Raw genomic sequence first — 458523 nt, 5'->3', positions numbered from 1 at the left:
TCCTTTGAGCGACTGGACAAGTCGAGAAGACAAGGCCTGGTATCACGGCTGGACGATATTTTACTGGGCCTGGTGGGTCAGCTGGTCGCCATTTGTCGGTATGTTCATTGCCCGGATTTCCAAAGGACGGACCATCCGTGAATTTTTGTCGGTTGTCCTTGTCGTACCCGTGATTGTTGCGATCATATGGTTCACAACATTTGGAGTGACGGCCATTGAACAAGTCAAGAATGGCGTCGGCCAATTGCCCGCCGGCATCACCGAAGCACCCTTGGTGCTGTTCCAGATGTTGGAGAATATGCAGTTCCCTTATATCGCCTCTTCACTGGCCATCATCCTGTTAATCGTATTCTTCGTGACCTCATCTGACTCCGGTTCGCTAGTCATCGATGCGATAACCGCTGGCGGCAGAACAGATGCGCCCGTTGCACAGCGCATTTTTTGGGCGGTATTACAAGGTTCGGTAGCTGCGGCGCTATTGGTCGGCGGCGGAGCCACGGCACTTGGCACCATGCAAGCCGGCACTATAGCGAGCGGCCTGCCTTTCACCCTGGTATTGCTGGTCTGTTGCTACAGCCTGTTCAAAGGTTTGTTGTCAGAATATCGGCTGTTGAAAGCTGAGGTTATCACTGCTTGACGAGCGGCATCAATGAACGGCAACGCTAGTTTTCAACCTCCGCTTTTGCGCCCTTAGCGGACACGGGGGTTACGTCTGCTTTATCCCGAAAGCGGATGTTAACGCGAAGCCATGGATGCTAGAAATTTGCTTCACTAAATTTTCTGACGCGGCCTATTGCCATTGGTGTATTACCAACATATATCACCTAAAGAGATTTTTGGAGGACAGTGATGTTAGATTTGCGTGAAGTTACCCATATTTATCCCAATGGAACCAAGGCGCTTGATAATGTAACCCTGTCGATACCAAAAGGTATGTTTGGTCTGCTGGGGCCAAATGGAGCTGGTAAATCCACACTGATGCGGACCGTAGCGACATTGCAAACACCGACGCACGGTAGCATACAATTTGATGACATAGATATTTTGAAAAACCCCGAAAGCCTTCGTGAGCGACTGGGTTATTTGCCACAGGATTTTGGCGTCTACCCGCGTGTTTCTGCCTATGATATGTTGGAGCACATGACCGTGCTGAAAGGCATTGCATCAAAAGCAGATCGCAAGGCAACGGTCGAAACTTTGCTGAACCAGACCAATTTGTGGGACGTGCGCAAAAAAGCCATTGCCGGTTTCTCCGGTGGCATGCGCCAGCGCTTTGGTATCGCTCAGGCGCTGATCGGGAACCCAGAACTGATCATCGTTGATGAACCCACCGCCGGTCTTGATCCTGAAGAACGCAATAGATTTCTAAACCTGCTCGCCGAAATTGGTGAGAATGTTGTCATCATTCTATCGACCCACATTGTCGAAGATGTTGCCGATCTATGCCCCAAAATGGCTGTTATTGCCAACGGCCGCATTCAGTTGGAAGGCGCGCCGCTCGATCTTATCGGCAAAACCAAGGGAACAATCTGGTCCAAAACGATAAAGCGCGAGGAACTAGACGCCTATCGCGCGAAATATGAGGTCATTTCGACCCGCCTATTCGCAGGCTCCACGATCATCCACATATTGGCGACGAACAATCCGGGAGACGGTTTTGCTGCTGTCGAAGGAGGGTTGGAGGATGTTTATTTCTCGACTCTCGCCGCGACCCGTCGGGATACGGCTGATTCTTCACAAGCAGCTTAAACGGAGAAACGGGTATGTTCGCTAAGATTGCTGCTTTCGAGCTTCGCTATCAATTTAAAAATCCGGTTTTCTGGGTTGTCTCGATATTATTTTTCTTGCTCACTTTCGGCGCCATGACTGTCGATGGCATTTCGATTGGCAGTGGCGGTAATGTGAATGCCAATAGCCCGATTGCCATCGTGCAAATTCACCTCATTCTAACATTATTCTTCATGTTCGTGACGACTGCCTTTGTTGCCAATGTCATTGTCCGAGATGATGAAAGCGGCTTCGGACCGATGGTCCGCTCGACACGCGTAAAGAAATTCGATTATCTATTTGGGCGCTTCACTGGTGCTTTCATGGCGGCCAGCATTGCGTTTCTAACGGTACCATTTGCGATCTGGCTAGGCTCGCTCATGCCTTGGCTCGATCAAGAAACTATTGGACCTAACCGGCTACAATATTATGCTTATGCTTATCTGCTGATGGCGCTGCCAGGTATATTCCTTACCTCCTGCATCTTCTTCGCGGTGGCGACCCTGACGCGATCCATGATGTATAGCTATCTGGGCGTCGTCGTTCTGCTAGTGCTGTACATTATTTTTAACGTTAGCACCGATAATATGCCGGAGCTGCGCGAATTTACTGGCTATGCCGATCCCTTTGGTTTTGCGACGCTCAACAATGTTGTGCGCTACTGGACTGCATCTGAATCCAATAATTTATTGCCCGCCATTGAAGGAGCCGTTGTCTGGAACCGACTGATCTGGATTGCCTTTTCTCTCGGCGCCTTGGCGCTCGCCTATCGCTGGTTCAGTTTTGCAGATCGCGGCGTTTCGGCACGCAAGGCACAACGACAAGCCAGGAAAGCAGCGAAACTGGCATCTGTTTCTCCGCATATAGTCGATAGCTTGCCGGCTACGGGCGAAAGCGGAACGGCCTGGAGCCGCCTGGTGTCGCGAACAAGTTTTGAAATGACCCAAGTTTTCAAAAGCCCGGCCTTCATCGTGCTGGTGCTTATCGGGTTGTTCAATGCCAGTGGCGCTTTGGCTTTTGGCAATGAGATTTATGGCACGCCCGCTCGACCGCTTACATTCACTCTGCTGCTGACTTTGATGGGGTCGTTCGGGATCATCCCGGTCATCATCGCTATTTACTATGCAGGAGAGCTGGTGTGGCGCGACCGTGATCGGAAAATGCACGAGATTATCGATTCCACACCATTGCCCAACTGGGCATATATGGTCCCCAAGACCATTGCGGTTTCTCTCGTATTATTTGCAACGCTTTTCATCTCTGTGGTTGCAGCGGTTCTGATCCAGTTGATTCGGGGATTCACGAATATCGCGCTGGACCAATATTTCCTCTGGTATCTGCTGCCATGGGGTGTGGACATGATCATTCTTGCTGTTCTGGCTGTATTTGTTCAGGCGCTGAGCCCCAATAAATATGTTGGTTGGGGCATCATGGTCATATATCTCGTGGCGACGATAACCTTGGCGAATATTGGCTTCGAACATCCGCTCTATCTCTATGGGGATACGGCTCCAACGCCGTTATTCTCGGACTTGAATGGTAATGAAGTCAATGGCGCTGTGGGTTGGTGGCTGCGCCTCTATTGGGGTGCTTTCGCCGTCATTCTGGTAACTCTCGCCCATCTGCTGTGGCGTCGCGGCACCGAGACCAGCTTGATGCCACGTTTGCGTCAATTGCCACGCCGCATGAAAAGCGTCGCCGGATTGATAATCGCTGGTGCTGCGGTAGCTGCAGCGGCCAGCGGCGCTTATGTCTTTCACAACACGAACGTGATCAACCAATATGTGACGCAGGATGATCAGGAAAAGCAGTTGGCGGAATATGAGAAAAAATATCTCAAATATGAGTCACTGAAACAGCCTTCCTTTACCGATATCACATTGAACATAGATATTTATCCAGAACAACGCATCATGAAAGCAACGGGATCGATTGAAATGATCAACGACACTGGCGCTCCGGTGGAAATGCTGCATGTCCGCTTTCAGGACCCAGATGTGAAGATCGAAGCGGTTGATATTCCCAATGCGACGCTTGAGTCGAATGACGAGGCGTTGAAATATCGGATTTATCGCTTCGATACGCCGATGACGGTTGATGAGCAGCGGACCATCAAATTTAAGTCATCACGGTCGCAACGCGGCTTTAAAGCCAGTGGCAATGATACCCGCCTAGTGGAAAATGGAACCTTTCTGAACAATAGCGAATTCGCACCGCAATTGGGGATGAACCGCAACGGACTATTGACCGACCGACAAACCCGCCGGGAATATGGCCTGCCATCCGAATTGCGCCTGCCAAAGCTGGAAGATGAATCCGCACGCGAACAAAATTATGTTGGTAATGCCGATTGGGTGATGTCGGACATAACGATCAGCACCAGTAAGGATCAGACGCCGGTTGCGCCAGGCAGCAAGATATCGGATGAAGTCAAAGGCGACCGTCGTATTGCGCGGTTCGTTTCCAAGCAACCCATCCTCTCGTTTTTCTCGATCCAGTCCGCCCAATATGCTGTGAAGAAGCGGTCGGCAGATGGCGTCGATATGGCGATCTACTATCATCCTACTCATGATTATAATGTTGATACGATGCTTGACGCGACAGCTACGTCATTAGCTTATTTCAAAGCGAATTTCGGACCGTATCAATTTGATTATGCGCGGATTATCGAATTTCCAGGCTATCAAACCTTTGCACAGGCCTTTGCCGGAACCATTCCGTTTTCTGAGCGTATTGGCTTTATCGCTGACAATAGTGATCCGGATGAAATAGATTATGTTACTTACGTGACCGCGCATGAATTTGGTCATCAATATTGGGCGCATCAACTGATCAGTGCTAACCAGCAGGGCGGTACGATGTTAGTCGAAACCATGGCGCAATATTCCGCGCTGATGGTGATGAAACAGATTTACGGCGAGGATAAAATTCGTCGATTTCTGAAATATGAACTCGATCGTTATCTGAGTGCACGTGGCAGCGAGGCGATTGAAGAATTGCCGCTGAACCGGGTCGAGAACCAGGGCTATATCCACTATCGCAAAGGCGCAGTGGTTATGTATTTGCTGCAGGACCGGCTCGGCGAAGACCGCGTCAATGCGATGCTGGCCAAATTGCTAGATCGCTATCGCTTCAAGAGCCAACCCTATGCCAACTCAAATGATTTGGTTGATGGCTTTAATTCGCTGGCACGCACTGAAGCAGAACGGCAATTGGTCAGTGATTTGCTCGAAAAAATCACGATTTACGATATAAAAGTCGATGAAGCGAATATGCGTAAGCTGGATAACGGCAAATATGAAACAACGCTGACCATCACTGCCGAGAAATTTTATGCCGACGGGCAAGGCAAAGAAAGCAAAGCCAGATTGTCTGATGAAATTGAGATAGGCCTTTTTACCGCACGACCTGGCCTCGGCGCTTTCGGCAAAGAAGACGTGATCTCAATGGAGCGTAAACCGATAAAATCAGGTGAGCAGGTGATCAAAATTCTATCATCCAAAAAGCCCGATTTTGTGGGTATCGATCCTTACAATAAGTATATCGACCGGAATAGTGATGACAATGTGCTGGCGGTTTCCACATCATAACCGTCAACAAATAGGCTGTCGTGATTGAAGCAATGTCCGCTTTTGCGCCCTAAGCGGGCACTATGACTAGCGACGGCTTCATCCCGAAAGCGGACACTAGCTTTCGTCTTGCCGTATGTCTGAAAGTGGGGGTGAAAGCAGACGTTTCCGATCTCGCCGTGCATTGACCGCTTTTTACCGGAAATCTGACCCGAATCATTTATTGAGCTAAGCCAAGCTTCGACCTAACGATCATTCTCGCTTTCCAGTTCGAGATGTGTTTTCAGATGCTCGATCACCCTTTTTGCCGAAGCAATCTCTTTCATTGGCAGGCCGCTGGAAAGCGAGTTCACCCAAGGAGCCTGCAATGCGATGGCCGAATCATACAGATTTTGCCCCTTGCTAGTGAGCACCACTAGCTGTGCCCTCTTATGATGTGGGTTCGGCTTGAACTCGACAATGCCCTCTTTCTTCAACTCATTTGCGATGCGTTGCACACCCTGTCGATGATGACCCATGGTTCTGGCATGCCAGGCAATCGACTCTGGTCGTTCTGCATTGGCCAGCGCACCAAGAACCTGCCATCTGGCGCTGGTCAGTCCAAGATCGGCGACCAGCCGGTCACCGGCTGTTATGAGACGACCATTAAGGCGAAAAACCTCCAGAATTAGCGCCGTCACAGCCTCTCCTTCAGCAGTCCATTTTTCTGTCACCTTTGATACTCCAAACTTTTCTTATTGACAACACGTTGTCAGTTAAATTATCCGCATTGTCGATATGACAACATATCACCAATTTGGGTCAAATATCAAGGAGCAATCAAAATGGTCAACTTCAAACCTCTCGATGAAAACTACCCGATAGAGAAACAATTGGGCGACGATGCCGGGCCGGTCGTTTTGGTCAATCTTTTCACGGTAAACCCCGAGGATCAGGATGCGCTCGTCGATGCCTGGCAAAATGATGCGCTCTTCATGAAAAAGCAGCCGGGATATATCAGCACACAGCTTCACAAGGCTGTCGGCGCCAGCAGCATGTATCTCAACTATGCAATCTGGGAATCTGTATCACATTTTCGTTTGGCATTCTCCAACCCGGAATTCCAAAACGCGCTCAGTCACTACCCTTCGAGCGCTGTTACTGCTCCCCACCTGTTTGAAAAAATGGCCGTTGCGGATTGCTGCACCGCCTGATGGTTCGACCGATGTTCAAGGAACAGACTTATGAAAACAAAAGTTCACGCTGCCGCTGGCATAACCGGCTTTCTTTGCATTTTGTTGTTTTGGACCAGTACCACGGTATCGGAGTTGTTCGGCTCCTATGATGAAATTACCGGGGTAAAAAATATGATCCTGAACGGCATGTTGATCCTGATTCCAGCGATGATGGTTGTTGGCGCTTCGGGCATGTCTCTGGGAGCAAAGCGCAAAGACCCAATGTCCCAAGCCAAGAAGAAGCGGATGCCGATCATTGGTCTGAACGGAATTCTGGTCCTAGTACCTTCCGCATTCTTTCTGGCATCCAAAGCGAACGCTGGAGAATTCGACACCGCCTTCTATTCCGTACAGGCCATTGAACTGATTGCTGGCGCTCTAAACCTGACACTGATGGGATTGAACACGCGGGACGGACTTCGAATGACGGGCCGTATAAAACGCAAGCGATAGGTCATTGCCAAATCGGAGCGTCCGCTTTGCGCCTATTTCTACCATTAAAAACTGAATGATCGTATTTCCAAAATTGGGTCGTTAGCGGACGGACGGCAAAGGTGTCGGCGATGACTGCTATATCTCGAAAGCGGACATTAGGTTGGGTTGTCTGAGTTTCAATCTTTCTTCGAGCGCTCTTCTTCTAGTACTTTCTTGTGACGACGGATGCGCCCAGATAATGAACGAAGTTCGTGAAAAGTGATGTAGAGAGCCCAAAAAGCACCAGGACCACAGAGTATCGCTAAAACTACAAGCCTAAATCGTTCATCCAGTCCTACCGTCAATTCAATGGCTAAGAATATGAATCCGCCAACAAGAAACGGCCAAAGGGCGGTCAGTTTGTCTATGCTCGAGTAAAGGGGTGCGATGTAAATCTTAGCAATTAACTTGTCGTGATAACTCCGTAACCAGTTCATAGATCACCAATCATTTTCGATGTTAGTTAAGACCGAGTATAGTGACAAACTGTGTATGTCTGCTTTATCCCGAAAGCAGACACTCGCATTAACCACAAGAACACTTCGAATTTGTTAGAATGCTGACAATCAATAGCCTATGTTCAAAAACATGAACTGGTTTTCTACACCCAAACCCGACCTTGCCACGATCCTCAAAGATGAACGAAAAGTGCTCGCACACATATTCGGCGGTGAGAGTTATAGTATTGAAGCTGTTGATAATGATGAAGCGAAGTTGAAAACGGAAAGGCTGGAAATCCGCTTTGCTCGTGACGAACGAGATGGAGATGTCGGCTGCAATATTGCGCTTACTCAAGGGATAGAGGAATTTGAGGAGGGAGCCGGTTCCTTCATGTGGGCAAAATTCCTAGGCGACGAAGAGATCGCCAAGCCCAGGGACCGGAACGGTCAAGTGATTTCAAGCGCGGAAGAACAAATAGCGGAAGAATTGACACTATTGGGTCGACTAGTGAAGGAAATCTATTCTGATACCCAAAGAACCCGTGATGCCGTATTTTGGATCATTGGCTATGACACAGCCGGAACTCATCACTCGATGGGTCTATGGGATTGAGAGCATTCGTTCCAATGGTGGTTCCGGTATGTCTGCTATATCCCGAAAGCGGACATTAGCTTTGGCCATCTTGAAGTTAGAACCAGCTTACTGAGAGACCGTTACTTGCTTGTTGATCCTTGAATCAGTCTCACAATCCCACAGGCTTACCGAAACGAGGTATTTGTGCGAAGCAGTGTTTTGGCTGTTAGTATATTCCAATATCCGCTCAAAACTAATGCTAGAGCCCGGGAAGAGCTGCCTGATTTTTGATGAACGTGGAGGGTGCGGCAATCCGCCCTCTTCTATTCTTCGAGATGCCTTACGGCGTATTCCAACGTAAGGAGAAAGCGGATTGATCAACAGATCTTCATGAAAGCAAACTACTCTCGTTGAATTATTTTCAACTCTGAAGACTCCGATTATTTCTTTGCTCTGCTCTTGCACATTGCCAAATCTTGTATTTTCCCAGAACAATCCAACTGCTGAGTTCGATTGAGACACGGTATCTAGTGATTGACACGCAGCCAATGAAACAATCAGGAAAGTGGCTTTAAAAATCAACACACCTATGGATTGATTTTCATTCATCGAAGTTTTTCCTAATCTCAATGACAAGCTATTCCGGTACATATTCATTCAACACCGTTGTCCGCGACATCCCGAAAGCGGACATTAGCCGGTCAAAGGTTCGATAATGATGGGCTGTTTCCTATACACAAATTCACCTTCTCCTGGCCAACTCTTGCCATCAGGGAAACGCATTTCTACGCCGACTAAATCATCTCTATTAAACAGACGCATATTGATGCCCATGCGGTCGGTTATACCTGAGCTTTTTTGATATTCTTCAGTGAAAAGCGAATGCGTTGTCGAAGCACATACCTTACATGCATGAACTTCTACAACAGCGGCAGGTTTGTCCTTTCTGAGGTAGGATCGCGTTTCTCCGGACATCTCAATATCTTTCGTATTGTAATATCCCCATAGAGCACCCGCTTTACTACAAAGGCTACAATTGCAATTATTGATGAATTCTGGTTGGTGGCCAACAGTAATTTGCACAGAGCCGCAATGGCAAGAAGCTTGATAATTGATCATAGCTATGCGTCCTTTGATTGATAGCGAAGTGCAAGGAAAAAGTCATTTACTAACGTCCGCTTTGCACCCAAAGCGGACACTAGCGTAGTGACTGCTATATCCCGAAAGCGGACATTAGCGGATACACGATAATCTTGCTCCAGCAAGAAACTCTAAACGATCGACCTGCCTAAGTCTGTAAGGCCGCGGGGCAATATTGATCGAGGAATTCCTTGTGTGTCGGCATATGCTTGACGAGGAAGGAAATGGATTTTTCGATTTCATCAACTTCGGGTTTTAATGTTGCAAGATCGATTGCGTCTGCCATTGCATTGTGGCCCTGCATTTCCAGGCCTTGTCCCATCATCACTGCCGCCCAGCTGGTTTCTGTGAACAGCTCGTCATCTTCGCGGAAAATCTGGCCGTTGGCGCGGAACAGCTCGATCTTTTCGGTCAGGCTGTCGGGGATGCTCATGGTTCTACAATAGTTCCAGAAATCGCTGTCATCCCGGCTGGTTTGACAATAGTGCAGGATCAGGAAATCGCGTATGCGTTCATATTCCTTGCCGGTCAGCCGATTATAGGCACTTTGCTGAACCTCGGTAATATCGTTGAGCGATAGCAGCGCAATAAGCTTGTTGATACCGGAGTTGATAAGGTGGATCGATGTGGACTCGAGTGGCTCCATAAATCCGGCAGAAAGACCAATCGCGACCACATTCTTGTTCCAGAATTTCTTCCGCCTGCCGGTGACGAAGCGCAAGAAATTGGGATCTGCTGTCGGCTTGCCCGCGAGGTTGTTGACCAGAATATCATGAGCCTCATCATCATCCATATATTCGTTGCAATAGACATGCCCGTTTCCGTTTCGATGCTGCAACGGAACCTGCCATTGCCAGCCTGCAGAATGGGCAGTTGCGCGTGTGTAGGGAAGCGGCGGGCTGCCATCGTCACGATTGCAGGGGAGTGCGACCGCCCGGTTGCAAGGCAACCAATGGGTCCAGTCCTCATAGCCGGTCTCGAGCGCCTGCTCTATCAACAGGCCGCGAAATCCCGAGCAGTCGATGAAAAGATCACCGGATATGATTTCACCATTGTCCATAGTAACGGATTCAACAAACCCGCTATTGCCATTAAGCGCTACATCCGAAACCTTGCCCTCCAGCCGGGTGACCCCGCGCTTTTCGGCATAGCCGCGAAGAAACTGGGCATAGCGGCCCGCATCGATATGGTAGGCGTAGTTGATCGGCGGCAGATCGTCCCGCTGTTTCTCGGGCGTACGGGCAAAGCGTCCGAAATAGGCTGCCATCGTTTCCGGGTTGAAAACCTGTAAGGGTCGTCTGTCACCTGCTTCGCGAATCCGGTGCCAGATATGATGAAAATTCAACCCTTCGATCTGATAGCCGTAATTGCCAAAGGGGTGGATATAGCTGTCGCCGACCTGTCCCCAGTTCACAAACTGAATGCCCAATTTGAAAGTGCCCTGGATTGCGCTCAGCATTTCGCGTTCGTCAATGTCGAGTAGCCGGTTGAATTCGACGATAGGCGGGATCGTTGCCTCGCCGACGCCCACTGTTCCGATTTGCTCTGATTCCACCAGCGTGATGGAAACTTTGCTGGCTTGGTTCAACTTCGACAATGCCGCCGCTGTCATCCAGCCTGCAGTTCCGCCACCGACGATCACGATTTTATTAATCGCCATTCCACCGCTCCCCTAAGATTTTTCTTTTCCCGCTATCGCAACTTGAACGCGAAGGATAGCGATTGCTTCACTAGTACGCGTAGGTCTATCACAATGGATATGAATTGTGAACGTTCATATTTATTATTGTGAACGCTCACAATTTGATATAGGACGTAGAAAATAACGAGCGCGAATCATTGAATTCGAGCCGATTAGTGGAAAAAGGGGAGGGTCGCTTGACCAACGAAAACGATATTTGGGATATATTCCGGACCAACCGCATGAAAATGCTCGGCGCGGCATCGTCGATGGCAATGGGCATGGCCATGAGCAATGTTGTCTATGCACAGGAAAGTGAGCAGCCTGCACCGGTCGAGGGGACTGCCGACGCCGAAGCGATAGACGATGAGAATATCATCATCGTCAGCGGTTTCAGAGCCGCCCTAAATGATGCTCAGGAAATCAAGCGCAAATCTGACACCTTTGTCGATGTAATCTCGGCGGAGGATATTGGTGCCCTTCCGGATCGATCTGTTGCAGAATCTCTGCAACGTGTTCCCGGTGTCAATATCGGCCGTTTCGAAAAGACATCCGATCCCGATCGTTTTTCGGTTGAAGGCACCGGCGTCATTATTCGCGGTCTTCCTTATGTTCGTTCCGAACTAAACGGTCGCGAGATATTCTCCGCGACTGGCGGGCGCGTTTTGAGCTTTAATGATGTCTCTCCTGAACTGCTCGGCCGTGTCGAAGTCTTCAAGAACGTAACATCCGATATGGTCGAGGGCGCAATCGCCGGTACAGTCAATCTGGTCACCCGCAAGCCGCTGGATACCAAAGGGCTCAAAATCGCCGGAACGATCGGCGCCAATTATGGCGATCTTCGCGAGAAATGGTCGCCTGAATTTTCGGGTCTGGTCTCCAACAGCTGGGACACAGACGCGGGTCGCTTTGGTATCCAGCTCGGCTATGCCTATTCGGAGCTTAAGAGCCGCACCGACGCGTCCCAAGTTGCGGATCCATGTTATCGCCTCGACACGTTCGACCAGCCCTGCTTGCGCGCTGTTACTGTAGGTTCCGGCGGTTTCGTTGGTGATCCGAACTTTGATGCGGCAAACTTCCCACCAGCGAATACCCTGGTCGTGCCTAAAGGTGCCGGGGTTCGCACGACGGACCTTGATCGCACCCGCGAAGCATTCTCGGCGGTTGGTCAATATGAAAGCGCCGACGGTCGTTTTGTTGCGACAGTGGAATGGCTGCGCTCTGAAACGAGTTTTGAAACCGAAGAATATGCGCTGATTGCCCGCGTCGATGACGATGGCTTATTCCCAGTGCCAGCCGCTGGCAGCACATGGCAGTTCGATCAAAACGGCGTATTCGAAAGCGGTATCCTGACTCAGCGTCCGGGTGACGCTTATGCGACACCATTTGGCCGCGGCGGTATTCCAGTGGACTCGCTTCGCTTCCTGAGGGGGCTCGATTCGACAACGGAAGACATTTCGCTGGATTTGAAATTTGAAGCCACTGATCGTTTGCGTTTCAACTTTGAAGCGCAGCATATCAGTTCGAATCTCGAGCGGAATTCGGTTTTCGGTGCGCTGAGTACCTTCGCGAATTTGGATCTCGACCTGACCGGCAAAACGCCGCAGGTTGCCTTCCTGGCGCCACCAGGCTCTCCTGCTGACTATTTCTCATCAGGTTTGAATACCTATTATTGGTTTGGTCTGGACAGCCGCGAGAAGAACGAGGGCGAGCTTGATAGCCTGCGTTTCGATGCCGAATATGACATTAGCGACGACGGTTTTTTCAAGAGCGCACGCTTCGGTGCGCGCTGGGCTGACCGCGATCGGACCACGCGCAATACGGATTTCAGCACCTGGGGCAACCTGTCGGCGCCTTGGGCTGGCCGTGCGGGCTGCGCTCCATGGGGAGAGGGTCCCGGATGCGGAGCAAGCGGACCAGGACCGTTCGGCAACGGGTTTATTCCGGGCCGCTTTTATACCGGTCTGCCAGGTCAGGAATTTGCCATTGCTGGTGGTGCATTCACTGATGAGTTCCCGGACTATTCGCAATATCGCAACCCATTTGCCAATGGTTTCCAGCGCGGCAATGCGCCAACGCCAATTGAAAATGGTTCGGCCTGGTTTTTTGGCGGTGATGATTTCCTCGCAGAGTATCTCGACGGGCTCACCGACGAGCAATTTGCAGAGATTCAGGAATTCGGTCAGTCGCCGGAGCGTTTCAACTACGGCGTTAATGGTCGCTCTCGGCCCGATCCGCTCACCGGCGACCTTGTCGCTTGTGACATCGAAGGCGTGTTTTGCCCCGGTGAAGTGTCCACCGTTTCAGAGGTTACCAAGGCCGCCTATGCCCGTGTTGATTTCGGCCATGAATTTGACAGTGGCATAAGTATTGAAGGCAATTTTGGCTTGAGATATGTTGAAACCGAAGTGACCAGTGGTGGCCGGATCGGTTTCCCGGACGCTGCCCGTTTCGATGACCCCGCCAACGGTTTTGGCAATGGCGATGGTGTTGTGCAGGTTGCTGAAATCAATGCCAATTGTGCGGGACCGCCGATACCAGGAATTGATCGGGGTTATTGCGATTTGTCCGACGCACGCAAATCAGAGTTTGCAGCGGTTCATACAGGCGAGATTCTTGTCGACAATCGCAAAATCCGTTTCAATAACTGGCTGCCCAGTTTTAACGCGAAACTAGATGTTGGCGATGGATTGCTGTTCCGTTTTGCGGTTTCAAAAGGACTGTCACGACCGGACTTGCAATTATTCCGAGCCGGAGGCGGTATCGCAGACAATACCAATGCCCTCCTGCAAGCGGGAACTCTTGAATCAGGTCCGCTATTTACGCTTTCCACAGGTAACCGCAATTTACGCCCGGTTACGTCATGGAATTATGATCTATCCGCCGAATGGTATTTTGACGATGTTGGGTCTCTCACATTCTCGGTATTCCTGAAGGACATCAAGGGAATTGTGAATACCGGATTCGAGGCCGTTAATTACACTGGCGACAGCGGCGTTTCGACGGACGTTCAGGTCAAGGGGCCGGTCAACGATCAGGGCGGAACCCTGAAAGGTTTCGAGGTTACCCACCAGCAAACCTATGACTTCCTGCCTGGAGTGTTGAGCGGGCTGGGGACGCAGGTCACATATACCTATGTGGATGGTAATGACTTCTCGAACCCGAACCTGGCTAATCCTGGTGAGGCTTCAGTAACTTCAGGCGGAGATGAGTTGGGCGGCGGTTCATTCGCTTTCCTGCAACCGCTCGCCGGGCTTTCGAAACATACCGTTAACGCTACGGTGTTTTATGAGAAAGGGCCATTGGCGATGCGAGCGGCTTATAACTGGCGCTCTTCGTTTCTTGTCACGCCGCGCGATGACATTTTTCCATTCTCGCCAATTTGGCAGGATTCAACGGGGCAGTTGGACGCGTCAATTTTCTATAGCTTGACTGATCAGATCAAGCTTGGTGTTCAGGCCGTGAACTTACTTGATGAGGTGACCCGGACATCCCAGGTCGTCAATTTTGACGGGCTCAGGGTTCCTCGATCGGCATTCAGAAACGACCGTCGATTTACATTTCTGGCGCGCTTCGACTTCTAGGGGGAAAACGAACGCGCTTAGTGTAAGGCGGGCTCTTGCTTTTTTGGCAGGGGCCCGTTTTCTTGTTACCGATATGCAGAGGTTTAGATGATGCGATTCTGTCTTAAATTTATCCCGCTGGCTCTCCTGCCCGTTGGTTGTGCGGCCGATGATGCCGTTGACGCAACCGCTAGCATGAGCGAGATGGAGGGTTGGAGCCTGATCTGGTCTGACGAATTTGACGGGCAATCCGTTGATCGTTCAAAATGGGGATTCGATATAGATTGCTGGGGCGGCGGTAACGATGAGCGACAATGCTACACAGACAATGTTAAAAACGCATTGCTTGAAGACGGTAAGCTGGTCATTACCGCCCATCAGGAAGAATCGGCAGGCCCAGCCTTACCACCCCATCTTCGAAAAACAGCCGAAGACCAGACGGCAATAAACACGAAACCGTTTACTTCGGCGCGGCTCACGACCAAGGGCAAGGCTTCATGGCGCTATGGCCGGATAGACGTGCGAGCGAAACTGCCGCAAGGGCAAGGAACTTGGCCAGCCATATGGATGCTGCCGGAAGATAATGACTATGGCAGCTGGGCCGCTTCGGGCGAAATCGATATCATGGAAGCAGTCAATATGGGCATTAGCTGTGAAAAATGCCCGGGTGGAATTGAAAACACGATAATGGCAACATTGCATTTCGGTGGGCTGTGGCCCGACAATAAAATGGCGGGTACCGAAGTGCCGCTTGTCGGTTCACTGGAAGAATTTCATACGTATAGCATTATCTGGAGCGAAGGCAGGTTCGACTGGCTGGTCGATGGACGCCATATTGCCACCAAGACAGCAAAGGATTGGTTCACAACCGCGTCTGAAGATCCCGATGCCCCATTTGACAAACCCTTCCACCTGATCCTCAATCTTGCCATCGGTGGCAGACTATCCGAAGGTCGCGGGGCAGGCGGTGTTTCTGAAGGCGGTTTTCCAAAGCGGTTTGAAGTCGATTTTGTCCGGGTCTGGCAATGTGACGATCGACCTGTTAATCCACATAACTGTATCGATTCAGGGGAATAATCAGACATGGCCAGGCGACGTCAGGCGGTTACGATCAAGCATGTCGCGGCTGATGCGGGCGTATCTCTGCAGACCGTTAGTCGGGTCATAAATAATGAACCGAATGTCCGTCCCGCGATGAAGGACAAGGTCCAGGCATCAATAGACAAGCTTGGTTATGTTCCCTCCATTGCAGCCCAAAGAATGAGCGGATCGAGATCTTATCTGATACTGGCCCTGAATGACCGAGAACGGACTATTGCTGATTGGCGAGCCCGGCAGGGAAGCGACTGGGTTGATCAGATGTTACTTGGCGGAATGCTCAAATGCGCTGAACTTGGTTATCGGCTTATTCTGGAATTGGTCGATACCCGCAACGAGCATGTCGAACGCGAACTCAAGGCAGCTATCGCTGCCTTGCAACCAGACGGTGTAATATTGACGCCGCCCCATTCCGATAATTCACTCATTACCGAACTGCTCAGTTTGCATAATATTCCTTTTGCACAAATCGGTTCAACCGAACGTGGCGGCGGTATACCACTCAAAATGGGTGATGAAGAAGCTGCAGAAATGGCCACGCGATTTCTTATCAATCTGGGGCACAAGCAGATTGGATTCATTACCGGCCCGGTCAGCTATAAATTGAGTAGCTGGCGTAAAAAAGGCTGGGAAAATGAAATGGCGAAGGCGGGACTGTCTATTGAAGGCCTTTGTGCCGAAGGCGACTTTAGCTATGCATCCGGCGCAGCTGCAGCTCGTAATTTGTTGTCACAAGAACCTAGGCCGACCGCTATCTTGGCCAGCAATGACCATATGGCCATTGCCGCGATGGAACATGTTCATGAATTTGGCCTTTCGGTACCGAAAGATCTTTCCATAGTGAGTTTCGACAACAGCCCAATGACGCGATTTACGCGCCCGGCACTGACGGCAATCGACCAACCCGTTGCTGAAACCACATCGCGGGCGGTTGAAATGATTGTCGCAGCGAAACGGGGCGAAAAACTGGCTGCTGGCCCGATAATTGTTGAGGCTGGTTTTATTGAACGCGAGTCCACTGCACCGCCGCCAGCTGGTGGCTGAGGTAAGCGCTCCAAAGCTGCAAAGCTATCGCTTCATGTTGCTTTACGCGCTGGCCGCAGCCGGTGGAGCTATTGCTTATGTGCCATTCCTGACGATTGTTTTGCCAGCACGCGTCACGCTATTTGCAGGCCATGATGACGTGGAATGGCTGGCCTATATAAGCTTTGCCGGCGCTATTTCCGCCAGCGTTGGCAATATTGCCTTCGGCTGGCTGAGCGATATTACCAAGAACCGCCGCGGCTGGACGTTCTGCGGTCTGGTCCTTTCCTGTCTTTTGCTCATTTTATTCAATGAGACCGAACGACTGGAAGCGCTGATCGGGCTGATGCTGCTATGGCAACTTGCGCTTAACATGATGCTGGCCCCGCTCGGCGCTTGGGCAGGCGATTATGTGCCCGACCATCAAAAAGGAATGCTTGGAGGACTGCTCGCTTTTTCACCAGCATTGGGCGCCATGTCTGGGGCCATTATAACCATTCCGGGATTGGCGAGTACCGAAGCGCGATTATGGCTTTTGGCTGCATTGGTCTGTGTTTGCGTATTGCCGGTTCTGTTCTTTGCAAAGCCCGTGCATTTTGCTGAACTGCATCGCCAGCCAGAGGTCGAAGACAGCAATATTGCCGTGGATCGAGGAAGGACCCGTGTGCTCATCAGGATGTGGTCGGCGCGATTGCTGCTGCAAATTTCACAGGCTGCGCTGTTTTCCTATCTGCTCTACTGGTTCCGCTCGATTGACTCGGACATGGGTGAGAGCAGTACCGCACAGGTGCTGAGCTTTGTTCTGATTATATCCATCCCGGTGGCGATGGCGATGGGCCGATGGACGGACCTGAATAACCGCCCGCTATTTCCTCTGGTTCTGTGCGCCGGTTTTGCGGCCGCCGGGCTGTTGTGCATGGCAATGTCATCGTCTTTGGCCGCGGCGGTCGGCAGCTATGTTATTTTCGGCCTATCAACAGCGGTATTTCTCTCACTACACACCAGCCAGACTTTGCGCGTGCTTCCAAAACCAGAGCGACGTGGTCGCGATTTGGGGATTTTCAATCTGACCAATACCGCGCCATCGCTGATCATGCCGTGGATCGTATTGGCCATGGTTCCGGTCTTTGGATTTCCAGCGATGTTGGTACTGTTTGCCGGCCTCGCTATTCTCTCTTGCATCCTTTTGGCCACCCTTCCCGACACCAGATAATCCCTTGCATTCGGCCACTTGACCGGATAATAAATGTGAACGTTCACAGATATTCGAGGGGGCTGGAAAGTGCGCAAGCAATTAATCGTAACGGCGGGCATGGTTTTGCTGGCTGCGTGCGTTCAAAATCAATCCGAAGACGCTGTTTTGAACTCGGTCGCGCAAGTGGAAAACTGGCCCGAAGCCAAAAGCCCCGAAGCCCTCAGCGACGCCGCAACGGAAAAACGGATCGATGGCTTGCTCGCCCAAATGACACTTGAGCAAAAAGTCGGTCAACTCATCCAGGCCGACATCGGCTCGATTGAACCGGAAGACTTGCTTATTTATCCGCTGGGATCGTTGTTGGCCGGCGGAAATAGCGGTCCCTATGGAAACGAACGCGGATCAGCTGCCGACTGGGACAGGATGGTGCGTGAGTTTCGGACTGCTTCCTTGCAATATGATAAAGGTGACGTCGCTATACCGATTATATTCGGTGTCGATGCTGTCCATGGACATAACAACATACCGGGTGCGACAATATTTCCCCACAATATTGGACTAGGCGCCGCGCGCGACAGTGATCTTGTACGCCGGATTGGTGTGGCGACCGCCAAAGAAATTTCCGCCAGCGGCATCGAGTGGACGTTCGCTCCAACCTTGGCCGTTCCGCAAGATCAGCGATGGGGTCGCACATATGAAGGCTATTCATCCGACCCGGCTATCGTGGTCGACTATGCCAGTGCCATGGTTTACGGATTGCAAGGCGAGCTGGTGAGTGGTCAGCCTTTGCAAGCGGAAAAAGTTGCAGCAACAGCGAAGCATTTCCTAGCCGATGGTGGCACACTTAATGGCAAGGACCAGGGCGACGCGTTGATTGGCGAAGCCGAACTGGTCAAAACTCATGCTGCAGGATATCCGCCCGCCATTGAGGCGGGAGCATTGACGGCTATGGCGAGTTTTTCAAGTTGGAACGGTGTAAAAAACCATGGCAACAAATCGCTTTTGACCGATGTTTTGAAAGACCGGATGGGGTTTGAAGGATTTGTCGTCGGGGATTGGAACGGCCATGGTCAGGTTAACGGTTGTACAGTGACCAATTGCCCGCAGGCTATCAATGCAGGGCTCGACATGTTCATGGCTCCCGATAGCTGGAAAGAGCTTTACAAAAACACGCTGCAGAGCGCGCAAGACGGGACCATCCCGATGGAACGGATCGATGATGCCGTGCGCCGGATCTTGCGGGTGAAAATAAAGCTGGGCCTGCTCGATGATCCGATGCGCGATCGCAGCAACTATCTCGCCATTGGTGCAGCAGACCATCTGGCTCTGGCCCGCGAAGCCGTAGCGAAATCGCTTGTATTGCTTAAGAATAACGGGTCGATTTTACCGATACAGCCGGGAGCGAACGTGTTGGTGACCGGGCCAGGTGCAAATAGTCTTGCGATGCAGTCCGGTGGCTGGACCATCAGCTGGCAAGGCACAGATGTTACACAATCGGATTTCCCCAACGGACGGACGATTTGGCAAGGGTTGTCTGATGCTATTCGCACAGCTGGCGGCCGTGCGGAACTATCCACCAATGGCGACTATGAAAGCAAACCTGACGTCGTGATCGTCATATTTGGCGAACATCCTTATGCGGAATTCCAGGGCGACGTGACTACCCTTGATTATCAGCCATCGGGAGCAAAGGATTTGGCGCTTTTGAATAAGCTGAAAAGCCAGAATATCCCTGTGGTTTCAGTTTTTCTTTCCGGTCGGGCAATGTTCACCAGTCCCGAGATTAATGCTTCGGACGCTTTCGTTGCGGCGTGGCTTCCCGGGACGCAGGGTGATGGCTTGGCAGATGTTATGGTTGCGCAGAAAAGCGGCAAATCATCGCGCGACTTTACTGGAAAACTGCCATTTCATTGGCCGGCTGATGCCAACTCTCCAATCGAAACACCGCTTTTCAAGCGCGGCTATGGCTTGAGCTATGGAAACCCTGTCGCTCTATCCCCCTTGTCAGAGGATCCAGGCATCGACCTTGCAAAGGCAATGAATGTTGCTAGTTTCTTTTCCAGCGGACGCGTTCAAAAACCCTGGTCGCTTTCAATCTCTGATTTGGGCGGGAAACGGCCCGTAATGAGCGGTTCTGTAGAGAGCCCATCTGGCCTGCTTTCTGTGCGTCCCATCGATGTGACGGCACAGGAAGATGGCAAGGCATTCGTCTGGTCGGGGGCAGGCGTGATCACCATTGATGGTCCATTGGCCAACATGACCGACCAATATCGAAAGGCTTCTGCGCTCACGATAGACATGCGAATTGATGCATTAGGTGCGGGCGACACTGTGCTCGCCTTCCATAACAGACGAATATCCCTGACGCGATGGCTTCAACAAGCCAAAATCGGCAAAGTTCGTAGCCTGCAAATCCCGCTGCAATGCTTTGGAACGGCTGAAAGTGATTTTGAAAGCGTTGGGAATGCCTTTCGATTGGAAGGGGAAGCGGGTCTGGCTCTCACTTTGCTGAGCGTGAAGATAGATGACTCCGGCGAATCCCCGCCATGCCCGGTAATGCTGGATTGAAATAACCCAGCTCGATTTTCTCAGGAGTACAAGAGAATAATATCATGGCAACAGACCACAACACCCACCAGAAACCAATTTGCAGCCTGTCGGAAAAAAGCGAGCGCAAAACAAACGCGCTGCGAACCAGGAATTGACTTCTGTCATAAGCACCGCACGCAAATAGACAGTAACCTCGATTGATGTTGCGAAAAAGGTTGGTTGTTTACCCACTACGGTGTCGCGCGCCTTGCGTGGCAGTTCGCTTGTCAGTGATTTCTTGCGGGAACAAATAATCCGCTTCTCCAAAGAGATGAATTATCACCCCAATACAGCCGCTTCGAGTTTGCGGAAAAGCGCGTTCAAAAACATCGCCATTATGGCTGGCGATAATTTGACGGGGATAAGAAATACATCGGCAAACCGCATATTTCGCGTTTTGGAAGCGCTAAGGGAAAATGCCCAAAAGTATCGATATACCGTATCTTTCCATATGGTTGGCGATGATGATTTCAGAAACGCAAAAAGCCTGCCAGACTATTGTGATGCCGCGCTGCATCTCGACTATGATTTGTGCCTTGATTACGAGCGTCTTTGTGATCACAACAAAGCCCAAAAGGTCGTGTCACTGAGTAGTTTTGCAGAATTGAAAGGCGCGACAATCGCATCCCTGACGGACGATGATATCGGTGAATATGCGAAACAGTCGATCGAAAAAATATGCCGGTTTTTAGGTCAAAATTTAGATCGCAAGGCTGAAGGCAACTAGCGTGGGCCAGCCGTCAAAAATTCAAATTTCCAAAGCCTGTTATCGGCAATAGCTTTCACACCCAACCGCCACCCGGGAACTGCCATCCCCGGCTTCACTAACGCTCAGCCCCACCTTGCCGCTACCTTTTTTACTGGCCGAAAATATCAAATATGATCGTGAAAACAGAACTTTTCTAATGTCTGCTTTTGCGCCCAAAGCTGACGCTAGAGTTCTACACTTTCCGCGAGAGCTAAAGCATCCTCAACTTCAACGCCGAGATATTTGACAGTGCTGTCGATCTTTGAATGGCCAAGAAGTGGTTGGACCGCTCTCAAGTTCCCGGTTTTCCGATATAATAGGGTCGCCTTTGTTCGCCTTAAAGAATGAGTGGCGTAAGCTGATCGTGGAAGATTGATTGACGCAAACCAGTTCGCCGCAATTCTAGAATATTGCCGTGTCGAAAGATGATTTGATCGATCCATACGAGAGGGAAATAGCCAATCATATGGAGACAAATTGGATTGAACACACCAAAGCTTAAGCGCGTTTCGTGTTTGTTTTGTAATTTCAAACTGAACAGCGTTTCCGGTTTTGCGTTGAATGATCTTGGCTCGGCTTTGGAACTCATCGCCAGTGCGAACATCACTAACTTTCAAACCGACAAGATCACATCCTCGTAACTTGCTATCAATCGCTAAATTGAACAGAGCCAGATCGCGCTTTCGATCTGCCAGTTCCAACCGAACCCTAATGGCCCACACCTCTTGTTGTTTCAGCGGCGCCTTTTGTCCGATCAACTTTCCCTTGTTCCATGGATATAGCTTTGGAATGTCATAGGTTTGATTTTGCATTTTTGATCTCCTCATCGAGAAGGTCAAAGACTGCGGAACGCTAACAATTGGTTTTTTGACCGGTTTTCTAGTGTCCGCTTTGGGCGCAAAAGCGGATATTACAAAACCGCGCAACTCAAGTCTGTCAATAACGTTGCAGGTAATTGCAATAATCGCCTATTTGTCGTGCAGGCTAAGGGATATCAAACGGATTTGATTGGGGTGAAGCATGTTAGCATTTCGAACGCTATTGGTTGTAATTTTTGGAGTTTTGACGGTTTACACTCTGATTGTTGGCTCAGCATATGGATGGGATATTCTTCCGATATTTTTTAGAGATATAGCTGCAATGGCTTGGCCGGGACAGTTCAACCTAGACTTTATGGGTTTTTTGATACTGTCCGGACTGTGGGTAGCATGGCGCAACAATTTTAGTGCCATGGGACTTGGCTTGGGCGTCGTTGCATTCTTCGGCGGAATTATGTTTCTCACACCATATCTTTTTTACCTGAGCTTCGAGACGAAAGGCGATATGAAGAAAATCCTTCTCGGTCAGATTAGAGCCAGCAATTAGCTTCACTTTTCGCGGTTATTCGACTGCGACTTAGTATCTATCCTAATGTCCGCTATGGGCGCAAAAGCGGACATTGGAAATGCAGAAGCTGTCGGTCCGCAATGAGCCCCAATGTCGGACGTAGCCATCCGAAATCTTGGCACCCGAAAGCGGACCTTCTTCAAGTAGCATTTAAACCAGAGGTTTGTTTGGTGGCCTAGTGTTGAGAGTGTGGACCGCATTCGCGAGCATAAATCAGGGAAACAGCTCAGTTTCGGATAGCCCCAAACGCTACAGCGATTTAGCTTGCTGAGCTTGCTGAGCTTGCTGAGCTTGCTGAGCTTGCTGAGCTTGCTGCGCTCAGCTGTCCTCTCGGACGAAAACTCCATACCCGATCACATCGCAAATGGCATCGGCTGTCGCCCATGCCTCTTGAGGATCGCGCGGTTTGCGATTTCGCACAAGCCAGAAGAATGGTCCGGCGGCGACTTCGGTTGCAGCTCGCACGTCGATTTGGCGGCAGCTACCATCCGAAATGCCCTCACTGACCAGGCTCTGAACTTTTTCCCAAACCTGGCGCGAGCTGATCGCTAGCTGTGAGCGGACCGGTTCAGATAATGTGTCAAGCCCCCGTTGCAGCGTGAGCGGTGGAATAGAGCTAAACTGCGCCTGGCAATTGAGATGGTTGGTTATCATCGCCTTTTCGACCCCATTGGCTCCGACCGCGCTGGCCGTTTCGGCGAACGATCCGTAAAGGACGAAGGCCCTGCGGTAGCATTCTATAACCAGTTCGTTTTTGTCTTCGAAATAATGATAGAACACGCCTTTGGTCGCACCAATTGCAGCGACGATGTCACTTAGCGATGTGCCCTCGATACCGCGTCGGTTGAATAGCTGGGATGCGACACCAAGGACTTGCTGGCGCTTTTGCTCTTTCATTTCCTCGCGATCGAAGGGGTTGGGATTTCTGACGATCAACTGCTCGAAAGTCGGCCAGCGTTCCGATGATACTTCTGGCCCTTTTGCGAATCCGCGCAAAAGCATGTCAGAAATCGCATTGGCCAGACGCTCGCGAGTGATGTCATGTTCCAGCCATCGTTCGGACAGCCGAACCCAATTGATCATTCCCAACAGGCAATCTGTCACAAGCAAAGGATCGACTATGCGGAATTGCCCGGTCGTTATTCCTTGCGAAACGATAGCCGCAATGCCCGACCGTATTTCGGCTTCCATCTTCAGGATTTGCGCGCGCTGATCTTCGGATAAAACCTCGTAGTCACCAAAAGCAGCCAGGTTGCAGCAATGCGAAGTCAGGTTGATCGAAACTAGGACTTCTAGTTGTGTGGAAGGGTCAGATGATTGCGCGATGGCCACCTCGATATCGGCCATCAGCGCTTCACAGGATCGGGCAAAGCACAGATAGGCAAGCTCACCGCGGTCGCTGACATAATGGTAAAGCGCGTTTCTTGATAAGCCCGCTGCGCTAGCGACTCCATCGAAGCTGACGCCGCCGACACCTTTTGCGTTTATCTCGTTCGCCGCAGCATCCAATATTCGTCGTCGTTTTTCTGACGATTTGTTTGAGATCGCAGGTGTCTCGACGGTCTTGGCGGCAACTGTCATTCGCCTCAGTTAGCGCGCATCGGGTGCCTACACCAGCCCTTACCCTATATTTTTTTATACCAATATGTCGATAATTCCTTGCCGCGTCGGTTACACCGGTATAGAAACATACCAGATTGTCGAAATGACAGCGAATAGGGAGAGACTGACGTGACAAAATATACCAAGATAGTGAGAAGGTCCGCGCTGCTTTGTGGAGCGGCGCTGGTTTTTGCAGGGGTGCATTCTCCGCTGCTGGCACAAGACGCCGCATCTCCTGAAGCCGAAGAAGACGATGGCGTTATTATCGTCACGGCCCAAAAGCGGGCACAAAGTACGCTCGATGTGGGGATCAATATTGCGGTGGCAGATGCCGAGGCTCTCGCAATCAGGCGCATCGACGATCCGACCGATATCGTCGCGATCGCGCCGAACGTCTCGATCAAGGAAAATGTTCCAGGCCTCATTCCCGTGTTGACGATCCGCGGCGTTGGCCTCAACGATTTCAGTGCGACCAACAACCCCAGCGCCGGGATATACGTCGATGAGGTTTCCCTCAGCTCCCTTGCGCTGATGAATTTCGATTTCTTCGACCTTGAGCGAGTGGAACTGCTAAAAGGACCGCAAGGCACCCTTTACGGCCGTACTGCGACGGCTGGTGCTCTCAATGTCATTTCTGCTCGACCAGACTTCGATGGTACCTATGGAACGGTGCTCGGATCGCTGGGCAATTATGAGCTCAAAGAGATCGAAGCGAGCATCAATCTCCCTGTGTCCGACACATTAAGCCTGCGCTTTGCAGGCAAAGGGATTTTCCAGGATGAAGGCTTCTATTTCAATGAAACGCTCAACCGCGACATTGGCCGCCGAGATGTCCTACTTGGCCGCGCGCAGGCCTTATGGGCGCCGTCAGACCGGTTTGAATGGCTGATCAAGGCTGACGTACAACGCGGCCGTTCGGAATTGGGCGGTTTTGAATTTTTCGGAGCGCTCACAACGCCTGACACCCCAGCAGGGGTTCCTTGCCCAGGATCACCTGAATGTTCAGACTTCCTTGGAAACTCCGATCTTGATGGTGACCCGTTCAGAGGCGCATGGTCGGTCGATCCGGCGTACAATGTCGACCAGCTCAACCTCACGAGCAGGATGGAAGTCGATCTGGGTTTTGCAACGCTGGTTTCGATCACCGGCTATATCGACTTCGATCGCCAATATTCAGCCGACACCGATGCGGGCCCATTCGCGCAGCTCGACTTTCGTGCCGATGACGCAGTGGAACAGTTCTCGCAGGAGGTGCGGCTATCGGGCGAAACGGATTTTGCAAACTGGCTCGTCGGGGTATTCTATTCCGAGGACGATATTCAGACATCGTTTGCGGGCAATTTGAGGGACCTCCTCAACACCACCAGCTTTACTTTCTCGGATCAGCAATCTCAATCGGCGGCGTTGTTTGCAAACGCTGAGTGGTCCCTAAGCGATAAGCTCAGCCTTGTGACGGGCATTCGCTACACCGATGAGGAACGTTCTAATGTTGGCGGCACAAGCGACCTCGTTTCACTTGCGCCGGCGAGCTTTCTTACGCTTGCGCCGTTCGGTTCTGATCCGATCCCTCTCGCTGTCAGCGACGCCGAAATCACGGATACGAACTGGTCCTGGAAGGTGGGTCTGAACTGGAACCCTTCGGACGAAACCCTTCTCTATCTCAGCGCAACGCAAGGTTGGAAGAGCGGGGGGTTCTTCTCTGGCGTAGCGACAAGCTCGGCACAGCTTGAACCCTATCTGCCTGAAAAACTCGTTGCCTTTGAGGCAGGCATAAAGGGCAGGGCCTCCGGCGCAGGCCTGTCCTATTCGTTGAGCGCATTCTACTATGACTACAACGACGTTCAGACCTTCATCCGAGAGGATATTGGCGGCATACCGATCCAGCGCCTTGGCAATGTCGACAACGCCGAAATCTATGGCATCGATGCCGATCTGGCCTGGCGGCCCTCTGCGGTTCCCGGTCTAAGTCTCTATGCAGGTATCGGCCTGCTTAATACCGAGCTTGGAGCCTTCGTTGCAGGTGCTGGTCCGGTTCCCAAAGGCAATGAATTGCCCGATTCCCCATCAGTCAGCTTCAATGGCGGCATTTCCTATGAATTCGATCTTAGCGGTGATCTCGCCATGCGCCTGTCGATTGATGGCCGCACCCAATCGAGCACATTCAAAGACGGCTTGAATGATCCATTGGTCGCGGCCGATGGTTTCTCGACGCTCGATGCCCGGCTTTCGGTTTTCGACGATGGCAATTGGGATGTTTCCTTTTGGGGGACCAACATCACCGATGAGCGCTATGTGACGCAAGGCGTGAACCAGCTTCCCTTTGGAATGGGAACCCGAGTGTATGGTCCGCCCCGCACCTATGGCCTTACTGTTACGAAGAATTTTAACTGATGGAACCGAAGATCGAGATTGGAGGGCAATGCTCTGATCGCTTCGTCCGTCTGGCGCAGGAGTTCCGGGCCAACTTTGAAAACGGTTCGGAACTTGGCGCTGCCATGGCGCTCTATGTGGATGGTGAGCTTGTCGTAGATATGTGGGCCGGTTTTCTTGACCCCGACCGCACTCTGCCATGGCAAAAGGATGCTTTAGTAAACGTCTGGTCGACGACCAAGGGGGTTGCTGCGGCATGCTTCGCCCTAATCGTGGATCGCGGCTTTTGCGGATATGACGACCCGGTTGAGACATATTGGCCTGAATTCGCCGCTGGTGAGAAGGCCGACGTGACCATTGCGCAATTGCTTTCCCACCAGGCCGGACTGAGCGCATTTGCCTCACCAACCACGGTTGACGACTTCTTCAAAGATCCTCGAATCCTCGCGAGCAGGCTTGCCCGGCAAACGCCCTTGTGGCCGCCCGGGACGCAGTCCGGCTATCATGGCGTCACAATCGGCTTTCTTGCCGCGGAATTGTTTCGGCGGATCGAGGGACGGCGCATGAAGCTCTTCGTCGACGAAGAGTTTGCCGCGCTGGACATTCACATCGGGATTGAAGACGAGGAATTGAACCGCGTTGCAACGATAATTCCGCCGCCCGAATCCGATGCTGAGGCGCCAGACATGGACGATCTGCAATCAGTTACGCTGGGCAATCCGTTCCTGATGCCCGATGCCGCCAACTTGCCCGAGTGGCGTCAGGCAGAGATTCCATCTGTAAACGGTTTTGCAAGCGCCCGAGGACTGGCCAGCCTCTATTCGAGCCTTTTGACAGGATCGCCCGAACTAAGCTTGAGGCTCTCACCCGAAACGCTGGGGCAGGCCACTATGATCCGTTCGAGCGGGGTCGATGCTATTCTTGCGGTCGAGACAAACTGGGCCGCCGGTTTCCTGAGGAATTCGCTTGGCATTTACGGACCAAACTCTAGGGCATTTGGACACTCGGGCTGGGGCGGATCATTCGCCTTTGCAGACCCAGACAACGAACTCGCCTTTTCCTATGTGATGAATGCTATGGGATCGGAATTGGTCGGTGATCCACGCACACTCGCGCTGCTCAGGGAGGTCTATCAAGCTCTCTAAAACCCTTAACTGACCATGCCCCCACATGATCTTGCTTCCCTTTTTGGCCGCCAAAAATGTCAGCAACGGTTGCTTTTCTCCGATAGCCGACAGTCCGCAATCGGCCCAGTTACTGTCGTTCAAAATGACCTAAGCTAATGTCCGCTTTCGGGATAAAGCGGACACTGACTAATCCTCAAAATACCGCGGGGAGGGAGCTTTCGGTTGTTTTAGCCTTGTTTTTGTAATCTGGGCTGCGGCGGAGGCCGTTATGGTTTGGCCATAATGCTTCTCAAGCATTTCAACCGACGTCCCCATTTGCTTTGCTAGGTGAAACGGGGATACATCCTCATATAGTCTTTGCGTGGCATAGAGATGGCGAAGGGAATATATTGTTCGGGCTATACCATTTTTCATGATCGGAACTTTGGCAAATTTCAGCAAGGAATGAAAAGACCGTTTGAAGGTTTTGATCTCTGTTCCATCGTGGTGACAAAACACCAATTCTGTGCGGCTAGGTTTCCACAAATCGGGATCATCCGGGTTCTGCTTTTTTAATTCCGCGATGCGCAAATCGATAATTTTGTTAAGCAGCTTACCTGTGCCCTTTTGACAGACAACTTCTCGCGTTCCAGTTTTGCCTCGAACTTCTGCTACAACATATTTGTTATTGCCATCTTCAAGTTGTCTTAGATCACCCCATTCGAGCTTTCTAAGCTCTCCAATACGAAAGCCTGTATTCACGAGAACGAGAAAATAGAGTGTTGCCAAAAAACGATCTCTTGATGTTGCCTTTTGTTTCCCTTCCTGCAACCAGCCATCCATTGCTCTGACAACGGCCTTCCATTCTTGCTCCGTGAAAGTTGGTCTTCTTTCACCGTTGTTCTTCGGCGCAGCCGATTCAGGTATCTCTGCAATATGGCCCATTTTAACAGCAAAGTTGAGCATTGATCGTATGGATGTTCGCTCACGGCCTAAGGTAGCATTGGAGGGTTTTTTCTTGGCATAATTCTCTTTTCGCCAAAGCCAGTATTTCTGAAAGTCGCTTGGTCCGATGTTATCAATCTTCATCGAGCCAAAATATGTCAGTGCATAGGACCGAACACGTTCAATGGTGGAAGTCCAAGAACCACCTTTAGTGGTTGGACCTATTAAAGTGATGGACTTTTCCCATTCCTCGAAAACCTGTTTGAAGGTTCTTGATTTGATTGATCCACCCATTTTCACTTGGTGAAAAAGCTCTTCGTAAAGATTCTCGGCAAACCTCTCGGCATCCCGAAGCTTGATAGTTTTGGTTGAAATGAATTTATAGCCAGTGGCGCCAGGAACTCTAATGCGAGCCTGCCATTTAGGATTTTTCAAGCCTTCTCTTTTGTATAGAATAATGCGCCCATCACCGCGAAGATCGATTCTATCTTCGGTATCCCTATTTGAAGATCGGCTATTTCCCACCAAATCTCTATAAACTAAAACGAATTTCCCGGGAACAGTTTTTTGTGTAACTTTTGTACATAGCAAAAATGTACAAAACCAGATGTTCCCAAATTTCTGAGGACTTATAGTATATTGAAATATAAGAGATAAACTGGCGCACCCGACAGGATTCGAACCTGTGACCTCTGCCTTCGGAGGGCAGCGCTCTATCCAGCTGAGCTACGGGTGCGCGGCGCTATATTAGCGGACATGCGCTTAGCAGCGGCCACACCGCTTTGCCAATCACTAATTTCGCAGGAACAGCGCTATTTTAGTTTTCAGTCTTTTCGCGCTTGGTCTTGGTGATTTTCTGAAATTTTCCCAAACCACAAGCGCCGCGCGTATCTATGCGCCCTGCCGTGTTATCCAGAACGCGGATGATATCGACATTGCACAACCGGTTGGTCGAGGTGCGATAGGAAAAAGCTTCTTCAAAGCGCAGGCCGCTGCATTTATTCGGCAGATTATTGCGATAGATATCGCCGTTGCGCATTTTGAAGTCGATCGTCTGATCATCAATGACATCTGTCGAGCGGATTTGCGATCGGTTGATGCAGGTTTTCGGCTCGCCAACTTTTTCGATGATATATTTATCGTCTTTCGACCGTTTCTCGCCAGCATAAGCGGCTCCTGCGACGGTAAGGGCGGCACCGATCAGGGCCGGAACTAATAGTTTCATTAGATTTCTCCTAATATTCAAAATTGACCCATCCCGGAAAAAATACGCCTCGCAGGGTTTCTGAATGCTGAACGGTGATCTGAGCCGTGGGCGGGTCAGGCCGTTTGGATCAGGGAGCGGGTGTTTTCTTTTTGAACCGGCACAGGTCAATAACCGGACAGCGCCAGCATTCCGGCTTGCGGGCCTTGCAGATATAGCGGCCGTGCAGGATCAGCCAGTGATGGGCGTGGACGCGGAACGGACCGGGGGTCTGTTTTTCAAGCTTTTTCTCGACCGCCAGCACGGTTTTGCCCGGCGCCAAACCTGTGCGATTGCCGACCCGGAATATATGGGTATCAACGGCAAAGGTCTCCGCTCCAAAGGCGCAGTTCATCACGACATTGGCGGTCTTGCGGCCTACACCGGGCAGCTTGGTCAGCTGGTCGCGATCTGCCGGCACCTCGCCGCCATAGTCGGCGATCAGCATTTCAGACAGCGCGATGACGTTCTTGGCCTTGGTATTATAAAGCCCGATGGTCTTGATATGCTCTTTCAGACCATCAAGGCCCAGATCGACCATCTGTTGCGGTGTTTTCACCTGTTCGAAAAGCAACCGTGTCGCCTTGTTGACGCCAATATCGGTGGATTGCGCGGACAGCGCCACCGCAACGACAAGCTGATAGACGTTACCGTAGTTCAGCTCTGTCTCCGGCGACGGGTTATCCGCCGCCAGCCGTGAATAAAATTCGAAAATATCGTCTTTCTTCATGGCGTGCTTTGCGTTTCCGCCGGTGGTTCGGTGGCGGCCATATTCGCCGCTTTCCAGTCCATCGCATTGCGCACGCGTTTCTCGACCGATGGATGGGTATAGAAGATCATCTCCTGCACCGGATGCGGGCGCGCATACCGATATTCGGCCGTTTTCACGAGCGCGCTGGCCAGTGCATCGGGAAGCTGCGCCGTTTCGAGCGAATAGGCATCAGCCTCGCGCTCACCGCTGCGGGTGAGCGCATTGGTGATCGGCTGGGTCAGAAGCGAAAAGAGCGATACGATGAAAATGAGCACCGGCAAGCCGCGCGGATCGCCAATTTCCGCGTCGCTGCCGAACAACTTTGCAATGCGCGGATAGAACCGGTCTGCAAGGAAAAAGAGCGCGATGGCAAGCAGCGGAAATATCATCACATAACGCCAGATATGGCCAAGGACATAATGGCCTATTTCATGGCCGGTGACGGCTTTGACCTCATCGAGGGAAGCGGTTGTCAATGCTACATCGGAAATGGCAATGCGCGCCGAGCTGCCGATGCCCGAAACATTGGCCGTGAAGTTTTCCGACTGGCGGGAACCGTCATAGACGAAGATGCGGTCTGCCGGGATACCGGCCTCTTCCGCCATCGCTACCAGTGCAACCTTCACTTCGCCATCAGGTATCGGTTCATAGTCGTTGAACATCGGCTCAATCAGCACCGGACCCAACAGCAGCAAGGCGAGAATGGTCGCCGCCGCCAAGCCGCCGGACCAGATCCACCAGCGCCGCCCGGTTTTGCGGATCAGGGCGTAGATGCCGAGGAAGAACAGCCCGCCGAAAATGGCAGTCATGACAAGCGAAATGCCGCCTTGCATCAGAAAGTCGCCAAGCGGCTGGCTGGAAAGGTCATAGGCGTGCTGCCGGAAATGATCCGTATAGAGCGTCCAGGGCAGTGTCAGGATAGCCGAGACCAGAAAATAGACGGCACAGACCAGCACTGTTCTGATCACAAAACCACGCGCGGATAATTTGGCGGCCAGTCGGTCGAGCAGACCGGATCGGATGATGAGCCAGGTAACCAGCGCAGAAACCAGCAAACCCCACAGCAGCAGCCAGTGATTGCCGATGGTATAGTCGGCGGCCTTGGCCAGCGCGTCTGCACCAAGACCGTCGATATAGGTTCTGGTTGCTGCCTCCGGATTAAATGCTGTCATAATAACTCTCTCCCTGAGTTCTTGTGGCCAAAACTCTCTCAATCAAGCCCGAGCATATCTTTCATATCATAGCGACCGGGCTGTTGCCGGGTCAGCCAAAGCGCCGCCTTGACCGCGCCGCGCGCAAAGATCATCCGGTTTTCAGCCCGATGGCCCAGTTCGATGCGCTCCTCGTCAGTGGCAAATATCACCTGATGATCGCCAGCAACCGATCCCCCGCGCAAGGAAGCAAAGCCGATGGCACCTTTCGCCCGCGCGCCGGTCTGGCCATCGCGTCCGCGTTCGCTGTGATCGGCCAGCTTGATATCACGACCGTCGGCTGCCGCTTCACCCAGCAAGATGGCCGTGCCAGAAGGCGCATCGACTTTATGCCGGTGATGCATTTCAACAATTTCAATATCCCAGTCGTCGCCGAGGCGGGCCGCGGCCTCTTTCACCAAAGCCGCCAGCATGTTGACGCCAAGCGAAGTGTTGCCGGTCTGGAGCACCGGGATCGTCTTCGCAGCGGCATCGATGGACAGGTGATGCGCGGGTTCAAGACCAGTGGTGCCAACCAGAATCGGCTTGCCCGCTTCAGCGCAGAGATCGAGCCGTTGACTCAGCCCATCCGGCACCGAGAAATCGACCAGCACGTCGCTATGTGCGAGCAGTTCGGCAAAATCATCATCCTGATCCACGCCACCGGCATGGCTGAGCTCTTCCTGCTCGCCAATGGCATTCACAAGGGCATGACCCATCCGGCCCTGGCTGCCGATAATCCCGATTGATGTCATAAGTTTCCGTCCATAGGCTTGCATTATTGTGCTTAAAATGCTGGCATAGCGTTATGCGCGAAATAAACAATATTGTCATTCTGACCGGTGCCGGGATTAGTGCGGAAAGCGGCGTGGCAACCTTTCGCGGGCCCGATGGCCTGTGGGAGGGGCACCGGGTTGAGGACGTGGCTACGCCGGAGGCGTTTCAGCGCGACCCTGTGCTGGTCCAGAAATTTTACGATGAGCGGCGCAGCAAATTGCAGACCGTGCAGCCCAATGCCGCACATAAGGCATTGGCCAGGCTGGATGCGGATTGGGGCGGCGACCTGTTGCTGGTCACCCAAAATGTCGATGACCTGCATGATCGCGCCGGATCGCAGCGGCTGGTCCACATGCATGGTGAGCTGTTGAGCGGACTATGCCTCGCCTGTGGCGAGCGTTCTGCGGTGACTGAAAACCTATCGGCTGGGCCTGCCTGCCCCCATTGTGATCAGATCGCGCTCCGGCCCGATATCGTCTGGTTTGGCGAAATGCCCTATCAGATGGAGCGGATTGAGCTGGCCTTGGCACAATGTGATTTGTTCGTTTCCATCGGAACGTCCGGCGCGGTTTATCCGGCGGCGGGCTTTGTGCGATCCGCCGCTCATTACGGTGCGCAGACGCTGGAAATGAATCTGGATCCATCGGATGGCAGTCTGTATTTTGATGAAAGCCGGATGGGCAAGGCCGGGGAGCTGGTGCCCGCGTGGGTTGAGGCTGTGTTGAACGATGGCTGAAATAGGGGCTGAAATAGGGACTGAAATGAAAGGCCAGTGCCATTGCGGCGCGGTGCAGATCACGGTTCCGTCACCGCCGAACGAAACGTTGCAGTGCAATTGTTCCTTGTGCCGGAAAAGTGGCTGGCGGGGCGGCTTCTGGAATCCGGACGTGGTAACCATTGATGCGGAGCCAGAGATTTTAAACAGCTATGTGCAGGGCGACAGAATGATCACGCTGTGGAATTGCAAGCGTTGCGGTACGCACACCCATTGGACGCCGCGAACTGCGCCGCCCGACCGGATGGCAGTGAATATGCGTATATTCGATCCGGCCGACTGGCAGCATTTACCGGTCCGGGAAGTGGATGGGGCGAGCCTTTAGTCCGGAGTTCTAGTTAAACAAATTGACCGTCACAAACAGATAGATCACCCACAGAGCCATCGCGAGAATGGACAATGTCGAACCCATAACGCCGAGCTGCCGCAACCGCAGGGTTTTGTCGGCAAAATGCTGATACATGCCGTAAATGTGGACGACCCTGGCGATTAGAAAAAGCGCCGCCAATCCAGTCAACGTCCAATGATGGGCATCGGCCATTTCCAGCAGAGCGAGCAGCAAAATCGCTATCGGCGCGTTTTCGATCAGATTGGAATGACAGCCGCGCACCAGATCCATTTTGGGATCATTGCCCGCGCCGAAGCTGGTTTCGGTCCGTACCCGTTGGCCGATAACCTTGAACATTAGAAATATCATCAGCAAGGCACAGATGGCAGCGGTCAAGGCGGTTACTGGTAAGGTCATTAGCGTGTCTCCCCTTTTGTCGCCCATAATTGCGCACTATCGGGAGAAAGGCAATCAGCTGCCTGTCAGGGCTCCGCAGCTTTTGCATTCCGGATCCTTGGGCAGGTTTATGCTGCGCATCGCAGGCTTGAGACCATCGAACAGCTGCAACTTGCCAGCAGGGTCATCGCCAAAACCAGTGATGACCCGTATCGCTTCCATGGCGGCAAAGCTGCCCATCAGGCCTACCATCGCCCCCAATACGCCAACTTCCGAACAATTGTCGCAATCATCCGGGTCAAGCGCATCGCCGACGAAACAGCGATAGCAGGGCTTGTCGGACTCCCAGCCGCGGAACAGGCCGAGCTGCCCCTGAAACTGGCCGATCGCGGCTGATACCAGCGGAACATGATGGGCAATCGAAAAGTCCGAAACCAGCAACCGTGTCTGATAATTATCAGAGCCGTCGAGAATGACATCGAACTGCGCAAAAAATGCTGCAGCATCGTCTGAAAAATGCTGCGCGGTAAGTCTTTGATTTATTGTATTTATTGTGACATCAGGATTAATGCGTTCCGCGGCACTTTTGGCAACCTCCACCTTCGCCAAACCCACATCCCCCGTCGAAAACAGAACCTGCCGCTGAAGGTTGGAAAGGGATACATCATCATCATCAATGATGGTCAGCGCGCCAATACCTGCCGCCGTCAGATATTGAATCGCCGGACAACCAATGCCGCCAGCTCCAATGATCAGAACATGGCCACCAAGAATTTTCTTCTGACCAATGCCGCCAATATCTCTCAAAACGATATGGCGCGCATAACGATCAAGCTGTTCGTCGGTTAGATTGCTCATTCAGGCCAGCGGAAATGCATCGCTGTTTTATACCAAGTGTTTTCGCCGCTATTCGATTTCGGACCGGCCTTGCTGCCGTATTTGCTAAGATGATTGACCATATAGACTTCCAGTTCGCGGCAACCGCTCTCCACCGGTACAATCTTGGCTAGTTCGCCATCAGGCGTAACCAATATTGCCGCCTCGATTCTGGCATATACCCATTGCTCAGCCGTGGGGAATTTGCATTTGGCCTTTTTTGCAGCACGCTCAGCGGCCATTTCATGACGCTGCGCATAATAGATCGGCTTGGTGAATTGCGCTGTTTCCAGAACAGAATAATCAGCTGGCATGGCAGAGGCGATGTCGGCACCCTGTGGCGCAGTGCTAGCAAGAGCCGTAGCAAACAGAAGGTCAATCATAGGTCATCCCTTTCCAAAAAACATGCAATTACCAATCTATACACCGGTGGAACCAAAACCACCAGTACCGCGTGCAGTATCATCAAGTATATCCACTTCCACCAGATTGCCACGTTGCACTGGTGCCACGACAATCTGCGCAATCCGGTCGCCGCGTTCGATAATGAAGTCCTCTTCACCCAGATTGGCGAGAATAACTTTGATTTCTCCGCGATAGTCGCTGTCGATCGTTCCCGGCGAGTTGAGCACGGAAATTCCCTTTTTTAAAGCGAGTCCAGAGCGTGGGCGCACCTGCACCTCATAACCCTCGGGAATGGCGAATGCGAAACCGGTGCCGACCAGACCGCGCTTGCCGGGCGATAAGGAAGTCGCTTCGGCGGCACGCACATCCATGCCGGCTGACCCGCTGGTTTCATAGCTGGGCAAAGGCAGGTCGCCCGCACTATCCAGCCGCTTCACGGCTATCTCAATCGGCTCAAACATTATTCCCTCAAATCTCTTCAATCATTTTCGCGACCAGCCGCCGGGCGACTTCTGGCTTGGGAAGGCGTTCCCAGATTTCGGTGCCCTTTTCGGTGACAATATGCACGCTGTTTTCAGCGCCACCCATGACGTCTCCGGATACATCATTGGCGACAATCCAGTCGCAGCCTTTTTTGGCCAGTTTCGCACGAGCATGCTCTTCGATTTTCTCGGTTTCAGCTGCGAAGCCTATCAACAAAGCTGGACGTTTTTGATGCTGTGCAAGGCCCGCCAATATATCCGGATTCTCAACCAGCGCTAGCGGTGCGGGGTTATCGCCTTTTTGCTTCTTGATTTTCTGATCCGCACGCGCATCTGCCCGCCAGTCGGCTACAGCAGCGACCAAGATTGCAACATCGGCAGGCAAGGCGTCGTGCACGGCGGCTTCCATTTCCAATGCGGTTTCCACATCGATCCGCATCACGCCTGCAGGGGTTGGCAGGTGAACCGGTCCAGCTACAAGAGTCACCTGCGCGCCGGCTGACGCCGCGGCTGCAGCAATGGCAAAACCCTGACGACCGGACGATCGGTTAGCAATATAGCGCACCGGATCAATCGGTTCGCGCGTCGGGCCTGCAGTTACAAGCACATGTTTGCCATGGAACGGTCGATGCTCGTCAGGTGCGAAGGCAGGTTGGCCCTCCAGTGGATTGCGACCAAGTTCATTTTCACCAACAAGATTTGATGGCTCAGCATCGCCGACAAGATGGCGCAGAATTTCCGCCATCACCGCTGGAGGTTCGGGCAATCGGCCGGGCCCAAATTCACCGCATGCCATATCACCGTCATCCGGCGGCATCACGATTAGGCCATCGGCGCGCAGTTGCTCAATATTGCGCTGGGTCGCTGGATGATTCCACATACGCACGTTCATGGCTGGAACTGCTAGCACCTGCGTATCCGTTGCGAGGAGCAATGTTGTCGCCAGATCATCAGCAATCCCTCCCGCCATTTTGGCGAGCAGATTGGCCGTCGCTGGACAGACTACCACCAGATCGGCTTCTCGAGACAATTGGATATGCCCCATCTCGGTTTCGTCTTTCAGCGACCAGAGCGTGGTATGCACTTCATTTTCGGAAAGCGCTGCCAAGGTCATTGGCGTAACAAATTGTGCGCCAGACTTGGTGAGGACGCAGCGCACGGTCATACCCGCTTTCCGGATCAGCCGGATCAGCTCGCTGGCCTTATAAGCCGCAATACCGCCGCCGATAATCAGCAGGATATGTTTGGGTTTTGTCATAGCAAGCTTTTTCCCCACATCCACAGCGCCCCTGCGCCAGCCGAAGCTGCTATAACAGCCGTCAGCGCATAACGCCAAAATCCGCCACCATCGCCTGCCTTGCGGCGCTCCCAAAGCAATTCCACTTCGGCAACGGGCGGCGGAGGCGGAGCGCCGCCTTGACGTGGAAGCTGCTGATCAAGCCGCCGGACAATGTCAGGCAGCAGCATCAACGTATCCATATCCGAATTAATCCGGTCGGCAATTGCAGCCTCTGGCCCCAGTTCGCCGCGGATCCAGTTTTTCACATAGGGACCACTTGTGTCCCACATATTAATACCGGGATTCAGGTCGGTCGCAATACCCTCGACCATCACCATGGTTTTTTGCAGCAGCAACAGGTGGGGCTGGGTTTCCATGTCAAAATCGCGGGTTATCGCGAATAGGCCGTCGAGCATATCACCAACGGACAGCTCGCTAACCGGTTTCCCGCGCATCGGTTCGCCGACAGCGCGCAGGGCCGTTGCAAAATCTTCCATGCTATGATGATCGGGCACATATTGTGCTTCGAAATGGATTTCCGCGACGCGTTTGTAATTGCCGGTGGTCAGGCCATACAGAATCTCGGCGAGCCAGAAGCGCGCTTTCTTGTTGATCCGGCCCATGATACCAAAGTCAATTGCAACAATAGTCCCATCGGCTTTCACGAACAAATTGCCCTGATGCATATCGGCGTGAAAATAACCGGCCTCGATGGCCTGTTTCAGGAAGGTATGAACCAGCCTATTAGCAATATCGTTGAGATCATGACCAGCGCTTACCAGATCATCGCGGCGGGATATTTTGATGCCGTCAACCCAATCCAGTGTTAACACGCGGCCCGAAGTCCTGTCCCAGTCTATTGCCGGAATCTCGTACTGCTCGACATTGGTCATGTGCTCGGCAAGCTCGGATGCCGATGCTGCTTCCCTGCGCAGATCCAGTTCGCGCATGGTCCAGCGACGGAAATTGGCAATAACCAGTTGCGGACGCAGTCGTTTCGCTTCGCCGCCAAAGGCTTCAAGATGGGCGGCCGCCCATTCATATGTTTCAATATCGGCAGTGAATTTCTTGATTATGCCAGGGCGCAGCACTTTTACAGCAACGTCCTTACCCTCGATGGTTATTGCGCGGTGAACCTGGGCGATGGATGCTGCCCCAACTGGCTCGGGGTCAATATGACTGTAAAGCGATTCAATAGGCTTTCCGAGGCTACCCTCAATTTCGTCCTTGATTTTGCTGAACGCAACAGGAGGTAAGTTGTCCTGCAATTGCAGCAAGTCGCGGGCCGCTTCTTCTCCAATAATATCCGGCCGCGTCGCCAGTGTCTGCCCGAGCTTGATCGCTGCAGGACCAATGGCTTGAAGCGCGGCAGAATAATTTGGCGTCTTCGGCTGGATCGTACCTAGCCGCGCAATCCGGAACAGGCGGCGCACTTGTGGCGGCGTCGACTTGTTCTTTTCTATATCACGCAGCGCGCCATGTTTGGCCAGCGTGCGGCCCCATTTGAGCAAGCGAAAAATATGGGTTCGGGAAGATGTCATGTCAGTTAGGTGCTCAGACTTTCCAGCCGCTGTGAATGGCGACAAGTCCACCCATCATCGGCTCAACCCTGGTCTGGGCAAAGCCAGCATTCTCAATCAATTCACGAAATTTTTCCATCGGAGGAAACCGGTCGATAGACTCGGCAAGATAACGATAGCTGTCTTCATCATCGGCCACAGCTTTGCCGATTTTTGGCAGAACCCGATGCGAGTAAAAATTATAGACCTTGTCAAAACCGGGCCAAAGATTCTTGGAAAACTCCATGCAGTAAAAACGTCCGCCAAAGCGCAATACTCGATGTGCCTCGGCCAACGCCTTTTCAATATGTGTGACATTGCGGATACCAAAGACAATCGTATAGGCGTCGAAATGGCAGTCAGGGAAGTTCAACTCTTCCGCGTTCTGTTCGCTCCAGACCAATCGACCTTCACCTTTTTTGATCGCGCGATCGAGCCCTTCAGACAGCATATCTGGGTTGATATCGGCTACCGTGATATTCGCGCCGCTATCTACCATGCGAAATGCTATATCGCCGGTGCCGCCAGCCATATCGAGTATTTCTTCGCCTTCACGTGGTTTTACACGGCGAACAAAGCGATCCTTCCACAAGCGGTGCGTGCCCGCGCTCATAGCGTCGTTCATCACATCATATTTGCTCGCGACGCTTGAGAAGACCTGTCCAACGCGGCCGACCTTTTCGTCTTCATCCACTTCTTCATAGCCGAAGGAGACTGTCTTGGTTTCGATCATATATAGGTTGCTCGTATCTTTGGAATCGGCGCCTCAGAATCTATCTAGAAGCCATTTTCAGAAACAAGCATTAGACGACGCTTGGCAGCACTGCAATCACCCTGTAGCTGCTGGACAGGGCGATATTGCGATATTTTGAGGGGCATGATGCCGGAATTACCAGAAGTTGAGACCACCGTCGCCGGTTTGCGGCCGGTATTGGAAGGTAAAAGGCTGACCCTTGTCGAGCCGCGCCGTGCCGATTTGCGTCGCCCTATCCCAACCGACCTGCGTCAGCGAATGACTGGCGCCAGGGTGACGCAACTATCGCGCCGCGCCAAATACGGTTTGATTGAGACAGATCGCGGGGACGTCATGATATTTCATCTTGGTATGTCGGGACGATGGCGGATCGATCCGGCGGAACTGGAAAAACATGATCATCTGTTGCTGGAAACCGAAGAGGACCGTCGACTGGTGTTGAATGATCCGCGCCGTTTTGGTTCGCTGGATCTGATTCGCTTGGAAGATATTGATCAATATGGCCCTTTTGCCGCGATGGGACCGGAGCCTTTGGGAGAGGCTTTTACAGGCGCTTATCTCAAGGCGGTGACAAGGCACCGCAAAGCACCGATCAAGCAGCTGCTGCTTGATCAGCGCAATGTTGCGGGTCTGGGCAACATCTATGTGTGCGAGGCTCTGCACATGGCTGGCATAGCGCCGAGCCGGATGGGTGGCGGTATATCAAAGCCGCGCTATGACAAGTTGGTCGTGGCGATCAAAAAGGTCCTGACTTCTGCAATTGCAGCCGGAGGATCATCCCTGCGCGATTTTGTGCAACCGGATGGCGAATTGGGCTATTTCGCCAAAGAATGGCTCGTATATGGCCGCGAGGGCGAAAAGTGCGCTTGTGGTGCTTCTGTCATGCGCAAGGTCGACAGCGGCCGATCTACCTTTTATTGCCGAAAATGTCAGAGCTGAAGAGCCTTTAAGGCTGTTTGACTAAGCTATTGACGAGAATCGTCTGGGAAGCTAATGACCGCCGACTTGAGCCGGAGTTACATGCGTGATTTGCGGCCGCCCAGCATTTCAGTTTTGAGGAAATTTCATGGCTAATACGCCGCAAGCAAAGAAACGTATCCGTCGCAACGAGCGCCGCACGGTCATCAACAAAAACCGCGTGAGTCAGATTCGCACGAAGATCAAGTCCGTTGAAGCGGCTCTGGAAGCGGGCGACAAAGCCGCTGCAACCACAGCTCTTGCTGCTGTTCAGCCAGAATTGGCACGCGGTGTTGCACGCGGTGTATTCCACAAGAACACCGCATCTCGGAAGTTTAGCCGCCTCACGAAACGGGTTGCTGCGCTGGGATAAGCGGTTCTGGCCAAGGCCGGACATATTCATTGTAGAAAGGCAGCCCGCTTGGTTTCTTGCGGGTTTTCTTTTTGCCCGAATCAGATCATCAACAGTCGTTCACGGCGTACCATAGAGAAAAAACCGGTCATTCCGGCCGCAGCCTCATCACTCAATTCGATAAAAATCCGCCGACCGTCTTTTTCATCGGCCTTGCGCTGGAAGATATTTTCTTCAGTCATTGTTTTAATCCAGCGCAACGCGGTAGTTGGCGGCACAGCAGCGGCAATACACAAGCTGGAAACAGCAACCTTGGTCCCTTCAAGTCTCGCAGCCATCAGGTCGAGCAACATATCCCAAGCAGGATCAGCAAAAAGCTCGGGATCAAAATGCGCATCGCGCAATCGCCTCGCCCGGATAAGACCCCGGACGTCTTCTGCTGTTAAGCCATCAGCGCTGATCGTTGGCATGCTCTCAGCCGGTTGATTCGAGTCCAAGCCTTGCAGATCGGCCGATGAACCGGCTTTGAAACCGATCGGAGTATCAGCCAGTCGCGCCTGTTCATCCGTTTCTTTAAATGGGTTACCAACCAATCGTCTTTCACCGCTCGGTTGCTCTGGACCAGATAGTTTGACAAGTGCGCGTGCAATCCGTTCCACATCCGCGGATATTTTTTTTAGGTCAACCAGATCGACATTATCACGATCTGCAAACAGACTGCTAATCGGCCGCTTGGTGCGATGCTCGAGAGACACGAATAGCTCCGCCACACTATCGCTAAGCAAATGCTCGACATTAGGATATTCTACTGCCGCCAGTACCGTGTCGAGCAAAGCGAGATCGGTTCGGATCAACATGGGTAAATGTGAGCTCTCGCAAAATTTCTCAGCCTGCTCCAAAGCATTTTGTTGGATGTCATCCCATGCCGAAATATGGACAATCACCGCAGCAATATTTACCCATGCAGCAAGATCTTCCGCTTCGAAGTCAAGCGGCGAAGTTGCGCAACGACCGCCTAACAATTCGATAGCATGAATATAAAGTCCCCGCAGGTCAGTATCTTCAGAGATTAAAAGTATCTGGCCGCCCCAGATATCGTCCCCTGTATGATCGTCCATATTTGTCCGTTACTTTTCTGAATTGATATGCTGAGTGCGCCTGACCTTCATTTATTCTAACATTAACGCCCAATCACATCATGTATCAAGGTGTAAATAAACGTATCGCGCATTGTAGGGGTCTATCGGCTCAAACCTGGTACGTCGCATTCTGCTGATATCTTTCCGATAAACCTAAATTTCTGAACAAAACAGTTCATTTATAAAATGATGTAAAATTCGAGTCTTCCTGATTTTCTTCATTGGTGTTTTCATCATACTACAGATGGATTATCATCTTTCATCATAAAAATATCGATGAGTCGTATTATATGGTCGTTCAATGGTGGTTCAGCATCAAAACGATACTATGACAAATTGATGGCAGGCAAGCTGAAGGAATCACGATGACCGTGTGTAAATCAAAGATTACAAAGCGTATGAAATTCACAATATTTGCTCCTGTTGCTTTTTTGGCACTGGCTGCTTGCGCCACACCGTTTCGCGCTGATGTCCAGCGATTTGAAGCCTTACCGCCCGCTCAGGGGCAAAGCTTTGCCGTAGTCGCTTCTGATCCGGAACTTTCAGGGGGGCTCGAATTTGAACAATATGCAACCCTGGTTGAACAACGCATGACAGACCTTGGCTATCAACGCAGCTCAGATCCCGCAGCGGCCCAATTAATTGTGAGTATGGACTATGATGTAGACAATGGTCGCGAAAAGATCGTCGGCGACTATGATCCTTTTTTTGCTCGCGGGTTTCATGGGTTTTATGGCCACCGCGGGCTTTATAGCCGCCACCGTTACCGGCTCGGCTATTATGATCCATTCCTCTTCGGCGGCCCTGGCTTTTCCGGCTTTGGTTCCGTGCGCAGTTTCACGGTTTACACATCAGAGTTGGACCTGAAAATCGACCGCTCTGCAGACGGTGAACGGCTTTTTGAAGGCAAGGCAGAGGCCCTGTCACGATCGAAAAACCTGACCTATCTTGTGCCCAATCTTGTTGAAGCAATGTTCACAGGCTTCCCTGGTAACAGTGGTGAACGAATTCGCATCTCTATTGCGCCAGAAAAAAAGTAACCGGCAGGATTATTAACCAGGTTTCGCTTTCCAGAGGACGCTCGGCACCCCGTCTGCTCGTTCAGCTTTCCAGCTGACGAAGCAGCATACGGACATCATTGTCCATTTCCGTATCTTCCCCGCGCAGTTGCTCGACTAGCTTCACCGCATGGATAACTGTGCTGTGATCCCGACCACCGAATTTGCGGCCAATTTCAGGGTAGCTGCGTGGTGTCATCACTTTGGCAAGATACATCGCAACCTGTCGCGGGCGCGCCACCGCGCGTGCACGGCGTTTGGACGACATTTCATTTCGGTCGAGCCGATAATATTCGCAGACCGTGCGCTGAATCTCGTCAATGGTGATCCGCCGGCGGCAAGCACTCAATATATCCGACAATTGTTCTTCGGCCAGCTCTCGTGTGATAGGCCTTCCTGTAAGCTGGGCATAGGCCAGCAGCTTGTTAAGACCGCCTTCCAGCTCGCGCAGATTGCGGCTGATAGTCCGGGCAAGAAATTCGACGACATCCTCTGGCACGTCCTGATGGGGTATATTGGCTATACGATGTTGCAGGATGTCGCGACGCAACTCGAGACCTGCTGACTGGATATCCGCAACCAGTCCCATCGACAGGCGCGACAACAAACGCTGGTCTACGCCATCGAGTGCCTGCGGTGGTCGGTCGGCAGCAACAACCACACGCTTGCCCCGGCTAATCAAAGAATCGACCGTGTGGAGAAATTCTTCCTGCGTGGAATTTTTACCAACTATGAACTGGATGTCATCAATCATCAAAAGGTCGGCTTCGCGCAATGCAGCCTTAAACTCCATGGCTTCATTTCGCCGCATCGCAGAAACAAATTCGATCATGAATCGTTCGGCCGACATATAGATAATGCGCGCATCCGGAAATTCGGTGCGATAGGTATGACCAATTGCGTGCATTAAATGAGTTTTACCCTGACCGGTTGACGATTGCAGGTAAAGCGGGCTGAACAGCGGCTTCTCGGGAGCAGCCATGCGCTGGGCTGCGTTGAGCGCCAGAACATTGCTATTCCCGGCAATAAACTCGTCAAAAGTCATGCGCGGATCCAGATCGAGCCGAAATTTTCCGGACGGCACATCAGCAATATCCTGGCGGGTACTATTATTGGCATGCTTGACCTGCGCAATTCGCGCGGTGCCCGCCCTGGCGGTAAAAGTGATGTTTTTGACGTCAGCAAAATGAGTTTTCCAAACCAGCGTCAGCCGGTCTGCGTAACGTTCGCGTACCCAGTTCGCAGCAAATTCGGAAGGCAGGACAAGCTGCAGCTCACCATTGGAAGAATCAAATCGCGACAACCTGATCGGCTTAATCCACTGGCCAAAAATCTGGGCACCAAGATCGCGACGCAACCCGGAACAGATTGTCTGCCATGTGTTTTCAAGCTGAGAAACAAGTTCGTCCCGATTTTCTGTACTGTGATTTTCCACGGTAACCGCTGTTGCCTCAATTGCAGATTTTATCCCCGCTTTACCTGATCCTTGTACCACTAACATCCCCCGATTTATCTCCACCCGCTTCATTGCGGAACCGCTCTTCAGCCCTAAATTTCCTGAACTTCTCAATCGGTTCCCAGCCAAAGGAGCCGCAAGGTACAGAAAACCTTATGTTGAAAACCCGTTTTCAACGCGATATTTTCAATGTCATAGAGGCCCGAGATTTCGAATCCGTAGCCACCAGCCGATGTCTCTTAGTAAGCGTGTCGCAGCGAGTCGGACAAGGCCGTCGATGTAAAAAAAATGAAATAATTAGATTGACAGCGGCAACCTGTGGAAAAATCGAATAATCTCACTATCCAACTGATTTAATACATTTAATTTCTGTGGATAGTCAGGCAAAAGCTGCGAATCGCGGAGAGAGCTTAGGTTTTGCAGCATGTTACAATATCGGGTGAGTCGATGACCATAAACCGCTGGTATTTTGTAATTTTGATAAACTCTGCGCAAAGGTGCTTGCCAAAGTCGTTATGATTTGGCAGTGGCCGCGAACACTTCATGGGACAGACCTATGTAAGGGCGATTAGCTCAGTTGGTAGAGCGCTTCGTTTACACCGAAGATGTCGGCGGTTCGAGCCCGTCATCGCCCACCATATTCTCTGCGGTTTACAGAGAAATGGTCAAACCTCTTTTTTGGTTCGATTGAACCCAATATCACTTTAGAGCCTGCCTGAACTTGAATGAAAAAATAAAGCTCGCAGAGATCACCCTTCCTCCAGCGTCTCTTCCATCAGCATCGCTGCTCTCGCGCCATCCCAGTCCATCGCACCAATAACGCGCCAGACTTCCTTGCCACTGGCATCGTAAAGCACGGTGGTCGGCATCAGGCCTGACCCGAATCCGAAGCTCAACCCATTTTCCTGATCTGTATAGGCCTCCAACTCTTCAAAGCCCGCCTTAGCAAAAAAAGGATCAACCTTCTCTGCTCCTTGAATGTCTTGTGAAACCACCAAGACTTGTAACCGGTCTTTTTCCCGCGCCGCCAATTCGTCGAGCATCGGCATTTCGACCACACAAGGCGCGCACCAGGTTGCCCAGATATTGACTAGCACCGGCTTGCCTGTGAAGTCGGATAAACGCACTACATTACCCTTCGGGTCTTTGAATGGCGTATCCACCATCGGGCTGCCGCGTTGCGAGATATCAAGCTTTCCGACGAGACCACTAGTGCTTTCTATAGTCTGTTCCGTGGATCGGGAATCATCATTCCCTTGCTCCACATCTTCAGATTGCTTATCGCAGGCGGTAAGCATCGCCGACAGGCACAGAAACGGGAATATTCGCATCACTAATCGCACATCAGATTCCAACAGCATGTGGGGCGGCAGGTTTGCCGATGGCCCTTCATCAATCATGCGCGAGATAAACGCGTCCATCCCGTTCGACAAGAAATTATGGCGCCAGGATATTCGCGCATCGCTCGCACATGTCGCTATGCTGGCCAAGCAGGATATTGTCGAGGCGGAAGATGCGGCCTTAATCATGGATGGCCTCAATCAAATTGCCGAAGAATATGAAACAAACGGCGTGCCCGAGAATCTGGATCTGGAAGATATCCATATGACGATCGAGGCCCGGCTGACCGAGATTATCGGTCCGGTCGCGGGGCGTTTGCACACCGCACGTTCGCGCAATGATCAGGTGGCGACCTCTTTTCGCCTGTGGGTCCGCGATGCCGAAGAGCAGGTCTCCGCCGGCCTTTGGGATTTGCGGGAGGCACTGATAGCGCGCGCCAAGGAACAAGCCGACACGATCATGCCTGGCTTCACCCATTTGCAAGTCGCGCAACCGATCACCATGGGCCATCATCTGCTCGCCTATTACGAGATGTTTGCCCGTGACAGCAGCCGATTCTGGGCGGCCAAACAAAGGTTGGACGAATGTCCGCTTGGCGCAGCAGCACTTGCCGGAACGGGTTTTTCCAATGACCGGCAGATGACCGCTGAAGCCCTGGACTTCGCTGGAGCGACCCATAATTCTATGGACAGCGTCTCAGACCGCGACTTTGCACTCGATTATCTAATGGCCGCCGCACAGACGGCTTTGCATTTGTCTCGGCTTGCAGAAGAAATTATCATCTGGGCTTCACAGCCGTTCGGCTTTGTTAATCTGTCCGATCAATGGTCCACCGGCAGTTCGATCATGCCGCAAAAACGCAATCCGGATGCGGCCGAACTGGTGCGAGGCCATGCCGGGCGGATTGTCGGCTGCCTGAACGCCCTGATGATGACCATGAAGGGCCTGCCGCTGGCATATTCCAAGGATATGCAGGATGACAAGCCACCGGTGTTCGAGGCGCATGACCTGCTCGCCCTGTCGCTTGCGGCGATGACCGGTATTGTCGAGAGCGTAACCTTTGTCCCTGAAAAAATGCGGGCAGCGGCGGATACCGGCTTTTCAACGGCTACCGACCTTGCTGACTGGCTGGTACGCGCGGTCAACATCCCGTTCCGCGAAGCACATCATATTACCGGTGCGGCGGTTAAGCTGTGTGAAGAGCGGGGATGCAATCTCTCGGATCTGCGCGCACAGGACCTGACCGCGATTGATCCGCGGATTGCCGGTCATGAAGTGCCCGACCTAAGTGTAGAAGGTTCCGTTGCCAGCCGGACCAGCTATGGCGGAACTGCGCCAGAACAGGTAAGACAGCGGATCGCAGAACTGGAACAGACGAATCGTTTATGAACATATCTTGTAAAATTGCGATCATTTCATCGCTTGCCATATTGTCCGCTTGTGGCAATCGCGGGGCGCTGGCACCGCCCAAGGGCGAAACGTTGCCGCAAGCTGTTTATGGCGAAGCCGAGAAGCCAACCGGCGAAGAGCTTATCACGCCGTCGACCCAGGCACAGCCGGAGCGCAGCGATGAGTTGCTCCGCCGGTCCGAAAAACGGCAGGATGACAAATTCGACCTGCCCCCGCCCGGCTAAAACCGCACCCCACTCCATTATCCCATTTCTGAAAGCCTCGCTCAATGGACCATTTTCAACTTAAAGATGGCGTGCTGCATGCCGAAGACGTTGCGCTACCGGACATTGCAGAGCAGGTCGGCACACCGGTCTATGTATATTCCCGCGCCACGCTGGAACGCCACGCCCGCGTGTTTCGTGAAGGATTGAAAGATGCCGGCAAGGTCCATCTTGCCTTTGCTGTCAAATCCAACCCCAATCTCGCGGTGCTGAAAATTCTCGCCAATCAGGGCTATGGCGCCGACGTTGTGTCTGGCGGCGAACTCGAACGCGCTTTGGCCGCCGGGATGAGGGCAGAGGATATCGTCTTTTCCGGCGTTGGAAAAAGCCGGGCAGAACTGACACTTGGCCTCGATAAGGGCATAGGGCAGTTTAATCTCGAGTCCGAAGAAGAAGGACAGATGCTGGCGGAGATCGCAGCCGCACGCGGCGAGAAAGCCTCGGCAACGTTGCGCGTCAATCCCGATGTCGATGCAGGCACCCATGCGAAAATCTCTACCGGCAAAGCGGAGAATAAATTCGGTGTCGCCATTGATGTCGCGCCCGATATTTTCGCGCGTCTGTCCAAACTGGAAGGTTTGAACCTGCGCGGCGTCGCGGTGCATATTGGCAGCCAGCTGCAAAATCTCGACCCGCTTGAAAAATGCTACACACGCATTGGCCAGTTGCTCGACGATTTGCGCAGCGCGGGCCACACCATCACCCATGTCGATCTCGGCGGGGGCCTTGGCGTTCCCTACAAGCCCGAAGACAACCCGCCCAGTCCAGCCGAATATGGCGCCATGGTTGCGCGCGTGACCCAGGGCTGGGACGTCACGTTGATGTTCGAACCCGGCCGCGTGATCGCGGGCAATAGCGGCGTGATGATGACACAGGTCATTCGCATCAAACCGGGCGTAAACAGCGACTTTGTGATTGTCGACGCGGCGATGAACGACTTGATGCGGCCGGCTATTTATGATGCCTGGCATCATTTCGAAGCCGTGCAACCCACCGGCGAAACCATGACCGCGTCTATCGTTGGTCCAATTTGCGAGAGCAGCGATATCTTTGCCAAAGAGCGCGCTGTCGACCGCGTGCAAACCGATGATCTCGGTATATTCCGCACCGCTGGTGCTTATGGCGCGACCATGGCCAATACCTATAATAGCCGTCCGCTGGTGCCGGAAGTGCTGGTCGATGGCGACCAATATGCGGTGGTGGCAGAGCGGATTGAACCTTCGACCATCATGGCCGCCGAACATGTCCCTGACTGGTTGAAATAGACCATGGACCAGCTCCCCATTTTCGTAACATTAAAGGGATGTAAGGTCATATTGCTCGGCAGCGGCGAAATGGCGGATGCCAAGCGGCGGCTTTATGAACGCGTGGGCGCTGTCCTTACCGATGATGAGCAGGCAGATGCGGCTCTGGCAGTCGTTGCGCTCGAAGATGATGACGAAGCGGCGGCGGCGGTCAAGCGGCTGAAAGATCGTGGCTTGCTGGTCAACGCCGTCGACCGGTCCGCGCTTTGCGATTATACCACGCCGGCGATTATTGATCGCGAACCCGTGCTGATCGCCATCGGGACCGGCGGCGCGTCTGCGGGGCTGGCGAAAGCCGTGCGGCAGCGGTTGGAGCAAATATTGCCGGCTAATCTCGGCAAACTGGCGCAGGCATTATTCGCAGCGCGCGAGCGGATTAAGCGGGTCTGGCCCGAGGGCGCAGACCGGCGCAAGGCAATTGATGCTGCACTCGACCCTGGTGGACCGCTCGATGTGCTGACGGACCGCACCGGGGCGGATGTCGAAACATGGCTGGCCATGCCCGATGCAGAAGGGCTATCAGCGGTTGTGGAATTGGAACTGACCAGTACAGACCCCGACGAACTGACGATCCGGCAGGCCCGCCTGCTGGGACAGGCGGATCAGATATTTGCAGCCGACGACGTCCCCGCGGCATTGCTCGACCGCGCACGGGCTGATGCGGAACGATTCTCCCTTTCGCTATGGGATGAACAACCCGTAACCGGCCTGACGCTGCGCATCAGGATGAAGACATGACCCCGGTACTTCCGCAAATCGCCAATGCTGATATTGTTGCCGTACTGCAAACCGCGATGGCACCGGCCTTCCTGCTCGTCGGCCTTGGCGCTATGCTGAATATCTTCACCGGCAGACTGGCCCGGATCATTGATCGTTCACGTGTGATGCAGGATCGTTTCAAGGAAACCACGGGCGAGGAACATGCGCTCTGCGTCAACGAGCTGCGCGATTTACAGTTGCGGATAAAATATGTGAACAGCGCGATCTACCTGAGCGTGGTGAGCGCGATCGTCGTCTGTATCTTGATTGGACTGCTCTTTGCGATGGGGCTGACCGGCAATCCGGTGCTCGCACAAAGCGTAGCGGTTGCTTTCATCATTGCAGTGATCCTGCTGTCGCTTGCCCTTATACAGTTTTTCCGGGAGGTCCGCATCGGTATCCGCGATTTCATGATCCGTGAAGAATATCTGGAAAAGACCGATAATAACGACCGCTAATCTTCAGACATCAAGATTGTTGAAAGCCGTCACCTTTCTCATCCGACGACTCTCAAGCAAAACCCGATAATTGGTCGCCACACCGCAATCCGGTGGCCTGACGCTGCGCATCTTTTAGAATGAAGACCTTCAAAGCAGGTGGGACCGGCTGAAGGAAACTATCATGCAAAAGTTTATGACCCTGACAATTATGGCCCTGCTGACTCTGACAATGGGAGCCTGTGTGGCAGGTAATGACGACATTGAATCATCGTCCGACCAGTATGAGCCGGAAGGGTTTGATCCCGAACGTGGTCTTGAGCCACCCGAAACCGATCCATCAGAACCACAAAAATGAAAAGAGGCTGTCGATCGCGATTGGATCGACAGCCTCTAAGCATGGGTCAGCGGTTGGAAGTGCCGCTGCCGGGTTGCCTGATCGCTAGATCAGAGTCGCTCCCCGAACGGATTTTTCCGACCCCTGTGCTGAACCATGAGACATCGGACCACCTCCTTTCGCTTGTTGATAAGATACGAACTGTTGCATTGAAAATCTCCGCTTGTTCGACGAATCGAATGTGAATCATTCGCTGCACAGGAACAAGACTTGAATTATTTTAATTTGCTGTCAAAATCCCGCGTTCTGCCGCAGATCAGCTTATCGCACCTTCATCACAATCCGGCGTAAGAATGTTCGCCATACGCGTCTAGCTGCGACAATCCTCAACAACACGTATAAACTCTGGCCAGATCGGGATTGCCAACGACGGCAATCCGGTTGTTTCCACAGCAAACCGGCCGCGACTAAACGCAATCCGGTCCATCATATAATCTGTCACCTGCAGGGCGCTTGCGACATAGTTAAGCGGTCCACCACTATTGCGTGCGGGATAGGATTGCAGGCCGGAGCTGGCCCGCAACGTCATCTGTCCACCGGAATCGGGGACAACACCCTCGCGGGAAAGGAACAATTGATTGCGCCCCTGATCACAGCGAATGATGAAAGTTGCTTCCATATCAGGCGGGCCGAAGAGTGCTATAGAACCGCGATCGTCTCTGCGATAGACCCAGTTGCCTTGTGCCAGCGGCCAATCCGTCCAGTCTGCGCTAACCGGTGCCGGCGCAGGCTTGGGTATCGGGGCTGGCGTCGGGGTCGGCGTCGACCTTGGGGCTTGTGTCGGCGCAGGTGCGGGTGATGGCACAACCGCTGAACATCCGGACGCTAACAATATGGCGGAAAAAGCAAAAATGATTCTCATAGATCGAATATGGTCAAATGCATTCGCTTCGGCTAGTCCAAATTTCATATGACATCAGATGAAACACGCCCGGCGAAAACCGCTCCACCTGCTGAAGTAGGCAAATCCAAACCTACAAAATTGCGGATAGATCAGATATTGGTGGAACGCGGACTAGCCGAAAGCCGGGCCAAGGCTCAGGCCTACATCATGGCCGGACTGGTAACCGCCGGTGATCAAAAGGTGGACAAGCCAGGACAAAAATATCTAGATGATATTGCTGTCGATTTGAAAGGCAAAGATCATCCCTGGGTCTCACGCGGCGGAATCAAGCTCGATCACGCGCTGGATCATTTCAACGTCGCTTTGGCAGACATGATCGCCATCGATGTGGGCAGCAGTACTGGTGGCTTTACCGATGTCTTGCTGAACCGGGGTGCGGCAAAGGTTTACGCAATTGACAGCGGGACCAATCAGCTCGCCTGGAAGCTTCGGCAAGACGAGCGGGTGGTCGTCCACGAACAGACCAGCGCAAGAATACTGACGGCGGAACATGTAACCGAGCCGGTTGATCTTATTGTCTGCGATGCCAGTTTCATCTCGCTTACCAAAGTGCTCGAACGTCCGATGACCTTTGCGAAGCCCGGCGCAACGCTGGTGGCGTTGATAAAACCGCAATTTGAAGCGGAACGCGCCGATGTTGGCAAAGGCGGTGTCGTCCGTGATCCGGCCATACATGATCAGGTTTGTACGAAGGTCGGTGACTGGCTGACGGAACAAGGGTGGACCGTCAATGGCATAACCCAAAGTCCGATTACCGGACCCAAAGGCAACGTGGAGTTTCTGATAGCTGCCAAGAAACAGGGCTGATGGAACCGCGGGCAACCAAACGGGTTGTTTTTCCTGTCCATCAACAGTAGCAGAATTTTCATATGACCCAGACAACAGACCCGACCATTGTCGCCGAATTTCCCGATTTAGCAGGTACTGTTGATCGATATGTAAATGCCGTCACAAATTGGGTGACCCAACATTATATTGAACTGATTATCGCCCTGCTGATCGGCGCAGGCATATTTTTCCTTCTCGGCGCAATCAAACGACTCGCCGCAGGCTATGTCCGAAAACAGGAAAGTCTGATTGGATATCGCGCGATCCTGACGAAGGCTATTTCCAAAACTACCAAGATTTTCATGCTGATGGTGTCCGCAGAAATCGTGATCGTTTCTTCCAACGCACCTGCCAAAATTGTGAACTTTGTTGGAGTGCTATTCACCATCGCGGTCGTCATTCAGGTCGCCATCTGGCTGCGAGAGATTATTCTCGGCATTTTTAAACGAAAGCTGTCCACCGATCCGGAAGAAAATGAAACGCTCGCCAATGCGATGACGCTCATCCGTCTGCTGGTGACATTTGTATTATTCGCGATCGCATCGATCATGATCCTCGACAATCTGGGTGTCGACGTGACCGGACTGATTGCCGGTCTCGGTGTCGGCGGTATCGCCATTGGCCTTGCGGCACAGGGCATATTTTCAGATCTGTTCGCGGCATTATCGATCATTTTCGACAAGCCGTTCAAGCGCGGCGAAACCGTCACCTATGACACTACCACCGGCACGATTGAGAAGATCGGTCTCAAAAGCACGCGGCTGCGCGCGATCACTGGCGAAGAAGTCATTATTTCCAATACCAATTTGCTGGACAAGGAAATCGTCAATCTGACCCGACTGGATCGCCGCCGGACACGTTTCGGCATTGGTGTGATATACCAGACAAAACCCGAAGATGCCCGGCGCATTCCCGATTTGCTGAAACAGATTGTCGAAGAAAATGGCGGAGTTTTCGTGCGCTCGGGCTTTGTGGGCTTTGGCGATAGTTCGATCAACTTCGAGCTCGACTTCGACATTATGAGCAGCCAATACGACCCGGTTTATCAAGGCCGCCACACTATTGGTCTGGCGATATTGCAAAAGTTTAACGAGGAGGGTCTGGAGTTTGCCTATCCGACCCAGACAACCTTCACCTCAGCGCCCGATGGTAAAATGATCATGCCTTATCCGGAAGGCGGTTTTCCTCTGAACATGCAAGAGGGCTAGCTTGCCGTAACGTCAGGACCAGTAGCAAAGAAAAACCTTGTTAATTGGTCGATTAAAAGAGAGAATGCGCGCCAAATTCGACTCTAATCCATCATAATAAAGGATCACAAATATGCGTGACGCAGTTATCGTTTCTACCGCCCGGACCCCCATCGGACGCGCCTATAAGGGTGCCTTCAACGCCACTGCCGGTCCCACCCTTGGTTCCTATGCGGCAAAAGCAGCGGTTGAACGGGCCGGCATTGATCCAGCCACCGTCGAAGACGTGGTTTGGGGCAGCGCGCTGCAACAAGGCTCGCAGGGCGGTAATCTGGGACGCAACGTGGCGCTGCGCTCTGGTTTTCCGATTGAAGTTCCCGGTATGACGCTGGATCGTCAATGTTCATCAGGCCTGATGGCTATCGCGACAGCATCCAAGCAGGTAACGATTGACCGGATGGACGTCGTTGTAGGTGGCGGACAGGATTCTATTTCCACGGTGCAAACTCCGGAAATGCGGATGGCACCGGATAAAGCCTTGGTTGCCATGCATGACGATATCTACATGCCGATGTTGCAGACCGCAGAAGTCGTCGGCGAGCGCTATGGCATTTCGCGTGAAGCGTGCGACGAATATGCGCTGAAATCCCAGCAGCGCACCGCTGCGGCACAAGAAGCGGGCAAGTTTGACGATGAAATAGTCGAAGTAACCGCAACCATGGGTGTGCAGGACAAGGAAACCAAAGAGATCTCAATGCACGAAATCACGCTCAGCAAAGATGAAGGCAATCGGCCATCGACAACGCTCGAAGGCCTGCAATCGCTGAAGCCCGTGCTCGGTGAAAACAAGATCATCACTGCCGGGAACGCTTCACAGCTTTCCGACGGCAGCTCCGCCAGTGTTATCATGGAGGCCAGTGCCGCTGAAAAAGCCGGCCTGAACCCCTTGGGCCGCTATGTCGGGATGGCTGTAGCAGGCACCAAGCCGGATGAAATGGGCATTGGTCCGGTTTTCGCCATCCCCAAATTGCTCGAGAAATTCGACCTGAAAATGGACGATATCGGCCTGTGGGAACTGAATGAAGCCTTTGCGGTGCAGGTGCTCTATTGCCAGCAGAAGCTGGGCATTCCTGACGAGTTGTTGAACGTCAATGGCGGCTCGATCTCCATCGGGCACCCCTATGGCATGACCGGCGCGCGCTGCGTTGGTCATACGTTGATCGAAGGCAAGCGCCGCGGTGCCAAATATGGTGTTGTGACTATGTGCGTTGGCGGTGGTCAAGGCGCAGCCGGGCTGTTCGAAATATTCTAGGCATAATCGATCGGAGCTGGCGCTGCGGTGTCGGCTCCAATCTACAATTAATCAGAAGAGGGTGAACCATGGCAGTAGGTGTAGTTGCAACCTTGACAGTTGCAGAAGGCAAAAACGCGGATTTTGAAGCGGCTTTTACGGAATTAATGGCTGCGGTACGGGAAAATGAACCCGGCAATGAATTTTACTCTGTCTTTCAGTGCAAGGATAATCCCCAGCAATATAAAGTGCTCGAACGCTATGTTGATCAGGCGGCACTGGACGCCCATGGCAAATCCGACCATTTCCGCGCCAGCGGCCCCAAGCTCGCCCCTTGCATGGCTGCTGCGCCGGAAATTGAGTATCTCGACGGTATTTAACCGGCCCGGTTAGCGTGCGAATCTTCAGATTATCGGATGTTAAACCCTAGACGGTGGTTTGAGCATGACTACAGGCGTGTTGGAGCGATAGGCGATATAGTCCGGATCGTCTCCCCACTTCTTGTCGGCTTGTGCTTCAAGCTTCGGAACACCGCTAAGTCGAATTATCAGAACAGCCACGAATAACGGTGAGATTATCGTTGCCCATTGCCAACCGGATAGCACTGGCAGCGATACTACCGTGACACCTGCCCACAAAAGGATTTCACCAAAATAATTGGGATGGCGCGACCAAGCCCATAGCCCGGAAGAGATGAAACGACCTTTGTTCGCCGGATCTTTTCGGAAAGTCCGTTTTTGCCGGTCAGCAATAACCTCAATCGCGAAACCTGTAATCCAAAGAGCAAAGCCAACAAAGGCAAACGGGCCAAGCGGTAATTTTGTCTGATTGGTTATAATAACTAACGCGCTAGCTGCAGTCAGCAGAACCCAAAGGCCTTGTAACGTCCAGGTGAAGAAGAATCGGCTCGGTGATTTTTTAATCTCGTCAAACCTCTGATCACCGCCATCATCACGGATGCGCAAAAACAGAAAGGAACCCAATCGTACCGCCCAGATAGATACCATCATAGCGATGATAGCCGACCGGAGATCCAATGGAGCTGACAGGACACAAGCAACCACCATCAAAGTTAGATATGTCAGGGAACCAGTAAGATCATAATATTTTTCGGTTTTGGCGATGTTCGCAGGAATGAATGCCAGCCAATTGATTACAAAGGCCAGTATTCCGCAAATCAGAAATATTGGGATCGCCCCTGCTCCGCTGCCTGCAAGCTCGTGGGTAGTCATGCCACCGTCACTGCCGGCCCATGCAACCAGTCCACCAATTCCTAATGCGATAAGAATGGCGATGAAAAGTTTCACATTCATGATAAATCCCCAAAACTCTATTTCTTCAGTGTGAACTATCTGGATCAGAAGTGCGAGAGGATTATCTCCCGCAATCCAATAAAGTGCGATAGGATAGCGACCGCTACCAGCGCGGAGATGCATTTCAGAATGCGCCAAAATCCCGATATTCGCGGTAATATTAATATGCTATCGTTCACCTTATAATGTCGTGTACTCCCCCCCACCTTCTTATATTCACCGACCTTGATGGTACTTTATTGGACCATTACAGTTATTCGGCGACACCTGCTGATCGGCTAATCCGGATATTACGCGATCAGGCGATGGCCGATATCATCCCGATTACGAGCAAAACACACTCGGAACTGAAAGCCCTTCAGCATATTTTGCCGATCGAGGATACAATAACCGTAACCGAGAATGGATCGGTCATTTTCGCGCCTCTTGGTCGGCCATTTTTGGAAGAAGATCATCCACACAGGATGGTTGCTGGCATCCAATATGACAAAGTCCTGGATCAGATTAGTGAGCTGCCGGAACATTTGCGTCAACTGATAGTCGGTTTTAATGACATGACGGTTGCCGAGGTAGCGAATGCTACAGGGCTTGCCATGGCTGATGCACAGCGGGCCAAAGATCGTGACGCAACTGAACCATTTATTTGGTTAGGATCCGACGAAGCGTTTCATGCATTGCAAGCGATCATGGTTGTGGCTGACATCCAAATCCAGCGGGGTGGACGCTTTTATCATTTCACCGGTCAGGCATCAAAAGAACAGGCCATGAAGACGATTATCAGCGCCTTTACGGCACAGCAACCGGAAGCAAACTTTATCAGCATCGCACTTGGTGATGGCCCCAATGATCTGGGAATGATTGAAGCCGCAGATATTGGGATCATAATGCCAAACACTGACGGTGTTACCATTACGTCTAGTTTACCGCATGTACGGTCAGCTGCTGCTCCTGGTCCGCGGGGCTGGACTTCCGCTATACTAGAAATTTTGCCAGAAGTGGGTTTAACCCTACCGGAAGAGTGACTAGGCTGCCAAATTAAGCAAAAAAGGAAGCGCATGGCCGATTTTCATCAAAATGGTATCATTTCCACACTTCACAATTTAACCAACCGCTCGGTTGAGTCATTGGAAGCCGATTTGATGAGCTTCCGGTCAGCCAACCCCATGGCCTTGGTTCTGCCGAGCCTGTTTTCGGAGCTTGAGGGTCCGGCCCTTGAGCATATTGTCGATCAGTTGAAAGAGGTACCTTATCTTGATGATATTATCATCGGGCTCGATCGGGCCGAAAAAGATCAATTTGAATATGCGAAAAACTATTTTTCCCGCCTACCACAGCGACATCATATCCTTTGGAATAGCGGTCCGCGGCTTACCGCGCTCGACGACGAATTGAAGCAACACGGCCTTTCTCCGGCTCAACCAGGAAAAGGCCGCAACGTATGGTTTTGTTTTGGTTATTTCCTGTCAGCAACAAATGCCCAAGTCGTCGGTCTGCATGATTGTGATATTTTGACCTATGATCGGGCACTCCTCGCGCGGTTGATGTACCCGGTCGCCAACCCGACATTTCCCTATGTTTTTTCGAAAGGCTTTTACGCGCGGACAACCGAAGAAAAATTCAATGGCCGCGTAGTGCGCTTGCTTATCGGACCACTATTGGCCGCGCTGAAGAAAGTGTGTGAGCCCAATGACTATATCACCTATCTCAACAGCTTTCGCTATGCGCTGGCTGGCGAGTTTGCGATGGGACGGCAAGTGGTCAAGAATATCCGGATCCCATCCGACTGGGGACTGGAAGTCGGCGTCCTTTCAGAAGTGTGGCGCAACCATTCGACGCAAGCCATCTGTCAGGTCGAAATTGCTGATAACTATGATCACAAGCATCAAAAAGTCTCGCACGATAACCCCGATACCGGCTTGTCGAAGATGAGCATCGACATCACCAAATCGATTTTCCGAAAGCTAGCCACTGATGGCCAGATTTTCTCACAAGGGACGTTTCGTACCCTGAAAGCGACCTATTTCCGGATCGCGCTTGATCGGATTGAAACCTTTTACAATGATGCTGTCATGAACGGGCTGACGCTGGATCGGCACGAAGAGGAAACTACAGTAGAGCTGTTCGCCCAGAACATAATGACAGCCGGCGATGTTTTCCTAGAATCGCCCAATGAAACACCTTTCATGGCAAATTGGAATCGGATCAACAGTGCGATTCCAGATTTTACAGAACGATTTCAGGAAGCAGTACGTCAGGATAACGAAGATTAGCCGCCTTCCGGGGAGGCGTTGGTGATCCACACAGATTGATAGGGCGCAAGAGCAAAGTCTCCCTCAATATCTGTAATCGACCGGCCCGTAATCAGGTCCCACCATTGATCGCCCGCAATCAGGTTTATCTCCACCAAAGCCAGATTTTTTATGTTTTTCGTCACATTGGTGACCGCGAAGATACTTTGCTTGCGATCCTGGCTTTGGCGCCAGATGCCGAACAGGCCCTCTGGCAAGGCCAGGGTAAATTGCACGGCATTAGGATGAAAGGCGGATTGTTTTTTGCGGATTTCGATTAAGGCGCGGAAACGATTAAACACCTGAGCCTCGACAGTCTGGGGATTATCGATTTTGCTGCTAATATCTTCATAGTCCAGCTGGCGACGATTGATTGACCTATTCTGGCCAGAAAGATTGACCTCCTCATAGCCATTCGGTGTAGCAAGCAAGCTGTGAATATAGATGGCCGGAATACCCTCAAGCGCCAGCATGATCGCCATCGCTGCCATGAAACGATCGATCTGATATTCGTCCGGACCGTCAAGCGTACCTTGCATCGCTTCGAAATAAGAGATGTTCATCTCATAAGGTTTCTCTGTACCGCCCGGACCGCGGCGCATTGAAAGCCGTCCGCCAAAGGCCTGGATCGCGGTCAGCATCTGATCAACCTCGCCCTGCGGCAAAACCCCTTCTGTCGGACGCAGGCCGATACCGTCATGACTGGCCGTGAAATTGAGATAGGTACAGCCCGTCAAAGCCGGGGGATTACTGCGCGTGAGACGCTTCAAGTAGAGCGCGTCACCAGTAAGCAGCGCATGGACCAGTAATGGCGGCAACGAGAAATTATAGATGACATGGGCTTCATTTTGATTGCCGAAATAGGTCAGGTTCTCGTGATTGGGAATGTTGGTTTCAGTTATAATGATAAGCGTTTCAACGTGATGATCCATCAGCGTTCTCAGTAACCTGATCACCTCGTGCGTTTCATCGAGATTGATCGAAGTGGTACCGATTTTCTTCCAAAGGAAGGCGATTGCATCAAGCCGGAATATTCGGACACCGTGCGCTATATAGTCTGCGATGATTTTGATAAACTCGCACAGTAGGTCAGGATTGGTAAAGTCGAAATCGAGCTGGTCTGCGCTAAAAGTACTCCAGACATGGCGATCGCCTGCTGATGTGCGAAAAGGAGTCAGCAAAGGATGGGATCTAGGCCGCACTACCTGTCCGAGATCGGCGGCTGGATCAGCCGTGTAATAATATCTGTTGCCCGGTGCTTCGTCGGACAGAAACTGCTGAAACCATGATGATTTGCTCGAACCATGATTGATCACCAGGTCGGCCATAAGACGATAATCCTGAGCGATTGCCTCAATATCTGACCAATCACCTAGCTCGTCATCAACCTGCAAATAGTCGATTACAGCGAACCCGTCGTCAGAACTATAGGGAAAGAAAGGCAGAATATGAACGGCACCAATGGTCTGCCCAATATGCTGTTTCAAAAAGCGATGGAGCGAGTGGAGCGGTTTTTCACCATCGCATCGGATGGTGCCACCATAAGTGATGAGGGCGATGTCGCTTTCATCCCACAAATGCTTGTCGGCAATTTCCTCGCGTTTGAGCATCTGGCTTGGATCAGGCCAAAACAATGCGATAATCTTGTCCGCCAAAGCGTCACAATCATGATCCGGATAGAGGGTCGTCAACTGTGCCGAAAGGCGGCTGCGCAGATGGTCGAGAGTGGCGCGATCATTCATAGGGGCTCAAACTCCGAAAAGTCGCTTGACCGCGATAGGACAATCGGGCCTTTATTGTGCAGTGCATAAAACAACAAATCCCGATTCAATAAAAGCCTTTTTAGAAGACCTTTATTTGCGTTCCTTGGCACCCGCGCTTCCGGAGCAGGCAATGCGGGATGTGGAGTGGCCAAAGGTCAATGGCCGAACCTATGTCCTTTCAGTTGGAAAAGCCGCTACACAAATGGCAGCGTCGATCCATGACCGATTGCCGGACGATGCCTCGGGATTGATCGTCACACGCCAAGGTTATGCGCAACCCGGCTTTACCCCTGACAACTTTCAGATTGTCGAGGCCTCGCATCCTGTGCCCGATGCGGCGGGTGCCGATGCCGCGCAAACCGCCCTGGCCGCGGCAGATGATCTAAGCGAAAATGACTTGTTACTGGTCTTGATGTCAGGGGGTGCAAGTGCCCTTTTACCAGCACCGGCAGAAGGTCTTTCACTGGCGGAGAAGCAGGCGGTGACCCAATCCCTGCTCCACAGCGGCGCACCGATTGGGGAGATGAATATCATCCGCAAGCACCTCTCTGCAATAAAAGGCGGGCGTCTCGCTGCAAGGGCGTGGCCCGCCGCAACCCATATGGTTGCAATTTCCGATATCCCCGGGGATGATATCGCGATGATCGGGTCTGGCCCGACTGTCGCCGACCCATCCACCTGTGCCGATGCGCTGGCTATTATCGATAAATATGAGATCACCATCCCTCAGGCCGTTCGCCGGCAGCTTGACGAAGGCATGCTGGAAACACCGAAGGCGGACGACCCGCGAATGCAGCAGGCGACCGCAGATATTTGTGCACGTCCGGCCGACATCTGTGCAGCAGCGGTCAAAGCGGTGGAGGCCTTGGGCTATCAAGCGATCATGTTGGGGGAAGCGCTAGAAGGCGACGCGTTACAGCTTGGGGAAGAACATGCACGATTGGCACTGCAGATAAAGGCGGAAGGACGCAAGGCGGCATTAATCTCTGGCGGCGAGGCAACCGTCACTGTTCGCAATCGTGATGGCCGGGGCGGACGCTGTACCGCCTATATGCTGGCCTGTGCCCTGACCTTGAACGATGCGCCAGGCATAATCGGATTGGCAGCCGACAGCGATGGCATTGACGGGTCGGAAGACAATGCCGGTGCTTTTCTGTGGCCTGGGATAATGGCCTCGATAGGCGGTGAAGATGCGGGACGCGCCTTGCTCGAAAGCGACAACAGCTATCTCGCCTTTGCGCAAGCTGATGGTTTGCTAATGACGGGGCCGTCGGGCACCAATGTCAATGACTTGCGGATATTATTGATTCCGTAAAATCACTTTCTGCTTTCATGAGTTCGCGGTTATATTGCAAATCAACCGATAACCTCGCCGCATCGGAACAGCAGTTGGATAGGTTGACACATAAACTGGATTGATCGGCGAACCGATATTTATAATCGCCGCCCCTTCCACACCACGCGGCCAATAATATTGATCTCCTGCAACTCGACGTCATCCCAGTCGGGGTAGCGCTCATTGTCACTACGAATTGATACTTTTCCCGCTGGGCGCAGTGCCAGCCGCTTGACCAACAGAACATCGTCCATCCGCAATACGTAAATTCCGTCACGCAATGGTCGTTCTGAAGCACTATGGTCGACCATGATATCGTCGCCATCGCACAAGGTCGGGTCCATCGAGTCCCCATCGACGGATATCAAAGACAATTTATCCGGGTCCGTTCCGATCCGCTTCAACCATTTGGTACCAAAAGCGAAGCTATCCTGGGACGCTTCGTCATCCGCCAGCGAACCCGGACCCGCAGATGCGCCGAGCTGAAGCTTTTTAATCCGGACCATATCCTTGGCGCCGGAAACCGGCTTTCTTGTAAAACCTGATGGAATGCCGCCCAACAACCGCTCATCCACCGCATAAAATTCGGCCAGTTTCCGGCGATCGTTTTCATCCAGTTTCCGCGGTGTGCCGCGCTTTATAAACTGCTGGATATAGGCCGGGTTTTTGCCAAGCATCCGCGACAGTGATGAATAGTCATCTCCATTTTGCCGGATCAATCGCTCCAGATTGGTGCGCGGATCATCGCCAGATAGTGTTTTTTCTCGAACCATAGAAACAGCCTAACGCCTTTGGCCGAAATTGGCAATAGGATTTTTCCTAGACATGTAGGAAATTGCATTTCAGATAGGAATTTACCTATCACGATCGAGTCGATTGTATCCAGTTCGATGATGGGATGACATGCGAAATATGGAGAACAACCAATGTATTTGTTGAGAGACATAGAGAAGTTCATGCGCGAGACGGGCATGCCGTGGACCAAATTCGGACGGCTATCGGTGCGCGATCCCCGCTTTGTCGAGGATCTACGAAACGGCCGCCAACCGGGTAAAAAAATTTCACAAAGAGCAGAACATTTCATGAACAAATGGAGGGCTGATCATGTCGCTTGAACCGGATCTGCCCGCGCGATGGATGAAAAAACCAAAGGACGTCACGACCCAACTGATTGAACAAATCCAGCCGCTCGTTGGCTTGGACTACCGGGTCTGCCTATCGCGCGAACGCCCTTGGGCCAGCATCACCTTTTCCGGGGTCCGTTGCCGTTTTACCATCGCTCCGCTGTGGAAAGGCGGTCCCGCCGTCTCGCCATCTTGCAGTGCCCGCTTGCTCCGTCACGCCTATGACCTGCATGGCCATTTTGTCGCGGACCTGGTGATTGAGCGCGCCGATGACAAAGCCGATCAGACGGTCGTCATCGAGATATTGGTGATCACCGATCCGGTAGCACTATAAACGTTTTTTGCAGCCAGCGTTCAACGTTGCGCGGTCATTTTCTCCAACGTGCCAAGCGCGGCCTTCAGCGCAACATCCATATCTGCCTGGCGATCGGCAACCATGGTTTCACCTGGCTGCACTACCTCTTTGAGAGGTGGTGGCGTGAAGGTCTCGGCTGCCTGAAAATGCTCCATTGGAGCAGCAACGGGCTCTGCGACCACAGGTTGCTGAACAGCGACTTGCGGCGTTGGCTCTGGAGTTGGCACCGGTTCCGCAGCCATTGTGGTTTGTGACACCATATCAGCAGCAACCGCGCTGGCTGCTTCCAGCTGTCTCAAACGATTCAGACCTGCGGCAAGACGATCAGCAAGCTGCGCAATATTCAGATGAGATAGATCTTCAACCGGCATCGCGATATCCGGTGCAACAGCGACCGCAACTTCCGGTTCGACTGCAGCTGTTGTTGCAGCCTGCACCGGCTCAGCAACCGGCTGCGCTGGCGCCGAAACCATTTCTTCTGCGGGAGCCTCTACAGGCTCCAGTTTTTCAAAAGGCGCAATCGCTTCCGACATGGCATTTGCTGTTTCCTGTTCCGCAAAGATCGAAGGCCGAGCGGCTTCTTCAACAGGCTCATCTTTCAGCTTCCGCAACTGCGGCAAATCGGCAAGGTCCATGACTCTGGCCTTGTCCTTTTTCGGCTTTTTCAGGAATTTGGTCAGCGATTTGGCATCAAATTTCGGCAGGCTGAACCGGCTTTTCTTGGCATTCGCTTCTGCTTCATAATCCAGTTCAACAGGATTGGCAGCATTAATTTGTTCTCGAAGTGCAACGCCCATGTCAGAGCTCCCTTTGCGATTTAGAAATAGATAAATGGCGGATGCGGATACCAGACCCGCCAAACCAGCGATCAGACCGCGTGCAGTGTTACCCAGCGGCGGTGCAGCGGCTGGCAGAACTTCCGACAGTCCGGTCGCACCGATGATGTTCTCCAGATAGACATGTGGCAGAGTGACGACGACCAGCGCAGCACCGGCGCCGGCCGCTAATGCCATCACCGGGTCTTTGAACCGCATCCAGTTTTGATCCGTCTGTTCCAATTCATTCTCCGCCATATCACGCCGCCCGATCATAGGATTTGTGCGCGATCAACCTTTGGTAAACAGGATTGTAACGCAAAATGTTTGACGACCAGTTACGATCCGCCTCAACAAATTTCTTCGCTGTTTCAACAGTTTGCGGCCACTCGGCGCGATTTTTCAGTAAATCAGCCAGTTTTTGCGCGATTTTTTCGGGGAATCCTGCCGGAAATAACGTCCCGGTTACGCCATCTTCGATCAACTCGCGATGCCCGCCAATATCCGATGCCGCGACAATCCGTCCCTGCGCCATCGCTTCCAATGGCTTCAGGGGGGTGACAAGCTCCGTCAGCCGCATCGATTTGCGGGGATAGACCATGACATCCATCAGGCCGTAATAGCGCTCTACCTCTTCATGCGGCACGCGTCCGGTAAAGGTGATCGCCGACGCTGCGGAAGAAGCCGCGACCTGCGCTTTGAGCTGTTTTTCCATCGGACCGCCACCGACCAGCAGCAGATGCGCATCCGGGCACCGCGCTTGCAGCCTGGGCATCGCCGCGATCAGATCATCGAGCCCCTCATAATCGTAGAAGCTGCCAATAAAGCCCAGCACAGACTTGCCTGAAAGGCCCAGTTCGCGCCGCAGTGCTTCATCCGGCGCCGGCGGTTTGCCGAACAGGCTCAGATCGACACCGTTGGGAGAAACAGTGATTTTCTCTTTCGCTACGCCGCGCGTAACAAGATCAGCTTTCAGACCTTCGCAGATGACGGCAACCGCATCGGCCCCGTTTACGACATGATTTTCCAGCTGCCGGGTCAGCCAATAGCGCGGGCTGCCTTCACGGCCTGTGCCATTGCCGACGGCGGCATCTTCCCAGAAAGCGCGAATCTCATAGACCAGCGGCAATCCTGTCTTTTGTGCCACCCTGAGCGCCGCCAAACCATTGAGAGCGGGCGAATGGGCGTGCAGCACATCGGGTCGCCATTCCTGCACCACTTCGGCAATCCGGTCGGCAAAGGCCGATATTTCCCGCCATTCGCGTACCGGCGAAGGACCGCTCACGTCACGCAGGGTCCGGAAAAAACTCAACCCATCGGCCTGTTCCAGCGGTTGTTTTGCCTCAAACCCGTGCTGATCCTGCCGCACACCGGTCACGCCGGCGACGTGCAGACCGCTGGCAATCTGTGCCTTCATTATCGCCCGCGTGCGGAAACAATATCCGCTGTGCAACGGCAGGCTGTGATCCAATATGTGCAATATCCGCGTCATGGCGCAATCCGTTGCCATAAAAGGATTAACGTCCCGTCAACCCAAAGCCTGTATCGCGGGACCATAAACGTGAAATTATGCACATGAATCTGAAGCGTTAGTTGAGGCCGCCAAACTCCATATGATCGATAATTTTTCCATCGCTCTGACACATGGATTGCTGCTGATTGCGGTATGGCGGCTGATTCACCGCCCGGACCTCGACCATGAGGATCCCCCGGAACCAGATGCAGAGCCGGAAGGCTTTCACGTAAGTCGGAACCAGCCTGATGCGTGATCTGGTCTTTGTCGCCTATCTGCTCGCCTTGCTGTTTCTGGCGTTCAAGCGGCCGTTTATCTTCACGCTTATCTACGCCTATATCGATATCGTCGCGCCGCAGCGGCTGAGCTATTTCCTGCTCAATTCGATACCGCTGTCGCTGATCGTATTCGGCATGGCATTTCTCGGCTTCATGATCGCGGATGACAAGAAAGACAGCCGTTTCTCGGTGCGGCAGGGTGCGATGGTCCTGCTGCTGCTCTATTGCGGCTACACCACTTTTACCGGCGCCTTGCCCGAAGATGCGATGGAAAAATGGGACTGGGTCTGGAAGGCGCTGGTCTTTGCGATATTCCTGCCGCTGACGCTGCGGACCAAGCTGCGGATAGAAGCACTCACGCTGTTCATGGTGCTGTGCGCCGGCACGCTGATCATCACTGGCGGGATCAAGACGCTGGGCTCGGGCGGCGGCTATGGCGCGCTGGTGCTGCTGATCGACGACAATGCCGGGCTTTACGAAGGCTCGATCATCTCGATGGTGGCGATTGCGATCATCCCGCTGATGCTCTGGTTGTCGAAACATGGCACGATCTTTCCGCCCGACTGGCGGGTCAAATATTTCACCATGGCGCTGATCTTCGCGGCCTTGCTGATCCCGATCGGGACGCAGGCGCGTACCGGTTTGGTCTGTATTGCCGTGCTCGCGGTGCTCCAACTGCGCTTCGTCAAATATCGCTTCCTCTACGCTGGCATGGCCGTCACGCTGGGCCTGATGGCAATCCCGTTCCTGCCGCAAAGCTTTTCCGAGCGCATGGGCACGATCCAGAATTACCAGGCAGACGAGTCCGCCTCGACCCGCATCGCGGTGTGGGAATGGACCATCGAATATGCCAATGCCAATCCGATGGGTGGCGGGTTCAACGTCTACCGGCTGAACAAGCTGCGCTATGAGCTGGCGCCCGACAAAAGGGATGACCAGCCGGAACAGGACTATGATTACGAGCTGGAGGATGACGGCCCGATCGAAGTGATCGATGAAGCCCGCGCCTTCCACAGCAGCTATTTCGAGATGCTGGGGGAACAGGGCTATCCCGGCCTTGCTCTCTGGCTGTTCATTCACCTCGGCGGTATCTGGCGGATGGAGGTGCTGCGGCGGCGCTATCGCAAGACCACCAAGGAAAGCGAAATGTGGGTCGCCCCGCTCGCCATCGCGCTTGCCAACGCCCATATCATCTACATGGTCGGATCGCTGTTTGTCGGCGTCGCGTTCCAGCCGTTCGTCTATATGCTGGTCGCCCTGCAAATCGGTCTCGACACCTATATGAGCCGCCGCGCTCAGGAAGCGAAATGGAGCCCGATTGCCAAGCAGCTGCCGCCCGGCACATGGTCGCGGGCCGCTTCCTGATTCCCGGCGGATCCGACCCACCACCACAAAGCAGATGACAGACGCGCGCTGTGCGCTACGATCATCTGATGACAACAGCTGCTCCTCCTCTTTCTGTCTCCGCCAGCGCAGAACGCTGGCCGGTCAACGGGTCTTTCGTCATCAGCCGCGGGGCCAAGACCCATGTCGATGTCGTCGTCTGCACGGTCAGCGACGGCTCGCATCAGGGCATGGGTGAGGCCACTCCGGTCTATTATGAAGGAGAGACAGCCGAAGGCTGCGTCGCCGCCATAGAGAGTTTCGCCGCCACCCATCCCCAATTTGACCGGCTGACCCTGCTCGACCAGATGCCCAGAGGCGCAGCCCGCAACGCGCTCGACTGTGCCCTGTGGGATCTCGAATGCCATCAGCATGACCAGCCATTGTGGCGCCACGCCTTTCTCCCCGAGCCCCAGCCGCTGACCTCTGCCTTCACCATTTCACTCGGCGACCCCGCCCGGATGGAGGCCGATGCCCGCGCCGCCGCCGATACCCACAGCCTGCTCAAGCTCAAGCTGTCCGGCGATAATGACCATGAACGCGTCGCCGCTGTCCATCGCGGGGCGCCCGAGGCCCGTCTGATCGTTGATGCCAATGAAAGCTGGAACCATCTCGACATTGCCGCCGAAGCCGCAACCCTGGCCAGGTGGGGCGTCGAGCTGATCGAACAGCCGGTGAGTGCGGGGCAGGATCATCTGCTCGCCGGGGTCCGATCCCCCGTGCCGCTCTGCGCCGATGAAAGCTGCCATACCAGCGCCGACATCCCTGCCCTCGCGACCTATTATCAGGCCGTGAATATCAAGCTCGACAAGGCCGGCGGCCTGACCGAGTCCATACGTATCGCTGATGCGGCCGAGCAAGTCGGTCTGAAGCTGATGGTCGGCTGCATGCTCTCGACCTCGCTCGCCATCCGTCCGGCCTTCGCGCTGGCCCAGCGGGCACAGTGGGTGGACCTAGACGGCCCTCTGTTGCTCGCGCAGGACCGGGCCGACGCCATGCAATTTGCTGGCGGAGAGGTGATGTTGGGGGCCTGAAGCTGGTCTGAGAGCGGACCGGATACTGGCTGATCGAGTGAAGAATGGCCTTTCGGGACCTATCCGGGGCTGTTGGTCATGCTGAGTTTATACAGTTTCGACACAGATTAGCGAAAAACGAAAATTACCGCCCGCCGCCGGAAAAGCCGCAAGAATCAGCGCATTGTACGCGGGATGTCGGGGTTCAGCTCCCACATCCAGCCCGCGGCATATTCGCTGCTTTCCTTGACATAGTCGCGCGCCGCCGCGGTGCTTTCCGGATCGTCTTCCCGCTCGCTGTCATTCCAGTCCAGCGCGCCATGTTCGACGCGGTCGAGAATACTGTCCCATTTGGTCAGCGCAAATTCCCGCGCCACCGGATTGCGACCGATGCGTGAGGGATTGGCCATGATGAACTTGGTGAGATTTTCGTTGAACACGCGCTTCTCGCCAATCTGTTCGCCTTTCCAGAATATCGGCTGCACCACGCCGTTAATCGCACGGTCGATCGCTTCATGGGTGACTTGCCGGATGGCATTTTCCAGCGCCGCCTCCCACGCCAGATCAAATGGCGTCCCTGCGAGCCGCGCGCGCAGCTTATAGGCACTGTCGCGTGACATGAACACGGACTTGGCCGCCGCCGTGACCGAACCGGACGCCGCCAAAGCTTCCAGAAACGCGCGCATCTTGGCCTTGCTCCAGCCATTATGCTGCGGCCGCATTGTTGGTTCCGGCAGGGCATTTTCATCGGGAAGAGAGGAAGGATTGGTCATATCATGCTCCATATATGGTTCGTAGAAAAACTAGTTATAACCTATATGGTGTTTTGTAGGAAAGCAGCTTTTGGCCATGCCCGGACAATGCATTGGCCTAACGCAGATCGGGCCACGCAGCGCCCGTTTGGGTATGCTTCACCGGCTGCTTCGGGGCGGCTATTGTGTTGTTTGCAAAACCAATTATAAAATATTTGAAAATCAATGTTTTCAACGGGCAAATATAAGCCTGAAACAGATGGAGAGGTCCGGTCATGCTCATCAAAGGCGCGCTATCTTTTGCCCTGTCACTGGCAATCTTGTCGGGCACCGCATCCGCTCAGGAAGCGCCCGAAAAACCCCAGATTACAATGGGCAATGGCGCGGCCAACGCGATTCAGGTGGAAGGCCTGACCCGCGAGACCGGAGCAGCGGTCGCCTCCGAAGTCCGCGTCGATGGAGCGAACCTATCGACCTTGCGCGCGAACACGACCGCAATCAGCTTTCCCGCGGTCACGATTGAAAAGGCGGGCTGGATCGTCCTTCACCCGGTTATCGACGGCCGTCCGGACGGCGATATCGTATCGGGTTTCGCTTATTTAAATCCGGGCGAAAGCGAGAATGTGACCGTCCACATCCAACATCCCGCCGGTGCCGGTGACAAGTTTCTCGTGATGCTGCACGGCGATGTCGATCAGGACCGCGTATTCGATTTTGTTTTTGTGGAAGATGGCATCAATGTCGAGGATACCGCCGTTTTTGAAGGTTCCCGCATGATCGCCCATTTGATCGCTCTGCCCGAATAGGCAGGCGATGACGGCCTGCCAATCCGGGTTATCGCGCCCCATCGTTCAGGACATTCTATGTCAGCAGCAAACCAGTTGCGTCAAAATCCCTGTACCGACCCGCCATCCACCTGAATTGCGGTTCCGGTGATATAGCTTGCCGCTGCGGAGCCGAGGAAGACGGCGAGATTGGCGATCTCTTCGGGTTCGCCGATCCGTTGCATCGGGATCTGGGCGGCGATGCCGGCGGCGATTTCGTCGGTGCTTTTGCCGGAGGCTTTCGATTGCTGCTCCAATATCTGCGTCACCCGGTCGGTATTGGTAAAACCCGGGCAGACGGTGTTGACCAGAATATTGTCTCCCGCCACCTGATTGGCCAGCGTCTTGGCCCAGCCCAGCACCGCCATACGGATAGAGTTGGACAGGGTCAGGCCCGGCACCGGCTGTTTCACGCCGGAGGATGAGATGACAATGATCCGTCCCCACTTTTGGCCGCGCATATGCGGCAAAACCAGCCGTGTCGCGCGAATGACCGACTTTAATGTCAAGGCAATCGCCTTGTCCCAATCGTCATCGGCCAGATCTTCGAACAGGCCGGGTGGCGGACCGCCGGCATTGTTGACCAGAATATCGATACCACCGAATTTTGCCGTCACCGCTTCGATCAGCCGGTCGATATCTTCGGCTTTTGAGACATCGGCCACCATCGCCAGACAGCCGGGCATTTGCGCCGCGGCGGCATCGAGGCTGTCTTGCGACCGCCCGCAAATCGCGACCTTGGCGCCGCATTTGTGATAGCCCATTGCCGTCGCCAGCCCGATGCCCTTGCTGCCAGCGGTGACGAGGACGGTTTTGTTTTCAAGATCTAGTTCCATGCGCCAATATGTGCCGCAACATCGCGCCAATGTATAGTCCTGATGAAAAACGACCGCGCCGATTATCCCTCGCCAAACGCGCCGGGTTCGGCAATAGAGGCGGCATGTGTATCGTCGCTTTAGCATGGCAATCCCATCCGCGCTGGAAACTCGTGCTGATCGGCAATCGCGACGAATTGCATGCGAGACCCGCGGAGCCGCTGGACCGCTGGGACGATCCCGATCATCTGATTGCCGGACGCGATAGCCAGGCGGGTGGCACCTGGCTGGGCGTTTCAGAACAGGGGCGCCTTGCGGTCATTACCAATGTCAGCAGCGAAAACGGGCCCGATAGCGACAAATATTCCCGCGGCGACCTGTTGAAGGATTATCTGTCGGGCAAAGGCCGCTATGCGGATTTTGGCGTGGATGATTTTCACGATTTCAATCCGTTCAATCTGGTCACGGTGACCGGCGACAAGGCTCTGATCCACTCCAATCGGCCGGAACCCGGCAGCGATACATTGCAGCCGGGCCTGCATGGCCTGTCCAACGGTATGCTCGACCGGCCGTGGCCGAAATCCGCGCGCCTGACCAAAGCTCTGGATCAATGGCTTGGCGGGGCAGCGGACCGTCCGGCGCTTTTGCTCGACACATTGATGGATCGCACCGCCTGCTTGCCCGATGCCGATGGCAAAGCGGCTACAGATTGGGAACCGTCGATCGAACCGCAATATTCCTCGATCTTCATTCACAATCCGGTCTACGGTACGCGGTGCAGCACCGTGGTGGCGATAGACCACGAGGGCGCAGGTTCGATACTGGAACGGCGCTTTGATGCATCCGGGACAGTGACGGGGGAGACCGCCCTGCCCTTTGACTGGTCCCTCTGAAGACGGGTCCGCTACAGCATGTGTGCGGCGGCTTCGTCGCGATGCTTCTTCAGATATTTCATAAACGGCGTCCCGCCCGTCCCAACATCGGCCGTGTTGCCGGCGCCGCCTTTGGACTGTTTGTTGATATAGCTCGCCGCATATTCCAGATGCCGCGTCCGGAAGCGCGTCAGATTATTGACGCATTCATTATAGAGCGCCGTCAGATACGGTGATCCCGCCGACTGGACATAGGGTCGCAAGATGCTGTTGGCGCGAATATCATCGATAAACTGGCGATGTTCCGGCGGACGATAGATATGCAATTCGTCGAGATAGGTGCGCAGCGGATCGCCCGCATGATCAATTGCCAGAAAGGCATCCATCGACGGCACGATAGAGGATTGCGAACCCGTCTGCCCGCGAAACACCTGCGGCTTTCCACCGGTTTCCTCGACACCTTCATAGATCAGGCCGCCCGACAGCGCCGGATTATCCTTCCATCCGTGGATCCAGGGCCGAACGCGATGAAAATAGATATAGGGATCACAGCGTTCGGGCATGCGATCAAAAATCGCGTTCATATCGTCCCACACCGCCGACATGGCGGCCAGGCCGGATTCCAAAGTGGCGCTATCCTGATCACGGCACGCCTGCAACAAGGCCGGAATCTCCGCCAGCATGGCACCGGCTCGCGCCTCAATCGCGACATGGATCAGCACAAACCAGGCTTCATCCTGCCCGCCCAGAAACGGCTGGAGCATATGGATATTGGACAGATCAATCGGACCATCGGCGTCGATCCGGGCCCAGTTGTCGAGGACATAGCAGGAATAGGTTAAGAGCGGCGGCTGTCCGATGGATTGGCCCAATTGCCAGATCGGCACGGCAAGACATTGCGGCAGATGCTTGGGCGGCTCCGGCTCTCCCCAGATATAGGCTTGCACCAGAAACGAATAATGGACCATGGCCAACCGCCGCTCGGCCAAAGAGGCGGACGCACAGAAATCGCCAAGATCAAGGCACGGCAGGGTCTCGATATGGCGGCGCAAGGCACCGGTCAGGATGGTTTTCGGCAGCGCCATCGCCGCTTCGACGACCGGGGCGAGAAGCGGGTCCAGACTGACTTTGTCGGGATCAAAGGGTGACAGGAAACCGCGTTCCTTTGAGATACCATATTCGGTGGGGTGAAAGGCCGCCATATCCTGTTCCTTGCAAATTTAGCTAGAGACGCAATAATACACCATATCAGACGCAATGTGCTTGCCTATTGACCGATATATCGGCAGAAGATGCAACTTATGATCGAATTGGATACTATCAGTCGCAAAATATTGCAGGTACTCGAACAGGATGGCCGAATCAGCAACACCGATCTTGCCGCCAAGGTCGGGCTGTCGGCCTCGGCCTGTTTGCGGCGGGTGCAGGACATGGAACGCAAGGGCCTGATCAAAGGCTATCGTGCGGTACTGGACCCCGCCGTCCGCGGCGCTGCAATCACGATTTTCGTCATGGTCGGCCTGTCCGAACATCTGAGGAAAGACGCGCTCGCCTTTGAACAGGCGGTTGCCCACGCGCCCGAGGTCCGCGAATGCCACAATATCACCGGATCGGTGGAATATCTGTTACGCGTGGAAGTCGCGGACCTGGCGGCTTATAAGGATTTTCACGCCGATATATTGGGAACATTGCCGCAAGTCAGCAGCATCACGTCCCACATATGCCTTGGTTCGCCAACCGACAAACGGGCCTGATCGGCTTGGGACCGGGCTTCAGGCCCTTTGATAATGTTCGCGATGATCCTGCAAATGGGTCACCCGCAGTCCGGCCATGCCGGCGCGATCAATCGCCTGCTGCCACGAGATAAATTCCTCCAGTGACAGACCATAGCGGTCACAGGCTTCGTCGGTTGTCAGCATCCCGCCATTGACGGCCGCAACAACCTGCGCTTTGCGGCGGACAACCCATCTTGTCGTCGAAGGACAGGGCAGATCATCTTTGGTCATCGCCTCGCCCAAAGGACCGATAACGATAGCTGGTCGTGGTCGTTGATTGTCGATCATAATTACCTCTTGCGTGCCTTTCGGCATTTCTCTGCGTTTGCCCCGCTGGAGAAAAAATAACGCAGGGGAGATAAATCAAGATCGAACGTATAGGGTTAACGGATATTCGCACTTGGGCAAGCATTGCCAGTCATCCGATCGGTCACGGAAAACCGGCGGTTTCGGACGACTCGGGCAACGGAATGGCTTGTTAAGCGCGCAATATTTCGTAAGTCGCATCGACCAGCGACTGGCCGCGATCATTCAGCAATAGGCCCATACCCATCTGGTTCATGGTGTAGCTGAAGGCCAGGCCATATTCGGGATCCGCAAAGCCGATCGAACCGCCGGCACCGACATGGCCAAAGGCCGCATCACCGATGATCGCCGACATCTGGTCACCGCAAGGATAAGCGCGGTTATCCATCGATTTCATAAAGCCCGATGCAAAACGTGTTGGCGCAAGCAATGTCGCATCAACCTGCGTTGCCGTGGAAACCTGTGCCATGCGGGCCAGATGTTCCGGGGATATCAATGTCACACCCTTGTGCGATCCGCCCAGCGCGAGCGGTTCGTACATCGCCACCTGCCCGCGGGCATTGGACAATCCGCCTGCGCCGCCTATTTCCGCCTTGTGCGCCTGCGGATCATTCTGGTTCCAGCCGCCGCTGTTGAGGAAGGAAAGCGCCTGTATCGATTGCGGATCAGTGAGCAGCTTCTTGGTGAAAGGACTGAGTTCCGCAGTAGGATCGGGTGTCGCCAGAATGATCGGCGCGATGGGACGTTTGACATCATCAGGCAATCCGATCCAGAAATCCGCGCCCAACGGTCCGGCAACCTCGTCCTGAAAAAACTGGCCCAGCGATTTGCCCGATACCCGGCGCACGAGCTCGCCCACGGTCCAGCCGAAACTCACCATATGATAGCCATTGCGGGTGCCTGGTTCCCAGAAAGCCTCTTCGTCCGCAAGCCGCTCAACCATATAATCCCAGTCGAGATATCCGCCCGGCTTGACCGGTTCCCGCAGCGCCGGAACTGCGCTTTCATGGTTGAGCATCATTTGCACGGTGGTCGATTCCTTGCCATTTTTGGCAAATTCCGGCCAATATTCCGAAACTGGCGCATGGAGTTTCAACAAACCGCGATCAATCAGGATATGGGCACACAGAGCCGTGGCAGCCTTGGTGCAGGAAAACACGATCGAGATGGTGTCGCGTTCCCACGGGCGGTTCGTTGCCGGATCTGCGATCCCGCCCCAAAGGTCGACAACGGTCTCGCCATTGATGCTGACACAGACAGACGCACCAACCTCGCCGCGCTCAGCGAAATTGCGGGCAAACTCGTCTTTTACCCGTTCAAATTTTGCGGCTGTGGTGCCGTCGATATTTATAGTCATGCCTGTCAAACTCCGGATCGCCCATGGTCCCGGGAGACTTGGCTGATCCGGCCAATTTTGACAACAACTTCATGCAGACAGGCGGTTATTAGGCTCGATCGTTGATCAACGCGTCATGATCCATACTATCAACCTGCAGCAACCCCTCCATCACGGCGCAAGCAACCATATGCGTGCGGTTTTTTGCCCGCAATTTAAGCCGCACATTCTCGACATGGCGATCGACGGTGCGCGGCGCTATGTCAATAAGCTGCGCCACTTCCTTGGTTGACAATCCCTGTGCAATGAATTCCAATATCTCATGCTCTCTCAGCGTGAGTACGGGACCATTGGTCAAACTCTTCTGCTGTAACATCGCGAGGCTTACCCTTAAATGTATCGGACAGACGTTAAACCTGCCGACGAACAAATGCCCCCATTTGATCAGTCGTGTGGGCGCCAGCAACACTAATTCTGCGCGCAGACGCCAGTCGCAACATAGTGCAGCCCGAACAGACTGACTAATTAAATTGTTGGTGGTTCCCTCCCCAACAAATCGTTGCAGTAATTCTCATCGCTGTAACTATGTGGTCCAGCGATGTTTTACTTTTACGCTTATAACACAGAATCAGGATAGGACAAAAACGTCCACGCCAACTGCTTGAATTTACAGTAATTTACATGTTCGCAGGATTCCATAGGTAAAATTACCTAGTAAAAATCAGCAGGCAGATTCGCTTGGCATTCAAAACAGGCGAATCGCTGGATGGACGATCACCGGGTCGCTGCCCTACATAATCCCCACAAAACAACAAAAAGGTCGCATCTGAGGCCGGGTTGATATTCTGGAAATATTGACTCGGATGGAACAAAAAAGGGTCGTGCTGAGGTCTTAGAGGAGACAGCACGGATGCAATCGCTAATCACCGCACCTGCCATGATGCAGGAGCTTCATTCTAATTTGCGCTCGACCACTTTACGGTTTCGCGCAGGGCAACTGATATTTGACGAAGGTCAGAAAGCCACCCGCTGGTACGAAGTGATCCAGGGAACGGTACGCACGTGCCGATTCCATATGGATGGCCACCGGCATCTGACCGGATTCTTCTTCAGCGGCGACGTTTTCGGCGCTGACTATGGCACCTATGGAACGGCAGCTGAGGCGGTCACGGACGTGGTCGTGCGCTGTTACCGGGTCGGCGATATTACCGACGACTCCACGCCAAAGCCGCAACTGGACGAAGCGGTGTCGATATTGTTTCGCGCGATGTCGACGGCTCAACGCTATCTGTTCATCATGGGGCACCGGACCGCGCCTGAAAGACTGGCCGCTTTTCTGCTTTGCCTGAAACAGCAGGCCAATGATGATCCCAATATTTTTGTGCCGATGTCGCGCAGTGACATAGCCGATTTCCTCGGCCTTACCGTGCATACCGTCAGTCGGACCTTTACCGACCTGGCGCGCCGCGGCCTGATCGAGATTAATGGCCGGGACTCCGTCATCATCACCGACAATGCCGGACTGTGCCGCCTCGCGGGCGAGTATCAGGACAGCATGACGGCTGATGTCGACACCGACATCCACCCCGCAACAGATTTATGCCTCGGCGAGCTATCCGCCGCTTGAAATGCACATGCCCAGCATGTCCGGAGAAAACCCATGACCAGCCATCGTTTAATCCCCCTAACCGCCCTGATCGCCCTTCCTGTCGCCACGACTTATGGCGGATCGGCTTCGGCGGCCACCGATGCCGAAACTGCAACGGACCAGGTTAGTCCCGCTCCCGGGTTGACCGCTGCCGAGGCCGAAGCAGAGTCGGCCCGGATTCTCGCGCGATTGAAAGCGGTGCAGTCACCCGTCGTGAAGCGGGCGGCAAAAACAGAAAAGCCGCCAGTCATGTCGACGGCTGTGCCCGTTGAGCAGCCTTCGGCCAAGCCGCTTCTGACGATAGAGCCAGTTGCCCTGATAGAAAAAGCCGAAGAACCACCCGTGCAACAACTCCCTGCAATGCAGGCATCAGCCAAAATACCCGCTGCAAAAGTCACGGATCAGGAAACGACCAATATCACCGCCGCTCTGCAGGCAATTCAATCCGAACTGTCGGAACAGAAAAAGCTGATCGCCAGCCAGAACGCGCTGATCCAGTCACAAAATGACAAGATCAAACAGCTGGAATTGCACAATCAACTGGTGCGGGCCGCTGTACCGGTCGAAACCCCTTTCGCCCTGTCGCAAATGCGCGCAGCCGGCATCCAGCCCAGCCAGGTCGAAACCGCATCGATGCAAATCGGAACGACACCGGATGACGAACTGACCATGCCGGAAGGCCCGGTTGGGGAAGCGCCGCCAGCTGCGAATAATATCGAACAGAAAGTCGAGGCGGTGCCTGAGGGACAAGGCGTGTTGACGCCGCGCGGACAGTTTGTGCTCGATCCGTCGATAGAATATACAAGATCATCCACCAACCGACTGGTCTTTCGCGGGATTGAGCTGATCCCCGGTATTCAAATTGGCGCGATTGAAGCCAGTGACGCGGACCGCGACACCATCATCGGAACATTTGCCATGCGCTATGGCCTGACCAACCGGCTGGAGATCGAAGGCCGGATACCCGCGCTCTATCGCAAGGACCGGATACAGGTTGTCCAGCAGCGCGACGATCAGATTACCCGCGAAATCGGGCTGGAAGAAACCGGCATTGGCGACGCGGAAATCTCGCTGCGCTATCAGTTGAACCGGCCCAAAGCGCAAAACCCGATCTGGGTCGCCGGCCTGCGCGTCAAGACCGATACCGGCACCAGCCCCTATGAAATACCGTTTGATGAATTTGGCGTTGCAACCGGTCTGGCCACCGGCTCCGGCTTTTGGGGCGTGCAGCCCAGCCTCAGCTTCCTGCTCCCTTCCGACCCGGTCGTAATCTATGGCGGCACAGGCTATTTGTGGAATATCGAGCGTAACATCAACAAGGTCGTCGGCGATGTCCTGGTCGGCAAGGTTGATCCCGGTGATGCGATCAACGCCAGCGTCGGCTTTGGCTTTGCGCTCAATCCGCGCTTTTCCTTTTCACTCGGCTATCGCCACAATTATATTTTCTCGACGAAAACCCAGCTCGGGGACACGCTTCAGGAAAGCAATGACATTCAGGTCGGAGCGCTCAATTTCGGCATGTCCTATCGTCTCAGCCAAAAACAATCGCTGAACCTCGGCTTCCAATTTGGTGTGACCGAGGATGCACCGGATGTCAGCATCGTCGCGCGCATTCCGTTCCGCTTCTGACGCGCCGATCTTCCGACATAAGGGGCGGGTTTGCATCGCGAACCCGCCCTTTTAGTTATGCCGGTCCCGCCTCATCTGACAGAAATTGCCGGACATGGGCGACAAACAATTCCGAGCTATGCTCGCGGCCGAGCAAGAGATGGTTGTCGGTTGGCAGCGTCACAAACTCGGCGCCGCTGATCCGGCTGGCTAGCTCTGCACCCTTGGCAACCGGAACCCGCTGATCGCCGCGCGCGTGCATCACCAGCGTCGGACATGTGATCGCGCTCAACCGGTGGCGGACATCAATATCGGCAAAGGTTTCCAGAAAACGGGCCGCATTGGCGGGCGACACTGTTTTCCTCTGAAATTCGTCAAAGGCCGTCCGTTCGGCTTCGGTCGCGCCGGGAATGAGCGCGCGGGAAAACAGGTTGCGGTAGCTTGAGTCATCGCGTCCCCAGCCATTGGCGACCAGCGTGATCAGCGCCTCCCGCTCTGCTCTCGCTTCCACGCTGTCATCATCCACCCGCCAACCGGAGGCATAGCCGCCCCAAAGGATGAGGTGACTGACGCGGTCCGGATTGCGGGCGGCATATTCAATCGCAACGGCCGCGCCTTGCGATATGCCGAGCAGGGGAAATCGCTCAACCCCGCTTTGTTTGACTACGCCTTCCAGATCGGTGACGAATGCATCAAAGCCGAGATTGTCGACTTCCCAGTCGGACATCCCGTTGCCGCGCTCGTCATAGCGAATGAGACAATGGTCGCGCGCCAGTTCCTGAAACAGCGGCGACCACACTTCGCTGTCCCAATCGAGTTCCAGATGATTGAGCCAATTGGCCGCTTTGAGCAAAGGCGGCCCCGTTCCAATCCGGGCCCACGCGATGCGCGTTCCATCTCTCGCGCCCGCAAAACCGATTTTCTGCCGCGCCAGATGCAGCTGTCCCGGCCTGTCGAGCGGCATCCCGGCTCTGGCCCCCAAATCCGGCAACAACCGCGCCCGCAGCGTTTCCGCCTCGTCGCGCATTGCGGCAAGCCACGCCTGATATTCCGGATGATCCGGCAGATCGAGTCCGGCGAGCAGAGGTTGGTCAAGCGCCGCGCGCACGTCGGCAAATTCCTCTCCCGCCAGGGCTTCATCGCGCTGCGCACGTTCGGTCAGACTGGTATAATCGATGTTAACGGCAACCGGCTCAAAGCGCACCCATTCCCGGTCAGCGACAATGCGCTCCGCTTCCGGGTCGTTAAGCAGCCGGCGCAATTTCCAGATCGCCGAGCGTAGCGCCCCGCGCGGGTCATCGGGCCCTTCCCAGAACAGGTCACACAATCTTTCGCGGTGCTGCGGCTTTCCGGTCAGCAACAGGAACACCAGCATCGCGCGCGCTTTGCGCGAAGCCGGCAATTTCACTGGCTTACCAGCGCGGCGCACAGACAGGCCGCCCAGCAAACCAATTTCCAATTCGTTCATAGCACCTTCACTCACTAGCCCCGCGAGTAATCCGGCTTTTTCTGGCAGCCCGTCGTTAGAACCGCTCCCTGCAGCGGCCTTGTAATTTAATCCCGCCAGTCAAAAAAACAACGGAAATGACATGCCGATGAACATGCTGCGTAACACGCACGGGCATCAAAGGGGTGCCGCTACTTGAAGTCAGATTCAACTCCCTAACAAATAGAAGGTATCGATAATGTCACTCCCCCGAAACATGGTCAGACTACGACGAAGGCAAGGATCTCTTGCGCGCTGCCCGGCATCGCCGCCGGCATCCTGAAACGCGGGATCAACGATTATGTTGATGAGAGGTACGCAGAAGCCCTGACAAATCTCGCGCAAAGAATTTCGATCCTGACCGCCGATGCGCGGACAGCAAACTGAGTTTAATTTTATCACACGACCCTTACGACCTCCCTCGAGACGAAATAGCCTCACTATTTCCTCTTGCCTTGGGGCTGCACAATTGTGCGGCCCCCGTTTTGTGACGCCCCCCTTGCCTGCCCGCCCATCCAGCGCGAAGCGGCGCAAGTCTTTCAGAAAGGTTATGCTTAACATGCCAGAATCACTCGCCCTGAATAAGGACTCCTTGCTCACGCGAAGGGAGCTGGAAATACTGGAATATGTCACCCGCGGCCTGTCCGCCAAGGAAGTCGCCCGCCATATCAACATCTCGCCGCGCACAGTGGATCGGCATGTGGAATGTGCCCGGCTGAAACTACGCGCGCGTAACCGGACACATATGGTCGCCTGCGCCGTCCAGGCCGGGTTGTTACGGATGGAACCTGCATGTGATTGAACATCAATTGGGTAGTCAAAAAAAGCGCCGCGAACCCGCGTGATGGTTCACAGCGCTTTCAGTAAAGGACCGGCAGGATTGGCAACCGGTCACTTTCTCCTCAGATCCGAATCAGTTTCCGAGGGCCCCGATCCCTGCTTGACCGGCAATATCCTGTAGCGCGCTGCCAATGCGGTCCATCATCAGATCGTTATTGAAACTTTCATAACCGGAAAGATTGAGCGTCGCGTCCACTTCCTGCACCGCTTCAAAACCGTTGGCCGTGTTGATCAGCATATTCTGGACACCATTGGTGGTCTCGTGAACGATCGCGGTTTGCCCGTTGTTGAGCAGATAGACCGGGGTATCGCCGACTTTCATACGGATATTGCCGTTGGATAATATACCGTTTTGCAGCGAAGAGACATCGACCGGGCTCAGTCCGGCAGCGGCTGTCTGGGTGGTGTGTGCGCCATCGTCGTTCAGGTTCAGCACCGTCTGCAGCAACAGCTCGCCATTAACATAGGTGCGGATATCGGCGCCGAAATTGACCCCCAACCCGTTGACGACAAACCCGCCACGCAACTTGTCCAGATCTTCGTCCGGAACAAGTGCGGGCAGACCGACCGCCGCCGCGGGGTCAGCTTTGGCAGTCTGGGGTACTAGCATCGCGGTGAAGGACGCGATGCAGGCGACCGTGGCGAAATATCTATGTCTGTAGCTCATGACTTATCTCTCATCTGACGGTACCGACCCGCACGTCGAGAAGAAATTCCGGCGAGATCTGGTACAGGGGGGGAAGGTGATTGGTTAGATTGCCGATATCAGCCATGGCCGATACCTGATCGGTCGGCGCAGTGGACCAGGGATTCCAGTCACCTGCAAGATTATAGGCGGGCCGCTTGGTTATCGGGCCATCGACGATGGCCAAGGCAATCCCGTTCCAATATTTGTGAAAATCCTCATAGGAATATTTGTTGATGCCGAGCACGGAATCACCGACCAGCACCTGATCTTTGGTCTGGCCCTTGACCACGACAAAATGTTTGAAGCCATCAATGTCGAGCAGCACAATCACCGGGCGCTTCACCTGGATAAGCTGCCCCGGTTTCAGTTTGAACCCCTCGGCACGATAACCGATGGATTTCAGATAATTGCGCATGTCGAGCATCGAAAAGCCGACCTTCTTGATTTCTTCTTTGTCACCCAAGTCCCACATCGCCTTGAACGGCGTGCGTTCGCTTGTGGGCCGCTCGTAATGATAGGTAAGCAAGGTCGCGATCGCCGCGGAACCGCAGCTGAAATCATAGCGCTGGCGAATGACGGAACGGAACGGGATATCCCACCAGGTCATGACGTTGACATAATAGTCGCCGCCACTTGATTCCCGTGCCAAGCGGACTTCGGCTTGCGCAATAGAGCTGCAAAACAGGCTGGCACCGGTCAGGGCCAGCAGTCCGCCCTTCAAGAAAGATTTCAAGCCGCTCTTGAAGGGCGGAAAGGCTGGGTATTGGCCATTTTTGATGGGGGGAGTGAGGGTCATGGCCGATACCTTACCTAATCGGTAATATTGATCGTCACCGCCAGGCCAGCCTGGAGTGCAGACTGTGCGCCGGTGTTGATCACAATATTACCAAGACCGTTAAAACTGGACAGCGAGTTGTCCGACAGGTTGACATCGCCAGCAGTAAAGTCGCCGTTGATCGTATTGCCGGTATTGTCCGAATTAAAAGTTTGTTCGTTGATCGCTATTTGCGTGCCGCCGCGCAGCTCATTGAGCTCGTCCAGCGACATTAGCGGGGATTCAGATGGCTGCGCGGTAGTCGCGGGTGCCTGGGGCGCAGCGCTCTGATCCGTGACCTGCGCGCTCGCATGGGAGGCGGTCATGGCCAAAGGGGCTATCGTAAGAAGCCAAAAATGCTTTTTCATCGTCTTTACTCCCGGTTGGGGATGCGGATGTTTGGGGGGATGGAGGGGCCGGATCCATCGAACTGAAACCGGCCCGCTCTTCATCAAGTCAACAAGTAGCGATTAATCGCCGCCACCGCCGCCGGCAGCCGCTTCACCAGCACCATCACCGAAGTTGATGGAGCCTTGTGCTGCAATGTTGGTTGCAGCCTGGTTGTTGTTGTTGACGCCGGTATTCCATGATTGGTTCAGGATACCCGCAAAAGCTGCGAAGGCATTGCCGCGAACATAGTTGTCGCCGCTGTTATAACCGACTGGAGCCGGTGTACCATCTTCACCATCCAGATCGATGAGTTCGTCCATCTGAGAGTTGGTGTTATATGCCGTCAGCGTTTGCGTAGCGACAACAAGATCGTTGTTGTTGTTGTTGTTGCTGTTGATGTCATCCAGCGTATTTGTTGTGCTGGCATCTTGTGCAAGATAAATATCAAGCAGATCGTTGATGACGAGCGAGTCAGCGTTGTCATAAACGTCATTGCCTTGATTTTGCTGAGCCATGGCAGGGGCGCCAACGGCCAAAGCAGCTACAGCAGCAGATGCCGCCAATACTTTAGTCATTTTCATCGATATTCTCCTTAGGGTCTAAGGCATCTCATCTTTCCCTGAACAAACAAGGAAGGGGGTAAAGAGGCCCTGTTATATGCCGCTTCATGCGACATCCCTTTGCTATGCCGATTCGCCGGTCCGCTTGTTGCGATTTGGCAATTGCCTGGAGATTTTTGCTATTTTGGCGCAATTCAGGCCGTTTTTGTCAAAAATAGCCTGATAGATTCCGTGCCAGAATTACCCATGAAGAACAAAAAGCCGGCGGCTCGCGATGGATATGGCGAGTCCATCGCGCGCCTCCGGCACAAAGATATTACGATTCCCGTTCGGATATCGCGAATTTCGTCAGGATCAAAAACCGATCCGCAAGGAAAGCCGTACGCCCAGCGAGACGTCATCCTGCAACTGTTCCTCCGCGCTCACTTCACCAGCGAACAAAAGATTGCCCGACCCGCTGACCAGCCGCAGACCGGCTAGCCAACCATCAGTGCGGGTATCCGGGGACAGTGTAAAGGCATCGCCATCTTCGAATCTGGCAATGGTATCGCCAAGCTCGCCACCGATGATCTGCCGATAACCGCCTTCCACCTCGGCACGGAACCAGACACCATCGCGGTCAGTATCGCCAAAGTTCAAGGCAGCTGCCAATGTTGTGTTCAGCGCAAGTTCGTCGCTGTCACGATCTTCAACGATCAGATTAAAAGCATCGCCGCCTTCGGTTTCGGTATAGCCTTCCTCTTTGAGGTTATAATAATCGACCGATACCATCGGGCGCAGGGCAAAGCGACCGATCTCCAGTTCATAGGCGAGCCCGCCGGCGAGGCTGTAAAGATCACCCGACCAGTCCGCGACAGCAAAACGTGGCGCTGGCTGGTCATCACCCTCGGCTTTCGTCTCGAAGCGGCGCTGCGATTCAAATTCGACCTTGGCGTAAGAACCTCTGGCAAAGGCGCGCAGGCCGCCCCACCGTGCCCGCCAGTAAGCGGCAAATTCATATTGGTCGCTATCGACTTCATTCGCCGCATCATCATCACTGTCATTGCTGTTGAGATAGCCCAGCGAAATACCGAAATTCCCGATACGGCCTGCCTCTACCTCAATACCGGCGGTCGTACCGAGGCCGGTAATATCATAGCTGTCGGTCTGGCCGCGATCCTTGGACAGATCCCACACCGTTTGCTGCAACCAGAAACCCCAGCCACCCTGATCGCTATAAGGCGCAACCGGATCGGTCAGGAAACGGGCGGTGGAGCGGGATCCCTGGCTGACCGTGGCAAAAACGCCGCCGGCATGATCGGGCAGCATCTGCTGGATGGTCTCGTCAAATATCTCCGCCGTCGTAGCGCTCAGAAAGCCGGAGGCGACCGCTTCGTCATTGTCGAGCACCTTGAATATCTCGTCATAAGCGCTCGCCTGCGATTGTGTGAGATTCAATTCCGCCGCGGTCTTCCGTTCGATATCAACCCAAACCGCGCCCTCGTCATCATCGCCGGACACGCTGCTTTTAAACATATAGGCTGTAACTATGCCATCAGAGGTGAGATTGGCACTGCCGGTCAAAGTGGCGGCATCGACAATCTGATAACGCCCTTCGGACTCAGAGACACTGACCAGATCAATTTCCAATTGAGTGCCGGCTTCAAAACTGGCGGTATCGGTAACACGGAACTGAGTAAAATTGCCCGACCGCCCATCAATCGTCACGCCCAGCGTGCCTCCATCGGTCACATCAAGCGACCGCATGTCGACACCGGTCGCGTTGGTCGCGACAAATGTGCCGCCGTTGACATTAATCGCAGCGCCCGTTGTACCAGCCAGCGCGCCGCGAAACGCCGCGCCCTCGGACACCGTCAAACGATCAGCACCACCGCCAAAATCCAGCCGGCCGTCGACAGTACCGCCGGCAATATCAAATATGTCATTGCCGGAACCAAAGCGGACTTCACCGACTATGGCTGGCTCTGCCGCTTTGTCCCGTGCAAATTGCCGGACCGTGGCACCGCTGTTATTTTCAGACAGGTCAATCGCAATCGCCTTTCCGACACCATCATCTTCGCTGACCGCTCTGATCGTGCCGCTATTCTGGATCGAGCCCAGCGTGCCGGAGCGATCGATAATTGCACCAGCGGCGCCTTCCTCTGCGGCGGCGGCGCTGATGGTCCGGGTATTGACCAGCGATTCGAGCGATCCATCTTCATCAATCACAATGGCATGCACTGCCGAACTGGCGGCATCGCCACCCTCCGCGGCGATCTCGCCATTATTGGTAAGGGTTGGCACGGTGGTGCGATCGCCGATGCGTATGGCAGTGGCATCGTCGTCAAAGGACGCGGCAGTTACTGATCCATTGATAAGAACGCCACCCGCAATCTCCGTAACACCGCCGAGACCGCCGATACGCAATCCGTTGCCAGCGACACCGTCATAGACACCCCTGCCGCGGATGGTGCCGTTAATCACCACCCCGTTGCCATCAGCGGCATCTCCCGCGACCGCGCCGATGGTCACCGTGTCGCTCGTCGAGCCAATCTGGACCGCGGGTGCTTCACCAAAAGATGTAACCGCAGCATTGCCTTCCTTGTCATCATCAATGCCGTCGCCATCTTCGTCATCTTCGTCGGGATCATTATTGGCTGGCCGGACATCGAACAGAATTCCGCCGGCCACATCATCGGAAATCGCCAGCGCCGGTCCGCCTTGCAACAGATCATCAGCATCAAGATCCGAAACATCGGCGGGACGGGCGGTGCTGCGATAGCCGCTTGCGCTAATCTCGCCCTGAATCAATAGCGCGCCGCCCACCGGGCCGGTTACCGTCACACCCACCGCGCCATCTCCGCGTACAGCCACCGAACCGCGGACGGTGACATCGCCCGACACCGCGCCCATGCGGATTCCAACGCTGTCATCTCCGGTTACCGTGATCCGTCCGCTTTGGTTAAGCGATCCGGTCAGTGGACCTTGCAGGGAAATCCCGGCGCTGTCATTGCCTTCGACCGTGATCGTTCCGCTGTTTACAACAGACCCGGTAAACGCGCCTTCGGTCAGGATAGCAATACGATCCCGCCCCGTCGCGAACTGACCATCCAGGTCGCCGTCTTCATCCGAATCCGTCGGTGTATAATCTTCATCGATGATGATCGAGCCGCTATTCGTTATCGTGCCGGAACGCCCCGCCTCTGCGACAATAGCTCGGGCACCGTTGGCGTCGCTAACCTGGATCGTGCCTTGATTGTTGACATCATGGTCGCTGTCGATCGTCACAGCCGTACCGCTGGACGGCTTTATCGAACCCTGACTGGTGATGCGAATATCATCTCCATCGTCACTTGTCGCAATCGGTGTGGTCCGTGCTGTGCTAATTTCGGTATCGGCAAAAGCAGGGCCGGCAGTCAGCAGCAAAATTGGGGTGAGACTGGTACAGGCGAGAAGTAAACGCATCGGGGGTCCTTGTCTGAAATCTTGCTTTGGATATTCGACAAGACGTCACCAACAGAGGCGAACCGTAAGATGCGCTGACAGATAAAGAGTCGCAGGTTACCAACGCCCTGAAATATTTGGAATTTAATGAAAGGTCGTTCGATCCACCTAGAATTTGGTATCGAAACCAATTCTGATGGTGCGGGGGCGAAGCGGGGTAATCTGCTCACCAAAGGGCAATATGAACGGCGAACCCAGGGCAAAGCGATTGCCCCTGGCGTTGAAAATATTAGACCCCTCCAGCCAGATTGAATGGGCACCGATATCGATGCTCGCCGACAGGCCTGTGTCGATATAATCACCCTGTTTCACGCCGAGGATCGGACCGATACCCAGCCGGGATTCGCCCGTATAGCGGGCCCAGGCGGATAGCGAGAGATCGGCTTCATCGGACAATGCGCTGGTATAACTAACCCCCAATCGTCCTGAGAAATCAGCGACATTGGGCAGATTGTCGCTATCAACGATCACGGTTCCTTCCGGCAGATCCTCGGTAAAATCGGATTGGGAATCGGAATCGCTGACAAAGATTGTCTCGGCTGGTTCGGTCAAAGCACTGTCAGACCAGATAGCGCTAGCCTCAACTGACAAGCCGGGTAGCGGTCGCCAGTTCATCGACGCATCGACGGTCCAGATCCGGCCTTTGCCGATGTTCAGGGTGCCCGGCAAGCCGTCGCTGCCGATGAGATCCGCCTGCATGTCATTCCACATGGTGTGCGCCACCGAGATGCCCGCATCAAATCCGGTCTCACCGCCACTGTTAAAAACCAAACCGGCTTCGATTGCAGCGACATCGTCATTGCGGAATCGCTCTACCTGGCCGTCGCGCACTGCGATACCGGCAGCGCGAAAGCCCTCTTGATAACGGATATGGCCGGTCAGATTGTTAGAGAAACGATATTGCGCCCCGACCGATGGCAAAAATGCGGTCTGGTTGCGCTTCCCGGGATCCTCTGTTTCACTCAACCGGAAAATGTCAGAATCATCCAGCGCCTTGCCCCGCAGCGACACATAGCTGATGCGACTGCCAGCATTGATCATCAGGCGGTTCGTTAACGGCCAGATCACCTCGCCAAAAGCCGTAGCTTCGCTGACTTCGTTTTCGATTCCGGCGATGCTGTTGCTGAAAAATTCACTCTCCACCGCACGGCGTATTCGGTAGCGGTTGTTGATCAGGCTGGTGCCCAAAAACCAGCTTCCGCCATTATCCAGTGATCGCGATAATCGCGTTTCGGAAGTATATAAGCGAATGTCGCCACGCTGGCGAAACAGTCCCGGCGCTTCTTCGAAAAAGGGAAGGAAAGCGGGCAAAGTCAGATCAAATGTCTCGGTCACTCTCTGGTCGACAAGATTGATCGCGGTCATCAATTCCATGTCATCCCACTGCTTGCGGAACACCCATTGTCCCAGTGCAAAGCGGTTGCGATAGGGTTCAGCAAAGGGCGCCGCGCGATCAAGCCGGTCACCGGAACGATCGGTATATTGGCCATCGCGGCCATCAATTTCCTGAAACGCGGCCATCAGATCAATCGACCAGCCAGCGCCGGGATCTGCGCGCAGCATGAACCGGCCGCCGGCCGTATCGATACGATTGACATCGCTGAGCCTGCGCCGGCGGTCGTCGATATAACCGCCTTGACGGCCGCCATAGACCGAGGCCCGGATGCCGATAATACCGTCAACCACCGGCAGATTGAAGGTCGCATTGGCATCCACCGAAGGATCACCATCTTGTGTTGCTGCCAACGCGATCGAGCTTTTTCCACCCAGCTCATCCAGCTGCACCGCATTGGGAACAAGCCGGATGACACCACCTAAAGTGCCCGCCCCGAAACGCGTGCCCTGTGGCCCCTGATAGACGTTGATGGCGCTCAGATCGATGAGCCGCAAATCCGGATCCGGCGCGTTATAGTTCAGCCGCGCTACACCGAGATATTGACCGGAAACGGCCTGATTGGGTCCGTTAAAGCTGGAATCCGCAATACCGCGGATAAACAGGCGATTGCGGCCCGGGCCCAACTGGGTCGAGCTCAGGTTGGGGAGCGTTTCGAGCAATGCATCGGTCCCGCGGATCTGCGCCGATGGGCTGACATCATCCAGTGACAGGCTCACCAAATTGCCGGCCGGATCGGTTTCGATATTGTTGCGTACCAGCTGTGCTGTCACGATGATATCCGGATGGATGACGGGCGAAGGCGGCGGTTTGACCGGAGTAATTTTCCCCGCATTGGTCATCCTCCGGGACCGCTTCGGCATCCGCACGATACGCCAGTGCTGGGCATGCACCCGTTGCGGTATCGCACCGGTACCGGCCAGCAAGAGGGTCAGCGCTTGCTGGGAGGTCATCCGTCCCTTGATCCGCGGCACCTTGTTTGCGCCGATACGCGGATCAGCCAGTCCGATGCTGATCCCGGCCTGTTTTCCAAGCGCAAAAATCGCGGAGTCGAGACGACCCGCGGCTATATCTACCTCCACCTGACTGTCGGCATGCGCGGGCGATGCAATGATGACCCCTAGCACAGCGGCCGCTATGCTATGGTAACGCATCATCCCCGATCAAAATCCAGCCCTTTTCTTGTTTTTGCGCACGTAAGCCTAGTACGGCAGCAATTGGATCAATATTCTGTGGTTCACGGTCATCCAGTTGGATCACCCCGCTAAACCGTTGCTCGGCAATATCGGGAGAGATCGCGATGCCGACTGCAAGATTGCGGTCTAGCGCCTGGGCAACTTCGCCCATGGTTGCGTCTGCAAAGCTCAGCCGGCCGGACCGCCAGGAGCCCACTTGTTCGATCACGATGTCGGAGACGGTGACCCGGTTTTGCGCTGCGGACCGATAGAGCCGTTTGCCCGCAGGCAACTGGACATTTTCCCGGTCCGGATTGTAGATTACCAATCCTTCGGAAACCGCAACATCCAGCGCTTCATCGCTGCGCATCACATTAAATTCTGTGCCAGCATCAACCAACCGGACCCTGCCCGTGTCGACGATGAACGGATTGTCGTCGTCATGGACAACGGTGAATAAGGCTTCCCCACGCTCCAATCGCGCATAGCGCGGTTTTTTATGATCAAGCGCAATTTTGGTGTTGCCATTAACAGTGATCTGGCTGCCATCCGGCAGCGCGACAATCTCTCGCTGCCCGGGACCAGTCATCACATCATAAGGTTGCGGCATCTGCGTCCACACGCCGGCACTGACCGCCACGACCAGCGAGGCCGCTATTGCCCCAACCATCATCCGGCGGCGATTGGGTCTGGCTTGGGCTAATATGAAATCATCATTGGCGGAAATATCGTTGGCAGGAATATCATTAGCTGGCGGCGGCAGGGACATTTCGCCAGCTTTTTCATCGCCGGGATTTCCCGCCAGATCAACAAACGCGTCTTCGGCAGATAAGACATTTTCATAAGCAAGATTATGCTGAGGATCTTCCTCCAGCCATGCGGTAAACGCTTCCCATTCGTCAAAATCGGCCGCGCGGGTGCGAATGGCCCAGGCAATGGCCTGATCTTTAATCATGTCATGTCTTTCAACCATTACATATGTCCTGAGACATAGACGTTGCCAGCACGGCGATCCCGCATATTGTCGCGCTCATCATCACGCCTCTTCCCTCTCTTGCCATTCGGTCACCGCCCGATAGGCTTTTTGCAGATCCTTCTCGACGGCACTCAGGCTGATTTCCATTTCCTCGGCAATCTGGCGCTGACTGATGCCATCAATGCGGAACCGGCGAAAAATCTCGAACACGCGTGGTCCTTCTTTACCGATCCGTTTTTCAATGGCGGCCAGACGCTCGCTAGCGATCAAACCGCGATCAGGAAGCGGCAGGTCAGACGCTTCTCCGGTTCCCCTGTTGATATCGCTCCATTCATGATCCCGCTGTCGCGCACGGTCATCTTTACGATAGCGGTCGTGCATCGCGTTATTCGCAGCGCGGTAAAGATAGGGCAGCGGGCTGGCGATATTGCTATCATCCATATCGGCCAGCTTCAGCCACAGATCCTGCAATATATCTTCAGCATTGTCGCCCGCGCCGCGTGCGATTAAAAACCGCAACAACGCGTCGCGTTGCGCAAGGAAAACAGCCTGAAGTGATTGATGCTCCATAATCTGAAGAATCTCTTCTGTTGGGGGTCGGCGCGGTTTATTGAACGGGTAGATGCCATTCTGCAAGACCCAGCAAATGCGAATATCGATTCTGCCATAGCGTAATTTGCAACTGTGTCATTGTGTAATTTTACACTCCGATACATTAATTTTCGTCACAATCAAAAAAAGTTTGGAAAAAATTTGCGGGTTTCGAGAAGTGACAACGTCTCAATTATCGGACCCATCCCGAACCCTGCGGGTCCTATTTTCCGAATCTTTCCCCGAAGATCGGAATTCCCGGAGGAAGGTTAAGATCGGCCTTCCTCCGGGTCTTTTCGGAATTCCAGGATTCAGGAGCAGGCAAAGTGAAGCATGTCGGATTGTTGTTGCTGTCATTCGCGCTCGCCGGCTGTGTCTCGTCCACCACGGCTGAAAATATCGCCACCCAGAAAGAAATGATCTTTGTTCCGCCCGTCGATATTCTTGAAACGACCAACTGCATTTCCCTGAATCAGGTGCGCTCTACCAGGGTTATTGATCGCATTGGCATTGCTTATGAAATGCCTAACCGAAAAATCTGGATCAATCGGCCAAAATGGGGAGCCTCCATCCTCAATGACAATCTGATCATGGTCACACAAAATGGGAGCAGCAGGCTGTGTTCCGGTGACATTATCCGCTTTCTTGATCGCTCGCCGGCCGGATATCGCGGTTCGATCGCACTGGGGCCGTTTATTAGCTATTCGGACAGCCAATAAACGCTTATCCTATTGGGATAATGATTGTGCTACATAACCAAGACATAGTCCTGCATATAGATCCTGCTCGCGGGGGCGGGATATTGCGATTTGACTGGCGCGGGAACGCAATATTCTATCCTGTAAGAGAGAATGATAACGGACCGCTTGGTCTCGCCAATTTTGTGCTGGTGCCGTTTTCCAACCGCATTGCGCATGGCCGTTTTTCCTTTGGCGATATTGCCGTCACCATGCCGCCAAACTTCCCGCCCGCATCATCGCAGCATGCTATTCATGGCCATGGCTGGATTGCCCACTGGGATGTGATTGCGCGATCAGGAGACAAGCTCCACCTGCGCTATATCCATGATGCCGACAGCTGGCCTTGGGACTATGTCTGTAATCAGGAGATTGAGCTGACCGCTGACGGCTATATTCACGAGCTGTCCGTCACCAACAACAGCGCAACCAATATGCCGGCCGGCCTGGGCTTGCATCCGTATTTCCCCCGCGCCGATGCCAAATTGCACACGATATTCGACGGTTTTTGGGAAGGAACAGCGGACGGGCTCCCGACCCATTGGGTCGACCGCACCGGATATTATGACCTTTCGAAAGATGATCCGGTCGATACGGTTTTTACCGGTCGCAAAACAGCACTGGAGTTTGAATGGCCGACCCACCAGCTAACCATGACGCCGGATACGGATCTGCCGGAAACGCATATTTTTGCGCCCGATGGAGAAGATTATTTCTGTGTCGAGCCGGTGAGCCATATGACCAATGCCGTCAATCGCGAAGGCCTGAAGACATTGGCACCGGGCGAGCGCTGGTCAACGCAAGTCCGTTTTGCGGTAACACCAAATATCAATTGAGCTGAATAGAAGAAGCGGTCCGCGCCAATTGTTTCACTAGATCGAAATCAATTGTTCCCTTGGGAACGACCCAGCTACCGCCGACGCACAGCACTGCATCCAGAGCCAGCCAATCGCCCGCCGTCTTTGGACCAATGCCGCCGGTTGGGCAGAACAGGCAATCCTTAAACGGGGCGGCTATGGCCTTCAGGGCAGCCGTCCCGCCAGAGGCTTCGGCCGGGAAAAATTTGAAATGGCGCAGCCCCATGTCCATACCGCGCATGATATCGCTGGCATTGGATATACCGGGAAGCAATGGCACATCATGTTTCAAAGCCGACTCAACCAATGCTTCCGTCAGGCCCGGTGAGACAATAAATTCCGAACCGGCATCTATCGCGGATGTCAGCTGTGCATCATTCAATACCGTTCCGGCACCGACAATCGCACCATCGACCTTTTTCATTTCGGCAATGGCTTCCAATGCACAATCGGTCCGCAATGTGACTTCCAGAATCGGCAATCCGCCAGCGACCAAAGCCTCTGCAATCGGACGCGCCGTCGCGACATCATCGATGACCAGCACAGGGATAACCGGTGCGGTACGCATGAGTTTCTCAATCGGTTTCAAAGTTCATGCTCCTGCAAAAAGGCTGATGCCGCACCAAAAAGACCCGGCTGTGGATGGTTCAGCAGCTTGACCGGAATATTCTGCATAACCGTTTCAAAGCGGCCCTTGGCGACAAAGCGTTCACAAAACCCCGATTGCGGCAATATATCGGCAATTCTTGCCCCGACGCCGCCGCCAATGACCACGGCTTTCGCCCCTTGCGCCAAAGCCAGATCGCCTGTGACCGATCCCAGGCTGAGACAGAAACGGTCGAGTGCTGCGGCCGCCAGACTGTCTTTGCCCGCCAATGCCAGCTGCCATAACTCGCGGTCGCTCATGGGCGGGGCAGACCGGCCCTCCAGATCAGCCAATACCGCATGGATTGCGACCAGCCCGGGACCGGACACAATCCGCTCAACCGACACCCGCCGATGGCGTTTCCGCAGCGTCTGCAATATCTTGTCTTCAATGCTGTCGAGCGGCGCAAAATCGATATGACCGCCTTCGGCTTCAATGACGTGATAGTCATCTTTGGTCCGCAACAACTGTACCGTTCCCAAGCCGGTGCCGGGACCGAATATCGATATCGGTCCGGTTGCGGGCAATGATATTTCAGGGCCGCAGCAATGCACCAGATGATCGCCATTCAGATGGGCGACGGCATGCGCGACAGCACCAAAGTCATTGATCAGTGAAAAGCGATCAAGCCCCAATTTGGCAGGAATGGCATGGGGCCGGACAATCCACGGATTGTTGGGCAGGCGCAACAGCGACCCGCCGACCGGACCAGCAACCGCAATCGCTCCGTCCTTGGGCAGCGCGCGGCCAATCTGGTCCGCATAGGCTTCCCAGGCGGTTTGCAGGGTGGCATGTTCGGCGCTTTTCATGACCACCTGATCGGTCAGGGCCTCGACATGATGACCATCCACCTGGGCAATCGCGAAACGCGCATGGGTGCCGCCAATATCGGCTGTCACAATTTCCCGGGTCAAATCTACAATCCCGCCTGGTTGAGCATGGCTGACGCCCCTGCTTCTGCATTGTCAGAAAGGTTGCGCATGATGGCGAATAGCTCTCGCCCGGTGCCTGCGCTCTCAACCGGTGTTTCGGCGAGAGGCCGTGCTTGCCATTCTGCTTCGTCGACCATGGCTGTCAACTCGCCCGTCTTGGCGCAGATACGAACGATATCGCCATCCTGCAATTTTGCCAAAGGTCCGCCGTCTTTCGCCTCTGGCCAGCAGTGGATTGCCGCGGGAACCTTGCCGCTGGCCCCCGACATGCGTCCATCGGTCAGCAATGCGACCTTGTGACCGCGGTCCTGCAATACGCCCATGGGCGGGGTCAGCTTGTGCAACTCCGGCATGCCATTGGCGCGCGGTCCCTGAAAGCGGACGACGATGATGACATCGCGGTCCAGTTCGCCAGCATCAAAGGCGGTTTTGATATCATTTTGATCCGCAAAGACCCGGACCGGCGCTTCGACAGTCAATCGGCCGGGATCAACGGCGCTGGTTTTTATCGCGGCGCGGCCCAGATTACCGGTCAACAATCGCATCCCGCCATCGGGCGAAAACGGATCGGACACCGGACGGAGGATTTCGTCATTGCGGCTTTCCGATGGCGCAGCGCTCCAGCCCGCCTTGTCACCTTCCAACACCGCTTCTTTCGCATAAGCATCCATATCATTCCCCGCGACGGTCATGATATCACGATGCAAAAGGCCTGCATCGAGCAGTTCGCGGATCACGAACGCCATGCCGCCCGCCGCATGGAAATGATTCACATCGGCAGAGCCATTGGGATAGATGCGGGTCACCAGCGGCACGACCGCCGACAGCGCATCAAAATCTTCCCAGTCGATGATTATTCCGGCTGCTCTTGCAATGGCTGGCAGATGGATCAGGTGATTGGTCGAACCGCCCGTTGCTAATAGCCCCACCGCCGCATTCACAATCGCCTTTTCATCGACACAACGGCCCAGCGGGCGATAGTCATTTCCGGCTTTGCCGATGGCGGGCAACTGATGCACCGCCGCGCGCGTCAGTTCCTGCCGCAGCTTGGTACCCGGATTGACAAAGGCTGCGCCGGGAATATGCAGGCCCATCATTTCCATCATCATCTGATTGGAATTGGCGGTGCCATAGAAGGTGCAGGTCCCCGCGCCATGATAGCTTGCCGCTTCCGCTTCGAGCAGTTCATCCTTAGTCGCCTTGCCTTCGGCATAAAGCTGACGCACGCGCTGCTTTTCCTTGTTGGCAAGACCTGATGGCATGGGTCCAGCAGGAACCAATATCGTCGGCAAATGGCCAAAGCGCAGGGCGCCGATCAGCAGGCCCGGCACGATCTTGTCGCAAATGCCGAGCAGCAATGTGCCCTCGAACATACCATGGCTGAGGCCGATGGCCGTGCCCATCGCGATATTGTCGCGGCTGAATAGGCTGAGCTCCATGCCCAATTGTCCCTGCGTCACGCCATCGCACATCGCCGGAACGCCGCCCGCAACCTGAGCCGTAGCACCCGCTTCGCGCGCAAAAATCTTGATCTGTTCGGGATAACGACCATAGGGCTGATGCGCCGACAGCATGTCATTATAGGCCGTGACAATACCGATATTCATCGCCGCGCCGGAACGAATGGCTGGCTTGTCATCACCGCTGGCCGCAAAGCCGTGGGCGAGATTGCCGCAGGACAGGTTGGGCCGGTGAACGCCCTTGTCGCCTTCGCGGTCGATCAGGTCGAGATAGGCTGCGCGCGACGCTTTACTGCGCTCGATAATGCGGCTGGTTACCGCGTCCAGAGTGGGGTGCAGGCTTATAACTCGCTCCAAAAAATTGTTATCGGGCAGGAAGCGGACTTGATCAGCTTTGCAATTGGCAAATCATGCTCTTCCTTGATTGCCTGTTCCAATATAGTTTTCTTATCGGCTCCGCGCACGACAATTATCAATTCATCAGTATCAATGAGCGCCGCCATGTTGAGGCTGAGCCTTTCGAAAGGCGCCTCCGGTGGCAGCGGATCAGGCACGGTTCGCAAAACCAAGGGATCGACTTCATCACCCTTTGCCGGGATTTTCATGGTCGGAAACAGCGAAGCAATATGCCCGTCAGCCCCCATGCCGACCCAGACAAGATCGGCGCGCGGCGGAGTCATGCCCTCCGTTAGATCGAGAAGCTTTGCGTCACTGTTCGCAAAGGCTTTGGCAAGCTGGCCAAAATTGCTGGCCTGATGGTCTTTGGCGACGACCCGATCATCCGTGAGCATGATAGAAAGCGCATCCCACGGCAGATCCATGGTCGATAATTTATCGAATATCGCCACTGGCGTACTGCCACCGGGAACAGCCAATAGGCGTGCGCCACGCCGCTCGATCGCCGCAGCAAGATGCGCAGCGACCGCTGCGGCATCGGTATGGTCCGCCCAAGTGACCTTCCCGGATATCGCGGCGTCACTCATGCCAGCTGACTCCATCCCGTTCGGTTAGGGCAATCGCGGCCGATGGCCCCCAGCTGCCGGCACCATAGCTTTTCGGCGCAACCGCATGATCGCTCCAGATCTTCCGAATGGCATCGACCCAGGACCATTGCGCTTCAACCTCGTCGCGGCGGACGAACAGGGTCTGATCACCCTCAATCAGGTCGAGCAGCAATCGTTCATAAGCAATCCGGCGACGGGCGCTGGCAAAAGCCTGAGTCAGAGACAGGTCGAGCGGCACTTCGCGCAAGACAATGCCATCGCGGTCGAGACCCGGCTCTTTCGCCATGACTTGCAGGCGGACATATTCTTCCGGCTGCAACCGGATGACGAGCCGGTTGGCTATTGGCTTGCCCGAGCGTTCTCCAAAAATGCTGTGTGGCACGTCCTTAAACTGGATGACGACTTCGCTCCGCCGTTCGGCCAGACGTTTCCCGGTGCGCAGGTAAAAAGGCACGCCCTGCCAACGCCAATTGTCGACATGGGCTTTCAGCGCAACAAAGGTTTCCGTAGTCGATTGGTTGCCCAAATCGGTCAGATATCCCTCGACGGCCGCGCCATTTACCGCGCCGGCTTCATATTGGCCGGTAACGACTTCCGCAGGGTCGAGCGCACGCAGCGAGCGCAGCACTTTGACTTTTTCGTCGCGAATGGCGGTTGCGTCATAATTGGCTGGCGGCTCCATCGCGGTAATCGCCAAAAGCTGCAACATGTGGTTCTGCACCATGTCGCGCAAAGCGCCGGTATCATCGTAAAAGCCGTGCCGTCCTTCCAGACCGACGACTTCCGACACGGTGATCTGGACATGATCGATCCCGCCCGCATTCCAAAGCGGTTCAAACATCATGTTGGCGAAACGCAGCGCCAAAATGTTCTGCACGGTTTCCTTGCCGAGATAGTGATCAATCCGGAAAATCCGGTCTTCGGGAAATGCAGCGGCCACCGCATCGTTAATCTCGGTCGAGGACGCAAAATCATTGCCCAGCGGTTTTTCCAGCCCGATGCGGACATTGTCGCCGGCCAATCCAGCCGATTGCAGCCCCTTGATCGTCGGCTCGAACAGAAATGGTGCGGTAGACAGAAAGATCGACATGCCAGACGAAATGTCGCCAAGCTTTTCTGCCAGATCCGCAAAACCTTCGGTCTTGGACGCATCAAGTGGCTGATAGAAAAGGCGTTCCAGAAACTGAGCGATATCAGCCGCATTTTTGCGTTCTTCGGGAAGAAACTCGTGCAACGCCTCGCCGATCATCTGACGATATTCGGTGTCATTCAGGCCGCTGCGTGCGGTTCCAAATATCCTTAGATCCTTGGCGATAAGACCGTCGGCATGCAACGCATAGAGCGACGGCAACAGCATACGCCGCGCCAAGTCACCAGTGGCCCCGAACAGAAGCAAGGTGTTAGAAGGATGGGAATTCAACAAATTTCTATTTTCCCTGTTGGCGACGCATTTCTTGCAAAAATGCCGCGCTCATGAAAATGCCCGTGAAACGAGATTGAAGAGCCATTTCTTTTAATCGGCATAAACATCCTGTCAACGTTGTCTCGCTTGCAAAAACTGCAGTTTGATGACTGAATTCGTATACAGGAGCTGCGGCCGGCGCATAGGCCGCAGCTTCCGCAATTTCGAATGGATCAGCCTTCCATCTCTTCCAGTTCCTTGCCGCGGGTCTCCTTGACCATCTTGTAAACAAAGAAGACCGAGATTGCCGCGCAAAGTGCATAGAAGCCGTAAGCACCCGCCAAACCGATGCTGACCAGCATGATGGGAAACGCCATGGTAATGCCAAAGTTGGACATCCATTGCGCCAGGCCGCTGACCGCCAGACCAGATCCGCGGATCTGGTTCGGGAACATCTCACCCAGCATGACCCACATGACCGGGCCCCAGCTGAAGTTGAACAAGGCCGCATAGGCATTGGCGCTGATCAGCGCGATCGTCCCGGCATTGTCAGACAAAACCAACTGGCCATCGACAATAGACCCGCTGGAAAAGGCTACCGCCATGATGCCTAGCGTCACTGCCATCCCGGCAGAACCAATGATCAGCAGGGGCTTGCGACCGATCTTGTCAATCAGGGCAATGGCCGCGAGACAGGCAATGATCGACAAGGATCCGCTCAAGATGTTGATCAACAGCGCATCATTTTCGCTGAAACCAACCGCCTGCCAAAGCACCGCGCCATAATAGAAGACGATATTGATCCCGACCAGTTGCTGGAAAGTCGCAAGGCCGATACCAACCCACACAATCGTCCGAACCTTGCCGGTTGTCTTGTCCATCAGGTCGGAGAATTTCGGCGCATGATCATCGGCCAGAGAGGCTCTGATTTCTTTGACTTTTGAAGCAGCTGCTGCGCCGCCGAACAACCGCGTGAGCACGCCCTCTGCCTGCGCATCACGGCCTTTAACGACCAGAAAGCGAGGGCTTTCGGGAATTACCAACAGCGCCAGCAGGAAAATCGTTGCCGGGATCATTTCAATCCAGAACATCCAGCGCCATGCTTCATAACCAAGCCAGAATATATTTGTCGACGCACCGGCAGCAGCCGCAAGCAAGTAGTTCGAAAGAAAGGCAGCCGTCAGACCGATAATGATCATGATCTGCTGAATACTCGACAAGCGGCCTCGCATTGATGCAGGCGTGACTTCACTGACATAGGCAGGCGCAGTGACACTCGCCGCACCTACGGCCAGACCGCCAAGGATACGGTAGACGACAAATTCAATCGATGATCCAGCAATACCGGACCCGAAGGCACTGATAAGAAAGAATATCGCCGCAACCAGCAAAAGATTTCGCCGCCCGAACATGTCGGACAACTTGCCTGCTGCAAAGGCACCGACCGCACAGCCGAGCAACATGGATGCGACATTGAAACCCGTACCGACACTATCGGAGTTGAACGCCGCCCTCAGGCCATCGACAGTGCCGTTAATTACCCCGCTGTCATAGCCAAACAAAAATCCGCCGATTGTCGCAATCGACACGATCAGCGCGATGAACCCCATATTTGTCTGTTCATTTTCATGCGTCTGCATGGATTAATCCTCCCCTTCCCTAAAAATAGACAACGTTGACTTTTGTAATTGCACGTTGCCGCTTGATGTATTTGCGTTCTAAAATCTATCCTGAAACTTCGGCTTTGGCGGGTCCGGCAGACTCGCGTATAACCAGATTATAGTCGAGAAATATCGGTTTGGACTGTTCGTTCGACTGGAATGTTTGATCGGTCAAAAGGCCTACGGCTTCCGAAACCAACTCGGCAATCGGCTGGTTCACCGTTGTCAGTTGTGGGCTTATCACTGCGGCGACCTGCGTATTGTCAAAACCGACAACCGAAAGGTCGTTGGGCACGTGAATGTTCCGGCGATAGGCGGCCGCAATGACGGCCGCTGCCATATCATCATTGCTCGCAAACACGGCGCTCGGTGGATTAGGCAGATCCAGCAGCTTTTCAGCGCTCACCAGACCCGAGGCCCACGAAAATTCTCCCGGTTCAACCAGCTCGGGGGCGATTTCGAGACCGGCATCCTGCATCGCCTTGGAATAGCCAGCATAGCGCTTGGCCGACACACTATGGTCAGGATGGCCCTTGATAAAGCCGATACGTTTATGTCCCAATGACAATAGGTGCTGGGTCATTTCCTCCGCAGCGCTCTCATCGTCAATATTGATCGAAGCCTGCGTCGCTGGCGGATTGCGCGGCGCGATCAGGACGTAGCGAATCTTTTTTTCCTCCAGCATTTTGATCAGGTCGGGATCGTCGCAAAGCGGCGGCGTTACGACAACACCCACTGGCGACGTATTGTCGATCATCGCCTCGATCTCGGCCAGTCCGTCTTCACATTCCTCCATGATCAGGTGCATGCCGGTTTTGTGGCACCGCTGCAGCGCGCCAAGATGAACGCTTTCAATATAGCTGCGGCTGGGATTTTGGACGAGGAGGGCGATAATCTGGGGGCCGCCGACACGCAAGCTGCGCGCCGCTACGTTGAGTTTATAGTTCAACCGCTCCGCCGCGCTCATCACCAGTTGCCGGGTTTCCTCCCGGACATTGCTTTCGCCGTTGAGCACGCGCGACACGGTTTTGAAGGAAACGCCTGCATCCTTCGCGACATCAATCATGGTTGCGCGCTGATGCGGCCGCTCGGTCGTACTATTCTCCAATCCTCATCCCTTTCGACGCACGCCGTCTATCTTCACGATCTTGCTGAGAAACAGACTGGCACAAGAATCAGGTTTTGACAAGGTTGTCATTGGGTGCATCACAAGAGCCTTAGATAACCGCCATTAAGTAGCTATCGCTAAGGCCGTAAACATAGACTCTAATCGTTTCTCTGCAGGGCAATGGCATATGCTTCACAGGATAAGGACAAGCCAGTTGGAGCTTGGGATGTTTGTGCATTCCCTGGAATGTTCCTGGCTCGACCATCCTTTTTGGCGTTCGCGCTTTCTTTTGACAGATCCAGACCAATTGGAAACCATCTTGTCCAGCGACGTCGATTGGGTGGAAATCGACGATCGCAAAGGTAAAGGCCCGCCTAAACCGGAACCCGCCCGGCCCAGCGCTCAAGTCAAGAACCCCTCCATTGTGTCAGCATCGCCCAATGCCACGGTCATGCAACCTATTCTGCGTCCGGTAGAAAGGCGCGAAATCAAGCGCTTGTCCCCGCGCGAACGGGCCGCCGAAGTTCGCAGGGCATCATCAGCGATTAACCGGTCGCGCACTGAGGTTATGAACCTTTTCGCAGATGCGCGGCTCGGCAACAGCGTGAAGTCGGACAAAATGGCGCCACTGGTTGAACGGATATCCAGTTCGGTGAACATTGATCCATCGATCATTCTCAACATAGCAAGGCTCAAGACCAAGGATGAATATACCTATCTTCACTCGGTTGCGGTTTGTGCCCTGATGATCAACCTGGGGCGCAAGTTGCGTCTGCCAGAAAGCCAGATTCACGATATCGGCATGGCTGGTCTTTTGCATGATGTCGGCAAGACATCGATCCCGGACGAAATCCTGTTGAAACCCGGTAAGCTTGAGGAAGCGGAATGGACCACCGTCCGTAATCATCCTCAGCGTGGCTACGATATGTTGTCCGCTTCCGAAGGTGTCAGCGAAATTGCTCTGGAAGTCTGTCTTCGACATCATGAAAAGATGGACGGCACCGGTTATCCGGGAAAGTTGGCTGCAGAGGATTTGAGTGTTTTTACCCGCATGTCCTCAATCTGCGATGTCTATGATGCGATCACCTCGCAGCGACCTTATAATGTTCCTTTGTCCGCCTCGCGAGCGCTTGCCAAAATGCAGTCCTGGTCGGGACATTTTGATCAACTGATCTTGCGCGACTTTGTCGATAGCCTTGGCATTTTACCGGTTGGCACACTGGTGCGGCTCGACCGAAACGAACTGGCAATTGTTATCGGCGAGTCACCCTCTGATTTTTCTGCGCCAATCGTCCGCAGCTTCCATTCGCTCGACAAGGATGCCGCTATAGAACATCAAGATATCGACACTGGTCGTCCAAAGTCGCGTAATCTGGTGGCGGTTGAGAACCCCGAAGATATGGGCTTTTCAGACTGGTCCACCGCAGCATCCAATCTATTGGCAAAACCCGCCGCTATGTGATTTTAAAACAGCACATTCCCATAACGACCACCGCTTCCCTGTTGCTGAGCGCATGCCATAAAAAGGCGGTCAGGACGGCTTTTGACGCCGTCGGTATCGGCATGTGTGCCTGGGCTTATACCAATACTTTCCCGCTCTATAACAGCAATACAAAGGAATGGTTGCCCGGCATGCTTGACGCCAGGGGTTTGAAAGACAACTAGTTTTTCGGATGAACAAACCGGAATAGCCCCATCGACGGCGGCCCTGTAACCGGTTATGCCTTACCCGCGAATTATGGAAAATTCATTCTGTTCAGGGGTCTAAGGGAAAACCGGCATGGCGAAAAAATTACTGTTACTGGCCGTTATCGTGGCGGCGATTTTTGCTTTTTTTCACTATGATTTGGGTTCGCAGCTCACGCTTGAAAACCTGAAGGCGCAGCAGGATGCGATAGACGCGCAGTATCGGGCCAATCCGCTGCTTATCATTGGCGGATTTTTCCTGATCTATGTCGCGGTCACCGCCCTGTCCATTCCCGGTGCCGCGGTAATGACACTGGCCGCCGGCGCTCTATTTGGCGTTGTAGTCGGCACGATCGTTGTATCCTTTGCCTCCACCATTGGCGCGACAATTGCCTTCCTCACGTCCCGCTATTTGCTGGGTGACTGGGTCGAGAATAAATTTGGCCAGCGGCTTAAAAATATCAACGAAGGTATCAAGCGTGACGGCGTCTTTTATCTGATTTCGATCAGACTGGTTCCGGCCTTTCCGTTTTTTGTCGTCAACCTGCTGATGGGCCTTACCAAAATGCAGGTGTGGAAATATTTCATCGCCAGTCAGATTGGCATGTTTGCCGGCACCATCGTTTATGTGAACGCGGGCACACAGCTGTCGCAAGTCGACTCGGTTGGCGGGGTCTTCTCCCTCTCGGTCATCGGTTCCTTTGTCCTGCTGGCCATATTCCCATGGATCGCCAAAGGGATTATCGGCTTTTTCAAGAACCGCAAAATCTACAAGGGCTGGACCAGACCGAAGAAATTTGACCGGAATTTGATCGTTATCGGTGCGGGTTCCGGCGGGCTGGTATCCTCGCTGATCGCGGCCACGATCAATGCCAAGGTCACACTTATCGAGTCTGGCAAGATGGGCGGCGACTGCCTCAACTATGGCTGTGTCCCATCAAAGGCCCTCATCAAAAGCGCCAAAATTGCCGAGCAAATGCAGCATGCCGATCGCTATGGCCTGACCGCCACCAAGCCGGTCATTAATTTCAAAAATGTGATCGCCCGGGTCGAAGATATTATCAAAACCATCGAGCCGCATGACAGTGTCGAACGGTTTGAAGGCCTCGGCGTGGATGTGGTGCAAGGCTATGCCCGGCTGACCGATCCCTGGACCGTCGAGATTGAACGCAATGACGGTGGCACCCAGACATTGACCGGCAAGGCGATTGTCCTGGCCACTGGTGCGCGCCCATTCGTTCCGCCTCTGCCCGGCTTGGCAGACACGGGCTATCTGACCAGCGACACGCTCTGGGAAGAAATGGCGAAGCGCGAGACTGTTCCTGAAAAAATGGTCGTGCTTGGCGGAGGCCCGATTGGTTGTGAATTGTCGCAGTCCTTTGCGCGTCTCGGCAGCAATGTCACCCTGATCGAAATGGCCGACCGGGTCATGGGGATCGAGGACGAGGATGTGTCAGAGATCGCGTCCAAAGCGCTGACCGATTCCGGCGTTACCTTGTTATGCAACCATAAAGCGCTGCGTACCGAGATGCAGAACGGCACCAAAATGATCATTGTCGAGAATGACGGCGGCGAACAGGCCCTGCCCTTTAATGACTTGCTCATCGCTGTTGGTCGCGCGGCACGGCTCGAGGGCTTTGGCCTTGAAAAACTCGGCGTTGAAACCGACAGGACGCTGGTGACCAATGACCATCTCCAGGCCACTTTCCCGCATATTTATGCCGCAGGCGATGTCGCTGGTCCCTATCAGCTAACCCACAACGCCTCACATCAAGCATGGTTCGCGACAGTCAATGCCCTGTTCGGCCGATTCAAGAAGTTCAAGCCGAGCTATGAATTCCTGCCTTGGACGACTTTTCTCGATCCTGAAATCGCCCATGTCGGCCTCAACGAACAGCAGGCCATCAAGGAAGGCGTGGAATATGAAGTCACCAAATATCATCTCGATGATCTCGACCGCGCCATTGCCGAAAGCGCGACCGAAGGCTTTGTCAAAGTGCTGACCCCGCCGGGCAAGGACCGGATATTGGGCGTCACCATTGTTGGTCAAAATGCCGGGGAATTGCTCACCGAATATGTGCTGGCGATGAAGCACGGCCTGGGCCTCGGCAAAATTCTCGGCACAATCCACACCTATCCGACCATGGCGGAAGCCAATAAATTTGCCGCCGGCGAATGGCGCAAGAAGCACAAGCCGGAATGGGCGCTGAAATGGCTGGAACGCTATTTCAATTGGGCGCGTAGTTAGTTTGGAGCGCCACGAAGTTGACAATCTTGACATAGTCCATTTGGGGTATTCAAAAGGGACCGCAATGGGGCGAAGTTGACAACATGAACACAGTCCTTTTAGGATTTTTAACGGCTCATAATAATTTCAAAGTTCACACAAGTCACAGTGAATCGCGCCCAGAAAACAGCCGATTATGAATATTCAAAAATGAGAAAGAGCCAGTCTCAAATTATCACAACTTGGGCTCTGTAGGAAAGCATATAAGCCTCTGCTGCCGCAGCTAGTTGCGAAAGCTCAGCCACGCCAAAACCGTCCGCTGCAATACGGTCACCACACATAATCCGGCGAAAATATAAGCCAGCGTCGCAAAATGCATCGGCAACAGGCACATGATCAGGAAGAAGGCGATGGTCTCACCGCCTTCCGCAATACCGGTGCTGTAAAAGAAGCTTTTCTCGCCATGAGCAGTGGTTTCGGCGCCTTGCTCCCCAGCGGTGACGGCAAAGGCGAGAAAGCTGATGCCGGTAATTGTGAAGGCTGTGACCAGCATCAAGGCCGGGAGCAAATTGGCGGGGTTCGCGATCCCGAATGCCAGCGGGATAGATACATAGAAGATGAAATCGCAGACGATATCGAGATAGCCGCCAAAGGCGGTTTTTTGTGTCGCCCGCGCAACGGCGCCATCGAGACCGTCCAATATCCGGCCAAGCACAACGAGCGCCAGAGCCCAGCCATAATGTTCCTGAGAAACGGCATAGGCCCCGCCCAAGCCAAAACCGAGACCGAGCAGCGTGATACTATTGGCGGTGAAACCAATGCGCGCCAGCCCGCGGCCAACCGCATTGAGCGGCGGATCGATCAGCGGCCTGATCTTGGCGTCAAACATATCGGCAAGATCCTAAACCCATGTGATAATCCCGATCACCGCGCCCGTCATCGCAGTCGCGCAATTGCCGGCAAACCAGCTTTTCATGCCCAGTCCTGCGACTTCCGCACGGCGCTCTGGACACAGCGTTCCAATGGTGGAAATAATCAAACCAACGCTGGCAAGGTTAGCGACCCCGCATAGCGCATAGGTCACAATCAGCTGCCCCTTGGCACTGAACGTGTCCGCGGGCAGTGCCGCCAGTTCCAGATAAGCGACATATTCATTGAGAATGGCTTTTGTCCCCATCAGCGATCCTGCCGCTGCGGACTCTTCCCACGGCACACCGATCATCCACATCAGCGGCGCGAATATCCAGCCGAATATCCGTTTCAAAGTCAGTGCTTCGCCGGACACGAATGGCAGAACCGAGAGCATCTGGTCTATCAGAGCGACAAAGGCAAAGATCACAATGATCACCGCGATGACCGCCAGGAAGAGCTGCACGCCGTCAATCGTACCCTTGATGATCGCATCAAAGCTATTCTCATATTTGAGACCGGGTTCCTCACGGTTCACCTTGGTATCCGACAATCCCGGCACCATCAGCCGTGCGAGCAGGATGGCTGCGGGCAAGGATATCAAAGAGGCCGAGATCATATGGCCCACCGCATTGGGGACGGTCTTTGCCAGCGTCGTCGCATAAAGCACCAGTATCGCGCCGGATATGGTGGACATGGCCAGCACCATGATCGCGAATAGTTCTGCTCTGCTCATTTTTTCAAAATAGGCGCGGACGACCAACGGGGATTCGACGACACCGAGGAAGATGTTCGCACCGCCGCTCAGTCCCACCACGCCGCTGACGCCCAAGGTTTTTTGTAAGGCCCAGGACAGGCCTTTGACGATGATCTGCAACACGCGCCAATGCCAAAGCAGCGCCGCCAGAGCCGAGAAAACAATGACGAGCGGCAATATCTGGAATGCAATGATCAGCGGCGGGGCAGCACCTTCTTTCAAGACAAAGGGCAATTCCGCACCGCCTGCATAGCCGAACATATAGCTGGAACCGGCAAGTGTCGCCTGCTCGATCGCCTGTACGCCCTGATTGGCGAGGCCGATAATGTCCCAGATAAAGGGAATACGAACAATCGACACCGCGAGGATGAACTGGACCGCAATGGCGCCAGCTATCCAGCGCCAGCTTGGCCGGTCCTTGCGGTTTTCAGACATGGCCCAGGCGATGGTCAGGATGAAGACTATGCCAATCAGGCCCTGAAACTGGCTTAATATTTCAAGCAATGTCGATCTTCCCCGTGCCGATGCATTAATGCACCTTCATGGCGGAAAATTATCATAGCGCCAACCGGCTTTTAGCGAACCCTGTTAGGAAGCGGCGGCGATAGCTCCCATCATCAGTTCCTGATCCTTGCGGGTCGGATTGCCGCGCAGACACAGGCCGCCATTGACCTGCAAATTCTCGCCGGTCATGAAACATTCGTCGCTGGCGAGGAAAACGGCGGCGGCCGCAATATCTTCGCTGGTGCCGATACGGCCGAGCGGGTAGCGCGCTTCGAACGATTCAACCAAGCCGGGCACCTGATCAACGCCAGCCGTCATCGGCGTGCGGGTAAGGCCTGGCGAGATGCTGTTTGCTCTAATACCCCGATCACCAAATTCATGTGCGATGCACCGGATGATATGATCGGTTGCCGCCTTGGTTCCCATATAGGCCGCGTGGTCATTGAGCATGATCGTGGCTGTGGCCGAGCTGATCTGAATGATCGAACCGCCATCTTTCATCGCCTTGATCATTGCCTGATAAAATTGGAACGGGCCAACCAATTGCAAGGCTGACATCATTTCCAGCTCTTCCTTGGTATTGTCCAGAAACGGTTTCAGAAAACCAAGCCCGGTAGCATTGATTGCAATGTCCACACCGCCCATTTTGCTGGTCGCGGATTCAGCCAGAGCGTTGATGTCCTCTTCTTTCGTCAAATCACAGAGCGCATAATGACCGCCCAGTTCTTCAGCGAAGCGTTTTAGCTCGTCTTCCTTGCGCCCGGCGACGAGGACATCCGCGCCTTCATCCCGTAACCGCTTAGCGATGACCTGCCCCATATTGCCCGCGCCAGCCGCGCCCAGCACAACCGCTTTCTTACCTTCAAGACGTCCCATGTTTTGCTCCTCAACCTATATGAATCTATATGGAGTCTTATTAACCGGACACCGACGGCTCGCCACTCTCAATATGGCTATTCCCCTCTGAATCAGCCGCGCAAAGAAAAGGCCGGGAACAGCCCCCACTGTCCCGGCCTCTTGTGATCAACGGGAGGGTTGATCAGAACTTGAAGCTGGCTTCCACAAAGACCTGACGGCCACGGTTTTGCGTGACAACAAGGTCATCACCCACACCGGGCTCCAGGAACGGACGACCGCCGCTGGTATTGATCCAGATTTCATCGGTCAGGTTCACGCCCACCAGAGACAATTTCCATGCGCCATCAGGATCTCTGACCGAAATGGAACCATCAATAGAAACATAGCTGTCCTGTTTGAGATCGGTCAGCGAATCCTCATTGGTGAAATAGGATCCACTATATTGAATGTTACCATTCAGCCCGAATTCGAACGCGTCGCTCATCGGGATAGACCAATCAAATGCGGCGTTGGCAGCAAATTTTGGAGCACGTGCCGCTGTCCGGCCATTAATATCTTCGCCCGAGGTGGTTACAAACGGCGCAGTAAATTCGGCATCCGTATAGGCCAGGGAACCTGAAAGATTCAAGCCGTCGACCGGCGTCCGCCATGCCCATTCCACATCAACGCCTTGGCTGGTCAGCTGACTGGCATTGAAGGTCTGGAACTGAATGGTCGTCGCATCGAAATTCTGGACCTGCAGATCGTCAAACACATAGTAGAATACCGATGTGTTCAACGTGATGCTGCGATCGGCAAATTGCGCCTTAACGCCAACCTCACCGCCAAGACCGGTTTCTGAGTCATAGATCAGAGCACCGAAATCACCGCTGACTGCTGCCGCGCTCAGAGAGCTTGATGGCAAGGCGCTATTGTCGATACCACCCGATTTGAAACCGGTTTTAAAGGCCGCATAGATATTGATATCATCGGTAGCCTGGTATTTCAGCGAAACTTCTGGCGAGAAGTTGCTATCGCTAAACTTGATCGGTCCTGAGAAAAAGCCACTGTCGATAAACGCAGGCCCCGCAGCGAGAAACGCATGCACATAAGGAACAGAAATCGTGTTCACTTTCTGCTCGTCGGTCCAACGCACACCACCGGAGAGCTCAAGCTGATCCGTGAGGTCCAAAGTCACACTACCAAAGAAAGACAAAGCTTCTGTCTTGGTATTATGCTTTTTGAACCAGTCAAATGTGTTGCCGGTCACTGGGTCGGGTGCCACGAAACCGATATTCACACCAAGCTGCGATGTATCAAAATCAATTTCGCGGCTTTCATAAAATGCGCCAACCATGAAATTGAACATCCCGTCAAAATCGCTCGAGACTCGCAATTCCTGCGTAAACTGCTCTGTCCGGTTGCGCGGATCACTACACCCTACGCCAGCCGGGACATTGCCAAATTGGCCAACATAGCCATAGCAATCGGTGTCAACCGCATCGAGGTTCAGATAGCCCGAAACAGATGACAGTGTGAGAGAGTCGTTGAGATCAAGATCCCATTTCAACCGGCCAAAGAAAATGTCGGTCTCACCATAGGGGATACCATTTTCAAACCGGCCATCACCTGCCGATCCGTCAGGAACACCGGAGACCAAAGCCTGTGCACCATCTGTATGGTGATAAAGGCCATCAGTATCATTACAATCTGCATTGGACGGGATCACCACTCCGCCGCCAAGCAGGAAAACGGAATCAGCAACGCCATTGGGGCCGCAGTTAATATCTGAATGAGCGATACCGCCATCATTCTCGTTCTTGATATAGTTCAGCTTCAGGTTCGCTCTGAAGTTATCAAACGGGTCCCACTGAAAAGTCACCCGGCTTACAAAATTTTGAAGACCACGGCTGGTCCGAACGGAACCATTGGGATTGAACGCTGCAGTGCCCGGAGCAAGATCAACATAATCCTCGATATTGTTGAATTGCGCAGCCACACGAATACCCAGCGCATCCGAAATCGGGCCGGAAATATAGCCGCTTATAGTCGTTCCGTTTTCCTCAAATTCCTGGGACGCTTTAACACCTGCTTCCCACTCCGGTGTCGGATTGGCTGACCGGACAGCAAAAACGCCAGCCGAGGCACTTTTACCAAAGAACAATGATTGCGGGCCTTTGAGCACATCGATTTGCTCAACATCAAAAAATCCCGCCTGCACCAATCGCATGGTGCTGATCTGAACACCGTCAAAGTCAAATGCGACGGCTGAGTCAAATGAAGCGGAAATATTGGATGAACCCACACCGCGCAAACTGATCTGGCCACCGGAACCGGAGCCACCGACCTGCACATTCAGCGCAGGAACGCGGCTTACCACGTCAGCAATTTCATTGACCTGAAAATTTTCAAGCGTATCGCCGCCAATGGCCGTCACCGTCACCGGTACTTCCTGCAATGTCTCTGTCTGTTTACGAGCAATAACCGTAATGACGTTGCTGTCGTCTTCCTCAGCAGCATCTTGCGCGTACGCTGGCGCCGCGACGCCAGCCAGGGCCAGACTCGCTGCCGAACCCATCAGCAGTCCCCGCACCGATTTGCTGGCAAAAATAGTTCTATCGCGTTGTGAATGTGTAGTCATTGCTCTCTCCCATAAAGTCCCGGTCTACGACCCGGGCCCCATCCAAAATAACTGGCGGTTTTTCCCGCTTTAATTATGGGTTCATCTTAAGCAGGAGTTTGCAGACGCTCTGCTAGCCAATTTGATAGCAAACATGCAAAACTGTGATATTCCCGCAACATTATGCCCGGTGTGGATCGAGAACACGCAACGGATACTAGCGATAATGGGTATTGCTATGATGGAGGAGATCGCCCCCAATACCGTCTGAAACTGATGTTTTTGGGGAGCTGTTATGGGCCGTTTAGAGGGTAAAATTGCGATTGTCACAGGTGCCGGATCCGGCCTTGGCAAAGCGATCAGCGAGACATTTGCGGCCGAAGGCGCCAAGGTGGTCGTCACCGATGTAAATGCCGAAAGCGTCGACGCCGTGGCCGCTGCCATCGGCTCTGGCGCATTGGCTCTGCATCAGGATGTTGCCGACCAAAAGCGCTGGCAGGAAGTGTTTGACGAAACCGGAAAAACCTTCGGGACGCCGCATATTCTGGTCAATAATGCAGGCTTGGTCATTCCTGCCACGATCGAAGATTGCACGCTGGAGCAATTTCGGCTGACCAATGCGGTCATGCTAGAAGGCGTGTTTCTCGGTTGTCAGACGGCGGTGAAGGCGATGAAGACGCAAGACGAGCCCTGTTCGATCATCAATCTCAGCTCGATGGCAGCGCTACAGGGCTATGCGCCTTTCCTCGCCTATACCGCTGCCAAAGGCGGCGTGCGGTCGATGACCAAATCCGTGGCGCTACATTGCAAGGTCGAAAATTATCCGATCCGCTGCAACAGCCTGCATCCCGCCGGTATCGACACGCCGATGGTCCGGCAGCCGTCAGTCGGTGCCGATGGCGATGCCACACCGGCAACCGGCATGATCCCGCTGGGCGGATTGGGCCATCCCAATGATGTGGCGGAATTATGCGTCTATCTGGCGAGCGACGCCTCGCGCTTTATGACGGCCGGGGAATATCCGGTCGACAACGGCGCGCTCTATCAGCCCCATCAATAAGAGTCAGCGCTTGTAAGTGGCTCCGGCCCGAACCCGTTCTCAATGAGCCGGTCGCAGTGCGCTTATGGTATCGAACTGTCCTTCGACAAGCTCAGGACGAACGGAAATTGGAATGATCGCGCGTCAGGTCGAGCCTATCAAGGCGCCTTGCCTGCCAGAACGGCCGCCACCTGGCCCTGAAATTCGGCAAGATCAAAATAGTCGCGCCATTTGGCAATCTTGCCATTTTCAATTTCAAAGGTTCCCATCACGCGGATGGCAATCCATTGATCTGCCATTTTGAAACGATCCGTTCGCTCGGTGAGCACCACATCACCATTGGTCGCAATGGCGTGCACATCCCATTGCGCCTCGTCAAAGTCGAAAGCGCCACCGCCAAAAAGCGCTTTGACCTCGGCTATGCCATTGCATGGCTCCATCGGGATATTATGATAGAAAATATCGTCGGCCATCGCGGCGTAGATGGAATCATAGTCGAGATTGTTCCAGCTTTCGATAAAGTCGAGAACGATTTTTTCAGCAGCATTGGACATGATTGAAATTCCTATTCTTGTGGTGAGACATCCAGAATCATTTTGCCTTGATTGCCGCCAGAGAACAGCTTCATGAAGGCATCATAGCTGTTCTCGATGCCTTTTTCGATATCCTCATCATGCTTGATTTTGCCCTCGGCCAGCCATTGCCCCATTTGCGCAATGCCTTCGGGAAAGCGCGGCGGATAGTCACGGACCAAGAAGCCTTTGATCGTCGCCTGACGCGAGATGAGATACCACAGGTTTCGCGTGCCCACGGGCTCCGGGCTGTTATATTCGCTGATCAATCCGCACAGCACCATCCGGCCATATTCGTTGATCGATGCGATACCGGCATCCATAATTTCACCACCAACATTTTCCCAGATCAGATCCACGCCGCCGGGCGCGGCGGCGGCGATTTCAGCCTCAAGCTGCGCCTGACTCTTGCCGCGATAATCAATCGCTGCATCAAAGCCATAATCATCGACAAGTTTCGCACATTTGTCTGCGCCGCCAGCAATACCGACCACCCGGCAGCCCTTGATCTTGCCGATCTGTCCGACCAGCGAGCCAACCGCACCCGCCGCGCCGGTGACGAGCAACGTCTCGCCCTCTTTGGGTTTGCCGTCATCGATCATGCCGAAATAGGCGGTCATGCCGACAGCGCCCAATACGGAGAGGAAATTGGTCGGTGATGGGACCAGAGATGCGTCGACAGGGGCGGTAAAGCCGCCAGCCTGACAAACTGAATATTCCTCCATTGCGGCCAAGCCAACAACCCATTGACCTTCGGGAAAATCGGGATTTTTTGAGGCATGGACCCGGCCCACAGCACTGGCCGTCACCGCCGCGCCCAAGGCGATGGGCGGCATATAGCTTTCCGCATCACTCATCCATCCGCGCTGGGCTGGATCGAGAGAAATATAGTGATTGCGGACGAGAAACGAACCATCTTCCAGTTCCGGCAGGTCTTCTTCCACCAGTGCGAAATCGCTCGGCTTGGGTTCGCCATCAGGGCGACTTACGAGCGTGAATTTGCGGTTCTTGGTCATTGGTTTCTATATCCCATTACTGCTTTTATTTTCAAATTGCGCTCACCCTGAGCCTGTCGAAGGGTCCTATCGGCAACATGCTTCGACAAGCTCAGCATGAGCGCATTGGTCTAATGTCCCTGTGCATGGGATTTCTTGATCTTCTTGGCGAGTGACCATTTGTGCACTTCGGTCGGTCCGTCATAAACACGAAAGGCGCGCACTTCACGGAAGACCTGCTCCACCACCGTGTCTCGGCTAAGGCCAGTGCCGCCCATGACTTGCACGCATTTATCGGCAATGCGGAACAAGGCTTCGGACACTGCGACTTTCGCCATCGAGCTTTCGGTCGTGCCAATATCGCCGGTATCCAGAACCTTCGCGCACCAGTCAATCATCAGCTCCGCCTGCTTCAGATCAATCTGGTTTTCCGCCAGCATGAAACCTACGCCTTCATGATCCACCAGCGGCTTGCCAAATGCCATCCGCTTACAGGCATAGTCGGTTGCGATTTCCTGCGCCCGATCGCAACAGCCAAGCCAGCGCATGCAATGGGTCAGCCGCGCTGGTGCCAGGCGGACCTGCGCATATTTGAAGCCTTCACCGCTTTCACCCAGCATCTGGTCAGCGGGCACGCGCAAATTATCGATATTCACCACCGAATGGCTTCCGGGCATGGAGCTGTCGATGGTATCGAGAACCCGTTCGATGGTAATCGCCGGATCGGGCAAATCGACAAGGAACATGCAGGCGCCATCGTCGGATTTTGCCATGACAATCCCGACGGTCGCGCCTTTGGCGCCGGTGATGAAAGTCTTCCGGCCGTTGATAACCCAATGATTGCCATCGGGCTTGGCCGTCGTCTGCATCATCATGGGATCGGAACCCGCGCCATTTTCACTGGCCGGTTCGGTCATGAAAAAAGCAGAGCGCGTGGTGCCTTCGATCAGGGGTTTGAGGAAATGGTCCTTCTGTTCCGGCGATGCGCATTTGCCGAGCAAATACATATTCCCCTCATCCGGTGCGAACGTGTTGACGGCCAGCGGACCGAGTGGCGACAGACCCGATTTGCGCAGCACAAGAGCGGTTTCGAGATGCGTCAAATGACTGCCATCGTCGCGGATATGCGGGGTAAGGACGCCAGCCTCTTTGGCCAATGCCCGCATTTCCTGAACCAGTTCATCAGTGGGGCCGTGGTCTTCGCAACGCGGGTCTTTTTCATAAGCGAAAATTTTATCACGGACGAAGGTTTCGACTTTATCGGCAATCTCACGGGCTTCGGCACTAATTTCGTGGTTCAATGTTTTTCCTTAAATATTTTAGCAACGTGCTCCAGCAAATAGAACAAAAATTCAACGCTGCAATATCGTCACAGCCGAGACACCCGGCGCACCATAGACCTGCGTGTATGCCGTCTTGGGATCGCCCGGTACCTGACGTTCGCCTGCGGTGCCGCGCAGTTGCACGACATTTTCATAGACCTGCCGCAGGCCGGAGGCACCAATCGGTTCTCCGCAAGCCAGACAACCGCCATCGGTATTCACCGGCAATGCGCCGTTTATCTCGGTCCGCCCTTCGATCAGCCATTTTTCCTGATCACCATGAGGACAGAATCCGTTTTCAGCCATGTGCATGATTTCAGCACCTGCCTCGGTATCCTGAAGCTGAGCGACATCAATATCTTCCGGCCCCATCCCCGCCTGTTCAAAGGCAGCCTTGGCCGCGAGTTCGGTCGCTGTGCCGCCCCGCTCATTATCAATGGATGCAGCGAACACCTCAAACGACCCCGGAGGACGGGTACGCATGACCGAAGTTTTCAGGCGGATCATCGGCCCGCCCAATTCCTTGGCCTTTTTCTCGCTCGCGAGGATCAGCGCAACCGCGCCTTCGGCGGGTGAACAGAACATATATTTGTTGAGCGGATCGCTAATCATCGGCGCATTCATGATGGTTTCGAGATCAACCTCGCTGCGTCGCCATGCGTGATCGGTTTTCGCACCATTGCGAAAGGCTTTTTCCGAAACCCGCCCCAGCGTTTCGGTGCTCAGGTTATTCTCGTGCAGATAGCGCATGATCTTTGCGCCGAAAAACTGTGTGGTCAGCATATAGCCGGCTTCGCCATACCAGTTGGGCAAACCGTAGGCCGCCGGATCGGCGTTAAATGCGCCGCGCGGATGCTTGTCGAAACCGACCGCCATGCCCATTTCATATTCGCCCGACTTGATCGCGCTGGCTGCGGCATTGAGTGCCGATCCACCAGTCGCACAGCCATTGGAGACATTGATAAACTGGATGCCGGTCAACCCCAGCTTCGAAACCATGGTGTCAGCGGCGCCAGAGGCAGCCGAGCCGCCAAAGGCAAATTCGATATCTTCCCATTCAATGCCGGTATCCGCCAAAGCCTGTCTTACGGCGTAAACGCCCTGATCCATCCCATCGCGGCCTTCGGTTCGGCCAAAGGGATGGATACCTGCGCCTACAATACATACGTCGCTCATCTCAAAATCTCCTCAAACCGGCTGGAAAGCGTGAATCATAACTTGTTCGTCAGCAGGGGCATCGGGGTCTAGCGGGATTGCCGTCAGCTCGACTTCCATCCCGATTTTCACATCTTCCGGCTCCACACCCGTCAGCCGCGATTCCACCATCGTCTGGCCGGGCAACGACACATAGGCCACCACATAGGGCTTAAAATTCATCGGATCGGCGGGCCCCGCATAAGGCGTCTTGGGCGGAAAGCGTTGTACCGTATAGGTCCACACAGTACCGCGGGTCGCCAAGGCTATCGGCTCAATATCGTCATTCGGTGTCAGCGGCAGCGGGAAAAATATATGCCCCGTCTGCTTGTTCCGTGCACCGACCAACGCGGTCATATTCTCATCTGTGAACAGATTATCTGCGATTGGCTGTGCGCCCATTCGCCCTCTCCTTTTCTATGCCGTAGCATTAGGCCAAAGCCGGTCGGCCAATAACTGCCAAAACGGCTAGTTAGATTTTAACAGCCCGCCAACTCAATAACCCGGATGCACAGCCAGCATCCCCCCGTCGACGAGCAAATCACTGCCGGTCACAAAAGCTGCATCCTCGCTCGCCAGATAAACCGCTGCCCCCGCCATATCCGCGCCCTCACCCATGCGGTTCATGGGCGACATTGCGGCGACCCGATCATAAATGTCCGGCACCACTTGCCTGGCCGCATCGATAATCCCGGTATGGGTCCCGCCCGGCACGATATTGTTGCAGCGGATGTTGAGGCCCTGCTGCGCGCAATGCACGGCCACGGACCGGGTCAACATGCGCACAGCACTTTTGGAGGCGGTATAGGTTACATCTCCGGGAAGTGCCGCAAAGGCCGAGGTGGAAGCGATATTGATGATCGAACCGGATGATCCGCCGGGATTCTGCTTCATCGCCTTAATCGCATTCTGACAACCGAGCATCACACCGGTCAGGTTGATGCCGAGCAAGTGATGCCAGCTGTCCAGATCAATATCTTCTATCGACTTGGCTGCAACGATGCCTGCATTGTTGACGAGAATATCGAGACGGCCAAATTCCGATTGCGCCCTGGCCATCACCGCCTGCCAGCCCGCTTCGCCCGCAACATCCTGCTCGACAAAAAGCGCACCGGCATCATCTGCAACCTGTTGGCCAGGCTCCATTTGAACATCGGTGGACAGCACGTTCGCGCCCTCTTGCGCAAAGCGCTTGACCATCGCTGCGCCAATGCCACTGGCGCCACCGGTGATGATGGCCGTTTTCCCCTGCAACCGCTCCGTCATATCCATTCTCCTCAAGTCCCTATCAAATTAGGGAGACGCCTGTGCCCGCTATGCGCCTCTATCATTCATGCCATAGTTCAGAAAGGAAGCCCGATGCCAACGCCCGAACATATGACCGAGATCGTCAACCGCTATATGGCAGCCATTAATGCCGGCGACATGCACGCGGTCATGGACCTTTATTCCGACAATGCTGCGGTTGAAGATCCTGCTGGTACGCCGCCGAAGACGGGAGCCGATATTCTGGCATTTTACCAGAATGCATTTTCCGGTGGCGCGAAAGTGGAGCTGACCGATAGTATAAGAATAAGCGCGAAAACTGCGGCCTTCCCGTTTAGGGCAGAAATTGGCCAGGCGGACGGCAAGGTCCTGATCGTCGAAGTCATCGACATTTTTGAATTTGATGAGGCGGGTAAAGTTGAAAAAATGACGGCGCATTTCGGCCCGGCAAATATTACGATGCGCGAAGGCTAGGCCGTCTTCCAAGGGGTCAATAGCCGGAGCGCTTCGCCAGCCGATCCGCATGGAAACCGGCATCACCGAACATCTGCTGGGCGACGTGAACCCGCTTGAAATAGAGCCCGACATCATATTCGTCGGTTACGCCAATGCCGCCATGCATCTGGATCGCCTCCTGGGTAGACAGTTGCGCGGTCATGCCAGACTTGGCTTTCGCCATGGAGCAGGTGGCCGATGCGCTTTCAAAATCATCGTCAAGCAATTGTAAGGATTTCAGAACCGCTGATTTGGTCATTTCAATTTCTGTCGCGAGATGCGCAGCGCGGTGCTGCAATCCCTGAAACGAACCGATTTTCTGACCAAATTGCTCCCGCTCTTTCAGATAGTCCGTGGTGATCGCAAAAGCCTGCTGCGAGGAACCGGACATTTCCGCGCCCAATACAGCGCGGCCCGCTGACAAAATGCCCTCCAGCGCTTCATAGCCGCCGTCTACTTCGCCCAATATATCATCGCCTGTCACTTCAAGGCCATCGACCTTGATATTGGCGGCATTGCGGCTGTCGACCATCGGCGTGTGGGTGCGTTCTATCGCCGCTGCGCCGGCATCAACCAGAAACAACGTAATTCCTGACGGATCGTTGGTTTCGCCTGATGTGCGAGCCGCGATGATCAGTTTATCGGCGACATGGCCGTCTGCGACAAATGTCTTGGCACCAGATAATTTATAGCCGTTGCCGTGCGGTGTAGCGGCAAATTCGATATGCTCCGGGCGGTGGCGGGGCCCTTCATCGACAGCCAATGCGAAGAGCGTCGAACCATCGCAGATTGAACCCAGATACCGCTCTTTCTGCGTTGCTGTGCCATAGCGCTGTACAGCGGTTGCACCCAATACCGATGTCGAGAAAAACGGTGACGCTGTCAGGTTACGCCCCATTTGTTCAGCCAATACCCCGGCGCCAACATAACCAAATTCGCTGCCGCCAAATTGCTCATCCACTATTATTCCGGCCCAGCCCATGTCGGCCATTTCTTTCCACAAATTCCGGCAAAAGCCGTCCGGGTTCTTGCTATCCCTAATTTCACGAAATGCCGCAACCGGTGCGTTTTCCGTCAAAAAACCATTAGCCGCATCCTGCAGCATTTCCTGTTCTTCGGTGAGAATTAGGGACATATCTATCTCGCCTTCTTATGCGCTGGGCAGTTCCAAGACGCGCTTGGAAATAATGTTGAGTTGGACTTCTGTGGTCCCGCCGAGGATGGAATAGGCTCTGTTATAAAGCCATGTATTGGCCAGACTGTCATATTCAATACCATCAGGACCAATGGTGGCCGCCTCTGTCCCGCCTATATCCATGCGCAATTCGCTGCCCTTTTTGGTCAATTCAGAGGCAGCATATTTCAGCATCGACGATTTTGCACCAAGCCCATTGCCGGCATTGGCTTCATCATTCATCCGCTCAACGGTCAATGTATAGGCCCAGTCATCTATTTCGGCCTGCGCGATTTTCTGGCGGAGGGCGGGATCATCCAAGCGACCCGCAGCGTCGAGACCGATTTTTTCTGCCGCATGCCCGCCAAGATTTTCCGGACCCTTTGCCCCGCGAAGCGGCGACATTGTACCCAGCATACCACGTTCATGGACAAGCAGGTTTTTGGCAACATCCCAGCCGCGGTTCACCTCTCCTACAACTGACAAATTGCCATCACCATAGGCTTTGGGCACTTTTACATCGTCAAAGAAAGTCTCACAAAACGGGGAATGGCCAGAGATCAGGACGATTGGCTTCACACTGATCCCCTCACTCGCCATATCGATCAGGATGAAGGTGATGCCCTTGTGTTTGGGCGCATCGAAATCGGTCCGCACCAGACAGAATATCCAGTCAGAGATATCGGCATTGGACGTCCAGATTTTTTGACCATTGATCAGCCAGTGATCGCCTTTATCCTCGCATTTGGTCTTCAGCGAAGCCAGATCGGAACCGGCGCCCGGTTCAGAATAGCCCTGACACCAGCGAATTTCTCCGCGCGCGATACCTCTGAGATGCTGCAGCTTCTGTTCATGGCTTCCATAAGCCAGCAAAGCAGGGCCCAACATCGAGATGCCGAAATTGCTCAGCGGCTTGCGGGCATTGATCCGGTCACGCTCTTCGGTGAGGATTTTGGCTTCGTCCGCCGTTAGCCCGGCACCGCCATATTCCTTCGGCCATGTGGGGACCGTATAGCCCTTGGCCAAAGCCGCCTCGAACCAGCTTTTCTGTGCATCGGACTGGAACTCCCATTGACGACCACCCCAGCATTGATTCTCTGCCGTGATGTCTCCATCGCGCATTTCTTCCGGGCAGTTTTCTGCCAACCAAGCCCGTGTTTCCGCGCGAAATTGTTCCAAATCGCTCATAATTTGCCTCTCGTAATCAAACTGTCATATTGCAGACGGTTAAGGGCTGGCACTGCGTAAATAGTTAGCCTGACAGAAGATCCAGCCCAATAGCGCGTCAATCCAGCCGCAGCATCTGCTTGCCGAAATTCTGGCCTGCGAACAGCCGCTTCAGGGTATTCGGGATGTTATCAAACCCTTCCTGAATATCTTCCTTGAAGGTGATTTTGCCTTCCTTGATCCATTGCCGCATGCGTTTCTGCGCTTCGGGATATTCGCTCGTATAATCGAGCACGATAAAGCCGGACATGGTCCCGCGCTTGAAGATCAGATTGAAGTAATTTTCCGGGCCAGCTGGCATATTACCTTTTTCATAGCGGGAAATTCCACCGCAGATGACAACGCGGGCATGCATGGCGATATGCGCCAAAGCGTCGTTCAGGATCTTGCCACCGACATTATCGTAAAAAACATTGATCGACTGGTTGCAAAGCTCTTTCAGCTTTGCGCGGACATCTTCATTTTTATAGTCAATCGCATGGTCATAGCCGACATCACCAGTCAGCCAGTCGCACTTTTCCTTTCCACCCGCGATACCAATGGTGCGGCATCCAGCAATTTTCCCGATCTGGCCAACCATCGAACCGGTTGCACCTGCTGCGCCTGATACCACCAATGTATCACCAGGCTGTGGCCGGCCATGTTTCAACAGGCCGAAATAAGCGGTCATACCGGTGGTGCCCAGCGCGCCGAGATTGGCGGCCAGCAGTTCATCGTCGGGAACCTTGTTCAGTTCACTTCCCGGAACCATGGCATAATCCTGCCAGCGGAGCATGCCCATGACCTTGTCGCCAACAGCAAATTTCGGATCACGCGACTCGACCACGGTTCCAACACCGCTGCCCCGCATCACTTCACCGATCTCAGTTGGTGCGACATAGCCACCAATATTCTCCATCCAGCCCTTTTGCGCAGGATCGAAACCGAGAATCTCGTTCTTGACCAGCACATGGCCTTCGGAAACTTCAGGAACGGGTGTCACAACTTTCTTGAAGTCATCGTCAACCAGCCCGCGTCCCTTTGGGCGTCCGTTAATCAGCCACTGTCTGTTGTCAGTCATTATCTTCTCCCGTTACGCAATATGAGCAGTCTGATAGATCACCGATAGTCCATCACATAACTGGCAGCTTTGATAGCAGTCAAAAGGATAGAGAATTTCCGATTCTATGGCATATCAAGCCAATGAAGAAATTTTTTACCTTCACATTATTGCTAATCCTCCTGCTGATCGGAGGCGGATTTCTGATCCGCGCCTCCCTCGGCTGGAATGATGGAATGCGCGAAGCCCGATCGGAAATTCACGCGACAACGCTCAACGGAAAACTTTACGTCGCGGGCGGGATCGGACTGTTCCGGGTGCTCGACAGCTGCGAAGCGCTGGATCTCAAATCGAACAGCTGGTCAGACTGCGGCAAACTCCCGCGGGCCCTGCATCATGTCGCGATGGCGGCAGATGAGCAGCATGTCTATGCGTCTGGGGGATATGTCGCGCTCCCGTTCAAGGCGGACCAAAAGGCCGGGCTCTTTCGTTATGATCCGGCGACCGGTGCCTGGACCGAGATAAGCAAGCTGCCGCATCCCATCGGCCAACATGCGATGACCCATTTTGGCGGCGCGCTTTATCTGATTGGTGGGCAGGATGAAGGGACCGATCTCAACTCTATATGGCGTTATGATATCGCGGCTGACACATGGTCGGCACTGCAACCGATGCCGACAGCGCGTCACTCCCATGCCATCGCCCGCGCCGGACCCTTGCTATATGTCACCGGCGGACGCAGCGCCGAATTTGGCACCGAGATGAAGCAGGCCGACGTGTATCATTTGACCGAAGACCGTTGGGAGAATCTGCCGGATATGCCGACTGGACGGGGAGGACATGGGGCTTCGGTAAGCGGAAACAGGTTGCATGTATTTGGCGGTGAATCGCTTAGCAGCGGAACAGTGCTTTCTGATCATGACATATTGAATCTTGAGACAATGCAATGGTCTGCCGGTGAGCCACTGGATCAGCCACGTCATGGCTTTGCGGTCAGCGATAGTGAAATAACAGGCGACATTACAATTGTCGGCGGCGGAGCCCGGCCGGGGATAGAAACCATTTATTCCGTAACCGGTACGACTCAAAAACTGGCCATCAAGCCAAAGGTGTCAGTCTCTGATAAAACCGGAAAATGATCCGGATTTCTGGGCCACCGTTCCGCAGGCGCAAGTGCTGGATCTGAGCGGCCCGGGTACAATCTGACGAACGTCCTACTCCCTATAACAATAGTGGCGAGCGCTCCTGCCTGCGCTATGAAGAATTGATAGCAATTTCCCCGACAGAGGGTGACCATTAGAGGAGCGAAGCCTTGAGCGATACACAGATGGCAGACAAAGATGTCCTGATCGACATTTTCACCCGTGCAGACCTGATCATGCAATCGGATATCAAATTCCGCAAAATGATCGGTGCCGGACAGCTACAGATTGTCTATTATCCCGTGCGCGGACAGGAAGTTGTTTCTTCCGCTATGATGGCGGCGGTCAATCAGGAAGATTATCTCGTCACGATCTATCGCGGTCTGCATGACCAGCTTGCCAAAGGCATTCCTTCAAAAGACCTCTGGGCTGAATTTGCCGGCAAAATGGCGGGCACCTGCAAGGGCAAGGGCGGCCCGATGCATATCACGCACCCTGAGACAGGCGTTATGGTCACCACCGGCATTGTCGGTTCGGGCATTCCGATCGCCAATGGCCTGGGTCTGGCCAGCCAGCTGGAAAAAGACGGTAAAGTAACGGTCTGCTGCTTTGGCGATGGTGCCTCCAATATTGGTGCCTTCCACGAAGGCCTGAACATGGCGCAGGTCTGGAAGCTACCGGTGATCTTCCTGTGCCAGAACAACCTCTATTCCGAACATACACCGATGGCCTTTGCCACCAGTTCGGAAACGATCAAGCAACGCGGCGAGGGACTTGGCATGCGCTCGGTACGGGTGAACGGCAATGACGCTAGCGAAATGTACGCAGCCGCCAAAGAAGCGGTGGAATATGCGCGCGCCGGAAACGGACCAACATTGATCGAAGCAATGACCTTCCGCTTTCATGGCCACCTGCTCGGTGATACCGGCCATTATATTCCTGAAGCGGAAATGGAACAGGCGCTGAAAGACGATCCGATGCCGATCCTCCGCCAGCAACTGCTCGACATTCAGGTGAGCGAAGCGGACATCGCAGCGATAGAAGCGAAAAACAAAGAGATTATTGACGAAGCGGCGCAGTTTGCGCTCGATGCGCCTTACCCTCCCGGCGATGAATATCGCATCGATGTACTAGACGTGGAGATTGCAGCATGAGCGACGCACCAAAAGAAATTATGTTTGCACAAGCCTGCAACATGGCGATGGCCAAAGCGATGGCCGACGATCCCAAAGTCATCCTGCTCGGTGAAGATATTGCCGACGAACAGGGCGGCGGTGTTTTCAAAGTAACAGCTGGCCTATCCGCACAATTTGGCACGGACCGGGTTCGCTCGACGCCGATTTCCGAGCAAGCCATTGTCGGCGCCGCGGTCGGTTCCGCATTGGTCGGATATAAGCCCGTCGCGGAAATCATGCTGATGAACTTCATCACCGTGGCGATGGATCAGATTGTCAATCATGCAGCGAAATTGCGGTTCATGTCCGGCGGCCAGACGAGTGTACCACTGACCATTCGCACCACAACCGGTGCTGGCACCGGCCTTGGCGGGCAGCATAGTGATATGCTCGAAGCATGGTTGGCCCACGTTCCCGGGCTGAAAGTCGTCGCCGCCTCCAATCCGGCAGATGCTTATGGGTTGCTTTATTCTTCGATAATGGACCCCAATCCGGTGATCTTTATCGAGAACACGCCGACCTATTTCACCAAAGGTCCGGCGCCAGCGCCAGATCATGTCGTACCACTTGGCCTGGCCTCCGTTCCGCGCGAAGGCAGTGACATCAGCTTGATCACCTACAGCCGCGGCGTCGGGGCATGCCATGCCGTTGCCGAAAAGCTCGCTGGTGAAGGCATTTCCTGTGAGGTGGTTGACCTACGCACGATCGCGCCATTTGACGAGGAAACCGTGCTGAAAAGTGTTGCGAAAACCAAGGCTGCAGTGGTTGTCCACGAAGCGGTGAAGAATTTTGGCACAGGCGCTGAAATTTCATCCCGCATCCACGAAGAATTATTCTCTGAACTCAAAGCGCCTGTTGGCCGGGTCGGGTCGGGCTATGCACCGGTACCGTTCTCGCCCGCCATCGAAAAGGCATGGATGTTCAGTGAAGATGATATCGAACGCGAAATTCGCAAAATATTGGGGTAAAAATGGCTACTGAAATACGCATACCGAAATTGGGCTTCAGCATGGAAGTCGGGACGCTGGCAGAATGGCTTGTGCCCGATGGTGCGGATGTTACCGAAGGGCAGGAAATCTATGCCCTGGAAAATGACAAATCGACTCAGGAAGTCGAATCGCCAGCAACCGGCAAGTTGAAAATCATCGTCAGCACAACCGGCGAGGAATATCCCGTTGGCGAGCTTATCGGAACCATCGAATAACCATCTGCGAATGCGCTAACTGCGCCCCTATCAACATTATTAGTAATGTTTGGTTGACTGCAAAACCAAACAACGCGACAAGTGGCGCAAGTCGAGGGTCCAGATACAAGGACTCCGTGGAGGATAAGCGCTGTTATGGCAGAAAATTTTGTTGCAGAAATACCTGATGTTTCGAAGGCTACATTCCGTCGCAATGTAGATAGTGTCACCATCACCAACGCGGCGGAAATTCGTCCAGCCGCGGAGGCGATTCATAAAATAGCACAGTCTTATGGTTTCCGTATTGCGGTCAGCGCGGACATTTCTTCCAAAGCCCATTTGGTCGATGCTGATGGGGAATTGATAAACAAGGATATTTTCGGCTGGATTGCCGAAGGAGAGCGCTGGTGGGAAGATACCCGGCTGGCGCTTAGTTCTCCGCTGCCGCGCGCCTGCCGTTACGAAAGCGAGCCGATCTGGTGCAATGCCGAGGGCTTCCACGGCCATTGGCAAAATGAATATCTTGATGAGATTGATCTCAAGGAATTTTATGAAAGCGGTGCCACCGCCAAATCTGCCATCCTTATCCCGGTGCATCTGCCATTTGGTCAGATCGCAGCGGTGAGTTTCACACCGATAGATTATAGCGTCACCGATCTGAGTGAACCTTACCGGATTTACTCGGACTTTTTATCGATCGTCACCAGCCGCTTTGTTACGGGCTATGTATTGGCTATGCGAAAAAAACACCGGATGCCGACAAATTGCATATTGTCCAAACGCGAGGCGGAATGTCTCCATTGGGCGGCGATTGGCAAGACCGACAAGGAAATCAGCATGATCTTGTCGCTCAGCCACGCAACTATCCGCTATCACGTCAATCGGGCGGGTCAAAAGCTCAACAGCGTCAATCGCGGTCAGACGATTTTCAAGGCCGGCCAACTGGGCTATCTGGGTGCTACCGACTAGCGACAGCTACTGTCGCAAAAGCGCAAAGACCCCTGTCATTGTCATCAGCAACCGGTCACCGGTGACGATTTCGCCATGGCAATAAGCGGTCCGCTTTCCCTTGCGGTCAATATAGGCGTGCGCCACGACCCAGTCTCCCAGTTTTGCTCCGGTCAGGAAGTTGGTGTTTAGGCTGATCGTTGCAATCGGCAGGCGGGGTTTTTCACTGACAAATAATTGATAGCTGAGCGCGACATCGGCCAGGGTGGTAAGCACGCCGCCATGGGCGACTTCGATACCATTTATGTGCCCCTTGGTGATGCAAATGCCGACCGCTATATGATCGGCCTCCTTGCGGGTAAAATACGGCCCGGCGACATCCAGAAATCCAGTGGAAAATCTCGCCGGTTCAAATCCTTCCGGGACTGACGTCAAAGCTTTACTCTGCCGCTTGCAGCTTGGGGCTTTTCGGCGGTGTTTCGCTGGTCAGCCATTTTTCGAGCGTCTCATGGAAATGGCGGATCTTGCTCTCCTGATACTGGGCAAAAATGGAAACGCCATGCGGCTGGTTTTTAACGCCTTTTTGCATACCCTTGTGATTGAGATAATCCTGATTGAATATCTTGTTGAGATAGCTGCCAAATTCCTTCGCTTCTGTATAATCATCATGCAGATCAAGGAAGGTGCATTTTGCCGGTTCCGGACGCTCGGCTCCTTCGGGCAGTGCCACCATGAACATCACTTCGTGCAGCGACTGTTCCGGGTTATCGCCATCCGGCCGAAAACGGTAGAAGATCGGATTAAAATCAGCCCATGGGCTGATATTGGGAAACACGCTGTAGAAAATAGCGTCGGTCAAATCGGCATCGCTAATATCATCGACCATATCGCCCCAGGTTGGACGCATTTCCTCGCGCCGCGCCTGTGCCGCCTCATCGCGCAACTGGTGGGCCGAGACGTCGGTATAGATCATCGGTGTATCTTCTTCTTCTGGCGCGATCTTGCCACCAATCCAGTTACACATGTGAGGGTCAGCAGATTTCAGGTCGCCCTCGATATAATTGGCCTCCATGTCGAAAATACCGCTCTTGCCATTGGGTAGCGAGACCTTGACCCGGTTTTCCTCTAGCCGCTCGAACTTGTGCTTGCTGATCGGGTGAATGAAACTCTGGAAAGCCTTTTGGTCCGGAAAGGCTGTTGGGTCAGGCTTTTCGAGATCCGTATGCGGGCTTGGCGCACCATGCGCAGACATCGCACGCGATACGTTTTGCCAAACGTCATATTTGCTGTTTGCATCAGCAAAGGCCGGCATCAGTTCGGGATGTGTACCGACCACATGATAGGATTCCATGAAGGCTTCCTGCGCGATCTTCCAGTTGCAGGGCAGACGCTTGATCATATGCGCAGCCTTATAGCGGCGCTCGAACGGAATCTGAAAATGCCGGTCAAGATCACCAAGGAAATCTTCCAGCGGTTCGCAATTGGGGTCTGGATTAATAAACACGAAGCCGCCCCACTCGCCAACACGGACTTCTTTCAGGCTATGCGTCTCTTCACTGACACTCGGGAAATCCCACTGACATGGCACTTCCTTCAACTTGCCATCCAGCTCCCATGACCAGCCATGGAACGGGCAACGCAAGGCTTTCTGGCCCTTTTTATGGTGGTCACAAATCGCACGGCCGCGGTGCATGCAGCTATTGGGATAGGCTTTGATCTCGTCTTCCGACACGCGAACGACCAGGAACGACAATCCGGCTATGTCGTATACAAACGTATCACCGACATCCTTGATATCATCTTTATGGCAAGCCATTTGCCAGACACGCTTCCAAAGCATCTCTACTTCGCGGTCGTGCTCTTCCTTGGTCCAGTAGCGGCTGACTTCCACTTCGGTCAGGCCGGGCTCCATCGGAGACTCTTCAAAATAAACATCCGGCGCACGCACTTTGTCGCCTTCCAGCAACTCGGTGTAGGAAATGCCGTTTGACCGATTGTGACCCGTTAACGTCTCGACCATTATTTTCTCCTGAAAACTACTATTATTGACTACCAGACTACCGCAAGACCCTGCAAACTCCACTAGTGAATCTGGCAGCCTTATGCTTGTTCACTTGAATTTCACGCAGCGCAAAACCGGCGATATAACCTAGTGCTTTTGAGAGGACCGTTCGGTCCGGTTACCTGTGTATCCTGCGATCCAAGAAGCAGGTTTTGAGTCTGCCGAAAAAAGGAGAGCAAACCCGTGAAACTCTATTCTAGCCTTGGCCCCAATCCCCGGCTTGCACGCATGTTCCTGGTGGAAAAAGACATTGAGGTGGAGCGAATCCATCTCGACATCATCACCGGCGAAAACCGCAGCGAGGATTATGCCAAAAAAAATGTCATGCAAACCACGCCAACGCTGGAGCTGGATGACGGAACACTGATCAGCGAATCCACGGTCATTTGCGAATATCTGGAAGAGATCAAACCGGATCCGGTGCTGATCGGATCGACTCCGGAAGAACGTGCAGAGACCCGGCGGTGGGCACGCCGGATCGATCAGGAAATCGCCGTACCCATGACGCTTGGATTTCGCGGTGGCGGTGGCCGACCGATGTTTGAGCCTCGCATGAATGTCGTCAGTACCGAAGCTGCAGCCGAACTGTCGGCGATGTCCGACAAGCATTGGATCTGGCTCGATGGGCAGCTTGGAGACAAGGATCATATCTGCCATGACAAACTGACACTGGCCGATCTCGTCGCCTTCTGTTTCATCAAATTTGGTGGCACTGTGGGATGGACGCTGCCCGAGGGCACGGACAATCTGGCGCGTTTTGCAGCCAAGATGGAAGAACGGCCGTCTGCTGAAATCTGGCGCGGCGCGGAATGACCGTCAGCCCCGCTACTCTCGCCAAGCTCGGCACGATCATGCAGATCAGCTATGTGCCGGAAGATTATGATGCTGCACTGGATTACTGGACCCAGAAAATGGGTGCGGGCCCGTTTTTCCATACCGAGGGTGTGCAGGTCGAAAATGTCAAATATCGCGGCGAGCCTTCGGACATCCAGTTTTCGATGGCCATCGGCTATTGGGGCGATGTGCAGATTGAGTTAATCCGCCCGGATAATGATGCTCCATCGATGTTCAAGGACTGGCGCGCCAAGGGGCTGCAAGGCGTGCAACATCTCTGCATCGTAGTCGATGATCTGGCCGAAGCGCGACAGATTACCGAGAGCAAAGGCGGCGAAGTCATTCAGGAAGTCAGCCTGCCCGGCGGTGTTGGCGGTGCTTTCTATGCCGATTATGGCGGTGGTCCCGGCACAATCATCGAATATCTGCAAATCCCGCAGGCGGGCCTCGACGGCTTTGCGGCCATGCGGCAAGCCCATCTCGATTGGGATGGTGAGACCAATCCGGTAATAGGAAAAGAATAGATATGAGTGAATCTCCACCAGAACGCAGGCCCGACCAGAAACCGATAAAATGCGTATTGGTCGCCGCTGGCAAATATCACGACATTGATTTTGCCCGGCTCGAAATATTGAAACTGCTCGCCGAGGATGACCGCATCCGCGTGCGGGTGTTTGAGGATTATGAAAATCTCGAGGCAATCAAAAATGCCGACATATTGATCAGCTATACCTGTGACCTGCTGCCCAGCGAAGCGGCGCAAAAAAACATCCAGGCTTTCGTCAACAGCGGCGGCCAGTATTTTGCCCTGCATGGCACAAATAGCGTCCTGAAGTTCCTCGAAGATGGCAGGGTCGATGCGCCGGATGATATGCCGACCTTTGTCGATACCTTGGGCAGCCGCTTTCTGTCCCACCCGCCGATTATCCCGTTCACCGTCGACAACGCGCAACCGGATCATCCGCTGGTCAAGGGCATTCCCAGTTTTGAAACAGTCGATGAGCAATATCTCGTCGAAACCCGGGCGGAAATCGATGTGCTGCTCGACACCGAATATAATGGCGAGGATGATATTAGCGGCTTTGTGCACAGCGACATCAAGAAGAGCCGCCACCCGGTCTTCTATATTCGCAAAATGGGCGAAGGTGCGGTGCTCTATTTGACCATGGGCCATTGTCGCGGCCATTATGACATGGACCCAGTGCTCGATTGGTGGCCCGAGGTGGACCGGTCCGGTTGGCAGCAGCCGATTATCTATGATCTGCTGCGCCGCGGCATCAAGTGGTGCTGTCAGCCCGCCATAGCGAAATTCTAAACGAAAAACCCAAACCCCAATATCTTTAAAGGAGAGCAAAAATGGATTTAGGACTTAAGGGCAAGAAGGTCATTCTTACCGGTGGTAGCCGCGGTCTAGGGCGCGCTGCGCTAGAGCATTTCGCCAAGGAAGGCGCGGATGTTGCGTTTTTCTCACGCAATGCGGAACAGGTGGCTGCAGCGAAGAGCGAACTGGAAGCGCATGGCGGCAAGGTCTTTGCCGAAGCGTTCGATATGACCGACGCTGAAGGCTATCCCAAATGGTTGGAAAAGGCCGCTGGCGAACTCGGCGGCTGCGATATTTTCATCCATAATGTCAGCTCTTCCGGTGCCGGCGGAACCGGTGACTGGGAAATGACATTCAACACCGACATTATCGGTGCGGTCAAAGCGATGGAGGTATTGGAGCCCTATCTTGAGAAATCAGACGATGGCTCGGTGATCTTCATGTCATCCACCGCTGCATTCGAAACTTTCGTTGCGCCACAGGCCTTTAACGCATTGAAAGCGGCGCTCATCACCTATGGTAGCCAGCTTAGCCAAGCACTTGGTCCCAAAGGGATTCGCGTCAACATGGTTTCCCCGGGCCCGATCAAATTCCCGGGCGGCAACTGGTCGCAGATTGAAGCGGGCATGCCGGACTTTTACAACATGACGAAAGCGGGCTTCGCGCTGGGTGATTTCGGTGAAGCCGATGATGTGGCGCGCAGCGTTGTGTTTCTCGCGAGCCCTGCGTCGAGCTATACCACGGGTGCACATCTCGTGATCGACGGCGGCTTTACGAAACGCGTTCAGTTTTAAGCTATGTTCCTCTCCCCTTGAGGGAGAGGACAGATTTGCTTGTCAGCTCTGCTGAATAGAAAATCTTGGTGAGGGGTTGAGAGGGCGTAACTAATCTCCACCCCTCTCCAACTCGACTAGGCAGACAAGCTGCCAAGTCTCCGTTTCCTCTCCCTCAAGGGGAGAGGATGGAATTGTCTAATTCACCGCCCGGTCTTTGCCTTCCCAATAAGGCGCACGCAATTCGCGGCGCAGGATTTTTCCTGAAGGGTTGCGTGGCAATTCCGGGATAAAGTCCACAGACTTCGGACATTTGAAACCGGCAATATTCGTCCGGGCATGGGCGATCAGATCAGCTTCCGCAATTTCCGCGCCGTCTTTCAAAACCACACAGGCCTTCACCGCCTCGCCCCATTTTTCATCGGGCACACCGATTACCGCAACATCCGCAATCGCAGGATGGCCGTAAATCGCATTCTCAACCTCGGCCGGATAGATATTCTCCCCGCCGGAAATGATCATGTCCTTCACCCGGTCATGGATGTAGAGATAACCGTCTTCATCAAAATAACCCGCATCGCCAGTGCGCAGCCAGCCATCGGCATCGATGGTCGCTGCCGTGGCTTCATCCATGTTCCAATAGCCTTTCATATTGAACGAAGAGCGCGTGGCAATCTCACCTACTTCGCGGGCAGGCAATGTGTTGCCATCTTCATCGATTATCTTGACCTCAACGCCTTGCAACGGCTTGCCAACTGAGCGCATTTTGTCATTGCCATTGGGATCATGATCCTCCGGCGGCAGGGCGACAATCGTTCCCGATGTCTCGGTCATGCCGTACATCTGGATGAATTCGCAACCGAACATGTCGATGCTCTGCTTCATCATTTCCAGCGGAATCGGAGATGCACCGTAAGAGATATATTTGAGTTTGGAAAAATCGACCTCGCCCACCCGTGGATGGTTGAGCAATATCTGGATCGCGGCCGGCACCATGAAAATCTTGCTGATGCCATATTGTTCAATAAACTCCAGCGCCTGGGACGGATCATATTCGCGCACCACGACCGCATGGCCGCCGCTATACATATTGCCAAGGCCCGACCCTGTCCCGCCGATATGAAAGCAGGGCATGGCGAGCAACATGGTCTCACCAGGTTGCGATCGCTGCCAGTCGGCCAAATCATCGTCGGTCAGCTTGGATCGCGCGCCGAAAATCGAATAGCCGGTCATGATCGCACCCTTGGGGTGGCCGGTCGTTCCGGACGTGTAGAGTTGCAGGGCATCGTCTTCCGGCGCACAGGTCACCATCGGGTCGACATCCGGGAACCCGTCACGCCAGGCCGGATAACCGGGAAATTCTTCGTCCGCCTGTTCCGAACAGAAGATGGTTTCGACATGTTCAAACTGCGGCTTGATCTGCTTCACCAAATCGACAAACTCAGGCCCGATGAAGAGAATCTTCGCCTGGCAATCATTGACAATATACGTGACTTCTGGACCCGCCAGGCGCCAGTTGACCGGCGTCATTACGGCGCCAATCTTGGCCGCGCCCAACAATATTTCGAAATAGAGATGGGAGTTTTTGCCCATATAGGCAATCCGGTCACCCTTCTTTACGCCAAGCGATGCCAGCGCATTGGCCGCCCGGCTGCTGCCCGCATCAAGCTGGGCATAGCTCATCTCGTCGCCTTCAAAGGTGAAGACGAGCGCGTCGCCCTGATCCTTGGCCTGTTGCCGGATGACGTCCGCTATCGTGACAATATCTTCTTTCAGCATGTACCTGTCCTAGTTTTTGGCGACCCTCATTATGGCCGATTCTCACAACTCTATCTAATCGCCGCCGACGCGCAAACAGCCTAGCATATTGACTAGCCGTCTTGGCCGCAGGCTTGGATTAGAATTGTCTGATGCGCGACTTAGCTCTTCACCAGATTACCATGACGCAAGGCGGACCGTCCGGACTTGTGCGTTTCGCGGCCAAGGCTGGCCTCAAGAAAGTCTGCCTGTTCACCGCGACACCAATGACAGCAGATGGTAAGCCCATGTTTGCGATTGTTGAACCATCAGACAAAACAGAGTTTCAAAACCTGCTCGCCGACAACAATGTCTCGATTATCAACGCGGAATATTTCCCGGTCATGCCGGAAACCGATGTCAGCGGATATGCAGCGGCATTGGAACTGGCCGCCGCACTAGGCGCCAAACGCGCTGTCACCCATATTCACGAGGTCGATCCGGCACGTATTGCCGATCAACTCGGTACATTATGTGAAATGGCCAGTGATTTAGGCATGGAAGTTGGCTTGGAATTCACCGGCTTTGCCAAAGGTTGTGACAGCCTCGAAAAAGCAGTGAAGCTGCATCAGGCCATGAACCGACCCAATCTGAAGATTGCAATTGATGCGCTGCATTTGTTCCGGACAGGCGGGACGCTGGATCAGCTTAAGACCGTCGATCCTCAGATTATCGGCTATGCCCAGATATGTGATGGACCGCATTTTCGAAAATCCAATGAATATGTCGAAGAGGCCATGAACCGGATGATTCCCGGCGAGGGCATGTTCCCGCTCCGCGCCCTGATTGATATCTTGGGCGCACATACCGATTTAGACATTGAAGTCCCTCACTATGCTTCTGCCCCGCATTTCGATGCCGAAGATTGGGCACGTCAAGCGATAGCGGGGAGCAAGACATTATTGGAGTAACCGGAGGCTGTAATGACCCATGATGATTTGATCGACCGGGCAAATATCACCGACCATGTGCTGAAATATGCCACCGGCATCGACCGGCATCATTGGGATGTATATCGCGCGATCTTCGCTGATGAAATTACGCTCGATTTCTCCAGCTGGTCCGGCGATCCCGCCAGCACCATGCCAGCCGATGACTGGGTTGCAGGCGTCCGGGCTACGCTGGAACCATTTGACGCGACCCAGCATGTCCTGACCAATTTTTCAATCACCCTCGACGGCAACAGCGCGACCTGCACCTGCTATATGGCCGCCCATCATCATCTCGTCGTCGATGGCGACCGGCAGATGCATAGCATTGGCGGCTTTTATGTGCACGAACTGGAGCGAACGGGCGGTGGCTGGCTGATCCACAAAACCCAGCTCAATGTGACATGGGAAATGGGCGATCGCGGCCTGTTTGAACTGGCCGCCAAGCGCGGTGCGGCATCGATGGCCTGAAGCGGTTGCGTCCTGCACAATTGATGCTAAGTCGTCCGGACAAATTTAACGAAGGATCAGCCTTATGTTTCTCACCAGCCTCTCCGCTTTGGCTCTCGCCGCCGGATCGCCGCAGACCCTTACCCTGGGCGAGCAGTTGCCGGGCGTCTTCACTAATGAGGAACAGGCCTATTTTGAAAAAGATGCGGGCCGGACTCCGCCGCCATGGATCGCACTGAAAATTGAACAGCGAGGTTCCGGGCTCGTCGTCACCCGCACGGATGCCTTCGGCAAAGCGGTTGCGGCACCACTCACGGGGCTTGCTGCCACAGGCGTGCATCGCGACAGCCTGACATTGGGCAATTGTACCCGCAATTTTGATCGCACGGACACGGGCTGGGTCTATAGTAAGCTACAAAATAGAATGGCCTGTCGTCAGGATTATCAAATTACCGGCGTCAATGCCGACGGGCTGACCCTGCGTTTTGCCGATGGCACCGAAACCCAATTGAAGCGCGCCCGTCCGGTCGAATGCTGGGCCGCCGCGAAGAAGACCGAACCCAAGGCAGATGGCAGCCCGGACTGGCTGTTCGCCCAGAAATTAAGCCTGCATGATCAAGGAGGACGGGTCATGGTTGGTGGCGGAGACAGTGGCGCCGAACCGCTGATCCTGCGCATGCGGGCGGTCTATTGGCCCAAGCCCAGCACGAACCGGCCAAGCATGGTGCTCTATGTCCATAAGCCCGATAATCCCGATAGCGCCGTCAGCTACAGCTGGGCCGATATCGGCGCCAGCCGCGTTGGCCTCAACCTGCGCTGGATGCAGGCAAGTTGTACGATCAAAGGCGCAGAACGAGCCTCCACAATCCAAGCGGATAATTTTCGCGGTTGATCAATTTGGCGGCGGCAGGAACAGCGTTTCGTCAATCTCCGCATTCACTTTGGTTTCCGTCCAGAATACCTCATTGGATTTGCGACCATCATAATAGAGCGTGACATGACGCGCCTGAAGCCATCGCGGATCTGTCAGCTTCACGAAATCGTCATAGACCCTCAGATGCCAGCCTCTTGGCGTGCGAAAGCCCATAGTGCGGATTGCATGGCTTTGCCGATCAATGCCGAACAGCGTCTTGCCGCCCGTTGGATCGACCAGTTCGACCATGTAAAGTGCATGGCCGCCCACATTATCATCCGGTAAACGCGTGGCTGTGAAACCGGGCTTATTGGCCTGTCGGATGATCCCGAAACCAAAATTGCTCGCCCAGAATTGCTCGGCCTCCGCCTTCGGTGTGATCCCGCGTTCGGTCCAGGTGGTTTCTCCGTCATAACCCACTTCGAAAATCAGCTTTTCGCCATCTTTCGCGATGATGCGAACCTTGCCATCTGCACCATGAGCAATGGTGCGCTCAGGATCAAACACCCGCCACATCCGGTAATCGCTCGCCGTCGTGCGCGGCTCATGACCTTCAGGTCCGTAGAAGACGGCATGGCCAGATAATGTCAAAGTCTTCGCATTGGCCCAATCATCTCCGCCAGCCGCTTCCCGCGCCATGGCCAATATAGCAGCACCATCTGGTTCCGTTTCCGCAGCAGACGAAGGAAACACTGCCATTGCCAGCATGAGCAGCACCAACAACTGCAGATGTCGTATCATAGGAAACAGCCTCTCAGTTTTTGTCCGGACAAATTTACCTTGCCTTGATGTGCTGGTTTCTGTCAACATGAAGCCATGAGCAGGCGGTTTTCTTCAATCGGCAGGCGCGCCTTTATTGGCGGACTGAGCGCTTCGCTCATTGCCTGTGCTGCACCCCGCAGGTTGTGGAGCAAAACCACAGCTGATGTAATTGTGATTGGCGCCGGTCTTGCCGGATTGCATGCCGCAAGCATCATCGAACAGACAGGCCATAAAGTCATTCTGCTCGAAGGCGCAGTTCATGCCGGAGGACGGCTCCATACTCTCGATGACTTGCCCGGCAATCCGGACGCGGGCGGTATTCAGATTGGTGCGAACTACGAGCGCTTTCACGCCATTGCCGACGCCTTGGGTGTGGAACGATATGTCCCGCCCCCATCCGGACGCGGATCGCTTTATCATGTCGGCGGAGCGTCGCTCACGGCGGAACAATGGGCCAGCGCACCGCAGAACAAGCTCGCTGATCATGAAAAAGCGCTCCCGCCCGATCGGCTGTTCTTTTCCTATCTCGGAACCTTGCCAGAATTTGAGAATATCGCGGACTGGATGAAGCCGGAGGCGCAGAAAATTGATATTCCCCTCGGCCAATATCTGAAAGAGCAAGGGGCGTCCGGTGAAGCGCTGCGACTGATCGACGCCAATCTGAACGGCAACAGTATCGACCAACAGTCAGCCTTGCACATGGCCCGTAGTCTGGCGATATTTCGCTCAGGAGGCGGGCCGACCCGCTATGTTCGCGGCGGTTCGCAGCGGATGACCGATGCAATGGCCGTATCCCTGCGCAGCGAATTGCTGCTCAATAGCCCGGTGGCAGTGATTGAGGACGAGGGCGATGGTATAGAAATCAGTCTTGCCGACGGACGCAAATATGGCGCGCGCCATGTCATTTGCACCGCCCCTTTTGCCGCGCTACGGTCGATGAAAATTGAAGCGAACTTACCGCCCGCAATGCGGAACATGATCGCGCAGCTCCCCTACACAAAGGCAAGCTTTGCCTATCTCTCCGCCAGCGAGGCGTTCTGGAAAAATGATGGCCTGCCGGAAACCATCTGGTCCGATGATCCGATGCTGGGCAGAATGTTTGTCCTCGGTGATGATCCGGCGATGGTGAAGGTCTGGCTCAACGGTCCGAGCGCCGATATGGTGGATGCGATGGACGACCAGGCGGCAGGGGCAGCGATCATCCGCAAGATCGAAACCGCCCGTCCCTCGGCCAAGGGGAAGCTCAAATTTCTGCAAATGTTCAGTTGGCAGAAGAATCCGTTCGCGCGCGGCATATATCATCATATCGGCGCAGGTCAGGGTTTGGCTCTGACATTGGCTACGCAGCATCGCGGCGAACGGTTGCATTTTGCCGGAGAGCATCTTGCACAGCAAAGCTCCGGCATGGAGGGGGCGCTGGAAAGCGGCCAGCGCGCAGCAGAACATGTGCTGCAAAATCTGTAATCGCAATAGACCGGAAAGAGGCACCCGATATGACAGCCAAGAAGCAACAAAGATGGCACCGGCGCCAGTTTATGGCAGGTACGGCAATATTGGGGCTTTTGGCATCGACAAGCGGATGCTCAAGCGTGAGGGCCCGGTCTGCAGTCGCATCGGGGCCTGCCAAAACCTTTCTACTCGTCCACGGCGCCTGGCATGGTGGGTGGTGCTGGCGCGATGTCCGGGCGCAACTGGAAGCGCAGGGGCATCGCGTGTTCACGCCCACTCTCACAGGGCTTGCAGAGCGCGCGCATCTGTTGTCAGCCGATATCGGGCTGGACACACACATTACGGACATCACATCACTGATCGACTATTATGACCTCACCGACATCGTGCTGGTCGGCCACAGCTATGGCGGGATGGTGATTACCGGTGTTGCCGATGCCATGAAGGACCGGATCAGCAATATTGTCTATCTCGATGCCGCGTTACCAAAAAATGGCGAGACAATGATAAGCCAGGGGCCGAAACGTAGCCCTGAAATCTTGGAACAGACCCGCAAAGCTCTGGCGGGACTTGCCCCTGACGGCGTTGGCATGGCAGCCTTCTCGCCCGAAATACTCGGCATCCCGAAGGATCATCCCGGCTATGATTGGGTTGCGCAAAAACTGACGCCTCACCCGCTCAAGACATGGCTGGACCCGATCCAACTGAATAATGGAGGATCACTGGGTTTGAAGCGCAGCTATATCCATTGCACCGCACCTGCTTTGCCCAATAGCAGCTTTCCCTATCACGCTGCACAAGCGCAGGCTGACCCAAGCTGGACCTATCATGCGCTTGCCACCGGCCATGACGCGATGGTGACAGCGCCGGATTCCGTCGTAGAGATTCTGATCGCTCTATAAGAAACGGCGTTCTGGCGCCCAGTTCTCCGCCAAAACGCCGTAACTTTCTCTATCGGAAATCTTAATATTTAAACTTTGCAGTCAATCCAAATTGGCGTTCCCGCGGCAGGAAGCTGGTATAGGCCCGACGGAAAAACCGGAATGAACCGGGATCAACATAGCGGAACACGTTGGCAGATGTTCTGTCGTTAAACAGATTTCGCGCAAATAATGTCAGCTCAAGTTTGTCGTTGCGAACACCCAGCCGCGCATTGGCGCGCCATGTGTCGCCGGTTTCCTGCAAATTGTGGATTTGTGCAAATCGCGAACCGGTGAATATGGCATCGGCACGAACCAGACCGGTCCAGTCGCCAAATAGTTTCGGTTCCCACTGGATAGTGGCAGAACCGCTATTTTCGGCCACGCGCGGAATGTCGGAACCTGCGAAGCTGGGATCGCCAAAGACAGTCTCTTGAAATGCGTCGGTACCTTCTTTCACATTTGTGTCCGCCAGCGCATATGTAAAACGCAGGCTCAGGTTATCGGTCGGGTAAACACCGACATCGACTTCCACACCGTTGACGCGCGATTTACCGACATTCTGCACCACGGTGACTTGTGCCTGTTGCGGTGTGCCTTCATTCAATATGACCACCTGGCTGAGCTGCTGGTCGCTCAGGTCAAGCCGGAACGCGGCGATATCCAGGCTGACGGCACCGTTGCCAAACGTCGTTTTGAAACCCAGCTCATATTGCCAGACATTTTCCTCATCAAAGACGAGAAATGGCGCCTCATCGGGATCATCCGGATTGACGTTGTTAAAACCGCCCGCCTTTGAACCTTTGGAAGCACTCGCATAGATGAGCGAATTGGACGACGGTTTGTAATCCACCGTGAAACGAGGGCTGAAGCCGTTAAAGCTTGCTTTCAGGGGATCACCACCATCTGTATTGATCGCCGTAATATCTTCCCAGGAATAACGGCCTTCGACCCCCAAGGTCAGTTCCGGAGTTACTTCAAATTGCAACGAACCGAAAATCGATGTTTCGACGTCTTCGCGTTGACCATCAAAGGCGAGATCCACTTCCGACAGATCACGATCCACCGTAAGGGCGTCCTCCTCGTAATGGAAAATGCCGACAAGCCAGTTGATCCCGGAAAGAGCATCAATGGAACCCGATAACCGCCCTTCAACAGACCAATAATCGCGGTCTGTTTTATCATCCGTAACCCAAACTGCGGGGAAAGAACCGAACGGATTGGAAATCAATGTCTGTGAATAGGATTGGTTGGTTACGATGCGCAGGTCCTCGGACGTATAGCCACCCAGCAAACTCAGATTGATATTGTCGCTGATATCATAGCTGAGATTGGCGGTAGCACGAATGATCTCGCGGTCGAGCCCGGCGCGGAAATCCCATTGCGCGAGCTGCGGGCCGAAAAAAGCAGGCAGTCCAACGGGGGTTAGATCCGTGCCTTGATCTACACTGGTTGCGATATTGACGGTTGAAGTCTGCTCCGCCTTGCCACAATAGTAAGAGATCAATACTTCCGGACAGGCCGAACCACCGGCTGCAACGCTATTGTTAAAGGTAGAATCAAAAAGACTGCCGACAAACTGGCCGTCTTTATCCTTGCTGTAGTTACCGCTGATATAAATATCGAGTTCGTCGGTCGGATTATACCGAAGGGTTCCAAACAGAGCCAAGGTCTTTTCAGATCCGACATCACGCGCATTGGACGTCAGTGTGCTGAGATTTTCGTAACTGCCGCCAAATTCGGAGTAACGGCCACCAATCTGGCCCGACAGACCGGAATCACCAAATGGCGCCGAGACGACCGCGCTTAATTCATAGCTATCATGTTCAGCAATGGTTGCGCTTCCCTTGATCGACAATTCATCGCCAGGCTTGCGCGTAATGTAATTGATCACGCCGCCATAGGTGGAGCGGCCATAGAGCGCCGCCTGCGGACCTTTCAGGACTTCGACCCGTTCGACATTATCGAGGATGGTGGAAACCACCCCGGTGCGGACAAACACACCATCTACAAAAAGCGAAACAGGTTGCGCTGTTTCCGGACGCAGGTTCGCGATACCGCGGACTACCGGACGCTCTGAGTTCCGGCCAAAGTCACCGTTAAACTGAAGCCCCGGTGTCAGATCGGCGATATCGCGGACATCTTCCAGTCCCGCATCTTCGATGGTTTTTTCGGAAAAAGCTGTCACCGATATCGGCGTGTCACTCAGCCGTTCGCTGGTTTTCCGGGCCGTGACAATTATGACATTGGGGTTATCCGCCGCTTCTTCACCGGATTGGGTCTGTGCAAAAACCGGCGCGCTCGCCAATATTGTAGCGGTGAGAAATGTTATTTTTACAGTCGATTTCATTATTTTACCTCCCTGATGCCCTATTGTCCGGACAAATCTTCCAAGCACTAACTTCCACCGTGCAAATAATTTGTCCAGACAAATTTTCAAAACAACGTTATAATCATATGAAATTGTCACAAAAATACATCAGTGGCAGTCTTTGGACCGCAGCAGTCAGCCAAGTATCAGGCCAACGATACCGCTGATTCCGGTCGCTATTTGCGCGACAAGGCAAAACGACCGAAATAATGTAAAATAGCGGTTGCAATCACCCGCCTCTTGCGTAATTTGTCCGGACAACTTTTGGAGAGGACTAGTCCATGCCCGCCTATATGATCGTTACCGCAAAGATTTCAGACCGTGACAAGTTCATAAGGGGTTATGGTGCTACCGCTGGCGCTCTGGTCGAAAAATTTGGTGGCAGATACGTGCTGCGCGGCCCGGGAGCGGAGCTTCTGGAAGGCGATTTTGGCGATGGTGCTTCCATGGTCATTTCCGAATGGCCAGACAAGGCGGCCGTCCATAAATTCTGGAACAGCCCGGAATATCAGGAAGCCAAGAAGCTGCGGGCCGACATCGCCGATTGTCAGGTCCTCGTCATCGAAAGCCCCAAAATCGCATGACGGACATTATCAAACGCACGACCCTGATGGTTCGCGACGGTGACGCAGCCTCCAACTGGTATGAAACCGTTTTCGGCATGACCAAGTGGATGGACACGCCCTTTACGCTGTCGGGTACGCAGCTAGCCGCTGGCAAGAAAGGTGATCAGACCCGGTTGATCATCCTGAAATGCGAGCATGACATGATTGGCATGATCGGCCTGCTCGAATGGATCGATCCCAAACAGGATGCGCCGGAAGAATTGCCCACCGAAATCAAATTCGGCGCACCGGTATTTGTTGTCGCGTCCGAAGATGCCAGAGGCGCAGTCGAACGCGCCCGCGCGCTCGGCTCTCGCATTCACAGCGAACCACGCGAATGGAGCGTTACCGGCGCAGATGGCAAACAAAAGGATATGATCGGCTGTTCCTTCTGGGATCTGGATGGCTATTTCTTTGAAGTAAACCAGGTCTTGAAGGTTCATGACTGAGTGACCGCCGCTGGTTCATCTCTTGCCGATTTTGATACCCTTTCTGTAGGCAAGCAGATTGACGATGATGCCAATTATCAATGGCGCGTCGCGGCCAAACCAGTTGGCAATGTCGTGCCGTCGGACTTTGAATGGGCGGTGACCGATATACCGGAACCCGGCGAAGGTGAGGTGCTGCTCAAGACCCACTATCTCGGCCTTGCCCCGGTCATGCGCTTTTACATGCAAGGCACAGGAGCGGCGGGCGAACGCGTACTTGAACCCGGCGATGTTATTCACGGCCGCGGCGTTGCCCAAGTCGTCAAGTCACGCCACCCCGAGTGGCGGGAAGGTGAAATGGTACAGGGCCAGATAGGCTGGCAGACGTACAAAGTCTCCGCAATGACGCCGCAGGAGAAATTCTTCCGGATGCCGCCCAATGGCCTGCCAGCCGCGCTGGGTTCAGGAGTGTTAGGAATGACGGGCCTCTCGGCTCATGCCGGGCTGTTTGCCTGCGGCGATCCCAGAAAAGGCGACCGGATGCTGTTGTCCGGTGCGGCTGGCGGGGTCGGGTCGATGGTCAGTCAGATGGCGGCAAATGTTGCCGGCTGCGACGTTGTCGGCATGGCCGGAGGACCGGCAAAATGCGCCTTCATTCTCGATCATGGATGTTGCGATGCAATTGACTATAAATCCGAAAATATCGAAGCGCGGCTGGATGAACTTCTGCCCGACGGGATAGACCTGTATTTTGACAATGTCGGCGGCGAAACACTTGAGGCCTGTCTGGAGCGGCTGCGTCTGCACAGCCGGGTCGTGCTCTGCGGATCGATCAGCGAATATACGCGGGATGAGCCGTTCAAGCTGTCCAACTACACCCGCTTGCGCGCGACGGAAACGCGGATGCAGGGCTTTTTTGTCTATAATCATCTGGATCGCTGGGACGCGGTGATGGATGATCTGGCGGGATGGATTCACGACGGTAGGCTGAAACCCGTACAGGATGTCGAGCAAGGTTTTCAGCACATGCCTCGGGCGCTGGCCAATCTCTATTATGGTCAGAATGTCGGCGTGCAATGCTGTTCGGTTCGCGGCGAGCCAGATATATGGAATTGAGGGAGACGGGTTATGAGTGAGAAACAGCAGACACGGTTTCAGCGCGGCAATTTTGTCGTGGCCGATATCGATCGCGCGCTGACCTTCTATCGCGATGTGCTGGGTTTTGAAGAAACCTTCCGCAAGGGCCATAATCCCGACAGCTATTCTTTCCCGGTCTTTGAGATTCCCAAGGAAGCGGAGATCGGATTTTCCATCCTTTCCCTGCCGGGCCAGCCCCGCGTGATGGCGCTGTCAGAGGTTAAAAATGTTCCGCTGGAACCCGTTCCTCATCCGAGGCGCGGTGCGATTGTGCTGGATGTGGCTGATCCCGATGCGGTGATGGAAGGCGCGCGAAAACTGGGCCTGCAGGTCTATGAAGAAGGCCGGCTTGAAACCCATGACGGGCGGATCGGACGTGAAATCGGCATTGTCGACTTTGACGATAATCTGGTCGTTATCTATCTCATCCCGGATGCTCAATAATGGCAAGCCAGACAGACGCAGCCGCTGTTCCAGCCAAACCCTATCCCAGCGCCGCCGCGGGCTGGTTTCTCGTGGTCATGCTGACCATCGCCTATATTTTTAGCTTTGTGGATCGCTATATTCTTGGTCTCTTGATCGAACCGATCAAGGCGGAATTTGACCTGTCCGACCGTCAGATCGGCTGGCTGCTCAGTGCATTTACATTGGTCTATGGCTTTGTTGGCATATTCATGGGCTGGCTGATTGATCGCGGCAAACGCATCTGGATTGTATCGATCGGCGTTGCTTTATGGTCCGCAGCTACAGTCGCGACCGGCATGGCGAAAAATTTCTTTCAGCTGTTTGCAGCCCGCATGGGCGTCGGCGTCGGTGAGGCAACGCTCAGCCCAGCGACATTTTCAATGATCGGCGACAGTTTCCCGACCGAGAAACGCGGCAAGCCCATCGCCTTTTATTCCTCCGCTCTGCCTATCGGTGCAGGCCTCGCATCCCTTTTAAGCGGTGCGATAATCGCATGGACTGTATCAAGCGGCAACCAGTCCCTGCCCTTCTTTGGCGAATTGTCACCCTGGCGCTTTACCCTGATTCTTGTCGGCCTGCCCGGGATATTTTTTGCGCTGTTTTTCCTGTTCATGAAAGAGCCGGAACGGCGCCCTGTCGCCGCATCTGCCGGTGTCATAAGCGGCAGCGGCTTTTTCGATGCGCTCAAATATATCTGGCAAAACAAGATGCTCTATATCGGCTTTGTGCTGATCATCTGCACGATGACGACCATTGCTTATAGTCAAGGGTTTCTGGCCCCTACTTTTGAACGGACATGGGGCTGGTCGGCGCAGAAATATGCTTTCGTCAACGGGGTTGCGCTGCTGATTATCGGCCCGGCCAACATGATGATCATGGGCACGATTTCAGACTGGTGGACGAAAAAAGGCGTGCAGGATGCGTCCTTGCGTATCCTCTATGTCGGCTTTTTCATCATGGTGCCGACCGCTGCCATTCCGCTGTTCATGCCCAGCGCGGAACTGGCCTTTGCGATATTGTGTATCAACACAGTGGGCATCGGCATTGTCTCCGCCATTGGTGTAACTTCCCTGCTGGTCATCACGCCAGCGCAGATCAGGGGACAGGTGGTCGCGCTATATTATCTCGCCATCAGCTGGTTCGGGTCGCTCGGCCCGATCGTTGTCGGCGAACTGTCGAGCAGTGTTTTTGGCGAAGATAATCTCCGCTATGCGGTCGCAGCGGTCCCGCTGATATTTGGCGTGGTGCCATTTTTGATGATGCCTGTGACACGGCGGCTCTATCGTGAGCAGATGGTCCGCTTGGGCGCTGCCAGCGAATGATCCGCAAGGGCTATAGCGACGGCCCATTCGGTCAGGTGCACTGGCGGATGCTGGCACCGGAAGGCACACCAACACAGCCAGACCTTTACTGCCTGCACCCTGCCCCGTTCAGCGGGCTCGCCTTTACCGCAATCATGCCGCATCTGGCGCAGGGTCGCCGGGTCTTTGCACCAGATTATCCCGGCTATGGCGGCTCGGATCCTTTCAAAGTGGAACCGACGATAGCGGATTATGCCGCCGCCATGATCGCGGTGGTTGATGACCAATCCGGCGGCGGCCCGGTGGACCTGATGGGCTTTCACACCGGCAATCTCGTGGCGGCCGAAATGGCCCTGACCGCGCCCGAAAAAATCCGCCTTCTGGCGATGGTGGACGTACCAGCCTTTGATACCGAAACAAGCGCCAAATATCGCGCCGCCAGTGCCAAGACATTCGAAATCGTACCCGATCTCTCCTGCCTTGAAGGGCCATGGGAACGCGGAATGACCAAGCGTATCGAAAGCCAGGGCCCGGAACGCAGCTTTGAAATGTTCGCCGAGCAATTGCGCCCCGGACGACTGATGAACAAGGCTTTCCATGCGGCATTCAGCTATGATGTCGACGCAAGATTGCCCGCGGTCACCCACAAGACATTGATACTGGCCTCGCAGTCCGGCCTGTTGGGCGCTACCCGTCATGCGGCCGAGATCATGCCGAGCGCTACATTGGTCGAGCGGCTCGATATCAAACGCGCTGTCCTTGACGAAGCGGCAGAAATAACGGCAGCTGAAATTCTGAAATTTCTGGATAGGACATCATTATGAAAGCCTTTGCCATCTATTGCACCGACAAACCGGACACCGAACAGAAACGTCTCGACGCACGCGGCGCGCATTTTGCCCATATCGAGAAGACGATCGACAATCTGTTCGTCGCCGGACCCTTTAAAAATGCGCAAGGCGATACGATTGGATCGCTGTTGATCGTCAAGGCCGAGACGGCCGAAGATGCCCGCGCGCAGCTCGAAGCCGATCCCTATTATCATGCCGATATCTGGGCCGATATTCGCATTCATGAATTTACCGCAGCCGCTGGCGACTGGATTGGCGGCAAGATATGGTAGGTTTCCCCAATCGCTGAGGAGAGCAAAAATGACGCGCATCACGCCGCTGACTATCGACGAACTGCCGGACGAGACACAGGCTGCTCTCAAATTTTCTGAAAGTCTGATGGGCTATGTTCCCAATTCGGTGATGACCATGGCGCACTGGCCGGAATTGCTCGGCGCGTTTCGCGGGTTGGTCAGCGTTATCTATGGGGATAGCGCCATCGACAATGGCCTGAAACGCCTGATCGGAGCGGTCGTCAGCGCCGCAGCCGGATGCCAATATTGCAAGGCGCATACGACATTGGGCGCCCGTGATGTCGGGGTTGCCGAAGAGAAAGTCAAAGCCGTCTGGGACTATCAGTCGAGCGACCTGTTCAACCCTGCCGAGCGGGCGGCGCTCGACCTCGCCTTTGCCGCTGGACAGGTTCCCAACGCGGCGACGGACGCGCATTTCAAGGCGCTCGATGCCTATTATGACGAGCGCCAGAAAACCGAGATTATGGCGGTGATCAGCATGTTCGGTTTTCTCAACCGCTGGAATGACAGCCTCGCAACCGCGCTGGAAGACAAGCCGTTTGAATCAGCCAGCAGCCTGTATCAGCCAGACCAATGGCAGGCCGGGCAGCATCGACGCCAGGAGACATGAACCAATGCCGATAAAAGCAAGTCTGATAGCCGCGGCACTCGCGATCACACTCCCGGCATCTTCGCCAGCCTATGCTCTTGATAGTCACGCTGAAACATCGCCAACAGATGAGCAGATGATCACCGAGTGGGGCACAAAGTGGCAGCAGCTATTCGAGGCTGGTGATATCGAAAAGATGCGCGACATGTATGAACCTGACGCGGTTCTGATGGCCCATGGTTCGTTGCCGCAAATAGGCGTTGATGCGATCCTGTCTTTTCTCGGTCGCAACAAGGCCGTCGGCAATAAAGTCACCATTGATTTTGCCAATGAAGACATCACCATCGACGGCCAGCGCGCCTATCTGACCGCCAAATATTGGATGACAATCACTCTCGCCAACGGCCAGGTTCTCGACTTTAAAGGCCGATCCTTTCTGGTGTACAAGAAAAGCAAAAATGGCCTGTGGCGGCTTTGGCGCGACATGGACAATCAGGCACCAGACGTGATGGCGGAAGACCGCCCTGTCCGCTAACCGATTTCGATCAATTCCAACAATTCACCCGCCGGACCAATAGCTGTTGCCGTTCGGCGATCGCGATAAAGCGCGCCTGCCCGCACCTGTGGCGGCGCGATCCAGTCAATCTTGACCGCATCCAGATCATCGACAGCCAGCGTCACCAGCGCATTACCCGGCGGCAACATGCCCTCATGCTTTGGCCGCGACGTTGCTTCGTCCGGATAATCATCCACTTCGACAATTGGCAATCGATCGATCTGTACCATGGTCAGGTCAGATACCGTTCCTGCAGGCTTTCCGAACGCTTCATTGATCATGGTATATTCCAGCGTATAGGTATCGCCCTCGGTCAAATGCAACCTGTCGCGATACCAGTTCACGGTTTTCACGCGGTCCGGAGTCGCCAAAATGACGATGAATATATGATCAGTCAGCGATCGTGCTTTGGGCAGGTCCGTTGTCGGTGTATTTTCGCGCACTTCATTAAGATAGATCATCTCACGACCGGGGCCGAGCGCCTGCATCGGTACAAAATAAGGCAGGATATCGATCTCCTTGGGCGGCCCGATAATATCGAAGCTACTGCCCTCCAGACGCCCCGGCCAGCCGAAGACATCCTGAACGGTTAGCTCATAGGCCGCCCAACCATAAGTGGTTGTCGGCTTGAAATCCGGATGACCAGGCTGTTCGACCAGACGGATGAAGCAATCGGCCCCGCTGGCTGGCTGCAAAACTGCCATGGGCGCCCCCGCTATTTTTGGGCAGGCCCACGCCTGCGCCAGATCGTCCGACATTGACCCGCTTTCGATAACCTTCATGCCCAGCACATCACGATAATCTTTCAGCGCCGTTTCCAGATCGGGCACCGTTGCCACTCCACCCAGTATCGAGCCATGTTGCAATGTATGTGTCATGTTCGCTCCTGTATTCCTGCGTAGGCAGGAATCCATCTCCTGCCGTTTCGTCTATTCGTCAGCCTCTAAGATGGACCCCCGCCTGCGCGGGGGTTGACGCTTCGGAACGCGGATGCATTCCGTGGCGCGTCAAAACTCCGGCTTTCTCTTTTCCATGAACGCTCTTACGCCCTCTTTGAAATCATCGCTCTCGAAAGCAGAGTCGAACAGCTGCTCTGTCTCCGCATCATCATCGGCCTGCCCGTCCAATATGCGTTTGATGATCGCCTTACTCATCGTCTGGCTGTGCAAGGAAACTGACGCCATCGTGGCCGCCAGCGTCTCCGCCTCGGCATAGGGATCGTCAGCCAACAGAGTGATCAAACCGATATCCATCACGGCCTGCGCCGACAGCAATTGTCCGGTGAACAATATCCGCTTGGCCTGCGAAGGGCCGACCAGATCGACAAGCAATTTGGTGTCATGCAGCGGGTAAACCAGTCCTAGCTTAGACGGTGTAATCCCGAAACGCGCTTTCGGCCCAGCCACCCGCATGTCGCAGGCGAGCGCGATACCACATCCGCCGCCCACACAATCGCCATCAATAATCGCGATTGTCGGCTTGGGCGCCTGCGCGAGTTCGTGCTGGACCCGGCCAATCGCCGCCTGATTGCGGGCGCGCCAATCAGGATCGGTGGAGCCGGTTGCAAATTCGCCGATATCGGCACCCGCACAAAAGGCGCTATCCTTGCGGCTGGCATGCAGCATCAACACGCGGATCGCATCGTCGGCCATGGCATCGGCCAGCAACGCGGGCAGCAGCTCCCACATTGCCTGATTAAACGCATTGCGCTTGTCCGGTCGGTCGATAAGCAGATGCGCAACCTTGCCCTGTTTCTCCAGCCGCAGGGTCATAGCGGATCAACCTTCGCCAGATGCTGGGCAATCTGGTGGCGGGTGGTCACCCAGACGTCCTTTTTGGATCGCACATATTTCAGAAATTCCTCAAAGGCCCAGATGCGCCCCGGACGGCCAATGATCCGCAAATGCAAGCCTAGGGACATCATTTTCGGATTACCTTCCTCGCCTTCGCGGTAAATCTGGTCGAAACTATGCTTGGCATAATCCAGCCATTGCTGCGGCGTCATCGCGGGATCGGTCCACATTTTCATGTCATTGCTATCCAGCTGATAGGGCACAATCGCAATCGGTTTTTCCGGCACCGTTTCCTTGTCCCAGAACGGAATGTCACCGGAATAATCGTCCATATGATAGGCAAAGCCCTCTTCGATCAGCAGACGCCGCGTATTGTCGGTATGAAAATAGCGCGACAGCCAGCCATAGGGCCGCGTGCCTGTCGTTTTCTCAATCGACGTGACAGCCTTGCGAATAAACTCTCGCTCCTTGGCCTCGTCCATCTTGAACTGATGCACCCAGCGATAGCCATGGCTCACTGGCTCATGACCCATATCCGCAATGGCTGCCCCTATTTCCGGATGGTTTTCGAGGCTCATCGCAGCAACTGTCCAGCTTGCCATAATCTCATAATCTTTGAGCAGCTTGACGATGCGGGGCGCGCCCGCCTTGATGCCGTAGAGATAATTGCTCTCGTTGCCGTAATTACGGATCGGGGACTTGATATGAATGCCCAGCTCATCCACCGGCTCCATACCGCGATCACCTCGCGCCACGGTCATCTCGCTGCCTTCCTCGACATTGACGACAATGCTCAGCGCCATTTTCGCGCCGTCCGGCCAGTCCATTCGTTCTTCCTGCATATCAGTTCTTGTCCTTGATCGTGGCCGGTGTCCAGCCCTTCGCTCGGCGGTCGAGACGCGAGTCCAGTATTTCTCCGTCGAGATCCATCGGCGCGGCTTGTTCAAGAAAGACGGCACTTTGTTCAAGGCAATTCACTCGAACGACACCGAGCAATTGTCCCTCAATCTCACTGACCACGGCCGGGACGACACCGCAATTTGAGCAGATCAGAAAATCGGCGGTCTTCGTTCCGAACCGGTATCGGGAAACCGGCCCGGTCAATGTGATGTCAACATTGCCCTGCGGATCGGATGTCCACGACGCACCGTGCTGCTGGCAAAAAGAACATTGGCAGGTCCGCGCCCCGAGTTCGGCCGCCGATTTTTCGCTGCGGAAATCCAGCGTCAATGCGCCGCAATGGCAGGCCCCGGCATAATGTAGCATCAGTGCATTTCCTCTCCGCCGGACACATTGATGGCCTCTCCCGTCACATAAAAGGCATCATCGCTGGCCAGCCAGGCACAGGCAGCGGCTGTGTCAGAAGGCAGGCCGGGCCGGCCCATCGGGTTTTTGGTGCTCATATTGGCAAGATAGGCCTCAACGCTGTCAAAGCCGAGCAGCTTTGAAAAATATTCATTCTGCTGGGCACCCAGACCGGTCGTTACGTGATTAGGACAGACAGCGTTGACGGTAATGCCGTGCCCGCCCAATTCAACGGCGCTCGCCCGAGTCAGGCCAACCATGCCATGTTTGGAGCTGACATAGGCCGCCAAGTGCGGAAAGCCCGTTTTCGCAGCTTGCGATGCGATATTGATGATGCGCCCACCATTACCAGCTGCAACCATCGCTTTGGCAGCGGCCTGGGTACAGTAAAAGGCGCCGGACAGGTTCACGCCGATGACCTGGTCCCATTCCTTGGCCGTATCCACTTCCAGCAACGGCTTCATCATGAAACCGATACCGGCATTATTGACGAAAATATCCACCGCGCCAAAAGCGTCCACGCTCTGATCGACCAGCGCCTGGCATTGTGCAGAGTCGCTGACATCACAGGAAATGGTCGCGACTTTCGCACCGCGCCCGCGCAACTCTTCGGCCACGCCTTCTTCCTGATCACCGATGGAAAGGTCGGAAACCACACAATTGGCTCCTTCGTCGGCAAAGCGCTGCAATATGCCTTGTCCCAGTCCCTTTTCCTTGCCCGAACCAGTGACAACGATCGTTTTTCCTGTAAAGCGGCCTGACATCAGAGGTCTTCTGTCAGAATGAATTGGGGGTTATCGGCATAATCCTGAAACGGTGCTGCCATGGCCTGAAATTCAGGGTCCGACACATCGGCAACAAATGCATCCAGGCCGGTAATGTCGATAATCTCGAAATATTCATAAGGGGATGGATCATCGGAACCGAACAGGCCGGTCGCTTTGTGGACGGTGAACGATGTGACCGAACCCAGCGCATTAACCGCCGGCACATCTCGCGTCTTCGCCCATTCCTCATATTCGCCAATATCAACGCCTTCTTTCAGATTGAACAATACAATGATGCGCATAGTCTCTCTCCTCTTATGTGATTTCCAAATAGGCTTCTGGGCGACGATAGCCGCGTAACTTCTCGTCCAGCTTCCGTGCCAGAGCAAATATATCCGCTTCGCATCCTTTTGGCGCCAAAATCTGGAGCCCCAAAGGCAGGCCTTTGTCGTTAAAGCCAGAAGGAATGGTAATCGCGGGAAGGTCTGCAATATTGGCAAGACAAGTATAGTCAGCCTGATTGGCCGGGGCCTCTTCGCTATGCGGAAAGGCACCTTGCGGGGCGGTCGGCAGGATACAAAAACCGTGTTTTGAAACCAGAATCTGCATCGTTTCAGAGGTCTGTTCGAGAATCGCCTGATCCTCGTCCCAATCGGCGGCGCTGCGTTTGGGACCATAGGTAAGCAATTTTTTCAAACCATCCGAAAGCTTGCTTTGATCTTCGTCCGCAAAATGTGCAGCCATGGCTTTCGATGTTTTTATAAATCCGGCAAAACGGATGCGCGACAACGGATGTTTCAGGTGAACCACGGCAATAGTTTCCCCCGCCCAGCGCATTATGTCACGGAAATTTTCGATGACTTCCAGTTCGCAATCAACACCCGTTTCAACCAATGTCGCCAGTGATCCTGTCTCAGCCTTATCCTCACCGAAATCGCTGATGACTCGCGCCACCTTTTCCAACAGGTCCAAGTTCCGGGCCAGCGGTCCGATGCAGTCCAGCGATTGCTCCGCCAGCTCCAAACCGTCCTGGCTAATCGCCGACTGCGCGGGTTTAAATCCGTACACTCCGCAGTAAGCGGCCGGTATACGCACAGACCCCATTGTGTCCGTGCCCAAGGCGACATCGCATAGACCAGCCGCCACAGCAGCGCCGCTTCCGCCAGATGAACCGCCGGGCGTATAACCTTCCTTGTGCGGATTATATGTTTTGCCGAACCACGGATTGTCGGTCTTTGCGCCCAGCGCGGCCTCCTCCATATTCAGCATCCCTATCATGGTCCCTCCGGCTGCCCGCAGCCTTGCAACTACCGCCGCGTCTTCGCTCGCAACGCGGTCGCGATAGAGTTCGCAACCGGCGGTCCAGGGCATGTCTCTAACCGCGATATTGCCCTTCACGCCGACGGTGACCCCGGCAAGAGGTCCGGTACCACCCGTCGCGGTCCGATCAAAATCGGTAAAGGCGTTTAACCGCCTGTTGGCCGTTTCCAAGGCATCCCAGTCGATCATAACCCCCGCTCGTCAATCAGTCTTATCGGCTTTTGCCTTGTATCAATTTGCGTATCTTCGGCTGTCGCGCCGACATCGACAAGTTGCACGGCGACCTCAATACCCAATCCCTTGCGCAGCAGATCAGCGGTTTGCGCGTGGTCGCTATTGCCGCGGCTTTCGAGCGTGACATGCATCTCGTCCCGTCCGCTATCGTCCCGTGTAACGCGGCACACATATTCGCCGGTCAGGTCGCTACGCCCTTCAATGATCGCGCCAATGGCATGCGGGAATATGTTGATACCGCGCAGCTTGACCATATTGTCGCTGCGCCCCTTGAATCCGGTAATGCGCTTGAAAACCATGCCTGTCGCATTGCTGTCGGTGCGCTCCTCGGAAATATCATGGGTGTTGAAGCGGATACAGGGCGCGATGTCGTCCTTGAACAGGCAAGTCACGACCATGTCACCGGTTTCTCCAGCAGCCACGGGCGCGCCGGTATCGACATCCAGCAATTCAAGATATTGCGCGTCTTCCCACACATACATGCCATCGCGTTCAGGGCCTTCGCCAGCAATGCTGCCCGTATCGCCGACCCCGTACCAGTCAAAGGCCTTGGCCCCTTGCCACGCCGCTTCGGTTGACGCGCGATCTTCCGTTCCCAGATGACCTATGATCATCTTGAGATTGATGCGGTCAAACAGATCTTCCGCCGCTGCGACCTCGGCTAGCTTGCGAATATAGTCGACAAAGCCAACCATGCAGCTGACATTGAAATCCGCCATCAGGTTTACCTGATTGATCGACCGGGTTTCAATTCCGGTGCCGGCGCTGAGGAACAGGGCGTTGGTGAAATGCGTGACGGCCTCGCGGATATAATGCCCGCCATTGATCATGCCGTGCCCATAGACCGACTGCACCACGTCATCGCGTCCGAGACCCATCCAGCGATACATCCGCCCGACCAGCAAATTGGTGATTTCCCGTCCCTTGGGCCCAAACATCAGCGGTTGCGGACGACCGGTTGTTCCCGATGTTGTGTGGAACACCACCGGCGCATCACCGCGCCCGTCAAAATCACCATAAGGTGGGTGGTCGTTGACCGAGGCCATCAGATCGCTTTTGTCATAAACCGGAAGCTTGGTAATATCCTCCAGCCCCTTGATATCGCCCGCCTCTATGCCCTGATTGCTCCACAAGCGATGGTAAAAGGGAATTTCCCATCCGCGTTGCATCAGCTTCAAAAACTGCCTGTTCTGAATGGCAAAAAGCTCGTCCCGGGACATGCCAATATAGCGCGCGGTGAACGCATCACCGACAGGATAGTCGGCGAGCATCTGCTTGGCATCAAAAGCTTCGAAATAGGTCGGAAAAGTCATTGTGGCTCCGTGGCATAAGCTAAGGGATCATCAAATATTCTGGGATCGCAATCATCGCGCGCAAGCGAATGGGCGAGATCACGTTTGGACTGGCATTGGGCATCCGACATCGGAGCGGTAGGACTGCCGAGATTATCGGTGATCACACGCTCAATCGTGCTGCCGTCCGACAGCGTGATGCTCAGCTTTTGCGGTGCCAATGCGTTTTGGTCAGGATTATCATCGATACGGACTGTGACATGGCTGCCCAGCTTCACCAGATCGGGATTGGCAAATTCCGTTGAATCGAAACAGCGCGGATCAATGATGCGGTCCCGCAGCATTAATGGCACCAGAAAGGGCAGACAAAGCCGCGCATAGCCGGGTGTCATATCGGTTTTATAAGGGCGTCCGACGAGCCGGTGGATCAATGGCGGCGCTGCCACATCAACCGACCGGACCATTGCCGGGTCCAATGATCCGTCACGGATCATATCATCAATCGCGCCCAATATTCCATGGCTGGCGCGACCGGACGGGAAGGGCTTTGTGCTGACTTCCTCGATCAACCAGCGATTGCCGATATCACATATGTAACGCGTCAGATCGCCCGGCTCGAACAGCTTGAAATAGCCAAAGGGTCCCTCAAGCGCATCATGCGGTCCATTCATGCCGACCTTTGCCAGGTCAACAGCCGCAATCGCCGCGCGAGAGGCATTGGCGATCTGCAGCGGCAAGGCGATGGACGCCTCGGCATGGGCCTGCATGGTGCCAGCCGCTTGTGAGTAAGCCAGCCCCAAAATATCGGGAAATTTATCTGCGGGAAGGTCTTCGAGTCTGGCGACGGCAAGAGCCGCACCGATTATGCCTGCCGTCGCGGGGCGGAAAAACTGCATTCCGCCAGTTGCTGCCAGTCCCATGCCGCTAGCAATATCCACCCCGGTGGCCAAAGCGGTGAGAAACGCGTCCGCATCGCAGCCGCCCATCCGTTCGGCACTGGCCAGCATAGCCGCCGTCACGACGGACATGACATGGACAACCGCCGGTTCGTGCACGGCATCCCATTCCAGGCAATGGATGGCAAAGCCGTTAAACCAGGCCGCCGACGGGGCGGGCAGCCGATCCGCCAAGCCCAGCAACCGGACTTCGTCCCCAGTGCCCCAGCTGCGGACAGCAGCCAGCATGGCTTGTGCTTCATCAGACACCGCGCCGGCTGCGCCGCCAGCCAATGTGTCACCGAGCAACCGAATTGCCGCCGCCCTCGCGCTGTCGGGCAGGACATGTTTGGCCGCTGCGAAATCCAGAATTTGCTGGGTTGCTGTCATGATAGCCACCCTGACAACATTTCATGGATTGCTGCTGGATCATCTCCGTTTAACGCCAGATCAATCGCCCGATCCGCTTCCTTGACGTCCAGCCCTCCCCAGGCAATCAGCGCCCGTGCTTTCTCGATTATGCCCGCTTTGGACAACGGTCGTTCCGGATCGCCCAGCGTATCGACCAGTTCAATAGCTTCTTCGCCGCATGTAATCCGCGCACCATAATGTTCGGGATAGCGAGTGGTTATGTCACCGGCTTCGGAAACCGTGACGCGGGCCCGAGCATCGGCCAGAGCTGCAATGGCATCGGGTTCAAAATCCGCCAGCTGCGGCACGCCGCGTTCGGCCACTACCGCCACAGCATGCTGAAGCGAGAATTTCGCGTCGATGACGGTTTGCGGATCAGGGCGATCACAAAAACTGATTGCATCAGCATAGGTTTCAACATGGATATCGCCGTCCAGCGTGCCTAGCTTTGCCTTGAGCTCCAGCGCGGCATCAATCGCCGGATGGGCATGGCGGCAGGCGCCCCATGGCTTGAAGCTGACTTCGTGGATACGCCAATGATCCGGAAAGGTCATGGGTTTGGGATTTTCACAGGTGGCAGCGTAAAGGCCTTGTGGACCTTCGAGGATGAAGCGGGGGCCAGTAGCGCCCTCCAGGGATGCTTCGGCAACATGCCAACCGGTTTCTGCAGCGTGGAAAATATGCCACTGCTTTGTAATTGTATCCTCGTTACGCATCTGCCAAAATCCGCCTGACACTGATCCAGCTAACCCCATGGCATCGACCACATTTTCCAAGGATGGTCTTTGTTCAAAGGAAAAAGACGCCGCTACTGCAGCGCCAAATATTCCAGCTGTTGAGGTGTTGTGCCAGTACGAATAATGACGATCATCAAAAGTCGAACCAATAGCGATCACGGCCTCATAGCCTCTAATGGCAGCTTCCAACATTTCGTCAAAATCGGCAGCCAATTGACCAAATATATTTCCCCAGACCACGGGGCCAGGATGTAAAATGGATGACCGGTGAATATCATCCATCTCCAGAACATTACCTAACCAAGATCCATGATAGCCTGGCACCCCCGAAATCTTTCTCGGTAAACTGCCTACTTCGCTGGTGAGCGCACCCGCTACGCACCCAAGCCAATCGAGCAGATGCAATCTTGCCCGTTGCCGCGTCGCTTCATCAACCGGCCGCATCAAATGAGTCGCCAATTTCTCGGTCAGGCTCTCTTGCGTCATAGCGGCGCCCGTCCTAAGACTGCCCGATGTCCGGGAGAGAAAAATTGGCCGCGAAAGCACCCGCTAAATCCAAAAACGCGTCGAAGAAGAAACCGCGCTATCTCGAATTGGCCGACGAACTGCGCGAGGCGGTTTTGCGCGGAGACTATTCCGATCCCGGTGATTTTCCGACCGAATCTGTCTTGTGTAAAAAATATGATGTCAGCCGCTTCACGGTGCGGGAAGCCTTGCGCAAACTGACCGCCGAGGGCCTGATCACCCGCAAGCGTGGTTCCGGCACGGTCGTACAACCCGCGACCGCGCGCGCCGGTGCGCTGCACCAGCCGCTGAGCAATGTCGGCGAGATTTTGCAATATGCCCGCGACACCACCATTGCCTTTGAAAAGCGGGACGCGGGCGCGATCCCCAGCGATGTTGCTGAGCAAATCGGCGCCAAGGCCGAAGGTGACTGGTTCGCCTTTCACGGCAAGCGGATGAAGCCTGGTCGCAAGCGCCCCATTGCCGTGACCGAGGCGTGGGTACATCCCGAACTGGCCGATGCTGTCGCCCAGATTGACGTCAACGCCAAAACCCTGTTCGGGCAGATTGAAACGCTGGGCAAAGTGAGCGTGACCCGGGTGACGCAGGATATTCAGGCGATCAAGGGCACCAAGGATATACTGTCCGACCTGGGCCTGGAAAAAGGCGATCCGGTGCTGCGCATCCTGCGCTGCTATTTTGACGAAAGCGACCGGATGTTTGAAATTTCTGCGAGCTATCATCCCGGCGAGCGCTTTGCCTATTCGATGCATATCGAGGTGGACTGAAGCCCGCGTCATTGCGACTCATCCAGGACCGGGGCATCATCTGCCTGCCAGCCTGTTTCCGATGCAAAGCGAAAAGACGAGCCGATTTGATGGCTGCCATGGGCTTCGATCAAAAGGCCGCGCTCGCGCAGAAAATCCTGGTCCAGCGCTTCGCGAAAATCGAGAACAGGGGAGAAGGCAACGTCCTTGTCGGCAAACCACTCTACCCATTGGTCACGGGTTCTGGTCGCGAAAATCTCCCGCAAAAAAGCGACCAATGGCGCTTGCCCCGCGCCCGGTTCAGCCTCGGCGAGCGGTAACAAATCCAGTCGTTCCAGCGCGGTCAAAAGATTGCGCGCAAATTTCACCTCGCGCGCGCCCAGTACGACATGTTTGTCATCTGCGGTTTTATAGACATTGTAAAAAGCCGCGCCGCCCAAGGACCGCTGTGACTGCGATTGAGGCGAAGCACCTCCAGCAATAGCCGATCCGGCAATATGGGCGCACCATGGCAACATGGAGTCAAACATGGCTATGTCGATATAGTCGCCCTCGCCGGTTTTTTCACGCCCGATCAACGCCATCAACACGGCCGATAATCCGTTTAGCCCAGCAGCCATATCCGCCGAAGGCACACCTGGCACGACCGGCATTCCATCTGCGCCATCATTGACGGACAGGAAGCCGGACAAGGCCTGCACGGCCAGATCATGGGCGGGGTGATGCGCCATTTCGCCTTCCTGCCCAAAGGCGGAAATCGAGCAATAGACGATGCGCGGGAAACGCGCCGAAACCGTGTCATAGTCAAAACCGAGCCGCTTCATCACGCCGGGGCGAAAGCCCTCGATCATCACATCGGCATCGGCCAGCAATTCCCAAAGCTGCGCCCTGCCTGCATCGGATTTCAGATCGAGCGCCAGCGCCTGCTTGCCGCGATTGAGGTTACGGAACCAGACAGATTGCCCTGCCTCCATCGGCTCCATTGCGCGGGCGGGATCACCGGTCGGCGGCTCAACCTTAATCACCTCGGCCCCGTGGTCGGCCATCATCATGCTGAGCATCGGGCCCGGCAGGAAAAGCGAGAGGTCGATGACCTTGATACCCGTCAGTTTGGCCATAAGATGTTCAGACTATCCCTTTCGCACGCAGGTCAGCAATCGCACCCGAATCATAGCCGGCTTCAGCCAGAACCGCATCACTATCAGCCCCGAGCAGTGGCCCTGCCCGATTAGGCAGCCGCTCGCCATTCAGCTTGATCGGGCTCGACAGGACATTCATGTCTGCGCGATCCGGATGGCTGACCGTATCCCGCATGCCGATGGTCTTCAACCAAGGGCTGTCGAGTGCCTGATCCAGGCTATAGACCGGCGCAATCGGCATCAGGCCCTGCAGCAGCTCCAGCCAGTGCGCGACCGGATGCGCGGCAAAGATATCGCTCAAAATATCCGACAAGGCCGAGCGGTTGGTCAGGCGATTGGCCGGTGTGTCAAAGCGTTGATCCGTCATTAGCTCTTCATGACCGATCCGCTCGCATAATATGGTCCAGAATTTGGGCAGCTGTGCCATGACGAACATCCAGCCATCGGCGGCCTTGAACATCTGGCTCGGCGTGGCGGACGGATGCGCGCCATAGGGTGCACGGCCCGTCACATCTTCCTCGTTCATATACCACAGCGCGGGATAGCTGGTCTGATGTACAGCGGCAGACAACAGATCAACATCGACATCGCAGCCTTCGCCCGAACGCTGCGCATCCAGCAAAGCGGCGAGCAGGCCAACGGCGGCCATTGTGCCGGTCATGAAATCGACCATCGACAGGCCAAAGCGCACGGGCGGCCCGTCAGGCTCTCCGGTAAGCGCACAAAAACCGGCCTCTGCCTGCATGAGATAGTCATAGCCTGGCCATTTCGACCGTTCGTTGCCGCGCCCGTAGGCGGAGATATGGGCACAGACGATGGCCGGATTAACGGTCTTTAGAGCATCATAGTTGAGGCCGACCTTGTCCGGCACATCACCGCGCAGATTATTCGCCACGACATGTGCGTCTTTGGCGAGTGTGTGCAGCACCTCCTGCCCTTCGTCGGTGCGCAGATCAAGGGTGAGCGAGCGCTTATTCAGATTGAAGCTCTGAAAATAGAGGCTTTCCTGTTCGCGCAGCCAGTGTGGCCCGACATGGCGTGCCGTGTCACCGCCTTTTGGTGGTTCGATCTTGATTACATCGGCGCCCATCTGGGCAAGGAACATGGTTCCGTAAGGGCCGGCACCATATTGTTCGGCAGAGAGGACGCGAAAGCCTTTAAGTGGTTGTTTTGCAGTCATAACTTAAGCCGCTCCTCTTTAGGGGAGGGGTTTGGGGTGGGGCATGCAAGATCAAAGGAGTTCGCTAACGCGAGCGATGTTTGCACATCGCCCCCACCCCTTTCCCCTCCCCTGAAGGGGAGGGGCTTTTTCGTGGTCAACTCACTCACGCAGGGTTCCTCTTGACCCATTGTTTGGAAATAATCATCCGCTGCATCTCGTTGGTCCCTTCACCAATACACATAAGCAATGAATCGCGATAATAGCGCTCGATTTCATATTCCTTGGAATAGGCATAGCCGCCATGGACGCGCATGGATTCCTCGGAATTGCGCACTGCCGCTTCCGATGCAAAATATTTCGCCATGCCCGCTTCCAGATCACAGCGCTCCCCGCGATCATAGGCTTCCGCCGCATCGAGGGTCAGCAAACGCGCCGCTCTTGCGCGGGTCACCATTTCACCCAGTTTCAACTGGATCGCCTGATGTTCGGATATTGGCTTGCCCATTGTCTCGCGCAGCTGCGCATATTCGGTGGCGAGCCGAAGCGAACCCTCGGCCAGACCAACGCCCCGCGCCGCAACATTGATACGGCCCAGCTCCAGACCACCCGTGGCCTGAAAAAAGCCCTGGCCTTCGACACCTCCGATAAGATTGTCAGCCGGAATACGATAATTGTCGAACACAAGCTCCGCACTGTCGATACTGTTATAACCCAGCTTTTTGAACTTCTTGCCAACCGTAAAGCCTTCCCCCTTGGGCGCTATCATCAGGCTCATTCCCTTATAGCGCGGGTCTGCCTTGGGATCGGTTTTGACCAGCAGCGCAAAACAGCTGCCGTTAATGCCGTTGGAAATCCAGGTCTTGGTACCGTTGATGACATATTCATCGCCGTCGCGGACAGCCGTGGTGCGGATCGCCTGCAAATCCGTACCCGCATTGGGCTCGGTCAGCGCCAGCCCGCCGCGAATTTCGCCGCTGGCAAATTTGGGCAGCCATTTGGCTTTTTGCTCGGCCGTACCAAAACGCTCGACCGCACAGGCCATGATCAGGTGCGAATTGAAAATGCCGGTTATTGCCATCCAGTGCGATGCGATTTCCGCGACGATCTTCGCATAGCTGGTCGCTGGCAAGCCGAGGCCGCCATATTCCTCGCCGATGGTTGCGCCGAACAGACCCATGTCGGCCATTTCGCCCACCAATTGCTCTGGCCATTTATCTTCGTGATCATGTTCCATGACCACAGGCTTCACGGAACGGGCGATCCATTTCTGGATCGCATCCATGAAAGCCTGTTCTTCTTCCGGATCAATCATATGCTGCGCATTATCAATTGCCGTTGCCATATTCGTCGCTCCTGAGTGTCTTAAAACTGGGGTTCCCTCCCCCGTTTATTTTGTCGTCGACTTTTTAATCGTCCGCGCCGCCAAAGCCGCGCTTCCAGATCAGCATGGTGCGTTCAAATGTGCACACAACCTTGTCATCCTGGTTCTTGCCAATTGTCTTTATGGTGACAATGCCCTGTTCCGGACGTGAAGAGGATTCCCGCTTTTCCAGCACTTCGCTCTCGGCATAGAGCGTATCACCGGGAAATAACGGATGGGTGAGGCGGATTTTGTCCCAACCAAGATTGGCCACCGCTTTCTGACTGGTATCGGAAACGCTCATCCCGACCATCAACGCGACGGTGAGCGGAGAGCAGACCAGCGGCTTTTCAAATTCGGTTTTCTTGGCAAATTCATAGTCAAAATGCGCAGGATGCGTGTTCATTGTCAGCAAGGTGAAATGCACATTGTCGGTATCGGTGATCGTCCGGCCGGGACGATGCTCGTAAATATGCCCCTCTACAAAATCTTCAAAATAGCGTCCGAACGTTTCGCGGAAACGTCCCGGGCTGACTTCTATAACTCCATCACGCATGTAATTGTCCTTGTTGATTAAACATTCTGGTCTTCGCTTTATCCGGCTGCTGCCGCGATATGCCTAAATCGTTGCATAACCGGCGCCTCTAACATACGCCCATTATGACTAATCGCTTTGCCGCCGGCTGCGTCAAAAGCATTGATTGCATCTATCGCTTCGGCCACTTCCGCCGCCGTCGGTTTCATGGTCTTGGCGATGAGAGCGATCTGCTTGGGATGGATAGCAGCCTTGGCGTGAAAACCCATGGCTTTTGCTTTAGCGGATTCCTCTTCCAGACCGGCCTCATTGCCCATGTCGATATAGGGGACGTCAATCGCGGCGATCGCAGCCGAAGCGCAGCACAAAATAAACGCACCGCGCGCAGCCAGCAGCGGTTCCCATTCCAGCCTGGTGCCCAGCTCAGCGGAAAAATCGCCGCCACCGAACATCATAGCGGTGACGCCGGCGCTCGCGGCAATGGCATCACCGGCGCGCAGGCCTTTGACCGTTTCGATCAGCGGGACCAGACCGTCGACCCGGTCGCCTAAAATACTATGTGCAATTTCAACCTCGGTAGCGCTTTCAACCATCGGCAGAAAAAGCAGAGCAGGAAGACGATCAGCGGCTGAAAAGGCGAGCAGGTCAGCCAGACCGGCAGCCGTCCTGAGCCCATTGATTCGTACCGCCGTTTTTGACCGGTCGAGCGTTTTCAGGGCATCCATAACGGATTCGCGCGCGCTTTCCTTTTGATCTGCAGGCACCGAATCCTCCAGATCGATACAGATCAAATCTGCACCACTATTCGCCGCTTTTTCAAAGCGTTCAGGCCTGTTGGCAGGTACAAAAAGGAAGTTGGTAAAACCGGTCATAGGATCCAATATCATGTTCGATCATTATTTCCTCTTCACAATTTGTCCGGACAAATCTAAAGTCAACCAGAAAGTGAAATTAATTGCATGATAACTTGGCACGATTTTTAGGGAGATGCGTGAAATGAATCGAATTTTTAGGCGGACTGCTTTGGCAACAATGGTAGCATCCTTTGCTCTTGCCAGCCCTTCGTCCGCACGGACCCTTGATCCGAAAAAACCAGAAGATGCCCTGGAAATTATGAAACGGACGCAATGTGGCACTGCTGATGGTGTGCCTGCCGTCTATCATTGGTCCGGCAAAGTCTATTCCCGCGTACAGGGAGAACCCGATCGGCATCTGTATAATGGCGAAGGCATGAATATCCGGCAATGTGTCCGGATCGAAGACCCCAAGCGCGGCGTCGGCTATCGTCAGGTCAGCCGCGAAGTGATGTTCTATCTTGATCCCAAGACAAATGAAATATTGCGCACCTGGGACAATCCATGGACGGGCGAGACGGTCAAAGTGATGCAAATTGCCAATGACCCTGTAAACAGCCGTCCCAACTATCCTTACCGCGCCGATGGCACGCCATACACGCTGCCCAATATCCGGCAGCAGGGCAACTGGATGTTCATGCCGATCGAAGTGCCGCTCTTCTATCACAATGTATTGGCGGGCGATTATCAGGATTATGTCGGCAATAAATATCATGCGATGGAGATTTTCGACTTCACCATGCTCGCTGATGAAATTCTCGATACCAATAATCCCACCGCCTATCCGTCGATCAGTTGGGTCCGGATTTCCGACTGGATGCCGTGGATGAAAATGCGCGGGCGGCAGGGACAGATGGTGTTCAACGCGATGGGTGCAAAGCTGAAAAGCTATGACGAACTGCCGGACGTGATCAAGGACGAGATCGCGCTCAACTATCCCGAATATACCGCGCCGCCACCCGGCGATGATCCGCGCAAGAATGAAACCACCTGGACGGTGTTCAAGAAGATGATTGATGCAGAGCGGGCGGCGGAAGCGGACAAAAAATAACGCTTCCCGTCAGAGTTTCTCCCTGGGGGTCGGCCGCGTTGGCCGGCCTCTTTTTTCCCTAAAACGGCTTGATATTACCAAGAAATGCGGTGGCGAGCAGCAACAGATAGACAATCCAAACCCAAATACGCGTGGTGTCCATCGTCTTGCGGAGCGGGATTTCTGTTTCATCCGATGATCCCTCGGCAATCAGCTTGCCGAGTTGCGGCCCTACGGGCTTGAACGCAACATCGATCATGATGGCCGCGGCAAAGATCAGGCCGAACATCAACGCCTTGGTCGCCAGCCATATGGGAATCAGCGGCTCGCCTTGCACCAGCGAGAGGATGCCGAGACCCAGATAGAAAAGGGTCAGGCCGATTTTCAGCACGAACTCGATTTTCCGGTCACGCGCCGCCCGCTCCGTCTGGTCATGGATATGCGCGTCCCAGACCAGCCACAGCCACACGGCACCAACCACCCAGGACAAAGCCACGCCCCAGCCCGGCACATCCCACCAGCCGCCAGCATCGACCATCGTGATCGTCAGCGGGACCATAAGGGCCCAGGCCGTTCGCGGTGTCATGTCAAGATTGACGAGCAGTTGCAGCAGAACCAGCCGCTGCGGCAAATCATATTTCTCCCGCTTGCGAAAATGCTGACCGAGCATGAATACGCCCACATCGGCGCCGAGCCACAGGACAAACAGGATGATGTGGATAAAGACGAGCAGCTGATAAAAGGAAAAGTTGAATAATTCTGTCATTGCGCCGGACCCCTGAATGTTGCTGCTTCAACTTATCAATAAATATGTCCGGACAAATTGCAATGCCTCAATCCATCACCCGCTGCTCGTCGCACAAGGTGCGCTTGAACAATTGTCCGTCCTTGAACCAGTGCCACGTCCGCGCCCGGTGGTTGCCATCGTCGCCTAGACAAATAATCTCATAGAAATTCGCCCCCGGGTCATCCTTGCGATTGAGGTTGAGCAGGACGAGTCCGAAATCCGTTTCCCAGCCGCAACCATCAAAATTTTCATTGTCCCACCAAAGTTTGCCGTCGCGCAGCACACCGTTCAGGGTGGAGCGATATTCCCGGCCATCCTCCCATTGAAACAGGTTTTTCTGGACATAGGCATAGGGGCCATCATGCGGGAATATGCATTCGACGCGCGCCTGGTGCTGATCGACCAGCTGATTGTCCGTGTCGACATGGCGATAGGTCCCTGTCCAGATTCCTTCATGCTTCATCATGCCGGGCATGATTCCGGTCAAAATGGGTTTGCTTAGCGCCGCCACGGCCAAATATCCTCGCTGCTCCGTAATATTTTGATTCCGCTAGGCGACCTGATAGGAGACAGCTAACAACCGATATTGGCTTAAGCACAGCTATTGATTGTGATGAGTCTGCATGAAAGGACCTGATCATGAGCAAACCCGATCTGCGCCAGCGTTTTATCAAGCCCTCCATGGATCCCCAAAAATTGCAGCATTTTCTCTCCGTCTATGACACGGGAAGCTTCTCTCGCGCCGCCAGTAACAATGGTGTCAGCCAGCAGGCAGTGTCGAAAAGCATTGCGAAACTGGAAGAAAGCCTTGGCGTCAAACTGTTTGAACGCGGTGCTTTTGGCGCCGAACCCAACCGGTTTGGCGAAGCTCTGGCGCGCCGGGCGAAAGTCATTACCGCCGAAAGCCGCCTCGCCGCTGCCGAGATCAGCGCCCTGCGCGGCGCCGATAAAGGCTATGTCCGCATTGGCCTTGGCTGGTCTTTCCTCACTCGCATTGCCCCTATGGTCATCAATCGTTTCAGTGAAAAACAGCCCGGGGTCACCCTCAGCATCACGTCAGGCGACACCAAATCGCTTTACGAGAAACTGTTGCGCGGAGAAGTCGAATTTGTCGCCAGCGCCCCGCCGACCGATCTGGAAATAGACTCTGCCATCGAAACCACCGAGATGTTCGAGGACCGCGATGTCGTCATGATGCGGCGGGATCATCCGCTTGCCTCCAAGTCCGACATAACGCTGGAGGACCTAGCGTCCCAGACATGGCTGGTGTCCATGCAGCTTCAGATGCAATGGCAGCGCATCTGTAACGTCTTTCTCGCCGCCGGGCTTTCGCCTCCGGCCAAATATGTCGATATGGATTCGGTCATCCTCGCCAAATCGACCTTGCTGCAAAGTGACGCGGTCATGCTGCTCGCCAAGGAATTGTTCGCGACCGAGGAAGAGCGCGCACAATATCATATCGTGGAAGGCACCGAATTCCCCGTAGCACGCACCGCCTATTTCGCGATTCGCCGCAATTCGGTGCTGCAACCAGCAGCCCAGAGCCTGAAAAACGAGCTGATTGCCGCCTGCCGCTCCGTAGTCGGGATCAAGCAGCTGCGCGGCATGACTGTGGCGGAAAAACCATAAAAACGCGGAAAATTCATCTGGTTGTAGTGATAGGCCAATTGGTTGTTAGCATTCGCCCTATCAAGAAGATTAGCCCTAACCTTTAAATTTGTCTGGACAACTTGGATGTAAATCAAGCATTCTCTGTTTGTCGGGAACCAGGGAGTCAAACAATGATATCGCGCAAAGCAACATTAAGAAATTCAACCGTTTTCAGTCTGGCATTGGCTTCACTAGCTGGTGCGCCAGCCTATGCACAGTCTTCGACGGACCAGGAAGTATCCGAAGAAGGCGGACTGAATGTCATTGTGGTGACCGCACAGCGCCGGGAAGAAAGCGTGCAAGATATCCCCATTGCAATCAGCGCCTTTTCCGCCGAAGAACTCGAAACGCGCGGCGTTTCCAATGCTTTGGAAGTAACACAATTTGTCCCCAATCTGGTCGGACTCAACAATACCGGTCTGGGCACGGCCAATTCCTATTTCCTGCGCGGGATCGGCAACACGGAATCCATTGCCACATTTGACCCGCCCATTGGCACCTATGTCGACGATATCTATATGTCGCGGCAAAATGCCAATAACCTGTCCTTTTTTGACATCGAGCGGCTGGAGGTTCTTCGTGGTCCGCAGGGGACATTATTTGGCCGGAACACAACCGGCGGTGCGATCAATGTCATCCTGAAAGAACCCGGCGATGAATTCGCCGGCTATGTGGAAGCGGGATATGGAAGCTACGAACGCTATCTCGTGCGCGCATCGGTGGATGTGCCTCTGGCAGACAGCTTCGCTGTCAAAGTCTCCGGCTATTTTCAGGATGACGAGGGCTATGCCAAGAATACAACCACCGGAGAACGCACCAATGAAAGCGATGGCTGGGGTGTCCGTCTCGGGTTCCGCGGAGAATTGTCTGACTCCGTTCGCTGGACCGGCTCTTACATGCACACCTATGCCGATGCCGGGAACATCCTGAACTTCGACTGTGATCCGGCAGATACTACCAATTGTTCGGGACGTTTTGTTACGACCGGCCTGACCAAGGACAGCAATTTCAATGGTATTTTAACGGGTCCGAAGAGCGATTTCGGGCTGGGCAACGAAGTCGAGATGGATTTTGTCTCTTCCAATCTCGAAATCGATCTGGGTGATTTTGAGATCAATCTCATCACCGGCTTCATCGATCTGAGCCAAGATTTTGCTCTCGACTTTGCCGATGGTCGCGGCCTCCCTAGCACTTCGACACCAATTCCGCCGGTCATCGGTTTCACCAGCGGCGGCTTCACCATCGCCAATCAGGGCGAACATGACCAGTTCACGCAGGAAATCAAAATTACCGGATCGCTGGCAGATGGTCTGATCGACTTTGTGGGCGGCGTCTATTATTTTGACGAGAATAACCGCACCGACTTTGGCGACATATTCTCCCTCGCTTTTCCACCGCTTCCGGCAGGCTTCCCGCTGGTTCTCGCGGACAGGGAAATCCGCAATGAAACCACGGCCTGGGCCGGTTATCTGCAAGCCGATGTCAATGTCACCGACGCACTGAAGCTGACCGCCGGTATCCGCTATACGGATGAGGAAAAGACCTTTGCGGTGCGCGACAATCGGCCGGTCGTCGGAACCAATGCCTTGGGACAGAATACCTGTTTCGGGCCGTTTCAGTTCGGTCCCAGCACCTGTATCGACAGCGCCAATCTGGTAGCCAATAACGGGGCTGCCATTCCGGAGGAACAGAATGTAAAAATCTGGACCCCGCGCTTTGCGATAAATTATGATGTGTCGGACGACATTCTGATTTTTGCCTCCGCCACCCGCGGCTTTAAATCAGGCGGCTGGAATGCGCGCGGAACATCGCCCGGGGAGTTGCTGCCATTCGGTCCCGAAAAGGCATGGAGTTATGAAGCCGGCTTCAAATCCGAATTTTTCGATCGCCGCGTCCGGTTGAATGTCACCGCCTTCCAGCTTGATATCGATGGCTTGCAAACCCCTTCCGCCTTCATCCGTCCCGATGGATCGCTGGCCTTCATCACCCGGAACTTTGCTGACTACCGGAACCGCGGGCTTGAGGTTGAACTCAACACAGCGCTTTACGACGGGCTGAATATCTTCGCGTCTCTGGGTTATCAGGACGATAAGTACCGCATTGATCGCAACGCAGCCGCGCTCGATGCCTTTGGCGTGCAATCCGTCAATGCCCAGCAGGCAGCCTGTCTGGCCCAGCTCGCTGGTGGATTGATCCCCAACGCTGCCGGAGCAGATACGGCGGCATCTTGCGGTGTTGGTATTGTGGCACCGGACGGCAGCATCGCCGAACCGGTCAGAACACCTGATTTCACCATCGCAATTGGCGCAAGCTATACGGCGGAATTTGGCGGTGGCTTGTCGCTCGTTCCTTCGATCAATGCCAACTGGCGCAGCGACAGCGAAACCGGTACCAGCGAAGTCACGCTGTTTGATCAGCCTGTAACCGGCCTTTCCGGAACGGTTTTCCCGTCCAACACGCTCGGCAATGGCGATGTTATAACCGGCAGCTTTTCGGAAGACCGCTGGATCGTCAATGCAGGACTGGCGCTGAAGAGCGAGTCTGGCTGGTCGATTACGGCAGAATGCAAAAACTGTTTCGATGAGGAATCCGTTGAATCCACATTGGCCAATTACAGCTATCTGAACCCGCCACGGACCTTCCTGATCAAGGGACGCTTTGATTTTTAACGGGAAAAGGAAGCAAGGCCCAAAATAGGTTTTTCCGCTGGGACCATGCGCAAGCGTGGTGCCAGCGGAATATTTGATTGCAGGCGAAAGGCCGGTTGCCACAGAGACTGATACTCTGCGCGCATATTTCCGGGCCATTCATATCTTGCCTGTCATCCATCGGAGAGGCACAAACGCGTAATGAATGTAACACAATCATCCGTGAACGATCCCGAGCGGAATGAATTTGCGATGGGCTGGAAGGTTCTGCTTGCCGGCGTGCTCGGCGTGGCCTGCGGGGCATCACCGATACCCTTTAATGTCATCGGCTTCACGGTCGAACCGTTGATTGAAGAATTTGGCTGGACCCGCACGCAGATACTCTTTCCGATCACGATTTTCGGGATTATCGCGTCCTTGCTGGCGCCTTTTTTCGGATCGCTAGCGGATAAATATGGCGTCCGGAAAGTGGCGCTCTATTCGCTGCTGGCTTTTGGCCTGTCCTTTGCGGCTATCTCCTTCACGCCAACGGCTCAGGTGACATCCACGCTGTATATTTACTATGCCCTTTGGGTGGTTGTCGGACTGATCGGCATCGGCTCGACCCCGGTCAGCTGGAGCCGGGCGATCAACCTCTGGTTTTACAAAAACCGCGGGCTTGCGCTAGGCATCTTGCTGCTGGGAACCAGTCTCGCCGCCATCGTCGTCCCCAAGCTCGCCGTATGGGGTATTGAAAACTATGGCTGGCGGGCGATGTTCGCGATTGTCGCGGCGCTGCCGCTGTTCGTCGCCTTGCCGCTTGGTTATTTCCTGTTTCGCGAACCACGCCCGGAAGAACGCCCCAAAGCGATTTTGAGCGACAGCGGCAACCTGACCGGTGTTACCTTGGGTACAGCGTTGAAGGACTATCGTTTCTGGCTGATCTGGTTATCAATTGCCGTGATTGCCACAGCCTTTGGCGGCGCATTTATCAACCTGCCAACCATGCTGGGTGATCGCGGATTGGATGCCCAGACCGCAGCCAGTGTCATGGGCGTTTTGGGAATCGGAATATTGTCAGGCCGGATCATTACCGGCGCCTTACTCGACCGGTTCTGGCAGGGATTTGTGGCTTTTCCGCTGCTCTGTCTGCCGGCCATCTCCTGCTACGTTCTGCTCGGCGACAGCATCACCTTTCCGCTCGCCGCGCTGGCGGCTTTTCTGCTCGGCTTTGCAGCCGGTGCGGAGAGCGATCTGATCGCCTATCTTACCGGACGCTATTTCGGCATGGCCAACTATGGTAAAATCTATGGCATGCTTTACATGCCCTTTGGTTTTTTCTCGGCCCTGTCACCGATCATCTACGCCAGCGTGCGCGACAATATGGGCAGCTATGATCCGATCCTGAGCGTGGCGATTTTCGGTTTCGTTATTGGTGGCGGGCTGCTCCTGTTCCTCGGTCGCTATCCCGATAGCTTCCCCGAAACCGATCCTTCCCCCACAGAAACCCTAGCCACGGAGCCAAGCTGATGGCCACAAAAGCCAATCCCACCGCTGCCCAATATATATCTGACACGGGCGCAGAAGTACTGACTGACGGTGATAGCCTGAATTTCTATGCGCATGATGTATACCAGCGCGGCGCCGATCTGCTCGCTGTGGTTCGTCCGAAAAACAAGGATGAATTATCCGCCGCGATTGCCGCGACCACATCGCAGAATATCCCGGTCATCCCGCGTGGCGGCGGCATGAGCTATACTGGCGGCTATACGGCGGAAAAGGCCGGTGCGGTGCTGTTCGATCTGGCGGCAATGGACCGGATATTGGAAATTAACGAGACCGATATGACGGTCACGGTCGAGGCTGGCTGCACCTGGGCCAAGCTTTATGAAACGCTGGCCCCCAAAAAATTGCGAACACCATTTTGGGGAACCTTGTCGGGTCTGAAAGCATCCATAGGCGGCGGGATGAGTCAGAATTGCCTGTTCTGGGGATCGGGGCGCTATGGCACGGCGGCGCAAAGCTGCATCGCGATGGAAGTGGTGCTGGCCGATGGCACCATCCTGAAAACCGGCGCAAATTTCACCCGGCCTTATGGCCCGGACCTGACCGGTCTGTTTCTGGCCGACACCGGCGCATTGGGCATGAAGGCGACCATCACTTTGCGAATGATCCCGGAAGCCGAGGCGCATGGCTATGCAAGCTTCACCTTCGAAAACCATGAAGACATTCTTTCAGCAATGGCGGCCATTGAACGTTCCGGCGTGTCCACGGAATGTTTCGGTTTTGACCCGAGTCTGAACGCCATCCGCATGCACCGTGACAGCCTGGGCAGCGATGCCAAGGCTTTGGGTCAGATGATGAAGAAACAGGGCAGTGTCTGGGGCGCAATCAAGGAAGGCGCAAAGGTTGTCGCGGCGGGCCGGGACTTTATGGACGAGGCGAAATTCTCGCTCCATGTGCTGACCGAGGCGCGTATCCAGGCGGCGGCGGATGATGATCTGGAACGGGCACGCAAAATGGCTTTGGAACATGGAGCGACGGAGACCGAGAACACCATTCCCAAGATCATCCGCGCCAATCCGTTCGGGCCGCTCAATAGCATGCTCGGCCCGCAAGGCGAACGCTGGGCACCCATTCACGGACTGTTGCCGCATAGCCGAGCGATTGCCTGTTATGATGCTGTCCTCGCGCTGTTCGAAGAGCATCGCGAAGAGATGGACCAGCATGGCGTCTTCACTGGCATCCTGGTGTCGGCGGTCAGCGGTTCCGGCGCGATTATTGAGCCGTGCCTCTACTGGCCCGACGCATCCAACCCGGTTCACGCGGCGACCATTGAGCCGGCTCATTTCGCCAAGCTACCGACATTGGAAGCCAATAGCGACGCGTGGGAACTGACCCGGAAGCTGAAACAGGCGCTGGTTGACCTGTTTCATGATCAGGGTGCGGCGCATCTGCAGATAGCGAAAACCTATCGTTACCGCGACAGCCTGGACCCCGCCGCCGATGCGTTGCTGCAGGACCTGAAAAAAGCCGTTGATCCAAAGGGACTTATGAATCCGGGATCGCTCGGTCTATAGTGTAGGATGGATTTTGACCGCAGACAGATGATGGCCGCAGCGCTTTGTGCAGCTGTCGCATCACCTGTTTCGGCCTCGACCGGAAAATATGATAAAGAAAAGACCATGACCGAAACCAAAAATTATGCCGCCGTCGCGATGCAATTGGCTGCGCGTTCGATTGAAAAAACACCCGACAAGGCTGCGGCCCGCGCGCAAATGCTGGCGATGATTGGCGAGATCGAGACAAAGATTCGCTCCGCGACGATCTTCGTCCAGCAATATAGCGGCAGTCCGGTCAAACTGGTGGTGCTGCCGGAATATCTGCTGACCAGCTATCCCGGGCGCATTTCCATACCCGATTTTGCCGACAAGGCGGCGCTGGCAGTGGACGGCCCGGAATATGAGGCGCTGGGCGCGATGGCACAGCGGCTGAAAATGTTCATTGCCGGCAATGCCTATGAAGTCGACGCCAATTTCCCCGGCCTCTATTTCCAGGCCAGTTTCGTGGTCGCGCCATCGGGCGATGTGGTGCTGCGCTATCGCCGGCTCAATTCCATGTTCGCACCGACGCCGCATGATGTGTGGACGAAATATCTCGATATTTACGGCCTCGACGGCGTGTTCCCGGTAGCGAAGACGGAAATTGGCAATCTTTCTGCCATCGCCTCGGAAGAGATACTCTATCCCGAAATAGCCCGCGCCCATGCGCTGCGCGGTGCCGAGATTTTCGTGCACAGCTCTTCGGAAATCGGCTCCCCGCTCGACACACCCAAGGATATTGGCAAACGCGCGCGGGCGCAGGAAAATATGGCCTATGTCGTCTCCGCCAATACCGCCGGCATAGAAAACACCACCCTGCCGCTCGCCTCCGCTGATGGCAACAGCATGGTCGTGGACTATAAAGGCCGGGTGATGGCGGAATCGAATAGCGGCGAGACCTTTACCGCTTTTGCCGATATCGATCTGGGTGCCTTGCGCGCCGCACGCCGCAAGCCAGCGATGACCAATTTCCTTGCGCGCCAGCGACTGGAGCTTTTTGCGGCCACTTATGGTAATTTGTCCGTACAAAAAGCCGATGGTTTGATTCAGAACAATGACATCATCTCTCCGGACCGCGACTATTTTCTGCGTACCCAGGAAGAAACCATCGAACGCATGATAAAGGAGGGCTTGATATGAGCACCACACCGACCGAGCAAAAACTCGACGTCGCACCGCCCTATAATGCGGTAGCACGTCATGGCGTTTCGCCCGAACCATCGCATGACGAGATTGCGCGCTTTGATTTTCTCGCCAATTTCAACAAATTCCTTTCCGGCGCGCTCGGCCCGGGCAACAAACTTGCCTATGACCGACGCGTCCTGCCGGCTTTTCTGAAGGAACATGGCCGGGAACCGCAGGACCGTTTCGAGATCCGCCACGCGATGAACAAGGATCCCTTCCATAAATTCTGGTCCGCGCTCAAACGCAATTCGATGGAGATGCGCCAGCAAAACGGCCGGTCCATGGTGCTGCGCCAGATTGATGAACTGAATGCCAGGGCCCGGCAATTTAATGAAGGCCGTGATACATTGGAGCTGAACCCGGAAATCGACGTGCCGCGCTATCAGTCGGCCGTGGATATCCACTGCATGCCCGGCAGCTATCATGGTGAAGAGCTGCCCGGTGATGTCTCGGCAGGCGCCAATTATGATTGCGGTATCTTTGCCACCACCGCCGGCGGCCTTGGCGCGCTGTCCGATGGCGGCGGTCAGGCGCTGGTGGAATGGATTAAGAAGGAACGCCCCGGCTGGGAACCCAGACATGTACTCGATATCGGGACCACGGTTGGTCATAATATCGTGCCGCTGGCGCTGGCTTTTCCCAATACGGAATTTATCGCCATCGATACGGCTGCGCCCATTTTGCGTTACGCCCATGCCCGCGCGCAATCACTCGGTGCGACCAATATCACATTCATTCAGGCCAATGCCGAAGATTTATCGCGCTGGGACGATGGCACATTTGACTGGGTCCAGACCACCATGTTCCTGCATGAAACCAGCGGCAAGGCGCTGCCCCGGATTATCGCAGAGGGCTATCGCGTGCTTGCTGATGGCGGCCTGATGTTCCATCTCGAACAACCGGAATATTCCGATGCCATGCCGCTTTACGAGCAATTTATCCGCGACTGGGATGCGTTTAACAATAACGAACCCTTCTGGTCCTCGATGCACGCGCTCGATATGAAAACTGTCATGGTTGAAGCCGGATTTGACCGGGCAGAGCTGTTTGAAAGCGGTGTCAGGGCAGTGGTCGATACGGATATCTTCCCCGAGGCCGCGACCGGTGACGATGAAGATCATGGCCGGGCGGCCTATTGGCATGCCTATGGCGCATGGAAAAATAGCGATCAGATGCAACACGCGGCGGAGTGAATCATGGCTGAAGAAAATTTCGACTGGATGGCCGCGGCCAATAAAAAGGCCAAAGGCAAACGTCCGGAATATTTTGACGATCCCGAAGACGAACGGATGCTGTCCATCCTGATGGCGGTGGTCGGCGAAGTGTCTGTGCTGCGCGAGCGGATGGATACGGTCGAACGGCTGCTCGAAGCCAAGGGGTCAATCAACCGTGCGGATATTGAGAGCTATACGCCCGACAAACAGGCCGCCTATGAGCGCGGCGCGATGATCCGCGAATATATTTACCGCGTCATGCGCGGCCCGCATCAGATGGTTCAGGAACTGGAACAAAGCGAACCGCCCGTCGAAGAAGTCAGCCGGGAACTGAAGGAAATCTAGCAGCGCAAACCGCTAAAAAGGCTTCACCGCCCCCAGGAAACAGACCCCGGCAATCGTGATCCAGTAGATATAGGCGGCAATCCGGGCCTGCCCGATTTCCCGTTCGAGCGCATTTTCTTCTGCCGCATCCGGACCCTCGGCCAGCTTGCGGAACCGCACGGTCCAGCGGCGCATGACCACGCGCAGGAACAGACCGATACATAGCGCAAAGGCGTAAAGACCCATCTTGGCGGGATACCAGTGGTTGCCCTCACCCGAGGTAATCGGACCGCTGCCCTCCAGAGCCATGAACGTGACGATGAACAGAATCGCGATCAAGGGATAGCGCAGCATTTCCTCGATTTTGGTCACCTTGACGCCGATATCGGTTTCACGCTTGATAAAAGCGGTCCATGTCATCGCGAGCCAGATCGCAAAAAACAGCCACATCCACCAGATTCCCGAACCATCAAGGGAAGGCACAAAACCATAAAGCTTGCCCATATGAAGGCCGAGCGGAAGCAACAGGACTATTCCGGTTCGGGCCAATATGTCGATCCGGTAAGCCGTTTCCATATGCCGCCGCCGTTCTTCCAGCGACAGGTTGCGGTTTGTGACATTATAGCTGGTCTGGAAAACACCCCATTCGCCGCCCAGCCAGTAAACCATCGCCAGAATGTGGATCCAGCGCAAAATGCTCAGTTCATTTGTGGTGAGAAATTCCATTACCAACGTCCTCCCAGACCGTGTAAATAGCTGATTGTAATTTGTCCGGACAAATTCCTCTTGGCAAGAGAAAAATGCACTGGCATGAAGAAAGACAAGGAGAAACGGGATGAAGCATCGCATTATCGAAGGCCGTCTGGAATATACGTCGCGCAAACCGGAAATGGAGGGCCAGAATCGCGGTTTTGAAACCTTCATGTTTACCCATCATAGCGACGGCAAGGTGACGATGCGGGCGCATTGCGAGATTTACGATCCGGAACCGACCGTGATGCGCGACATCATTTACGCCATTGACGAGCATAAGCAGCCGATGGACTGCCACGTCCGGCTGACCGTTGGCGATGAATTTATGGGGTCAGGCTGGATGCGGTTTGATGGCAATCATGTCGAAATGGAATCCTATGGCCCCGCCATCGGCCGGCTGTCCCAGCGGGTTGCAGCAGAGCTTCCGCTCGACGGTTTTGGCACCCATCCGATTGTGTCGGACGGTTATATGCTCTCGACTAAGGACTGGGACAAGGAAACCAAGCGACTGCTCAATTGCTATCTGCCCTCACCCGATCACCGCGGAGCCACGCCGCCACAAATTGCGCAGGTGAAGATCGGCGCCATCTATCTCGGCAAGGAAGAGGTGACCGTCCCTGCCGGTACTTTTCAATGCAAACATCTGCAATTTGTCGATGATGCCAGCATTGTTCCGGGAACCGGCGGCATGGCGGGCGAGCATCCCGCCTATGATGTATGGATTACCGACGACGAAGACGGCCTGTTCGTGCAAGGCGGCGTCGGCGGCTATATGATGACCTGGTACGAGCTGGTCGAACTCAAACGGTAATCATCACCTTGCCCATATGGCTGCCGCTTTCCAGATGCGTGAAAGCGGCCGGCGCATCATTGAAATCGAACAGGCTTTCGACCAGCAGCTCGATATTGTTTTGCGCGACCACATCCAGTGCCTGCTGCAACATTGCACGATTGCCGGACGCGATACCCTTGATGGCGATATTCTTGCCGATCAGCGCGCCCTGACTGGCACTGGCTTGATCTTGCGGCGTTCCGGAAAGCGCGCCCAATGTGCCGATACGCGCATTGACGGCGCACGCCGCCACGGTCTCGCCCAGCGCCGGAAAGCCCAATGTGTCGACAACCACATCTGCGCCGCGCCCGCCGGTGGCTTCCAGCAGTGCGGCGCCCCAATCCGGCCGGTCGCGATAGTTGATCCCGTAATCCGCACCCATTTCCTTTGCGCGCGCCAGTTTTTCCTCGCTCGACGAGGTGATCGCGAAATCCATACCCATGGCCTTGGCCAGCTGCAGCGCGAATATGGACACACCGCCGGTGCCTTGCGCGAGGACAAGATCGCCCGGCCCCGCATCACCAAAAGCGATCATCGCATGCCAGACCGTGCTGCCGACCACCGAAAAGGTCGCCGCACTGCTGTCACTGACATTTTCAGGCACGATGATAGCGGCATTGGCGGGAAGGATGATTTTCTCGGCCAGCCAGCCATTGGCTGTCACGCCCAGATCGCCGGCAAATACCGCGAAGCTATAGGCCCCATCGAGCCAGGTGGTAAAATGCGGCGCCATCACGCGCATGCCCACTTCAAGCCCCGAAACATCAGCACCAACAGCCTCGATCACGCCGACACCGTCGGACAATGGCACGCGATCTTCGGGCAGATCCGTACCATAATCGCCGCGCAGCACCATCAGGTCCCGATAGTTGAGACCGGCGGCCGACACCTTTACCAGTATTTCTCCGGGGCCCGGCTCCGGTTCCGGATGGTCGGCCAGCTGCAATCCGCCAATGCCGGTTCGTGATCCGATTTGCCAAGCCTTCATGCGTTGTCACTCCCTTGTTCGCGCAGCGGCGCAAAAATGCGGTCGATAAATATTTTCAGTTTCGCTTCCCGATCGGCCTCGGACGCCTGCAACCCTTCGAGCGCCATCAGCCGCTCTTCCTGAACCCACATTTCCTGCGCCATATTCATCACAACGGCGACGAAGCGGTCCATGCCGGGGTCGTCGAAAAATTTTGGTTTGCCGTCCGGACCATAGATGTCCTTGGGCGTGTCGTCGGGTTTAAATGCCGGACCCGGATTTGCGGTTTCGCCGCTCACCGTTTCCATGCTCCGAAACCGAACCACATAATGCCTTCGGCCAGCCGTCCGGTGGTTTCACTGTCGACCGCATTGGCACTTTCATCCGCAATCGCCTGCGCTACCGCTTCCTCGCCATAGATGCCGATGCTGGGGACGACGAACTGGAAATAGTCATCCGCTGCAAAGCCCCCGGCCTTGCATAATTCGGGCGGGCTTTCGTCGCGATAGCCTTTGTAAAACGGTTCCGAATTATACCAGCTATCCCAGTCGAGATAAAAGCCGTCAAAGGCGTTCATCTGGTCATTGGGTGGCAATTCCATGTGGAGCAGCAGACCGCCGGGTTTCAGCACCCGATAGGCTTCCTTAAACGCCGCGGCGCGGGCCTTTTTCGACAATTCGTGCAGGAACATCGAGGAAAAGACGAGGTCAAAACTGGCGTCGGGATAGTCCAGTGCATCGGCCGACATTTGCGCAAAATGGACTTCCTGACCCTGCATTTTCGCGCGCGCCGAGGCATAGCGCAGACCGCCAGCCGCCGCGTCAATCGCCTCGACCTTTGCGTCGGGATAGGCCTGTTTCCACGGCAATGTATTGTGCCCAATGGTGCAACCCGTATCAAGAATGCTCTGCGGCTGAAAGTCCGGGAATTTGCCCTTCACATAGGCGGCCATGGACAGGCCAATATCATCCAGATTGGCGCCCATCAGACCCATGGAAAACACCGCCAGCCCCTGATCATAGACCGCGCCGGCCTCCAGCGTCGCGCCGCCACGCGTATAGCTGCCGGGCATGAGATGCACTTCAATCGCATCGACATTGCGCGGGATATCAAGATCGGGGTCGAGTTTTACAGAACCGGGCTGGTCCGAGACTTTGGCCGCTTCCGCTTCCATCCGCTCGAGATCACGCGCCACGACAGCGCCCGATGCCTGCCAGACCATTTTTTGCGCCTGCACCCGCATGGCCGAATAGATGTTGAACGCCGGATCACCGCGGAGCGCCAGATGCGCTTCGTTGCTGGTTTCCGGCGCGCGGCCTGTTTCGCGGGCAAAGGCCGGGGCCGCACGCTTGTCATAGGCGGTGCGCAAGTCTCCGGCGAGATCATTGAGAATGAATGCCCGGATACCAGATACAAAGCGCCCGCGGGCCGCTTCTTCCGCCGTCAGTTCCGGTTTCATCGGATGTTGTAGTTCCACGCCCATCAGAAATTCTCCTCTGCAAAAGCTTCTATTCGCGCTGCCTCGCCGGTTTGCCGGATCAGCGCCTGTTTGCGGAAAAAGCGCATCAACCCGCTTGCGCCCATCCGCGATGCGCCGAGCCCGGAATAGCCGAAGCTCGATTTTTCGGCTTCCCAGACCATTGACGTTAGCGAACCGTCATTAATTGAGACCGCGCCCGCCTTCAACCTGGTGCCGATCCGCTCTGCTTCTGTGGCACATCCGCCAACAACCGCAGCGGACAATCCGAAGATACTGTCATTCGCCTGCGCAATCGCCTGTTCAATCTGATCATAGATCACGACCGGGATGACGGGGCCGAAATTCTCCTCCCGCATGATGTCCGCATCCGGCGGAACATCGGTGAGTATCGTGGGCCTGAGATAGAGCCCGCCGCCGAGATTTTCGACGGTGCCACCGGTGATCAGTTTGGCGCCCTTGCTGACCGCGTCGTCAATCTGATGCTGGGCAATTTCTGCTTGTTTTTCAAAGATAAACGGCCCGATATGGCCCTGATTGATATTCGGGTAATTGAGCTCCACCGCCTCTGCCTGAACGGTCAGACTGGCGAGGAACGGCGCGGCAATTTCCCGCGCCACATAGACCCGCTCGATCGACTGGCAGGCCTGCCCCGTGTTGACGATACTGGCCCGCAGCGCTGTAGCAGCAGCCTTCTCCGGATCGGCACTGGCCAGCACAATCATCGGATCCTTCCCACCCAGCTCGAGACTCGCCGGAATAAAGGCCTGCGCGGCACTTTCACCAACTTTCCGCCCCGTCGCCACCGATCCGGTAAAACAGACATAATCGACCTGATCGACCATAGCCGCCCCAGTCGCGCCATCACCCTCGATGATCGACAGAACTGCGTTTAATTCCGGGATTCTCTTGACGGTGTCCATCAGCGGTTTGATGAAACGCGGCGTCACTTCCGACGGTTTCACCAGCACCGCTGATCCCGCCATCAAGGCAGGAATGGCGTCAATAAGCGCGAGGGTCATCGGGAAGTTCCACGGACTGATCGCTCCAACCAATTCATAGGGCACGAGCCGCGTAGAAGTGATGATAGTCGGCACCGATGTCGGTTGATCAACCAACTGACCATCAGCCATAAGCTGCGGCGCCATAGAAGCCCAGCGCCGGATCTGTCCCGGCACCCCTGCTGCTTCAATCTTCGATATACCGCCACGCCCGGTATCAGCGGTCAGAGCCGGGATAATCGCACCAAGATGGGCCTCAATCGCATCAGCCCATTGCAGCAATACTGTCCCGCGCTCTTCGGGTGTTTTTGCGGCCCAGTCCTTTTGTGCAGCACGAAGCCGCTTTGCTTCATCGGCCACCGCATCGGCATCCAAAGGCGCGATGTCATAGTCCGCTATCCCCGTGCGCGGATTGCGTATCTTCATGTGTGCGCCTTCCAGCTATCGAGTATCGCATCACCCCGCGCGAACCCGATATCATTGCGGTCAGCAAAACCAGCGATCAACTTTTCAAAACGACCGATCCGATAGGGGAGGCCCATTATGTAAGGCGTCAAATGCATAGGCAGCATCCGGCCGCCATATTGCTCAGCCTCCGCCAGCAACCAAGCAGCAGCGTCGGTCATCTGCTGGGCATAGCTATCCACCGATTGCTGCTGGACATTGATAATCTGACGATCGGAAAATTCATGGTTGAGCGGGATATTGGTAATGGGTCCCGCATCCGTTTGAAACGCATAAGGCAACTCATCATTCACCCAGTCGCACATATAATCAACGCCAGCCTCGGTCAGGAGTTTTGCAGTGTTGAAGCTCTGCGAACGCGCGATTGACAGCCAACCGCGCGCACGGGCTCCGGCGGCTTTTTCCAGCGCGGCAAGCGAGCGCTCAATCAGAGCTTTCTCATCATTCTCCGCCATTCCGCTCGCAATCGTACCGTTCATGTCGGTGCTATGCCCGATAATCTCATGGCCACCGGAGAGGATATCCTCAACCAACTGCGGATAGCGGTCGGCAATGACGCTATTGGTCGCGACCGAAACCTTCGCACCAACCTTTTCAAAAGCACTTAGCAATCGGTATATCCCGATCCGCGTGCCATATTCGCGCGCAGTATAATGACGGTAATCCGGGTAAGCGGTCTGCATGTGCCCTGGCGCGCGAAACGGGTCGTCGCTTGGCACCATCGGAAAATATTCGAGGCTAATAACCGGCCAGATGAGCAGTTTTTTGTCGCCCGGCCATCGCACCGTCTTACGATCAAACAAGTTGCTAAAGGGATAGTAATCGTGATCCATACCGCGTTGGCGCTTGGGATAATCGAGATAGCTGGCATCAAGGCTCATGACTTGCCTCCTGCCTGTTTGCGGAAAGCATCGACAATATCCCCAGCCTTGGTGATCCAAGCGCGGCCATCCGCTGCAATATGTTCGAGTACCGCTTCAAACGGTCCAATCCGGTGGGGTTGGCCAATTAAATAACTGTGCAGCGGGATACACATCACCGTGCCGGATTGCGCGCCTTCTTCAGCGAGCCGATCATATTGCCGGATCAGCGTATCGGCATAGTCCCGGGGGCTCATGTTATAGATGAAAAAGCCATAATGATCATTGACCTCTAGGCTGTAAGGTATCGCCGTTAACTGACCCGATTTCACCTTCACATCCGTCGGTTGATCATCATGATAAAGATCGCAGGTATAGTCCATGCCATATTCCGCGAGCAGGTCGAGTGTGCGTGGCGTATGGGTGAGTGCCGGAGCCAGCCAGCCTCTGATCCGTTGACCCGTCGCGCGTTCCACGGTCGAAATCGAATCCTCGATAATTGCGCGCTCCTGCGCTTCGTCCATTCCATATGAATAGCGGGTATTGTAAATGCCGTGGCTGAAAAATTCCCAGCCGCGCTGGTTGGCATCGTCGACCACTTCAGGAATATGATCGCAAAGCGCGACAGACAAGCTCACCGAACCGGGAAACCCATGCTTAGTCATCATTTCCGCCATCCGCCAATGCGATACGCGATTGGCATGATCGCGATGGCTATAACCAACCACATCGGGATGCGGCTTTGCCCAGCTTTTACGATGCGGATTAACTGCCGGGTCGAGTTCGTAATATTCGAGATTGGGAGCGACCCAAACGGCGCAGGTCTTGCCATCCGGCCACTCGATTTTCGGTCGCCTGCGATAGGGCAGATAGTCATATAGTCCCGGATCGGATTTTTGTGCTTCGGACACTAGCGCGCCTCCAGCCAGTCAATCACGGCCTGCACCGGCTCCACATCCGCATATTTCAGCTGCAAATCCGTGAGATTCGCGAAATGATAGCTTTCATGCTTGTCGGCACATGTCTCAATCGGAACAATGGCCCGGTATCCGTGACTCAGCGCGTCGACTGCCGTTGCGCGAACGCAGCCAGACGTCGAACCACCGGTCACCACCACGGTATCAACTTTATGCCATGTCAAATAGCTTGCCAGTGGTGTTTCAAAAAACGCGCTGGGCATGCGCTTGGTATATTGCAGATCATCGGCTTCCACATCGCAGCGCGGATCCAGTAAATGGCGCTCGCTGTCATATTTGATGTTCTGCAGGGAATCTTCTGTATCCGTGCGCGTGCCCCAGACTCCGGCATCTCCGGCGTCGTCCTTATAGGCCACACGGCTCCAGATGACCGGCATGTCCCTGGCCCGTGCGAGAGCCGAAATCTGATTGATATAGTCAATCTGCTTCGGATTGGTCTCATAGGCCGTCTTGAACATGTCAGTCCGTGTATAAGCCTGCTGCACATCGACATTGACGACGGCGAGCTTATCGCCGAAACCAAATTTCTTTCGCGCGGGGTTGCCAATGACTTCTTCAAAGATTTCCCGCGCGGTGCGGCCATCAGAAACCATTTTTGTGCCGACAAGCGTCATAGTTTTCTCTCTCCGGATTCGATAAAATTACAATAATCTGCAAAAAAGACTTGTCGAGACAAATTTGTCCGGACAAATTGGAAAAATGATTACACGCCACTTTATAGACATTGACCAAGGCGGCAACATGCGCCGCGTCCATTATCGCAAGGCGGGTAAAGGCCCGCCACTACTTATGGTGCATCAAAGTCCGCGAAGCTCAAAAGAATATGAAGCGCTGATGGAAAAATGGTCTGCTCATTTTACCTGTATCGCTCCGGATACCCCGGGTTTTGGGCAATCTGATCCACTTCCCGGCAATCCGGAAATTGCTGAATATGCAGATGCAGCCATCAATTTTCTCGACGCGCTGGGCATCGCAAAATGTGCCGCCTATGGCTTCCATTCCGGGGGGATAATCCTGGTCACAGCCGTCAAACGCCATCCGACTCGGATCACAACTCTGGCAGTCGGCGGTTATGCCATCTGGTCAAAAGAGGAAATGGCGCTTTTTAGTGATCGCTATTTGCCTGAATTCCATCCCTCCGGTTACGGCGAACATCTGGCATGGTTATGGAACCGGATTTTGGAACAAAGCTGGTTCTTCCCTTGGTTCGCAACCAATGATGCGCACCGGCTATCGGTTGCCAATGATGATCCCGCCCGTGTGGATGCGATTGTTCGCGAAATGCTTGATGCCGGCAATGCCTATCAGGCCGGCTATGGTGCGGTGCTGCGCGCGCCGCGTGACATTCCGGCAGTGGATGCAGATGTCCCACCCTGCCTGATCAGCGCCTATGATGGTGATCCCTTACAAGAACATATTGACCGCCTGGGTGACATGCCTCCAACATGGGCAGCGAAAAAAGTGACAACAGCGGAGGAGCATCAAGCCGTCAGTCTCTCTCATCTGATGGCAACCTCAACCCCCGTTATCAATCATTTGCCCGAAGCCAGCGACGAAGGCTTTGTCACGATCCGTACAGATGACTTTGAGGGGCTTATCCACTGGCGCGGAAAGCGAGGGGCGGAACGCCTCGTCCTCCCTGCCCCGTCCTATGCTGCTGCAGACAATCAGCCGGCGGAGCAAGTTTCGATTGATTTGCCCGGTCACGGTCTGTCAGACAATTGGACCGGCAATGTGCCTGTCACTTGGGCGTCCTGGAATGCTGTTATCGATGCCATTGCCCAAGCGCTTGGTACCAATCAGACCATCTATCCAGCGCTACCCGATGGCGATCGGGATCAACTCTATCCGGATTTATCGCCTGACCGTTTTGGCAATTATCTCAACATCGCGTGGCAGATTGTGCGCGCCCGCCATATGTTCGCGCCCTGGTACAAGGTCGATGCAGATCACGCTGTCGCTTTCGACGAACAGCGTCTCAAGCCCGAACATCTCGCCGCCGAGCATCTCGCGCTAATCAACGGCTACAGCGCCAAACAATATCATATCGCCCTTCAATCAAGACATAAGGAAGACTAATGGGAATCAGAGAAGACATGCCGCTTTTGGGGCGCCACGAAGGGGTTTGGGACGGCACCTATACCTATTTCAATGCACAGAATGAGAAGATTGACGAGCACGCTTCCCGCCTGCTTTGTCGCCTCCCCGATGACGGAGATATCCCGTATCATCAGACCAACCATTATAGCTGGGCTGACGGCAAAACCGACATTCGTGAATTTCCTGCGGAATATCGCGATAAACGCATATGGTGGGACAATGACCTGATAAAAGGATGGGCGGCCGAAGTACCGCTAGACGAATATAACCGCACCATGATGTTGTATTGGCAACGGCAAGGTGATCCATCGCTATATCTTTACGAGCAGATTCAGATTTCCGATGACGGCCAGAACCGATGCCGGACATGGCACTGGATTCGAAACGGAATGCTTGAAACACGGACGGCCATACAGGAGATTTTTGTGACCAAGGACTGGCGCAGCATCGATGCGGAGATGGAGGCTGTTTCTGCCTGAACCGACAACGCTCTTTGACAAATTATGGAATAGCCATGCCGTCGCCGCTTTGCCGGGCGGTGGCACGCTTCTGGCGATTGACCGCGTATTCCTGCACGAACGGACCGGTGCATCAGCGCTCAATTCGCTAGCGGAAGCGGGGCGAGCAGTGGCCGATCCAGCGCGCGTCTTTGCGGTGACAGACCATATTGTCGATACCCGACCGGGACGCACCGACAAGACGCTGATGCCCGGCGGGCAGGTTTTCATAACCGAAACGCGGGCAGCGGCAAAAGCGGCAGGCATTACCCTGTTTGATGTTAACGACCCGGACCAGGGAATTGTCCATGTGATCTCGCCAGAGCTTGGCATCGTTCTGCCAGGATGCACACTGGTAGCGCCCGATAGCCATACCTGTACCCAGGGCGCTTTTGGCGCGCTCGCATGGGGTATTGGTTCGTCGGAAGCCGAGCATGCCATGGCCACCGGAACATTGCGGCTCAACAAGCCCAAATCCATGTGCGTGCGTTTTTCCGGAGCACTGGCAAAAGGCGTCACGCCCAAGGATATGATCATGACATTGATCGCCCGTCATGGTGCCGCAGGCGGTAAAGGGCATGCGGTTGAATTTGCCGGACAGGCGGTACAGGCGCTGGACATGGAGGGGCGCATGACCCTTTGCAATATGGTGACGGAATTTTCAGCCATGTCGGGGTTCATTGCGCCTGACACGAAAACATTGGCCTATCTTGAAGGTCGGCGATACGCGCCATCCGGCGAAGATTGGGATCGAGCGACCCAGAATTGGCGACAGTTGGTCAGCGATGCCAATGCGGCTTTCGACACCGAGATCGAGATTGACGCCAGCGCGATCAGTCCCATGGTCAGTTGGGGGACGAGCCCCGAACATAGTGTTGGCATAAGCGGCGCAGTACCCGACAATGCCAGCGAACGCCCGCTGGAATATATGGCGTTGAAGCCCAAGCAGAAGCTTGCCGGAACGCCCATCGATGCCGCCTTTATAGGCAGCTGCACCAACAGCCGCCTGTCCGACTTGCGCCGGGCCAGCGCCCTGTTGAAGGGCAAGACCATTGCCAGCCATGTCAAAGCCATTTGCGTCCCTGGCTCGTCCCGCGTCAAACGCGAAGCCGAAGCCGAAGGCATTGATGCCATCTTCCGAGAGGCCGGATTTGAATGGCGGGAGAGCGGCTGTTCCATGTGCTTCTACGCAGGCGGCGAGAGCTTCGATGCGGGATCGCGGGTCATATCGACCACCAATCGCAATTTTGAAAGCCGCCAGGGGCCAAGTGTCAAAACGCATATCGCCAGCCCCGAAACCGTTGTGGCCAGCGCGCTGGCAGGTGTAATCGCTGATCCAAGGACGTTGCAGGATGGCTGAGCCTTTCACCACCCTCACATCGCTGCCGATGCCCTTGATCCGGGATAATATTGATACCGATCAGATCATCCCTTCCCGCGAGATGAAGAGCACCGGCAAAACCGGCCTTGCCGACGGCCTGTTCGCTGGATGGCGCTATACGGCAATTGGCGGCCGTGATCCCGATTCCGATTTCGTCCTCAACGATCCGCATTATGCTGATAGCCAGATCATTCTCGGCGGTGCCAATTTCGGATGCGGGTCGAGCCGCGAACATGCGGTCTGGGCGCTCGCCGAATATGGCTTCCGGGCCGTCATCGCGCCGAGCTTCGCACCGATATTTGCGGGTAATTGCGTGCGCAACGGCATATTGCCAGCTGTTATCGATGCTGACGCGATCACCGTGATAGCAAAGGCGAATAGCCCGATTACCATCGACTTGCGCGCGCAAACCATTAGGCTCGACGACGATCAAAGCTGGTCCTTCCCGATCGATGAAGAAGCCAAAGCGATGTTGCTCGAGGGACTGGACGCGATCGACCTCAGTTTGAAAATGGCCGCAGACATTGCCACATGGCAAGAGGCCGACCGCGCAAAGCGGCCATGGATATATTTAGGAGCCAAGCAATGACCTCGTCCGTAACGATCAGCGAAGTTGGACCGCGCGATGGCCTGCAAAGCGTCGATGCCGTCATGCCAACCGCCGCTAAAATGGCCTGGATCAAGGCCGAGGCCGAAGCCGGTGTCAGCGAGATTGAAGTGGGCAGCTTTGTGCCGCCGTCCCTGCTCCCGCAAATGGCGGACACCGGGGACATTGTGGCTTATGCAAAGACATTGCCCGGTCTTGATGTCGTTGCCCTGATCCCGAACCTGAAGGGGGCGGAACGTGCCATCGCTGCTGGTGTCGACAAGATGTCGATCCCCTTCTCCATGTCCGAAACCCATTCGATCAAGAACGTCCGTAAAGATCATCCCGCCATGCTCGCCGAGATCAAAGCGATTGCCGATCTGGTCGCCGCACAGCCCGAAGGACAGCGCCCCCATTTTGAGGTGGGCCTGTCCACGGCCTTTGGCTGCACGATCGAAGGGCCGGTCAACGAGGACCAGGTCGCGCGCCTGGCAGAGGCGGCTATGGCGGCGGGAGTTGCCGAGGTCGGCCTGTCCGACACCACTGGCTATGCCAATCCAGCGCAAGTGACGCGGATGGTGCGCCAGATCAAGGGCGTGATCGGTAGTGACAAGCTCAACACCCTGCATCTTCACAATACCCGCGGGCTCGGCCTTGCCAATGTCATGGCCGGCCTTGCTGAAGGCATTACCACCTTTGACGCATCCCTTGGCGGTCTCGGCGGCTGTCCCTTTGCACCCGGCGCGTCGGGCAATATTGTCACCGAAGATCTGGTCTTCATGCTCGAAGCCATGGGCATTGATACCGGCATCAGTCTCGACAAGCTTTTTAAAGTCAGAGAGATTATCGCAGAAGCCCTGCCCGGCGAGCCTCTATATGGCTTCACGCCCGATGCCGGCCTTCCCCTGGGCTTTGAAAAGGCAGCAGCATGAGCGTTGAACAAACCGGACCCACACCCCTTGCCGGCCTGAAAGTCATCGAATTCACCCATATGGTCATGGGGCCAACAGTCGGTGCAATCCTCGCATCCCTGGGCGCGGAAGTGGTCCGGGTCGAACCGATTGGCGGCGACCGCACCCGCAATTTGGTGGGCTCCGGCTCTGGCTATTTCCCGATGTACAACCGTCACAAACAGAGCATATCGCTCAACCTGAAAGACCCGGAAGGCCTCGGCATCGCTCGCCAGCTTGTCGAAGGTGCCGATATTTTGGTCGAAAATTATCGCCCCGGCGCGATGGATCGATTGGGCCTTGGCTATGATGAGCTGAGCAAGGCCAATGAGCGACTGATCTACGCGTCGGAAAAAGGCTTCCTCCCGGGACCCTATGAAAACCGCACCGCGCTGGATGAAGTCGCCCAGATGATGGGCGGCCTCGCCTATATGACCGGCCCGCCCGGACAACCGTTGCGCGCTGGCTCCAGCGTCATTGATGTCACCGGCGGCATGTTCGGCGTCATTGCGATCCTGGCGGCGGTCGAAGAACGCCACCGCACCGGCAAGGGCCAGAAGGTCCAAAGCTCCCTGTTCGAAACGACGGTCTACATGATTGGCCAGCACATGGCGCAAATGGCGGTGACCGGCAAAGCTGCCGATCCGATGCCAGCTCGCATCTCGGCCTGGGCAATTTACGATGTATTTCAAACCAAAGACGAACCTATTTTTATCGGCGTCGTCACCGATGCCTTGTGGGAAAAATTCTGCAAACTGTTCGCACTCGACGAGCTCTGGGCGGATGAAAGCATCCGCGAGAATAATAACCGCGTCGCCGCACGCGACCGCATCATGCCGCAAATTCGCGACCTGATCGCTGGCTTTGGTCGCGATGCGCTCATCGCCAAACTGGAAGGCACCGGCCTGCCCTTCGCCCCGATTGCGCGGCCGCAGGACATGTTCGACGACCCCCATCTCAATGCCAGCGGCGGGCTGGAGCCCGTAACACTCGCAAGTGGCGAACAGACCAAATTGCCTGCGCTCCCGATCGAAATGAACGGCGCCCGCCCCTCTGCACCGGCCAAGCTGGCGACTATCGGGGAACATAGTGAAGCGATTTTGACAAAACTCGGCCTGAGTACGGACCAGATACAGGGGCTCCGCGATGCTGGCACTGTAGAATAACCGTGTCCTGAATCGCTCTTTACCAGCCCAAAAGTAACAGTAGCCCAGCCAAGGCAAACTCCCTTATCCTTTTCACAAACAGGGGAGAGTTATAGCCATGCAAACCGACGTTTTGATCATCGGAGCCGGTGCAGCGGGATTGAGCGCGGCCCTTGCCGCTCATGAAGCTGGGTCGAGCGTAATGGTTATCGAAAAACAACCGAAAATCGGCGGTACGGCGGCTATATCCGGCGGCATTGTCTGGATACCCGGTAACCGGCAGATGCAAGTCCATGGCATTGAAGATAGCCGCGAGGATGCAATGGCCTATTTCCAGTCGCTTGATCAAGGCGATATTGACGAAACAACTTTGGCGGCCTTTGTTGAAGAAGGTTCGCAAGCGCTCGCTTTTTTGGAAGATTTGGATGCCGCGCGGCTCAGCCTGCTCGAAGGTTATCCCGATTATTATCTCGACCGTCCGGGAGCCAAGCCGGATGGCGGCCGTGCCCTCGATAATGACCTGTTCGATTTTTCCACATTGGGCGATTGGGCCGACAAAATTTTTCATCATGGTCCCGCACCGCGCATGATGCTTCGGGAGACGCCGCTGGGTGGCGGTACCGGACAAGTTGATCCAGCGGAAATGGCGCGACGCGAAACCGAAGATTTACGAGGCTGGGGACAGGCGTTGATCGGGCGCCTGTTAAAGGCCTGTCTCGACCGGGGTATTGAGCCGCTACTGGGAGTCAGCGGTTATCGTCTGGTGGTCGACAATGGCCGTGTAACCGGCGCTTCCGTGCACCGTGATGGAGCCAATTTGACCATAGACGCGTCACAAGGCGTTATTCTCGCCACTGGCGGTTTCGAATGGAATGAAGAGTTAAAGCAGGCCTTCCTGCGCGGCCCGCTTGATGCCCCTGCTTCGCCGCCGGGAAATCAGGGTGATGGCCTGAAAATGGCAATGGCTGCTGGTGCCAGCCTTGGCAATATGACCAGCGCATGGTGGGTCCCGACCCTGTCGATGACCAACGTCACATGGGAAGGCGGTGAACAGCGCTCCATGCCAGTGCTTATCGAACGAACCTTGCCACATACTATAATGGTCAACAGCGCAGGGAAACGCTTTTGCAATGAGGCCAATAATTACTCCGCGCTTGCGGGTGCTTTCCACCAATTTGACCCGGCGACCTATGACTATCCCAATTTACCGGCCTATCTGATTTTTGATCAGCAATATTTGTCCCGTTATCCGCTTGCCTCGGTTATGCCTGGGGATGCGGTGCCGGATTGGATCACCAGCGCGGACGATCTGGAAAGCCTTGGAACAGCTGTAGGTATTGACGGAGCCCAGTTGCAAGAGACAGTCAATCGTTTCAACGCCCATGCTATCAAGGGCCATGATCCCGATTTTGCCCGTGGTGAAAATGTCTATGACCGCTTTTATGGCGATCGGTCACGCAATGGAACAGCAGCCACATTGGGACCGATAACCAATGGTCCTTTCCACGCTGTCGAAATAAAAATGGGTACGCTCGGCACAAATGGGGGCGCCAAGACCGATGGATCGGCGCAGGTGCTAGACCTCGACGGAGACCCGATTCCAGGCCTGTTTGCGGCGGGTAACGTGATCAGTTGCCCGACCGGCGGCGTCTATGCCGGCGCCGGTGGAACCCTCGGCCCGGCATTGACCTTCGGATATATTGCCGGCCGCGCAGCCGCGCGGCGGATCAACAGCTAAACCATATGCAACAATTATCAAGAAGAGGATAAGAACATCAGAATTTTGACCATCGGTGCAACCGGCGACCAAGGCCACCCACTCCTGCAGCGCTTGCTGGAAGCCGGAATGCATCCTGTCGCCGCTCTGCGCAACACATCCACGCTGACCAACACACCCTTCGCGGATGTCGAGACGGTGGAAGCTGATCTTTATGACGAGCAGTCGATGATCAAAGCGGCACAGGACATGGATGCCATAGCGATGCACCTACCCTTTGTTTTTGATCTCGAAAAAGCAACCCAACTCGGTCACAATATTGTAGCCGCTGCCAAGGCCAGTAGCGTGCGAAAGATCGTTTTCAATACCAGTTGCTATGTTGCTGATGAAGATAATGGCAATCCTGCCCATGACGGTCGCAGGGCGATTGAAAAAGCGATTATCGACAGCGGCTTGGAATATGCGATTTTTGAGACCAAAGTCTTTATGGACAATATGATCCGCAGCTGGAACAAACCCTCAATCGTCAACAGTTCGATATTTGCTTATCCCGCCAAACCGGACCTAAAGATATCCTGGATTTGTCTTGACGATGTCGCAGCCTTCATGGTCGAAGCTCTCCAAAACGATGACCTACCCAGTGGGCGTTATGCTATTGGCGGACCGCAAGCCTTGGTTGGCGATGAGGTTGCAACTATTCTAAGCGAAGTGGCGGACAAGCCCATCACGTTCAAAAGCATGACACCAGATGAATTTGCCTCTGCGATGAGCCTGCTTGTCACCGGATCGGCGACCGTCGAACCCAAATCAATTTATAGCGGCATGGCAAGCTTTTACAGCTTTTATAATGAACAGCCGGTATCCCCGCTAATCGCTGATACAGAAGAAATGGCAAGATATTTCAAAACGCGGCCGACCCCTCTAACCGTTTGGGCAGCACGCCAGGATTGGAGCGATCCGACAGACCCCGCGCTGGCCATAAGAATGGCAGGTATGCAGTCGTGAGGATAATCGCAATTCTATTGCTCATCTTCAAAAATCTGTCATCTGAACGAGTTAAAGGACGTTAGTATTCAATAAATAACTCGACCAGTTACAGGACAGCCCGCATGCAGTTAAATCGACGCAATTTTACTGGTGGCCTTACCGCTCTAGCGTTTTCTGGCTTTGCCCAGCATAGCAGTCTGGCACGTACCGGCGCGGCCATGTCTCATAAAGGATATGGCGCATTACAGGTCGATCCCTACGGCTTGCTCGATCTGCCCGAAGGCTTTTCCTATCGGGTCATTTCCGAATTTCGCGGCGCCATGTCTGATGGGAATCGCGTCCCCGACCGCGCCGATGGCATGGGCTGTTTCGCCATGCCGGATGGCAAGATCGCGCTCGTGCGCAATCATGAGTTAAAAGCCAATCATTTTGATGATGGTCCTTTCGGCAATGTTCCATCCACACTCGCCACCTATGATCATAGCCAGGACGGCAAGCCGCTTGTCGGGGGCACTACCACATTGCTGCTGGATGGCCAGAGTCTGGTGGTGGAACGGGAACATCTTAGTCTGGTGGGCACGATTAGGAACTGTGCTGGCGGCACCACGCCGTGGGGCAGCTGGCTCACATGCGAGGAAGACATGACCCGCGCAGGCGATGGCGTGAAGCGCGACCATGGCTGGATTTTTGAAGTGCCTGCCGCGCATGAGGGGCTGGTCGATCCGGTTCCGCTGAAAGCCATGGGCCGGTTCAACCATGAAGCGGCGGCGGTCGATCCGGCGACCGGCATCGTCTATCTGACCGAAGACAGGAACGACAGTCTGTTCTACCGCTTCATTCCGAATGTTGCTGGCAAATTGGCCGAAGGCGGGAAGCTGCAAGCTCTCTCCTTTGCAGATGAAACACGCGATAATGACAGCCGTAACTGGGGCAACGTCACTTTCAAACCGGGGGCTTGGCAATTTGTCCGCTGGATTGATGTCAAAGATGTTGAAAGCCCGAATGATGATCTGCGCGAGCGCGGAGCGAGTGACGGAGCAGTCAAGTTCGCGCGCGGCGAAGGCATTATTTACGGTGATGGGGAGCTTTATTTCTGTTGCACATCGGGCGGCTCGGCGAAGGAAGGGCAGATCATGCGCTATCGGCCATCCCGTTTTGAAGGAGAAGCAGGAGAAGCAACTGCACCGGCCTTATTGCAATTGTTCATGGAATCGACCGACCGCCGCCAGTATAGCTATGGCGACAATATTACGATTGCACCCAATGGCCACCTGATCGTTTGCGAAGATCAATATAGCGCTACCGTCGATAATCACCTGCGTGGGATTACGCCGCGCGGAGAAGCCTACGCGTTGGCGCGGATACGGGTACAAACCGAACCCGCAGGCGCTTGCTTCTCTCCTGATGGACAGACGATGTTCGTGAACCTGTATAGCCCGACAAAAACGCTTGCGATTTCCGGTCCTTGGGGCAAAGCGATCTAGCTCTTTCTGGACAGTTAGAGTTTTAACCCACCCAGATAATCCAATAGAGCAGTAGTCGGCATAACGTCGGCATATTTCGCCTGCATGTCGAACAGGTTGGCCTTGTGCGGCGCTTCATGGCGATCACCCACGGCATCTTCTGCAATGATCGGGATAAATCCATGCGAGCTGCAATCGACGCAACTTGCGCGCACACAGCCGCTAGTCGAAAGACCTGTGATTATCAGGCTGTCATTGCCATTGGCCGTCAGGGTGGACGCCAGCGACGTCCCGAAAAAGGCGCTGGGATAATGCTTGGTGATGATCAGTTCATCTTCTGCCGGCTCAAGCCCCTTGGGCCAAGCGCCCATCGGATGCCCTGCGATAAAATTTTCAAGCGGCGGAACTTTCTGTGCAAAGCGTCCGCCTTCGATCATCGATTTGGTGTAGCTGACATTGGTATAGATGATTAGCAGACCCGCCGCACGCGCCGCGTCGCGAAGCCGAAGCGCGTTTTCCAACGCATCTTCTACCTCGGCATAGAGCGCACAGGACGGATCGAAATAAGCCTCGACGAAATCAATGAGGATGAGTGCAGGCTTTGCACCAAAACCCATTGATCCGTCGAAGACTCCCCCGTAATTATCGGCTTTGTCGCTCGCCATAAACTAGAATTTATACCCGACCTCGACACCAAAGCGGCGCAGGTTTCCTGGTGACAGGAAGGATCCACCAAATTCAATCGCCGGAATAACCTCGTTGAGATATTTCCGGTTTAACAGATTGTCGGCAAATGCGGTAACGTTCCAATTGTCCCCTTCCAGACCGAAGCGCAGGTCGAGTACACCGAAAGCCTCCCGTTCGGTAATCGAATAATCCGCATCACCGACAAATGCCGGCAGCGCCAGGGCAGAACCGGGCAGCAATCCGCTAAAAAGGGTCGGGCTGGTGTTGTTCTGAACCGAGTGGAACCATGTCGGACCGGTAATCCGATAATCTGCACGCATCACCAGATCAAAGTCGTTCGCAATGGGCGCAACCACCTGCGTACCGATATTTATCGTATAATCCGCAGTGTAAGGTGACTTGTTGCCAACAGTATTAGGCCGAGAGGCATTGGCCTTGATTTCGCTTTCGGTCACGTTGACTGAACCGAATATATCCCAGCCTTCCACGATTTCGGCATTTGCGTTGAATTCCAGACCGTAAAGCTCGACTTCATCGATATTGGACACCACCCGCAAAAGACCGAAACCGCCGACGAAAAACTCGAAAAACTGCATGTCATCGACATCGGTATAATAGCCCGCCAGATCAAATGTGATCCGGCCATTGGCAATCGCCCCTTTAACGCCAGCTTCAAACGCACTCGATGTTTCCTTGCGGAAGATATCATTGATCAGGACATTTGTGCCAATGAACTGGTTGAAATTCTGGTCAACAATCGCGGCAGAACCCTGATTGTTGAATCCACCGGATTTGAAACCAATGCCCCAGTTCGCGTAAAAATTGATGTCATCCGTCAAACCATAGCGCAGCGATACTTTCGGTTGCAGCTGCTTGAACGTTTCGGATTGATCGGGAATGGCACCAAAGGCCTGACCTGGATTAATTGGAGCCCCGGTAATCGGATCGGTAGCTAGAGGTACCTGGCTAGACACCTCACGATCTTCAACGTCGTAACGCAGCGCCAATCCGACATCAAAATTATCCGCAACTTCATAGTCGAGTGAACCAAAAACGGCATAGACATTGGTGTTGAAGTTATCCGCAAACAGCTGCGAAGTTGGGTTGCTGCTATTGGCATCGTTGAACAATTGCCGGGTAACGCCCTGCCCCAGATCAGCGCCCAAGCTCACTCCGACATCACGGTCGATATTGAGGAAATAGCCACCAATCTGCCAACCAAGCGGACCATCGCCATTGGACGCCAAACGAATTTCGGCGCTGATATCGGTTTGCTCGCGAATCTGAAACTGCGTTCCATCACAAGTTGTTGGACTATACGGTCCGAACGTAGAGCCATTAACCGGATCAAAGATGAACGGTACCGGATTGTTACCAACGAAACCCGGCTGGTTGACGGGAAAGCCGGTGAGCGCGGCCGTAGAACCAAAGCAGTTGTTTGAGGCGTCAATGGAAGCCTGCGTCGCACCCGGGAAAGTATAGCGCGCGAAATCGGCAGACGTACCATCGGCGGTCAGCGCCTGGTCCACATCGGCATAGAGCGCCCAAGCGGTCAATGTCGCAAAATCAAACTCATGCGTGAGTTTCACAGAGGCTTCAAATGTCTGCTGCTCATTGGTCGGACGAATATTGGAATAATAGTTGAAGGGATGATCGTTCACATCCTCAAAAAATGCCGGGTTTACAGCCGCGAAATTGGGCAGGTGAAAAGCGGCGTTAAAATTGATCGATGCGCCGGACAAGTCAGCATAGCGGGCCTTTACATCTACTTCCGTATCCGGACCGAGCTCGGCAACAAAGCGCCCGTCAACCGACCATGTTTCCTGGTCATCAACTACTTTTCGGTTGTTGAGGAAGCTGTTCCGGTAAAAGCCATCTGTCGTATTATAGGAACCGGAGAGCACGAAACCCGCGCTATCACCAACAGGAGCGGAAACATAAGCCGATGCCTTGTAAGTATTGTCCTCCGCTGCACTCAACCGCACACCACCTTCAAGCTCATCACCTGGTTTCAGGGTCTGGATAACAATCGCGCCAGCCGCAGCATTGCGTCCATAAAGCGCGCCTTGCGGGCCTTTCAGAATTTCGATCTGGCGCAATGTGCCCTGATCCTGATTGAGTTGAGCGGTGTTGGTTTTAAGGATACCATCCACCACCAGTGCGACAGAGCTTTCTGCATCGCGCGCGCCATTGATGCCGCGAATGTTGATCTGGGTATCACCAGCCTCTGCCGTGCCACTCACTATGGTGACACCGGCCGTCAGCTGAACAAACTCGTCAGCCTGCTCAATGCCAGTGCGCGCGAGCGTTTCGGCGGTGAACACCGTGACAGACGCGGGTACTTCAGCCAGCAATTCGTCCTGGCGCCGGGCCGTGACAATGATGACATTACTATCTTCGCCTTCGCTTGCGCCCTGGTCGCCCGCTGACTGGGCCAGAGCCGGGTTGAAGCTTACCAGAGCAGCAAAGCCTGCTGAAAGTGAAAGAGCCGTTTTTACGCGATACATGTTGTTTTTCCTTCCCTGAATGGAATGATGTGCAAGCCTTGTGGCCCGTCACATTGATTTTATACGAGGACGTTCTCTCCGCTCATGTAGACATAGACTTCCTGAAATTTGCCGTCGCGCATGCGCCAGAAATTGGTGTTGTTGAGCAATGTGACGTTACCGTCAGCATCGGTCAGCTCTGCAACAAAGCTAGCGGCAATCCGGCCATTGGCTTCGTCCACAGTGCAGGTAAAATCGCGGTGGATGATGGTTTCATAAGCGTCGAAGAAATCCTCGAACATGCGCTTTATTTCGGCTTTTCCGGCATGACGGGTAAAGCTGGTTTGCACGCAGAACAAAGCTTCCTCGTGAAAACATGCCAAAGCGGCATCCATATTTTTTGCGTCGACGTTACCAAAATAGGTTTTTGTAGCAAATTCAATAAGCTCTGCACGGGAAAGGCCGGGTTCATATTGCATCAGGCGTCTCCCTCTTTGAGCAGGTTGTCACCGCTCATATAGACAAAGACATGCTGGAACAGCCGGTCCTTGCAATAGAAGCGATTGCAATTCTCGTAGCGCAGTTGCTCACCGCCATTGGGCGTGATCAATACCGTGAACTGTGAACAGACGGCATTCGTTTCGGGGTCGGCAGTGTGGACGAAATTGCCATGCCAGATCGATTCGAAATCCGCGAACAGCTTTTCGAACATCGCCCGGATGGCATCGCGGCCCTCATGGATCGTGTTGGAAGTTGCTTCATGCAAGATTGCGTCAGGCGTGAAGCAATTGAGAACCTGCGTCATATTCTTGTTATCGACGCCGTCAAAATAGCGCTTCGTAACGATGTCGATATAAAAGGGATAAGGGAGCGGGACTTGCCCTGTCATACCCGGGGTCCAGTCTGCCATTAATACCATCCTTTTCTGATATCACCGTCTTTGGGCACTTCAGGTGCCGGAAAAGCGACTTTGCTGTGGGTCAGTCCCAATTCGATCAGCGTCTCCAAAAATTTATAAGCCACCTGACCCGGATTGAGCACCGGGATCGGCAAGTTGTCATCGAGATATTTTGCCGACTGGTGCATGGTGGTGGAACCGAGCACGATCACGTCGGCCCCGTCTTCCTCCATTGCTGCTGTCGCTTCGGCTTTCAGCTTGTCAAATATTACTTCTTCCTTGCCCGCGAGCAATTCCGTCACATCGGGACGCGTGTCTATCGACCGCAAAGAAGCAACGCGATCCCACCAGCCATATTCGTTGAGTGTTTTCTCATAGAGCGGGAACCATTCGGGCCACATGGTCAGCACGGTAAACTTCTTGCCCAGCATCATGGCGGCGGCAAAGGCAGCCTCACCGGGGCCAACAACGGGAATCGACAGCCGAGAGCGTAAGGCCCGCATTCCACTATCACTAACGGTATCGATCAGGACGCCAGCATAGCCTTCCTCCTCTGCCTTGATTCCAGCCTGGAAAACGGTCCAGTCCATTAACATAGTGTCGTGATAGCTATCGCCCAATGCCGCTCCCCAAGGGACAGCGACAAATTCCGGGGCAAAACCCTCTCGGACAAAATCAGCGGGCAATTGCTCTGCGCGGGCGGCAACACCTGCTTCATCCATCGGGATCGGAACGATGACTTTGATGCGATTCGGATCAGGCATAGGTTGACAAATCTCCCAATTGCACTTCTATTGTATACAAAACCACCCCGTCAAGCAGAAACTGTTCGCGCTACGACTAAGACTAGTCCAATCCTCAAAAAATATGGTCGATCCCATCATGCCCGCTTCCGAAACTGCCTACCAGAAAATCCGCACTTTCATCCTACAGGGGGAGGCCATTCCCGGCATGCAATTGACCGAGGAAAAACTGTCCGAGATATCGGGTGTGTCCCGAACCCCGGTGCGTGATGCGGTTCGGCGGCTCGAAAATGAAATGCTGGTTGTCCGCAGCGCATCCAAAAGACTGTTTGTAGCCGACTGGTCCGAAGGTGAAGTAGACGAGATGTTCACCCTGCGCGCCATGTTGGAAGCTCATGCCGCGGCCCGCGCGGCGAGCCGAATCGACGACGACACGCTTGAGTTGTTGCACAAAATCAACACCGAGCTCAAGGACGCCGTCAACCAGTCTTCACCTGATGTTACGTCGTTTCTGGAGGCTAACCGACGCTTTCACGATCTGATATTGGAATGTGCGCAATCTCCGCGGCTAAACAAATTAATGCCAGCGCTGGTCGAGCAGCCTGTGGTGCGGCAAACGGCACATCAATATACCAAGACCCAGCTCAACCAGTCTGCTATTGATCATGACGAGTTGATTGCCGCTTTTACCGCAAAAGATGCAGATTGGGCGAAATCCGTGATGACCAGCCATATCCGTAGAGCGTTCCACTCTTTCAGTATGGCCGCCGTGCCAAAACCCTAGCAGTTCAAATGATACCGCGGTCCTGCAGATCCGCCATTTTGGTACTGTCCATGCCCAGCAACTCGCCATAAATGGCCTCATTATGGGCACCCAGCTCAGGACCGATAGTTTCGATCTTGCCAGGCGTGTCCGACAATTTCGGCGCGACATTCTGCATTACGAAATTTTCATGTTGCGGATGATCCATCGTCACCAATGCGTTGCGCGCTTTAAAATGTGGGTCGGCGAGCATTTCGGGCGCGCGATAGATATTGCCCGCTGGAACACCGTTTTCTTCGCATAGATCGAGCACTTCCTGACTGGTCAGGGTCCGGGTCCAGACATTAATCAGAGCATCCAGTTCCGTCTGATTTTCGCCGCGCGCGACGTGCGTGGCGTAGCGCGGATCATCACCAAGCTCCGGCTGCCCCATCATCGCTGACATACGCTTCCAAACGCTGTCCTGATTGCCACCAATCAACACGCTGCCATCTTTGGTTTCATAGACATTGGAAGGTGCGATTTTCGGCAGGATCGAGCCGGTCCTTTCGCGAATATGGCCCGCAACCGTATATTCCGCGACAGTGGACTCCATATTGGCAAGCACTGCTTCGTAGATAGCAGAATCAACCACTTGCCCCTTGCCCGTCACATGGCGATGATGCAGCGCCATCATCGCACCAAGGCAAGCATAGGTGGCCGCCAGCGAATCGCCAATCGACAGACCCGCGCGGCTTGGCGGACGATCTGGCTCACCCGCAATATAGCGCATGCCGCCCATGGCTTCACCGATTGAACCATAGCCAGCGCGTGAGGCATAGGGCCCGGTCTGGCCATAGCCGGAAACGCGAATCATGATCAGCGCCTGATTGATCGCGCTGAGCTCGTCATAGCCCAGACCCCATTTTTCCATCGTACCCGGGCGGAAATTTTCCAACAGGAAGTCGCTTTTTTCCACGAGCTTTTTGACGATTTCCTGACCTTCTTTTTCTCGCAGGTTAAGCGTGATCGACTTTTTATTGCGCCCGACGACCGAGAACCAGAGCGGTATGCCCTGTCCCCAACTGCGCATTGCATCGCCGACTTTCGGCGGCTCAATTTTGATCACTTCCGCGCCATGGTCGCCCATCAGCTGACCACAAAAAGGACCGGCAATAAGCTGCCCCATTTCAATCAACCGAAGTCCGGTCAGTGCCCCTTGCGCCATTAAAAAACCTCCTGCATGATGCTTTTGCTATACAAAGCACAACATGGATTGTATACAATTTCTATGGCTTATGAAAACCCTATATCTATCAACATCGTCGAAGTCGGTCCGCGTGACGGGCTTCAGAACGAGCCGGATATTATAGCTACCGAAGACAAACTGGGCCTGATCAACCATATGATCGACGCCGGCATCCGGCGCATGGAGGTGGCAAGTTTCGTCCATCCCAAGCGTGTGCCTCAAATGGCGGACGCCGAAGCTGTAATTGCTGGTCTGCCGGACCGTGAAGACATGTCTTATATCGGTCTCTGCCTCAACAAGCGCGGCGTGTTGCGCGGACTTGCCACGAAAGAAGGCGGCAAGCGCGGTATCGATGAAGCCGGCTGCGTGATCGTTGCCAGCGACACGTTTGGAGAGAAGAATCAGGGACAGACTATCGAACAGGGTATAAGGGAAAATCGCGAGATGATCCGCTTTGCCAAGGGCGAAGGGTTAAAAGCACAGGTCACCATATCTGCCGCCTTTGGTTGTCCCTTTGAAGGTCATGTCCCGCCCGAAACCGTGTTGAATATTGCAAGTGAAATGGCCGAAGAAGAACCGCTCGAAATCGCGCTTGCCGACACGATTGGTGTCGGCGTGCCCGGGCAGGTTGAAGACCTGTTTGGCCGCCTCAAGGAAATTTTACCCGATCATATCAAGATGCGCGCACATTTTCATGACACGCGTAATACCGGTATTGCTAATGCCTGGGCCGCGGTACGGTCAGGCGTGTCGACACTGGATGCCAGCCTTGGCGGGCTTGGCGGTTGCCCTTTCGCACCCAACGCCACCGGAAATATCGCGACCGAGGATCTCATAAACCTGCTTGACCGTTCAGCGATCAATCACGGCGTTGATCTGGCGAAAGCCATCGCCACCAATCAATGGTTTGAAACAATAATGAAACGTCCCTTGCCATCACTTGTCGCAAGGGCAGAAGCCTGAATGCATAAATAAAAGAGAGAGAATGATATGGGGTATCGACTAGGCGTTGATGTCGGGGGAACCTTTACTGATCTGCTGCTGTTCAATGATGAAACAGGGCAATTCTGGCGCACCAAAACGCCGTCTACGCCCCATGATAGTTCCGAAGGCATCTTAACCGGCGTGAACGCGATTTGTGAAGATGCAGACGTCAAGGCGAGCGAAATTGAATATTTCCTGCACGGAACGACTGTCGCTACGAACGCGGTCCTCGAAGGCAAGGGCGCAAAAGTCGGCCTGATCACCACCGAAGGTTATCGCGATATCATGCAAATTGCGCGAAGCTTTGTGCCCGGTGGTCTTGCAGCGTGGATTATCTGGCCAAAACCGCAACCATTGGCGGCTCTTGAAGACACGGTGACCGTAAAAGAGCGTATGGACGCCGATGGCAACGAAGTACGTCCATTAGATGAAGCCAGCGTAACAACGGCCATAGAATATCTTAAACAACAGGGCGTGGAAGCCGTTACGGTATCGTTGATGAACGCCTATGCCAATGGCGCGCATGAAAGCCGGATCGGCGAAATGGTAGCGGCCGAAATGCCGGATATCCCCTATTCGTTGAGCCATGAGGTTCTGCCCGAGATGCAGGAATATGAGCGGACCTTGACGACGGTCGCGAACGCAGCCGTGCGGCCAGTGGTTAGCCATTATGTGTCCAATCTCCGCGCCAAGCTGGCCGATGCCGGTATGGCGGGACGCTTCTCGCTGCTGCGCTCTGATGGCGGCCTGATGTCCTCGCAAAAAGCGGAAGAGCATCCGGTCAATATTCTAATGTCCGGTCCCGCTGGCGGCGTTACAGGCGCTGTCTGGGTTGCCAAAAATGCGGGATTGAAAAATATCCTGACACTAGATGTCGGCGGCACTTCGACAGACGTGGCGCTGATTGAAAATCTCGAACCGCGCCGGGTTCGCACGACCGAGGTTGGCCATCTATCTGTCCGCGCGTCTTCGCTGGACGTAAAGACGGTTGGCGCAGGCGGCGGCTCGATCGCCTATGTACCGGAGCTAACCGGTGCGTTGCGGGTTGGACCACAGTCCGCAGGCGCGGTGCCCGGCCCCGTGGCTTATGGCAAGGGTGGCGAGGAACCGACGGTCACCGACGCCAATGTCGTGCTCGGATATCTGCCCGAAAATTTGCTTGGTGGCTCGTTCCAGCTGGATCGCGAGGGTGCCAAGAAGTCTGTGCAAAAGATCGCTGACGCTCTTGGCATTGATTTGATGGCAGCAGCACGCGGTATCATTGATATTGTGAACGAGAATATGTTCGGTGCGCTGCGCATGATTTCGGTGCAGCAAGGCTACGACCCGCGCCATTTTGCCCTGATGGGTTTCGGCGGAGCCGGGCCGTTGCATGTCAATGCGGTGGCGAAACTGATGGGCAGTTGGCCAGCGGTTTCGCCGGTTTCGCCCGGGGTGCTCTGCGCTTTGGGTGACGCGACGACACGTATGCGGACCGAAACTGCCCGCTCTTTCTCTCGCCTGGCGACGACCACTGATGCATCCGAGCTGGTCGCAATCCTTAAGGAAATGGCGGATCAAACCCGTGCGGAACTGCTGTCCGATGGGGTTGCCGAGGAAGACCTGACCAGCGAATTTGAAATTGATGTGCGCTATGCCGGACAGGCGTTCGAGGTGCCTCTGACCATCACGCCCGAAGTTTTGGAGCAGGATGGCATTGACGGCATATTGGCGCGTTTTGACGAAGAGCATCACCGGCTATTCACCTTCAACATGGATACACCACATGAAATCGTGAACCTCCGCGCTGTCGCGCTAGGGCAATCGCTCAATCTGCCAGCGGCCCAATTACCCAAGGGCAATGGCGATCCATCAGAGGCAAAAATCCGCGATCATAAATTATGGATGGATGGCGCGGAGCAGGATGGCGCCATCTACGATCGGGCCAAGCTGAGGCAAGGCGATGTGATCAAAGGCCCGGCTGTTATTGTGGAAATGGATTCCACCACCCTGATCGAAACAGGCTGCGTCGGTGAAGTGGACGCGGTCGGCAATATCCTCATCAACCTTGCAGAGGGGAAATAAGATGCCCGCAACGATTATTGAAACCAACGCAACGCCTTTCAAGAAAATCGACATTGATCCGGTCACGCTGGATATTATCGAAAACGCGCTGCGCAATGCGCGGATAGAAATGGATGCGACGCTTGTGCGGACCGCCATGTCGCCCGGTATCCGGGAACAGGGAGATGCTTTTCCGCTGATCGCTGATCATACCGGCAAGATGATCGTCGGCCAGTTTGGCAGCTTTATCGACGGCTTCCTGCGCCTATATGACGGGACGCTCGAAGATGGTGATATGATCTTCCTGTCCGATCCTTACAGCTGTGATGGCGCTGTCAGCCATAATAATGACTGGCTGATCCTGTTGCCCATTTTCAAGGATGGCCGCTTGATCGCCTATACCGCCATGTTTGGGCATCAGTCCGACATTGGCGGCAAAGTGGTCGGTTCCATGCCAATTGATGCGAAATCGATCTTTGAAGAAGGGGTTCGCATACCTCCGGTGAAGATCTGGAAAAAGGGCGAATATAATGAAGACTTGATGAAGCTCGTTATGCACCAAACCAGAAAACCGGATTGGTGCCAGGCCGATTTGAACGCAATTATTGCATCCTGCCGCGTGGCCGCGCGCCGGGTGATTGAAATGGCGGATCGTTTCGGTGATGATGTCTATGTTTCGGCGACGCAAGAGCTGCTGGCGCGCAATCATCGGGCCATGAAAACATTGATCGGTCAAGCGATTGGTGAAGAGCCAGTCAGCTTTGAAGATTATATCTGTGATGATGGTATTGGCGCTGGCCCTTACAAGATTAAATGCACAATGCGGCGCGAGGGCGAGAAGGTCATTCTCGATTTTGAAGGCACCGATCCGCAAAGCGGGGCTTCCATCAATTTCCTGCTCAATGAAAATATGTTCAAGATGTTCTTTGGCATCTACATGATCATGGTTTTCGATCCGCAAATCCTGTTCAACGACGGTTTCTATGATCTGATTGAGGTCAAGATTCCGGAAGGGTCCCTTCTCAAACCGAAATTCCCGGCTGCGCTTTCTGGCCGCACCCACGCGCTGGGGCGTATTTTTGATATTCTCGGCGGGCTGCTGGGTCAGAAGACACCGGAATTCCTGAATGCAGCCGGCTTTTCGTCTTCGCCGCATCTTTTCTATTCCGGTAATGACAAAAATGGCGACTGGTTCCAGCTGTTCCAAATTGGGTTTGGCGGGATACCCGGGCGTCCTCTAGGCGACGGACCAGATGGTCACTCGCTATGGCCTGGCTTCACCAACGTGCCCAATGAATTTCTGGAACGCTATTTCCCGCTGCGCATAGAACGCTATGAGACAGCGCAGGATAGCGGCGGCGCAGGATTGCACCGAGGCGGCAACGGCATTCACCTGACCTATCGCTTCCTCGCCGCTGGAACCATTTCCATCCATGATGACCGTTGGTTCGTTCCGCCATGGGGTGTGAACGGCGGTGAGCCAGGAAAACGCGCCCGTAAAATTCTCGAGAAAGCGGACGGCACCAGCACGATCGTCGCCAATAAGGTGGAAGAGATCACCGTGGCCGAGGGCGATCAGTTGCACTTCGTTACCTGGGGTGGTGGCGGATGGGGCGATCCGCTCGAGCGTGATCCCGAGTTGGTCGCTCTGGAAATTCGTCAAGGTCTGGTCAGTGTAGATGGAGCGCGGGAATATGGCGTCGTCATTGCGGACGATGGAACGGTGGATCAATCGGCAACGGACAGTTTGCGGGCCGATATGGCTAGCCAAGTTATCGAGACGGACAGTCCGTTTAACTTCGGCCCGGATATCGACACGCTCCGCACCAATTGCCTGGAAGAAACCGGTCTGCCTGCACCTATCCAGCCAGGGCATGTCGCCGCCTAACACTAATCCTTCTATTAGTGGCCGTTCTGTTAGTGGACTTCGCCTTTGTCGCCGATAATCTGGGTGACAAAGGAGAGGTTTTCTTATGAGCATTTTGGACAGTTTCAAACTGGAAGGCGACGTTGCCGTCGTTACGGGCGCAGGCAAAGGCATTGGTCGAGCAATTGCTTTGGGTTTGGCAGAGGCTGGCGCAGACATAGCCCTAGCGGCCCGCACAGTTGGTGATCTGGAGACTGTAGCTGAAGAAGTCCGCGCGCTGGGTCGCCGGGCCATAACCGTTGCTACCGATGTCACCGATATGGCAGCGCTCGAACATCTGGCGGAACGCACCGTTGCAGAACTGGGCAAGCTGACAGTCTGGGTCAGCAATGCAGGTGGCCTACCGGATGGGACACCGCGCTACCTCACCAAGACATCAGAGGATAATTGGGACGCGCAGATCGATCTCAATCTCAAGAGCGTCTGGATGGGCGCTGTCGTTGCGGCAAAGCATATGAAGGAAGATGGTGGCGTGATCATCAACACCTCATCCCGGGCTTCGTTTGGCGGGCAGATTAAAAACGGCCCCTATGGGGCATCCAAAGCGGCCGTGAACAGCCTGACCAGCACCTTGTCGCTGGAACTCGCCCCGAAAATCCGCGTCAACGCTGTGGCCCCCGGCCCGATCCCGACCGAAAATTTTGATGAATCCATGGGCATAAAATCAGAGGATGATCGCGAGAAGCTGCTCAAACATATCGGCATTCCCTTGCAGCGCTACGGCACGGAGGAAGATATTGCCGCGGCCGTCATCTATATGGCCTCACCGGCGGCCAGCTGGGTCACCGGCCAATGTCTGTTCGTGACCGGAGGGCGCTAAACGAAAGATTGCAGGCATCTGCCAAACTGCGCTAACATCCGGGAAACAAAAGATTGCGGCGCGCTTGAACAACATATTTCCGATATTCCAGTTTCTGAACGACAAGACCGCGGCCGGTTTGGACTGCGCCCTTGTAACGCTGACGGCGGTCACAGGGGCCTCCACCCGCAATCCCGGCGCCCATATGGCGGTCGCAGCGGATGGCAGCGCAGCTGGCTCCTTTTCCGGCGGCTGTATAGAAACGGCGGTCATCGCTGAAGCCGTGGATTGCATCAGCGCAGCTGCCCCGCGCGAAGTCCGCTTTGGCGCCGGATCACCCTATCTCGACATTCGCTTGCCCTGCGGCGGGGGTATAGATTTGCTTTTTACGCCTTTACCCGATGCGCCCGTTGTAGCAGAACTGTTCCAAGCGGTTACCGCAAGACAGCCTTTCACCATCTGCATGGATCGCGAGACAGGAGCACTAACCAGCGCGCCCGCCGAGCAGGATCAAGCGGTTATCAGCGAAGGGGCATTGGTTCATGTCAATCACATCCCACCCGCAAAAATCGTGATCCTAGGCCATGGCGCGGTGGTGGAGAATCTCGCCAATCTTACGGCATCCTATGGACTCGATTGCGAAATATTGACCCCTGACGCTGATATAGTGGCGCGTGTCAACGAACAAGGCGGCACCGTCAGTCTGCTCAAGACACCGGCGGCAACCGATCTCTATAAGGCCGATCCATGGACCGCCTGTGTCTTCTATTTCCACGATCATGATTGGGAAGCGGCGTTGATGAAACAGGCACTGGCATCCCCAGCCTTTTACATCGGCGCGATGGGCAGTTTCAAAACCCATGACACGCGCAAGGCTTTGCTCAGCGACATTGGCGTCAGCGATAAAGATATAAAGCGCATGAAGGCGCCCATTGGCATCATCCCGTCTACCCGAGATCCGGCGACGCTCGCGCTATCCACGCTGACAGAGATTATCGAAACCTATCACAGCAGGTTCAGCCGGACGCACGGGCATATCGCGCTATAGCGATGACTTCAAAGAGACTGGCCGTCATCCACTACCATATCTGACCCCGTCACCGACTGTGATGCATCGGATGAGAAATACAGCATCATCGCATCGAGCGATGACATGTCCTGCAGACGCCGACGATGGAACCCCGCGATTTGTTTCTGACCGCCTTCAGTCTGATACCAGTCGCCCTGAATTTCGGTGGCGATATAGCCCGGATGGATGGTGTTCACATTCACCCCCTGCCGCACCCATTCCCGCGCCAGATTGCGGCCGAGATGCGTGACGCCCGCCTTGCTCGCAGCATAGGCGCTATCGCCCTCGCCCGTCAGGCGTGATGTGATCGAACCGATGATCGTGATCCGGCCATTTTCCTTGGCCCGGCTATCATTGGCAATGAGCCGCTTGGCGCCTTCCCGTGCGACAAGGTAAACCCCGACAAAATTTGTGCCGACAAGCGTTTGCAGGTTTTCCAGAGGCACATCCGTGGACCTGCCAGCGGCACTGACACCGGCATTGGCGATAATGGTATCGACAACGCCAAATTTGGCTTCAGCGGCATCATAGGCCGCGACAACCGATGCCTCATCGGTGACATCCAGGGGCACGGCCAAGGCATTGCCACCGGCTGCGACTATTTTCTCCGCCACTTCTGCCGTGCGATCTGTGCGCCGCGCACCCAGAACAACATTGGCTCCTGCCGCTGCAAACAATTCGGCGAAATGCGCGCCCAAGCCCGATGATGCCCCAGCGATCAAAGCGGTCCGGCCCGCCAGCGAAAATGGAATGTCCATGATTTCTCCTCTGGAACATGCTTATCACAATAGGCTCTAGACCATCGCTATCGGCTCGGCCAATATCGCTTTGCATAGGGGCAAATGGAAGAGGATAAACATGATCAACGCATCCCAAAATCATCAGGCACTGAATTATGAAGGTAAGATAGTTTCCATCATTGGCGGCTCCAGCGGGATAGGCAATGCCACGGCGCAGGCCTTTCGCGCATGCGGTGCGCAGGTTCGTGTTACCGGCACACGCGCGGGACCGGATGAATATTCGAAGGACCAAGGCTCTGATCTGGAAGGCTTGCACTATGCGCAGGTCGATGCCGCCGATGACGCCGCCATTGCCGCCTACCGTCAGACGTTTGATCGTCTGGATGTGCTGATCTGTTCGCAAGGCATGGTGCTGTACAAACGGCAGGAATTTGAACCGGACAATTTTGCCAAGGTGATTCAGGTTAATCTCAACAGCCTGATGACCTTTGCGGGACAATTTCATGATCTGCTCAAAGAAGCACAAGGGTCGTTGATCATCATCAGCTCGACCGCCGCCTTTCACGCGACCGTTGGAAACCCAGCCTATAATGCGTCGAAAACCGGAGCCATGGGGTTGACCCGAACACTTGGCAAAGCGTGGGCCCCGGATGGCATCCGCGTAAACGGGATAGCGCCGGGCCTTATCGCCACCAAGATGACGGCGGTGACAACCGAAAATCCGAAACGCCGGGAAGCGACGATCCGCAATATTCCCGTTGGCCGCATTGGCGATCCCGAAGATATGGCTGGGCTATCTCTGTTTCTGGCATCGCCGCTGGCCAGCTATGTCGTCGGGCAGACATTGATCGCAGATGGCGGACTGTTGCTTTAGTCTAATCGGCAGCCGGCTCACCGGTCACCGCTTTGCCCGTCCACCAGAACAGGATTATGGCCGCGATCAGGCTGACCACCACCGTTGCGATGACCGCGTAACTGAGCGACATGGAGCCATGTTCCGCAGCCCAGTTGTCACTCATTAGTCCAATCAGCGCAGGACCAATGCCATAGCCGAGCAGGTTTATCACCAGGCTGCTGATCGATGATGCCGTGCCGCGTTCTGACGGCAACACCGCGGCCTGCACCATGGAAATTGCGGCCCCCTGTGTCGAAACCAGAAGAACATAACCGATGATATAGAGCGTCAGAGTCATTTCCAGACTATCCGCCAGCAAACAGAACGACCAGAATGGCAGGGTAAGCGCCATCGCGAAGCTGCAATACCACGGGCGCCATTTGGGGTTTTTCTTGGCCAGATAATCGGCCAGATAGCCTCCTAATATCATCCCCGGTACACCACCGGCGAATAATACCGCACCCAGATACACGCCCACTTCTCCCTGCGTAACATCAAAGTTGCGGATCAGCGTAGGTGCCAGCCAGATAGCAAAGGCAAAAGAGGGTATATTGGTAAACGAATTGGCCAGCACAACGCGGAAAAATACGCTGTTTTTAAACAGCGATCGCATCGTGACCATGAACGGCTGCTGCTCATCGACGCCGGCCTGTCCGGCTTGCCCGCTATCCTTTTTGAAATAGCGGCCGCGCTTTGGTTCCTTGATAGTGAAATAGAGGATGATGCCCAGCAACACCCCCGGCAGGCCCAATATTATGAATGTCCAGCGCCACCCGTAGGATTCTGCAATCAGCCCGCCCGCTGCATAGCCCAGCACGGGCCCGAGTACAGCGCCTACCGCAAATATACCCATCGCACGTGACAATTCCTGAGGCTCAAAATAGTCCGTGATAATCGAGACGGAAGGGGGACCGCCGCCCGCTTCTCCGACACCGACGCCAAGGCGGGCGAGAAGCATTGTCCAGAAACCAACCGCGGCGCCGCAAAGGGCGGCCATCAGGCTCCATAGCGACAAGGCCACCGCAACCATATTCTTGCGGTTTGTACGGTCCGCCAGTCGCCCTGCCGGAATACCCAGGATCAGGTAGAAGGCGGTAAAGGCTGTTCCCGCCAGCAAGCCAATTTGCGTATCGCTCAACAGAAATTCGGCTTTGATATCCTCGATCAGGATCGACATGACCAGCCGGTCGGCAATGTTGAACATGAAGGTCAGCATCAGCATGATCAGCACATAGTAGCGATAGATCCCGCCGGTGCTTGATGTCGCCTGATCAGCCATATCCATTCCCTCCCAAAGGAAGGAACGGGATAACGCGAAAAAGGGGGCACAGCCAGAGCGGCCGCACCCCCTTTTGTGATAGGGCTTTGATGCTCGTTTTAGGCGGCTGCGGTGAGCTTGATATGCCGCCGCATATGATGATCGACGCTGCCAAATTCGCTTTCAATGATTGAAAGCCGCTTGAAATAGCTGCCGACAGCCGTTTCGTCGGTTACGCCCATGCCGCCATGGGTCTGCACCGCAGACTGGCCAACAAAACGTGCCGATTGCCCGATACGGACCTTGGCGGACGAGACCGCATGCTTGCGGGTCGCTTCGTCTTCAGCGAGCTTGATCGTCGCGAGATAGGACATGGAAATCGACTGCTCATATTCCATGAACATGTCGACCATGCGGTGCTGGAGCACCTGAAAGCTGCTGATCGGCACGCCGAACTGCTTGCGCTGTTTGGCATATTCCAGTGTCATGGCGTGGGTCACCTGCATAGCGCCGGTGGCTTCTGCGCAGACCGCCGCTGTGGCTTCATCGACAACCGTCTCGATCAGCGGCAGGCCATTGTCCAGTTCGCCGATCAAGGCATCGGCCGGCACCGAAACATTCTCGAAATAGACCTCCGAAGCACGGCGACCATCGACGGTGGCATAGTCGCGCAAACTGACGCCATCAGCGTCCTTTGCAACGATGAATACGGAAACACCATCGGCATCAGTCTGTCCGCCAGAGGTTCGGGCGGTCACCACGAAATGACTGGCCCAAGGCGCGCCAATCACAACCGCTTTCTGGCCGTTTAGTGTGTAACCTTCACCATCTTTTTTCGCAGTAGTTGTCAGGTTCGCCAGATCATAGCGACCTTGCGGTTCGGCATAGGCGAAGGCGAAAACCTTCTCGCCTGCGATGATCGCGCTGAGATATTCTTCCTTTTGCGCAGCCGTTCCGGCATGTTTCAGGAACCCGCCTGCACAGACAACGCTGGGAACAAACGGCTCGACCACCAGGCCTTTGCCAAATTCTTCCATGATCAGCATGGTTTCGACTGCGCCGCCGCCAAAGCCGCCATCCTCTTCCGAGAAAGGCGCGGCCAGCATGCCCAGTTCCGCCAACTGTGCCCAGAATTCTGGGCGCCAGCCGGACTCGCTGGAAATCACGGCACGCCGTGTATCCCAGTCATATTGCTCCCGAACCAGTCGTGAAATACCGTCACGAACCATATTCTGTTCGTCAGAAAAATTGAAATCCATAGTTTCGCTTTCTTATTATATCTGCGGGTTGGATCTAAAGTCCGAGAACCATTTTGGTGATGATGTTACGCTGGATCTCGTTCGATCCCCCGTAAATCGATGTCTTGCGCATGTTGAAATAGGTCGGTGCTGCGCTGTGGGCATAGTCCGGTCCAATCGGGAAATCGTTCGAGCCATCGGCAGGGAAGCTGCGGAAATCGGGTGTACCGTAATAGCCAACCGCTTCCAGTGTCAATTCCGTCAAGCGCTGCTGGATTTCCGTACCCTTCACTTTCAAGAGCGAGCTTTCCGGACCCGGGCCCTTACCCGCCTGTTCGCCAGCCAGTGTACGCAGCTCGGTAATTTCCAGCGCAGCGAGATCGATTTCCAGCTGGCTGATCTTGGTTGCAAAACCCATGTCCTTGATCAGCGGCTCGCCGTCCAGCATCTCATGCTTGGCAATGTCTTTCAGCTGCTCGACACCGCGCTTTGAACGCGCCACGCCAGCAATGCCGGACCGTTCGTGCGCCAGCAGGAATTTCGCGTAGGTCCAACCCTTATTCTCCTCGCCAATCAGGTTTTCCGCAGGTACGCGCACATCTGTGAGCCACACTTCGTTGACCTCATAACCGCCGTCAATCAGCTTGATCGGCCGCACTTCGATGCCGGGCGTGTTCATGTCTACCAGAATGAAGCTGATACCTTGTTGCGGCTTGGGCGCGTCGGGATCGGTGCGGCACAGGAAGAAGCCCCAATCGGCATGCTGCGCCAACGTCGTCCAGGTTTTCTGGCCATTGAGAATATAATCGTCACCATCGCGGATCGCGGTTGTTTTGAGTGATGCGAGATCGGAACCAGCGCCGGGCTCCGAATAGCCCTGACACCACCACACATCACCGCTTCTAATGCCGGGCAGATGCTTGGCTTTCTGCTCTTCATTGCCGAATGTATAGATAACCGGGCCGACCATTGCGACGCCGAACGGCAGCGGCATGACCGCATTGACGCGCGCATTTTCTTCTGACCAGATATAACGCTGTGTCGGGGTCCAGCCGGTTCCGCCATATTGCTCAGGCCAGGCCGGAACAGACCAGCCCTTTTCACCGAGGATTTTATGCCATGCGGTCATATCTTCCGGACTCATGTCATCCTGCACCGCGGCGCGTTCGATATTTTGCGGGTAGTTATTCTCGATAAAATTACGCACTTCATCGCGAAATGCTTTTTCCTCTGCTGTGAACTCCAGGTTCATGACCGACTCTCCAATAATGAATTTGGCGTCAACATAGGCCAAAAACCGCAGAAAACAAGCTGATCTAAAGGCCGTAGCAGGTGACGCTACGGCAAGCGCGACTCTTGTGGATTTTCACTTTGACAAATTTGCAGCCCGATTTAATCGACTCATTAAATATCAGCCGAATATTTGTCCTTACGGCGTTTCCCGAACCGCATGCCGCTTTCCAGCTTGGCGCGCAAAGCGGTGTAATAGGCCTCCAGAAATATACGCTCATCACCGCTGCCCGGCTCCCATCCGATTTTATTGCAGATTGAGCTCGTCACGGTTTGGATTGCCTCTTCGGTGCCGGTGCGCAGCACAGTTTCCAGCGTTTGCAACTCGAACTCGCCATAAACCGACAAATCAGCATCAGAAAATTCATATCGGCTGGAACCAGATCCGGGCACCAGCTTCCCGTTTGCCTCGGCGGAAGGCGCAACAACACCGTCGAGATTTCGCTTCACATTCTGGATAACCCATGTCCCGGCGATCAGATCACCGCATCGCAGCCGGTCTTTGTTAAACAGCGGAAAGAGTAGGAACATAAGCACCCAGAAAAAGCCGGCCCAGGCAGTGAAATCTGTCATGGATCCGCTCGCTTCGCCAGAAGAGATAAAGATCAAAGGCAAGAACAGCTCGATATCCCGGATGATGTTGCGCGCGATCACCGCTTCTGCGGTCAGCCGCCCTCCATCGCGTGCCGCAACCCGGATACCGACGGCACGCTTGCCCCAGGTGGCGGCGCGGTCGCCCAGTTCAAAAAAGAGGAAATAGGCGTTACGAAACAGAAAAACCGCGATGATCCAAAGGACAATAACGGCACTCAACGGCCCGCTTTGCTCCAAAGTGATGCCATCGCCAAAAGCGGATTCGAAACCCCAGATGACGAGCAGGCCGAGTAACGTCACCCCGAGAAGGAGGCCCATTATGATAATGATGTCCAGCAGCAGAGCTCCGGCGCGAGCGCCCGCAGTCGCAACCGTGACATTCAAAGGCACGCCCTCTGGCGACACCATCACACGGTCCAGTGTTGGATTTGCGGATCGCCTGATCCATGGATCGGTTCTCGCAACGCTCACGATTCTGCCTCCAAATGATTGCGCCCGAAAAGGAAGAAATAGATCAACCAGAATGCAAGCATTCCACCACCGACCAGATAGCGCAGGCCCGTATCGTTGATCAGCTGCCGGGCAAATCCTTCTAGCAAACCGGCACAAATGAGCATGATGATCACGCCCGCCATGACCAGAGCGGCCCGTTTGCCTGCATCGCTGGCAGCTTTCAAATGTGACTTTGCGCCGGGAAAGGCTATCGAACGTCCCACATGAATTCCTGCAGCGCCTGCCAACAAAATCGCAAATAATTCGGTGGTGCCGTGAATCGACAGCCAACCGACAAATTCCAATGTCAGATCGCGCTGCGCGAACACCCAGAGCATCGCACCCAACAAGGCCATGTTGTGGATCAGCAGCAATATGCTGGGTATCGCAAAAGCAAAACCGAGCGCGAATGCGAGAATCGACACCTGTGCATTATTGCTAAACAAATAGGCGGCAAAGACCCCTAGGCCGTCATGCTCTTCTTTGCTGAAAAGCGTGCCTCTTAATGCGGCCTCACTCGCTCCGGGCACCCGAACATCTGCAAAGTTGCCTGGCACGAGCGCATAATACCAGTCGCTATCGCCAGCAACCAGAAGATATCCGATCAGCGTACCGGCAATCATGACGAAGAAAGCAATCCATATATCCAGCTTGATTGCGCGAACAGCTTCGCTCCAGCCACCGCCAAAAAACCCGCGTAGCCATTGCCCAAAACTGGTCTGCGTACCGTAAACCAGAAAATAAGAACGCAGCGCCAAGCCTTCCAGATAATCGATCAACCCAGCATCCAGAGAACTTTCACGCGCTATCGAGAGACTCGATAGCAATGTCCGGTAAAGCGTAGGCAAAGCGAGCACATCCTCGTCGCTCAGTCGCCGCCTTTTGCCCTTCTCCATCTTGGTGATTATCTCTTCGAGCCGGATCCAGTCTGCTTCCCGTTCGAGGCGAAAGCGATCACTTTTCAGTGCGGCTGTCTCAATGGCCCGCTGAGCGGCCGGATCTGTCATGACACTCGCCATTAGATGGCCCCTCGCCGCTTGATTTTGAGATAGCTGTTGATCAGTCGCGTGCCGATGTCCCTGTGCGCGCCCTCAATCACATCAATGCCCATATGCTGCAGGCGAGTGACCACCAGTTTCTTTTGGTTGAGCAGACTTTGGGCGGTAACGCTGCGCGTGACATCTTCTGCGGTTTCCGGTTTCTTCTCGATAAATTGAGAGAGTTCTTCATCTTCCAGCACGACGAAAAGCACCAGATGCTTGTCAATCAATCTCGCGGCGGCTTCCAGCATCAAATCAGCACTGGTCGGATCAGTAAAATCGGTAAAAATGATGATCAGCGATCGCCGCTGCAAACGGTTGGATAGTGCCGACAATGCCAATGTATAATTGCTCTCCTGATGCCGATAATCGATCGTCGCAGCATCCTGTTGCAATCGAAAGAAATTCCGGCCGCCCGACAGGAATGGCGTGGATAATTCCGGTTTGGCGGCAAAACTGAACAGGCTTGTTTTGTCACCGGATTTCAGAGTGATGTAGGCGGTCAACAAAGCGGCAGACACAGCGCGGTCGATCCGCGGCAAGCCGTCTATCGGTTCGCACATCGCTGATCCGCAATCCATTGCGAAAACGATCTGGTTATTGCGTTCGGTATCATATTCCTTGGCCAGCAATTTGCTGTGTCGCGCCGAGCCTTTCCAGTCGATACTGCGCCGATCCATGCCCGGCTGATATTCGGCCAGTGCTTCAAATTCACTGCCCTCTCCACGAAATTTCCGGGCCAGCAATCCAAAAACGGAATCGCGCAGAAACATCTGTACGGTAGGGCTGCGCACGGCAGAGATATTGGGCATGACGGCAATGGTTTCATCACTTTGCTTTGCAGTCTGGCGCCATGCCAGCCCAAGTGGCCCCTTCCAGCGCAGCCACAGCCTCCCTATTTCGCCGGTCCCGCGACGGTTCGGCGTGGTTGTGGCGGTACCGCTATAATTCCCGTCCCGTTCTTCAGATCGGTTGAGTGTAAATTCCATTCGGCCGTTTTCCGACAACCGGTCATCCAGTCCCAGATTTCCGCTAACCGAACGGGGAGCCATTAGTCCGGCAAATTCCGCGCGGACGGCCAGCTCCAGTGGTGCCCCGATCTCGGTTGTTTTAGGTGCTGCCAATCGCACCGTTCCAGCCTTGGCAGCAATCAAGCCATCAATGACGAGCAACAAGACAATCATCCCTGCCCACGCGATACCGGCTGCCCAGAGATTCGGCATGAGCGCCGCCAGAATGGCGGCTATTGGCGCACCAATCGCGATGAGTATAACGGCCCGGGCAGTCGGATAGATCAACGCGGTGCTTCCGTCCGCTCAACCAGTGCTTCTATAATCGTATCAACCTGGCGGCCTTCTATCTCTGCGGCAGGCGAGAGAAGAGTGCGATGGCGCAACACGGATGGCGCAAGTGCTTTGACATCGTCCGGCACGACATAGTCTCTTCCGGAAATTGCGGCCCGTGCGCGCGCTGATGTGGCGAGCATGATCGCAGCTCTGGGACTTGCCCCATTTTCAAGATCAGCGGTCTCTCGCGTCGCCCGGACAAGGCGCACTATATAGTCCGTGACATCATCCACGAGCCTGACCGATTTCACCGTTTCCGCCGCAGCAACAAGTGCTTTCTCATCCACTTGCGCACCGATCCCAAAGTCCTTGGGTATTGGTGCACCGATACGCTCGCCATATTGGGAAACGATTTTCCTCTCTTCTTCGGCATCGGGATATTCAATGAGTAGCTTGAAAAGGAACCGGTCGAGCTGTGCCTCGGGCAGCGGATATACCCCTTGCTGTTCGATCGGGTTTTGGGTCGCAACCACCATGAACCGGGGCGACAGATCATGTGTTTCACCGTCGATCGTGACAGCGCGTTCCTGCATTGCCTCCAGCATCGCCGCCTGCGTTTTGGGCGGGGTCCGGTTTATTTCATCGGCGAGCAGAAGATCACAGAAAATCGGCCCCCGCGTGAGTGTGAAGGTACTGGTCTGGAAGTTGAACAGATTGGATCCGACAATATCACCGGGCATCAGATCAGGGGTAAACTGGATCCGGCCAAAATCGAGACTGAGCGTTGCCGAGAAACATTGTGCCAGAAACGTCTTGGCTGTTCCGGGTGGCCCTTCGAGCAGCACATGGCCCGAGGAAAATAATGCGATCAACAGATGATCGACAATCTCTTCCTGCCCGATAATTGCCTTCGCGACTTCGGCGCGGATATTGTCCGCCAAGGTCTTCAGTTCGCCAATGTTCATCCGATGAGTTCCTTTTTCCAATGATAGAGCGCCGCTGCATGGTCCGCAGTTTCGCGTGAATTCTGGGCCTGATTGAGATTGTTCAGCAAGCTTGTGAACCGATTGCCGTCCACTTCACCCAGCATATCGAGCTTGCGATTCACTTCTTCCTGGTCGGTATCCGAGTGCAGACCGATCGCGTGAATTGCCTCGTTGCGGATCATTTCACCATAGGGTTCGGCGACGAGATGTTCGCGCTGCATTCGGTGGATGAAACCAGCGCTGTTATTGACCAGCGCAGTCTTGCCAAAATCGATACTTCGCCTGTCAAGCGCTGGCGGGCCAAACCGGTTAAACGCCATCCAGGCAGCGGCCAACGCAGCGATAATCAGGCAGATGGTTGCCGATAGAAACGGTGGCTCGAAGGCCAGGGTCAACAGGTTTTCGGACGAACCAAGCCCGTTGAAGGTCAGATCAAATGTCACAATATCACCAGCCGCGATCCCAGTTGCGCCGATCAGCGCCAGAGCGTGCCGTGCGGTCTGTTTGTCGGCCATGCCGGTGTTATTCATAAGGTCCGCATCAGCAACCAGAACCAGTGGATAATAGGATTCGTCAATTTCCTCTTCATCGGCGATTTGGGATTCATCCAAACTATCAAGTTGCGGATAAATTCCGCCATCATCCAGATAGGCGACCAGGGCGCCATCGCCCGCCCGATTGGGTACGATGGTGCGAATGTAATCGCCTGTCATGGCCACCGGTGTTTCAGGTATTTTCACTGTGCCGCCGACACCGGAATTCACGGAAAATCGGGTTTTTGGTTTTTCCTGATCGCCTTCTGCTTCGGTTGCAGCGACATCAACTTCGACATCGACAATTTCCTTGAGCATCGATTTACCGGAATCGCCGCCCAATGTTCCAAAACGCTGGACCCAGCCCTTTTTTAGCCGCGGATCGGGAACAGCCATGACTTGCCATTTCGGCAGGATGATAATGGTCGGCCCGACATAGGCACGATCCTGCATGACTTGCGCCACATCGTCAGCATCCGCAAAAGCATTGGGAGTCAGGATCAAAAGGCCGGGATTATCGATGCCAGCTGCCGTTCGCGAATATTGCACTTCTATTCCCGTCTTGCGCAATATATCCGCCAACGCCTTATAACCGACGAGGCTGTTGGACGCGCCATGGGCCTGACCGTTTTTCCCCGAGGCCAGCTGGTCACCGGTGCCCAGCCCATAGAGCAGTGCAACAAAGGCCGCGAAACCGATGGCAAACATGATGAAGATCGTCGTCCGCTTGAACGGGCTGGCCTGAACACTCATCGGGCGATGCTCATTTCCCGCTCTGCCTTGGTTTGCGCCAGTTTTCCGCCATGGCGAACTCGCCATAAGCATTGCGTGAGGCGCTCCAGCCTTCTTCACCGATTGGCGTTGCTGCAAAAATACCGCGCTCGACATGGCCGGCAATCACAGCAAACATCGCACGTGCAGTTTCGGGCAGACTGTCGAACCTCTCAATCTCACGAGATGTGTTGGACGGGCGGAGCAAATCGGGGCGGCGCTTTTCAATATCTTCGATGCTGCGAAACAGCAGCAGATGTGCGGCCTCGTTAAATCGCCCTTTGCTGGCCAAGGCATCCGCCTCATCCAGCAGACGCCGCGCCGTTATTTGGTCCGGTCGCCATTCTTCTTCCAGCATTGGTTTGCGGTTACGCCAGTCATCCAAATAAGGCGATAATATAACCCACAACAAGGTCAACACACCGGCCGCCAACAGCACCAGCAATATGATCCTGAGGGTCGGCCATGCTGTCACCAATCCTTCCGCAACTGGGGCCAGAACATCGTTTAACCATTCCAGAAAATCCGTCCACCATTCGGGCGGCTCTTCCTCAGGTTTCGGCGCGATGCTGGCAAATTGGATATCCTCGTCAGCACGCACGTCATTCCACGCGGCGTCAAAAGAAGCGTTCCCATTATCGGCCAGTATTCCTGTGTCTTTTGCCACCAATCCGATGTTGCAGAAACAGGGGGCGGGAGCAAGGGCGAAGATGTCCACTGCCATGCCTGTTTATAGGACCAGCCTGATTGACAGGGCGGGCCGGAGCGAGAATATACCCAGCAGCGGATAAGGGGCCTCACATAATGACATTCGATATTGGACGCGTGATGAGCACAACCTTCACGGTTATTGCGCGCCATCCCATTGTTTTTCTTGGCTTGTCCCTGATCGTTGCAGGGATGCCTTATGGATTGATGCAGTATTTTACCCTCAATCCCCAAGGCCTTGCAGCTCCGTTTCTCGATGAAACACTTGCTGGTTTCGACGATTATTGGCTGACATTTGTCTTCGCTGGCACCGGGATGTTTTTCGCCTATTTCATACTGACGATATTGCTGCAGGCGATGCTGATCGTCGCCACTGTTCGGGATATGCGTAATCAGGATGTTGATATCGGCCTGTGTTTTGCAGAGGCCATGAAACGCTTTCTGCCGCTTATCGGGCTAGCGATATTATCTCTATTAGGCATCATGTTGGGGTTGCTTCTGTTTGTAGTTCCCGGTGTAATATTGTTCCTGATGTGGATGGTTGCTGCGCCCGTGATGGTTATCGAAAATCTCGGCATCACGGGCTCGTTAAAACGCAGCGCAGAGCTGGCCTCCGGTTCAAAGGGCATGATGTTTCTGCTGATGATTATCTTCATGATCGCATCTGCAACGCTATCGGGCATGACCGAAGGAATCGCTTTTTTCAATGCAACCGCGTCGGTCTTCGTCACCGTCATCGTGGAGACTGCAATTGCCGCCGTGCAAGCCGCTGGCGTGGCGGCCTTATATGTGGAGCTCCGCACCGTCAAAGAAGGGCCGTTTACGGAAGCTTTATCCGACATTTTCGCCTGAACAGACCCTGTCCTTGCGTACCTCTTGGCTAAACCCCTGCCCTCAGGTATAGGTTGCAGAATGATATCCAATTCCAAAAGGGCGATATTTCCATGATTACACTGAACGTAAACGGTCAGGCAAAAGAGGTTGATGTCGATCCAGCCACGCCTATTCTCTGGGTCGTCCGCGAAAATTTGAAAATGACGGGCACCAAATTTGGCTGCGGCGTCGCCCTGTGCGGAGCTTGCACCGTCCATCTGGATGGCAAGCCGATCCGGTCCTGCTCCACCCCTGTTTCAGAAGCTGATGGCAAGGAGATCACCACAATCGAAGGTCTCGCCGAGGAAGATGGTACCTTCAGCAAGGTCCAGCAAGCCTGGGTCGATCAGCAAGTGGCGCAATGCGGCTATTGCCAGTCGGGACAGATCATGTCGGCCACTGCCTTGCTCAAAAACAATCCCAATCCCAGTGATCAACAGATCGATGCCGCGATGGCGGGCAATATCTGTCGATGCGGAACCTATGTGCGTATACGCAAGGCGATCAAAACTGCCGCTGGCGTCTCTTCCGAAACGCAGGAGGCTTGATCATGGCGGACAAACAGATTTCTGAAACAGCGCCCAAAAAAGGCAAATGGACTCGTCGCGCCTTCATCGGTGCCGGGGTGGTTGCTGGCGGCGCACTGGTTGTTGGCGTCGCGGTCCGTCCTGACAATCCGATCGGGCGGCTCAGCCCGATGCTCGCCAAGGACGGCGAACAATTGATCAATGCCTGGGTAAAAATTGACACCGACAATATTGTCACGGCAATCATTCCCCATGTCGAAATGGGTCAGGGTATTTTCACCACCCTGGCACAAATGCTCGCCGACGAGCTGGATGCGGACTGGAGCAAGGTCAGAATATTGGAAGCTCCGGCAGACGCAAAATATGTCTCCCATGATATTGGCCGCGAATTTCTTGCTCCCAATCTTGAGGTCCCGGCAATATTGGAGCCAACGGTCGGCGGAACCTTTTTGCAACTGGCAACAGCGATGAACCTGCAAATTACCGGTGGCAGTTTCTCGGTTCGCGGAACCGGACAGCGCGCCATGCGGGTGGCTGGCGCCGCAGCCAAGGAAATGCTGATCGCGGCAGCGGCCGAGGAATGGAATGTTCCTGCCGGTGAATTGCGCGCGGAAAACAGCATGATTCTCCACGACAAGAGCAGCAAGTCAGCCCCGTTTGCGGACTTTGCCGCCGCTGCGGCAGAGCAAGGCCTGCCGAACAAGCCCAAGCTGAAGTCACCCAAAGACTATAAGCTGATGGGCAAGGCCATGGCCCGCCATGATATTCCCGAAAAATCCGATGGCACGGCGCTATTCGGCATTGATGCGGATCTGCCCGGCATGAAATACGCTGCGGTGAAAGCCGCGCCTGTGGTTGGGGCGACAATCGAATCCATGAATGTCGATTCCGCCAAAGCCATGCCCGGTGTCCTCCAAATCCTGAACATGGGTGATTTTATCGCTGTGATTGCCGATGGCTATTGGCGGGCCGAGCAAGCACTTGGCACTATCGAAGCAAAATATTCCAAGACCGAAGGCGATGCGCTGAATCAGGATGCCCTGTTTGCGCGCTATGCATCGGTGCTCGATGAGGCCGGTGACGATGGCGGCGATGTCGAGACCGAGCAGGGTGATGTCGGAGAAGCTTTTGCGGGTGCCGCCACCAAGGTCGAAGCGGAATATAAGGTGCCCTTCCTCGCCCATGCCACCATGGAACCGATGAACTGTACTGCCTGGGTACGGGACGGGAAATGCGATGTCTGGTCCGGCCATCAAGCCCCGCTCATGGCTCGTAAAGCGGCAGCGGACACGCTTGGCATTGATATGGATGCCGTAACCTATCACAATGCCTATCTTGGCGGCGGTTTCGGACGGCGATCCGAAAATGATGTGATTATCATGGCGACGCGTATTGCCAAGGCGGTTCCCTATCCGGTGAAGATGATCTGGTCGCGTGAAGAAGACACCATGCAGGACCATTATCGTCCATCGGCGACCAGTCGGTTCCAGGCCGGTCTGGACAAGGACGGCAAGCCAGTGAGCTGGAGCAATATCCATACGCATCTGTTCGACCCGCAAGAAGCACCTACCGTGCCTTATTATAATATCGCCAATCACAAGATCCGCAAAATTGATGTGCCAACCCATTTGCGCTTTGGCCCATGGCGGTCGGTGGATCATAGCCAGCATGGCTATTTCATCGAAAGTTTCGTTGACGAAATGGCCCATGCAGCAGGCAAAGATGGCTATGTATTTCGCCGCGAATTGCTCGCCGGATCAGTCCGCCATCTGGCGGTTCTGGACAAGGCTGCCGAGATGTCGGGTTGGGATAAACCCCTCCCCGAAGGTCATGGCCGTGGCATTGCCTTTGTTCCTTCCTTCGGCACCATTGTCGCGGAAGTGGCCGAAGTTGACATGACCAGTGGAAAACCGAAGGTGAAGAAAATCTACGTCGCGGCCGATCCCGGCTTTGCCATCAATCCAGACGGATTTGCGGCACAGATGGAAAGCAGCATTGCATACGGCCTCACCGCTACGCTCTATGGTGAAATCTCGGTAAAGGATGGCGCTGTCCAGCAGAGCAACTTCCATAACTATCCGATTTTGCGGATCAACGAGATGCCGGAAGTGGAGGTGGCGATTATTAACGGCGATCACAAGCGGCTCGGCGGAGCAGGTGAGCCAGGGTTGCCACCATTGGCACCTGCCGTTACCAATGCGATTTTCGCCGCCACTGGCAAACGCGTCCGCGAGCTGCCATTAAGCAAAGTGAGTTTCGCCTGAAGCCGTTCGTGCTGACATTTATAAGGATAGATTGATGAAAGCAGTGTTACGCGCATCCGCGCCCGTCTTGCTAATCGCTTTGGCCGCCTGCGGGTCTGACCCGGCGCCAGAACCCACCGAACAGATTATTGTTCGCGAACCCGGGTCTGATGCATCCGATGCGGCAGCGCTACAGGCAGCCGATGACACAGCTGCCAGTCTGGTGGCGGCAGGGAAGGCGGCTTTCAACACATGTGTCGCCTGTCATGTTGTAGAAAAAGGCGGTGCCAATCGTATTGGCCCCAACCTTTATGGTGTTATCGGCCGGGCTGCTGGCAGCGTTGACGGGTTTAAATATTCTGATGCGATGGCTTCCTCTGGCATCACCTGGACCAAGGAAGAACTGGACAGTTATCTGGCCAACCCGGCCGCCAAAGTTCCTGGCACCACGATGATGGCCGGAGCGATCACCGATGCCGGAAGACGCCAAGCGATTATCGCCTATATTGAGGACGCATCCGCCAATTGAGTATAGCGGCCGGGAACGGAATCATTCTGGCCCTGCTTGCCGCAGGTCAGTCCCGGAGATTTGGGGATCAGGACAAGCTAACCGCCTTGTTGCATGGCAAGATGTTAGGCTTACATGCGGCAGGAACACTGGCCAGCCTTCCTTTTGATCGACGCATAATAATAGCATCCTGCCCCGATCATCCCTGCACGGATGGTTGGAAAGAAATGGGCTATGATGTTGTTGCCAATGATCATGCCAGCGAGGGGCAATCCACATCTGTTCGATGCGCGACGGCCAGCGCAATCACATGCAACGCCGAAGCGATATGTATCTGTCTGGCCGACATGCCCTATATTACTTGCGAGCATATCGAGCGCCTGGTGCGGGCGTTTCAGGAATGCGGGCGCGATTCCGTTATTGCATCAAGTGACGATGGCAAAGCGATGCCCCCGGCACTTTTCCCATCAAGCCAATTTGCAATCCTTCAGGATGTGCAAGGAGATCAGGGTGCCAGAAAGCTGCTAAAGACCGCCCACCTTGTTCCCGTTGATGACGGCAGTCTGTTGGATATTGATACACCTGAGATATTAGCGATGGAAAACCGGAAAATACCCGGCCTCTAATCTTCGAACAGCTCTGCTGCATTGGTTAGATGAATATCATCTCGGGTCTCCAATTGTTCCAGAAACCAATATTTATGCCAAGCGCCATAGAGGATTAACACGCGTTTTCCCTGATCCTTTACGCCATCCAAGGCGACAGCGATTTTCTGATAATGGGCCGCATTGATATTCTGCCAACCCCCCGGTCCCAGGTCATCTCCGAACATCAGTTGATAAACATCCTGCCGCGCTTTCACCGCTTCATCATAGGCCTTGCTATGAATGAACAGAGGATCATCAGAACGTCCGCTGACTGCCCTGTTATAAGTTGCAATAGCGGCCTGATGTGCAGCCCAATCTTTCGTTCGCGACGGGTCTTGCTTTAGCTGCGTCAATTCACCGCGCCGGGCATCCGCTATTTTCTGCGTCCAGGCCGCCACAGGTACCAGTTCAAAGCCCAATTGCTGTCGCAGCGGGAAAACAACATCGGTCAATTCGGGAAAGTCATCCGCGCGGCTTTCCCGGACTTCTCCAAACCTTTCGAAATTTGCGGATGCCCGGGCAAAGCGTTCAGGCGGCAATTCGATCATAACAATGTCGGGAGCAAATCTGACAATTGCCGCCCGCAACACTTCGAGAGAATAGGCTTCGCTGCGGCGGTGTTGCCCATGGATCACGCCGATTATGGTGACAATATTGGTGTCAGGAGACGGTGCGGATTTTTCTGCGGGGGCTGAACAGGCCGCCAAGATGGCCAGACACCCGAGCAATGACCATTGAAATAGCGAGTATCGAAAAAGCTTCACTCCGCATCAAGTCGTTTGGCCATCCGCACAATGGCATAAATCAGCGGCGGCACAAAAACCGCCGATAATATGACCTTGGCAAGCAATTGCCCCGGCATGATTTTCATAAGCGGCGCGACACCGTAAAAGGCGACCGTGATGAAAATCACCGTATCAACGGCCTGGCTCACCACACCAGCAATCATGCTGCGCAGCCAAAGCAGCTTGCCGCTTTCCCCTTTCAGCCGTGTTATGATGAAAACATTGAGCAGCTGGGACGTGCCATAGGCGATGATCCCGGCAAACATCAGCCGGGTCGACTGGTTGAGTATAATGTCAAATGCGACGCGCTTTTCTTCTTCCCAGAACGAAGCGGGTGGCAGGGCCAATACCAGCTGGATTAATATCATCGATACGATGATCGGAACGAATCCGAACACAACGATCCGATTAGCTGTGGTCCGGCCATAAATCTCGGCTACTGCGCCGGCCAAGACCACCAACAGGATGAATGCGAAAATGCCCGCTTCGACCGCCAATGGTCCCAGCGCCACCAATTTATTGCCTAATATTCCCGCCAAACTCGCCATGCCACCATAGAGAACGCAAATGACGAAGAGCCCACGTGGGATGTGCTTTGTTTTTGGAATTGCTGTCATCTTCATTGCCTAGCGCGGTCGGGACTGAAAAAAAAGCATGAAAAAACGAGCAGAAAAAAGGAATCGTGACTCTCCGCCATTTTCCTCTAGGGAGGATTCGATGACCGTTTTGGCTTAGTCCAGCCATAACAGTCGGGGGCAGAGTCGGTCCAAAGGGGAATTTGTGCAAAGACTAGCGGTTTATTGTGGCGCGAGCGCTGGGGGGGACCCTGTATTCGCCGAGACAGCAAAAAAATTGGGTCAAGTCATGGCCGAGCGAAACATCGATCTGGTCTTTGGCGGCGGACGTCTGGGTCTGATGGGCATTATTGCTGATGCTGTGCTCGAAGGTGGCGGCAAGGTTTATGGCGTCATCCCGGAAATGTTGAAAGACCATGAAGTCGCCCATACCGGCCTGACCGAACTGCACGTCGTGACATCCATGCATGAGCGCAAAGCAAAGATGACCGAACTCACCGATGGTTTTGTTGCCATCCCGGGTGGCATCGGAACCTTGGACGAGCTGTTTGAAGCATGGACATGGAAAGCGCTTGGCTATCATGGCAAGCCGATCGGGCTGCTCAACGTGAACGGCTATTGGGATTCCCTTACAACGTTTCTGGACAATGTTGCGGGCCATGGATTCATGTCCTCCGCTCGTCGCGAACAGTTGCTTCTAAGTAACAATATCAACGATATACTTGACCAGCTAACCGCTGCTTACACGGGTTCGAATGGGGAAGTGACGTGGTAAAATCAACGGGGGCGAACCGCTAATGACTTCAATTCTAACAAGCATTGCCGGCATGGCGGTAATCCTCCTGCTCGCCTTCGCCCTTTCAACCGGGCGCCGTAAAATCCGCTTTCGTGTCGTCTCGGCTGCTTTTGCTCTGCAGGCCGGCATCGCTGTGCTTGTGCTTTATGTTCCGGCTGGCAAAGATATCATTGAAGCCATGTCTACAGGCGTTTCCAACCTCCTCGGATACGCGGCCGACGGTACAAATTTCATATTTGGTCCGCTGGCCAGCCCTGACATGGGCGGGAACAGCTTCGCGATAGCTGCGCTTCCCGTTATCATCTTTTTCTCCGCGCTGATATCGATTCTCTATTATCTCGGTGTAATGCAATTCATCATCAAATGGGTGGGAGGCGGAATCCAGAAAGTCACGGGAATATCGAAAGTAGAATCCCTTTGTGCCGCGGCCAATATCTTTGTTGGGCAATCGGAATCACCGCTCGTCATCCGTCCTTATCTGGCTAAACTGACCGAGTCCCAGCTGTTCACGGTTATGAGCGTCGGCATGGCTGGTGTAGCGGGAACCATATTGGCGGCCTATGCTTCCATGGGTATCCGCATCGACTACTTGTTAGCCGCTGCATTCATGTCAGCTCCCGGTGGTATCCTGATGGCAAAAATCATCATGCCTGACGATCCTGATGCCGAAGCGCCGGAGGAACTGGTGGTAGCCGTTGATTACGAGGAAGAAAAGCCAGCAAACATCATTATGGCCGCCTCTATGGGCGCACAAACCGGCGTCAAGATTGCCGTCGCAGTCGGCGCAATGGTGCTCGCTTTTGTGGCACTTGTGGCATTGGCCAATGGTATATTAGGCGGAGTTGGCGGCTGGTTTGGGCAACCAGACCTGAGTTTTCAGCAAATTATCGGCTATGTTTTTGCACCGATCATGTTTCTGCTTGGCGTGCCTTGGGAAGAGGCATTTGCAGCCGGCGGCCTGTTCGGAACAAAAGTTGTTCTGAACGAATTTGTTGCATTCAACGATCTCGGAACCATGAGTGAGACATTGTCGCCAACCACGGTCGCCATCGTAACTTTTGCCCTGTGCGGCTTTGCCAACTTTCTCTCGATTGCCATTCAACTGGCCGTTACGGGCGGTCTCGCGCCAAATCAGCGTCCGGTGATTGCACGCCTTGGGTTGAGAGCATTGGCTGCAGGCTCCCTCGCCAATCTGATGAGTGCAGCCTTGGCTGGCCTGCTATTATCCCTTGGGTAAACCCGATAGATTGACAAACCCGTTTCCCGGAGCATCATAGAGCCATGTCACAACCCCATGATACGTTATCTTCGATTTCTCTCGGCTTGGCTGATCAGGACAAGCATGCCTTTGCCGCGCGCATCGGTCAGTCCTTTTCTGACTGGGGCTTCGCGGTTATTGCTGACCATGGCATATCGGACGCCTTGATCGCAAAAGCCGAACAAATGTCCCGTGCTTTTTTCGCATTGCCGGAGGATGTGAAACGGAAATATCATATCGCTGGTGGCGGTGGAGCACGCGGCTATACCCCCTTTGGGACAGAGGCCGCTAAAGATTCCGACATTCATGACCTGAAAGAATTTTGGCATATTGGTCGGGAGTTACCAATTGACCATGAATTTGAACAGTTTATGAGCGCCAATATCTGGCCGGAAGAACTGACTGGCTTTCGCGATTGCTACCTCGAACTGTTTGCCGCCTTTGACAAAGCGGGCCAACGGATACTCGAAGCGATTGCCCGCTTCCTTGAACTGGATCCGAATTTTTTCGACGACACCGTGCGCGACGGTAACAGCATATTGCGCCTGATCCACTATCCGCCAGTGCCAGCCGATTCATCTGCCGTGCGCGCAGCTGCGCATGAGGATATCAATACGATAACCCTGCTGATTGGTGCCGAGGAGGCGGGATTGGAGCTTTTGGACAAACAAGGCAATTGGCGTGCGGTGACTCCAAAACCGGGTGAACTTGCCGTCAATATCGGCGATATGTTGCAGCGATTGACCAATAACAGGCTGCCATCCACAACCCACCGGGTGGTCAACCCAGCGCCGGAACGCCGCGGCCATTCGCGTTATTCCATGCCATTCTTCCTGCATTTCAGACCGGACTATTTGATCGAAACTCTGCCGCAATGTATCGATCAGGATCATCCCGATCTCTATCCAGAGCCGATTACGGCGCATGATTATCTGATGGAACGACTGCGCGAAATTGGATTGGCATGATCCCGAAAGTTGTGGGGATAAGCGGGGGCAGCTGTTCGGGCAAATCTACGCTGGCCGCCCATGTTCATGAAACATTGGGCGCGGAACAATGTGTTATTCTGCCACAAGACGATTATTTTTTTGGCTATGGTGATGCACCGGCAGGGAAAGGCGGACCCAATTTCGATCATCCCGATGCGGTCGATTTTGACAAGATGTGTGCGCAATTGTCGCAGCTTAAGCAGGGGCAGGCAGTTGATCGCCCTCTCTATGATTTTCCGACTCATATGCCCAGGACAGAAACCGAGCGAACCGAACCCCGGCCGATCATCTTGGTCGATGGTATATTGATCCTCCACCACGCCCCGTTGCGGCGATTATTCGATCTGTCCGTATTTGTGCGTTGTGACAGTGTCATCCGGTTTGAAAGACGTTTGGAACGCGATGTCAGAGAGCGTGGCCGAACCGCCGAATCGGTCCGGGAAGTCTTCGCCAGCCAGGTCGACCCGATGCATGAAAAATTTGTCGAACCTTCACAGGTACATGCTGACATCGTGATAAATTCGCAACAGTCAGAAAAAGTCATGACAAGCGACTTTTCGGCAATTTTGAAGGAAATAAATTCTATAATTCAGTAGGATAGGTTTACTCATCTGTAAAGTTTAGGGGCCTGTGGGCTCACTTTCCAAGCCCTTGATAAACTGTGGATAAAAATTAAATGCTGCAGCGCAAAATAAAGTCGTTGCGATTGAGACAAAGCTGTCATTTTACCCCCCTAGGGAGCAGTTCGATTACATGGCGTTCCTGATGCTTGCCGCGTCGCCGACCATGTCCATCACTGTAAAAGACCGCAAATGGGGAACCTTAACATGAAAATGAAATATCTATTGGCAGCCAGCGTTGTCAGCCTTTCCACAGCCGGCCTGATGGCAACACCAGCCGCAGCACAGCAGATTACATCTGGCGTTGAGGGCCAAGTTCGAGATGAGAATGGCAATCCATTGCCTGGCGCAACAGTCACCGTAACTGATACACGGACGGGATCGACGCGGACGCTTTCATCCAGCGGCTCCGGTAATTTCAGTGCCCAAGGCTTAGTAGCCGGCGGCCCCTACACCATCACAGCAACGGCTCCTGGCTTTGAAGGTCAGAGCGTCGAAAACCAGTCTCTGACTGTCGGCGGCAATCTCCGCCTCACTTTCCAACTGGCTACGAATGAGTCTGAAGCAGTGATTGTGGTCACCGGGTCGCGTGTGCAGGCAGCCCAGCTCGCGGTCGGCCCTAGTCAGTCATTTGACTTGGAGACACTGGAGGGATTTCCTTCAATTACGCGCAATGTCAGCGACATAATCCGAATCGATCCCCGCGTCAGCCTTGACCGGAACAACGAAGTGGACCGGATCAGCTGTCTTGGCGGTAATGACCGTTCCAACACTTTTACCGTCGACGGTATCGTGCAGTCGGATGTGTTTGGTCTGAACGGCACGCCATCCGCATCGCGCAACACTTTCCCAATTCCGTTCGATGCCATTCGTCAGACCTCCGTCGAATTCGCGCCGTTCGATGTGGAATATTCCGACTTCACCGGCTGTGCGATCAACGTGGTCACCAAGTCAGGTGAAAACCAGTTCCACGGTTCTGCTTTCTATACTTTCACCAACGAAAATTTGCGCGGCGATGAAGCCGGTGGCTCGGGATCAGTCGTGGCACCGTTTTCCGAGAAACGCTGGGGTGCGACTCTGTCGGGCCCAATCATTCCCGATCGTCTCTTCTTTTTCTTGGGATATGAAGAAACCGACCTCGGAAACGCCAATGAATTTGGCCCTGCAGGCGCCGGCTTCCCCAACGAAGCCGATTTCGTTACCCAGGCGCAGTTTGACCAGTTCGCCAATATCGCGAACACTGTATATGGTCAGGATGTTGGTGGCTATCCGCAGAATCTGCCAGAAACCAGCGCACGCTATTTCGGCCGACTGGATGCTTACATCACCGATAATCATCGTCTTGAGGCGACTTATCAGCGTCTGGAAGAAACCAATGTGGAATCAGATACTGGTACCAACAACCTTACCGGGCTGAACAGCTTTGAAGATGAAGGTACAGTTTCAGACTATTATTCCCTTCGACTCTATTCCGACTGGACAGACCGGATCTCTACCGAACTTCGCGTGTCACGGGCCGAAGTTGGTGACAAACAAGGACCAGTTGGTGGCGGTGAGGCGCAAGACGATCCTCCGATCGTCCGGCTGGTCGTCGGCGTGCAGGGTCCAACAGAAAATGGTCTTCTTTCCACCGGTCCCGGAATTTTCCGTTCCGCCAACCAGCTCGATACCAAGATTGATCAGGCAAGGTTCTTGATGAATATCGACGCCGATGATCACAAAATCAAAATCGGCGCGGAACTGAACGATCTAGAAGTATTCAACCTGTTTGCGATCAATGCGACCGGATCAATCTTCTTCCGCAACTTGACTGATTTCCAAAATGGTGTCGTCGCCAGTGGAAGTGGTTCCAGTGTTTTTGCCAGCGCCGATGATCTGATTGTGGGTGGCCGCTTTGGATTTAATGGTGGTGCAACGATTGCAACATCGGCGACCGGCGATATTAACGATGCCAGTGCTACGTTCAGCCGTCAGATATATTCCTTCTTTGTCCAGGACGAATGGCAAGCCACCGATCAGCTAAGCTTGACTGGAGGCGTACGCGTACAGCTCTATGATGGTGTTGGCGTTCCACGCAACAACCCATTGTTCCTGCAGCGGTTTGGATTTTCGAATAGCGTCCCATTTAGCAGTTTGGAAACTGTCATCCTGCCACGCTTTTCAGCTACCTATAATCTTTTCAACGAGGGCTTTTTCAGCGATACGACGCTCACGGGTGGTGTAGGCCTCTTCTCTGGCGGTGACCCAGTCGTGTTCTACTCCAACGCCTTTTCCAATGACGGCTTTGCTTCGGCAAATGGTGACACATTTGATGCTGAGTGCGCAGGATTGTTGGATGCCAATGGCAACTTCAGTGTCGTGAATGGTGGACAGTTCACTGGATTTCCACAGTGTGCGGTTCAGGCTGCCATAAATACAGCCTCTGGAGGAGGCGCTGATGTAAAGTCCACCGATCCAAATTTCGATGTTCCTACGGTGCTTCGAGCTAATCTTGGTATTGATACCATGATCGGTGCGCAGGATGGCTTCTTTTCAAACTGGAACCTCAAGCTTGACTATATCTATTCAAGGTTTATCGACCCGATCAACATCAACGATCTGGTACAGATCCCCAATCCTAGCGAGGGACTGAATGGCTTTGCCATTGATGGTCGTCCGATTATTGCCGCCATTGACCCATTAAACCCGGATTGTAATGCAGTCCTGCAAGGTACAGGGGGCACACCGCCAACTTATACTGGCGTAACCGCAGATTGTTTCGTTAACAACGTCACCGGTCGCTCAGTGGGCTTGGATGATTTCAACCAGCTGACCAATGGACCTTCCTACGACAGTCACGTCTTTTCGATTGCTTTGGCAAAGCGTTTTGATGGCGGAGTATTCACCGATGGTGGTAACGTAAACGTCAGCTTCGGCTACGCCTTCACGGACTCTAACAACACGCGAAACGTCTTTGGAGCCACCGCCAACGGTAACTTTGAAGATACCGCAGCGTTCGATTTCCAAGACCCGGCAATTTCGACATCCAATTTCGAAACCCGGCATCGGTTCACAATGGCTGCCAATTTCCGCGAGGAATTTTTCGACGATTACTCGACGCAACTGGGTGTCTTTTTCTCAGCACAGTCAGGTCGGCCTTACAGCTTAACCTTCAGCGGTGACGGTTTCCAGGATTCAACATCTGGCGACAATAACGCGCTGCTGTATATTCCAACGGGCATTAACGATCCGAATTTGTCCCCTCTGTCGACTGCGACAGCCGCCGATGTGGATAGTCTGTTGAATGTTATTTCAGGTCTGAACTGTAATTATACACCCGGCCAGACTATTCGACGCAATAGCTGCCGCAATGATTGGGTCTTTGACATGGACCTTCGCTTTAGTCAGGAAATTCCTGGCCCTGGCCGGTTATTCGGTTTGGAAGACAAGATTGAGCTGTTCGCTGATTTTGACAACTTCCTGAACTTCATCGACCCCGATTGGAATGTACTCCGCAATCGCGACGATGAAGATGGTCTGGTCAATCTGATCGGAACATCCGGTGTTGATGCTGATGGACGTTACATTCTTGACAGCCTCAACGGCCAGACTCCGGACGATCAGGAAACCCTCCGCTTTTCGAACAGCGTATGGCGGATCCAACTCGGCGTTCGTTACGAATTCTAAAGCGTCCGAGAAAGACTTATCGGGCCTCTTGGTCCAACAAACGGCGGCTCTGAACAGGGCCGCCGTTTCTATTTCCAACTACCGCACTGGCAAAACCAACGATTCTGTGTTGTGCAGAACCAAAAAAGGCCGCCCCATTTTCTGGGACGGCCTTTAAAGATATCCATCTGAAATCAGATCAGAGTGATCAGTCTTCCTTCACCTCATAATATTGCGGTGCCGCAATATTCAGGATTTCCAGAATTTTCGCCAATGCTGTTGGCTCATCTGTTTCTTCCATCGCGGCCAATTCGCGGGCCAGACGGCTGGAGGCCGCTTCGAAAATCTGGCGTTCGGAATAGCTTTGCTCTGGCTGATCATCAGCACGGAACAGATCGCGGGTTACTTCGGCAATAGAGACAAGGTCACCGGAGTTGATCTTCGCTTCATATTCCTGGGCGCGGCGCGACCACATGGAGCGTTTCACTTTCGGCTTGTCTTTCAGTGTCTCAAGCGCCTCTTTCAGCGTCTTGTCAGAAGACAGTTTGCGCATGCCAACGCCCTCTGCCTTGTTCATTGGTACACGCAATGTCATGCGTTCTTTTTCAAAGCGAAGAACATATAGTTCCAATTGCATGCCTGCAATTTCTTCATTTTGCAGTTCGATCACACGACCCACACCGTGTTTCGGATAAACAACATAATCGCCCACATCAAAGGACAGCGTATTCGCAGCCATAAAAAGCCTTTCTTTCTCTATGGAAAAGAAGGATGATTTCGGTCAAATTTTCTCAAAACCCCGACGAAATTACCCTTTTGTTCATACATATAACGACCGAACACCCCCCGTGCCCAGCCGCTTACCAACACCATTGTTAGCAGATTCGTAACAAAAAAGCAATTTATCGTTGCAACGCACAACTTATCGCCTAGCGAACCTATGGTCGCCAAGTGATATGGTGATGCTATTCGTCAGATCAAGCGGTGCTTAATCGCCCTGACCGGGTTTCTCGGAGAAATGGGCTTCAAACTTGCCTTCAACCCCTTTGAAGTCATCGGCGTCGGCCGGCGGCTCACGGCTGACAGTTATGTTGGGCCAGCTTTCGGAATATTTGGTATTTACTTCGAGCCATTTTTCCAGACCGTCTTCGGTGTCCGGCAAAATCGCTTCGGCCGGACATTCCGGTTCACATACGCCGCAGTCGATGCATTCACTGGGATTGATGACGAGCATATTTTCGCCTTCATAGAAACAATCAACGGGGCAGACTTCAACGCAGTCCATATATTTGCATTTGATACATGCGTCGGTAACAACATAAGTCATCGGGTCGTCTACTCCATCTTGCAGATCGCTATATTTGCGATGCTTGTTTCACTGCTATTGCCCAAAATTGGCAACGTCAACAGTTGGTTTTCAGTCCTAATTCATTCACCAGTGCGCAGCCTTTCAAAACAACTTTGTGCATCGGGCGCACTGCCCCGTCGCAGAGGCAATATCGCTATCCGGATGACATGGACTTCACGGCCTTGCGGAATCGTAAGTATATCTCCCTGTCGTACCATCAAATGTGCGCGATCAACCCGGCGGCCGTTTAGCCGGACGTGGCCTTTATTAGCCAGTTTCTTCGCCATTGTTCGATTGCCCGCAAAGCGCAGATACCAAAGTAGCTTGTCGATCCTGAGCGCAAGGGGATCAGGTTTCGTCTTCGCGACTTTTTTGCCTCTCAAAGCTGCATCCTATTTTTTCATTGCCTCCTTAAGAGCTGCCAGTTCGGCAAAAGCGCCGCCGGCAGTTGCCAAGACCGGCTCAGACTTGCGTGGTTGAAACCCGCTTTTCGGCGAGCGTTTTCCATGAGGTTTCTTGTTGTTGCTTTTCTGCTGTTTTCCTGAACGGGCTTTACCCATTCCTTTCCAACGCCAGTGAATCGAGGGTGTTTCCGGTGGCGTAGCGTCATCTGATTTCTGTGATGCATCAGAGCCATCATCAGTGACCGTCTCAGTCGAAGTAGCTGGCACCACTGACTGGTTGGTGGCAGCATCAGCCGGGTCTATTTTCTGAGACTCAGCGGCTTGTGGTTTATCATCCGTTTTTACAAACCCTGCCATATCCAGCAGCGCTTCATGCACCTCCTGAGATAGCCCAAGAGACGTTGCGAGTGCGGCATCAATGGCAAAAACCGGCCCGGCCTGCCGAGCCTCATGTGCTTGCTTGACCAGACGCTCGGCCATATCGACCCGCACATATTCTCCGCCAATTTTGCGAAAGCCTAGCCGGCTTGCATGATCTGGTGCAGCGAATGTCCAGTCCTTGAGATGCACGGCATTGTCGCCTGGAAGAGCGATCATAGGCTGCTCATCAAGCGCAGCGAACAAGGCGTTGCGCCAAAGAACGGCACCCGGCTTCATCAACGCGTGATGAAATATATCAAGGGCACCAAAAACCAGTCCGCCGCGACGCGCCACGCCCCGCATATCATTGTCGAGTGCCCGGACAGCCTGATCAACCTGACGGCGCATGATAATGCCCCCCGCTTCAACGATCTGGGCGAATAAGGCACGGACCGAAGCAGGTGTTGTCGCATCATTGGCCATCGCATCAATCTTGACCAAACCGTCGAGATGTTTCGCTTTCATCGTTTCGACCCATTGCTTGATGCGCTCTTCGGCTTTTTTGCTGTTTTCGGGTGATACATCCTTGATCGCACGATCGAATTTGATCTCTGGATGGAGCAGGTTCTTACCCTTGGTCAAAACGGCAAGTTTCGCCTCCTGCCAATAAATAACCGGATGGCCGGCCTCGTCGGCAGCCAATACCAGTTCGCTATCAGGTGCTTTTGCCAATGCATCGGCCTTGTCAGTCATAATCGATCCCAAATATCTCTCCGCTGCAGCAAGCAGCATCTTACGGTCTTCTCTCCGGCTATCCGAAGGCACGACAAATTGAAAGCCCTTGAGCGTCCCAATTTTTAGCCCGTCAACCAATACTGTACCATCGTCTTCCAGTCCAACATCCTGCGGCAAGGCACCTTTCATCAGCCCCCGCATCAACACGCGGGTGCGTTTATCGACAAATCTCTGCGTCAGCTGGTTATGCATGGCATCGCTCAGCCGTCGCTCCAGCAACCGCGTCCGCTCCACCATGATATCGGCTTGTTCAACCCAACGCGATTTTTGCGCGATATAGCTCCAGCTGCGGGCAGCAGATATGCGTGCTGCAAGAGTAGATATGTCGCCTTGGACATTTTCCAGTCGAGATATCTCCTGAGCCATACGCGCATGAGGAATACGGCCGTTTCCCTGAGCCAGATAAGGCCATAACGAAGCCACAAAACGCGCCTGATGATCCGCGCCTATCTTGCGAAAGTCTGGAATGCATGCTGCCTCCCAAAGCAAACGAACCATATCTTTGTCAATTGCCAGCCGATTGACGTCCGGATCTTGTGCCAGACGCTTTAGCACCGCCAAATCAATGGCTTCCGGCGCAGCCTGAAGCAGTCGGTCTTTCGGTTTGTCTTCCAAGGATTGAATAAGGCAAGCGATGCTCGCCAAGTCCGGTTCAGCATTCCGCCAATAGAGCCATTCCAATCGCGGAAATTCATGCGCCTCCAGCCGTTCAATTTCTTCCGGCTCCAATTCATCAGAGGACGCTAGCCCGGAAAGAACCCCGAAACTGCCGTCTTTTTGGTGACGCCCCGCTCGGCCCGCAATTTGTCCAATTTCCGCTATTGTAAGACGCCGACGCCGGCGACCATCAAATTTCCTCAAGGCAGCAAAGGCAACATGGGAAACATCCAGATTCAAACCCATGCCAATAGCGTCAGTAGCGACGAGATAATCGACCTCGCCATCCTGATACATTTTTACCTGTGCATTGCGCGTCTGCGGGGATAACGATCCCATGACAATCGCAGCACCGCCATGTTGGCGCCGCAGCATTTCGGCGATGGCGTACACATCTTCAACCGAAAAGGCGACAATAGCGGATCGCCGCGGCAGGCGAGACAATTTGCGGGGGCCGGCATAGCTGAGGGTTGAAAAACGGGGACGGGAAATAATCTCCGCATCTGGAATCAGCCTCTCAATCAGGGGCCTGAGACTATCAGACCCCAGGATCATCGTCTCGTCGCGGCCGCGAATGTTGAGGATGCGATCTGTAAAGATATGACCGCGCTCAGGGTTAATTCCCAACTGCGCCTCATCAATGGCGACAAAACTGAAATCCCGATCGATCGGCATTGCCTCTGCTGTGCACAAAAACCATCGTGCGTCCTTCGGGATTATTTTTTCTTCACCGGTTACCAATGCGACGCGGTTGGCGCCCTTCAGAGCAACAACGCGATCATAGATCTCGCGGGCAAGCAATCTTAGCGGAAATCCAATCATCCCGCTTGAATGCGCGCACATTCGTTCCACCGCCAAGTGAGTTTTGCCGGTATTTGTTGGACCGAGAACCGCGATAACAGGAGACTGGGAGAAGTCGGACATTTGTTTTACCTCACCGCATCTGGAGCGAACTGGCAAGCAATTTCCATAAGGAAATATCGAGAATCGGGCTCTTTCGGCCGGATATCTGCGATTTTACACGGTTTATCGCATGGCCATGGGTTGAAGCCCGATCTTAATTTGACATTAACCCTATTCCTTCACAGAGACAGAAACACTATTGCGATGGAGTTCTATTTTTTGCGTATCGAAAAATAGCATTGCCAAGGGGTGCATTTGTTCAAGAGTAACGACATGCTTGCCGATCAGGGGAATGGGGCTGCAGCCATTGCAGCCGAAGCACCTGCGCCTGCGTTTGCTGCACCCGAACAGTTATCCGAATTGATCGAAGAATGGCGAGAACAAATTTCGCAGACCGACTGGGTGCCCGATCTCGGCAGAGATATCGGCAGCCTTACCTGGCTTCGTGGTCTGGCAACACTGTTGCTTTTATGCGGCATTGCCATTTCCTGTTTGCCAGACTTTGGACCGATCAAGGGACATCAAAGCCCGGCATTGACTGGATTTCGAGCGGATCAAGCGCGGTCGCAGACGATTGCGCCTTTAGCTTATGGATCGGACACTGGCATTAGAATGGCCGCGACGGACGCGGTCCGGCCGCTGGCACAAAGCCCCGAACGCCCATCTATCGAACTTGTTGCAACCCTTGGCCGCGGCGATAGTCTGCGACGCGTGTTGCAGCGCGCTGGCGTAGCCAATGCGGAGTCTCGCCAGGTTACAGAGCTGGTTGCCAGCGCTGTACAGCTAGATGAGATAAAGCCGGGCACAAAAATCGACGTAACCCTGGGTCGAAGGCCTGCGAAAAATCAACCGCGGCCACTTGATCAGTTGGCGTTCCGGGCGCGCTTTGATCTTAATCTGGAAGTTCTTCGGAACGGTGACCAACTGAAACTGAACCGCAAACCAATCATCGTCGACGATACGCCGTTGCGGATCAAAGGTGTGGTTGGATCCAGTCTGTATCGATCTGCTCGCGCTGCTGGCGCACCTGCGGAAGCGGTACAAAAATATCTGCAGGTCATTGGTAAAAAAATGTCCGTCTCACGCGATATTCGTTCGACAGATGAATTTGACATCATCCTTGGATATCGCCGCGCTGAAACCGGTGAAGTCGAAGTTGGAGACTTGCTCTACGCTGGTATTGAACGCGACGGCAAAGCGAAAGCGCAAATGTTGAAATGGACAAGCGGTGGACGCGCCAACTGGTTCGAAGCCTCTGGCGTTGGTCAATCAACCGGTCAGCTGGTCCGCCCAACCGGTGGCCGCAAGACATCGGGCTATGGAATGCGCCGGCACCCTATATTGCGTTACAAACGCATGCATAGCGGCATTGATTTTGGTGGCGGTTATGGCGCGCCAATATATGCCGTAACCGATGGCGAAGTCACTTTTGCCGGCCGCAAAGGTGGCTATGGCAAATTTGTCAAAATCAAGCATAGTGGTGGCCTGGCTTCTGGCTATGCCCATATGAGCCGCATCGCTGTGAGCAATGGTCGGAAAGTCCGCAAGGGACAAATAATCGGCTATATCGGCTCTACAGGATTATCAACTGGTCCGCATCTTCACTATGAGCTTTATCGCAATGGCCGGACCATCAACCCCAACTCGGTGAGTTTTGTGCAACGAGCAGAACTGAGTGGTCGGGAATTGAAACGTTTCAAAGGTGAGCTTGAGCGACTGCAGCGGGTAACACCTGGCGCAGCTCTCGGCACCTTGAAGAGCGCTTCACGCACTCAGACGAAACAGCGCGAAATAAATCGACTGGGTAAGGAATCGATTAGCTAGGCCTTGCCGGACTAGATATCGGCCAGGCAGATTTCCATTGCGGCGTCCAGTTTAGCCTCAGGTGGATTCATTTTCTCGCTCATGCCATCAAGACTTTTGTCCAGTTCCTCCGCCAGACATGTGCATACCGGGGTAGCGTCTGCCTCACTTGCGCCAGCCTTTTTGGATTCGCTAACACATCCGGCGACAAATTCGGTATTCCAACTCTCATCAAAGCCTTTTGCAAAAGAACCGGCCAAGCTGTTTTCATCATCTGCACTGCCGCAAGCGATCAGTGCGAAAGGGATCGTCAAAGCGAAGAGCGAGCTGGTATTAATGGGGCGCATGGATCATCCTAGGTGATTGAAATCAAGCTTATGATCCCGATAAGCAGCGATATTGCAAGCATCTAAGCTGTTATGGCATATTGAGAAGCCCCACAGGGTCCGCTAAGGCTGGCTTATGAAATCACCCTCAACACCCTCTTTCCCCCGCACCCGTCTGCGCCGCACGCGTGCTTCCGCCTGGAGCCGTGCGATGGTGCGCGAAAATGTTCTGACGCCTGCGGATATGATCTGGCCCCTGTTCATTGCGGACGGAAACAAGGTTGAGCAACCGATTGACTCGCTCCCGGGTGTATCGCGCTGGTCTGTAGACCTGATCGTCGAGCGCGCCAAAGAAGCCCGTGATCTGGGCATTCCCTGTGTCGCGCTGTTCCCAAACACTCCGACGGACAAGCGTAGCGACGATGGCGCTGAAGCGCTCAATATCGACAATTTAATGTGCCGTGCAACCAAGGCCATAAAAGATGCACTGGGTGATGATATCGGCGTACTAACCGATGTTGCGCTCGATCCCTATACGACCCATGGACAAGATGGACTGATCGACGCCAGAGGCTATGTCGAAAATGATCGCACCCTCGACATGCTCTCCAAGCAAGCGTTGAACCAGGCCAATGCCGGCGCAGATATCATCGCTCCATCCGACATGATGGACGGACGCATAGGTGCCATTCGCGACACGCTGGAACTGGCGCATCACCACAATGTCCAGATCATGTCCTATGCCGCCAAATATGCCAGCGCCTTTTACGGCCCGTTCCGTGATGCAGTGGGGTCCAGCGGCACCCTGAAAGGGGACAAGAAGAGCTATCAGATGGATGCCGCCAATAGCGACGAAGCAATGCGCGAAATCGCACTCGACATTGCCGAAGGCGCCGACAGCGTCATGGTCAAGCCGGGCCTTGCCTATCTTGACATCATCCATCGTGCCAAGACAGAGTTTAATGTACCGGTATTTGCCTATCAGGTATCGGGCGAATATGCGCTGGTCGCCGCCGGTGCGGCCGCTGGTGTCGGCGACCGCGATGCATTGATGATGGAAAAACTGATCGCGTTCAAACGCGCTGGCTGTTCCGGTATCCTGACCTATTTCGCCGCCGATGCGGCCCGGCTGCTCCATGAATGATGTCATATTAGAGACCGAGCGGCTGCGGCTACGCAATTGGCGGGATGAGGATATCGAACCGTTTATGGAATATCTCAACACACCCAAAGTCACGCGATGGCTTGGCGGCGTGCAGACACGCGAGAAATTCCTGGAAGCGGTCGAGAGAATTAGAGGCTATGATCGGGATTTCGGTCATACCTTCTGGATCGTCGAACGAAAATCAGACAATACCCTGCTTGGATTTTGTGGTTTGAAGCGAGTCAACGCACCGCAACCCAAGCTCACCGGCGCCTTTGAAATTGGCTGGCGTTTGCGCGAGGATGTCTGGGGTCAAGGCTATGCCAAAGAAGCGGCCACCGCGACGATGGACGCCGCTTTTACCCGGCATAAAGCGCCGTTCGTCGTTGCCCTTACCGTTCCGGGCAATGAACCGTCCCTTGGACTGATGAAACGGCTGGGCATGACGCACCGGCCAGAGCTGGATTTTCATGATCCCAATTATGGCGAAGACCTGAACCCGACCGTTGTTTATCGTATAGAAGCCAAAGACTGGAAACCAGACGCATGACTGAACCATTAATCCTGCCTTTCAACGGCAAAACACCGAAGATCCACGAATCGGCATTCATTGCGCCGGGTTGCAAGATCATCGGCGATGTCGAAATCGGGCCCGAGGCCAGCATCTGGTATAATTGCGTTATTCGGGCAGACGTGAATTTCATCCGGATTGGCGCGCGCAGCAATATTCAGGATGGCACCACCATTCACTGTGACAGCGCCACCCCGGCCACTCCAAACGGCCATCCGACAATCATCGGTGACGACGTGCTTGTTGGTCACATGGTCATGTTGCACGGCGCGACACTGGAAGACCGCGCTTTTGTCGGGCTCAGCACCACTGTCATGGATGGTTGCGTCATAGAGGGCGACGGAATGCTGGCCGCCGGTGCGATATTGACACCCAATAAACGTATTCCATCGGGACAGCTTTGGGCTGGATCTCCAGCCAAATATATGCGCGACCTGCCTGAACCGGCTATTGCAGGCATGCGGATGGGCGTTGCCCATTATGTCGAAAACGCCAAAGCCCATCAAGCAGCGTTGGAAGCCGCTCAAAAATAAAGTTCTTTTAGCGCATGCCAGATATTAGCTGGTCAATCTCTCGTTGCTGACGAGATACTTGCGCCTCAACTTTTTCGCGCGATCTGGCGATCAAAATGGCCGCGCCTTTTTCTTCGCCTGAAAATTCTTCATCCAAGCGCTTCATGTAAAGCGAATCGAGATCGGCCAGGGCGGATACCGATGGGCTGCGATTCATTTCCAGTGCGGAAAGTTGCACCTGCGCCACCACCCAGGATTCACTCGCTGGCGCAGAACCACGCGCCGCTGACACGCTTTTCTTAACGCCGGGCAGACGTTGCAAAAAGGATTCATGGGCCGTGTCGCTTTGTTGAACCGCTTTATCGACGGCATTCTTCAATACAGGCGGCAGAGCCTCCATTAGAGCCGGCTGCGTCGTATCAATGTCTGGAATCGCAGGAATATCCTCGTAAGGCCGCTTCGCGAGGGACGGAAAGTCGCCTTCTTTCATGGCGCAGGCAGACAAAGACAGGCCAAGCAATGGCACCAAAAAAGTAGATGATTTCATGAAATCATCTTTACGCCGAGGCGTTTGATGCGGCAATGGCCTTTATGCAGCTGTGGCAACATGGCCAAGGTGATATGATACGGCCGCAAATTCTTGCCTGAAAATCGGCCAATACCGGTTGACACAGCCATGCCCATCTAGTAGCTGCGCACTCTTTCCAGCGTGAGCCGAGAGACTCGCGTTTCCTTGCTTGCGCGCTGGAACCACAAGATTGAAACGGAAAAATGCCATGTTCGCAATAGTGCGCACCGGCGGTAAACAATATCGTGTTGCCGCAGGAGATATAATCGCAGTCGAAAAACTTGCTGGTGAAGCGGGTGATTCGGTAACCCTTGATGATGTTTTGCTGGCCGGTGACGGCGGTGAGATGAAAGACGTCAAAGGTCTGACCGTGGCTGCTGAAATTGTTGCGCAGGAAAAAGGCGAGAAGGTCATCATCTTCAAAAAACGCCGCCGGCATAATTATCGCCGCAAGAATGGCCATCGTCAGCAGCATACTGTGCTGAAGATTAGCGCAATTGGCGCGGAGAAAGCTGCGAAAAAAGCAGCTCCCAAGAAAGAAGCTGCCAAGCCTGCTGAAGACAAGCCAGCTGCTGAGAAAAAAGCGGCACCGGCCAAGAAAGCGGCGCCAGCGAAGAAAGCCGCTGCTGCAAAGCCAGCGCCTAAAAAGGCTGCTGCTAAAACAGACGCAAAACCAGCTGCAGCCAAAAAGGCTCCGGCAAAGAAGCCAGCCGCTAAAAAGCCGGCTGCGAAGAAAAAGGACTAAACCATGGCACATAAGAAAGCAGGCGGTTCCTCGCGTAACGGCCGTGATTCAGAAGGCCGCCGTTTAGGCGTCAAGAAATATGGCAGCGAAGCTGTTGTAGCCGGCAATATTATTATCCGCCAGCGCGGCACCAAGACCCATCCGGGTCGCAATGTAGGTATGGGCAAAGACCACACCCTATTTGCGCTCATTGATGGCAAAGTGGAATTCCACAAGGGCAAGCTCGGCCGCAAATATGTGTCTGTAGATGCCATGGCAGAAGCCGCAGAATAACCGGACAATCGATAACGGGTTGTCCTTTGAGGGATGACCCGGATGGTTCAAAAGAATCACCAAATTTCAGGGAGAGGGTCACCCCCTCTCCCTTTTTTTGTCTCTCCCTGTCGAAAATGTCACTGCGTTGTCATCGCTCCATTGTAGGGGCGGTCAGACCAACGCAGGGGCGGTTAAAATTTGACTTTGGAGAGTCCCGATGTTTGCTAGAACGCCAAGATTATTATTGAGACCAGGTTGGCCCGAAGACGCTGACGCGCTGTATGACGCCATCAATGATGAAGCGATTGTCCGCAATCTGGCGAGTGCGCCATGGCCTTATAACCGCGATGACGCCGATCAATTCCTTTCGCTGCCACAAAAGCCCAAAAGTCCGCGCTGGCTCATCTATCGGCGGACGGCTGGTTCTCCCTGCCTGGTTGGCACCTGCGGCATCGATGTCATGACCGATGGTAGCGTGGAACTGGGCTACTGGATAGGCCGCGACCATTGGGGCTTGGGTTACGCAACCGAAGCGGGTCGTGCTGCGCTGGAGACGGCAAAAGCTCTCGGCCATCGCGAAATAGTCGCAAGCCACTTCGTCGACAATCCCGCGTCGGGAAATGTCCTGACCAAGCTGGGATTTCGTCGCACTGGGCGCACGACGCCGCGTTTTAGCAAGGGGCGTAACAGCTCGGTCGCTGCCGTTGAATTTCAGCTGTCACTGGAAGGTGATATGGAAAGCGATGTCGTACGACCGCTTGCCGCGTGAGGCTGTTATGCAACTTTGTTTAAGCGCTTCTTCGCATCACGTTTGCCTAGAGTGGCAATAGTTTCGTTCTGCTCAGGTTGATCCATGATCGCGGCCTCATATTCACTTTCGGCCAGCTGAATCAGGTCGCGGTCATCTTTGTTCCAGGGATGGAAGCCAGGCAGGAAAAACTGGAACCAAGGCAACAGCGTCCGCCGGAAGGGAGCGGGGCTGACCAATGCATAGTGCAGGAAACCAAACCATGCGCGCGGACCGGAAATTCCATCTTGCCGCAGAAGGTCAAAAATTCCTTTGGTGCGGTTTTTGGCGAAACCCATCGAAATGCGAATCATGAACAGCGATTTGGTGGCCCAACGCCGTGTCCGGCTCCAGTCTCTGGTCGCGTATAGCCAGGTATCATAAGCAACACCCTTGTGCTCGACTTCTTCGGATGCATGCCAAAGCCACATTTTGCGCTGTTCTTCATCGGCATCCTGAAAATGCCGGGGATTGGCAATAAATTCCGCCGCCATGATTGCGGTCAGATGCTCAAGGCAGGTTGTCGCGACCAGCTGCATGATGAGCGGCTTGCTCGCAATATTGTCGATGACATTGGTGAGCGTTTGTTCCAGCCGCGAAATATCAAAGTCCGATTCTTCAATATGCTTGTTAAAAAACAGATGCTCACGGCTATGAACCGCTTCTTGCTGCACAAAGCCACGAATTTCCCGCGCCAGTTTTTCGGGCACTTCGTCGCGATATTGCTTGAGCACCTTCATGAAAAACGTTTCACCCTTCGGGAAGGTGATCGACAAAGCGTTGAAAAAGGCAGTCGCATAGGGATCACCACCAACCCAGTGCCGTCGCTCCATCGCCGCATTCGCGAAGTGCCGGTTACGGGATTGAATATTCAGATCAGCCGGGGTCGCGCTTCCCACGATTGCGGGAGCGGCATCTGCCACGTCAGTATCTGGTGAAATGTCGCCCATTTCTATGTGCCGCCTCCTTGAAAATCCAATAGCTGTGCGACCAGTTTTTGGTTAAGCAATCTATAGATTGGGAGGGTTAATAAAATACCTACGGCGGCGAATAAATTCGGGGTTAACTCGCTGTTTACAAAGCAATTCAAATATAGATTGCAGTAAAACGACGTTAACGCGAAACCGCGCTACACACTCATCTGCGTTGGTAGCGGAAATACCAGACTTCGTGCCCCTGGCGTCGCGCCTTTGCCTCATAGCGTGTTTCCGGCCAGCCGCCCGGACGGATCATCCAGCTTTTCGGACCTTCGGTAAGCCAGTTAAATTCGTTGCGCTGGTTCATGATCATCATCGCCCATTCCAGATAGACAGGATGGTCGGTTCCGAAGCGGAATTCTCCGCCCGGCTTCAGTTTGGCCGCGATCAGATCAACCGGACCATGGTTCATGAAGCGCCGTTTGGCGTGGCGTGCCTTTGGCCAAGGGTCCGGGTGCAGCAAATAGACAAAGCTCAATGTGCCATCGGGAATACGTTCCAGCACGTCGAGCGCATTTCCCATATGCAGCCGGATGTTGGGCAGGATGCCCTCCCGGATATGCTGCAATGCGCCAACCACGCCGTTGAGATAAGGTTCACAGCCTATGAAACCATGGTCCGGAAGCATGTCAGCCCGCGCGGCCATATGCTCGCCAGCGCCAAAGCCGATTTCGAAATGCAGCGGCCGGTTGTCGCCAAATAGCACAGGTGACGATACCGGCCCCTCTGTCGGCACGCTTATCTGCGGCAGCAGTTTTTCGACCAGCTCGACCTGGCCCTCGCGGAGCGCATGGCCTTGTCTCCGCCCATAAAGCTGGCGAATGGTCGTCGGATCTTGATTTTGCTTGCTCGTCATCCGGGGGCGATTAGCACCGGTTGCCGGAATTAGACAGCCGCTTTTAACGCGTCCACCAAATCGGTCTTTTCCCAAGTGAAAAGATCACCATCAGCCTTGCGTCCGAAATGCCCATAGGCCGCTGTCGGGCTATAAATCGGTTTGTTGAGGCCAAGATGGGTGCGAATGCCTTTTGGCGTCAACCGGACCAGCTTGGGCAGTATTTCTTCCAGCTTCTCCTCGCTTACTTTTCCGGTACCATGCAAATCAACATTGATCGACAAAGGCTCAGCAACGCCAATGGCGTAAGACAGCTGGATCGCACAGCGTTTGGCAAGTCCCGCTGCAACGATATTCTTCGCCAGATAGCGCGTGATATAGGCTGCCGAGCGATCCACTTTAGTGGGGTCTTTGCCCGAGAAAGCACCGCCGCCATGCGGGCTGGCCCCGCCATAGGTATCAACGATGATCTTCCGGCCGGTCAGGCCGGCATCACCGTCCGGGCCTCCAATTTCAAAGCGTCCGGTGGGGTTTACGTGAATGACTGTATTGTCGGTGATAAAGCCATCCGGCAGTACCGAATGGAATACGCTCATGACATATTCGCGCAATTCCTCATATAGAGCCGGATTGTCGCTGTCCTTGTAATAGCCCGGCGCGTGCTGGGTTGAGACAACCAGGGCGGTTGCTTCCACCGGCACTTCATTAACATAGCGCAGGGTTACCTGACTCTTGCTGTCCGGCTCCAGAAACGGTGCTTTTCCGCTGTGGCGGTCAGCCGCCATCTGCTTCAATATCTGATGTGAATATTGCAAGGTCGCTGGCATGAGGTCAGGAGTTTCATCACTGGCATAGCCGAACATAATGCCCTGGTCGCCTGCGCCTTCATCCTTGTTGCCGCTTTCATCGACGCCCTGTGCGATATGGGCGGATTGCGGGTGAAGGTGATTTTCGAAAGTCAGGTTCTGCCAGTGGAAACCGTCCTGTTCATAGCCGATTTTCTTGACCGTCTCACGAACCACAGTCTGGATCTCTTCCTGTGCGCCGGGCGCCCAGTTGCCATCGGTGTCAATCATGCCCTTGCCGCGCACTTCACCGGCCAGAATCACACGATCCGTAGTTGTCAGCGTCTCGCAGGCCACGCGGGCTTCGGGATCCTTGGACAGAAACAGGTCTACAATCGCATCAGAAATCTGGTCGGATACTTTGTCCGGATGGCCTTCGGAAACAGATTCGGAAGTGAAGATAAATTCAGAACGCATGGTTTTTCCTAGTATTTACCGCCTGAGGGCGCGGGATTCGGATATAAAGAAAGGTTTATATGCGCTCCTTAACGCGCGCGGAGCCGGATGGCAATGGCGCAGATCAGCAAAATCAGAGCGAATCCCAGCGACAGTATATTTCCATATCGGGAAAATAATGTGGGGCTTTCCGGTGTCGGCAAGCGGGTGTCAATGCGCCCCGCTTGACCCATCGGAATGCTCTCAACCACTTTTCCTTTGCTGGTAATGACGGCGGAAATACCGGTTGGTGTCGAGCGGATCACGGGAAGCCCTTCTTCAATTGCGCGCAAGCGGGCCTGGGCGAGATGTTGCGGCGGGCCCCACGCACCGAACCAGGCGTCATTGGATGGATTGAAAATGAAATCGGGTCGATCCTCCTGGTGCACCACTTGCCCGGAAAAGATGATCTCGTAGCAAACCTGAAGGCCAGCTTTGCCAAATGCCCCCAAATCCAGCGAGCGCGGACCCGGACCCGGCCAGAAATCAAAATCGCCAGGTGCCAGCCGAGACAAACCAAGGGCCGATAGCAGCGGGCGCATCGGCAAATATTCACCATAGGGAACAAGATGGCTCTTGTCATAGCGGCCCAGCAATTCGCGCTCCGAATCCATCGCAAACACGCTGTTGCGCGCGCCGATGGCCCGCCTTTCATCCGGAGCGCCTGCATCATCAAATTCCAGTTTCAGTGCACCGAGCACCAGCACGTCACCGGGCTTCATCAGGTTCGCCAGTTGCGCGCGAACCATCTGCGGCGGGCGACCATAATAATAGCGCTGCGGATAGCCCGTTTCGAGATAATCGGGAATCGCAGCTTCGGGCCAGAATAATATCCGCGGCTCATCGTCCTCGCGGATGGTCAGTGCAGAGAGCTTGCCAAGGTTCAGCTCCTCATAACCGGCCTGCCACTTGTCCTGCTGACCAATATTGGGCTGGACAACCGTGATTTTAGGTAGATCAGGGGAGCGGGCAAGATCATCACCACTACCCAAAAAGGCCAAAGTTCCGGCGCCCAAAGCCACAATGGCCATGTCAAAGATCCGGCGCACCACAACCCGCCAGTTTAAAGCGATTAGCCCGCCGACTGCCGAACCAATCAGACCGGCAATTCCAATAGTCATCCCCGACAGGCCGTAAGTGCCAAGAGATCGTGCACTCAAGGCATGTCTGGCATCCACGGCAATCACGCCGAGCGGATTCCAGATAAACCCGCTGAAAACCCAGCTGCGCAGCCATTCCGTGATAATCCAGAAACCGGCGAATGCCAGGACGAAGACAACGGGTCGTCCCCTGCCCAGCAACCAGGCACCGAGGGCCGTTAACGCGGGATAGACGGCCAGATAGAGAGACAACAGAACAACAGCGATATAGCCCAGCCATTCCGGCATCGCCGCCTGAAAAGTAAAGGCCTTGGCGATCCAGTTAAGCCCGACAACGAAATGTCCCAAACCAAAAAGCCAACCGGAAACAAAAGCGGCTTTGCGGCTCTCGAGACTGTCGACAATCGCAATCCACAAGGCCAGCGCAAGCAAACTGATCGGCCAAAGACTGAACGGCGCAAATCCGGTTGCCGATAGCGCGCCTGCAACAAGCGACAGCCAGAAGGGATATTTGCGAAACAGGTTGGTCAGAATATGCACCGGCGGCTTGTGCCGTTTTCGTGAGACAGGTTCAAACATTAATTACAAACCATCAACAGGCCGTTCATATTAAAGGCCTAAAACCTGAATGAGATTATACAGTTTCGACGCAGAATCGACCTAAAAAAGCACCTCGATTTATCTTTTTCGGACATCCTTGCAGACCAGCCGAACGTGACCTCCGCGATCCAACACTACCGCTGAATATCATTTTGGCGGGACTGTAGGAAAGCGATATTTGGCAATTGTCATTTGCTGCAGACGGCAATGCGCCGCTATAGGACCGGGATGGAAAAAATCATGTTGATGCTGCTGGCGCTGGTTCAGCCGATGCCAGCCGATAGCGGGGCCGAAGTTGCGGCCCTGACCGATATTCATAAACGCGACCTGTCCTGCGTCGCCGCCTTTGCCATTGTCGCATCGGAACAGGAGCGCGGGATCGATAGCGCGCTTTCCTATCCCTTGCTCACCGAGCGGGGCCGGACCTATGCCGGTCAGGTCGGCGAAAGGGTCATGACAGAGACCGGGCAAACCCGCGAACAGGTGCGGGATGCTATTTTGGCAGCGGTTGCCGACCAGCAGGCCAGGGTTAAAAATGTCGCGGAACCTGATGAAGTGGTTGCAGGCGAAATGGCAAAATGCTTGCCGTTACTGGACGCCGAACTGCCCGCGAAGCCCAAGCCAACCCTGAATCAATGCGCGGCCATGATGCAGCTTGCCTATGAAGAGGTCTATCGGCGGGAAAAGCTGTCGAAAAAGGCGCAGGATTTGAAAACCCTGACCTTTGTTCTCGACAGCCGGGCCCGGGAAGTGATGCGGGCAGAGGGGAAAAGTGGCAATGAGAGTGATATCATCCTGACCCGGATTCGCGAAGAATTGAGTGGAGAAGCAAAGAGTCAGCCAGCACTTGATATTGATCATTGCTTCGCGCTGGCGGCGCCGAAGAAGAAGGACCAGAATTTTGAACATTGACCGCCGTCCTTTCCATCTTGCGTTTCCAGTCCATGATCTGGCAGCGGCACGCCAGTTCTATGGGGAATTGCTGGGCTGTGAGGAAGGCCGGAGCAGCGACCACTGGATTGATTTCAATCTCTACGGCCATCAAATCGTAGCCCATCTGAATGTTGATATGAAAACCCGCCTGGCAACAAATCCTGTAGATGGCGCGGACGTACCTGTGCCGCATTTTGGTGTGGTGCTGACCATGACGCAATGGGAAGCGCTGGCAGATCGCCTGAAGCAGAACGGAACAGAATTTGTCATCGAACCGACAGTTCGCTTTCGCGGGCAAACCGGCGAACAGGCGACGATGTTTTTCATGGACCCCAGCGGCAATGCGCTGGAGTTCAAAGCCATGGCCAATGATGCACAGCTATTCGCGGCGCACTAGATCAGACCGGTGATCCGTCATCGCCATTTTGCGAACGATTTTATGCCGCCGCATTTTCTCTACAAATGTTGTCCGCCGTAAACTGACCAGATGCGCGGCCTCGGCCACGACCCCTTCCGCCATTCTGAGCGCAGAAAGCAGATATTTGCGCTCTTCCTGCATCAGATGTTTTTTAAGATCAAAGCCGTCACCCAGGGGTCTGCGATCAAAGGCGCCATTGTCGGTGGTCGCACCAAACGGCTGCTCTTCGGCTTGACCGGCATAGCTGGACGGCAATCCTTGCCGGTGATGGGTCGGCGCATTGGATGCGCGGCGGCGAAACAATGAAGCAAGCTGCCTGTCAGATATCATCACGCCGGGAAACAGCACCACTGCCCGTTCGACAATATTGCGCAGTTCGCGGGCATTGCCGGGCCAGCCATAATTTTCCAATGCGTCCATCGCTTCAGGCGAAAAATAGATTTCTTCCCCGCCGATCTGGGCGATGAAGTGACGGATGAGCGGCGCGATATCCTCCCGGCGATCCTTGAGCGCAGGTATGTCGATCGGGAAAACAGAGAGCCGGTAAAACAGATCTTCCCGAAAGCGCTTTTCCGCAATCGCCTGGTCAAGATTCTGATGGGTCGCCGAAATGATCCTTGTATCTATGGCAATCGATTCACTGCCGCCAATCCGTTCGATCTGTTTTTCTTCCAGAACCCGCAGCAGCTTCACCTGCATGTCAAAAGGCATGTCGCCAATTTCATCGAGAAACAAGGTGCCGTTGCTGGCATCTTCAAACTGCCCCTTGCGCTGCGCAATGGCACCGGTAAAGCTGCCCTTTTCATGCCCGAAAAGTTCTGATTCCAGCAAGTCGCGGGGAATGGCTCCGCAGTTCACCCCGACGAATTTCTCATCGGAGCGGGCCGAGCATCGGTGAAGCGCTTTGGCCACCACCTCCTTGCCGCACCCCGATGGCCCGGTGATCATCACCGGTATCGTGGTGGCGGCGGCATAGCGGATCAAGCACCGCACTTCTTCGATCGCAGCGCTGTCGCCGATCAGGTGGAGAGCAGGATCATCGGGATGTAATTTCCGCTCTGATCCGATGGCGTTGGGGCGGTGTTCCATAGCATTTCCCTGTTGTTACGAACCGGGCATCTCTTATGAGAGCTATGGGACTCTTATATGTAAACGGAGGTAAAATATTTGACAATTTGGTCCATTTTACCAAGCAAAATGGTTGGTTTTCCGCTAAATTAGCCGCCATGCTCCGCTTTCCAGCGGTCCAGAGCATGCTCCAAATGGCGCTCCGCCAGGTCACGGGCGCTGTGTCTTGGCAGGTCCAGCGAACCGGCCAGCCGTTCTCCGATCAACGCATCGCCCAATGCCATCAGCACCAGCGTCAAAGTATCTTCATGCATCTCTCGGTCTTCGTGCCCGCCTTCGCCAAATTCGTCGACAAGTGCATGAATCGCATCGACGATCGGATCGAGAGCGTCTTCATTACCAGTGAGCAACATCCAAGAAGACAAGGCGCCAGCACCCTGTTTGTCAAAAGCATCAAAGGTCAGATCGACAATATCCCGGACACTGCCTTCACCTGTCCGCGATTTTATGACGGCTTCGGCAATGGATCCGCAAACCTGATCGGTCAGATATTGTGCCAGTGATTTCTGAAGTCCCGATGCGGATCCGAAATGATGCAGCAAATTGGCGTGTGTCCGGCCGATCCGGGACGCCACAGCTTTCAGCGTCACCGCTTGCGGCCCGGCTTCGATCAGCAGGTCGCGGGCAGCGGCTAAGGCCATGCTGCGGCTTTCTTCAGGCGAGAGGCGTCTTTTAGCTATTGACATCTATGTAAGTAACCCTAATATCCTATAGGTATGATTTAGACCGCATTTGATGCGAAAGCGACCCCTTATGAATATGCCCCTTATGAACAAGCTGGGCAGCGTGCAAGCTGAGCCGGAAACAATTGATACCCCAACGCCCAAAGATCACGTGATAACGCCGCGTGACCGCCGCTTTGGTCGTGATGCCGATCATCAACCGGACCGCTGGTGGCTCAATGGCGATCCTGTTGCCACGGCCTTTTACAACGCGCTGTCCCTCACCTTTCCGCGCGGCGAAGCCTTTTTCATCGAGAGCGTGAAATCCTTTCGAGACGCCACCCCGGAAAAGCTGCAAAAAGAAATCCGCGCGTTTGTGAAGCAGGAGATCATCCACACCCGCGAACATGTCGCGCTCAACCGCCGGGTTGAAGAAGCCGGCTATGATACGGCCCGGATTGAAAAGCGCATTACCGAGTCGCTTGAAATGACCAAGGGGCGGCCCGCTATTGCCAATCTCGCCGCGACGATGATCCTCGAACATTTCACCGCAATCATGGCGCAGCAATTCATTGCCAATCCCAAGCATTTTGAAAATGCCGACAAGGAAACCGCGGATCTGTGGCGCTGGCACGCGCTCGAAGAGATTGAACATAAGGGCGTCGCCTATGACACCTGGCTTTACGCAACCCGCGACTGGTCCCGTTGGCAGCGTTGGAAAGTCAAAGCGCTGATGATGCTCATCATCACCCGTAATTTCTGGACCAATCGCTATAACGACACGCTCGACCTGCTGGCGCAGGATGGCTTTACCGGTTTTCGTACAAAGATGCGCGTTCTGCGCTTCTTGCTGGCAAAACCCGGCGTGGCGCGCAAGATCATCGTGCCGTGGATCAAATTCTTCCTGCCCGGCTTTCATCCGTGGAACGAAGATGACCGGCATCTGATCGATCTTGCGGAGAGCGAATTTGAAGCTGCGCTGCCGGACGGCGCGCAAACCGCGTAGGATCAGCGTATGAAGCCGGGCTCTGCGTTCACCTGATCACCCGGCAACAACTGCCAGTACCCAACGTCAATCCAACGTTCAAACTTGCGCCCGACTTCCTTGAAATGGGCAACCTTCTGAAAGCCCAGGGTTTCATGCAGGGCAATGCTGGTGTCGTTTGGCAAGGCAATCCCCCCCCCATGATGGCATGGACATGTTCCAAATTGGCTATCAGAAAGGAATAAGCGCGCTTGCCCAAGCCTTTGCCACATGCACCCTTATCAAGATAGATTGAGGTTTCGACCGAATTTGCATATGCGCTTCGCTGTTTCCATGGCGCCGCATAGCAATAACCCATAACGACGCCGCTATCTTCAATCACATACCAGGGCAGATGTTCTGGATGCGCGCCTATCCGCCGGAGAAACTCGGCTGGCGTGACTGGTTCCGATTCAAATGTGATGATCGTATTTTCAACGTAATAATTATAGATCTCAGCCATTCTGGCAGCATCATCGGCTTCCACAGCACGAATATTTGGCTCTTCTATCATCACCTTGCCCCTACGCGTTACAGTGGCAGCTAGCTAAATGGACAAAGCAGCATCTGCGTTGATCGGCGGTACGATCATTTCCCGGCCCCATCATCCTCCGCGCCAGCCTTCAAAGCCACCGACTGGCCGACCCGGTCACAGCGCGCCGCGATATCCTGTTCGGCGGTGAACATACAAACCGTGCGGACATGGCCTGACGGACCGAAGCGCATGATCTGGCGCAAGGACATTTCCCGTCCTTCCTGATCGGTGCCCGTGCCAGCAATCAGCACATCGCCATCTTCCTCCGCATCGATGCTTCCCACCTGCACATCCTTGACCGGCAAAGCTTTCATTGCATTGAGCGCCAACTCCTTGCGCTGGTCCTGGGTCAGCGCGCCGACGCCCGGATTGGCGCCCAGGCTGGAGGCAATGATCACCAGCGGTTGCGACGCGTCTTTAACGACGTCTTTCGGGCCGTCGGTCAGGATCAGACCGCTGCCCGCCAAGGTCCGTACGGCCCGAAAACCGGCGCGCTCGGTCATGGTGAACGGTAGCCGGGATATTTCATCTTCCAGCGACCCGCGTGGCTGAAACCGGACGGAGTTCAAAGTAGCGCGTATCTGCTCATCCGAATAAGATCCGCTCGACTCTGGAATCTGAACCGTGATCATTCCGGTGACATCATCGCCGCGCGCGATCATGACCCATTTGCGATAGTCCACGCCTTGCTGCGTTTGCACACCGGTTGCCAGCAGCGCTTCGATATCACCGGCCAGCGTCAATTTCTCGACCGGCCCCTTCATGCTCATGCGTGCAGCAAGCGTCTCCGCGGTAAATCGCGGCGCGATTTCAGCATAAGCTTCTGGGGGAAATTCCGCGATCAATATCGAGGCACCTTCCGCGCTATCGCGAAATCCCGAAAAACTGTCCGCCACCGTCATAGCGCCCGGCGGCTCCAGACCAACCGCACCGCCCCCGGGAAAAACCGGCTCGGCGGCATGTGCCGGAAAGGCAAGGATCAGGCATAGCAATGCCGCAATCAGTTTTGGGTAAAGGTGCATCCGTAAGTCAGCTTTCATTATGTCGCTCGTCGCTGACTATCACGGAGACTGGACATGAGCGCAAGACTGTTCCGGTTGAACTGCTGGTATTTATTGGCTGTTTAAAAGACCTTGCAAACTGATGCCGGGGTTCAATTGGCTTAATGCGCTGCCTTGCTCATATCGACCTTCTCTACCCATTCAGGGAAGAAGCTGGGTTCACGGGTTGACCAGCCGGGCGCTGTTGCGGCCGCCTCGCTGATCGATTGTAGCAGGCCCTTGCGGGTTTTCGGGTGCAAATGCGGCAGAGAAGCCGCAGCACAGAAGCTGCCGGGCAGCCATGGCCGCGCATCGGGACCGAGCAAACGCTCGTAGAGAAAACGGTAGGCAGGAAAGCTGTTAATCCGCCCCTGGCCAAGATCATAGGCTGACAATGCGATCAGGGCCGGCATGAATTTTTCAATGCTGTCAATCGCACAATCCTTCGGGATTGCCTTGCGAATGTCGGCGAGCCGCTTGTAGAGTTTCATCTGCACTTTGATACCGGCTTCCTCAACCGCGTCACGCGACCATGTCCCAATGGCATCAGAGCGATCCAGCCCGACATCAAGCGAGCGGCGGATGTAGCGCTGGGTTGCCGAACCAAAGCTGGCAAATTCTTTCATTTCCGACAGCGTCATCGCGCCTGGCACCGGTTGCATTGCTTTGGGCATTGTAACTCCTACTCTGGAACATTTTCCTGTCCCCACGAGGATCACTTGACCAAAACATGGTTAGGATTTGATTAAACATAACCAAATTTAACGGCGATTTGTTCGCAAGAGCTTCAAAAATTTTGGAAATTCCATAGCCGGGAGCGAAAGTTTCGACCAACGGCAACCCTGTTTCGACCGGGCACGATTCCGATAGAGACAATTGATACCATTTTATCCTAAGCTGCATGTAAATGAGAAACTAGGCGCCTAATGAGAAAATTCGACATCGGAAATCACAAACCATCCGTGGGGCAACAGGTCGCAATCCTGTCGATCCTCGGCTTTTGGCTTTTCTTCGTTATTATAATTACCTTGCGAGCTGCCGTTGGCGATTGGCCGGCCCAGGGCGAAATGGCGATTCGCCGGGTCATTGTGACGATTCTCGGCATCGGGCTGACATATCTTCTATATTTATTGCTGCGGCAATTCGAGAACCGCGTCCTCTCAACCCGCATCATTACCGCTTTTGCGGGCGCGATTCCCTGTGCCATCGCAATCGCCATATTCAATTTTTACATGTTCAATGTCTATGATCCGCAAAGTCTTTTTGATGAAGCGCATATGGAAGAAATGCGCAAATATATGGAGCAGGAGAATTTTGCTCTGAAGTCTATCGTCGAAGACAGCATTTCGCGGTTTTTCTTCATCATCAGCTGGGCATCCTTATATCTCGCGCTCAGCTATGCCAGCGAGGTTCGCACCGTCGAGCGCAAGGCTGCGCGCTTTGCACAGGCGGCACAGGATGCCGAGCTGCGCAGCCTGCGTTATCAGGTCAATCCGCACTTCCTGTTCAACACGCTCAACAGCCTCAGTACCCTGGTGATGCGCAGCCAGCCGGAAGAGGCCGAGAAGATGATTCTCAACCTGTCAAAATTCTATCGCACCAGCCTGTCCGGCGATCCGCTGGAAGATGTTGCGCTGTCCGAAGAAGTGCATTTGCAAAATCTTTATCTTGATATCGAAGCGGTACGCTTTCCCAAGCGGTTGAAAACCGAAACGCATATTCCGGCGGAGTTGAACGATGTACTGGTGCCCGGACTGATTCTGCAGCCGCTGGTGGAAAATGCAATCAAACATGGGGTCGCGCACAGCAAGCGGCCCGTGACCATCAGCATCAGTGCGGCCGTCAAAGGCGATTTCCTGATCCTGACGGTAGCCGATGATGGCGAGTCCAGCCTGCAAACCAAAACCAGCGACCAGAATAATGGCATCGGCCTGGCCAATGTCCGCGATAGGCTGGAAACTAGATTTGGTAAACAGGCCAAGCTAAAAACCTATCGCCCCGAAACCGGCGGATTTGTTGCAGAGCTAACCATGCCCCTCTTGGCGGATATCTAATCATGGCAGACGATACGGCCCCTGAAATAGCACAGCTTGATACGCTGATCGTTGATGATGAACCCCTCGCGATCGAGCGGCTTCAACTGTTATGCGCGCGTCAGGAACATATTAATCTGGTCGGCACAGCGAGTGACGGAGAAGCCGCTATTCGCCTGACCGAACAGCTGAAACCGGATCTCTTGCTGCTCGACATCGCCATGCCGGGCATGGACGGGCTAGAGGTCGCCAGAAATCTTGCCGGTCTTGAGAAGCCGCCGGCGATTATCTTTGTTACCGCTTTTGACAAATTTGCAGTAGAAGCCTTTGGTGTTGCGGCAATCGACTATGTCCTGAAACCGGTCGAAACCGACCGGCTTTCGCTTGCGATTTCCCGTGTATTGGAACGCAAAACCGAACAGGCACCCGTTCCTGCCGAAGAATCCGAATGGGCGGAAGAATTCTGGGTTCCCTATAAGTCGGAACTGCGGCGGATTGCGGCATCCGAGATCAACCGGATCGAGGCGGAGCGGGACTATATGCGACTGCATGTTGGCGGCGAGTCAGGCAGCGAGCATGGCGGGACCAGCTATTTGCTGCATCAAACGATTACCGGGCTGGAGGGACGGCTCAATCCCGATCACTTCATCCGGTTGCACCGGTCTCATCTGGTCCGCCGCGACTGGATTGGCGGCCTGCGCCATGATGGCGGCGGCATCTGGATCGCATGCCTCAAATGCGGTACCGAAATCCGTATCGGACGCACCCATCTGGCAGAAGCAAAGAAGCTGGCCGGGCGGTAGGGTCGTTCCCTGCGCCGAACCTTCGGCACAAACCCTCACAATGCGACAGACAAAAGTAAACCCCGGTGTAAGGGCACCGGGGTTATCAGGAGGTTTGGCCAAATAGAGGGCCGCTTAATTGGGATTCACGGCTCTTGGGTTGTTTTTCGGGCTGTTCCTAGCGTCCACCGACCACCATAGCGCCTTCGCCAAGCGTCCCGGCTTCGGCTCTGGCGATCAGCGATACTTTGGCGCGCTTGGCCGACATTTTGGCTTCCTGAACGCATCCTTTGTGGTCAGCCATATCTTTCAGGTTTTTGCTATCATAAGTACCACAAACCTGACGCACGGCACCCTTGATCCGTCCGTCAAGGGTGTCCTGTCCATCAACGCTGGTCAGGTCCAAATCGGCATAGCTGACTTCAACAGACCGGGTGATGCGATTTTGGGCACTGGCGCTGGCCGAAAATCCGGTGGCGGTTACGGCAATCGCGGCGGCTGCAAAAAGGCCTTTGGTAAAAATGGAATTTCTCATGTGTTCACTCCTCAACAAATTTTTTGGGGCGTACCGGAAAATTGGGGGCCGGGATTGCCCAGACTATCCTGCTCAAAGCAGGAGGGGGTTTACGACGGCGGGAGCAGTATGTTTCGACCAGCTCGGGGAAGAGCTTTTGACTTATGCTGCTGCTCCCGCCTCGTATTTTTAGATACGGGAAGGGAGACCAGCGAGCATCCGAACTTCGATAAACAGCCATTTTGGTCGGTGAACAGCAAAAGGCTTCGACCAACGACCATGGATCGTCGATCAAAGTAAAAATATGTAACTTATGTTACTATTCAAATAGTTACAGATGACACCGAATCAGGGTGTGTTAGAGGCCTAAATCAGCCCAGACAGCGGACTCGAGGGGTCTGCGTACATCCGGCGACCCATTCGGCCGGACAGATAAGCCTCTCGCCCGGCTTCCACGGCAAGCTTCATGGCGCGCGCCATGCGCACCGGTTGCTTGGCCTCGGCAATGGCGGTGTTCATCAATACGCCGTCACAGCCCAATTCCATCGCGACCGCTGCGTCGCTGGCCGTACCGACGCCGGCATCGACCAGCACCGGCACACTGGCGCCCTCGACTATCAAACGGATGGTGACACGGTTTTGAATACCAAGCCCGGAACCTATGGGCGCACCCAAGGGCATGATCGCAACCGCACCGGCATCTTCCAGTTGTTTCGCGGCAATTGGATCATCCACGCAATAGACCATCGGTTTGAAACCTTCCTTGGCCAGCACTTCGGTCGCTTCCAGTGTCTCGCGCATATTGGGATAAAGTGTCTTCGCCTCACCCAGCACTTCCAGCTTCACCAGATCCCAGCCCCCCGCTTCGCGGGCCAGCCGTAAAGTCCGGATGGCATCATCGGCATTAAAGCAGCCCGCCGTATTGGGCAGATAGGTGACTTTCTTGGGATCGATAAAATCTGTCAGCATCGGCTGATTGCGGTCCATGACGTTCACGCGCCGCACCGCGACGGTGACAATCTCAGCGCCAGCCGCTTCAACGGCGGCGGCATTTTCTTCAAAATCCTTATATTTGCCGGTACCGACAATCAGACGGGATGAGAAGTTTTGACCGGCCACGCTCCATCCATCATCTGCGGTAACGTCACCAGCATGATCACCGCCGCCGACGAAATGTACGATTTCCAGCTGATCGCCGTCTTCCACCATGACATCGCCCAGGGTTGAGCGGGTCACGATTTCGCGGTTGCGTTCCACGGCCACTTTCTCGGGCTCCAGATCCAGCGACCGGACCAGATCCGCGACAGACATGCCGCTCTCGATCCGCTTGCTGTCGCCATTTAGCTGAATTGAAATTTCCGGCATTACTAATGTTTCCATTTGTTTGATCTCGCTTTTCGGAATCGAGCCCTATAAAGAGGCCATATAAACAGCTAAGCAGCGCCGCAACCAAAAGCGCCATATAGGGGACATTATATTGTCAGAGGGAAAAAGCACCAACAAGACCGTCTTTGTCCTGAACGGCCCTAACCTCAATCTGCTGGGGATGCGGGAACCGGAAATCTATGGTTCCGATACGCTGGACGATATTGCCGGACGGCTCGAAGACCAGGCGCATGAACTGGGCCTTGAAGTGGATATCCGGCAGAGCAATCATGAAGGTCATCTGGTCGACTGGCTGCAGGAAGCGGCGGCCGATGAAGCCCGGGCAGTCATCCTGAATGCCGGCGCCCTGACCCACACATCCATTGCGCTGCACGACGCGGTCAAGGCGATAGATGTGCCGGTGATCGAGGTGCATTTGTCCAATCCCGCCGCGCGCGAAGAATTTCGTCACAAGAGTTTGATTGCACCGGTTGCAAAAGGAACCATTTGCGGCTTTGGTGCTTTGGGGTATCAATTGGCGCTGGATGCCGCGCAAAAATTTTAGAGCATAATTTTAATTTCAATATGGGAACCAGAAATGGCCGCAAAAAAAGACAGTGATGGCAGCATGAATGTGGACCTTGATGTGGTCCGGGAGCTTGCTGGAATATTGGATGGCGCTGGCCTCAGCGAAATTGAAGTCGAAGATGGTGATCGCAAAATCCGAGTGTCACGTGGCGGCGGAGGCTTTTCTGCCCCTGTCCATGCCGTTGCTGCACCAGTCCCCCAGCCCGCACCAACCGCTGCGCCGGCTGCCGAGGCAGCACCAGCCGTGCCAGCGGACGACCATGCAAATGCACAGAAATCACCAATGGTCGGCACCGTTTATATGGCGCCCGATCCCGATGCCGCCAATTTTGTCAGCGTCGGAGACAAGGTCGCTGTGGGTGATACATTGCTGATCGTGGAAGCGATGAAGGTGATGAACCCGATCGCCGCGGAAAGCGCTGGCACTGTCAAAGCGATTCTGGTTGAAAATGGTCAGCCAGTCGAATTTGACCAACCCCTAGTTGTGATTGCGTAGATGAGGCCCGGCGCATGACCATCAACAAAATCCTGATCGCCAATCGCGGCGAAATTGCGCTGCGCATCTTGCGGGCAGCCCGCGAACTCGGCATCGAAACCGTCGCTGTACACAGCACTGCCGATGAAGATGCGATGCACGTTCGGTTGGCGCATGAAGCCATCTGTATCGGCCCGCCATCGGCGACCGACAGTTATCTGAGCATACCGGCGATTATTTCTGCCGCCGAGATCAGCGGCGCCGATGCAATCCATCCCGGCTATGGTTTTCTGTCCGAAAACGCGCATTTTGCCGAAGTGGTCGAAGCGCATGATATCAAATGGATTGGCCCGAAGCCCGAGCATATCAAGATCATGGGCGACAAGGTTGCCGCGAAGAAAACCGCTGGCGAACTCGGCATTCCACTGGTTCCCGGCTCTGACGGAGCGGTAAGCGAGATCGAGGAAGCCAAAAGGGTGGCAGCCGAAGTCGGCTATCCGGTCATCATCAAGGCAGCCTCCGGCGGCGGCGGACGCGGCATGAAGGTCGTGAACAGCGAGACCGAGCTGGAAACCCAGATGAAGCAGGCCGGTACCGAGGCCAAAGCGGCCTTTGGCGACGCGACCGTCTATATCGAAAAATATCTCGGCGATCCGCGCCATATCGAATTTCAGGTTTTTGGCGATGGCCGCGGCAATGCCATCCATCTGGGCGAGCGCGATTGTTCGTTGCAACGCCGCCACCAGAAAGTGCTCGAAGAAGCGCCCTCACCTGTCATCAGCGCCGAACAGCGCGAACGCATGGGAAAGGTCTGTGTCGATGCGATGAAAGGGATGGGCTATCGCGGCGCGGGTACCATCGAATTTCTCTACGAGAATGACGAATTCTATTTCATCGAGATGAACACGCGTTTGCAGGTCGAACATCCGGTGACCGAAATGATCACCGGCTTTGATCTGGTCCGCGAACAGATCCGCATTGCCGATGGCCGCGATCTTTCCGTCAAACAGGAAGAGCTGGAATTTAAAGGTCACGCGATCGAATGCCGGATCAATGCCGAAAATCCAAAAACATTCGCACCCTCACCCGGCAAGGTCGTCAGCTATCATGCGCCCGGCGGCATGCATGTCCGTGTCGATAGCGGTCTATATGCCGGATATTCGATCCCGCCTTATTATGACAGCATGATTGCCAAGCTGATCGTTTATGGCCGGACTCGCGACGGATGCATGATGCGGCTGGCCCGCGCGCTGGACGAATTTGTCATTGAAGGCGTGGAAACCACCATCCCGCTGCATCAAAAGCTGGTTTATGATGAAGGTTTTCAGTCCGGCGAATATACTATCAAATGGCTGGAAGAGTGGCTCGACAAGGATGAAAACGCCTAGTTTTCCGTCGCGGCGATCCTATTTTTGTTCATATAAATCGATTCTTTCCTGAATATTACAGCCAAGTTCAGCTATCTGACAGGGTTAACAAGCTATGACTCGTTCCACAGATGCGGCAAACAGAGTCGCATAGTGAGGAGTAGCCTATGCGACTATTTTATCTAACCGGCCTGATGGCAGCCACCATGTTGACGCCTGCGACAGCGTCCGCCGCCGATCTCGCCCCTAACCTGAATCAGAACACACGCGCATTGGCGCCCGTGCTGATTGACAACAATCCAACTGGCAGCGCCGCCTTGCAGCGCGATGGTCGCGGTGAACGCCGCGCCAATCGGGGTGATCGTGGCGGTAATCGTGAAGCGCGCCGCGGCAATCGCGACAACCGTGAAGCACGCCGGGCGACGCGCGCCGAAAATCGCAACAATCGCGGCAGAGCCAATGTGATGACCGACGGCGACCGCGCCGAAAGGCGGCAGCAACGCCGCACCGTTCGTCAGCAAAATGGGAATGTCGACCGCGATTTCTCCAGCAGCCGCAGCCGCGCTGATGTTGGCCGTTCGAACCGGCAAGCCCGGCGCGATGTGGCCCAGCGCAGCGAGCGCCGCTCCGACCGCCGCGCCAATGCGCGCGGTGACCGCAACAGGGATGGCCGCGTCGATCGCCGCTTTGATCGTAACCGTGACGGACGGATTGATCGCCGGTTCGACCGCAACAATAATGGCCGAGTCGACCGCAGGGTAGACCGGAACCGCGATGGCCGGATTGACCGTCGTTATCGTGAGAATCGCCGGGCCATAGCTCGCGGTGACCGCAACCGGGACGGCCGGATTGATCGTCGCTATCGTGACGGACGGCGCGATGTCTATCGTGATGACCGTCGGGGATATCGTAAAGGTTATCGTGACGCACGGCGGGACTATCGCAAGTGGAACCGCGGTTGGCGGGACGACCGGCGCTATAATTGGCGGAGTTATCGCAAAGCGAACCGCCACTATTATCGCCCCGGCCGCTATTATTCACCTTATCGGAACCATAATTACCGGCGCTGGAATATCGGCATCTATCTGGGATCGGCTTTCTACGGATCGCGCTACTGGATAAACGACCCTTGGCGCTATCGCCTGCCACCGGCTTATGGAGGCTATCGCTGGATCCGTTACTATGACGATGTTCTTTTGATCGACACATATGATGGCCGCGTGGTCGATGTGATCTACGACTTTTTCTATTAAGTCGGAACGAACCGAAACATAGTTTCCTTTGGTGAGGCCCGTGATCAGCAATGATTGCGGGCCTTGGTCTATTTTCCCCTTGAAACCCTTTGCCGCCCGTCGCACACAGGTCGCGAGATATTTTGGGGAAGAAAAGATATGATCCGGCATCTAATAGCGACAGCAGTTTTGGTTCTGGCAGGCGTCGCCGCTCCGGCGGGTGCGCAGGAAGCATCTTCATCCGATCCAATTTCCGTGATCACGGTCGGTAACTTAATTCCCGATGTCGAAACCGGACCAATCGGGCCAGCTACCATCCGCGTGCAGAGTGGCAAGATCATATCGGTCGAGCGTCGAACAGCGCCACCATCCGATGACGGGAATAGTATCAACCTGTCCGACAAGACGGTTATGCCCGGCCTGATCGACCTGCATGTGCATTTGACCGGCGATCCTGGCGGAGATTTCTGGAAACAGGCAACGGAGCCAGCCGAATGGGGCGTCGTCGTCGGAGCAAAAAATGCCCTGCTCACCGTCAAGGCCGGTTTCACCACCGTTCGCGAAGCAGGATCGTCGCAATATTCCGCTTTCTCGCTTCGCAAAGGTACAGCCGACGGCGTGATCCCCGGACCGCGCATCATCGCCGCTGGTCCGGCGCTTGCCATTGTCGGCGGCCATGGCGACACGACCGGCTTCAAAGAAGACATTAATGATGCACTGGCCAGCGGCTATAGCTGTACCGGCGCTGTCGAATGTGCGGAGAAGGTTCGCAAGGCTTCGCGGGCAGGCTCCGACATAATCAAGATTACCGCAACCGGCGGCGTCCTCTCCCAACAGGGCCGTGGTCTTGAAGCGCATTTTACCGATGCCGAAATGACATCCATCGCCGACACCGCACATTCGCTTGGCCTGAAAGTCATGGCCCATGCCCACGGCGCCCGCGGTATTGAAGCGGCCGCCCGCGCAGGCATCGACACTATCGACCATGGCACATTTGCCGACGACGCTGCACTCAGAGCCATGAAAGCCAACGGAACAGTCCTGATCCCCACCTTGATGGCATTCAAAGGTGTTGGTGAAGGTCTCGGCAAAGGCATTTATACCCCTGTTGTCGAGAACAAGATCCGCGAGACATTAGGCAATGTTGGCAAGGCAGTTACCAAGGCCAAGGACATGGGCGTGCCCGTTGCTTTTGGTACGGATGCCGGTGTTTTCGATCACGGCCGCAATGCCGAGGAGTTTCAGCTGATGGTCAATGCCGGACTGACCCCGCGCGAAGCGGTGGCCAGTGCCACCACGCTGGCCGCCAAAACGCTGGGGATGGAAAACCAGATTGGCCGTGTCGCGGCTGGCTATTCCGCTGATCTGATCGCAGTTGATGGCAACCCGTTAGACGATGTCACCGTGCTCGAAAATGTCGACTGGGTGATGGTCCGGGGCAGAATAATCGACTGAAATAATCGACTGGGGCGCGCGCAAACCGATGACAATGATCAAGACCAAAGCGACAAAATATAACAATCCGAAGCGCCTGGCCGAAGCGGGTCGGACTGTCACGGACAAGCTCAATGCCCATCCCCGCGTCCAATGGCTTGAAAGCCCGCATGCGCAGATATTTGTGCATCAGAATTTCCTGTCCGACGCCGATTGCGATCTGCTGATCAACATGATCAATTCCGATTCCACACCTTCGAGTCTTTATGAAACGATCAAGACCGAAGGGTTTCGGACCAGCTATAGTTGTAATGTCGATATTAACGATCCGGATATCCAACGGATTGAGAAATCTATCTGTGATCTGATGGGCCTGGATAACAATTATAGCGAAGTGCTGCAGGGGCAGCGCTATGAAGTCGGTCAGCAATTCAAGCCCCACCATGATTATTTCCACGAGGCCGAAGAATACTGGAAATGTGAGGAACGCAACGGTGGACAGCGCAGCTGGACCGCGATGGTCTATCTCAACGAACCGGAAGCGGGCGGAGCCACGGCTTTCCCGCAACTCGACTATAAGGTGGAGCCGCGTAAAGGCATGCTGTTGATGTGGAACAATATGGGGCTCGATGGCAGGCCCAATCTCAACACCCTGCACTCCGGAGAACCCGTGATTGCGGGCACGAAATATATCATCACCAAATGGTTCCGCCTCAATCGCTGGCATGGTCGCAGAGGCGTGTAAGCGACCCGCTGGCACCCTGTTCCATCGCCTGGACGGAACCACCAAAATGGCATGAGATACAATTAGGTGCTCCGTATACACGGACCAACGGCATATAGCCTTCGACCAACGACATCAGCAATCGTTGCAGGTGAAACCAAGCCGTGTTACCCATGCATAACAGTTTCATATCAGGGAATCATCATGATCAAAAAATCTCTTGTCCTGCTCGCCAGCGCGAGCTTGCTTGCTGCCACTTCGGCAGCCCATGCACATAGCGTTTCCATCGCCAGCACAGCAGTGGCACAAGAGGAGGCGGCCCAAGCAGAAACGACGCGCGCGACTACGGAGAGTGAGAAGTTAAAACAACTTTTTGCGCAGAGCGATGCCGACAGTCTCGAGCGTAATCCGATTGGCGCCCTGTTCCGCGGTGACGAGCGATATGCCGACCGGCTGGGCGATTATATCAGTGATGAATATTTTGCGGCGGAACTGGCTGCGGAAGAAAAGGAACTGGCCGCGTTGATGGCAATTGACCGCAGCAAACTGAACGTCACTGACAAGATTGCCTATGACGTCTTCATGCGGAACAAAAAACAGGCGATCAAGGGCATGTCCCCGGAAATCATGGCGCTGACCGTGGTCCGCCCGGTAAACCATTTTAGCGGCTTTCACACTTTCTATCCGACCTTTGCATCCGGCAAAGGCGCGGCGCCTTTCAAAACGGTCAAAAATTACGATGACAATCTGAAACGTCACGCCGAGTTTATCACGCTGATCGACCGCTCGGTTGGCCGGTTCCGTCAAGGCATGGACAGCGGTGTGGTGGAAACGAAACTCACCATTGGCAATGTAATCGAACAACTTGCCACCCAGATCGGGCTGGGCCTCGAAAACAGCCCTTTCATGGCGCCCACAAAGGCATTTCCGGACGATTTCAGCGAAGCGGACAAGACCCGTTTAACGGCTGAATATGAAGCGATGACGACGAAGATCTTCGCCTCCTATCAGACCCTGCACGATTTTCTGAAAAACGAATATCTGCCGGTTGCTCGCGAAGGCGTAGGCTTGTCCTACATGAAGGGCGGCGATGTGATGTACAAACATCTGATCGAGGGCACGACAACCTTGCCGCTCGAAGCCGACTATATCCATAATCTTGGTGTCAGTGAAGTCGCCCGGATCAAAACCGAAATGGAAGCGATCAAGGACGAAGTCGGCTTTGAAGGCAGTCTGTCCGAATTTTTCACCTATTTGCGGACCGATTCCAAATTTCATCCGGAATCGCGCGAGGCACTGACGCAAGGCTATTATGACCTCGGCAAAGAGGTCGACAAGGTCATTTCCACGCAGTTCAAGGTGCTGCCGAAATCGCCGCTCGAAATTCGTCCCTATGATGAATCGATCGAGAAATTTCAGGCCGGTGGCTCCTATCAGAGCGGGACGCCAGATGGCTCGCGTCCCGGCGTATTCTATTTCAACGCCTATGACCTGCCCTCACGCAACACATCCGGTATGACCACGCTCTATCTGCACGAAGGCGCACCGGGTCATCATTTCCAGATTTCTCTGGCGCAGGAAAATGAAGACCTGCCAAAGTTCATGCGCTTTGGCGGCAATACCGCCTTTGTCGAGGGCTGGGCGCTTTATTCGGAAAAACTCGGTTTCCCGATGGGAATGTTTGAGGATCCCTACCAGCGTTTCGGCCATCTCGACGACGAAATGCTCCGCGCGATGCGGCTCGTCGTTGATACTGGCCTGCACAGCAAAAAATGGACCCGCGAACAGGCTATCCAATATATGCTCGACAATAGCAGCATGGGCGAAACTGATGCCACGGCAGAAGTCGAACGCTATATCGCTATTCCATCACAGGCACTGGCCTACAAGATTGGCGCACTGACCATTCAGCGGTTGAAGAAAAAGGCCGAGGACAGTCTCGGCGACAAATTTGATCCGCGTGAATTTCACGATCAGGTGCTGAACACCGGTTCCTTGCCGATGACGGTGCTGGAAAAGAAAATCGACGACTGGATTGCGACGCAGAGCTAATTTGACCTGACAGGCCAGTTTTCAAATCTCTATTGCCCTTATACTCTCGGTACTCATATAGTGGCGAGAGTATAGGGGCATATATTATATGATACGAATTTTTCTATTCGGACTGTTATCTCTATTATTTGTATCGCCAGCCCACGCGGCCTGGCACGAAGCGAGCAGCGACCATTTTCTGATCTACGGAAACCAGAATCCAAAAACGACCCAAAAATTTGCAGAGCGGCTTGAGCGCTTTCATGCCGCAATGGCTTTTGCGTTTGGCCAAGATTCAATCAAACCCAGTCCATCCAACCGCGTCACCATCTACGTTGTGCGCAGCAAATCAAAAGTGCGAAAACTACTCGATTCGGACAACCGGTATGTTGCCGGCTTCTATATGCCGCGCGCAGGAAGCACGATTGCGATTGTACCGAAACTGAAATCGTCGAGTTCAAAATATCAATTGGGATCAGAGACGATTTTGCTGCATGAATATGCCCATCACTTTATGCACCATATGATAGACAGGTCTTTTCCACTTTGGTTTTCGGAGGGTTTTGCAGAATTCTATGCATCGGCCAAATTTGAAAAGGATGGTTCGGTAAAACTCGGCATGCCTGCTTTGCATCGCGTGGCGGAGTTAAACTACTCAAAGCGGGTTCCGATTTCGATGTTGGTCGATACCAGGCGCTATCTTGATCAAAAAACCAAAGCGCATGACGCTTTCTATGGCCGCAGTTGGCTGCTCTATCATTTTCTAGAATTTTCGGACAAACGGAAAGGCCAGTTGAGAGACTATCAGCGCCTGTTAGCAACCGGTGAACCAGAATTGAAAGCGGCTAAAAGTGCGTTTGGTAATTTGGAGCTGCTCGACAAAGACCTCAACAAATATATGCAGCGCACAACCTTTTCAATTTATAATATTTCTCCCGAGAAACTGAGATTTAGCAGCATAAGAATGCGAGCTTTGCGTTCCGGAGAGGCGGCCATTATCCCGGTTATGATCCAGTCCAAACGCGGCGTGAATGAAGAACAAGCGGCTGAACTATTACAGGATGCGCGGAGCATAGCCGTGGAACATCCCCGTGATCCGGCTGTACTCGCTGCGCTGGCCGAAGCAGAATTTGATGCCGGAAATAATGTCGAAGCAATTGCGGCTGCGGATCGGGCGCTTGCGATAGATCCCAATTCCATCAACGCCCATATCCAAAAAGGATATGCGCTCGCGCGAATGGCTCCTGATACAGAAGACGAAGCTGCTGCATGGAAGCAAATGCGCCGGCAATTTGTGAAGCTGAACAAAATTGAAAATGATCATCCCATTCCATTGATCCAATTTTATCGCAGCTACCGGGAACAGGGTATTGAACCACCGACAATTGCAGTAGACGGCCTGGCTCGTGCGCTGGAACTGGCGCCTTATGACAATGGCTTGCGCTGGATGATGGCCAATGAGTTTGTTTTGCAGGAAAAATATGACTGGGCCGCTCACACGCTTGAGCCCCTTGCCTACAGTCCACATCAATCGGATATGACGGAGCGTGCTCTGGCCTTGCTAAAAGAAACGGAAGCCAAAGCACTGGAAGCGAAAAATGACAAAGAGGCTGCTGTCGGTTCCTGACTACAAACCAACATCAGCTGCGCAACTGATCCAGAAACACTCTGATCCGGTTTAACGGCGGCAACAATGCCTGCCATTCCGTTACCGGAATTTTTTGCCGTAATATCTCAGCCATGGGTTGGAGCGCGGCCACGGCATCATTTCGAAGCTGCTCGCCAGCAGCAGTTACAGCAACGCGCCTGATCCGGCGATCATCGGGTTCATGAACCAGCTCGATCAACCCCTTGTCCTCCAGCTTGCGCACGGTTGATGACATGGTCGGTTGAGCCACCTGCATTGCCTTGGCGAGTTCACTGATGGTTTGTTGGGCCTCCAGACGCAGCAGATGATTGAGCACGGAAAACTGCGCCACGGTCATGCCGTTGGGCAAATGCGACTGAAACAGATTGTCCGCAAGCTGATTGATGATGCCGATTTCCGTCATCACCGCAAATTCGATCGGATCACCTTCCAGTCCCGCTGGCTTGGGTTTTGTTTCTTCTGTCATAGGCTCTTCCTATACGTTCAGGATGAGCGATTCCACCGGCCATCTGGGCGAAGGTTCAGGTGCAGCTGCATAGCCAAAGCGGAAGAAACCCTGAACCCTGGCAGGTGCGGCGACCCCGAGATAATCATGATATTGACCATAAAGATCGGCCATCTCGGGAAATTCCTGCAATATCTGGCTGACCGGATGCATGGCCAGTCCCAGGGCTGTCGCCGCCTGATTAATCCGTACCCAGGCTGCGCCGGACTGTAATTGTGTCGTCCGGCTATTGTCTGGTGAAATCAGCCAGCCAAAGCTGTGTGTATTATCCAATATCTCTTTATACATTGAAATACCGGAATCATAAGCCGTGGATCCCTTTGTCGCGAGCTCTTCTCGTGAGACTATGCCGCCCAGCCGCAATGCTTCCATCATCGGTCCGCTCATATCAATGCCATCCGGGTTCGCATTTACCTCGGCCGCGCCAATACGCATCAGATCGACGCTCTCTTTCTGGGTGCGGGCAACATCATATTCGACCGACCACGCCTGCCAATTGAGCGTGCGCAGCTTGGCGACCTTTTCAGCATCGCTAGTCGTTGCTAGTGATGGTGCCTCTTCCGATTGACTGGCAAAGGCCATAGTCTGGAGCCTGGCAAATATTGTGTCGTCAACGCTGCGCGAGGAAAAGGCTTCTTTCGTACTGCGCCGGCTCAATATGGTCCCGAACAGGGCATCGCGCGCAACGGATGGATCCTTTATCAGCTTTACCGAAGCAATCGGCCGGTTATCAAGAACCGGTTCAGGTTCGCCGTCGGGGAATGGTTCTATTTCGGCACGATAGCCTTTTTCAGCAGCAGCCTGCCGGAACAATTCAAGAAATGTTCCAAAACCTATCGTAATCTGACGATTGGGCGGATCAGTATGCGGCAGGCGTTTGTCCAGATCGCAATAGACAGTAAAAGCATCATCGCCCTCCAGCCGTACCTGCCATGGTTGCCGATTATGCGGATTGGGCGCAAGAATTGCGTAAGCCAGCGCATCCAGCCGAGGGTCGCCAAAACCGGTCGCGGCCTGTTTCCAGGGTGCCTGCGCCTTGGCAACCGAGCGTGTTCCAACATAGGCGCCAAATCCTCCGCCCAGCAGCACGAGCGATGCTCCACCCGTCACAAGAATTTTTCTTCGCGATATCATCACCAATTCTCCATCTATGTCTAATTGATCGATATCTATGTATTTATGACCATTGTGTCAATTCTGTCCTGCGGCCCAAAACTGGGTAATTTCCCGTAGAGTGATTATCCACAAGCCAGATTTGCTGATTCAACTCGTCTGGCATTAAGGGCAGAACAGCCGTCTTCGCTATCATCGCCGCGTCAAAAATATGTAAGGGGCAAAGATCGTTCAGGGCCAGCTTAAAACTGGCTTTGCGGCCATTTGAAATGGCTCTGAAAGTGTCGAAAAGGAAATGAGTGGTAACGGTTTGTTAACACTTTTTTAACTTTTTAGTTTAATAAAGGTTAACGCAATCAAAGCGAGTGGGGCATACTTAATTTGATCTGGTCTGCGATAAAAAATGACTTCTGCTTACTCCCCCGAAGCGAACTTGTCCGAGACGGAACGCTATGTTCTCGGATCGCTCAATCAAGCATGGCCATCGGCCGCGACCATGACTCCGGACATGATTGCATCCGCTGAAGCTTCTACGAATCCAGCATTTTTTGTCGATGTCGTGCAAACCTTAAGCGACAATGGCATGATCCTGTATGAAGCATTCCTGACCGGCACCGGCTCGGGCCCGCGCTTTCTCGACACCATGATCACGGCGCGCGGCAAGGCTGCCCTGCAATCAGACGAAACACCTCGCTGAAAAATCGGTTAGGCGTCTGGCGTTGAGTTAACGGCTAATATTAACTTTTTCAGGCCCGGGTCACCGCTGAAGCGATGGCCGAGATATGCTTCAAAATCTCCAGCTGTTCATCACCCAGATCCCTTGCGTCATCGTCGGCACAGGCCACCATACCAATGGTACTGCCGTTGCCGTTTCTGATTGGCACGGACGCATAGAGTCCCAAATGCTGCGTCATCGCACTACGCGGACTACCTAGCTGTTTGATATCAATGCCAGGATGGCCAGCCGCCCAGCTTTTGTCGCACGACGTTGCGACATGACTGATGGTATCAAGCAGATCTGCACCACCGTCGTCATTGCGGTCATAAAGCGTGATTGTAGCCACAGGTGTTTCAAGCAATCTGGCCGCCAGATTGGCGAGCAGTTCCAAGTCCTGTTCCACTGAAATAACTCTGTTCATACCCGATTTAGAACCCTTTATCTCAGCATGTCTTGTCAACGAAACTTAAAGATTTGATTAACCATAGATGAACACGCTATTACCAGATTCTTCCTACTCTCCAAACAACTCAGTGTAACATGCTGTAAAGCAGCTGAAAGATAAAGCTTTTTTTAAATAAAGTTTCATTCCACAGAACGTACGCTTATGTGAATGTAATGACAAATCTGTTACGAGATTCATCTTTAGCGATCCTCGATTCGCTGATCGCCTTCGATACGACATCCCGAAACAGCAATCTCACGATGATCCAGTGGGTGGAAGACTATCTGTCCGGACTGGGAATCGTATCCCATCGTGTCATCAATTCCGACGGCTCCAAAGCCAATCTTTACGCAACCATAGGGCGCAATGTCGCAGGCGGCGTTATATTGTCAGGCCATAGTGACGTGGTGCCAGTGGACGGGCAAGACTGGTCCAGCGACCCCTTTGTGGTGACAAGGCGTGGCGGCCTGCTCCATGGTCGGGGGACATGCGACATGAAGGGATTTATAGCACTGGCATTGGCAGCCGTGCCGCTGTTTAAAGACAGCAAACGTCCGGTGCATCTAGCGATTAGTTATGACGAGGAGGTCGGGTGCCTCGGCGCACCGGCGATGATCGAGGAGATTGCTGCTACCCTGCCCAAACCAGCTTTGGCCATTATTGGTGAACCGACGATGATGAAGATCGTGACGGGGCACAAGGGCATTTGCGTTCATGAAGTCGAGGTTCTGGGCCATGAGGCTCATAGCAGTCTGACCCATTTGGGCGTTTCCGCCAATATGATCGCCGTGGAGCTGATGCATGATCTCGCGGAACTCGCACGGGAGCTGTGGGAAAATGCCGACCCCCATTCGCCGTTCACCCCGCCACATGCCACCCTCACAATCGGGAAAATGGAGGGCGGCACGGCGGCCAATATATTGGCCCGCCGCGCGCACTTCGTGTTTGACCTCCGCTGCCCGCCAGATGTGAATGCAGATGCCATCTTAAAACCATTCAAGGAGAAAGCGGCGGCTGTCGATGCGCAGCTCAAAGAGGCGTTTCCCGGAACCGGGGTGCGGGTAAAAAAACTATCCAATGCGCCGCCGCTTGCTCAAGCCATGTCGGAAGAAGCCGAGGCCTTTGTCCGCAAGCTGACCGGCGATAATGCGCCTGCTGGCGTTGTTTCCTATGCCGCCGAGGCCGGCCAGTTCCAGCAGGCAGGATTTCCGACTGTGGTTTGCGGACCCGGATCAATCGAACAGGCCCATCAGCCCAATGAATATATCAGCCTGGATCAGTTCACCCGCGGTGCGGAGTTTATGTTAAGATTGGCTGAAGAACTGCGTCAGGAGTAATCAGATGGGCAAATTATCCCGCTATGCCGGACGCACCGCGATGGTGACCGGAGCCGGTGATGGCATTGGCAAGATGCTGGCGATGAAGCTTGCCGAAGCGGGAATGACCGTCTGCATTCAGGATATCCGCGAAGACGCTGCCGCAGCGGTTGTGGAGGAAATCGGCGGCGCGGCTTTCTCTATGGCGTTCGATATCAGTGACAGGGACGCGGTTGCCGACGCCGCGGTTCTTTTCGAAAGGGAACACGGCGATCTTGCGATGCTCTGGATCAACGCCGGAGTTGGCGTGGGTGCATCCCTGCTGGAGGGTAAACCGGATCAGGTGCGGTGGGCCTATGATGTCAATGTGCTTGGCGCGATCTGGACAGCGCAATGCTTCGTACCTCTGCTGAAAGGCGATCCGCGCCATGTCGGGATTACTGCCTCGACCGCGGCCCTGCGCGCACCGGAAGGCGACTTTCCCCTCTACGCTGCAACCAAACATGGCACGATGGCGGTGGCAGAAGCGCTACGCGGCGAGCTGGCTGCGAAGAATATTGAAACGACGATATTATGTCCGGGCCTACTGAACACCGAAATCTGGGACGGTGCCAAGGCCCGGCCCGAACGCTTTGGCGGCGAGCGCCGTATGGATCCCAAAATAGCCGGCATGTGGCGCGATGCCAAAACACCTGATGCCATGTGGCCGGATATCGAACGGGTTATGGCAACAGGCGGCGGCACGCTGGTCTGTGCTACAGATGATGGAGAAACCCGTGCAGCCATGCGTGAGCGGATTGATGCCATCGAAAACGGCCTGGTAGAGCTTTAAACCGCGTTTCGAGGTTGCGAATCTGTGTTGGCGCGATCCATCCCACAAAAAATGCCAAACGCTTGCGACATCTTCAAGACAGCAATGCTCATTTTACGGTACGGAATACGCGGGTTATCCCATAACTCGCAAAAATCTGGCTTTTTGGCAGAATTTGGCCTATTATTGGGACTATGCCAGCCGTTAAAGCCGCCCGACCCACAGATGTTTTTTCCCGCGACGATTGGAAGCGGCTGACCGCTATTTCGCCTTTGCGGGGATTATGGCTTATTCTGCATGGTTGGCTGGTGGCGGCGCTGGCAGCGGGCGGCACGGCATTGCTATGGGACTGGCATTGGTTAGCGGGTCTCGTGGCCCTCCCTTTTGCGATTGCAATTGTCGGCGGGCGGCAACTGGGTCTTTCCATTTTGATGCATGAAGGCGCGCACGGCCTGCTCCACCCCAATCGCAAGATTAATAATTTCGCTGGCCAATGGCTGACTGGCGCAGCGACAGGAAGCGACCTGCACAGCTACCGCGCCTATCACCTGACCCATCACAAATATACGCAGCAGCCCGAAGACCCCGATCTTGCGCTGTCACAGCCGTTTCCGACGACACCGGCTAGTATGAAGCGCAAAATTGTCCGCGATTTGACCGGGCAGACGTTCCTGAAGCAACGTAGTGGCCAGATGGTCGCGGCATGGCTGGGGCTCAAGGCGATGCTGCAGGGATCGCCTGCAACCGATGGCAAGGGCAAGCGCGACACCTCTGCTGGCACACCGCTTAACCGCGGCGGTGCTGCTGGTGTTTCTGCTCCGGTCACGGATTTAAGCGGAGCCGTGCGAACCACCAAGACAGTCGGCCGCTTTTTGTTGATTCAGTTTATCGTTCTGGCCGTCAGTCTGCTGACATTGGGCATCATTCCCTTTCTGGTCTGGATCATCGCGCTGGCAACAACGTTCCAGCTTTTCCTGCGCATCCGCAATATTGCCGAACATGCCTGCACGACCACCGGCAGTGACGATCCGTTCACCCATGCCCGCACCACCTATGCGAACCTGGTCGAACGCACGACCGTCGCACCTTATTGGGTCAACTATCATAGCGAGCATCACCTGTTCATGGGCGTGCCTTGCTATAACCTACCCCAAGCGCATGCGTTGTTATTGGCGGAAGGCATGGACAAGCGGATGACTATTTCGGGCGGCTATCTGGACGTTCTGAGACAAGTGACGTCCAAGAAAGAACAAATGGCTTGATGAACGTACCCCTGCGCAGACAGGGGGCCATCTTCCAGTTTCAAATATTGCGCCCACGGGAGATAGGCTCCTGCCTGCGCAGGAGCACCCTGTTAAGATTACCGGTATTTCCCGAGCTTCTCAGGCGTCAAATGCCCGGTCTTCGTCCAGGCCAGACATCCTTCTTTGCTGTAAGGCGTATGCGTCCACCCCGGCGGCGTGCGGTCCCAACTACCCTTGGGATAATCGCCATGCTCGTCAGAGAGGCTACCCTCTAGAATAAAGGTTTCACTGCCGCCTTCATGGACATGCTCGGGATAACTGCTGCCCGGTGCCCATCTGACAATCTTTACGGCCTCGCCTTCAAAGTGATGCAGCCAGGCGAATTCCACACCGGGCGCGCCACCATCTTCAAATTCGAGCTCGTGTATATCGAGGGAAAAATGGGCGGTATCCGCAGCTTCGAACTGGTGCAGCTTCACCAATATGGTGCAGCCATCCTGACTGTGCGGTTTGTGACTGGTGCCAATGGGATTACGCACATAGGTGCCAGCCGGAAAATCGCCATGCTCGTCAGAGAACACGCCTTCAATCACCAGAAATTCCTCTCCACCGCCATGGACATGCGGATCGAAATAGCTGCCGGGAGCATAGCGTACCAATGACGTGGCGCGCGCAACTTCCTCACCGACCCGGTCAAGCATCTTGCGTTCAACACCGGGCAAGGGAGAGGGAACCCAGTTCATATCCTCGGGTCGAAGAACAACAGCTTTATCAAAATCGGCGTTTATGCGCATGGCCTATATCTAAGCTTTGCTGCCTCTATTTCAATTCACTTGATTGAGAAAACCACATAATCGGCTAAGCACTGGAATTATGACGGCTTTCCTAATCGTTCCTTTAGCTTTTCTGCTCGGCTTTGCGCTGGTCCGGGCCGCGACCTGCACGGTTGCAGCAACCATGCGCTGGGTTGGCGAAGGCAAGATGGACTGGTTATTCGGTTTGCTCATCGTCGCTTCGTGGGCCGGGCTGGTGCTCTTCCTGCTTCTGCAATATTCCGGGCGGGCGCATATTCCGGTCGATATCGAAATTGGCTGGCAACTGTTTTTCGGGGCGGCGATCATGGGGATAGGCGCGCTTATCAACCGGGGCTGTTTTGTCGGCACGGTCGGTTATATTGGGGCGGGCAAATTCAGCTATGTCCTGACCTTTGTCGGCCTGGCGCTCGCGATGCTGTTGCTGCGTGTGGACATGCTCAACCCCTTTGACCCGGTGGTCACCAAAGGACGGACGGCGATTGAGGACAGTATCGTCAAACAGGGCGTGCTGCTCGGTTTTGCAGCGCTATGCCTGCTCAGCCTGTGGTTGATTATTGCCAGACGCAACATGGCGATGCTCGCCTTGCTGACCATCGGAATCACCGCCGCACTGATTTACGGCACGCGCCCGGAATGGTCCTATGCGGCCGTGCTCAACAGTCTGCTGCTTGGGCAAGGCCTGTCGGTTGGCATGACAGTGGAGCTTGCGGTCATTGCCTTGTTTGCTGGTGCGGTGTTCAGCAGCTGGCTCAAAAACAAATTTCATCCGCAATTCGGGACGTGGAGACTGGCCGCAGCCAATTTGGCCGGCGGGTTCCTGATGGGCATTGGCGCAGCAGCGGTGCCGGGCGGCAATGACGTCTTGTTGCTGTGGACCGCCCCCGGGCTCACGCTTTACGGTGCGGTCGCTTATCTGGTGATGATCGCGACCATTGCCGTCATGCTGGTGGCCATGCCCTATGGGACAAAAGCTGTTGGCAAATTCCGAGGGTTCAAAAACCCTATGCGCGAATAAACCGGTGTGCGTCGCGATCCTTTTTGGTGGTCGCGGGATCAAATACTTCGCCGTTCATCGCGATATAGACGCCATGTGGCAATGTCTGTGTTGCGGCGAGTGCGAAGCCCACATTAAATTCGGCATCACTATTGCGCAAAGTTGCCGGCTGCATCGCGCCGGTTAGTACGATGGTTTTATCCGTGATATCAGCCAGAACCATCCCGGTCTGCACCATCGTATCGGTACCATGGGTCACGAGGATTTTATCGGCATCGCTGGCCGCGACAGCGTCATGAATGGCCTGCCGGTCACCGTCCGTAAGCTCCAGACTGTCCTTGCGCATCAACTGTGTCACCCGGTGCGGAACATAGACATTATTCTCTGCCAATATGTCGGGCAAAGGCGTCGGGCCGATATGATATTCCGATAGTGCATCGAAATATATCTTGTCGATTGTACCGCCGGTGGTGAAAATATCGATCACGCCAATGCCTCGGCAATTAGCTTGCGCGTATTCTCCACACCATAGAGCGCGATGAAACTGCCCATGCGCGGGCCTTGCGAACTGCCAAGCAAGGTCTCGTAAAGCGCCTTGAACCAGTCGCGCAGATTGTCAAATCCGCCCTCTTTGCCAATCGTATAGACGATCGTCTGAATGTCCTCGGCTGCTGCATCATCAGGCAACGCGCCCAGTTCGCTGTCGAGCCGTTCCAGTGCTGCCACTTCCACGCCTTCGGGCTTCCGCCGGTGCAGCGTCGGCGCGATGAAATCCTTGTGATAGGCCATGGCATTGCCAATCAGCTCATCGAGATCAGGATATTTTTCTGGCGTCGCATCCGGCGCATATTGGCGCAAATAACCCCAGATTTGTTCGCGATCGGCATCACCCATCACGCCAACCAGGTTGAGCAACAATCCGAACGTCACCGGAATCGTATCGGATGGCACATCACCGCCATGGACATGATGCACCGCATTGCCGAGCTGTTTGTCCGGGGTCTGCTCATGCCAGTTGGCGCGAAACTGAAAATATTCATCCACGGCTTTTGGAATCACGCCCATATGCAGCTGCTTGGCGGATTTGGGTTCGCGGTAAATATAGAAGGCGAGGCTGTTTTCAGAACCATAGCGCAGCCACTCGTCAAGACTCAGACCATTGCCTTTGGATTTGGAAATTTTCTCGCCTTTTTCGTCGAGGAACATTTCGTAGATCAGGCCTTCGGGCTTGCGCGCACCGAGCACTTTGGCAATCTTGCCCGATTGCACGCCGCTGTCGGTCAAGTCCTTGCCATACATTTCATAATCAACGCCCAAAGCCACCCAGCGCATCGCCCAGTCAACTTTCCATTGCAGCTTCGCGCCGCCAGTAAGGGCATTATGCTCGATCATCTCGCCATCATCTTCAAAGCGCACGATCCCCGCATCCGCATCGACAATCTCGACGGGCACCTGCAGGACATGCCCGGTTTTCGGGCTAATCGGCAAAATTGGCGAGTAAGTCGCCTGACGTTCCTTGCCAAGCGTGGGCAGCATGATGTCGAGAATTTGCTGGTTGCGGGCCAGCACCAATTTCAATGTCTCATCAAAAGCACCGCTTTGATATTGTTCGGTTGAAGAGATAAACTCATAGTCAAAGCCGAACCGGTCGAGAAACTCGCGCAGCATCGCATTGTTATGCGCTGCAAAGCTTTCATATTCCGTGTCGAAGGGGTTCGGTACCTGCGTCAACGGCTTGTGGAGATGCTGGGCCAGCATATCCTGATGGGGGACATTGGTCGGCACTTTGCGAAACCCGTCCATATCGTCGGAAAAGGCAATCAGGCGCGTCGGGTTGCCCGTCAGCGTCTCATAAGCGCGCCGCACCATCGTGGTACGCAGCACTTCATTGAATGTGCCGATATGCGGCAGGCCGGATGGGCCATAGCCGGTTTCGAACAACATCGGTTCTATCTTGCCATCTGGGCCGGTCTTGGGCGCAGGCGCGCCGCGCTCGCCGCGATAGCGTTTGAGCAATTTGCGGGCTTCTTCAAAAGGCCATGCTTTGGATTGCTGTGCTGCTTCACGATAGTCGGTCACGATATGATAGTCCTGTTCAATCAATTAGGTCGTTTATTTTTCTTGGTTCTGCGCCAATAGTAGCATTACCGTCTATAGCAAGTTAGAACAGCACAAAAACAGGAGATTTCAGATGGGTGCATTGATCGCGGGCGTGTTATTATGGAGCATCGTTCATCTCGTCAAATCGGTCGCTCCGGGCCTCAGAACCAGCATAAGAACGAAGATCGGCGAAGGCCCGCATCAGGGGCTGGTGGCGTTGCTGATCATCACAGCCATTGCACTCATGATCTATGGCTGGCGCACCGCGCAATATGAATTCGTCTATGATCCCCCCACATGGGGCCGGCATCTGAACATGTTACTGATGGTCTTTGCCATTTTTCTGTTCGGCGCAGCGCAGGGCAAATCCCAGATCAAACAGTTTATCCGTCACCCGATGCTGACCGGAATGCTTATCTGGGCCGCCGGGCATTTGCTTGCCAATGGCGACAGCCGCTCGGTGGTCCTGTTCGGTGGTCTCGGCCTCTGGGCCTTGATTTCGATATTTACAGTTTCCCGCAACGAAGGCGCTTGGGTAAAACCAACCGAAACCGCAACTGTCGGCCGTGAGATATTGGGCTTCGTCATCGCACTGGTGCTCTACGCTATATTGTTCGGAATGCATCGTTTCTATGCCGGTGTCGCTCTGGCTGGTCCGAACGCGCCCGGATTATAGCAAATCTTGACTGACAGCACCCTCCCCTATCCTGCGCTGCATGCCAGCCATAGCGGCATCTGGATTTGCGGCAGCGACGGCGTGTCCCGTGCGATTGGCAAGGGCGAAGCGATTGGCTGCGTCGCGGAAACCCCTCATATCCTGCTTAACGCGCCGCTTATGGGTCAGCGATTGGGTTATCCGGATCTGTCCGGTCTTGATCTGCTGGAATTGTTCGCTTTCATCCACCCGGCACAATTTGTGGTTCCGACCCCGGCTGGCCTCGCCAAGACATTGGGATTGGAACCCGCCGGGCAGGAAGCGGATATTGCCAAGCTTTACCGACTGGCTGCCGATCACCTGCTGGCCGGATTGCAAGCACCGCACTGGCCAGAACGCGAGGGAGCATGGAGCAGCGCGCAAGCCATGTACCGCATGCGCTGGCCCTGGGCGGGGGAAGTGTCCAAACGGCTCACCAAACCCGCCGAAGCCGAACGCTGGCTGTTTTCCAAACTCGAGGAATGGGAAGAAGAAACCCCGCGCCCGGCCCCGCGCTCGGTGACGATGGACGAGAGCGCAACGCTGGCGCAATTGAACCGCCTGACCGGAAAAGGGTCGGAAGAGCGCGAGGGGCAAAAAAGCTACGCATCGGCCGTTGCCAAAATTTTCGAACCCCGACGCGTAAAGGGCGCGCCCAATATGCTGCTGGCCGAAGCGGGCACGGGCATTGGCAAGACGCTGGGCTATCTGGCGCCTGCGTCCTTATGGTCGGCGCAGGCGGGCGGCGCCGTCTGGATTTCGACCTTTACCAAAGCGCTACAACGACAACTCGACCGCGAAACCCGGCGCATCTATCCGGATGAAGAAACCTTCCGCAAAAAAGTCGTGGTGCGAAAGGGGCGCGAAAATTATCTCTGCCTGCTCAATCTGGAAGATGCGCTGCAAGGGGGGTTTGCCGGGCGCGCAGCGATCCTTGCGCATCTTGTCGCCCGCTGGGCCGCCTATAGCAAAGATGGCGATATGGTCGGCGGTGATCTGCCGGGTTGGCTGACGACCCTGTTCCGGCGCAATGGGGCTACCGCCCTGACCGACCGGCGAGGCGAGTGCGTCTATGCAGGCTGCCCGCACTACCGCAAATGCTTCATCGAGAAATCCGCTCGCGCCAGCCAGCAGGCCGATATTGTCATCGCCAATCATGCGCTGGTCATGGTCAATGCGGCACGCGGGCGGGAACAGCAAAATACGCCCACGCGCCTGATCTTTGACGAAGGTCATCACCTGTTTGATGCCGCTGATTCCATGTTTGCCGCGCGGCTTTCGGGACAGGAAGCCATCGAGATCCGCCGCTGGGTCATCGGTCCGGAAAGCAAGAACCGCGGAAGAAGACGCGGCCTGGCGGCGCGGCTTGCGGACCTCGCATCCTATGATGACGAAGGCGGCCGCGCGATTGAAAGCGCGCGCCATGCCGCCGAAGCCATGCCGAGCGATGGCTGGCTGCAACGCCTGTCCGAAAGCGAACCATTCGGTCCGGTCGAAGCGTTGCTCGGCGAAGTGCGTCATATGGTCTTTGCCCGCGACGAGAGTCAGAGCGCCGATGCCGGCTATGGTCTTGAAACCGAACTGACCGATGTCGAGGGGCCGATGATCGATGCGGTCGCCAATGCTGCAGAAGCGATTGACGCTTTGCTCAAGCCATTGGTCCGGCTGGGTCAGCGTATCGAACATCTCATCGAGGAAGGCCCGGACTGGATGGACGCGCCGGCAAGGGCCCGGATGGAGGGGGCCTTGTCGAGCCTGGGTTGGCGTTGCGACACCTTGTCTGGCTGGCTAGCCTTATTGTCTCGCATCGGCGGTCCCGCCGATCCAGATTTTGTTGACTGGCTGTTGATCGACCGGTTTGAAGGCCGTGAATATGATATCGGTATCTGTCGCCACTGGCTTGACCCCACTATCCCCGTGACCGAGGTCGTCATGAAACCCGCCCATGGCCTGATGATCACGTCGGCCACGCTGAAGGGCGGCGGCGACTGGGAAACAGCCCGGGCGCGCAGCGGCGCGGTGCATCTGGATCAGACGGTACAGGAATTTGAGGTGCCCAGCCCGTTCAACTATGCCGAGCAAGCCAAGGTCATCATCGTCACCGATATAAAGCGCGGCGATATGGCCGGACTGGCCGGCGCCTATGCGCAATTGATTGAAGCATCCGGCGGCGGCACGCTGGGCCTGTTCACCGCGATCCGGCGATTGCGCACCGTCTATGCACGCATTGCCGACCGGATGGCGCAAAACGGCCTGCCGATCTACGCGCAACATGTGGACCCGATCGATACCGGCACTTTGGTGGATATTTTCCGCGATGACCCCAAGGCCAGTTTGCTCGGTACCGATGCCTTGCGTGACGGCGTCGATGTGCCGGGACGCAGCCTGCGTCTGGTCGTGATGGAATCCGTGCCTTGGCCGCGCCCGGATATCCTGCATAAGGCCCGGAGACTGGCGGGCGGCGGGACTGCCTATGATGACCGGATCATCCGCGCGCGTCTGGCCCAGGCCTTTGGCCGGATCATCCGCCGCGCCGATGATCATGGCCATTTCGTAATCCTGTCCTCCGCCTTTCCCTCTCGCCTTTTGTCCGCTTTTCCGGAAGGCACGCCGGTGGAAAGAATGCCGCTGGCCCAGGCGCTGGCGGAAATAAGTGCGGCTAAATCCAAAACTGCGCAATCCAGTCTTTCCCCTGACATATCTTTCAGGCATGACGCTGCGCTAGAGGACGAAATTCGGGATAAATCGGGCGGCATATGAAGAGACTAACACTTTTACGGCACGCGAAATCCAGCTGGGATGATCCTGTCACACGAGATTTCGACCGGCCGCTCAACGAAAAAGGCAAGCGCGCCGCAGCGATCATGGGCAAGTTTATTAAGCGCCATGATCTCTCCTTTGATCAGGTGCTCGCCTCCCCCGCCGTCCGCGTTATCGAAACCTTGGAACAGGTGGAACCGGCCAGCGGCTTGTCGTTTGAACCGCAATGGGACCGCAAAATCTATCTCGCCTCTTCGGTGACGTTGATGGATGTGTTGCGCGGCGCCAATGAAGATGCGGAACATGTTCTGATGGTCGGCCATAATCCCGGCCTTGAAGATTTGATCTTTGACCTCGTTCCTGACGATGGATCCTCCGAAGCAAGGGGCGCAGTGGAGATCAAATATCCGACAGCTGCTTTGGCGGAACTGAGCCTGGATATCGAAAACTGGACGGATATCAAAGACAGCTGTGGCACATTGGACCGGTTCACCCGGCCGCGTGATTTGGATCCGGAACTGGGGCCGGATTACGTTTAGGTGATCATATAAATCGCCTTTAGACGCAAAGGCTGTTGCCAGAACTGCAGCACAGTTCAAACAGGACTAGCTACGCACCAAACGCCCCGGGCGGGCACCAGTGTCCGTATCATTTTCACGGATTTTGGTTCCCTTGCAATAGGTTGCGATATAACCTGTGACTGGCTGCATCACCCGAGATCCCCCGGCTGGCAAGTCTTTATAAGCAACCGGAGAAGCCACGCTGAGCTTGTCAAAATCAATCACGTTAATATCCGCCCGCTTGCCCACCTGCAGAGAACCGCGATCATCAAATCCATAGAGCGCTGCGTTGCGGGCCGTTTGCTTGTGCACCAGAAATTCAAGCGGAAGACGCTCTCCCTTCTTGCGATCACGCGCCCAATAGGAAAGCTGGGTCGTCGGCATAGTGGCATCGCAAATGAGCGTAACATGGGCACCGGCATCGCTTAGACCGGTGACGGTTTCGGGATGCTCTAACAGTTCCCGCAGGACTTCCATGCCCTTAGGCAGATTCGCCGCACTTAAGGAACAAAAACGCTTCCCGCCATCTTCCAGCATCCAGTCATAAAGATATTCCAGCGGTTCGCGACCTTCGGCTTTGGCAAGACTACCAATGGTTTCATCTGGCCCGGCCTCATAGTCTACTGGATCGGACAGAGGATATAATATGCCAGAGCCGCGACCGAGCAGTGCCGAGATATTCTCCATGCTTCCCGGAGCTTCATGTTTAATCTCTTTTTCGGTTAGCAAAGCTTGTTTCACTTTCGGGTCACGCATCGCCGCAACCCTCTTGCTCAACGGTAATTTTGCAAGCTTGTTCAGGTAAGTCGGTTTGCGCATGAAGGGGTGATAGCTGCTTAGACCAGTCAAATAGCCAATCAGGCGCGATGGCACTTGCGGGTGCAACCTCGCGCCATTTTCATTGGCCTCTTTCGCCATGACCAAAGTTTTGCGCCATAAATCCGGCTCATAATCGGGCGATTGGATCAACGTAAATGTCACCGGCCGGCCACTTTTTACAGAAATGTTCCGCATCATGGCATGTTCTTGTTCAGGTGTCGTTCTTTCACCACCCAAATGTTCCAGCTTGCCGACAGTTCCGGCGGGGATGAGTTCAAAAACACCTTTGTTAAGCTTACCCATCGCACCGGCGATGCTGAGCAGTTCTTCCTCGGGCGCAAAAGTTCCGGGAACTTCAGTGCCCCAAAGCGAGCGATGGCCAATGGTGCGTGACGTACTAAATCCCACAGCGCCAGCCTCAATCGCGTCGCCAACGATCGTCGCCATGGCATCAATATCTTCGGCGGTCGCATCCTTGTTCTGTTTGCCGCGTTCGCCCATCACATAATAGCGGACCGCGCCGTGCGGGATTTGTGCAGCGACATCAATCGCAAATTCACGGCCGGCAATATAATCCATATATTCCGGAAAACTCTCCCATTGTCCCCATTCTATTCCCTCATAGAGTGCGGTACCGGGAATATCCTCTACGCCCTCCATCAGTTCGATCAGGGTTTTTTCTTCGCCTGGCTTGACGGGAGCAAAACCGACGCCGCAATTGCCCATCACCACCGTCGTGGCTCCGTTGTGGGAAGATGGAGCCAGTTCGGAATCCCAACTTACCTGACCATCATAATGGGTATGCACATCAACCCATCCCGGGGTGACGATGGCACCCGTTGCGTCAAGCGTTTCTTTGGCAGGAGCGGAAATCTGACTTCCCACTTCCGCTATCACACCATCTTGAAACGCGATGTCCCCGACATAGGGCTCACCGCCAAGTCCATCGACAATCATGCCGCCTTTGATGATGGTGTCGAACATGGTCTGTCTCCGAATAGGGGGAGACTGGAAAATAGGATGCTGGATTAGATTTGCCCACTAGTGGATTTGAGGGCCCGTTGGTTATAGCAATAGCTATCTACTAGGCTTGGCCAAGCGCACTCGACAAGCGGTCGCGAATGGTTTTCAGCTCTTTGAGCATCACACCATTATCCTCTTTGACAGTGGCGGCCACTGGTGGCGCGGAAGCTGCTTGCGCGTCCTGACTGACAGTTGCACCGGACTTCGCTTTTCGAGAAGTCAGAAATTTCCGCGCACCCTTGATCGTATAGCCTTCTTCGTTGAGCAGGCGGTTGATGGTCTTCACCATCTCGACGTCTTCGGGCCGATAATGCCGTCGTGATCCCGCCCTTTTCAGCGGCTGGAGCATTCCGAACTGGTCTTCCCAATAGCGCAAAATATGCGGCTTGATGTTCAGCTCTTTCGAGAGCTCTCCAATGGTTCGGAATGCGCCGCTGTCTTTGGTCATACTATACTCGACCCTCCAGCTTACCCGGCCGCGATTATGCGGTCGCGCATGGTCTGGCTGGCGCGAAAGGTGAGAACGCGGCGGGGGGCGATGGGCACTTCCACGCCGGTTTTGGGATTACGGCCGGTGCGTTCGCCCTTGTCGCGCAGGACAAAAGTACCGAAACCGGAAATTTTCACATTTTCCCCGTTAACCAATGCGTTAATCATGTGATCCAAAATCGACTCAACCATCACGGCGCTATCTGCGCGCGACAGGCCAACCTGGCGATTCATTGTGTCGGAAAGATCGGCACGTGTAAGAGTACTGCTATAGCTCATATCAAATATCTCCTAGTAAGAGATTGAAAACCCTACATATCGCATAAAGCAAGTTGGGAAATATGTAAATCTTAACAGTGGATTTCGATTGTTTCTCACGATAAGCCGCTGTGATGAACGATCAGATGACCAAAAAAACCGACAAAATGGTGACTCTAGCCGACCTTTTGGATCAATGCGGGCCAGGCGGAGATGCGAATCCCGTCACCTTGCCACAGGGGTGGACCCAGGGGCGCACCGCTTTTGGTGGTCTTTCAACGGCGCTTGCCTATCATGCCGCGAGCCACATTGAAGAAAATCTGCCCGGCCTGCGTTCGGCGCAAGTCGCCTTTACCGGGCCGTTGTTTGGAGCGCTGACCGCGCAGACAAAAATGCTCCGGCGGGGCCGCAATACCGCTTTCGTCCAGTCCGAACTATTCGGCGACAAGGGACTCGGCCTGCATTGCAACTTTATCTTTGCCAGCGAGCGCGAGACCGAAGTCAAAAGCCATGACATGGTGCCACCAGACTTTCCTCCGCTGCCCAAGGCAGAAGATTTGCATAGGGGACCGGAACAGTTTTTTACATCAAAAATGGAATTTGTCGGCAAGCGGATTGATACCAGCATCAAGACCAATCGGCTGACACGCTGGATGCGGCTCGCTGACCGCGATGGCCTTGATCCGATAGCCGAGATATTATGCATGGGTGACAGCCTGCCGCCTTCGATCATGGGATTGCTCGATAAAAATGCCATGGTCAGCTCGATGAACTGGCAGGTGAATATCATTGCCGATCATCCGGTGACAACCGATGGTTGGTGGTTGATCGACTCCCAAACCCATCATGCCGATCACGGTGCCAGCAGCCAGTTCATGAGTGTCTGGAACAGCGATCGGGAACTGATTGCAACCGGCATGCAAAGCGTCGCCTATTACGCCTGACCGGGCCGTGATCAGCTTTCGGCAAGCCGTTCCCGCCGGTTGGCGAACATAGTCTGGATCCGCTTCTTGCCGCGATGTTCGAGCAGCGCCAATGCCGGGATCAGCAGTTGCAGGATGAACGCACCGAACAGCACGCCAAAGCCCAGGCTGGCCGACATCGGGATCAGGAACTGAGCCTGCAGACTGGTTTCAAAGGTGATCGGCGCCACGCCCAGAAATGTCGTTAGCGAGGTCAGCATGATCGGCCGGAACCGCGACTTGGCGCCATTGAGTATGGCCTCTTCAACAGGCATGCCATTACGCAGATTTTCGTTGATAAAATCGATCATCACCAGCGAGCCGTTCACAATCACTCCCGACAATGCGATAATTCCGAATATGCTGAGCACCACCAGCTGCAGACCAAGCAAAATGTGGCCGATCAGCGCACCGATAATACCAAAGGGGATAACCGCCATGATGATCAACGGCTGCACATAGGAACGGAAGGGAATGGCGAGCAGCGCATAAATTGCCAGAAGCGCAAAGAGAAAAGCAGTGGTCAGATCACCAAAGGATTCCGCCTGTTCTTCCTGTTCCCCGCCCAGCGTATATAAAAGCTGGGGATAGTCGGCCTGCAGTCGCGGCATGATATCTTTATTGAGCGCATCGGCAATTTCCTGCCCCGTCACCACATTATCGTCGAGGTCAGCGGTTATCGTCGTTATCCGGCGGCCATCGGTGCGACGGATGATGGACGGCGCTTCCCCAAAAGAGACATCGGCAAGTGTTGCCAGCGCCACTTCGCCGCCCGGAACACGGACCCGGAAACGTTCGACATCGGTTATCGAATTGCGTTCTTCCTCGGGCAAGCGAATATAGACCCGCACGTCTTCCCGGCCGCGCTGGACGCGCAATGCCTCACTGCCGAAAAAGGCGGCGCGCACTTGAAGCGCCACATCCTGCAGCGTCACACCCAGTGTTCTGGCTGCCGGTTTCAAGCGCAGCTGGATCTCCTGCAATCCTTCATCCTGATCGGTTTCGATATCAAATACGCCAGCGAAGCGGGCAAGCTCTGCCATTAGCTGCTCGGACGCAGCGTCGACGACAGCCGGATCAGGATCGGACAGCTGCACGTTCACGGGCGCACCAACCGAAATCAGTTCTGATGCAAAGACCAGAGATCGCACTTCGACGAGCGGGCCGACCGTATCCCGCCATGCGCTTTCAAACGCTTTTGCATCCAGATCCCGTTGGTCACCGGGCACGAAACTGAACTGCACGCTGGCGAGATTGGAGGAAAAATTGCCGCTGGTCGGTTGCGGCCCCCCATCGCGTGCTGCTTGCCCGATGCTGGTAAAAATACCGCGCAAGGGCGATGGCTCATCGTCCGGCTGGTCTTCTTCAAATTCTGCATAAGCCTTGCGTCCGCCTTCCTCGATCAAACGTGCGATCCGCTCCGTCTCTTCAATGGTCGTCCCGGCTGGCATTTCCAGATTGGCGGTCACCACATCGGCCTCTACCGATGGGAAAAATCCGACTTTGATGATGCCCGCGGGAATGAAAGAAGCAAACAGGATCAATATCGCGACCGCTCCGGCGACAATGACAAAAGGCATGCGCAAAGAAAAATTAAGCGCCCGGTCCAGCGGACCATCGACAAAGGCCTGATAATATCTGTCCACATTGGCCTGCACCCGTTCGAAAAACCGGGTTACCATGTTGAGATTGGGCGTACCCGGCGCTGGCAAATGGCTCAGATGATAGGGCAGGATAAGCAAACATTCGATCAGCGACAGAGCCAAAACCGCGATTACCACCAGCGGAATGTCGGCAACCAACTTTCCAATCACCCCGCCAATCGCAAATAGCGGAGAGAAAGCGGCGACCGTCGTCAGAACCGCGAAGATTACCGGCACGGTAACGCGGCGCGCACCGGTGATGGATGCCCCCAGACCGGTGCGGCCATTTTCCCGCTGGGCATAGATATTTTCCCCCACAACAATTGCATCATCCACCACCAGACCGAGGGCCAGAATGAAGCCGAAAAGCGAGAACATATTGATGCTGGAACCAGCAAGATCGAGCAGATAAATGGCACCGATGAACGTGACACCGATACCGACAGCCGTCCACATGGCCAGACGGATATCGAGAAACAGCGTAAGCGCGAGCAATACCAGAAACAGGCCAATGGCTGCATTCTTGAGCAACAGGCTCAGGCGATCGTTCAGTAGCTCGGAATCATCGCTCCAGATTGCATAAGAGACACCCTCGGGGAGGGTAGCCTTAAAATCATCCTCCAGATGCTGCCGGACGGCCGCAGCGACATCCAGCACGCGCTCGTCACTGGTGCGAAACACTTCAACAAAAGCAACCGGCTTGCCGTTGTAAAGTGGGATCAGGTCGGCATCTTCAAAACCGTCCTTGATCGTCGCAACCTGACCAAGCCTGATCAACGCCCCGTTTTCATTGCTCACCAGCACAATATCTTCGAAATTTTGCTGGTTATAATTTTGTCCGATGGTGCGAACCCGCACTTCTTCGCTATCGGTGTCTATTGAACCCGCAGGACTATCAAGGCTGCTGGCGGCTACTGTTTGCGAGATAGTGTTCAATGACAGGCCAAATGCTTGCAGCGTATTTTGCGGCACTTCGATCGATACTTCATAATCGCGGATCGAACTGGTATCGACAAAAGACACTTTATCAAGCGCTGCCAGTGAATCTTCCAACTGGTAAGCCACCTCTTTAAGCGCCGTTTCAGATACATCGCCAAATATCGCAATCCTTACAACGCTTTGCCTGGTGGTCAGCTCTCGAACATCAGGTTCTTCCGCTTCATCCGGAAAGGTCTGGATCTGGTCAATCTCCGCCTTCACATCGTCAAGCGCGCGATCGATATCCGTGCCGAGTTCCAGCTCAACCGAGACGACACCTGACCCTTCATAGGCGTTGGCCGTGACCTTCTTGACTCCGTCAACCGCTTCCACCGCCTCTTCGATTTTCTGGACGATCGACTCTTCGACTTCATCCGGCGTGGCTCCCGGGTACACCACACTGACCTGCACCGTATCGAGGCTGTTTTCCGGAAAGACTTCCTGAACGATCGTGCCGAACGACGCGATCCCGGCAATGAAGAAGAATATCATCAACAGATTGGCAGCCACACCGTTGCGCGCCATAAACGCTACAACGCCGCGTTGCTCCATCACCGCCTTGCTGGGTGTTTCCGGTCCCGATGGTGGTGCGGGTTGATTTCCGGATTCCGTCATGACGCTTTGTCAGCCACGGTTTCTGTCGCTTTCGGTTTGCTGGCCGCCGGCTTGTTTTTGGGCTTTGCATCCTCCCGGGCCTCGGCAATTCTAACTTGCTGGCCATCTGTAGCGGTTTGCAATGTCCCCAGAATAACGACGGGTTTTTCGCCCAGACCAGCTGTACTGATCAGCGCCTGTGTATCTGTGCGCTGCAATATATCGACCTTGACTATCCGCAACCTTCCGTCCCGCACCAGCCATATCTGGTTGTCCGCGCGCAGTGCCGCCAATGGCAACACGGCATATTGGTCGAGCGCACGGCCGGTAATTTCCGCATCAATAAAGCTCCCCACAAATAGCGGTGGCGCGCCCGATGCCCCGGCTGATTTCTGACCCTCTTCCTGAGTCGCTGCAGGCACTCCTCCGCGCAATGGATTGGGGATACGCAGGAACACATCAATCGTCCGGGTCTGCGGATTGAGCACGCTGTTCGCGCGATCAAGATAGGCCTGCCAGCGGTAACGCGTTCCGCCATAATCAGAATAAACCGACGCTTCGATCCGGTTGCTTCCCGGTCGCCACAGCGCCGGGATCAAGGCTGCTTCGCTTTCAGACAAAGGAATGACCGCCTCAAATTCAGCTGTGCCAACCATCGAACCGAGCGACTGGCCCGGAGCAACATAGCTGCCGAGCGCAATGTCCTCAGACCGCACCACACCGGAAAACGGTGCGCGGACAGTGGTTCGTTTCAATGCGGCTTGCGCATCGGCCAATTGCGCCTGGGCGCGGCGCAGCGCAGCACGGGCCGATTGTAACTGCGGTTCACGAGTCGCCAAACCATTTGTCGGCGCCGTGCTCGCCGTTTGACCATTGGTCCCCTGGCTTTTCGCCAATGCTTCAGGTGGTAAAATCCGTGCAGCATAATCGCTGCTATCAACACTCGCATAGGCGCTGCTGCCAGTTCCGCGCTGCTGAAAGCGTGCCAGCTCGGATTTGGCCAGCGCGACTTCCTCGCGCGCCTCCATAACCGCTACATTTTGCAAGGCAACGTCGGCCTGAGCTGTCTGCACAGCGTTGCGATAATCCGATGTATCAATGCGAAACAGGATTGCCCCGCGAGCCACAGTTTGGCCCTCGCGAAGCCCCGGATTCACATAGACAAGCTTGCCGGCAACTTCGGCTGACAAGGTCAGTTCTTCGCGCGCACGGACAGTCCCGGCACCCTGCACCATCAAATTTCCAGAGCGGATTTCCAAAGGCTCCGCTTGTACCAGCGGAATATTTTCCTCCGGTGGCTTTTCTTCTGGCCCGGGTCGCAAAAATATCAGCAGCGCCGCAATTGCTATGGCTGCGAGCAGGATCAGACCGCCGATGACGCGTTGCCGGTGCACTATTTGTCTCCTTGAATTTCTGGCGCCGGGGCGATGGGATCATCACTGTCAGCAACGGAATCAGTTGGTGTCTTGGCATCCCAGCTACCGCCGAGCGCACGGTGCACCGCCAGCCGGGCCAATGCCACATCGCGCGCAGCCGAAGATAGCGCAGACTGCACCTGATATTGCGCCCGCAACGCATCGAGATAATCGACATAGCTGCCGACACCGGTCGCAAAACGCCGCGATTGCAATTCGGCAGCAGCCGTCGCTTCGTCGAGTTGTGAGAAGAGAAAACGATAGCGTTGCCGCTCTTCCTCATAGCCTTCAATCGCCGACCCCACCTCCTGATAGGCGGTGAGGACCGTGCGCGCATAAACAGCTGCCTGTTGCGAATATTGCGCATCGGCCAAATCGATATTGGCTTTTATCCTTCCCCCCTGGAACAGCGGAGCGGTGAGGTTAGCACCAAGATTGAGCACCCATTTGTCGAAAATATCAAACAGCCCTGACGGGCTGCCGGTCTGCGTTCCCATTCCAGCGGACAGACTGATTGATGGAAAGCGTTCGGCCTTGCGTGCGCCAAGGTTAAACCGCGCAGCTTCCAGCCGCTGCCCCGCGGCATAGATATCCGGTCGCTGGGCTAGCAGGTCGATCGGTAGGCCCGAAGGAATGGAAGTAAAAATCAACTGCGGGGCAAGCTTCTGTCCGAGAAACGCATCCATATTGTTGGAATAGCGCCCCACCAGCACCGCCAGCTGTCCCTCGGTTGCGGTCAATTGCCTTTCGCGCTGCGGCAAACCGGCCTGAATATTGCGGAAATCCTGACGCACCTGATAGAGTTCGAAGGAAGTCGCCAGACCGCGGCGATATCGATTTTCGGTCTGTTCGACCCGGTCACCCAGCACATCTATGATCTTTGTGGTCAGCGCGATCTGGTCCCGGGCATCGACGATATCGAAATAGCTCGTGATCACCTCCGCCATCACGGCAAGACGCGCGGCCTGCAAATCTGCGGCGGCGGCAACGGCATCGGCCCGTGCGGACCGCGCATCATCACGCAACCGGCCCCAAAGATCGACCTCGTAAGAAAAGCCCAGGCTGGATGTGTAACTTTCCACCTGAAAACGTGTTCCGCCGCCAGCGGCCCCGAAACCCGTTCCGTCTGTTGGCGTGTCGGAATAGCTGCTGCCAGCACCAGCATTGATTTGCGGGAACAAACCGCTTTTGGACACACGGGCCTGCGCTTCTGCCGCGCGCAATCGGGCCGCAGCCTCGGCGAGATCAAGATTCTCCGCCAACGCTTCGTCCAGCAGAGCGTTGAGAACCGGATCCTGAAATGACGTCCACCACTGCGCAGGTTCATACGCGCCGCGCGCATCGGTCTTGCCAAATTGCTGAGGCACAGCTGCGGCGATTTCCGGCGCCTGCGATTCGGGCGCCATGCTCACGCACCCGCTCGCCAGCAACGCGGTCGCGCAGCATGAAAACAGGGTTTTGGCGAATTTGCTAGTCACAATAGGGGGCACCGTTACCACGACCTGGAACCTGCCAGATGGGGATAAACTGCCACCGATGAAAATGAACGTCAACGTTTTATTTGTACGATCGCGTTCATTTTGATAAGGTATATAGTTACAAGGGGAAATTATCGTGGCAAAAGCGGAAAAAATACAGAAACATGTGCTTACCGACAGGCCGGCGAGTCAGCGCAAAATTGCTGAAATACTGGCCGCTGCCCGCGTGGAATTTTTTACCAACGGTTTCTCTGCCGCCACAATCGAAGCAATTGCGGCCCGCGCCCAGGTTTCCAAAGTCACGGTTTACAGCTGGTTCAAGGACAAGGAAAATCTGTTCGGACAGGTGGTTCAAACTGAAGTTGCCCATATGCGCGAAAATTTCGTGCCGGAGAATTTGGCAGAGAAAAGCTTGCGCGAAATCCTGCATCATGCGGCGCTGGGCATGCTGGACTTTCTGTTGCGGGAGGATCGGGTTCGGCTGGAACGCATATTGGCCGCTGAAATGACGCGTGACCCGGCGATCGGCAAAATGTTCCTCGAAAACGGACCGCTCAGAATGGCGGAAGGCCTTAAAGCCCTGTTGCGGGCGTCTGTCGAAAAGGGCGAGATTCACAGTGATGATCTGGAAGCCTCGGCAGAAATGTTTGCCGGATTGGTGATGGGCCGCATGGATTTGCTGCTACGCTATGGTCACAAGTTCAAGATGACGGCTGCAGACAAGGAAAAACGCGCCCGTCGCGCCGTCGATGCCTGGATGTTGATCCACCAGCCCTAGATCAGCCAACTACGCAATATTGCGTATCGCGCCGGATCATATCTGCCGCCAAATATCCGGAATGACCTGGAAAACAATACGCCTTGAACTGGCCCGAACCCCTGAACATCCCAACGGATCATCGGCACATGCCTATGTGTTCCGCGTTCCTTTGGACGACGCGGGACTCATTGAACCGCAGGCGCTCCGCGAGGCGGAGAAGCGCCCTGTAGTCCGGCGCTTCTGGCCCGGAGAACCGGATCAAAACGGCGTTGTGATCATTACTGATAAGGGATGGGCCTTTTCCTACAAAGTCGGCGATGATGATGACGAGGTGATATTTGGACTGCAGAATCATCCCATCAAGGTCGGTGAATATCTGACCGTCACGGAGGCCGATGGCAGCGAGTTGCCGTTCCGGGTGATCCGTTGCCAAGAATAGGGATCTGCAGATTGTCGGCCTGATTCGTGGGGGTAAAAAGGAGGATAAATCATGGGTTTTCGTACATCCGTTTCGCGCGGCATGCTAATTGGCGCAAGCGTGCTATGTTTTGCCAGCACACCAGCCGCAGCCGAATGTGTCATAGGTTCAGAACCTCTCTTCGACCCGTTTGCACCCTATAAAGGTGGCTCCGCCATAGTGCACAAAGACAGCGGTTTTGTTTTCCCTGCAGAAACGGCAGGATTCAGGCGCCTGTGCGAGATGACCACGGATTTTTCAGGGGATAATTTCCAGATCCGATATGAGCGGACGATCGGCGACCAGCCGATAGCCGTCGACATCGCAGTAGTTCATCTTGAGGACCTGACCGCGCGCGACCACTACCGGATCATCAAGCCCACCGTCATGTCCCATTATGCCAGTGCCTCGATTGAATCCGAGGGCGATTATTTCGTCTCCGGGCGGGACGACCTGTCGGCCTATCAGGGCATATTTGACGGGCAGAAAGACAATGTGCCGTGGCATGTCAGCCTGACCGCAATTGACTATGGTTATTGGGACGCGCGTCTGATCGCGTCTTATCCCCACGAGCTGGACGTCCCTGCACAGGAAGCCCTCATGGAACTGGTCGCCGCCTTCCAATGGCAAAGCCCGGTGGATGAAGAAGAGGGTGGCGGCGATTAGCGGAGAAAAGGCATGAAACGCATTGCGATAATTGACGCCCATCCCGACCCCGATCCGGCGCGTTTTGGCCACGCGCTTGTCTCCGCCTATGCACAGGGGGCGAAAGAGGCAGGTCATGAAGTCCGCGAAATCTGCCTGGCCGGCAAGGACATTCCGTTATTGCAAAGCCGCAAGCAATGGATGGAAGAAGATGTACCCGCCAGTGTGAAGCCGGGGCAGGACGCGATCAAATGGGCCCAGCATATCGTTTTTTTCTACCCGCTTTGGATGGGTGACATGCCAGCGCTGTTAAAAGCCTTTATCGAACAGGCTTATCGCCCCGGCTTTGCGCTCGACTATGGAGCGGAAGATGATCGGAAAATGCCCAAAAAGCTTTTGACCGGACGGTCCGCCCGTTTGGTCGTGACAATGGGCATGCCCGCGATTTTCTATCGCGCCTATTTTGCATCGCACAGCGTCCGGAGTTTCAAACGCAATATCCTTGCCCTGACCGGCGTAGACCCGGTTTCAACATCCCTGATCGGCAATGTCGACGGCAGTTCCAAACATCGCGAGCGCTGGCTGAAAAAGTTGACCGATCACGGTGCGAATGGCGATTGATATCACGCACCGCCTGCTCCGTAACATCCCGTATATAGTGCCAAATTCGACCGGAGTAGACTTTATTCTCGGATGATCGCGAAGGGGAAGGTCATCAAAAATAGGAGAAAAATCATGAAATCCGTGCTGCTTTACGTCAACGACGACACCGGGCTGGAAGCGAGGCTGCAGGCGGCTCTGGATGTTACCCGCGCCATCAATGGTCATCTGCATTGTCTGCGCGCCAATCCTTATAATCCACAAATGGCTTTTGATGGCGTAACCGGCATGTCGGTCGTTTATGATGTCGCAAAGCTGACCAGGGAAGCGGATGAAAAATTGCGCGCTAGTATAGAAAGCCGCCTCGCCGATGAGGATGTGCCTTGGGATTATGAGGAAGCCAATGCCAGTCCGGCGCGCGGCCTCGCCCGCAATTCAGCGCTGGCAGACCTTCTCGTTTTAAGCTCAGGCAGCGGTGACAAGGATAACGTCCTGCCGCTCGGCATATTGGGTGATGTGCTGTTCAATACCAGTGTTCCGGCGCTTGTTCAGCCCGACAGCGTGAAGAAATTTGATGCCGCCGGCATTGCCGTCGTTGCCTGGAATGGCAGTTTCGAGGCTGGCAATGCTTTGCGCGCCGCCGTGCCCTTGCTGCATTTGGCCACTGCTGTCCACATATTGACTGTGGATGAGGAAAAGCATCACGACCTTCCGCCGCTCGCTGCATCAGAATATCTCTCGCGTCATGGCATTACCTCTGAGGTACACAGCATGTCGGCCAAAAAACCTTCGGTCGAAGCGGTGCTGCTTTCGACAGTCGATGCCCTGAAAGCAAGCTATATGGTCATGGGTGCCTATGGTCATAGCCGTGCACGACAGTTTCTTTTCGGCGGTGTAACACGAAGTCTGTTCAAGGATTGCCCGATACCGCTCATTGTTTCCCATTAGGTTTTTCGGGAGTTGAGTAATGGCCGAAAACACGCATATCAAATTCCACGGTGCCGCCGGCACGGTGACAGGCTGCTGTTTTGAAATTGAAGGGGCAGGCAAAACCATTCTGGTGGACTGCGGTCTTTTTCAGGGCACACGGTCGCTGGAACGGCTGAACTACGAGAAGCTGCCGTTTGATCTGGAGCGGATCGATGCGGTCATCCTGACCCATGCCCATCTCGATCATAGCGGAAGACTGCCTTGCCTTTACAGTCACGGTTGCAAGGCCCCCACTTACTGTACCCGGCCAACCGCCGACATATTGAAACCGCTATTGCTGGATTCGGCAAAATTGCAGGCGGCGGCTGCCGAACGGCGCAACCGCCGAGCGGATCGCGCCGGCCTGCCTCCATTTTTTCCGCTCTACACTGGTCCCGATGTCACCAAGCTGATGAAGAACATCCGCACGATTGACTATTGTGAGGAAGTCGATCTTGGCAATGGTGTCTTCTTTCGTTTGTGGGATGCGCGTCATATCGTCGGTTCAGCTTCTGTGGAAATAAACATCGCGGGACAGCGCCTTATGATATCAGGAGATATCGGGTCCGGTGCCGCGATACATTGCGCGGATCAGGAGTTGGGCGGATATGACCATATCATCTGTGAAGCCACCTATGGTGCGCGCACCCGGAAAGAGACGCTGATCAGCGAGCGCCGGGAAACCCTTGCCAAATATGTTGAAGATACACTCAAGGATGGCGGCAATCTGCTCTTGCCTGCTTTTGCGGTTGAACGAACGCAAGTCATCATGGAAGATCTGCTGGCCTTGTTCGATTCCGGCCGTTTGTCACCCGTCAATGTCTTTCTCGACGCGCCGCTCGCACAAAAGGTGACCATGGCGATGCTGAAATATCGCGATAATGGATCGGATCTGCTGAAACGACCGAACATCCGGTTTGTCCAGTCTGTGGCAGAATCCAAACAGCTGAACCAAATGACCGGAGCTGTAATCATTGCCGGATCGGGAATGTGCGAAGGCGGGCGGATTCGGCATCATTTGATCCGCAATTTACCCAAGCGACAATCTCGCGTATTATTCACCGGCTTTCAGGTGGCAGGAACTTTGGGCTCTGTCCTGACCAGCGGTGCCGAGCTGGTCCGCATTTCCGGCAATGATGTTGTCGTCAATGCCGACATCGCCATTTTGGATGGCTATTCCAATCACGCGGATCGCCCGGGGCTGGCCCGGTGGATCCACGATCATAGCCCGATTTCAGGCAGTATATTCCTGGTTCATGGGGAAAGTCAGGGCTTGCAGACACTGTCAAGCGACTTGGTTGCAACCAAAAGGTATAATGATCCGATCATCCCGGCACTTGGCCAGCTATGGGCCTTGCAACCGCAGGAGCAGGCGCAGCTAAAGCAAGCCGGACGAAGCAACGCCGAACAGCTTATCGCGCCGCAGGACTGGACATCTCGGCTCGCCGCATTGCGTGCCTCGGTGCAGCAAAAAGTTCGCGCCCTGCCCTCTGACGAGGATCGGGAGAAAATGCTCAAAGCGCTCGAACGCGCTCTGGAAAGCTATCAAAAGGAAAAATTACGCTGACTGGCCTTTACGAATAACAGACACCCGGCTCCGACTTTTTATTGGTATCTGTCCGGGCGAGGATTTGCCCGGCACTTCCGTCACGCTTGTAAATATCCGGATAAAAAATCACATCGCCATCATCGGACCCCTCAGCGGTAAAATAGGCGATGTAAATCGGTATGGGATTGGCGATGGTCAGCGCTTGCGTGGTGCCTTTTTCCAGAATCACATCGACGGCTTCTCCGGATTGATCATCGGCCAACAACGTCTTGGCGAATCCGATTGCGTCACCAACCCTGACACAGCCATGGCTGTAGGTTCGGACCTCATTGGCAAATAATGTCTTGTTCGGCGTGTCGTGCAGATAAACGGAATAGGAATTGGGCATGATCAGTTTCATGAGACCAAGGGCATTGCCTGGCCCGGGTCGTTGGCGATACCGCCCGTTTTGGAAAACATAGCCTTTCCGGCGCGCGGTTGCCGGGCGATTGCGAACCATTGCGCCGATCCCCTCGGCCACAATCGAGGAGGGGATCTCCCACCAGGGATTCACTATGACCCCGCTGACTTTTGTATCAAAAACTGGTGTCGGCGTCTTTGTCTTGCCGACAATGACGGGCCATGCGCCAACCTTCTCATGCTGCTTCCACAGTGTCACCTCGAAACTGGCGGCATTCACGATCAGATAGGTCTCGCCGAGAAACAGAGGCATCCAGCGCCATCTTTCCATATTCAACTCGATAGTGGCACGTTTCTGCGGATCAGTTTCTTTCGCCAATGCCTTTTGCAGCGCATGATAATGGGGGTTTTTTGGCCTGTAGGCGTCGAACAAAGGCCCTAGTTCGTTTCGGCTCAGCGCCAGCTTTATCAATTTGTCATTGTCGATGAGATGATCGCGGCTCTTTATATGCCACCGCGCACGGTCCAGACCCTTGAGACACCCTTCCAGATAGGCATGTGCCAACTGCTTTGCTGCTGCTGTCGCAGCCTTTGCATCGTTAATGTCAAAACGGCTTGAGACCTGACAATCGGCAAGCCCTTCCGCGGGCATATTGTCGATCAGCGCCTGCAAATGAACCACTTGTGCCGGATTCCACTGTATCTGGGTTTCCGGCTCTGCCGAGGCTGTGCCAACCGACAACAGGGCAGTGATACAAATGATCAGTTTTTTCATCCAACCCTTGTTTCGGGCGCGCCCCCTCCCCACAATAGGTATATCTACTTAGTCCCAAATATGGCGGATTTTGCTAGAATTTTATGATGAAACGCAGAACATTTGTTAAATCGGGCCTTTTGGGAATTGGCGCCTTGGCGTCCCCTACACTGCCCGCCATCGCCAAAACGCCATCGCTGCTGAATCCTAACTTGCTGGACAAAGCAAAGGCAGCACTGGAAACTCATCGCCTGTCGATCAAGCACAAGGACGTAATCGGGATTGCCGATTATGCGGCGCATTCGGCCAAGCCCCGCTTCCATCTTGTAGACCTGATGAACGGCCGCACGACATCATTTCTGGTCTCGCACGGCAAGGGGTCGGACAAAAAGCATACCGGGTGGCTGCAAGAATTTTCCAACATACCCGGCTCTGAAGCGTCTTCGGGCGGCAGCTATCTGACCGCTCAGGCCTATGTCGGCAAACATGGCCGGTCGCGCCGTTTGACAGGACTGGATGCCAGCAATGACCTTGCCTTTCAGCGGGCTATAGTGATCCACGGTGCCTGGTATGTCGATAACAAGATGGTCAAACAGCACGGTAAAGTCGGGCGAAGCCAGGGTTGCTTCGCTTTTTCAGAAACCGACCGGGATCAGATTCTCGAGCGGCTTGGCAGCGGAAGATTGCTTTTTGCGGACAAAGGCTGAGACGAATGACCGCTGATCTCATTGCGGATCGCGGACCATCATCACATCCTGTTTGAGCCAGCCCAAAAGCACGCGCGCATTATTGCCCATGCTGGCGCGCATGAAGCCGCTTTTGCCGTGCGTGCCGAGCACCACCAGATCGGATTTCAATTCCTTGATCTTTTTGAACAGGACGACTCCCAACTCGCCCTTTTCATTGGACGCTTCGATCCGATTGAACGTGGCATTATCCAACGTCGTCTGCGCCAGAAAGCGTTCCATCGATTTGGCTTCCTCGGACCCAATATCCTTGGCTACCTGGTCGGATTTCAGCCAGCCGCTATAGGGCACGTTAAACGCGTGGACGAGGTTCAGCGGCACATCGGGAAAAAGGTCCGCAGCCGTGTTGAGTGCGCTCATCGAGCAATCGGAAAAGTCGGTAGCGACCAAGATGTTACGATAGGGTTTGACCGGCTTGCGCTTGACGATCAGCACCGGCACGTCAGCGTAGCGGACAATATGGTCAACTGGGGAGCCAAGGAAGATATCGCTAAATCCATCATAATGTGCCACGCCGGTAACGATCATACCGCAGCGTTCCCGCTTGGCAGTCTCGATGATCAACTCGCCAACATTGCCCATCTCGATGACAAACTGCACGTCCACCTCGGTATCGGGTAGTTCCTCTTCCAGTTGCACGCGGGCTTCCTTTGGTACCAGGCCTTTTTTCTTGGCCTGTTTTGGATCGAGCACATGGACCACAATCAAGCGTGTCTCCCATAGCTTGGCCAGCATTAGAGCCCGGTCAAAGGCACGATCGCAGCGTGCCGTCATATCCGTCGCCAGCAGGATAGGTTTGCTGGTTGCCTTGGTATCGCTCATGTGTCGAAATCCTCCCCATTATTTTATGGTAATAGTTGTTACTCGGATACAGGCCGCCCTTCTTCCCTTGAACGCCCATTGGGGGGGGTGGGGGGAAGGGACGCTTGGGGACAGAAAGGCGACCTGCCTACCTCCTCAACTCGCAATCTAGGCGGCGTTGATCGGGATCTTTCGTTCTTTCTCCAGCGCTTCGGCACTTTTGGGGAGATGGATGGTCAACAGCCCATCCTTCGCCTCGGCGCTGATTTTTTGATGGTCAATTCCGGTGGGCAATTTGATCGCCCGTTCGAACATGCCATAATGCCGTTCGGAGAACAGGAAACTCTCGCCTTCCTCGTCGTGGCTTTCGGATTTCTCGCCCGACAGGCGCAGCATCCCGTCCGACAGTTTGATATCGATATCCTCGCTGCTCATTCCGGGCACTTCGGCGACCAACTCATATTCGTCTTTCTTGTCGCGCATTTCGATAATCGGATCGGCATTGTCATAAAATTTCTGCAACATTCTGGAGCCGAAAGCGTTGCCCGGTGTATCATCAAACATCCGGTCAAATTCATCACGCAGTCGATTCAATGGTTCCCAGACATTGCTTACTTGTACTGGGACATTCAGACGCCGTGATGCACTGGTTTCAGCCGGCAATTTTGCTTTTTTCTTGGTCATTATAACATCCTCAATTGGCTCAATCGGTTTCGAATCACCCGCCCCATCCGGTTTGTGAATTTGGAATATTATCTTTGCCGAACCGATAAAATCAGTGGTCTTCCCTACGTAGTTTTACGTATTTCCTGCCGCCGCTTTATACCGCGTAGCTTTTGTGCTTCATTGGAGGTGGGAATGGCCAGGCAATCATGGCATAGACGGTGGATTAGGGGGTGTATGATTTTTAAGGGTGTTTCGCCATGCGCGAGAACATGACTGTCAGCGCAGACCGCCAGGCTTATCTTGAAGCGGTACTGTCCACCTTGCCGGAATGCGTTGCGATCGTGGACCGCAATTTCCGGCTGATTGACATGAACCAGGCGGGCCTGTCGATGATCGGTGTCGATCGCCTGGAAGACATTCCCGAGGGGGCGCCACTTTCACTGATCGCACAGCCATATCACCGTATCTATCGGGATGCATTTAAAGCGATTATTGATGGCGAGGTGCCGGGTGCCAGCGATCCTTTCCGGCTCAAAATCCATGCGGTTGATGGCACAGAATATTTGCTTGAATGCCGCCTTGCGCCACTCCCGAGCAAGGATGGCTCGATCGACGCAGCGGTAATCACATCCCGCGATGTTTCGGAATGGCAAGGCGCTCTGGATACTGTAGAACAAGCCAATTCCCTGCTGGAATCGATATTGGCCACCGTGCCAAATGCGATGGTGGTAACCGATTCCCATGGCCGGATCACATCCTTCAGCGCGGCCGCCGAAGCGTTGTTCGGATATACCGAAGCGGAGATAATCGGAAAAAACGTCAAGTTGCTGATGCCCGAACCCTATCGGTCCTCGCATGACCGCTATCTGGAACGCTATCGCCGCACAGGTGAAAAACATATTATCGGAATGGGCCGGACGGTCGAAGGCTGCAAAAAGGATGGTACGGTTTTTCCAATCCAGCTCGAGATTGGCGAAACACACATAAGCGGCGAACCCCTTTTTACCGGCTTCATTGTCGATTTGACGGAACAAAAACAGACCGAAGCGGAGTTGCAGTCGCTGCAGGGCGACCTTATGCACGCATCGCGGCTCAGCGCGGTCGGCAGCCTGGCATCAGCGCTGGCCCATGAGTTGAACCAGCCGCTGACAGCCATTGCCAACTATCTCTCGGCGGCCCGTGATCTGCTGGATCAGGGACCTGGCGATAAAACGGAGCTACTTTACGAAGCCTTGCAAGAAAGCGTATCCGAAAGCCTGCGCGCTGGAAAAATTGTCCGGCGGCTTCGCGAATTTGTCGCCAAGGGCGAGATTAACCGGCAGATACTATCAATTGCACAGCTGGTCGAGGATGCCATGACATTGGGTCTGGTCGGTGCCTATGACAAGGGAATTGACTGCACGATCGATATCGACCCGGATACCAATCACGTATTCGCGGACCGTGTCCAGATCCAGCAAGTCATGGTCAACCTGATGCGCAATGCGATTGAAGCGATGGCGGAAAGTCCGGTCAAGAAACTCGGTATCAGCGTACAGTCGGCACCCCGTAAAAGGGTTGAAATCGCCATTTCGGACACGGGAAGTGGCATAGAACCCGAAATGGAGGACAAATTATTTCATCCTTTTTCTACAACCAAAGGTAGCGGCATGGGTCTTGGTCTGTCGATCTGCCGAACCATTATCGAGGCGCATGAGGGGACAATCTACGCCGAACCGAATCCGCAAGGGGGAACCATTTTCCGGATTTTTCTTTTGAAAGCTGCCGAGGAGAAAATGCATGTCGAATGAACATTTGGTCTATGTCGTGGATGATGACGATGCGGTGCGCCGCTCTGCGGCATTCATGCTGCGTCACGCGGGGTTTCAGGTCCGCCCGGTGGAATCGGGCGTCGCCTTTTTGAAGCTGGCGAAAAAAGCGGAGCGTGGCTGTGTGCTGCTGGATGTCCGCATGCCGGAAATGAGCGGACTGGAAGTGCAACAGGAAATGGTCAAACAGGGCATCGACATGCCTGTGGTCATTCTAACTGGCCATGGCGATGTCGAAATAGCCGTGCAGGCGATGCGCGCCGGTGCGATCAATTTCCTCGAAAAACCTTATAAGAAAGAAGCGCTTCTCGCAGCTATGGAAGAGGCTTTTGATCGGTTGGAAAATAGCGCGTTGAGCGAAATGGCTTCCTCAGAAGCAAAGGTTCGGCTTGCCTGCCTGACCGGACGCGAACGCGACGTGCTTGACGGACTGATGACCGGCTATCCCAACAAGACCATCGCCTATGATCTGGGCATATCGCCGCGTACCGTCGAAATTTATCGCGCCAATATGATGGAAAAATTGCGGGTACGCAGTCTGGCCGAGGCGTTGCGGATCGGATTTGCTGCCGAAACCGGCGATACGATAAACACAAATACGGTGGAACCGAAATCGGTGCCACACTGATTTAAGTATATCTGCGGATAGCATCTTTGGGCGCAACCGGAGAAACTGGCTTCCTTTCACAAGGAACCGTCATGACCCGCATTGTGCAACAAAATCCCGGACGTCCGGATGAACTGCCGACACCGCCGCCTTCCGAAACGCCACCACTGGAACCGGACCGGATCAACGACCCGGGGTCACCCGAAACGCCGCCACCAGAGCCAGAGCAACCACCCCAGCGTCCGCCGGAATATCCCGTTCCGGACAAGCTTACAGCTCCAGCTCTTGGCAAATAGCCTTGATGACGGGTGGGCAGGATAGATCGACTAAGATTTCGTCCCGTTCTGTGCCCACATCGCCAGCGCCCCGAGGGCGAGACCTGCACCCGTTGCTGCCAGGATGCTGGCAAACGGGTGTTGCTGGACTTCATTGACGATCACGTCTTTTCGTTGTTCGCTGGCCAGACGCAACTCCTCGCTCCGTTCCCGCAACAACTCGCCTTTTTCCTTTAGCGTTTCCGCTGCTTTTTCGGTCCATTCCTTCATCCGTCCAGATGCATCCTCGGCCAGTTCATCCTTCAGACTGCGAATATCATCTTGCAGACGTTCCAGATCGCTGCGGATAACCGCAATCTGACTGCCATAGTCGTGATCATGTTGGGGATGGCTCACCACTGCTTCCTTGTTCATCGCTCTCGCTCCTTCTTGCTTGGTTGATTGGTCATGCTTGCTGGACAAATTATGTCGTTGGGATGGCGCGGTCATTACGTAATAGCCACTAGGCTAGCCGGCTTGATCGTCAACTTTTCGGCCACTCAATTGTCGGGCCCAGGTCAGCCAGAACTTGCCGGGCATTGAAAGCCTTCTGGCCATCTTGCGGCATCGGCCCCTTGCCCATTTTTATCTCGGCATGGGCTTCGAATTTTTCGACAGTCCGGACATCGACATCATAGGTCCAGAACCGGCTCCCGACATGAGGATGCCAGGTGGTCCAGCCGCTTCCACGATAGTAACGCCAATGCGGCTGCCAATAGAGATAGCCGGTACCATACCAAGGATCGTAGCGCGGAGAGCGGTCGACATAGGTCCGCCGGTCGCGATCCGTCCGATGGTCAATCAGCATGAACCAGTCATAGCCATTCTGATCGGTAAGCTCTGCCGCGCGATAGAGCAAATAGCCTTCAACCCGATCGCGGGAGGTAAAAATATTCCCGGCAAAATCGACGCGGTATCGGTCCTCGGCCAGCCGTTTGTCGGAATAGCCGCCAGAAATTTTCTGACCATAGAGATTGGGCTGATAGGGCGTAGCACTGGCGCAGGCGACCAGCAGCATCGTCAGCATCACGGTCCACATCTTCCCGGCGCTCCAGACATTGTTACGCATCAAGGGCACGATAACTCTCCTAAAGGTTTGATTGCTGGTCGAGACCAGAGCATTGCAATTTCTACCGGCGGGCCCTCAATGTCTTTACGTATTTATTCGGAGCAGCGCCTTTGCATGTCCGCAGCTGGTTTTGCTGACCTCTGCTCCGCGCCTCTTCCGTAACAATACCTATCGCAGCGTTAGCTCCTGTCGTCGTAATTTCGTGTCATCACCATCCAGCCTGTAACAGGTTGTAACAGAACAAGGCTTCGGTATAGGAAGATGAATATACCGGACCACAATTACAGGAAAAAAATGTGCTAATACGCAATGGTAGCTTGATCGTCGCTGTAGATGGATCGCGCATGTCGATTTTTCGCAATATTGGTGAAGCCTTCAAGCCGGCATTGGAGCTGGTAGAGGAACATCATGATCCGACACCGCGCTCGTCCGAGCTGGGTGATGATCGGCCGGGCCGAAGCTCGCAAAGCACAAGTCCGCGCAAAGGAGCCTATGAGCAGACGGACCTGCATCAGCAAGCAGAGGACCGTTTTGCAAGAGAAGCGGCAGAACGCATGGACCAGATCGCGCGCGATGCCAAAGTCGATCTGGTGCTGGTTGCCGCACCGCGGGCTCTGGGTGTTATCCGTCAGAATCTGAGAGCCGAGACAAGCCAGAAATTACGGGCAGAAATCGCAAAGGCCTTTGGGCCGCATGAAGCGGAACCATTGGCCAAAATGCTGGAAAAACATGATGCGTAAAAAGCTGTACGGAGCAATCCGGGCGAGAACCGTGCATTAGCCCCGATTGCCCCGCCCGGCGCCGACCATAGCCTTTAGCTTTTGGTTGAACCCGATGGTTTCAGGCTTTGGAACCGCTGGCGGCAAGGTCAAACTCCAGCAGCATCAGCGTCGCATCTCCGGGATAGCTTTTCGCGGTAAAGCCCATTTCCCGCTCCAGTTCGATTGCCGCATGATTTTCGCGGCTTTCAATAGACTGCAGCTTCTTGATACCGCTGCGTCTGGCTTCGCTGACGACATATTCAAGGAAGGTCCAGCTCATGCCGCGCTTTTTGTAATCGCTGCGTACCACAATCGCGACTTCGGCAACCGACTTGTCCTCGTTTGCGCCGATCATGGCGCTGGCGATGATGGTCTTGTCGTCAATATCCAGTGCGAGAAAGTCTTCCTTGTGATCATGATCGACATTGATCAGATACGACAATAATTCTTTTCCCACTTCGGGAATCGGGGACAGAAAGCGAAAGCGCAGGTCGTCCCGGGTCACATGATCGAAAAATGCGGCCAGGGCCTCTTCATCGGATGGCGATACCGGGCGAACATGAAATTCAAATCCTGTCCGGGTAGTCAGCGGAATCGACTTGCTGACAATGAGGTCATGGCCAGGTTCCTGTTCGGATTTTTTGGATTTCAAGGACAGGGTTGGTTTGGCTGTTTGGTCGGACATGGGGGGAGGCTCCTTGCAGCTAGCATGATATTCTTGGTCAGGGACAATGGAGCGAAAGCTATGCCAAGCGAGCGCAGGCTTACTATCCGTAATGGCCCGTAGACGAACCATATCGGGAGCCGTTTACGCTGCTGTGATTTGTGCCCAGACCGGCAGATGGTCGGATGCCTTGCGCGCCGATGCGCTGTCATGCGTGCCGCCCGCAAGCGCCGTCAATTGATCGCAGTGCATGATCCGGTCGAGCCGTGCTATCGGTCCGCGCGAGTGAAAACTGCGCCCGCAATCAACGAAATTATAGTTGCGGCCAAAATCAAGCAGGCATCCTCGCGAACTGCTCCATTCGTTGAGATCGCCCATCAGGATCGTCGGCCGTTCCTGGCCATATTGTTTCGCCAGCTTGACGATGGCAGCAGCTTGACGGCGGCGCCAAAGACCGGACAGGTCAAGATGCATGCCGAATATCGACAGGTCAAAGCCGTTCATTGCAATCTGCGCCATCACCGCACCACGCGGTTCGAGACAGGGGATGTGCAAGATATCATGGGCGACGATCCGTGCGGATTTATGTGCCAGGATCGCATTGCCATGCCAGCCCATCGAGTCGGTCTGCACATCCAATGGTATGGCACGGTAATCGCTATATTGTTCCAGCAGCAAGGACGGAATAGCCGCCGCCCGCGCGCCAAAGCGGCGATCGGCCTCCTGCAGGGTAATGATATCGGCATCCAGTTCGTTCAGCACATCAATGATCCGGCCGGGATTGCGCCGCCGGTCGGTACCTATGGCTTTGTGAATATTATAGCTGGCAACTTTTAGCATCAAAGAGTCTGCAATTATCCCGCGCCGATTCTATCCAATCAAGATGCAACCAAATTAGGGGCAAGCGCAAATCATGCAAATATATTCTGCTCCCATAGGGATCCGGACATTCAGCTCTCAGGCTGAAGCAAAGCGAACAGTGCGCCTGTAGAGTCCCGCAAAATTGCAGACCGGCCAAAACCTGTTTTACGCGTTGGCGCAATGATCAGCTGTGCGCCCAAAGACCTTGCCTTCTCGATCGATGCATCGGCATCTGCGACTGCAATATGGGGCACCCATTGCGGCTTGATATCCAAGCCCTCCGGTATCGCCAAAGCGCCGGTCTCTGGCGCAGACCAGGCAAAGAGATCGGCATAGAACCGCTGCGCCGCCGAGATATCGGTTGCAAACAGTTTATCCGAAATGAAAACTCCTGACGGAGCCGGATAGTCATGGCTGGCAACAAAGGGGCAAATCACTGCGCCTTGCGGATCACGAACAACTGCGCTTCGTCCGACGCCCGGAATATCAAAGGGTGCCCGTTCGATTGTCCCGCCCAGTTTCTCGGCGCAAACCGCAGTCTCGTCAACATTATCGACAGCGACAAAAGCCAGCCAATGGGATTGCTGATCCGGCGCGAGCGCAACAAAACCGCCATGCGCTTCGCCGCCATGGAGAATCAGCGGATAGTCGGCCTCGCCCGGTTTCCAGACAAAATCTTCCGCATGTTCGACCTCATAGGTCCATCCCAGAAATGCCGCATAAAAATTACGCGCCTCGCTGACATTGGTGGTCAGCAGATCATGCCAGACAATAGGGCCGGTCGCTGATTGTTGCGCCATGGCTTGCTCCTTTTTCGCCGCCATGAATGATATCGCACAAGCTGGTTCCCGCACCCTTGATCCAGATCAAGCCGCCAAAGGGCTTTAACTGTTAGATGCTTCATCATTACTACCGCAATGTCCTTGAAACGCCTTGAAAGGGCGCATACCATCCCCCCATACAGACCCCGTAGCATCTGAGCAGAGGCCTGACCGTGCACCCTGAAATCCCCTATCTTCGGGAAACCATCATATTCCTGGTCGCCGCCGGGCTGGTCGTACCGCTCGTTCGCAAGGCAGGCATCAGCGCGGTGCTCGGCTTTCTGTTTGTCGGTCTGGTTATTGGTCCGTTTGGTGTCGGGCGGCTCGTCGGCGAAACGCCAGTACTGGAACTGATGGTCATCGCCGATGTCGAGGGCGTCCGCCGCTTTGCCGAGCTCGGCGTGATCTTCCTGCTCTTCACCATTGGTCTGGAACTTTCGATTGCGCAATTATGGGGCATGCGGCGGCTGGTCTTTGGCTTTGGCACCGCGCAGGTCACGATCAGCGCTCTGGTGATTGGCAGTATTGCCTATGCTTTCGGCAATTCTCTGGTCGCTGCGACGATTTTCGGCCTGTGTCTTGCGCTCTCCTCGACTGCGCTGGTGATGCAATTGCTGACCGAGACCCGGCGGCTCAGCGCGCCAGCGGGCCGATCCAGTTTCGGTGTGCTTTTGCTGCAGGATCTCGCGGTCGTGCCGATATTGTTTTTCGTCGGCATTGCCGGTGCGACGGTTGAAGGTTCGCTTGCCGTTGCCGCACTCAAAGCCATTGGCGAGGCAGGCCTGGTGATCGCTCTGATCTTCCTTGTCGGCCGCATTGCAGTCCGCCCGTTCCTGCAGTTTGTTGGCGGCACCGGCAGCCGCGAAGTGTTCATGGCCGCGGTCATATTGCTGGTCCTGATCACCGCCGCCCTCACCGCACTGGCCGGCCTGTCCATGGCACTCGGCGCGTTTCTCGCCGGGCTGTTATTCGCCGGAACCGAATATCGCCATCAGATCGCCAGCGATATCGAACCGTTCAAAGGGCTGTTGCTCGGCCTGTTTTTTATCTCGGTCGGGATGAGCCTCGATATTCTTGCGGTATGGGCGGATATCCAGTGGGTGTTGCTGTCCGCGCTTGGCCTCTTGACGATCAAGGGCCTCATCCTGTTCGCTCTCGCCCGCGCCTTTCGTCTGCCCAAAGATGTGGCGGCGGAGACGGCAATCTTGATGAGCCAGGGTGGGGAGTTTGCCTTTGTCGTGATCGCCGCCGCCCTGTCCTTTGCCTTGCTAGACCCCGATACCGCACAATTTATGTTGCTGGTCGTCATTGTCACCATGTTCCTGACCCCCTTGCTAGCAGTAGCGGGACGGCGGGCTGGAGAGATGTTGCGGCGGCGCGAAGCCGGAAACGGCGACATGGCGGCAAGCATCGATGATGAGCATCCTGTCATCATCGGCGGCTTTGGCCGGGTGGGCCGCTTGCTTGCGCAGCTGCTCGAAGAACAGCGTATCCCTTATGTCGCGATCGATAGCGATCCCGATCTTGTTGCCGCCGAGCGCGCCAAGGGCGCAGCGGTATTTTTTGGCGATGCCAGCCAGCCGGATCTGCTCAAACATCTTGGCATAGAACGGGCTGCCGCTTTTGCTACCACGATGGATGCACCACAGGCAGCGGAACATGTCATCAAGGCGGTGCACAAGAACTGGCCGCACATCCCGATCATCGCGCGTGCTTGCGATGTCAGCCATGCCGAAAATCTGCGTGCAAGCGGGGCGAGAAGCGCGGTGCCCGAAACGGTCGAGGCCAGTCTGGAACTTTGCGAACAGCTGCTCACCAATATCGGATTTCCACAAGAGGCGGCTCGCGCGATCGTTGACGACCAACGGACCTGGCAAACCGATAAAGTGCAGGAAGAATAGCGGCGATCATAATCGAAACATAGACCTGGCCTATCGAAAGCTACGTCATCAATCGATTTAACAGTCAGCTCGCCTACGTGATACTTCTCTTTACAGATCGTTACTTACTTCATTTTTTTGAAAGACTTACCCCCATGTCGACTCAATCTAACCAGACAATTTTTCTCACCACGGACCTGACAGCACGCGGCGATCGCCCTCTGGATCGTGCGGTCAAACTGGCAAAGGCCCGGGATGCCAAGCTGGTTGTCTTTCACGTGCTGGAAAAAGGCCGCCATGACAGCGCCGCGGTCGAAGCCGCCACCGCAGAGATTGAACTGGACCTCGACAGCTATGACATCGAGGCGGATGTGATCATCGAACGCGGGGATGTAGTCAGTCAGATTATCGAACATGCAGAGGCCAGCAAAGCTGCACTGATTGTCGCCGGTGTTGCGCGCATTGGCCGGCTTGGCGATCTTGTCATGGGCACACAGTTGGAGCGGATCATCCACCATAGTCCGCTGCCGGTGCTGATCGCCAAAAACCGCGCGACAACCGCCTATGAGCGGATCGTAGCGGCCAGCGATTTCTCTTCCCCTTCGGCTTATGCGATTGCGCAAGGCTCTGCGCTCTTTCCCGAGTTACAGACGCATATCATCAATGCTTTTCATGTTCCGTTTGAAGGCTTTTTGCACAGCGAAACCGCAACAGAAGAATTCCGGACGGAACAGCATTTGCAGATGGAGAAATTTCTCGAGGCACTGAAACTCACACCCGAAACCCGCAAGAATCTGACCTATAGCGTGGAATATGGTGATACGTGCAGCGTGGTACGACAGGCCCTGAAAAACCGCCATACCGACCTTGCGGTTATCGGCACCCACGGTACCGGCGGCTTCCGTGCCAATATGATGGGCAGTATGGCGCGCGCGCTGATCACCTATTTGCCGTGCGATATATTGGCTGTGCGTCAGCCGCCAAAATAATCCGACGGCATTAACATCATGAAAGGCAGGAGTTTTTCCTCCCACTAGACTCTTGCCATCATGCCTGCCTTGCTGTATTACGGCTGCAATACACATTGGAGGCTCTCATGAAAAAACTATTATTCGTTCTTCCCTTTCTGGCGCTTGCAGCCTGCGAAGGATCTATCGCCAGCGCCGTCGGCGATGCTGGAAAGAGTAGTTTTTCTGACGGCACGCAGATTGGGACTGCCGATTCGAATCCTGGCGAATTTGACGGCGTGACCCTTGCGGGGCCGGATAATGTTATTTTCACCACCGGTTCGGACTTCTCGATCCGGGCGGAAGGTGATGCCGATACGCTGGAACAGTTGCGTTACAGAGTGTCTGGCGGACAGCTGAAAATCGGCCGCGAAAAGAACAGCAGCTTGTGGAGCGGCAGTTACAAGGATGCGACGATCTATGTCAGTGCGCCGACGCTAAAGAGCGCAAAACTGGCCGGGTCGGGCGACATGAAGGTTGATAATATGAACGGCGAAAGTGCGACTATCAGTGTCGCCGGATCGGGCAATATCGACATTTCAGCAGTAGAAACGGCCTCGCTCACCACCAAAATCGCTGGGTCTGGCGATGTTACTGTTGCCGGCACAGTGGACGAGGTAACAATATCTGTTGCCGGATCCGGGGATATCAGCGGCAAAGGGCTGAAAGCGGAAAGTGCGACGATCAAAATCGCCGGTAGCGGTGATGTTGAGCTGTCTTCTGACGGCGCGGTCGATGCAACGGTCGTCGGATCGGGTGACATTCGTATCCATGGCAACGCCACCTGCAAGACCAAGTCCAGAGGGTCAGGTGACATGACCTGCGGGTAATCGCCCGAGCTGATTTCCCTTTCCTACTTGATCGGCCTTCTGCTAGCCTTTTGTCCAAAGGCTTTGGGGAGGGTCGTCATGACAACACAAAACCAAAAAATCAGATATGGTGCGGTTTTTCAACCGGCACCACGCTTGCCTGATTTTCGCGGAAAAACGCTGTGTGATCTGTGTGAACTTTGGGTCGCGCGCTGCTCGGAAAGATGGCGTGTGAATTGTGTGAACTTTGAACGGCGCTCTCCCCGCGAAAAACGACCTGTGAATTGTGTGAACTTTGGAATATCCAAGGCGACAAGTCGTTTCCCTTTCGTCGCATTTTTCAAAGGGAGACAAGCCCGTGCCTAATATCTGGGAAAAATATGCCGTCCCGCGGATCATTAAATTTGCCTGTTCGCAACCGGCGGTGATGAAGGACCGCAGCGAAATCGTTCCCAAAGCGCAGGGCGAGGTGCTTGAGCTCGGCTGCGGCGGGGGAATCAACCTGCAATTTTATGACCGCGCAAAAATCGACAAGCTGACCGGGCTCGATCCGTCGGCAGAACTGCTCGACTATACCCGGCAGGAAGCCAAGACACTCGGTTTCGAGATGGACATATTGGATGGCGTGGGCGAAGCCATGCCGTTTGCCGATGACAGTTTCGATACTGTGCTGACCACCTTTACCCTTTGTTCAGTACAAGAAGGTAAACAAGTCCTGAAAGAAATGCGGCGGGTATTGAAACCGGGCGGCAAGATTCTGTTCCTTGAACATGGACGCGCACCCGATAAAGGCCCGGAAAAATGGCAGCAACGAATTGAACCGGTGTGGAAACATATTGCCGGTGGCTGTCATCTGCATCGCCCGGTCTCGAAATTATTTGAGGCAGAGGGCTTCGCATTGAACGAACAAGGCGGGCATTATGCCCCCAAAACGCCCAGATGGTTAGGGTGGATGGAATTTGGAGAAGCACGGCCGTTATGAAGAATCTTTTTGTCATGTTGTTGCTCAGCCTTGCTGCAATCGCCGCACCAGCGCAGGCGGCGGAGCGCAAATACTCAATCTCAAGCTTTGAAGATGTTCGCATCATCGGCAATATCAACGTGTTCATCACCACCGATCGCGGCGTATCGGCAAGCGCGGAAGCGGCCGACAGAGAAACTCTCGACCGCGTCGAGCTTAATAAAAGCGGCAAACAGCTCATTGTATCGGTCAAACCTAAAGCATCGCAAGATGGACGATTTTCCGAAGATGAGCCGGTTGCTGTCAGGCTAAGCAGCTATGTCATCAAGTCGATCACCCATTCCGGATCGGGCACGGTTTCCCTAGACAAACTGGGCGGACGCGATCCCAAAGCCAGGATCAACGGTTTTGGCGTGTTAACGATTAACGCAGTGGACGGAGATACGCTTGATCTCGTCATGAACGGTGGCGGTCAGATGGTTATCGCCGGCCGAGCAACAAAGGGGCAGATTACCATGCTCGGTTCAAGCATATTAGATGGCTCGCAACTGACGCTGGAAACGCTGGATCTGACCCAGCGCGGACCGGCAAGCAGCCATGTTTTGGTCGAAAAAGAAGTTACAATATCCAACAGTGGTACGGGCAGAATCCAGATTGATGGGCGCCCGAATTGCAGCGTGAAATCCGGCGGTTCGGCGCAGATTATCTGCGATCCGAAAAGCTAGTTTTTCTTTTACAACAAATATTTAATGGACAGTTCCGATTGATTGATCAATCGAAAGCAATACACATAGCCGTTCGACCTGACGCCATTTGCAATAGTGCAGATGATTGCCAACGGCACGGCTTTTATCCGCCCGGTTGGCGGCTTCCAGGCCGGCTTCTTCACCAAAATTGGTGATCAGCTGCTCGGCATCGGAAAAATTGGTGGAGTCTATAAATACGGGTAGTTGCAAAACAGGCTCCTGCGCTTCAACAACGGGTCATGATGAGCCCGCTCGACAGAAATGGGGAATAAGGGACAGGGATGGAAATTCTGTCAAAACCGATGGTGAACAAAACCTTATCTTTTGGTAAGCAGTCGCCGCTGGTCATCCCGCGTCACGCATGGCATGGCATCGCGGAAGACCATGGAACAGGATAGATTATGACGAACGGCCAGGACCCTCAAAAAGCCTCGGATAAAAATGCAGGCGGATTTTTCATGGCGGCCGGCTGTATTGTCGGTGCGATTGTCGGCGGCCTGCTGGGACAGCCATCGATCGGCTTTTTGGCTGGCCTGGGCCTGGGCGCCGCCATTGCCGTGGCCGTTTGGTATTTTGACCGCTGAGCTGGTCGCCAATCGCCGTACAAGCTGTTCAGGCTGCTTGTCATTGGTCCTGATGCTTCCTATTGTCAGTCTATGCTAAAACATATTCGCAACATCACGATTCTGATCATCCTGATTGCCATTGGTGCGGGCTATTATTTCACCCGCGGCGACACCGCCCGCCTGCCCTTGGAGGCGACAACAGGCGTCGATCCGCAAATCACAAATGTGCGTACCGAAAATTTCCCGACGATCAACATTGCCGAAGCGGATCCCTGGAAACCGGGTCAAGGACCAGTGGCTGCCGAAGGCTTCACGGTCGAGCGCTTTGCCGAGGGGCTGGATCATCCGCGATCAATGCTGCGTTTGCCCAATGGTGACATACTGGTAGCCGAAACAAACAGCCCGCCGCGCACCAATAAAGGCATTGAAGGCTGGATCATGCGTAACCTGATGGGCAAGGCGGGGGCCGGAACGCCGTCTGCCAACCGCATCAGCCTGCTGCGCGACAGCGATGCCGATGGCAAAGTGGACGAAAAATTTGCCTTGCTCGAAAATCTCAACTCGCCTTTCGGCATGGCCCTGATCGAAGACACGCTTTATGTCGCAAATACCAATGAAGTGCTCGCCTTTCCCTATGCTGTTGGTGATACCAAAATCACGGCAGAAGGGCGCAAGGTTGCGAATCTCAATGCCAAGGCACCGAATAATCACTGGACTCGCAATCTCGTCGCCAGCCCGGATGGAGAATATCTGTTCGTTGCCGTCGGATCGAACAGCAATATCGGTGAGAACGGTATGGATACCGAAAGGGAACGCGCGGCTGTATTGCGCATAGAATTGGCGACCAATGACAAAATTGTCTATTCTGACGGCCTGCGCAATCCGGTCGGCCTTGCCTATGAGCCGGTTTCCGGCAGGCTCTGGACCGTTGTCAACGAACGCGACATGCTGGGCAGCGATATGGTCCCGGATTATCTGACCGAAGTGGTTTTTGCGTCGCATTATGGATGGCCCTGGCATTTCTGGCGCGGCCATGTCGATCCGCGGGTTGAGCCGAAGAATCTTGACCATCGCCAATATGAGCGGCGACCAGACTATGGTCTCGGCGCCCATGTCGCGCCTTTGGGATTGGCCTTCTCGCATGATCAGGCCCTTGGCGCTCCGTTTGATAGCGGTGCGGTCATTGCCAGACATGGATCGTGGAACCGTAAACCGCTGTCCGGCTATGATGTGGTCTATGTCGATTTTGATGAAAAAGGAAAACCGCAAGGCAAACCACAAATCGTGCTGAGCGGATTCATCGATGAAGATGAAAAGGCACGCGGGCGTCCTACCATGGTGGAGTTTGACCAAACCGGAGCGTTACTGGTGAGTGATGATGTCGGCGGAATCATCTGGCGTGTTTCCAGATCTGGTGCGGCGAAACCCGCCCCGGAAACTGAGTAATCTAAACCAGCGCCTTGCCGGACCGTCCGGCAAGTTCAACAATATACTGCCACGCAACCCGGCCAGACCGGCTGCCCCGTTGGCGAGCCCATAGCAGCGCGTCTTCGCTTTCATATGCCAAGGCATGGACCTCGGCATAGCGGCTGACCATTGCCAGATAGTCGTCCTGCGAAGCGGCATGAAACCCGAGCCGCAGGCCGAAGCGATCCGACAATGCCAGCTTATCATCAACCACATCACGTGGATTAATCGGGTCATCTTGCTCAGCCATCTGCCGCGGGACGATATGCCGCCGGTTCGAGGTCACATAGAGCCGCACATTATCGGGCCGCGCCGCTGCGCCGCCTTCCAGCATTGACCGCAACAAGCGCGGAGCCGCGCTGCCTTCGTCAAACCCAATATCATCTATGAACAGAATGAATGGTCGATCCGTCTTGCCCAGAATAGCAAAGAGATCAGGCAGGCTTTCGAGCCGGTCAGCATTGGCTTCAATCAAGCCGATATCGGTGCCTGCCATATCAAGTTCACGGATAACCGACTTGGCGATAGCAGACTTGCCCATGCCGCGCGCGCCCCACAACAAGACATCATGAGCGGCAAACCCATTGGCTAGACGCGCGGTATTTTCCAGCAATCGGGCCTTCTGATCATCAATTCCCGTCAACACGTCCAATGCGATAGGGGCAAACCGTTCAATCGCTTCAACAACAGTCCCGGTCCAATGAAAGGCGAGCCCGGCGGTGATATCTGCCGAGGCAGGAGCGACAGGGGATAGGCGCTCTAAAGCATCGGCAATTCGGTGGAGCGCTGCCCCAATGTCCAAACGGCTCTCCCCATCGGTCATATCAGGCGACCAGTTCCTCACTGTCGAGGCTATACAGAATATCCGCTCCGCCCATGGCTGCCGCTTTCAAGCCCAATGCTTCGGGCACGAGATGATCGAGATAATAGCGGGTCGTCACCAGCTTGGCTTTCAGGAATGAATCATTGCCGCCCGCCAGTTCTGCTTCCGCGATACGCTGCTGCTTTTTCATCAGCATACCGCAAGTTGCCGTCGCGAGCATGGTCATGAACGGATAGCTGCCGGCGAGCCGGTCATCCATCGAGGCGTCACCACCGGCCATCCAGTTTGCGATTTCTTCAACCATCAGCGCCAATGTCATCAACGCGTCTTCATCCTTCGCCTCTGCCTTGATTTCCGCAATCAGTGCCATCATCGCATCACCGCCATCAAGACCAAGCTTCCGGCCAACAAGGTCTGCAGCCTGAATACCGTTCGTGCCTTCATAAATCGGCGCGATACGGGCGTCCCGGAAATGCTGGGCCGCTCCGGTTTCCTCGACAAAACCCATGCCGCCGTGCACCTGCACGCCAATTGAAGCCACTTCATTACCGATATCGGTGCCATAGCCCTTGATCAGGGGCGTAAGGATTTCAGCCCGCGACTTTGCACCCTCGATGTCAAGTGTGGCGCCATCAACATGAGATGTTGCATAATAAAGCAAAGCACGGGCCGCCTGTGTCAGCGCCTTGCTGCGCAATATCATCCGCCGCACATCGGGATGCTCGATAATCGCAACCGGATCCTTGCTACCGCTGCCTGCCCGGGCCGATTGTACACGGTCAGTTGCATATTGAATGGCTTGCTGCGTCGCCCGTTCAGCAATCTGCACACCTTGCGATCCGACATTGATCCGCGCATTGTTCATCATCGTGAACATGGCTTTCATCCCGCCAAATTCGCCGCCGATCATCTCGCCGATACATTCGTCATTTTCGCCATAGGCCATGACACAGGTGGGCGAGGCGTGAATGCCCAGCTTGTGCTCGATTGACACGCAGGTCACATCATTGGGCGCTGCGCTATTGCCTTCAGCATCGAGATGGAACTTTGGGACGATAAACAGCGATATCCCGCGCGTGCCTTCTGGCGCGCCCGGGGTCCGGGCCAAGACCAGATGAATGATATTATCGGTCAAATCATGTTCGCCAAAAGTAATGTAAATCTTCTGACCCTTGATCTTGTATTTCCCGGCGTGTTCGCCTTCCGTGATCGGCTCTGCTGTGGCCCTAAGAGCTCCGACGTCGGAACCGGCCTGTGGTTCAGTCAGGTTCATCGTCCCTGTCCATTCGCCGGAGATCATTTTCTCCAGATAAGTGGCCTTCTGCTCATCGCTGCCATGGGCATGGATAGCTTCAACCGCACCGAAGCTCAGCATCGGGCAAAGCGTGAAAGCGAAATTGGCGGCTCCACAGGTTTCGAGAACCAGCGCGGACAGCGAATAAGGCAAACCTTGCCCACCAAATTCTTCGGGACCATCGATGGATGCCCAGCCGCCTTCGACAAACTGCCCATAAGCCTCTTTGAAACCGGCGGGCATGGTTACGCTGCCATCATTCCATTTCGCGCCAACCGTATCACCGATGCGATTAATCGGTGCAAATTCGCCAGCAGCAAACTGCCCAATGCCCTCTACAATTGCCTCGACCATATCTTCGCTAGCACCGGCAAAGCGCTCATGCTCGGCAAGCGCGCCGATATTGGCGATATGTTTCAGGACGAAATTCTGTTCTCTGCTGGGCGCTGTAAAGCTCATCTTCAATCTATCCGCTATTGCTTGAAATCTCGCTGGGCTATAGCGCCCTATCATGTCCGGCTCAAATGATCATATTGACGATAAAGCGCGACGTTACGGCAAGCAGGCGATAGTCGCCGCTGCCGAGCGACTGCAATCGGGTGGACTGGTCGCTGTGCCTACCGAAACCGTCTATGGTTTGGCGGCCGATTCGACGAATGCCGGCGCCATTGCGGAAATCTACCGGACCAAGGGCAGACCTGATTTCAATCCGTTGATTGTCCATGTGCCAAATATCGATGCTGCCCGGAAATTGGGCCTGTTCAATGACCTCGCCAACAAACTGGCAAAGATATTTTGGCCCGGACCTTTGACTCTTGTAGTTCCCAAAACATCCGATTGTCCGGTTGCCCCGGCCGTAACAGCCGGCCTCGAAACCATCGCCTTGCGCTGCCCCGCGCATCCCCTGATGCAAGAATTGCTCGCGACTTCCGGGCTGTTCCTGGCCGCGCCATCGGCCAACAAGAGCGGCGGTATCAGTCCAACAAAGCCAGAGCATGTCAAGCATAGTTTGGGCAAGGCCGCACCAATGATATTGGACGGTGGTCCTTGTGAAAGCGGTATAGAGTCAACCATCGTCGCGATCAGGGACCATGACTATCAAATCTTGCGCCCTGGCCCAATAACCGCAGAAGATCTGGAAACAAGCACGGGTAAAGTAGCCCTCAATCAAACCGGCGAAAAGATCGAAGCGCCCGGTCAGCTTGCCAGCCACTATGCGCCCAGCAAGCCCGTGCGCCTTGATGCGATGCAACCGGAGCCAGAGGAATATTATATCGGCTTTGGCGCTATTGCGGGCGATTTTAATCTGTCTGTCAGCGGTGATCTGGCTGAAGCGGCAACCAACTTGTTTGCCAGCCTGCATGACGCTGATGCCAGCGACCGACCCCATATTGCCATCGCTCCGATCCCGCGATCCGGAATTGGCGCAGCAATAAATGACCGATTAAAGCGCGCAGCCCAAAAAGACTGATCTTTTACATAGGTTTACGCTCTCAAATTAGGAAGTTTGACCGAAATGCGGTAAAAAGCTGCTGCGCAGCTCAATAGAGGCTGTGAACATTCCTTTCTTGGGGAGGTCAAGAATATGACAGCTATACAAAAATCACTGGCAGAATTTCTCGGTACATTTTGGCTTGTTTTTGGCGGGTGCGGAAGCGCGGTTATCGCGGCGGCCTTTCCGGATGTCGGGATCGGTTTATTGGGCGTGTCCCTCGCCTTTGGCTTGACCGTGGTCACCATGGCTTATGCGATTGGGCATATTAGCGGTTGCCACCTGAACCCGGCCGTGACCATCGGTCTGTGGGCTGGCGGGCGCTTTCCGGCCAATGAAATTCCGGTCTATATTATCGCGCAAGTCGTGGGTGCAGTAGCAGCGGCAGCAGCGCTCTATCTCATCGCAACCGGCAATCCTGATTATGACATCGTGGTCAATGGCCTGGCGGCCAACGGTGTCGGCGAAAAGTCGCCCGGCGGATATGCAATGGGTGCAGGCATTGCCATTGAGATATTGCTGACTTTCTTTTTTCTGATGATCATATTGGGAGCCACTGATGGCCGCGCGCCAGCGGGCTTTGCGCCATTGGCTATTGGTCTGGGTCTCACGCTGATCCACTTGATCAGCATCCCTGTGACCAACACATCGGTCAATCCGGCACGCAGTACCGGTCCAGCACTGATCGAAGGTGGCATAGCCCTTTCCCAGCTCTGGATATTCTGGGTTGCACCAATGGTTGGTGCTGTGCTGGCAGGTATCGTCTACAAATTTGTCGGCGGCGATGGGCAGAATGTGACTGGCACGAAAGACTAATATTCTCATCAATATATACTGAAAAAACCAAGGGGCCGGACTTATGATCCGGCCCTTTTCGTTGCAAATCGCAATTTTCTGTTGGTCAGGGCCGCTTCGCGACTTATGAAGGGGCGTCGGGAGGGGACAAGATAGGTATATATGACGGGGCGTAGTCGAAAATATTTGAGTCAAAAATCTCTGGCGTTACTGGCAACGATATCGTTGATCGGTTGCAGTGGAACCGAAGCCGAAGAAAAACCGAAAGACCGGGATCCCATTCCCGCAGCGACAATCACCGTCCAAGCCGCCAGTCAAAACGAAACCATAACGGCTGCAGGAACGGTGCGTCTGCGCCGCGAGACGGAGCTAGGATTTACGACATCCGGACAAGTCGCTTCAGTAAGCTATGAAGAGGGTGACCGCGTGAAACGCGGCGCCACTCTGGCAGCTCTGGACAATAGTACAGTGTCCGCGGATCTGGAATCCGCACGGGCAGAGCTGGATCGAACAGAAGCGGATTTTGAAAGAATTAAATCTCTCTATGCTGATGGCTGGGTCGCCAAAGCGCGCCTGGAACAAGCAGAAGCAGCAATGCGGGCGGCTAAGGCACAGGTCAACGCCAAAAGTTTTGCAAGCAGAACGTCCCATATTCATGCGCCGAGCAATGGTATTATTCTTAGCCGAAATATTGATGCCGGCCAGATCGTAAGCGCTGGAACAACCGCGCTGATTCTCGGAGAAACGGACAAGGGCTTCGTGCTGAAAGTTCCATTGACCGATGAAGATGCCTCCCGCGTTCGGGTCGGTATGCGCGCCAATGTCACAATATCTGCGGTATCCGACACGCCCTTTGAGGCTGTCGTCAGCGAAAAGGACGGTCGGGCAGACGAACGGACCGGGACTTTCGAAATCAGTTTCCTGCTGCCTGCTAATGAGCGGCTGCGGTCCGGTCAATTGGGGACGGTTGATATAGAAGTTTCACGTAACAATGATGGTTCGATCGCCGTTCCGGCAACCGCAATATTTGGCGTGCGATCCGGCGAGGGACTGGTTTATGTCGTCGATGACAAAAAGCGCGTGAAACAGCGCAATGTCGTAATCGGCGAACTCACAGACGACAGCCTGGAAATTACCGCGGGCCTTAATGACGGCGATGTTGTTATCACCCGCGGAGTTGAAAAGCTGCGTGATGGGGATCGCATAAAACTGATCCGCACGGTTAAATGATTTGGGCCCCATATTCTTTGGTGAGATTTTCGTAGATGCTTGCTAAATTCGTCATCGAGCGTTGGCAGCTGGCCCTCATCCTATTCTCATTGCTGGTCGTACTGGGTATCAGCGCCCTTTCGAATATTACCCGGGCCGTTGATCCACATTTCCCCATTCCCGTGGTCAGCATCATCGCCATTCTGCCCGGTGCCGATGCTCAGGATATGGAAGAAACGATCGCCAAGCCGATCGAGGAGGCGGTCCAAAGTCTGGACGATATAAAGGAAGTTCGGTCCAACAGCACCGATGGTGGCAGCACCATCACCGTCGAATTTACCGATTGGAGTGGAGATGTAGAGGGTTATTTTGACGATGTTGTCCGCGAAGTTAACGCCATTCGTGAGACATTGCCCCAAAATCTTCAGCGTTTGGAATTCCGCAAGGTCCGCACCACCGAGGCAGCGGTGTTGCAACTCGCCCTGGTCAGTGAAACCGCATCATGGCGGCGGCTGGACAAATATGCCGATGATCTGGTTGATAATCTGACCCGCTATCCCGGGGTACGCGAAGCACGGATATTCGGTCTCCCGCAGCCGGAAATTAGCGTTGAGATTGATCCAGCGCGCTTGTCAGAACTGCAAGTCCCGGCAAGCGCGGTTGCCGACGCTCTGAAACAGGGCGGGATAGAGCTTCCCGGGGGAGCTGTGCAAAGTGGTGATCGGCGACTCAATGTCAAAGCGGGCGGCGCTTTTCGCGACCTGGAAACCATTCGCAATTTGCCGCTGCGCGCAGCGGGAGGGGCTTTGCTGACCGTTCAAGATGTAGCAACCGTCAAATGGGGTGCCGCCGAGCAAATATATCGCACACGGCATAACGGCAAACGCGCCATAGTGGTAACAGCAACCCAAAAAGACGGCGTCGATGTGACCCGGCTAAGGAAAGAACTGGACACAGAATTGGCCAATCAGCGGGCCACTTTGCCCCCCGATATCAAACTGGCGTTGCAATTTGATCAGAGCCGCGATGTTACGCGCCGTTTGAACGAATTGACACGAGACTTTGCAATCGCCGTCGGTTTAGTCATTTTTACCTTACTACCGCTTGGTCGGCGCGCATCAGCAATGGTGATGATATCTATCCCCCTGTCATTGGCATCAGGGCTGCTGGTTCTCTATGCGATGGGCTATAATCTCAGCCAGCTTTCCATCGCCGGTTTCATCGTCTCACTGGGCCTGTTGGTCGATGACTCTATCGTTGTTACCGAGAATATCGCACGCCATTTGCGCATGGGGAAAACACGAAAACAGGCGGCGATCGATGGCACTTTGGAGATCCGCAGCGCTGTTATCGGGTCAACTTTCGTTCTGATATTCGCTTTTGCACCACTACTCTTCATGCCAGGCGGGCCGGGCTCCTATACCCGTTCTTTCTATCTCGCGATCATGATGACGGTGGCCGCATCGCTGGTTATTTCACTGTCCTTAATCCCTTTTGTCGCCAGCCGTTTTTTGCGCCGGGACGAAAATCCCGAGGGCAATGCCTTGCTGCGATGGTTGAACGACAAAATCCAAACCTTCTATAGTCCGCTCTTGCATATCGCCCTGGGTGCGCCGCGGCGGACCGTTGCTATCGCAATGGTGCTATGTATATCCGCCTTTGCCCTTGTCCCATTAATGGGTTTCTCGCTTTTCCCGAATTCTGATTCCCCCTATTTCCGGGTGTCGGTGGAGACCGAACAAGGCAGCAGCCTGAATCAAACCGACCAGATTGTCGGCCAGGTCGCCAAAATCATGGAGGCGGAACCATCGATAAAAGTCCGGGCCGAGAATATTGGTGCCGGTAATCCACAGGTATTTTATAATGTTTTTGTCAGTGCAGAACGCACCAATTATGGTGAAGTGCTGGCGGTGCTCGATAAATGGGATGCGAATGACGGTCCAGAAATGGTCGAACGCTTGCGGACAAAATTTGACGCCATTGCCGGCGCCCGCATAAAATTGGAACCCTTTCAAAATGGCCCCCCGATTGAAGCACCGGTAGCCATTGAGGTGTCGGGGCCGCAGCTCGATGTGCTGAAAGACCTGGCCGGTCAGGTTGAGGATATCTTGCGCGACACGCCCGGTGCCAGAGACATCGACAATCCTATCAGAACAGACAAAATCGATCTTGATATCGGCCTGGATGAGAGAAAGGCGGCATTGCTGAACATTCCGCCGGGCGAGGCGCGGCGGGCCATTCAATTGGCCATAAGCGGCGAACGCGCGGCGACTTTTCGAGATGCCGAAGGCGATAATTATCCGGTTACAGTGCGCTTGCCGCTGAAGGAAACACAGCCCGTTTCTGTTCTGGATGATATCTATCTGGCCACGCGCAGCGGCGACCCTGTTGCGTTGTCACAAGTCACCAATCCAAAGCTGACCAACGTCCCCCCGCAGATTCAGCGCCGCCAATTGGAACGCTCAGTTACTGTTACTGCGCAGCTTGAATATAATGAAGTGGCTTCCATTGTGACCAATGAGGCGGTGAAGGAAATCCAAAAAATCGATTTTCCCGAGGGTTACTCTTTCTCCATTGGCGGGGAAAGCGAATCTATTGGTGACACATTTGGTGATCTGGGGCCGATTGTATTCACCGCCATTCTTTTGATAATTGCAATTCTGGTTGCTGAATTTGGCCGCTTCAGAGAAACAATCGTGGTTGCAGGCGTCATTCCCTTGGGAACGTTTGGCGGATTGATCGCGCAATATCTGACCGGCAATTCGCTCAGCTTCATGGGTGTCATCGGGTTTATCGCATTGATTGGCATAGAAATTAAAAATTCCATCCTGCTTGTCGATTTCACCGCCCAATTGCGTAAACAGGGTATGCCGTTGCGGGAAGCTATCGAAAAAGCCGGTGAGGTTCGGTTCCTGCCCGTATTGCTGACATCCGTTACCGCGATTGGCGGACTATTGCCGTTGGCTCTGCTGGGCGGGACGCTTTATGCGCCGGTTGCGATTATCATTATTGGTGGTTTGATAAGCTCGACCTTGCTTTCCCGCGTTGTGACCCCAGCTATGTACTTGCTTATCGCGCGCGGTGATGAGGAAAAAGAAAATGGCGGCGCCCCTGCCCACAACGACGTAGCGCCCGCCTAAAAGGAGTTAATGACTATGCAGGAAGCGATTTTCGCCGGTGGCTGTTTCTGGTGCACCGAAGCGGTGTTTAACGACATAGCAGGCGTCCACAGCGTCGAGAGCGGGTATATTGGCGGTGCCAATGCCAATCCCACCTATCGCCAGGTCTGTTCCGGCACGACTGGTCATGCCGAAGCAATCAAGATCGCCTTTGATCCCGAAGTGGTGAGCTATGACGATCTGCTCGACATATTCTTTGCGACCCATGATCCGACCCAGCTCAACCGGCAGGGCAATGACATCGGAACGCAATATCGATCCGCTATCTTTCCTCTCGACGACGACCAGCGCGCTGCGGCTGCCGCAGGCATAGAACGGGCGGGCGCAGACCGGTCGGAACCGATTGTGACCACGATAGAAGGACCGGCAACCTGGTATGTAGCGGAGGACTATCACCAGCAATATTGGGCGGATGAAGGGCGCGGCAATCCTTATTGTGTTGCCACGATCCCACCGAAATTGCAGAAGCTGCGGACCAGTTTTGCGGATAAATTGAAGGATTAGAACTATTTCCATGAAACCGATCAAGAAAGCCGTCTTCCCCGTCGCTGGGATGGGCACCCGTTTCCTGCCCGCAACCAAGGTCATGCCAAAAGAATTGTTCCCGATCGTTGATCGCCCGTTGCTGCAATATGCAGTTGATGAAGCGCTGGAAGCCGGCATCGAACAGATGATCTTCGTCAATGGGCGCGGCAAGGGCATGATCGAGGACCATTTCGATCTGGCCTTTGAACTGGAGCGGAATATGGAGGATCGCGGCAAGGATCGCTCGGTTCTCGATGGCACACGCCTTAAGCCGGGCGATAGCGTGTTCGTGCGGCAACAGGAGCCGCTTGGTCTGGGTCACGCAATCTGGTGCGCGCGGGATATTATCGGTGACGAGCCGTTCGCGATCTTCCTGCCCGACGAGCTTATGGTCGGGAATCCCGGCTGCATGAAGCAAATGGTCAATGCCTATGGCAAGCTGGGCGGCAATATCGTCTGTGCGCTCGAAATCCCGATCGAAGATACACCCTCTTATGGCGTGATTGATCCAGGATACCGCGACGGTCCGATTACCGAAGTCAAAGGCCTGGTCGAAAAGCCGGCCGCCGGCACCGCGCCATCCAATCTGATTCTGCCTGGTCGCTATATCCTGCAACCCGAAGTCATGCGTATTCTGGAGACTCAGGAAGCAGGCGCAGGTGGCGAAATCCAGCTGACCGATGCGATGGCGCAAATGATCGGCAAACAGCCCTTTCACGGCATGACTTTTGACGGGGCGCGCTATGATTGCGGATCGAAAGCCGGATATGTCGAAGCCAATCTGGCACTGGCACTGGCGCATCCCGAAATCGGTGATGACATTCGTGCCATGGCTGAGAATTTGCTGGCACAATCATAGGCTTGAGCTTCGTTCAGCGCGTCTTCATTGATCGGAGCGCACATATCCGCTTGAGGAGACCATCATGCGCCTGACATTCGTTCTTATATCCGCCTTGGCCCTGACAATGGTCAGCGGCTGTGTGGCCAGCAAAATCGTCACGGCGCCGTTCAAGGCCGCCGGTACGGTCGTCGAAACCGCTGTTGATGCCTCTACCCAGACCCAGTCAGAGCGAGAAGAGGACCTTGGCCGCGAGGTGCTCGCAGAGCGCAAGCGAGAACGGGACGCCTGTCTTGAGCGAGCCGAGACCAAGGCAGAGCGCAAGGAATGCAAACGCGCCTATAAGGATGATTAAAGCGTATAGATGGCTATTCCGGCTCGCCGCCAACCAGTGACGGCGGTGCATATTTGCCTGCAACCGGCTCCATTTGCTGCATTTTCGCTATTTCCTCTTCAAATAATTTAACGCGCTTTTTCCAACGGTAGTGGGTAGATGCGGAGAAAATGCCCTTGCCATGTTGCTTGCCATAGCGGGTCCAGAAACGGATCGCGGCTTGCGAATCATAGCCGGCATTGGCCATGAGCCAGACCGATAACCGGTCCGCTTCAATCTCCGCAGCCTTTATCCTTTTCGCACTCTTGCCAAACTGTCCGAAAAAGCCGCGATTGACCTTTTGCGCGTTCAGGCGCTCGCGATGTTTCAGCAGGTTGTGCGCCAGTTCATGGGCGGCGATCGCAGCCAGTTCCTCATCATCGCGCACATATTCCGCAAGCGCCGATGAAATGCTGACCATGTCTCCGTCCGCGGATGCTTCGCGCTTTGCACTGACACGGATTTGAAACTGGCTACGGCATGTCTTGACGGGCGTAAGCGTGATCAGCTGATTGGCACCACCGCTGTACACTGCAAGCGTGACCTGGCCGTCGGCAGCTGCTTCGATCAACTTCTCTTTCACCGCCGCTATCCGCCGATATTCGGGTTTTTCATCGGCCAGCTTTTCAGCATCTATCGCAACATCCTGTACCGCCGTCCCGTCAATTGCAATCAGACCATCACCTGCCGCCATTTCCGCGATGGCAGCCGGGCTATCGGGCGCCACTGCGTTAATTGCGATCGGACGTGAAAAACCAAGGGCAAGACGCGCCGCCTCTTGGTCACCATATTGTTGAAGGTCGTGCAGCAAGATTCCAAAATGCGGAACGGTTTCTGTACAAAATTCGGAATTAGCCGAGACCAACCGATAGCCGGTGGTGTGCATACGCTGATCGAGCAACTGCAATGATTTGAGCGCCCGTACATCTTGAGACTCGATACCCGGCTCTTGCGCGGCTATCGCTGGCGATTGTACAGCAAGCAAGAGGATGAAAGTGAGGGGTAAAATAGGCTGCATCTTGGTTCTTTACAATTTAAACCCTGTCGCGCTGTTGAACGCAAACGTCACGCCGGCGTCAATCAGGTTGAGATAGGCCATCACCAATGCCACACAAACCAAAACAAAGGCGGCCACATATTTGAAAACATCCTGCACCCTGTCGGCACGGCCCAGGCTGCGCGCTTTGGACGCCAGAGCAGCATAGAAAGTCAGCCCAGCGGTTTCGGTAAATATGGTCAGCCCTGCCAAGATTCCGAATTGCACCCATAAATTCCCCGTTGGATCGACAAAGGGCGGGATGATGACCGTGTAAAAGAAAAGCGCTTTCGGATTGGACATATGTACAGCCAGCCCGCTGAGAAAGCCGCGTTTGAACCCCTCTGCAGTGGCTGCGGATCCGCGAAGATTCTGCCTCGTGCCGCGGAGCATCGCGATACCCAGCCAGGCCAGATAGGCGACACCCAGCCAGCGCAAAACCGCATAGGCAGACGGAAAAGCCTGAATTATCGCAATCAATCCAAAGGCGGTCAGGGCATACCAGATGAAATTCCCGACATTGATCCCGACAATAGGTCCAAGCGCCCCGCGCATCCCGCCTTGCCGCCCGGCAGGCAGAGCGTGGCTGACCGTGACCATAGTGGCCGGCCCCGGTGTGAAACAGAAGGTCAGGTCCGTGATCAGGAAAAGCAGGATGGTCTCAATCGGCATCGTTAGACAGGCTCGCCCGTCTCAACATGAACGAGTTTATACAGTTTCGACACAGAATCGCCCAAAATTTTACGCCCCATTTTCCGGCGATGAAGTGCGACCATGCTGCCAACCATCGCTGCCTTGTTGGTTCGGAAACCATATAGAACCGGTTTGATGTAGGACAGCAGATTTTGCCAATTCCGTTTTGGTCAGCGAAGATGTGTCTTCAAATGGTTGATCAGCGCATTCACCCGTGCCGGGCGAAGCGGCGAAGGCGGCATTACCAGATTCAACGCAATCGCACCAAACCGCCAGCCGGGCAAAATCGGCCGCAAGGCACCACTATCTATCGCGTCCTGGCACAGAAAATCGGGCAGATAGCCAATGCCACGCCCTGCGATTAGCGCAGGCAGCATGATATCGCCATTATTGCTGCGAAACCGGCACCGGGGCCGCACCGATATTTTTTCTCCCTTCGGCCCATTCATGTGCCACATTTCTGGCGTGTCTACGTTGGAATAGAGAAAGCAATCATGCGCGGCCAGCTGCTCAGGCCTTGTCGGTGTTCCAAGACGTTCCAGATAGTCCGGTGCGGCAATAAAATAGGTCTGCATGCTCCGCAATCGAATAGCACGCAAGCTGCTGTCCGGTAGTTCGGCAATGCGAATGGCCAGATCAAATCCCTCTTCAATCAGGTCAACCCGCGCATCGCTTAGTTGCACGTCAACCAGTATCTCGGGATATTCACACATGAAATCGGCGATAATCGGCGCGAGATGCGACAGGCCAAAGCTTAATGGTGCTGCTAACCGGATTTGGCCGCGTAGCAAATGGGCGGTATCGCGTGCAGCCTCCATCGCCGCCTCTCCATCAACTGCAATTGCCTGCGCATAGGGCAGCAATGCCGTTCCCGCAGTGGAAAGCGATATTTTGCGGGAGGTTCGGTGAAACAACACGGTGCCCAGAGACTCTTCCAAACGCGTAACGGCTTTGGACACGGTCGGTTTGGAAATCGCCAATTCATGAGACACAGCGGTAAAACTGCCAAGACGGGCCGCAGTAGCGAATATTACCCAAGCTTCGAAATCAGGCAGGTTCATATTGTCTTTATTATATCATTTTCAGAAACAATCAATTTCCTTATTTGGTATTTTAGAAACAATCAAATCGCCCTATTTCATTCCCAAGCAAGACGGAAACGCTTCACCACAACGAAGGCGGAGCCGTCCAGGAAACAGGAGAATGACTATGATCGAGAAACGCACATTTGCAGAACTGGCCCATGTCAATCACGATTGGCTGCAGGCCCGGCACCATTTTTCCTTTGGCCGCTACTGGGATCCGGCCCGCATGGGTTTTGGACCCATTCGCGTCTGGAATGACGACGAGATCTCCGCCCAGACCGGATTTCCGATGCATCCGCATGAAAATATGGAAATCATCACCTATGTCCGGGAAGGAGCGATTACCCATCGCGATTCTCTTGGCAATGAAGGCCGCACCGTCGCCGGTGATATTCAGGTAATGAGCGCGGGAACGGGCGTGACCCATAGCGAGTATAATCTGGAAGACGAACAGACACGGCTGTTCCAGATCTGGATCGAGCCCCGCGCATCGGGCGGTGATCCGCGCTGGGATGCGAAAGCCTTTCCAAAGGGCGATCGTGCCGGGCAACTGGAAATATTGGCCAGCGGTTTTGACGAAGACATCGAAAGCGGTGCCCTCATGATCCGGGCCGATGCGCGGCTTTACGGCGCGACATTGGAGCCTGGTACGATCATCCGGCATGATATTGCCGAAGGCGCCCATGTCTATCTGGTCGCTTCGGCTGGCACATTGCGAGTTAATGGCGAAGAAATCGCCGCCCGCGATGCCCTGGCAATTCGCGATGTTGCCACGCTGGAAATTGAAGCGTTGGACGATGCCGAACTTGTCTTTGTCGAGGCGTTTGAACAGCATAACTAACACCCGCGAAGGAGGGGCGCTTGCATATCCCCTGAACCACGAGCGCCCCTTCACTTTACCCCTGAAAGGAGAATGAAAATGGCGAAAATACTTGTTTTATATTACTCATCCTATGGTCATGTAGACGCTCTGGCGCAGGCTATTGCCGATGGTGCACGCGATGCTGGTGCTGATGTAACCATTGGCCGTGTTCCGGAGTCCGTACCTTCGGAAGTGGCGCAGGCTTCTGGTTTTAGCGCCAATGACGAGCACCCCGTGATCGAGCCGGACAGTCTGGCTGACTATGATGGCATCATTGTCGGATCGCCCACCCGCTTTGGCCGGTTGTCGAGCCAGATGGCGTCCTTCTGGGACCGAACCGGCGGTTTGTGGATGAAAGGCGCTCTCGTCGGCAAGGTCGGCGCGTCCTTTACCTCCACCGGCTCGCAACATGGCGGTCAGGAGACGACCCAATATTCGATCCTCAGCAATCTGCTCCATCACGGCATGACGATTGTTGGGCTCGACTATGGCTTTGCCGGACAGATGAACAGCGAGGAAATTGTGGGCGGCTCCCCCTATGGCGCATCGACCGTGGCTGGCGGCGACGGCAGCCGGACGCCGCACGAGATTGATCTGGACGGAGCGAAATATTTGGGCGCAAAGGTCGCACGAACGGCTGCGAAACTGATCGCCTGATACTGAAAACAAAAAACCCCGCTGGATCGGCACCAGCGGGGTTTTGTATCGTAGAAAAAGACAGCGCGCTTAAGCGTAGCTAACTTTCACATTGGCCTTGCGTTGGCGACGCATGGCACCGCCAATGGCACCAAAGCCAAAGATCATGAACGCCCATGTTGCTGGTTCAGGAACCGCGCTGCTGATCTGGCCCGCTTCACTGGCGATAATCGCGGCATTGCCGTTGGCAAAGCGCGCCAATACTTTGCTTGGATTTTCGCCGGAGAGCTCTGCGCCAAATTCGACCGCAGCAGGGTCATATGGGAAGGTCACTCCGTCGGTTACCGGATTGCCAACGCCAAATGGGGTGATATCAATATCCAGATTGGAGCCGCCCTGCCCTGCGCCTGAAACACCGGCCACACCATTCACCAGACCAATCGGATTATCGCCATCACCATTGGCCGAATAGGCACCAAAAGCGCCACGATATTCGCCAATATAGCCGCCCTGGCCACCGGATATCACGTAATCTAATGCATTGTTAAACAGCAGATCGGTATTGGCGGCGCCAATATCATCCTGAAAATCGCCGTTGAATAAAACGATATTGCCCGTCACATAAGACTTCACATTCGCAGCGGCAGCAACGGACAGACTTGTACCAAAGCTTGATCCGTCGCGTGTATATACAAACAGATCGAATGAATCGAGAAACCCTGCTGTCGCAAGTTGCGCATCGGTGACGAGAGTTGTCGTGTGACCACCAGCCGAATAGAGAGTGTTGATATTGTTGTCGCCGAAAATGGCGATCAACGCGGCATTGGCAGGGACTGGCGCAATAGCTATTGCAGACACGGATGCCGCAAGAAGTAGTTTTTTCATGATATTTTACCTCACATAATCGACCCGACCGAAAATAGAAGGTACTCATTAGACAGGATTCGCAAAGCCTCACCGAATCCAGAGCAAAAAGATTAACAGAATTTACACCATAGTGCAAATTTAACGCAAAGGCGGTCCAGGGTTAAGTCGATATTCTGAAAAGATATTCTCGAAAGAAATGGTCTCCTTGAACAAATAAAAGCCCCGCCGGATCATATCCAACGGGGCCTTTATTTTTTACTGAATGACAAAGAAGCTATGCTTCTTTGTCACCTTCTTCCACAGCGGGCGCCTCTTCAACGACAGCCTCAACCACTGGTGCCTCTTCAGCTGCCGGTGCATCAAACACCTCTTCGGCGGCAGCAGCAGTAGCGGCAACCGCTTCCTCAGCTTTCAGTTCATCGGCTGCAGCCATCGCATCCACCATCTTTTGCTGCTGAGCGCGGAGCGCGGCATCACGGCTGGTCGCCGCAATCCGTGCCCGGTTCATGCCAGCTCCTGTACCGGCCGGAATCAAACGTCCAACAATGACGTTTTCTTTCAGACCGATCAGCTGATCCTTCTTCCCTTCGACAGCCGCCTGGGTAAGCACCCGGGTGGTTTCCTGGAAAGAAGCAGCAGAGATGAAGCTGCGCGTTTGCAGGCTTGCCTTGGTGATACCAAGGAGAACCGGCTTACCTTCCGCAGGAACCTGCTTCTTAGTAAGCTTTGCGTTATATTCCAGCATCTCTTCAAGATCGATCTGTTCACCCGGCAGAAGCGTGGTGTCGCCGCCATTGGTGATCTCAACTTTCTGCAACATCTGACGAACAATCGTCTCAATATGCTTGTCGTTGATTTTCACGCCCTGCAGACGATAGACTTCCTGAATCTCCGCAACCAGATATTCAGCCAGCGCTTCCACGCCCAAGACTTCAAGAATGTCATGCGGATCAGGTGAACCGGAAACGAGGTTATCGCCCTTCTTCACGAAGTCGCCTTCTTGCACATCGATGACTTTCGTCTTCGGTACGAGATATTCTACTGGATCGCCTTCCTCGGGAACAATCGCGATCTTACGTTTCGCTTTATAATCGCGCAGATATTCAATCCGGCCCGATACTTTAGCGATGATCGAATTGTCTTTCGGGATACGGGCTTCGAAAAGTTCCGCAACCCGTGGCAGACCACCGGTAATATCACGCGTTTTTGCCGCTTCGCGAGACACACGGGCGATAACGTCACCTGCCTGTACTTCCTGACCATCTGTCACCGACAAGGTCGCACCATTGGCTAGCAAATACCGTCCTGCTTCACCGCTATTCTCATCCAGCAAAGTCAAGCGCGGACGCAAGTCTTCTTTGTTGGCACCGCGGCCAGAGGCCCGGTATTCAGTGATAACACGCTGAGCGATACCGGTGGCTTCATCGGTAATCTCGGACATGGTTTTGCCTTCGATCACGTCCTGATATTTGATAACACCGGGATTCTCGGTAATCATTGGCATGGTGAATGGATCCCATTCGGCCAGACGATCGCCCAGTTTCACCTTCGCGCCATCCTTAACAAGCACGCTGGTACCATAAGGCACCTTATCAGCAGAGCGTTCACGTCCATCATTGTCGATAACGGCAATGATACCGCTACGCGCCAGGGACAGGAAGCGTCCGTTCTTGTCTTCGATCACCGGCATGTCGCGATATTCAACCGTACCTTCGGCTACTGCCTCCAGATTGGATTGCTCGTTCAGCTGCGCAGCGCCGCCGATGTGGAAGGTCCGCATCGTCAGCTGTGTGCCTGGCTCACCGATTGACTGTGCCGCGATAACGCCAACAGCTTCACCGATATTCACCGGCGTACCGCGAGCAAGATCGCGGCCATAACAGGTTCCGCAGACACCCATTTTGGATTCACAGACCAGAGGAGAACGAATACGCGCGGACTGAATGCCGAGCTCTTCGATCACCTTGATCGCTGCTTCGTCCAGCAATGTGCCGGCTTTGATCACAACACTGTCGTCTTTGCTGTCGACAATATCTTCGGCCATGGTCCGGCCCAGGATACGCTCGCCAAGCGATGCGATAACCGAACCGCCCTGGACGATGGCTTTCATCTCCAGCGCATTTTCGGTGCCGCAATCATTTTCAACAATCGTACAATCCTGAGACACGTCCACCAGACGCCGTGTCAGATAACCGGAGTTAGCGGTTTTCAGAGCGGTATCGGCGAGACCTTTACGCGCACCGTGGGTCGAGTTGAAATATTCGAGAACCGTCAGGCCTTCTTTAAAGTTCGAGATAATTGGTGTTTCAATAATCTCGCCCGAAGGTTTGGCCATTAGTCCGCGCATACCGCCCAGCTGCTTCATCTGTGCCGGGCTGCCACGGGCGCCGGAGTGGCTCATCATGTAGATGGCGTTAATCTGACGCTCACGGCCATGCTCGTCCTCTGGCGTTGCAGCCAGTTCGTCCATCATGGCGTTCGCAACCTGATCACCACAACGGCTCCAGGCATCGATCACTTTGTTATATTTTTCCTGCTGCGTGATCAGACCGTCCTGATATTGCTGTTCATAGTCAGCAACCAAAGCGCGTGTCTCTTCCACCGTTTTATCCTTGGAATCCGGAATGATCATGTCATCCTTACCAAAGGAAATACCGGCTTTACAGGCGTGGCGGAAGCCAAGATCCATGATCGCATCGGCGAACAGGACCGTGTCTTTCTGACCCGTGTGACGGTAAACTTGGTCAATCACGTCACCGACCTCTTTCTTGGTCAGCAAGCGGTTCACGATGTCGAATGGCACCTTGTGAGATTTCGGCAGACATTCGGCAATCAGCAAGCGGCCCGGAGTGGTTTCGAAACGCTTGAGGATGGGCTTGCCTTCCTCATCGGTTTGCGGAACCCGGGTGGTGATTTTGGAGTGCAACGTCACCGCGCCAATTTCCAGCGCCTGATGCACTTCGGCCATATCAGCCAAGAGCATGCCTTCGCCCGGCTCGCCTTTGCGATCCATGGTGAGATAATAGATGCCGAGAACCATATCCTGTGAAGGAACGATGATCGGTTTACCGTTGGCTGGTGACAGGATGTTGTTGGTCGACATCATCAAGACACGGGCTTCCAATTGCGCCTCTAGGCTCAGCGGGACGTGGACAGCCATTTGGTCACCGTCAAAGTCAGCGTTAAACGCGGAACAGACCAATGGGTGAAGCTGAATCGCCTTCCCTTCGATCAGTACCGGCTCGAACGCCTGGATGCCCAAGCGGTGAAGCGTAGGTGCGCGGTTCAGCATCACGGGATGCTCGCGGATCACTTCTTCTAGGATATCCCAGACTTCCTTACGCTCTTTTTCGACCCATTTCTTGGCCTGCTTCAGCGTCATGGAAAGACCTTTGGCGTCAAGGCGCGCATAGATAAACGGCTTGAACAGTTCCAAAGCCATTTTCTTCGGCAGACCACATTGATGCAATTTCAGCTCAGGGCCGGTCACGATAACCGAACGACCGGAATAGTCGACGCGTTTACCGAGAAGGTTCTGACGGAAACGGCCCTGCTTGCCTTTCAGCATGTCGGACAAAGATTTCAACGGGCGTTTGTTCGCACCGGTAATGGTACGACCACGACGGCCGTTGTCGAACAAGGCGTCAACCGATTCCTGAAGCATGCGCTTCTCGTTACGGACAATAATATCCGGCGCGCGCAGTTCCATCAGGCGTTTCAAGCGGTTGTTCCGGTTGATCACACGGCGATAAAGATCGTTGAGATCGGACGTTGCGAAACGGCCGCCATCCAGAGGCACCAGAGGACGCAACTCGGGCGGGATCACAGGAATGATTTCAAGGATCATCCATTCCGGTTTGTTGCCGGATTCGATGAAGCTTTCGACAACCTTCAGGCGTTTGATGATCTTCTTGGGCTTCAGCGTCGATTTGGTCGTCGCCAGCTCCTCCATCAGATCTTCTTTTTCACGCTGCAGATCAAGATCCTGCAACATGATCTTGACGGCTTCTGCACCGATACCGGCGGAGAAAGCGTCTTCGCCATATTCGTCCTGTGCTTCGAGCATCTCGTCTTCGGTCAACAGCTGGAATTTTTCCAGTGGGGTCAGACCAGGTTCGATAACCACATAGCTTTCGAAATAAAGCACACGCTCCAGCTGTTTGAGCTGCATGTCGAGCAATAGGCCGATACGGCTAGGCAGAGACTTCAGGAACCAGATATGCGCGACAGGAGCGGCCAGGTCGATATGGCCCATGCGCTCGCGGCGAACCTTGGTTACGGTGACTTCGACACCGCATTTCTCGCAGACGATGCCCTTATATTTCATGCGCTTATATTTACCGCACAGACATTCGTAATCCTTTACGGGGCCAAAGATACGCGCGCAGAACAGACCGTCACGTTCCGGCTTGAACGTCCGGTAGTTAATCGTTTCCGGCTTTTTAATTTCACCGAATGACCAGCTGCGGATGCGCTCTGGTGAAGCCAAACCGATTTGAATCTGGTCAAATGTTTCCGGCTTTGCGATCGGATTTGCGAAATTTGTTACTTGGTTCATTTTCTATTCCTTCGGGGCCTTGGCCCAAAATTTGAAATGCTAGAGGCGGGAGTGAGTTTTAGATCCTCACTCCGCCGCAATCGCTACGCCGTCATCATCGCCGTCTTCATCTTCGTCACCGAAGCTGGAGAGTTCGACATTGAGACCCAACGAACGCATTTCCTTGACCAGAACGTTAAAGCTTTCAGGCACACCGGCTTCGAAAGTATCGTCGCCTTTGACGATGGCTTCGTAAACCTTGGTCCGACCGATCACATCATCCGATTTGACCGTCAGCATTTCCTGCAGCGTATAAGCCGCACCATATGCCTGCAGCGCCCAGACTTCCATTTCCCCGAAGCGCTGTCCGCCAAACTGCGCTTTACCGCCCAGCGGCTGCTGCGTGACGAGAGAATAAGGTCCGATTGAACGCGCGTGGATCTTGTCATCGACCAGGTGATGCAGTTTGAGCATGTAGATATAACCCACTGTCACTTTACGGTCGAACTTGTCTCCGGTCCGGCCATCATAGAGGTCCACCTGACCAGAGCGATCGAGGCCGGCAAGCTCCAGCATATCCGAAACGTCGCTTTCATGCGCACCATCAAACACGGGCGTTCCCATGGGGACACCATTGCGCAAATGGCCAACCATTTCGATAATTTCACCGGTATCACGCGAATCAATATCTTCATGATATTGTTCGCCGTAAATGGTTTTGAGGCGCTCTTTCACCGCATCAGGTGGCGGTGCCGCCTGCGGATCGGGATTGGCCAGTTTCCATTCTTCCAGAGCTTTCGTTACCTGCTCGCCCAGACCACGTGCGGCCCAGCCCAAGTGGGTTTCGAAAATCTGACCGACGTTCATACGTGATGGCACGCCCAAGGGGTTCAACACGATATCAACAGGCGTTCCGTCTTCGAGGAACGGCATGTCTTCTTGTGGAAGAATGCGGGAGATAACCCCCTTGTTTCCGTGACGGCCGGCCATTTTGTCGCCAGGCTGCAATTTGCGTTTCACAGCGACAAAGACCTTGACCATTTTCAGTACGCCTGGAGACAGTTCGTCACCACGCTCCAGCTTCTCACGGCGATCTTCGAAACGTTCGTTAATTTCCTTGATCGCTTCGTCATATTGACCACGAGTTGCTTCGAAATCGGATTGGACCTTGTCATCCTTCACCGCGATTTTCCACCAGTCGGCATTTTCCAACTCGGCCAGGCTTTCCTCGGTAATCTCGGCACCTTTCTTCATCGGTTTCGGCGCAGAGGTGGCTGTCTGACCGATCAACATGTCTTTCAACGCGTTGAAGGTCGCACGGTTCAGAATGGCGCGTTCGTCGTCACGGTCTTTCGTGAAACGCGAAATTTCTTCGCGTTCGATCGCCAGCGCACGCTCGTCCTTGTCGATGCCGTGGCGGTTGAACACGCGCACTTCGACAACCGTACCGGCAACACCCGGGGGCAGACGCAAGGATGTGTCACGCACATCGGAAGCTTTCTCGCCGAAGATCGCCCGGAGAAGTTTTTCTTCCGGCGTCATCGGGGATTCACCCTTAGGCGTGATCTTGCCGACAAGAATATCGCCGGGCTCGATTTCAGCACCGATATAGACAATGCCCGCTTCGTCGAGGTTGCGCAGCGCTTCCTCGCCGACATTGGGAATATCACGGGTAATATCTTCAGGGCCAAGCTTGGTATCACGCGCCATGACTTCAAATTCTTCGATATGGATCGAAGTGAAGACATCGTCTTTCACGATACGTTCGGAAATGAGGATACTATCTTCGTAGTTATAACCATTCCAGGGCATGAAGGCGACGAGGCTGTTTTTGCCCAGTGCCAATTCACCCATATCGGTTGATGGACCGTCAGCAATGGTATCACCTTCCTGAACCATCTCACCCACCTTCACCAGCGGACGCTGGTTGATGCAGGTATTCTGGTTGGAACGCTGGAACTTCTGAAGCGTGTAGATGTCGACGCCAGACTTGCCGGCTTCGACATCACCCTGCGCACGGATCACGATACGGGTCGCATCGACCTGATCGACAATACCGCCGCGGCGGGCCGCAATCGCAGCACCACTATCGCGGGCCACGGTTTCTTCCATACCGGTTCCGACAAATGGCGCCTCTGCTTTCACAAGCGGCACAGCCTGACGTTGCATGTTCGACCCCATCAGGGCGCGGTTAGCATCATCATTTTCCAGGAACGGGATGAGCGAGGCCGCAACAGACACAAGCTGTTTCGGCGAAACGTCCATCAAGGTGATCTGTTCGCGCGGAGCGATCAGAAATTCACCCGCTTCGCGGGATGAAACCAACTCTTCGACAAAGCTGCCGTCTTCGGTCAGTTCCGCGTTGGCCTGTGCCACGGTGTGCTTCTGCTCTTCCATCGCGGAGAGATAGACCACATCATCCGTGACCTTGCCGTCCTTGATCTGGCGATAAGGCGTTTCGATAAAGCCATATTTGTTCACCCGGCTGAACGAGGCCAGCGAGTTGATCAGGCCGATGTTCGGGCCCTCAGGCGTTTCAATCGGACAGATCCGGCCATAATGGGTCGGGTGAACGTCGCGGACTTCAAAGCCGGCACGCTCACGCGTCAGACCGCCGGGCCCAAGCGCCGACACACGGCGTTTATGGGTGACTTCGGAAAGCGGGTTGGTCTGATCCATAAACTGGGACAGCTGAGAACTACCAAAAAATTCACGGACGGTAGCAACGGCTGGTTTCGCGTTGATCAGATCGTTCGGCATAACGGTGGAAACGTCGACGCTGGACATGCGCTCTTTAACCGCACGCTCCATGCGCAGCAGGCCAACGCGATATTGGTTTTCGAGAAGCTCGCCAACAGAACGCACACGGCGGTTGCCGAGGTTATCGATATCATCAACTTCACCCTTGCCGTCTTTCAGATCGACGAGGGTTTTGACGACGGCCAAAATATCTTCCTTGCGGAGAACCGTATAATCATCCGGCGCGTCGAGATCGAGACGCATGTTGAGTTTGACACGGCCAACAGCGGACAGGTCATAACGCTCAGGATCGAAGAACAGGCCTTCGAACAGAGCTTCAGCCGTCTCGCGGGTTGGCGGTTCGCCAGGACGCATGACACGGTAGATGTCGGACAGCGCACCATCACGGTCTTCGGCCTTGTCCACTTTCAGCGTGTTGCGAATCCAGGGACCCGTCGTGACGTGATCGATGTCGAGCAGCTCAAGCTGGTCAATGCCAGCACCGTCTAGCTTTTCGAGATTTTCAACCGTAACTTCGTCACCGGCTTCGATATAAATCTCGCCGGTTTTCTCGTTGATCAGGTCAAACGCGCTATAACGGCCAAATATTTCCTCGGTCGGAATAACGACGTTCTTCATGCCGTCTTTTTCAGCCTTGGTCGCGCCGCGCGGCGTGATCTTGCTGCCGCTGGCAAAGACAACTTCACCGCTATCGGCATCGACAATATCAAAGGTCGGCTTTTGACCGCGCCATTGCTCCGCTACGAAAGGAATGGTCCAACCGTCTTTCGCGCGCTTGTAGACAATGCGGCCATAAAATTCGTTGAGGATATCTTCTTCGGAATAGCCCTGCTTCAGGATGCCGGTGATTTCCGCACTCTTGGTCCGACCTTCATCTTCAATCTTGCCCTGAATTTCGATCGCGCCCATAGGCTCCTTGATCGTGATCCGGTTACCTTCGATCTCGGTGATTTCAGCCGGCTGCTTCATTCCAGCAACGCGAACCATTTCACCAACCTTGAACGGTGGCTTCTTCTCTTTCACTTCGATGATCGCATCACCCAGCGAGCGCAGCAGCGCGGTTACCGGCAGCTTGCGCTTACGGTCGATACGAACGTTGACGATGTCTTTCGCATCAAATTCAAAGTCGAGCCATGAACCACGGTAAGGAATAACGCGGGCGGCGAAGAGGAATTTGCCGGACGAGTGGGTCTTGCCGCGGTCATGGTCAAACAGCACACCGGGCGAACGGTGCATCTGGCTGACGATAACGCGCTCTGTACCGTTGATGACGAACGTACCGTTCTTGGTCATCAAAGGCATGTCGCCCATGTAAACGTCTTGCTCTTTAATATCGAGAACGGAGCGCGCTTCTGTTTCAGGATCGACTTCAAAAACGATCAGACGCAGGGTGACTTTCATCGGCGCTGCGTAGGTAATGCCGCGCTGGCGACATTCCTCTACATTATATTTGGGATCTTCGAGCTGGTAGTTGACGAAATCCATTTCGGCGGTGCCGGCAAAATCGCGGATCGGGAAAACACTGCGCAGCGTTTTTTCCAGACCGGAAACATAACCGATCGACGGATCAGAGCGCAGGAACTGCTCATATGATTCGCGCTGAACCTCGATGAGATTCGGCATATCGATGACTTCATGAATGTCGCCAAAGATTTTGCGGATACGTTTTTTGCGGGTCGGTGTGAGAGCCGTTGTCTTTACCGAAGATGCTTTCGTCGCCATGTATTTTTGCCTTCTCGCCATCACCGGAATTACGCCACTTATGAAACGCTTAGCCGGTGGAAAACCAAATTTTGTGGGGCGCTCCAGAACAAAAAGCCACGGCCTCTCAATCCCGTTTTTTCGGGGAGGAGAGTCGCAGCTCATAGCGTCCTGAAAACCGTTCAGACTTCATTTCTTTTGGCGCGCCGCGCAACTGCACGCCCTGTCTCGAAATCTGTGGTGAGCCGCTCATATAGGGAGATGGTGGATGGCGGTCAAGAGGAGGATGTAGGCATGTCTGCCGCAGCGCTCGATTTGCCATCATACCATCTGGTCGCCAAAACACGGACCAGCCAAAAGAGCATGATGGCCAGGATGATTGGTTCTGGAACGGACAACAAACCCGTGTCTCGAACGGCCTCGGGGAAAGCGGTTGCTCCGGGTCCGGTAAACAAGGAACCGGCGGCAATGAAATAGGCAAAGCACATTCGCCATAAATGCCGGGCGATGCGCTGTTTGCCGGAAATGCCCCGCCGGGCGATCACTGCTACATCTCCCGACGCGGCCAGCAGGGCCAGTCCTCCGAAAAAATAGTGCGGGAAAGCGGGCAATCCATCCTTCAACCCGTCAGGGCTGTTTTGCGCTTCCAGACCGAACCACAGCCCGCCAGCGGCAACGGCAAATGTCATGGCCAGCGCGACATAGTGAAGCAGGTGGAGCCTCTCGTCATGCCGGCGGGCGGCCATCCAGGATGTGGCAACAAGATAGATGGTGAAAATCCCGACCAAAACCGAGATCGCCATTGGCAAAATGATGGCCAAATAGATTCCGGAGGCCGCCATTATTATCATCGTAATAAAGAAAATATTGCCGACGCCACGATGGGCACGCGAACCTTTACGGACAAACAGGGCAGCGGCGCCAGCCAGCACGGCGATTGCGCCCATGGTAATATGAAGAAACATGATTGGTGACACAGGCGACATCCTCTTTTGAAGTTTCGAGACAGGATGGCTCATAATCCGGAATTTATTGATAATCAATAAAAGACTTGATGTTTATCGATATATCTATATTGATAAGCAACGAATCACATATTGCAAATCGATATTCACTGGAGACCATTATGACAAATATCGCGACCAAGGGAGAGGAGGATCTCGTCCTTAAATCAGCACGCCTGCTGCTCGGCTTTTTCCGAATAGCGGTGATCTTTGCATCAGTAATCCTGATCCTGTCGCTCCCCATCATGGCGATTTTTGGTCAGGATATATTGGCCGAGGTGGGTGAGCAGTTTGTAAACCTGCCACCGACTGCGGTGCTATGGGTTTCGGCCGGGTTCGTCATGGTAATGCTTCTGATCATGCTGCTGAGCTATTTTACAATAGACCGGCTTCGTAAGATTCTGGCTTCTGTCCGTCAGGGCGACCCGTTCAACCGGACCAATGGCTTGCGCCTGCGCGGCATGGGCATTGCCATTTTCGTCATCCAGATCCTGTCCGGCCTGCTTGGCGCACTTATCGGGGTGATCATCAGCCTTCTCGGCGAGGCGAAAGATGGCGAGCAGATTACTGTCGCGGGTGAATTCGGACTCTCGCTGTCCGGCATATTGCTGGTGTTGCTGCTCATTATCTTGGCCCGTGTCTTCGACCGCGGCGCTGATATGCGCGACGAGCTGGACGGGACAATCTGATGACCGTCCAAGTCAAGCTCGACGATCTGCTGCACGACAAGCGTATGACGTTAACCGAGCTCGCAGAGCGGGTGGACATCACCATCGCCAATCTGTCGATCCTGAAAACCGGCAAGGCGAAGGCAATCCGCTTCAGCACTTTGGAAGCCATCTGCCGGGAACTGAACTGCCAGCCGGGCGATCTGCTTACTTTTGAAAATGCGGAGGATGAATCAACGGCATGACTATAGATCAAAATGGATCAGCAGAAACCGAGGCGAAAGCATTGGCAAGAATTGTTGGCCTGTCTTTGTTGGCGACAATATTGGTCGGCATGTTGAGCGCGCTCACCGTCGGGCAGGGCATTGATATCAATCTGTCTGCCGATGTCGTTGCAACCGCCCGAAATATGCTGGAAGCCGAAGCGGCGCTCCGAGCCAAATCCTATATTGCGTTGTTGGTCTTTGCGCTGGAAGTCGTGATTGGAGCGGGTTTGTTTCTGCTACTCCGAAAGTCCGGCCCGTTGCTCGCGGCGTGGAGCCTGATCATTGGTCTTGGTGCAGCGCTACTGGTTCTGATGGGCGCAGTGTTTAACCTTAACGCTGCTGAAATTGCCGGGAATGTGGCTTATACCGAATTGGCGGATGAGAAGCAGAGATTGCTGCTTACGGGCTTGCAGGCAACGTCTGATTACACATCCTTTCACCTCGGCTTGATCCTCACCAGCGTGGGTAATGCCGGGTTTGCATACCTGTTCCTGCGCTCTGGATTAATCCCGAAGCTCATTGCGGGATGGGGTGTCTTCGCCTTTTCTTTTGTCGCCATTGCCATAGTGGCGCGCGACTTTATTCCCATCATCGGGCATAGTGCGGTCACCCTTTCATTCATGGCGTCCAATCTCATCGCCTTGGTTGCTCTTGGATTATATCTGGCAATCAAGGGCGTTCGATCAGCCTGATTCTTTCGAACCAAATTCGGTCGACTCAACGACTTTCCGGACCATCTGCGGATCATATTCAACTTGTCCATCAAGAATCAGCATCGCCAGTCCATGTACAAGTGACCAGGCATGCAAGGCGGCGATCGTGCGCTGTTCGCCGGACATGGTATCAGGCATCAGGGCTGTGATGCCCTTGCGCAATTGCAAAAAAGCCTCCCCCATTTCGGACGGATCATCGGCCTCCAGATCAACTTTGCCGACACGATCATATATCAGGCGCACAAGGGCAGGATTTTCGACGGACCATTTCACATAGGTTACCCCCACATCGACAAAGCCTTCACGCACATCGCTGGCGGCCTGCGCCGCTGTTGCCTGACTGATGCCCAAACGGTTAAGTGCTTCGAGAGCCAACGCGTCCAGCAAAGCATCTTTGTTGGGAAAATGTCGATAAAGCGCAGTCGCCGAAACGCCCAGCTCGCGAGCCAGCGCGCGCAGCCCGAGATCGGGATGCGCCATGTCCTCAATCCGCTTCATCCCAGCCGCAATCGCCGCCGCGCGCAGATCACCATGGTGATAGGCGCCGGAACCCTTGCCCGAAAACTTGCCGGAAACCTTGCCGGAAACCTCTGGCGAATCTTTAATGTTGACACTGTTACCTTTAACGCTCATGTTAACAGCATAAACATGTGGAGTCGTTTAGCCAAGGGGAGTTTGCGCCAATGCTGATATTTGCAATTGCTACGGCTATCATCGCCGTGACCGTTGCGGCGGCTCATTACATCCTCGGAGAACGCGTGGTGCTGAAACCGCTTTTTGCGGAACCCACTGAAGGGTTGCTGTCCGCCCCCAGCATGCGCCGTTTGACCTGGGCGATGTTTCAACTGCATAGCCTGGTCTGGGCCAGCCTGGGCATCGCGGTTCTGCTAAACCGGCTGCAAGGTGGCAGCGACCTGATCGGATATCTCGCCATCCTGATTTTCACCACATCCGGCATCGGAAATTTTGCGGCCCTAAGGCGGCCCCATCCCGGCGGGATATTGTTAATACTCGCAGCGGCCACGAGCGCTGCCGATATCTGGTTTAACTGAAAAGGAATTGATCATGGCTTCCGTTATTGAAAATACCATCCGCTCGGCGGTCACCCCAGTCCTTGGCGCGGTCGCCAATTTCAACCGCAAGCGGATGAAAGCGCCGGAAGGCGGGCATCCTTATCTCACCGGCATACACAAACCGATGACCGAGGAAGTGACGCTCGCGAACCTAAAGGTCGACGGCGAAATCCCGGCACAGCTTGACGGTCGTTATCTGCGCATTGGCCCCAACCCGGTCACCGCGCCGGATGAAGCCAGCTACCATTGGTTCGTCGGTGACGGCATGGCCCACGGCATACGCATTATCGGCGGCAAGGCGGACTGGTATCGCAACCGCTGGATACGCTCCAACGCCGTCAGCGACGGCCTTGGTGAGGAACGCAAACCCGGCACCCGCAAACCACGGACCGATACTGCCAATACCAATATTGTGGAAATTGGCGGTCGGACTTTTGCCATTGTCGAAGCAGGCGGTTTTCCGGTCGAGTTGACGGATGAGCTTGAGACAGTTGCGCACAACCCGTTTGATGGCACATTGCACAACGCTTTTTCTGCCCATCCGCATCTCGACCCGAAAACCGGAGAGATGCACGCGATTTGCTACGATGCACCGGTGATGGACACCGTTTGGCATGTTGTCATTGGCAAGGATGGCAAGGTGAAACGGGAAGAACCGATAGCGGTGGCGCAGGGGCCCTCCATCCATGACTGCCAGATTACCGAAAACCATGTGCTGGTCTTTGATCTGCCGGCGACTTTCTCGATGAAGCGCATGCTGGCTGGCTTTGCCTTTCCCTATGACTGGAACCCGGATCACAAAGCCCGTGTCGGCCTTTGTCCGCGCAACGGATCGGGCGCAGATACTATCTGGTGCGATGTTGAACCGTGCTATGTCTATCACCCGGCCAATGCGTTTGAGACGGATGATGGTAAAGTCATTGTCGATGTCGTTGTCCATGAAAGCACTTATGCGCGCACCACCTTTGGCCCCGGCGGAGAATGGTCGCGGCTGGAACGCTGGACCGTTGATCCGGCGAGCAAAAAGGTGTCCCGCAAAATCCTGAGCGACCGCGCGCAGGAATTCCCGCGCTATGACGAGCGGCTGACCAGCAGCGATTATCGCTATATCTACAGCATCGCTCTGGCCGGTGAACCGGATCAACTCGACATGGCTGGCAATGAACTGTTCAAACATGATTTGAAAACCGGCGAAACGGCGATCCGCAACTTTGGCGAGAACCGCCACCCGGGCGAATTTGTTTTCATTCCGCGATCACCTGACAGCGCAGAAGATGATGGCTGGCTGATCGGCCTGGTGATCGACATGAACAAAGACACCACCGAGCTGCAGATACTGAAAGCCAATGACTTTACCGGCGATCCGCAAGCGGTCATCCACGTCCCGCATCGGATCCCGCCCGGCTTTCATGGCAATTGGGTGGCCAGCTAGGTACAGCACTTGACTTGCCACGTCTCAGGCTTGAGATGTTACCGTGATGGAGCGGAATGTCAGGAGTTTGCGATGATCGCCTTTACCTCTAAAAACCACCTATTGCTCTGGATAATATTAGGCTTCAGTCTGATAATTGGCACGACGGCGCATGCCGCGACCGGCTATCAACCCGGCCATACCGCTCTGGAAGTATGGAATGCCGAAGGACAGGCCAACGCGCCGCAATGGGTGCAGATTTGGCTGATGATCATGCTGGCGAGTTTTGCGCTCGGCCTTTTATTCGTGTGGAAGCGTGTCGAGGCGCGTTGGGTTGTCGGTGGCTTCATTACCAGCATACTCGTAAGCGGTTTCGTCATACCAGCCATGGGGCTGGTATCCCTATCCGGCCTGATCGCACTGATGCATCTGATCTTCTGGTCACCGGGACTGTATCTCTTGCTCAAAAACCGGCCATTTATGAAAGAGCGATCTTTCTACGCCGTCTGGTCTGGACTGATCACCGCCGTGATCCTCTTCTCGTTCATTTTCGATATCCGCGATGCGGCGATCTATCTCGATCATATCCTCGGGATGGGTATTTTCTCGGCCTAACAAAAGCACCGATTGCTGCTTTCCTGAAGGTGTTAGACACTCCAGCTTCATCATAGAGCGGGAGACGGACATGAGAACAGCGATAGTCACAGGGGCATCCAGCGGTATCGGCGAAGCCACCGCCCGCAAATTGGTGCAGTCGGGATATAATGTCATGCTCGCCGCCCGGCGGGCAGATCGTCTGGAAGCCATTGTCGAAGAGTTGGGCGAACAAGCGGCCTTTCATGTCACGGATGTAAGCATTCAGGCGGATCAGCAAGCACTGGCAGCCGCCACTATCGAGAGGTTCGGTCAGGTTGATGCGCTGGTTAGCAATGCAGGCATTATGCCGGTGTCGCTGATCGAAAAAGGCGATGTCGAAGATTGGGACCGGATGATCGATGTCAATCTGCGCGGGGTGCTTTATGGCATCCACGCCGTGCTGCCGCAGATGGTTGAACGCAAGGACGGGCATATCATCATCATCTCGTCCATCGCAGCGCTGGAAACATTCCCCTCCAGCGCAGTCTATTCCGCCACCAAGTCTGGGGTACGCTCGTTAAGCGATACGCTGCGCAAGGAAATGACCGCTCATGGGGTCCGCGTCACAACGATCTTTCCTGGCGGCGTCAAGACGGAATTGGGTGGCAGCATCAAGGACCAATCAGTGCTGGAAATGATGGGCGCGGCGTTTAATTTTGAGTTTCTCGAACCGGAAAACCTTGCTGACAGTGTCGCCTATGTGCTCAATCAGCCGCCTTCCGTCTGTGTTGGGGAATTAATGATCCGGCCAACCGGCCAGCCGTAATTTACCGGCCTAGATGTCTTGCAACCGGCAACCCCGCTGCGCCAATATATCCCGCATCTCGCAATAGGCGCGCGGCGTGTCGGTGAGCGGAATATAAGGGTGCAGGTGGTGCACAATATGATATTGCATACCCATGGATCCGATATTCCCCCATGCGCTTTTAAAGGCGCGGGTATCTTTATAACGGCCAATCCCGTCAGCAGGGTGATGCGGTGCCCAGCTGAGAAAAAACTGGATATAGGTCAGACCAATTTGCCGGGGTAGCCACCACAGCAAGGCCGCTTCCAGCGCATAGCCAGACCAGGCCAGCGCGATTAATATCCCGAAATGGGCGAGTTGAAACAATGCGCCATCGAGCAAGGCATCCGGCCGACCAATATCCCGCAGTACATCGCCATATTTGTTAAAACCACCATCTGCGCCGGGCTGGCGATTCTGGATGGACTTCCAGATCGCCTGCCAAGGACCGCTGGCCATGCTGCTATAATCGGGATCAAGATCCGGTTTGTTGGCGTGCAGGTGATGCTGGATATGCGTCAGCTTGGCCACCCGATAGGGCAGCACCAGCGGAATGGTCGATACATGCCCGACCAGTTCATTCAGCCAGCGCCATTTCGTGCCCTTGCGCCCGATAATATCATGCTGCGCCTCATGCGATGGCAGATAGCAGAGCATAACATTAAGTGTGGCAATTATAAAACCGAGCCACAGCGGCATGAAACCAAAAAAGACCAAGGGCCAAAGCGACAGCCAGATCAGCAAATTGCCCAACCCCCATGCCACGGCTTCCCAAGGCAGGCGGTCGGCATATTTGCGGGCGATTGCCAGCTCTTGTTTGCGCAAGTCTTCAATGGGCGCGGTATTACTCATATCCAGCGTCCCTCAACCTGCGCAAAAGCGCCCCATATCCCGCCAAGAATTAATCCCGCTGTCAGCGGCGCAAGCCCAAATGGAGCCTGCCAATCGAACAGGGTGATGAACTGCGCCAATAGCGGCCCCAAAAATCCGATACCGAAAATCAGCGGCATGAAATGCAGAATATTTTTCAGAACAAATTGCACATTTCCGTCCTCGTCAGAGGCGAAGACTATCGCAGCAAGGGAGAATAATCAATATTTACAGTGTTGTCAGTAAACTGGTCAATCGGACAAAGTTCAACCGGTTTTTCTCCGACGTGCTCTCTTGGGTGCTTTCACGGGCTCCTGTTCAGCGCTTTGTTCACCAATGGCGCTGATCTTGGCAACCGTGTCAGTCGCCGTTTCAATGCGGCCTTTCACATTAGCGGCAGGCATGGCCTTGCTGAACAAATAGCCCTGGACCTGCACACAGCCCTCCTCCTTGAGCTGGTTAAGCTGATCGCTCCGTTCAACCCCTTCGGCCGTTGTCACCATGCCGAGGCTGGAAGCCAGACCAGTCACCGCGCGGATAATCGCCCGACAATCTTCACGGCTATCCACTTCATCAACAAAGCAGCGGTCAATCTTGATCTTGTCGAACGGGAAGCTGCGCAGATAGTTGAGCGAGCTATAGCCGGTGCCAAAATCATCCAGCGCAATCCGCACGCCTAGCGAGCGAATCTTGTGGAGCAGCTCCACGTTAAACTGATTGTCATTCATCAATACAGATTCGGTAATCTCCAACTCCAACCGATGTGCCGCAACGCCGGTCGCTGCGAGCGCGTTTATGATAGTCGGCATCAGATTTGGACTGCGCATCTGCGTCGGCGAAAGGTTAACTGCAACGCTCAGATGTTCTGGCCATTTCGCGACCTCGTACAAGGCGGACCGCACAACCCATTCACCCAGTTGAACAATCAGTCCGCTATCCTCTGCCACCGGGATAAAGTCATCAGGCATTATCATGCCTTTTTCACTGTGGTGCCAACGCAGCAAGGCTTCATAGCCGATCGTCTCTTGCGTTTCGATATTCACCAGCGGCTGATAATAGAGTTCCAGCTCGTTGCGTTTCAATGCTGCGCGCAAATCCATCTCTATATTGCGGCGATCTTGCACCGCTTCGTGCATCGATTTCTCAAACATAGAGGCGCAGCCTCGCCCATTGGCCTTTGCGTGATAAAGTGCGATATCCGCATGTTTGATGAGCTCTTGCGAATCGTCATTGGGTTTCCTGGCGATGGCAATGCCGATGCTGACACCAGTTACGACCGGTTGCCCTTCGACCATCACCGGCTCAGACAGTTTTTCGATCAGGGTTTGGGCGGTTTCACAGACTTTTTCTTCTGACTCGACATTGCGCAATGAAATAGCAAATTCGTCTCCACCAAGCCGCGCGACCAGATCTTCCATACCGATATTCTGTTCCAGACGGTTGGCAACGGCTTTCAGAACGAGATCCCCCGCACCATGCCCCAATGTATCGTTGATGGTTTTAAAATGGTCGAGATCCAGATAGAGGATCGCCAATTGCTGATCCTCTCTCATGCGTGCAATGGACCGCTGCAGCGACTGATTGAATAACACCCGGTTGGGCAAGTCGGTCAGGCTATCAAAATGGGCAAGATGGGCAACCCGCTCCTCGGCTCTTTTCGCGCCGGTTATATCTGCTGCGACACCGCGAATATGGTCACTTTGCCCATTGGCTGTTTTGATGTGCCTACCAGACATTTTCCACCAATGGCGCTCGCCATTCAATTGGATCGGCACATGGATTTCACGGAAAGCCTTGCCGGACGACAGACATTGGGCAAGCTGATTGCGCTCGATTGATTCCTCAAACAGGTCAGCCAGCGGCAAACCGCGCAGATCGCGTATTTCCATATGGACCGCAGTGGCAAAACGTGCGGACGGATTGACGATCAGATGGTCACCATCGATTTCCCACAACCAGTCCGAACTCTGCTCGGAATAATCATGGAGCAACAGACGCACCGTTTCAGCGGCATTGCGCAGCTTTGCCCCATGCAGATGACGCTGGACAAAATTGAAGAAAAACAGCCGGTAAATATAGTCGATACACAGCGCGAAAAATATCAATAGCACAACGGTGCTGATGGCATCGGACTCGCCGGCGACAAGGAAACCGATGCTATAGACAAGCGTTGTAATCGATAGATTGTAGGTCTGCGCACGGGGAATACTGCCGAAAATAAAACCGCCGATGATTAGGGCACCGAGCGCCAGCAAGGCGAGATCCATAGTGTAGGGGATTTGTCCAAAAGCCAGCGGTATGGCGACAATGCCGCTAAACCCAAGCGCGCCGATAATACTCTCCAGCTGAATTGCCTTGATTGATCTTTTATAATCAGAAAGTTCCGCATCAATGCGGGACTGTCGCATAAAATTGCGAATGATCAGGTAGGCGGCAATGGCGAAATAGAAACACGCGACGCCGATAAACACAGGTTCGGCATGCACAAACAGCTTTATCATCACATAAATGGTCAGGGGTAAAATCGCCAACGAACCGATTCGCGAGAGCTGACCAATGGATTTCAACTGTTCGCGCGCGACCAGTTCAGTGGTTTCGTGATCGGCATTGATCTTGAAATTCCACACCTTTTTCTGCATTTCAAGCAGCCGCTGTAGCGTAATTGTCTCGCCCATATTGATCCGCATCCTGTTGCGTTCTTATTTTGTAAAGGAGCGTAAACAGGATTCGTCTGGATCAGGTTAACGACCAAAATATGGGCATATATTGGCCGTTTATGTCAAATCATCCTCACTGGCATGATTCTAGATAAAGGCCAGAAAACGGACTGCGGCGTCCGCTGCTCGCTGGGCAGCAGCCGCAAGATTGGCGTGAAAATCGCCTGAACTTTCACCATTGGCGTTATCCGTTGTGGCTTTGATTCCAGCCCATGGCAGATTTAGCAATTGTGCAACCTGCGCCAGCGCAGCCGTTTCCATATCAACCAGATCAGCATTAAGACTATCGCGCAGGTAAGTGGAGCGATCAGGGCATTTCACAAATGTATCGGCCGTAGCGATGCGGGCTTGCGGCAGCGCCAGCGGTGTGGGCATCGGATGAGCGGTGAATGGGGTCCAGTTAGCTGGCCCCATCGGCCAGGCTCCGGCATTATAGCAGGTGAAACCTTCATGGTCGTTGGAGTTTTCCAGCGTGCCATAATCGGCCTGAAAGGCTTCGCGTAGATAGAAACAATTGCCGTCCAGGTTGCTGACTTGCCCGGCGGTGCCAATTATCAGAAACATATTAGGCGCAAAATGGTTATGCAGGTGCATCGCGGCAGCGGCAGCATGCACCTTGCCAATACCGGGGCATAATATGGCTATCTGTTTATCTTCATAGGTCACATGGCGGACGGTTCCCAATGGTGTCGGTTCTACTTCTGACGGATGGTCAGGCAGAAACGCATCCGCTTCGTCGGCTACGCCGGTGATCAAGGCAATTTTCTGAAAATTACTCATGAACAGGCGCTACCGGTCAAGTCTTGATCATGGGTCTTCACAACATATCCCTTTTTGATCGCTGTCAGCAATTGTATCGCTAGTCGCTCAGCCGTTAAGGTCTGTCAATCCATCTGCCCCAATAAGAGACTTGAAGACCGGCTTGCTTCCCTAATCACAGAACCAGACGTATAGCCGGGACAATCAGGCCGGAATCGGGCGGCCGGGCGGCGACGGGAGGCCGCATTTATGAAAAATTTACGGGTATCAATATTACCGATTCTAGCATGGCTGTCGGCAGTCCAACCTGCGGTGGCGCAGGAAATATTTGTGGGCGTTGCAGCCCATGAAGTGGACACGCCATTGTCCATGGACATCGGCGAAGAGGGCGTTGATTTTCAGGCTGGTTTTCGGGGCAAACGCATTGATGCCTTATCGGCCATTGGCGCACCGTCACCCTATATCTTCGCATCGATCAACAGTGCTGGAGACACTAGCTTGATAGCAGCGGGCCTCAGTTGGAAAATCGGCACGAAATTCTATCTGCGTCCTGGAATTGGTCTTGCCGTCCATAACGGCCCATCTTTACGTTTCGCAGCCGATGGCTCGCAAACCCAGCTGGGCTCGCGCATCCTGTTTGAACCGGAACTCGCCATTGGCGTGCAATTGTCCGAACGCATTGATCTCGAAGCAAGCTGGGTCCATGTCAGCCACGCACAGCTTTTCAACGGCAACCAAAATCCCGGCCTCGATATTATCGGCGCGCGGTTGGTGATCAAACTGCCTTAGGTTATCGAAAAAAGGGCGGCTTCCAAATCGGAAACCGCCCCTTAATCTTTTCAATAAACCAAAAGGCTTATTTCAATTCAACCGTACCGCCAGCTGCTTCGATCTTACCTTTGATCTCTTCAGCTTCGGCTTTGTTGACGCCTTCTTTAATTGCTTTAGGCGCGCCTTCGACGAGAGCTTTCGCGTCGGTCAAACCAAGCTGGGTGATCGCACGAACTTCTTTAATCACCTGGATTTTCTTGCCGCCGTCGCCGGTGAGAATGACATCAAATTCGTCTTTCTCTTCAGCAGCCGCTTCGCCGCCACCAGCAGCTGGGCCAGCAACTGCAACAGCAGCTGCAGCAGATACGCCCCACTCTTCTTCAAGAGCTTTGGACAGTTCAGCCGCTTCCATCACGGTGAGTTTCGATAGTTCTTCAACCAATTTAGCAATATCAGCCATGTTATTTACGCTCCAAATTTTCTAATCAATGTTTGAGTAATTTTGTTTATTCACCCGCAGCGGCATAAGCGCCGACTACACGTGCAAGGGCTCCAGCTGGTTCCTTGACCACCCGTGCGATTTTCGTTTGTGGTGCAACAAGCAATCCAACAATCGTACCGCGCAGTTCATCAAGAGAAGGCATGGAGGCCAGGGATTTAACGCCCGCTTCGTCAAGAAGGGTATCGCCCATCGCGCCGCCAACAATCTCCAGGAGATCATTAGACTTTGCAAATTCCACTGCGATTTTTGCAGCGGCCACCGGATCATCCGATGTAGCAAGAGCGACCGGACCTGACAGCAAATCTGCTATCGGGGCATAGTCGGTTCCTTCCAGAGCCAGCTTGGCAAGGCGGTTTTTAGAGACTTTGAAGCTTGCACCCGCTTCGCGCATCTTTCCGCGCAGCTCGGTAGACTGAGCCACGGTGAGACCCAGATTGCGTGTTACCACAACAACCCCGGCTTCCTTGAAAGTCGCGTTTAGCGCAGCAACGGCTTCGGTCTTTTGACCACGATCCATATTTTGCTCCTTCACGTGGATTGCGTTTTTGAAGCGCAATCCGCTTTCTTCAATTGCGCCATTCCAGCGCGAGCCGGGATGACGAGCGAAAAGAATGATCGAAACCATTCCTGTATAATCCGAAGGGGGGTTTTGGTTGCCATGTCGCGATAGAAACGCTGACTGCAAACCCGTGAGTTTCCTCACGAAAAAACTGATCCCCGTCTAGGCTGGAAATTAAGAGAGGCAAATTCCCCTCACCGGCTGTCTCGGACGGAAATTGTGGTTCGTTTAACGGAACCTCAATTTGTGACAGTGCCATTAGCGGGAACGACCCGGATGTCAAGCACTTTGGGAGGCTATTGGGTCGCGTGGTTACTGATCCTTCTGCAACACGCCGTCTTCAATTTGATAATAGTCACCCTTGTCTGCGACGAAAATATGGCTCCACAATGTTGTTTCGGTAGCACCGTCAAACAGACCCATAGCGACAGCGATCTTGTCATGATGAATCGGATCCCAGAACAGCGTGGAACCGCAAGTATTGCAAAAGCCACGCCGCACCTTCCCAGAGGACGAATACCAGCGGACATGCTCTTCGCCATCAACGGTCAAAGCGCTTTCCGGCACATCGGTACTGGCAAAATAATGTCCGGTTTGCTTGCGGCATTGCGAACAATGACAGGCATCCGGCTGCGGCAGATCGCCTGCGACCCTTATAGTCACTGCACCGCAGAGGCAGGAACCCTTATGTACCGTATCTTTCATGTCCTCTCCTTTATTTTCACCCAGGTGTAACCGGACATCAATTTTCTCCGAAGCCCCTCTGTCCCCTGACTCCAATGGTGCCTCTCTGCGCCAAAGAAAGAAATCGAAAAATGCACCCAAAGAAAATCCTCATAGCCATCGGCTTCACCAGTATCGCGACAGGTTTTGCACTCATAGCGCCAGTTCAGGCCCAGACGGAAAGCGAACGAAAAGAAGGTTTCTACCTGTCGGCTACAGCCGGAGCAGACTTCCTGAACGATAGTGATTTTGTCGGCGTTCAGGACCCCGATATTGGCGTACCCGGCGTTGCTGGCGCACCTGCCAATGTCAATGTTGGCTATGAGACCGGCTTCGCAATCAGAGGCGCTGTCGGGTATAAATTGAAGAAAGGACTGATAAGCTTTCTGAAACCGCGCTTTGAGCTGGAAGTGGGCTATTCCGAATCTGATGTTAGCGGCGGCAGCTTTAATGGCGGCAACCAGAATTTCGGTGGCGATCTGAGCAAGCTCACTGTAACCGCGGCGGCCTATAACGATGTCATCTGGTCGGAAAACCAAAAAATCATTCCCTATTTCGGCAGCGGCATTGGCATTGGCGTGGTCGACGCGAATATTACCTATTTCCCCAATAACGGCGTTGCGACGGCCCCTACATTCGGTGTGCAAGGCAATCGCACAGGTCTGGTTACGTTCAATACGATTGGCGCATCCGTGAAGGCCAGCGACAAGTTCGATATTTTTGCCGAAGGCCGTTACACAAATGTCCGGCGCCGCAATTTTGACCGGCGGTTCATCGCTGATGGTGCTGATGGCTTCAACGCCCGTCTGCGCGATGACACCGAGTCCTTCGGAGTGGGTATTGGCGTGCGTGCCAAATTCTGATCGTGCAGCCACTTAATATCGTACACACACAAAAGGCCGGGAAATTACTCCCGGCCTTTTTTAGTTCTTAAGTGATTAACCGGCTTACGCGCCTTCAATCTCGCTCAAGTCAATTTTCAGACCAGGGCCCATGGTCGTACTCAACCCGACTTTACGGACATATTTGCCTTTCGCGCCGGTTGGCTTGGCTTTGACAACCGCATTGACCAAAGCATCGAAATTCTTGCGCAGATCTGCTTCCTTGAAGCTCACCTTGCCAATGCCGTTATGGATTATACCCGCTTTTTCAACGCGATATTCGATCTGACCGCCCTTGGCGTCCTTGACCGCTTGCGCAACATTCGGCGTAACCGTGCCGAGTTTCGGGTTAGGCATCAGGCCTTTAGGGCCAAGAACCTTGCCGAGACGGCCAACAACACCCATCATGTCCGGGGTCGCGATAACGCGGTCGAAGTTCAGATCGCCACCTTGCATGGCTTCCATCAGATCTTCTGCACCGACAACATCTGCGCCTGCTTCTTTCGCTTCGTCTGCTTTGGCATCCTTGGCGAATACAGCAACACGGCTTTCTTTGCCGGTACCGGCTGGAAGAGAAATAACGCCGCGGACCATCTGGTCAGCGTGACGTGGATCAACGCCAAGGTTAATTGCAACGTCGAGCGTTTCGTCAAATTTGGAAGCAGAAGCAAGATCTTTCAGCGTCTTGATGGCTTCATCAATGCTGTACAGTTTCTCGCGGTCGACTTTCTCGTTGATCACTTGTGCTTTTTTAGAGAGTTTAGCCATGTCTTATCCCTCCACCACATCGATGCCCATCGAACGGGCGCTGCCCGCGATGATTTTAATGGCTTGCTCAGGCGAATTTGCATTGAGATCGGCCATTTTCAATTCTGCGATTTCTTTCAGCTGCGATGTTTTGATCGTGCCGCCGGAAACTTTACCAGGTTCGCTGGACCCTTTTTTCAGCTTCGCGATTTTCTTGATGAAATAGCTGGCTGGCGGACTTTTGGTTTCAAAGGTGAAGCTGCGATCTGCGAAAACCGTGATTTTCGTAGGGATCGGTGCGCCTTTTTCCATCTTGTCTGTAGCCGCGTTAAACGCCTTACAGAATTCCATGATGTTAACGCCGCGTTGACCCAGAGCTGGGCCGATTGGCGGGGATGGATTTGCAATACCGGCAGGTACTTGCAAATTGATGTAGCCATCAATTTTTTTAGCCATTTGGCTGTCCTTTCATTCTATCGGTCCTTCGACAAGCTCAGGATGAGCGGGTCTATGGATCCTCAAATTAAGCGGTTAAACAGATGATCCGAAAATCATCCTCCCACATTGGTGATCCAGTGGCTCAAAGCCACTGGGGTTTATCCGGTGGCAAGCCACCAAATCTCTTATTTCGCGACTTCTACCTGTTCAAAATCCAGTTCGACAGGGGTCGCGCGGCCAAAGATCGATACGGATACTTTGACGCGGTTTTTCTCGAAATCCAGTTCTTCGACAATGCCGTTGAAGCTGGCGAAGGGGCCGTCCAGAACCTTGATTTGATCGCCAATTTCGTAGTTGACGGTGATCCGCTGTTTCGGCGCGTTGGCAGCTTCCTCTTTGGTGTTGAGGATGCGCGCTGCTTCGGCTTCGCTAATCGCTTGCGGCTTGGTGGTGCCCAGAAAACCTGTAACTTTCGGCTGATCCTTGACCAGGTGATAGACGTCATCGGTCATCTGCAATTTGGCGAGAACATAGCCAGGGAAGAACTTCCGCTCCGACTGAACTTTCTTGCCGCGGCGCACTTCGGTGATGGTTTCGGTCGGGACTTCGATTTCCTCGACCAGCTGGGTCAGACCCAGACGCTTTGCATCCGCCTCAATGGCTTCTTTGACCTTGTGCTCAAAGCCCGAATAAGCGTGAATAATATACCAGCGTGCCATCTATAAATAACCTGTTCTAATTTGCGTTTCGGAGCGCTTAGCCGCCCTTGGCCAACCCAAGCAACCAACCGACCACACCATTGAAAACCGAATCAATCGCCAGAAAAAACAGTGCCAAAATCGTGGTCATGATCAATACCATGATCGCGGTGCGGACCGTGTCGGGCCATGTCGGCCAGACAACCTTGCTGTTTTCGGCGCGGACTTGCCGCATAAATTCGCCGGGATTGACTTTCGCCATGGTTCGATTCCTAAATTTCTGTTTCCCCAAACCCGGCATAAACTCCGGGTGTCAGTCTGTCGACTGGGATCGGATATATGCATGATTTCGGAAAGAACCAGCCCTTTAGCCGGTGATTCCCGATTCCGCAAGAAAAGAGTGGGCTATTACGCACCCTGCTCCGCCGCGACAAGCGACCGTATCCAGGGCAGATGTTCGCGCCCCAGAAATAGCTGGTCGGCAATCAGATAAGAGGGGGCTTCAAACACCCCCGTTTCCTCGGCCTGATCCCTAATATTGGCCAGCTTTGTACGCGCCGCTTTCCAGTCAGGCCGATCAATATCGGCCGATTGCAGCAGCGCCTCGACCACCGCTTCATCGGCCAGGTCCGCTTGCTCGGTCCAATAGGCGGCAAAGGCGGCGCGCAGGAACGGCACCGGATCGCCTTCCATCACAGCCAATGCTGCCAACGCAACGTCAGAGCCGGCTGGCGTTTCGGCAAAGCGTATGTCCCGGCCTTGCACAGCGGCATAGTGCAGATGCGTATCCCGCTGGGCCGCCGCACGGACGCGGCGATGACGCTCACCAACGGTTTCTTCCACATGTTCCTCCGGCACGGAAAAAGGCCGCACAGAAAACGGGCGCCAGTCAATGGCAACGCCGGTTTTCCGGGCCAGTTCCAATGTCGGCTCAAGCGCCAGATAGGACGCCGCCGATTTGAAATCGATATAGAGCGTCAGCATGACCTTGCTCCCGCACTGTCAATCTCATTGGCCATATCCGGCGCAGGCCCTTCCCGTCCCTGTAAGTGCCAACGCACATAGGGCAGATGCTCACGACCGAACAGGATGGTGCCGTCCATCACATAAGTTGGCACACCATATATACCGCTGGGATGCAGTTGAGGCTGGAGCTTGTCATGTTGAATACGGCCTTCGCCTCCAGCAAATTCCGCAAACCCGTTCGAATCAATTCCGGCTTTTTCCAGACAAGCCTCGACCACCGCCAAATCTTCAATATCGAGTTCCCGCCTCCAGAAAGGCGGATAGACCGCTTCAAAATAATCACCGAGCCGATCGCGGGCCGTCTGCGTGACCCATAAAATACCGATATTGGGGAGCGTCGAGTCCCAGATTTTTTCAGTTCCTTTGAGCATCAGGGCCTGCCGTTCCGCATAGCGACGCGCATCGCGATACGCATATTTGACCCAGCTCCATTGGCTGGTGCTGCGGGTGCTTTCGACGACCTTTCCCTGCTTTTTACGTGCCGAACCCAGATAGCTGGGGATATCAAGCGTTAGCGGCCGCCAGTCAAAGCCCAGGCCCAACTCTTTTTCGAGAGCCAATGTTGGTCGGATGGCGACAAAAGCATATGGACTTTTGATGTCGACATAGACAATCAGTGGCGCGTTACTTTCGAGCGCGTTCAAGCAGACCGCTCCTGCTTGGCGATTATAGCATGATCACTTGGCATGTCGGCGAGACTGTAACAGCTTCGCCGGATGCATGCCATCGACATAACCCATGAACGGGAGATGGATATTATAGCCGAGCAACTCTTGCACGCGCTTTGGCATTTTCGCTACTTTCTCGGGTGATACGGCGAGCGTCTGCTGCTCCAGCGGGCGGCACCAGCCTTTGCAGAATTGCGGCGTGACGATCAAGCGCGGTGCATCGGAAGTGTTGCCGCCGCCACGATGCCAGAGCGTGCCCTTGGCGATCATTAGCGAGCCGGCGGGCATGGTCGCTTTAATGGCCTGCCCATGATTGCCTGTGCTTTTGCCATCTTTATCAATCCGCCCGGTCACAAAATCATTGGCGCTATTGGCACCATCAGGTTGTTCATCGCCCCATTTGTGACTCCCCGGAATGATTTCGGTCGCGCCATTGTCGTCCGTCATATCGGTGATCGACCAGAATGTTGACATGGAAAGCGGTTCGCGCGGACGGGCCAGGCCGCAATGGCTGTCATCAAAATGCCAAGGCTGCGGCGTTTCACCCGGATGGAGATTGATCGCAAGGCACGCATAGAGCAACACACTCGCGCCCAATTCCCGCTCGGCAAAAGCCAGTTGCAGGGGATGGGAGATCAGATCGCCAAAAACAGGATCCTTGTCGAGCATCGCATAGATACGGTTAGACTGTGATCCTTCAAAATTATTGCGGCCGCGAATATCAGCATCAATCCATGGTTTGAGCGCAGCCCTCTGTGTCTCCAGCTCTTCAGGCGTCAGCACATTTTCAAAGATGACATAGCCTTCTTCCTGAAACTGCGTCCATGCATCCTCGAAGCTGCGCCCGTTCAGATATGGCGCCAAGTCAACATTGTTCGTTTCAATAGTGCTCGCGACATTCATCATGGCCTCCTCAGCGAATCAATTGCCCTATAACAGATAACTAGATTTTGAATTGAATTCAATTCAAAATTGGCTTAGATCATATGCTGTTGATTGGACCAGCAAGTCGACGAAGGATCACGAGCAAATGTCAGGACAGGCAAAAGCAATCGAAAAACCGGACCGCAAGGTGACGCGTGCGGCGAAGATATTGGCCGCTGCCGAGGCCATCCTGCGGGAAGGCGAAGGCGATCTTGAAATGAGTCAGGTGGCCGAGAAAGCCGGAGTCTCTGTGGGTCTTGCCTATCATTATTTCGGTTCAAAATCGGGCATGCTCGGGGCGATTATTGATGCTTTCTACGATCGCTACAATGCCGTCGTAAACCAGTATATCGATCCCGATATCAACTGGAGCGTGCGCGAAAAAGACCGTCTGATGGCAGCGGTAGAATTTCTCTACAATGATCCAATGGCACCAATCATCCTCGGCAAAATGGCCCATACCAACCAGGTTGCAGCCATCGAGTCCGCGCGCCATGAAGAGATGATTGAAATGGCAACGCGAAATATCGGGTCTGGCATCAAACGCGGCCATATCGGCCAGCATATCGATCCGGCTATCGCAGGGGCAGCTATCACCGGTGCCATGCGTAGCGGCATCATACATGCCATGGGAATGAAACCCCGGCCCGGTCCCGCCATATTAACGCATCAGATCTGGGGTATGATCGTTGGCGCTCTCGACATTGAGCGATAGCCCTTAGTGCCGCTCAATCAGATCCCATTTATTACCAAATGGATCGCGAAAGACGACAACTTTGCCATAGCTTTCGACTTGGGGCTCCTCGATAATGTCGACACCCGCACGCTCCATGAGCGCCAAATCACCATCAAAATCGTAAGTTTCGAGGAACAGGAACACCCGGCCACCGGCTTGTTCGCCAATAACCTCTTCCTGTGTTTCATTGCTGGCCTTAGCCAATAACAACCGTGTTTCGGTGCTGCCCGGAGGCGCTACCAATACCCAGCGCTTGTCTTCGGAAAGCTCAGTATCTTCAATCAGATCAAAGCCCATTAGCCCGACATAGAAGCCGATGGCCTGATCATAATCTGGCACAATCAAAGAGATAGCGGAAATAAACTGTGTCATATGTTCAAGCCGCCATATTTTGGAGAAAAGTGGCAGGGGCGCACGGGATCGAACCGTGGGCCTTCGGTTTTGGAGACCGACGCTCTACCATCTGAGCTACACCCCTACACAGGCCGGTTAGACTTTGTTGATCAAACCAACCCGCGCGCATTAGCGTTATGTAAGGCCAAGGGCAAGCGTCATTCTGCACCCACCACAAACAACGCGTCAACGGCCTTCCGATTCGTGAACATAGTTAATTTTTTTGGAATCCTGTTTACCGAGCGAAAGAAGAGGTGGTTTACCCGCGCATGGGAAAAGCGATTTGTCGGTGCAAACCCAAGTATCGGCAAATGGTCCTTACTACCAAGGAGTTTCCTATGACATCTACGTTAATCCAGGACAGAAAAATTCCGCCCACCATGGCACCTTATGCCTTTATGGCTGAGGAAGACCGCTGTGCTCCACGCCACAAAGTAGCGATCCCGGCCAAAATGCGATTCTCCGGTTCGAACAGCTTTGACACCGAGGTCGCCAATATTTCACTGGCTGGTTTTGCCTGTGACGCATTGTTGCAAGCGCATCCCGGGACACGTTGCTGGCTTACACTGCCTGGCCTGGCACCGCTGGAAGCAGAGGTTATTCACCGCAGCAATGTAGGTTTGGGCTGCGCGCTCCGCCATATGCTGAACCCCGCTGTGCTGGACCGCTACATCTCCAGCTATCCACCACGCGATATGGTTCGGGCCTAACCCACAGTCGCCCCCTGTTCCCCCGGCCCGCCTGTGATGCTATACCCTTCTCCAAACTGGTCCGGAGAATGATATGGCAGATGCCTCCCCCACGAAAACAGGCACAGAAACAGGCGATAAACCCGAGCCGCTGAAAGTCCTGCGCATCTTCCGTAAAGAAGAGGCGCAGGACTTTGGCGATGCCGGGCATATGTCTTATGTAGATGATGCACCGGTCATAATTGATGGCCTGACCAAAATGGGTGAAGCCGGTGTGGCTGAGGGCTATAAGGGCACTTGTCTGTTTAGCGGTTTCGGTTTTTCGCTTCATCATTTCTGGTTCAAGCCCGGCTATCCGCTGCCGCTCCACAGCCACGATAGCGATTGCCTTTATTATATCGTCGCTGGCGACATCCATATGGGTACCGAACATATGGGCCCGGGCGACGGGTTCTTCCTGCCAGCAGAAACGCCCTACACCTATACGATCGGAGAAAAAGGCGTCGAAATTCTGGAATTTCGCACGGCGGAAGATTTTAACATCCAGTTTAAAGGCAAGACCGAAGCCTATTGGGAGAAGATGCTAGAGAAACTGCGAAACGAGCGCCCCAAGTGGAAGGAAGCGCTACCACCAAGCCGGGATTTCCGTAACGCCTGACTGACTATTCAGCCGCCTGCAATTGCGGCGCAAACATGGCCTCAAGTTCTGCATCATTAGCATCGATCAGCTTGTCCACCCACTGATGGAATACTTGCCCACCGCCTTCATTGCGACCAAACCAGACTTTATCCATCAAACCGGACTGCAGCGATTCATGCTGCCGTTTTCCGGTTTTGTAATCTTCCTCGGCCACCACGGTTTCAAGGAAAGCAAATTGATCGTGCGCGCCCTGCCTGACTTCGTCGTCCGTCGGTTCATGCTCCATCACATAAAACTGTGTTGTGTAGCTTTCACCAACAGTCTTGCCGGGGAAGAGCTGGGATATCATAGCTCCGCGACCGCCGCCGCCGTAAAAGCTGGCGATGGATATATGAGGAAAAATTGTCCACACACCTTGTAGCAAAGCATCAATCGGCCAATCTTTTTCATCCATCTTGGTGAGATCAAGCTGTTCATCGCTGCCCGTTTTCTGGACAAATTTTGATGGCGACGAAAGGCGCTGGTGCGGACCCCAAGCGAAATAATTGGCCCGGTTAAAGAAATCGGCTCCAAATGTGTCCTTGTGGAGTACCGGCAGGTGATAGAAATCCAGATAACCGTCATAGGCGGTTTTCCAGTTGGGTCCGGGAATCGTGCGCTGGTCAAACAGGTGCCAGGTCTTGAAGCCGAAATGCTCCAGCAGTTCGTCATAGCCACATAGATAAGAGGCAATATCGAGCGTGCTTTCTGGATCAAGAGTCGCCCAGATAAGACCTGCGCGCTCCAGCGTAGGAAATTTCTTCAGACAGAAAGCCGCCTTGTCGACCGTACCGAAATCCTTGGGAGATGCGACCGCGAGCAACTCGCCATCATTTTTGAATGTCCAGCCATGATAGCCACAGGTGAAACGCGATGCCTTGCCACTGCCTTGCGCGACCGGATTGCCGCGATGAGTGCAGCTATTGAGAAACGCCTGCGCGGTGCCGTCTTTCTGCCGGGTTACCAGTACCGGAATGCCTGCGATATCCATTGCCTTGTAGCAACCGGGCTCCGGCAATTCGCAAGAAGGCGCGACCATCAGGGGCAGCCGCTTGAAAATACGTTCCTTTTCCAGCTCGAAGCGACTCTCGTCGGTATAATCTGAGGCTGGCACAGCCACCACCTCATCAACCAGCTCCATGGTATCCGCCTCGCCATGTTTTACCAGCGAACGGGTCATTTCCAGTAATTTCTGCCGCGACATGTCATCCTCCAAAAATTTTGCAGAGAATATCAAAAAACAGCAGCAATCCCACTATTCTTTATGCGGGGACTCTTCCTCAACAATAGTGTCCGGCGCAATTTGCGAAGCGGATTCCGGTTCGTTGCGTGTCCATATCCAAGTACCGCAAATCAGCGCAGCGGCCACAGGGATGAGGTTCCATGGCAGTTTCAGGAATATCAAAGCGATCAGTATGCTCACCGCAAAGGCGACAATTGCTGCGCGCTTACCGCGCTTGGTAATCGCGCGCCGGTCGCGCCAATTGCGAATATGGGAGCCAAAGACATGATGGTCGAGAAGCCAGGCCTCCAGCCTTGGGCTGCTGCGGGCAAAACAAAAAGCGGCAAGGATCACAAAGGGCACGGTGGGAAGCAGCGGCAGAATTATGCCAATGCTCCCAAGAGCAAGCGCCGTAAAACCACCCGCGAGATAGAGATGCCGTGTCATAGCCAGCGGTATCGTATATCGTGCCGCCCTCGGCAATCTATTTCCCGGTAAATATGGAATTGGGCCTTTCATCCCGCTGCAGCTTGTGAAGTCCGGGCAAAACGCAGGATCAGAAATCCAAGCAACCCGGATATCAGAGACCCGCTAATGACCCCGAGTTTTACCGTCTCAATCTGTGTCGGATCCACAAAGGCGAGGTTCCCGATGAACAGGCTCATCGTGAAGCCAATGCCGGTAAGGCAGGCAAGGCCATAAAGTTGCATCCACGAGACGCCCATCGGCCGCCGGACCAGACCAAGTTTGGCCGCGACAAACATAAAGCCGAAAACCCCGACTTGCTTGCCGATCACCAGACCCGCGGCGATACCAAGTGCCAGCGGCGCGAAAAGGTCGCTCAGCTGCAAGCCAGCAAGCGAGACCCCTGCATTGGCAAAGGCGAAAATCGGTAGCACCATGAAGGCCGTCCAAGGGTGCAATATATGCTCCAGATGTTTCAGCGGGGAAGTGCCATCTTTGGCATTGAGTGGAATGGAAAGGGCAGCGATAACGCCCGCCAAAGTTGCATGAACGCCCGATTTGAGCACACAAATCCAAAGGAATGTGCCGACCAGAATATAGGGCGCTACCCGCACCACACCGAGACGGTTCATCAGAAACAGGACGGCAATGCCACCGGCCGACAACATGAGCGAAAAGCTCGATACTTCGGCGGTATAGAATAGCGCAATGATTATGATCGCCCCAATGTCATCGATAATCGCAATCGCAAGCAGCAAAATTTTGAGCGACAAAGGCGCGTGTTTGCCAAGCAGGGCCAATACCCCCAAAGCAAAGGCGATATCGGTGGCAGCCGGAATCGCCCAGCCGTTGATATTCTCCGAAATACCCCAGTTGAAATAGAGGAATACCGCAGCCGGGATTGCCATGCCGCCGACCGCCGCAATCGCCGGCAACGCCGCTTTGTTAACGCTGGACAACTCGCCTTCCAGTATTTCCCGTTTCACCTCTAATCCGACAAGGAAAAAGAATATCGCCATCAGCCCGTCATTAATCCACAGGGATAATGGTTTGGATATTTCTAGCGCGCCAAATTGCGCCACGACAGGGATATTCAGAAATGCCAGATAGTAGGGATTAAATGCGCTGTTCACAGCAATCATTGCCAACAGGGCAGCGATAAACAATACAATGCCGGCACTGGTCTCGCGCGCGAGAAATTCCGCTAACGCCGTTCGCATTTTTCCAGCCATAAACACGCTTTCATGAATTTATTGAATGAACCTAAAAAAATTGGGGCAGTAGCGGAAAGAGGGAAAGCTACTGCCCCAGGTCGGGGGGTAAAGAGTTTAATGGCCTAGACCGATGTACGCATTGCACCTTTTTGGAGTTGCGAAATATTGTCCTTCAAGGTCAACCGCAGCTTTTTCATCGCACGAAGCTGATTTTCATCCCATCTCGCCTGCGATATCTGTTTATCCAGCTTGCGATGTTTACGGATCAGACTGTTTAAATATTTTCTCATGCCTTGCCTTGATTTTTATCGTCTTTGTTTCGGTTGATCTTGATATTGCAAAAAGTTGATGATATTTCCAATCGAATGAAAATTATGAATTCGATAGATACTGTCTATAACAAAAAAGGTTCCCCCGATGCCAACTTTACGTCAATTCCAATATCTTGTTGCTGTCGCTGATCATCGCCATTTCGGCAGAGCCGCGCAGGCCGCTGGTGCCTCTCAACCAACCTTAAGCCATCAGTTGCGGGCACTGGAATCGCGCCTGGGCGTGACTTTGGTCGAACGGCGCACTCATGGCGCGGAGCTCTCTCCGATTGGCCGAGAAATAGCAGAGCGGGCGCGCCAGGTTCTGGTACAGGTCAAGGATATTCGCGATCTGGCCGAGCGCGCCAGTGAAAGTCTGGCCGGCACATTACGATTTGGTGTATCCCCAACGCTCGGGCCGTATCTGATGCCGCCCGTGATTGCCGCTTTGCATCGGGCCCAGCCCGATCTGCGCTTTTACATGCGTGAAGGCATTCCCGATTTGCAGGCGATGGAGCTGGTTAAGGGAGCGATCGACATGTTGCTCGGACCGCTACCGATTGAAGGGGAAAACTTGACGATCGAACCGCTTTTTCGGGAACCTTTGATCATGGTCGCACCTCCGGATCATCCGCTTGCGATGCAGGGTAAAATCTCCAAAACCGATCTCTACAATGCACCGGTTCTGAGCCTTGACCGCCGCCACCATTTGCACCGGGACGTTGCAGAGCAATGTCGGATACACGGCATGCATCTGCTGCAGGATTATGAAGGCACAAGTTTGGACAGCGTCCGCCAGATGGTTGCTTCAGGCCTTGGTCTGGCGATATTGCCAGCACTTTATGTGCGGTCCGAACTATCCCATGGCGGCGATATCGCCCAACTCCAGATTGAAGACTGGACAGCATCACGCAGTATCGGAATCGCTTGGCGAACCGGGGCCGGTTTTGCCGATGAATATCTTGCGGTGGCCGAGAGAATCGCAAAAGAAGCAAAAATTCTATTGAGCGATGCCGTCAATCGGGAGCGTTAATGGCGATCGAAATTGAATTATTGCTAAAAGCCTATGCATCGGGGATTTTTCCGATGGCCGATGCGCGCGATGATCCGGAAACATTTTGGGTGGAACCCAAAACCCGTGCAATCTTGCCATTGAATGGCTTTCGCATGTCACGCTCCTTGCGAAAGACCATCCGATCCGGTCGCTACGAAGTAACCGCTGATACGGCTTTTTCAGATGTTATTGCCATCTGCGCAGAATCAGCGAGCGATCGGCAAGAAACATGGATTAATGCGGATATTGAAGACGCCTTTTGCCGGCTTCATGACCGCGGACATGCACATAGCGTGGAATGCTGGTCGGTCGATGAGGCAGGCAAAAGAACACTGGTCGGCGGCCTTTATGGTCTTGCCATTGGCAGCGCTTTTTGTGGGGAGAGCATGTTTTCCCGGGCCCGTGATGCATCCAAAGTCGCTCTGGCTTGGCTTGTTGCACGCCTCATTGTCGGGCGGTTCACGCTGCTGGATTGTCAATTTATGACCGATCATCTGGCATCGCTGGGCGCCGTTGAAATCAGTCAGCAAGAATATCTGGACCGCCTGCAGGCGGCTCAGGATGACTACTCGCCAGCATTCTCGGCGATTAAATCACCTATCAGATCAGCAGGTTCCTCTGCGGGTACGACCGGTGTTTCAGGAACCGGTTCTACGCGACGAGGCGTGGGCGCAGATTCTACTGCCGGTTCGTCCGCCGGCGTTGTGGCTCCGTCGTTTGCAGCGCTGGATGTCGTATTAGCGGCATTGGAAGAGGATGAGGAACGCGGCGCGGTTGGATCAGCAATGCCCGTCGGCGGTGCTTCCTCGCCCGCAAAACTCATCGCGCAGCTTTTAACCCAGACATCGTAGATCGGATGCTCAACCACATTCAACGAAGGTGATTCGCGAAACAGCCATCCGGAAAACACCTTTTTCCAACGGTCTTCTCCCTGCCGCGTGGCGGGACGATCATTGACGAGCAACTGGACAAACGCGCCTTGCTCTGGCGTGAGTTCCCAAGGCGCGGTGCGTTCACAAGCGCGTAGCCTTACGATCGCACGGCCAATGCGAATTGACTGCCCCGGTTTCAATTCTAGATCACGTGTCAACCCGTTACGCTTGTTCAAAAAACCTAAAGTCGCAACACGTTCAGCCATTGGCGTACCAATCTGCTCGCTAACCGGTTGGATTAGTTCTTCATCATCCGTTGCTGCCAGCTCAGCTTTCTCAGCTGGTTGACCGGTATTGTCTTCGCCGATTTCATCGTCGCCAAACAGCCCGCATCCAGACAATAGTAACATGCCTGCCAAAACCGGAGCCAACCGATTTACAAGCCTGCTTGACGGTCGATGGCGGACTCTCATTCGGCTTCGGCCGGATTCCATGGTTCATAATCGCCCGTCGCCGCAGCACGAACGCCACCGGCTTCAAGCGCGCCAGCTGGACGATAAGCATTGGCGGTACCGGTCAAATTGCCGGTAGGCTCTTTTTCCCAAATACGGGCCTGCGGCAAATAGCTCTCCGGAATTTCGTCAAAACTTTTATGCAACCAGCCATGCCATTCCGGTGGAACACGGCTCGCGTCATTCGCGCCCGAATAGATAACCCAGCGCTGATCGCCATCCTTGGAGATGTTTTTGGTCTGGTAATATTTGTTGCCAAAAACATCCTCGCCAATAAACTTGCCTTTGCGCGCGCTGAACAGCGCCGTGCCGATGGTTGCGCCGTCCCACCATGTAAAGATTTTGCCTAATATTCCCATGGCAGTCCGCTTAGCGTCACGAGTAGGGGCTTCGCAATTAAAAAATGCAGTGACGAAATCATGGGATGATGCAGAACCATGTCTCCTTGGCCCCTATTGCTGCCATTCTACTTTGTCGCCCGGCTCGATCCCCAACTCGGCTGCTCGGCCACCAGCAAGTTCCAGAACCGCTGCAACCGGTTCTCCGGATTCGACCGGCTCGAGTGAATAGGGGGTAGTATTAGTCGCTATGGATTCGATTGTACCGTCGCTGCGCACAAAGATTATATCGAGCGGGATTACCGTGTTCTTCATCCAAAAATTCGCCATTCGCTCTCTGTCGAACGGGAATATCATCCCTCGATCAGGCTTGAGTTCGGTACGAAACATCAAACCGCGCGCCTGCTCTTCTCTGGATGCTGCCAACTCGACTGTAAACAAATGGTCTTTGCCGTTAGACGTGATGGTCAATGGAACTAATTTCAAACCAGCCTCTGAAACAGACTGATCCGTAACGGGCTGGTTTTGGCTAGCGTTGCCGTCAGCATTGCCAGCTTGCGCATTGCAACTGCTTAGCCCCAAAGCTAGCAATATAAAGATAGGCCATACGGCCTGTTTTAAAAATCCGGACATCTACAGGGGTTCTTTATCCAACTTGTTGTTCGGCTTATTCCGTTACCGACACTGTCGTGATCTGTACCGCCATATGACCGCGATCACCATCGTCAATGCGAACCAAAACATGCTGCCCGGGCATTATTTCGGCAATTCCCGCGTTACGCAGCGTTTCCATATGGACGAAAATGTCACCTTCCATATTGCTTGCGACCAGAAAGCCATAGCCTTTGGCGCGATTAAACCACTTCACTTCGGCTTCGATAAACGCTTCGGTATCGGTAATCGCATGCATGGTTTTACGCCGCGCTTCGGGCGCTGGCCGATGAACCAGATTTTCACAATTGGTCTCATCAATGTCCAGAATTTTCGTCGCCTGCAGGCCCTTGGCCGCGTCGACATACTCGCAAGTCACCTGCGCCATTTCCGGCAGATCTCGGCGGCCTAGCGGTTCCAAAACTGTCCAGTGGACCAGAATGTCCTGACCATGATCCAGGTCATCGCCTTGATGCTGATCAAGATCGGGAATGATGAAACCAAATCCACGATGGGAATCAAACCATTTCACATGGCCGGTCGTCTGCAATACAGTGTTTGCCTGACGGTCCCCATCTTCACTAACATCACTTGCCGAACCATCATCGGTTCTAGCGGGCTCTGCATATAAACTTGCCACAATGCATCTCCGAACACTTCATCCGAATCATGGGTCCTGCAACCAAAAAGAATCGGGGTATGAACTTATAGCATATTAAATGTAAACTGGCGATTCTTCTTGTGATCAAAGGAATTTAGCTCGTCCAATACACTAGATTTACAACTCTGCCTCAATCTCTTCTCCAGGCTTGGCGAATACAAACCGGGAGGCCAAGTCATAATCATGGCCCGCTCTAACGAATGCCTGTAACTGTTTGCGACATTTGTCTTGGTCTGCCCTTTCTTGCGCAAACGGTCCAATTCCCTTTTTCCTTGCATATGTGCGGGCTGCGTCCCATTTTCTGGCCTCACTCAGATCAAGCGCCTGACGATCATCGCCTTCCGCAATGCCAGCCTGATACAGAGCTTGCGACACCCTTCGCTTCCCATATCCTTTGTTGGTCAGAGCGGTCGCTTTGTTTTTCGCAAATAGCACATCATCGATATAACCCAGCTTTGCGAAGCGTTCGACCATGACGTCAACATCCGCCGGACGATCTTCCGCCCATTCCCGTTCGCGTAATTTACGGAAAAGATAGGATTTTAATTTGTATCGCGTCGTTGCGTAGCGACTGACATAGCGCAGAGCGAGCTCTTGCAGGCCATCCTGGTCCAACGGTCTACCGCTATTTTTCAACGCTTCGCCTCTCTATCAGAACGACTGCCCTTTTTGTGCCACAGTAGAGCCGAAATTTAAACGCCAGTTGCAATCATTAAGGCTAGTTTAGGGTTAAGACAGCTGAAAATCTCGAAATTCGGCTGTTTATCTGGGAAAATGACGATTTGTAAGAAGGCTGGACCTTCTGGGAAATGGATTTTGTATGACTGAGCTGACACCAACCCCTACCGCAGACGATCTCCCCCGCCGTTTCGCTGATTTCGAAACAGTCGGCGAAGCGCTGGATTATGCGGCACAGGGCCAAAGAGGTTTTAACTTTCACGATGCGCGTGCCTCGCTGGTGCGGGTATATCCGTTCAAGGAACTTCAGACAGACGCCATGGCTGCTGCACGCCGTCTAATTGGCTTTGGTGTAAAGCCGGGCGACAGGATCGCTCTGATTGCTGACACAGAACCAAAATTTTGTGCATTGTTCTTTGGCGCGATCTACGCTGGCGCTTGGCCGGTTCCGTTACCCTTGCCAACATCATTTGGCGGAAAAGACAGTTATATTGATCAGATTGGTGTCCAGCTGGATAGCTGTGACCCGGCGATATTGCTTTATCCTGATGAAATAGAAGAACTTGCCGCAGCTGCTGGCCGGTCGCGCAAAATTCCGGTTTTCGGTTGGGACAAATTCGCCGAAAATACCGTGCCGGACTGCGAACTGCCGCAAGCCAAGAGCAGCGATATTGCCTATTTGCAATATTCCAGCGGATCGACCCGCTTCCCCCACGGCGTTGCAGTGTCGCATAAAGCACTGCTTCACAATGTCGGATCGCACTCACATGGCATGAACGTTGGTGAGGATGACCGCTGTGTTTCCTGGCTACCCTTTTATCACGACATGGGTCTGGTGGGCTGCTTCATCTCGATGGTCTGCAATCAGGTTTCGACCGACTATCTGAAAACATCAGATTTTGCGCGTCGGCCGCTGTCATGGCTAGACCTGATTTCCCGCAATCCCGGTACATCTTGCAGCTTTTCACCGACTTTCGGTTATGAGATTTGCGCGCGCCGGATCGGCAGCCAGTCCAATGTTGCTGAACGCTTTGACCTGTCGCGGTGGCGTCTTGCCGGTAATGGCGCAGACATGATCCGCCCAGATGTAATGCAGCGCTTTACCGATGCCTTTGCGCCAGCCAAATTTGACGCCAAAGCCTTTTTGCCAAGCTATGGCCTTGCCGAGGCAACTTTGGCTGTAACCATCATGCCGCCAGGCGAAGGCATGGAAGTAGAGCTGGTTGAGGAAACCGAACTTGCCGGTGAAAAACAGGCCGATGGCACCCGTCCGAAACGCTATCGTGCAATTGTCAACTGCGGCAAACCGGTGCGTGATACTCTGCTGGAAATTCGCGAGGAAAATGGCAGCCTGCTGCCCGAAAAAGCCGTTGGAAAAGTCTGGATGCAGAGCCCTTCCGTCATGGAATGCTATTATCGCGATCAGGAAGCGACCGACGCCTGTCTGGTGGATGGCTGGCTCGACACCGGCGATATGGGTTATTTGTCCGACGGCTATCTTTACATTGTTGGCCGCGCCAAGGACATGATCATCATTAACGGTAAAAATCACTGGCCACAGGATATTGAATGGGCAGTGGAGCAATTGCCCGGGTTCAAGGCCGGCGATATCGCAGCTTTTGCGATTACCACTCCGGGGGGCGATGAAACGCCGGCCGTTTTGGTGCAATGCCGCACTTCAGACGAAGTGGAGCGTTTACGCCTGCGTGATGAAATTCGCGAAAAAGTGCGAGCAATTACTGGAATGAATTGCGTTATCGAGCTGGTGCCACCGCGCACCCTGCCGCGTACCAGCTCCGGAAAACTGAGCCGCGCCAAGGCCCGTAACCTCTATTTGTCGGGCGATATCCAGCCTTATGCGGTTGCCGCCTGATCAAAGCTTAAATTCAGTTAACCATTTGGCGTAAAATTCGCTTCTGCTTACTTTTCGCTAAGGTTTTCCACGTATGGGCAAAGCGTGGAAGAAAAACTGTCATCCTCATCCGGATTACCAAACGATATTCCGGTAAGCGTCTTGCTTGGTATTTCCGATCCTGAAGGCATGGATTGGGGGCGCATTCGCGTGCTCCAATTTGAAGGCATGCATCAGAACGGTTTCATCAAGATGATCGGTTCGATCACCTGCGGGATATTGGCAGCTCAATTCTGCATGGGCCAAGTCAATGGATTTCTAATCGCATTATGGACGCTCGCCCTGTTCGGCCTGTACGTATACACATATATCAAAGCCCGCAAAGATGCCGTTTGGGAACGGAAAAGCATTTCCCGGCGAGAAAATATCGAGGTTGTTCTAACATCTGCTGCAGGCGGGCTATTATGGTCCACCGCGATCATATTTTTCGGTCCGGCAGCGGACTTAAACACAATGGTTGGGATATGGGCTTTGGTGTTGTGCCTTATGGTGGGGTCAGCCATGCTGATGTCTGCCGTGCCGCTGGCCAGCATAATCTTCATCAGTATGTGCGGCCTTTCGTCAGCAATTGGATGGTATCTCATCAATGGCTATCAGATGGCGTTGGCCTCAGCAGCCATCGCCATATTGCTGATTGCCTCCTGCCTCATGAACGGCCGCTCGTTCGTCAACCGCAAGATTGCCGAAGCCAACCTGAACGAAAAAAAGGAGGTCGTCAGCCTGCTCCTGCGCGAATTTGAAGATACCGGCGCGGACTGGTTGTGGCAGACAGACACATCGCGCCGCTTGACCCACGTGTCACCCCGATTTGCCCATGCTGTCGGTAAAACTGCCGAAGATATTGAGGGTCGCCCATTTCTGCAATTGGTTGCCGGGCAAGCATGGGATTCAGGGAAATTCCCACCCGCCCTGCATGAGCTGGCCGAAAAGCTGAAACGGCGCGACAGTTTCAGCAACATGCTGGTACCCGTCATGATCAATGATGTCACCCGCTGGTGGGAAATTTCAGCCTCACCCAAGCTGGATGAAAACGGCATTTTTCATGGTTTCCGCGGCGTCGGATCGGATGTGACCGAGCAACGCGAATCTGCGGACAAAATCTCACATATGGCGCGCTTCGATACGCTGACCGGCTTACCTAATCGGCTGCAATTGACAGAAACTCTGGGCAAGGCCCAGCACGATTCCGACAAGTGGAACGGTCGCTGCGGTTTCATGATGATCGACCTCGACCGGTTCAAGGCCGTCAATGACACATTAGGCCACCCGGTTGGCGATCGCCTGCTTGCCCGTGTGTCTGAACGGCTGCGCTCGATCATGACCGACAATGAGCTATGTGGGCGCCTTGGTGGTGACGAATTTGCTATTGTGATCAAGGATGCGAGCGATTCCCAATATATGGATATGTTGGGCAAGAAAATTATCGATACGCTTTCGCGGCCATATGAAGTGGACCAACACACGCTGTATATTGGTGCCAGTGTCGGGACCGCGATTGGCCCGCGAGATGGCCGCACCGTTGAGATGCTCATGCGCAGTGCTGATCTTGCGCTCTATCGCTCGAAAGATCAGGGCGGCGGCGCGCATAACCAATATGAACCAAAACTCCACGTCCATGCCGAAGAGCGGCGGGTCATGGAAATTGCGCTGCGCAAAGCGCTGGATAATGACGAGTTCTCTTTGAACTATCAGCCCGTTGTCAGTGCAGATACCGGCGGAGTGCAAGGTTTTGAGGCGTTGTTACGGTGGAACAATCCAAAATTTGGCGTTGTTTCACCTGCGAAATTTGTACCGTTGGCAGAAGATGCCCGGCTCATCGTCCCGATTGGCGAATGGGTAATGCGTACAGCCTGCTCGGAGGCAATGAAATGGCCTTCGACAGTTAAGGTTGCCGTGAATATATCAGCCGACCAGCTGACAGATCCCAACTTTCTGGACATGGTTGTTTCCGCACTTCACGATAGCAAATTGCCAGCTGATCGACTGGAAATCGAAGTGACAGAAAGCATTTTCATGCGCGAAGGAACGGGTGCCACTCAGGTTCTCGATCAGATCATCGCATTGGGTATCAATTTGTCGCTTGACGATTTCGGAACCGGCTATAGTTCACTCGGCTATCTTCGGAAAACACGGTTTTCCACGATCAAAGTGGACCGCAGCTTCGTGCAGGGCGCTGCCAAGAACGTGCCGGAAAGTCTGGCGATTATTCGGGCTGTTGTCGCAATGGCAGATAGTCTGGGAATGACCACGACGGCAGAAGGGGCAGAGACCGAAGAAGAAGTGAAGATGATCCAGAAACTCGGTTGCACAAAAATCCAGGGATATTATTTCGGTCGCCCGATGGCACCACATGATGCGTTGGATTTGTTCAAAAATTTTAATGCCGACCTACACTCCATCGACGACCGCGCCGCTTAAGAAAAAGCCGTCTACAGCTTGGACAGCTTTCTTTCGATACCACGCCAGATTTTGTCATAAGCCATAACAGACGGGCTGTGCGGCGCGAATTCACCAACCGGCCTTTTAATCCTGGTCATACGCTCGACGTCACTGGACATCGGAATGGTGGGCCATTTGGGGTTTTTCGCCAGGGTTTCCTTGTGAATGGTGCGGCGCCGGTCAACCATGTTGTAAACAGGAAGCAAAGGCGCATGTTTGCGCCGCTTCGCATCAAGGAATCGTTGCACATCAAGCAAAGCGCGTTCCGATAAAGGCGATGGAATAACCGGGACGATCACAAGATCAGCGTTACGCAATATCTGCTCACTGGTTTCTGTCAATCCTGGCGGGCAATCGAGAATGATGCGATCATAGTCTTTTTTGAGTTCGCGCAAGATTTTGCCGAGATGCTTTTTCTTGTTCAAGTCGAAAAAGAACCGGTCAAGACCGCGTAAAGAAACATCAGCAGCCAGCAAGTCCAAATTCTCTATCTTGGTTGGCTTGATGAGCTTGGCTGGTTTTATGTCGCCGCCAATCATAGCCTGTGCCCGATCATTCTTGTGCCGGTCACCGTTGAGGATGAACGATGCCGCACTTTGTGGGTCCAGATCCCAAACCAGCGTCCGCCGCGAAGAATTCGTAGCACTATTCCAGGCAAGGTTGACCGCAGTACAACTTTTTCCGACGCCTCCCTTCATGCTATAAATTGCAATAACAGCCATATTTGGAATCCGGTTTTGATGCGTCAGAAATCGCCAAAGTCAGGGCTGTCAGATAATTTCCTGTACCCGTTCCTGAGGCCTGCACAAGCGGACTCCTTTTTCCGTCTCAACCAGAGGGCGGTTGATCAGGATTGGCTCGGTCACCATGGCGTCCAAAATCTGGTCCGCTGTGGCTTCATTATCCGTTAGCCCCAGCTCTTCGGCGGGCGAACCGCGCACCCTTAGGCCTTCTTGCGGAGTCATTCCAGCATCACGGTATAGCTGTTCCAGCTTGGCACGACTGGGTGGGTTTTTAAGATATTCAACCACCGTTACATCGACATTGGGTGCTTCTTCCAGCAAAGCCAAAGTCTTGCGGGACGTGCCACATTTGGGATTGTGCCAGATAGTCGCTTTCATGTCTTGCTCCGTAACAGCCGTTTTCTGTGCCCCATAAACACCACCTCACGACATGTTTCAAAGAAAATTTACAAAATACGACAAAGTTCATTGCTTATGAGAATTATTCTCATTAGTGCGGCATCTGATATTGAGAATGATTCGCATATTAGGGATCCTGCATATGTTTTCACGACGTTTCCGCTCTGCCAAATTTTTGTCTGCTGCCAGCATTATGGCTCTGGCCTTGCAGGCCAATAGCGGGCTGGCGGCGGAAGGAACTCTGGACGATGCTGCGTGGGATGATCAGGACGAGATTATCGTTACCGGCGAGAAAGACGGCTATGTCGCGATCAGCAGTTCGGGCCTGAAAACCGAGACACCCTTGCTGGACACCCCGCAGACCGTCTCCGTTCTCACCCGCGAACAGATTGCCGATCAGGCGCTGCAGGATATTGGCGACATATTGCGCTACACGCCGGGCACCTCCATCGGCCAAGGTGAAGGCAATCGCGATCAGATTACGATACGCGGCCAGAATACAACCGCCGATTTCTTCATCGACGGTATTCGTGATGACGTGCAGTATTTTCGCCCGCTCTATAATCTGGAGCGCGTTGAAATTCACAAAGGCCCCAACGCGATGATTTTTGGCCGTGGTGGCGGCGGCGGTATCATCAACCGGGTGACAAAATCCCCGATCGCTGGCGAGACATTCGGTTCGACGACAGCCAGCGTAGACAGCTTTGGTGCCTTTTACCTGAGCGGCGACGTCAATGCGGCGATTGCCGACAATGTCGCTTTCCGCATCAACGGCCTCTATGAAGAATTTAACAACCATCGCGATTTCTTTGATGGTCGGCGCTTTGCGATCAACCCGACAATTGGCGCGGAACTGAGCGATCAAAGCCGGATCCTGCTGTCCTACGAATATGTTGATGACGACCGTTCGGTAGATCGCGGCAATCCGGCAGAATTGCGCGCTGCCGATAATCCCTGTTCTTTCGAAGATCCATGCGGTCCTTTACGCGGTTTTCGGGATACCCTTTTCGGATTTGACGGCGTGAACAAAACCACATTGCAGGCGCATATCGTCAAACTGCGCGTCGAGCATGATTTCAGCGACACATTGCGATTCAATGCAACCACGCTTTATGCCGATTATGACAAACTATATCGCAACGTCTATCCGGTAGACGCCATACTGGCTGACCCCATCAACGGGCCCGCAGTCGATTCGATCACCCTTGATGGCTATAACGACACCACCGACCGCGAAAATTTCATCACTCAGGGCAATCTGCTCTGGACGGTTGAAACAGGTAGCATTGGGCACACCTTGTTGCTTGGCTATGAAATCGGCCAGCAACAGTCTGCCAACGCCAGGCAGGATATCTTGTTTGCTGACAGCAATGATGACCAGATCACCATCCCGCTGACCGATCCGATTGCGCAGCCTGCGTTCAGCTTTCCAGCATCCACCCGCAATCGTGTGTCGGACTTGAAATTCGTTTCGCTGTATATCCAGGATCAGATCAGCATCGGCGACCATTTTGAGATTGTCGGCGGTGTTCGCTTTGACAGTTTCGATATTGATGTGAACGACATACAAAACAACGTGCGCCTGAGCAGAACGGACGATAAATTCTCGCCGCGCCTGGGCCTGATCTACAAGCCCCAGGAAAATGTCTCCATCTATACCAGCTACTCCAAAAGCTTCCTGCCGCGCTCCGGCGACCAGTTCCTGACCTTGACTCCCACAGTGGGCGACACGCTCGGCACCGTGGATCTGGAACCGGAAAGCTTTGAGAATTACGAGATCGGCGTCAAATGGGACATCACCCCTGCGCTCAGCCTGACCACAGCTTTGTTCCGGCTTGATCGGGACAATCAGGCGATATTGCTGAACAATCAGGGCGATACCACCCTGTCCGGTTCCCGTACAGAAGGTGCGGAAATCCAGTTGGTAGGCCGTTTAACCGAGAAATTGCAAGTTAACGCCGGTTACAGCTATCTGAACGGTGAGCAGCGCAATCAGAGCACAGTGGACGGGCAGGATTTGCAGCTGTTCCAAGTGCCCAAGCATATGGCTTCATTGTGGACGAAATATGATTTCACCGATCAATTTGCCGCCGGTCTCGGCGTGACCCACCAGTCGAGCCAATTTGCTACCAATGATAATACGGTGCGCGTCCCATCCTTCACCCGGGTTGATGCCGCCCTTTATTACACCGTGAACGAACGGTTCAAGATTCAACTGAACATCGAGAATCTGTTTGATGAAACCTATTTTCCGTCCGTCCACAATAATGATAATATTACGACGGGTGAACCAATTAATGGTCGCCTTACGGCGACGTTCAGTTTTTAACATTGTCCGATTGAATTGCTGAATTTACTAATCCGTGGTGATTGACTACGAACTTTAGATCATGCTGGGTCTGTCGACCCCCCACCCCAACCCGTTGGCGGGCCCAGCATGAACCGGTTACCGATCGTCAAAAACACTAGGCTTGGGTGGTCAGTTGCAGCCCCATCGCTCCGATCAAGATCATTGCGATGAAAAAAAATTGCAGCGCAGCGAGCCGCTCATCAAAGAAAAATGCTCCGATAATCGTGATGGCCACTATTCCCGCGCCGGACCAGATGGCGTAGACCACACCGACCGGCAGGGTCTTGAGCGCCGGGGCCAAAACCCAGAAGCAAGCCGAGTATAGCGCAATTGACAAAACGCCCCAGTACCATTTTGCAAAACCATCGGACAGTTTTAGCAAAGTCGTGGCCAGAATCTCCAGCACGATGGCCGCCGCCAGATAGATCCAAGCGTTCACCCGTCCGCCCTACTTTTTGGGCGTCAGAGCCGGGACTGCTTTCGCGGCATCCGCCGGATCAATGCCCGGTGGCGGTGCGGCGCTCAGCACATCATCCCCGCGCGCTACACGCGCCGCACGCTGGATCGCCTCTCGTATCCGGGGATAGGTACCGCAGCGGCAGATATTGGTAATCGCATCATCAATTGCGTCCTCGGACGGATTGTTGTTTTTCTTTAGCAAGACCGACGCCGCCATGATCATGCCCGACTGACAAAAGCCGCATTGCGGTACATTTTCTGCTGCCCATGCTTGCTGCACCGGATGGCTGCGATCACGGGACAGGGCTTCGATTGTTGTAATGAACCGGCCTTCCAGTTCGCTGATAGTGACCAGACAGCTGCGAATCGCTTCGCCGTCTATTTCAACCATGCAGGCACCGCAGTCGCCCGTTCCACAACCATATTTTGTGCCAGTCAGATTGGAAGCATCACGCAGCGCCCATAGGAGGGGCGTGTCGCCATCCATCCGATATTCTACAGGCCGGTCATTGACGGTGAATTTGGTCATTGAGAAAAAGCCATATAAAAATCCGCAAGAAACTGGGCTGCCGAAGCCCTGATTTTAAACCCGACGCACCGGTCATTATCCCGCGGGCTAACCTTAAGGCAGCAGGTTTGGCAAGACTATTCCCGCCAGCTTTTGTCTTCCCGGTCGATCAGGCGCACCATCGCATCAAATTCTGGCACCCCTTGAATGGCAGGATCAATCGACGCTTGTGACAGATTAGCGAGATGCTTCTTGATTACCTCTTCACCGATCATCACCGGCTTGCCCATGGCCAGCGTCTGCATCTGAATCTCGCAAGCGCGCTGCAAGACCCAGTGGTTGAGAAATGCTTCTTCCAAAGTTTTGCCCATGACCACTGGACCATGGTTTTCCAGCAACATCATGCGTTTCTTGCCAAGACTCGCAAGGAAACGCGGCCCTTCATCTTCATGAACCGTGACACCCTCAAACTTGTGATAGGCAAGGCGCGGAACAATGGCGGCAGCATAAAAATTAACTGGCTGCAATCCGCCTTCCAGCGAAGCCACCGCCATAGTCGCTGTCGTATGAGTATGAATGATTGCATGGACATCCGGCAGCTCCCGGTGGAACAGGCTGTGTTGCGTGAAGCCGGCCTTGTTCACCGGATAGGTCGATCCATCGAGCGTATTCCCATCAATATCGATCTTGACCAGTGTGGAAGCAGTTACTTCGCTGAAATGCAGGCCATAGGGGTTGATCAGAAAAGCATCATCTTCGCCCGGCACTTTCAGCGTGACATGATTGAATATCATCTCATCCCAACCAAGATAGGCAAATATCCGGTAACAGGCGGCAAGCCGCTGGCGCGCCTTCCATTCTTCTTCGCTGCAGCTCGATTGGATATTGATTGCGGTGGCCATCTTGTCTCTCCTGATTCGCTTAAATTGCGCTTTGAAACCGATATGGCACAGGTGCAGGTTATAATCAAAAGGCGTTGAAGGCATGGATCAAGGCAGAAAACGGCTTGGAAACTGTGCAAAAATGCCACATATTAGAGTCGGAAATGCTTGAAATCGGTGGATTAGCCTGTTAGGCGCGCAGCAACTGCAGCTGAACGAATCATCTGCAAACCCTTTTTTATGGCTTAATGATATTTTCGGCCGGTTATGAATTTACCCGGCCTATCGACGATTTTGAACGGAGTTACTCAGTCTTATGCAAATCATGGTTCGCGACAATAATGTTGATCAAGCCCTTCGGGCGCTCAAAAAGAAATTGCAGCGTGAGGGCGTTTATCGCGAAATGAAACTGCGCCGGCATTACGAAAAGCCTTCTGAAAAGCGTGCACGCGAAAAAGCTGCCGCTGTACGCCGCGCTCGCAAGATGGAACGCAAGCGGATGGAACGCGACGGTACGATTTAAGGTCCGCGCATTACCCTTAGACTTTCATCAATTAGGTAGTCCGATATGTCCGTCACCACTGTTCCGATCCGGCCAATCAAAAAAGGGTCACTGACCAAATTGTGGATCGGACTTGCGCTGGTTCTGGTAGTGGCTACTGCTCTGGCCTATGTCGGCACGCAAAATGCGGTTGAAACCGGCGCATCCAATGAACAGTTTTTGGCAAGCAACGGCGATGAAGACGGCGTGGTAACAACAGAATCCGGCCTGCAATATAAAGTGTTGAAGCCTGGTGAAGGCCCCTCTCCCACTGCCACCGATACGGCGCTTGTGAAATACAGAGGCACGACCCGCGACGGTAATGTGTTTGACGAAAACGAACAGACGCCAATGCCAGTAGGCGGCGTTGTACCCGGTTTTTCCGAAGCCTTGCAACTCATGCAGAGAGGCGGCGAATACCGCATCTGGATCCCATCCGAACTTGGCTATGGCGAACAGTCACCGGGCCCTGAATTACCAGCCAATTCGATTTTGATCTTTGATGTCACTCTGCTCGACTTTATCTCGGCAGAACAGATGCAGGCGCTACAGCAGCAAATGCAACAACAAGGCGGCATGCCCGGCGGGCCGCCACCCGGCATACCAGGACAGTAAGACTTTAACCAATGCTCGCGCTAGAACGGCGGACAGGATTGTCGCTGGACGCTCTCAGCCCAGCCTGAGTTCAAGATAAAACCGAAACACCACCCGATGGCGCGCACAGGATAAACCGAGCATGACAGGCATCAGGTGTCTGATAGTGCTCGTTCACCCTAGCTTCCAATGCTGTCACTCGTGATTTCGGTGCTATCGCAACTACACAGCCACCAAAGCCACCACCCGTCATTCGGATACCACCTGCCGCGCCAAGATATTCTGCCCCAATCTCAACTAAGCGATCAATTGCTGGCACAGTAATCTCAAAATCATCGCGCATTGAGGCGTGGGATTCTGCCATGAGTTTGGATAATGCCGAAAGGTCTCCGTCTTTCAACACCTCTCCCGCCGCCAATGTACGCATATTCTCCGTAACGACATGGCGCGCCCGGCGATAGCTCAGGCTGTCTAACCCCGCGCGCCCTGCCTCAAGCTGTTCGATGGTCAGGTCGCGAAGTGCGGCGACACGATAATGAGCAGCGGCCTTCTCGCATTGCTCTCGCCTTTCGTTATAAGCGCTATCGACCAGTCCTCGCTGAACTCCGGAATGTATAACCATGATGGCCAGATCATCGGGAATAAAGACTGGCTTGGTGTCTAATGATCGGCAATCAATTAGCAGCGCAGAACCCGAAAGACCGCGTGCGGAGACGAGCTGATCCATGATCCCGCATGCACAGCCGACATAGTGATTCTCGCTATGCTGTGCCGTCAATGCAAGGTCTGTCTCGTTCAACGCGCCAGGCTGGCTTAGTTCCGTAAAAGCCTTGGCCAGTGCCACGCCCAGTGAAGCAGAGGATGAAAGGCCAGCGCCCTGAGGCACATTTCCGCCAATTGCTATATTCGCGCCAAGAAGCGATAACCCTTTATCGATCAGGCTGGCAGCGATTCCGCGGACATGATTTTTCCATTCAGCCGATTGTTTTGCAAACGGCTCTGTCAGATCGAAGCTATCTCGATCGCTGTCGAAATCGCAGGCGACCACATCAACCTGACTCCCACTGCCTGGTCCGATCGCGACCATCGTTTCATAGTCGATTGCACAGGGTAAAACGAAGCCGTCATTATAGTCGGTATGTTCGCCGATCAGGTTCACGCGGCCGGGTGCCGCCACCAGCATCGCCGGTTCTTCGCCATAGCTGTCGACATAGGCCTGCGTCACCCTGTCCCGCAAAAGCGCGCGACGTTCCGCGGTCATCGGGCCTGCTCGCTGAAACGGGTATCACTGACAGATCGCAGCATGTCTGCCGCTTTCTCGGGCGTCAGGTCGCGCTGTGCTTCGGCTAGCATTTCGTAGCCGACCATGAACTTGCGGATGGTGGCAGAGCGCAGCAGCGGCGGGTAGAAATGGGCGTGGAGCTGCCAATGTGCCGCGTCATCCTCACCAAAGGGCGCGCCGTGCCAGCCCATGGAATAGGGAAAGCTGCACTGGAAGAGATTGTCATAGCGTACGGTGAGCTCTTGCAAGGCCAGGGCCAGATCGTCCCGCTGCTCCACGTTCAGGTCCGGCATGCGCTGTACGGGAAAGCGGGGCAGCAGCAGCGTCTCGAACGGCCATTCCGCCCAATAGGGCACGATGGCCAGCCAGTGATCCGTTTGCACCACCACCCGTTCGCCAAGCTCTGCTTCGCGCTGGGCGAGGTCGAGCAGCATGGGGGTTCCGAAGTTTGCGAAATGACCGCGCATACTGGCATTTTCGCGGCGCAGTTCGTCGGGGACGTGGCTCGCGGCCCAAACCTGGCCGTGGGGATGGGGGTTGGAACAGCCCATCATTGCGCCCTTATTCTCGAATATCTGGACCGATGTGTAAGTTTGCCCAAGCCTATCCGAAAGCTCACACCATGTGTCCACAACCGCCACGATCTGGTCCCGGGACAGTTGCGGCAGGGACTTGCCGTGATCGGGCGAGAAACAGATGACGTGACATTCGCCAGAGGTCGTCTCGGCGCGGAACAGCGGATCGTCGGCCTGCTGAACCGGCACATCTTCCATCAACGCGGCAAAGTCATTCTTGAAGACAAACACCCCGTCATAGGCGGGATTCTGTTCCCCCGTGATCCGCCCGTTTCCCGGACACAGATAGCATTCGGGATCATAAGACGGCGGCTGCTCTTCCAGTTCCCCCTCGTCGCCCTGCCACGGACGGGACAGCCGTTGCGGCGAGACCAATATCCACTCGTCTTTCAGCGGGTTATAGCGGCGATGCGGTTTGTCAAACATGGCCGTTACGTCAGCGCCTCTCTAAATCCGGCAAAGCGCGCTTTATTGCCCATGGCGCGATTGGCCAGCAAGGCGGCGATGACCGATGTTGCCAGCGTGACCACCATGAAGTCGATATAATGCATGGTGATAATGCCCGCCGGTTCCAGCCGGAACGTATAGGCACCGTAAAGCAGCACGCCCCAGATCACCCCGCCAACCGCGGCTGGCGCGCAAACCCCGCGAAACAGCAGTCCGGCGATAAAGGCGGAAAGGATCGGCATCGATAACAAGCCGTTTAGCTGCTGCAGCAGGTTGATGATACTCTCCGCATTTTGGTAAAGCGGCACCAGCATGATCGCAACGACCGTCAACAGGACCGAAACCGCCCCGCCCAATTTCCAGTGATCCTTGACCTCGCCAATAAACTGCTCGTGAAAATCCACCGAATAAAGCGCAACCGAACTGTTGAGCACCGCGCTAAAGGTCGTGATAACGGCCGCCGCCACCATCGCGGCAAACGCGCCCGACAACCATCCCGGCAGCACTTCGGCCACCAACCGGCCATAGGCGGCATCGCCAATGTCACCGAACAGCTTGTACGCCACAACACCGGGAATGACGACAATCGGCGGCACGATCAATATGCGGATAATCGCCGCAGCCATCACGCCCTTTTGCGCTTCCTTCACCGTCGGCGCCGCCATTGCCCGCTGGGTGATATTCTGGTTGGTCGACCAGTAGAATATCTGGATGAAGATCATGCCGGTAAACAGGGTGTGAAACGGGATGGGTGAATCCGGTCCGCCGATCATCGAGAGCCGCTCCATGGGAACGTCGGTGACAATATCATAGTCCACCGCTGCCAGCGCCAATATGACGATGGCCACCGCCAGACCCAATATGCCAACGCCCGAATAGGTGTCCATCACCGCCACCGCGCGCAGCCCGCCGAAAATCGTATAGGCCGCCGAGATGACAGCCAATATGCCGGCAAAATAGATCAGCGGTATGTTGCTGCCGAACAGCGACTGCATGAACAGGGCCCCGGAATAGAGCGCGGCGGGCAGATAGATCAGGATGTTGCCGAACAGGAATAGTCCGGAAATCAGCGTCCGGATGCTCTTGCCCTTGTAGCGCTTTTCGAGCAGCTCGGTCACCGTCGTACAGTTATTCTTGTAATAGATCGGGACAAAAACGAACGCGAGGATCAGCAATCCGGCAAAGCCGCAAATCTCCCACCAGGCGAGGAGCAGCATCTGGTTGCCATTCATCCCGACCAGCTGATCGGTCGACAGATTGGTCAGCGTGATCGAGCCGGCAACAAACAACCATGTCAGGCCGCCACCAGCCAGAAACACGTCCTTGCTCGACCCGTCATGGGTCTTCGCCTGCCGGACTTTTGCCCAGGTTGCAAAACCGATAATTGCAGTGATGGCGATGCAGACGATAATCTGTACGCCGCTGGTTGTCGGTAAATTGTCTAACATGCGATCCCCTTTGCCCCCTTGTTCTGTTTTCCCCGGGGTGGCTTTTGTTAGGACCAGTCTACCCAAAAGCCAAGCCGAATTGCGTCGGAAACCGTTTGACTTTGCGCCAGAATTCATCGCCTAATCGGCCGATGGTTGAGAGGGGAACAAGCTGGCGGCTGGATGGCAATGCCATCACATTGGTGTTTGTCGCCGCCGGACGCGATGAAATAGATCTGGCCTATCTGGGCCCGCACTTGCCCGATGGCGAAGACCTCTTGGCACTGGTGGCTGCGGGACATTTTGGCCGCCACGAAAATGAGCCGGATGACCCCCGCATAGGCGGACTCTTGCCGCAAGCCCGTGACGGCTATCGCGGCCGGCCGGCTTTTCAGATCCGGTCCGGCGAACAGGCTGTCCATTGCGATTTTCAACTCGTCAATGTCGAAGCGGATGGATGCCGGATGACGGCCATGTGGGTTGAGAAATCGACCGGCTTGCAAGTCGACCTGCACTGGAAAATTGTCGATGCCCGCACCATTGAAGTAACAACCCAATTGTTGGCCGATGACGAAGGGGACATCATCCTTGAATCCGCGTCATCGCTCTCCCTGCCGCTGCCCCGCCCATTTAGCCATATGACCGCTTTTCATGGGCGCTGGGCGCGCGAGATGCAGGCGACGACAAGCCGCATCGGTCCCCAGGCCATCGAGATGCGCTCGGCCAATGGCAAGCCCGGCTTTGATGCGGGCAACTGGCTGATCTTTCATGGCGATGACGGCCAGAAAGATGGCGGAGAATGTCTTGGCATTCATGCATCTTCCTGTGGCGATCATCTGGCCCATGTCGTGCAGGATCAGGATGGCCGGGCCTGCCTGTCCATCGAGGCGCTACGGCAACCGGGCGGAATTGCGCTGAACGCCGGTGATACTGCCGATCTCGGCCAAGTGACGTTGATCCTTGGTGATGATCGGGATCATCTCACGCAGCTGTTTCACGATCATGTCCGGACGCATATCCTGCCGCTGCGATCAGACTGGGGGCCGCGCAAGGTCCATCTCAACAGCTGGGAAGCGCTGGCCTTTGACCTCGATGAAACCAAGTTAAGGACACTGGCCACAGCCGCCGCCGACCTTGGCATTGAACGTTTCGTGCTGGATGACGGCTGGTTCAAAGGGCGGCGCGGTGACCATGCCGGTCTCGGCGACTGGCAAGTGGATGAAGCGATTTTTCCAAATGGCCTGACGCCGCTCATCGACCATGTGCAGGGACTCGATATGGATTTCGGCCTGTGGGTTGAGCCGGAAATGGTGTCGCCCGACAGCGATCTATACCGCGCCCATCCCGACTGGTGCCTGCATGATAATCGTGCGGATCGTCCGACGGAGCGCAATCAACTGGTGCTTGATCTCAGCCGCGAAGATGCTTTTGCCTATATTCATGACGCGCTGGCTGCTTTGCTCGACAAACATGATATTGCCTATCTGAAATGGGATCATAACCGGCGGCTCTTTCCCGACAATGGCTTGCAGCAATTTGCGATCCAAAGGTTGCTCGGCAAGCTGCGGCAGCGCTATCCGGCGGTGGAGATTGAAAGCTGTTCCAGCGGTGGCGGGCGCGTGAGCTTTGACATATTGCAACAGTGTCACCGTATCTGGCCGAGCGACAATAATGACCCGATCGAACGGCTGCGGATCATGGAAAGCTGGACGCGGTTCCTGCCGCTCGAGATCCTTGGCAATCATGTCGGGCCGTCGCCCAATCCGATCACCGGTCGCCGCACCGATATGGATTTCCGCGCCAAGGTCGCCCTGTTCGGTCATATGGGTGTCGAGACCAATCCGGCGGCGATGAGCGAGGATGAGCGGGCGGTCTTGCGGGCGCATATCGCGCTCTACAAGCAATGGCGCGCCCTGTTGCATCAGGGTGATTTCCGGCAATTGCATCATCCCGAAACCGGCATCTATGGCCAGATGGTGGTGAACGGCGAACGCGCTCTGGCTGTGGTTGCGCAGACCGGCTTTGCGGAGAATTTCAATGTCGCGCCAGTCCGCTTGCCGGGTCTGGATGCCGGAAAACTTTACCGCGTCACCCTGCCCAAGCCGTGGCCGCACAAGGCGTCTGCCTATCTCGCCGATCCCGCTGCGTGGGAAAGCGGGATGGTCTTGAGCGGGCGGGTGCTGGCCGAACGCGGTTTGGCGCTGCCACTGACCCACCCGGAAACAGCCTGGCTGATCGCCATCGAAGAAAAGGGATAAAGCCAAATGATGAAACTGGGATGCTGCTATTATCCGGAACATTGGCCGGAGGACATCTGGGCCGACGATGCCAAGCGCATGGTGGAAATGGGGCTATCGCAGGTGCGTATTGGCGAATTTGCGTGGAGCCGTCTCGAACCGGCGGCGGGGCAATATGAATGGGAATGGCTCGACCGGGCAATCAAGACGCTGGGTGATGCGGGCTTGGAGATTATTCTCGGCACACCCACCGCGACACCGCCCAAATGGCTGGTCGACAGCATGCCCGATATGGTCGCCGTCGACGAACAGGGCCGCCCGCGCAAATTCGGATCGCGCCGCCATTATTGTTTTTCCCATCTGGGCTATCGCGAACAATGCCAACGGATCGTCGAGGCGATGGCGCAGCGCTATGGCGACAACCCGGCCATTGTCGCGTGGCAGACCGATAATGAATATGGCTGTCACGATACGATTGTGAGCTATTCCGATGCCGCAGCGTCAGCATTTCGCCGGTGGCTGGCCGACAAATATGATGATGTCGATGCGCTCAACAGCGCCTGGGGCAACGTGTTCTGGAGCATGGAATATCGCAGCTTTGATGAGGTTGATCCGCCCAATCTGACGGTGACCGAGCCCAATCCGGCCCATGTGCTCGACTATCGCCGCTTTGCCTCGGACGAGGTTGTTACTTTCAACAAGCTGCAGGTGGATATATTGCGCGCGCGGTCGCCGGGGCGGGACATGATTCACAATTATATGGGCTTCTTCACCGAATTTGATCATCATGATGTGGGCAAGGATCTCGATGTTGCCAGTTGGGACAGCTATCCGCTCGGCTTTCTCGAACAATTCTGGTTCAGTGATGAGGAAAAGCTGCGTTATACCCGCCAAGGCCATCCCGATATTGCCGCATTTCACCACGATCTCTACCGCGGATGTTGTGCCGGTGGCCGCTGGAGCGTGATGGAGCAGCAGCCCGGACCGGTAAACTGGGCGCGCTATAATCCGGCGCCGCTGGACGGCATGGTCCGGCTGTGGACGCTGGAGGCGATGGCGCACGGGGCGGAGCTGGTGTCCTATTTCCGCTGGCGGCAGGCACCCTTTGCGCAGGAACAGATGCACGCGGGTTTGCTGCGTCCCGATAGCGCAGTCGCACCGGGTGGTGATGAGGCGGCGATGGCGGCGGCTGATATCCAGCAGCTCGGACAGATTGGCGAGACAGCGAAATCGGTTGCGCTGCTCTTTTCCTACGAAGCCGCCTGGCTGTTCGAGGCACAACCGCAAGGGCAGAGCTTCCGCTATCTCGAGCTGGTTTTTGAAATGTACAGCGCACTGCGGCAACTGGGTTTGAATGTCGATATCGTGTCGCCCGATGCGGTGCTGGATCGCTATAAAATGGTCGTCGTGCCGAGCCTGCCGATTTTGAGCCCGACACTGGTGGAGCGGATTGCAAAGCGGAACGTCCCGATCCTGTTCGGACCCAGAACCGGCAGCAAGACCGCCGATTTTGCGATTCCAGCTGATCTGGCGCCCGGTCCGTTGCAGCAACTGATCCCGTTGAAAGTGGCGCGGGTGGAGAGCCTGCGGCCCGGCATGACCGAAAAAGGGTCGGACTATGAAGTCACGCGCTGGATTGAGACGGTGGAAACCGGATTGTCAGCCGACGAAATGGTCGATGATGGCCGCGGCGTGCTCTTCTCCAACGGGCCCGTCCGCTATCTTGCCAGCTGGCCGCCTGCACCGCTGATCAAACGGGTTTTTGCCGACATGGCGGGGGAGGCTGGCGTCGCGATATTCGACCTGCCAAGGGATTTGCGCGTCCGGCAACTCGGCGATGTCCATTTTGCCTTTAACTATGGAACCGGTGATTGCGACATCACTGATCACATGCAGGGCGGTGCGCTGATTTTGGGCGAGGCGCGGATCAAGCCCGCCGGTGTTGCCGCTTGGCGGGCGGGCTAAAGCCGCTCGGCCTGCGCCACCGCTTCCGATGCCCGGAGCGCCGATAATATCCGCATCAGGTGGTGGACATTATGCACCTCCAGATCGACCTCGAACGTATGGAAGGGCGCATCGCGGTTGGTCATTCTGAGGCGCAGGATATTGGCATTGTGAAAGCCGAAAATCCCGGCCATCTCAGCGAGCGTGCCGGGCTTGTTGTGCAGCACAACCATCAACCGCGCCGCCGCGCCATCGGTTTCCGTGCCCCAACTCAGGTCCACCCAGTCGGCATCCACACCATCGGCGAGTTTCAGACAGTCAATCGCGTGCACCTCGACATTGGCCCCGCTGCGGCGCAGGCCAACGATGCGATCACCCGGCACCGGATGGCAGCATTCGGCCAGGTCAAAGGCAACGCCAGGGGTTAGCCCCTTGATCGAAATCGCGCGGTCCTGCTCCGGCCATTCGCGGTCGTCGTCATTATCGTTCACGCTGCCGGGCATCAGCGCTTCCATGACCTCCCGGTCGCTCAGCTCGCGCGTGCCGATGGCGATCATCAGATCGTCCTCATCGTCCATATCGAGGCGCTTGAGCGCCGCCTTCAGCGCCTTTTTCCCGATCTTTCCGGGCAGCCGTTCGACAATCTCGTCATATAGCTTGGTGCCTATCTCGACAATCTCGTCGCGCTCCTTGTGCCGCACGAACCGGCGGATGGCGGCGCGCGCCTTGCCGGTGATGACAAAGGACAGCCAGCCGGGCTGCGGCTCCTGCCCATCGGATTTCAGGATCTCGACGACGTCGCCGTTGGTCAGCTGTGTCCGCAACGGCACGTGGCGGCCATTGACCTTGGCCCCGACCGCCTGATTGCCCAGATCGGTATGCACCGCATAGGCAAAATCGACCGTCGTCGACCCGCGCGGCATTTGCAGCAACGCGCCCTTGGGCGTGAAGGCGAATATCCGGTCCTGATACATGGCAAGCTTGGTATTCTCGAGCAGCTCTTCGGCATCCTCGGCATGGTCGAGAATCTCGATGAGATCGCGGATCCAGCCCGCCTGCCCATCCGGCCCGCCACCCTGTTTATAGGCCCAGTGCGCCGCCAGCCCATATTCATTGTCGCGGTGCATGCGCTCCGAACGGATCTGTATCTCCACCCGCATATTATTGCCGTGCATGATCGTGGTGTGCAGCGACTGGTAACCGTTGCGCTTTGGCGTCGAGATATAATCCTTGAAACGCCCCGGAACCGTTTTCCATTTCTGGTGCAATATGCCCAGCGCCCGATAACATTCCGCGCTGTTATCGGTAATGACCCGAAACGCCATGATATCGGTCAGATGCTCAAAACTGACATGGCGCTCCTGCATCTTGCGCCAGATCGAATAGGGGTGCTTTTCCCGGCCGCTTACCTTTGCGGCAAGACCGCCCGCTGCCAGCGCCTTTTCCAGCGAACGGGCAATTTTGTGAACCTGCCCGTCATCGCCTTCCTTGATCGCATTGAGCCGGCCGGTGATCGTCTCATAGGCTTCCGGCTCGAGATGGCTGAATGCCAGCAGCTGCATCTCGCGCATATATTCATACATGCCGATCCGCTCGGCCAGCGGCGCATAAATATCCATCGTCTCATGGGCAATGCGTTGGCGTTTTTCTTCGCTCTTGATGAAATGCAGCGTGCGCATATTGTGCAACCGGTCGGCCAGCTTGACCAGTAGCACGCGGATATCATCCGACATGGCGAGCAGGAATTTGCGCAAATTCTCCGCCGCGCGTTCATTATCGGTCTGCGCCTCAATCTTCGACAATTTCGTCACACCATCGACCAGCCGGGCGATGTCGGCCCCAAACAGCTTTTCAATCTCTTCGGTGGTGGTCAGAGTGTCTTCGACCGTATCGTGGAGCAACGCCGTCACGATGGTCTGCTGGTCGAGCTTGAGATCGGTCATCAGCCCGGCGACTTCAATCGGGTGGCTGAAATAGGGATCACCGCTCGCGCGTTTCTGGCTGCCATGTTTCTGAACGGAGAACACATAGGCGCGGTTGATCAGATCCTCGTCCGCGTCCGGGTCATAGCTGCGCACCCGCTCTACAAGTTCATATTGCCTTAACACGAAGGCAAGTTGTCTGGCTTTCCCGGCTGGAGCAACAAAAAAATAGCGTTGAAGCCAATGCCTTCGAGGGTGAAAGTCATGGCTTCAACGCTTGAGTGAGACCGGCGGAGCCATTTCCATGGCTGTTACGGGATTGAGTGGCCGGTCGTGAAGTCGATTTATTTGCGGTTCGCTATCCGTTGCTCGGCGCCATTTTTGTCACCGTTGCATTGGGCCAGAGCCTCGGCATCAATGGCTTCCCCTTTGTAGGAAAACGATGCCAATGGGCCGACCTTGCGGGACAAACGCGCGCAGACGGTCTTGACTGATGAGCTGCTTTTGGCCGCTTTGCACTCGGTTCCGGCACAATGCATCACGGTACCCTTGATGATATGGCGCGTCGCCTCCACCGGCTGTTGCAGCTCGGCCGTATAAGCCACGGGCTTGCTGCGGGCATTGGCCGCACTGGCGGTGAAGATGAGAGTGGTTGTCAAGATTGCGACAAAAAGCATGGCAATGTGGCGCAAGGGACTTTGGGAGATAAGCATTTTTAATTTCCTTTCGATTCAGCAATTCCCTTTTTGTTGCACCGAAACATCCTGGGGAGGAAAAGTGAGGAATAATCGGCTTGCAATTTAGGTTGCGAATCAGTACTTAATGTATTAGGTTTTAAGTTGCAACTAAAAACTTATATTTTTTTTGGGATTGTTCAAAACTTGGTCTAGGGTTGGCACATGGATAAATTGACGGAAAATCTAGCAGAACTCGGAACGGGCTGTTCTTTGCCCATTTCACTCGAAGTTATTGGCGAGCGCTGGTGCTTCATGATCCTGCGCGCCTCTTTCAATGGCGTGCGCCATTTTGAGGGTTTTCTGTCGGAAATCGGCATCGCCCGCAACATATTGGCCAACCGGCTGACCCGGCTGGTTGAAGCCGGCATCATGTCGCGCCGCCCCTGTGATCATGACAAGCGCAAGGTCGAATATCGCCTGACCGACAAAGGCGCGGACCTGCTCAGCGTGATTGTCGCCATTCGCCAGTGGGGCGAAAAATGGGAAACCGGTGTACCATCCAATCCGGTACTGGCCGACGCAAGAGACCGCCAGCCTATCAGCCGGATCACCATCCGGGCCCATGATGACAGGGTTTTAGGCCTGAATGACCTCTGCTGGATTGACGAAGCCGAACTCAAGAGCCACGCCTCCGACCATAGTGGTTCTGCCGACCGCGGCGATATGGTTGTTCGCCATCTCAAGGAAATTGGCGAACCCTCTGCGGCCTGAGCGCAGGTTGCCGGATTGCCGACGCAAGTCGGGATAACAAACAAAATCATCACTAGTGACGAAGCCCAGATTGGATCTTTCACCCAAGTGGACTTGATTCAACCCATTGGTGCCCGCTTTAGGCACTATCGCAAACGTCGGGGGCTCTCGCGACGCATGTATCGAAATGGGACAAAGTATTTTTTACGGCGAGAAACGTTGCTTAACACCCCCGAAAACATAAAATCTGCCCGGGTCTGCTAAGTTTTTCGAGTCGGTGCTCGAAGGAGGAATAGTGGAAAAAGTAAAATATCTTCTGATGTCGGGGGCAGTTGCATCTGCTTCCTGCATTGTAAATCCGGCCACAGCGGCCACGATTGTGGATGGCGCCTGTATTTCGGTAAGCGATCCAAGTGGCTGTCTTTTTAGCGGCAATATCAATTCAAGCAGCAATGGCGGCAACAGTTTTCTTAACGCCCAAAATGCCTATAATCTCTATAATGACACGCACCCAGCTGCCGCTCCGGATATTCTTCTGACGGTGTTGGCGTCGACAGATGATGGCAATTTCGGATCTTTTGGAAGCTTCACTGGCGGGGGATCGGATTCAGGGACGTGGAATCTACCAGGTTTTCTCGTTGAATTTGTTGCGGTGAAAGCATCTTCGCAATTTGTGCTCTATCGACTGAACAGTCCGGCAAGTTCCGGTTTCTGGGATACATTCGATATCCCCTTCCAAAATAATCCACATGATATTTCCCACCTGGTGTTTTTTGGAACAGAACAAATGGTTGCTGTGCCTGAGCCTGCAACATGGGCGTTCATGATTTTTGGATTTGGAGCTATCGGCGGCGCAATGCGCCGGCAGCGCAGTGTAAAAACGACTATTAGCTACGCTTAATAGCGACCCGTAAGCGTAGTCAATCACCTCGCCGGCGAAATCCGGCGAGGTTTTTTTTGATTGGACTATACGCAACTACAAAATGCTTTCCGACGAAAGCGGCCGCTCGAATGGAACCGTTAATGGATCCAATCATCAGATCCGAACTGTTTCCCGGCCATATATCTATTCGTTGACATAGATGCTGTTAATCGGCCGGGCCATGACCTTGCGGACAATCGGCTCGAAAAATTCCAGCGGTGCGCTTTCATAGTTGGCGTCGAACGCCTTCTGGTCATATTTCTCACAAAATTCCGCGCAGTCTTCAAAATGCTCATGGCCGCGAAAGCCTTCGCGCATATCGCGGTCCTGGCCGAGATGGTGGAAAAAATAATAGCCTTGGAAGATCCCGTGCTTTTCGGTGATCCAGTGCAGTTTCTCGCTGACAAACGGCTTCAGGATTGCTGCGGCGACATCAGGATGATTAAACGTCCCCAATGTGTCGCCAATATCATGCAGCAATGCCATTACGACATAGTCATCCGGCCGCCCGTCACGATGAGCCCGGGTGGCGGTTTGCAGGCTATGCTCCAGCCGGTCGACGGGAAAGCCGCCATAGTCGCCGTCCAGCAGGCGCAAATGATCGAGCACCCTGTCCGCAACCTTGCTGGCAAAAGGCATGTAATGGCTGCCAATAATGTCCCAGTCTTCCTTGGTTCCTTCTTCCATCGAAGGGAATTTTGCTCTGACTTCATTGGGGCCGCCCATGATACTCTCCTTTTTTGCGCATCTTTAAAATGCTATTATTTTTGACATTATTATGCGATTCTTCCCCAAACGGCAATGGCGCGCTATAGATAGGATATATGGCCGTCATCGATATTCGTCCCCAGCCCTTTTTTGGCAATAAAAACCGCGCTTTCTGGAACCTGCAATCTGCGGGCTGGGCCGCTGTGCTGGCGCTGCGCGGGTTATCGGGCATTTCCAATGGCTTGCCACTCAGCTTTCTGGTCCCAGCAATTATCGGAACGATAACCGGCTATTCGATCTCGCTGTTGCTTTCGGTCATCTATCGCAACCTCATCAATCGCAAGCCATTGGTGACATGGAGCGTGACCGGCGCCTCGCTAGCGGTGGCAGCGTCGCTCTATGCCTTTGTCGATGCCTGGGTCTTCCGTATCCAGAATCCGACCTCCGAAACCGCCTTTGGTACATTGTTTCTTGGCGCCCTGTTCCTTGGCAGCATGCTGCTCGGCGCGTGGTCGGCCTTATATTATGCGATAAACTTCTTTCTGCGGGTCGAGGAACAGAATGACCAGCTCCTGCGGCTGGAAACGCAGGCAACCCGGGCGCAGCTTGCCATGCTGCGCTATCAGCTCAATCCGCATTTCCTGTTCAATACGCTCAACAGTATTTCGACCTTGGTACTGTTGAAACAGACCGAGCCGGCCAATGCGATGCTGTCGCGCCTGTCCTCGTTTCTCCGCCACACATTGGTCAACGAAGTCCACAGCCGGGTCACTCTGGCGCAGGAAGTGGAAACGCTGCACCTGTATCTCGACATAGAAAAAATGCGCTTTGAGGATCGTTTGCGGCCCAGTTTCGACATTGATCCAGCGGTGCGCGACGCGCTGTTGCCATCGCTGCTGCTGCAACCGCTGGTCGAAAATGCGATCAAATATGCCGTGACACCGATGGAAGAGGGCGCGGAAATTTCCGTTTCGGCGCGTCTGGACAATGACAAGGTTAGAATTGTGGTTTCGGACACCGGGCCGGGGAAAAACGGTCCGATCCCGAAAAATACCCATTCCACAGGTGTCGGTTTAGGAAATATTCAGGAGCGATTAAACCAAGCTTATGGAGAAGCGCACGAGTTCGAGATTAAGTCATCAACAGGAGGCGGTTTTTCTGTGATCATTGCATTGCCATTTGAGACCAGAGAACAGATTGATAAAGAGGCGGCGCATGACAACGCCACAAGCGACCAGATCAGGAACGAAGCGATATTTGGGGAGCATGCATCCGATAGAAGTCATGGGGGTCTCGTCACCGCCCCTGCTATGGCTTCATCGCACCAAAAGGACATAAATCCATGACGATAAAAACGATATTAGTCGACGACGAAAAATTGGCTATACAGGGTCTGCAGATCCGCCTCGAAAAATTCGAGGATATCGAAGTCATTGACACCTGCAGCAATGGTCGCGAAGCGATCCGCAAAATCAAGACACTGAAACCCGATCTGGTGTTTCTCGACATCCAGATGCCCGGTTTTGACGGTTTTTCAGTTGTGCAGGGCATTATGGAGATTGAACCGCCTTTGTTCATCTTTGTGACCGCCTATGCCGACCACGCCGTCCGCGCCTTTGAAGCGGAAGCGGTCGATTATCTCGTTAAACCGGTGGAACCCGACCGGCTCGCCGATGCGCTGGAACGCGTGCGCAATCGCCTCACCGAAAAACGCGGTGCAGAAGAGATCGAAAAACTGAAAAATGTCCTCAGCGAAGTGGCGCCTGCGGCCATGGCCGATCTGGAAAATGCCGAGGAACCGGCCGCCGCCAGCCGCTATGAAAAACTCATCAACGTCAAGGATCGCGGTCAGATTTTCCGTGTCGATGTCGATACGATTGAACGGATTGATGCTGCGGGCGACTATATGTGCATTTACACCGCCGATAATTCGCTGATCCTGCGCGAAACCATGAAAGACCTGGAAAAGCGTCTCGATCCGCGCAATTTTCAGCGGGTCCACCGCTCGACCATCGTCAATCTGGGCCAGGTGCGCGAGGTAAAACCGCATACCAATGGCGAATGTTTCCTGATTCTCGGATCAGGCGCGCAGGTGAAGGTCAGCCGCAGCTACCGTGATGTCGTTGCGCGGTTCGTGCACTAATCGCGGCGTTTGTTAAAGAAATCCCTGAGCAGCGCAGCGGATTCGGCTTCGTCGAATCCGGCATAGACTTCCGGCACATGATGGCAGGTGGCAGCGGTGAAGAAATTCACGCCGCTGTCCACCGCGCCGCCCTTTGGGTCTATCGCGCCATAATAGAGCCGCCTGATTCGCGCATGGGCAATGGCACCGGCGCACATGGTGCAAGGTTCGAGGGTCACCCAAAGATCACAATCTTCCAGCCGATCGGTATCTAGCGCGCGGCAAGCCTGCCGAATCGCGGCGATTTCTGCATGGGCGCTGGGATCCTTGTCGGTTCGCGTCAGGTTATAACCGCGCCCGATTATCTCCCCCCGGCGGACGACCACCGCACCCACCGGCACTTCCCCAGCTTCGGCCGCTTGCCGCGCCAAAGCCAGCGCTTGCGGCATATAGGATTGGAAAGGATCGGTCGCCATGCGTAGCGACTAGCGCGAAGCAGTGGCAATGGCCAGATGAACCCGCTTGCCTATTGGGGATCGCGCAGGCAAAATGGCTGTAAGCGGGCGGAAAATCTTGGCGTGACGCTTGACGGACAGGCCTTTTGCAGTTAGGTGCGCTGTCTTTCCTACGGGAATCACTCATTAACAAGAAATTGGACAAGTAAGATGTCGCGGATTTGCGAACTGACAGGTAAGACTCGGCTGGTAGGTAATAACGTATCGCACGCCAAAAACCGGACCAAGAAAACCTTTTTGCCTAACCTGCAAAATGTGACCCTGTTGTCCGACGCTCTCGGCAAAGGCGTGAAGCTGCGCGTATCAACGCATGGCCTGCGTTCGGTTGAGCATGTTGGCGGGCTGGATAACTGGCTGCTAAAAACATCTGACGATAAATTGAGCCTGCGCGTGCGCCGCCTCAAAAAAGAAATCGCCAAGAAGCAGGCTGCTGCTTAAGCCGCTGTTTTACAGACTAATTTGAGATTGACGAAAAGCCGGGGCTCGCCTCGGCTTTGTCTTTTTGGGCTTCCGGCGTCGGAGTTTCCGATCCGTCGGCCTTACTTTTTTTGCGCTTCTCCTTGACCGGCAGCAATCGGAATTTCATCAGCAATGTTTCCTGAAACGCCTGGAAATTATCATCCGATGCTATCCAGATAATAGTATCCTCACCCTCCACCGTCACCGCAAGCGCCTCCATATTATCAACCCTCATCGGCGGTTTCAGCGAGGCAATCTGCTGCGATGTCCAGACTTTGCCGACTGCGATCTCTGACAAGTCACCGATTGAGACAATCGCCGACACGCCGTCGAGCGGCGTGAAACGGCGGTGCAATAGCAGTGCCCGGCCATCCGGCAGCAATGTCGCATCGGTAAGCTGATAGCCGCGCGGCGGACGGTAACTGAACAGCTTGGGCTCGATATTCGATTCTGCCGGATCACCATCAAATATCAATGCTTCGTAACCGCCCTTTTTATCCGCCGCAGATTCGGAAAAAACCAGAAAGCGGACCTCTTCCCCCTTGTCCCCCGGCAAGCGCAGCATGGCCTCGGCTCCGCTGTTGAGGGGCCATTTTTGCATCGCTTTGACTTTATGCTCCGCCTCTTTGCGTGCGAATGACGGGCCATAACGCCAGACACTGTGATAGCGTTCATAGCCGACCCAATAACGCCCGGTCTCCGGGTCATGGACGAGCGATTCCGCATCCCAATTCTTTATCGCAAATTCGTTCGCCACCGGCGGTCCATCGGGCAAAGGAGCAATGAAGGGCCGCTTGGCAAGCGCTTTTTGCTCATCAAGGGTAAAGCCGATTAGCACCCCGGCATCGCTCAACATGACAAACCGGTTATCGGGAAGAGCGAGCATGGAAGAGATGCCGCCGAAATCATCATTGTCGCTGGTCAATTTCCAGCCGGCCAGAAATGCAAGCCGGCCTGTCTTTGTGCGCTCTGCATTCTGGGAATCAAAATTCACAGGCTCTAGCTGAATATATTGGCTGTCATTCTTCTTTGGCGGCGGCCCATGCACATAGGTCACCGGAACAAGAAAGAAAAACAGGGACAGGCATGCGAATATTCGGGTCACCGGCAGGGCCATAACCGATCCGCGGATGCAAATATATTCTAATCTGGACGATCGGCCAAATCATAGGCTAATAGCCGGAAAGACTAGCGAAAAGGCTCGACATGAAGAAAATCTATTCCGATGCGACAACGGCTCTGGAAGGCCTGCTCTTTGATGGCATGCATCTTTGTGTTGGCGGCTTTGGTCTATGCGGCATTCCCGAACGGTTGATCGACGCATTACAGGCAGATGGCGTGAAGGATCTGACCATTGCTTCCAACAATGCCGGGATCGATAATGAGGGTCTGGGCAAGTTGCTACGCTCCAAGCAGGTGAAGAAGATGATCTCTTCCTATGTCGGGGAGAATAAGGAATTTGAACGGCAGTTTCTATCCGGCGAACTGGAAGTCGAATTCTGCCCGCAAGGCACGCTGGCCGAACGTTGCCGTGCCGGTGGTGCAGGAATTCCGGGATTCTATACCAAAACCGGCGTCGGCACGCAGGTTGCCGAGGGCAAGGAGGTCAAGAGTTTCGACGGCGAGGACTATATCCTCGAACGCGGTATTTACGCCGACCTATGCCTCATCAAGGGATGGAAAGCCGATAAAGCCGGCAATCTGATATTCCGCAAGACCGCCCGTAATTTCAATGCTCCCATGGCAACGGCGGGAAAAATTTGCGTCGCAGAAGTGGAAGAGATTGTCGAAGTCGGTGAGTTGGACCCCGATGCAATCCATTTGCCGAGCATTTACGTCAAACGCCTGATTGATGGATCGCCCTATGACAAGAAAATCGAGTTTCGCATGACACGGGAACGGGAGACAGCTTGATGTTCGGCAAGAAAAAACAAGGCGGGCGTTTCGACAATGCCATTGCGGTCGATCAATTTGATTTTCTTGACCAATCGCACGAAGTCGCCCGCTTGTGGGTCGAAGATGGCGCTGGAGCTACTTGCATCATTCAACCCGAACATCTCGAAATGCCGGAAATGTTCGGCATGCTGATGGTAGATTCCATTCGGCATGGTTCGCGGGCCTTTGCGCAGGCGCAGGGTATCTCGGAAGCAGAAGCGCTCAGCCGGATTTGGGCCGGTCTGGACGCGGAACGGAACCGTAACACAACCGATCTCGACACCGTGCAGAATTACCAGAAGCCGGACTGAAACCGCGGCTGCCTAACGCTCAGGAGCTGACAACCAAGATGAGAGAGAAGAATCATGCCGTGGGATAGAAATCAAATGGCCGCGCGTGCGGCGCAAGAACTGCAAGACGGCTATTATGTCAATCTCGGCATTGGCATTCCGACGCTGGTTGCCAATCATATTCCCGATGGTGTCGAAGTAACGCTGCAATCCGAAAATGGCATGCTGGGCATCGGGCCATTTCCCTACGAAGACGAGATTGATGCCGATCTAATCAATGCCGGGAAGCAAACCATCAGCGAGCTTCCCTCGTCCAGCTATTTTGGCAGCGCCGACAGTTTTGCCATGATCCGCGGCGGACATATTGATTTAACCGTTTTGGGTGCAATGGAGGTTGCCGAAAATGGCGACATTGCCAACTGGATGATTCCCGGCAAAATGATCAAGGGCATGGGCGGCGCTATGGACCTTGTTGCCGGCGTGAAGAAGATCATCGTGGTCATGGATCACTGCGCCAAGGACGGCAGTCCCAAGTTCATTCCCGCGTGCACATTGCCGCTAACCGGTACCAATGTGGTGGATATGATTATTACCGATCTGGCCGTTTTTCATCGTGCGGATCATGATAGCCCATTCAAACTCATTGAACTGGCACCGGAAGTGACGGCTGAGGAAATCGCAGCAAAGACTACCGCGTCCTATATTTGACTGTTTTATAGCTTTATTGGCAGAAAAGAGCATCCAAAGCCCTGCTGGACAAGGCCGGCAGGGGGCTATGTTTATCATTCAATGAAAACCTTAGCTAAAGAACACTTGATTTATCGAGTCATGCGATACATCTGTAATTTATATCCAAAATGGATGTAAATTACTTAGCAATTGAAAAAATTAGGGTATTTGGGGAAATATCGGGATCGGGGGAACAAAATGGCAGAAACAGATAATCGGATGGACGAAACACTCATATCACTGACTTCACAAATTGTTGTGGCGCATGTGAACAATAACAATGTGGCTGTCTCCGACCTGCCCGTATTGATAAATAGCGTGCATAGTGCACTGGCCGATCTTACCGGAGGAGCCGGGCCGGCAAAGACAAAGCAAGAACCGGCCGTGCCGATCGACCAATCGATCAAGCCGGATCATATCGTCTGTCTCGAAGACGGCAAAAAATTCAAGATGCTCAAGCGTCACCTGATGACACGCTATAATATGACGCCCGAAGAATATCGTGCGAAATGGGGCCTGCCACCAGACTATCCGATGGTGTCGTCCAACTATTCGAAAGTCCGCAGCGGCTTGGCGACGAAGATTGGACTCGGCCGGAAATAGGGTTAGGCCATTCTCACGCAGCCAGTGAGATCCAAACCGAATTAGAGAAGCACCACCGGTCTGCGGCCCTTTTCCTGCAGCCGATGGTCGCTTCTGCCCGAATATTGAATAAGATAAGTTAATAGAGTGACTTATATTAAAAATAAAAACTTACACGTCTGTGCAATTACTGTTGTTACAAAACTCCACATACTCAACATTATTTGAATATCAGTGTAATTTTATTGATGAATCCCTCCTGTTGTCATTTGGTTGCCTTCGTAACCAAACAGGGAGTTCATCATGCGGACAGCTTATACATCTAAAACCTTGCGCGGATTCTGCGCGTCAGCGGCAATTATTGCGATCGCCATATCTGCAGCAACCGCGAAAGCGCAGACCGAGAATAGCGGTGAAAACCAAGCATCAACCGAACAGGATGAAGCCAATGTGGAGGGAACGACTATCATCGTGACCGGTTCTCGCATTGCCCGGCCAAATATCGAGTCTGCAGTTCCGATTACGACTATCGCAGGAGACGAGTTTTTCCAGCAAGGCTCGATCAATATCGGCGATACGCTGAACGACTTGCCCCAATTGCGCAGCACCTTCAGTCAGACCAACTCAGGGCGTTTCCTTGGCACAGCTGGATTGAATCTTCTGGACCTTCGGGGTTTGGGTACGGAGCGCACCCTGACACTGGTCAACGGCCGGCGCCACGTTGCTTCCGATATATTGTCAAACGGTACTTCTGTTGACGTCAATACAATTCCCAATGATCTGATTGAACGCGTGGATGTTGTAACCGGCGGTAATTCGGCCATATACGGATCGGATGCGATTTCCGGCGTGGTCAACTTCATTCTGAAGGATGACTTTGAAGGGCTACAGCTTCGTGGACACACAAGCATTAATGACGAAGGCGCCTTCCCGACGCATTATATATCAGCGCTTGGCGGACTGAACTTCGCCGACGGGCGTGGCAACGTCACGCTTCATGCCGAGTTTGCAAATCAAGATCGGGTCTTTGGCTCGGACGTTTCTTATTTGCGCAGAAATGACGACTTCCTCACCATTGATCTGGACGGCGGCGGCCTTCCGGAAAATAGTGATGGTTTTCCGGATCGCGCCTTCTTTCGAGATATCCGGTCAGCCAGCATCTACTTCGATGGCCTGGTCCCGATAACACGCGGAACCGCTTCGCCAGAGTGCGGATCAGGCATTAATGGCGTGCCGTATAATTGTACTTATATATTCACACCTGATGGCCAACTTGTGCCGCAGACCGGAACCCGTCTTGGCTCAGGACCGATTGGCGGAATAGTGGGTGGCAATGGCCAAACAGGGCGTGAAAGGGAATTGTTATCCGTAATTCCAAATCAACAAAGGTATAATTTCAACCTGCTCGCTCATTTTGAGATTAGCGAAGCGTTCGAGCCTTTTGTCGAGGCCAAATATGTCCGTATTGAAACACAAGGACAACAATCCAGTCCCGCATTTGTTCAAGGCGTTACTTTTGGGGACCAGCGTGAACTTGTTCGTCTCGACAATCCTTTTTTGAGCCAACAAGCGCGAGATCTGATATCAAGCGAGATATTGGAGTCTGGCTTTAACTCGAGCCTCATTCGGCGAAATGAGTTAGATGCTGACGATCTAGCTGCGATTGCTGATGGTTCCTATCGTTTTACCATCGCCCGGTCTTTACAGGATCTGGGTAGCCGTGATGAGAAATCTGAACGCGATGTTTTCCGTGTCGTTGGCGGCGTTCGTGGCCAGTTTAACGATGACTGGAACTACGAAGTTTCTGTCAATTATGGCAGGGTCGAGGAAGACACACGGATTTTGGGTAACATAATTCCGCAGAGGTTTCTGCTGGCCCTCGACTCCGGGATCAACCCTGCGACAGGCGAAATCGCTTGCCGTGCGCAGTTCGATCCAGCAGCGGCAACAGCCTATAGCGCCGCCGACGCTCCATTTCTTGCAGAGGATATAGCCAACTGCGTTCCATATAATCCCTTTGGCGCACCTGATAACTCCGCTGCTGCTAATTACATTGTCGAAGAGACAGTTTCCAGTGCGACCCTTGAACAACTGGTATTCAGCGGGTTCGTGTCGGGTGATACGAGCGGCTTTTTCGAGCTTCCCGGCGGGCCGGTCGGCTTTGCTGTGGGGGCGGAATATCGCCGTGAGGAACTTTTCTATCAGGCAGACCCGATTGTGGAATCCGGTCGAACATTTTACAATGCTCTGCCAACATTTGATCCAGATCCTTTTGAAGTCAAAGAGGTTTTTGGTGAAATTCGGATCCCCTTGCTCGCCGACAGACCGTTCTTCGAAGAACTGACTTTGATCGGTTCGGGACGCATCTCGGACTATGACGGAGCGGTCGGAACGGTTTATGCCTATAATGCGGGATTCGAATGGCAACCAATCCCCGACATCCGATTCCGGGGTCAATATGGCAGGTCTGTCCGGGCACCGAATCTGAGTGAAACGTCATCCGCACTGTCACAGAATTTTGCCCCCGGTTTCCAGGATCCATGTCGGCCGCAGAATATTAATGCAGGTTCAGCGAACCGGGCTGCCAATTGTCGCGCGGATCTCGGGGCTTTGCTCGACACCGCCGCGTTTGCCAGCCTGCCAAACTATTCGCTTGAGATCTTGAGCGGAAGCAATCCTGATCTGACTGAAGAGACATCAGATTCATACACTATAGGCGCAGTCATCCAACCTCGGTTTTTGCCGGGATTCTCTCTCACGGTCGATTATTACGACATCAGGGTTGAAAACGTGATTACATCTGTACTGGCTCAAGATCTGGTCAATACTTGTTATGATTTACCGACTTTGGATAACTCGTTCTGCGCGTTGATCAATCGTTTCCGGGGTCCGGGTACAGGTCCCAATGGTGAGATTCCGGGGCAGATTCTTGACAATGATCTGGTGGTTAGCGGCGTCAACTTCGCTGCTCGCACGGTCCGAGGCATTGATATAGAGACAGCCTACCGTACGACATTTGGGGAAGACAATGCACTTAGCACGCGCTTCATCTACACCCACTTGTTTGAACGGAGTAACTTCGAGGACCCGTCCTTTCCAGACTTCGAGGACCGGGTTCTGGGCGAACTTGGTGATCCGCAGGATGAGTTCCGCTTCAATGCCGATTTAAAACTTTCCAATGTGACTTTCGGATATCAAATGCAATATATCGGATCACAGGTTCTCAATAACTACGAGGACTTCTTCAGCGTCCAAGGCCGTGATCCTGAAAATTCCGACTATGCTGACACCCGGAAGTATCAAGAGGTCTTCTATCATGACATTCGAATGGGAATTGAAGTCAACGAAAGGTTCAATTTCAATTTCGGCATTGATAATATACTCGATACCAATCCTCCACTGGGCTTGACCGGTATTGGTCAAGGAAGCGCCATATATCGAGTAAAAGGACGGAACTTCTACGCCGGTTTCCGTGCTAATTTTTAGTCGAAGAAATTACTGAGAATGCGAAGGGCTGGAATACATTGTTCCGGCCCTTTTCGTTTTGAGAGGATTTCACCAAATTGATGAAATGAAGACAACGCAGCACGCACAAGAACTGGCCACCCAAGGCAAAGTGTCAGAAGCATATTCGCTTCTGTCTTCGGCTGCGCAGCACGGTGACGCCCACGCAGCTCTGGAACTGGCTCAATGGCGAATGACAGGCGACTTCATTCGGCGAGACTTTGGCGAAGCTCGGCAGCTGTTTGGATGCGCTGCAAATCTGGGGTTGCAACAGGCTGAGGCGCCCTATCTCGCGCTTTTGGCGAATGGTGCCGGACGTATCGGTCGCCGCTGGACCGAAGCTCTGAAAAGGATGCGGTCACGTTGTGAAGCAGAACGTGACCTTAGGTTTCAGCTTGCGCTATTGGAGCAAATGGACCTTGATCAGCACGGTCATTCCCGAAGGAAATTCAACTCTGAGCGTATCAGCATGGTTCCAGATATCCGAAAAATTCCTGCCTTTTTTTCAGCTGAAGAATGTGAATATCTAATCGAAATGGCAACGCCCTTGCAGCAGCCCTCGGTCGTCGTCCACCCATCAACAGGCACGTTTGTTCAGGATCCCGTTCGCACCTCTACGGCTGCTGCTTTTCCTTTCATTTCAGAAAATCCATTTCTACACGCTATCAATCAGAGGATCGCCGCTGCTACTGGCACCCAATATGACCAAGGGGAACCGCTTCAGGTCCTCAGCTACACTGTAGGGCAAGAATATAAACCGCACAGCGATGCATTACCTGGTTTTCACAATCAACGGGTGAAGACAATGTTGGTCTATCTCAATGAAGACTTTGAGGGCGGGGCGACTTTCTTTACCAAGATTGGTAAAGCCATTCGTGGCCAAACGGGCGATGCGATTCTGTTTATGAATGTGGATATGCAGGGCAAACCTGATCCAGCGGCAGTACATGCCGGTCGTCCGGTTGATAAGGGCCGCAAATTCATCCTCTCCAAATGGATAAGACAGTATCCTCTTGACCTGAGCGGACCTCCTGATCGTCCATTCTGATTGCCAAGCTATCCCGATTTCTCATCGTCACTTGAAACCATCTCGAGATTGAATTTCCAACTTAACCAATCTCTGATAACGCCACGTCCATGCTATTTTTCTGCATCCTGGACCCGCAATTCCAACCAGAGGCGAGATCATGAAAGCGATAATCGTTGGCGGTGGTATTGGCGGGCTAAACGCGGCTTTGTGCTTCCACCAGTTCGGCTGGGAAGTCGAAATACTGGAGCAAGCCGCGCAGCTGGAAGATATTGGTGCCGGCATACAAATCAGCCCTAACGGGATGCAAGTGTTACGGGTGCTGGATATTGACGGGCAGGTTGCGGCAACCGGTTTTTGCCCACGCGCGACACAATTCCGGATGGGGCAATCCGGCCGGGTCATCATGACCCAGAATATGGGGCAGCGTCTTGAGGAAAAATGGGGCGCGCCCTATCTTCATATTCACCGGGCTGATCTGGTTTCGGCCATGGCCGGCGCACTGGATGAGCGCTGTCCCGGTGCCCTGCGGATGGAAACAATAGTCACGGACTATGGTCAGGATAGCGAAACGGCCTGGGCGACGCTGGACGATGGCACAACCGTTGAAGGCGATATCATCGTCGGCGCCGATGGTATCAAATCGGCCATTCGCACCCAGATGCTGGGATCGGAAAAGCCCCGGTTCACGGGCAATGTGGCGTGGCGGGCGGTTGTACCGGTTGAAAAACTGGGCAGGAATGCGCCCTTGCCTGTGGCCTCTATATGGCTGGGTGAGGGCAAGCATGCGGTCACCTATCTGCTGCGCGGCGGCACGCTGGCCAATCTGGTTGGCGTGGTGGAGCGCGATGACTGGCAACAGGAAAGCTGGACCGAGAAGGGCACGCGCGAACAAGCGATGGCCGACTTTGCGGGCTGGCATCCGACCATCACAACTTTGCTGGAACAGGCCGAGCACCATTATCGCTGGGCCCTGTTCGACCGGGATCCGCTGGATCAATGGGTGGATGGCCGGGCGGTCCTGATCGGGGATGCGGCCCATCCGATGCTGCCCTTCATGGCGCAAGGTGCGGTGCAAGCGATTGAAGATGGCTATGTGCTCGCCCGATCGCTTGCCGAACATGGCGATCGCGACCGCGCGCTCCGCCACTTTTTTGATGTCCGGCGGGATCGGACAGCAGCGGTCCAGAAAGCCGCGCGACGCAATATGCGGCTTTTTCATCAGCGCACACCGGGTGGTAAGCTGGGCACCTATGGTCCGATGTGGCTGGCCGGAAAAACAGCTGGTCAGGAGGCATTCGACGCGCAGCTGGAATGGCTTTACGGCCATGATGTGACTGCGAATGGAACCGCGCCGCTGCAAGGATAATCCGATAATGGTGATATCCGCATATTGCCTATGCGCGCCCCGCCTGTCATAGTGATATATATAGCTAAGACAGGGGAATGTTGATTATTACACGTTCATTGGCGTGGATTCGCCTCCACCCCGTTATCTCGGGCCTTATCGCCCTTGTCCTCATCGCGATCCTTTACAAGGTCATAGTCCCTTCGCCAGCGACCTATGAATATATCGCAGAGCCTGTGACGCGCGGCGATGTAGCCCGCATTGTTTCGGCCAGCGGGAAATTACGCGCGCTCAACACCATCAATGTCGGCTCGGAAATTTCCGGCCAGGTCACCGACGTTTATGTCGATTTCAACTCGCCGGTAACGGCCGGTCAGCTGCTCGCGCGAATCGACCCGACCCGTATCGAGGCCCGCGTCACGCAGGCGCGTGCGCAAGTGGCCTTGTCGCGGGCAAATCTGGCGCAGGCTGAGGCCTCTATCATCCGCGCACAGACCGACTTTCAGGTCCAATCCCGCGAATTTGAACGACAACAACAACTGGCAGAAAAAGGTTTTGTATCCAAGGCCGGTATTGATCAGGCGCGCAACGCGCTGGCGAGTGCACAGGCGTCTTTGAGCACCGCCAAGGCCCAGGCACAGAGCGGGCGCGCACAGATTGCCCAGAGTGAGGCGGAGCTGTCCTCTGCCCAGCTCGACCTTGATCGCACGCGTATCCTCGCACCGACCAGCGGAGTCGTGATTAACAAGCTGGTCGAGCCCGGCACCACCGTGGCCGCGAGTTTTCAGACGCCCAATCTTTTCGAGATCGCCGCCGATACCAGCCGTATGCAGGTCGAGGCCTCGGTTGATGAAGCCGATATCGGGCAGGTTCGTGTGGGCCAGCTGGTGCGGTTTACGGTCGACAGCTATCCGGATGATACCTTTGTCGCCAAGGTCGGACAGATCCGCAAGTCCGCGACCGAAGAGCAAAATGTCGTCAGCTATCTCGTCATTCTGGATGTCGACAACAAGGAGGGGAAGCTGCTCACCGGGATGACCGCCAATGTCGAAATTGTCACCGGCACAAAGGCCAATGTGCTGCGCGTCCCCGCGCCAGCCATCCGCTTCCGTCCGCGCAAGGATGACCGTCCTGATGAAGATGACAAAAAACCGACGAAACCGGCTGACAAAAATTCCAAAAAACCACGCACGGCCCAGATCTGGATCGCCAGCGATGATCCATATAAGCCGACACGCCGAACTGTTACGATCGGCCTTGCCGGAGAGGATTTTGTCGAAATCGTCAAAGGCGTGAAAGAAAAAGAGCAGGTCCTCGTCCGTTCCAAAAATCTGGAAAATGAAGAAGACGAAGAAGAGGATGAGTTTGCCCGCGGGAACACATAAATAATGGCCCTTGTCGAAACACAGGATCTGGTCAAAAATTATGAGCTGGGCGGCGAAACGGTCCGTGCTGTTGACGGGGTGTCGCTGTCGATAGACCGCGGCGAATATGTTGCCATCATGGGCGCCAGCGGATCGGGCAAATCGACCTTCATGAACATGATCGGCTGTCTTGATATCCCGACATCGGGCGAGGTCCGGATTGATGACATCGCCACCGGCGACCGGGATGGCGATGCGCTGGCCGAATTGCGCAACCAGAAAATCGGTTTTGTATTTCAGCAATTTAATCTGCTCGCCCGCACAACCGCTCTCGACAATGTCGCGGTGCCGCTCATCTATGCCGGGCTTGGCGGTGAAGAACGCAGGGCGAAGGCCAAAGCGAAGCTTGAGGAAATGGGGCTGGGCGACCGGCTCGACCATAGTCCCGCCAAATTATCAGGCGGACAACAGCAGCGCGTTGCCATTGCGCGCGCGCTGGTCACCGATCCGGTCATCTTGCTGGCCGATGAACCAACGGGCGCGCTCGATAGCAGGACATCCGAAGATATCATGCAGATTTTCCAGACGCTGAATGATCAGGGTATCACGATCATCGTCGTCACCCATGAAGCGGAAATTGCCGATCACGCCAAACGGCGAATCGAATTTCGCGACGGCAAGGTGATTGAGGATATCATGACCAAGAAACGGCGGAAGGCAGGCGCATGATGGGCAACCTGGCACAAAAAGCGTCTGGCTGGCTGGTCAACGTGGCCATCGCGATGACGGCCCTGCGCACCAATTTGATGCGCTCGATATTGACAACATTGGGAGTGATGATCGGCGTGTTCGCGGTGACGCTGGCCGTCGCTGTCGGATCGGGAGCGCAAGTGTCGGTGATGCAGTCGATCAATGCGCTGGGTTCCAATATGGCATTGGTCTTTCCGCAGCCGGATACCGGCGAGGGCGGTCGGCGCTCCTTTGATCGCGGACGACTAACCATGCGCGACGCGCGCGCAATCGAAAAACAGATTAGCGGCATTGACGATATCGCCCCGCAACTGCGCACGAATATCCAGCTGGTCGTTGCCGGGCGCAACGCCTCAACCAATGCGGTTGGCACCACCCCGGGCTATGGCAAGGTTTCCAATGTTGTCGCCGAGTCGGGCCGGTTCATCAGTGAAGCCGATGTCCGCTCTGCCGCACGGGTGGTTGTTCTGGGCCCAAGCGTCGCGCGAAAGCTGTTTGGTGATTATGATCCGGTTGGTGAAACCGTCCGCATCAATCGCGCCCCGTTTAACGTCATCGGCGTTCTGGAGTCCAAGGGATCGAGCTTTGGCAATGACAATGACGATATTGCGATCATGCCCATTACCACCACCCGGCAGCGCTTCTCCGGCGACACGCTTTCCGGTCCCGATGATTTACAGATGCTGTTTGTCGGCTTTGAGGACGGAGTCTCGCTGCCCACTGCCAAGCGCGAGATCACCAAATTATTGCGCGAACGCTACCGGGTTCGGGGAAAGGATATCAATCCCTTCACCATCCGCACAACCGAGGAATTTATGAAGGAATCGGCTCAGGTCACCGGTATTTTCCAGATAGTGCTCGTCGCCATCGCATCCATTTCACTGCTTGTCGGCGGCATTGGCATCATGAATATCATGCTGGTCAGCGTTACTGAGCGCACCCGGGAAATCGGGCTGCGCATGGCTCTGGGTGCCAAACGGAGCGATATCCGCAATCAGTTTCTGGTCGAGGCGGCAGTGCTCTGCGTGATTGGTGGCGCAATGGGGCTGATCCTTGCCATTGCCGGCGGCACCGCGCTTACCGTCTACGCTGACTTCCCGGTCCCTATTGGTGTGGGTGTCGGTATCGGCGCGATTATATTTTCTGCTTTCATCGGATTGCTGTTCGGCGGTTATCCGGCGGTTCGCGCCTCGCGCCTGTCGCCGATCGAGGCGTTGCGCAGCGAATAGTTCGCGCCGATGGAGCATTTCCATCTTCTCGACATGGTGATCCGGTGCTATGGCAAACAAGTCCGCTACTGGCGAAATCAAGATGGATGACCATCGGGGAATGGACAAATTTCAGCCGATCGCCTGGGCATTTCTCAAAGACAGGAGTGACCCATGAACGAGTCCAAGAACTTCCACATTGTTTTTCTGTTGTTCGACGGCATCACGCAGCTTGATTTTACCGGGCCAGCCCAGTTTCTGGCGCGCATGCCGGGTGCGGTTGTGCATAGTGCGGCAAAGGCTGTGCAACCGGTACAGACCGATAGCGGCTTTGCGATATTGCCAAGCACCAATCTTACGGACTGCCCGCAGGCGGACCTGCTATGCGTCCCGGGCGGCTTTGGTACGCGTGATGTCATACAGGATCAGGAGACGCTTCAATTCCTGCGCGATCAGGCGGCAGGGGCACAATATGTCACCTCGGTGTGCACCGGATCGCTGGCGCTGGGTGCAGCGGGTTTGCTCAAGGGCAAGCGCGCAACCAGCCATTGGGCCTATATGTCGTTGCTCGAAAAATTCGGTGCGACTTATGAAGCCGCCCGCGTGGTCAAAGACGGCAATGTCATTACCGCTGGCGGCGTGACGTCGGGCATTGATTTTGCTCTGACCGTGATTGCCGAAATTGCCGGACAGAAATTTGCCGAGGCCGTGCAGCTCGGTCTCGAATATGATCCCCATCCGCCTTTTGACAGCGGCAATCCGGCCGTCGCCGATCCCAAGCTAGTGCAGTTGCTCAATGATCGCACCTATGGCGATGTCCTGAAAGAGCTGGAGAAAGTAATCGACGCTAGCTAAACAAACAGAGGACTTGGGGCCCCGCTTTCGTCATGGGCATCGCAAGACTATGATCGAAAGTTAGTATTCTGACCGAAGCCGCCAAATCCTCTGCCAAAACAACGCCGCGCCGGATTAGTGAAACAAAATTGTTTTTCTTTTCCATGGCCTGTGCAGTCGCGGTGGCGAATGGCTATTACATTCACCCGCTCATTGCCCCAGTTGGCGAAGATTTTGGCGTAAGCGGGACCCTGCTTGGACTGGTGCCAGCGTTTAATCAGATCGCGCTGGCGCTGGGCATATTATTGTTGTTGCCACTCGGTGACCGGATCAACAATCGCAAGCTGGTCATTACCTTTGTCGCGGGCCAATTTCTAGCGCTGCTCGCCATGGCGACGGCACAGGATTTCCGGTTGTTCGTCGTCGCGTCCTCGCTGCTCGGTTTTGCGACGATCACGCCTTATTTGCTGCCCGCCTATGTAACCAAACGGGTGCGCCCAGACCGTATCGGGCATGTCACGGGCATCATGTCCGTCGGTATCACCGTCGGCTTGCTGGGCAGCCGCGCGGGCGCTGGTGTGTTGGGGCATTATTTTGGTTGGCGATCGGCCTATTGGGTTGGCACCGCGCTGACTTTGGCGCTGCTGATCATCCTGCCGCTTATCATGGAGAAAGACGAAAAGCTGCGTGATGATAGCGAGCCTCAGGAAAGCTATGTCGCGTTGATTGCTTCCCTCTGGCCGATCATCAAAACCATGCCGGACGTGTTGCTCGCGGGATTGCTGCAAGCCTTGTCCTTTGGCTTTTTTCTCGCCTTATGGCTCGGTATCGGTCTGCATATCACCAGCGCGGAAATGGGCTATGGCGTCGATGTCGTGGGCTATCTCGCATTACTCGCGGTATCCAATGTGTTTGTTGCCCCATGGTCAGGGCGCTTGGCCGACCGGATTGGCGCGGAGAAAGCGCGCGCGCTGTTTGCCGTGGCCCAGCTTGTTGGCGCGATCCTCTTGATCTTCGCTGGCCAGAGTATCTGGATCATGATCCTGCCGATCATGTTCAGCAATTTTGGCGGCGCATCCATGGATGTCGCCAATCGCACCATCCTGTTCGGCCGCGCGCCGGAGATTCGCACCCGCTTGATGACCATCTATATTGTCATCATGTTTGTCGGCGGCGGCCTATCGAGTTGGCTCGGGACCGCCGCCTATGCCTGGGGCGGCTGGGACGCGATCGTTGGAGTATCGTTGGTTTTTGCCAGCCTGATCATGGGCTTCGCGCTTTGGGGGTTGCGGCTGCACAAAACTTGACAGATCTGCCGGTTGCGCGGAGTATCATGGAACCGCTTTGAGGGAGAATGGGATGCCAAAGCTGTTGATGATGATGCTCCTGCTGCTGCCGGTTTCGATCGCCGCTGCGACGCCCGCTCCGCCGTCCGAACATCAGCAGCTGGTCGAAAAATATACAGCTGCGTTCAATGCCAGAGACGCAAACGCCATGGCTGCGCTAATGCATCCCGGCATTCAATGGATCACGATCAGCGGGGACCGGTCCGACGTCACAACCGATGGAAAAGAGCAGATGGTCAGCGAGATGGAATCATATTTCAAAAGCCCGACCCGCATTAGCAGCAGCCTCGGCGGCTGGTCGGTCAACGGAGATTATGTCACCGTGATCGAAACGGCATCCTGGTTGGATGGCAAGGGGAAGCGCAAGGCGCAAAGCGCCACCGCGGTCTACCAGATTGCCGATCAGTTGATCCGCCGGGTGTGGTATTTTCCGGAACAGAAAACGCAATAACGCTCACATACGAACGAGCACCTTGCCGATATTGCCGCCGGTGAACAGCTTGTCATAGGCGGTCAGTACATTCTCAATGCCGTCCGTCACATCAAAGGGCGTATCGATTAGCCCTTGATCCAGCCAGTCCTTGAGCTGTGCTGTCAGCCACTCTCCCTGATCCATGAAATCAGGCGAGAAAAAGCCCTCGACGCGCAGCCGCTTCATCAGGATCTGGTCAAAATTCTCCGGTCCCTGCCCACGCCCGTCCCCCTTATACTGAGCCAGCAAACCGCATAATGCCACACGGCCATAAAGCGCCATATTGGGCAGTACTTCATCGAGAATAGGCCCGCCGACATTGTCGAAATAGGCGTTGATCCCGCCCTCGACCTTCGCCAGCTCCGCGCCGATATCATCATTCTTATAGTCTATCGCTTTGGTAATGCCGAGTTCGCTTTCCAGCCAACGGCATTTGTCCGGGCCACCCGCAAGGCCATAGACATTGGCACCCAGTATCTTAGCAATCTGACAAGCCAGCACACCTGTCGCTCCTGCAGCAGCCGAGACCAGAACATTATGCCCAGCCTCAACGCCAGCGGTTTCCTGCAAGCCCCATAGAGCGGTCCAGCCATTAAACCCGAGCACCCCGAAATGCTGTTTGATATCGCTGATACTCGCATCAACTTTGACCAGCCCGGCAAGCTCCGGTTCGATAACGGCATGCTCCGCCCATTGGCCAAAGCCGCGCACAAGATCGCCCTCGGCAAATCCGGCATGGCGGGACGCTGCGATATGGCCCAGCACCAACCCCACCATTTTGGTGCCGAGTTCCAGCGGCGGTTGGTAACTGTCTTCGCGCTCGGTCATCCACATACGGGTGCCGGCATCCATGGAAAGATAGGACGCTTTGACCAGCACCAGACCGTCGGCCAATTCCGGCATGGTTTCGGTTTCCAGCGACAGCGCGCTGGCGACATCGTCGTTTTCGGGGCGTTTATTCAACTGCCAGAAACGGTTGGTGGTCACTGCTTTTCTCCCCTGTATCGGGGCTTAGTCTAGAGCAAATCGCGCCGCTCGATATTATCCTTATTGGCAGGGAGGCTGAACAGCATGCCGTCTTTGCCAATCACCATTTTCCCCCGAAAGCCGGAAGGCACATCCTTGAGATAATAGGCTTCCAGAAAACCAATCGGCACCGCCGGCACAATATGCGAGAAGACCAGCATTTTCGCTTTGGCAGCCTTGGCCGATTCCACCACTTCGGCAGGCGTCGTATGATAGTCTGGAATATCCGCCATGATCTTTTCAAGCCTTGGCCGCTCCGCTTTTTTCATCGCCGCCTCGGTGATCCCAACCATCTCGGCGTTCAGCACTTCATGCACCAATATGTCGCAGCCATTGCAGGCTTTCTCGACCACTGCGCTTCGGGCTGTATCACCGCTAAACACGATGGAGCGGCCTTTATAGTCAAAGCGATATCCGACCGCCGGAACAACCGGTTCGTGATTGACCGCGAAGGCCGTGATTTTCAGACCGTCCTGATCATAGATAATCTGTTCGGCATCGTCGGCAGGCACGGCAAAGGGTCGCGCAATTCCGCCAATACCGGATGGCGGCATGATATCTTCACCATGATGCGCCACGCGATAGCGGGCATCGGCGGCATAGGCGGCATTTATCCCGTCTACTATCGGCGTTACGCCGTCAGGCGCGATAACCGGTAGAGGCGCGTCATGACCACCGCCCGCCCAGCGCTGCAATAGCAGCTCGCCCATGCCGTCAATATGATCGCTGTGAAAATGGGTCAGCAGCAATGCTTCAACCCGGCCCGGGTTGAGCCCCATTTCACCCAGTCGGCGCACCGCTCCGCCGCCTATGTCAATAATGAACATTTTGCCGTCAACGATTATGGCGGAACAGGGGCCCGCGCGACTGGGGTCTGGCAAGGGCGAACCGGTTCCGCATAAGGCCAGATGCATGCCGTCGGGCAGATCGCCTATCACGTCGCGGTTGACCGCGGTTTCCACGGCATTGGCAAAAAGCCGGGCACCGATTTCCGGACGGAGAAGCCATGTGGCGCTAACCAGAACGCCAATGCCGATGACCAGGCCCGCTAACCGACGTTTGTTCAAAAATCTCGACTTGCTCATGCATTCCTCCGGTCGCGTTTCAAGACCTTAACATTCCACCAGATTGACGGCCAGACCACCCTGAGATGTTTCCTTGTAGCGCTCGCTCATATCCAGACCGGTTTTGCGCATGGTTTCAATCACTTCATCCAGACTCACCCGGTGGGTGCCATCGCCCATGATCGCCAGTCGCGCCGCCTCTATGGCTTTGACCGCACCAACCGCATTACGCTCGATACAGGGCACCTGGACCAGCCCTGCAACCGGATCACAGGTCAGGCCGAGATTATGTTCCATACCAATTTCAGCAGCATTTTCGACCTGCGATGGCGTCCCGCCCCAGGCAGCCGTCAGGCCAGCCGCTGCCATCGAACAGGCAACGCCGACCTCGCCCTGACAGCCAACTTCGGCACCAGAGATGGATGCATTTTCCTTGAACAGCGAGCCGATGGCTGCTGCCGTCAATATGAATGTCTCAATTCCCGCCACATCCGCCTTGGGCGAAAAGCGCTCATAGAAACGCAGCACCGAGGGCACAATACCCGCTGCACCATTGGTCGGTGCTGTAACAACCTTGCCGCCAGCGGCATTTTCTTCATTCACCGCCAGTGCCCAAAGGTTGACCCAATCAAGCACCGTCAGGGGATCGGATAAAGCGCGTTCCTGTCGTTCCATCAGGCGTGCATGGATCAGGGGCGCACGGCGTTTGACACGCAGGCCGCCCGGTAAAATACCGCCCGACTTGATTCCGCGATCGATACAGGCGGACATGGCGTCGGATATTTGCCGGATGCTGTCACTAATCTGATCATCGGTTTTGCCCGCGCGTTCGTTATTGCGCATGATATCAGCGATAGAGAGGCCTTTTTCCTCTGCTATTCTAAGCAGGTCCGCGCCGGAACAGAAGGGATGGGGCACATCCCACAAACCGCTTTCGGGATCATTGGCCCCGATCTGGTCTTCGTCGAGAATCGCGCCGCCGCCGACGGAATAATAGACGCGGGTTGCCAGTTCCTCCTCACCGTTAAAGGCGGTAAAGCGCATCGCATTGGAGTGAAAGTCGAGCCGTTTGCGCTGATCGAAAATGACATCGGCATCCTCGTCAAAAGCTATGTCACGGGTGCCGTTCAAACGGATGCGCTGCGCACTTCTGATCCCATCTACCAGTATATCCGCTTCATCCGGTTCGATATTTTCCGGTCGCTGACCCGACAGCCCCAACAGAATCGCGCGGTCCGTCGCGTGACCCTTTCCGGTGAGAGCCAGCGACCCGAACAGCTTCGTCTCAAGCCGCGTTACCTGATCAAGAACCATCTGATCCGAAAGCCGCGCAACAAAGATTGCCGCCGCCGACATCGGCCCCATCGTGTGCGAACTGGATGGCCCGACGCCGATTTTGAACAGTTCAAAGGTGCTTGCAACCATCAGCTTCGTTCCAGACCGATTGTTATCAGGACGCTTTTTCTTTCGCGATCCATTGATCCACCATGGTTTCCAATATGCTCAAAGGCACCGAACCACCGCCCAGCACCGTGTCATGAAAACCCCTGATGTCGAAATCATCACCCAGTTCTTTTTCCGCCTTGGCGCGCAGTTCCTGAATTTTCAGCATGCCGATCTTATAGCTGGTCGCCTGACCCGGCATCACCAGATAGCGCCGCACTTCGCTGCGCACCGCTGTTTCCGGGATCGGCGAATTGGCGAGGAAATATGCCACGGCCTTTTCTTCACTCCAGCCTTTGGTGTGCAGTCCGGTATCCACGACGAGCCGGATCGCGCGCCATATTTCCGTCGTCAGCCGGCCAAAGTCGGAATAGGGATTTTCATAGGCCCCCATTTCTTTCGACAGAAGCTCGGAATAGAGTGCCCATCCTTCGCCAAAGGCCGGGATATATCCGCCCTGCGCCCGGAATTTCGGAATGCCGGTCAGTTCCTGCGCGATCGAGCTTTGCATGTGATGACCGGGATTGCCTTCATGATAGGCAATCACTTCCAGGCTGTGGATGGGCATCGCGCGCATATCCGACAAATGGGCATAATAGGTGCCGGGGCGCGTGCCGTCAGGCGTCCCCGGCCGGTAATGCTGCGCCGCGCCATCCTGTTCGCGAAAGGGCTCGACGCGTTTCACGACCAGATCAGCCTTTGGCAGGGTTCCGAAAAAGTCCGGCAGGCGGGTTTTGATAAACGCCAGATGCTTTTCGGCGGCATCGATATAATCCTGTGCGCCCTTGTCATCGTTCGAGAAATAGAATTGGTCGTCTTCGCGCAGGAAGGTGAAGAAGGCTTGCAAATCGCCCTCAAATTCCACCTTGTCCTTGATCGCTTCCATCTCCTTGCGGATGCGCGTGACTTCGGACAGGCCGATAGCGTGAATTTCTTCTGCCGTCAGATCCGTGGTGGTCTGATTGACGAGACGGTAGTTATAAAAGGCTTCGCCATTGGGAAGTTCGGAAACACCAAAGGGTTCAGCCTTGCTATTGGGCAAGTCCTGCTGGAACCAGGTGATGATCCGCTCATAAGCTGGCTTCAACGATCCGGTAAGCGCCAGCCGAGCCTGCTCTTTCAATGCGTCCGAACGGTCTTGCGTAATCGTGCCCGCTTCCACTAGCCCCGCCAATTTGCTTTCCGTTGCCTCCCATAGTGCAGATGGCTCGCCGTCATCAAAAGGCGCACCGGTGGTGATTTTTCCGGACTGCTCGATAACCCCTTCATAGGCAAAACGGGGCGGCCGGGTTCCGGCTTCGGCATTGGCCTGCGCGCGCGCGAGCAATTGATCGAGCGCCCGGGCACTGCCTTTGAGCCGTTCGATAAAGGCAACCATATCGGACTCGCTTGCGACGCGGTGCTGGTTGATCAGAAAGGTCGGAAAAAAGGATTGCTGACCATTAAATTGATGCAGAACATAGGCATTTTGCCGAAACGGCACGCCAGCCTCCGCCTGCTCCAGTCGGAACAGCCACATGTCCCAGGATATTTTTCCATCCGGCGTGAGCTCGTCATAGTCAAAATCACGCTTCATCTCTGCCGTCGCCACGCGCATCCATGCAAGTTGACGGTCCGCGGCTTCGATCGAATAATCGTCAATCTGGTCATAAGCGGTCCTGCGGCCCAGCAGGGTCTGGCGGATCGGACTGAACGCCAGTTGTTCCTCGAATTTTTTGTCGAACCAGATGTTGAGACGGTCCGTCTCTGTCTCCATCGCACCGGCGACTACCGGTGCGGCATTTTGGGCATGAACCGCGGGAACCGCAGCCGCGAGCCCTGCCATTGTGGTGGAAGCCAATAGGAGTTTGAAAAACTTGGTCATGCCGTCTGATCCCTGTGCAAGAAGTTACATCGGCAACTGCATGGCACAGTCCGAGATGTTTGAAAACATCAGGGATGCACTGATCGATTCCCTAAATGAAAAAAGGGGCCGGAAGTCTCCCTCCAGCCCCTCATATTTTTCAGCTTCAGCCGAGCGTTTGGGTTTAGAAGCCCATACCGCCCATGCCGCCGCCCATGCCGCCCATGTCGGGCATGCCGCCGCCAGCTTTGTCGTCTGATGGCGATTCTGCCACAGCCGCTTCGGTGGTGATCAGCAGACCGGCAACCGAAGATGCGTCCTGCAAGGCTGCACGAACAACTTTGGTCGGGTCGATCACGCCGGATTTGACGAGGTCTTCATATTTGTCGCTAAACGCATTGAAGCCATAGTCTTTGCTCTTCTGGTCGAGCAATTTGCCAGCGACAACCGCGCCGTCGAAACCAGCATTTTCAGCGATCTGGCGAACCGGAGCCTGCAGTGCTTTACGAACAATGTCGATGCCGCGGGTCTGGTCATCATTGGCGCCTTCCAAGCCCTTAAGAGCAGAGGTTGCATAAAGAAGCGCGGTTCCGCCGCCAGGGACGATACCTTCTTCAACAGCAGCGCGTGTTGCATGCAGTGCATCGTCAACACGGTCCTTCTTCTCTTTCACTTCAACTTCGGTAGCACCGCCGACTTTGATAACGGCAACACCGCCAGCGAGTTTCGCCAGACGCTCTTGCAGTTTTTCTTTGTCATAGTCAGATGTGGTGTTCTCGATCTGCGCGCGGATCGCTTCAACACGAGCCTTGATGTCTTTCGACTTGCCAGCACCGTCCACAATGATGGTGTTGTCTTTGTCGATCGTGACATTTTTCGCTTCACCGAGCATATTCAGCGTAACGCTTTCCAGCTTGATGCCCAGATCTTCGGAGATCATTTCACCTTTGGTGAGGATCGCGATATCTTCGAGCATCGCTTTACGGCGATCACCGAAGCCAGGCGCTTTCACGGCTGCGATCTTCAGACCGCCGCGCAGCTTGTTGACCACGAGAGTAGCCAGCGCTTCGCCTTCAATATCTTCCGCAATGATCAAAAGCGGACGTCCGGCTTGCACAACAGCTTCCAGAATCGGGAGCATAGGCTGCAGGTTGGTCAGCTTTTTCTCGTGGATCAGGATGTAAGGATTTTCAAGGTCCGCAATCATCTTGTCCGGGTTGGTGATGAAGTAAGGAGACAGATAACCGCGGTCAAACTGCATGCCTTCCACAACGTCGAGTTCAAAGTCGAGACCTTTGGCTTCTTCCACCGTGATCACGCCTTCTTTGCCGACTTTTTCCATCGCTTCTGCGATTTTCTGGCCAACTTCAACATCGCCATTGGCAGAGATAATGCCTACCTGGCTGATTTCTTCGCTGCCCTTAACCGGCTTCGAACGTTTTTGCAGATCAGCAACAACTTTATCAACCGCCTGGTCGATACCGCGTTTCAGATCCATTGGGTTCATGCCAGCAGAAACCGATTTCATGCCTTCGCGAACAATCGCTTGAGCCAATACGGTCGCTGTGGTGGTGCCGTCACCAGCAACATCATTGGTTTTCGATGCGACTTCACGAAGCATCTGGGCGCCCATATTTTCGAACTTGTCTTTCAGTTCGATTTCCTTGGCAACCGATACACCGTCTTTGGTGATGCGCGGTGCGCCGAAGCTTTTGTCGAGAACCACGTTACGGCCTTTGGGACCGAGGGTTACTTTTACGGCGTCAGCAAGAATGTCGACACCTTTAAGGATGCGTTCGCGTGCGTCGCGACCAAATTTTACGTCTTTAGCAGCCATGTTAATTTCCTCTGCTTATGAGAATTGAATGAATATGTGAAAAAGCGCTTTTACTTCTCGACAATGCCGAGAATATCGCTTTCTTTCATGATGATCAGTTCTTCACCTTCAACGGTGACTTCCGTGCCGGACCATTTGCCGAACAGGATGCGATCGCCTTTTTTGACGTCTAGGCCGGTTACTTTGCCATTGTCGTCTTTCAGACCCTTGCCTGCTGCAACAACTTCACCTTCTGATGGTTTTTCCTGTGCGCTATCTGGAATGATAATCCCGCCAGCGGTTTTCGTATCCGCCTCTACGCGGCGAACCAGTACACGATCATGTAGTGGACGAAATTTCATATGTTTCCCTTTCTAGTCCAAATTATCTTTCTTGCGGCCCCGCTCCTTTAGCCCGGGCCATCAAGAATATATTCAATGGAGGATTAGCACTCACTTGAGTCGAGTGCTAACGACGCTCATATGGGCTGTTCTGAAAGATCGTCAAGTCTTTGCGGGAAAAAATTTGAATCTTTTTTGCAAGCTGTATCCGTTAGAAAAAAGCCACTTTCGGAAAATGCCATGCAAATTTTTCTCCGCCTTGGAAATGAAATGTAACCAACCGGGCCTTCTTGGCGAAACATAGCATGAGCCTGCATGACCGGTTCACCCCATTACCCAATTTCCAAGAGAGGAAAACCAAATGTCCAACTCCATGATTAAAGCCACCGCCGCAGCTGCCGCCCTCGCAGCCGCTGCCACCATTGCCATTTCGCCGACCACCGCTGTCGCAGCCGGCGCGAAAGAAAAATGTTTCGGCATTGCTCTGAAAGGCAAGAATGATTGCGCCGCTGGCCCAGGCACAAGCTGTGCCGGTACATCAACCGCCGACTATCAGGGCAATGCCTGGAAATATGTTGCCAAAGGCGCCTGTGTCAAAGCCGGTGGTTCGCTGACCGCCAAGAAAGGCAATAGCAAGCCGGTACCGCAAAAAGGCTAAGAATAGGCGTGCTGTCCTATTCCTGCGCAGGCAGGAATCCATCTCTCAAGCTAGCGCCTAGACGCAGCGGCAGGAGATGGGCCGTGAAGCGAGTCACGTGCCTCGCTTCACCATTCGCAGGGGCACGCGGCTTCTATTTCCCTTTGAACGAAAAATACGCTAAGTTTTGCGGATGTTACTGATACTCACGCCTCAAATTTTGATCTGTCCGTCATGAAGATGCCTATGCCTCACTCCCTCCCTCCATCAGGTGGCATAGGTCTGAAGTCGGTACATTATAATGATGTATTGTCTGAGGAAGACGGATCAAAAAAACCCGGATGGGTAGAGGTGCATCCGCAGAATTACTTCGGTGATGGCGGTCCGCTGCATCGTTGGCTGACCGCCATCGCCGGAGACTATCCTTTAAGCTTTCACAGTGTCGGGCTTTCCCTCGGCTCAGCTGAAGGCCTCAACCAGTATGATCTCGATAAAATTGCCGATCTTTGCGACCGCTATCAGCCAGCCATGGTGTCGGATCACCTGAGCTGGAGCGGCAATGCCCATGATCGCTATCCCGATCTGCTCCCTATTCCCTATACGCAAGAAGCGCTCGATCATTTTGCTGCCCAGATCGGCAAGGTGCAGGATCGGCTTAAAAGGCCGATGTTGATCGAGAACCCGTCACGCTATCTCAGCTACCGCGATGACGAGATGAGCGAGACCGATTTCATCACCGCGCTTTGCAAACAATCCGGCTGCGGGCTGTTATTCGATATCAACAATGTCGAGGTGACCGCCACCAATGTCGGGCTGGATATGGAAGCCTATATCGATGCGATTGATCCGGAAATTGTCGGCGAGATGCATCTGGCCGGCCATGCCCGCGAAGATCATGATAGCGGTCCGCTGCTGATCGACGATCATGGCTCGATCGTCAGTGACGTGACCTGGCGGCTTTACGAACGCTTCATCAAACGCGCTGGCCCCAAGCCGACGTTGATCGAATGGGACACAGATATTCCAGCCTATGATGTGCTGATGGCCGAGGTCGCCAAAGTTGAAACGGTTTTGGCCAGCCATGTTCTGGACGAGACACAGCATGCCCTCGCTAGCTGACAGCCAGTCCCGTTTCATCGCCTGCCTGCAAAAAGGTCCGGCCCATTTTCCCGAAGACCTGTTCCGTGAGGGCGCTGATCGGGCACTTCTCGGTCTCAAGGCCCATGCCAATACCGTTTCCCATGCGCGGTTGGTGGCGCTCGAAAATGCCTATCCCAAATTGCATGACCATATGGGTCATGAGCCCTTTCATGACATCTCGCGGGATTATATAGAGCAGGAAGCCATATTAACCTGCGACATGAACAATATTGCGGCGGATTTCGCGGATTTTCTGGCAAAGCGTGGCTTCAGCGAAAGTGAAGTCGATCTGGCCCGGATCGAATGGGCGTGGATCAAAAGCTATCATGCTGCCGAGGCCGCGCCGTTGGCGCTCAGCGACATTGCGACACTGGATGAGGAAGGCCTGCTTGGTCTTGAAATCGGCGCCCATCCGGCGATGCGGCTGATTAACCTGACCGGCGCACTTTCTCCTCAGTTAGCGGAACTGGGTGATGAAACCCCCGATGCGCTGATGGTTGCGCGCCCGCAGGCGGAGGTTTTGTTCCACCCGCTGACTGGCTTAGAGCATGATATTGCGGAAAAAATTGCAAATATTGCCACAATGGGTAACCTTTTGGCCACTGCCATCGAACTGGGAGGAGAGGACGCTGCAATGCAACGGATTATCAAGTTGATCCAGGCAGGCGTCATAACAAGAACAGAATGAAAATTTGACGGGGAAATGAAAATGATGAACCTGATTAAAAAAGCAATTAACCTGGTCAGCGGCGCCGTTCCGGAGGCCATTGCCTTACTTTTTGCCCGCGTGGCGCTGGCCGGAATTTTCTGGCGCTCCGCCCGCACCAAGGTCGAGGATGGCAGCTGGCTCGACATGAAAGATCTCACGGTCGATCTGTTCCGCGATGAATATGGTATGCCCTTTCCGGAAATTACCGGCCTAATCGCCACCTATGCCGAACATTTCTTCCCGATCCTTTTGGTATTAGGTCTTGCAACTCGCTTTGGCGCGGCCGGACTGCTGGTCATGACCCTGGTCATCCAGTTTTTCGTCTATCCTGAAGCATGGTGGTCTGTGCATATTATATGGGTTGCTCTGGCGCTGGTTCTGATCACCCGTGGCGGTGGATTGTTTTCGGTGGACCGGTTGTTCGGTAACAAGTTCGGCTGATGCTTCATAGCATCTCGACATATACCGCCTTGTACCCCTGCGTAGGCAGGGGGCCATCTCCGACCCGGGCGTCTTGCACAAACGGTACGAGATGGGCTCCTGCCTGCGCAGGAGCACTGGCCTCGACAAATAAGGCGCTGAAACCATGATCGCCAATGAAGAAACATTGCGCCACTTGATGATCAAGGCGCAGGGCGGTGACAAGCAATGCTATTCGAGCCTATTGACCGAGTGCGAAAAATGGTTGCGCCGCTATTACGCGCGCAAGATCAACCCGGCGGAGGTCGATGATCTGGTGCAGGAAACGCTGATCTCGCTGCACCGTAAACGGGCCAGCTATGATCCGACCAAGGCGTTTCTGCCCTGGTTGGCCGCCATCGGGCGCTATCGCTGGATTGACGGCTTACGCAAAATTTACCGCCACGAACATGGCGAACTGAACGAAGAACTGGTTGCCGATCCACAGGACGAGGATGTGACCGCCAAGGTGAGTCTGGAGCGTTTGCTGGGCATGATCCCCGACAAACAGGCCAATGTTATTGCCATGGTAAAAATCGAAGGACTAAGCATTGCCGAAGCGGCGGCAAAAACCGGCCAGTCGGAATCACTGGTGAAAGTAAATATCCATCGGGGGCTCAAGAAAATGAGCGCCCTTATCGAGAGTGAATAGAATGAGTGAAGTAGCAAATAGCCTGATCAATGACCTGGTCGATGACCTGGCACCGGTCCGTACCCTGAAACCGTCGGGCGGCATGGCAATTGCGGCAATCCTGACACTCGCAGCCTGTTCCAGCGTTGCCTTCTTCCTTGGCGTGCGCGGTGATCTGGCGATGGGCATGGCGCATGAAATGTTCTTCCTGCGCAGCGGTGTCCTGTTGATGCTGGGCGTCGCGACTGCCTTTGCTGCAGCCAATATGGCCCGGCCTGGTGTTGGCAATCTCAACCGCGGCTGGATTTGGGCACTGGTCACAGCGGGCCTGTTCCCGCTGACCGCCATCGTGATGAGCATGGTCAATGGCGCACCGATAGAAGCCTTGCGTCCGGCAGAAGGCATGAAATGCCTGATGATTAGCGGTATTTCGGCCTTGGCCATTGGCAGCGGCCTGACCGCATGGCTGCGCCAGGGTGCACCGACCTCTCCGGAACGCGCCGGCTGGCTCGTTGGTATCGCATCGGGCGCGCTTGGCGCGGCGGCTTATAATATCTACTGCCCGTTTAACGACATTTACTATATCGGATTATGGTTCAGCCTGCCGGTATTCGTTAGTGCCATAGTGGGTCGGATTGTCGTACCACCTCTTATCCGCTGGTAATTTCCTGGCAGCATAACCATATTAAAGGCGGCGGTCAGCGATGATCAGCCGCCTTTTTTTGGAGAATGACGATAATGCAGTTTGTTCGCGGAGCTTGGAAATTTCTGGTAGCGATAAAAGACGCTCTGGTGTTGATCGCCATGTTGTTGTTTTTTGCGGCTTTATATGCCGCCTTGTCGGCCCGCCCCAATGTAGCCGCGATCAGTGATGGCGCCCTTCTCCTCGATTTCAACGGCGTTATCGTCGAGCAGCCTGCGCAACAGGACTTTACCGCGCTGTTCACCAACAATGAAGATACGATTCGCGAATATCGCCTGCGCGATGTGGTCCGTGCGATAGACGCAGCAGCCGAGGATGACCGGGTGAAAGCGGTGGTTCTGGATCTCAGCACGTTCATGGGGGCCGGACAGACGAGCCTCAACGCTGTGGGTGAGGCGCTGGCTCGGGTCAAACAGAGCGATAAACCGATTTACGCCCATGCCAATTTCTATAGCGATGACGGCTATCAGCTCGCGGCGCATGCCGATGAAATCTGGATGGACCCGATGGGCGGGATTGTCTTCGCTGGTCCTGGCGGAAACCGGCTCTATTACAAGAATTTGATCGATCAGTTGGGTGTTACCGCCAATATCTATCGCGTCGGCACTTATAAAAGTGCGGTCGAGCCCTATATGCGCGACAACCAGTCGCCGGAAGCCAAGGAAGCAGCAACAGCGCTCTATTCGGTGCTCTGGGATAGCTGGCTGGCGGAAGTGAAAAAGGCCCGGCCACAGGCGGTGATTGAGCCTTATGCCGATGATCCGGCAACCTTCATTAAGACGGCGGGCGGTGATTACACCAAGATCGCTGTCGAGCAAAAACTGGTTGATAAAATCGGCGACCGGGTTGCCTTTGGCCGCTATGTCGCCACCAAGGTGGGTGAAGATACGAAGCCGTCACCGGACAGTTTTAAAAGTATAGACTATGACAGATATGTCGCTGCCAATCCGGAGGACAGCAGTGGTGATGCTATCGGCGTAATCACAGTCGCAGGGGAAATAGTGGGCGGCAAGGCCGGCCCCGGCATTGCTGCCAGCGGCCGGATTTCCGAACAGATTTACAAGGCGCTTGAAGAAAAGCAGATCAAGGCGCTGGTTGTCAGGGTCAATTCCCCTGGTGGTTCCGCCTTTGCCAGCGAAGAAATCCGTCTGGCCCTTGCTGACATCAAAAAAGCCGAAATCCCAATCGTTATCTCCATGGGCGACGTTGCCGCCAGCGGCGGCTATTGGATTGCCGCAGCAGGCGATCATATCATGGCCGAGCCGGATACGATTACCGGCTCCATCGGTGTCTTTGCGGTCTTGCCCAGCTTTGAAAAAGCCTTGGGTAAATGGGGTGTGACCGCCGATGGCGTTCAGACCACGCCGCTTTCCGGAGAACCCGATTTTGTCGGCGGGTTTAGCGAAGACCTGAATATTGTTCTGCAATCCGGCGTCGAGCATAGCTATGAAGATTTTCTAAGCCTTGTCGGTAAGGCACGCGGAAAAACCACTGCCGAAGTCGACACGATTGGCCAGGGACGCGTCTGGGATGGCGGCACAGCCCGGCAACTGGGGCTGGTTGACAGCTTTGGCGGCATGAAGGAAGCGCTGGCCGAGGCCGCGAAACGGGCCGGACTGGAAGAAGGCGGCTATCACGCGAAATATCTTGAGCCGACACCGACTTTCAAATGGCTGCCGCTCGGCGGGACGCCTTTCGGAGAGGCGAAGCAGCCACCGGTGACCGGCATGATCGGATGGGTCGCACGGCAACAAAAGGCCACCTTTACCGAAGCGCTCAACACAGCGCGCGGGCTGATGGCACGGGAAGACATACAGGCGCTCTGTCTGGAATGCGGTGGGTTGACCCGCCCGGCCCAGACCAATGCGATGCCCAACCTGTTTGACTTGCTCAGAAGCTATTCGCTGTCTTCGGCACCGCGATAGGACGGCAGGGACAGGCCCTTTACAATCGCCAAGGCGCGTAGCGCAAAGCCAGCGACAAAGGCGATGAGGGCGGCGACAATACCCGTCATCCCGGTCTGTACCAGTCCGACAAAGGCAAAGGCCGACAAGGCACCGGCTGTCACATAAAGTTCTGGCCGGATGATGATCGACGGTTCACCGGCAACCAGGTCGCGGATTACACCGCCCACACTAGCGGTAATGATGCCCATGATCGCAGCGGGCACGGGGTCGATGCCGAGTTGCAGTGCCTTGGCCGCACCAAAGACGGAATAAGCCGCCAGACCGACGGCGTCGAACCAGTCAACGGCGCCGGCTTTCCACCAGCGTACCGGCGTGATCCAGACGAGCAGCGCAATGCCCAGACACAAAACCGGCACTCGGCTGTCCTGCACCCAGAATACGGGCGCGTCGATCAGCAAGTCCCGCACCGTTCCGCCGCCGACACCGGTCACCAGAGCGAAGAACGCAAAGGTCACCAATGTTTGTCCGTTGCGGGCTGCCATCAGCGCGCCGGACGCTGCAAAAACCGCTATCCCGAACAGATCGAGCCAGCCCAGCGCACCATATAGGACAGCGCTGTTCAAGGCGTTTTCCGTCTTTTGCGGGAATGGCGCGTGAACAGCATTACGAAACCCAGGATCGAACCGAACAGCGCCAGCGCCGCCGACCCGATCAGGATCGGATGACTCGTATCTTCGCGGGTCTGGAGATCCATGATGTGGAGACCCCACATGAAATCAAAAGCGCGCCAGAATTGTGTGCGGACCGCGAGCAATTCTCCGGTATCCGCATCGATATAGAAACGCGCATCATCCTCAAAAATGACCTGCCATGCGGGGCGATCCCGCCGCAAATCTGACGGCGCTTTGTCGGCCGCAAAACGCTGCACCGATGTAATCGCGCTATCGTCCGAACGCGCCGCAATTGCCAGCGCACTGGCATCGGCGGCGGCGATAGGCGGTAACAATTTTCCAGTCGCGGTATCGGCCCGCCTTTTTCCGCCATCGGCATAGCTGATCACCCAGAACGGGCCCTGCGCATTTTGCAGCAAGGTCAGGCTTTTCGCTTGCCGCCCTTCCAGAACCGGCGCCACCGGCATGATCGGATCAAGCGCAGGCTGTTCGCTGCGCAAATGATTGCCGCGCACGGTTTCAATCGGCTGCGAAACCATCAACAGGCCTGATGCGGTCCACAGGATAATCGGCACACCGATCAGCCAGCCGAGCCAGATATGCCATTTTAAAAACAGGCGATGTTTCATGCCAATCTCACAATTTCGCGAATGGAAAATTGCGATAGCCTGTCAGGCGACCAGATACATCAAAATTTTTGGCGTGAATTTGCCTTGAAGGCAGCTGCCCCTGAATATCTCATCCGCCTTGCGAGGCGCGCATCAAGGCAATCAGAGCGCTGTAAAAACGCACCAGCGGTATATCAGGGTCTACAGCAGAGATGATCTCCAATCCGTGCGGGAAAACGTTGCCGCCTGTCATGAACAGAACCATGCCATTGCCGCTTTTGGTGTCGAAATAGACTTGGGCATGTTCGGCAAAATCGTTGCCGCCATGGTTGAGGATGCGTTGACCTTCATGTTCAAATATCGCCCAGCCAAGCCCATAGCCAAAACTTTCCGGGCAGAAGGATATATCCGGCGGGCAATCATAACCCATATCGCGCTCTGACCCGGATGAAAGCAGACGCTGGCGTTCTGCGGCAAGCTCTGTTGACAATCCCTTATTGACTATGATGGCAGATAGCAGTGCCGCATATCCGGGTATGGTGGCGTACATATTATCAGCGGCACTATAATCTTCCCGATCGATGATGGAACCGCCCTGGGAGCGTCGGAAAGGGTCCTGCCATTCGCCGTCGTTGTTGATGCCCCGAGTGATATTAGATTCCACAGCCTCGCTTCTGCCGACGCTGACGCCCGTAATGGCGAGCGGGGCCAATAGTTCTGCTTCAACCAGCTCGGGATAGCTCCCGCCAAAGCGTTCTTCCAGATAACGCATCAATATTTCGATACCGGCTCCAGAGTAACTGATCTGGCCATCACCCGGCTGACCGAGAAAGGCAAGACGGCCATTATCGTAATTGTTGGGCCAGTTACGCAGCGTCGTCTGATGCGACAAGATGATGCGCGGTGTCAGCAGGTCATAACGCGGATCATCGGTCAGATGCGGGTGACGGAAATGCTCGCCAATGGGATCGTCCAGATCCATCGCACCGCGCTCCACCAAGCGCAACACGGTCTCGGCAATCAGCGTTTTAGCCACCGAAGCAGTATTGAACCAGTGCTTCCCGGTAACCGGCTCTCCCGGCGCTGCTTCGCCCGCATAGAGCGTATGCACAAGTTTCCCATTGCGGATCACGCCAACGCCTATGCCGCCAACGTTGGGCAAGGCCGCGACTTTATCAGCGGTCACCTTTAACGCTGCCGTATCGATAGACGAGCTACTGTTGGTCGCTGTGCCAGACGGCCCTGTGTCTTTTGCCAAGACTGCCGGGGCAAGGGGCAGAAAGCTTCCGGCCAGCAATGCTGCAGCAAATGTGAGATGGGTGATGTTCATTGTCCGCTCTTTAGTGACTTACTGTAGTAAAACACTAAAGAGGTCGCTGGTCAATCCCGATCTGTCAAATGTGGCTGATCACATATGAATCGGTTTGCCCTGCACTGCCATCGCCGCTTCTTTCACCGCTTCGCTATGCGTCGGATGAGGATGACAGGTATAGGCAATATCCTCGCTGGTCGCACCGAATTCCATTGCCTGGGTGATCTGGGACACCAATGTTCCGGCAAGTGAGGAAATGATGTGCGCGCCGAGCACGCGGTCACTGTCGGCCTCGGCAATGACCTTCACATAGCCATCGGTGTCGCGGTTGGTCTTCGCGCGGCTATTACCCGCGAACGGGAATTTGCCGACTTTGTAGGCGACGCCGCTTTCCTTGACCTCTTCCTCGGTCTTACCAATGCTGGCAATTTCCGGATAGGTATAGACCACGCCGGGGATCAGGTCGTGGTTCACGATGCCCTGCTGACCCGCGACAAATTCGGCCGCGGCAATGCCTTCGTCTTCCGCCTTGTGCGCGAGCATCGGTCCGGGGGTGACATCGCCAATGGCGTAGACGCCTTTCACCGCTGTCTGGAAATCATGGCCAACTTCAATCTGGCCATGTTTGTTGGTTTCAAGACCCGCCTTTTCGAGAGCGAGACCATCGGTATTGGGCTTGCGGCCAATGGCCACCAGAACCGCGTCCGCTTCGATGGTTTCGGCATCACCGCCCTTGGCTGGCTCTACCGTCAGGGTCGCTTTCTTGCCCTTGACCGCCACGCCGGTCACTTTGGTACCGGTCTTGATATCAAAGCCCTGTTTCTTGAACATGCGGGCGCTGTCCTTGCGGATATCCCCGTCCATGCCGGGCAGAATCTGATCAAGATATTCCACGACCGTAACCTTTGCGCCGAGACGCAGCCAGACACTGCCCAGTTCCAGTCCGATCACACCGCCGCCAATCACGACCATATGGTTCGGCACTTTCGGCAATTCGAGTGCGCCCGTGCTGTCGACCACCACATGCTTACTATTGTCGATGTCGACACCGGGCAGCGGGGTGACCGAAGAACCGGTTGCAATGATGATTTTTTTCGCGGTGACCGTCTTGTCACCGATCTTAACGCTATTCGCGCTTTCAAACGCGCCGCGGCCTTTGAGCCATTCGACCTTGTTCTTCTTGAACAGAAACTCGATTCCGCCGGTCAGTTCTGCCACCGCCTTTGATTTTTCCGCATGCATCTGTTTGAGATCGAGCTTGGCGCCCGTCAGCTTGATACCGAATTTTTCAAGCGCACCGCTATGGGCTTCATGATAAAGCTCCGACGCGTGCAGCATCGCCTTGGACGGGATGCACCCGACATTGAGGCAGGTGCCGCCGAGTGTCTCGCGGCTCTCCACACAAGCGGTTTTCAGGCCGAGCTGTGCGGCTCGGATCGCGGCCACATAACCGCCGGGGCCGGAGCCAATTACCAATAGGTCATAGTCGAAATTGTCGGTCATTACTTACTCCTTCGTGCTCCGGGCGAAGACCCGGAGCCCAGGGTGGATTAGAGCAACGTGTCAAAAAGATCTTTCCATTGCGGATTGTCCTTTTCAATCAGTTCCAGTTTCCATTCCCTTTTCCATTTCTTCATTTGCCGTTCCCGGCGCCTTGCTTCTTCCAAATCATCATGGGCTTCGTACCAAACAAGCATTTTACAATCATTGTCTTTTGAAAAGCCTTCTATTAATCCGTTTCTATGCTGATAGGCCCTTTGAACAAGGTTGCTGGTCACACCCAGATAGATGGTTCCATTTCGCTGTTTTGCCATCAGATAAACATATCCCGGTTTCGTATCTATTCTCCGTTATTCTGTTCCATCCTAGGCTCCGGGTCTGCGCCCGGAGCACAAACCTTACAAATCAATCAAAAGCCGGGTCGGATCTTCAATCGCTTCCTTGATCCGCACCAGGAAGGTCACCGCCTCGCGGCCATCGATCAGACGGTGATCATAGCTGAGCGCGAGATACATCATCGGGCGCGCTTCAATGGATCCGTCTGGCATCACCACGGGTCGCTGCTCGATCCGGTGCAAACCAAGCACAGCCGACTGCGGCGGATTGATAATCGGGGTCGACATCAGCGACCCGAATACGCCGCCGTTCGAGATTGTGAACGTGCCACCTTTCATATCCGCCATGGTCAGCGTGCCGTCTTTAGCGCGTTTGCCGAAATCGCCGATTGTGTTCTCGACATCGGCAAAGCTCATCGCCTCGGCATTGCGGATGACAGGCACCACCAAGCCGTTAGGCGCGCTCACCGCAACCGAAATATCGACATAGTCATGATAGACAATTTCATCGCCATCAATCTGCGCGTTGACCGACGGCACGTCTTTCAATGCGAGACAGGCGGCCTTGGCAAAGAAACCCATGAAGCCCAGCTTCACGCCATGTTTCTTCGCGAACAGCTCTTTATATTTGCTGCGCGTTTCCATGACCGCAGTCATGTCGACATCGTTGAACGTCGTTAGCAGCGCGGCAGTGTCCTGCGCTTCTTTGAGGCGTTTTGCGACCGTCTGGCGCAGGCGGGTCATCCGCACGCGCTCTTCGTTACGACCACCGGCCACCGATGCACTCGTAGCGGCAGGTTGTATTTCCGCGCCCTTCGCCGTGCCCTTTTCGACCAGCGGTGGAGCCGCACCACTTTTTACATATTGCTCGACATCATCTTTGGTCAGGCGGCCATCTTTGCCGGTGCCCTTGATCTTGCTGGGGTCCACGCCATGTTCGAGAACCAGACGGCGAACCGCTGGTGACAAGGTTATCGACGCAGCCGTATCGTCATCTGCCGCTGGCTCTGCCTTGGCTGCAGCCGGAGCAGGAGCCGCTTTGGCAGTGGATGCAGCCGCACCACCGCCCGCTTCGATCTTCGCGATAATAGCGCCAACTTCCACCGTGTCACCCACCGCGACAAGATGGTCGCCCAGGACACCGGCTTCGGGCGCTGGCACTTCCAGCGCCACTTTGTCGGTTTCCAGACTCGCAATCGGTTCGTCCGCTGCGACGCTATCACCCGGCTGCTTGAGCCATTCGCCCAGGGTCGCTTCGGTAATCGATTCGCCCAATACGGGGACTTTTACATCTGTTGCCATAGTCTTCTGTCCTAATCTGTGCTCCTGCGCAGGCAGGAGCCTATCTCCTGTTTGCGCATCTGTTCACCACCTGGAGATGGACCCCTGCCTGCGCAAGGGCACAAACCCTTTCTTACTTCTTCACTTCATGCCCCAAAGCCTCGGCAATCAATCTGTCCTGCTGCTCTTTATGCCGCGAAGCCAATCCTGTAGCGGGCGAAGCCGATGCCACGCGCCCGGCATATACAGGATCAGTCGGCCCGACGTTCGCTTGCTCAAGACATTCTTCCAGATAAGGCCGGACAAAATGCCAGCTGCCGTTATTTTTCGGCTCTTCCTGAGCCCAGACCAGCGTTTCCAGATTTTTCATCCGTTTCAGGCGCACCACCAGCGGCTCGGACGGGAACGGATAAAGCTGCTCGATCCGGACAATCGCCGTATTCTTGTCCTTGGCGGCATCGCGTGCTTCGATCAGGTCATAGGCGACCTTTCCGGAACACAGCACCAGCCGTTTGATATCTTTATCGGCAGGCGGATTGGTATCCGACTTGATCCGCATGAAATGATGGTCGCCCTGAAATTCCTCGGCGCCCGACACGGCCATCTTGTGACGGAGCAGCGATTTTGGCGTCATGATAACGAGCGGCTTGCGGAAACTGCGCAGCATCTGGCGGCGCAATACGTGGAAATAATTGGCCGGGGTGGTGATGTTCGCGACCTGGATATTGTCCTGCGCGCATAGTTGCAGGAAGCGTTCGAGACGCGCGCTGCTATGCTCCGGCCCCTGCCCTTCATAGCCGTGGGGCAACAGCATGACGAGGCCATTGGCGCGCAGCCATTTGGCTTCGCCTGACGCGATGAACTGGTCAATCATGATCTGCGCGCCATTGGCAAAATCACCAAATTGCGCTTCCCACAGCACCAATGTTTTCGGATCGGCGCCGGCATAACCATATTCAAAGCCGAGCACGCCATATTCGGACAGCGGGCTGTCGAGCACTTCAAACCGGCCATGCGGCACGGTGCTGAGCGGGATATATTTTTCTTCGGTTTCCTGATCGACCCAGACGGCATGGCGCTGCGAGAAAGTGCCGCGCCCGCTATCCTGGCCGGACAGGCGAACATTATAGCCTTCGGATACCAGCGAACCATAAGCCAGCGCCTCGCCGGTCGCCCAGTCGAAATTTTCGCCGGATTGGAACATCTTCGCCTTGGCATCCAGCACGCGGCCCAATGTCTTGTGGATCTTGTGCCCCTCGGGAACCGTGGTCAGTGTCCGCCCAAGGCTTTCGAACAATTTGGCATCTATTGCCGTTTCAACATTGCGCCGCGCTGTTTCCGGGTCAGCGGGAATATGCAGCCCCTGCCAGCGGCCACCAAACCAGTCGGCCTTGTCCGGCTCATAATCATCCGCCGCCTTGAATTCCCCTTCGAGATGGTCGGCAAAGGCCTTGCGGGTCTTGGCCCCCCAGTCCGCGTCGATCACGCCTTCCTCGATCAGCCGCTGCTCATAGAGCTTGCTGACCTTCGGATGCTTTTTGATCGCGGCATACATGATCGGCTGGGTGAAACTGGGTTCGTCGCCTTCATTATGGCCAAAGCGGCGATAGCACCACATATCGATCACAATATCGCGGCCAAAACGCTGGCGGAATTCAATCGCGATCTTGCAGGCAAAGGTCACCGCTTCGGGATCATCGCCGTTGACGTGGAAAATCGGCGCCTGCACGCCTTTCGCCACGTCGCTTGGATAAGGCGAGCTGCGCGCAAATTGCGGGCTGGTGGTGAAACCGATCTGGTTGTTGATCACGAAATGGATGCAGCCGCCGGTATTATAGCCGCGAATGCCGGAGAAGCCGAGACATTCCCAGACAATCCCCTGCCCCGCAAAGGCCGCATCGCCGTGGATCAGCACCGGCAAGACCTGTTCATGCTTGGTCAGGTCATCGCGCGCCACTTGCTGCGCCCGGACCTTGCCGAGCACGACAGGATCCACCGCTTCGAGATGCGAGGGGTTGGGCACAAGGCTCATATGCACATTGATGCCATCAAACTCGCGGTCGGTGGAGGTGCCGAGATGATATTTCACATCGCCAGAACCGCCCACTTCATCCGGGTTGGCCGAGCCGCCGTGGAATTCGTGAAAGATGACCTTGTAGGGCTTTGCCATCACATTGGCCAAGATGTTCAAACGCCCGCGATGGGCCATGCCATAGACAATATCGCGCACGCCCGACTGGCCGCCATATTTGATGATATTTTCCAGCGCCGGCAGCATCGCTTCGCCGCCGTCGAGGCCGAAACGCTTGGTCCCGACATATTTCTTGCCGAGGAAATTTTCATATTCCTCGCCCTCGATCACCTTGTTGAGGATCGCTTTCTTGCCTTCCGGCGTGAACTGGATGGCGGCGTCCTTGCCCTCCATCCGGTCCTGCAGGAAGCGGCGTTCTTCTGTGTCGGCAATATGCATATATTCCAGACCCACCGAACCGCAATAATTGGCGCGGAGCACCGCTTCGATCTCCTTGATCGAGGCAGTTTCGAAACCCAATACACCGCCCAGATAGAGGGGCATGTCCAGCTCATCAGCCTTGAAGCCATGAAATTCGGGAGTCAGGTCAGCGGGTTCCTCCAGCTTGGACAATCCCAGCGGATCGAGATTGGCACCGAGATGCCCACGCACCCGATAGGTGCGGATCAGCATCATCGCGCGGATCGATTTCTCCGCTGCCAGGGCCACTTCGGCATCGGACATGGACTTGCCGGACTTGGCCGCAGCCGCCTTGATCTCGATCCCCATTTGCGTGGGATCAAGCGCGCTGTTCAGCTCATCGGCGTCATCAATCGGCCAATGTTTCTTTTGCCAGCTGGGGCCTGCTTCCTTTTCGGAGCCGACACCAAATTCCTGATTTTCAAAGCCCATAATCAAAACTCCAGTGCCCCTGTGCAGACAGGGGCCCATCTCCTGCCATTTGGCCAATATTCAACCGACAAATTCACTTCGCAATATCAAACCAAAGATCGTCCCAATCTGGATTACGCTCTTCAATCCGCTTTATCTTCCAAGGCCGTTTCCATTTCTTGATCTGAACTTCCCGCCTGCGCGCTTCTTCCAGATCGTCAAACATTTCAAACCAAACCAGTTTTCTGCAATCATGATCTTTGGTGAATCCATCTACCTATCCATTTCGATGCTGGTAAACGCGTTTGATCAGATCGCTTGTTACGCCGGTATAAATCGCTCCGTTTTTCCGGTTTGCCGTAATATAGACAGCGCCGGGTTTCATCGCTTCCCTTTCGTTGCCGTATCCCTGCGCAGGCAGGGATCCATCTCCACTGTTTCACTCTAGTCGCAACATCAGGAGATGGGCCCCTGTCTGCACAGGGGCACTAAGCTATCTTCAGACCGTTTCTTTCAGCATTGCGTCGAGCGTCGTGCCCAATTCGCTTGGTGACGGGGACACGCGAATGCCGGCCGCTTCCATCGCCGCGATCTTGTCTTCCGCGCCGCCCTGGCCGCCGGAAACGATCGCGCCTGCGTGGCCCATGCGGCGGCCCGGAGGCGCCGTGAGACCTGCGATAAAACCAACCATCGGCTTGCTGCGGCCTTTTTTCGCTTCGTCCGCGATAAATTGCGCCGCCTCTTCTTCCGCGCTGCCGCCAATTTCGCCGATCATGATGATCGACTTGGTGTCGTCATCCGCAAGGAAAAGCTCAAGCACGTCGATAAAGTTGGTGCCGTTGACCGGGTCACCGCCAATACCGACCGCTGTGGTCTGGCCAAGGCCAACCGCTGTGGTCTGATGCACCGCTTCATAGGTGAGCGTACCGGAGCGAGAGACCACGCCGACCGAGCCTTTCTTGAAGATGCTGCCGGGCATGATACCGATCTTGCATTCGTCAGGGGTCAGAACGCCGGGGCAGTTGGGGCCGATAAGCCGCGACTTCGAGCCTTGCAGCGCCCGCTTCACCCGCACCATGTCGAGCACCGGAACACCTTCAGTAATCGCAACGATCAGCTCAATCTCGGCGTCAATCGCTTCGAGGATCGAATCCGCAGCAAATGGCGGCGGCACATAAACCACAGAAGCAGTCGCGCCGGTCGCGTCCTTGGCTTCGGCCACGGTGTCATAGTTGGGCAGACCGATATGGGTTGTACCGCCCTTGCCCGGCGTAACGCCCGCAACCATTTGCGTGCCGTAAGCCAGCGCCTGTTCGGTGTGGAATGTGCCGGTATTGCCGGTCATGCCTTGGGTTATGACTTTGGTGTTTTTGTCGATTAGGATGGACATTTTTGATTACTCCGTATCTCTAATAATTATAAGCGCGTGTCCGTCCCCAACTGGAGCCGGACCTAAGGTGTATGCATGATTAGATGAAAACCATGAGAAAGACCGTTCTCCGTTTTCGACCCATGAATCCTGATATGATCCAAAACGCGAGGTCATAGTTTCGGCGACCATGTCCTGGGAAATAGCGTCTTTGGATGAAAATTCTATCATACAAAAAAACTGCGTTTTTGTTACATTGCTTTCTGGTATGACGCTTCCAATAGTCAGCAAGCGCCCGTTCTTAGCAAAAACTTGGTCATCGCCAGTCTTGTCATGTGATGACGACACCAATTCCCAGCCGATATCCTTCAATCGTTGGCCATCCACATTTGCAGACTCACAATCAGTGACGACTGCAGACAATGCCTCGCCTCCTTTTAGAGGCTTTGGCTCTGCAGAGACAACGGAACCGAGGCCAACCAAGAGCAAGAAGAAACCAGTTTGCTTAAGCAAGACTCGAATCCAGCCCCTTACACGCTTCCAGCAATTCCTTCACCGCATCGACTGACACGTTGAAATTGCCCTGCGCTTCTTCGCTCAGTTCAATCTCGATGACTTTCTCGACACCGTCTTTGCCGATGATGCACGGCACGCCGACATAAAGATCATCGACGCCATATTGGCCGGTCAGATGCGCAGCAGCAGGGAGCACGCGGCGTTTATCCTTGAGATAGCTTTCCGCCATCATGATCGCGCTGGTTGCGGGCGCATAATAAGCCGAGCCGTTGCCGAGCAGGCCGACAATCTCGCCGCCACCGGAGCGGGTGCGCTGTACAATCGCGTCGATATTGTCCTGCGTGGTCCAACCCATTTTGATCAAATCAGGGATCGGGATACCGGCAACTGTTGAGTAAGCCGGAACCGGAACCATCGTATCGCCGTGGCCGCCGAGAACGAAGGCGGTGACATCTTCAACCGACACATTAAACTCGTCGGCAAGGAAGTGACGGAAGCGCGCGCTGTCCAGAACGCCCGCCATGCCGACAACCTTGTTATGCGGAAGACCGGAAAATTCGCGCAGTGCCCAGACCATCGCGTCGAGCGGGTTGGTGATGCAGATAACAAAAGCGTCCGGTGCATTGGCCTTAATGCCTTCGCCCACAGCCTTCATGACTTTCAGATTGATGCCGAGCAAATCATCGCGGCTCATGCCGGGTTTGCGCGGAACGCCTGCGGTGACGATAATAACATCGGCGCCCGCAATATCGGCATAATCGCTGGTACCTTTGAGGTTGGAGTCAAATCCGTCAACCGGCCCGGCCTGGCTGAGGTCGAGCGCTTTACCGGCAGGCATGCCTTCGGCAATATCAAACAGGACGACATCGCCCATTTCCTTGGAAGCAGCGAGATGGGCAAGCGTGCCACCAATCATGCCAGCGCCGATCAGCGCGATTTTGTTACGGGCCATGGGAAAAATTCTCCTGAAATCAGAGTCGTAGAAAGACGTAGGAGAAGGATTAGGCTTATCCACAGGCAATTTCAACCGCAGAAAGCACCAATTTGCGGGCTTTCTTTGCAAGTGGTTCGCAATAGCAATAATGGTGGAGAAGATGGTCAGGAAATGGCGCTCAATGAACCCAATCCGTGACCTGCGCTCAGGGTGAGCGCCATGGGGATTGGCAGTATCAGATGAGACCGCTTTCCTACACGAACCGTCCTGTGATAATCATTGCCCTGTTTTACTCCTGATTTTGAACAGGATTTGTGCTCATGTTTTGCAACGCGGCATGCGGTGGAAAGAAGCCAAAAGCTCTAACCAAAATGAGCGGTATGGAGGTGTGATTTGTGTGAACTTTGGACCGCGTTGTCAGTGCGAGGATGTCAATTGTTCCCGCCGTTTGTGCTCCGCACTTGATGCGGAGCCTAGGATGGCTGTCACGCCTGTCTACCCTGGGCTCCGCATCAAGTGGGGAGCACGGACACCCTGTGATGTGTGTGAACTTTGGCCGAACTGGCCCGCTTCAAATCCGCCCAAAAGAACTATGTCCACTTTGTAAACTTCGCTCCCCTGTCCAAGCATCTTTTGCTTTGCCAAGACCGACATGGCTCGCCATGATGCAAGAAAAGAATGAACAGGAGAGAACAGGCCCATGCTGAGCAAAGGCGACGATTATCCGCTGCACCAGACGCCGGAACCGATGGCAGTGTCCGGCGACAACCGCAATTTCTATGACCGCTATTTCTTCAACGGCTATAGCGCGGATGGCAGCATTTTCTTTGCCGCAGCCCTGGGCGTCTATCCGCAGCTCGATATCATGGATGCGGCCTTCTGCGTATCGATGGACGGTAAACAGCATAATCTGCGCGCCTCCAAACGCATGGGCAGCGAGCGGCTGGATTTGAGCGTCGGGCCAATCACGGTTGAGATTGTCGAGCCATTGCAGGAACTGCGAATTATCGTCACAGGCAATGACAGCCCGATCACCGCCGATATCCGCTTTACCGCGCGCCATAGTCCGATTGAGGAACCCCGCTTCATCCGTCGCGACGGTCCCCGCATGGTCATGGACTATACCCGCATGACCCAAAATGGCGGCTGGTCGGGGGCGATCACAGTGGATGGCCAAGACATTGCCCTGTCGCCTGACAGTCATCGTGGTACCCGCGACCGCAGCTGGGGTATAAGGCCGGTTGGCTCACCCGAATCACAGCCTCCGCCCGCTGGCGCCTTGCCGCAATTCTGGTGGCTATGGACCCCGCTGAATTTCGATAATCATGCCTGCTTCTTTCACAGCAATGATGACGGCGATGGCCTGCCGTGGAACCGGCGCGGCGTGGTGGATGCCATTGGTGGCGAGCGACGGGAATTTGAACCCGGCAGCTTTGATCTCAGATATCATTCCGGCACCCGGCGCGTGAGGCAGCTTGGTCTGGAAACCGCGGATGGCACATTATCAATCACCCCGCGCACCGGCGATGCCACGCGGACCTTTTATATGTCGGGCCTTGGCTATATGCATCCGGTCTGGGGTCACGGCATGGATCACGGGGCGCTGGAAACCGCTTATGATGTGATAGATCTGGCCAATGTGCCGGCTCATGACATGCTCTATATCCATATCCAGGCGCTTAGCGATGCAGTGCTGACTAGCGGTGATGCGCGCCATGAAGGTGTTGGAATTGTTGAACAACTATTTGTCGGACCTCACAAGACCAGCGGGCTCACCGACCTGCTGCACCCCGCAGCATGAGCGCCGCATTCCCGCTTCGCCCTGAGGAGTTCGATCCCCGCTGGGTCGAGGGCGTTTTTGGCGCACCATCGGGATCGCTCCAGTCGCTGACCCACAAGCCAGTGGGGACCGGACAGGTGTGCGACAGCTTCCGCTTCACCTGTGACTGGCAGGATGCCGGTTTTCCCGAAAGCTTTGTCGCCAAATGTCCGAGTGCCGATCCGGTCAGTCGCGGAGCCGCCGCGATCTTTCACCTCTATGATATGGAGGTTGGCTGGTACCGCGATGTGGCGGCCCGATCCGGCGTCGGTTGCCCCGGCTGCTATCATGCCGCCATCGGCGAAGATGAAACGCAATTTGTCCTGATGCTCGAAGATATGGCGCCCGCCAGCCAGGGCGACCAGCTGGCCGGTGGAACGCTGACACAGGTGCAATCAGCGATTCGTGAGGCCGCTGCTTTGCACAGTTTTCAACCGGAGACCGGGACGCTCGAGCAATATCACTGGCTGCTCCACGGTCAGGGAAATGGCGATTATATGCGGCAGGCGCTGCCCGCCATCTATCCCGAATTCCGCAAGCGTTTCGCCGACAGACTGGGCGCCGACATATTGGATATGGGCGCGGAGCTGATTGCGAAATTCGGCAGCTATCTCGATAGCGAACCGGCCCGCCCGTGCATCACCCATAGCGATATGCGGCTGGACAATATCCTGTTTGATGAAGGCGGCGAACGCGCCATATTGGTGGATTGGCAAACCGCAACATTGGGCAATGGCGCAAGCGATATCGCCTATCTGATCGGGACCAGTTTTGCCGATCCGGCAGAGCGCGCCGCAGTGGAGAAAGGGCTCGTTGCGGACTATCTTTCTCGCCTGTCCGCCAACGGTATCGAGCAGGATAACGACCTGTTCTGGCAGGATTATCGCCGGCTTGCCTTTTCCGGCTTCATCATGGCGATCAACGCCTCGATCCATGTCGAACAAACCGAACGGGGGGATGAAATGTTTGCGGTCATGGCCGAAAGACCGGCGCAAATGGCGCTCGATCTGGACAGCCTAAGCCTGCTGTGATCAGAGGGCTTCGCCCGTGCCATGGCCGAGCGCGAGATAGTCATCCGACTGCATCTCGACCAGCCGGGAGGCGGTACGGACAAATTCAAACGACCCGTCACCCTCGGGATAGAGCGCATCGGGTTCCGCGTCGGCGCTGGCAAGCAGCTTGACGCGATATTCATAGAGCGCGTCAATCAGCGTCACAAAGCGCGCCGCTTCGTTTCGATTCTCTTTGGAGAGCACTGGAATTCCAACGATGATGACACTGTGGAAATGCCGCGCAATGGCGAGATAATCGGGTGCCCCCCGCGCCTCGGCACAGAGCCGTTTGAACGAGAAAACACCAACGCCTTTCAGGGCTTTGGGAACATGCATCGACCGGCCGCCCTGCACCGGCAGTTCCTCGGAAGGGACATGGGCGCGGTCCTCCGGCGGATAGTCGGTCAGGCGAAAGAAAGCGTCACTCAACGCCTTGGTCGCAGCATCGCCATTGGGCACATGCCACAGATCGACACCGCCCAGTCGCTCGCGGCGATAGTCGGTCGGCCCGTTGAGCGAAATGACATCAAGCCGGTTCTCTAGCAGATCGATGAAAGGCAGGAAATGTTCACGGTTCAGACCGTCTTTATAAAGATCAACCGGCGGGCGGTTGGAAGTCGCGATCAAGGTCACGCCCGCTTCAACCAGGCCGGTGAACAGCCGCGACATGATCATCGCATCGGCGCTATTGTTCACCACCATTTCGTCAAAGGCGAGGAAGCGGGCCTCATCAGCCAGAGCCGCCACAACCGGAAGAATAGGATCGCCCTGCTCCTTCTTGCGTTCGTCATTGAGCCGGGCATGCACATCCAGCATGAACTCGTGAAAATGCGCCCGTTTCTTGCGGTTGATCTGCAGACTGTCATAAAACAGATCCATCAGCATCGATTTGCCGCGCCCGACACCGCCCCACATATAGATACCGCGAGGGGCTTTTGGCTTTTTTGAAAACATCCGCCACAGCACGCTGCCGCGCGGAGGGACCGCTTCAAGTTCTTCCTGCAATTGCGCAAGACGCTGTGCACAGGCGTCCTGGTCCTCGTCAGGTTTCAATTCCCCATTCGCGATCAGCGCCTGATAGCGCGCGTAAAAGCCCGTCATTGCGGCGCTTTTTTGACGATAGCCGTGTAGGAGGCCATATTATCACTGCCGTCACCTTGCACGACAAGCCCGCGCAGAAACAGGAAACGACCAGTTTCGCGCGCCACCTCAACCTGTGCCTCCAGCGGTTCGCCAAGGCGCGCCGCTCCAATAAAATGGGTCTGCAATTCCAGTGTAACGGCGAATCCGGATGGCCCGATTTCGAGCACCCGCATAGCGGCAAACAAGGCGCAATCGATAAAGCCCATCATTGTTCCACCATGGACAACGTCACCAAGATTGCGATGCTGCCGCTCGGGAAACATGCGAATGCGAGCGATCGTATCGGCAATGCCGTCACCACCACGCCGCATGATCATGGGACCCAGGAAGCTATTATAGCATTCCGGGTCTTTCAATTTCCATTGGTACCAGCCCGGATGATCAGGATCCGGGTCACTGGTGAAAAATTCAGGGTCGGCGTCAGCCATCAGCTTTTCGCCAGCCAATTATCAAACTTCCCGGGCCGCCGTCATCTTCTTGATCTCGGCAATCGCCTTTGCCGGAGAGAGGCCTTTGGGACAGGCATTGGCACAGTTCATGATCGTGTGGCACCGATAGAGACGGAACGGGTCTTCCAGTTCATCGAGCCGCTCTCCGGTCATCTCATCACGGCTGTCTGCGAGCCAGCGATAGGCTTGCAGCAGGATGGCAGGACCAAGAAACTTGTCGGAATTCCACCAATAGCTCGGGCAGCTGGTCTGGCAACAAGCACAGAGAATGCATTCATAGAGGCCGTCAAGTTTAGCGCGATCTTCTGGAGATTGCAGCCGCTCTTTACCGGAAGGTGTCGGCGTAACCGTTTTAAGCCAGGGTTGGATGGATGCATATTGCGCATAGAAATGGGTGAAATCAGGAACCAGATCCTTGATCACTTCCATGTGCGGCAGCGGCGTGATCTTCACTTCCTTGCCACAATCTTCAATCGCCGTGGTACAAGCGAGACCGTTTTTACCGTCAATATTCATCGCGCAGGATCCGCAAATCCCTTCCCGGCAAGACCGGCGGAAGGTAAGAGTTGAATCCTGTTCGCTCTTCATCTTGATCAGCGCATCAAGAACCATGGGTCCGCAATCATCGGTATCTATCTTGAAAGTGTCATAACGCGGATTTTCGCCGCTATCAGGGTCATAGCGATAGATTTTAAACGCCCGACTCTTGCCACCGCTCAGCGCCTCATGCACTTCACCAGTCTTGCGGATTTTGCTGTTTTTCGGGAGCGTAAAGGTTGCCATCAATATTCTCTTGTGTTGGCGAAATAATAGATGTCGCGTTAGTAATCAGTCTAGAAGCGCTATTCATAGTCAGTTTCTCGGCAAACTCAATGCCTGAAATACGCCTCCAAACGACCTCTAGCCGCTTAAAAACTAGCGAAACAGACCCTGCTGCCAATTTTGATAAGCGCTTGCGCCCCCGTGATTTACACGATTTGCCTCTTTTTCGATTCTAAATTGCCCTATTTATCTGCTAACGCAATCAGATCACTGGTATTTACTTTTGAAAACTCCCACATCACCCAACTTACGACAGGAAATAATCATATGCAGACCAAAAACGGTGTGACTCTTTTGCTGCATGGCAAAAATGACACGCTGATATGGGGAATGACCAACGCGGAGCGGGGACGCCGCCTGGTCGAAAAATTGCAGGGTAATATTAGCGGTAGTCTATGGATAAACTTGGCATATGTTTTTGATCCGCAATGGATAAGCTATGTTCATGACAATCCTGGAACGGTGCTTACAATCGGCGGCGTTCCGGTACTGGCCCATGTTACAGATGACGGAGCAGCAGAGACGCTTGCCGCCTTACAAGTGCCAGCCGAAATGTCAGTCATGGAGTATCGCGATGGACCGCGGATTCACAATCCCTCACTGCGCAAACTGGAAACACCATTTGTCCGGGAACTTACTCCGGCTACGGTGAAGGAGATTGAGCGGCAGAGCTATTTTGGGGCATATAAAGGGGTCACCGATATCCTCACCAAATATCTTTGGCCGGAACTTGCACTCGTCCTTACCCGCTTTGCTGCCCGGATCGGAATGACGCCCAATATGGTCACAGCCATCGGTGCGGTTGGGTGCGTGGCGGCGACATTCCTGTTCTACTATGGTTATTTCTGGACCGGCATGGCCGCTGGTTTTGTGTTCATGGTGCTCGATACAGTCGATGGTAAACTCGCACGCTGCACCATCACGTCCTCTTATTGGGGTAATATTTTCGATCATGGTCTCGATCTCGTCCATCCGCCTTTTTGGTGGGTGGCGTGGGCAGTTGGGCTTGGCGCGGTGGGCCTGTCTTTGCCGGAAGATCAACTTAGCCTCGTGCTCATTGTCATTCTGGGCGGTTATGTTTTGCAACGGATCATCGAAGGTATTTTCATCCGCGCATTTGGCCAGCATATCCATGTCTGGCGGCCAATGGATTCCTGGTTCCGGCTGATCACCGCAAGACGCAATCCCAACATGCTATTGTTATTCATTTCCATGATATTTGGCCGCCCCGATATCGGCCTGATTGCCGTCGCCTGGTGGACATTAATCTCGCTCGCGGTGCATATGGTACAGATAATTCAGGCCTGGATGGTAAGAATGCGCGGCGGCGAAATTGTCTCATGGCTGGAGCAGGAGCAAGGATAGGCAGATGATCAACGAAACTATCAGGAAGTTCGGATATCCCGCAACCTTGGTGAAGGACTATGATCATTGGGTTGTTTTGCTGCGCCCCGCGCAAGTAACATTGGGTTCGTTGATCGTCGCAGCCAAGTCCGATGCCGAAGATTTTGGTGCATTATCGCCAGAGCATTTTGCAGAGCTAAAGATGGTGACAGCGGATGTATCTTCCGCAATTGGGAGCCTTGTCTCCCATCAGAAGCTCAACTGGCTGATGTTGATGATGGTTGACCCGCACGTCCATTTTCATCTCATCCCGCGTTATGAAGGCACGCGCCAGTGGATGGGACAGGAATTTGAGGACAAGGCCTGGCCGGGGCCGCCTACGCTTGGCGATGCCTTCAAACTATCAGACGACCAGATTTCCGGCATGGCCACCTGGTTGAAATCGGGCTTTCCGGACTAGCGCGATTTAGCCAGCCACTGATCGGTCAGAGCAGTGGCGGTCTCCACGTCATTGAGGAAATCAACTTCGGCCCAGTCATGGCCTTTGATCGATACCGTACCGACTTTCTCGCTCGGCGCCAGTGCATCGATTATCTTGAGATACCAGTTTTCAACGCCTGCGGGCGTGCGCATGAACGCACGGACTTTTTCACGAAACAGTGATCCGCCTTCGCCGCGAAAGGCCAGGAAACCGATGGATTCTGCGTCACTCTCCTCAGCCGTCAACGTCTTGCCGATAGCGGTCAAACGGTCACCGCTAAGCGACACTTTCATATCATCGCTGTCATAGTGATCTTTGATATCCACGGTCACTGTAATCGGCCAATTTGCCGTATTTTGTGCGGTCTCGATTATCTCGGGAGAGATCAGCGTATCCCCGTTGAGAATCATGAAATCCCCATCCATTATGTCACGCACAATCCAGCAGCTCCCCAGATTGTCAGCGACCTTGTAGAAAGGATTGAAATGGATACATATGTCGGTTCCGACCTGCTTCAGCTGCTCCAGTTCAGCCTCAACCATATCGGTCATAAAACCGGTCACCACGTGAAATTCACGCACCCCGCCGGCGGCCAGCATCTCTATCTGCCAGGCAATCAGGCTCTTTCCCGAAAAATCAATCAGGCATTTGGGACGTTCGGCGGTCAAGGGCAAAAGGCGCGACCCTTGGCCCGCGCTCAATATTATTACTTTTTCGATCATATTGGCAATTGGCCTTTATCGGGATAGGGACGTTTCGGGGAGACACTTAGAACGATGGTTATCAAAGCTCAATCCTGTAACCGCCGGTTGCAGTCCCGTCGGGAGATGCCTGCTTAATCATGGCCGAGGAGTCGACAACCGAATCCGGCAAAGCCAAGGCCGAGAAGACCGGGATAAAGCGGATCATCGCCAATACCGGCTGGCTTCTGGGCGGCAAGGGATTTGGCGGCATTTTAAGCCTCTTCTATCTCGCAATATTGACCCGAACGCTTGGTGTTTCGGGATTCGGCCAGTTTGCGCTCATCACCGGCACCGCCCAGGCTATTGCCCTGATTGTCACGTTTCAAACCTGGCAGGTCGTCATCCGTTTTGGTGCCCGCTATATAAAGGGGGCGGACAATCGGCAGAAATTCGCCCGGCTTGTCGGTCTTTGCACCCTGCTCGACCTGGCTGGTGCGCTTGCCGGCTGCTTGCTGGCCTTTTTTGCCGTCCAGTGGCTCGCGCCATTTTTCGGCTGGGATCAGGAACTGGCGCAAACCGCCTTGCTCTTTGCCCTCGTCATGCTGCTGTCGATCAAGTCGACGCCGACCGGCATATTGCGGGTCGAGAACCGGTTTGATCTCGCCGCCTATGCCGAAGCGATCATTCCCAGCGTCCGGCTCATCGGGACATTGATCGTCTGGTTCACCGGGCCGAGCATTGCCAATTTCCTGATCGTCTGGGCGCTATCCGAAGTGATCCATGCCATCGGCTATTGGCTGCTTGCCACATGGCAAAGCCGCGACATCATGTCACCGCGCAACCTGTCCATGACCAAACAGTCAGTGCGCGAGAACCCCGGCATTGGCGAGTTCCTGCTAGTATCCAATCTCGGCTCCACCTTTGCCGGCCTGTCGCAGAATATCGCACTGCTGATCGTCGGTTACTTCGTTGGTCCAGCGGCGGCAGGTCTCTATCGTCTGGCCAGCCAGCTCAGCGTCGCGATGACCAAGATATCGGCTTTGCTATCGCGCGCCATATTTGCCGAGGTCAACCTGATCCGTGCCCAGCAAGGCGCCGCCGCCATGGAAGTCCTCTTCCGCAAAGCCAACCGCATGCTGTTCATCACCGGCGGCACCGTCATCCTGATCGTCCTCGTCATCGGCCAGCCTGCGCTCTACTACATGTCCGGTCCCGAATTCCTGCCCGCCTATCCTTTGCTGATCCTGCTTGCCGCAGCCGCCTCGATTGATCTGGCCGGCGCCATCTATGAACCGACCTTGTTGTCCGGCAGCGGTGCACGCACCGCCTTGTTCCTGCAGGCCTTCATTGCGATCCTGTTCATCGCCATCCTGCTTTTGGGCCTCCACTTTTTCGGCGCGATCGGGGCGGCCAGCGCCATGGCGATCACCGCTATCATCAGGTTGCTGCTCTTTGGCACGGCGGCGCGGCGCAATATCGCCAAAGGCTAAGGCATCCCGGCACGACCGGCGAGAATTCCCTCCGCCTGAACAAGATCGCTCTCCTTGTCCACATCGATACAGGCCTCTGCCTGCGCCATCGGCACGATCCTGATCCGCAATCCCAGCTTTTGCCCAACCCGGGCGGCAAGCTGGTCGATCGTCAGCAGCCGGGTCACGGCCAGAAACAGCAGCCAAGGCCCAAAGATCGTCAGTATTTTCCAGCCCTTTTTCCGGTCCTGCTCCACCTCGGCCCAATAGCGCAAAATCTGGCGCGCCTGCGGGGATCCAAAATAAAAGAGATTCGCCCCGCTATACTGACCACCGCGCAGTTTCAGCCATGTGCGCCGCGATGCCGGATAGCGGCTGAGCAGCACGTCCTTTTCGACAACCGCAATGGCGATATCCGATGATTGCGCATCGCTCAGAAACTCGTCGATCATCGCGCCGCTCAGCAGCACATTATCCGCCGTAGTGATCAGCATCGGATAGCGTGCATCGTCCCGGTCCAGCAGAGCATCGACCGAGACGGCAATGGTCGCTCCGCTTTCCTGCGCGATCACGTGGTCGTTCGCCGCCAATGCTTGCGTATCGGGATGGGCCCAAAAGGGTTCAAAATCCTGCGCCAGCAGATGCACATTGCCGATCGCCGGATGCCCCAGCAAGGCACCGGTGACATGGGCCAGCATCGCTTTGCCTGCGACCGGGATCAGTGCCTTAACTGCAATGCCCCGGCTATCCGCCATCGCGTCACCGCCGGGCCGGCTGCCCGCCAATATCATCGCATCCACGGACCCGTGCTCCGCATCCGCATCCGCATGCGGCGTTGGCGTGGTCATGGACGGCTTTCAAAGAAAGCGATCATGTCATCCAGCACCGGACCCTTGTTCCGAAAGGGCTTGGAAACCGCCATCATGATTTCGATATGGTCCATGTCCGGATATTCGACATATTCGGCATCACCGCCCGCTTCGAGCATTTTGTCAGTTAACGTCCGGCTGTTGCGCGGCTTCACCTGTGTATCGTTCACGCCGGTCGAGAGCCAGAGCGGCGGCGCATCGGCGCGCACGAAATTGACCGGCTGGGTCATTTCAGGGATATGATAGGAGCCAAAGCTGTTCTTGGTTGTCTCGGTCTTGAACGGATAAAAATCATAAGGGCCCGCCAAGGCAGCCACGCCCTTGATCAGGTCCGGCGTCTTGCCCAGCCGACCCAGCCATTGCCGGTCGAGCGCCAGCATCGCGACATTATAGGCCCCGGCCGATTGCCCTGACAGGAATATCCGTTCCGGATCACCGCCATGATCGGCGATATTGTCATGGACCCAGGCGACTGCCTTGGCGCTATCCTCCAGAAATTCCGGGAATTTCACTTCGGGATAGAGCCGGTAGTCCGCCAGCACCGTCAAATAGCCGCGATGCGCCAATGCGCGTCCGGCAAAGGCATATTCATCCTTTGATCCCGCACGCCAGCCGCCCCCATAGATGAACACCACCACCGGCAAGGGCTTGTCGGAAACCTTTGTCGGCGTCCAGATATTCAGGCCAAGGCCCAGCTCTTCATCATAGACCTGACCACGCAGCAAAAGTTTCGCATCCTTGTCACCGGGAATGATATTGTTGACCATGTCCAGCTGACGCGGGCCGGGCTGCGAGAAAAACCAATAGGCAAAGCCAGCGATCGCAATCGCCAATATCCCCAGAGTGATAAGCCATTTCATTGCACAAGACCTTTTATTATTCCCAGCGCTTTAGCCAGCGGATGCAGCGCTGGCAATGTTGCGCGGGTTTGGGGTGAGGAGTGGGAAGAGGTTTTGTTGGACCTCAGGTGTGGCGCGCGGGGAGAGGGAGTTTTTGTTGGACCTCAAGCGCCGGGCGGCGACATCCGTCGCCTTGGCTACGCGCCATAAGGCGCGGCGGACGCCATTTGATTTTGGCGCCCTTGCCTCCGCTTCGCGTCGGACTGGTGCCTAACTTTAGGTGACACACCCGATTTCCTCTCCCCTTGAGGGAGAGGACAGTGCAGCTTGCGGCCCTGGGCTTGTCCAGGGGCGCTAGCGAAACTTGGTGAGGGGTGGCGGCTATCGCTGATGCTGGCGATTGTCGCTGGCCTCTCTCTAAGACTTGCCCCCTCAATAAGACTTGGCTTCGCAGCCAGCTGCCAAGCCAAGTCTTTTCTCTCCCTCCGGGGGAGAGAATAAAGACCGGTGCCTCACTTGAGGTGATCCGTCCCAGCGCAGCGAGGCAAGCGCGCCAAAGATATCAGGCGCGCGCCCGAGCTTATGCGAAGAAAGCCAAGCGGGCGGATGCCCGCGCCCGGCGCCTGAGGGAATCAAAAAAGACTCCTCTCCCAAAGTTCACACAAATCACACAGCCTCATTTCTCCCTTTCACGCTCCAAAGTTCACACAAATCACACCGGTTCTTCCAGATCATCAAATATCCCGCTGCGCTCCAGCAAGCCGCTGCGATCGGCCCGCTCCCATTGCAGATCATCCCATTCTTCGCGATCGGCAATGTCGAGATCGGAGACATCAATATCCTCCGGCGCCATCGCCTGTATCTTCTCGCGTTCGCTGTGGAGCGCGATGGTCGCCAGCAAATCACTGTTGGACAAGGATGATTGCGGCTTTGTACCGACCGTCCGGCCAGAGGCCTCAATCTCCTCAACCAGCTCTGCGCAATCGCTGCCCTGTCCGATGCCTTCCAGCAGATCATCAAAATGCTCTGCTGCCACCCGTGCCGGATTGCCTTTCACATCCAGCCCGTCCGCCATCTTGTCGAGCCGTGCCAATGCCGCCAGAAACAAGGGCGCGCTCCAGCGTTCCCGTGTTCCCACTTCCTCGCCCTGATGCCATACCGCCTCGCGCCAGCCATTGAGCCCCTTGTCCATCAGCTCATCCTGAAACACATCGCGCGCATGAATGAGCGCCGCATCCCACGCCCGGGCAAAGGCCCGCGCATCCGGCCTGCGCCTGAGCTTATACGCGCTCTCCCGCGACAACCCGGCATAGCGCGCCGCCGCCCGGACATTACCGGTCCGCGCCAGGGCTTCGAGAAACGCCACCTGCCTGTCCGGCGACCAGCCATCATGGCGCTCTCTGGGACGGGCCAGATCATCGGCATCAGGGATGTCGGTAAATTGTTCATGTATCGGGTGTTCGGTCATAGCTGTGTTCCTTTATGTTGGGGAACATGCAGACATAACCTATCTGGTTATTTGTAGGAAAGGGCAAAGAGAAACCAAAGCGCGGTTATGCCGGAGGGGCGGCTTTATTCCGAAGGCGGGCATCCGTGTTAGTCGGCAAGCTCGATTGTTGGCAATATCGGATGCATGCCAATTTCAGAGGCAGTCTTGAACATTGGTTCCTGAAAATGGACCGAACAGCTATTTTCACCCGCAGCCATATCACCCTGAATAACCGCACAGCAAACACCCTTGAATTTGTAGGCGTTTCACGATCCACATTCTCGCAATGCAATTATTCTAACATCGCGAAACGGTCGATCGGCTGTTTTTGAGATACTTGTTCTGCCTTTAGAATGATTGGACACCCTATGGATCAACCACTTGGCGTTGGGAAGCAAGCAAGTTACGGCCTAGGGCAGATAGCAGGTCAAATATTCAGAGATGTGCCCTCGCTATTGCTTCTGTTTTTTCTGACAAATATCGAGGGCATAGAGCCCGTATTTGCCGGCATTGCGATTTTCTTCCCAAAACTTCTCGTGGGTGTTGGTAGCGATATCGTTATGGGCTCCCTGTCGAGCAGGCTCAAAGCCAGATTTCCGATGTCCCGCTGGCTGTTAACCGGAGCATTTCTAGTACCGATACCGTTGATATTGCTGTTTAGCGTTCCGGATATCGCGTGGCAGATGAAGCTTATCTATGTCGCGTTTATATTTTCTCTGTACATGTCCATCTATTCCAGTTTTTCAGTACCCTATCTGGCACTTGTCGCTTCTCTGACTCAGACGCCGGAAGAGCGGACAAAATTAATGGCTTGGCGCCTGGCGTTTACCGGATTGGGATTGCTCATCGCAGCCGGGGCCGCGCCAGCTTTCGTGGCTCAGCGTGGCGGAGGGGAAACAGCATATATCGAAATGGCGGTGGTGCTTTCGATTATTTGCTCCATTTCGTTGCTCATTGCATATCTCGGTACCTACAAAGTTGCTGATCTAAACACAGCGGGGGGCGCTGTTGATACAAATGCGGACGTTATAGAGCCGCATGAAATGAACAAACTTTCCGTGGCGGCAATCATCTCTGCCATGAAAGATCGGCGCTTTTCCAAATTGCTGATTGCCAACATTCTTCAACTGACCGGCGGCGGCATGAACTATGCCGCCTTATTATACTTCATGACCTACAATATGCAGCGTGCCGATGCCCTGTCTGTGATTGGACTCCTTACGTTTGCTATTGTTTTGGGTATCATTTTGTCACAGCCGGTGTGGGTCGCGATAGCAAAGCCTATTGGCAAACGGAAAGCCTATATGGCCGCGACAACATTGCATATCGGTTCAATTTTGATCTGGATCGGTTGGCCAACAGCGCCTTTTGAGATCATATGCGTTTGGGCATTCCTTGCCGGAGTAGGAAATTCAGGTTGGACAATGCTGGGATTTTCCATGGTTGCGGATCTGGAAGCAGAGGAGAAAAACGGAATTTTCTCTTCGCTTTGGGTTGCAGCGGACAAGGTTGGATTTGCGTTGGGAGGGACCTTGTTGATAGGCATAACTCTCTCGGCAGTAGGCTTCGACTCTTCCAAAGCGGCCGCCGGTCTTCCGCAGAGCGACATGGCCGTCCAAGGCATCATGCTTGCTTTTGGGCTTTTTCCGTCAACGCTTTATCTGATTTCTTTAATATTAATGGCTGGTTGGAAGCATCGCGCAGAAGAGCCTGCTTGACGGAAAAATGCGCGAAGTAACCCCCAAAAATGCGACAAAATACGCTCGGCCATGGCTCAATCGTTTGACCAAAATGATATATTGACGGATATCATCGCCCGCTTTTTTTTGCACCCAAAAGCGGCCATTAAAACCATCGCAGCAAGCGGACAGGAAGACGTTTGAACCCGGATATGTTACAAGAGCGCTCTCAAAACGAGAACGGGATCATTCTTGTGTCGAAGCTTTACCGACTTTCTGGACTTTCCATGGCGTTGGTGCTGGCGATCATATTGTCCGGTTGCGCCGCCAACACGATCGGGATGGAGCGTGCCGGTAGCATGACAGAGGCGGCGCGGGTTTTGATGGCAGATGTGCAGACCGAAGCCCGGCCAAAACCTATCGCGCCAAAATCCCGGCCATGATCAGGTCAACCGTCTGCTCACGATAGGAATCGCGCATCTTCTCGTGGAAGTCATCCCGGCCATAGCAATATTTCCAGACCAGCTTGCCGGTGAAAAACCGGTCAGCGGCACCGGTGACGGCGGAATAGAATAGCTGCGGGTCGAGATCACGGAAAACGCCGGTCTTGATACCGTCGCCGACAAAAATGCTATAGGCTTCGGACAGAGGTTTGAGATATTTTTCGGCAATATCGCGGGCGCCTTCCGGCGGCAGATCGCGGATCAGGCGCATCGTCAGGCGGTGAATATAGGGATATTGATAATAGGTATCGATGACCGCGCCGATATGGTGGCGTAGCTTGTCTTCGGGCGGCATATCTTTCGCGATCAAAAGCCCGACATCCTCGACAATCTTGGTCATGTCGCGCTCGAGAATCGCCTCGAGCAGGCCGTCCTTGTTGCCGAAATAATATTTGACCAGCGCGCTGTTCAGACCGGAACGCACCGACAGCTCGCTAAAGGATATATCAATCGTGTCGCCTTCGCGCATGATCTGGCTGGCTGTTTCGATCAGCTTGCTGCGTGCGCTGGCACCGTCGATGTCCCCGTTTTTATCCACCTGATTTTCGGCGCTCATGCTATTTCCCCTCGATAGACCGGCCTTTACCAAAGCAGGCCTGCCTCAAGCAATTACTTATAAACAGGTTCCTCCCACCAAGGAAAGGTATCTGGCATGTCTGTCGACACTTTGTCCGGATAGACCGGATCGCGCTTTTCCAGGAAACTGGCAATGCCTTCCGCTGCATCGCCGGATTTGGCGCGGTTGAAGATGATCCGGCTGTCAATCTTGTGCGCTTCCATCGGATGGTCGGCGCAGGGTATTTGCCACAGCATCTGCCGGGTGAGCGCTATCGATACCGGCGCGGTATTGTCGACAATTTCCCGCGCCAGCGCATAAGCGGCCGGCAGCAGCTCCTCCGGCTTGTGGATCGAGCGGATCAGGCCGCCGTCAAGCGCTTCCTGCGCATTGAACACGCGTCCGGTCATGCACCATTCCAGCGCCTGCGGCCGCCCGACAATATGCGGCAGAAACCAGCTGGCCGCGCCATCAGGGGCAATCCCGCGCCGGGCAAAGACAAATCCGAATCGCGCCGTCTCGCTGGCAAGGCGAAAATCCATCGGCAGTTGCAATGTTGCACCAACCCCGACCGCTGCTCCGTTCACCGCCGCAATAACCGGCTTCAGGCATTGATAGATACGCAGCGTCAGCTTACCGCCGCCGTCACGGACCCGCGGATCGGAATAATCGTCCACCGGATCGCTGCTGGCAAAGGGCTTGCCGCCGCCTTCCGGTGTCAGATCAGCACCGGCGCAAAAGGCGCGGTCTCCGGACCCCGTCACAACCACGGCGCGCACGTCGTCGTCGGCATCAATCTGATCAAATGCGTCGCACATTTCCTTCAACATCGTATTGGTGAAGGCGTTCATTTTTTCCGGACGGTTGATCGTGATCGTCGCGATATTGTCGGCGACATCATATTTGATCTGGGTGTAGGTCATGGGGAGGATCCTCTCATAGCCCTCTCCCTCTTCAGGGGAGAGGATAGATTTGCTTGCCGGTTTACCCGGCTAGAAAATCTTGGAGAGGGGGCTGGCAATATTACTCTCCCCTCTCCAACGTCGCTAGGCAGCAAAGCTGCCAAGCTCTCGTTTCCTCTCCCCTGAAGAGGGAGAGGAGTTTATTCTTACTACCGCGGCGCCATACGGATTGCACCGTCGAGACGCACATCTTCACCGTTGAAATAACCGGTTTCGATCATGCACAACGCGAGTTTGGCATATTCGTCAGGCTGGCCGAGCCGCTTCGGGAAAGGCACGGATGCAGACAATGCATCACGGACCTTGTCAGGCGCTCCGGCAAGCAGCGGCGTGTCGAAAATGCCCGGCAGGATCGTGTTTACACGAATGCCTTCAGCCATCAGATCGCGCGCGATGGGCAGGGTCATGCCAACGACACCGCCCTTGGAAGCGGAATAGGCGGCCTGGCCCATTTGGCCGTCTTCAGCCGCGACCGACGCCGTGTTGACCATCGCGCCACGTTCGCCATCTTCCATGGGGTCAAGCGTCAGCATTCCGGCCGCCGACTTGGCAATGCAGCGGAATGTGCCAACCAGATTGACCTGAATCACGAAATTGAACGCATCCATCGGGAAATGGCTGATCGAGCCATCTTCGCGGCTGCGCTTGGCGGTTTTGATCGCATTGCCGATACCGGCGCAGTTGACCAAAATACGTTCCTGACCATTGGCCGCCCGGGCCTTTTCAAAGCCGGCATCAACGCTGTCATCATCGGTCACATTGACCTTGCAGAAAACACCGCCCAGTTCGGCAGCCAGCGCTTCGCCCTTTTCTTCGTTCAGGTCGAACAAGGCGACCTTAACGCCTTTTTCCGCCAAGCGCCGCGCGGTCGCTGCACCAAGGCCAGAGGCACCGCCCGTAACCACGGCCGACATTGTGTTGTTGAGTTCCATGAGTTTTCTTTCTGTTCTAAACTTAATTCAAACGCTCGATGATGGTGACATTGGCCTGACCGCCGCCTTCGCACATGGTCTGCAGGCCATATTTGGAGCCGCGGCTTTCCATCGCATTGAGCAAGGTCGCCATCAGCTTGGTGCCGGATGCGCCGAGCGGATGACCCAGAGCAATCGCGCCACCATGGACGTTGATCTTGCTGCGGTCCGCGCCGGTATGTTTCAGCCATGCGAGCGGCACGGGCGCGAAAGCTTCGTTGACCTCATACAAGTCGATATCATCAATCTTCATGCCCGCGCGCTGCAAAGCCCGGTCTGTCGCGAACAAAGGCTCTTCGAGCATGATCACCGGATCACCAGCCGTCACGGTCAGGTTTACAATCCGTGCGCGTGGCGTCAGGCCATGGTCCTTCAGAGCCTGTTCGGAACAGACGAGAACAGCGCTCGAACCGTCGCAAATCTGGCTGGCATTGGCCGCGGTAATCGCGCCGCCTTCCTGCAAGACTTTCACGCCGCCGATGCTTTCCATGCTGGCGTCGAAGCGAATACCTTCGTCGACCTTGTGCATTTCTTCGCCTTCTGGCGTTTCGATTTTGACGGCGACGATTTCATTTTCAAACGCGCCGGATTCCGTCGCTGCAATAGCTTTTTTGTGACTTTCCAAGGCAAAGGCATCGAGATCATCGCGATTAAAGCCGTGTTTTTTCACCAGCATTTCCGCGCCCATGAACTGGCTGAACTGCACGCCGGGATAGGCTTGCTCAAGCCGCTCACTCTTGTTGGTGCCGAGGCCGGCATCTTTAAACAGCTTGAACGTGGAGCCCATTGGCACGCGGGTCATGCTTTCGATACCATGGGCCAGCACCATATCCTGTGTGCCGGACATAACGCCTTGTGCCGCAAACTGGATGGATTGCTGCGAAGAGCCACATTGACGGTCAATCGAGACGGACGGAATGCTGTCAGGCAGTTTCGAAGCCAATACGCTGTTGCGGCCGACATCACCGGATTGCTCGCCGCCCTGCATAACACAACCGGTGATGACATCTTCAATCGCAGCGGGATCAAAATCATTCCGGTCTGCAATCGCATCCAGCGTTGCTGCGCCGAGATCCACAGCATGGGTTCCTGCCAACCGGCCGCCACGGCGACCGCCTGCGGTCCGCACTGCATCTACAATATAGGCTTCTGCCATCTTCCTGCTCCTTAAAACTGTTTGAGAATCCAAAATTTAACTGAACGATTAAACCTGCGCCGCCCTAGGGTCAAATGAAAAAGCCGATCATCACAATAGTGATAACCGGCCTTTTTCGAGTCTTAACCTGCGTTTTTAGGCAGGTACGTTGTCTTTCTTGACCGTGATGACCTGCGGATAGGTAAATTCAAGCAAGCCTTCCTTGCCATATTCGGCGCCGAAGCCGGACTGTTTATGCCCGCCAAAGGGAGCGAACGGCGACAGGTGCAGGAATTCATTGACCCAGACGGTTCCGGTTTCCAGCTGCTCGGCAATCTCCACGCCCTTGTCGGGATCGGCGGTCCAGACCGCTCCGGCGAGACCATATTCGCTGTCATTCGCGCGCTGGATCGCTTCTTCGGTGGTGCTGAATTTCATCAGCGGCATAACCGGTCCGAACTGTTCTTCAGCCACAATCCGCGCATCTTCTGGCGGATTGTCGAGAATCGTGATCGGCATATAATAGCCCGGAACATCAGGATCGTGGTCGCCGCCGACGAGGAATTTATAGCCATTATCCTTGGCATCCTGAACCAGTTCGATGACACGATCATATTGCTTCTTGTTCTGGATCGGGCCAACCGCTGTGCCTTGCTGTGAGCCATCGCCAACCTTCACGTTTTTGGCATATTCGGCAATGGCAGCGCTCAGCTCGTCATAAATATCTTCGTGGATATAGATGCGTTTCGCTGCGACACAGATTTGACCGGCGTTGGTAAAGCTCGACCAGAAAAGCTGCTCGGCCACTTTCTCTACATTGGCATCGGGCAATACGATCGAGGCATCATTTCCGCCGAGTTCCAGCGTGATCCGTTTGAGATCCTTGGAAGCGCCTTCCATGATCTTCTTGCCGGTTGCGGTGGAGCCAGTGAACGTGATCTTGTCGATATCGGGATGCGCTGTAATCAAGGGTCCCAAGCTATCTTCACCGGTAATGATATTGACGACTCCGGGAGGTGCAAGATCCTTGATCAGCTCGGCCAGCCGCAATGTTGCGAGCGGTGTGAACGGCGAAGGTTTCAACACGATCGTACAACCGGACAAAAGCGCTGGCGCGATTTTCTGCACCGCCATCATGACCGGGAAATTCCACGGCACGATGCCGCCAACCACGCCCACCGGGACCCGGCGGGTACGGCTAAAGCGCTCGTCCGTATCCTCGTTGATTTCGTCATCAAGATCCAGCGTCGATTGCGCGCCAGCCATCAGCGATGCACCCATGATTTCGGCCTGCGCCTGAGCATGGGGCTTGCCTTGCTCAGCGGTCAGCAGGCGGAATAGCTCGTCGAGATTTTCCTTGATCGTCGCAGAAATCGCCTGAACCACAGCGCGGCGTTCCTCGATCGGTTTCTTGCTCCAAGCCGGAAAGGCTGCACGGGCAGCGGCCACTGCCTGATTAAGCTCGGCTTCGCCGCAAGCAGGCACCTGGCCGATAACTTCTTCATTGGCGGGATTGACCACGTCCAGCATTTCGGATGTGCTGACCATCTGGCCGTTGATAAGATTCTTATATTGGGTGATCATTTTGCTCTCCTTTGGGATTTCTGCCGTATCGTTTCTATTTTGGTTCCGTATAACTTATTACAAGGCCCGGTGCGCCTGTCATTTTGCCTATATCGTTCATTTCGACAGCGTGTATCGTAAAGGCAGGGTTTTGAGCCCGCCCACAAAACTCGATTTTGCCCGCCTGGGTTCTCCTGCCAGTGCGACCGTCTCAATCCGGTCGAGCAGTTCGTTGAACAATATCTTCATCTCCAGCCGCGCCATATGCAGGCCGAGACACTGATGCGCGCCAGCACCAAAGGCGAGATGGCGATTGGGTGAGCGGGCCGCGTCAAATTTGCGGGGATTGTCGAAAACCCGGTCATCATGATTGGCCGCGACATAGTTGATCATCAACCAGTCGCCCTTTTTGACAGACACGCCGCCAAGCTCAACATCCTCAGCCGCCGTGCGCATGAAATGCTGCACCGGGGAGGTCCAGCGGATGGCCTCCTCGACAATGCCGGGCAACAGGTCGCGATCCGCTTTGAGCCGCGCAAACTGCTCGGGGTCCTGCGCCAGTGCCATCATCGCACCGGATGTCGATGCTGATGTCGTGTCATGCCCTGCCGACGCCACAATGATATAATAGCCCGCCATATCGCGGTCGCTCAGATATTCGCCATCGACCTTGGCATTGGCAATCACGCTGGCGACGTCATCGGTGGGATTGGCGCGCTTTTCTTCGGTCAGCCTGGCAAAATAGGTTTCGAAATCAGCGACCGCGCCGATGACCAGCTGGGTGATCTGCTCTGCCGTCATGTTGGCCATGCCGGTTTTGTTGAGGTCCTCATCCTGACCGCCAAACATTTGCTGGGTCAGGAACAGCATGCGCTGTTCATCCGCCTCCGGCACACCCAAAATCTGCATGATGACGTGCAGTGGATAAGGCGAGGCAACCAGTGGGACAAAATCCGCTTCCGGCCCTGCCTCCACCAGCCGGTCAACGGTGGCCTTGGCCAGCGCGCTAATCTCCCCTTCGAGCTGCTTGAGGTTTTTCGGCATGAACCATTCCTGGGTCAGCCGGCGATATTTCGGATGTATCGGCGCGTCCAGCGCGACCAGCGAATTGACCAAATGCGGGCTGCCGCCGGTCACCGCTTTCACAATTTCCTCGCCTTCGCGAAACCCAAACACCACGCCACGCGGATTGTTGAGAAACGTCTTGTTGTCCTTGCTGATCCGCATGACATCATCATAGCCGGTCACCAGCCAGAACGGATCATGCAGGTCGCCATTCTCGATGCGCGCAACCGGCATGTCCCGGCGCAGCCTGTCAAACTTGTCGAGCAGGCCATCCCATTCGGCATAGGCAACCGGATCGATTACTGCGGCGGCAATGTCTGCCGGTGCTTGTGGCGCTGCGCTCATGTCATCCTCCTTCAAACAATCCGGCTGTCGGTCTTGCCCCAATATTCGTCTCGGAGCAGGCGTTTGTAGAGTTTGCCGGTTGCCACGCGGGGCAATTCGGCCCGGAAGTCTATCTGTCGCGGAATTTTCACACCGGACAATGTCTGCCGTAAATAGACCTCCAGCTCCTGCGCGAAGGCATCGCCAGCGTCCGCCATATCGGCCGGTTGAATCACCGCAACGACGCGCTCACCCATATCCTCATCCGGTGCACCGATAACGGCAGCATCCAGCACTTTGGGATGGGTGATGAGCAGATTTTCGATCTCCTGCGGATAGATGTTCACGCCGCCGGAAATGATCATGAAGCTCTTGCGGTCAGTGAGGTACAGAAAGCCATCCTCATCCACCTTTCCGACATCGCCCAGCGAGGTCCAGCCATGTTTGTTATGCGCGGCTTTGGTTTTCTCCGGGTCATTATGATAATTTACCGGCGCGCCGCCTTCAAAATAGATCTGCCCTTCTTCGCCGACAGGCACTTCGTCATCATTTTCATCGCAAATATGCACAATCCCCAGAAGCGCCTTGCCGACCGAGCCCTTATGCTCCAGCCAGTCTTCGGAGTTGATGAAGGTGAAGCCATTGCCCTCTGAGCCCGCATAATATTCGCGGATTATCGGCCCCCACCATTCAATCATTTTTTCCTTCACCGGAATCGGACAGGGCGCCGCGGCATGCACCGCGCAGGTCAGGCTGGATACATCATATTTCGCCCTTGTCTCCTCCGGTAGCTTGAGCATCCGGCTGAAATGCGTCGGCACCCATTGGCTGACATCGACTTTATATTTCTCGATCAGCGCCAGCGCCTGTTCGGCATCGAATTTTTCCATCACGATCACCGTGCCGCCCATCTTGTGAACGGTCATGCACCAGCGCAGCGGGGCGGCGTGATAAAGCGGGGCGGGTGACAGATAGGTGCAGCCGGGTTGAAACCCGAAAGCGCCCTGCGCCATCATCACCAAGGCGTTGGGCGCGGCAATATCTTCATTCTCTGGAAACGGGATGCGCACGCCCTTGGGCCGGCCCGTCGTGCCCGAGCTGTACAGCATATCGGTGCCATGACGTTCATCATCAATCGGGCCGTCCGGCAACGCGGCCAAAACGGGCTCGATCGCGCGGCTATCCTCCACGCCATAGAGAAATACTTTCACATCGGGGTTCAGCTTGTGCAGTTCGTCGACAACGCCCTGCTTGCTATCAGAGCTGATCAACAGCGTCGCGCCGCTATCGCTTAAAATGTAGGACACCTCAGCAGCCGTCAGGCGGCTGGGGATAGCGACATAATAAAGACCCGCACGCTGCGCACCCCAGGCGAAGTCAAAGAAATTGGGATGGTTGTCGAGCAGCACCGCCACCGTATCACCGATTTGCAGACCCTCTTGGCGGAATAAATGCGCCATGCGATTGGACGCTTTGTCGAGTTCAGCATAAGTTTCAACGGCACCGGTGCTGGCCATGATGACCGCTGGTTTGTCGGGATTTTCCCGGGCATGCAGATAAGGATGCATTGGTTGCTTCTCTCCATTGGGGCTGACCGCGTTGCATAGCGATTCGATTGGAGAGCATAGTGATTTAATTGCATGATTAAATCAACCAAACACTGCGCCGATAGACTAGCTGTATTTTTTCTTGCGAATATAGGCGTACAGCACGACCATGATGAGCGACAAGCCGCCCAGTGGCGCCAGATAAAATTGCAGAAAATTATGGATGCGGTTTTTCGATTCATCTGTCGGGTGGATGAGAACTTCGACATCATCGCCTATAAAATAGCCGCACCACTTTTTCCGGGAAGGCGCAAAGCCGCCTTCGACTTCGAGCCCGTCACGGGTTTTCGCAACCGGTGCAAAAGAGGCCTTGGAAGAGCTTCCGAAATTTTTTCGTATGACCTGACATCGCGCTATGGTTGCGGGCTGCCGCTCGGCAGAGAGCATCACATCGGCCCGGTCGTAAACCAGCCAAGCCGTCAAACCCACTGGTGACAGAAACAACCCGAACAAGATGACCTTCGCGACCCACATTGCGGGAGTCGCTTTAACGGCCATTCCTTATCGAACTATTATCAATGGCGGGTTGCTCCGAAAAACAACCCCCTAATTTTCCACATATATATCAACAGGCACCGTCAAATCGGCAAAGACACGTCCGATGGATGCCATGCTGCTGGCTCCTTCGGCAATGGCTTGCTCGAGAAACATTTGCGCGCCGGCTCCGTTCAGCAAGACCAATACCGTCCGTGCCTCGCAAATTGCGGCCTTGGTAATAGTTACCAGCGGCGTATCGCCATTGTCCGGCATGATACCGACGGCTCGTTTTTCCTTGGGGCCATCCAGCGCTTCTTCGAGATCCGCGCTTTCGACTAGACCAGCCGTACTGCCATCTTCGTCCATGCCCAGCCAGACCAGATCCGGCGGCCATTTGGTGTCCTGCAGCCGCGCATCAGCAGCGCCGCCAGCAAGGTGATAATCGTCATTCTCGGTCGCAATCGGCAGCACCCGCGCCCCGCGCGTCAGAAAGAGCTGGGCCAGTGTTTTGACATGGCTGCGGGGATCATCGACCGGCACCAGATAGTCATCGGTGGGAATGATGGTGACATATTTCCACTTGATCTGCTTTTCCGCGAGCGCTTCGAGCACCGGCATCGCATCATCATTGACCGGCAAGGCAAGCAAAGCTTCGCCGCGCGCATCCAGCGCGCTTTCGATGATGAAGGCAATGTCACCGGCGACGGCATCAACCATCTCTGCCTTGTCATCAAAATCCCACCATTCGAGCTGGGAATCCTCGCCTTCCGGCAAATCATCCAGATCCCAAGAATCGTCTTCACTCATATCGCGTCCTGTCTTTCGGGTGTCTTGTGGAGGCTTCTAATCGCTGCAGAAATCAGCACAAGGGGAAATCCCGCTTTTCAAACTGCCAAGTTTGGGCCAATTGGTAGCCCAAGAGGCGATATGCATATGACGCAAAACTATATTCTTACCCTGACTGCCGAAGACCGGGTCGGCCTGGTGGCCGCCGTAACCGGCTTTCTGGCGGAGCATGACGGCTTCATTCTCGACAGCCAACAATATGCCGATCTGGAGCTGGAACGGTTTTTCATGCGGGTTGAGTTCAAGGGGGCCGGTGACAGGTTTCCGGCAAGCCTCGATGCCCTAACTGACAAGTTTTCGGCGGTCGGCACCCGCTATGCACTGGACTGGACATTGGTCAGCGGCGCGGCAAAGCCCAATATTGTGATCGCCGTATCCAAGGGCAGCCATTGCCTCAATGACCTGTTGCACCGCTGGAAAACCGGGGGACTGCCCGTCAATATAACCGGCGTGGTCAGCAATCATGACAGCCTGCGCGACCTTACCGAATGGCATGATGTTGCCTTCCATCATCTCCCCGTAACCGATGGCAATCGGGCTGAGCAGGAACAGGCGATATTGGATATCATGGGCGAGCAACAGGCCGATTATCTGATCCTCGCGCGTTATATGCAGATACTGTCCGACGATCTAAGCCAAAAACTGGCCGGACGCTGCATCAACATCCATCACAGCTTTCTGCCCGGCTTCAAGGGCGCGAAACCCTATCATCGCGCCCATGAGCGCGGGGTAAAGCTTATCGGCGCTACCGCCCATTTTGTCAGCGCCGAGCTCGATGAGGGACCGATTATCGAACAAGCGGTGGAACGCGTCGATCACCGGGCGAGTGTCGAGGAGATGATCCGCATCGGCCGCGATATCGAGGCGCAGGTTCTCGCCAAGGCGGTCAAATGGGCGGGTGAGCACCGGATCTTGCTGAATGGCAATCGGACGGTGGTATTTCGCTAAGGCTGGTTTTCCGCCAATGGCCCCGGTTCGGGTGCATCGAGTATGATGTCCGCTGGGCGCAATATTGTGAGCGTCGCGGGGGCGCCACTGACCTTTTCCTGCGCCGTGATATCAACTTGTATGAAATTTCCCTCTTCGGTGAGGCGCGCGCTTTGCGACCATGTCCAGCGGAGGCCGCCATTTTCCTCCTCGCCGCTGCTATCGCCCAGACTTGGCGGGCGCGGGTCGGTGAGTATTTCGACGGCGCGGTTGCGAACCACAGATTGCGCAACCACCCGCAATTCCAGCTCGGCGGTGTTGCGGGTCGTGTAACCTTGCAGCCGGATCAGCGCGAGCGCCGCGAGACTGAAGACTGACAGCGCGACCAGCATTTCGATCAGCGTGAAGCCCCGTTCATGCCCATGCTGTAACTTCATGGCGCTTCCTTCCCGCCCGCCAATTGCACATCGCCCATCGGTGCGATCACAATGTTGCGGGCGAAATCCTTGTAGGCCAAACGCACTTCGGCGCGGTCACTGGGTAAGCCTGTACTTTCAAAACTGATAAGCAACGGGCCGGTTTCTCCAACCTCCGCAATTACCCCATCAGACCAGCTGGTTGACCGAAAAGGCTTGTCCTCCATCACCGACCAGGCACCTTTGCGCCGCTCCAGGAAGCTGTAGCCGGAGGGCGTGACCTGCACTGCCATTGGGCGGGATTGCAATATCGCATTGTCACGCAAGGCCGCCGTGCGCGCAGCAAATTTCTGAGCGTCCTGTTCAAGATCATTACTGCCATCGGGAAAGGACAATATCACAACCGACGCC

446 protein-coding genes, 3 tRNA genes, 5 pseudogenes and 1 riboswitch (2 of these 455 only partly in view) are annotated in these 458523 nt (G+C 54.5%); of the genes and pseudogenes, 221 read left to right on the top strand and 233 right to left on the bottom strand.

The window, feature by feature from the left end; translation table 11 throughout:
- The 3 genes from ACO6S1_RS08375 to ACO6S1_RS08365 form a co-directional block, all read left to right on the top strand.
- Positions 1-637, top strand: the end of a protein-coding gene (locus tag ACO6S1_RS08375; protein WP_422345856.1) for a BCCT family transporter. 992 nt of this gene lie to the left of the window's left edge; only the last 637 of its 1629 coding nucleotides appear in the window; its start codon lies beyond the left edge, outside the window; it ends in the stop codon at positions 635-637.
- Between the two features lie 212 nt (positions 638-849).
- Positions 850-1749 carry an ABC transporter ATP-binding protein gene (locus ACO6S1_RS08370; RefSeq protein ID WP_422345855.1) on the top strand — a complete coding sequence of 300 codons (900 nt, stop codon included), beginning with the start codon at positions 850-852 and terminating at the stop codon, positions 1747-1749.
- A gap of 14 nt (positions 1750-1763) precedes the next feature.
- Positions 1764-5357, top strand: a complete 3594-nt coding sequence (locus tag ACO6S1_RS08365; RefSeq protein WP_422345854.1) for a M1 family aminopeptidase — start codon at positions 1764-1766, stop codon at positions 5355-5357.
- A 224-nt stretch (positions 5358-5581) separates the two neighbouring features.
- Here ACO6S1_RS08365 and ACO6S1_RS08360 read toward each other — a convergent pair whose 3' ends face one another.
- Positions 5582-6016 (bottom strand): MarR family winged helix-turn-helix transcriptional regulator, encoded by a 435-nt coding sequence (locus tag ACO6S1_RS08360; protein WP_422345853.1) that lies wholly within the window; start codon positions 6014-6016, stop codon positions 5582-5584.
- Between the two features lie 144 nt (positions 6017-6160).
- On the opposite strand from ACO6S1_RS08360, the gene ACO6S1_RS08355 reads away from it, so the two are divergent.
- The 3 genes from ACO6S1_RS08355 (at position 6161) to ACO6S1_RS08345 (ending at position 8077) form a co-directional block, all read left to right on the top strand.
- On the top strand, positions 6161-6529 hold the full coding sequence (locus ACO6S1_RS08355) for an antibiotic biosynthesis monooxygenase family protein (RefSeq protein WP_422345852.1): 369 nt from the start codon (positions 6161-6163) through the stop codon (positions 6527-6529).
- A gap of 30 nt (positions 6530-6559) precedes the next feature.
- Positions 6560-7003 (top strand): hypothetical protein, encoded by a 444-nt coding sequence (locus ACO6S1_RS08350; protein ID WP_422345851.1) that lies wholly within the window; start codon positions 6560-6562, stop codon positions 7001-7003.
- Between the two features lie 597 nt (positions 7004-7600).
- Positions 7601-8077, top strand: coding sequence for a hypothetical protein (locus ACO6S1_RS08345; RefSeq protein WP_422345850.1), 477 nt, complete (start codon positions 7601-7603; stop codon positions 8075-8077).
- 87 nt (positions 8078-8164) lie between these two features.
- On the opposite strand, the gene ACO6S1_RS08340 is transcribed toward ACO6S1_RS08345, so the two are convergent.
- The 3 genes from ACO6S1_RS08340 to ACO6S1_RS08330 form a co-directional block, all read right to left on the bottom strand.
- Complete coding sequence (locus ACO6S1_RS08340; protein ID WP_422345849.1) at positions 8165-8647, bottom strand: hypothetical protein; 483 nt, start codon at positions 8645-8647, stop codon at positions 8165-8167.
- A gap of 84 nt (positions 8648-8731) precedes the next feature.
- Positions 8732-9157: a GFA family protein gene (locus tag ACO6S1_RS08335; protein WP_422345848.1), complete on the bottom strand. Its 426-nt coding sequence runs from the start codon at positions 9155-9157 to the stop codon at positions 8732-8734.
- A gap of 169 nt (positions 9158-9326) precedes the next feature.
- Positions 9327-10838: a tryptophan halogenase family protein gene (locus tag ACO6S1_RS08330; RefSeq protein ID WP_422345847.1), complete on the bottom strand. Its 1512-nt coding sequence runs from the start codon at positions 10836-10838 to the stop codon at positions 9327-9329.
- A gap of 218 nt (positions 10839-11056) precedes the next feature.
- On the opposite strand from ACO6S1_RS08330, the gene ACO6S1_RS08325 reads away from it, so the two are divergent.
- The 7 genes and pseudogenes from ACO6S1_RS08325 to ACO6S1_RS08295 all read left to right on the top strand — a co-directional run bounded on the left by ACO6S1_RS08325 (position 11057) and on the right by ACO6S1_RS08295 (position 21054).
- Positions 11057-14443, top strand: coding sequence for a TonB-dependent receptor (locus tag ACO6S1_RS08325; RefSeq protein ID WP_422345846.1), 3387 nt, complete (start codon positions 11057-11059; stop codon positions 14441-14443).
- Between the two features lie 87 nt (positions 14444-14530).
- A complete protein-coding gene (locus ACO6S1_RS08320; protein WP_422345845.1) occupies positions 14531-15499 on the top strand; it encodes a glycoside hydrolase family 16 protein in 969 nt (322 codons plus the stop codon).
- 6 nt (positions 15500-15505) lie between these two features.
- A complete protein-coding gene (locus tag ACO6S1_RS08315; RefSeq protein ID WP_422345844.1) occupies positions 15506-16564 on the top strand; it encodes a LacI family DNA-binding transcriptional regulator in 1059 nt (352 codons plus the stop codon).
- On the top strand, positions 16524-17756 hold the full coding sequence (locus ACO6S1_RS08310; RefSeq protein WP_422345843.1) for an MFS transporter: 1233 nt from the start codon (positions 16524-16526) through the stop codon (positions 17754-17756). Before ACO6S1_RS08315 ends, ACO6S1_RS08310 begins: the two co-directional genes overlap by 41 nt.
- Before the next feature lie 69 nt (positions 17757-17825).
- Positions 17826-20306, top strand: coding sequence for a glycoside hydrolase family 3 N-terminal domain-containing protein (locus ACO6S1_RS08305; protein WP_422345842.1), 2481 nt, complete (start codon positions 17826-17828; stop codon positions 20304-20306).
- Positions 20307-20484: 178 nt separating this feature from the next.
- A pseudogene (locus ACO6S1_RS08300) lies at positions 20485-20604 on the top strand (LacI family DNA-binding transcriptional regulator); the annotation flags it as partial.
- Between the two features lie 75 nt (positions 20605-20679).
- Positions 20680-21054, top strand: a complete 375-nt coding sequence (locus tag ACO6S1_RS08295; protein WP_422345841.1) for a hypothetical protein — start codon at positions 20680-20682, stop codon at positions 21052-21054.
- A 206-nt stretch (positions 21055-21260) separates the two neighbouring features.
- On the opposite strand, the gene ACO6S1_RS08290 is transcribed toward ACO6S1_RS08295, so the two are convergent.
- The gene (locus tag ACO6S1_RS08290) at positions 21261-21887 is read right to left on the bottom strand and encodes a tyrosine-type recombinase/integrase (protein ID WP_422345840.1); all 627 of its coding nucleotides are present in this window, start codon (positions 21885-21887) and stop codon (positions 21261-21263) included.
- Between the two features lie 208 nt (positions 21888-22095).
- Between ACO6S1_RS08290 and ACO6S1_RS08285 the strand changes: the two genes are divergently transcribed.
- Entirely contained in the window at positions 22096-22440 is a 345-nt protein-coding gene (locus ACO6S1_RS08285) for a hypothetical protein (protein ID WP_422345839.1), read from the top strand.
- A 339-nt stretch (positions 22441-22779) separates the two neighbouring features.
- Here ACO6S1_RS08285 and ACO6S1_RS08280 read toward each other — a convergent pair whose 3' ends face one another.
- The gene (locus tag ACO6S1_RS08280; RefSeq protein ID WP_422345838.1) at positions 22780-24042 is read right to left on the bottom strand and encodes a TetR/AcrR family transcriptional regulator; all 1263 of its coding nucleotides are present in this window, start codon (positions 24040-24042) and stop codon (positions 22780-22782) included.
- Between the two features lie 150 nt (positions 24043-24192).
- On the opposite strand from ACO6S1_RS08280, the gene ACO6S1_RS08275 reads away from it, so the two are divergent.
- Positions 24193-26454 carry a TonB-dependent receptor gene (locus tag ACO6S1_RS08275; RefSeq protein WP_422345837.1) on the top strand — a complete coding sequence of 754 codons (2262 nt, stop codon included), beginning with the start codon at positions 24193-24195 and terminating at the stop codon, positions 26452-26454.
- Positions 26454-27578 (top strand): serine hydrolase domain-containing protein, encoded by a 1125-nt coding sequence (locus ACO6S1_RS08270; protein WP_422345836.1) that lies wholly within the window; start codon positions 26454-26456, stop codon positions 27576-27578. The genes ACO6S1_RS08275 and ACO6S1_RS08270 overlap by 1 nt, the downstream gene beginning before the upstream one ends.
- A 168-nt stretch (positions 27579-27746) precedes the next feature.
- Here ACO6S1_RS08270 and ACO6S1_RS08265 read toward each other — a convergent pair whose 3' ends face one another.
- The 6 genes from ACO6S1_RS08265 to dapB all read right to left on the bottom strand — a co-directional run bounded on the left by ACO6S1_RS08265 (position 27747) and on the right by dapB (position 32423).
- The gene (locus tag ACO6S1_RS08265; RefSeq protein WP_422345835.1) at positions 27747-29009 is read right to left on the bottom strand and encodes a tyrosine-type recombinase/integrase; all 1263 of its coding nucleotides are present in this window, start codon (positions 29007-29009) and stop codon (positions 27747-27749) included.
- 134 nt (positions 29010-29143) lie between these two features.
- Positions 29144-29220, bottom strand: a tRNA-Arg gene (locus ACO6S1_RS08260).
- Between the two features lie 81 nt (positions 29221-29301).
- On the bottom strand, positions 29302-29709 hold the full coding sequence (locus ACO6S1_RS08255) for a hypothetical protein (protein WP_422345834.1): 408 nt from the start codon (positions 29707-29709) through the stop codon (positions 29302-29304).
- A 109-nt stretch (positions 29710-29818) separates the two neighbouring features.
- Entirely contained in the window at positions 29819-30457 is a 639-nt protein-coding gene (nth, locus tag ACO6S1_RS08250; RefSeq protein ID WP_422345833.1) for an endonuclease III, read from the bottom strand.
- Positions 30454-31650 carry a M48 family metallopeptidase gene (locus ACO6S1_RS08245; protein ID WP_422345832.1) on the bottom strand — a complete coding sequence of 399 codons (1197 nt, stop codon included), beginning with the start codon at positions 31648-31650 and terminating at the stop codon, positions 30454-30456. The genes nth and ACO6S1_RS08245 overlap by 4 nt, the downstream gene beginning before the upstream one ends.
- A gap of 38 nt (positions 31651-31688) precedes the next feature.
- Positions 31689-32423, bottom strand: a complete 735-nt coding sequence (gene dapB, locus ACO6S1_RS08240; protein WP_422345831.1) for a 4-hydroxy-tetrahydrodipicolinate reductase — start codon at positions 32421-32423, stop codon at positions 31689-31691.
- 53 nt (positions 32424-32476) lie between these two features.
- On the opposite strand from dapB, the gene ACO6S1_RS08235 reads away from it, so the two are divergent.
- Positions 32477-33181 (top strand): NAD-dependent deacylase, encoded by a 705-nt coding sequence (locus tag ACO6S1_RS08235; protein WP_422345830.1) that lies wholly within the window; start codon positions 32477-32479, stop codon positions 33179-33181.
- Positions 33182-33206: 25 nt separating this feature from the next.
- On the top strand, positions 33207-33545 hold the full coding sequence (locus ACO6S1_RS08230) for a GFA family protein (protein ID WP_422345829.1): 339 nt from the start codon (positions 33207-33209) through the stop codon (positions 33543-33545).
- A gap of 9 nt (positions 33546-33554) precedes the next feature.
- On the opposite strand, the gene ACO6S1_RS08225 is transcribed toward ACO6S1_RS08230, so the two are convergent.
- The 7 genes from ACO6S1_RS08225 to ACO6S1_RS08195 are packed head-to-tail and all read right to left on the bottom strand — an operon-like array spanning position 33555 to position 39278.
- A complete protein-coding gene (locus ACO6S1_RS08225) occupies positions 33555-33965 on the bottom strand; it encodes an MAPEG family protein (RefSeq protein WP_422345828.1) in 411 nt (136 codons plus the stop codon).
- A 54-nt stretch (positions 33966-34019) separates the two neighbouring features.
- Positions 34020-34802: a HesA/MoeB/ThiF family protein gene (locus ACO6S1_RS08220; protein WP_422345827.1), complete on the bottom strand. Its 783-nt coding sequence runs from the start codon at positions 34800-34802 to the stop codon at positions 34020-34022.
- Positions 34799-35203, bottom strand: coding sequence for a hypothetical protein (locus tag ACO6S1_RS08215; RefSeq protein ID WP_422345826.1), 405 nt, complete (start codon positions 35201-35203; stop codon positions 34799-34801). The genes ACO6S1_RS08220 and ACO6S1_RS08215 overlap by 4 nt, the downstream gene beginning before the upstream one ends.
- A 36-nt stretch (positions 35204-35239) precedes the next feature.
- Positions 35240-35686, bottom strand: a complete 447-nt coding sequence (gene dut, locus ACO6S1_RS08210) for a dUTP diphosphatase (RefSeq protein WP_422345825.1) — start codon at positions 35684-35686, stop codon at positions 35240-35242.
- 7 nt (positions 35687-35693) lie between these two features.
- Entirely contained in the window at positions 35694-36965 is a 1272-nt protein-coding gene (locus tag ACO6S1_RS08205) for a bifunctional phosphopantothenoylcysteine decarboxylase/phosphopantothenate synthase (RefSeq protein ID WP_422345824.1), read from the bottom strand.
- Positions 36962-38527 (bottom strand): 2-polyprenylphenol 6-hydroxylase, encoded by a 1566-nt coding sequence (gene ubiB, locus ACO6S1_RS08200; RefSeq protein WP_422345823.1) that lies wholly within the window; start codon positions 38525-38527, stop codon positions 36962-36964. The genes ACO6S1_RS08205 and ubiB overlap by 4 nt, the downstream gene beginning before the upstream one ends.
- A gap of 13 nt (positions 38528-38540) precedes the next feature.
- A complete protein-coding gene (locus ACO6S1_RS08195) occupies positions 38541-39278 on the bottom strand; it encodes a class I SAM-dependent methyltransferase (RefSeq protein WP_422345822.1) in 738 nt (245 codons plus the stop codon).
- Between the two features lie 147 nt (positions 39279-39425).
- Here ACO6S1_RS08195 and mutM point away from each other — a divergent pair, with 147 nt between their 5' ends.
- Both mutM and rpsT read left to right on the top strand, forming a co-directional pair.
- The gene (gene mutM, locus ACO6S1_RS08190; protein ID WP_422346161.1) at positions 39426-40238 is read left to right on the top strand and encodes a bifunctional DNA-formamidopyrimidine glycosylase/DNA-(apurinic or apyrimidinic site) lyase; all 813 of its coding nucleotides are present in this window, start codon (positions 39426-39428) and stop codon (positions 40236-40238) included.
- 127 nt (positions 40239-40365) lie between these two features.
- On the top strand, positions 40366-40629 hold the full coding sequence (gene rpsT / locus ACO6S1_RS08185) for a 30S ribosomal protein S20 (RefSeq protein ID WP_108811207.1): 264 nt from the start codon (positions 40366-40368) through the stop codon (positions 40627-40629).
- Positions 40630-40709: 80 nt separating this feature from the next.
- Here the strand turns inward: rpsT and ACO6S1_RS08180 are convergent, their stop codons facing one another.
- A complete protein-coding gene (locus ACO6S1_RS08180; protein WP_422345821.1) occupies positions 40710-41726 on the bottom strand; it encodes a hypothetical protein in 1017 nt (338 codons plus the stop codon).
- A gap of 419 nt (positions 41727-42145) precedes the next feature.
- Between ACO6S1_RS08180 and ACO6S1_RS08175 the strand changes: the two genes are divergently transcribed.
- A complete protein-coding gene (locus ACO6S1_RS08175; RefSeq protein ID WP_422345820.1) occupies positions 42146-42787 on the top strand; it encodes a DUF4136 domain-containing protein in 642 nt (213 codons plus the stop codon).
- 61 nt (positions 42788-42848) lie between these two features.
- Here ACO6S1_RS08175 and dnaA read toward each other — a convergent pair whose 3' ends face one another.
- Positions 42849-44306 carry a chromosomal replication initiator protein DnaA gene (dnaA, locus tag ACO6S1_RS08170; RefSeq protein ID WP_422345819.1) on the bottom strand — a complete coding sequence of 486 codons (1458 nt, stop codon included), beginning with the start codon at positions 44304-44306 and terminating at the stop codon, positions 42849-42851.
- A gap of 517 nt (positions 44307-44823) precedes the next feature.
- On the opposite strand from dnaA, the gene ACO6S1_RS08165 reads away from it, so the two are divergent.
- Positions 44824-44899: transfer RNA gene (locus ACO6S1_RS08165), tRNA-Val, on the top strand.
- 111 nt (positions 44900-45010) lie between these two features.
- On the opposite strand, the gene ACO6S1_RS08160 is transcribed toward ACO6S1_RS08165, so the two are convergent.
- Complete coding sequence (locus ACO6S1_RS08160; RefSeq protein ID WP_422345818.1) at positions 45011-45682, bottom strand: TlpA family protein disulfide reductase; 672 nt, start codon at positions 45680-45682, stop codon at positions 45011-45013.
- Here ACO6S1_RS08160 and argH point away from each other — a divergent pair.
- The 6 genes from argH to ACO6S1_RS08130 all read left to right on the top strand — a co-directional run bounded on the left by argH (position 45621) and on the right by ACO6S1_RS08130 (position 50133).
- Positions 45621-46991: an argininosuccinate lyase gene (gene argH / locus ACO6S1_RS08155; protein WP_422345817.1), complete on the top strand. Its 1371-nt coding sequence runs from the start codon at positions 45621-45623 to the stop codon at positions 46989-46991. The genes ACO6S1_RS08160 and argH overlap by 62 nt on opposite strands.
- Complete coding sequence (locus ACO6S1_RS08150; protein ID WP_422345816.1) at positions 46988-47236, top strand: hypothetical protein; 249 nt, start codon at positions 46988-46990, stop codon at positions 47234-47236. Before argH ends, ACO6S1_RS08150 begins: the two co-directional genes overlap by 4 nt.
- Positions 47237-47280: 44 nt before the next feature.
- Complete coding sequence (gene lysA / locus ACO6S1_RS08145) at positions 47281-48540, top strand: diaminopimelate decarboxylase (protein WP_422345815.1); 1260 nt, start codon at positions 47281-47283, stop codon at positions 48538-48540.
- Between the two features lie 3 nt (positions 48541-48543).
- Complete coding sequence (locus ACO6S1_RS08140) at positions 48544-49317, top strand: NAD(P)-dependent oxidoreductase (RefSeq protein ID WP_422345814.1); 774 nt, start codon at positions 48544-48546, stop codon at positions 49315-49317.
- Positions 49314-49796: a DUF2721 domain-containing protein gene (locus ACO6S1_RS08135; protein WP_422345813.1), complete on the top strand. Its 483-nt coding sequence runs from the start codon at positions 49314-49316 to the stop codon at positions 49794-49796. Before ACO6S1_RS08140 ends, ACO6S1_RS08135 begins: the two co-directional genes overlap by 4 nt.
- A gap of 163 nt (positions 49797-49959) precedes the next feature.
- Complete coding sequence (locus ACO6S1_RS08130; RefSeq protein ID WP_422345812.1) at positions 49960-50133, top strand: hypothetical protein; 174 nt, start codon at positions 49960-49962, stop codon at positions 50131-50133.
- A gap of 349 nt (positions 50134-50482) precedes the next feature.
- On the opposite strand, the gene ACO6S1_RS08125 is transcribed toward ACO6S1_RS08130, so the two are convergent.
- Positions 50483-50977, bottom strand: coding sequence for a hypothetical protein (locus ACO6S1_RS08125; protein WP_422345811.1), 495 nt, complete (start codon positions 50975-50977; stop codon positions 50483-50485).
- Positions 50978-51082: 105 nt separating this feature from the next.
- Between ACO6S1_RS08125 and ACO6S1_RS08120 the strand changes: the two genes are divergently transcribed.
- The 4 genes from ACO6S1_RS08120 to ACO6S1_RS08105 all read left to right on the top strand — a co-directional run bounded on the left by ACO6S1_RS08120 (position 51083) and on the right by ACO6S1_RS08105 (position 54762).
- Positions 51083-51883, top strand: a complete 801-nt coding sequence (locus ACO6S1_RS08120; protein WP_422345810.1) for a TlyA family RNA methyltransferase — start codon at positions 51083-51085, stop codon at positions 51881-51883.
- 62 nt (positions 51884-51945) lie between these two features.
- Positions 51946-53112 carry a mechanosensitive ion channel family protein gene (locus tag ACO6S1_RS08115; protein WP_422345809.1) on the top strand — a complete coding sequence of 389 codons (1167 nt, stop codon included), beginning with the start codon at positions 51946-51948 and terminating at the stop codon, positions 53110-53112.
- Positions 53113-53224: 112 nt separating this feature from the next.
- Entirely contained in the window at positions 53225-54403 is a 1179-nt protein-coding gene (locus ACO6S1_RS08110) for an acetyl-CoA C-acyltransferase (RefSeq protein ID WP_422345808.1), read from the top strand.
- 68 nt (positions 54404-54471) lie between these two features.
- Positions 54472-54762: a putative quinol monooxygenase gene (locus ACO6S1_RS08105; RefSeq protein WP_422345807.1), complete on the top strand. Its 291-nt coding sequence runs from the start codon at positions 54472-54474 to the stop codon at positions 54760-54762.
- Positions 54763-54801: 39 nt separating this feature from the next.
- Here the strand turns inward: ACO6S1_RS08105 and ACO6S1_RS08100 are convergent, their stop codons facing one another.
- Positions 54802-55695 carry a DUF1295 domain-containing protein gene (locus tag ACO6S1_RS08100; RefSeq protein WP_422345806.1) on the bottom strand — a complete coding sequence of 298 codons (894 nt, stop codon included), beginning with the start codon at positions 55693-55695 and terminating at the stop codon, positions 54802-54804.
- A 185-nt stretch (positions 55696-55880) separates the two neighbouring features.
- Between ACO6S1_RS08100 and ACO6S1_RS08095 the strand changes: the two genes are divergently transcribed.
- Together ACO6S1_RS08095 and ACO6S1_RS08090 are read left to right on the top strand one after the other, a co-directional pair.
- Positions 55881-56717 (top strand): HAD-IIB family hydrolase, encoded by an 837-nt coding sequence (locus ACO6S1_RS08095; protein WP_422345805.1) that lies wholly within the window; start codon positions 55881-55883, stop codon positions 56715-56717.
- Positions 56718-56750: 33 nt separating this feature from the next.
- Positions 56751-57965, top strand: coding sequence for a glucosyl-3-phosphoglycerate synthase (locus ACO6S1_RS08090; RefSeq protein ID WP_422345804.1), 1215 nt, complete (start codon positions 56751-56753; stop codon positions 57963-57965).
- Here ACO6S1_RS08090 and ACO6S1_RS08085 read toward each other — a convergent pair.
- A complete protein-coding gene (locus ACO6S1_RS08085; protein WP_422345803.1) occupies positions 57962-59725 on the bottom strand; it encodes a sugar phosphorylase in 1764 nt (587 codons plus the stop codon). The genes ACO6S1_RS08090 and ACO6S1_RS08085 overlap by 4 nt on opposite strands.
- Before the next feature lie 151 nt (positions 59726-59876).
- Here ACO6S1_RS08085 and ACO6S1_RS08080 point away from each other — a divergent pair, with 151 nt between their 5' ends.
- The gene (locus tag ACO6S1_RS08080) at positions 59877-61061 is read left to right on the top strand and encodes a glycerate kinase type-2 family protein (RefSeq protein ID WP_422345802.1); all 1185 of its coding nucleotides are present in this window, start codon (positions 59877-59879) and stop codon (positions 61059-61061) included.
- 119 nt (positions 61062-61180) lie between these two features.
- Here the strand turns inward: ACO6S1_RS08080 and ACO6S1_RS08075 are convergent, their stop codons facing one another.
- Complete coding sequence (locus ACO6S1_RS08075; RefSeq protein WP_422345801.1) at positions 61181-61855, bottom strand: S24 family peptidase; 675 nt, start codon at positions 61853-61855, stop codon at positions 61181-61183.
- A gap of 153 nt (positions 61856-62008) precedes the next feature.
- On the opposite strand from ACO6S1_RS08075, the gene ACO6S1_RS08070 reads away from it, so the two are divergent.
- Positions 62009-62197 carry a hypothetical protein gene (locus tag ACO6S1_RS08070; protein WP_422345800.1) on the top strand — a complete coding sequence of 63 codons (189 nt, stop codon included), beginning with the start codon at positions 62009-62011 and terminating at the stop codon, positions 62195-62197.
- A complete protein-coding gene (locus ACO6S1_RS08065) occupies positions 62187-62540 on the top strand; it encodes a hypothetical protein (protein WP_422345799.1) in 354 nt (117 codons plus the stop codon). The genes ACO6S1_RS08070 and ACO6S1_RS08065 overlap by 11 nt, the downstream gene beginning before the upstream one ends.
- 20 nt (positions 62541-62560) lie before the next feature.
- Here the strand turns inward: ACO6S1_RS08065 and ACO6S1_RS08060 are convergent, their stop codons facing one another.
- Both ACO6S1_RS08060 and ACO6S1_RS08055 read right to left on the bottom strand, forming a co-directional pair.
- On the bottom strand, positions 62561-63634 hold the full coding sequence (locus ACO6S1_RS08060) for a hypothetical protein (RefSeq protein WP_422345798.1): 1074 nt from the start codon (positions 63632-63634) through the stop codon (positions 62561-62563).
- A gap of 1 nt (position 63635) precedes the next feature.
- Complete coding sequence (locus ACO6S1_RS08055; protein WP_422345797.1) at positions 63636-64868, bottom strand: TIGR04063 family PEP-CTERM/XrtA system glycosyltransferase; 1233 nt, start codon at positions 64866-64868, stop codon at positions 63636-63638.
- 121 nt (positions 64869-64989) lie between these two features.
- Between ACO6S1_RS08055 and ACO6S1_RS08050 the strand changes: the two genes are divergently transcribed.
- The 3 genes from ACO6S1_RS08050 to dgcA all read left to right on the top strand — a co-directional run bounded on the left by ACO6S1_RS08050 (position 64990) and on the right by dgcA (position 67584).
- Positions 64990-65145 carry a hypothetical protein gene (locus ACO6S1_RS08050; RefSeq protein WP_422345796.1) on the top strand — a complete coding sequence of 52 codons (156 nt, stop codon included), beginning with the start codon at positions 64990-64992 and terminating at the stop codon, positions 65143-65145.
- Positions 65138-66532: a putative O-glycosylation ligase, exosortase A system-associated gene (locus ACO6S1_RS08045; RefSeq protein WP_422345795.1), complete on the top strand. Its 1395-nt coding sequence runs from the start codon at positions 65138-65140 to the stop codon at positions 66530-66532. The genes ACO6S1_RS08050 and ACO6S1_RS08045 overlap by 8 nt, the downstream gene beginning before the upstream one ends.
- 68 nt (positions 66533-66600) lie before the next feature.
- Positions 66601-67584, top strand: a complete 984-nt coding sequence (gene dgcA / locus ACO6S1_RS08040) for an N-acetyl-D-Glu racemase DgcA (RefSeq protein ID WP_422345794.1) — start codon at positions 66601-66603, stop codon at positions 67582-67584.
- Positions 67585-67739: 155 nt separating this feature from the next.
- On the opposite strand, the gene ACO6S1_RS08035 is transcribed toward dgcA, so the two are convergent.
- Positions 67740-68336, bottom strand: coding sequence for a hypothetical protein (locus tag ACO6S1_RS08035; RefSeq protein ID WP_422345793.1), 597 nt, complete (start codon positions 68334-68336; stop codon positions 67740-67742).
- Positions 68337-68590: 254 nt separating this feature from the next.
- On the opposite strand from ACO6S1_RS08035, the gene ACO6S1_RS08030 reads away from it, so the two are divergent.
- A complete protein-coding gene (locus ACO6S1_RS08030; protein WP_422345792.1) occupies positions 68591-69121 on the top strand; it encodes a DUF7282 domain-containing protein in 531 nt (176 codons plus the stop codon).
- A gap of 80 nt (positions 69122-69201) precedes the next feature.
- Here ACO6S1_RS08030 and ACO6S1_RS08025 read toward each other — a convergent pair whose 3' ends face one another.
- A complete protein-coding gene (locus ACO6S1_RS08025) occupies positions 69202-69975 on the bottom strand; it encodes an SDR family oxidoreductase (RefSeq protein ID WP_422345791.1) in 774 nt (257 codons plus the stop codon).
- 8 nt (positions 69976-69983) lie between these two features.
- Between ACO6S1_RS08025 and ACO6S1_RS08020 the strand changes: the two genes are divergently transcribed.
- On the top strand, positions 69984-70847 hold the full coding sequence (locus ACO6S1_RS08020; RefSeq protein WP_422345790.1) for an NRDE family protein: 864 nt from the start codon (positions 69984-69986) through the stop codon (positions 70845-70847).
- A gap of 11 nt (positions 70848-70858) precedes the next feature.
- Here ACO6S1_RS08020 and ACO6S1_RS08015 read toward each other — a convergent pair whose 3' ends face one another.
- Positions 70859-72028, bottom strand: coding sequence for an indoleamine 2,3-dioxygenase (locus tag ACO6S1_RS08015; RefSeq protein WP_422345789.1), 1170 nt, complete (start codon positions 72026-72028; stop codon positions 70859-70861).
- A gap of 99 nt (positions 72029-72127) precedes the next feature.
- On the opposite strand from ACO6S1_RS08015, the gene ACO6S1_RS08010 reads away from it, so the two are divergent.
- Positions 72128-72580, top strand: a complete 453-nt coding sequence (locus ACO6S1_RS08010) for an Lrp/AsnC family transcriptional regulator (RefSeq protein WP_422345788.1) — start codon at positions 72128-72130, stop codon at positions 72578-72580.
- Positions 72581-72598: 18 nt separating this feature from the next.
- Here the strand turns inward: ACO6S1_RS08010 and ACO6S1_RS08005 are convergent, their stop codons facing one another.
- The 3 genes from ACO6S1_RS08005 to ACO6S1_RS07995 all read right to left on the bottom strand — a co-directional run bounded on the left by ACO6S1_RS08005 (position 72599) and on the right by ACO6S1_RS07995 (position 74619).
- Entirely contained in the window at positions 72599-72889 is a 291-nt protein-coding gene (locus tag ACO6S1_RS08005; RefSeq protein ID WP_422345787.1) for a DUF1153 domain-containing protein, read from the bottom strand.
- Positions 72890-73079: 190 nt separating this feature from the next.
- Complete coding sequence (locus tag ACO6S1_RS08000; protein ID WP_422345786.1) at positions 73080-74264, bottom strand: serine hydrolase domain-containing protein; 1185 nt, start codon at positions 74262-74264, stop codon at positions 73080-73082.
- A gap of 88 nt (positions 74265-74352) precedes the next feature.
- The gene (locus ACO6S1_RS07995; protein ID WP_422345785.1) at positions 74353-74619 is read right to left on the bottom strand and encodes a LuxR C-terminal-related transcriptional regulator; all 267 of its coding nucleotides are present in this window, start codon (positions 74617-74619) and stop codon (positions 74353-74355) included.
- Positions 74620-75153: 534 nt separating this feature from the next.
- On the opposite strand from ACO6S1_RS07995, the gene ACO6S1_RS07990 reads away from it, so the two are divergent.
- Positions 75154-75870, top strand: coding sequence for a helix-turn-helix domain-containing protein (locus ACO6S1_RS07990; protein ID WP_422345784.1), 717 nt, complete (start codon positions 75154-75156; stop codon positions 75868-75870).
- Positions 75871-75903: 33 nt separating this feature from the next.
- Entirely contained in the window at positions 75904-77520 is a 1617-nt protein-coding gene (locus ACO6S1_RS07985; RefSeq protein WP_422345783.1) for a transporter, read from the top strand.
- Positions 77521-77575: 55 nt separating this feature from the next.
- On the opposite strand, the gene ACO6S1_RS07980 is transcribed toward ACO6S1_RS07985, so the two are convergent.
- The gene (locus ACO6S1_RS07980; protein WP_422345782.1) at positions 77576-78967 is read right to left on the bottom strand and encodes an alpha/beta fold hydrolase; all 1392 of its coding nucleotides are present in this window, start codon (positions 78965-78967) and stop codon (positions 77576-77578) included.
- Positions 78968-79544: 577 nt separating this feature from the next.
- Between ACO6S1_RS07980 and ACO6S1_RS07975 the strand changes: the two genes are divergently transcribed.
- A complete protein-coding gene (locus tag ACO6S1_RS07975) occupies positions 79545-79787 on the top strand; it encodes a response regulator transcription factor (protein WP_422345781.1) in 243 nt (80 codons plus the stop codon).
- Positions 79788-79898: 111 nt separating this feature from the next.
- Here the strand turns inward: ACO6S1_RS07975 and ACO6S1_RS07970 are convergent, their stop codons facing one another.
- From ACO6S1_RS07970 to ACO6S1_RS07935, 8 genes are all read right to left on the bottom strand, one after another.
- A complete protein-coding gene (locus ACO6S1_RS07970) occupies positions 79899-80492 on the bottom strand; it encodes a hypothetical protein (protein WP_422345780.1) in 594 nt (197 codons plus the stop codon).
- Positions 80493-80502: 10 nt separating this feature from the next.
- Positions 80503-81309 carry a C39 family peptidase gene (locus ACO6S1_RS07965; protein ID WP_422345779.1) on the bottom strand — a complete coding sequence of 269 codons (807 nt, stop codon included), beginning with the start codon at positions 81307-81309 and terminating at the stop codon, positions 80503-80505.
- 14 nt (positions 81310-81323) lie between these two features.
- The gene (locus ACO6S1_RS07960; RefSeq protein ID WP_422345778.1) at positions 81324-81695 is read right to left on the bottom strand and encodes a hypothetical protein; all 372 of its coding nucleotides are present in this window, start codon (positions 81693-81695) and stop codon (positions 81324-81326) included.
- Between the two features lie 102 nt (positions 81696-81797).
- Complete coding sequence (locus ACO6S1_RS07955; RefSeq protein ID WP_422345777.1) at positions 81798-82298, bottom strand: hypothetical protein; 501 nt, start codon at positions 82296-82298, stop codon at positions 81798-81800.
- A 333-nt stretch (positions 82299-82631) separates the two neighbouring features.
- Positions 82632-85721: an autotransporter outer membrane beta-barrel domain-containing protein gene (locus tag ACO6S1_RS07950; protein ID WP_422345776.1), complete on the bottom strand. Its 3090-nt coding sequence runs from the start codon at positions 85719-85721 to the stop codon at positions 82632-82634.
- Between the two features lie 147 nt (positions 85722-85868).
- Entirely contained in the window at positions 85869-88310 is a 2442-nt protein-coding gene (locus ACO6S1_RS07945) for a TonB-dependent receptor (RefSeq protein WP_422345775.1), read from the bottom strand.
- Positions 88294-89301 (bottom strand): FecR family protein, encoded by a 1008-nt coding sequence (locus ACO6S1_RS07940; protein WP_422345774.1) that lies wholly within the window; start codon positions 89299-89301, stop codon positions 88294-88296. The genes ACO6S1_RS07945 and ACO6S1_RS07940 overlap by 17 nt, the downstream gene beginning before the upstream one ends.
- Before the next feature lie 63 nt (positions 89302-89364).
- Positions 89365-89874 (bottom strand): RNA polymerase sigma factor, encoded by a 510-nt coding sequence (locus tag ACO6S1_RS07935; protein ID WP_422345773.1) that lies wholly within the window; start codon positions 89872-89874, stop codon positions 89365-89367.
- Positions 89875-90221: 347 nt separating this feature from the next.
- Here ACO6S1_RS07935 and ACO6S1_RS07930 point away from each other — a divergent pair, with 347 nt between their 5' ends.
- On the top strand, positions 90222-90614 hold the full coding sequence (locus ACO6S1_RS07930) for a hypothetical protein (RefSeq protein ID WP_422345772.1): 393 nt from the start codon (positions 90222-90224) through the stop codon (positions 90612-90614).
- Between the two features lie 26 nt (positions 90615-90640).
- A complete protein-coding gene (locus tag ACO6S1_RS07925; protein WP_422345771.1) occupies positions 90641-91468 on the top strand; it encodes an aldose 1-epimerase in 828 nt (275 codons plus the stop codon).
- Here the strand turns inward: ACO6S1_RS07925 and eda are convergent.
- The 7 genes from eda to ACO6S1_RS07890 form a co-directional block, all read right to left on the bottom strand.
- On the bottom strand, positions 91461-92078 hold the full coding sequence (gene eda / locus ACO6S1_RS07920; RefSeq protein WP_422345770.1) for a bifunctional 4-hydroxy-2-oxoglutarate aldolase/2-dehydro-3-deoxy-phosphogluconate aldolase: 618 nt from the start codon (positions 92076-92078) through the stop codon (positions 91461-91463). The two genes, ACO6S1_RS07925 and eda, sit on opposite strands and share 8 nt — an antisense overlap.
- Positions 92075-93049: a glucokinase gene (locus ACO6S1_RS07915; protein ID WP_422345769.1), complete on the bottom strand. Its 975-nt coding sequence runs from the start codon at positions 93047-93049 to the stop codon at positions 92075-92077. Before ACO6S1_RS07915 ends, eda begins: the two co-directional genes overlap by 4 nt.
- Positions 93050-93051: 2 nt before the next feature.
- Complete coding sequence (gene edd, locus ACO6S1_RS07910) at positions 93052-94872, bottom strand: phosphogluconate dehydratase (protein ID WP_422346160.1); 1821 nt, start codon at positions 94870-94872, stop codon at positions 93052-93054.
- Entirely contained in the window at positions 94869-95510 is a 642-nt protein-coding gene (locus tag ACO6S1_RS07905; RefSeq protein WP_422345768.1) for a 6-phosphogluconolactonase, read from the bottom strand. The genes edd and ACO6S1_RS07905 overlap by 4 nt, the downstream gene beginning before the upstream one ends.
- The gene (gene zwf, locus ACO6S1_RS07900; protein WP_422346159.1) at positions 95503-96951 is read right to left on the bottom strand and encodes a glucose-6-phosphate dehydrogenase; all 1449 of its coding nucleotides are present in this window, start codon (positions 96949-96951) and stop codon (positions 95503-95505) included. The genes ACO6S1_RS07905 and zwf overlap by 8 nt, the downstream gene beginning before the upstream one ends.
- Before the next feature lie 215 nt (positions 96952-97166).
- Entirely contained in the window at positions 97167-98573 is a 1407-nt protein-coding gene (locus ACO6S1_RS07895) for a sugar porter family MFS transporter (RefSeq protein WP_422345767.1), read from the bottom strand.
- An 85-nt stretch (positions 98574-98658) separates the two neighbouring features.
- Positions 98659-99702 carry a LacI family DNA-binding transcriptional regulator gene (locus tag ACO6S1_RS07890; protein ID WP_422345766.1) on the bottom strand — a complete coding sequence of 348 codons (1044 nt, stop codon included), beginning with the start codon at positions 99700-99702 and terminating at the stop codon, positions 98659-98661.
- Positions 99703-99889: 187 nt separating this feature from the next.
- Between ACO6S1_RS07890 and ACO6S1_RS07885 the strand changes: the two genes are divergently transcribed.
- Together ACO6S1_RS07885 and ACO6S1_RS07880 are read left to right on the top strand one after the other, a co-directional pair.
- Positions 99890-101164 (top strand): HD-GYP domain-containing protein, encoded by a 1275-nt coding sequence (locus ACO6S1_RS07885; protein WP_422345765.1) that lies wholly within the window; start codon positions 99890-99892, stop codon positions 101162-101164.
- A gap of 318 nt (positions 101165-101482) precedes the next feature.
- Positions 101483-103636 carry an FAD-dependent oxidoreductase gene (locus ACO6S1_RS07880; protein ID WP_422345764.1) on the top strand — a complete coding sequence of 718 codons (2154 nt, stop codon included), beginning with the start codon at positions 101483-101485 and terminating at the stop codon, positions 103634-103636.
- A gap of 262 nt (positions 103637-103898) precedes the next feature.
- Here ACO6S1_RS07880 and ACO6S1_RS07875 read toward each other — a convergent pair whose 3' ends face one another.
- The 4 genes from ACO6S1_RS07875 to ACO6S1_RS07860 all read right to left on the bottom strand — a co-directional run bounded on the left by ACO6S1_RS07875 (position 103899) and on the right by ACO6S1_RS07860 (position 109263).
- Positions 103899-104504 carry a CDP-alcohol phosphatidyltransferase family protein gene (locus ACO6S1_RS07875; RefSeq protein WP_422345763.1) on the bottom strand — a complete coding sequence of 202 codons (606 nt, stop codon included), beginning with the start codon at positions 104502-104504 and terminating at the stop codon, positions 103899-103901.
- 12 nt (positions 104505-104516) lie between these two features.
- Positions 104517-105785, bottom strand: coding sequence for a NupC/NupG family nucleoside CNT transporter (locus ACO6S1_RS07870; RefSeq protein WP_422345762.1), 1269 nt, complete (start codon positions 105783-105785; stop codon positions 104517-104519).
- Between the two features lie 84 nt (positions 105786-105869).
- Positions 105870-106661 carry an SDR family oxidoreductase gene (locus ACO6S1_RS07865; protein WP_422345761.1) on the bottom strand — a complete coding sequence of 264 codons (792 nt, stop codon included), beginning with the start codon at positions 106659-106661 and terminating at the stop codon, positions 105870-105872.
- A gap of 163 nt (positions 106662-106824) precedes the next feature.
- Positions 106825-109263 carry a TonB-dependent receptor gene (locus ACO6S1_RS07860; protein WP_422345760.1) on the bottom strand — a complete coding sequence of 813 codons (2439 nt, stop codon included), beginning with the start codon at positions 109261-109263 and terminating at the stop codon, positions 106825-106827.
- Positions 109264-109537: 274 nt separating this feature from the next.
- On the opposite strand from ACO6S1_RS07860, the gene ACO6S1_RS07855 reads away from it, so the two are divergent.
- Positions 109538-110302: an SDR family oxidoreductase gene (locus ACO6S1_RS07855; protein ID WP_422345759.1), complete on the top strand. Its 765-nt coding sequence runs from the start codon at positions 109538-109540 to the stop codon at positions 110300-110302.
- 137 nt (positions 110303-110439) lie between these two features.
- Here the strand turns inward: ACO6S1_RS07855 and ACO6S1_RS07850 are convergent, their stop codons facing one another.
- From ACO6S1_RS07850 to ACO6S1_RS07825, 6 genes are all read right to left on the bottom strand, one after another.
- On the bottom strand, positions 110440-110835 hold the full coding sequence (locus tag ACO6S1_RS07850) for a limonene-1,2-epoxide hydrolase family protein (protein WP_422345758.1): 396 nt from the start codon (positions 110833-110835) through the stop codon (positions 110440-110442).
- Positions 110836-110846: 11 nt separating this feature from the next.
- A complete protein-coding gene (locus tag ACO6S1_RS07845; protein WP_422345757.1) occupies positions 110847-111869 on the bottom strand; it encodes an NADP-dependent oxidoreductase in 1023 nt (340 codons plus the stop codon).
- Between the two features lie 110 nt (positions 111870-111979).
- On the bottom strand, positions 111980-113149 hold the full coding sequence (locus tag ACO6S1_RS07840) for an acyl-CoA dehydrogenase family protein (RefSeq protein ID WP_422345756.1): 1170 nt from the start codon (positions 113147-113149) through the stop codon (positions 111980-111982).
- Between the two features lie 51 nt (positions 113150-113200).
- Positions 113201-114346, bottom strand: a complete 1146-nt coding sequence (locus tag ACO6S1_RS07835; RefSeq protein ID WP_422345755.1) for a thiolase family protein — start codon at positions 114344-114346, stop codon at positions 113201-113203.
- Between the two features lie 12 nt (positions 114347-114358).
- Positions 114359-114766 (bottom strand): Zn-ribbon domain-containing OB-fold protein, encoded by a 408-nt coding sequence (locus ACO6S1_RS07830; protein WP_422345754.1) that lies wholly within the window; start codon positions 114764-114766, stop codon positions 114359-114361.
- A gap of 93 nt (positions 114767-114859) precedes the next feature.
- Positions 114860-115630, bottom strand: coding sequence for an SDR family NAD(P)-dependent oxidoreductase (locus ACO6S1_RS07825; protein WP_422345753.1), 771 nt, complete (start codon positions 115628-115630; stop codon positions 114860-114862).
- Positions 115631-115723: 93 nt separating this feature from the next.
- Here ACO6S1_RS07825 and ACO6S1_RS07820 point away from each other — a divergent pair, with 93 nt between their 5' ends.
- Complete coding sequence (locus ACO6S1_RS07820) at positions 115724-116104, top strand: nuclear transport factor 2 family protein (RefSeq protein ID WP_422345752.1); 381 nt, start codon at positions 115724-115726, stop codon at positions 116102-116104.
- 16 nt (positions 116105-116120) lie between these two features.
- Here the strand turns inward: ACO6S1_RS07820 and ACO6S1_RS07815 are convergent, their stop codons facing one another.
- The 3 genes from ACO6S1_RS07815 to ACO6S1_RS07805 all read right to left on the bottom strand — a co-directional run bounded on the left by ACO6S1_RS07815 (position 116121) and on the right by ACO6S1_RS07805 (position 119586).
- Positions 116121-117260, bottom strand: a complete 1140-nt coding sequence (locus ACO6S1_RS07815; RefSeq protein WP_422345751.1) for an acyl-CoA dehydrogenase family protein — start codon at positions 117258-117260, stop codon at positions 116121-116123.
- Between the two features lie 15 nt (positions 117261-117275).
- Entirely contained in the window at positions 117276-118487 is a 1212-nt protein-coding gene (locus tag ACO6S1_RS07810) for an acyl-CoA dehydrogenase family protein (protein WP_422345750.1), read from the bottom strand.
- Positions 118488-118584: 97 nt separating this feature from the next.
- Entirely contained in the window at positions 118585-119586 is a 1002-nt protein-coding gene (locus ACO6S1_RS07805; protein ID WP_422345749.1) for an NADP-dependent oxidoreductase, read from the bottom strand.
- Positions 119587-119708: 122 nt separating this feature from the next.
- Here ACO6S1_RS07805 and ACO6S1_RS07800 point away from each other — a divergent pair, with 122 nt between their 5' ends.
- The 5 genes from ACO6S1_RS07800 (at position 119709) to ACO6S1_RS07780 (ending at position 124034) form a co-directional block, all read left to right on the top strand.
- Positions 119709-120704 (top strand): Kelch repeat-containing protein, encoded by a 996-nt coding sequence (locus tag ACO6S1_RS07800; protein ID WP_422345748.1) that lies wholly within the window; start codon positions 119709-119711, stop codon positions 120702-120704.
- A gap of 173 nt (positions 120705-120877) precedes the next feature.
- Positions 120878-121861, top strand: coding sequence for a thiamine pyrophosphate-dependent dehydrogenase E1 component subunit alpha (locus ACO6S1_RS07795; protein WP_422345747.1), 984 nt, complete (start codon positions 120878-120880; stop codon positions 121859-121861).
- Positions 121858-122850, top strand: a complete 993-nt coding sequence (locus ACO6S1_RS07790) for an alpha-ketoacid dehydrogenase subunit beta (protein WP_422345746.1) — start codon at positions 121858-121860, stop codon at positions 122848-122850. The genes ACO6S1_RS07795 and ACO6S1_RS07790 overlap by 4 nt, the downstream gene beginning before the upstream one ends.
- A gap of 2 nt (positions 122851-122852) precedes the next feature.
- Positions 122853-123086, top strand: a complete 234-nt coding sequence (locus tag ACO6S1_RS07785; protein WP_422345745.1) for a biotin/lipoyl-containing protein — start codon at positions 122853-122855, stop codon at positions 123084-123086.
- Positions 123087-123221: 135 nt separating this feature from the next.
- Entirely contained in the window at positions 123222-124034 is an 813-nt protein-coding gene (locus ACO6S1_RS07780) for a helix-turn-helix domain-containing protein (protein WP_422345744.1), read from the top strand.
- Between the two features lie 6 nt (positions 124035-124040).
- On the opposite strand, the gene ACO6S1_RS07775 is transcribed toward ACO6S1_RS07780, so the two are convergent.
- Both ACO6S1_RS07775 and ACO6S1_RS07770 read right to left on the bottom strand, forming a co-directional pair.
- Entirely contained in the window at positions 124041-124448 is a 408-nt protein-coding gene (locus tag ACO6S1_RS07775) for a PaaI family thioesterase (RefSeq protein ID WP_422345743.1), read from the bottom strand.
- A gap of 4 nt (positions 124449-124452) precedes the next feature.
- Positions 124453-126033, bottom strand: a complete 1581-nt coding sequence (locus ACO6S1_RS07770) for an aromatic ring-hydroxylating oxygenase subunit alpha (protein ID WP_422345742.1) — start codon at positions 126031-126033, stop codon at positions 124453-124455.
- A 225-nt stretch (positions 126034-126258) separates the two neighbouring features.
- On the opposite strand from ACO6S1_RS07770, the gene ACO6S1_RS07765 reads away from it, so the two are divergent.
- The 4 genes from ACO6S1_RS07765 to ACO6S1_RS07750 are packed head-to-tail and all read left to right on the top strand — an operon-like array spanning position 126259 to position 129024.
- Positions 126259-126888 (top strand): glutathione S-transferase family protein, encoded by a 630-nt coding sequence (locus tag ACO6S1_RS07765; RefSeq protein WP_422345741.1) that lies wholly within the window; start codon positions 126259-126261, stop codon positions 126886-126888.
- Complete coding sequence (locus ACO6S1_RS07760) at positions 126885-127433, top strand: VOC family protein (protein WP_422345740.1); 549 nt, start codon at positions 126885-126887, stop codon at positions 127431-127433. Before ACO6S1_RS07765 ends, ACO6S1_RS07760 begins: the two co-directional genes overlap by 4 nt.
- Positions 127434-127435: 2 nt before the next feature.
- Positions 127436-128224 (top strand): ThuA domain-containing protein, encoded by a 789-nt coding sequence (locus ACO6S1_RS07755; protein WP_422345739.1) that lies wholly within the window; start codon positions 127436-127438, stop codon positions 128222-128224.
- A 41-nt stretch (positions 128225-128265) separates the two neighbouring features.
- Positions 128266-129024 (top strand): SDR family NAD(P)-dependent oxidoreductase, encoded by a 759-nt coding sequence (locus ACO6S1_RS07750; protein ID WP_422345738.1) that lies wholly within the window; start codon positions 128266-128268, stop codon positions 129022-129024.
- Between the two features lie 177 nt (positions 129025-129201).
- Here the strand turns inward: ACO6S1_RS07750 and ACO6S1_RS07745 are convergent, their stop codons facing one another.
- The gene (locus ACO6S1_RS07745) at positions 129202-130782 is read right to left on the bottom strand and encodes a fatty acid--CoA ligase (protein ID WP_422345737.1); all 1581 of its coding nucleotides are present in this window, start codon (positions 130780-130782) and stop codon (positions 129202-129204) included.
- Between the two features lie 131 nt (positions 130783-130913).
- Between ACO6S1_RS07745 and ACO6S1_RS07740 the strand changes: the two genes are divergently transcribed.
- The 3 genes from ACO6S1_RS07740 (at position 130914) to ACO6S1_RS07730 (ending at position 133071) form a co-directional block, all read left to right on the top strand.
- Positions 130914-131711, top strand: a complete 798-nt coding sequence (locus ACO6S1_RS07740; protein WP_422345736.1) for a sugar phosphate isomerase/epimerase family protein — start codon at positions 130914-130916, stop codon at positions 131709-131711.
- Positions 131712-131723: 12 nt separating this feature from the next.
- Positions 131724-132200 (top strand): nuclear transport factor 2 family protein, encoded by a 477-nt coding sequence (locus ACO6S1_RS07735; protein WP_422345735.1) that lies wholly within the window; start codon positions 131724-131726, stop codon positions 132198-132200.
- A gap of 64 nt (positions 132201-132264) precedes the next feature.
- Positions 132265-133071 carry a hypothetical protein gene (locus ACO6S1_RS07730; protein ID WP_422345734.1) on the top strand — a complete coding sequence of 269 codons (807 nt, stop codon included), beginning with the start codon at positions 132265-132267 and terminating at the stop codon, positions 133069-133071.
- Here ACO6S1_RS07730 and ACO6S1_RS07725 read toward each other — a convergent pair whose 3' ends face one another.
- On the bottom strand, positions 133072-133833 hold the full coding sequence (locus tag ACO6S1_RS07725; protein WP_422345733.1) for a hypothetical protein: 762 nt from the start codon (positions 133831-133833) through the stop codon (positions 133072-133074).
- A gap of 75 nt (positions 133834-133908) precedes the next feature.
- Here ACO6S1_RS07725 and ACO6S1_RS07720 point away from each other — a divergent pair, with 75 nt between their 5' ends.
- Together ACO6S1_RS07720 and ACO6S1_RS07715 are read left to right on the top strand one after the other, a co-directional pair.
- Positions 133909-135318, top strand: a complete 1410-nt coding sequence (locus ACO6S1_RS07720) for a flavin monoamine oxidase family protein (protein ID WP_422345732.1) — start codon at positions 133909-133911, stop codon at positions 135316-135318.
- A 29-nt stretch (positions 135319-135347) separates the two neighbouring features.
- The gene (locus tag ACO6S1_RS07715; protein ID WP_422345731.1) at positions 135348-136205 is read left to right on the top strand and encodes an alpha/beta fold hydrolase; all 858 of its coding nucleotides are present in this window, start codon (positions 135348-135350) and stop codon (positions 136203-136205) included.
- Between the two features lie 61 nt (positions 136206-136266).
- Here ACO6S1_RS07715 and ACO6S1_RS07710 read toward each other — a convergent pair whose 3' ends face one another.
- Positions 136267-138573, bottom strand: a complete 2307-nt coding sequence (locus ACO6S1_RS07710; protein WP_422345730.1) for a TonB-dependent receptor — start codon at positions 138571-138573, stop codon at positions 136267-136269.
- A gap of 302 nt (positions 138574-138875) precedes the next feature.
- Between ACO6S1_RS07710 and ACO6S1_RS07705 the strand changes: the two genes are divergently transcribed.
- Genes ACO6S1_RS07705 through ACO6S1_RS07665 form a run of 9 tightly spaced genes read left to right on the top strand, consistent with a single transcriptional unit; the run spans position 138876 to position 144798 of the window.
- Complete coding sequence (locus ACO6S1_RS07705) at positions 138876-139178, top strand: DUF1330 domain-containing protein (protein WP_422345729.1); 303 nt, start codon at positions 138876-138878, stop codon at positions 139176-139178.
- Positions 139175-139648 carry a VOC family protein gene (locus ACO6S1_RS07700; protein WP_422345728.1) on the top strand — a complete coding sequence of 158 codons (474 nt, stop codon included), beginning with the start codon at positions 139175-139177 and terminating at the stop codon, positions 139646-139648. The genes ACO6S1_RS07705 and ACO6S1_RS07700 overlap by 4 nt, the downstream gene beginning before the upstream one ends.
- The gene (locus ACO6S1_RS07695; RefSeq protein WP_422345727.1) at positions 139649-140743 is read left to right on the top strand and encodes an NADP-dependent oxidoreductase; all 1095 of its coding nucleotides are present in this window, start codon (positions 139649-139651) and stop codon (positions 140741-140743) included.
- Between the two features lie 12 nt (positions 140744-140755).
- Positions 140756-141208: a VOC family protein gene (locus ACO6S1_RS07690; RefSeq protein WP_422345726.1), complete on the top strand. Its 453-nt coding sequence runs from the start codon at positions 140756-140758 to the stop codon at positions 141206-141208.
- Positions 141208-142551 (top strand): MFS transporter, encoded by a 1344-nt coding sequence (locus tag ACO6S1_RS07685; protein ID WP_422345725.1) that lies wholly within the window; start codon positions 141208-141210, stop codon positions 142549-142551. Before ACO6S1_RS07690 ends, ACO6S1_RS07685 begins: the two co-directional genes overlap by 1 nt.
- Positions 142548-143354, top strand: a complete 807-nt coding sequence (locus ACO6S1_RS07680; protein ID WP_422345724.1) for an alpha/beta fold hydrolase — start codon at positions 142548-142550, stop codon at positions 143352-143354. Before ACO6S1_RS07685 ends, ACO6S1_RS07680 begins: the two co-directional genes overlap by 4 nt.
- A complete protein-coding gene (locus ACO6S1_RS07675) occupies positions 143351-143653 on the top strand; it encodes a YciI family protein (RefSeq protein WP_422345723.1) in 303 nt (100 codons plus the stop codon). The genes ACO6S1_RS07680 and ACO6S1_RS07675 overlap by 4 nt, the downstream gene beginning before the upstream one ends.
- Positions 143654-143681: 28 nt before the next feature.
- Positions 143682-144284: a carboxymuconolactone decarboxylase family protein gene (locus ACO6S1_RS07670; protein ID WP_422345722.1), complete on the top strand. Its 603-nt coding sequence runs from the start codon at positions 143682-143684 to the stop codon at positions 144282-144284.
- Between the two features lie 4 nt (positions 144285-144288).
- Complete coding sequence (locus ACO6S1_RS07665; protein ID WP_422345721.1) at positions 144289-144798, top strand: YybH family protein; 510 nt, start codon at positions 144289-144291, stop codon at positions 144796-144798.
- Here the strand turns inward: ACO6S1_RS07665 and ACO6S1_RS07660 are convergent.
- The 10 genes from ACO6S1_RS07660 to ACO6S1_RS07615 form a co-directional block, all read right to left on the bottom strand.
- Positions 144795-145697 (bottom strand): hypothetical protein, encoded by a 903-nt coding sequence (locus ACO6S1_RS07660; protein ID WP_422345720.1) that lies wholly within the window; start codon positions 145695-145697, stop codon positions 144795-144797. The genes ACO6S1_RS07665 and ACO6S1_RS07660 overlap by 4 nt on opposite strands.
- A 129-nt stretch (positions 145698-145826) precedes the next feature.
- On the bottom strand, positions 145827-146591 hold the full coding sequence (locus ACO6S1_RS07655; RefSeq protein ID WP_422345719.1) for an enoyl-CoA hydratase/isomerase family protein: 765 nt from the start codon (positions 146589-146591) through the stop codon (positions 145827-145829).
- Entirely contained in the window at positions 146588-147454 is an 867-nt protein-coding gene (locus ACO6S1_RS07650) for a polysaccharide deacetylase family protein (RefSeq protein ID WP_422345718.1), read from the bottom strand. The genes ACO6S1_RS07655 and ACO6S1_RS07650 overlap by 4 nt, the downstream gene beginning before the upstream one ends.
- 1 nt (position 147455) lies before the next feature.
- A complete protein-coding gene (locus ACO6S1_RS07645) occupies positions 147456-147878 on the bottom strand; it encodes a GFA family protein (protein ID WP_422345717.1) in 423 nt (140 codons plus the stop codon).
- Positions 147878-148681 carry an SDR family NAD(P)-dependent oxidoreductase gene (locus ACO6S1_RS07640; protein WP_422345716.1) on the bottom strand — a complete coding sequence of 268 codons (804 nt, stop codon included), beginning with the start codon at positions 148679-148681 and terminating at the stop codon, positions 147878-147880. The genes ACO6S1_RS07645 and ACO6S1_RS07640 overlap by 1 nt, the downstream gene beginning before the upstream one ends.
- Complete coding sequence (locus ACO6S1_RS07635) at positions 148681-148986, bottom strand: REDY-like protein HapK (protein WP_422345715.1); 306 nt, start codon at positions 148984-148986, stop codon at positions 148681-148683. The genes ACO6S1_RS07640 and ACO6S1_RS07635 overlap by 1 nt, the downstream gene beginning before the upstream one ends.
- A 13-nt stretch (positions 148987-148999) precedes the next feature.
- Positions 149000-150193: an amidase gene (locus ACO6S1_RS07630; RefSeq protein WP_422345714.1), complete on the bottom strand. Its 1194-nt coding sequence runs from the start codon at positions 150191-150193 to the stop codon at positions 149000-149002.
- Positions 150190-151551, bottom strand: a complete 1362-nt coding sequence (locus tag ACO6S1_RS07625) for a phenylacetate--CoA ligase family protein (RefSeq protein WP_422345713.1) — start codon at positions 151549-151551, stop codon at positions 150190-150192. Before ACO6S1_RS07625 ends, ACO6S1_RS07630 begins: the two co-directional genes overlap by 4 nt.
- Complete coding sequence (locus tag ACO6S1_RS07620; RefSeq protein ID WP_422345712.1) at positions 151548-152855, bottom strand: MmgE/PrpD family protein; 1308 nt, start codon at positions 152853-152855, stop codon at positions 151548-151550. Before ACO6S1_RS07620 ends, ACO6S1_RS07625 begins: the two co-directional genes overlap by 4 nt.
- Positions 152852-154099 (bottom strand): MmgE/PrpD family protein, encoded by a 1248-nt coding sequence (locus ACO6S1_RS07615; protein WP_422345711.1) that lies wholly within the window; start codon positions 154097-154099, stop codon positions 152852-152854. Before ACO6S1_RS07615 ends, ACO6S1_RS07620 begins: the two co-directional genes overlap by 4 nt.
- Positions 154100-154143: 44 nt before the next feature.
- Between ACO6S1_RS07615 and ACO6S1_RS07610 the strand changes: the two genes are divergently transcribed.
- Positions 154144-154905, top strand: coding sequence for a GntR family transcriptional regulator (locus ACO6S1_RS07610; RefSeq protein ID WP_422345710.1), 762 nt, complete (start codon positions 154144-154146; stop codon positions 154903-154905).
- An 8-nt stretch (positions 154906-154913) separates the two neighbouring features.
- On the opposite strand, the gene ACO6S1_RS07605 is transcribed toward ACO6S1_RS07610, so the two are convergent.
- The 5 genes from ACO6S1_RS07605 to ACO6S1_RS07585 all read right to left on the bottom strand — a co-directional run bounded on the left by ACO6S1_RS07605 (position 154914) and on the right by ACO6S1_RS07585 (position 159967).
- Positions 154914-156002 carry a CaiB/BaiF CoA transferase family protein gene (locus ACO6S1_RS07605; RefSeq protein ID WP_422345709.1) on the bottom strand — a complete coding sequence of 363 codons (1089 nt, stop codon included), beginning with the start codon at positions 156000-156002 and terminating at the stop codon, positions 154914-154916.
- A gap of 7 nt (positions 156003-156009) precedes the next feature.
- Positions 156010-157203, bottom strand: coding sequence for a CaiB/BaiF CoA transferase family protein (locus ACO6S1_RS07600; protein ID WP_422345708.1), 1194 nt, complete (start codon positions 157201-157203; stop codon positions 156010-156012).
- A 145-nt stretch (positions 157204-157348) separates the two neighbouring features.
- Positions 157349-158527, bottom strand: coding sequence for an acyl-CoA dehydrogenase family protein (locus tag ACO6S1_RS07595; RefSeq protein ID WP_422345707.1), 1179 nt, complete (start codon positions 158525-158527; stop codon positions 157349-157351).
- Positions 158528-158591: 64 nt separating this feature from the next.
- Positions 158592-159101 carry a MaoC family dehydratase gene (locus ACO6S1_RS07590; protein ID WP_207986972.1) on the bottom strand — a complete coding sequence of 170 codons (510 nt, stop codon included), beginning with the start codon at positions 159099-159101 and terminating at the stop codon, positions 158592-158594.
- A 38-nt stretch (positions 159102-159139) separates the two neighbouring features.
- Positions 159140-159967 (bottom strand): HpcH/HpaI aldolase/citrate lyase family protein, encoded by an 828-nt coding sequence (locus ACO6S1_RS07585; protein WP_422345706.1) that lies wholly within the window; start codon positions 159965-159967, stop codon positions 159140-159142.
- A 109-nt stretch (positions 159968-160076) separates the two neighbouring features.
- Here ACO6S1_RS07585 and ACO6S1_RS07580 point away from each other — a divergent pair, with 109 nt between their 5' ends.
- Entirely contained in the window at positions 160077-160985 is a 909-nt protein-coding gene (locus ACO6S1_RS07580; protein ID WP_422345705.1) for a DUF1838 family protein, read from the top strand.
- Between the two features lie 58 nt (positions 160986-161043).
- Here the strand turns inward: ACO6S1_RS07580 and ACO6S1_RS07575 are convergent, their stop codons facing one another.
- Positions 161044-161730, bottom strand: a complete 687-nt coding sequence (locus ACO6S1_RS07575; protein ID WP_422345704.1) for a hypothetical protein — start codon at positions 161728-161730, stop codon at positions 161044-161046.
- A 67-nt stretch (positions 161731-161797) separates the two neighbouring features.
- Complete coding sequence (locus ACO6S1_RS07570; protein ID WP_422345703.1) at positions 161798-162262, bottom strand: hypothetical protein; 465 nt, start codon at positions 162260-162262, stop codon at positions 161798-161800.
- A 128-nt stretch (positions 162263-162390) separates the two neighbouring features.
- On the opposite strand from ACO6S1_RS07570, the gene ACO6S1_RS07565 reads away from it, so the two are divergent.
- The 7 genes from ACO6S1_RS07565 (at position 162391) to ACO6S1_RS07535 (ending at position 171873) form a co-directional block, all read left to right on the top strand.
- Entirely contained in the window at positions 162391-163380 is a 990-nt protein-coding gene (locus ACO6S1_RS07565; protein WP_422345702.1) for a LysR family transcriptional regulator, read from the top strand.
- Between the two features lie 152 nt (positions 163381-163532).
- Positions 163533-166070, top strand: a complete 2538-nt coding sequence (locus tag ACO6S1_RS07560; RefSeq protein WP_422345701.1) for a TonB-dependent receptor — start codon at positions 163533-163535, stop codon at positions 166068-166070.
- Between the two features lie 180 nt (positions 166071-166250).
- Positions 166251-167558 carry an MFS transporter gene (locus tag ACO6S1_RS07555; RefSeq protein WP_422345700.1) on the top strand — a complete coding sequence of 436 codons (1308 nt, stop codon included), beginning with the start codon at positions 166251-166253 and terminating at the stop codon, positions 167556-167558.
- A complete protein-coding gene (locus tag ACO6S1_RS07550; RefSeq protein WP_422345699.1) occupies positions 167558-169108 on the top strand; it encodes an FAD-binding oxidoreductase in 1551 nt (516 codons plus the stop codon). Before ACO6S1_RS07555 ends, ACO6S1_RS07550 begins: the two co-directional genes overlap by 1 nt.
- Positions 169109-169213: 105 nt before the next feature.
- A complete protein-coding gene (locus tag ACO6S1_RS07545) occupies positions 169214-170269 on the top strand; it encodes a nitrilase-related carbon-nitrogen hydrolase (RefSeq protein WP_422345698.1) in 1056 nt (351 codons plus the stop codon).
- Positions 170266-171507, top strand: coding sequence for a class I SAM-dependent methyltransferase (locus ACO6S1_RS07540; RefSeq protein ID WP_422345697.1), 1242 nt, complete (start codon positions 170266-170268; stop codon positions 171505-171507). Before ACO6S1_RS07545 ends, ACO6S1_RS07540 begins: the two co-directional genes overlap by 4 nt.
- Positions 171508-171510: 3 nt before the next feature.
- The gene (locus tag ACO6S1_RS07535) at positions 171511-171873 is read left to right on the top strand and encodes a hypothetical protein (RefSeq protein ID WP_422345696.1); all 363 of its coding nucleotides are present in this window, start codon (positions 171511-171513) and stop codon (positions 171871-171873) included.
- Positions 171874-171885: 12 nt separating this feature from the next.
- Here the strand turns inward: ACO6S1_RS07535 and ACO6S1_RS07530 are convergent, their stop codons facing one another.
- Positions 171886-172578 (bottom strand): hypothetical protein, encoded by a 693-nt coding sequence (locus ACO6S1_RS07530; protein ID WP_422345695.1) that lies wholly within the window; start codon positions 172576-172578, stop codon positions 171886-171888.
- 109 nt (positions 172579-172687) lie between these two features.
- On the opposite strand from ACO6S1_RS07530, the gene ACO6S1_RS07525 reads away from it, so the two are divergent.
- The gene (locus ACO6S1_RS07525) at positions 172688-173416 is read left to right on the top strand and encodes a hypothetical protein (RefSeq protein ID WP_422345694.1); all 729 of its coding nucleotides are present in this window, start codon (positions 172688-172690) and stop codon (positions 173414-173416) included.
- On the opposite strand, the gene ACO6S1_RS07520 is transcribed toward ACO6S1_RS07525, so the two are convergent.
- The 7 genes from ACO6S1_RS07520 to ACO6S1_RS07490 are packed head-to-tail and all read right to left on the bottom strand — an operon-like array spanning position 173406 to position 179798.
- Positions 173406-174425, bottom strand: a complete 1020-nt coding sequence (locus tag ACO6S1_RS07520; RefSeq protein WP_422345693.1) for a zinc-dependent alcohol dehydrogenase family protein — start codon at positions 174423-174425, stop codon at positions 173406-173408. The two genes, ACO6S1_RS07525 and ACO6S1_RS07520, sit on opposite strands and share 11 nt — an antisense overlap.
- Positions 174422-174703, bottom strand: a complete 282-nt coding sequence (locus ACO6S1_RS07515) for a hypothetical protein (protein ID WP_422345692.1) — start codon at positions 174701-174703, stop codon at positions 174422-174424. The genes ACO6S1_RS07520 and ACO6S1_RS07515 overlap by 4 nt, the downstream gene beginning before the upstream one ends.
- Complete coding sequence (locus tag ACO6S1_RS07510) at positions 174700-175887, bottom strand: methyltransferase domain-containing protein (RefSeq protein ID WP_422345691.1); 1188 nt, start codon at positions 175885-175887, stop codon at positions 174700-174702. The genes ACO6S1_RS07515 and ACO6S1_RS07510 overlap by 4 nt, the downstream gene beginning before the upstream one ends.
- Positions 175887-177308, bottom strand: coding sequence for an aldehyde dehydrogenase family protein (locus ACO6S1_RS07505; protein ID WP_422345690.1), 1422 nt, complete (start codon positions 177306-177308; stop codon positions 175887-175889). Before ACO6S1_RS07505 ends, ACO6S1_RS07510 begins: the two co-directional genes overlap by 1 nt.
- Positions 177305-178228, bottom strand: coding sequence for a polysaccharide deacetylase family protein (locus tag ACO6S1_RS07500; RefSeq protein WP_422345689.1), 924 nt, complete (start codon positions 178226-178228; stop codon positions 177305-177307). Before ACO6S1_RS07500 ends, ACO6S1_RS07505 begins: the two co-directional genes overlap by 4 nt.
- Positions 178225-179118, bottom strand: a complete 894-nt coding sequence (locus ACO6S1_RS07495) for a polysaccharide deacetylase family protein (protein ID WP_422345688.1) — start codon at positions 179116-179118, stop codon at positions 178225-178227. The genes ACO6S1_RS07500 and ACO6S1_RS07495 overlap by 4 nt, the downstream gene beginning before the upstream one ends.
- Positions 179118-179798: an isochorismatase family protein gene (locus ACO6S1_RS07490; protein ID WP_422345687.1), complete on the bottom strand. Its 681-nt coding sequence runs from the start codon at positions 179796-179798 to the stop codon at positions 179118-179120. Before ACO6S1_RS07490 ends, ACO6S1_RS07495 begins: the two co-directional genes overlap by 1 nt.
- An 85-nt stretch (positions 179799-179883) precedes the next feature.
- On the opposite strand from ACO6S1_RS07490, the gene ACO6S1_RS07485 reads away from it, so the two are divergent.
- The 9 genes from ACO6S1_RS07485 (at position 179884) to ACO6S1_RS07445 (ending at position 190031) form a co-directional block, all read left to right on the top strand.
- The gene (locus tag ACO6S1_RS07485) at positions 179884-181263 is read left to right on the top strand and encodes an alpha/beta fold hydrolase (RefSeq protein ID WP_422345686.1); all 1380 of its coding nucleotides are present in this window, start codon (positions 179884-179886) and stop codon (positions 181261-181263) included.
- The gene (locus ACO6S1_RS07480; protein WP_422345685.1) at positions 181263-181763 is read left to right on the top strand and encodes a DUF3598 domain-containing protein; all 501 of its coding nucleotides are present in this window, start codon (positions 181263-181265) and stop codon (positions 181761-181763) included. Before ACO6S1_RS07485 ends, ACO6S1_RS07480 begins: the two co-directional genes overlap by 1 nt.
- Entirely contained in the window at positions 181735-183141 is a 1407-nt protein-coding gene (locus tag ACO6S1_RS07475) for a 3-isopropylmalate dehydratase large subunit (RefSeq protein ID WP_422345684.1), read from the top strand. The genes ACO6S1_RS07480 and ACO6S1_RS07475 overlap by 29 nt, the downstream gene beginning before the upstream one ends.
- Positions 183134-183751 (top strand): 3-isopropylmalate dehydratase small subunit, encoded by a 618-nt coding sequence (gene leuD / locus ACO6S1_RS07470; RefSeq protein ID WP_422345683.1) that lies wholly within the window; start codon positions 183134-183136, stop codon positions 183749-183751. The genes ACO6S1_RS07475 and leuD overlap by 8 nt, the downstream gene beginning before the upstream one ends.
- On the top strand, positions 183748-184680 hold the full coding sequence (locus tag ACO6S1_RS07465) for a hydroxymethylglutaryl-CoA lyase (RefSeq protein ID WP_422345682.1): 933 nt from the start codon (positions 183748-183750) through the stop codon (positions 184678-184680). The genes leuD and ACO6S1_RS07465 overlap by 4 nt, the downstream gene beginning before the upstream one ends.
- Positions 184677-185864, top strand: a complete 1188-nt coding sequence (locus tag ACO6S1_RS07460; protein WP_422345681.1) for a CaiB/BaiF CoA transferase family protein — start codon at positions 184677-184679, stop codon at positions 185862-185864. Before ACO6S1_RS07465 ends, ACO6S1_RS07460 begins: the two co-directional genes overlap by 4 nt.
- Positions 185865-185961: 97 nt before the next feature.
- Positions 185962-187581, top strand: a complete 1620-nt coding sequence (locus ACO6S1_RS07455) for an FAD-dependent oxidoreductase (RefSeq protein WP_422345680.1) — start codon at positions 185962-185964, stop codon at positions 187579-187581.
- Positions 187582-187626: 45 nt separating this feature from the next.
- Positions 187627-188565, top strand: coding sequence for an SDR family oxidoreductase (locus ACO6S1_RS07450; RefSeq protein WP_422345679.1), 939 nt, complete (start codon positions 187627-187629; stop codon positions 188563-188565).
- A 104-nt stretch (positions 188566-188669) separates the two neighbouring features.
- Positions 188670-190031 carry an alkaline phosphatase PhoX gene (locus ACO6S1_RS07445; RefSeq protein WP_422345678.1) on the top strand — a complete coding sequence of 454 codons (1362 nt, stop codon included), beginning with the start codon at positions 188670-188672 and terminating at the stop codon, positions 190029-190031.
- 14 nt (positions 190032-190045) lie between these two features.
- On the opposite strand, the gene ACO6S1_RS07440 is transcribed toward ACO6S1_RS07445, so the two are convergent.
- The 5 genes from ACO6S1_RS07440 to ACO6S1_RS07420 are packed head-to-tail and all read right to left on the bottom strand — an operon-like array spanning position 190046 to position 194845.
- Complete coding sequence (locus ACO6S1_RS07440; protein ID WP_422345677.1) at positions 190046-190675, bottom strand: isochorismatase family protein; 630 nt, start codon at positions 190673-190675, stop codon at positions 190046-190048.
- Between the two features lie 3 nt (positions 190676-190678).
- Positions 190679-193204 carry a TonB-dependent receptor gene (locus ACO6S1_RS07435; protein ID WP_422345676.1) on the bottom strand — a complete coding sequence of 842 codons (2526 nt, stop codon included), beginning with the start codon at positions 193202-193204 and terminating at the stop codon, positions 190679-190681.
- A gap of 59 nt (positions 193205-193263) precedes the next feature.
- Positions 193264-193662, bottom strand: a complete 399-nt coding sequence (locus ACO6S1_RS07430) for a nuclear transport factor 2 family protein (protein ID WP_422345675.1) — start codon at positions 193660-193662, stop codon at positions 193264-193266.
- Positions 193662-194093, bottom strand: a complete 432-nt coding sequence (locus ACO6S1_RS07425) for a nuclear transport factor 2 family protein (RefSeq protein ID WP_422345674.1) — start codon at positions 194091-194093, stop codon at positions 193662-193664. Before ACO6S1_RS07425 ends, ACO6S1_RS07430 begins: the two co-directional genes overlap by 1 nt.
- Positions 194093-194845: an aspartate/glutamate racemase family protein gene (locus ACO6S1_RS07420; protein WP_422345673.1), complete on the bottom strand. Its 753-nt coding sequence runs from the start codon at positions 194843-194845 to the stop codon at positions 194093-194095. Before ACO6S1_RS07420 ends, ACO6S1_RS07425 begins: the two co-directional genes overlap by 1 nt.
- 103 nt (positions 194846-194948) lie before the next feature.
- Here ACO6S1_RS07420 and ACO6S1_RS07415 point away from each other — a divergent pair, with 103 nt between their 5' ends.
- Positions 194949-195608 carry a GntR family transcriptional regulator gene (locus tag ACO6S1_RS07415; protein ID WP_422345672.1) on the top strand — a complete coding sequence of 220 codons (660 nt, stop codon included), beginning with the start codon at positions 194949-194951 and terminating at the stop codon, positions 195606-195608.
- A gap of 4 nt (positions 195609-195612) precedes the next feature.
- On the opposite strand, the gene ACO6S1_RS07410 is transcribed toward ACO6S1_RS07415, so the two are convergent.
- Entirely contained in the window at positions 195613-196794 is a 1182-nt protein-coding gene (locus ACO6S1_RS07410) for a CaiB/BaiF CoA transferase family protein (protein WP_422345671.1), read from the bottom strand.
- Positions 196795-196857: 63 nt separating this feature from the next.
- Here ACO6S1_RS07410 and ACO6S1_RS07405 point away from each other — a divergent pair, with 63 nt between their 5' ends.
- From ACO6S1_RS07405 to ACO6S1_RS07385, 5 genes are all read left to right on the top strand, one after another.
- On the top strand, positions 196858-197778 hold the full coding sequence (locus ACO6S1_RS07405) for a hydroxymethylglutaryl-CoA lyase (RefSeq protein ID WP_422345670.1): 921 nt from the start codon (positions 196858-196860) through the stop codon (positions 197776-197778).
- Between the two features lie 27 nt (positions 197779-197805).
- Positions 197806-199863: a hydantoinase/oxoprolinase family protein gene (locus ACO6S1_RS07400; RefSeq protein WP_422345669.1), complete on the top strand. Its 2058-nt coding sequence runs from the start codon at positions 197806-197808 to the stop codon at positions 199861-199863.
- Position 199864: 1 nt separating this feature from the next.
- Entirely contained in the window at positions 199865-201730 is a 1866-nt protein-coding gene (locus tag ACO6S1_RS07395) for a hydantoinase B/oxoprolinase family protein (RefSeq protein WP_422345668.1), read from the top strand.
- A gap of 85 nt (positions 201731-201815) precedes the next feature.
- Positions 201816-202589 carry an SDR family NAD(P)-dependent oxidoreductase gene (locus ACO6S1_RS07390; RefSeq protein ID WP_422345667.1) on the top strand — a complete coding sequence of 258 codons (774 nt, stop codon included), beginning with the start codon at positions 201816-201818 and terminating at the stop codon, positions 202587-202589.
- 64 nt (positions 202590-202653) lie between these two features.
- The gene (locus ACO6S1_RS07385) at positions 202654-203616 is read left to right on the top strand and encodes an XdhC family protein (RefSeq protein WP_422345666.1); all 963 of its coding nucleotides are present in this window, start codon (positions 202654-202656) and stop codon (positions 203614-203616) included.
- Positions 203617-203624: 8 nt separating this feature from the next.
- Here ACO6S1_RS07385 and ACO6S1_RS07380 read toward each other — a convergent pair whose 3' ends face one another.
- On the bottom strand, positions 203625-204395 hold the full coding sequence (locus tag ACO6S1_RS07380; protein WP_422345665.1) for an SDR family NAD(P)-dependent oxidoreductase: 771 nt from the start codon (positions 204393-204395) through the stop codon (positions 203625-203627).
- 100 nt (positions 204396-204495) lie between these two features.
- Between ACO6S1_RS07380 and ACO6S1_RS07375 the strand changes: the two genes are divergently transcribed.
- On the top strand, positions 204496-205251 hold the full coding sequence (locus tag ACO6S1_RS07375; protein ID WP_422345664.1) for an SDR family NAD(P)-dependent oxidoreductase: 756 nt from the start codon (positions 204496-204498) through the stop codon (positions 205249-205251).
- Between the two features lies 1 nt (position 205252).
- Here the strand turns inward: ACO6S1_RS07375 and ACO6S1_RS07370 are convergent, their stop codons facing one another.
- From ACO6S1_RS07370 to ACO6S1_RS07330, 9 genes are all read right to left on the bottom strand, one after another.
- A complete protein-coding gene (locus tag ACO6S1_RS07370) occupies positions 205253-206551 on the bottom strand; it encodes a spinster family MFS transporter (RefSeq protein ID WP_422345663.1) in 1299 nt (432 codons plus the stop codon).
- A gap of 98 nt (positions 206552-206649) precedes the next feature.
- Positions 206650-207789: an acyl-CoA dehydrogenase family protein gene (locus ACO6S1_RS07365; protein WP_422345662.1), complete on the bottom strand. Its 1140-nt coding sequence runs from the start codon at positions 207787-207789 to the stop codon at positions 206650-206652.
- A gap of 34 nt (positions 207790-207823) precedes the next feature.
- The gene (locus tag ACO6S1_RS07360) at positions 207824-209020 is read right to left on the bottom strand and encodes an acyl-CoA dehydrogenase family protein (RefSeq protein ID WP_422345661.1); all 1197 of its coding nucleotides are present in this window, start codon (positions 209018-209020) and stop codon (positions 207824-207826) included.
- Positions 209021-209172: 152 nt separating this feature from the next.
- The gene (locus tag ACO6S1_RS07355) at positions 209173-210123 is read right to left on the bottom strand and encodes an RDD family protein (protein ID WP_422345660.1); all 951 of its coding nucleotides are present in this window, start codon (positions 210121-210123) and stop codon (positions 209173-209175) included.
- Positions 210120-211151, bottom strand: coding sequence for a stage II sporulation protein M (locus ACO6S1_RS07350; RefSeq protein ID WP_422345659.1), 1032 nt, complete (start codon positions 211149-211151; stop codon positions 210120-210122). Before ACO6S1_RS07350 ends, ACO6S1_RS07355 begins: the two co-directional genes overlap by 4 nt.
- 11 nt (positions 211152-211162) lie before the next feature.
- Positions 211163-212482 carry a DUF58 domain-containing protein gene (locus ACO6S1_RS07345; protein WP_422345658.1) on the bottom strand — a complete coding sequence of 440 codons (1320 nt, stop codon included), beginning with the start codon at positions 212480-212482 and terminating at the stop codon, positions 211163-211165.
- Entirely contained in the window at positions 212479-213435 is a 957-nt protein-coding gene (locus tag ACO6S1_RS07340) for an AAA family ATPase (RefSeq protein WP_422345657.1), read from the bottom strand. The genes ACO6S1_RS07345 and ACO6S1_RS07340 overlap by 4 nt, the downstream gene beginning before the upstream one ends.
- A complete protein-coding gene (locus ACO6S1_RS07335; RefSeq protein ID WP_422345656.1) occupies positions 213432-214742 on the bottom strand; it encodes a hypothetical protein in 1311 nt (436 codons plus the stop codon). The genes ACO6S1_RS07340 and ACO6S1_RS07335 overlap by 4 nt, the downstream gene beginning before the upstream one ends.
- A 10-nt stretch (positions 214743-214752) precedes the next feature.
- Entirely contained in the window at positions 214753-215427 is a 675-nt protein-coding gene (locus tag ACO6S1_RS07330; RefSeq protein ID WP_422345655.1) for a hypothetical protein, read from the bottom strand.
- 137 nt (positions 215428-215564) lie between these two features.
- On the opposite strand from ACO6S1_RS07330, the gene ACO6S1_RS07325 reads away from it, so the two are divergent.
- The 5 genes from ACO6S1_RS07325 to ACO6S1_RS07305 all read left to right on the top strand — a co-directional run bounded on the left by ACO6S1_RS07325 (position 215565) and on the right by ACO6S1_RS07305 (position 220245).
- Entirely contained in the window at positions 215565-216320 is a 756-nt protein-coding gene (locus tag ACO6S1_RS07325; RefSeq protein ID WP_422345654.1) for a hypothetical protein, read from the top strand.
- A 92-nt stretch (positions 216321-216412) separates the two neighbouring features.
- On the top strand, positions 216413-216889 hold the full coding sequence (locus ACO6S1_RS07320; protein WP_422345653.1) for a (2Fe-2S)-binding protein: 477 nt from the start codon (positions 216413-216415) through the stop codon (positions 216887-216889).
- A 2-nt stretch (positions 216890-216891) separates the two neighbouring features.
- Positions 216892-219132 carry a molybdopterin cofactor-binding domain-containing protein gene (locus ACO6S1_RS07315; protein ID WP_422345652.1) on the top strand — a complete coding sequence of 747 codons (2241 nt, stop codon included), beginning with the start codon at positions 216892-216894 and terminating at the stop codon, positions 219130-219132.
- 34 nt (positions 219133-219166) lie between these two features.
- Positions 219167-219640 (top strand): c-type cytochrome, encoded by a 474-nt coding sequence (locus tag ACO6S1_RS07310; RefSeq protein WP_422345651.1) that lies wholly within the window; start codon positions 219167-219169, stop codon positions 219638-219640.
- Positions 219637-220245, top strand: coding sequence for a nucleotidyltransferase family protein (locus ACO6S1_RS07305; protein WP_422345650.1), 609 nt, complete (start codon positions 219637-219639; stop codon positions 220243-220245). The genes ACO6S1_RS07310 and ACO6S1_RS07305 overlap by 4 nt, the downstream gene beginning before the upstream one ends.
- Here the strand turns inward: ACO6S1_RS07305 and ACO6S1_RS07300 are convergent.
- Both ACO6S1_RS07300 and ACO6S1_RS07295 read right to left on the bottom strand, forming a co-directional pair.
- A complete protein-coding gene (locus ACO6S1_RS07300) occupies positions 220242-221030 on the bottom strand; it encodes a hypothetical protein (protein WP_422345649.1) in 789 nt (262 codons plus the stop codon). The two genes, ACO6S1_RS07305 and ACO6S1_RS07300, sit on opposite strands and share 4 nt — an antisense overlap.
- Positions 221027-221668: a queuosine precursor transporter gene (locus tag ACO6S1_RS07295; protein WP_422345648.1), complete on the bottom strand. Its 642-nt coding sequence runs from the start codon at positions 221666-221668 to the stop codon at positions 221027-221029. Before ACO6S1_RS07295 ends, ACO6S1_RS07300 begins: the two co-directional genes overlap by 4 nt.
- Positions 221669-221831: 163 nt before the next feature.
- Here ACO6S1_RS07295 and ACO6S1_RS07290 point away from each other — a divergent pair, with 163 nt between their 5' ends.
- From ACO6S1_RS07290 to ACO6S1_RS07270, 5 genes are all read left to right on the top strand, one after another.
- Positions 221832-222401, top strand: a complete 570-nt coding sequence (locus ACO6S1_RS07290; RefSeq protein ID WP_422345647.1) for a TIGR00730 family Rossman fold protein — start codon at positions 221832-221834, stop codon at positions 222399-222401.
- Between the two features lie 22 nt (positions 222402-222423).
- Positions 222424-223659, top strand: a complete 1236-nt coding sequence (locus ACO6S1_RS07285) for a NupC/NupG family nucleoside CNT transporter (protein WP_422345646.1) — start codon at positions 222424-222426, stop codon at positions 223657-223659.
- Positions 223660-223703: 44 nt separating this feature from the next.
- Positions 223704-224648: an isopenicillin N synthase family dioxygenase gene (locus ACO6S1_RS07280; RefSeq protein WP_422345645.1), complete on the top strand. Its 945-nt coding sequence runs from the start codon at positions 223704-223706 to the stop codon at positions 224646-224648.
- Entirely contained in the window at positions 224645-225265 is a 621-nt protein-coding gene (udk, locus tag ACO6S1_RS07275) for a uridine kinase (RefSeq protein WP_422345644.1), read from the top strand. Before ACO6S1_RS07280 ends, udk begins: the two co-directional genes overlap by 4 nt.
- 231 nt (positions 225266-225496) lie before the next feature.
- Entirely contained in the window at positions 225497-228955 is a 3459-nt protein-coding gene (locus ACO6S1_RS07270) for a TonB-dependent receptor (RefSeq protein ID WP_422345643.1), read from the top strand.
- Between the two features lie 187 nt (positions 228956-229142).
- Here ACO6S1_RS07270 and ACO6S1_RS07265 read toward each other — a convergent pair whose 3' ends face one another.
- The 4 genes from ACO6S1_RS07265 to ACO6S1_RS07250 all read right to left on the bottom strand — a co-directional run bounded on the left by ACO6S1_RS07265 (position 229143) and on the right by ACO6S1_RS07250 (position 233422).
- The gene (locus ACO6S1_RS07265) at positions 229143-229673 is read right to left on the bottom strand and encodes a CarD family transcriptional regulator (protein ID WP_108811228.1); all 531 of its coding nucleotides are present in this window, start codon (positions 229671-229673) and stop codon (positions 229143-229145) included.
- 249 nt (positions 229674-229922) lie between these two features.
- A complete protein-coding gene (gene fdxA / locus ACO6S1_RS07260) occupies positions 229923-230261 on the bottom strand; it encodes a ferredoxin FdxA (RefSeq protein ID WP_422345642.1) in 339 nt (112 codons plus the stop codon).
- A 101-nt stretch (positions 230262-230362) separates the two neighbouring features.
- The gene (locus ACO6S1_RS07255; protein WP_422345641.1) at positions 230363-230665 is read right to left on the bottom strand and encodes an RNA-binding S4 domain-containing protein; all 303 of its coding nucleotides are present in this window, start codon (positions 230663-230665) and stop codon (positions 230363-230365) included.
- Positions 230666-230674: 9 nt separating this feature from the next.
- Positions 230675-233422 carry a helicase-related protein gene (locus ACO6S1_RS07250; protein WP_422345640.1) on the bottom strand — a complete coding sequence of 916 codons (2748 nt, stop codon included), beginning with the start codon at positions 233420-233422 and terminating at the stop codon, positions 230675-230677.
- Positions 233423-233650: 228 nt separating this feature from the next.
- On the opposite strand from ACO6S1_RS07250, the gene ACO6S1_RS07245 reads away from it, so the two are divergent.
- Positions 233651-235225 carry a M23 family metallopeptidase gene (locus tag ACO6S1_RS07245; RefSeq protein ID WP_422345639.1) on the top strand — a complete coding sequence of 525 codons (1575 nt, stop codon included), beginning with the start codon at positions 233651-233653 and terminating at the stop codon, positions 235223-235225.
- 11 nt (positions 235226-235236) lie between these two features.
- Here ACO6S1_RS07245 and ACO6S1_RS07240 read toward each other — a convergent pair whose 3' ends face one another.
- Complete coding sequence (locus ACO6S1_RS07240; RefSeq protein WP_422345638.1) at positions 235237-235551, bottom strand: hypothetical protein; 315 nt, start codon at positions 235549-235551, stop codon at positions 235237-235239.
- 115 nt (positions 235552-235666) lie between these two features.
- Between ACO6S1_RS07240 and hemB the strand changes: the two genes are divergently transcribed.
- Genes hemB through ACO6S1_RS07225 form a run of 3 tightly spaced genes read left to right on the top strand, consistent with a single transcriptional unit; the run spans position 235667 to position 237778 of the window.
- Positions 235667-236674 carry a porphobilinogen synthase gene (gene hemB / locus ACO6S1_RS07235; RefSeq protein ID WP_422345637.1) on the top strand — a complete coding sequence of 336 codons (1008 nt, stop codon included), beginning with the start codon at positions 235667-235669 and terminating at the stop codon, positions 236672-236674.
- Positions 236667-237224 (top strand): GNAT family N-acetyltransferase, encoded by a 558-nt coding sequence (locus ACO6S1_RS07230; RefSeq protein ID WP_422345636.1) that lies wholly within the window; start codon positions 236667-236669, stop codon positions 237222-237224. The genes hemB and ACO6S1_RS07230 overlap by 8 nt, the downstream gene beginning before the upstream one ends.
- Positions 237221-237778 (top strand): gamma carbonic anhydrase family protein, encoded by a 558-nt coding sequence (locus ACO6S1_RS07225; RefSeq protein ID WP_422345635.1) that lies wholly within the window; start codon positions 237221-237223, stop codon positions 237776-237778. The genes ACO6S1_RS07230 and ACO6S1_RS07225 overlap by 4 nt, the downstream gene beginning before the upstream one ends.
- Before the next feature lie 7 nt (positions 237779-237785).
- Here the strand turns inward: ACO6S1_RS07225 and ACO6S1_RS07220 are convergent, their stop codons facing one another.
- Positions 237786-238304, bottom strand: coding sequence for a hypothetical protein (locus ACO6S1_RS07220; protein WP_422345634.1), 519 nt, complete (start codon positions 238302-238304; stop codon positions 237786-237788).
- Between the two features lie 229 nt (positions 238305-238533).
- Here ACO6S1_RS07220 and rplU point away from each other — a divergent pair, with 229 nt between their 5' ends.
- The 3 genes from rplU to ACO6S1_RS07205 all read left to right on the top strand — a co-directional run bounded on the left by rplU (position 238534) and on the right by ACO6S1_RS07205 (position 240094).
- Positions 238534-239070, top strand: coding sequence for a 50S ribosomal protein L21 (gene rplU, locus ACO6S1_RS07215; RefSeq protein WP_422345633.1), 537 nt, complete (start codon positions 238534-238536; stop codon positions 239068-239070).
- Between the two features lie 3 nt (positions 239071-239073).
- Entirely contained in the window at positions 239074-239343 is a 270-nt protein-coding gene (gene rpmA / locus ACO6S1_RS07210) for a 50S ribosomal protein L27 (protein ID WP_108811240.1), read from the top strand.
- A gap of 199 nt (positions 239344-239542) precedes the next feature.
- On the top strand, positions 239543-240094 hold the full coding sequence (locus ACO6S1_RS07205) for a GNAT family N-acetyltransferase (protein ID WP_422345632.1): 552 nt from the start codon (positions 239543-239545) through the stop codon (positions 240092-240094).
- A 5-nt stretch (positions 240095-240099) separates the two neighbouring features.
- Here the strand turns inward: ACO6S1_RS07205 and ACO6S1_RS07200 are convergent, their stop codons facing one another.
- The 4 genes from ACO6S1_RS07200 to lnt form a co-directional block, all read right to left on the bottom strand.
- Complete coding sequence (locus ACO6S1_RS07200; protein WP_422345631.1) at positions 240100-241062, bottom strand: metal-dependent hydrolase; 963 nt, start codon at positions 241060-241062, stop codon at positions 240100-240102.
- A gap of 187 nt (positions 241063-241249) precedes the next feature.
- Entirely contained in the window at positions 241250-241945 is a 696-nt protein-coding gene (gene trmB, locus ACO6S1_RS07195) for a tRNA (guanine(46)-N(7))-methyltransferase TrmB (RefSeq protein ID WP_422345630.1), read from the bottom strand.
- Between the two features lie 29 nt (positions 241946-241974).
- Positions 241975-243186 carry a methionine adenosyltransferase gene (metK, locus tag ACO6S1_RS07190; protein ID WP_422345629.1) on the bottom strand — a complete coding sequence of 404 codons (1212 nt, stop codon included), beginning with the start codon at positions 243184-243186 and terminating at the stop codon, positions 241975-241977.
- A 68-nt stretch (positions 243187-243254) separates the two neighbouring features.
- Positions 243255-244883, bottom strand: coding sequence for an apolipoprotein N-acyltransferase (gene lnt / locus ACO6S1_RS07185; RefSeq protein WP_422345628.1), 1629 nt, complete (start codon positions 244881-244883; stop codon positions 243255-243257).
- A gap of 228 nt (positions 244884-245111) precedes the next feature.
- Between lnt and ACO6S1_RS07180 the strand changes: the two genes are divergently transcribed.
- Positions 245112-245816 carry a hypothetical protein gene (locus ACO6S1_RS07180; protein WP_422345627.1) on the top strand — a complete coding sequence of 235 codons (705 nt, stop codon included), beginning with the start codon at positions 245112-245114 and terminating at the stop codon, positions 245814-245816.
- The gene (locus ACO6S1_RS07175) at positions 245812-246234 is read left to right on the top strand and encodes a VOC family protein (RefSeq protein ID WP_422346158.1); all 423 of its coding nucleotides are present in this window, start codon (positions 245812-245814) and stop codon (positions 246232-246234) included. The genes ACO6S1_RS07180 and ACO6S1_RS07175 overlap by 5 nt, the downstream gene beginning before the upstream one ends.
- Here the strand turns inward: ACO6S1_RS07175 and ACO6S1_RS07170 are convergent.
- Both ACO6S1_RS07170 and ACO6S1_RS07165 read right to left on the bottom strand, forming a co-directional pair.
- Positions 246217-247344, bottom strand: a complete 1128-nt coding sequence (locus tag ACO6S1_RS07170; protein ID WP_422345626.1) for a sigma-54 interaction domain-containing protein — start codon at positions 247342-247344, stop codon at positions 246217-246219. The two genes, ACO6S1_RS07175 and ACO6S1_RS07170, sit on opposite strands and share 18 nt — an antisense overlap.
- A 128-nt stretch (positions 247345-247472) precedes the next feature.
- Positions 247473-248069, bottom strand: coding sequence for a TetR/AcrR family transcriptional regulator (locus ACO6S1_RS07165; RefSeq protein WP_422345625.1), 597 nt, complete (start codon positions 248067-248069; stop codon positions 247473-247475).
- Between the two features lie 73 nt (positions 248070-248142).
- Between ACO6S1_RS07165 and ACO6S1_RS07160 the strand changes: the two genes are divergently transcribed.
- Entirely contained in the window at positions 248143-249051 is a 909-nt protein-coding gene (locus tag ACO6S1_RS07160; protein WP_422346157.1) for a metal-dependent hydrolase, read from the top strand.
- A 2-nt stretch (positions 249052-249053) separates the two neighbouring features.
- Here the strand turns inward: ACO6S1_RS07160 and ACO6S1_RS07155 are convergent, their stop codons facing one another.
- From ACO6S1_RS07155 to ACO6S1_RS07140, 4 genes and pseudogenes are all read right to left on the bottom strand, one after another.
- Positions 249054-249302, bottom strand: coding sequence for a GNAT family N-acetyltransferase (locus tag ACO6S1_RS07155; protein ID WP_422346156.1), 249 nt, complete (start codon positions 249300-249302; stop codon positions 249054-249056).
- Positions 249257-249583 (bottom strand): annotated as a pseudogene (locus ACO6S1_RS07150) (GNAT family N-acetyltransferase); the annotation flags it as partial. The pseudogene ACO6S1_RS07150 and the gene ACO6S1_RS07155, both read right to left, overlap by 46 nt.
- Before the next feature lie 74 nt (positions 249584-249657).
- On the bottom strand, positions 249658-250644 hold the full coding sequence (locus ACO6S1_RS07145) for a hypothetical protein (protein WP_422345624.1): 987 nt from the start codon (positions 250642-250644) through the stop codon (positions 249658-249660).
- A gap of 122 nt (positions 250645-250766) precedes the next feature.
- Entirely contained in the window at positions 250767-251318 is a 552-nt protein-coding gene (locus ACO6S1_RS07140; RefSeq protein WP_422345623.1) for a hypothetical protein, read from the bottom strand.
- 252 nt (positions 251319-251570) lie between these two features.
- Between ACO6S1_RS07140 and ACO6S1_RS07135 the strand changes: the two genes are divergently transcribed.
- Both ACO6S1_RS07135 and ACO6S1_RS07130 read left to right on the top strand, forming a co-directional pair.
- Entirely contained in the window at positions 251571-252698 is a 1128-nt protein-coding gene (locus ACO6S1_RS07135; protein WP_422345622.1) for a sensor histidine kinase, read from the top strand.
- A gap of 2 nt (positions 252699-252700) precedes the next feature.
- Complete coding sequence (locus ACO6S1_RS07130) at positions 252701-253480, top strand: LytR/AlgR family response regulator transcription factor (protein ID WP_422345621.1); 780 nt, start codon at positions 252701-252703, stop codon at positions 253478-253480.
- A 157-nt stretch (positions 253481-253637) separates the two neighbouring features.
- Here ACO6S1_RS07130 and ACO6S1_RS07125 read toward each other — a convergent pair whose 3' ends face one another.
- Positions 253638-253994: a UrcA family protein gene (locus tag ACO6S1_RS07125; RefSeq protein WP_422345620.1), complete on the bottom strand. Its 357-nt coding sequence runs from the start codon at positions 253992-253994 to the stop codon at positions 253638-253640.
- A gap of 345 nt (positions 253995-254339) precedes the next feature.
- Positions 254340-255353, bottom strand: a complete 1014-nt coding sequence (gene thiS / locus ACO6S1_RS07120) for a sulfur carrier protein ThiS (RefSeq protein ID WP_422345619.1) — start codon at positions 255351-255353, stop codon at positions 254340-254342.
- 97 nt (positions 255354-255450) lie between these two features.
- Between thiS and aroQ the strand changes: the two genes are divergently transcribed.
- The 8 genes from aroQ to ACO6S1_RS07080 all read left to right on the top strand — a co-directional run bounded on the left by aroQ (position 255451) and on the right by ACO6S1_RS07080 (position 264816).
- Positions 255451-255903: a type II 3-dehydroquinate dehydratase gene (aroQ, locus tag ACO6S1_RS07115; RefSeq protein ID WP_422345618.1), complete on the top strand. Its 453-nt coding sequence runs from the start codon at positions 255451-255453 to the stop codon at positions 255901-255903.
- A gap of 33 nt (positions 255904-255936) precedes the next feature.
- A complete protein-coding gene (gene accB, locus ACO6S1_RS07110) occupies positions 255937-256422 on the top strand; it encodes an acetyl-CoA carboxylase biotin carboxyl carrier protein (RefSeq protein WP_422345617.1) in 486 nt (161 codons plus the stop codon).
- Positions 256423-256436: 14 nt separating this feature from the next.
- Positions 256437-257789 carry an acetyl-CoA carboxylase biotin carboxylase subunit gene (accC, locus tag ACO6S1_RS07105; RefSeq protein ID WP_422345616.1) on the top strand — a complete coding sequence of 451 codons (1353 nt, stop codon included), beginning with the start codon at positions 256437-256439 and terminating at the stop codon, positions 257787-257789.
- Positions 257790-257935: 146 nt separating this feature from the next.
- Complete coding sequence (locus tag ACO6S1_RS07100) at positions 257936-259021, top strand: RcnB family protein (protein ID WP_422345615.1); 1086 nt, start codon at positions 257936-257938, stop codon at positions 259019-259021.
- 138 nt (positions 259022-259159) lie between these two features.
- Positions 259160-260455, top strand: a complete 1296-nt coding sequence (locus tag ACO6S1_RS07095; RefSeq protein ID WP_422345614.1) for an amidohydrolase family protein — start codon at positions 259160-259162, stop codon at positions 260453-260455.
- 28 nt (positions 260456-260483) lie between these two features.
- Positions 260484-261179: a prolyl hydroxylase family protein gene (locus ACO6S1_RS07090; RefSeq protein ID WP_422345613.1), complete on the top strand. Its 696-nt coding sequence runs from the start codon at positions 260484-260486 to the stop codon at positions 261177-261179.
- Between the two features lie 183 nt (positions 261180-261362).
- A complete protein-coding gene (locus ACO6S1_RS07085) occupies positions 261363-263210 on the top strand; it encodes a DUF885 domain-containing protein (protein ID WP_422345612.1) in 1848 nt (615 codons plus the stop codon).
- A gap of 88 nt (positions 263211-263298) precedes the next feature.
- Entirely contained in the window at positions 263299-264816 is a 1518-nt protein-coding gene (locus ACO6S1_RS07080) for a DUF1570 domain-containing protein (protein WP_422345611.1), read from the top strand.
- Between the two features lie 13 nt (positions 264817-264829).
- Here ACO6S1_RS07080 and ACO6S1_RS07075 read toward each other — a convergent pair whose 3' ends face one another.
- Together ACO6S1_RS07075 and ACO6S1_RS07070 are read right to left on the bottom strand one after the other, a co-directional pair.
- Entirely contained in the window at positions 264830-265303 is a 474-nt protein-coding gene (locus tag ACO6S1_RS07075; protein WP_422345610.1) for a MarR family winged helix-turn-helix transcriptional regulator, read from the bottom strand.
- A 9-nt stretch (positions 265304-265312) separates the two neighbouring features.
- Entirely contained in the window at positions 265313-266476 is a 1164-nt protein-coding gene (locus ACO6S1_RS07070) for an Acg family FMN-binding oxidoreductase (RefSeq protein WP_422345609.1), read from the bottom strand.
- Positions 266477-266858: 382 nt separating this feature from the next.
- Here ACO6S1_RS07070 and ACO6S1_RS07065 point away from each other — a divergent pair, with 382 nt between their 5' ends.
- Positions 266859-267152 carry a hypothetical protein gene (locus ACO6S1_RS07065; RefSeq protein ID WP_422345608.1) on the top strand — a complete coding sequence of 98 codons (294 nt, stop codon included), beginning with the start codon at positions 266859-266861 and terminating at the stop codon, positions 267150-267152.
- A gap of 49 nt (positions 267153-267201) precedes the next feature.
- Here ACO6S1_RS07065 and ACO6S1_RS07060 read toward each other — a convergent pair whose 3' ends face one another.
- The gene (locus tag ACO6S1_RS07060) at positions 267202-267594 is read right to left on the bottom strand and encodes a hypothetical protein (protein WP_422345607.1); all 393 of its coding nucleotides are present in this window, start codon (positions 267592-267594) and stop codon (positions 267202-267204) included.
- A 197-nt stretch (positions 267595-267791) separates the two neighbouring features.
- Between ACO6S1_RS07060 and argE the strand changes: the two genes are divergently transcribed.
- From argE to ACO6S1_RS07045, 3 genes are all read left to right on the top strand, one after another.
- Complete coding sequence (gene argE / locus ACO6S1_RS07055; protein ID WP_422345606.1) at positions 267792-268955, top strand: acetylornithine deacetylase; 1164 nt, start codon at positions 267792-267794, stop codon at positions 268953-268955.
- 4 nt (positions 268956-268959) lie between these two features.
- Complete coding sequence (locus tag ACO6S1_RS07050; RefSeq protein ID WP_422345605.1) at positions 268960-269766, top strand: SDR family oxidoreductase; 807 nt, start codon at positions 268960-268962, stop codon at positions 269764-269766.
- Between the two features lie 173 nt (positions 269767-269939).
- Positions 269940-271007, top strand: a complete 1068-nt coding sequence (locus ACO6S1_RS07045; RefSeq protein WP_422345604.1) for a fatty acid desaturase — start codon at positions 269940-269942, stop codon at positions 271005-271007.
- 98 nt (positions 271008-271105) lie between these two features.
- Here the strand turns inward: ACO6S1_RS07045 and ACO6S1_RS07040 are convergent, their stop codons facing one another.
- Positions 271106-271783 carry a cupin domain-containing protein gene (locus tag ACO6S1_RS07040; protein ID WP_422345603.1) on the bottom strand — a complete coding sequence of 226 codons (678 nt, stop codon included), beginning with the start codon at positions 271781-271783 and terminating at the stop codon, positions 271106-271108.
- Positions 271784-271862: 79 nt separating this feature from the next.
- On the opposite strand from ACO6S1_RS07040, the gene ACO6S1_RS07035 reads away from it, so the two are divergent.
- Positions 271863-272819 (top strand): YeeE/YedE thiosulfate transporter family protein, encoded by a 957-nt coding sequence (locus ACO6S1_RS07035; protein WP_422345602.1) that lies wholly within the window; start codon positions 271863-271865, stop codon positions 272817-272819.
- Here the strand turns inward: ACO6S1_RS07035 and ACO6S1_RS07030 are convergent.
- Together ACO6S1_RS07030 and ACO6S1_RS07025 are read right to left on the bottom strand one after the other, a co-directional pair.
- Positions 272806-273285, bottom strand: coding sequence for an asparaginase domain-containing protein (locus ACO6S1_RS07030; RefSeq protein ID WP_422345601.1), 480 nt, complete (start codon positions 273283-273285; stop codon positions 272806-272808). The genes ACO6S1_RS07035 and ACO6S1_RS07030 overlap by 14 nt on opposite strands.
- Positions 273282-274877 (bottom strand): lysine--tRNA ligase, encoded by a 1596-nt coding sequence (locus ACO6S1_RS07025; RefSeq protein ID WP_422345600.1) that lies wholly within the window; start codon positions 274875-274877, stop codon positions 273282-273284. Before ACO6S1_RS07025 ends, ACO6S1_RS07030 begins: the two co-directional genes overlap by 4 nt.
- A 112-nt stretch (positions 274878-274989) precedes the next feature.
- Between ACO6S1_RS07025 and ACO6S1_RS07020 the strand changes: the two genes are divergently transcribed.
- Genes ACO6S1_RS07020 through ACO6S1_RS07010 form a run of 3 tightly spaced genes read left to right on the top strand, consistent with a single transcriptional unit; the run spans position 274990 to position 278891 of the window.
- Positions 274990-275574, top strand: coding sequence for an NnrU family protein (locus tag ACO6S1_RS07020; protein WP_422345599.1), 585 nt, complete (start codon positions 274990-274992; stop codon positions 275572-275574).
- A 6-nt stretch (positions 275575-275580) separates the two neighbouring features.
- Positions 275581-278352, top strand: a complete 2772-nt coding sequence (locus ACO6S1_RS07015; RefSeq protein WP_422345598.1) for an ATP-dependent DNA helicase — start codon at positions 275581-275583, stop codon at positions 278350-278352.
- A complete protein-coding gene (locus ACO6S1_RS07010) occupies positions 278349-278891 on the top strand; it encodes a SixA phosphatase family protein (RefSeq protein ID WP_422345597.1) in 543 nt (180 codons plus the stop codon). The genes ACO6S1_RS07015 and ACO6S1_RS07010 overlap by 4 nt, the downstream gene beginning before the upstream one ends.
- Positions 278892-278957: 66 nt before the next feature.
- On the opposite strand, the gene ACO6S1_RS07005 is transcribed toward ACO6S1_RS07010, so the two are convergent.
- From ACO6S1_RS07005 to ACO6S1_RS06995, 3 genes are all read right to left on the bottom strand, one after another.
- On the bottom strand, positions 278958-280715 hold the full coding sequence (locus ACO6S1_RS07005; RefSeq protein ID WP_422345596.1) for an N-acyl-D-amino-acid deacylase family protein: 1758 nt from the start codon (positions 280713-280715) through the stop codon (positions 278958-278960).
- Positions 280716-280815: 100 nt separating this feature from the next.
- Entirely contained in the window at positions 280816-281202 is a 387-nt protein-coding gene (locus tag ACO6S1_RS07000) for a MerR family transcriptional regulator (RefSeq protein WP_422345595.1), read from the bottom strand.
- A 20-nt stretch (positions 281203-281222) separates the two neighbouring features.
- A complete protein-coding gene (locus ACO6S1_RS06995; protein ID WP_229955410.1) occupies positions 281223-281522 on the bottom strand; it encodes an integration host factor subunit alpha in 300 nt (99 codons plus the stop codon).
- 125 nt (positions 281523-281647) lie between these two features.
- Here ACO6S1_RS06995 and ACO6S1_RS06990 point away from each other — a divergent pair, with 125 nt between their 5' ends.
- Positions 281648-282445, top strand: coding sequence for a thioesterase family protein (locus ACO6S1_RS06990; protein ID WP_422345594.1), 798 nt, complete (start codon positions 281648-281650; stop codon positions 282443-282445).
- An 11-nt stretch (positions 282446-282456) separates the two neighbouring features.
- Here the strand turns inward: ACO6S1_RS06990 and ACO6S1_RS06985 are convergent, their stop codons facing one another.
- The 3 genes from ACO6S1_RS06985 to ACO6S1_RS06975 are packed head-to-tail and all read right to left on the bottom strand — an operon-like array spanning position 282457 to position 288571.
- A complete protein-coding gene (locus tag ACO6S1_RS06985) occupies positions 282457-285699 on the bottom strand; it encodes an efflux RND transporter permease subunit (RefSeq protein WP_422345593.1) in 3243 nt (1080 codons plus the stop codon).
- On the bottom strand, positions 285696-287072 hold the full coding sequence (locus ACO6S1_RS06980; RefSeq protein ID WP_422345592.1) for an efflux RND transporter periplasmic adaptor subunit: 1377 nt from the start codon (positions 287070-287072) through the stop codon (positions 285696-285698). The genes ACO6S1_RS06985 and ACO6S1_RS06980 overlap by 4 nt, the downstream gene beginning before the upstream one ends.
- Positions 287072-288571 carry an efflux transporter outer membrane subunit gene (locus tag ACO6S1_RS06975; RefSeq protein WP_422345591.1) on the bottom strand — a complete coding sequence of 500 codons (1500 nt, stop codon included), beginning with the start codon at positions 288569-288571 and terminating at the stop codon, positions 287072-287074. The genes ACO6S1_RS06980 and ACO6S1_RS06975 overlap by 1 nt, the downstream gene beginning before the upstream one ends.
- A gap of 136 nt (positions 288572-288707) precedes the next feature.
- On the opposite strand from ACO6S1_RS06975, the gene ACO6S1_RS06970 reads away from it, so the two are divergent.
- From ACO6S1_RS06970 to ACO6S1_RS06945, 6 genes are all read left to right on the top strand, one after another.
- Entirely contained in the window at positions 288708-289349 is a 642-nt protein-coding gene (locus ACO6S1_RS06970) for a TetR/AcrR family transcriptional regulator (RefSeq protein ID WP_422345590.1), read from the top strand.
- Positions 289350-289410: 61 nt separating this feature from the next.
- Positions 289411-289770 carry a hypothetical protein gene (locus ACO6S1_RS06965; RefSeq protein ID WP_422345589.1) on the top strand — a complete coding sequence of 120 codons (360 nt, stop codon included), beginning with the start codon at positions 289411-289413 and terminating at the stop codon, positions 289768-289770.
- Between the two features lie 51 nt (positions 289771-289821).
- Positions 289822-290454: a hypothetical protein gene (locus tag ACO6S1_RS06960; protein WP_422345588.1), complete on the top strand. Its 633-nt coding sequence runs from the start codon at positions 289822-289824 to the stop codon at positions 290452-290454.
- A 12-nt stretch (positions 290455-290466) separates the two neighbouring features.
- Positions 290467-291054, top strand: a complete 588-nt coding sequence (locus tag ACO6S1_RS06955; protein ID WP_422345587.1) for an NAD(P)H-dependent oxidoreductase — start codon at positions 290467-290469, stop codon at positions 291052-291054.
- A gap of 114 nt (positions 291055-291168) precedes the next feature.
- On the top strand, positions 291169-291981 hold the full coding sequence (locus tag ACO6S1_RS06950; RefSeq protein WP_422345586.1) for a universal stress protein: 813 nt from the start codon (positions 291169-291171) through the stop codon (positions 291979-291981).
- A 19-nt stretch (positions 291982-292000) separates the two neighbouring features.
- Positions 292001-293569 (top strand): MBL fold metallo-hydrolase, encoded by a 1569-nt coding sequence (locus ACO6S1_RS06945; protein ID WP_422345585.1) that lies wholly within the window; start codon positions 292001-292003, stop codon positions 293567-293569.
- Positions 293570-293576: 7 nt separating this feature from the next.
- Here the strand turns inward: ACO6S1_RS06945 and ACO6S1_RS06940 are convergent, their stop codons facing one another.
- The gene (locus tag ACO6S1_RS06940; RefSeq protein ID WP_422345584.1) at positions 293577-294725 is read right to left on the bottom strand and encodes a L,D-transpeptidase family protein; all 1149 of its coding nucleotides are present in this window, start codon (positions 294723-294725) and stop codon (positions 293577-293579) included.
- An 83-nt stretch (positions 294726-294808) separates the two neighbouring features.
- Here ACO6S1_RS06940 and ACO6S1_RS06935 point away from each other — a divergent pair, with 83 nt between their 5' ends.
- Complete coding sequence (locus ACO6S1_RS06935) at positions 294809-295411, top strand: murein L,D-transpeptidase catalytic domain family protein (RefSeq protein WP_422345583.1); 603 nt, start codon at positions 294809-294811, stop codon at positions 295409-295411.
- An 18-nt stretch (positions 295412-295429) separates the two neighbouring features.
- Here the strand turns inward: ACO6S1_RS06935 and ACO6S1_RS06930 are convergent, their stop codons facing one another.
- Positions 295430-296272 (bottom strand): universal stress protein, encoded by an 843-nt coding sequence (locus ACO6S1_RS06930; RefSeq protein ID WP_422345582.1) that lies wholly within the window; start codon positions 296270-296272, stop codon positions 295430-295432.
- A gap of 147 nt (positions 296273-296419) precedes the next feature.
- The gene (locus tag ACO6S1_RS06925) at positions 296420-296935 is read right to left on the bottom strand and encodes an Hsp20/alpha crystallin family protein (RefSeq protein ID WP_422345581.1); all 516 of its coding nucleotides are present in this window, start codon (positions 296933-296935) and stop codon (positions 296420-296422) included.
- 239 nt (positions 296936-297174) lie between these two features.
- Between ACO6S1_RS06925 and ACO6S1_RS06920 the strand changes: the two genes are divergently transcribed.
- The 3 genes from ACO6S1_RS06920 to ACO6S1_RS06910 all read left to right on the top strand — a co-directional run bounded on the left by ACO6S1_RS06920 (position 297175) and on the right by ACO6S1_RS06910 (position 299628).
- On the top strand, positions 297175-298707 hold the full coding sequence (locus tag ACO6S1_RS06920) for a PAS domain S-box protein (protein WP_422345580.1): 1533 nt from the start codon (positions 297175-297177) through the stop codon (positions 298705-298707).
- Positions 298697-299353: a response regulator transcription factor gene (locus ACO6S1_RS06915; RefSeq protein ID WP_422345579.1), complete on the top strand. Its 657-nt coding sequence runs from the start codon at positions 298697-298699 to the stop codon at positions 299351-299353. Before ACO6S1_RS06920 ends, ACO6S1_RS06915 begins: the two co-directional genes overlap by 11 nt.
- Before the next feature lie 71 nt (positions 299354-299424).
- Positions 299425-299628, top strand: a complete 204-nt coding sequence (locus tag ACO6S1_RS06910; RefSeq protein ID WP_422345578.1) for a hypothetical protein — start codon at positions 299425-299427, stop codon at positions 299626-299628.
- Between the two features lie 30 nt (positions 299629-299658).
- Here the strand turns inward: ACO6S1_RS06910 and ACO6S1_RS06905 are convergent, their stop codons facing one another.
- Both ACO6S1_RS06905 and ACO6S1_RS06900 read right to left on the bottom strand, forming a co-directional pair.
- On the bottom strand, positions 299659-300021 hold the full coding sequence (locus tag ACO6S1_RS06905; protein WP_422345577.1) for a hypothetical protein: 363 nt from the start codon (positions 300019-300021) through the stop codon (positions 299659-299661).
- Between the two features lie 109 nt (positions 300022-300130).
- Positions 300131-300715: a CC0125/CC1285 family lipoprotein gene (locus ACO6S1_RS06900; protein ID WP_422346155.1), complete on the bottom strand. Its 585-nt coding sequence runs from the start codon at positions 300713-300715 to the stop codon at positions 300131-300133.
- 296 nt (positions 300716-301011) lie between these two features.
- On the opposite strand from ACO6S1_RS06900, the gene ACO6S1_RS06895 reads away from it, so the two are divergent.
- A complete protein-coding gene (locus tag ACO6S1_RS06895) occupies positions 301012-301455 on the top strand; it encodes a host attachment protein (protein WP_422345576.1) in 444 nt (147 codons plus the stop codon).
- 100 nt (positions 301456-301555) lie between these two features.
- Here the strand turns inward: ACO6S1_RS06895 and ACO6S1_RS06890 are convergent, their stop codons facing one another.
- From ACO6S1_RS06890 to ACO6S1_RS06880, 3 genes are all read right to left on the bottom strand, one after another.
- Entirely contained in the window at positions 301556-302161 is a 606-nt protein-coding gene (locus ACO6S1_RS06890) for a GNAT family N-acetyltransferase (RefSeq protein ID WP_422345575.1), read from the bottom strand.
- A gap of 123 nt (positions 302162-302284) precedes the next feature.
- Positions 302285-302980, bottom strand: coding sequence for an endonuclease/exonuclease/phosphatase family protein (locus ACO6S1_RS06885; protein WP_422345574.1), 696 nt, complete (start codon positions 302978-302980; stop codon positions 302285-302287).
- Between the two features lie 110 nt (positions 302981-303090).
- Positions 303091-303801, bottom strand: coding sequence for a VOC family protein (locus tag ACO6S1_RS06880; protein WP_422345573.1), 711 nt, complete (start codon positions 303799-303801; stop codon positions 303091-303093).
- A 194-nt stretch (positions 303802-303995) separates the two neighbouring features.
- Between ACO6S1_RS06880 and ACO6S1_RS06875 the strand changes: the two genes are divergently transcribed.
- The 5 genes from ACO6S1_RS06875 to ACO6S1_RS06855 all read left to right on the top strand — a co-directional run bounded on the left by ACO6S1_RS06875 (position 303996) and on the right by ACO6S1_RS06855 (position 309204).
- The gene (locus ACO6S1_RS06875; protein ID WP_422345572.1) at positions 303996-305723 is read left to right on the top strand and encodes a cation:proton antiporter; all 1728 of its coding nucleotides are present in this window, start codon (positions 303996-303998) and stop codon (positions 305721-305723) included.
- Between the two features lie 134 nt (positions 305724-305857).
- Positions 305858-306691 (top strand): universal stress protein, encoded by an 834-nt coding sequence (locus tag ACO6S1_RS06870; RefSeq protein WP_422345571.1) that lies wholly within the window; start codon positions 305858-305860, stop codon positions 306689-306691.
- A gap of 107 nt (positions 306692-306798) precedes the next feature.
- The gene (locus ACO6S1_RS06865; protein WP_422345570.1) at positions 306799-307539 is read left to right on the top strand and encodes a head GIN domain-containing protein; all 741 of its coding nucleotides are present in this window, start codon (positions 306799-306801) and stop codon (positions 307537-307539) included.
- Between the two features lie 337 nt (positions 307540-307876).
- Complete coding sequence (locus ACO6S1_RS06860) at positions 307877-308500, top strand: class I SAM-dependent methyltransferase (protein WP_422345569.1); 624 nt, start codon at positions 307877-307879, stop codon at positions 308498-308500.
- Entirely contained in the window at positions 308497-309204 is a 708-nt protein-coding gene (locus ACO6S1_RS06855) for a GIN domain-containing protein (protein WP_422345568.1), read from the top strand. Before ACO6S1_RS06860 ends, ACO6S1_RS06855 begins: the two co-directional genes overlap by 4 nt.
- Positions 309205-309225: 21 nt before the next feature.
- On the opposite strand, the gene ACO6S1_RS06850 is transcribed toward ACO6S1_RS06855, so the two are convergent.
- Complete coding sequence (locus tag ACO6S1_RS06850) at positions 309226-309435, bottom strand: hypothetical protein (RefSeq protein ID WP_207986832.1); 210 nt, start codon at positions 309433-309435, stop codon at positions 309226-309228.
- 191 nt (positions 309436-309626) lie between these two features.
- On the opposite strand from ACO6S1_RS06850, the gene ACO6S1_RS06845 reads away from it, so the two are divergent.
- Both ACO6S1_RS06845 and ACO6S1_RS06840 read left to right on the top strand, forming a co-directional pair.
- Entirely contained in the window at positions 309627-309809 is a 183-nt protein-coding gene (locus ACO6S1_RS06845) for a hypothetical protein (RefSeq protein WP_422345567.1), read from the top strand.
- 72 nt (positions 309810-309881) lie between these two features.
- Positions 309882-311237 (top strand): PQQ-dependent sugar dehydrogenase, encoded by a 1356-nt coding sequence (locus ACO6S1_RS06840; protein WP_422345566.1) that lies wholly within the window; start codon positions 309882-309884, stop codon positions 311235-311237.
- Between the two features lies 1 nt (position 311238).
- Here the strand turns inward: ACO6S1_RS06840 and ACO6S1_RS06835 are convergent, their stop codons facing one another.
- Positions 311239-312081, bottom strand: a complete 843-nt coding sequence (locus ACO6S1_RS06835) for an ATP-binding protein (protein WP_422345565.1) — start codon at positions 312079-312081, stop codon at positions 311239-311241.
- Position 312082: 1 nt separating this feature from the next.
- The gene (locus ACO6S1_RS06830) at positions 312083-313834 is read right to left on the bottom strand and encodes an acyl-CoA dehydrogenase (protein WP_422345564.1); all 1752 of its coding nucleotides are present in this window, start codon (positions 313832-313834) and stop codon (positions 312083-312085) included.
- 52 nt (positions 313835-313886) lie between these two features.
- On the opposite strand from ACO6S1_RS06830, the gene ACO6S1_RS06825 reads away from it, so the two are divergent.
- The 7 genes from ACO6S1_RS06825 (at position 313887) to ACO6S1_RS06795 (ending at position 321768) form a co-directional block, all read left to right on the top strand.
- A complete protein-coding gene (locus ACO6S1_RS06825) occupies positions 313887-314846 on the top strand; it encodes an L-threonylcarbamoyladenylate synthase (RefSeq protein WP_422345563.1) in 960 nt (319 codons plus the stop codon).
- A 114-nt stretch (positions 314847-314960) separates the two neighbouring features.
- Positions 314961-315683: an aquaporin Z gene (aqpZ, locus tag ACO6S1_RS06820; RefSeq protein ID WP_422345562.1), complete on the top strand. Its 723-nt coding sequence runs from the start codon at positions 314961-314963 to the stop codon at positions 315681-315683.
- A gap of 141 nt (positions 315684-315824) precedes the next feature.
- On the top strand, positions 315825-316892 hold the full coding sequence (locus ACO6S1_RS06815) for an efflux RND transporter periplasmic adaptor subunit (protein WP_422345561.1): 1068 nt from the start codon (positions 315825-315827) through the stop codon (positions 316890-316892).
- Positions 316893-316927: 35 nt separating this feature from the next.
- The gene (locus ACO6S1_RS06810; protein WP_422345560.1) at positions 316928-320011 is read left to right on the top strand and encodes an efflux RND transporter permease subunit; all 3084 of its coding nucleotides are present in this window, start codon (positions 316928-316930) and stop codon (positions 320009-320011) included.
- 15 nt (positions 320012-320026) lie between these two features.
- Positions 320027-320554, top strand: coding sequence for a peptide-methionine (S)-S-oxide reductase MsrA (msrA, locus tag ACO6S1_RS06805; protein ID WP_422346154.1), 528 nt, complete (start codon positions 320027-320029; stop codon positions 320552-320554).
- A gap of 4 nt (positions 320555-320558) precedes the next feature.
- Positions 320559-321434, top strand: a complete 876-nt coding sequence (locus ACO6S1_RS06800; RefSeq protein ID WP_422346153.1) for a UTP--glucose-1-phosphate uridylyltransferase — start codon at positions 320559-320561, stop codon at positions 321432-321434.
- A 64-nt stretch (positions 321435-321498) separates the two neighbouring features.
- A complete protein-coding gene (locus ACO6S1_RS06795; protein WP_422345559.1) occupies positions 321499-321768 on the top strand; it encodes a hypothetical protein in 270 nt (89 codons plus the stop codon).
- Between the two features lie 13 nt (positions 321769-321781).
- On the opposite strand, the gene ACO6S1_RS06790 is transcribed toward ACO6S1_RS06795, so the two are convergent.
- From ACO6S1_RS06790 to ACO6S1_RS06780, 3 genes are all read right to left on the bottom strand, one after another.
- Complete coding sequence (locus tag ACO6S1_RS06790; RefSeq protein ID WP_422345558.1) at positions 321782-322804, bottom strand: M48 family metalloprotease; 1023 nt, start codon at positions 322802-322804, stop codon at positions 321782-321784.
- A 9-nt stretch (positions 322805-322813) separates the two neighbouring features.
- Positions 322814-323494, bottom strand: a complete 681-nt coding sequence (locus tag ACO6S1_RS06785; protein WP_422345557.1) for a LysE family translocator — start codon at positions 323492-323494, stop codon at positions 322814-322816.
- A 191-nt stretch (positions 323495-323685) separates the two neighbouring features.
- Complete coding sequence (locus ACO6S1_RS06780; RefSeq protein WP_422345556.1) at positions 323686-324576, bottom strand: LysR substrate-binding domain-containing protein; 891 nt, start codon at positions 324574-324576, stop codon at positions 323686-323688.
- A 148-nt stretch (positions 324577-324724) separates the two neighbouring features.
- Here ACO6S1_RS06780 and ACO6S1_RS06775 point away from each other — a divergent pair, with 148 nt between their 5' ends.
- Together ACO6S1_RS06775 and wrbA are read left to right on the top strand one after the other, a co-directional pair.
- Positions 324725-325441, top strand: coding sequence for a pirin family protein (locus tag ACO6S1_RS06775; protein WP_422345555.1), 717 nt, complete (start codon positions 324725-324727; stop codon positions 325439-325441).
- Between the two features lie 78 nt (positions 325442-325519).
- The gene (gene wrbA, locus ACO6S1_RS06770; RefSeq protein ID WP_422345554.1) at positions 325520-326119 is read left to right on the top strand and encodes an NAD(P)H:quinone oxidoreductase; all 600 of its coding nucleotides are present in this window, start codon (positions 325520-325522) and stop codon (positions 326117-326119) included.
- Between the two features lie 69 nt (positions 326120-326188).
- On the opposite strand, the gene ACO6S1_RS06765 is transcribed toward wrbA, so the two are convergent.
- From ACO6S1_RS06765 to ACO6S1_RS06750, 4 genes are all read right to left on the bottom strand, one after another.
- Positions 326189-326983: a PEPxxWA-CTERM sorting domain-containing protein gene (locus ACO6S1_RS06765; RefSeq protein WP_422345553.1), complete on the bottom strand. Its 795-nt coding sequence runs from the start codon at positions 326981-326983 to the stop codon at positions 326189-326191.
- 256 nt (positions 326984-327239) lie between these two features.
- On the bottom strand, positions 327240-331523 hold the full coding sequence (gene rpoC, locus ACO6S1_RS06760; RefSeq protein ID WP_422345552.1) for a DNA-directed RNA polymerase subunit beta': 4284 nt from the start codon (positions 331521-331523) through the stop codon (positions 327240-327242).
- Positions 331524-331589: 66 nt separating this feature from the next.
- On the bottom strand, positions 331590-336005 hold the full coding sequence (gene rpoB / locus ACO6S1_RS06755) for a DNA-directed RNA polymerase subunit beta (protein ID WP_422345551.1): 4416 nt from the start codon (positions 336003-336005) through the stop codon (positions 331590-331592).
- Between the two features lie 233 nt (positions 336006-336238).
- The gene (locus ACO6S1_RS06750; protein ID WP_422345550.1) at positions 336239-336940 is read right to left on the bottom strand and encodes a DUF2306 domain-containing protein; all 702 of its coding nucleotides are present in this window, start codon (positions 336938-336940) and stop codon (positions 336239-336241) included.
- Positions 336941-337089: 149 nt separating this feature from the next.
- On the opposite strand from ACO6S1_RS06750, the gene ACO6S1_RS06745 reads away from it, so the two are divergent.
- From ACO6S1_RS06745 to ACO6S1_RS06735, 3 genes are read left to right on the top strand one after another with little or no spacing between them, the layout of a single operon-like run.
- Entirely contained in the window at positions 337090-337656 is a 567-nt protein-coding gene (locus tag ACO6S1_RS06745) for a DUF2975 domain-containing protein (RefSeq protein WP_422345549.1), read from the top strand.
- Complete coding sequence (locus ACO6S1_RS06740; RefSeq protein ID WP_422345548.1) at positions 337656-337880, top strand: helix-turn-helix domain-containing protein; 225 nt, start codon at positions 337656-337658, stop codon at positions 337878-337880. Before ACO6S1_RS06745 ends, ACO6S1_RS06740 begins: the two co-directional genes overlap by 1 nt.
- Positions 337877-338593: a DUF4386 domain-containing protein gene (locus tag ACO6S1_RS06735; RefSeq protein WP_422345547.1), complete on the top strand. Its 717-nt coding sequence runs from the start codon at positions 337877-337879 to the stop codon at positions 338591-338593. Before ACO6S1_RS06740 ends, ACO6S1_RS06735 begins: the two co-directional genes overlap by 4 nt.
- On the opposite strand, the gene ACO6S1_RS06730 is transcribed toward ACO6S1_RS06735, so the two are convergent.
- Entirely contained in the window at positions 338585-339247 is a 663-nt protein-coding gene (locus tag ACO6S1_RS06730; RefSeq protein ID WP_422345546.1) for a TetR/AcrR family transcriptional regulator, read from the bottom strand. The two genes, ACO6S1_RS06735 and ACO6S1_RS06730, sit on opposite strands and share 9 nt — an antisense overlap.
- Before the next feature lie 50 nt (positions 339248-339297).
- Between ACO6S1_RS06730 and ACO6S1_RS06725 the strand changes: the two genes are divergently transcribed.
- The 4 genes from ACO6S1_RS06725 (at position 339298) to ACO6S1_RS06710 (ending at position 342500) form a co-directional block, all read left to right on the top strand.
- A complete protein-coding gene (locus ACO6S1_RS06725) occupies positions 339298-339666 on the top strand; it encodes a hypothetical protein (protein WP_422345545.1) in 369 nt (122 codons plus the stop codon).
- Positions 339667-339679: 13 nt separating this feature from the next.
- Complete coding sequence (locus tag ACO6S1_RS06720) at positions 339680-341119, top strand: carotenoid oxygenase family protein (RefSeq protein WP_422345544.1); 1440 nt, start codon at positions 339680-339682, stop codon at positions 341117-341119.
- 72 nt (positions 341120-341191) lie between these two features.
- A complete protein-coding gene (locus ACO6S1_RS06715) occupies positions 341192-341713 on the top strand; it encodes a hypothetical protein (RefSeq protein ID WP_422345543.1) in 522 nt (173 codons plus the stop codon).
- A gap of 70 nt (positions 341714-341783) precedes the next feature.
- The gene (locus ACO6S1_RS06710) at positions 341784-342500 is read left to right on the top strand and encodes an SDR family oxidoreductase (protein ID WP_422345542.1); all 717 of its coding nucleotides are present in this window, start codon (positions 341784-341786) and stop codon (positions 342498-342500) included.
- Positions 342501-342509: 9 nt separating this feature from the next.
- Here the strand turns inward: ACO6S1_RS06710 and ACO6S1_RS06705 are convergent, their stop codons facing one another.
- The 4 genes from ACO6S1_RS06705 to ACO6S1_RS06690 all read right to left on the bottom strand — a co-directional run bounded on the left by ACO6S1_RS06705 (position 342510) and on the right by ACO6S1_RS06690 (position 346885).
- Positions 342510-343370: a fatty acid desaturase gene (locus tag ACO6S1_RS06705; RefSeq protein WP_422345541.1), complete on the bottom strand. Its 861-nt coding sequence runs from the start codon at positions 343368-343370 to the stop codon at positions 342510-342512.
- A complete protein-coding gene (locus ACO6S1_RS06700) occupies positions 343367-343561 on the bottom strand; it encodes a hypothetical protein (RefSeq protein WP_422345540.1) in 195 nt (64 codons plus the stop codon). The genes ACO6S1_RS06705 and ACO6S1_RS06700 overlap by 4 nt, the downstream gene beginning before the upstream one ends.
- Positions 343562-343654: 93 nt before the next feature.
- Positions 343655-346063 (bottom strand): putative bifunctional diguanylate cyclase/phosphodiesterase, encoded by a 2409-nt coding sequence (locus ACO6S1_RS06695; protein ID WP_422345539.1) that lies wholly within the window; start codon positions 346061-346063, stop codon positions 343655-343657.
- A gap of 129 nt (positions 346064-346192) precedes the next feature.
- Complete coding sequence (locus tag ACO6S1_RS06690) at positions 346193-346885, bottom strand: purine phosphorylase (protein ID WP_422345538.1); 693 nt, start codon at positions 346883-346885, stop codon at positions 346193-346195.
- 228 nt (positions 346886-347113) lie between these two features.
- Between ACO6S1_RS06690 and ACO6S1_RS06685 the strand changes: the two genes are divergently transcribed.
- Positions 347114-347653, top strand: coding sequence for an acyloxyacyl hydrolase (locus ACO6S1_RS06685; protein WP_422345537.1), 540 nt, complete (start codon positions 347114-347116; stop codon positions 347651-347653).
- 67 nt (positions 347654-347720) lie between these two features.
- On the opposite strand, the gene rplL is transcribed toward ACO6S1_RS06685, so the two are convergent.
- The 3 genes from rplL to ACO6S1_RS06670 form a co-directional block, all read right to left on the bottom strand.
- Complete coding sequence (gene rplL, locus ACO6S1_RS06680) at positions 347721-348095, bottom strand: 50S ribosomal protein L7/L12 (protein WP_422345536.1); 375 nt, start codon at positions 348093-348095, stop codon at positions 347721-347723.
- A gap of 46 nt (positions 348096-348141) precedes the next feature.
- Positions 348142-348654, bottom strand: coding sequence for a 50S ribosomal protein L10 (gene rplJ, locus ACO6S1_RS06675; protein ID WP_422346152.1), 513 nt, complete (start codon positions 348652-348654; stop codon positions 348142-348144).
- A 354-nt stretch (positions 348655-349008) separates the two neighbouring features.
- Entirely contained in the window at positions 349009-349401 is a 393-nt protein-coding gene (locus ACO6S1_RS06670; protein WP_422345535.1) for a GFA family protein, read from the bottom strand.
- Positions 349402-349511: 110 nt separating this feature from the next.
- Between ACO6S1_RS06670 and ACO6S1_RS06665 the strand changes: the two genes are divergently transcribed.
- Positions 349512-350282 carry a hypothetical protein gene (locus ACO6S1_RS06665; RefSeq protein ID WP_422345534.1) on the top strand — a complete coding sequence of 257 codons (771 nt, stop codon included), beginning with the start codon at positions 349512-349514 and terminating at the stop codon, positions 350280-350282.
- Positions 350283-350366: 84 nt separating this feature from the next.
- On the opposite strand, the gene rplA is transcribed toward ACO6S1_RS06665, so the two are convergent.
- From rplA to ACO6S1_RS06630, 7 genes are all read right to left on the bottom strand, one after another.
- Complete coding sequence (rplA, locus tag ACO6S1_RS06660; protein ID WP_422345533.1) at positions 350367-351068, bottom strand: 50S ribosomal protein L1; 702 nt, start codon at positions 351066-351068, stop codon at positions 350367-350369.
- 3 nt (positions 351069-351071) lie between these two features.
- The gene (gene rplK, locus ACO6S1_RS06655) at positions 351072-351503 is read right to left on the bottom strand and encodes a 50S ribosomal protein L11 (RefSeq protein WP_422345532.1); all 432 of its coding nucleotides are present in this window, start codon (positions 351501-351503) and stop codon (positions 351072-351074) included.
- Positions 351504-351670: 167 nt separating this feature from the next.
- Positions 351671-352204, bottom strand: a complete 534-nt coding sequence (nusG, locus tag ACO6S1_RS06650) for a transcription termination/antitermination protein NusG (RefSeq protein ID WP_422345531.1) — start codon at positions 352202-352204, stop codon at positions 351671-351673.
- A 37-nt stretch (positions 352205-352241) separates the two neighbouring features.
- On the bottom strand, positions 352242-352445 hold the full coding sequence (secE, locus tag ACO6S1_RS06645; protein ID WP_109354996.1) for a preprotein translocase subunit SecE: 204 nt from the start codon (positions 352443-352445) through the stop codon (positions 352242-352244).
- Positions 352446-352591: 146 nt separating this feature from the next.
- Positions 352592-353167, bottom strand: a complete 576-nt coding sequence (locus ACO6S1_RS06640) for a DsbA family protein (protein ID WP_422345530.1) — start codon at positions 353165-353167, stop codon at positions 352592-352594.
- Positions 353161-353853 (bottom strand): DsbA family protein, encoded by a 693-nt coding sequence (locus ACO6S1_RS06635; protein WP_422345529.1) that lies wholly within the window; start codon positions 353851-353853, stop codon positions 353161-353163. The genes ACO6S1_RS06640 and ACO6S1_RS06635 overlap by 7 nt, the downstream gene beginning before the upstream one ends.
- Before the next feature lie 33 nt (positions 353854-353886).
- Entirely contained in the window at positions 353887-354783 is an 897-nt protein-coding gene (locus ACO6S1_RS06630) for a phytanoyl-CoA dioxygenase family protein (RefSeq protein WP_422345528.1), read from the bottom strand.
- 124 nt (positions 354784-354907) lie between these two features.
- On the opposite strand from ACO6S1_RS06630, the gene ACO6S1_RS06625 reads away from it, so the two are divergent.
- Entirely contained in the window at positions 354908-355516 is a 609-nt protein-coding gene (locus tag ACO6S1_RS06625) for a TetR/AcrR family transcriptional regulator (RefSeq protein WP_422345527.1), read from the top strand.
- Positions 355517-355519: 3 nt separating this feature from the next.
- Here ACO6S1_RS06625 and ACO6S1_RS06620 read toward each other — a convergent pair whose 3' ends face one another.
- The gene (locus ACO6S1_RS06620) at positions 355520-355909 is read right to left on the bottom strand and encodes a VOC family protein (protein WP_422345526.1); all 390 of its coding nucleotides are present in this window, start codon (positions 355907-355909) and stop codon (positions 355520-355522) included.
- 30 nt (positions 355910-355939) lie between these two features.
- Positions 355940-356015: transfer RNA gene (locus ACO6S1_RS06615), tRNA-Trp, on the bottom strand.
- A gap of 253 nt (positions 356016-356268) precedes the next feature.
- Here ACO6S1_RS06615 and ACO6S1_RS06610 point away from each other — a divergent pair.
- Both ACO6S1_RS06610 and ACO6S1_RS06605 read left to right on the top strand, forming a co-directional pair.
- Positions 356269-356640: a PilZ domain-containing protein gene (locus ACO6S1_RS06610; protein ID WP_422345525.1), complete on the top strand. Its 372-nt coding sequence runs from the start codon at positions 356269-356271 to the stop codon at positions 356638-356640.
- A 73-nt stretch (positions 356641-356713) separates the two neighbouring features.
- Complete coding sequence (locus ACO6S1_RS06605; protein WP_422345524.1) at positions 356714-357277, top strand: cupin domain-containing protein; 564 nt, start codon at positions 356714-356716, stop codon at positions 357275-357277.
- 4 nt (positions 357278-357281) lie between these two features.
- Here ACO6S1_RS06605 and ACO6S1_RS06600 read toward each other — a convergent pair whose 3' ends face one another.
- The 4 genes and pseudogenes from ACO6S1_RS06600 to ACO6S1_RS06585 form a co-directional block, all read right to left on the bottom strand.
- The gene (locus ACO6S1_RS06600) at positions 357282-358502 is read right to left on the bottom strand and encodes an aromatic ring-hydroxylating oxygenase subunit alpha (protein WP_422345523.1); all 1221 of its coding nucleotides are present in this window, start codon (positions 358500-358502) and stop codon (positions 357282-357284) included.
- 117 nt (positions 358503-358619) lie between these two features.
- Positions 358620-358967, bottom strand: a pseudogene (locus ACO6S1_RS06595) (YbaN family protein); the annotation flags it as partial.
- 68 nt (positions 358968-359035) lie between these two features.
- Complete coding sequence (gene nhaA / locus ACO6S1_RS06590) at positions 359036-360205, bottom strand: Na+/H+ antiporter NhaA (protein WP_422345522.1); 1170 nt, start codon at positions 360203-360205, stop codon at positions 359036-359038.
- Positions 360206-360321: 116 nt separating this feature from the next.
- Positions 360322-360489: a YdcH family protein gene (locus ACO6S1_RS06585; protein ID WP_422345521.1), complete on the bottom strand. Its 168-nt coding sequence runs from the start codon at positions 360487-360489 to the stop codon at positions 360322-360324.
- 127 nt (positions 360490-360616) lie between these two features.
- Between ACO6S1_RS06585 and ACO6S1_RS06580 the strand changes: the two genes are divergently transcribed.
- Entirely contained in the window at positions 360617-361540 is a 924-nt protein-coding gene (locus ACO6S1_RS06580; RefSeq protein ID WP_422345520.1) for a hydrogen peroxide-inducible genes activator, read from the top strand.
- Complete coding sequence (gene aat / locus ACO6S1_RS06575; protein WP_422345519.1) at positions 361540-362412, top strand: leucyl/phenylalanyl-tRNA--protein transferase; 873 nt, start codon at positions 361540-361542, stop codon at positions 362410-362412. Before ACO6S1_RS06580 ends, aat begins: the two co-directional genes overlap by 1 nt.
- A 35-nt stretch (positions 362413-362447) precedes the next feature.
- On the opposite strand, the pseudogene ACO6S1_RS06570 reads toward aat, so the two are convergent.
- From ACO6S1_RS06570 to ACO6S1_RS06550, 5 genes and pseudogenes are all read right to left on the bottom strand, one after another.
- Positions 362448-362699, bottom strand: a pseudogene (locus tag ACO6S1_RS06570) (DUF2155 domain-containing protein); the annotation flags it as partial.
- Between the two features lie 203 nt (positions 362700-362902).
- Entirely contained in the window at positions 362903-363304 is a 402-nt protein-coding gene (locus ACO6S1_RS06565; RefSeq protein ID WP_422345518.1) for an NADH:ubiquinone oxidoreductase subunit NDUFA12, read from the bottom strand.
- A 93-nt stretch (positions 363305-363397) separates the two neighbouring features.
- Entirely contained in the window at positions 363398-363916 is a 519-nt protein-coding gene (locus ACO6S1_RS06560; protein WP_422345517.1) for a DUF192 domain-containing protein, read from the bottom strand.
- 34 nt (positions 363917-363950) lie between these two features.
- A complete protein-coding gene (locus ACO6S1_RS06555; RefSeq protein WP_422345516.1) occupies positions 363951-364574 on the bottom strand; it encodes a cold-shock protein in 624 nt (207 codons plus the stop codon).
- Between the two features lie 138 nt (positions 364575-364712).
- Positions 364713-365231 (bottom strand): regulatory protein RecX, encoded by a 519-nt coding sequence (locus ACO6S1_RS06550; RefSeq protein ID WP_422345515.1) that lies wholly within the window; start codon positions 365229-365231, stop codon positions 364713-364715.
- A gap of 184 nt (positions 365232-365415) precedes the next feature.
- On the opposite strand from ACO6S1_RS06550, the gene ACO6S1_RS06545 reads away from it, so the two are divergent.
- Together ACO6S1_RS06545 and ACO6S1_RS06540 are read left to right on the top strand one after the other, a co-directional pair.
- Positions 365416-367146: a fatty acyl-AMP ligase gene (locus ACO6S1_RS06545; RefSeq protein ID WP_422345514.1), complete on the top strand. Its 1731-nt coding sequence runs from the start codon at positions 365416-365418 to the stop codon at positions 367144-367146.
- Between the two features lie 84 nt (positions 367147-367230).
- Positions 367231-369603, top strand: a complete 2373-nt coding sequence (locus ACO6S1_RS06540; protein ID WP_422345513.1) for a putative bifunctional diguanylate cyclase/phosphodiesterase — start codon at positions 367231-367233, stop codon at positions 369601-369603.
- 11 nt (positions 369604-369614) lie between these two features.
- Here ACO6S1_RS06540 and ACO6S1_RS06535 read toward each other — a convergent pair whose 3' ends face one another.
- Together ACO6S1_RS06535 and arsC are read right to left on the bottom strand one after the other, a co-directional pair.
- Entirely contained in the window at positions 369615-370346 is a 732-nt protein-coding gene (locus ACO6S1_RS06535) for a ParA family protein (RefSeq protein WP_422345512.1), read from the bottom strand.
- 48 nt (positions 370347-370394) lie between these two features.
- Positions 370395-370745, bottom strand: coding sequence for an arsenate reductase (glutaredoxin) (gene arsC, locus ACO6S1_RS06530; RefSeq protein WP_422345511.1), 351 nt, complete (start codon positions 370743-370745; stop codon positions 370395-370397).
- A gap of 163 nt (positions 370746-370908) precedes the next feature.
- Here arsC and ACO6S1_RS06525 point away from each other — a divergent pair, with 163 nt between their 5' ends.
- On the top strand, positions 370909-373095 hold the full coding sequence (locus ACO6S1_RS06525) for a TonB-dependent receptor (RefSeq protein ID WP_422345510.1): 2187 nt from the start codon (positions 370909-370911) through the stop codon (positions 373093-373095).
- Positions 373096-373231: 136 nt separating this feature from the next.
- Here the strand turns inward: ACO6S1_RS06525 and ACO6S1_RS06520 are convergent, their stop codons facing one another.
- The 3 genes from ACO6S1_RS06520 to ACO6S1_RS06510 all read right to left on the bottom strand — a co-directional run bounded on the left by ACO6S1_RS06520 (position 373232) and on the right by ACO6S1_RS06510 (position 374985).
- Complete coding sequence (locus ACO6S1_RS06520) at positions 373232-373555, bottom strand: DMT family transporter (protein ID WP_422345509.1); 324 nt, start codon at positions 373553-373555, stop codon at positions 373232-373234.
- 9 nt (positions 373556-373564) lie between these two features.
- Positions 373565-374104 (bottom strand): (2Fe-2S)-binding protein, encoded by a 540-nt coding sequence (locus ACO6S1_RS06515; RefSeq protein ID WP_422345508.1) that lies wholly within the window; start codon positions 374102-374104, stop codon positions 373565-373567.
- 116 nt (positions 374105-374220) lie between these two features.
- On the bottom strand, positions 374221-374985 hold the full coding sequence (locus ACO6S1_RS06510) for a class II aldolase/adducin family protein (protein WP_422345507.1): 765 nt from the start codon (positions 374983-374985) through the stop codon (positions 374221-374223).
- Positions 374986-375280: 295 nt separating this feature from the next.
- Here ACO6S1_RS06510 and rpsU point away from each other — a divergent pair, with 295 nt between their 5' ends.
- Positions 375281-375487 carry a 30S ribosomal protein S21 gene (rpsU, locus tag ACO6S1_RS06505; RefSeq protein ID WP_074204042.1) on the top strand — a complete coding sequence of 69 codons (207 nt, stop codon included), beginning with the start codon at positions 375281-375283 and terminating at the stop codon, positions 375485-375487.
- Between the two features lie 45 nt (positions 375488-375532).
- On the top strand, positions 375533-376120 hold the full coding sequence (locus tag ACO6S1_RS06500) for an FKBP-type peptidyl-prolyl cis-trans isomerase (RefSeq protein ID WP_422345506.1): 588 nt from the start codon (positions 375533-375535) through the stop codon (positions 376118-376120).
- A 70-nt stretch (positions 376121-376190) separates the two neighbouring features.
- Here ACO6S1_RS06500 and galK read toward each other — a convergent pair whose 3' ends face one another.
- Genes galK through ACO6S1_RS06485 form a run of 3 tightly spaced genes read right to left on the bottom strand, consistent with a single transcriptional unit; the run spans position 376191 to position 379851 of the window.
- Positions 376191-377360: a galactokinase gene (gene galK, locus ACO6S1_RS06495; RefSeq protein ID WP_422345505.1), complete on the bottom strand. Its 1170-nt coding sequence runs from the start codon at positions 377358-377360 to the stop codon at positions 376191-376193.
- Positions 377357-378382, bottom strand: a complete 1026-nt coding sequence (locus ACO6S1_RS06490; protein ID WP_422345504.1) for a UDP-glucose--hexose-1-phosphate uridylyltransferase — start codon at positions 378380-378382, stop codon at positions 377357-377359. Before ACO6S1_RS06490 ends, galK begins: the two co-directional genes overlap by 4 nt.
- A gap of 5 nt (positions 378383-378387) precedes the next feature.
- Positions 378388-379851, bottom strand: a complete 1464-nt coding sequence (locus ACO6S1_RS06485) for a sodium:solute symporter family transporter (RefSeq protein ID WP_422345503.1) — start codon at positions 379849-379851, stop codon at positions 378388-378390.
- Between the two features lie 101 nt (positions 379852-379952).
- Between ACO6S1_RS06485 and ACO6S1_RS06480 the strand changes: the two genes are divergently transcribed.
- A complete protein-coding gene (locus ACO6S1_RS06480; RefSeq protein WP_422345502.1) occupies positions 379953-382088 on the top strand; it encodes an alpha-galactosidase in 2136 nt (711 codons plus the stop codon).
- 6 nt (positions 382089-382094) lie between these two features.
- Positions 382095-384032, top strand: a complete 1938-nt coding sequence (locus ACO6S1_RS06475; RefSeq protein WP_422345501.1) for a beta-galactosidase — start codon at positions 382095-382097, stop codon at positions 384030-384032.
- On the opposite strand, the gene ACO6S1_RS06470 is transcribed toward ACO6S1_RS06475, so the two are convergent.
- Both ACO6S1_RS06470 and ACO6S1_RS06465 read right to left on the bottom strand, forming a co-directional pair.
- Positions 384029-386119, bottom strand: a complete 2091-nt coding sequence (locus ACO6S1_RS06470) for a RelA/SpoT family protein (RefSeq protein ID WP_422345500.1) — start codon at positions 386117-386119, stop codon at positions 384029-384031. The genes ACO6S1_RS06475 and ACO6S1_RS06470 overlap by 4 nt on opposite strands.
- A 158-nt stretch (positions 386120-386277) precedes the next feature.
- Entirely contained in the window at positions 386278-386646 is a 369-nt protein-coding gene (locus tag ACO6S1_RS06465) for a CC_3452 family protein (RefSeq protein WP_422345499.1), read from the bottom strand.
- A 186-nt stretch (positions 386647-386832) separates the two neighbouring features.
- Here ACO6S1_RS06465 and ACO6S1_RS06460 point away from each other — a divergent pair, with 186 nt between their 5' ends.
- Both ACO6S1_RS06460 and ACO6S1_RS06455 read left to right on the top strand, forming a co-directional pair.
- Positions 386833-387381, top strand: a complete 549-nt coding sequence (locus tag ACO6S1_RS06460; protein ID WP_422345498.1) for a winged helix-turn-helix transcriptional regulator — start codon at positions 386833-386835, stop codon at positions 387379-387381.
- Positions 387382-387655: 274 nt separating this feature from the next.
- Entirely contained in the window at positions 387656-388261 is a 606-nt protein-coding gene (locus ACO6S1_RS06455; RefSeq protein WP_422345497.1) for a PEPxxWA-CTERM sorting domain-containing protein, read from the top strand.
- 165 nt (positions 388262-388426) lie between these two features.
- On the opposite strand, the gene ACO6S1_RS06450 is transcribed toward ACO6S1_RS06455, so the two are convergent.
- Positions 388427-389008, bottom strand: coding sequence for an HD domain-containing protein (locus ACO6S1_RS06450; RefSeq protein WP_422345496.1), 582 nt, complete (start codon positions 389006-389008; stop codon positions 388427-388429).
- A 98-nt stretch (positions 389009-389106) separates the two neighbouring features.
- Between ACO6S1_RS06450 and ACO6S1_RS06445 the strand changes: the two genes are divergently transcribed.
- Together ACO6S1_RS06445 and ACO6S1_RS06440 are read left to right on the top strand one after the other, a co-directional pair.
- Positions 389107-390336: a sensor histidine kinase gene (locus ACO6S1_RS06445; RefSeq protein WP_422345495.1), complete on the top strand. Its 1230-nt coding sequence runs from the start codon at positions 389107-389109 to the stop codon at positions 390334-390336.
- The gene (locus tag ACO6S1_RS06440; RefSeq protein WP_422345494.1) at positions 390333-391133 is read left to right on the top strand and encodes a LytR/AlgR family response regulator transcription factor; all 801 of its coding nucleotides are present in this window, start codon (positions 390333-390335) and stop codon (positions 391131-391133) included. Before ACO6S1_RS06445 ends, ACO6S1_RS06440 begins: the two co-directional genes overlap by 4 nt.
- On the opposite strand, the gene ACO6S1_RS06435 is transcribed toward ACO6S1_RS06440, so the two are convergent.
- Entirely contained in the window at positions 391130-391588 is a 459-nt protein-coding gene (locus ACO6S1_RS06435) for a nucleoside deaminase (protein ID WP_422345493.1), read from the bottom strand. The genes ACO6S1_RS06440 and ACO6S1_RS06435 overlap by 4 nt on opposite strands.
- A 189-nt stretch (positions 391589-391777) precedes the next feature.
- On the opposite strand from ACO6S1_RS06435, the gene rpmB reads away from it, so the two are divergent.
- On the top strand, positions 391778-392065 hold the full coding sequence (gene rpmB / locus ACO6S1_RS06430; RefSeq protein WP_109354941.1) for a 50S ribosomal protein L28: 288 nt from the start codon (positions 391778-391780) through the stop codon (positions 392063-392065).
- Between the two features lie 16 nt (positions 392066-392081).
- Here rpmB and ACO6S1_RS06425 read toward each other — a convergent pair whose 3' ends face one another.
- Positions 392082-393191, bottom strand: coding sequence for an esterase-like activity of phytase family protein (locus ACO6S1_RS06425; protein WP_422345492.1), 1110 nt, complete (start codon positions 393189-393191; stop codon positions 392082-392084).
- A 101-nt stretch (positions 393192-393292) separates the two neighbouring features.
- Between ACO6S1_RS06425 and ACO6S1_RS06420 the strand changes: the two genes are divergently transcribed.
- The 13 genes from ACO6S1_RS06420 (at position 393293) to ACO6S1_RS06360 (ending at position 407454) form a co-directional block, all read left to right on the top strand.
- On the top strand, positions 393293-394000 hold the full coding sequence (locus ACO6S1_RS06420; protein ID WP_422345491.1) for a CoA transferase subunit A: 708 nt from the start codon (positions 393293-393295) through the stop codon (positions 393998-394000).
- Complete coding sequence (locus ACO6S1_RS06415) at positions 394000-394332, top strand: DUF5076 domain-containing protein (protein ID WP_422345490.1); 333 nt, start codon at positions 394000-394002, stop codon at positions 394330-394332. The genes ACO6S1_RS06420 and ACO6S1_RS06415 overlap by 1 nt, the downstream gene beginning before the upstream one ends.
- Before the next feature lie 54 nt (positions 394333-394386).
- The gene (locus tag ACO6S1_RS06410) at positions 394387-395019 is read left to right on the top strand and encodes a CoA transferase subunit B (RefSeq protein ID WP_422345489.1); all 633 of its coding nucleotides are present in this window, start codon (positions 394387-394389) and stop codon (positions 395017-395019) included.
- A gap of 219 nt (positions 395020-395238) precedes the next feature.
- On the top strand, positions 395239-395643 hold the full coding sequence (locus tag ACO6S1_RS06405) for a MucR family transcriptional regulator (protein WP_422345488.1): 405 nt from the start codon (positions 395239-395241) through the stop codon (positions 395641-395643).
- A gap of 282 nt (positions 395644-395925) precedes the next feature.
- A complete protein-coding gene (locus tag ACO6S1_RS06400) occupies positions 395926-399108 on the top strand; it encodes a TonB-dependent receptor domain-containing protein (RefSeq protein ID WP_422345487.1) in 3183 nt (1060 codons plus the stop codon).
- A 430-nt stretch (positions 399109-399538) separates the two neighbouring features.
- Entirely contained in the window at positions 399539-400174 is a 636-nt protein-coding gene (locus tag ACO6S1_RS06395) for a 2OG-Fe(II) oxygenase (RefSeq protein WP_422345486.1), read from the top strand.
- Between the two features lie 139 nt (positions 400175-400313).
- On the top strand, positions 400314-401522 hold the full coding sequence (locus ACO6S1_RS06390; protein WP_422345485.1) for an FAD-dependent monooxygenase: 1209 nt from the start codon (positions 400314-400316) through the stop codon (positions 401520-401522).
- A 77-nt stretch (positions 401523-401599) separates the two neighbouring features.
- Positions 401600-402886 carry an efflux RND transporter periplasmic adaptor subunit gene (locus ACO6S1_RS06385; protein WP_422345484.1) on the top strand — a complete coding sequence of 429 codons (1287 nt, stop codon included), beginning with the start codon at positions 401600-401602 and terminating at the stop codon, positions 402884-402886.
- Between the two features lie 3 nt (positions 402887-402889).
- Positions 402890-403594: an ABC transporter ATP-binding protein gene (locus ACO6S1_RS06380; protein WP_422345483.1), complete on the top strand. Its 705-nt coding sequence runs from the start codon at positions 402890-402892 to the stop codon at positions 403592-403594.
- The gene (locus ACO6S1_RS06375) at positions 403591-404844 is read left to right on the top strand and encodes an ABC transporter permease (RefSeq protein ID WP_422345482.1); all 1254 of its coding nucleotides are present in this window, start codon (positions 403591-403593) and stop codon (positions 404842-404844) included. Before ACO6S1_RS06380 ends, ACO6S1_RS06375 begins: the two co-directional genes overlap by 4 nt.
- Before the next feature lie 54 nt (positions 404845-404898).
- A riboswitch (ZMP/ZTP riboswitch) is annotated at positions 404899-404980 on the top strand.
- A gap of 17 nt (positions 404981-404997) precedes the next feature.
- On the top strand, positions 404998-405678 hold the full coding sequence (locus tag ACO6S1_RS06370; protein WP_422345481.1) for a DJ-1/PfpI family protein: 681 nt from the start codon (positions 404998-405000) through the stop codon (positions 405676-405678).
- Between the two features lie 128 nt (positions 405679-405806).
- The gene (locus tag ACO6S1_RS06365) at positions 405807-406964 is read left to right on the top strand and encodes an MFS transporter (RefSeq protein WP_422345480.1); all 1158 of its coding nucleotides are present in this window, start codon (positions 405807-405809) and stop codon (positions 406962-406964) included.
- A 52-nt stretch (positions 406965-407016) separates the two neighbouring features.
- Positions 407017-407454 carry a nuclear transport factor 2 family protein gene (locus ACO6S1_RS06360; protein ID WP_422345479.1) on the top strand — a complete coding sequence of 146 codons (438 nt, stop codon included), beginning with the start codon at positions 407017-407019 and terminating at the stop codon, positions 407452-407454.
- A 3-nt stretch (positions 407455-407457) separates the two neighbouring features.
- Here ACO6S1_RS06360 and ACO6S1_RS06355 read toward each other — a convergent pair whose 3' ends face one another.
- The 6 genes from ACO6S1_RS06355 to ACO6S1_RS06330 form a co-directional block, all read right to left on the bottom strand.
- The gene (locus ACO6S1_RS06355; RefSeq protein ID WP_422345478.1) at positions 407458-408462 is read right to left on the bottom strand and encodes an NADP-dependent oxidoreductase; all 1005 of its coding nucleotides are present in this window, start codon (positions 408460-408462) and stop codon (positions 407458-407460) included.
- Positions 408463-408491: 29 nt separating this feature from the next.
- Positions 408492-409586, bottom strand: coding sequence for an MBL fold metallo-hydrolase (locus ACO6S1_RS06350; protein WP_422345477.1), 1095 nt, complete (start codon positions 409584-409586; stop codon positions 408492-408494).
- 27 nt (positions 409587-409613) lie between these two features.
- Positions 409614-410990, bottom strand: coding sequence for an L-serine ammonia-lyase (locus tag ACO6S1_RS06345; RefSeq protein ID WP_422345476.1), 1377 nt, complete (start codon positions 410988-410990; stop codon positions 409614-409616).
- Between the two features lie 25 nt (positions 410991-411015).
- A complete protein-coding gene (locus ACO6S1_RS06340; protein WP_422345475.1) occupies positions 411016-412872 on the bottom strand; it encodes a DUF885 domain-containing protein in 1857 nt (618 codons plus the stop codon).
- A gap of 163 nt (positions 412873-413035) precedes the next feature.
- Positions 413036-414688 carry a chaperonin GroEL gene (gene groL / locus ACO6S1_RS06335; protein WP_422345474.1) on the bottom strand — a complete coding sequence of 551 codons (1653 nt, stop codon included), beginning with the start codon at positions 414686-414688 and terminating at the stop codon, positions 413036-413038.
- A gap of 50 nt (positions 414689-414738) precedes the next feature.
- Entirely contained in the window at positions 414739-415029 is a 291-nt protein-coding gene (locus ACO6S1_RS06330) for a co-chaperone GroES (RefSeq protein ID WP_422345473.1), read from the bottom strand.
- 340 nt (positions 415030-415369) lie between these two features.
- Between ACO6S1_RS06330 and ACO6S1_RS06325 the strand changes: the two genes are divergently transcribed.
- The 7 genes from ACO6S1_RS06325 to sppA all read left to right on the top strand — a co-directional run bounded on the left by ACO6S1_RS06325 (position 415370) and on the right by sppA (position 421212).
- On the top strand, positions 415370-415666 hold the full coding sequence (locus ACO6S1_RS06325; RefSeq protein ID WP_422345472.1) for a DUF2282 domain-containing protein: 297 nt from the start codon (positions 415370-415372) through the stop codon (positions 415664-415666).
- Between the two features lie 225 nt (positions 415667-415891).
- Positions 415892-416764, top strand: coding sequence for a DUF692 domain-containing protein (locus ACO6S1_RS06320; RefSeq protein ID WP_422345471.1), 873 nt, complete (start codon positions 415892-415894; stop codon positions 416762-416764).
- The gene (locus ACO6S1_RS06315; RefSeq protein WP_422345470.1) at positions 416748-417473 is read left to right on the top strand and encodes a putative DNA-binding domain-containing protein; all 726 of its coding nucleotides are present in this window, start codon (positions 416748-416750) and stop codon (positions 417471-417473) included. The genes ACO6S1_RS06320 and ACO6S1_RS06315 overlap by 17 nt, the downstream gene beginning before the upstream one ends.
- A 21-nt stretch (positions 417474-417494) precedes the next feature.
- Positions 417495-417935: a DoxX family protein gene (locus tag ACO6S1_RS06310; RefSeq protein ID WP_422345469.1), complete on the top strand. Its 441-nt coding sequence runs from the start codon at positions 417495-417497 to the stop codon at positions 417933-417935.
- 145 nt (positions 417936-418080) lie between these two features.
- Complete coding sequence (locus ACO6S1_RS06305; RefSeq protein WP_422345468.1) at positions 418081-418605, top strand: sigma-70 family RNA polymerase sigma factor; 525 nt, start codon at positions 418081-418083, stop codon at positions 418603-418605.
- Between the two features lies 1 nt (position 418606).
- Positions 418607-419248, top strand: coding sequence for an NrsF family protein (locus tag ACO6S1_RS06300; RefSeq protein ID WP_422345467.1), 642 nt, complete (start codon positions 418607-418609; stop codon positions 419246-419248).
- Between the two features lie 74 nt (positions 419249-419322).
- On the top strand, positions 419323-421212 hold the full coding sequence (gene sppA / locus ACO6S1_RS06295; RefSeq protein WP_422345466.1) for a signal peptide peptidase SppA: 1890 nt from the start codon (positions 419323-419325) through the stop codon (positions 421210-421212).
- Here sppA and ACO6S1_RS06290 read toward each other — a convergent pair.
- The 11 genes and pseudogenes from ACO6S1_RS06290 to mdh all read right to left on the bottom strand — a co-directional run bounded on the left by ACO6S1_RS06290 (position 421185) and on the right by mdh (position 432640).
- On the bottom strand, positions 421185-421817 hold the full coding sequence (locus tag ACO6S1_RS06290) for a trimeric intracellular cation channel family protein (RefSeq protein WP_422345465.1): 633 nt from the start codon (positions 421815-421817) through the stop codon (positions 421185-421187). The genes sppA and ACO6S1_RS06290 overlap by 28 nt on opposite strands.
- Entirely contained in the window at positions 421814-422494 is a 681-nt protein-coding gene (locus ACO6S1_RS06285; RefSeq protein ID WP_422345464.1) for a PepSY domain-containing protein, read from the bottom strand. Before ACO6S1_RS06285 ends, ACO6S1_RS06290 begins: the two co-directional genes overlap by 4 nt.
- Positions 422495-422603: 109 nt before the next feature.
- Positions 422604-423803 (bottom strand): serine hydrolase domain-containing protein, encoded by a 1200-nt coding sequence (locus ACO6S1_RS06280; RefSeq protein WP_422345463.1) that lies wholly within the window; start codon positions 423801-423803, stop codon positions 422604-422606.
- A gap of 78 nt (positions 423804-423881) precedes the next feature.
- Entirely contained in the window at positions 423882-425288 is a 1407-nt protein-coding gene (gene lpdA, locus ACO6S1_RS06275) for a dihydrolipoyl dehydrogenase (protein WP_422345462.1), read from the bottom strand.
- A 47-nt stretch (positions 425289-425335) separates the two neighbouring features.
- Complete coding sequence (locus ACO6S1_RS06270) at positions 425336-425629, bottom strand: GIY-YIG nuclease family protein (protein WP_422346151.1); 294 nt, start codon at positions 425627-425629, stop codon at positions 425336-425338.
- Positions 425630-425683: 54 nt separating this feature from the next.
- Positions 425684-426922, bottom strand: coding sequence for a 2-oxoglutarate dehydrogenase complex dihydrolipoyllysine-residue succinyltransferase (gene odhB / locus ACO6S1_RS06265; protein ID WP_422345461.1), 1239 nt, complete (start codon positions 426920-426922; stop codon positions 425684-425686).
- A 112-nt stretch (positions 426923-427034) separates the two neighbouring features.
- Positions 427035-429824, bottom strand: coding sequence for a 2-oxoglutarate dehydrogenase E1 component (locus ACO6S1_RS06260; RefSeq protein ID WP_422345460.1), 2790 nt, complete (start codon positions 429822-429824; stop codon positions 427035-427037).
- 73 nt (positions 429825-429897) lie between these two features.
- Positions 429898-430188 (bottom strand): annotated as a pseudogene (locus ACO6S1_RS06255) (GIY-YIG nuclease family protein).
- 114 nt (positions 430189-430302) lie between these two features.
- Positions 430303-431193, bottom strand: a complete 891-nt coding sequence (gene sucD / locus ACO6S1_RS06250) for a succinate--CoA ligase subunit alpha (RefSeq protein ID WP_207986729.1) — start codon at positions 431191-431193, stop codon at positions 430303-430305.
- 6 nt (positions 431194-431199) lie between these two features.
- Complete coding sequence (locus ACO6S1_RS06245; protein ID WP_422345459.1) at positions 431200-431685, bottom strand: hypothetical protein; 486 nt, start codon at positions 431683-431685, stop codon at positions 431200-431202.
- Positions 431678-432640, bottom strand: a complete 963-nt coding sequence (gene mdh, locus ACO6S1_RS06240) for a malate dehydrogenase (protein ID WP_422345458.1) — start codon at positions 432638-432640, stop codon at positions 431678-431680. Before mdh ends, ACO6S1_RS06245 begins: the two co-directional genes overlap by 8 nt.
- A gap of 682 nt (positions 432641-433322) precedes the next feature.
- Between mdh and ACO6S1_RS06235 the strand changes: the two genes are divergently transcribed.
- Positions 433323-434423, top strand: a complete 1101-nt coding sequence (locus tag ACO6S1_RS06235; protein ID WP_422345457.1) for a hypothetical protein — start codon at positions 433323-433325, stop codon at positions 434421-434423.
- Positions 434420-435472: a phosphotransferase family protein gene (locus tag ACO6S1_RS06230; RefSeq protein ID WP_422345456.1), complete on the top strand. Its 1053-nt coding sequence runs from the start codon at positions 434420-434422 to the stop codon at positions 435470-435472. The genes ACO6S1_RS06235 and ACO6S1_RS06230 overlap by 4 nt, the downstream gene beginning before the upstream one ends.
- Here ACO6S1_RS06230 and zapE read toward each other — a convergent pair whose 3' ends face one another.
- The 3 genes from zapE to ACO6S1_RS06215 are packed head-to-tail and all read right to left on the bottom strand — an operon-like array spanning position 435473 to position 437868.
- On the bottom strand, positions 435473-436594 hold the full coding sequence (gene zapE, locus ACO6S1_RS06225; protein ID WP_422345455.1) for a cell division protein ZapE: 1122 nt from the start codon (positions 436592-436594) through the stop codon (positions 435473-435475).
- A complete protein-coding gene (locus ACO6S1_RS06220) occupies positions 436591-437064 on the bottom strand; it encodes a PaaI family thioesterase (RefSeq protein WP_422345454.1) in 474 nt (157 codons plus the stop codon). Before ACO6S1_RS06220 ends, zapE begins: the two co-directional genes overlap by 4 nt.
- A gap of 21 nt (positions 437065-437085) precedes the next feature.
- On the bottom strand, positions 437086-437868 hold the full coding sequence (locus tag ACO6S1_RS06215; RefSeq protein WP_422345453.1) for a succinate dehydrogenase iron-sulfur subunit: 783 nt from the start codon (positions 437866-437868) through the stop codon (positions 437086-437088).
- A gap of 306 nt (positions 437869-438174) precedes the next feature.
- Between ACO6S1_RS06215 and ACO6S1_RS06210 the strand changes: the two genes are divergently transcribed.
- Positions 438175-439272: a CDP-alcohol phosphatidyltransferase family protein gene (locus ACO6S1_RS06210; protein ID WP_422345452.1), complete on the top strand. Its 1098-nt coding sequence runs from the start codon at positions 438175-438177 to the stop codon at positions 439270-439272.
- A gap of 7 nt (positions 439273-439279) precedes the next feature.
- Positions 439280-439711, top strand: a complete 432-nt coding sequence (locus ACO6S1_RS06205; protein ID WP_422346150.1) for an HIT family protein — start codon at positions 439280-439282, stop codon at positions 439709-439711.
- On the opposite strand, the gene ACO6S1_RS06200 is transcribed toward ACO6S1_RS06205, so the two are convergent.
- Positions 439708-440454, bottom strand: coding sequence for a sugar phosphate nucleotidyltransferase (locus ACO6S1_RS06200; RefSeq protein ID WP_422345451.1), 747 nt, complete (start codon positions 440452-440454; stop codon positions 439708-439710). The genes ACO6S1_RS06205 and ACO6S1_RS06200 overlap by 4 nt on opposite strands.
- A gap of 119 nt (positions 440455-440573) precedes the next feature.
- On the opposite strand from ACO6S1_RS06200, the gene ACO6S1_RS06195 reads away from it, so the two are divergent.
- Positions 440574-441905, top strand: coding sequence for a lipopolysaccharide biosynthesis protein (locus ACO6S1_RS06195; protein ID WP_422345450.1), 1332 nt, complete (start codon positions 440574-440576; stop codon positions 441903-441905).
- On the opposite strand, the gene ACO6S1_RS06190 is transcribed toward ACO6S1_RS06195, so the two are convergent.
- The 3 genes from ACO6S1_RS06190 to ACO6S1_RS06180 form a co-directional block, all read right to left on the bottom strand.
- Positions 441902-442732 carry an NTP transferase domain-containing protein gene (locus ACO6S1_RS06190; protein ID WP_422345449.1) on the bottom strand — a complete coding sequence of 277 codons (831 nt, stop codon included), beginning with the start codon at positions 442730-442732 and terminating at the stop codon, positions 441902-441904. The genes ACO6S1_RS06195 and ACO6S1_RS06190 overlap by 4 nt on opposite strands.
- Positions 442729-443613: an alpha/beta hydrolase gene (locus ACO6S1_RS06185; RefSeq protein ID WP_422345448.1), complete on the bottom strand. Its 885-nt coding sequence runs from the start codon at positions 443611-443613 to the stop codon at positions 442729-442731. The genes ACO6S1_RS06190 and ACO6S1_RS06185 overlap by 4 nt, the downstream gene beginning before the upstream one ends.
- 691 nt (positions 443614-444304) lie before the next feature.
- The gene (locus ACO6S1_RS06180; protein WP_422345447.1) at positions 444305-445060 is read right to left on the bottom strand and encodes a hypothetical protein; all 756 of its coding nucleotides are present in this window, start codon (positions 445058-445060) and stop codon (positions 444305-444307) included.
- A gap of 389 nt (positions 445061-445449) precedes the next feature.
- Here ACO6S1_RS06180 and ACO6S1_RS06175 point away from each other — a divergent pair, with 389 nt between their 5' ends.
- Both ACO6S1_RS06175 and ACO6S1_RS06170 read left to right on the top strand, forming a co-directional pair.
- Positions 445450-446799: an MFS transporter gene (locus ACO6S1_RS06175; protein ID WP_422345446.1), complete on the top strand. Its 1350-nt coding sequence runs from the start codon at positions 445450-445452 to the stop codon at positions 446797-446799.
- Positions 446800-447014: 215 nt separating this feature from the next.
- Complete coding sequence (locus tag ACO6S1_RS06170) at positions 447015-447203, top strand: hypothetical protein (RefSeq protein WP_422345445.1); 189 nt, start codon at positions 447015-447017, stop codon at positions 447201-447203.
- Here the strand turns inward: ACO6S1_RS06170 and ACO6S1_RS06165 are convergent.
- From ACO6S1_RS06165 to ACO6S1_RS06125, 9 genes are all read right to left on the bottom strand, one after another.
- A complete protein-coding gene (locus ACO6S1_RS06165) occupies positions 447178-447819 on the bottom strand; it encodes a TetR family transcriptional regulator (protein ID WP_422345444.1) in 642 nt (213 codons plus the stop codon). The genes ACO6S1_RS06170 and ACO6S1_RS06165 overlap by 26 nt on opposite strands.
- Before the next feature lie 53 nt (positions 447820-447872).
- A complete protein-coding gene (locus tag ACO6S1_RS06160; protein WP_422345443.1) occupies positions 447873-448742 on the bottom strand; it encodes a crotonase/enoyl-CoA hydratase family protein in 870 nt (289 codons plus the stop codon).
- Positions 448743-448930: 188 nt separating this feature from the next.
- Complete coding sequence (locus tag ACO6S1_RS06155) at positions 448931-449713, bottom strand: SDR family NAD(P)-dependent oxidoreductase (protein WP_422345442.1); 783 nt, start codon at positions 449711-449713, stop codon at positions 448931-448933.
- A gap of 22 nt (positions 449714-449735) precedes the next feature.
- Positions 449736-450908: an acetyl-CoA C-acetyltransferase gene (locus ACO6S1_RS06150; protein ID WP_422345441.1), complete on the bottom strand. Its 1173-nt coding sequence runs from the start codon at positions 450906-450908 to the stop codon at positions 449736-449738.
- Between the two features lie 135 nt (positions 450909-451043).
- Positions 451044-452471 carry an aldehyde dehydrogenase family protein gene (locus ACO6S1_RS06145; protein ID WP_422345440.1) on the bottom strand — a complete coding sequence of 476 codons (1428 nt, stop codon included), beginning with the start codon at positions 452469-452471 and terminating at the stop codon, positions 451044-451046.
- Between the two features lie 96 nt (positions 452472-452567).
- On the bottom strand, positions 452568-453860 hold the full coding sequence (locus ACO6S1_RS06140) for a cytochrome P450 (protein ID WP_422345439.1): 1293 nt from the start codon (positions 453858-453860) through the stop codon (positions 452568-452570).
- An 11-nt stretch (positions 453861-453871) separates the two neighbouring features.
- Positions 453872-455407: an acyl-CoA synthetase gene (locus ACO6S1_RS06135; protein ID WP_422345438.1), complete on the bottom strand. Its 1536-nt coding sequence runs from the start codon at positions 455405-455407 to the stop codon at positions 453872-453874.
- 105 nt (positions 455408-455512) lie between these two features.
- A complete protein-coding gene (locus ACO6S1_RS06130; RefSeq protein ID WP_422345437.1) occupies positions 455513-455944 on the bottom strand; it encodes a hypothetical protein in 432 nt (143 codons plus the stop codon).
- 48 nt (positions 455945-455992) lie between these two features.
- A complete protein-coding gene (locus ACO6S1_RS06125; protein WP_422345436.1) occupies positions 455993-456730 on the bottom strand; it encodes a 6-phosphogluconolactonase in 738 nt (245 codons plus the stop codon).
- A 126-nt stretch (positions 456731-456856) separates the two neighbouring features.
- On the opposite strand from ACO6S1_RS06125, the gene purU reads away from it, so the two are divergent.
- The gene (gene purU / locus ACO6S1_RS06120) at positions 456857-457717 is read left to right on the top strand and encodes a formyltetrahydrofolate deformylase (RefSeq protein ID WP_422345435.1); all 861 of its coding nucleotides are present in this window, start codon (positions 456857-456859) and stop codon (positions 457715-457717) included.
- Here the strand turns inward: purU and gspI are convergent.
- Both gspI and gspH read right to left on the bottom strand, forming a co-directional pair.
- Positions 457714-458133, bottom strand: a complete 420-nt coding sequence (gspI, locus tag ACO6S1_RS06115; RefSeq protein ID WP_422345434.1) for a type II secretion system minor pseudopilin GspI — start codon at positions 458131-458133, stop codon at positions 457714-457716. The two genes, purU and gspI, sit on opposite strands and share 4 nt — an antisense overlap.
- A protein-coding gene (gene gspH, locus ACO6S1_RS06110; RefSeq protein ID WP_422345433.1) for a type II secretion system minor pseudopilin GspH crosses the window boundary here: on the bottom strand, positions 458130-458523 show its 3' portion. Its footprint extends 98 nt past the window's final position; 394 of the gene's 492 nt are visible here — the last part of the coding sequence; its start codon lies beyond the right edge, outside the window; the stop codon is at positions 458130-458132. The genes gspI and gspH overlap by 4 nt, the downstream gene beginning before the upstream one ends.

This window comes from Parasphingorhabdus sp. (assembly GCF_965233695.1).
In the GTDB taxonomy this organism is placed as follows: Bacteria; Pseudomonadota; Alphaproteobacteria; order Sphingomonadales; family Sphingomonadaceae; genus Parasphingorhabdus.
This window is presented reverse-complemented; position numbering and strand designations above follow the sequence as displayed.

Excerpts from the sequence above, each read along its gene's own strand:
- ACO6S1_RS08330 (WP_422345847.1), bottom strand. The coding sequence starts at position 10,838 with ATGGCGATTAATAAAATCGTGATCGTCGGTGGCGGAACTGCAGGCTGG.
- ACO6S1_RS06165 (WP_422345444.1), bottom strand. The coding sequence starts at position 447,819 with ATGAGCGCCGAAAATCAGGTGGATAAAAACGGGGACATCGACGGTGCC.
- ACO6S1_RS07630 (WP_422345714.1), bottom strand. The coding sequence starts at position 150,193 with ATGATCGACTGGGATGCCTTGGAAACGGCCAACAGGCGGTTAAACGCC.
- ACO6S1_RS07700 (WP_422345728.1), top strand. The coding sequence starts at position 139,175 with ATGACGGACATTATCAAACGCACGACCCTGATGGTTCGCGACGGTGAC.
- ACO6S1_RS07050 (WP_422345605.1), top strand. The coding sequence starts at position 268,960 with ATGGGCAAATTATCCCGCTATGCCGGACGCACCGCGATGGTGACCGGA.
- rplL (WP_422345536.1), bottom strand. The coding sequence starts at position 348,095 with ATGGCTGATATTGCTAAATTGGTTGAAGAACTATCGAAACTCACCGTG.
- ACO6S1_RS07620 (WP_422345712.1), bottom strand. The coding sequence starts at position 152,855 with ATGACAGCAACCCAGCAAATTCTGGATTTCGCAGCGGCCAAACATGTC.
- ACO6S1_RS07945 (WP_422345775.1), bottom strand. The coding sequence starts at position 88,310 with ATGATGCGTTACCATAGCATAGCGGCCGCTGTGCTAGGGGTCATCATT.
- ACO6S1_RS08335 (WP_422345848.1), bottom strand. The coding sequence starts at position 9,157 with ATGATCAATTATCAAGCTTCTTGCCATTGCGGCTCTGTGCAAATTACT.
- ACO6S1_RS07180 (WP_422345627.1), top strand. The coding sequence starts at position 245,112 with ATGCGCCGCTATAGGACCGGGATGGAAAAAATCATGTTGATGCTGCTG.
- ACO6S1_RS07835 (WP_422345755.1), bottom strand. The coding sequence starts at position 114,346 with ATGAGCGACGTATGTATTGTAGGCGCAGGTATCCATCCCTTTGGCCGA.
- ACO6S1_RS06720 (WP_422345544.1), top strand. The coding sequence starts at position 339,680 with ATGGCTTCCGTTATTGAAAATACCATCCGCTCGGCGGTCACCCCAGTC.
- ACO6S1_RS06765 (WP_422345553.1), bottom strand. The coding sequence starts at position 326,983 with ATGAAAAAACTACTTCTTGCGGCATCCGTGTCTGCAATAGCTATTGCG.
- ACO6S1_RS06690 (WP_422345538.1), bottom strand. The coding sequence starts at position 346,885 with ATGAGTAATTTTCAGAAAATTGCCTTGATCACCGGCGTAGCCGACGAA.
- ACO6S1_RS08090 (WP_422345804.1), top strand. The coding sequence starts at position 56,751 with ATGGCCGATTTTCATCAAAATGGTATCATTTCCACACTTCACAATTTA.
- ACO6S1_RS06485 (WP_422345503.1), bottom strand. The coding sequence starts at position 379,851 with ATGTTAGACAATTTACCGACAACCAGCGGCGTACAGATTATCGTCTGC.
- ACO6S1_RS07605 (WP_422345709.1), bottom strand. The coding sequence starts at position 156,002 with ATGGCCAAACTGACGGGTATCAAGGTCATCGACCTCTCGCTTTTCCTG.
- ACO6S1_RS06790 (WP_422345558.1), bottom strand. The coding sequence starts at position 322,804 with ATGCAGCCTATTTTACCCCTCACTTTCATCCTCTTGCTTGCTGTACAA.
- rplK (WP_422345532.1), bottom strand. The coding sequence starts at position 351,503 with ATGGCTAAAAAAATTGATGGCTACATCAATTTGCAAGTACCTGCCGGT.
- dnaA (WP_422345819.1), bottom strand. The coding sequence starts at position 44,306 with ATGTTAGTGGTACAAGGATCAGGTAAAGCGGGGATAAAATCTGCAATT.
- ACO6S1_RS06325 (WP_422345472.1), top strand. The coding sequence starts at position 415,370 with ATGTCCAACTCCATGATTAAAGCCACCGCCGCAGCTGCCGCCCTCGCA.
- ACO6S1_RS06400 (WP_422345487.1), top strand. The coding sequence starts at position 395,926 with ATGCGGACAGCTTATACATCTAAAACCTTGCGCGGATTCTGCGCGTCA.
- lysA (WP_422345815.1), top strand. The coding sequence starts at position 47,281 with ATGGACCATTTTCAACTTAAAGATGGCGTGCTGCATGCCGAAGACGTT.
- ACO6S1_RS06670 (WP_422345535.1), bottom strand. The coding sequence starts at position 349,401 with ATGAAAGATACGGTACATAAGGGTTCCTGCCTCTGCGGTGCAGTGACT.
- ACO6S1_RS06340 (WP_422345475.1), bottom strand. The coding sequence starts at position 412,872 with ATGACCAAGTTTTTCAAACTCCTATTGGCTTCCACCACAATGGCAGGG.
- ACO6S1_RS07800 (WP_422345748.1), top strand. The coding sequence starts at position 119,709 with ATGAAGAAATTTTTTACCTTCACATTATTGCTAATCCTCCTGCTGATC.
- ACO6S1_RS06200 (WP_422345451.1), bottom strand. The coding sequence starts at position 440,454 with ATGATCGAAAAAGTAATAATATTGAGCGCGGGCCAAGGGTCGCGCCTT.
- ACO6S1_RS06360 (WP_422345479.1), top strand. The coding sequence starts at position 407,017 with ATGCCAAAGCTGTTGATGATGATGCTCCTGCTGCTGCCGGTTTCGATC.
- ACO6S1_RS07410 (WP_422345671.1), bottom strand. The coding sequence starts at position 196,794 with ATGGCGCAAGGGGCACTGACCGGACTTCGGTTGATTGAAATGGGGCAG.
- ACO6S1_RS08100 (WP_422345806.1), bottom strand. The coding sequence starts at position 55,695 with ATGAATGTGAAACTTTTCATCGCCATTCTTATCGCATTAGGAATTGGT.
- ACO6S1_RS06965 (WP_422345589.1), top strand. The coding sequence starts at position 289,411 with ATGACCTGGAAAACAATACGCCTTGAACTGGCCCGAACCCCTGAACAT.
- ubiB (WP_422345823.1), bottom strand. The coding sequence starts at position 38,527 with ATGACATCTTCCCGAACCCATATTTTTCGCTTGCTCAAATGGGGCCGC.
- ACO6S1_RS07000 (WP_422345595.1), bottom strand. The coding sequence starts at position 281,202 with ATGACCAAAGACAGCGGCGCATTCCGAACCATTGGAGAGCTCTCGAAA.
- ACO6S1_RS07205 (WP_422345632.1), top strand. The coding sequence starts at position 239,543 with ATGTTTGCTAGAACGCCAAGATTATTATTGAGACCAGGTTGGCCCGAA.
- ACO6S1_RS06870 (WP_422345571.1), top strand. The coding sequence starts at position 305,858 with ATGTCGACTCAATCTAACCAGACAATTTTTCTCACCACGGACCTGACA.
- leuD (WP_422345683.1), top strand. The coding sequence starts at position 183,134 with ATGGCTGAGCCTTTCACCACCCTCACATCGCTGCCGATGCCCTTGATC.
- ACO6S1_RS06620 (WP_422345526.1), bottom strand. The coding sequence starts at position 355,909 with ATGACACAGTTTATTTCCGCTATCTCTTTGATTGTGCCAGATTATGAT.
- ACO6S1_RS06920 (WP_422345580.1), top strand. The coding sequence starts at position 297,175 with ATGCGCGAGAACATGACTGTCAGCGCAGACCGCCAGGCTTATCTTGAA.
- ACO6S1_RS06795 (WP_422345559.1), top strand. The coding sequence starts at position 321,499 with ATGCGCCTGACATTCGTTCTTATATCCGCCTTGGCCCTGACAATGGTC.
- ACO6S1_RS07500 (WP_422345689.1), bottom strand. The coding sequence starts at position 178,228 with ATGAGCCTTGATGCCAGCTATCTCGATTATCCCAAGCGCCAACGCGGT.
- ACO6S1_RS07140 (WP_422345623.1), bottom strand. The coding sequence starts at position 251,318 with ATGCCCAAAGCAATGCAACCGGTGCCAGGCGCGATGACGCTGTCGGAA.
- ACO6S1_RS08015 (WP_422345789.1), bottom strand. The coding sequence starts at position 72,028 with ATGGCGGCCTTTCACCCCACCGAATATGGTATCTCAAAGGAACGCGGT.
- ACO6S1_RS08270 (WP_422345836.1), top strand. The coding sequence starts at position 26,454 with ATGGAACCGAAGATCGAGATTGGAGGGCAATGCTCTGATCGCTTCGTC.
- ACO6S1_RS07965 (WP_422345779.1), bottom strand. The coding sequence starts at position 81,309 with ATGACCCTCACTCCCCCCATCAAAAATGGCCAATACCCAGCCTTTCCG.
- ACO6S1_RS06865 (WP_422345570.1), top strand. The coding sequence starts at position 306,799 with ATGAAAAAACTATTATTCGTTCTTCCCTTTCTGGCGCTTGCAGCCTGC.
- ACO6S1_RS07155 (WP_422346156.1), bottom strand. The coding sequence starts at position 249,302 with ATGTGGCAAAGGCTTGGGCAAGCGCGCTTATTCCTTTCTGATAGCCAA.
- ACO6S1_RS07860 (WP_422345760.1), bottom strand. The coding sequence starts at position 109,263 with ATGACTACACATTCACAACGCGATAGAACTATTTTTGCCAGCAAATCG.
- ACO6S1_RS06640 (WP_422345530.1), bottom strand. The coding sequence starts at position 353,167 with ATGCTGACGCTCTATATCGATTTCAAATCGGCGGCGTCCTATCTGGCG.
- ACO6S1_RS06725 (WP_422345545.1), top strand. The coding sequence starts at position 339,298 with ATGCTGATATTTGCAATTGCTACGGCTATCATCGCCGTGACCGTTGCG.
- ACO6S1_RS06215 (WP_422345453.1), bottom strand. The coding sequence starts at position 437,868 with ATGGCAACCTTTACGCTCCCGAAAAACAGCAAAATCCGCAAGACTGGT.
- ACO6S1_RS07340 (WP_422345657.1), bottom strand. The coding sequence starts at position 213,435 with ATGAACATTGGCGAACTGAAGACCTTGGCGGACAATATCCGCGCCGAA.
- ACO6S1_RS06735 (WP_422345547.1), top strand. The coding sequence starts at position 337,877 with ATGACTATAGATCAAAATGGATCAGCAGAAACCGAGGCGAAAGCATTG.
- ACO6S1_RS08080 (WP_422345802.1), top strand. The coding sequence starts at position 59,877 with ATGCGGGATGTGGAGTGGCCAAAGGTCAATGGCCGAACCTATGTCCTT.
- ACO6S1_RS06420 (WP_422345491.1), top strand. The coding sequence starts at position 393,293 with ATGAAGAAAATCTATTCCGATGCGACAACGGCTCTGGAAGGCCTGCTC.
- ACO6S1_RS08225 (WP_422345828.1), bottom strand. The coding sequence starts at position 33,965 with ATGACCTTACCAGTAACCGCCTTGACCGCTGCCATCTGTGCCTTGCTG.
- ACO6S1_RS07505 (WP_422345690.1), bottom strand. The coding sequence starts at position 177,308 with ATGAAGATACGCAATCCGCGCACGGGGATAGCGGACTATGACATCGCG.
- ACO6S1_RS07535 (WP_422345696.1), top strand. The coding sequence starts at position 171,511 with ATGGCTGAAGAAAATTTCGACTGGATGGCCGCGGCCAATAAAAAGGCC.
- ACO6S1_RS07460 (WP_422345681.1), top strand. The coding sequence starts at position 184,677 with ATGAGCGTTGAACAAACCGGACCCACACCCCTTGCCGGCCTGAAAGTC.
- ACO6S1_RS07905 (WP_422345768.1), bottom strand. The coding sequence starts at position 95,510 with ATGAGTGACGCCGCGATATCCGGGAAGGTCACTTGGGCGGACCATACC.
- sucD (WP_207986729.1), bottom strand. The coding sequence starts at position 431,193 with ATGTCCATCCTAATCGACAAAAACACCAAAGTCATAACCCAAGGCATG.
- odhB (WP_422345461.1), bottom strand. The coding sequence starts at position 426,922 with ATGGCAACAGATGTAAAAGTCCCCGTATTGGGCGAATCGATTACCGAA.
- ACO6S1_RS06910 (WP_422345578.1), top strand. The coding sequence starts at position 299,425 with ATGACCCGCATTGTGCAACAAAATCCCGGACGTCCGGATGAACTGCCG.
- lnt (WP_422345628.1), bottom strand. The coding sequence starts at position 244,883 with ATGTTTGAACCTGTCTCACGAAAACGGCACAAGCCGCCGGTGCATATT.
- ACO6S1_RS07970 (WP_422345780.1), bottom strand. The coding sequence starts at position 80,492 with ATGAGCTACAGACATAGATATTTCGCCACGGTCGCCTGCATCGCGTCC.
- ACO6S1_RS07615 (WP_422345711.1), bottom strand. The coding sequence starts at position 154,099 with ATGACGCAAGAGAGCCTGACCGAGAAATTGGCGACTCATTTGATGCGG.
- ACO6S1_RS06320 (WP_422345471.1), top strand. The coding sequence starts at position 415,892 with ATGCCTCACTCCCTCCCTCCATCAGGTGGCATAGGTCTGAAGTCGGTA.
- ACO6S1_RS06560 (WP_422345517.1), bottom strand. The coding sequence starts at position 363,916 with ATGTCCGGATTTTTAAAACAGGCCGTATGGCCTATCTTTATATTGCTA.
- ACO6S1_RS07655 (WP_422345719.1), bottom strand. The coding sequence starts at position 146,591 with ATGACCCTGCGGCTGGAGAAACAGGGCAAGGTTGCGCATCTGCTTATC.
- ACO6S1_RS07995 (WP_422345785.1), bottom strand. The coding sequence starts at position 74,619 with ATGTTACAGCAGAAGAGTTTGACCAATGGTCCCGTACTCACGCTGAGA.
- ACO6S1_RS06260 (WP_422345460.1), bottom strand. The coding sequence starts at position 429,824 with ATGGGCTTTGAAAATCAGGAATTTGGTGTCGGCTCCGAAAAGGAAGCA.
- ACO6S1_RS08320 (WP_422345845.1), top strand. The coding sequence starts at position 14,531 with ATGATGCGATTCTGTCTTAAATTTATCCCGCTGGCTCTCCTGCCCGTT.
- hemB (WP_422345637.1), top strand. The coding sequence starts at position 235,667 with ATGAAATCACCCTCAACACCCTCTTTCCCCCGCACCCGTCTGCGCCGC.
- ACO6S1_RS07755 (WP_422345739.1), top strand. The coding sequence starts at position 127,436 with ATGAGTGAATCTCCACCAGAACGCAGGCCCGACCAGAAACCGATAAAA.
- ACO6S1_RS06830 (WP_422345564.1), bottom strand. The coding sequence starts at position 313,834 with ATGAGCTTTACAGCGCCCAGCAGAGAACAGAATTTCGTCCTGAAACAT.
- ACO6S1_RS06905 (WP_422345577.1), bottom strand. The coding sequence starts at position 300,021 with ATGAACAAGGAAGCAGTGGTGAGCCATCCCCAACATGATCACGACTAT.
- ACO6S1_RS06160 (WP_422345443.1), bottom strand. The coding sequence starts at position 448,742 with ATGACCTACACCCAGATCAAATATGATGTCGCCGACAATATCGCGACG.
- ACO6S1_RS06940 (WP_422345584.1), bottom strand. The coding sequence starts at position 294,725 with ATGAAAAAACTGATCATTTGTATCACTGCCCTGTTGTCGGTTGGCACA.
- ACO6S1_RS06585 (WP_422345521.1), bottom strand. The coding sequence starts at position 360,489 with ATGAGAAAATATTTAAACAGTCTGATCCGTAAACATCGCAAGCTGGAT.
- ACO6S1_RS07440 (WP_422345677.1), bottom strand. The coding sequence starts at position 190,675 with ATGGCGAGCGACAAAGCCGATAATTACGGGGGAGTCTTCGACGGATCA.
- ACO6S1_RS08135 (WP_422345813.1), top strand. The coding sequence starts at position 49,314 with ATGACCCCGGTACTTCCGCAAATCGCCAATGCTGATATTGTTGCCGTA.
- rplU (WP_422345633.1), top strand. The coding sequence starts at position 238,534 with ATGTTCGCAATAGTGCGCACCGGCGGTAAACAATATCGTGTTGCCGCA.
- ACO6S1_RS07010 (WP_422345597.1), top strand. The coding sequence starts at position 278,349 with ATGAAGAGACTAACACTTTTACGGCACGCGAAATCCAGCTGGGATGAT.
- ACO6S1_RS06825 (WP_422345563.1), top strand. The coding sequence starts at position 313,887 with ATGTCCGGCTCAAATGATCATATTGACGATAAAGCGCGACGTTACGGC.
- ACO6S1_RS07540 (WP_422345697.1), top strand. The coding sequence starts at position 170,266 with ATGAGCACCACACCGACCGAGCAAAAACTCGACGTCGCACCGCCCTAT.
- ACO6S1_RS08230 (WP_422345829.1), top strand. The coding sequence starts at position 33,207 with ATGAAAGGCCAGTGCCATTGCGGCGCGGTGCAGATCACGGTTCCGTCA.
- wrbA (WP_422345554.1), top strand. The coding sequence starts at position 325,520 with ATGGCGAAAATACTTGTTTTATATTACTCATCCTATGGTCATGTAGAC.
- ACO6S1_RS06180 (WP_422345447.1), bottom strand. The coding sequence starts at position 445,060 with ATGACCGAACACCCGATACATGAACAATTTACCGACATCCCTGATGCC.
- ACO6S1_RS07415 (WP_422345672.1), top strand. The coding sequence starts at position 194,949 with ATGGTCGATCCCATCATGCCCGCTTCCGAAACTGCCTACCAGAAAATC.
- ACO6S1_RS06605 (WP_422345524.1), top strand. The coding sequence starts at position 356,714 with ATGGCAGATGCCTCCCCCACGAAAACAGGCACAGAAACAGGCGATAAA.
- ACO6S1_RS08030 (WP_422345792.1), top strand. The coding sequence starts at position 68,591 with ATGCTCATCAAAGGCGCGCTATCTTTTGCCCTGTCACTGGCAATCTTG.
- ACO6S1_RS06925 (WP_422345581.1), bottom strand. The coding sequence starts at position 296,935 with ATGACCAAGAAAAAAGCAAAATTGCCGGCTGAAACCAGTGCATCACGG.
- rpmB (WP_109354941.1), top strand. The coding sequence starts at position 391,778 with ATGTCGCGGATTTGCGAACTGACAGGTAAGACTCGGCTGGTAGGTAAT.
- ACO6S1_RS06630 (WP_422345528.1), bottom strand. The coding sequence starts at position 354,783 with ATGATGAATGTCGCGAGCACTATTGAAACGAACAATGTTGACTTGGCG.
- ACO6S1_RS06955 (WP_422345587.1), top strand. The coding sequence starts at position 290,467 with ATGAAACGCATTGCGATAATTGACGCCCATCCCGACCCCGATCCGGCG.
- ACO6S1_RS07960 (WP_422345778.1), bottom strand. The coding sequence starts at position 81,695 with ATGAAAAAGCATTTTTGGCTTCTTACGATAGCCCCTTTGGCCATGACC.
- ACO6S1_RS06890 (WP_422345575.1), bottom strand. The coding sequence starts at position 302,161 with ATGTCCGACCAAACAGCCAAACCAACCCTGTCCTTGAAATCCAAAAAA.
- ACO6S1_RS07250 (WP_422345640.1), bottom strand. The coding sequence starts at position 233,422 with ATGTCCGACTTCTCCCAGTCTCCTGTTATCGCGGTTCTCGGTCCAACA.
- ACO6S1_RS06135 (WP_422345438.1), bottom strand. The coding sequence starts at position 455,407 with ATGCATCCTTATCTGCATGCCCGGGAAAATCCCGACAAACCAGCGGTC.
- ACO6S1_RS07225 (WP_422345635.1), top strand. The coding sequence starts at position 237,221 with ATGACTGAACCATTAATCCTGCCTTTCAACGGCAAAACACCGAAGATC.
- ACO6S1_RS07370 (WP_422345663.1), bottom strand. The coding sequence starts at position 206,551 with ATGGCTGATCAGGCGACATCAAGCACCGGCGGGATCTATCGCTACTAT.
- ACO6S1_RS06625 (WP_422345527.1), top strand. The coding sequence starts at position 354,908 with ATGTCAGGACAGGCAAAAGCAATCGAAAAACCGGACCGCAAGGTGACG.
- ACO6S1_RS08180 (WP_422345821.1), bottom strand. The coding sequence starts at position 41,726 with ATGGACGATCATACAGGGGACGATATCTGGGGCGGCCAGATACTTTTA.
- ACO6S1_RS06490 (WP_422345504.1), bottom strand. The coding sequence starts at position 378,382 with ATGTTTGACAAACCGCATCGCCGCTATAACCCGCTGAAAGACGAGTGG.
- ACO6S1_RS07520 (WP_422345693.1), bottom strand. The coding sequence starts at position 174,425 with ATGAAGGCTTGGCAAATCGGATCACGAACCGGCATTGGCGGATTGCAG.
- ACO6S1_RS06145 (WP_422345440.1), bottom strand. The coding sequence starts at position 452,471 with ATGATCACCCAATATAAGAATCTTATCAACGGCCAGATGGTCAGCACA.
- ACO6S1_RS07685 (WP_422345725.1), top strand. The coding sequence starts at position 141,208 with ATGGCAAGCCAGACAGACGCAGCCGCTGTTCCAGCCAAACCCTATCCC.
- ACO6S1_RS06665 (WP_422345534.1), top strand. The coding sequence starts at position 349,512 with ATGCACCCAAAGAAAATCCTCATAGCCATCGGCTTCACCAGTATCGCG.
- ACO6S1_RS07985 (WP_422345783.1), top strand. The coding sequence starts at position 75,904 with ATGACCAGCCATCGTTTAATCCCCCTAACCGCCCTGATCGCCCTTCCT.
- ACO6S1_RS07640 (WP_422345716.1), bottom strand. The coding sequence starts at position 148,681 with ATGTCAGGCCGCTTTACAGGAAAAACGATCGTTGTCACTGGTTCGGGC.
- ACO6S1_RS07295 (WP_422345648.1), bottom strand. The coding sequence starts at position 221,668 with ATGACAGCAATTCCAAAAACAAAGCACATCCCACGTGGGCTCTTCGTC.
- ACO6S1_RS08350 (WP_422345851.1), top strand. The coding sequence starts at position 6,560 with ATGAAAACAAAAGTTCACGCTGCCGCTGGCATAACCGGCTTTCTTTGC.
- ACO6S1_RS07335 (WP_422345656.1), bottom strand. The coding sequence starts at position 214,742 with ATGAGTGTTCAGGCCAGCCCGTTCAAGCGGACGACGATCTTCATCATG.
- ACO6S1_RS07760 (WP_422345740.1), top strand. The coding sequence starts at position 126,885 with ATGACCGTCAGCCCCGCTACTCTCGCCAAGCTCGGCACGATCATGCAG.
- dapB (WP_422345831.1), bottom strand. The coding sequence starts at position 32,423 with ATGACATCAATCGGGATTATCGGCAGCCAGGGCCGGATGGGTCATGCC.
- ACO6S1_RS06885 (WP_422345574.1), bottom strand. The coding sequence starts at position 302,980 with ATGCTAAAAGTTGCCAGCTATAATATTCACAAAGCCATAGGTACCGAC.
- ACO6S1_RS06835 (WP_422345565.1), bottom strand. The coding sequence starts at position 312,081 with ATGACCGATGGGGAGAGCCGTTTGGACATTGGGGCAGCGCTCCACCGA.
- ACO6S1_RS07600 (WP_422345708.1), bottom strand. The coding sequence starts at position 157,203 with ATGACTGCAAAACAACCACTTAAAGGCTTTCGCGTCCTCTCTGCCGAA.
- galK (WP_422345505.1), bottom strand. The coding sequence starts at position 377,360 with ATGACCGCGGAACGTCGCGCGCTTTTGCGGGACAGGGTGACGCAGGCC.
- ACO6S1_RS07770 (WP_422345742.1), bottom strand. The coding sequence starts at position 126,033 with ATGGTCGAGACGTTAACGGGTCACAATCGGTCAAACGGCATTTCCTAC.
- ACO6S1_RS08130 (WP_422345812.1), top strand. The coding sequence starts at position 49,960 with ATGCAAAAGTTTATGACCCTGACAATTATGGCCCTGCTGACTCTGACA.
- ACO6S1_RS07510 (WP_422345691.1), bottom strand. The coding sequence starts at position 175,887 with ATGGGCGTGGAACTACAACATCCGATGAAACCGGAACTGACGGCGGAA.
- ACO6S1_RS07200 (WP_422345631.1), bottom strand. The coding sequence starts at position 241,062 with ATGGGCGACATTTCACCAGATACTGACGTGGCAGATGCCGCTCCCGCA.
- ACO6S1_RS07670 (WP_422345722.1), top strand. The coding sequence starts at position 143,682 with ATGACGCGCATCACGCCGCTGACTATCGACGAACTGCCGGACGAGACA.
- ACO6S1_RS07850 (WP_422345758.1), bottom strand. The coding sequence starts at position 110,835 with ATGTCCAATGCTGCTGAAAAAATCGTTCTCGACTTTATCGAAAGCTGG.
- ACO6S1_RS06840 (WP_422345566.1), top strand. The coding sequence starts at position 309,882 with ATGCTAAAACATATTCGCAACATCACGATTCTGATCATCCTGATTGCC.
- rplJ (WP_422346152.1), bottom strand. The coding sequence starts at position 348,654 with ATGGATCGTGGTCAAAAGACCGAAGCCGTTGCTGCGCTAAACGCGACT.
- ACO6S1_RS06150 (WP_422345441.1), bottom strand. The coding sequence starts at position 450,908 with ATGGCAGAAGCCTATATTGTAGATGCAGTGCGGACCGCAGGCGGTCGC.
- ACO6S1_RS07100 (WP_422345615.1), top strand. The coding sequence starts at position 257,936 with ATGCGACTATTTTATCTAACCGGCCTGATGGCAGCCACCATGTTGACG.
- ACO6S1_RS07810 (WP_422345750.1), bottom strand. The coding sequence starts at position 118,487 with ATGAGCGATTTGGAACAATTTCGCGCGGAAACACGGGCTTGGTTGGCA.
- ACO6S1_RS08055 (WP_422345797.1), bottom strand. The coding sequence starts at position 64,868 with ATGACGCGGATATTGCACATATTGGATCACAGCCTGCCGTTGCACAGC.
- ACO6S1_RS08160 (WP_422345818.1), bottom strand. The coding sequence starts at position 45,682 with ATGGACGCGTTTATCTCGCGCATGATTGATGAAGGGCCATCGGCAAAC.
- ACO6S1_RS07645 (WP_422345717.1), bottom strand. The coding sequence starts at position 147,878 with ATGCTACATTATGCCGGGGCCTGCCATTGCGGCGCATTGACGCTGGAT.
- ACO6S1_RS07240 (WP_422345638.1), bottom strand. The coding sequence starts at position 235,551 with ATGCGCCCCATTAATACCAGCTCGCTCTTCGCTTTGACGATCCCTTTC.
- ACO6S1_RS07830 (WP_422345754.1), bottom strand. The coding sequence starts at position 114,766 with ATGGGCGCACAGCCAATCGCAGATAATCTGTTCACAGATGAGAATATG.
- ACO6S1_RS06410 (WP_422345489.1), top strand. The coding sequence starts at position 394,387 with ATGCCGTGGGATAGAAATCAAATGGCCGCGCGTGCGGCGCAAGAACTG.
- ACO6S1_RS06990 (WP_422345594.1), top strand. The coding sequence starts at position 281,648 with ATGACCAAAAAAACCGACAAAATGGTGACTCTAGCCGACCTTTTGGAT.
- ACO6S1_RS06435 (WP_422345493.1), bottom strand. The coding sequence starts at position 391,588 with ATGGCGACCGATCCTTTCCAATCCTATATGCCGCAAGCGCTGGCTTTG.
- ACO6S1_RS07525 (WP_422345694.1), top strand. The coding sequence starts at position 172,688 with ATGAAGCATCGCATTATCGAAGGCCGTCTGGAATATACGTCGCGCAAA.
- ACO6S1_RS06745 (WP_422345549.1), top strand. The coding sequence starts at position 337,090 with ATGACAAATATCGCGACCAAGGGAGAGGAGGATCTCGTCCTTAAATCA.
- mutM (WP_422346161.1), top strand. The coding sequence starts at position 39,426 with ATGCCGGAATTACCAGAAGTTGAGACCACCGTCGCCGGTTTGCGGCCG.
- ACO6S1_RS07545 (WP_422345698.1), top strand. The coding sequence starts at position 169,214 with ATGACCGAAACCAAAAATTATGCCGCCGTCGCGATGCAATTGGCTGCG.
- ACO6S1_RS06195 (WP_422345450.1), top strand. The coding sequence starts at position 440,574 with ATGGCCGAGGAGTCGACAACCGAATCCGGCAAAGCCAAGGCCGAGAAG.
- ACO6S1_RS06515 (WP_422345508.1), bottom strand. The coding sequence starts at position 374,104 with ATGACCAAATTCACCGTCAATGACCGGCCTGTAGAATATCGGATGGAT.
- ACO6S1_RS06235 (WP_422345457.1), top strand. The coding sequence starts at position 433,323 with ATGCTGAGCAAAGGCGACGATTATCCGCTGCACCAGACGCCGGAACCG.
- ACO6S1_RS08150 (WP_422345816.1), top strand. The coding sequence starts at position 46,988 with ATGAACATATCTTGTAAAATTGCGATCATTTCATCGCTTGCCATATTG.
- ACO6S1_RS06730 (WP_422345546.1), bottom strand. The coding sequence starts at position 339,247 with ATGAGCGTTAAAGGTAACAGTGTCAACATTAAAGATTCGCCAGAGGTT.
- rpoC (WP_422345552.1), bottom strand. The coding sequence starts at position 331,523 with ATGAACCAAGTAACAAATTTCGCAAATCCGATCGCAAAGCCGGAAACA.
- thiS (WP_422345619.1), bottom strand. The coding sequence starts at position 255,353 with ATGGAAACATTAGTAATGCCGGAAATTTCAATTCAGCTAAATGGCGAC.
- ACO6S1_RS08195 (WP_422345822.1), bottom strand. The coding sequence starts at position 39,278 with ATGATCGAAACCAAGACAGTCTCCTTCGGCTATGAAGAAGTGGATGAA.
- nth (WP_422345833.1), bottom strand. The coding sequence starts at position 30,457 with ATGAAGAAAGACGATATTTTCGAATTTTATTCACGGCTGGCGGCGGAT.
- ACO6S1_RS07405 (WP_422345670.1), top strand. The coding sequence starts at position 196,858 with ATGGCTTATGAAAACCCTATATCTATCAACATCGTCGAAGTCGGTCCG.
- ACO6S1_RS06945 (WP_422345585.1), top strand. The coding sequence starts at position 292,001 with ATGGCCGAAAACACGCATATCAAATTCCACGGTGCCGCCGGCACGGTG.
- ACO6S1_RS07750 (WP_422345738.1), top strand. The coding sequence starts at position 128,266 with ATGGATTTAGGACTTAAGGGCAAGAAGGTCATTCTTACCGGTGGTAGC.
- ACO6S1_RS08220 (WP_422345827.1), bottom strand. The coding sequence starts at position 34,802 with ATGAGCAATCTAACCGACGAACAGCTTGATCGTTATGCGCGCCATATC.
- ACO6S1_RS07790 (WP_422345746.1), top strand. The coding sequence starts at position 121,858 with ATGAGCGACGCACCAAAAGAAATTATGTTTGCACAAGCCTGCAACATG.
- trmB (WP_422345630.1), bottom strand. The coding sequence starts at position 241,945 with ATGACGAGCAAGCAAAATCAAGATCCGACGACCATTCGCCAGCTTTAT.
- msrA (WP_422346154.1), top strand. The coding sequence starts at position 320,027 with ATGCAGGAAGCGATTTTCGCCGGTGGCTGTTTCTGGTGCACCGAAGCG.
- ACO6S1_RS07975 (WP_422345781.1), top strand. The coding sequence starts at position 79,545 with ATGCCAGAATCACTCGCCCTGAATAAGGACTCCTTGCTCACGCGAAGG.
- ACO6S1_RS07395 (WP_422345668.1), top strand. The coding sequence starts at position 199,865 with ATGCCCGCAACGATTATTGAAACCAACGCAACGCCTTTCAAGAAAATC.
- ACO6S1_RS06315 (WP_422345470.1), top strand. The coding sequence starts at position 416,748 with ATGCCCTCGCTAGCTGACAGCCAGTCCCGTTTCATCGCCTGCCTGCAA.
- ACO6S1_RS06900 (WP_422346155.1), bottom strand. The coding sequence starts at position 300,715 with ATGCGTAACAATGTCTGGAGCGCCGGGAAGATGTGGACCGTGATGCTG.
- ACO6S1_RS06500 (WP_422345506.1), top strand. The coding sequence starts at position 375,533 with ATGTCCGTCACCACTGTTCCGATCCGGCCAATCAAAAAAGGGTCACTG.
- ACO6S1_RS06305 (WP_422345468.1), top strand. The coding sequence starts at position 418,081 with ATGATCGCCAATGAAGAAACATTGCGCCACTTGATGATCAAGGCGCAG.
- ACO6S1_RS08035 (WP_422345793.1), bottom strand. The coding sequence starts at position 68,336 with ATGACCAATCCTTCCTCTCTTCCCGATGAAAATGCCCTGCCGGAACCA.
- ACO6S1_RS07980 (WP_422345782.1), bottom strand. The coding sequence starts at position 78,967 with ATGAACGAATTGGAAATTGGTTTGCTGGGCGGCCTGTCTGTGCGCCGC.
- mdh (WP_422345458.1), bottom strand. The coding sequence starts at position 432,640 with ATGGCCCGTAACAAAATCGCGCTGATCGGCGCTGGCATGATTGGTGGC.
- ACO6S1_RS07530 (WP_422345695.1), bottom strand. The coding sequence starts at position 172,578 with ATGGAATTTCTCACCACAAATGAACTGAGCATTTTGCGCTGGATCCAC.
- ACO6S1_RS06380 (WP_422345483.1), top strand. The coding sequence starts at position 402,890 with ATGGCCCTTGTCGAAACACAGGATCTGGTCAAAAATTATGAGCTGGGC.
- ACO6S1_RS08115 (WP_422345809.1), top strand. The coding sequence starts at position 51,946 with ATGACCCAGACAACAGACCCGACCATTGTCGCCGAATTTCCCGATTTA.
- ACO6S1_RS08140 (WP_422345814.1), top strand. The coding sequence starts at position 48,544 with ATGGACCAGCTCCCCATTTTCGTAACATTAAAGGGATGTAAGGTCATA.
- accB (WP_422345617.1), top strand. The coding sequence starts at position 255,937 with ATGGCCGCAAAAAAAGACAGTGATGGCAGCATGAATGTGGACCTTGAT.
- ACO6S1_RS06995 (WP_229955410.1), bottom strand. The coding sequence starts at position 281,522 with ATGAGCTATAGCAGTACTCTTACACGTGCCGATCTTTCCGACACAATG.
- ACO6S1_RS07400 (WP_422345669.1), top strand. The coding sequence starts at position 197,806 with ATGGGGTATCGACTAGGCGTTGATGTCGGGGGAACCTTTACTGATCTG.
- ACO6S1_RS06125 (WP_422345436.1), bottom strand. The coding sequence starts at position 456,730 with ATGAGTGAAGACGATTCTTGGGATCTGGATGATTTGCCGGAAGGCGAG.
- ACO6S1_RS07710 (WP_422345730.1), bottom strand. The coding sequence starts at position 138,573 with ATGAAATCGACTGTAAAAATAACATTTCTCACCGCTACAATATTGGCG.
- ACO6S1_RS06445 (WP_422345495.1), top strand. The coding sequence starts at position 389,107 with ATGGCCGTCATCGATATTCGTCCCCAGCCCTTTTTTGGCAATAAAAAC.
- argE (WP_422345606.1), top strand. The coding sequence starts at position 267,792 with ATGACAAATCTGTTACGAGATTCATCTTTAGCGATCCTCGATTCGCTG.
- purU (WP_422345435.1), top strand. The coding sequence starts at position 456,857 with ATGACGCAAAACTATATTCTTACCCTGACTGCCGAAGACCGGGTCGGC.
- ACO6S1_RS07135 (WP_422345622.1), top strand. The coding sequence starts at position 251,571 with ATGAGAAAATTCGACATCGGAAATCACAAACCATCCGTGGGGCAACAG.
- ACO6S1_RS07080 (WP_422345611.1), top strand. The coding sequence starts at position 263,299 with ATGATACGAATTTTTCTATTCGGACTGTTATCTCTATTATTTGTATCG.
- udk (WP_422345644.1), top strand. The coding sequence starts at position 224,645 with ATGATCCCGAAAGTTGTGGGGATAAGCGGGGGCAGCTGTTCGGGCAAA.
- ACO6S1_RS08175 (WP_422345820.1), top strand. The coding sequence starts at position 42,146 with ATGAAATTCACAATATTTGCTCCTGTTGCTTTTTTGGCACTGGCTGCT.
- ACO6S1_RS06390 (WP_422345485.1), top strand. The coding sequence starts at position 400,314 with ATGAAAGCGATAATCGTTGGCGGTGGTATTGGCGGGCTAAACGCGGCT.
- ACO6S1_RS08085 (WP_422345803.1), bottom strand. The coding sequence starts at position 59,725 with ATGAATGATCGCGCCACTCTCGACCATCTGCGCAGCCGCCTTTCGGCA.
- ACO6S1_RS06695 (WP_422345539.1), bottom strand. The coding sequence starts at position 346,063 with ATGGGCGAGACAATTACGCTACAGCGGCTGCTTGAAATGCAGAAAAAG.
- ACO6S1_RS06185 (WP_422345448.1), bottom strand. The coding sequence starts at position 443,613 with ATGAAATGGCTTATCACTCTGGGGATATTGGCGATTGCGATCGCTGGC.
- ACO6S1_RS06350 (WP_422345477.1), bottom strand. The coding sequence starts at position 409,586 with ATGAGCAAGTCGAGATTTTTGAACAAACGTCGGTTAGCGGGCCTGGTC.
- ACO6S1_RS06285 (WP_422345464.1), bottom strand. The coding sequence starts at position 422,494 with ATGAAACATCGCCTGTTTTTAAAATGGCATATCTGGCTCGGCTGGCTG.
- ACO6S1_RS07280 (WP_422345645.1), top strand. The coding sequence starts at position 223,704 with ATGTCACAACCCCATGATACGTTATCTTCGATTTCTCTCGGCTTGGCT.
- ACO6S1_RS08045 (WP_422345795.1), top strand. The coding sequence starts at position 65,138 with ATGCGTGATCTGGTCTTTGTCGCCTATCTGCTCGCCTTGCTGTTTCTG.
- ACO6S1_RS06785 (WP_422345557.1), bottom strand. The coding sequence starts at position 323,494 with ATGCCGATTGAGACCATCCTGCTTTTCCTGATCACGGACCTGACCTTC.
- ACO6S1_RS08050 (WP_422345796.1), top strand. The coding sequence starts at position 64,990 with ATGATCGATAATTTTTCCATCGCTCTGACACATGGATTGCTGCTGATT.
- ACO6S1_RS07390 (WP_422345667.1), top strand. The coding sequence starts at position 201,816 with ATGAGCATTTTGGACAGTTTCAAACTGGAAGGCGACGTTGCCGTCGTT.
- ACO6S1_RS07435 (WP_422345676.1), bottom strand. The coding sequence starts at position 193,204 with ATGTATCGCGTAAAAACGGCTCTTTCACTTTCAGCAGGCTTTGCTGCT.
- ACO6S1_RS07725 (WP_422345733.1), bottom strand. The coding sequence starts at position 133,833 with ATGATACGACATCTGCAGTTGTTGGTGCTGCTCATGCTGGCAATGGCA.
- ACO6S1_RS06155 (WP_422345442.1), bottom strand. The coding sequence starts at position 449,713 with ATGGAACTCAACAACACAATGTCGGCCGTGGTTACGGGCGGTGCCTCT.
- ACO6S1_RS08340 (WP_422345849.1), bottom strand. The coding sequence starts at position 8,647 with ATGAATGAAAATCAATCCATAGGTGTGTTGATTTTTAAAGCCACTTTC.
- ACO6S1_RS06140 (WP_422345439.1), bottom strand. The coding sequence starts at position 453,860 with ATGAGCGCAGCGCCACAAGCACCGGCAGACATTGCCGCCGCAGTAATC.
- ACO6S1_RS07090 (WP_422345613.1), top strand. The coding sequence starts at position 260,484 with ATGACAATGATCAAGACCAAAGCGACAAAATATAACAATCCGAAGCGC.
- ACO6S1_RS07555 (WP_422345700.1), top strand. The coding sequence starts at position 166,251 with ATGAATGTAACACAATCATCCGTGAACGATCCCGAGCGGAATGAATTT.
- ACO6S1_RS07230 (WP_422345636.1), top strand. The coding sequence starts at position 236,667 with ATGAATGATGTCATATTAGAGACCGAGCGGCTGCGGCTACGCAATTGG.
- ACO6S1_RS07845 (WP_422345757.1), bottom strand. The coding sequence starts at position 111,869 with ATGACCAAGAACCGCAAATTCACGCTCGTAAGTCGCCCTGATGGCGAA.
- ACO6S1_RS06370 (WP_422345481.1), top strand. The coding sequence starts at position 404,998 with ATGAACGAGTCCAAGAACTTCCACATTGTTTTTCTGTTGTTCGACGGC.
- ACO6S1_RS07430 (WP_422345675.1), bottom strand. The coding sequence starts at position 193,662 with ATGCAATATGAACCCGGCCTTTCCCGTGCAGAGCTTATTGAATTTGCT.
- ACO6S1_RS07680 (WP_422345724.1), top strand. The coding sequence starts at position 142,548 with ATGATCCGCAAGGGCTATAGCGACGGCCCATTCGGTCAGGTGCACTGG.
- ACO6S1_RS07565 (WP_422345702.1), top strand. The coding sequence starts at position 162,391 with ATGAGCAAACCCGATCTGCGCCAGCGTTTTATCAAGCCCTCCATGGAT.
- ACO6S1_RS07085 (WP_422345612.1), top strand. The coding sequence starts at position 261,363 with ATGATCAAAAAATCTCTTGTCCTGCTCGCCAGCGCGAGCTTGCTTGCT.
- sppA (WP_422345466.1), top strand. The coding sequence starts at position 419,323 with ATGCAGTTTGTTCGCGGAGCTTGGAAATTTCTGGTAGCGATAAAAGAC.
- ACO6S1_RS06710 (WP_422345542.1), top strand. The coding sequence starts at position 341,784 with ATGAGAACAGCGATAGTCACAGGGGCATCCAGCGGTATCGGCGAAGCC.
- ACO6S1_RS06130 (WP_422345437.1), bottom strand. The coding sequence starts at position 455,944 with ATGGCCGTTAAAGCGACTCCCGCAATGTGGGTCGCGAAGGTCATCTTG.
- ACO6S1_RS07735 (WP_422345735.1), top strand. The coding sequence starts at position 131,724 with ATGACCCATGATGATTTGATCGACCGGGCAAATATCACCGACCATGTG.
- ACO6S1_RS07780 (WP_422345744.1), top strand. The coding sequence starts at position 123,222 with ATGGCAGAAAATTTTGTTGCAGAAATACCTGATGTTTCGAAGGCTACA.
- ACO6S1_RS07940 (WP_422345774.1), bottom strand. The coding sequence starts at position 89,301 with ATGGTTGAAAGACATGACATGATTAAAGATCAGGCCATTGCCTGGGCC.
- groL (WP_422345474.1), bottom strand. The coding sequence starts at position 414,688 with ATGGCTGCTAAAGACGTAAAATTTGGTCGCGACGCACGCGAACGCATC.
- ACO6S1_RS07825 (WP_422345753.1), bottom strand. The coding sequence starts at position 115,630 with ATGACGGAGCGGTTGCAGGGGAAAACGGCCATCATCACCGGTGGCGCC.
- ACO6S1_RS07490 (WP_422345687.1), bottom strand. The coding sequence starts at position 179,798 with ATGACGCTTGTCGGCACAAAAATGGTTTCTGATGGCCGCACCGCGCGG.
- ACO6S1_RS08060 (WP_422345798.1), bottom strand. The coding sequence starts at position 63,634 with ATGGCGGAGAATGAATTGGAACAGACGGATCAAAACTGGATGCGGTTC.
- ACO6S1_RS06775 (WP_422345555.1), top strand. The coding sequence starts at position 324,725 with ATGATCGAGAAACGCACATTTGCAGAACTGGCCCATGTCAATCACGAT.
- ACO6S1_RS07445 (WP_422345678.1), top strand. The coding sequence starts at position 188,670 with ATGCAGTTAAATCGACGCAATTTTACTGGTGGCCTTACCGCTCTAGCG.
- ACO6S1_RS08000 (WP_422345786.1), bottom strand. The coding sequence starts at position 74,264 with ATGACTATAAATATCGACGGCACCACAGCCGCAAAATTTGAACGGGTA.
- ACO6S1_RS07690 (WP_422345726.1), top strand. The coding sequence starts at position 140,756 with ATGAGTGAGAAACAGCAGACACGGTTTCAGCGCGGCAATTTTGTCGTG.
- ACO6S1_RS07855 (WP_422345759.1), top strand. The coding sequence starts at position 109,538 with ATGGGCCGTTTAGAGGGTAAAATTGCGATTGTCACAGGTGCCGGATCC.
- ACO6S1_RS06475 (WP_422345501.1), top strand. The coding sequence starts at position 382,095 with ATGATGAAACTGGGATGCTGCTATTATCCGGAACATTGGCCGGAGGAC.
- ACO6S1_RS06460 (WP_422345498.1), top strand. The coding sequence starts at position 386,833 with ATGGATAAATTGACGGAAAATCTAGCAGAACTCGGAACGGGCTGTTCT.
- ACO6S1_RS06685 (WP_422345537.1), top strand. The coding sequence starts at position 347,114 with ATGAAAAATTTACGGGTATCAATATTACCGATTCTAGCATGGCTGTCG.
- lpdA (WP_422345462.1), bottom strand. The coding sequence starts at position 425,288 with ATGACCGACAATTTCGACTATGACCTATTGGTAATTGGCTCCGGCCCC.
- ACO6S1_RS06880 (WP_422345573.1), bottom strand. The coding sequence starts at position 303,801 with ATGGCGCAACAATCAGCGACCGGCCCTATTGTCTGGCATGATCTGCTG.
- ACO6S1_RS07130 (WP_422345621.1), top strand. The coding sequence starts at position 252,701 with ATGGCAGACGATACGGCCCCTGAAATAGCACAGCTTGATACGCTGATC.
- ACO6S1_RS08365 (WP_422345854.1), top strand. The coding sequence starts at position 1,764 with ATGTTCGCTAAGATTGCTGCTTTCGAGCTTCGCTATCAATTTAAAAAT.
- ACO6S1_RS07065 (WP_422345608.1), top strand. The coding sequence starts at position 266,859 with ATGACTTCTGCTTACTCCCCCGAAGCGAACTTGTCCGAGACGGAACGC.
- ACO6S1_RS08370 (WP_422345855.1), top strand. The coding sequence starts at position 850 with ATGTTAGATTTGCGTGAAGTTACCCATATTTATCCCAATGGAACCAAG.
- ACO6S1_RS07550 (WP_422345699.1), top strand. The coding sequence starts at position 167,558 with ATGGCCACAAAAGCCAATCCCACCGCTGCCCAATATATATCTGACACG.
- nusG (WP_422345531.1), bottom strand. The coding sequence starts at position 352,204 with ATGGCACGCTGGTATATTATTCACGCTTATTCGGGCTTTGAGCACAAG.
- ACO6S1_RS07465 (WP_422345682.1), top strand. The coding sequence starts at position 183,748 with ATGACCTCGTCCGTAACGATCAGCGAAGTTGGACCGCGCGATGGCCTG.
- metK (WP_422345629.1), bottom strand. The coding sequence starts at position 243,186 with ATGCGTTCTGAATTTATCTTCACTTCCGAATCTGTTTCCGAAGGCCAT.
- ACO6S1_RS06715 (WP_422345543.1), top strand. The coding sequence starts at position 341,192 with ATGATCGCCTTTACCTCTAAAAACCACCTATTGCTCTGGATAATATTA.
- ACO6S1_RS06175 (WP_422345446.1), top strand. The coding sequence starts at position 445,450 with ATGGATCAACCACTTGGCGTTGGGAAGCAAGCAAGTTACGGCCTAGGG.
- rpmA (WP_108811240.1), top strand. The coding sequence starts at position 239,074 with ATGGCACATAAGAAAGCAGGCGGTTCCTCGCGTAACGGCCGTGATTCA.
- ACO6S1_RS07425 (WP_422345674.1), bottom strand. The coding sequence starts at position 194,093 with ATGGCAGACTGGACCCCGGGTATGACAGGGCAAGTCCCGCTCCCTTAT.
- ACO6S1_RS06345 (WP_422345476.1), bottom strand. The coding sequence starts at position 410,990 with ATGGTTGCAAGCACCTTTGAACTGTTCAAAATCGGCGTCGGGCCATCC.
- ACO6S1_RS07005 (WP_422345596.1), bottom strand. The coding sequence starts at position 280,715 with ATGTTCGACACCATCATCAAAGGCGGCATGATTGTCGATGGACTTGGC.
- ACO6S1_RS06935 (WP_422345583.1), top strand. The coding sequence starts at position 294,809 with ATGATGAAACGCAGAACATTTGTTAAATCGGGCCTTTTGGGAATTGGC.
- ACO6S1_RS07580 (WP_422345705.1), top strand. The coding sequence starts at position 160,077 with ATGAATCGAATTTTTAGGCGGACTGCTTTGGCAACAATGGTAGCATCC.
- ACO6S1_RS06450 (WP_422345496.1), bottom strand. The coding sequence starts at position 389,008 with ATGGGCGGCCCCAATGAAGTCAGAGCAAAATTCCCTTCGATGGAAGAA.
- ACO6S1_RS06810 (WP_422345560.1), top strand. The coding sequence starts at position 316,928 with ATGCTTGCTAAATTCGTCATCGAGCGTTGGCAGCTGGCCCTCATCCTA.
- ACO6S1_RS06190 (WP_422345449.1), bottom strand. The coding sequence starts at position 442,732 with ATGACCACGCCAACGCCGCATGCGGATGCGGATGCGGAGCACGGGTCC.
- ACO6S1_RS06815 (WP_422345561.1), top strand. The coding sequence starts at position 315,825 with ATGACGGGGCGTAGTCGAAAATATTTGAGTCAAAAATCTCTGGCGTTA.
- ACO6S1_RS06545 (WP_422345514.1), top strand. The coding sequence starts at position 365,416 with ATGACTGAGCTGACACCAACCCCTACCGCAGACGATCTCCCCCGCCGT.
- zapE (WP_422345455.1), bottom strand. The coding sequence starts at position 436,594 with ATGACGGGCTTTTACGCGCGCTATCAGGCGCTGATCGCGAATGGGGAA.
- ACO6S1_RS07380 (WP_422345665.1), bottom strand. The coding sequence starts at position 204,395 with ATGGACATTCCATTTTCGCTGGCGGGCCGGACCGCTTTGATCGCTGGG.
- ACO6S1_RS06565 (WP_422345518.1), bottom strand. The coding sequence starts at position 363,304 with ATGGGAATATTAGGCAAAATCTTTACATGGTGGGACGGCGCAACCATC.
- ACO6S1_RS06855 (WP_422345568.1), top strand. The coding sequence starts at position 308,497 with ATGAAGAATCTTTTTGTCATGTTGTTGCTCAGCCTTGCTGCAATCGCC.
- ACO6S1_RS07020 (WP_422345599.1), top strand. The coding sequence starts at position 274,990 with ATGGGTGCATTGATCGCGGGCGTGTTATTATGGAGCATCGTTCATCTC.
- ACO6S1_RS07325 (WP_422345654.1), top strand. The coding sequence starts at position 215,565 with ATGACATTCGATATTGGACGCGTGATGAGCACAACCTTCACGGTTATT.
- ACO6S1_RS07265 (WP_108811228.1), bottom strand. The coding sequence starts at position 229,673 with ATGGCTGCGAATACGCTGTCCTTTGATGTGGGCGATTATGTTGTTTAT.
- ACO6S1_RS08010 (WP_422345788.1), top strand. The coding sequence starts at position 72,128 with ATGATCGAATTGGATACTATCAGTCGCAAAATATTGCAGGTACTCGAA.
- ACO6S1_RS07475 (WP_422345684.1), top strand. The coding sequence starts at position 181,735 with ATGCGGAGATGGAGGCTGTTTCTGCCTGAACCGACAACGCTCTTTGAC.
- ACO6S1_RS08205 (WP_422345824.1), bottom strand. The coding sequence starts at position 36,965 with ATGACAAAACCCAAACATATCCTGCTGATTATCGGCGGCGGTATTGCG.
- ACO6S1_RS07745 (WP_422345737.1), bottom strand. The coding sequence starts at position 130,782 with ATGCTGAAAGAAGATATTGTCACGATAGCGGACGTCATCCGGCAACAG.
- fdxA (WP_422345642.1), bottom strand. The coding sequence starts at position 230,261 with ATGACTTATGTTGTTACCGACGCATGTATCAAATGCAAATATATGGAC.
- ACO6S1_RS06950 (WP_422345586.1), top strand. The coding sequence starts at position 291,169 with ATGAAATCCGTGCTGCTTTACGTCAACGACGACACCGGGCTGGAAGCG.
- ACO6S1_RS08120 (WP_422345810.1), top strand. The coding sequence starts at position 51,083 with ATGACATCAGATGAAACACGCCCGGCGAAAACCGCTCCACCTGCTGAA.
- ACO6S1_RS07270 (WP_422345643.1), top strand. The coding sequence starts at position 225,497 with ATGAAAATGAAATATCTATTGGCAGCCAGCGTTGTCAGCCTTTCCACA.
- ACO6S1_RS07285 (WP_422345646.1), top strand. The coding sequence starts at position 222,424 with ATGACTTCAATTCTAACAAGCATTGCCGGCATGGCGGTAATCCTCCTG.
- ACO6S1_RS07885 (WP_422345765.1), top strand. The coding sequence starts at position 99,890 with ATGCTTCACAGGATAAGGACAAGCCAGTTGGAGCTTGGGATGTTTGTG.
- ACO6S1_RS07730 (WP_422345734.1), top strand. The coding sequence starts at position 132,265 with ATGTTTCTCACCAGCCTCTCCGCTTTGGCTCTCGCCGCCGGATCGCCG.
- ACO6S1_RS07740 (WP_422345736.1), top strand. The coding sequence starts at position 130,914 with ATGCGCGACTTAGCTCTTCACCAGATTACCATGACGCAAGGCGGACCG.
- ACO6S1_RS08020 (WP_422345790.1), top strand. The coding sequence starts at position 69,984 with ATGTGCCGCAACATCGCGCCAATGTATAGTCCTGATGAAAAACGACCG.
- ACO6S1_RS07350 (WP_422345659.1), bottom strand. The coding sequence starts at position 211,151 with ATGACAGATCCGGCCGCTCAGCGGGCCATTGAGACAGCCGCACTGAAA.
- rplA (WP_422345533.1), bottom strand. The coding sequence starts at position 351,068 with ATGGCTAAACTCTCTAAAAAAGCACAAGTGATCAACGAGAAAGTCGAC.
- ACO6S1_RS07815 (WP_422345751.1), bottom strand. The coding sequence starts at position 117,260 with ATGTCCCTAATTCTCACCGAAGAACAGGAAATGCTGCAGGATGCGGCT.
- ACO6S1_RS07420 (WP_422345673.1), bottom strand. The coding sequence starts at position 194,845 with ATGCCTGATCCGAATCGCATCAAAGTCATCGTTCCGATCCCGATGGAT.
- ACO6S1_RS08070 (WP_422345800.1), top strand. The coding sequence starts at position 62,009 with ATGTATTTGTTGAGAGACATAGAGAAGTTCATGCGCGAGACGGGCATG.
- aqpZ (WP_422345562.1), top strand. The coding sequence starts at position 314,961 with ATGACAGCTATACAAAAATCACTGGCAGAATTTCTCGGTACATTTTGG.
- accC (WP_422345616.1), top strand. The coding sequence starts at position 256,437 with ATGACCATCAACAAAATCCTGATCGCCAATCGCGGCGAAATTGCGCTG.
- ACO6S1_RS07990 (WP_422345784.1), top strand. The coding sequence starts at position 75,154 with ATGCAATCGCTAATCACCGCACCTGCCATGATGCAGGAGCTTCATTCT.
- ACO6S1_RS07875 (WP_422345763.1), bottom strand. The coding sequence starts at position 104,504 with ATGTTTGACGCCAAGATCAGGCCGCTGATCGATCCGCCGCTCAATGCG.
- secE (WP_109354996.1), bottom strand. The coding sequence starts at position 352,445 with ATGGCGAAAGTCAATCCCGGCGAATTTATGCGGCAAGTCCGCGCCGAA.
- ACO6S1_RS08105 (WP_422345807.1), top strand. The coding sequence starts at position 54,472 with ATGGCAGTAGGTGTAGTTGCAACCTTGACAGTTGCAGAAGGCAAAAAC.
- ACO6S1_RS07665 (WP_422345721.1), top strand. The coding sequence starts at position 144,289 with ATGCCGATAAAAGCAAGTCTGATAGCCGCGGCACTCGCGATCACACTC.
- ACO6S1_RS07650 (WP_422345718.1), bottom strand. The coding sequence starts at position 147,454 with ATGCAGGAAGAACGAATGGACTGGCCGGACGGCGCGAAAATGGCGCTG.
- ACO6S1_RS07455 (WP_422345680.1), top strand. The coding sequence starts at position 185,962 with ATGCAAACCGACGTTTTGATCATCGGAGCCGGTGCAGCGGGATTGAGC.
- ACO6S1_RS06985 (WP_422345593.1), bottom strand. The coding sequence starts at position 285,699 with ATGACGGAATCCGGAAATCAACCCGCACCACCATCGGGACCGGAAACA.
- ACO6S1_RS06465 (WP_422345499.1), bottom strand. The coding sequence starts at position 386,646 with ATGCTTATCTCCCAAAGTCCCTTGCGCCACATTGCCATGCTTTTTGTC.
- ACO6S1_RS07935 (WP_422345773.1), bottom strand. The coding sequence starts at position 89,874 with ATGGAGCATCAATCACTTCAGGCTGTTTTCCTTGCGCAACGCGACGCG.
- ACO6S1_RS07625 (WP_422345713.1), bottom strand. The coding sequence starts at position 151,551 with ATGACTTTTCCGACCTATTTCGAAGCTTTTGATGCCAAGCAGATGCTC.
- ACO6S1_RS07360 (WP_422345661.1), bottom strand. The coding sequence starts at position 209,020 with ATGAACCTGGAGTTCACAGCAGAGGAAAAAGCATTTCGCGATGAAGTG.
- ACO6S1_RS08095 (WP_422345805.1), top strand. The coding sequence starts at position 55,881 with ATGTCGTGTACTCCCCCCCACCTTCTTATATTCACCGACCTTGATGGT.
- nhaA (WP_422345522.1), bottom strand. The coding sequence starts at position 360,205 with ATGCGAACGGCGTTAGCGGAATTTCTCGCGCGCGAGACCAGTGCCGGC.
- ACO6S1_RS06415 (WP_422345490.1), top strand. The coding sequence starts at position 394,000 with ATGTTCGGCAAGAAAAAACAAGGCGGGCGTTTCGACAATGCCATTGCG.
- rpsU (WP_074204042.1), top strand. The coding sequence starts at position 375,281 with ATGCAAATCATGGTTCGCGACAATAATGTTGATCAAGCCCTTCGGGCG.
- ACO6S1_RS06600 (WP_422345523.1), bottom strand. The coding sequence starts at position 358,502 with ATGTCGCGGCAGAAATTACTGGAAATGACCCGTTCGCTGGTAAAACAT.
- ACO6S1_RS07485 (WP_422345686.1), top strand. The coding sequence starts at position 179,884 with ATGATTACACGCCACTTTATAGACATTGACCAAGGCGGCAACATGCGC.
- ACO6S1_RS07070 (WP_422345609.1), bottom strand. The coding sequence starts at position 266,476 with ATGATATCGCGAAGAAAAATTCTTGTGACGGGTGGAGCATCGCTCGTG.
- ACO6S1_RS07955 (WP_422345777.1), bottom strand. The coding sequence starts at position 82,298 with ATGAAAATGACTAAAGTATTGGCGGCATCTGCTGCTGTAGCTGCTTTG.
- ACO6S1_RS07170 (WP_422345626.1), bottom strand. The coding sequence starts at position 247,344 with ATGGAACACCGCCCCAACGCCATCGGATCAGAGCGGAAATTACATCCC.
- ACO6S1_RS06375 (WP_422345482.1), top strand. The coding sequence starts at position 403,591 with ATGATGGGCAACCTGGCACAAAAAGCGTCTGGCTGGCTGGTCAACGTG.
- ACO6S1_RS06930 (WP_422345582.1), bottom strand. The coding sequence starts at position 296,272 with ATGAGCGATACCAAGGCAACCAGCAAACCTATCCTGCTGGCGACGGAT.
- ACO6S1_RS07375 (WP_422345664.1), top strand. The coding sequence starts at position 204,496 with ATGATCAACGCATCCCAAAATCATCAGGCACTGAATTATGAAGGTAAG.
- ACO6S1_RS07365 (WP_422345662.1), bottom strand. The coding sequence starts at position 207,789 with ATGGATTTCAATTTTTCTGACGAACAGAATATGGTTCGTGACGGTATT.
- ACO6S1_RS08345 (WP_422345850.1), top strand. The coding sequence starts at position 7,601 with ATGTTCAAAAACATGAACTGGTTTTCTACACCCAAACCCGACCTTGCC.
- ACO6S1_RS07315 (WP_422345652.1), top strand. The coding sequence starts at position 216,892 with ATGGCGGACAAACAGATTTCTGAAACAGCGCCCAAAAAAGGCAAATGG.
- ACO6S1_RS07705 (WP_422345729.1), top strand. The coding sequence starts at position 138,876 with ATGCCCGCCTATATGATCGTTACCGCAAAGATTTCAGACCGTGACAAG.
- ACO6S1_RS06845 (WP_422345567.1), top strand. The coding sequence starts at position 309,627 with ATGACGAACGGCCAGGACCCTCAAAAAGCCTCGGATAAAAATGCAGGC.
- ACO6S1_RS06915 (WP_422345579.1), top strand. The coding sequence starts at position 298,697 with ATGTCGAATGAACATTTGGTCTATGTCGTGGATGATGACGATGCGGTG.
- ACO6S1_RS07820 (WP_422345752.1), top strand. The coding sequence starts at position 115,724 with ATGCCAACGCCCGAACATATGACCGAGATCGTCAACCGCTATATGGCA.
- ACO6S1_RS07585 (WP_422345706.1), bottom strand. The coding sequence starts at position 159,967 with ATGATATTGGATCCTATGACCGGTTTTACCAACTTCCTTTTTGTACCT.
- ACO6S1_RS08315 (WP_422345844.1), top strand. The coding sequence starts at position 15,506 with ATGGCCAGGCGACGTCAGGCGGTTACGATCAAGCATGTCGCGGCTGAT.
- ACO6S1_RS07720 (WP_422345732.1), top strand. The coding sequence starts at position 133,909 with ATGAGCAGGCGGTTTTCTTCAATCGGCAGGCGCGCCTTTATTGGCGGA.
- ACO6S1_RS07950 (WP_422345776.1), bottom strand. The coding sequence starts at position 85,721 with ATGCGTTTACTTCTCGCCTGTACCAGTCTCACCCCAATTTTGCTGCTG.
- ACO6S1_RS08280 (WP_422345838.1), bottom strand. The coding sequence starts at position 24,042 with ATGACAGTTGCCGCCAAGACCGTCGAGACACCTGCGATCTCAAACAAA.
- ACO6S1_RS07165 (WP_422345625.1), bottom strand. The coding sequence starts at position 248,069 with ATGTCAATAGCTAAAAGACGCCTCTCGCCTGAAGAAAGCCGCAGCATG.
- ACO6S1_RS06535 (WP_422345512.1), bottom strand. The coding sequence starts at position 370,346 with ATGGCTGTTATTGCAATTTATAGCATGAAGGGAGGCGTCGGAAAAAGT.
- ACO6S1_RS07310 (WP_422345651.1), top strand. The coding sequence starts at position 219,167 with ATGAAAGCAGTGTTACGCGCATCCGCGCCCGTCTTGCTAATCGCTTTG.
- ACO6S1_RS06210 (WP_422345452.1), top strand. The coding sequence starts at position 438,175 with ATGCAGACCAAAAACGGTGTGACTCTTTTGCTGCATGGCAAAAATGAC.
- ACO6S1_RS08235 (WP_422345830.1), top strand. The coding sequence starts at position 32,477 with ATGCGCGAAATAAACAATATTGTCATTCTGACCGGTGCCGGGATTAGT.
- ACO6S1_RS08290 (WP_422345840.1), bottom strand. The coding sequence starts at position 21,887 with ATGCAAAATCAAACCTATGACATTCCAAAGCTATATCCATGGAACAAG.
- ACO6S1_RS07675 (WP_422345723.1), top strand. The coding sequence starts at position 143,351 with ATGAAAGCCTTTGCCATCTATTGCACCGACAAACCGGACACCGAACAG.
- ACO6S1_RS07035 (WP_422345602.1), top strand. The coding sequence starts at position 271,863 with ATGACGGCTTTCCTAATCGTTCCTTTAGCTTTTCTGCTCGGCTTTGCG.
- ACO6S1_RS07880 (WP_422345764.1), top strand. The coding sequence starts at position 101,483 with ATGGCGAAAAAATTACTGTTACTGGCCGTTATCGTGGCGGCGATTTTT.
- ACO6S1_RS06440 (WP_422345494.1), top strand. The coding sequence starts at position 390,333 with ATGACGATAAAAACGATATTAGTCGACGACGAAAAATTGGCTATACAG.
- ACO6S1_RS07320 (WP_422345653.1), top strand. The coding sequence starts at position 216,413 with ATGATTACACTGAACGTAAACGGTCAGGCAAAAGAGGTTGATGTCGAT.
- ACO6S1_RS07220 (WP_422345634.1), bottom strand. The coding sequence starts at position 238,304 with ATGAAATCATCTACTTTTTTGGTGCCATTGCTTGGCCTGTCTTTGTCT.
- ACO6S1_RS07075 (WP_422345610.1), bottom strand. The coding sequence starts at position 265,303 with ATGACAGAAGAAACAAAACCCAAGCCAGCGGGACTGGAAGGTGATCCG.
- arsC (WP_422345511.1), bottom strand. The coding sequence starts at position 370,745 with ATGAAAGCGACTATCTGGCACAATCCCAAATGTGGCACGTCCCGCAAG.
- aat (WP_422345519.1), top strand. The coding sequence starts at position 361,540 with ATGGCGATCGAAATTGAATTATTGCTAAAAGCCTATGCATCGGGGATT.
- ACO6S1_RS06610 (WP_422345525.1), top strand. The coding sequence starts at position 356,269 with ATGACATCTACGTTAATCCAGGACAGAAAAATTCCGCCCACCATGGCA.
- ACO6S1_RS06525 (WP_422345510.1), top strand. The coding sequence starts at position 370,909 with ATGTTTTCACGACGTTTCCGCTCTGCCAAATTTTTGTCTGCTGCCAGC.
- ACO6S1_RS07560 (WP_422345701.1), top strand. The coding sequence starts at position 163,533 with ATGATATCGCGCAAAGCAACATTAAGAAATTCAACCGTTTTCAGTCTG.
- ACO6S1_RS08255 (WP_422345834.1), bottom strand. The coding sequence starts at position 29,709 with ATGAAACTATTAGTTCCGGCCCTGATCGGTGCCGCCCTTACCGTCGCA.
- ACO6S1_RS06230 (WP_422345456.1), top strand. The coding sequence starts at position 434,420 with ATGAGCGCCGCATTCCCGCTTCGCCCTGAGGAGTTCGATCCCCGCTGG.
- ACO6S1_RS07060 (WP_422345607.1), bottom strand. The coding sequence starts at position 267,594 with ATGAACAGAGTTATTTCAGTGGAACAGGACTTGGAACTGCTCGCCAAT.
- argH (WP_422345817.1), top strand. The coding sequence starts at position 45,621 with ATGTGGGGCGGCAGGTTTGCCGATGGCCCTTCATCAATCATGCGCGAG.
- ACO6S1_RS07095 (WP_422345614.1), top strand. The coding sequence starts at position 259,160 with ATGATCCGGCATCTAATAGCGACAGCAGTTTTGGTTCTGGCAGGCGTC.
- rpoB (WP_422345551.1), bottom strand. The coding sequence starts at position 336,005 with ATGGCGAGAAGGCAAAAATACATGGCGACGAAAGCATCTTCGGTAAAG.
- ACO6S1_RS07715 (WP_422345731.1), top strand. The coding sequence starts at position 135,348 with ATGACAGCCAAGAAGCAACAAAGATGGCACCGGCGCCAGTTTATGGCA.
- ACO6S1_RS06310 (WP_422345469.1), top strand. The coding sequence starts at position 417,495 with ATGATGAACCTGATTAAAAAAGCAATTAACCTGGTCAGCGGCGCCGTT.
- ACO6S1_RS08215 (WP_422345826.1), bottom strand. The coding sequence starts at position 35,203 with ATGATTGACCTTCTGTTTGCTACGGCTCTTGCTAGCACTGCGCCACAG.
- ACO6S1_RS07785 (WP_422345745.1), top strand. The coding sequence starts at position 122,853 with ATGGCTACTGAAATACGCATACCGAAATTGGGCTTCAGCATGGAAGTC.
- ACO6S1_RS06960 (WP_422345588.1), top strand. The coding sequence starts at position 289,822 with ATGGGTTTTCGTACATCCGTTTCGCGCGGCATGCTAATTGGCGCAAGC.
- ACO6S1_RS07125 (WP_422345620.1), bottom strand. The coding sequence starts at position 253,994 with ATGAGAAATTCCATTTTTACCAAAGGCCTTTTTGCAGCCGCCGCGATT.
- ACO6S1_RS07480 (WP_422345685.1), top strand. The coding sequence starts at position 181,263 with ATGGGAATCAGAGAAGACATGCCGCTTTTGGGGCGCCACGAAGGGGTT.
- ACO6S1_RS06740 (WP_422345548.1), top strand. The coding sequence starts at position 337,656 with ATGACCGTCCAAGTCAAGCTCGACGATCTGCTGCACGACAAGCGTATG.
- gspI (WP_422345434.1), bottom strand. The coding sequence starts at position 458,133 with ATGAAGTTACAGCATGGGCATGAACGGGGCTTCACGCTGATCGAAATG.
- ACO6S1_RS07040 (WP_422345603.1), bottom strand. The coding sequence starts at position 271,783 with ATGCGCATAAACGCCGATTTTGATAAAGCTGTTGTTCTTCGACCCGAG.
- ACO6S1_RS06300 (WP_422345467.1), top strand. The coding sequence starts at position 418,607 with ATGAGTGAAGTAGCAAATAGCCTGATCAATGACCTGGTCGATGACCTG.
- ACO6S1_RS07145 (WP_422345624.1), bottom strand. The coding sequence starts at position 250,644 with ATGAAAGCTGACTTACGGATGCACCTTTACCCAAAACTGATTGCGGCA.
- ACO6S1_RS08245 (WP_422345832.1), bottom strand. The coding sequence starts at position 31,650 with ATGACAGCATTTAATCCGGAGGCAGCAACCAGAACCTATATCGACGGT.
- ACO6S1_RS08110 (WP_422345808.1), top strand. The coding sequence starts at position 53,225 with ATGCGTGACGCAGTTATCGTTTCTACCGCCCGGACCCCCATCGGACGC.
- ACO6S1_RS07595 (WP_422345707.1), bottom strand. The coding sequence starts at position 158,527 with ATGGCAACGGCAATTGATAATGCGCAGCATATGATTGATCCGGAAGAA.
- ACO6S1_RS06705 (WP_422345541.1), bottom strand. The coding sequence starts at position 343,370 with ATGAGTAATACCGCGCCCATTGAAGACTTGCGCAAACAAGAGCTGGCA.
- rpsT (WP_108811207.1), top strand. The coding sequence starts at position 40,366 with ATGGCTAATACGCCGCAAGCAAAGAAACGTATCCGTCGCAACGAGCGC.
- ACO6S1_RS07590 (WP_207986972.1), bottom strand. The coding sequence starts at position 159,101 with ATGCGTGATGGAGTTATAGAAGTCAGCCCGGGACGTTTCCGCGAAACG.
- dut (WP_422345825.1), bottom strand. The coding sequence starts at position 35,686 with ATGTTTGAGCCGATTGAGATAGCCGTGAAGCGGCTGGATAGTGCGGGC.
- ACO6S1_RS06580 (WP_422345520.1), top strand. The coding sequence starts at position 360,617 with ATGCCAACTTTACGTCAATTCCAATATCTTGTTGCTGTCGCTGATCAT.
- ACO6S1_RS08025 (WP_422345791.1), bottom strand. The coding sequence starts at position 69,975 with ATGGAACTAGATCTTGAAAACAAAACCGTCCTCGTCACCGCTGGCAGC.
- ACO6S1_RS07160 (WP_422346157.1), top strand. The coding sequence starts at position 248,143 with ATGCCCCTTATGAACAAGCTGGGCAGCGTGCAAGCTGAGCCGGAAACA.
- ACO6S1_RS06330 (WP_422345473.1), bottom strand. The coding sequence starts at position 415,029 with ATGAAATTTCGTCCACTACATGATCGTGTACTGGTTCGCCGCGTAGAG.
- ACO6S1_RS08075 (WP_422345801.1), bottom strand. The coding sequence starts at position 61,855 with ATGGTTCGAGAAAAAACACTATCTGGCGATGATCCGCGCACCAATCTG.
- ACO6S1_RS07865 (WP_422345761.1), bottom strand. The coding sequence starts at position 106,661 with ATGGGACGTCTTGAAGGTAAGAAAGCGGTTGTGCTGGGCGCGGCTGGC.
- dgcA (WP_422345794.1), top strand. The coding sequence starts at position 66,601 with ATGACAACAGCTGCTCCTCCTCTTTCTGTCTCCGCCAGCGCAGAACGC.
- ACO6S1_RS06510 (WP_422345507.1), bottom strand. The coding sequence starts at position 374,985 with ATGGCCACCGCAATCAATATCCAATCGAGCTGCAGCGAAGAAGAATGG.
- ACO6S1_RS08005 (WP_422345787.1), bottom strand. The coding sequence starts at position 72,889 with ATGATCGACAATCAACGACCACGACCAGCTATCGTTATCGGTCCTTTG.
- ACO6S1_RS08065 (WP_422345799.1), top strand. The coding sequence starts at position 62,187 with ATGTCGCTTGAACCGGATCTGCCCGCGCGATGGATGAAAAAACCAAAG.
- ACO6S1_RS08355 (WP_422345852.1), top strand. The coding sequence starts at position 6,161 with ATGGTCAACTTCAAACCTCTCGATGAAAACTACCCGATAGAGAAACAA.
- ACO6S1_RS06395 (WP_422345486.1), top strand. The coding sequence starts at position 399,539 with ATGGACCTTGATCAGCACGGTCATTCCCGAAGGAAATTCAACTCTGAG.
- ACO6S1_RS07045 (WP_422345604.1), top strand. The coding sequence starts at position 269,940 with ATGCCAGCCGTTAAAGCCGCCCGACCCACAGATGTTTTTTCCCGCGAC.
- ACO6S1_RS08285 (WP_422345839.1), top strand. The coding sequence starts at position 22,096 with ATGTTAGCATTTCGAACGCTATTGGTTGTAATTTTTGGAGTTTTGACG.
- ACO6S1_RS06220 (WP_422345454.1), bottom strand. The coding sequence starts at position 437,064 with ATGGCTGACGCCGACCCTGAATTTTTCACCAGTGACCCGGATCCTGAT.
- ACO6S1_RS06405 (WP_422345488.1), top strand. The coding sequence starts at position 395,239 with ATGGCAGAAACAGATAATCGGATGGACGAAACACTCATATCACTGACT.
- ACO6S1_RS07805 (WP_422345749.1), bottom strand. The coding sequence starts at position 119,586 with ATGACTGACAACAGACAGTGGCTGATTAACGGACGCCCAAAGGGACGC.
- ACO6S1_RS07660 (WP_422345720.1), bottom strand. The coding sequence starts at position 145,697 with ATGACACATACATTGCAACATGGCTCGATACTGGGTGGAGTGGCAACG.
- ACO6S1_RS07895 (WP_422345767.1), bottom strand. The coding sequence starts at position 98,573 with ATGCAGACGCATGAAAATGAACAGACAAATATGGGGTTCATCGCGCTG.
- ACO6S1_RS06780 (WP_422345556.1), bottom strand. The coding sequence starts at position 324,576 with ATGAACCTGCCTGATTTCGAAGCTTGGGTAATATTCGCTACTGCGGCC.
- ACO6S1_RS07575 (WP_422345704.1), bottom strand. The coding sequence starts at position 161,730 with ATGACAGAATTATTCAACTTTTCCTTTTATCAGCTGCTCGTCTTTATC.
- ACO6S1_RS06385 (WP_422345484.1), top strand. The coding sequence starts at position 401,600 with ATGTTGATTATTACACGTTCATTGGCGTGGATTCGCCTCCACCCCGTT.
- ACO6S1_RS06280 (WP_422345463.1), bottom strand. The coding sequence starts at position 423,803 with ATGAACATCACCCATCTCACATTTGCTGCAGCATTGCTGGCCGGAAGC.
- ACO6S1_RS07635 (WP_422345715.1), bottom strand. The coding sequence starts at position 148,986 with ATGCGCATCATTGTATTGTTCAATCTGAAAGAAGGCGTTGATATTGGC.